Below are 461,373 nucleotides of genomic sequence, written 5' to 3' on the forward strand. Positions count from 1 at the left end.
ACCCGGCGGCTGCTCGCCGACGAACTCGGCATCGACCCGTCCGCCGAACTCGCCGAGCTGCACCAGCGGATCCTGGAGGCCGACCCGTCCCTGGCCGCCCCCGCGGGGACCGGACCGGGCGCGCCGGAAGTGTTCCGGCCCGCGCAACTGCCCGCCACCGTCGCCGACTTCACCGGCCGTGAGGGGTTCGTACGGGAGTTGACCGAGCAGCTCGCCGAAACGTCGAGGGACAGCGGGGTGATGGCGGTCTCCGCGCTCGCCGGGATCGGCGGTGTCGGCAAGACGACGCTGGCGGTGCACGTGGCGCACCAGGTCCGCGAAGACTTCCCCGACGGACAGCTGTACGTCGACCTGCAGGGCACCGACCCGCGCCCGGCCGAACCCGAGGCGGTTCTGGCCGCGTTCCTGCGCGCGCTCGGCGTCCCCAACCCCGCCATCCCCGACACGCTCGCCGAACGCGCCGCGCTGTACCGCTCGACGCTGGACGGGCGGCGGGTGCTGGCGCTGCTCGACAACGCCTACGACGCCGCGCAGATCCGCAGCCTGCTGCCCGGCACCCCGGGCTGCGCGGCACTGGTCACCAGCCGGATGCGGATGGTGGACCTGGCCGGCGCGCACCTGGTCGACCTCGACGTGATGTCGCCGGAGGAGGCGCTGCGGCTCTTCGCCAGGATCGTCGGCGAGGAGCGCACCAGCAGCGAACGGCAGGCCGCCCTGGACGTGGTGGGCGCGTGCGGGTTCCTGCCGCTGGCGATCCGGATCGCCGCCGCCCGGCTGGCCGCCCGCCGCACCTGGACCGTCTCCGTGCTCGCCAACAAGCTCGCCGACCAGCGCCGCCGGCTGGACGAGCTGCGGGCCGGGGACCTCGGGGTGAAGGCCACCTTCGCGCTCGGCTACGGCCACCTGTCGCCCGCCCAGGCCCGCGCGTTCCGGCTGCTGTCGCTGCCCGACGGCCCGGACATCTCGCTGCACGCCGCCGCGGCCGTGCTGGACCTGGACCCGTACCGGACCGAGGAGCTGCTGGAGGCACTGGTCGACATCAGCCTCATCGAGTCCGCCGCGCCCGCCCGCTACCGCTTCCACGACCTGCTGCGGCTGTACGCGCGCGAGTGCGCCGAGCGTGACGAGACACCCGAGGCGCGCTGCCAGGCGCAGTCCCGGCTGCTGGACTTCTACCTCGCGTCGGCCGCGTGCGCCTACGAGTTGGAGAACCCGGGCGACCGGATGCTGGAGCACCTGGCCGCCACCGGCCGCCCCGGACTCGCCTTCGGGTCGCGCGAGGAATCCCTGGAGTGGCTGTTCTCCGAGGCACAGGCCCTGCTGGCGGCCGTCCAGCAGACCGCGGACGGCGGCTGCGAGGGCCCGATGCGGCGCGCGGTCGACCTGCTGATGGCCGCCCAGGACCTGATGGAGTCCGGGGTCTACGCCCGGCAGTACGAGCAGGCCACCCGGGCCGTGGTCGCCACCGCGCAGGCCTGCGGCGACGCCCTGGTGGAAGGCCGCGCCCGGCTGCTGTACGGCCAACTGCTGCGGCTCTCGGGCCGCTACGCGGAGTCGGAGAACCAGGCGGAGCACGCCTCGCGGCTGGGCACCGCCGCCGGGGACCGGCTGACGTGCAGCTACGCGCCGAACCTGCGCGGCACCCTGGCCTACCAGGAGCGCGGGTTCGAGCGGTGCGCCGGCTACTTCGCCGAGGCCATCGAGCAGTTCCAGGCCGACGGCAACCGGCACGGCGAAGCCGCCGCGCTCAGCAACCTGTCCCGGGCCCAGCTCGAACTCGGCCAGCTGGACGCGGCGTTGACGGCGACGGCGCGGGTGGTCCACATCTACCGCGAGCTCGGCGCCGGATTCCGGCTCGGCAACGGCCTGTACGCCATGGCCATCTCGCTCACCGCCGCCGACCGGCTGGAGGAGGCGCAGGCGTGCCTGACCGAGGCGCTGCAGATCTTCCGCGACGCCCGGCAGCAGTTCTGGGAGGGCATGACCCTCTACCGGCTCGCCAAGGTCCACCTGGCCGGGAACAGCTGGCGTCAGTCCGCCTCGCACGTCGAGCAGGCACTGGTCATCCTGCGCGAGACGGGCGGCGAGTGGCGCGTCGCCAACGCGCTCACCGTCCTCGGCCAGGCGCTGGCAGGCATGGGCCAGCCGGTCCGCGCACACGCCTGCTGGCACGACGCGCTGAGCGCCTTCTCCGCCATCGGATCGTTCCGCGAGGCCCAGGACGTACGCCGACTGCTCGGCGACGACACCGCGCCGCCGTCCACCATCGCCCTGTGAACGGGGAATTCCGACGGCGTCACAGCAGGTCAGCACGCTCATCAAACACGTTTATCAGTTGATTATCGGTGCCTGCCACGATTCCATCACTGCAAGAGCCGCCCGCCCGGTGATGCACGGGGGACTTCGCCGGGCGGGCTTCGGACCAGTACGTCCCCAAGGCACATGGGAGAGCACGATGAGCACCGAGATTCCGCCGACCGATCCGACCGACCCGCTGCCGCCGGTACCGCCGACTCCGCCCAAGGACGGGGACGACCCGGACAACTGGCACCTCGACGGCGCCGCAGAGGCCGCGCCGGACGGACTGCTCACTCCGAAGCCGGCCAAGCCCGCCAAGCCCGGTGAGGTCAAGCCGGACAACTGGCACCTGGACTGACCGCCAGGTCCACCATCGCACAACCGCGGCGCGTTGGGGAACCGTCACGGAAAGTGCCGGGGGGAATGGGGGAAGCGGGGGGACATCAGGGGGAAAGCGGGGGGAGACCAACGGGGGGGCACGGGGGTGCCCGGGGGAACCGGTGGGCCTGGTTCAGGGGGAAGCAGGCCCACCGGGGGCACACAGGTCGGCCGCAGCGCGGAGGGGGCGCTGCGGCCGACCGCTTTCCCGTGCGGCGGGACGGGGCCGCGGGCGGGCGGAACCGCATACGGCGGGGTGCGCCACGGGGACGGCGCGGGGGCCGCGTACAGCCGCGTACAGCCGCGTACAGCCGCGTACAGCCGCGAGCATGCGGGACCGGCGTACGTACCGGACCGGGCGCGGACCGCGTTCCGCCACCGATTCCCCTCACGGCGCGAAGATCCACCCGACAGGCCCTGGTCCTCCCCGGTGCTGACACCGGCGGCCTGATACCGGCACCCCGGCTTCCGCCCCGGCCCACCGTCCGGTGCCGGCGCGCCCGCCGCCCCGTCGCAGCGCCGCGGCCCTCACTCCGGCGGAGGCGCTCGCCTGGCGGGTCCCTGCGCGCGGACCTAGCGTCGGGCGCGAGGGGGCCGGACCGGCGGCATAAGGCGGTGGCACCCGATGGCGCGCAGCATCCTGGGGTGCCTCCTCGCCCTCGCCGGGGCCTCGGCCGCCGTCTGGGGCGCCTTTCAGCCCTGGTACGGCGGTCGGCGCGGCGCCGACATCCGGGTGGACGACCTCTTCACCCGCGTCGGGGTGACCGCGCACGACGCGGCCCCGCTCGGCTCCCTCTTCCTCCCGATGGGCTTCGCCGCCCTGCTCACCCTGCTCGGTGCGCTGATGCGTTCGCGGTACGTCGTCGCGCTCGCCGGGGTGCTGGTACTCGGGACGACCGTGCTGTGGATGGTCCGCCAGGCCCAGTTCTCGCGGTCGCTGACCGCGGGCGGCGACGGGCTCGGCACCGGAGTGGCCGGCGCGGTCGGCGGCGGGCTGCTGCTCTTCCTCGCCGCCCGCCTCGTCGGCGGGCGCCCGCCGCGCCTTCGCCGGGCCGCCTTCACCGAGCCGGCCGCCCTCCCGTACGACGGCGGCGGCGGCTACGACACGTTGTGTCCCGGCCGCTACCCGTACGGCCCGGATGCGCCCCCGCTCCCGCCCGCCGGCGAGGCGGAACCGACGCTGGTCGGTGAGCCGCCGGGGATCGGCGGGCCGCCGGACTGCGGACCGCCGACGGTCCGGGGCGGCGCCCCACCCGCGCCGCCGCCCCACCGGCCCGGCGGACCGCCGCCACCGCCCGAGCCCGGGGGCGGCCACGGGGAGCGGTGACGCCTTCTCAGGTCCGGCGGGCGGACGCCCCGGTGCCCTTCGCCGCGTCGAGCGCGTACACGCAGCGGTCCTTGGAGCACGCGTACACCACGCCCTCCGCGGCCACCGGCGACCCGGTGATCTCGCCGCCGGTCTCGAGCCGCCACCGCAGCTGGCCGCCCTGGGCGTCCAGCGTGTAGAGGCAGTGGTCCTTCGAGCCGAAGTGCACCCGGCCCTCGGCGACCGCGGGCGATCCGACCACCTCGCCCTGCGCGGCGAACCGCCAGCGCGGCGTCCCGCTGACCGCGTCCAGCGTGTACAGGGCGCTGCCCGCGCCGAGATGCACCGCGCCGGCGGCGACCACCACCGGTTCGACGGACTGCCGCGGCTCGGTGGCGACCCGCCAGCGGTCCCGGCCGTCGGCGGGGTCGAGCGCGTACACCGTGCCGAGGTGGTCGGTGACGTAGACGCCGCCGCCGGACACCCCGGGCCCGGGGACGTACGCGGGCGGCGCGAACATCACCGCGGGCGCGTCGAAGTGCCAGCGCTCGGTGCCGTTGCGGGCGTCCAGCGCGAGCACCCGGGTGCCGGCGGTCAGGTACGCCACGCCGTCCGCCACGACCGGCCGGGTCGGCACGGAACCGGCCGCGCCCGGCTCGCCGACCGGGTACGACCACTGCTCGGCGCCGGTCAGCGCGTCGACCGCGTACAGGTGGCCGCCGCCCTGGTAGTACACGGTCCTGCCGATGACGGTGGGGCCGGAGTCCGGCGACTCGAACTCGCTCTGCGCGCCGCTCCGCTCCCAGCGCAGGCTGCCGCGGTGGGCGTCCCACGCCTGGACACCGCCGCCGCGGGTGGCGCTGACGACGGTGCCCGCGGCGGCCTGTACCGCGTACACCCACCCGTCGATCGGGGTGCGCCACCGCTCGGCGCCGTCGGCCGCGTCGAGGGCGAAGAGGCTGGGGCCGTCGGAGGCGTGGATCCGGCCGTCGGCGACGGCCATCGTCCAGGCGACCTCGCGGGTCTTGAACTGACGGCGTCCGCTGGCGACGTCGAGCGCGTGGACCTCGAAGGAGGTGATGTAGAGCAGGCCGTCGGAGACGACCGGGGTGCCCCAGACGTCGTTGGACATCCGGAAGCGCCAGGGCCGCCACTCGCCCGCGGGCGCGGCGGGCGGAGCCGGCGCGGGCACCGGGACGGCGGCGGGGGCGGGCTCGCCCGCGCGGTGGGAACCGGCTCGCTGGCGCACCCATTCCGTGCCGGGGGCGGCGCCGGCCGCCGCCTTGTGGCGGGTGCCGGCGACCCGCAGTCCGGGGCCGATCGGCGCGGACCCGGCCAGCTGGACGGGGGCGGCGGTGGCCGGTTCCTGGTGCCGGCTGTCCCTGCCGTGCGCGGGCCCGCCGCGCGACGTCTGGACCGGGCGGGGCGGTGACGGCGGCGGGGGCGGCACGTTGACCGGGACCTGCGGGCCCGCGGCGTGCGCGCCGCGGCTGCCGGGCGGCAGGGGCGGGCGTCCGCTGCGGCGCTGCTCTATCAGCGCGACCGCGCCCGGGGGCAGCCAGGCCGAGGCGGTGCCGGTGTCGTCGCCGCCGGAGGAGAACAGGTGCGGGGCGAGCTGCGCCTGCAGGTCGGCGGGGGTGGGGCGGCGCTCGGCCTCCATCCGCATGCAGGACTCGATGAGCGGGCGCAGCTCGTCGGGCAGCCCGGTCAGGTCGGGGCCTTCGCGCAGCAGCATGAACACGGTCTCGACCGGGTTGGCGCCGTGGAAGGGGGCGTGGCCGGTGGCGGCGAAGACCAGGGTGGAGCCGAGCGAGAAGATGTCGCTGGCGCCGCGCACGCTGCGGGAGTCGCGGGCCTGTTCCGGCGACATGTAGGCGGGGGTGCCGACGGCGACGTTGGTCATCGTCAGACGGGTGTTGGAGACGCCGGAGGCGATGCCGAAGTCGATGACGCGCGGGCCGTCCTCGACCACCAGGACGTTGGACGGCTTCATGTCGCGGTGCACCAGCCCGGCGGCGTGGATGGACTGCAACGCCTCGGCGATGCCGGCCGCGAGCCACCGTACGGCCTGGGCGGGCATCGGCCCGGACTCGTTGATGATCTCTTCGAGCGACGGCGCGGGTACGTAGGCGGTGGCGAGCCAGGGCACGGCGGCGCGCGGGTCGGCGTCCACGACGGCGGCGGTGTAGAAGCCGGAGACGGCGCGGGCCGCCTCCACCTCACGGGTGAACCGCACCCGGAACAGCTGGTCCTCGGCCAGTTCGGCGCGCACGGTCTTGATCGCCACCCGGCGGCCGGAGGCCGAGCGGGCCAGGTAGACCAGCCCCATGCCGCCGGCGCCGAGCCTGCCCAGTACCTCGAAAGGGCCGATCCGTCTCGGGTCGTGCTGCGTCAGCTGCTCCATCATCGCCCTGCCACCTCCCCGTGACCCCGCGTTGTTGCGGCCGTTCCCCGTGTTCCCCGTGTCGCTTCGGCCGCGGGTGGCCGTTCGCCGGCTCCCACGCCAGGGTACGGGCCTGATTGTTCCTGGGATGGGCGCCGGTTGCGAACCCGGGGCCGCTCCGACACGCCCGGAGAGCGAACTCGTTATCATCCGCGCCCGGGGGCGGGACGGGTACGGGCCCGGGGGCCGCCGGTGGCTACCGGGCGGGCGCCTCGCCGACCCGGCGGGTGGTGTCGATGACCGCGAACCGCGCGCCCTGGTCGTCGGCGACGACCGCCATCCGGCCGAACGGCGAGTCCCGGGGCTCCTGGAGCACCCGGCCACCGAGCCGGCGGACGGTGGCCGCGGCGGCGTCGCAGTCCTCGACCGCGAAGTAGACCCGGTAGGCGGACCCGGCGTCCGCCGGGCCCGCCGGGTCGTCCTCGGCGCGCCTCATCCGGCCGCCGACCGGGTGCTCGGGGTCGCCGGGCGGCGAGTAGACCTGGTAGTCGAAGTGCGCTCCGTCGCCCACCTGCTGGGTGTCGTACCCGAACACCCTGGTGTAGAAGGTGTCGACGGTGTCCACCTCGCGGGTGAGGTTCTCGGTCCAGCTGAAGCCGCCGGGCTCGTTCACGACACCGAAGCCGGTGTGGCTGCCGGGCTGCCAGACGCCCAGGTAGGAGCCGCCGGGGTCGATGACGCCCATCATGGCGCCGGAGTCGCCGACCGCGTCCGGCCCGAAGACGATCTGGCCGCCGGCCTCCCGGATGCGCACGGCGGTCTTGCCTATGTCGGACGAGGCGAGGTAGACGCTCCACGCGGTGGGCGTGGACGCGTTCATCTTGCCGGCCAGCGCCGCGGCGTTCCTTCCGTCGCGCAGGGCCATCGCGTAGTGCCCGAACTCCTCACCCTGGTCCTGGAAAGTCCAGCCGAACAGCTCCCCGTAGAAGCGCTTCCCCGCGTCCGGATCGGGCAGGGCGACATCGGCCCAACAGGGGGCCCCTTCACTGATTCCGGACATGGCCTCGGTCCTCTCCGTATGTACGCGGTGTCGTCGCAGTCACCGTAATCAGTGATCTTCCCCACTGCACACGCGAGGAATCGAACATATGGTCAATTCTTGCGAGCGGTTCGCCGGCCGGCCCCGAGGGGCTTCCCGACCGCCTCCCACGGGGGGACGAACCACCCGCCCATCCCTTGGCGACCGGCCGGAAAGGCGTCCGACACGGGGTCACAAAAGGGGCACTGACCTGCACACTCATCAAGTGGAACAGGTGCCTCCCCGTTTGCACGCGGCCAAATCGCGCGCTGATCACCCGCCGGTAAACTGACGGCATGACAGGACAAGTTCGCACCGTCGACGGCCGCGTGGCGGGCCGCCGCGGGCAGGCCACTCGGCAGAAGCTGCTGGACTGCCTCGGCGAGATGCTCGGCACGTCGCCCTACCGCGACGTCAAGGTGATCGACGTCGCCAGGATGGCGGGCACCTCTCCCGCCACGTTCTATCAGTACTTCCCCGACGTCGAAGGCGCCGTCCTGGAGCTGGCCGACGAGATGGCCAAGGAGGGGGCGGGGCTGACCGACCTGGTGGCCGGCCGCTCCTGGGCGGGCAAGGCCGGCGCCCAGACCGCCGGCGAACTCGTCGACGGCTTCTTCTCCTTCTGGCGCAGGAACGACGCCATCCTACGCGTCGTGGACCTGGGCGCCGCCGAGGGCGACAAGCGGTTCAACAGGATCCGGCTGCGGGTCCTCAACTCGGTGACCGGCTCGCTCACCGACTCCATCAAGGACCTCCAGTCCAAGGGCCGGGTCGACCAGGAGGTCAGCGCCCCGGCCGTCGCCGGTTCGCTGGTGGCCATGCTGGCCGCGGTCGCCGCGCACCAGAAGGGTTTCACCGGAACCGGCGTCAAGCAGGCCGAGCTGAAGCCGAACCTGGCGCTGCTGGTGCACCTCGGGGTGACCGGGAAGAAACCGGTGAAGTAGGCGGCGCAGCCGGTGGAGCAGCGCGGGACGGCCGCCCGCACGGCCGGCTTCCGGCGCCCGGCCCGCCGCCCCATCCGTCCCGGCACCCCCGTGCCGCCTCCGCGTCCCCTTCCTGGCCGTCCCCGTGCCGCCCGCGTCACCCCGGCTCCCGCCGTCCCGCGGCGCCCGGCAGCCGGTCGTCACGAGCGGACCCCCTGCCGGCAGGCGGCGTACGCGCGGCCCGGCCGACCCGGCATCATGTGCGGCATGACCAGCAGCAGCCCGGCTCCGGGCAGGCCGCCGCGCGACGCCTCGTCCCGGCCCCGTTCCCCCGGGTCCGACTCCCCGGCGCCGCGCCGGCTAAGCCGCGGCGCCGTCCGGTCTCCGTCACCGCCGGCCGCGGTGAGCGCGCCACGGCGGTCGCAGCCGGGCGCCCCGCGCCGGACGACGCCCGCCACCCCGTCAGCGCCCTGCGCACCCCCGGTACTTCCGGCGCCCTCGCCGCCCCGGGTTCCGCCGGTCCTGTCCGCCGGGCTGCTCGGCCCGGCCACGGCCGCGCGCGGGCGCCGCGTCAGCTCCACCCCCGGCCCGTTCGCCAACGCGCCGGCCACGGCCGCGCGCGGGCGCCGCGCGGGCCGACACGCGGCGGGCTACTGCTCGCCCCACGGATGGGGTTACCTTCCGATACACCACCTTTTCCTTTCGTAAGACAACCCAGGTTTCCAGGAGCTCCGCATGTCCGAGTCCACCTCCGCCGACCCCGGTGCCCAGGCGAGCACCGCGGCACCCGAGGCCATCGTCATCGGCGCCGGTCCCGGCGGTCTGGCCGCGGCGGCGGCACTGCGGCAACGGGGCCTGCGCCCGCTGGTGCTGGAGCGCGCGGACCACCTCGGGGCGTCCTGGCGCCAGCACTACGACCGGCTCCACCTGCACACCACCCGGCGGCTGTCCTCGCTGCCGGGGCTGCCCATCCCCCGGGCGTACGGGCGCTGGGTCGGGCGGGACGACGTCGTGCGGTACCTGGAGCGCTACGCCGAGCACCACGACCTCGACATAGCGACCGGCATCGAGGTGACCCGGGTGGAGAGGGCCGGCTCCGGCTGGTCGCTGCCGGCGACCGGCGGCCGGGTGCTGACCTCTCCGGTGGTCGTGGTGGCGACCGGCCACAACCACACGCCGTACATACCCGACTGGCCGGGACGAAACACCTTCCCCGGCGATCTTCTGCACGCCTCGGGCTACCGCAACGCGGCCCCGTACGCCGGGCGGGACGTGCTGGTGGTCGGCGTCGGCAACACGGGCGCCGAAGTGGCCGTGGACCTGGCCGAGGGAGGGGCCGCCCGGGTCCGGCTGGCGGTGCGCACGCCGCCGCACATCATGCGCCGCTCCACCGCGGGCTGGCCCGCGCAGGCCAGCGGCATCCTGGTCCGGCGGCTGCCGGCCGGGCTGGTGGACCGGCTGGCCCCGTACATCGAGCGGCTGAGCGTGCCCGACCTGTCCGGGTACGGTATGCCCCGGCCGGACACGGGGCTGTACGCGCGGGTGCTGGACGGGGCGATCCCGGTGCAGGACGTCGGCCTGATCGCGGCGGTGCGGTCCCGCCGGGTCGAACCGGTCGCCGCCGTCGAGCGGTTGGACGGCGACAAGGTGCGGCTCGCCGACGGCACCGGCATCAGTCCCGAGGTGATCATCGCCGCGACCGGCTACCGGCGCGGGCTCGAACCGCTCGTCGGCCACCTCGGCGTGCTCGACGGCCGCGGGCGGCCGGTGGTACACGGCGCAAGGACGCCGCCGGACGCGCCCGGCCTGTACTTCACCGGATTCACCAACCCGATCAGCGGGATGCTCCGGGAACTGGCCATCGACGCCCGGAAGATCGCACAGGCGGCCGCCCGGCTGGGCTGAGCGACCGGCAGGGCCGAGCCGCCGGACCGACCGGGCGCCCCGCCGGTCCCGTGGGCGGCGGGTGGGTGAGCAGCCTCGCCGCTCACCCGCCCGGGTGAATCCGGGCGTCACCCGGAACGGCCGCCGGTGCGCCGCGCGTTCACCCGACGACCGCCAGCGCGGGAACGGCGACCGGCCGGCGGCGGATGACCAGGGACATCAGCGCGGCTATCGCGCACAACGCGCCGGCGGAATACCAGACGAGGTCGTACGAACCGAACGTGTCCCGCACCACGCCGCCGAGGTAGGCGACCGCGGCGGCACCGATCTGATGGGCGGCCAGCACCCAGCCGAAGACGATGGCGCCGCTGTCTCCGTAGTGCTCGCGGCACAGCGCGATGGTCGGCGGCACGGTGGCCACCCAGTCCAGGCCGTAGAAGACGATGAAGAGCACCATCGGCGGATGGATGCTGTCGCCGAGCAGCACGGGGAGGAACATCAGCGACAGTCCGCGCAGTCCGTAGTAGATCGCGAGCAGCCGCCGGGGCGACAGGCGGTCGGTGAACCAGCCCGAGGCCACCGTGCCCGCGATGTCGAACACCCCGATCACGGCGAGCAGCGAGGCCGCGGTGGTGACCGGCAGCCCGTGGTCGTGGGCGGCGGGCACGAAGTGGGTCTTCACCAGGCCGTTGGTCGACGCGCCGCAGATCGCGAAGGTGCCGGCCAGTAGCCAGAAGGTGCTGGTGCGCGCCGCCTCCCGCAGCGCACGCAGCGTCCGTCCGGCGGCGCCGACGACCGGTGGCGGCTTCGGCACGAACCGCGCCGCGCCGTAGGGTGCCAGACCCACGTCCGCCGGGTGGTCCCGCAGCAGGAACCAGACGAACGGCACGACCGCGACCGCCGCGACCGCCACCGTCAGGGCGGCCGGCCGCCAGCCGTGGTGCTCGGTGATCCAGGAGAGCAGCGGCAGGAACACCAGCTGCCCCGCCGCGCCGCCCGCGGTGAGGATGCCGGTGACCAGGCCGCGGCGGGCCTCGAACCACCGGTTGGTGACGGTCGCGGCGAAGGCGAGCGCCATCGAACCGCTGCCGAGGCCAACCAGCACGCCCCAGCAGACGACGAGCTGCCAGCTCTGGGTCATCCGCACGGTCAGCGCGGAGCCGACCGCGATAATGAGCAGGGCGCCGGCGACGACCCGCCGGATGCCGAAGCGGTCCATCAGGGCGGCGGCGAAGGGCGCGGTCAGCCCGTAGAGCGCCAGGTTGACGGAGACCGCGAAGCCGATCATGCCCCGGGACCAGCCGAACTCGGTGTGCAGCGGGTCGATCAGCAGACCGGGCAAAGAGGCGAAGGCCGCGGCGCCGATGATCGTCACGAAGGTGATGGCGGCGACCGCCCACGCGCGGTGCACGCCCAGGCGCGGGCGGTCGGCGGGAGGGGCGGGGAGGTCGCCGGCGGCCGGCGCGGAGGGTGGGGATATCTGCGTCACATGATCAGTCTCCGGGCGGGGAGGCAGGTTGGACGAGTGGCCCAGTGGCCACGGTATGCAAGAATCGGGCCATGACGCGGTCCGAGGCGTGCCGCCCGGCCGGCGGCGTCTTCCGGCACCCGGGACGCCACCGGGTCGCCGTCTTCGTCCTCGGCGGCGTGATCCCCCTCGAACTGGGCATCCCGCTGCGGATCTTCGGCACCGCCACCGGCACGGAGGACGGCGCCGAGCTGTACGAGGTGGTGACGTGCAGTCTGGCGGCCGGTGAGGTGCCGACCGCCGCCGATTTCCCGATCGTGGTCGCGCACGGCCTCGAAGCACTCGCCGAGGCGGACACCGTGGTGGTGCCGGCCTCGCACGAGCCCGTGTCGGTCTACGCCGAGGGCCGGCTGTCCGCGCCCCTGGCCGCCGCCTTCGCCGCGATCCGGCCGGGAACCCGCGTGGTGTCGATCTGCACCGGGGCCTTCGTGCTGGCCGCCGCCGGGCTGCTCGACGACCGGCCCGCCACCACCCACTGGCTGAGCACCGACCGCTTCCAACGGCTGTTCCCGCGGACCAGGGTCGACCCGGACGTGCTCTACGTGGACGACGGCGACGTGCTGACCTCGGCGGGGGTGGCGGCCGGGATGGACCTGTGCCTGCACATCGTGCGCCGGGACTTCGGCGCGGCGGTGGCCAACGGGGTGGCCCGCCGGACGGTCGTGCCGCCGCACCGGGAGGGCGGCCAGGCCCAGTACGTCCGCCGCCCGCTGCCCGAGCCCCGGATGGCCGGCACCGAACAGGCCCGCGCCTGGGCCCTGGACCGGCTGGAGCAGCCGCTGACCCTGCGGCAGCTGGCCGAGCGCGAGTCGATGAGCGTGCGGACCTTCACCCGGCGTTTCCGCGAGGAGGTCGGGCTCAGCCCCGGGCGGTGGCTGACCCAGCAGCGGGTCGAGCGGGCCCGGCAGCTGCTGGAGTCCACCGACCTCGGTGTGGACCAGATCGCCCGCCAGTCCGGCTTCGGGACCGGCGCCTCGATGCGGCAGCACCTCCAAGTGGCGCTGGGCGTCTCCCCGTCGGCCTACCGCCGCACCTTCCACACCTCGGCCCGCGGCTGACGGCCGGGGCCGAGCGGCCCGCGCCCGGGGCGCGGGCCCGCGGCGGAGCGGGATCAGGTCGGATCAGGTCAGGGCCGCGGCGGCGGCGCGGTCGACCTCGCACCAGATGTGCTTGCCGGTGCCCTCGGAATGCCACCCCCAGCGGTCGGCGAGGCCGTCGACGAGCTCCAGACCGCGACCGCCGGTGTCGTCGCGCCGGGCGTGGCGGGGTGCCGGGGGCAGCCCGCTGTTGTCGGCGACCTCGACCCGTACGGGGGCGGCGGGGGCGGTCGGGAAGAGCATCCGCAGTACGGCCGGACAGCCGGTGTGCACCACCGCGTTGGTGACCAGTTCCGAGATGAGCAGGATCAGCGTCTCGGCCATCGGCTCATCGGCGCCTATACCGCAGCCCACCAGCCGCGACCGGGCCCAACGGCGAGCGCGCCCCACCTCCGCGGGGTCGACGCCGATCTCCAGCTGAACCTGAAGCACCTGCACTGTTCACACCATCCGAACCGGCGGCCATGAGACCTCACGGGAGCCCGACGTCACCGTACGTGACTCTGGCTTCACACAGCATGATCGACCTACAGTCACACCGCCAAGCGCCTCGGGCATGTTCCGGCGCGGGCGGGCGTGCGTGCGACGTTCGGTACGGCGCGGCGGCCGAAGCGCGCGCCCATGGTCGTTCTCCGCCCGGCTCGGCCGGGCGGCACCATGAGAACTCCCTGAACACGCACGCACCCGATGGAGCGTACCCGAGGTGTCCGCCGACTCCACCGCGTAACAAGTCACGCATCGGACACGACGCCGTGCGGACGCTCCGTAACCGGCGCCCGAACAGCCCGACACGCCGCCCGCCGGGAGCCGGCTTGACCCCCGCCGGCCCCTGGTGGACTACCGATACCCGGCGAACACCCCATATGCCTCGGCGTCGAAGAGCACGAAGCGGACCTCCGCCACGGACGTGGGGGTTTCCCGCACCGTCTTGACGGCGATCCGCGCGGCGTCCTCCATCGGCCAGCCGTAGGCCCCCGTGGAGACCGCCGGGAAGGCGACGCCGGTGGCGCCCAGTTCATCGGCGACGCGCAGGGACTCGCGGTAGCAGGAGGCCAGCAGCCCGGAGAGGTCGCGGTCCGGCCGCCAGACCGGCCCGACGGTGTGGATCACCCACCGGGCGGCCAGCCGGCCGGCGGTGGTGGCGACCGCCTGGCCGGCGGGCAGCCCCGAGGCGTAGGGGCCGGCGCGCAGTTCCCGGCAGGCGGCGAGGATCTCCGGGCCGCCCGCGCGGTGGACGGCGCCGTCGACTCCGCCGCCGCCCAGCAGCGAGGAGTTGGCCGCGTTGACGACAACGTCCACCCGCTGCTCGGTGACGTCGCCCCGGACGAAGGTGAGACGGGACACGGAACCGGACATGGGGCCAGCGTAGTCAGGGCGCCGGAGCCGGTCAGTCAGACGGTCAGGCCGACAGCGGCCGGGCGGTGTCGTCGGTGGCCGCCGCGAGGTCGGGGAAGACCTCGAACAACCGGCGTACGCCCAGCGCGGCCAGCACCCGGTCGACGTGCGACCCCTCACCGCCGCCGGCGGCCGCCGGAAGGACCACCCGCAGCCGGCCGGCACAGGAGCGCATCAGGCGGCGGGCGCCGATCAGCACGCCCACTCCGCTGGAGTCGCAGAAACGTACCTCGGCCAGATCGAGTACGAGACTGCGGCGACCGTCCGCGACCGCTTCATGGACCTTCTGCCGGACCGCCGGTGACGAGATCAGATCCATTTCGCCCGCGACCTTCACCACCGCCCAGCCGTCCTGCTCGGCCCGGGTCACCAGCATGGGTCCCCACCTCGCCTCGCCATCGGCTGCCGCATCGTCGTCTCCAGGACCCTATGCCCGTTCTCAGTCGTAACTCTGCATTCTTGCGGTCACACCCCGATAACAGACAGACAAAAGCGATCACACAGGGTGCCAGGTTGCGGCAAAGCGGCGTGCGCCGTCGCACCCGGCCGGTACCGTCGATGGACGAGCGCAGTCGTACGAACCGAAGACACGCCGCAACCGTCGGTGTCAGACGGCCGGACGAGCCGAAGGGGCCGGGAGATGGCAACACCCGCACCACCGCGCTGGGACCGCAGGATGCAGCAGCGGCTGGCGCGGGGCGAGGCGGCGGCGCTCGGCGAGCTGTACGACCGCTACGCCTCGCTGGTGCGCGGTCTGGCACACCGGGTGATGGACGACGACGACGCGGCCGACCTGATCACCCGCGAGGTGTTCGGCTACATATGGGAGAACCCGGACGCCTTCGAGCCGCGGCGGGGCTCGCTGCGCTCGTGGATCGCGTCGCTCACCCAGCGGCACGCGGTGCACCACCTGCGGCAGCACGAAAGCCGCGGCCGGTCCACGGCGTCCGAGGTGGAGGCCCGGGTCCGCGAGGCGAACACCGCGGCGCGGGCGGACTTCATCGTGACCTCGATGCCGGCGCCGCTGCGGGCCGCGCTCGAACTCGCCTACCGCGAGCGGATGGACTACCGGGCGACCGCCGCCGACCTCGGGGTCAGCGAGGACGAGGCGCGCCGACGGCTGCGGCTCGGCCTCCAGCTGCTGTCCAGCGCGATGGAGCCCGGCGCGCGCCAGGACGAGGCGCTGGACCCGCGTACCGGGCGAGGCCGCAGGTGAACGGTCCGGCGTTCCAGGACGGAGGCCGCGAACAGGGCGGCGACGGACGGCTTCGCATCCCCCGCCAGCGTCAGCAGGACGGCACCCCGGACAGCTCCGCCCACGGCCCGCGCGACCCGGACGCGGCCCCCTCCCGGCCACCCGCACCGGCCCAGGCACCGGCCCAGGCACCGGAACCCGCCGAGCCGCCCGGAACCGGGCAACCGCCCGCGGCCCCGGGCCCGCCCGGAACCGCCGGGCCGCCCCACCCGTACGACCACGGCACGTTGAAGTCCCTGCTCGGCGCGTGGGCCCTGTCCGTCTGCTCGCCCGAGGAGGCGCAGGCCGTCAAGACGCACCTGGCGGACTGCGCCGGCTGCGCCGAGGAAGCGCAGCGGCTGCGCGAGGCGGTCGGCCTGCTACACCCGGAGGAGTCGCTCGACCTCGACCCGCTGCTGCGGATCCGGGTGCTGGAGGGCTGCCTCGGCCGCCGCCCGGCCCGGATCCCGGTACCCGAGTGGGCGGGCCCGTACGACGCCGAGACCGCCCGGCTGGACGCGCTGCTGCGCGACCTCGGCGGCAGCTACTGGCAGGCGCCGGTCGAGCTGCGCTGGTTCGACGGCGTCCCGGTGACCCGCGAGCTCACCGTCGGCGGGGTCATCGCGCACCTGACCGCCGTGGACAGCCTGGTGGGCCGTGGGCTCGGCCTGCCGGCGCCCGGCCCCGACGCGGCACCGCACACCGCCCGCGTCCGCCTGCGCCGGACCCGCGGCCAGGACGCGGAGCTCCCGCTCGAACCGTGGGAGCGGACCGCCGCCCTCTGGGCGGCCCAGCGGCATCTGCCCGGCGTCACCCTGCACTCGCTGTGGCGCGAGCAGAGCCACCACCTGATCCGTACCGTCTCCTTCGCCGGCCGCGGGGCCGCCGGCCTCGCCGTGGACTACGGCGTGTTCGCGCTGCCGCTGCGGGACGCGTTCCTCGACCGGGCCTTCGAGTGCTGGATGCACGCCTGGGACATAGCCGACGCGGTGGACTACCCGTACGACCCGCCCGCGCCGCGCGACCTCAACCGGATGATCGACCTGGCCGCCCGGATGCTGCCCACCGTGCTGGCCGACCGGCGCCGGGCCGGACTGGCCATCTCCGCGTCCAGGCTGGTGCCGGCCGGGGCGCCGGGCCGTTCGCTGCACCTGGAGATCGAGGGGGACGGGGGCGGCGACTGGTACCTGCCGGTGGACTCACCCGGCGCGCCGACCTCCGGGGAGGAAGCGGTCGCGCATGTCGCCATGGACAGCGTGGAGTTCTGCCAGCTCGCCGCCGGCCACATCGAGCCGGAGCGGATCGCGGCGGGCCAGCGCGGGGACCGCGCGGTGATCAGGGACATGCTGTTCGCGACCGCGTCCCTGTCCCGCCTCTGAGGACACCGGGCCGGCGGGCCCCGGCCCGCGGCGGTCGGCTCCTCGGGCCGGGGCCCGCCCACCCGGGCCCGGCGGCCCGGCACGGCCCGGCGGAACACTCCGGCCCCAAGGCCCGAAGGCCCGAAGGCCGGCGGCACGCCCCGGCCCGGCCGACGGCTCAGCCGAAGACGACCGTGCGCCGCCCGTTGAGCAGCACCCGGTGCTCGCTGTGCCACTTCACCGCCCGGGCCAGCGCCTGGCACTCCACGTCCCGTCCGATGGCGACGAGCTGCTCGGGCGTGACCTCGTGCCCGACCCGCTCGACCTCCTGCTCGATGATCGGTCCCTCGTCCAGGTCGGCCGTCACGTAGTGCGCCGTCGCGCCGATCAGCTTCACCCCCCGGTCGTGCGCCTGGTGGTACGGCTTGGCGCCCTTGAAGCTCGGCAGGAAGGAGTGGTGGATGTTGATGATCCGGCCGGACAGCCTGCGGCACAGGTCGTCGGAGATCACCTGCATGTAGCGGGCCAGGACGACGAGCTCCACGCCCTCCTTCTCCACCACCTCCAGCAGCCGCGCCTCCGCGTCCGCCTTGCCGTCACGGGGGACGGGGATGTGGTGGAACGGGACGCCGTAGGAGCCGACGAGGTCCCGGAAGTCGGTGTGGTTGGAGACGACCGCGGCGATCTCCACCGGCAGGGCGCCGATGCTGGTCCGGAACAGCAGGTCGTTCAGGCAGTGGCCGAACTTGCTGACCATGAGGACGACGCGCATGCGCTCGGCGGCCGGGTGGATCCGCCAGTCCATGTGGTAGGCGCCGCCCACCGCGGCGAAGCTCGCCCGCAGCCTGTCCGCGGTCACCTCGGACTCGGCGGAGAAGTGGACGCGCATGAAGAACAGCCCGGTGTCCTGGTCGCCGAACTGCTGGCTGTCGACGATGTTGCAGCCGGTCATGAAGAGATAGCTGGAGACCGCGTGCACGATGCCCTGCTTGTCGGGGCACGACAGGGTCAGGACGTACTGCGACGGCGACTGCGGTTCGGCCGGCTGCGGCGGCTGCTGATCGTTCACCGCGCCAGCCTGGCACAGCGCCGGGCCGCTGGGCAGTCCTGTCCGGCAACCGGAACGGAACCCGCCGGGCGCCTGGCGCGTGCCGTGCCGGGCCACCTCAGGGCGCGACCGTGCGGTTGTATATCGCCAGCACCTCCAGCGACCGCGGCGGCACGTCCGGATCCTCGCCGTCGGCGGTGGCCAGCCGTACGTGCGCCTCGCGGGCCGCCCGGACCGCGTCCGGCCAGGCGGGGTGCTCCACATAGGCGCCGGCGGGCGCGTCGGCGCCCACCTGGTGCAGGATCTTCAGCACCCGGAGCACGGCGACGTCGACCAGCGCCGCCTCCTGGGCGTCGCGGAAGATCGTGCCGAGGTACTTCTCGGCGGACCAGTTGTCGAGCCAGGTGTCCTCGACGAGCCGGTACACGGCGTCGGTGACGTCTCCGTAGCCGTCGTGGCCGGCCTGCCATACGTCCCGCTGGAACACCGGGTCACTGATCATGTGCAACGCGGAGCGCACATTGCTGCGCCAGCGCCACCACGGCATGTCGTTGAGTGGCATGCCCCCCATCGTGGAGGAGGCACGGCCGCGACGGGAAGACTTCTCCGAACCTTGCACAGTCGCAGATCGTACGCATGCGAACGGCGGCACCTGTAATTCACCGGAAAGTGACCGCTTATTACGCCGCGGACACCCTGACGTTGGCGGCGAGCCGGAATGTTCCGGTGACATGACCGACCGGCGTGTGCGCAGGACCCGGATGGCCGCCGTGGCGATCACCGCCGTATCCGCGCTGCTCAGTGGCTGCGGCGTGCTTCCGGGGAGCGCGGGCGGCTCCCCGGCGCCCGTGGTCGTGATGACCTGGGCGCCCGTGGACACCAAGGCCACCAACATGCCGGGGATGCTCGCCATGGCGGAGGTGGCGGAGAAGTACCTCAACGCCCAGGGCGGGCTGAACGGCCGCAAGGTCGAGGTCCTCACCTGCAACGAGCGGGACGACCCGGTCGCGGTCACCGACTGCGCCCGGCAGGCGGCCGACGCGGGCGCGGTCGCGGTGGTCGGCTCGTACAGCGAGCAGGGCTCGGCCTTCACCAGCGCGCTGGAGTCCAGCGGCATCCCGTACATCGGCGGCTACGGCATCACCGAGGACGAGTTCCAGAGCCTGCTGTCGTACCCGCTCAACGGCGGGCTGCCCGCGCTGCTGGCCGGCAGCGGCCGGCAGCTGGCGGACCTGTGCGAGAAGGTGACGCTGATCCGGCCCGACTCGATCACCGGCGACCAGTTCCCGCTGTTCCTCGATACCGGGCTGAACGTCGGCGGCCTCGCCGACGCCCGCGACATCCCCACCGCGGACGACTCCTCGGACTACATCGCGGTCGCCGCCCAGGCGGTAGGCGACAACAAGCTCTCCTCCTGCGTCTCGGCGGTGCTCGGCGACCACACCGGTACGTTCTTCGACGCGCTGCGCCGGACCGGGGACTCCCGGCCGAAGGTCCAGCTGTCGTCGGTGATCGGCAGCGTCCAGCAGTCGGTGGTCGACTCCACCGGCGGCCCGGAGAGCCCGCTGGAGCACACCTCCATCACCAGTTGGTACCCGCCCGCCTCCGACCCCAGGTGGGACCGGATGAAAGCGGCCGTCAACAAGTACGCGTTCGGCGACGACCGGATCGACCTCGCCGACCCCGGGGCGCAGACCACGTGGATCGCCTACCAGGTGCTCGCCCGGGTGGTCCGGGCGATGGGCCCCGGGACCAGGGTGGACGCGGAGGGCGTGCAGCGGGCGATGGACCGCACCACACACCTGTCGACCGGCGGTCTGACCCCGGACCTCGGCTGGACCGACGACGACATGAAGTCCGTCCCCGAGCACGCCCGGATGGTCAACACCGAGGTCACCTACCAGCGGATCGTCAACGGCCGGCTGGTGTCGGCGCGGCCCGGCTTCGTGGACCTGACCGCGACGCTCAGGACGCGCAGGAGCGGGTACTGATGGGCGCGGGCGCGGCGGCGGACCCGGCGGCGGCCACGGGCCCGGCCGGCGGCGGGCCTACGGGCCGGCCGGCCGCGGCGCCCAGCCGCCGGCCGGGCGCGGGCGCGGCTACAGCTGCCGGTACTCCCGCTTGGTGAGCCCGTACTTCCCGGCGATCGCGTTCCACAGCTTGACCGCCTTCTTCTTCTGCGTGGTGGCGGTGTAGCTCTGGGTGTCGCCCGCGGTGGTCTCCGAGGTGGACCGGGCGTGGCCGCCCTTGCAGGCGCCCGGGTCGGAACCCGTCTGGTCGGCCCAGTTGGCGTAGTGCACGTCCGCGGCGGCGGACGCCTTCCACGCCTTGGTCAGCTCTTCGGTGAGCGCCGCGTGGTTCGGCAGCCTGTCCACCGACAGGGTGCCGAGTCGGGTCACCAGCCCGGTGCGCTGGGTCGCGGCGTCGCGCAGCCTGGCGGAGGCGCCGGACAGGTCCTTGCAGTCCTTGACCGACGCGACCGCGGCGACCACCGCGCTGCGGCTGTCGCCGCTGGTGTCGAGCAGCGCGTCGAGGGCCTTCGCCTGCTGCTCGACCTCGGCCTCGTCACCGCTGCCGGCGGCCTGCCCGGAAGGGGCCGCGGACACGCTGGGGGCGGTGGAGACGGTGCTCTTGCCGGCCGCGGTACCGGGGTCGTCATCGCCGCCGCCCCCGCTGAGCAGGCCGCCGACGACGACGCCGGCCACCACGATGGCCGCCACCGCGATACCCGCCACCACCTTGGGGGACATCCGCCGCCCGCCGCCCCGGCCGCCGTTCTCGTCGTAGCCGTAGCCGGGTTCGTACGGGCCCGGCTGCTGCCCGTACGGGGGCTGCTGCTGCCCGTACTGCGGCTGAGCGGGCTGGGCGGCCTGCTGCTGCCGGTCGGGCGGCGCGATGATCCGCTGCCGCATCGGGGGCGGGCTCGGCACGTCGGTACGGAAGAGGTGATCGTAGTCGCTGTCGTGCTGCGGGGCGGGGGCGGGGCCGGACTGCTGCTCGTCGTAGCCGCCGCCGTACTCCTGGCCGTAGCCCTGGACGCCCTGGCCCGGCGGGGGCTGCTGGGGGCCGCCGTACCGCTGCTGGTCGTAGCCGGTCTCGTACGGCTGCCGCTGGTCGTACGCCGGCTGCTCGTAGCTCTGGGGGGCCTGCTGGGCGTAGGGCTGCTGCTGCTCGTACGGCTGCTGGTTCTCGGGGAAGCCCGGCAGCGGCAGCGCCCGCGTGGCCTCGGCGGGCGCCACGGCCCCCGGGTGTCCCGGGGCCGCCGCCTGCGGCGGTAGTACGGGTCCGGGGGCGCCGGGGTGCGGCCCGGCGGACGGGTCGGCGCCCGGGTAGGGGGGCAGCATCTGGGTCGCGTCGGCTATGGGGACCGGGCCGCCGGGGACGGGGCCGGGGCCGCCCGCGGATCCGGGCAGGCCGGCCGGATAGGGCGGCAGCATCTGCGTGGCGTCGGCCGGTTCGGGCCCGGCGCCCCAAGGGCTGCCGCCGGCCGGCTGGACGTGCTCGCCGTACGCCGGGGGCTGGTTCTGCCCTGAGGGGTGGCCGGCGCCCCGGTACGCTTCCGGCGATTCCTCGCCGCGTCCGCTGCTGTGCATCGCCGCCCACTCCCGCCTCTGACCCCGCTGTCGCAACCGTCCGCCAACGCTACCGGGTTATCAGGAAAGCCGACCACGCGCCCGGACGGGCGAGCCCCGGGCCGCGCCCGGCACACGCGGCCGACCACCGGGCGGGGCCCGGCCTCGCCCGGTCTGCCCAGCACTTTGGCCACCCGGGTGCGTATGCGGTGTCGGTACGGTAACGATTCGGCGCACAGCGGTGATTGGCGCTTCCCTTCCGCGTCCGGGGCCGGTTGTGGGCATCTCCGCGGCGGCGCGGGCCCCGCTCCGCACGCCTGCCGCGCTCTCCTCGACCGACGACGCACCGCGCCGCCTGCCTCCGCCGCCTCACAGCGGCGACGCACCGGACCCCGCTCCGCCGCCCACGCAGATCCTGACGACTGTCCCTAGGCCGCTTCCCGTTCCGCCAGCCGGGCGTCGAACTCCCGCACCGCGGGCTCCGCTTCGTACGGCTCCAGGCGGTGGCGGAAGCCTTCCAGGTACTCGGTGCCGCGGTTGGAGCGCAGGCCGGACAGCAGGGCGACGGCCTGGGCGCCGGTGTGGCAGGCCCGTTCGACCTCCCGCTGCTGGACCTGGGCGTCGGCAAGCAGCAGCAGGTCGATGGCGCGGCGGCGGGACCGCGTCTCGGGGTGCGCGGCGAGTGCCTCCTCGGCGTGGCGGGCGGCGGGCTCTGCCTCGCCCAGGTCGCGGTGGCAGTGGGCGAGTTCGTCGGCGAGGTAGGCGCGGTCGAAGTGCGCTATCCAGTCCGGGTCCTCCTCCGGCCGGGAGCGGTCCATGGCCTCGGTGGCGAGCCCGGCGACGGCGGCGAAGGTGCGGGCGTCGCCGAGCAGGGCGTGGCCGCGGGCCTCGGCGGCGTAGAACATCGCCTCGGCGGTGGCGGTGACCTGGCCACGGGCGCCTTCCTGGGCGGCACGGGCGAGTTGGGCGATCTCGCGCGGGTTGCCGAGGGAGGCGGCGAGGTGGCTCATGCCGGCGGCGAGGATGTATCCGCCGTACCCGCGGTCGCCGGCAGCCTGAGCGAGCCGCAGTGCCTGGATGTAGTAGCGCTGGGCCAGGCCGGGCTGGCCGGTGTCGACCGCCATATACCCGGCGAGCTCGGTCAACCGGGCGACGGCGGAGAAGAGTTGGCGGCCCACCGCCTCCCGGTAGCTCCCGCCGAGCAGCCCGGAGACGACGCTGTTGAGGTAGTGCACGACGACCGGCCGCACATGGCCGCTGCCGAAGCGGTGGTCGAGGTCGGTGAGCGCCTGAGTGGTGGCCTTGACCGCCGCGACGTCCGACATGCCCACCAGGGCCCCGCCGTTGCGGGCCACGCCCTGGTCGGGGCGGGTGATCAGCCAGTCCCGGCTGGGCTCGACGAGCGCGGAGGCGGCGACGGTGGAGCCGGTGAGGAAGTCACGGCGGCCGACGTCGCTGCGCCACAGCTCGCAGACCTGCTCGATCGCGCCGAGCACGGTCGGCGCGAAGTGCAGGCCGATGCCGGTGGCCAGGTTCTTGCCGTTGGCCATGCCGATCTCGTCTATGGAGACGGCCCGGCCGAGCTTGCGGCCCAGCGCCTCGGCGATGATGCCCGGTGCCCGGCCGCGCGGCTGCTGGCCGCGCAGCCAACGGGCCACGGACGTCTTGTCGTAGCGCAGGTCGAGGCCGTGCTCGGCCCCGCACATGTTGACCCTGCGGGCCAGCCCCGCGTTGGAGCAGTTGGCCTCCTGGATCAGTGCCTGGAGTCGTTCGTTGGGCTGCCGTGCCACTAACGGTCGCGCCGCCATAGGTCCCCCCTCGTTGTCCCTCGGTTCGTCATTTCCCACCAGAAAGTCCGATTACGCTCGTAGTGGCGGAAATTCACCCGTGCCGGGAGGCACCCGGCGTCTGTTGACCGTCCGTTGTTACCCGGTTTCGGGGCCGGGTGCCCACACGCGCCCCCAGTCGTGCACCAGTGCGCCCACATGAGCGACGGGTCCCCCGTGACTCCTCGTGACGGCCGCGGTCGCGCGGCGCGCGGGCGCTACCGCCGGGGTTCCGCGACAGCTCACCGGCCGGACCGCCGCGGCGGCGGTCCGGCACCGAACGGGAGCGGCGGGGGACGCGCGGTCGGGCGCCCGGCCGCGGGCACGGCGGGGGCGCACCGCGCCGCTCGTGCTCCGCGGCGGTCGGCGCGGCCCGCGCCGCGCCGCGTGCTCCCCGTGCTCCCCCGCTGAGCCCGCGCCGGGCCTGTGACCCGGCGGGACCGGCCGTCACTGTCAGTGGTCCCCTCTAAGGTGGTCGCACGGATGATCGCAGGGCCGATCGCACGGACAAGCCGTGCGCGCCGCCGGGACGGGTGGCGGGGGCGCGGCCCGGGGGAGCAGCGGGGAGGGGTGCCGCGGGATGGGGCGGCCGGAGGACGACAGGCAGGGTGCGGCGAACAGGCCGCGGCCGTACCGGGAGCTGCCCGTCTACGGGGCCACCGCGGCCGGGGCGCCGAGCGGTGCGGAGGGTGCGGGCGGCCCGGTGCCTGCGGTGCTGGTGCGCGGGCTGTGGAAGCGGTTCGGCGGGCACACCGCCGTCGCCGGCATCCATCTGGCACTTCCCGCGGGCCGTTTCATCGGTCTGGTGGGGCCGAACGGCGCCGGGAAGACCACGACGCTGTCCATGGTGACCGGCCTGCTGCGCCCCGACGACGGGAGCGTGCAGATCGTCGGCCACGACGTGTGGTCGGACCCGGTGGCGGTGAAGTCCCGGATCGGGGTGCTGCCCGAGGGGCTGCGGCTCTTCGAACGGCTCTCGGGACGTGAACTGCTCAGCTACACCGGCCGGTTGCGCGGCCTGCCCGGCCCGGAGGTCGACAAGCGGGCCGCCCAGCTGCTGGAGGTGCTCGACCTCGCCGACGCCCAGCACAAGCTGGTGGTCGACTACTCCACCGGTATGCGCAAGAAGACCGGCCTGGCCGCGGCGCTGCTGCACAACCCCGAAGTCCTTTTCCTCGACGAGCCGTTCGAAGGCGTCGACCCGGTGTCCGCGCAGATCGTCCGCGGAGTGCTGGAGCGCTACACGGCCTCCGGCGGCACCGTCGTGTTCTCCTCGCACGTGATGGAGCTGGTGGAGAGCCTGTGCGACTGGGTCGCCGTGATGGCGGCCGGCCGGATCGTGGCGCGCGGCCCGCTCGCCGAGGTGCGCGGCGCCGCGCCGACCCTGCAGGACGCCTTCCTCTCGCTGGTCGGCGCCGACCGGCGGGGCGGCCAGGACCTGGACTGGCTCGGCGGAGGCGCCCGGTGACCGGGCCCGGAGCGCCGGCCGCCGCCGGGGCGCCGCCCGCCGCCGCTTCGGCCCGGGCCACCCGGGCGCCCTCGGTGACGCCCGTCTTCGTCCGGCTCAAACTGACGGTGATCCGCAACGGCCTGCGCCGGTCCCGGGGCCGCGCGATCGGCTGGTCTGCCGGTGTCGGCTTCTCGATGCTCTACGCGCTGGGGCTCGGCGCGGGCATGATCGCGCTGCGCGGCGGCCACTACGCGCCGGCCGCCGCCGTCGCCCTGGCCGTCTGCCTGGGTCTGGGCTGGGCGGTGATGCCGCTGTTCTTCTTCGGCGGCGACGACACCCTGGATCCGACCCGGCTGGCGATGCTGCCGCTGCGCCCGCGCCGGCTGACCACCGCGCTGCTGGTGTCCTCGCTGATCGGTGTCGGCCCGCTGTTCACGGTGCTGGTCTCCACCGGCGCGGTGGTCGCCGTCGCGCACGGCGGCCCCGCCGCGGTGGTGGCGGTGTGCGCGGTCGTGCTGCTGCTGGTGACGTGCGTGGCGCTGTCCCGGGCGGTGGCCGCCGCCAACACCCGGCTGCTGACCAGCCGCAGGGGCCGCGACCTGGCACTGCTCAGCGGCCTGTTCGTGGCGGTCGGCGCCCAACTGGTCAACCTGGGCGTCAGCTCGCTGTCCTCCGACGGCGGCCTGCGCCGGATCACGGCCGCCGCCTCGGTGCTGCGCTGGATACCGCCGGCCCCGGTCGTGGACGCGGTGCGCTCCACCGGGCAAGGCGCCTACGGCCTGGCGGCGGTGCAGCTGCTGTACGGGGTGGTGGTGCTCGCGGCGATCCTGCGCTGGTGGTACCGCAGCCTGTTCCGTCTGATGGTGTCGCCCGACGCCTCGACCGTCGTGGCGGCGGCGGACGCGGCCAGGAGCGCCGGCCGGGCCGGGTGGCCGGCGCGGGCCGCCCGGCTGCTGCCGGGCCGGCTGGTCGGCGGCCGGACGGGCACGGTGATGGAGCGCCAGTTCCACTACCTGTGGCGCGATCCGCGCTCCCGGGCGTCGCTGGCCACGGGCCTGGCGGTCGGCCTGCTGCTGCCGCTGGTCGCGGTGGTGCAGCACGGCACGGTCTACCAGTGCCTGTGGGCGGCGGGCCTGCTCGGCATGCAGCTGTACAACCAGTTCGGCATGGACGGCTCGGCGTTCTGGACGGTGGCGGCGACCATATCCACCCGCCGGGACGCGGCGCTCGAACTGCGCGGCCGGGCCCTGGCGCTGGTGGCGATCGCGGTGCCGTACGTCACGGTGGTCACCGCGGGTGCCGCCCTGCTGCTCGGCCGGCTCGCCGCGCTGCCCGAGACGCTGGGCCTCGCCTTCGCGTTCCTGGGCGCGCTGACCGCGACCGGCGCGTATGCCAGCGTGCGCTTCCCGTACGCCGTGCCGCACGACAACCCGTTCGGCAACGCGGCGCCGGGACAGGGCGGCCTGGTCGCGCTCAACGTGTTCGGCGGCACGCTGAGCGGGGCCGTGTGCTGCCTGCCGGTGCTGGCGCTGTCGGTGGGCCTCCACCTCACCGGGCATAACGCGCTGCTGTGGACGGTGCTGCCGGCGGGGATGGCCTACGGCGCCGCGGTGGGGGCGGTGGCGCTGCGCTTCACCGCGCCGCGGCTGCTGGGGCGGCTGCCGGAGATCCTGGCGGCGGTGGGGAGGGTCTGAGCCTGAGCCGTGTCGGAGGGATCCGGGGGCGCCGCGGGCCGGGAGTCCTCCTCCCGCGGCGGGGGCTCAGCCGGACGTCGCGCGACGGAGCTCGGTGGTCCAGCCGAGCAGGGCGACCACGGGCAGGGCGGCGCCGAGGACGGTCGCGGCGGTCCAGCCGCCCGCGTGGTAGGCGTACGAGCCGGCCTGGGAGCCGATCGCGCCGCCGACGAAGAAGGTGGCCATGAAGGCGCTGTTGAGCCGGGCCCTGGCCCGGCCGTCGAGCTGGTAGACGACCTGCTGGCCGAGGATGAGGGTGGTCTGGGTGCCCATGTCCAGCACCACGGCGGCCGCGCCGAGCGCGATCACGTTGTGCCGCCCGAACCCGGCGAGGGCGAACGCCAGCGCCGTGGCCGCGAAGGCGACGGCCGTCGCGGGCCGTACCAGGCCGCGGTCCGCCCACCGCCCGGCGAACGGCGCGACCAGCGCGCCCCCGGCCCCGGCCAGCGCGAACAGGCCGACCTGCCACTGCGCGTAGTCGAAGGGCGGGCTGGTGAGCACGTAGGAAATGGTGGTCCAGAAGACCGAGAACGCGGCGAACATCGCCGACTGGTAGAACGTCCTGCGGCGCAGCGCCGGGTGCACCTTCATCAGGCGGACCGTGGAGCGCAGCAGCTCGCGGTACGACAGGGAGCCCGCCGGGGCGGAGGGGGCGCGGCGGGGCAGGCGGGCGCGCAGCACGAGGGTCAGCACGGTCATCAGCGCCGCCGAGGTCAGGAAGACGACCCGCCAACTGGTCGCGCCCGCCAGCAGGCTGCCGAAGGTGCGGGACAGCAGTATGCCGGTGAGCAGCCCGCTCATCACCTGCCCGACGACCCGCCCCCGCGACGCGTCCGGCGCGAGGTCGGCGGCGAAGGGCACCAGGATCTGGGTGACCACCAGCGTCGGCCCCATCACCAGGGAGGCGGCCAGCAGCACCGGGAAGTCGGGGGCCAGACCGCCGAGGACAAGAGCGGCGACGGTGACGGAGAGCAGCACGGTGGTGAGCCGGCGCTTCTCCAGAACGTCGCCGAGCGGTACGAGCAGCAGCAGGCCGACGGCGTAGCCGATCTGGGTGGCGGTGACGAGCCCGCCGGCGGTGACCGGTGAGATGCCGAAGTCGTGGCGCAGCTCGCTGAGCAGCGGCTGGGCGTAGTAGAGGTTGGCGACCGTCAGGCCGCAGGAGACGGCGAGCAGGACGATCAGGCTGCGGGGCGGGCCCTGAGGCGCCGCGCCGGTGGCCGCACTGTCCGGAGCGCGCCCGGAGGGTACGAGGTCGGCGGGGTGGGACATCGGGGCCTTTCGGGTGGGCTGGGCGCGGGACGGGGGCGGCACGACAGGCTGGGCTGGGCTGGGCTGGGCTGGGCTGGGCTGGGCTGGGCTGGGCGAGAATACGGCACCGGTTTAACCGGTGAACCAGGGCCCGCACGACCGTACCAGTTATACCGGTTCGGCCGGTAGGCTGGCCCGATGACCGACAGAGCCGCCGCACCCGTCCGCTTCCGCCAGGGCTCGGGCCGATTGTGCCTGGACTTCCTGCGGACCCTGCGGTACCGGGGTACGCCCGAGGTCACCGAGGAGTTGGCCGAACCGGAGGCGCTGGCCGCGTGGGTGGCGCAGTGCGGGCCCTTCGGGGACGGCACCGTACCCGTACCCGTACCCGCTCCCGGGCAGCTCCGGGAGGCGGTGACCCTGCGGGAGGCGGTTCACGCGCTGGTCCTGGCCGCACTCGGCCCGGACGGCCCCGCGGCGCTTCCCCCCGCCGCCCGCACCCGGCTCAACTCCGCCGCGACGGCCTCGCTTCCCGTCCCCCGGCTCACCCCCTCCGGCGCGCTGCGCTGGCACGCCGCCGACCCCGTCACGGCCACCCTCGCCCTCATCGCCCGCGACGCGCTCGACCTCGCCACGTCCCCCGCGCTCCTCCCCCGCCTACGCCCCTGCGCCTCCCCCATCTGCGGCGCCTTCTTCCTCGACCACTCCCGGCCGGGCGCCCGCCGCTGGTGCTCGATGGACACGTGCGGCAACCTCGCGAAGAAGGCGGGACTGCGGGCGCGGGCATGAGGCGCGGCACCTGCGACCCGCTACGACCTGCTACGACCCGTAGTCACGCGGCCCCCGCCCCGGGCGCCCAGCTGAAAGTCGTCATCACGGCGTCGAACAGGTCGGCGACGGCCCGCGTGAACGCGCTTTCCGGGTCCCCGTCCCCCGCGGTCGAGAAGCTCACCACCAGCCAGCGCCCTTCCCGCCCCGGCACGGGCACCACATAGTCCACATGCCGCGACGGCACATCGGCCTCCCCCTCCTTCGCCTCCGCCACGTACTCCCGCCGCACCCCCACGGTCCCGGCCACCCCCCGCACTTCCGCCGCCGCCCCGGCAACCCCCGCCGGCTGCCCCAGCACCGCCTCAGCCGCCACGCCGCGCTCCCCCTCGACCCCCGCCACCACGAACGACGCGGCCAGCACCCTCCCACCGGGCCGCGCCCCCACCGGCACGTACAGATCCAGCCCGCCCGCCTTCCGCGCCTCCCCCACCAGCTCCTCCACCCGCCGGCGCACATACAGCCGATACGCCATCCCCGCCTCCCGCGCCACCCCCCGCGGAACCCGCTCGACCCGCCGGAACACCTTCTCGTCCAGCGCTTCGTGCGTGCCGCACCGCAGCGGGATCCGGGTCCATCCCGGAGGCAGCAGCAGGGTGTACCCGACGGGCCCGTCGGGCATCACGGTCACCGGGCAACCTCCGCCCTGCGCGCGTCCCGCCGCATCCGCCAACGGGCGAGGGTCGCAACGAGGGGAGCGATGAGGGGGATGGGGGTGAGTTCGAAAATCGCGGTCGAGGACACCGCCAAGCCGGTCATAACGCCACCGGTCCACACATGCGACACCACGCCCGAGCACCACCCCCGACTGCGCCGGATGCCGTCCATCCCCCACCACACCAGCATTTGGCCGACAGCGGTCAGACCGAGCACCTCGTCGACGAAGCCGTGCCTCGATAGGCCCCCCACCAGCCGTGCGGTGACCGCAATGAGACATAGGCCGAGCGGGGCGAGCAAACCGCCCCCGCGGACCAGCCTGCCGCTTCGTGCAAGCAGGGGACTGACCAATGACGCGCGGCTAAGCACGGTCCTCGCCTCCAACGTCCTTCACGGGATTCGCGCTGATCACCACGGACTCCCCACCTCCTTCGTGTAGCGGGCCTTCCGATCGCTGTACGGCCCGTAAGCGGGCTTGCTCGGGACGGCATCGCTGGTGCCGAGCAGCTTGTCCATCCCGTCCACGGTGCTCGCAGCGATCCACGTGCCCTGAAATAACCGCCTGTGCGTCTCCGCCCCCGAACTCGCCCGCTGCACCGCCGGAGCATCCTCGTACGCGGCCCGCAGTCGCTTGACGTCCTGGAAGAGATTCGCCGTCTCCCGCTCCCCACCCACCGCTGCCGCCTCCCAGCGGGAGGCCGACGGCATGGGGAGGGCCGCCTCCGCCGAGGCCGCCGCCTCGCCCGCGCGGCGGGATGCCGCGCGGGCGATGTTGCGGTCATGGCGGGCCTTGGCCCGCCGCGCCCGGGTGGAGGCGCGGCGGTTGAGGACCGCCGAGGTACGGTCGCGCAGGGAGCGGCTCGCGCGGGCCGCCTCCTCCGCCGCCCGCGACTCGGCGGCGAGCTCCGCCGCGGACTTGGTGGCGTCGCGCACCGCGCGCAGCCGGGTGAGGGCGAGCGTGCCGGCCCGCATCGTGAGCAGGCCGAAGAGGTCCATGGTGACGTCGGCCCAGGATCCGTCGCCGGCCGAGGCGAGAAGCAGGTGGCCGGCGAGGACGCCGAAGGTGAGCCAGATCGCGAGACCGGCCACCCAGCCCGCCGGGGTCATGGTGATCGCGGTGACGGCGATTCCGGTGGCGACCCAGCTCATCACGTCCACGGCGAAAGAGACGACGCCCCGCCGGCCGTCGATGGCGTTCTTGGCCCGTTCCCACCGGCTGTCCCTGATCGTGTCGTCGATCCGGTCGCGGATCCGGGCGGCGTAGTGGGCCGCGCGATGGTCCCGTTGGGCGGTGACCTTCGCAAGGGACGTACGGTGGGCGGCTGTCGGATCCTCGGCGGGGTCACCCCCGGAAGCCGGACCCGGGTCCGCACCCGAAACCGGCCCCGACCCCGACCCCGGGCCGGAAACGTGCACCGAACCCGGCCCCGAGTCCAGGCCGGAAACCAGACCGGAAGCGGCGGCCCGCTCCGCGTCCGCCCGCGCTGCCAGCAGGATGCGGTCCGCCTCCGCCTGGAAACCCGCAAGTTCCCCTGCCCAGTGGGTCAGTTCGCCGTGGACGCGTTCGTAGCGCTCGGCCGTCTCGCGCAACCGCACCTCCAACTCGCCCGCGCCGTCGCGCAGCGCGTCCGCGTACCGGCCTTTGAGACCCCGGCCCTCGGTGATGGCCTTGAGGTCCTTCGCCTCGGTTCTGAGCAGGGCGGCGACGCGCTTCATGTGCGCGACCTCTTCGAGGATCGCGGCGGGATCGCCGGGGACCGGGTCCGTGTCGGCGAGGGGATGCCAGTCACGCGGCCGGGAACGGTGCCCGGCCGCCGCCCGTGCCCCGCTCAACCCCCCTGCGCCAGACGCTGATCGGTCGACCGGAAGGTCTCCCGCGCCGAGCCGGCCAGACCGCCCACCGCCTCGATACGGGTAAGCAGCCTCTTGCGGTACCAGGACCAGTTGTCCACGAACGCGCCCATAGCGGCGGCGACTTCGCCGCAACCCCATGCGTCGTGCAGCGCGTCGCGGTGTGCCGAGACCGTACGGAACTCGCCGTACAGCCTGCCCAGGAGTCGTTCCGTGTCGGTCAGTACCTCTTGGGTGACCTGGAGGTCGCTCACCCGCGCACCTCCGGACACCACCGGATTCCGTTGTCGGTCGTCACTACCTCACAACGGTCTGCATCTCCCTGGAGGTTACGGCCACATCGGCATATGACAGCCCATCGGGTAGTGCGGGCGCCGCCGCCGGACCGTTCGCGTCGGCGGACGGCGTCCAGGTGACCTTCCATGTCAACTCGGCGTGCGGCGTGTACGCGCCCGCCTTCCGGTAGGTCACGTTGCGGGCGTCGGCCGAGGAGTCGGCCTGAACGCGGCCGTCCGGCCGCTTCGCCAGGTCGTACGTGCAGACCTGCGGCCCGGCATACGGCGTACCCGCGTCCACGCGCAGCGCGGTCGGCACCGCGACCACGGTGGCGGCCACGTCGACCCCGTACTGCGGCGCTTCGATCTCGGCCGTCGTGTGGACGCGGCCGAAGGCTCCCGCGAACCGCACGTGCGTCGCCAGGTTCACCGTCTGGTTCGCCGCGACGGGGCTGAGCGCCACCGGCGGGTTCGGCGGCCTGGTCCGCGAGTACGCGACGTCCTTCAGGTCCAGCGCCGTCGGCACCGCCGGCGGCGGCTCCGGATCACCGGTGGGCACCCAGACCTCGGGCTCGTCATAGGGCGCGCAGTGCGCCAGGGCGTACGCGGCCGAGACGTCGGGGTTGTAGGTGATCTGCCACCACAGCCCGTCCTCGCCCCGGTGGTACTTCTCCGCCTCCAACTCCTCGCGCAGCGGCTCAACGTACTCCCGGCCCGTCCACCAGCCCTTGAGGCCGTCGCGGAAGTACGTCCGGTACTGATCGGGAGTGAAGCGCGGCTTGAACCAGCACCCGGGCGGCGCCCAGTCGGCGTCGGCGGACCGCGACGGGGTGGTCCCGGCGCCGGGTACGGCACTGTCGTAGCGGGTGCGGGTCTCGACGTGCACGTCGATCCACCAGCCCGCGCTGCCGGCCGGGGCGTTGCCGGAGGGCGGATGGGAACCCCCTGGTCGCCGCCCGTGAGCGGTCCGTCCGCCATCGCGGCGGCAGGCGGCAGGCGGCAGGCGGCAGGCGGCAGGCGGCAGGCGGCAGGCGGCAGGGCGAGGGAAAGGGCGGTCAGCGCGGCGACCGCGAGCGCAGTCCGCTTCCTCAGCCGTTCAGGCACTGCGCGGCTCCCTTCGTCCAACTGACCCGGAAGATCTGCCATGTGCCGACGGCGTCTTGCAACTGGCTGACCGTGTGGTAGTAGAGGTAACTCTTGTCGCTCGGCGCATTGCCATTGACCATTCCCGTCCTGAGGTCCTTGCCAAAGGCCTTGCTCTGGTCCTCGCAGCAGTGGGGGAGCATCCCCCTGCCACTTGGCTGGACGTTCAGGCGGTAGTACCGGTAGGCCCTGGTGATCGTCTGGCCGGACTGCCGGACGGCGTGGATACGTTGCGACCGATACAGGCCCGCACTGCCTGCGTAGGCGTACCGCATGGAGGGCACCTCACGGTCACCCTGCGCCGAACCGTCCAGAAAGAGTCAAAATCACGTACTCCAGCCCCGCCACCGCCGCGCCCTCCGCCGCGTCCCGCCTCCTCCCCGGGTCCTCGATCCGCACCTGCACATCCGCCGGCAGCCTGATCTCCGGCGCGCCCGGCGGCGTCGAAGCCGCCGGGAGGACGGCGGGGCGGTCACCGTCGCGGGCAACGGCGCCGCGGGCGCGCCGCTGATCCGGTCGCCCGCCGAGTCGCCTGAGCCGCCGCACGTGGTCAGGGCGAGCGCGCCGGTCAGGGTCCGGGCGACCGCGAGGGACGTTGCGCTCCTGGGGCTCTTGGGGGGGGATAGGCGGGGGGCAAGGCTCGGGGCTCCAGTGGGGGGTCAGTTGGCGGTGTCGCCGCGCCACGCCGGGAGGTACTCGTCCAACAGCGCCTCGACGCGCGGCGGGAGCCCGCGGTGGGGGCCGGCTGCCGCGTTGCCGCGGGCGACGAGCGACCGGGCCGCGGTTTCCAGGCGGGCCGGGTCGCCGGTGGCGTGGGTGGCGCGCAGGAGTTCGAGCCAGAGGCGTTCGTCGTCCGGGGAGACGGTGAGGCCGGTCTCGACGGCGGCGACGGCCGCCTTGGGCTTGGCGGCGTCGAGGTGGAGCCGGGACAGCGCGAGGGCCGTCTCCGCGACCAGGACGGGGTGGTGGGCGTCGACCATCTCGTGGCCGAGCCAGCCGTAGCGGCCGGGCGAGCGGTCGGCGAGGAGGGGGCCGCGGGCCAGTGAGAGGGCATCGGTGAGCAGGCGGCGCCGAGCGGCCGGGTCGGCGGCGGCCCGGCCCTCGGTGGCTTCGTGGTGGAGGGTCTGCAGGACGTCCCAGTCGGAGACGACGGAGGTGGCGAGCACGATCCGGCCGGTGTCGTCGACGGTGAGCCGGGCGGCGCCGCCGGGGTCGGTACCGAGCCAGTCGCGGAGGCGTTCGATCAGGGCGTCGCGTACGTCCTCGGTGACGCCGCGCGGCCACAGCGCGGACGCCAGCACCCGGGGGTGGACGCCTTCGCGGTGCAGCAGGAGCAGGGCGAGCGCTTCGTGGAGGGCCGGGCCGCGTTCGGCGTCGGGGGTGTCGAGGCCGATGATCTCGAATGGGCCGAGCAGGCGGGCGTACACGCCGGGGCGGCCCTGGTCGGAGAGGTCGACGAGGAAGGGCGGGGCGGCCGGGCCGGGTCCGTCGTCATCGCCGGCGTCGTCGCCCGCGTCGGCGAACAGCCGTAGGGCGGCTTGGTATTGGTCGGCGGGCAGCAGTTGGGCCGCCAGGTCGAGGCCGAGCAGGGGGGCCAGCAGCCGTCCGGCGGGGGTGACTTCGAGTTCCCAGGCGGCGCCGGGCAGTTCGGGGCGGCTGGAGGCGACGAGGTAGCCGATGCCCAGTCGGCCGGCGTCGGCGGCGAGTTCGGCGAGACGGTCGGCCTCCTCGTCGGTGGGTTCGGCGGCGAGCAGGACCAGGTGCGGGGCCCACTGGGTGTGCTGGGCGCGGCCGGTACGGCCGGTGAGGACGCTGTCCTGGCCTGCGGTACGCAGCGCCCCGGCGCGCTGGGCGGTCTCCGCGGTCATGGCCTCGATGGTCTCGGGCACGTCGGCGAGGTGCCGTACGCGGGCGGGGGCGAGGGCGGTGAGGTCCTCGGCGAAGCCGACCAGGGTGACGGTCATCCGGTCCGACCAGCCGTTGGTGGCGAGTTCGGCGGCGACGGAGGCGAGGACGGCCTCGCGGTCGGCGCGGGCGCCGGCCAGCGAGACGATGCCGGGCACCGCTTCCAGGTTGAGCAGCAGCCGGACGCCGTCGAGCGTGCCGAGCGTGACCAGCCCGGGGTAGGGGGCGGCGGCGGACACGTCGGCGTCCTCGGGCAGGTCGGCGCGGTCGAGCCGCCAGAACGTCTGGTCCTGGCCGAGCTGCCAGGGCGTGGGCGGCTGCCCTTCGGGCCAGGCGAGTTGCAGGTGCAGGCTGTCGCCGGTGAGCCAGGCGGCATACGCGGTGGGGAGTCGGCGGCCCTCGCCGTCGAGCCGGGTGGACAGGGCGCGCAGGGCGTGGTCGAGGAAGGTGACGGTGTCCTGGTCGGCGCCGATCCGCAGCGCGTCGGCGGCATCGGCCTGCGGGCCGCCGGGGGTGCGCGGGGTGTGCAGGGCGCCCGCGGTGGCGGACTGCGCCAGGGCGGTACGGCGGCGGCGGCCGAGTGCGGCGAGCAGGCCGGCGGCCAGCAGTGGGGCGCCGATCAGCGCTTCCGGCAGGCCGAAGGCGGTGGCGGGGGAGGTGACGGCGGTGACGGCGGCGGCGGTGGTCGGGGACGGCTCGTGCCCGGCGCGGGTCGCGGTCCCGCCGATGGGGGCGGTCCTCGCGGGTCCGGCCGCCGGTTCGGCGGCCGGGGTCGGCGCGGCGGCGTGCGCGCCTTCGGCCACCGTGTCCGCGGCGCCGCCGTGCTCGGCGTACCGCAGCACGTCGGGGGCGGTGTGCGGGGAGGTGGCCGGCATCTGTACGAGCTCGCCGCCGTGCGCGTCCGCGGGCATCTCCATCACCCAGCCGGGCCGGATCAGGCTGGCCTGCGACAGCCGTGCACCGTCGGGCTGCACCCGGTCCTTGTTGAGCTGGTAGATCTCCTTGTAGCGGCGGCCGTCGCCGAGGTGGCGCTGGGCGATCTCCCACAGCGTGTCGTGGTGGCGGCCCCCGGGCGGGGTGATCCGGTAGAACTTGGTCGCCTGCCGGGCGGTGTGTGCGGCGCCCTGGCTCGCGGCGGCGCGCGGGGCGGTCTGCTGCTGCGGTACGGCGGCGGTCCGCTGTACCTGCCGGCCTGGGGTCTGCTGGGCGGTGACGGCGACGCCGGGCCGCGCCTGGCTCTCCGCCTGGTGGTGCCGGCCCACCTGGGACAGTCCGGGGACCAGGCCCGCGGTGCCGACGCCGATCAGCAGCAGCGCCGCGATCAGCCGCCGGGCCAGCAGTTGGCTGGGGCCGGCGGCGGGCACCCGGTGCGGCAGGCCCACGCCGGATAGGGCGGCTCTGGTCTCTACGACCACGCATGCGGTGAACTGCGCCCACGCCAGCCACACCACGACGGCGAGGGTGTTGACGAACGTCTCCGCGGTGATCGGCTGCTGCACCAGGTCGGAGTCGAGGTGGTGCGGGAAGGGGGAGCCGACGAAGTACAGCAGCGCTCCGGGCACGCCGACCAGCAGCACGCCCAGCGCCAGGAACGCGGCCAGCGCCCGTACGACGTCGCCGACCGTGCGCCGGCCGCGCGGTGGGCGGACCGCCGTGCCGCCTTGCGGCGCGCGGTTACGTCCCGTGGCGGTGGTGCGTGCCATGGCTGCTTCCTCTTCTGCCTTCGGTACGGGCGGGCGCTGGGTCTGCGGTCGGTACGGACGGGTGCGGGCTGATCCGGGGTCCCGGGCCGGTACGGGTTCCGGGCCAGTGGGGGTCCGGCCGGTACGGGTCCCGGCCGGTACGGGTCCCGGCCGGTACGGACTGGTGGCCGCCGCCGGCGCGGGGGTCGGTCAGTTCGCGGCGCCGGTGATGGACTCGGCGGCGGCGGTGCCGCGTACGATGACCGGCTTGTCGTAGAAGAAGCCGGTCAGTATCGGCCGGTAGGTGAGCTGTATGGACACCTCCACCCGGTCGGGTTCCGCGAGGGTGCAGCCGGAGTGGTCGATGTCCTCCCGGTCGAGGCCGGACCTGGCGGCGAAGGTCTGTACGTCGGTGGTGCAGTCGGCGGTCTTGATCACGGCCGCGGTGGCGCCGTCGGCCGCGCGCAGCGCCTCGACGTCGATGTCCTCGGCCGCGTAACGGGCCGCCTGTTCGGCGATGTCGGCGGCGCGTTCGCGTTTGGAGATCGACAGTCCGCCGTCGACGACGAAGGCCGCCAGCGACATGAAGAGCAGGGCGAAGATGAGCACGGCGGCGGTGCCGGAGCCGCGGTCGCCGTGCCGCGTCGCCTGCAGGCGGTCGGCGAGGACGGTGCGGAGGGTGGGGGTGATCCGGGGGTTCGTCATCAGTCCGGCACCGTCCGGTGGTAGGGGTCGATCGGTGAGACGGCCGTGGACGTCAGGGTCTTGTCGATGTCGAGCCCGAGCGAGCCGAGGCCGCGGATGGTGCAGCTCACCCGGACCTGGAAGAGCGAGCCGGCCCTGAATCCGCCGTCGCCCACCTGCCGTACGGACACGGTGCCGTCGACGCAGGTGCCGCCGAGGTCGTTCTCGGCCGCCTCCTTCGCCTGCCGGAGGGCGATGTCCCGCTCGCGCTGGAGGGAGCCGGCCCGCGCGGCGTCCCGGGCGGCGCCGTCCAGCGCGCCCCGGCCGCCGACGAGTTGGCCGAAGGCGACCAGCACCAGGATGAAGAGGATCATCACCGGTGCCAGGATCACCACCTCGATGGTGGACAGGCCGCGGTCGCCACAGCCACAGCCACAGCCACAGCCGCGGGCGCGGGCGCGGGCGCGGGCGTCGTCGTCGTGGCCGTCACGGCCGTCGGTCCGGTGCCGCAGGGCGGCGGCGCGGCGGAGGGCTCCGAGGATTCGGCTGCGCATCGGCTCAGTCCCCCGGGGTGTCCGCGACGAACCGCTCCACCGGGCCCTGCGAGAGCTCCCGGACGTGGAAGTGCAGGCCGGGGAAGATCGTCGGTACGTCGCCGGCGACCTGGACGCCGACCGTCACCGGGTCGGGCTGGACCGGCTTGATCCTGCCGCCGGTGAGCAGCTTCGGGCCGAGCTGCTCGATGTACGTCCGGGCGGTGCTGGTGGCCGTGTCGGACCAGCCGGTCGGGTCGACGTCCGCCTGGTCGCGCGCCTTGCGGGCCCCGGCCTGGGCTGCGGCCTGGGCGACGTGGTCGGCGAAGAGATACAGGCCGAACTGCACGGTCGCGAAGATCATGAAGAACAGCACCGGGGTCAGGAACACGAACTCGATCGCGGTCATGCCGCGGTCGCCGCCGACGCGAGCGCCGGCGGTACGCTTACGCGCGCCCACGCCGCTGTCGCCCCGCGCGGCGTCGCGTCCGCGGCGTACGGCGCGGCGCAGTGCCTCGGTGGTCCCCCTCATTGCCCGCTCCCCCGCACCCCGGTCAGCAATTCCCGGAGTCGCCGTTGGCGCCGTCGATGCACTGCTTGACGTCGTCGGCCTTGCCGTTGAGTGCGCCCTTGATGGTGAAGCCGATGGCGACCACTATCCCGACCACGATGGCGGAGATGACCACCCATTCGACGGCGGACGCGCCCCGGGACAGCTCCTGGCGGCGGACGCGGTCCACCCGTCCGCAAAGGTGGGTGATCATGAAGTCCAGCGCGGGATGGGAGACAGGCAGGCGGTTCATGGTGGCGGAAGTCCTCTCGACTCGACGCTCCAGTGTCGGGGGCGGGTTGGTGATCAGACCTGGAACACGCGCATCGCGGCGGGGAAGATCAGAAAGACCAGGAAGCCGGCGCAGAGCATGAGTTGCGCCACGAGCATGGACTGCGACTTCTCGCCCGCCGCGCCTTCTATCTCGGCGAGTTCGCGGTGCCGCATGGTCTCGGCGCGGGCGCCGAGCGACTCGCGGATCTTGGCGCCGTCGTCGGCGACCAGGGCGAGGGTGACCGACAGGTCCTGCAACTCCTCGATGCCGAGCTCCTCGCCGAGCCGGCCGAGCGCCACCCATTGGCTGGTGCCGGTGATGCGGGCGTCGGTGAGGCAGTTGCGGATCCGCATCAGGGCCCAGCCGTCGCCGATCTCGGCGGCGGTCATCAGGGCCTCCGGCAGGCCGCGGCCTCCGGCGAGGTTCATCGAGACGAGGTCCAGGTAGGCGCCGATCACCCGGCGCAGGTCCTTGCGCTTGTTCGCGGCGTCACGCCGGACCTCGACGTCCGGCAGCAGGAAGAAGACGCCGCCGCAGATCAGCGCCAGCCAGACCGGGACGATCGGGTTCAGGCCGAAGCCCAGCTCCCACAGGCCGGCGAAGACGAACGGTCCGAAGACCACACCGGCCGCCGCCAGCATGATCTTGGTGGCGAGGAACCCTTCCCAGCTCCGGTCGAGCACCGCGAGGTCGGCGCGCAGTGAGCGCAGCTCCCAGCCCTGCTGGAGGTAGAAGGCGGCGAGCCGCTCGCCGAGCCGGTCCCGCAGCCCGGTGCGCGCGGCGGGTGCGCCGGCCGGGGCGGCGGGGCCCGCGGCGCGCAGGGCGTCGACCTGCGCCACGGTGGACAGGGCGCTGCGCCGGCCCGGCATCAGGGCCCGGATCAGGGCGAAGACGCCGAGGCCGACCAGGCCGCCGACCAGGCAGGTGAAGAGGACGGTGTTCATCGCGGGCCCACTCCCTGTCCCGGCAGGGGCGACTGGCCGGGCGCCGGGTGGCCCGGGGCCGGCCGGTCAGGGGCGGCCTGACCGGGGACGGCCTGGGCCGACGCCGGGGCGGGACCCGCGGTGAACCGTCCTGGCGGGCCGGTGCGTCGGCCGAGCCGCTCCGGGGCGTGCACCAGGAACCGCTCGGGGGTCTCGATCCTGGCCAGGCTGCGCAGCCACCGGAACCCGGCGGCGAACAGGCCGCACACCACGGCGAGTACGAGCTGGCCGGCCGCGGTCCCGTACGGCTCCACGAAGCTGCGGTTGAAGATCGCCAGGCCGAGGACGAAGCCCACCGAGACGACCACCACGATCTGTACGCTGCGCCGGGTACTGGCGCGCTGGGCCATCACGCGCTGGCGCATGTCCACTTCCTCGCGGGCCGACTTGGCGAGCGCGCCGAGTACTTCGCGCAGGCCGGGGCCGCGCAGCCGGGAGTTGAGCATGAGGGCGGCGACGATGACGTCGGCGGACGCGTCGTCGATCTCGTCGGCGAGGTGCTGGAGCGCTTCGGGCAGCGGCGTACGGGACCGCAACCGGTCGACGAGGGAGGCGAGATGGGGGCGCAGCGCGGGGGCGGCGGCGCGGGCGGAGGCCGGGATGGCCTGTTCCAGGCCGACGGCGCCGGCGATGGTGTCGCGCAGCGACTCGGTCCAGCCTGCCAGCGCCTCGACGCGCTTCATCGCCGCCCGCTCCTCGGCCGCGCCGCCGAACAGTTCGTTCCAGGTGAAGACGAGTACCGCGGTGGCGATGCCGAGCACGACCCAGCGGGTGAGGCCGAGTACGGCCAGGCCCGCCACGACGGCCAGTGAGCCGCGCTGCGACAGGAAGCGTACGAGCTCGGTCGCCTTGTCGGTGGTCGCCCGGCCCGGTTCGGCGGGCGCGGGCGCCCAGCCGTACAGGGCGACGACGAGCAGCGCGATGCCGCCGCCGACCACCGCCCCGGCGAGCAGGGCGTAGAGCACGTCGACGGAGAGGATCCCGGTCATGACCGCCACACCCCCGTGGGCTGGTAGCCGTGGACGAGGAGTTCTTCGAGGCAGGAGATGGGGGCGTGCGGCATGGCCACGCCGTCCCGGGACTCGGCGAAGACCTCGCTGGACAGGACGCGGCCGTCCACGCCGTTCACCTCGCGGATGGAGGTGACGGCGCGGCGCAGGGCGCCGCCGCGCTGGTAGTCGTTGCGGCGCTGGACGAAGACGACGAAGTCGATGGCGCCGGCCACCAGCATCTGGGAGGCCTCGACCGGCAGCCGTTCCCGCGCCTGGAGGGCGTAGGTGGAGATGCGGTTGAAGACCTCGGCGGAGCTGTTGGCGTGGATGGTGGACAGCGAGCCGTCGTTGCCTTGGGACATCGCGTTGAGCATGGTGACGATCTCGTCGCCGAGTACCTCGCCGACGATGACCCGGGAGGGGTTCATGCGCAGCGAGCGGCGGACCAGTTCGGCCATGGAGATGGCGCCGTGGCCTTCGGAGTTGGGCAGCCGTTCCTCGAACGCCACGACGTTGGGGTGGAGTTCGGGGAACTCGTCGAGGCCGAGTTCCAGGGCACGTTCGACGGTGATGAGGCGTTCGTGCGGCGGGATGACGTTGGCGAGCGCCCGCAGCAGGGTGGTTTTGCCGGCGTTGGTGGCGCCGGCGATCATCAGGTTCTTGCGGGCGAGGACCGCCGCCGACAGGAAGGAGCCCAGTTCGGGGGTGAGCGTGTAGTTGCCCACCAGGTCGGCGAGGAAGACCTTGCCCATGCGGGCGCGGCGGATGGACAGGGCGGGGCGGCGGGTGACGTCCATGACGGCGGACAGCCGGGAGCCGTCGGGCAGCCGCAGGTCCAGCTGCGGGTTGGCGGTGTCGAAGGGGCGGGACGACAGGCCGGAGTAGGCGCCGAGTACCTGGATGAGCTCGATGAGTTCCTCGTCGGTCTCGGCGACGGGTTCGCCGGGGATCTCGCGGCCGTCGGAGTAGCCGACGAAGACCTGGTCGCAACCGTTGACGTCGATGTTCTCGACGTCCGGGTCGTCCAGCAGCGGCTGGAGCCGGCCGACGCCGAACAGCGCGGCGTGCACGGCGGCGGCGTACGCCTCCTCCGCCCGCGCGTCGAGCGGGGTGCGGCCGACGGTGATCTCGGCGCGGGCGTACTCCTCCAGGATCTGCGCGATCATCGCCCGCGCGAACTGCCGCTCGTCCTCGGCGGACATGGGCGCGGTGTTCGACACCTGGTCGAGCCTGCGCTGCTCGGAGATGCGGTCGCCGGCCTCCTGGCGGAAGCGCTTGACGAGCTGGTGGTCCACGTCGCTCACCGGAAGACTCCGTACCGCTGGGGTACGTCGGCGGTGATCTGGCGGGCCGAGCGGATCAGCAGCGACTTGTCCAGTCGGCCGCGCCGCCGGCCGCTGAGCATCTCCGCGCCGGCCGGGTCGTGGGCGACGGTGCCGGCGACGCGGGCGGCGATCTGCGAGGCGACCAGCATGTCGTTGACCTGTCCGGACAGGCGGGCGCTGTGGCCGGGGTCGGTGACGAGCAGGATGCCGATCGGGGGGTGGCCGAGCGCGGCGGCGGCGCCGCGCTGCGATCCGTGCAGTTTGGCGGACAGTGCGCCGGCCCGGTCCCTGACCCGCGCCAGGTGTTCGGGCTCGGTGCGGGCGACCAGCAGCACCAGGGCGGAGTGCGCGAAGAGTTCGAGGGCGGGCGAGTCGGCGCCGATCCGGCCGCAGTCGGCGATGACGTCGGCGGCGCCGTTGGGCGACTCCTCCAAGGTGGCGAAGGCCTGACCGAGCATCGGCCACAGACCGGCCAGTCCGGTGGCCTGTTCGGCGGCGCCGAGGCCGACGAGCACGTCGAGGCCGCCGGTGAGCGGCTGGGCGTGGTCCCACAGCTGCTCGGCGGCCAGGCCGCGCCGGGCGGTGGCGGCCAGCGACAGCATGCCGGTGTTGGGGTCGAGTACCCCGCCGTGTGCGGCGCGTGACCGGTAGACGAGGTCGCCGCCGGCCGGGTCGGTCTCGGCCAGCAGTACGCGGCGCGGCCATACGGCGGCGAGCGCGACAGCGGTCGTGGTGACGCCCGGTGAGCCCTTGTCCGCGGCGACGGCGATCAGTGCCATGACGTTCGCCCGCTCGCTTCAGTTCTTGCCGGAGACGAGCACGAGGGCGACGGTGTCCGCGGAGGCGGCGATGGTCAGCGGACCGGCGTCCGCGGAGTCGACGAGCACGGTGACGGAGGTGTCGCCGGAGGAGAAGTCACCCGTGGACGTGATGACCTTCTTGACGATCACGCGGTCGCTGATGAGGGTGGTGTCGACGGCGCCGGACGCGCTGTCCTGGGTGGCCTTGGCGGCGGTGGTGCTCACGTTGTAAGCGGCCACCACGTTCCCAGCGGCGAGTCCGTTGGGGAACTGGCTGGTCTTCAAGGAGAGCCCCACGAGTGACTTCCCCGGCGGGATCACTTCATCCTTCTTGGTGATCATCGACGTGGTCAGCACCGAATTCGCGACGAGATTTGTGCCGGCCCGCCAGTTGTTGAGCAGGTCTTTACGCTGCCCCCACCGTACGAAATTTACTCCGGAGTCGTTCGAGAGCATTACTTCGCGAATGGCGCCGGGCGGGATGGCGTCACCGGCTGCGACCGGGGCGGTGACTTCCACGACGGAGATCTTGTTCCCCGCGCGCATCACCATCACGGTCGCGCCGAGCGCGCCCACCAGAATGAGGAGGACGGCGAGCGCGGCGAGTGCCGGTTTGCGCTCGCGCGGTGCCGTCGGCAGCCGCTCTCCATCCAGCGGTGCCCCGAGGCCCGCTGCGGGAACCGGCTGGCGGCCGCTGCCGCCGCCCGCAGCGGATCGTTCCCTGACCTTCACGTCACTGCCCCCGTCGAGCCGGCGTGCGTTGATATCGGTTGCGTGGGGAGAGACTGCCGCGCTCCGGTCCGGCGGCAGCCCGCAGGCCGATGTCAAATCACCGCACGTTATCAGCGCCTCACAAACACCCTCAAGGCGCATCCCGCGACGGGAGACTCACATCTCTGCAACGGATCAGAACGGTCCGCGTGACATGCCCGCGCTCGGGCAGCACGATAGGGCCCTGTTCGATCCGCCCCATTTCGGTCCGGCTCGGGACCACTCTGCCATCATCGGACCACCGCGTGCGCGGCCCCGAATCCGGCCTGTGGATAAGCCCGCCGACGTTATCCACAGGCCCGCGCATCTGCCATGCCCCGAGTCCGTGCGAGCCGTTATCGTCCTTGAACAACGAAGTCGAATCCGGGGGAACGAGGAAGCCGTGCGTCTGTCGTTGACCGTGGTCGATCCGCTCGGCGGGGACCGCGCAGATGTAGTGGTCGATGCCGATCCGGCCTCGACCGTCGCGGATGTCGCCAGGGAACTGGGACGGAAGGTCGGCGGCGGCGCCGAGATCATCCCGATCGCCGGCGGTGCCTCGCGCGCGCCCGGCGCGCCCGCGGTATACGTGGACGGGTACGCGGTCGATCCCGGCTGGACGGTGGCTCAGTCACCGCTGCGCGAGGGCGCGGTGGTGAGTCTGTACGACCCGGCGGGCTGTCTGCCGGGCGAACCGGCCGGGGTGGTCGAGCTGCGGGTCGTGGGCGGGCCGGACGCGGGCGCCGTGCACCGGCTGGGCATCGGGCGGGTGGAGATCGGGCGCGGCCCGGCGGCGCGGATCCGGATCGAGGACTCCGAACTGGCCGCGCGAGCGGCGGTGCTGACGGTCTCGATGAACGGCAGCTGCCAGGTCACGGTCGACGGCGGGACGAAGGAGTGGCCGCTGGGCGGTCAGCTCGCCCTCGGCAACACCCTGTTGGAACTCGGCCCCTATCTTCCGCCGGACGCGGCGCTGCACCCGGGCGAGGACGGTGCCACCTACGACTACAACCGCCCGCCGCGGCTGTCGCCTCCCGAGCGGGCCACCCTCTTCCGGCTGCCGACCCCGCCGAAGGAGCCCGGCGCCCGGCCGCTGCCGTGGCTGATGGCACTGACACCGCTGGTCATGGCGGTGACGATGGCCCTCATGCTGCACCGCATGGTGTACCTGGTCATGGCGGCGGTCAGCCCCGTGGTCATGGTCGGCAACTACTTCGTGGACAAGAAGACCGGCCGCAAGTCATACGCGAGGACGGTCGCCGAGTACCGCGACCGCAAGGCCGGTATCGAGCGGGACGCCGGCGACGCGCTGGAGGCCGAGCGCGGGGACCGGGCGGCGGCCTCGCCCGACCCGGCGACCGTGCTCAACACCGCGACCGGCCCGCGCACCAGGCTGTGGGAGCGCCGCCGCGGCGACCCGGACCACTTGCTGATCCGGGTCGGCACCGCGAAGCTGCCCTCCGAGGTGGTGCTCGACGACCCGGAGCAGGAGGAGCACCGCCGCCGGGTCACCTGGGAGATCGACGACGCGCCGGTCGCGGTCGAGTTGCGCAGGCTCGGCGTGATCGGGTTCGCGGCGCCCGGCGACGGAGCCCGGGCGATGGGCCGTTGGGCGGTGGCCCAGGCGGCGGCCCTGAGCAGCCCGGTGGACGTGCAGTTCTACGTGCTCACCGACCAGTCGGGGCGGGAAAGCTGGGACTGGGTGCGGTGGCTGCCGCACGCCAGGCCCACCGACGGCCTGGACGCCTCGGCCCTGATGGGCACCGACGCGGAGACGGCCGCGGCGCGCATCGCCGAGCTGGGGGCGATCCTCGACGGGCGGCAGAAGGCCAAGCTGAAGGCGGGCGGCGCCGCCCACCGCGCGGCGTTCTTCAAGGAGCCGGACATCGTGGTGGTCCTGGACGGCTCCCGGCGGCTGCGGGCGATGCCCGGCGTGGTGCAACTGCTGCGCGAGGGCCCCGGCGTGGGGATGTTCCTGACCTGCCTGGACGCCGAGGAGCGGTTCCTGCCCGGTGAGTGCCAGGCCGTGGTGGTCGCCGAGTTCGCGGCCCACACCGCCGCCGCGCAGGCCGCCCCGGCGCCGCAGAAGGCGGTGGGGGCCGGCTTTCCGCAGGGCGGCTTCCCCACCCACAACGCCTGGTACGCCGGCGTTCAGCAGGCCCGCACGACCGAGGCGGAGCCGGCCTTCGGCTCGTTCCGGCTGCGGGTGGAGCAGGCGGGCGCCGCCCGGATCCGCGCGGTGCGGCCCGACCTGGTGTCGCCTGTCTGGTGCGCCCGGCTGGCCCGCTGCCTGTCGCCGATCCGCGACATCAGCGGCGAAGCCGAGGACTCGGCGATCCCTTCGGCGAGCCGGCTGCTCGACGTCCTCGGCCTGGAGCCGCCGACCGCGGACGCCGTCGCCGCGCGCTGGCGGCTGAGCCCGGTCTCCACCCAGGCGGTGGTCGGGGAGTCCTACGACGGTCCGTTCGCGATCGACATCCGCAAGGACGGTCCGCACGGTCTGATCGCTGGCACCACCGGTTCGGGCAAGTCGGAGCTGCTGCAGACCATCGTGGCGTCGCTGGCGGTGGCGAACACCCCCGAGGCGATGACGTTCGTCCTGGTGGACTACAAGGGTGGTTCCGCCTTCAAGGACTGTGTCCGGCTGCCGCACACCGTCGGCATGGTCACCGACCTCGACGCCCACCTCGTCGAGCGGGCCCTGGAGTCGCTGGGCGCCGAACTGCGGCGGCGCGAGCACATCCTGGCCGGGGCCGGCACCAAGGACATCGAGGACTACACCGACCTGCTCAAGCGGCAGCCGCAGCTCACCCCGATGCCGCGGCTGCTCATCGTGATCGACGAGTTCGCCTCGATGGTCCGCGACCTCCCCGACTTCGTGACCGGCCTGGTGAACATCGCCCAGCGGGGCCGTTCGCTGGGCATCCACCTGATCCTGGCCACCCAGCGGCCGAGCGGTGTGGTCTCGCCGGAGATCCGCGCCAACACCAACCTGCGGATAGCGCTGCGGGTCACCGACGGCAGCGAGTCCTCCGACGTCATCGACGCCCCGGACGCGGGCGGCATCTCCAAGTCCACGCCGGGCCGGGCGTATGTGCGGCTGGGCGCGACGTCGCTGGTGCCGTTCCAGTCCGGCCGCGTCGGCGGCCGGCGGCCCGGCGCGGTGGAGAACGTGCCGGTGGCGCCGTGGGTGGACGTCGTGGACTGGTCGCAGCTGGGCCGCAGCGCCCCGCGGCGCCCGGCCGGCGCGAAGGGTGAGGAGGACGAGGTCACCGACCTCAAGGTCCTGGTGGAGGCGATCCGCGGGGCCAACGAGCGGCTGGCGATCCCCGCGCAGCACAGCCCGTGGCTGCCCGCGCTGCCCGACACGCTGCGGCTGGACGAGCTGCCGGTGCCCGTCACGGCCGGCGCGCTGCCGCCGGCCGCCTACGGCGTCGAGGACCTGCCGGCGCTCCAGGCCCGGCGGCCGGTGGCCATCGACTTCCACGGCTTCAGCCACCTACTGGCCGCGGGGGCGCCGCGCTCGGGGCGGTCCCAGCTGCTGCGCACCATCGCCGGTTCGCTGGCCCGCACCCACTCCACCGCGGACCTGCACCTGTACGGCGTCGACTGCGGCAACGGCGCGTTGAACGCGCTGGCCGGGCTGCCGCACTGCGGCGCGGTGGTGGGCCGTTCGCAGACCGAGCGGGCGGTCCGGCTGATCGGCCGGCTCAAGGCGGAGCTGACCCGGCGCCAGGATCTGCTGGCGGCGGACGGATTCGCGGACATCGGCGAGCAGCGGGCGGCGGTGGCCGAGCAGGAGCGGCTGCCGCACATCGTGATCCTGCTCGACCGGTGGGAGGGCTGGACGACCTCGCTCGGCGAGCTGGACCACGGCGCGCTGACCGACGAGCTGTTCACCTTCCTGCGCGAGGGTGCCTCGGCCGGCATCCATCTGGTCATCGCCGGTGACCGCACCTTGATGACCGGCCGGATCTCCACCCTCACGGAGGACAAGATCGCCTTCCGGCTGGCGGACCGCTCGGACTTCGCACTGATCTCGGTCAACCCGCGCAAGGTGCCGGACGACATCCGGCCGGGCCGCGCGTACCGCTCGGAGTCCGGGATCGAGTTGCAGGTCGCGCTGCTGGACGGCGAGGTCACCGGCCAGGGCCAGGCGGCGGCACTGGCCGCGATAGGCGCGGCGGCCACCGAGCGGGACGCGGATCTGCCGCGCTCGCGGCGGCCGTTCCGGGTCGACGTGCTGCCGACCCGGCTGTCGTTCGCGGACGCCTGGGAGATGCGCGACACCGACGCGGCACGCTCGCCGATGTGGTCGCTGGTCGGCGTCGGCGGCGACGAACTCACCGGCCACGGCCCGGACCTGTCCGACGGGCTGCCCGCGTTCGTCGTCGGCGGCCCCGGCAGATCCGGCCGGTCCACGCTACTGCTCACCTTGGCCCGCGGCTGCCAGCGGCAGGGCGTGAAGCTGGTGGTGGCCGCGCCGCGCCCCTCGCCGTTGCGTGAACTAACCGGCGGTGAAGGAGTGCTGCGGGTCTTCACCGACAGCGACATACCCGCGGGCGATCTGACCGGGGCGCTGGAGGAGGCCGGCGGCGCGCCAGTGGTGGTGCTGATCGACGACGCGGAGCTGCTGCGCGACTGCGACGCCAGGGACGTGCTCAAGGAGATCATCGCCCGGGGCACCGACCGCGGCCGGGCGGTGGTGCTGGCCGGCGGCGAGGAGGACATTTGCTCCGGCTTCTCCGGCTGGCAGGTGGACGCCAAGAAGGCCCGCCGCGGTGTGCTGCTCTCCCCACAGCAGGTCATGAGCGGCGAGCTGATCGGCGCCCGGCTCAGCCGCAGCAGTGTCGGCCTCCAGGTGACCCCGGGCCGGGCGCTGCTGCACCTCGGCGACGGCGAGCCCAAGACGGTGACGGTACCGCTGACGGTGTGACCGTCCGGGGCCGACGCGGATCCGGGACGACGGGGCCAGGACGACCGGGCCAGGATGGCCGGGCCGTGGCGACCAGACGGTGGCGCCCGGACCGTGGACGGTTCACGTACGCCCAATAGAGAAAGGACACGAGTTCCACGACTGGCCGGCCGAATTCCCTGGGAATGCCGGGAAAGGGTTGATTCTTCATGGCTGACCTGCAGATCAACGGCACCGTGATGGGGGATTTGCGCAAGACGTTCGCCACCATCGCGGACCGTATGGACGGCGTCAGCCGGGCCATGGGCAATGCCGACGGCGAAGGCGTGGGAGCACCAGAACTCATAGGCGACGTTCACGACTTCGCCGACGGCTGGCACTACGGCATCAAACAGATAGGCCGGCACGCCGACACCGCGGTCCACATGATCGACCAGATCGGCAAGACCTTCGACGACGCCGATCTGCAACTCGCCAATCCCCTGAAGACCGACGGGAAGAAGTGAAGGCGTGACCCGGAGCTTCCCGCATCTCGGTTACGACCCCACGCCCGGCGACGTCGGGCGGACCCGTTCGCTGGCCCGGCAGCTGGGCGATCTGCACGGCGAGCTGACGACCACGGTAGGCGAGCTGGAGCGGATCGGCTGCGGTTACTGGAAAGGCGAGGCGGCGAAGGCATTCGTCGCGCATATCGACAGCGACGTCACCCCGCTGATCAAGAAGGCGCACGACTCCTTCGGCCGCGCCTCGGACGCCCTTTCCCGCTGGGCCGACCAACTGCACGGTTTCCAGGCCGAGGCGGACGGCCTGGAAAAGGAGGCCGCTGCCAAGCAGAGCGCCGTGGACCAGGCCAGGGCCGCGCTGGACAGCCCGCCGCCGCACGACGGCGTCCCGCACCCGGCTCCCGAGACGGCGCCCGACCCGGACGCCGCCGCGGACGACAAGAAGAAGCGGCAGGCGCTCACCGACGCCGGCGACGCGCTGCGCGGCGTACGCGACCGGGCCCACGAGCTGCACACCCGCTACACCGGCGCCGCCGCGTCGATAAGCCACGACCTGGACAAGGCCGCCGACATCGCGCCGGACCAGCCGGGCCTGTTCAGCCGGATGGTGCACGGCATCGAGGGCGCCTGGGCCGACACCGTCCAGTGGGTCAAGGACCACGCCGACCTGATCAGGCTCATCGGCGACCTGCTCAGCGATCTGAGCGGCATCCTCGGCGTGCTGGCGATCATCACCGCGCCCTTCGAGCCGTTGAGGGCGATCTTCGCGGTCGCCGCCGTCGTCACCAGCGCCGCCGCGCTGATCAGCCATCTTGTAGCCAAGGCGGCGGGCGCCGACGTGAGCTGGGTGAGCATCGGGTTCGACGCGCTGGGCGTGGTCCCCGGCATCGGCGCCTTCGCCAAGGGGGCCAAGGTCGTCGACGGCACCGTGGCCGCCGTCCGGGCCGCTGAGCTCGGCGACGGGTTCCGCGGGGTGACCACCATCGGCCGGAACCTCGTCGGCAAGGCGGGCGAGTTCATCGCGGGCGGCAAGCAGATCACCCTGTACAAGAACCTCAAGCTGGAGTTCGGCGGGCTCAAGGCCGCGGGAAAGATCGTCTCCGGCGGGAAGATCGTCAACCGCATGCAGCTGGTGTCCGAGCAGCTCTACCAACACGGCCAACTGCTGGGCACCAGGGGACTCAGGACGATCACCGGCGGCAGGGTCGCCATCGACGCGATGAGCGGCACCGGCCGCGCCATCGACGCGGGCCTGAAGCTGGCGCCCAAGCTCTACTCGGTCCCCCAGCACATCGGCGAGGCGATCCACCTCGGCGACCGGTTCGACCAGGCGGCCACCGCGAACTGACCGGGGACCGCCACCCGCCCGGAGCTGCGCCCGCGCACCCGGCCGTCCGGCGCCCACGGGCCCGGCATCCACCCGACCGCGCGTCCGCCCACCGGCGCATCCACCCGACCGCTGGACGTCCGACCGCACCGACCGACCGCGCAGACCGACCGAGAGGCGTACGACGATGGACTGGTATCCCGACCAGGACGAGACCACCTTGCTGCGTACGCCGATCCGCTTCGCCACCGGCTACGCGCACCCGGTGCTGGGCTCGCGCTGGTTCCGGGACACCGACCGGCGCGACATCCGGGCCGAACTGCCGGGCTGACCGGCCGGCCCGGAGTTCACCCTGCACACGAAGGCCGCCCAGAACGTCGACCGGGTGGCCGGCGGCTTTCTCAGCGGTCTGGTGACCGCCATCCAGGTCGCCGTCGAGACGGTGGTCGGCGGGAACTCCGTGGCGGCCGGCGACGGGCCGCCCAGGTCCGAACCGCAAACCCGGCCGACGAGTCCGAGGACTTCCCGGTGCTGTGGGCCGCACCCGGCACCCTGGCCCGCACCGTGCCCTGGCAGCTGGACCCGTCGCGCCGCCCCGACCACTACCGGGTGGACGCCGTCGTCACCGAGCGGCGCCTCGTGCTGCTGGGCGTCGGCCCGGATCTGACCGCGCCCGCGACCGTGCTGTGGGAGACCGGGCGGGAGGAAGTCGCGGGCGCCGAGCGGCTGAAGTTCAGCGGGAACGGCCACGACGTACGGATCCGCTTCGGCGACGACTCCTGGGTACGGCTGTCCACCGGCGCCGCCGACAAGCTCGCCGGGCTGCTGGCGGACCGGTGCCGGCCGGTGCCGGCCGGTGCCGGAGTCCGAACTGACCGAGGGCCAGCGCCGGCGTGTGGCGCGCTTGCGCACCGAACTGCCCGCCGGTGCGCGGGCACCGCGGTTCTTCCGGCTGGCCGGCGGTGTCGTCCTGGTCGAGAGCCAGGTTCCGGCGAAGACCGGGAAGGGCCTGTTCGAGACCCACTCCCTCCTGATGGGCGAGTCCGGCGCGCCGGCCCGCCCGCAGCCCGGCGACCTCTAGATGAATGAGTCCAAGGGTTCGCCTGCGGACATGGCGCGAGGGCGCCCATGGTCGGTGTGTGAAGACAAACCTGGACACCCTCGCGACTGCACTCTATGCCCGGATCGATGATGAGTTGAAGGCTTCGCCGGGGCTGGCCCCGTGGCGGCCGAAGGTGGGGATCGCGCCTACGCTCAGCGATGCTGAACTGGTCACTCTGGCGGTGATGTCGGCGCTGCTCGGGTACACCTCCGAGCGGCGGTGGCTGCGCCGCGTCGACCGCGACTTCCGCGGCATGTTCCCCTACGTGCCCCAGCCCTCCGGCTACGGCAAGCGACTGCGTGCCGCATCGTCCCTGCTCACCAGCACCATCCGGATCCTGGCCCGGGACACCTCGCTGTGGACCGACGACGTGTGGGTGGTCGATTCCACACCGGTCGGCTGCGGCTGCTCGCGGGAGACCGCGAAACGGTCGGACCTGGCCGGCTGGGCGGAGTACGGCTACTGCGCGTCGCACTCCCGGTATTTCTGGGGACTGCGCCTGCACCTGGTGTGCACGCTGGGCGGCCTGCCGGTCCTGTTCGCGCTGACCGGCGCGAAGGCCGACGAACGCGAGACCCTGCGCGACATGCTCGACACCGCACCCGACGTGGCCGCCTCCCACCCCGGCCAGACGATCATCGGCGACAAGAACTACTACGGACACGACTTCGAGCACGACCTCACCGAACGTCACCTGCACCTGCTGCGACCGGCCCGCAAGGGCGAACCCGAACGGCCCGGCGCGCACCTGTTCAAACCGTTGCGACAGACCATCGAGTCGATCAACCAGACCCTCAAAGGCCAGCTCGACCTGGAACGGCACGGCGGCAAGAGCCCGGCGGGCGTCACCGCACGAGTCCTGTCCCGCGTCCTCGCGCTGACCGCCGCGATCTGGCTCAACGACAAAACCGGGCAACCCATCAAGCGATCCCTGACCGCCTACGACCACTAACCGTGACCCCAACCCTTGGACTCAATCATCTAGGCGAGATCCATGACGTTTTCCCTCCCGGAAACCCCCGCCGCCCCACGGACCGGCACCGGCGACTCCGCCCCGCCCGTATCGCCGGCTGCGCAAGCCGCCCCGGCCCCGGCCGCCCCCATACCCACCGGACCCACCGAGTCCGGCGGAGCCGACGGGCAGACCACCGCGCTGCCGCGGCACAACATACCCCCGCTGGAGTTCGTCGTCCCCGAGTCCTTCCACGCGCTGCCCATCGCCGCCACCTCCGAGGAACGCGCGGTGCTGGCGGCGGAGTTCGTCCGCGAGCTGTACTCGAACGCGGACCACGAGCTGTGGGGCGCCGCCGCTCCCCAGTACGCGGCGCTCGGCGAGGCCATGGGCGGACAGGGGCTGGACTACTCCGCGATGGGACTGTTCACCATCGACGAGGGTGTCGCCCACTGCTCGTTCACCGTCGCCGCCATCGCGTCCGACCATCCGTCGGTGGAGGTCGCCGCGAGCGGTATCCGGGAGATCCTGGTCCGCGACGAGAACAACGACGCCCGCTGGATCGACCTGCCCTGCGGCCCCGCGGTCTCCTGCGTGACCCTGCGCGAGTACGTCATCGGCGCGGACCTGACCGCGAGTGGCACGCGGGGGCGGCTGCTGATGGGCCAGGTCCAGGTCTACGTCCCGTTCCCCACCGGCCCGTACACCGCGGTCTTCACCCTGGACACCGCCGCGGTCGACTACTGGGGCGAGTTCAGCGAGATGACCGTGGCGGTCCTGCGCAGCATCCGCTTCCCGCCGGACGAGACGCCCGACGGCGCCCCCGCCGGAACGGGGACCGGTGGCGCCGCACGGCCCGCCGCCGAGCTCGCCGCGAGCTGACCCCGGGCCGCCCGCGCCCGGGGCGGCCCCACGCCGAAGGCACGTTCTTGCACGGCCGTCCGGCGCCCGCACCGCCGACACCGCCGACACCGCCGACAATCCTGACGCCCCGAGGCCGTCGGCTCCGCCGCTCGCCCCTCAGGCCGCGCCCGCCGAGCCCAGCACCGCCCCGGCGGGTCCCACCGCCTCCCGCAGGAAGCCCTCGACCGTGTCGTGCCAGGCCTCGGGCTGGTCCCACGGGACGAGGTGGCCGGCGTCGGCCACCTCCGCGTACCGGCCGCGGGGCAGCACGCGGACCATCTCCTGTGCCTCGGCCCGGCCGAGTTCCCCGTCCAGGCCGCGGACGACCAGCGCGGGGCAGCCGACCTGCGCCAGCTCGTCCCAGTGGGCGTCACGTATCCAGGGGGCCCGGGAGCGCAGCAGATGCTCCGGCGTGTAGCCGGGGCGCCAGCCGTCCTGCCGCTCCTGCATCACCTCGGCGAAGAACTCCCCCCGCACCGCGCTCGGCGGGTCGGCCCAGGAGTCCTCGGCGGCGAACCAGCGGCGTACGTCGCCGAGCGTGGCGAAGGGCAGCGGCCAGCTCGCCAGCCACCTCTCCCATTCCGGCTGGCCCGCCTCCCCGAGGGCCGCGGCCCGCATGTCGCAGATAACGACGGCAGCGACGAGGTCGGGCCGGCGGGCGGCGCACTGCCAGGCGGTGAGCGCGCCCATCGCGTGGCCGATGAGGGTGACCGGGGCCAGCCCGAGCTGCTCGATCGCGGCGATGGCGTCGGCGGCGTACACATCCGGTGTGTACGGCCCGTCGGGCTTGTCGCTCTGGCCGTGGCCGCGCTGGTCCAGGGCCACGGCCCGGTACCGCGGGACGAGCCGGCGCGCGGTCGCCGCCCAGTGCGAGGCGCGGCCCAGCAGCCCGTGCAGCATCAGTACGCCGGGACGCCCGCCGGCCGGGCCGAGCGCCGTGGACGCGGCGGGCGCCGTCCACCCCGCCGAAGCCTCCTGTCCCGCATACTCCCAGGCCGCGAGCCGTACACCGCCCGCGCCCCTCACCTCGTACCGCTGGACCATGTGCCGCACCTCCTCTCACGGACCACGCTATCGAACTTTTATTCGAACAGACGGGCAGCGCCACCAACACCCCTCGTTCGAGTGACAACGCTCAAGGATTGACCGCCGCGGCCGAGGGGAGGACTTGATCGGGACGCGGTGCGAAGGGGAGCAGGCCGCGGGACGGCACTCGGGAAGCTCGGGGTCCCGGGTCCGGCCGAGGGGAGTTCAGGGGAGGAACACGGGGAGGACGGGGAGGGACCGGGGAGGGAAAGGCCCCGGCGCCGTCGTGCGGCGCCGGGGCCCGGAGACCACCGGCGGCGAATCGCCGGTGCAGAGCTGCGGAACGTAGGGGACCGGAACAGGACAACCAGGAGAAGGAGGGAGGTGCCTACCTCTTGGCCACGAACACATGCGAGGCGATCTCGGTGTCCAGTTCGGCGGCCTCACCGCCGCTGCCGACCAGGACGCCGCCGGCCGAACTCGTCACGCTGATCACGGCGCCCGGCTGCACACCGGCCCGCCGGAGGGTGTACATGACCTGCGCGTCGGTCTGGATCGGCTCGCCGATCCTGCGCACCACCACGCTGGCCCCGGACTCGCCCGGGTGCAGTTCGGTGAGGCTGACCATGCCCTCCTCCAGGAACGGATCCGCCGCGCCCGATTCGCCCAGCTCCTCCAGGCCGGGGATGGGGTTGCCGTACGGCGACTCCGTGGGGTGCTGGAGCAGTTCCAGCACCCGTCGCTCCACTGCCTCGCTCATCACGTGTTCCCAGCGACACGCCTCGGCGTGCACCTGTTCCCACTCCAGGCCGATCACATCGACCAGCAGACACTCCGCGATGCGGTGCTTGCGCATCACGCGTGTCGCCGTGCGGCGGCCCTCATCGGTCAGTTCCAGATGCCGGTCGCCCGCGACGTGCAGCAGCCCGTCGCGTTCCATACGTGCCACCGTCTGGGAGACGGTCGGGCCGCTCTGGTCGAGCCGCTCCGCGATCCGGGCACGCATGGGGACCACACCCTCCTCTTCCAACTCCAGGATGGTGCGGAGATACATCTCCGTCGTATCGATCAGTCCGGACATCGCGCCCCTCGTGTACTCGTGCGTGGCCCTGAGCCAATTCTGACGCATCCCGTGAGCAATCGGCCCCGACTCGTGATTCCCCGCCTTGACAGCGCGGGCGCGGCGGCACCACGGTGACCGCATGACCGAGCCCCTCGCTGATCTCGCGGACCGCTACTTCGACGCCGCGATCGCCCTGCTGCGCCGGGTGCGGGACGAGGAGGGGGCCGCGGTCAGGGCCGCCGCCACCGCCGTGGCGGACGCCGTCGCCGCAGGCGGGCGAGTGTTCACCTTCGGGGCGGGCCACTCCTCGCTGCCCGCGCAGGACGTGGTGTACCGGGCCGGCGGGCTGGCACTGGTCAACCTGCTGCCGGTGCCGGGGGCCACCGGGGTGGACGTGGTGCCGGCCACCCTGGGCAGCGCGCTGGAAAGGGTGGAGGGCCTGGCCGGGGTGGTGCTGGAGACCAGTCCGGTACGCGCCGGGGACGTGCTCTTCGTGATATCGCTGTCCGGCCGCAACACGCTGCCGGTGGAGATGGCCCGGCGGGCCCGCGCGCTGGGCGTGACGGTCATCGGGGTGACCTCGGTGGCGTACGCCAAGGAGACGCGTTCCCGGCACGCGTCGGGTACGTATCTCAAGGACAACTGCGACATCGTGCTGGACTCCAAGATCGCGGTGGGTGACGCGGAGCTGACCGACGACGCGATCCCGGCGCCTTTCGGCCCGGCGTCCACGGTGGTGACCAGCGCGCTGATGCAGGCGGTCGTCGCCACCGCCGCATCGGACCTGGCCGCCCGGGGCATCACCCCGCCCATGATCCGCTCGGGCAACGTGGACGGCGGCCACGAGTGGAACGCCCAGGTCTTCGAGGAGCACCGGGACCGGATCTTCTTCCGCCACTCCGCCCGCCGCTGAGCCTGACTGCCGCTGACCCCGCCCGGCCGCTGACCCCGCCCGGCGCCGCCCGCCCCGGCCACCCGGCCACCCGGCCACCCGGCCACCCGGCCACCCGGGCGCCACCCGCCACGGACCCGCGCCCGCCGCCCCCGCACCGCCCCCGCCTCAGGCGCCGTCCGCCAGGCCGGTCAGGCCCGCCAGGTCCAGCGCCATGGCCACCCGGGCCGCCACGTCCTCCGCGTAGGCCGCGTCCGCCCGGTCGAAGAGGCGCCGCCCGGAGCCGCGCAGGAAGGTGAGCGCCCCGACCGTACGGCCCCGGCTGCGCAGCACCGCGGCCAGGCCGTGCACGGTGCCCGGGGGCCAGCGCCTGGCCACCGCCCAGGAGTCGGCGCCGGCCCGCGGGACCTCGGCCGCGGCCTGCCCGGCGGCGGGGTCGACGAAACTGGTCCGGACGGTGCCGGCCAGCTCCACCGCCTGGAGCACGGGGTGGCCGGGTTCGTAGCCGACCGGCACGGCGTTGGCCACGTCCCGGTGGCCGGATCCGGTTTCGCCCTCCGGGGTCGCGGCGATCCGGACCAGCCGGCCGGGGCCGTCCGCGAGGTCGAGCAGCGCGTGGTCGGCGAACCCGGCGAGCGCGAAGTCCAGATGCAGGACGGCCGCCTCCAGGGCGCTCTCGCACTCGGCGGCGGCCCGGTCGGCGCGGTGCAGCTGCTGGTAGCGGAACCGCAACCGCGCGCTCTGCCGCTCGGCCGCCTTCTGCTCGGTGACGTCGGAGAACAGCCAGCCGACGCCGAGCGGCACGGGTTCGCTGCCGAACGGCGACCCGAGCAGGACGAAACCGCAGCGCCAGCAGTGCCGGGCGGCGTCGTCGTCCCCCCGCAGGCTGACCCAGATCTCCGCGCCGACCGGTGGGGCGCCTGCGGCGAGCACGTGCTGCAGCGCGTTCTCCAGCTCCTCGGCGCCGTGGTCGAGCAGCTCGCCGAGCGGCCGGCCGAGCAGCGCCTGCCGCCCGCAGTGGAGCAGCCGCGCCGCCTGCTCGTTGGCGAGCGCGGGCCGCAGATCGGCGTCGACCAGCACCACGCCCCAGGGGGCGTCGGCGAACAGCGCCTCGCTCAGCGCGATGGACCGTTCCAGGTCGATCTGGGCGCGCACGTCGGAGAAGGCGCAGTAGACGCCCGCGGGCCGGCCGTCGGCGCCCGCCACCGCCGCGGACTGGGTCCGTACCAGCACCCGGCGGCCGTCCTTGGTGAACAGGGCGAACTCGTGCACCCGGCGGCCCGGCGCGTCCATCGTCGAAAGCAGCCGTTCCAGGGTCTCCCGGGCGTCGGCGGGCCGGGCCGCCCAGCCGCCGAAGCCGTGCCGCCCGATCGCCTCCTCGGCGGTCCAGCCCAGGATCCGGGTGGCCTCCGCGTTCCAGTGGGTGATCACACCGGCCCGGTCGACGGCGCACAGACCCGCCTCCATGCCGTCCAGCAGCGCCGCCAGCAGCTGCTCGTCACCCTTGGGTTGCGCATCAAATGGCTGCACGTCACAACATTCAACTCCGGTGTGCCCTGCGTCACACCGGATTCGCGGAAATCAGTTGTGCGGTTCCGGGGTCCCTTCTTAGGGTGGTGAGTACACACGAAGGGAGGTGGTCTGAAGCATGAGTTGCAGTCGGACACGTGAGGTGGCTGCGGGCTAGCACCGCGCACTCGGCGTGCACGTTGCTCGCCAATCCCACGCAGTACACCCGACCCGCGGGCTCGTCGGACTTGTCCGGCCGGTGCTCGGAGCCACCCGGCTCCGGGGAGCAGCCCGCGGGTCGTTCGTGTTCCCGGAAAGACCCGGACGCCGGCTCCCGCCGGCCGCCCGCTACGGCGCCAGCCGCTCCACGGCCCAGCCTTCGCCCACTCCCCCGGCGCCGCCGGCGCCTCCCGCGCCCCCGGCCACGTACCGCAGCCGGTCGTGCAGCCGGTTCTCCCGTCCCTGCCAGAACTCCACGCTCGCCGCCACCACCCGGTAGCCGCCCCAGTACGGCGGCACCGGCACCTGGCTCCCCTGCGGCCACCGCGCCGCGCGCTCGGCGTACGACTCCTCCAGCACCGCCCGGGACTCGACGACCCTGGACTGCTCGCTGGCCCACGCGGCGACCTGCGAGGCGTGCGGCCGGCTGTGGAAGTACGCCGCGGTCTCCGCCTCGGGGACCCGCTCGGCCCGACCGCCGACGATCACCTGGCGGGCGATCGGGTGCCAGGGGAAGAGCAGCGAGACATGCGGGTTCGCCGCGAGCTCGCGCCCCTTGCGCGACCCGTGGTTGCTGAAGAAGACGAAGCCGCGCCGGTCGTAGCCCTTGAGCAGCACGGTCCGGGAGCTGGGAACGCCGCCCGCGCCCGCGGTCGAGACGACCATCGCGTTGGGTTCGGCGATCACGCCGGTCCCGGCGGCCCGCACCACGTCGGCGAACCAGCGGGCGAACTGCTCGTAGGGGTCCTCGGCCAGGTCCGCCTGGTCGAAGGTGCCCACCCGGTACTGCTCGCGCATGTTCGCCGGGTCGTCGGGACGTACCGCCTCGTCACGGGGCTCGCGACGGCCACCGCGCTCGCGCGGTTCGTCGGGCCCGCCCCCGTGGCGCTCGTACGGCTCGCCGGACGCGTCCCGCTCGCGCGGCGCGGGGGTCTCGCGCCGTTCCGGGGTGTTCGCGGCTGCCGGCTCTTCTCTGTGTTCTCGCACCCGAAACATCTTCCAGGACGGCGGGCGGAAGCGTGCGGTCGCCACGGATGTGCGGCATCTCACCCTGTCTGACATGCCCGGCGGCTAGGAGAATTGCCAGCCGGGCGCCCGGTCTCCCGCACGCGCCCCACCATCAGATCATCAGAGGAGCCGCCTCATGTCCGACTTCGTACCGGGACTCGAAGGGGTCGTCGCGTTCGAGACGGAGATCGCCGAACCCGACAAGGAAGGCGGGTCGCTGCGCTACCGCGGGGTCGACATCGAGGATCTCGTCGGCCATGTGGGCTTCGGGAACGTCTGGGGCCTGCTGGTGGACGGCACGTTCGACCCGGGGCTGCCGCCGGCCGAGCCGTTCCCGATCCCGGTGCACTCCGGGGACATCCGGGTGGACGTGCAGTCCGCGCTGGCGATGCTCGCCCCAGTGTGGGGCCTCAAACCGCTGCTCGACATCGACGCCGCGCAGGCCAGGGACGACCTCGCGCGCGCCGCGGTCACGGCTCTCTCGTACGTCGCCCAGTCCGCCCGCGGGCAGGGGCTGCCGATGGTGCCGCAGCGGGAGATCGACAAGGCGCACTCGGTGACCGAGCGGTTCATGGTCCGCTGGCGCGGCGAACCCGATCCCAAGCACGTGGCCGCGGTCGACGCCTACTGGAGCTCGGCCGCCGAGCACGGCATGAACGCCTCCACCTTCACCGCCCGGGTCATCGCCTCGACCGGCGCGGACGTGGCGGCGGCGCTGTCCGGGGCGGTCGGCGCCATGTCGGGGCCGCTGCACGGCGGTGCGCCCTCCCGGGTGCTCGGCATGATCGAGGAGATCGAGCGGACCGGCGACGCCGAGGCGTACGTGAAGGGCGCGCTCGACAAGGGCGAGCGGCTGATGGGCTTCGGGCACCGCGTCTACCGCGCCGAGGACCCGCGGGCCCGGGTGCTGCGCCGCACCGCCCGCGAGCTGGGCGCGCCGCGCTACGAGGTCGCCGAGGCACTGGAGAAGGCGGCGCTGGCCGAGCTGCACGCGCGCCGCCCGGACCGGGTGCTGGCCACCAACGTGGAGTTCTGGGCCGCGATCGTGCTGGACTTCGCGCAGGTCCCGGCGCACATGTTCACCTCGATGTTCACCTGTGCCCGTACCGCGGGCTGGTCGGCGCACATCCTGGAGCAGAAGCGGACCGGCCGGCTGGTCCGCCCCTCCGCCCGCTACATCGGCCCCGGCTCGCGCGGGCCGCAGGACATCGAGGGGTACGAGGGCATCGTCCGCTGACGGTCCGCTGAGGGTCCGCTGACGGTCCGCTGAGGGTCCGCTGACGGTCCGCTGAGGGTCCGCTGACGGTCCGCTGAGGGTCCGCTGACGGTCCGCTGAGGGTCCGCTGAGGCGTACGGACCACGGCGGCCCGTCCGCGACCACCGCGGGCGGGCCGCCGGCCCCGGCCCGGCCCCTGGTCGGCCCGCCGCTCTCCGGCCGCCGCACCCCACCAGCCCCACCGCCCGCACCCCACCGGCTCCGTCTCACCCGATGGGACACTCGCCGAAACCCCCCTGTTACGCACTACGCTTCCGACGTGGCCGATATCCAGATTCCCGCTGAAATCAAGCCCGCCGACGGTCGGTTCGGATCGGGTCCCTCCAAGGTGCGGACGCAGGCGCTCGACGCCCTCGCCGCGACCGGGACGTCCCTGCTCGGCACCTCGCACCGCCAGGCGCCGGTGAAGAACCTGGTGGGCCAGGTCCGGGCCGGCGTCCGGCAGCTGTTCTCGCTTCCCGACGGCTACGAGGTGGTGCTCGGCAACGGCGGCTCCACGGCTTTCTGGGACATCGCCACCCACGGGCTGATCACCGCGAAGTCCGAGCACCTGTCCTTCGGCGAGTTCTCCTCGAAGTTCGCCAAGGCGGCGGAGCTGGCCCCGTGGCTGGCGGACCCGACGGTCGTGAAGTCCGAGCCGGGCACCCACCCGGTGCCGGTCGCCGAGCCGGGTGTGGACGTGTACGCGCTCACCCACAACGAGACCTCGACCGGTGTCGCGCTGCCGATCCGCCGGGTCGAGGGCGCGGACGACGACGCCCTGGTGCTGGTGGACGCGACCTCGGGCGCGGGCGGCCTGCCGGTCGACATCACCGAGACCGACGTGTACTACTTCGCGCCACAGAAGTCCTTCGCGGCCGACGGCGGCCTGTGGCTGGCGGTGTTCTCGCCGGCGGCGCTGGAGCGGGCGGCCACCATCGCCGCGTCCGGCCGGCACATCCCGGCGTTCTTCGACCTGCCGACCGCGATCGACAACTCGACGAAGAACCAGACGTACAACACCCCGGCGCTGACCACCCTCTTCCTGCTCAACGAGCAGCTGGAGTGGATCAACGGCCAGGGCGGCCTGAAATGGGCGGTCGAGCGCACCGCCGACTCCTCCTCGCGGCTGTACGGCTGGGCGGAGAAGGCGTCGTACGCGACCCCGTTCGTGGCCGACCCGGCGCAGCGTTCGCAGGTCGTCGGCACGATCGACTTCGAGGACGGCATCGACGCCGCGGCGGTGGCGAAGGTGCTGCGGGCCAACGGCATCGTGGACACCGAGCCGTACCGCAAGCTGGGCCGCAACCAGCTGCGCGTCGCGATGTTCCCGGCCGTCGACCCGGCCGACGTCGAGGCGCTGACCGCGTCCGTCGACTACGTCATCGGCAGGCTCTGAGCCGGGGCGCCCCCAGGTACGGCAATACGGCGGTACGGTGAGCGGCTCGGGCCCTGCCGAGCCGCTCACCGGCTTTCCGGCCCACGCCACCGCCGCCGGCGCCCGCGCGCCCACCGCCGCCTGCGGCCACGCCCACGACCGCCGCCAGCGCCGCCCGCCCCCGGGTGCCCACCGCCACCCGCACGGGCCGCACCCGCAGCGGCCGCGCCGCCGCTACCCCCGCCGCCTGCGTGCCATGTTCCGCACGCCCACCCCCAGCGCCCCGATGCCGAGAAGCAGTCCGATCCCGAGCGTCTTGTGCGCCGCGCTGCGCGACGTCGTCTCCTCGCCCGGTCCCGCGCTCCCCGAGGAGCTCCCGGCGCCCTTGTGCGCCGCGCTTCCCGAGGAGGCGCCCGCCGCGCTGTCCGGCAGGTCCTTGCCGCTGAGCGGTTCCCGCCACACCTGGCTGTCGCTGCCCTCGCTGCCGTACATCAGCGCCCGGCCGTCGGTCGTATACGTCACCGACTCGCCCTGCTGCTGGAGCGGTACGTCGAGGCTGCCGATCTTCTGCGGGCGGTCGGCGCTCCAGCGGTAGTCGGTGGCCCAGAAGTAGCCGCGCAGGACCAGCCGGCTGCCGTCGGGCGAGAAGGCGCCGTCGGTCACCCAGGGCACGTCCGCGATGCGGCGGAAGACGTTGGTCCCGTGCGGGTCCAGGGTCGCCGGCCCTTCGTAGAGGTGACCGCCGTCCTCGTTCTTGCTGGCGATGTAGACCCGGCCGGTGCGCGGCTGGACCATCAGCGCCTCGGCGTTGCGCGGACCGGCGTCGTACCGGACGGTGTAGCGGGTGACGTCCACCGTCCGGTCGCTCAGCGCCTTGGGCTCGGGGAAGCGGTAGATCCACACCTCGGGCCAGCCGCCGTCGAGGTTGTCGCCGATGTCGCCGACGTAGAGGTCGCCGTCCGGGCCGAGCGAGATCGCCTCCACGTCCCGGGCGTGGACGCCGCGCATGGTGACCTTGGCGACGGTCCGGCCGGTGGCGGAGTCGACCGCGTAGACGTACGGGCCGTCGTCGCTGTCGTTGTGCGTCCAGTAGACGCCCGGGTGGATGCGGCTGGCGGCCAGACCGCTGGACTCGGTGATCCGCGGGTCGCTGAGGTGGAAGGCCACCGACGGCCCGCTGTCGGCGGCGGCGGGGCCGGCCGCGCCCCAGGCCAGGGCGAGGGCCGCGGCGGCGGCGCAGAGAGCCGCCAAGGGCGCTTGGACGGTCCGCGAGAGGGCAGGCATGTCCCCTAGTCTCCCTGCTCGCCCACCCCCGTGTCCCGGCCGGGCCGCCGGTCGGGGATGATGCCCGGCATGCGTTACCTCTTCGTCGGCGACTCGATGACCGTCGGCGCCGCCGGCGACTACACCTGGCGCTACCGGATGTGGCAGCACCTGCGCGGCGTCGGTGAGCGGTTCACGGTGGTGGGGCCGCGCGACACGCTGTACGACCCGGTGGTCGACGACGCGGTGTCGACGGACTACGCCGATCCGGCGTTCCCGGCGCACGCCCGCCGCCATCTGGCGGGCTGGGGCGAGGGCTGGCTGCACATGGTGCCGCTGATCGGGGACGCGGTACGGGAGCACCGGCCGGACGTGCTGCTGGTCTCGCTGGGCCTGATCGACCTCGGCTTCTACACCGGCGCCGAGGAGACGGCCGCGAACGTCGCCCGGTTCATAGCGCGGGCGCGGGCGGCCAGGCCGGGGCTGCGGATGGTGCTGCTGCCGGTGATCCCCAACACCCGGGCGGACCTGGACCCGGACTTCGCCGACCAGTGCGCGGAGCTGAACGAGCGGACCGCGAAGATGGTCGCCGAGCTGGACCGTCCCGCCTCACCGCTGCTGCTGGCCTCCCGGCCGCCCGGCTACGACATCCGGCTGGACACCTACGACGGCACGCATCCCAATCCGGGGGGCGAGCACAAGCTGGCGGCGGCCTTCGCGGACGCGCTGCACGAGGCGTGGGGCATCGGGGCGCCGTACGAGGCGGCCTGAGGCGTTCGGGGCGGCGGTCCGGGGGCGGCCTCCCCGGCGCGTCCGGGGCGCCGGGGCGCCCACGGCACGGGCCGGCACCGTACAAGGCCGGCACCGTACAAGGCCGGCTGCGTGCGCGGCCGACCGGGCGGCGCCCGGTCCGGTCCCCTTGATTGGAGCGCACTCCAAGGGCTTGGCTGGGGAACCATGGAGTACACACAGCTCGGCCGTACGGGCCTCAAGGTCAGCCGCCTGGTGCTCGGCACCATGAACTTCGGCCCGCAGACCGACGAGACCGACAGCCACTCGATCATGGACGCGGCGCTGGCCGCGGGCGTCAACTACTTCGACACCGCCAACGTCTACGGCTGGGGTGAGAACAAGGGCCGTACCGAGGAGATCATCGGCAGCTGGTTCGCCAAGGGCGGTGACCGGCGCGACAAGACCGTGCTGGCCACCAAGGTCTACGGGAACATGGCCCCCGACGGCGACTCCTGGCCGAACCACGAGAAACTGTCCGCGGTCAGCATCCGCCGGGCGGTGGAGGCCAGCCTCAGGCGGCTGGGCACCGACTACATCGACATCTACCAGTTCCACCACGTCGACCGGGCGACGCCGTGGGAGGAGATCTGGCAGGCGGTCGACGTCCTGGTGCAGCAGGGCAAGATCCTCTACGCCGGGTCGAGCAACTTCGCCGGCTGGCACATCGCACTGGCCAACGAGACGGCCGCCCGGCGCGGCTCGCTCGGCCTGGTCAGCGAGCAGTGCCTGTACAACCTGGCGGAGCGGCGGGCCGAGATGGAGGTGATCCCGGCGGCGGAGCACTACGGCCTCGGGGTGATCCCCTGGTCGCCGCTGCAGGGCGGCCTGCTCGGCGGGGCGCTGCGCAAGCAGCGCGAGGGCGGCGGCGCCCGGTCGACGACCGGCCGGTCCGCGGACTCGCTCAGGTCGGAGGAGCAGCGCGCGCAGATCCAGGCGTACGAGGACCTGTGCGACAAGCACGGCGTGCAGCCCGGTGACGTCGGCCTGGCCTGGCTGCTGACCCGCCCGGGGGTGACCGGCCCGATCGTCGGCCCGCGCACCCAGGACCAGCTGGACTCGGCGCTGCGGGCGGTGGAGCTGAAGCTCTCCGCCGAGCTGCTGACCGGGCTGGAGGAGATCTTCCCCGGCCCCGGCCCGTCCCCGGAGGCTTTCGCCTGGTGACGGCGGTGGCGCGGCCGGCTCAGCGGACCGCGGCGGCGACGACCACCGCCACGAGCATCAGGACGAAGGCGGCGGTCATCACTCGGGTACGGGTCTTGGGGTCCACGCCCCGAGGTTAACCGCCGCTCCCGGCGGCCCCGGCGACCGGGGGCGGGGCGCCGGGGCGCGGGCGCCGGCGCCGGCGCCGGCGGACGGGCGAGTACCCGAGGACCCGGGCCTCCGGGCCGGGGAGCCCCCGGGCCAGGCGGCGACCGCTCATCCGGCCGCGGTGAGGTTCCTGGAGCGGCCGGCGTCGTCCCCGCCCTCCGGGCCCCCGCCGTCCCGTGCGCCGGCCGGTCCGCCGCCCGTACGGGTGACGTCGCCGCCGGCCGGGCCGGTGGTGGTCCCGTCGGCCGGGCCGTCGGTGGTCCCGTCGGCGGTCCGGTCCCGGCCGCCGGGTATGGACGTCTCCTCGTCGGGACCGACGGGAGCCGCGGCGGGCGCGCCGGCCCCGTCACGCGGGACGAAGGCCACGAGCGGCCGTCCGCCGGTACGCCGCAGGCTCACCCGCAGCCGCAGGCCGCCCGCGCGGGCCAGCGCCATGCCGACGCCGACCGCCGAGGCCGCCGCGATCAGGCCGCCGGACAGGAAGCCGATCCGGGGACCGTAGGTGTCGGTGACCCAGCCCATGACGGGGCCGCCGATCGGGGTGCCGCCGACGAACACCATCATGTAGAGGCTCATCACCCGGCCGCGCATCACCGGGTCGGTGGCCAGCTGCACGCTCGCGTTCGCGGTGGTGTTGAAGGTCAGCCCGAAGACGCCGATCGGCACCAGCAGCAGGGCGAACAGCCAGTAGGTGGGCGCGACCGAGGCCAGCGCCTCCAGCAGCCCGAACAGCAGCGCGGCGGCGACCAGCATCCGCAGCCGGGTCCTGGTCCGCCGGGCCGCGAGCAGCGCGCCGAGCAGCGATCCGGCCGCGATCAGCGAGTTGAGCAGGCCGTACGTGCCGGCGCCGCTGTCGAAGACCTTGTTGGCGAAGGCGGACAGCCAGATCGGGAAGTTGAAGCCGAAGGTGCCGACGAATCCGACGAGCACGATCGGCCAGACGAGTTCCGGCCGGCCGGCGACGTAGCGCAGTCCCTCGCGCAGCTGGCCCTTGCCGCCGCGTGGCGCCCGTTCGATCGTGTGCAGCTGGGCGGTGTTCATCAGCAGCAGGCCGGTCAGCGGGGCCAGGAAGGACAGGCCGTTGATCAGGAAGGCGTAGCCGCTGCCGACGGCGGTGATCAGCACGCCCGCGACGGCGGGGCCGACCAGCCGGGCGGCCTGGAAGTTGGCGGCGTTCAGCGAGACCGCGTTGCGCATCACCTTGGGGCCGACCATCTCCACCACGAAGGTCTGCCGGGTGGGGTTGTCGACGACGGTGACCACGCCGAGCAGGAACGCGATGGTGTAGACCTGCCAGACCTCGACGAGGCCGCCCAGCGTCAGCCCGGCCAGCGTCAGGCCGAGGGCGCCGAGAGCGGCCTGGGTACACAGCAGGATCTGCCGTTTGGGGTAACGGTCGGCGATGACGCCGCCGTACAGCCCGAAGAGCAGCATCGGCAGGAACTGCAGGGCGGTGGTGATGCCCACCGCGAAGGACGACCCGGTGATGCTGAGTACCAGCCAGTCCTGGGCGATCCGCGACATCCAGGTGCCGGTGTTGGATATCACGGCACCGGTCGCGAAGAGCCGGTAGTTGCGGATCTTGAAGGCGCTGAAGGTGCCCGTCGTCCTCCTCACGGGCCGTTCGGGTCCTCCGGGGTGGTTTGCGGTTCCTGTTCCGGCTGCCGGACTCAATCGGTCCTCGCCTCCCCATCGTCGTCGCTGCCGCCGTCCACGCGGCCGGGTCCGCGTCCTGCCTGCCGCCCGGCCGCCCCGCCGTTTCCGCACGACGACGGCACCGCCGCCGTGCGTACGCCGCCGAGCGCCGCCTCCCGGTTCCCGCGTCCCCGGGTCACAGGTGCGCGAGCCTTTCCAGTACGGGCGCGGCCTGCCGCACGACGGCCAGCTCCTCCTCGCTGAGGCCCTCGGCGAGCTCGGCCAGCCAGGCGTTCCGCTTGACGCGGCTCTCCGCGAGGATCGCGGCGGCCTGGTCGGTGCGGCTGACCACGACCTGGCGGCGGTCGTCCGGGTGCGGCTCCCTGCGGACCAGCCCCTTGGCCTCCAGCATCGCCACGATGCGGGTCATCGACGGCGGCTGGACGTGTTCCTTGCGGGCCAGCTCGCCGGGGGTCGCCGAGCCGCAGCGGGCCAGCGTGCTGAGGACGGACATCTCGGTGGGGCTGAGCGTCTCGTCGACACGCTGGCTGCGCAGCCGGCGGGCGAGTCGCAGTACGGCGCCGCGCAGCTCGCTGAGGGCGGCGCGGTCGTCTTCGGACAGTTCGGTCACGTTCCTTAGGTTACCTCATTACCTATCCTAAGCAAACCGTCGACACGCCCACGAACATCACTCATACGAGTGATGTTGCTACCGAAAGCAACCTCTGGGCCACGCGTTCGGGGGACGGTGGGCCCATGGCATCGAGAGTGCTCAGCCTCCGCGTCGACGGAGAACTGTGGGACCGGATCCACGCCCGTGCCGCCGCACGCGGGACGACCGCCCAGGACTACGTGCTCCAGGCGCTCGTCCGCGATGACTTCGACGAGCGGTTCAAGGCCGCCGCCGAGGAGACCGAGCGCTTCTACGGGGCCGGCGCCGTCCGTACCGGCCCGGACGCGGACCCGGGCACCGGCGCCGGCACCGACGCGGACCCTCGGAGCAGGCCGGGCGCCGGCGTCAGGTAGGCGACGGCGCTCGTCGCGGCCGCCCGCCCGCCCGCCTCCGCGGTTCCTCGCGGCGGCTTCCGCGCCCGCCCTGCCTGCCGGCGGGGCCGCCCGCCTACGATGTCGGCATGAGCAGCAAGCAGCGGGTCCCCCTGCGCGAGGCGCCGGAGCCGATGGAGGCCAACGACGTCGCGACGATCACGGTCGGCGTGATCGCCTGGTTCGTGCTCTTCCTGGTGCAGCTGCCGTTCTACGGCTGGTACTCCGACCACGGCCACACCTGGTTCATCTGGACCTGCCTGGCCGGCAGCAGCTGCGGTCTGCTCGGCCTGTGGTACGTCCGCACCCGCCGCGACGCGATCCGCCGCCACACGGCGGAGGCGGCCGAGGCCCACCGCCCCCCGGCGGAATAGCTCCCGGCCCGCCCCCTCCCCTGCGCGGTGCGCCCTGCCGCCGGGGCCACCCACCGAGCCCCACCGGCAGGCACCTGACCGACCGCGCAGTTCCCGGCGCCCCTGGGTGGCAGCCCCTTGCGGTCGGTTCTCAGCGGCCGGCTGCTGGTGGGCTGGGCGTGCAGGCCCCCGCGGCCCCTGTAGGGCACCGCCCACGGCCTGGGGAGCCCTCCCGGCTCCGGAAGGTGGACGCCGTCCCTCAGGGGCGCGGGGAACCGCGCGACCGGCCCACCGCGCTCGCGAAGACCGCCACCGGCCCAGACGGGCTCCCCTGCCGCCCCCGGCCACCGCGCGGTTTCCCCACCCCCTCGGCCGGGCGCCGCCCGGCGCAACGGCGTGCCGGCACCCGGCCGGGCGCCGGCAGGCGCGAAGGCACCCCGGACCGTCCGGTCACGCGCCGCCCGGCGCAAAGGGTGCGGGGTCAGTCGAACCAGCGGGCCTGGGCCAGTTCCTGCGTGCGGGAGGGGTCCTCCAGGAGCGCGGCGAGTTCGAAGCGGCGCTCCCAGCGGCCGGCCGCCCAGGTCAGTCCGGCGGCGACGCCCTCGACGGTGGAGGCGTGCAGGACGCCGCCCGTCCAGCGCCAGTCCACCTCGACCTCACCGGTGAGCAGCAACTCCTCGTGTTCGACGTACGTGGCGGGCGCGCCCGGCAGCAAGTCCAGGACGGCCGGAAGGACGTCGTGCGGCTCACCCTCGGAGACCACCGCCGCGTCCACCGCCTCGCTGAGCCTGCGGACCTGGAAGAGCTCGGCCAACTCCGCGGCCAGGCGCGGCGGTACGGGCAGCAGCGGGCGGCCCCCGGCCAGCGGCAGCAGGTCGGGGGCGTCGGCGACGAGCGCCTGGGCGGCGTCCACGACGACGGGTTCGCCGTCGATGACGGCCCGCAGGTCGTCGGGCAGGGTGACCTGTTCGGGGTCGAGTTCGGCCAGCGCCGCGTACAGGCCGTGCAGTTGGGTCGGGGACACGTACCGGTCGGGGTCGGCGAGGCGGCCGAGCAGTTCGGCGGCGCCGCCCGGTTCCGCCAGCAGCGCGGTCACCGTGGTACGAACCCCGAGGGCCCGCAGCACCTGTTCGTCCACGCCCTCGTCGGTCTCGGCCTCGTCGTAGAGTCCGGCGAGCAGCCGGTCCCCGCCGGCCGCCCGCAGGCCGACCGGGCGGCGGCCGTCCAGCACCGGGTGGTCGCGCAGCCACCACGCCGCGTGGGGGCGTACGGACTCGGTGGTGCCGTCGGGCAGCAGCACCCGGACCGGCGCGGTCACCGCGTCCCGCAGCGGCGGCCGGGACAGCAGCGCCAGCGCCTGCGGCCAGGCGTCGTCGTCCACCAGGTCCAGGTCCCGTACGCCGATCAACTCGGTGGCCACCGGCGGCACGTCGGTCTCCGGCAGCTGGTCGAGCACGTCCTCGCACCACACGTCCACCGCGTCGAGCAGGCCCGCGTCGTCGGGTTCGGCCCAGTCGCTGTCGCGCGGTTCGAGGTCGTCGGGGTCGAGGACCACGTCGGCGGCGCGGACCAGCGCGAAGGTGGCGAGCACGCCGACCGCGGTGAGCGGCTGTTCGCCCCACCGCTCGGCCAGTTCGGCGTCCACCGTGCCGAGTTCGCCTTCCCGCAGCACTTCCTCCAGCGGGCTGCCGGGCAGGATCAGCTCGCCGGCCGGGGCGAGCTCGCCGTCCTCGTCGGGCAGCGCGAGGCCGGCCAGCCACGGCTCGTCGCCGGGCGCGAGCCCCGCCGACCTGGCCAGGCCCAGTACGGTGTCGGCCAGTTCCTCGGCGTCCAGGCCGCTCTCGTCGTCCCAGGCGGCGCGGTCGTCGTCCAGCGAGGCGGCGACGGCGGCCCGCACCTGCGGGGTGGTCAGCACCGCCCGGGGCGTGGCGGGGGCGGCGCCCAGCTTCTCCAGCAGCGGGTGGGCGGCGTCGGCGTGCGCGACCCGCAGTCCGAGCCGGGCCAGCAGCAGCGGGTCGACGGCGTCCTCGCCCCTTATGGGCAGCAGCACTTGGCGCGGGCCGACCACCGTACGGCCGTCGGCGAGCGGCACCGGCAGGCCGCTGAGGATGTCGGAGTCGGTGCCGGCCAGCGCTTCGTAGAGCCGGTACCACCAGCCGGCGGGGCGTTCGGCGCCGGCCAGCCGGTCGACGGCGTCAGCCAGTGTCAGCCGGGCCACACCCAACTGCCGCAGCGCGGGCCGCCGTTCGAGGCTGGAGGAGACCAGCGTCGGCAGCACCTCGGCCAGCACCCCTACCGCTTGCGCGGTGGCGCCCTCGACCACCTCGGCCTCGACCGGGCGCAGCGCGAGGCTCTCCCCGGCGAGCGGGCCGCCGCCGTCCCACGCCTCCGGGTCGGCGACCGGCGCCGCCTCCTTGTCGTCCGCCGCGGCGGCGCGCGGCAGGAAGGCGGTACGGGGCAGTTCGGCGAGCACGCGGCGGCGCAGTTCCGCGTCCAGTTCGCCCTTGCCGAGCGGTCCCGGCACCAGGTCGACCACCCCGGTGCCCACCGGCCGCCAGCCGGCCAGCAGCCGGACGTACGCCTCGGCGGCGCGGTCGAGCAGGAAGTCGGTGAGCGGGCCGAGGGCGGCGTGCCGCCGGGTCGGGTCGAGCGGGAGGGAGGCGAGCAGCAGCGCGGGCAGCCCGAGCGGTTCGTCGGTGGGTGTCGGGGCGTGCACGACGCCGGCCGTCGTGGGGGTCTGCGGCGCGCCCTCGGCGTCCACCGGCACCGCCCAGGTCACCGACCAGACCGGCCGCAGCCGCTCCTCCACCGGGCGGTCGTGCAGGAGTTCGGGTGTCAGCGGGCCGCTGGAGGAGTCGACGCGCCAGCGGGTGGGGGAGGTTTGGGCGCTGTCGGTCACCTCCACGTCGCCGTCGTCGAGTTGACGCCGGGTCAACGTCCTGGTGCCCTCGGCCGTTTCGACCACGACCTCGTCCAGGCCGGGCAGCGCCAGCAGCAACGCGTCGTCGATGGCGGCCAGCAGGCGCTTGGCCAGGTCCTCGGCGGCGCCGTCCCGCAGCGGCAGCACCACGACCGTGTCGTACGGGTCGGGCGCGCTGCCGTCGGCCGCGAACGGCAGCCGCAGCAGCGGGACGTGGCCGTCCCGGCGGCGCAACTCGTCCTTCAGGCCGGGTACCTCGCCGCTCAGCTCCCGCGCTTCGGCGAGCGACCAGCGGACGCCGCCGGAGCGGCTGAGCACGGCGGGTTCGTCGGTCACCGCGAGGACGGCGGCGAAGCCGACCCCGAAGCGGCCCACGGCGGCCGGGCCGTCGTCGCGTTTCGCGGACGCGCGCAGGGTGGCCAGCGACTCCACGGCGGCGGCGTCCAGCGGCGCGCCGGTGTTCGCGGCGGCGAGGACCGCCGGGGTGTCGCCGTCGGCCTCGTGCAGCGTCAGGCGCAGCCGGCCGGGGACCCCGGCGCGGGTCGCCGCGTCGGCGGCGTTCTGCGCGAGTTCGACGGCCAGCCGGTCGCGGTAGCCGCCGAGCGCGAGGTCCTCCTCGGCGTTGGCGTCCTCCCGGAACCGCGCGGCCGAGCCGGCCCACGCGCTCAGCACCGCCTGCCGCAGGTCTCCCGTACGGAAGGGGTCCGCATGGCCCTCCGGGGCGTTCCGTACCACTCCTGCGCGGGTCACTTGCGAACCTTTCCGTCGCCGTCCGCGGGCCCACCGGGCCCCTGCAGGCGTGACGCTACCGCCCTGCGGCCGCCGCCCGCCCCACGGGCACCCCTTCCTTCCCTCGCCCGGGGTTCCGCACGGCGCACGGGCGCCTCCGCGCGCGCCCGCCCGGCCGCTGCACGCCCCTCGTCCGCCACCGGTGGCGGTGGCGGGACCGCGTGTCGGGGCCGGACCGGGCGGGGCGGCCCGCCGGGCCGGGCGGCGGCCGGCGGAGGGACGGCGGCAGCGCGGCGTCAGGTGTCCTCGGGCGCCCCGGCGGCATCGGCGTCGGCGCGGTCGGCGCCGTCATCGAGGTCGGCGTCGTCGTCGAGGACCATCGGCGAGAGCACCGGCGGCTTCGGCATGACGGCCGCCTCGGAGTGCCCCCCGCATCCGTAGGCGAGCGAGACCAGGCGCCCGTCGGCCGGCGAGAACTCGTTGGCGCAGATCCCGAACGCCTGACTGAGCGAGCCCGCGATGGGCAGCAGGAAGCCGCAGCTGTTGCAGTTGGCGGGCGCCGCCTGCGCCATGGCCGTCTTGGGCCCGAACTGCTCCTCCCAGCGGTCCGCGGCCGTGTGCAGGCCGTAACGGGACAGCACCCGGGGCCGTCCCATGCCGAGCTCGGCGGCGACGGAGCCGATCTCCGCGACGGACGGCAGTGGCAGTCCCTCCTCGGAGGGCGCGGGCTCGCCCGCCCACCCCGGCTCCAGCCGCAGGTCGTCCGCGTCGGTCGGCAGCAGGTCGCCGGGCCCGAGGTCACCGGGCCGCAGCCGCTCGCTCCACGGCACCCATTCCGGTCCGAGCACCGAGTCCGGGCCGGGCAGCAGAACCGTCTCGTCAACGGTGATGTGCTTGGACCGCGACGCCCGGGTCAGCGTGGTCGCCCACTGCCATCCGCGGTAGGCGGGCTGGAGGCACTCGAAAAGGTGGGTGACCACCCGGTCGCCCTCCGCGACCACCCCCAGGTGCGCGCCGACGGAGTCTGGCCCCGCCGCCTCCTGCGTCACGGCCAGTGCGACATCGACCGCCTCGGCGCACAGGCGGTCAGGGGTACGGCTTCGCATCGCAGGACTCACAGAAATCGTTTCTCTCTCTACGCCGTCTCACGTGTGCGCCCGCGGAGGGCGGACCGGTACGGGGAACGGTGACGGAGCGGACCTGCGGACCGCTTCGACGCCTTCGTTCCCTGTGTTCCCGGTCAGCTTCCCCGGTCTGCCCGAGCGTCTCCCGGGCGCACCTGTTGCCACCATTCTGCGTGATCGCACGCTACCTGTGCGCACCACCACCGCAAAGGAGGGGGTGCGCACCCATCCAATTGGGGCAGGATTGCGTCGTGGCGAGAACGGTGACCGCGGGCCCAGGGCCCGTACGCAGGGCGGGGCGCGCCCTCGCGCACGGCGTGGGGCGGGTCTTCGGCGGGGTATTGCGGCGTATCCGGCGTACGACACGCGCGGGAGGCGCGGGAGAGTCGGGACTGTCGAAACTGATCGAGTTGCACGCGGTGAACTCGGCCGGCGACATGCTGGTCACCGTGGCGCTGGCCAGCACCGTCTTCTTCTCGGTGCCGACCGGTGAGGCCCGCGGCCGGGTGGCGCTCTACCTGCTGGTGACGATGGCGCCGTTCGCCGTGCTGGCGCCGGTGGTCGGCCCGCTGCTGGACCGGCTGCAGCACGGGCGGCGGGCGGCGATGGCGACCGCGATGCTCGCCCGCGCGGTGCTGGCCTGGACGATGGCCGGGGTGATCTCGACCGCGGGGCTCGGCCTGTACCCGGCCGCGCTCGGCGTCCTGGTGTCGTCCAAGGCGTACGGAGTGGTACGCAGCGCGGTGGTGCCGCGGCTGCTGCCGGGGCGTACGACGCTGGTGAAGGCGAACTCCCGGGTGACGCTGGCCGGGCTGCTGGCCACCGCGGTGGCGGCGCCGGTGGGGGCCGGGCTGCACTTCATCGGGCCGCAGTGGCCGCTGTACGGGGCCTTCGTGATCTTCCTGTGCGGCACCCTGCTGTCGATGTCGCTGCCGCACAAGGTCGACTCCGCCCGCGGCGAGGCCAAGGCCCGGCTGACCGCCGACGAGGAGGCGCCGCCGCAGCCGGCCGGCATCCCCGGCCGCAAGCCGGGGCTGCTGGGCGTGGGCTCCTCGGTGCTGCACGCTCTCCAGGGCAACTCGGGGCTGCGGGCGCTGTCGGGGTTCCTCACGATGTTCCTGGCGTTCATGCTGCGCGAGCACCCGCTGGGCGGGCTGAGCCCGGCGGTGTCGCTGAGCGTGGCCGTGGTGGCGGCGGGCGCCGGCAACGCCCTGGGCACCGCGCTGGGCGCCTGGCTCAAGGCGCGCGGCCCGGAGATCATCATCGCCACCGCGCTGATCGTGGCGCTGTCGGCGGCCACGGTCGCGGCGGGCTGGTTCGGGCTGATCACGGTGGCGGCGGTCGCGGCGGTCGCGGGTATCGCGCAGGCGCTGTCGAAGCTGTCGCTGGACGCGCTGATCCAGCGCGACGTGCCGGAGACGGTCCGCACCTCCGCCTTCGCCCGCTCCGAAACGGTTTTGCAGCTGTCGTGGGTGGTCGGCGGCGGCCTCGGCATCATCCTGCCGCTCAACGGCCAGCTGGGCATGTCGGTGGCCGCGTCCCTGGTGCTGCTGGCGTTCGTGGTCTCGGTACGCGGCCTGCTGGGCGCGGCCCGCCGGGGCAGTACGGCCAGGGCCCGGGTCGCGTAACCGACCGCGTACGGGGGGGCGCGCACCGCCAGGCGTCCGGGCGGGCAGGCGTCCGAGCGGGTGTCCGGGCAAGCAGGCGTCCGAGCGGGTGTCCGGGAGAGCGGCGAGCGGCGAGCGGCGACGTAACCCTTGCGTGCCACCGGCGGCCCGCCGGCCCCGTCACCCCGACGCGCAAACCCGCAGGCCCCTCCGGGTGGCCGCGCCCGGGGACACAGCACACCCCCGCGCGGGCGGGGGCCGGCCGCCCGGTAGCCTCCCCCCATGAGCATTCGCCGCGCCGCCACCGCTATCGGTGCCATCTCCCTGGGGCTGATCGCCCTCACCGCCTGTGACAAGCCGACCGCGCAGGCGACGGTGACCGTGGGCTCCAAGACGGTCACGGCGGAGGCGAGCAGCAAGTGCTACGCCAAAGGCGCGAAGCTGCCGCAGCAGATCTTCATCGCCTGCCTGCAGGCCAAGCCGACCCACCACATCACCGTGCCGGTGGGCGACCAGGTGCGGATCGGCGTCGACCCCGGGATCGGCGACAAGGGCTGGCTGATCGTGCAGGACACCACGCTGGCCACCGCGGAGCTGCTGAAGGACAAGACCTACTGGTCGATCGACAGCGCCCAGCTCTTCAACGTGCAGGACCCGCAGTCCGGCCAGACCCAGACCCGGAAGTCCGTGACGCTGAACATCGTCGAGTCCGGCAGCACCACCGGCAACGACGTCTACCGGGTCATCTCCTTCACCCTGCTGCGCGGCGAGTGACCACGGCCCGCCTGCTGGTGGTGACCGCGGTGGCCGCCGAGCGCGACGCCGTGGCGGCCGGACTGGCCGCGGCGGGCACAGCGGGCGCGGTGGCCGCCGTGATCGCGGGCGGGGTCGGCCCGGCCGCCGCTGCCGCCGCGACCGCGACCGCGCTCGCCCGCGGGGAGTACGACCTGGTGGTGTCGGCGGGCATCGGCGGCGGGTTCGCCCCTGCCGCGCCGGTGGGCTCGGTGGCGGTCGCCGACGCTATCGTGGCCGCCGACCTGGGGGCGCAGACCGCCGAGGGCTTCGTGCCGGTCGCAGAGCTCGGTTTCGGGACCTCCGCGCACTTCCCGCCGCCGGAGCTGGTCCGGGCCGTCTGCGGGGCCCTGGAGGCCGTTCACGGGCCCGTGCTGACCGTCTCCACGGTCACCGGTACCGCCGAGCGCGCCGCGGAGCTGAGCGGGCGTCACCCGGGAGCGGTGGCCGAGGCGATGGAGGGTTTCGGGGTGGCGGAGGCCGCCGCCGCGGCCGGCCTGCCCGTGCTGGAGATCCGGGCCGTGTCCAACGCGGTCGGCCCCCGGGACCGGGCGGCCTGGCGGATCGGGGCCGCGCTGGCCGCGCTGACGTCGGCGTCCGCCCGGCTGCCCGGCGTACTGGACGGCTTCGGGACGGAGTTCACGACGGAGTTCGGGACCGGGCCGGGGAAGCTCCCGCCCGCCGAGGAGGTTGACGCAGGACATGGCTGACATGGCTGACATCGCTGACATCGCTCACATCGCTGACCCGGCCGACGGCGGCGCGCTGCGGATCGCGTACTCCCCCTGCCCGAACGACACCTTCGTCTTCCACGCCTGGGCGCACGGCCTGGTGCCGGACGCGCCCCCCGTCGACGTGACCTTCGCCGACATCGGCATCACCAACGGGATGGCCGAGCGCGGTGAGTTCGACGTGCTGAAGGTGTCCTACGCGGTGCTGCCCTGGGTACTCGGCGAGTACGCGCTGCTGCCCTGCGGCGGCGCCCTGGGCCGCGGCTGCGGTCCACTGGTGCTGACCCGGGAGGCGGGCGCGGACCTCACCGGCAAGACGGTGGCGGTGCCGGACGAGCGCTCCACCGCGTACCTGCTGTTCCGGCTGTGGGCCGCCGCCGAGGTGCCCGGCGGGGTGGGCGGGATCGTGGTGCTGCCGTTCGACGAGATCATGCCGGCGGTACGGGACGGGCGGGTGGACGCGGGCCTGGTGATCCACGAGGCCCGCTTCACGTACCGGAACTACGGCCTGCACAAGCTCGCGGACATGGGCGAGCACTGGGAGTCCGCGACCGGGCTGCCGATCCCGCTCGGCGCGATCGTCGCCAAGCGCTCGCTGGGCAAGGAGCGGCTGCACGCGCTCGCCGCCGCGGCCACCGCGTCGGTGCGGATGGCCTGGGACGACCCGGCCGCCTCCCGGGAGTACGTGCTGGCGCACGCGCAGGAGATGGACCCGGCGGTCGCCGACCAGCACATCGCGCTGTACGTCAACGAGTTCTCCGCCGACCTGGGCGCGGACGGTTACGCGGCCGTACGGGGGCTGCTGACCCGGGCCGCGGCCGAGGGCCTGGTGCCGGCGCTCCCCGAGGACGCGCTGGCCTTGTGAGCCGGTTCCCAACGCCGCCCGCGCCCGCGCGCGTTCCCGCCCGTCCCCCGCGCGGGCGGTTTTCCCGGCGCGTTTCCCGGCCGTTTTCGGTCCTGTTTTCGATCCGGCCGGAAAACGGGCCGAATCCGACCGCAATTCAACAGCGGCGCTTTACCGGAAGAGTCGCTTCCGCTAAAGCGCCGCTAATGACCGGCAGAGCACCTGCCGAGGGTTTAGACGTCCAACTGGTCCGCCACCACCCGGAGCACCGAAGCAATCTTGTGGCCGTGCGCCTTGTCCGGATACCTGCCGCGCTGGAGCGAACGCGCGACCTCTTCCAGCAGCGTGGTGAGGTCCTGCACGATGGGCAGCAGTTCGTCGGGCTTGCGGCGCTGGGCCGCGGCAACCGAGGGAGCGGGGTCGAGCAGCGTCACCGAAAGCGCCTGATCGCCGCGCTGGCCTGCGACGACACCGAATTCCACGCGCTGGCCGGGCTTAAGGGCCGCGACACCTTCGGGCAGCACAGAGGAGTGCACGAAGACGTCGCCGCCGTCATCGCGGGAGAGAAAGCCGAAGCCCTTCTCGCTGTTGAACCACTTGACCTTGCCGGTAGGCACGTCCGACCTCGTCCTCATTGCTCGAAACCGCATCGAAACAGCACTTTCGGCGGGCCCATCGGGGACCCGCCGGCAACCAGGCTAATGGCCCGGCGCCGTGTGACAAGACGCCGAGGTCCGGATCCCGGTCCACGGCGTCCACGCCACGGATCTACCCTTGTCCGGTGAGCAAACAAACCATGGGCGCCGGTGACCTGCTGGTGCGGATCGGCGCGATCGTGTTCCTCGTCGGCGCGGCCGGCACGCTGGCGACCGTCGCGCCGCTGCTGATGCACACCAAGCGGCTGCCGACACCGGCCTATTTCGTCTCGATGCTGATGGCTGTGGGACTCGCGCTGGCGCTCGGCGGGCTGCTGCGGTCAGCCCTCTCCCAGCGGCAGGCCGCGCGGGCCCTGCCGGCCCCCGAGGCGGGCGGTCAGGCCGCGGCGGAGCTGTAGCCGGCGGTCAGGCCGCCCCGGAGCTGTAGCCGGCGGTCAGGCCGCCCCGGAGCTGTAGCCGGCGAACCAGGCGGGGAACTCGGTCAGGTCGCCCAGGACGACGTCGGCGCCGGCCGCCCGCAACTCGGCCGCGTCGCACGGCCCGGTGGCGACCGCCACGGACAGCGCCCCGGCCGCGCGGGCGCCGCGTACGTCGCCGACGTGGTCGCCCACGTAGACGGCCGCGCCGTACTCCAGCAGCGCCGCCGCCTTGGCCTCGGCCCACAGGTCGCCGCGCACCTCGGCGTCGATCCCGACGTGCGCCAGGTGCAGCCTGGCGTTCGACTCGTACTTCGCCGTCACCACCACGGCCCGGCCGCCCGCCGCGCGAACCGTCCCGACGGCCTCCACCGCGCCGCGCATCGCGGGCGTGGGCGCGATCGCGTGGTCCGCGTACAGCGTCCGGTACCGATTGCCGACCGCCGCGATCCGCTCGGCCGGAAACCAGTGCGCCAGCTCCACGTCCAACGGCGGCCCGAGCCGCGTCACCGCGAGCGCCGAGTCGATGAACACGCCGGTCTCCACTGTCAGCCGGTCGTACACGGCCTTGATACCGGGCCGCGAGTCGATCAACGTCATGTCAAGATCGAAGCCGACGGTCAGGGGAGCGGGATCGTGGGTCACACCCCACATTCTCCCCCGAGGGGTCAAGCAGGTGTCCTTTTTTTGCCGCCGCTTCACCTCCGGGCGCTTGGGTCCGGTGTCGAAAGGGAGAGCGCGCGGAGTGAGCGAGGTACGAGGGAGTGAGCACGGTCGACCGTCGACACCGGCGCGCCCTTCGGCTCGCCGGCTACCGGTGGACCGTCGGGCGGATCGGTGCCCGAGGGTGGGTGCCCGGCGGGTGAGGGTGCCCCTTTGGTGGGTGCCGTCGGGCGTCGGGGCACCCAAGGGGGCGCGGGCCCGGGGGGCTGGTTGCCCAGCCTGGCGCCGTCGGGTCCGCCGGTCCGTTCACCTGACGCCGTACGGCACCCACCCGTGGGCACCCCGACGCGGGTGGGAGGCGAACCGGCGGCAAAAAAAGGGGGACGGACGGCGCCCCAACGCCCCACGGCACCCACCAAAGGGCACCCCGCCCCCCCACCCCCACGGCACCCACTCCAGGGCACCCCCCACCCCGCCGGGCACCCACCAAACGGCACTTCCACGCCCGACAGCACCGGGCACCCACCCACGGCCACCCCCACCCGGCACCCATCCGCGCCCCTCGCCGGGCTAGGCGGTGTGGCGGGCGCGCCAGAGGAGGTAGAGGGCGGAGCCGATCGCGGCGATGCGGATGGTGGCCGGGAGGGCGTCCAGGGCGGCGTGGCCGACCTGGCCCTCGGCGATGGGGGTGCTCCACTTGCCCGCGTCGCGTCCCCAGAGCCAGACCAGCAGGCCGGCGCCGGCGGCGCCGGGGATGCCCAGGATGCCGAACTTGGCCTGTGAGCGGCTGAGGGCGCGGGAGAGGTAGCCGAGCAGCCAGCCGAGGCCCATGGGTATGAGGGAGCCGAGCACGGCGCCCGCGACCAGCAGGGCCGCGGCCAGCAGCAGGGCGGGGCTCCCCCAGCGCCTGGCCGGGGTGTCCTTGCGGCCGGACAGCCGGGGCCACCAGCGGCCGGGGGTGGCCGCCGCGGCGGCCGGTGCCTCCTCCGCGGATTCGGCGGGTGCCGCCTCCGCCGGCGGGACCGGGGCCGGGCGGCCGCGCAGTGGCTGCGGGCCGTCCTTGAGGAGTCCCCCGTCGTCGAGCGGGATGGTGACGCCGCCGGTCATGCCGGGCAGCCCGGCCAGTTCGTCGCCGGCGCGGGGCCGGCCGGCGCCGGGGGGTGGGACCCGCCACCAGTCGGGATCCGCGTCGGCCGGTCCTGCCTGCGGCTTCACGTACGGCCCGTGGCGGCCGTCAGGCGGCTCGGTGGGCGCGGGCGGCGGCACAGCGCCCCCGCCGCGGCCGAGGGCCCCGCCGAAAGGCGCCGTGGGGAATGCCCCGGACGGTCCCTCGAGACCGGTCCCGGGGGGCGCCCCGAAAGCCGTCCCGAAGATCACCCCGGAGGCCGCGTCCACCACCTCGTCCGGGGTGCCGAGCCGGTCGAGTATCCGGCGCACCGCGGCGGGGTCGTCGCCCTCCCGGCGCGCCCGCTCGATGTCGCCGCGCAGCCGCGCGACCAACCGCATCCGCTGGGCGGCGGGCAGGGCGGTCTGCGCCAGGTCGCCGACCCGGCTCAAGTAGTCGAACACCAGTTGATCGCTCTCGACGCCCACCGCCAAGCCCCCTTCCGCCGAGCCGTGTTGGCCTGCCCCGACGGTACCGGGCGGTCCCGGCGGCTGTCCTCATCAGGCGGTCGGGCTCGGATATTCGAGCGGTGCGGCTAATGTGGGACGGATGAGGAGTGAAGGCGGCCCCACCGGCCCGCGCACCCTGGCGGAGGACCTGCGCGCCCGAGACGACGCGGCGCTGGCCCTCCTGCTGCGCGCCCGCCCGGACCTCCTCACCCCCGTCCCCAACGACCTCACCCAGCTCGCCACCCGCGCGGCCACCCGCTCCTCGGTGCTGCGCACCCTGGACCACCTGGACACCTTCACCCGGCAGGTGGCCGAGGCGCTGGCGGTCTCCCCCGACCCCTGCGGCTACGAGTCGCTGCGCGCGCTGATGACCGGGCATTCCGCGGCCGACGCGCCCGCAGGAGCCCTAAGCGGCGCCGGTGGTCCGCAGGCCGCGGGCGGCGGCGCGATCCCGCCGCGGCCGCGTACCGGCGCGGGCCCGCGCCCCGCCGACGAGCGGGCCGCGCGCAACCTCGCCGCGGCGGTCCTGCTGGGCGGGGAGCTGCTGGGTCCCGAGCTGGCGGCGGCCGTGGCCGCGGCGCTGCCCGGGGCCGTGGGCCGGCTGCGGGAGCGGGGGCTGGTGTGGGGCGGGGAAGGGGAGCTGCGGCTGGTGCGGACCGCGCGGGACGTGCTCGCGCCGTCGGCGTCGGTGGCGTCGGCGACCGGTCTGGGACCGTCCCTGGGAGAGGCGACCGCGGGCATGTCGCCGACGCGGCTGCAGGAGCTGCTGGCGGACGCCGGGCTGGCGGCGACCCACGACCCGGTGAGCGCGCTGGCGGCGCTGAGCGGCCTGTTCGGGGACCGGGAGCGGCTGGGCGCGCTGCTCGGCGGGGCGCCTGAGGGGGTGCGGGGGGTGCTGGAGCGGCTGGTGTGGGGACCGCCGTACGGCGAGGTGCGGGACGCGACCGCGGCCGTACGCGCGGCGGACGCGGCGACCCCCGTGCAGTGGCTGCTGGCCCGGGGCCTGCTGCTGCCCGCGGGCCCGCACAACGTGGTGCTGCCCCGGGAGGCCGCGCTGGCCCTGCGGGGCGGGCGGGCGCACCGGGCACCGGAGCCGACGCCGCCGGAGGTGGCGGCCGTCGCGCGCCCGGAGCGGACCGTGGACCCGACCGCCGCGGGCCAGGCGCTGACGGCGGTCCGTGTCGTCACCGAGCTGCTCACCGCCTGGCAGAGCGGCGGACCGGCGGTGCTGCGGGCCGGCGGCATCAGCGTCCGGGACCTGAAGAGGACCGCCGCCGCGCTGGACCTGCCCGAGCCCGAGACCGCCTTCTGGCTCGAACTGGCCTACGCCGCCGGGCTGATCGCCACCGATGGCGAGCTGGACGAGGTCTACGCCCCCACCCCCGCCGCCGACGACTGGCGGCAGCTGCCGGCCGCCCGGCAGTGGGCGGTGCTGGCCGCGGCCTGGCTGACCGCGTCCCGCACGCCCGGCCTGGTCGGCACCCGCGACCCCAAGAACCGCGCGCTGTCCGCGCTGGGTCCCGACCTGGACCGCTCGCTGGCCCCGCAGGTCCGCCGCCGTACGCTGCGGCTGCTCGCCGACCTGCCGCCCGGCTCCGCCGCCGACCGGGCGTCCCTGCTGGCCCGGCTGCGCTGGGAGCGCCCGCTGCGCTCCGGCGCGGAGGCACTCCGCGCCGACCTGCTCGGGTGGACGCTGAACGACGCGGAAGCCCTCGGCATCACCGGCCGCGGCGCCCTCGCCGCCCACGCCAGGGTCCTGATCGACGGCAGAGCCGTCGCGGGCGCGGGAAGCGGCAGCGGCAGGGACGCCGGCCGGAACGAGGACCGTACGGAGCTGGCCGCCGCCGTCCTCGCGCCGCTGCTGCCGGAACCGCTCGACCACGTCCTGCTCCAGGCCGACCTGACCGCGGTCGCCCCCGGCCCGCTCGTCGCGCCGCTCGCCGAGACCCTCGGCGTGCTCGCCGACATCGAGTCCAAGGGCGGCGCCACCGTCTACCGCTTCACCCCGGACTCGGTGCGCCGCGCCCTGGACGCGGGCCGGACCGCCGCCGAGCTCCAGGCGTTCCTGGCCGCCCACTCCCGTACGCCGGTGCCGCAGCCGCTCAGCTACCTCATCGACGACATGGCCCGCCGTCACGGCACCCTCCGGGTCGGTGTGGCGGCGGCGTACCTGCGCTGCGACGACGACGCGCTGCTCACCGAGCTCCTCGCGGACCGCCGCGCGGCCGGCCTCGGCCTGCGCCGGCTGGCCCCGACCGTGCTGGCCGCCCAGACCGAGCCCGCCGCCCTGCTGGAGCGGCTGCGCGCGATGGGTCTGGCCCCGGCCGCCGAGTCCGCCGACGGCGAGGTCCTGATCAGCCGCCCCGACGCCCGCCGCACCCCGCCGCGCACCCCGCCCGTCCCTCTCGGGGAGGGTCCGCTGCCGCCGGACGACAACCTCCTCGGCGCCGCCGTCAAGGCCATCCGCGCCGGCGACCGCGCGGCCACCGCCGTACGCCGGGACGCCTCACCGGCCCCCAGCGGCGTCCCCCGGACCCCCACCGCCGACACCCTCGCCACCATGCAGGCCGCCACCCTCACCGGCGAGTCCCTCTGGATCGGCTACGTCAACGCCGACGGCGCCGCCAGCCAGCGCGTGATCGCCCCGGTCCGCGTCGAGGGCGGCTACGTCACCGCCTACGACCACAACGCCGACGAGGTCCGCACCTTCGCCCTGCACCGCATCACCGGCGTCGCCACCCTCGCCGACGACCCGGCGTGACGGGGGCCGGGGTCTCGGGTGTGGCGGGTGGGGTGCCGAAGCCCAGGTGGTGCCACCAGTGGGTGCGGCGGGGGTGGAGGGCGAGGCCGAGGCGGCGGCCGAGGAGGAGGTAGCCGAGGAGGGCGCCGAAGGTGTTGAGGATGACGTCGTCGATGTCGAAGGCGCGGCCCTCGACGATCGCGCCCTGGGCGGTCTCGACCACGACCATGACGAGGGCGGTGAGCAGGAGGACGCGGATCAGGCCGCGGGCTTTGGGGAAGAGCACCGGCAGCAGGACGCCGAACGGAACGCCGAGGACGATATTGCCGCCGATCTGCTTGACGGTGTCGCGCAGGGCGGGCTGGTCGAGGTAGGCGCGGATGGAGGCGCCGGGCCTGAGGTTGGTGTGGATCAGCTTGACCGAGGCCGGGGAGGGCACCAGCGTCACCTTGGCGAGGGCGACGGCGAAGGCCACCATGCCGACGATGGCGACGGCCATGACGGCCGTCCGGGCCAGGGTCGAGCCGAGCGAGCGGCGCTGGAGGACCGGGCGCCGCGGCTCCGGGGCGGTGGCGGGGACGACGGGGGCCGCCTTGGGCGGCCGGGCCCTGCGGGTCGGCGCCTTAGGGGTGCGGGTCCCGGGGGCCGCCGTCGCCTCGGGCGCGGAAACGGGACGCCTCTTGCCGGTCAGCGCCTTGGGCAGCCGGCTTCTGGGCGCCGCGTCCTCCGCCGCGGGCACAGGCTCCCGCTTGGGCTCCGGTTTTCTCGATGTGACGCGCAGCAGCGTGTCCCGGACGGCCATGAACCGTACCCCCCTCGGTAGGCACCCTTTGTGGCCGGGCGCCTACCCCGCGGTGGTGGCTTTACGCGCCCCGCCCGCCGTCAGCTGTCCTCCCCCGCGCCGGTCAGCAGGTCGTCCGCGTCCACGATCCGGTAGGCGTACCCCTGTTCGGCCAGGAAGCGCTGCCGGTGAGCGGCGAAGTCCTGGTCGATGGTGTCGCGGGCGACCACCGAGTAGAAGCGCGCCTCGTGGCCGTCGGCCTTCGGCCGCAGCACGCGCCCCAGCCGCTGGGCCTCCTCCTGCCGGGACCCGAACGTGCCGGACACCTGGATGGCGACCGTCGCCTCGGGCAGGTCGATGGAGAAGTTGGCCACCTTGGAGACCACCAGCACCGAGATCTCCCCCTGCCGGAAGGACTCGAAGAGCTTTTCCCGCTGCGCGTTGGACGTCTCCCCCTTGATGACGGGTACGCCCAGGTGCTCGCCCAGCTCGTCCAGCTGGTCGATGTACTGCCCGATGACCAGCGTCTGCTGCCCCGCGTGCTTGGCGACCAGCGCCTCCGTCACCTTCCGCTTGGTCGCGGTGGTGGCGCAGTACCGGTACTTCTCCTCGGCCTCGGCGGTGGCGTACGCGAGCCGCTCGGTGTCGGTCAGGTTGACCCGCACCTCGACGCAGTCGGCGGGCGCGATGTAGCCCTGCGCCTCGATCTCCTTCCACGGCGCGTCGAACCGCTTGGGCCCGATCAGCGAGAAGACGTCCGACTCGCGCCCGTCCTCCCGTACCAGCGTCGCGGTCAGCCCGAGCCGCCGCCGCGCCTGGAGGTCGGCGGTGAACTTGAAGACGGGCGCCGGCAGCAGGTGCACCTCGTCGTAGACGATCAGGCCCCAGTCCCGGGAGTCGAACAGCTCCAGGTGCGGATAGACGCCCTTCCGCTTGGTGGTCAGCACCTGGTACGTCGCGATGGTGACCGGCCGGATCTCCTTGCGGGTGCCGCTGTACTCGCCGATCTCGTCCTCGGTCAGCGAGGTGCGCCGGACCAGCTCGTGCTTCCACTGCCGGGCGGAGACCGTGTTCGTCACCAGGATCAACGTGGTCGCCTTGGCCTGTGCCATCGCGCCGGCGCCGACCAGCGTCTTGCCCGCCCCGCAGGGCAGCACGACCACGCCGGAGCCGCCGTGCCAGAAGTTCTCCACCGCCTGCCGCTGGTACGGCCGCAGGCTCCACTCCGACTCGTCCAGCTCGATCGGGTGCGCCTCACCGTCGACGTAGCCCGCGAAGTCCTCGGCGGGCCAGCCCAGCTTGAGCAGGGCCTGCTTGATCTGGCCGCGCTCGGAGGGGTGCACCAGCACGGTGTCCTCGTCGATCCGGGCGCCCACCAGCGGCTGGATCCGCTTGGAGCGCAGGATCTCCTCCAGTACCGGCCGGTCGGTGCTGGTCAGCACCAGCCCGTGCGCGGGGTCCTTGGCGAGCCGCAGCCGCCCGTAGCGGTCCATGGTCTCGGCCACGTCCACCAGCAGCGCGTGCGGCACCGGGTAGCGGGAGTACTCCATCAGCGCGTCCACCACCTGCTCGGCGTCGTGGCCGGCCGCGCGGGCGTTCCACAGGCCGAGCGGGGTCAGCCGGTAGGTGTGGATGTGCTCCGGGGCGCGCTCCAGCTCGGCGAAAGGGGCGATGGCACGACGGCAGGCGTCGGCCTGCTCGTGGTCGACCTCCAGCAGAAGGGTCTTGTCGCTCTGGACGATCAGACAGGACACGCATGACCTCCGCGGTCGGGACGCACGTTGGGGAGCGTTCCGGGGAGCGGCGCGGGGCCGGTCCGGGGAGCGTTCACGGGGAACAGAGAATTGTACGTCGGATGGCGGACGCGGCCGGGTGGCCGAGGTCACGTCACGGGAAGCCGGATTCACCCTTCCGCCGCACACCATCACCCGTCCGGCGGCCAACCCACCGGCCCCGGTATGGCCATTCGTGCGAATCTACGGCGTCACCTTTCGTGGCATATAGACCGATGAGTCGTATTTGATGTCTTATGCCCCCATGAATTCCCAGCAGACGCACCCTCCCGCCCCGCCGCGCGAGCGGAGGACGTTCCGCGCCCTCGCGGCGTCCACGGCAGTCGTCGGCGCGGCCGTTATGGCCTCCGCCGGCCTGCTGTTCTCCGGCTCCGCGGCCGGCGCCACGCCGGACGGCGGCCCGGCCGGCGCGTTCACGCGCAGCGATACCGGCGAGCGCGGGCACGGCATCGACCAGTCGGCGTCCGAAGCCGACGCCTCCGCCCAGGCCGCCGCCGACATCGCCGACTTCGGCGAGGCCGGGCAGTCCGGCCAGCCGGACCAGTCCGCCCCGTCCGCCCCGTCCGCGACCGCAGCCCACGACGACGACCACACCCAGCCGAACCACCAGGCGCTCACCCAGGCCGTCGGCCACAACCGGCCCGCGTCCGCCGCCGAACAGCCCGCCTCCGCGGACGAGGACCAGTCGGCGGCTCTGGGCCAGGACCAGTCCGCGTCCTCCTCCTCTGCCTCGTCCTCCGACGAGAGCCAGTCCGAGACCGCCGACGACGACCAGGCCCAGGCACCGGACCGGGCCGAGGACGAAGGCCAGGGCCCGGCCGCGGGCCATGAACCGTGGCACACCTCCGGCTTCGGCTCCGGCTTCGGCTCCGACTTCGGCTCTGCTTCCGGCTTCGGCCCAGGTTCCGGCTTCGGTCCGGGATTCGGCTTCGGTCCGGGATTCGGCGCCGGCTCCGACCTCGGCCCCGACGAGTCCGCGTCCCCCGACGCCGACCAGCCGGCGGTCCCGGAGCAGGGCGAGGACGAGCCGGCGGCCTACGGCGACGCCCCGTCCACCGCTCCCGGCTACGGCGACGACCAGTCGCCCGCTCCGGGCTACGGCGAGTCCTCGGAACCCGCCGGCCACGGCAAACCCGGGCCCCGCCCCTCCGCCCCCGCGGAGGATGACGACAGCGGCTGGTGGGAAGGCGGCACCGGCGGTCCGGGCGAGGAGACCACCAGTTGCCCGCCGACCAAACCGCCGCACACCCCACCGACCACGCCGACCCCGCCGACCCCGCCGACCACGCCCCCGTACACTCCCCCCACCCACCCGCCGCACCATCCGCCGGCCCACCCCCCGCACACCCCGCCGTCGCTGCCGCACACCGGCTCCGACGGCATGGGATGGATGGGGCTGGCCGCCGCGGGCGTGCTCGGCACCGGCGGCGCCCTGGTGGTGTTCAGCCGCCGCCGCGGCCGGCACGCCTAAGGGCTGTCGTTTGGATCTCCGGGAAGGAGCAGGGTCCGGCGCGTTGCGGCCGCACGGCCGAGGCGGAAGGCGACGCGGTGTGCCGCCGACCGACGAGAGCACGGCAGACGCGCGGGCCGGTCCCCGCGACACCGCGGGGACCCGAAGGACAGGAGGCGCGAGCCGGCCGGTAACCGGCGGACCGCCGCCATAGCGAGAACCGGCCGCCGCCGGGAGGAGACTCCTGGTGGCGGCCGGTTTCCGTGTGCGTGCCCGGCCCCGGGGGCCCGCCCAGCCCCGGACCTCGCCGCGCCCCGGAGGCGGACCGCCCCGACCCGGGCACCGCGGACCCCGACCCCCGGCCTCTCCGCGGCGCCCGCCTCCGCCTCAGCTCGCCGCCGGCAGGTTCACGTAGATCAGCAGCGGGGCCAGCGCGAGCAGCGGTACGGCGGCAGCGGCGGCGTACCGCTGCGCCCGGTGCCGGCGGCGCCGGGGCAGCGCCCAGGCCAGAGCCAGCGCGACGAAGGAGAGGCCGAGCACGCAGGGGGCCAGCAGCAGCGCGGTGTACAGGGCGTGGCAGCCGTCCGCGGTGCAGGAGTCGGTGGCCATCGGGGAGATCAGCACCGCCGCGGAGCTGATCAGCATCAGCGGGACGCCGAGAACGCTGGCGGCGAGCGGTGCCAGGTAGGCGTGCGGGTCACGGTCGGGGTCGGCCGGGCGCGGCGGGAGGTACGGGCCGAAGGCGCCATAGGCGTACGGATACGGATACGGGTACGGGTCCGGTCCGCCGTGCCGCCACTCGTGCGGCGCGGGCGGCTCGTCCGGGAAGGGGGCGGAGGACGGTGCGGGCGGCGTCATGCCCCCATTGCACGGCCGGGGGCGGCCCGCGCGGATCCGCCGCCGTACTCACATCGGGTGACGCGACGTACTCAGGACCTCCTCACCGTCGCTGCCGAGGACGACCACCTCGACGGCGCTGGCGGCGTAGACCCGCACGGCGCGCAGCGCGCTGCCGAGGCGGTGCCGGGGATGGGCGGGGCAGACGCCGAGGGCGGTGCCGCCGTGGACGGCGCGACCTGGGGAAAGCGTGGTGGAGGCCATGTCTCCACGGTAGGCGGCCGGCACCAGGAAAGCGTCGGCCCACGGATGTAGATCCCACCCCGCGCGTCGGCCTCCGGACGGCTCCGGCCCCTGAGCCGCGTCCGGGTTCGGCCCCGGCCCGGAGTAGGGGTCGGGGGTCCGGCCCGGGTCCCGAGTCCGGGTCCCGTCCGGAGGCCGTGTTCGGGGTCGTGGCCCGGTGGGTCGTGGCCCGGTGGGTCGTGGCCCGGTGGGTCGTGGCCCGGTGGGTCGTGGCCCGGGGGGTCGTGGCCCGGGGGGCGCGGCCCGGGGGGCGCGGCCCCGGACGCCGCGGTCCGCCGCGATCCGCCGGAAAACGGCGGTCCGCCGCGGTCCGCCGGAAAACCGTTGAGCACCGGTCCGCGCGGGCGCGTATGATCGCCGGTCTTGCCGCCTCCCCGACTCCTGGACGGGAGTGCCGCCGTCCGGACGGAAACCGGACGGCCCTTCGTGACACCGCCTCGCGCGTCCGCGGGACGCCCGCGCGTGTCCGGCTGCGTCCGGGCACGTGCCGGCCGGCTCCGCGCCCGCTCCTCGCGGCGCCGGCACCGCGCCCGGAACCGTACCCGTGCGCCCCCGCACCCGTCCGCCCGCGCCGGGGCCGGTCGTCACGGACCGCACCGCACCGCAGACCGAACCGGAGGCAACGCCGTGTCCTCGCCCGCCCCGCCCCACGACCAGCCCCACGACCAGCCCTACGACCAGCCGCGCGACCCGTTGCGCCGCGAACGCGACCACCTGGCCGCCTCCCGGGCCGCGCTGCGCGCCATGCGGCAGGACGTGGAGGCGCTCGACATCTCCGACGTCACCGGCAACTGGGTCAACGCCAAGATCCTGACGGGTGAGATCGAGACCCGGATCAGGGCGCTCGCCGACCTCGCCGGCACCCCGCTCTTCTTCGGCCGCCTCGACTACCTGCACGCCCCCGGCGCGGAGCCGACGGAGGGCGCCGCCGCGGAGAGCTTCTACATCGGGCGGCGCCACGTCCACGACGCGGACGGCGACCCGATGGTCGTCGACTGGCGCGCGCCGGTCTCGCAACCGTTCTACCGCGCGTCCCGCAGCGAGCCGATGGAGGTGGCGCTGCGCCGCCGGTTCGGCTACACCGGCGGGGAGTTGACCGCGTACGAGGACGAGCACCTGTCCGACCCGGCCGAGTCGGACTCCTCGAGCCGGCTGCTCCAGGCGGAGATCGAGCGGCCCCGCGTCGGCCCGATGCGCGACATCGTGGCCACCATCCAGCCCGAGCAGGACGAGATCGTCCGCGCGGGCGTCGGCGGCACGGTCTGCGTCCAGGGCGCGCCGGGCACCGGCAAGACCGCGGTCGGCCTGCACCGGGTGGCGTACCTGCTGTACGCGCACCGCGAACGGCTGGCGCGTACCGGCACGTTGGTGATCGGGCCGAACCGGTCCTTCCTGCGGTACATCGAGCAGGTGCTGCCCGCGCTGGGTGAACTCCAGGTCAGGCAGTCCACGGTGGACGACCTGGTGGCCCATGTCGAGGTACGCGGCACGGACTCCGCGACGAGCGCCCGGGTCAAGGGCGACGCGCGGATGGCCGAGGTGCTGCGCCGGGCGGTCCGTTCGGGCATCCGGATGCCCACCGAGCCGGTGGTGGTGGTCCGCGGTTCCCGTCGCTGGCGGCTGCCGCCGTACGAACTGGAGGAGATCGTCCGGGAGTTGGCGGACCGTGAGATCCGTTATGGCGCCGCCCGCGAGGCGTTGCCGCAGCGGATCGCGCACGCCGTCCTGGTGCAGATGGAACGGGCCGGTGAGGCGCCGGACGACCGGGTACAGGACGCGGTGGCGCGGACCCCGGCGGTGAAGGCGGCGGTCAAGGCGTGCTGGCCGCCGGTGGACCCGGCCAGGACGGTGCTGCGGCTGCTGTCGGACCCGGAGTTCCTGGCGTCGTGCGCCGACGGCCTGCTCACCGGGGAGGAGCAGCGGGCGGTCCTGTGGGCCCGGCCGGCCCGCGGCCTGAAGGCGGCCCGCTGGTCGGCGGCCGACGCGGTACTGGTCGACGAGGCGTACGACCTGGTGCAGCGGACCTCGTCGCTGGGTCACGTGGTGCTGGACGAGGCGCAGGACCTGTCGCCCATGCAGTACCGGGCGGTCGGGCGGCGCTGCTCCACCGGTTCGGCGACCGTCCTCGGCGACCTGGCCCAGGGCACGACCCCGTGGGCGACCTCCTCCTGGGCCGAGGCGCTCGCCCATCTCGGCAAGCCCGGGGCCCGGGTCGAGGAGCTGACCCGCGGCTTCCGCGTCCCCCGCGAGGTGATCGCGTACGCCTCCCGGCTGCTCCCCGCGATCGCGCCCGGCCTGGCTCCGGCCACCTCGGTACGCGAGGCGGCGGGCGCGCTGTCGGTACGCCAGGTGCTGGCCGACGCGCTGGACTCCGCGGTGGTGGCCGCGTGCCGGGAGTCGCTCGCCCAGGAGGGCTCGACCGGTCTGATCGCCGCCGACCCCCGGGTCCCGGAGCTGGCCGCCGCCCTGGCCGCGGCAGGCCTGTCCTGCCTCTCCCCCGGGGAGGAGACCTCAGCGACCGCCCGCCTGACGCTGGTCCCCGCCTCGCTGGCGAAGGGCCTCGAATACGACTACGTGGTCCTCGACGAGCCGGCGGCGGTGGTGGCCGCCGAGCCGGACACCAGGACCGGCCTGCGGCGCCTGTACGTGGCCCTGACCCGGGCGGTGTCGGGCCTGGCGGTGGTGCACGCGCAGCCGCTTCCGGCGGAACTGGCGCGGTAGCCTGCGGCCCGCCGCACCGGGGTCTCCCCTGGTGGCCGGTCGCGCTTCCCGGCACGGCCGGGACCGGGGCCGGCTCAGGGCGGAGGTTCAGGGACGGGGGGTTCAGAAATCGAGGGTACAGAGACCGGCATGTCAGGGACCGGGGGTTCGCGGGCCGGCTCGGAGGCCGTGGTTCGGGGCCGGGGCCCGGCCGACGCGCCCAGCCGACCCGCCAGCCCGACGGCGACCCGCGTGTCGCGCGCGTCCCGCCGGACCGGACGTCTGCCGACGGCCCCGGCCAGCAGGCCCGGCCGACAGGCCCGGCGGCCGACGCACCCGGCAGAACCGCCCAGCCGGTACGGCCGGCCCGTTCGGCCGCCGCGTCCGACCCAACCGCTCAGCCGCCAGCAACCGGCTGTTCGTGTCGCGCGCGTCCCGCCGGACCGGACGTCTGCCGACGGCCCCGGCCAGCAGGCCGGGCGGCCGACACGCCCGCCGAACCCGCCCGCCGAACCCGCCCGCCGCGCGGAGCTGAGCCGGCCCGCCCCAACCGGCCCGCCCGACCAGCCCGCTCAGCCGACGGCGACCGGCGTGTCGAGGGCCTCTCGCCAGGCCCGTACCGCCGTGACGTCGACCGGCCCGGCCCAGCCGTCACGGCGTACCGCCCCGCCGACGTGGAAGGCGTCCAGGCCGGCGGCCTTGAGCGCGGGCACGTGGTCCAGCAGCAGTCCGCCGCCGACCAGCAGCCGGGGCTCGTACCCGGGCTCGCCGACCCGTGCCGCCTCGGCGCACAGCACGTCGATGCCCGCGCCGACGCCCTTCGCCGACCCGGCGGTCAGATAGGTGTCCAGGCCCGGCAGTCCGGCCAGTTGCAACCGCAGCACGTCCCGGTCGGCGGCGCGGTCGATGGCCCGGTGGAACGTCCACCCGCACCCGTCGAGCACGTCCACCAGCGCGTGCACGGCCTCCAGATCGGCCGCTCCCCGCTCGTCCAGGAACCCGAGCACGAACTCCTCGGCCCCCTCCGTCCGCAGCCCCTGCGCCGCCTCGCACAGCGCGTCCAGCTCCCGCGCGCTCCCGGCGCTGAACCCGTCGGACATCCGCAGCATCACCCGCAGCGGGATGTCCACGGCAGCCCTGATCGCCCCGAACGTCGCCCTGCTCGGCGTCAACCCGTCCGACGCCATGTCGGTGACCAGTTCGAGGCGGTCCGCCCCGCCGTCCTGGGCCGCTACGGCATCGTCCGCACCGAGTGCGATCACCTCGAAGATTGGTCTAGACATATCAGCAAGGGTGCCACATGCGTCACCCCCGCGCGAGACCCTCCCCCTCCACCGCACCGCCCGTCCCAGCCCGCGCTCCCGCCTGATTCCGTCCCGTCCCCGCTCAGCGCCGGTCGGGGGCGGCCGCCGGCGAGGTGCCGCTGAAGGTCGATGTGGCGGAACTGGTACACGGTTCCCTCCTGGCGCAGCACTCCACGGTGCACGTGCGCGTCCCGCAGAAAGGCCATGAGGTCGCGCAAGAGCTCCCGACGCGTCGCCAGGTACCCGCGCGCGACCACGAAGTACGCCCAGGCCGTGCGGGACAGGGCGCCCGCGAGACCACCGCCGATGCCGCCCATGACTCCGCCGACCACGCCCAGCAAGCGCCGCCGCGGTCATCAGAAGCACGACGCACACGTCTGTCACCTTCCGGGACCTCGTGCGCCGCCTCGCACGGTCGTTCCCCTAACCCCTCACACCGTCATTTTCACGCAAGCCTCCATCCGCGATGGGTGGTTCGCACTAACGTCCCGCTCTGTCGGGGGACGTACGACATACGACGGCGGAGGCGCGGCGGGGCACCGGAGCCCGTCCGGTCGATTCCGGCGGGGCCCGCCGCCGCCTGCCCCTGTCCGCGGCGGGGCCGCCGGGTTTCCCGGGCGGCCCCGCCGGACCCGCGCCGCCGGCGGCACCCGCACGGCACGGCTCCGCCCCCGCGCCGCGGGCGACACCCGCGCCCCGCGGCACGGCCCGCGCGCCGCACGAAGCGGCCGCGCCCCGCGAAGCGGTGAACCGCCGGAGGCACCCGCGGACCGGGGACAACCATGCCGCACAATAGCCCGCATGCCCACGACGCCCGCCGCCGCGCATCACCGCTACGACGCCCTCCTCGCCGAGTGGTGCGAGCTGGTCCGCCGCTGCCAGACCGACCCGCAGAGCGCCCCCGACCCCGTTCCGTACGGCGTCGACCTGCTGGAACGCTGGGCGGAGCCGCAGCGCCGCTACCACACGCTGGATCACCTGGTGGCCGTGCTGGCCCGTACCACCGAGCTGACCGCGCACGCGGCGGACCCGGACGCCGTCGCGCTGGCCGCCTGGTTCCACGACGCGGTCTACCGCCCCGACCGCAGCGAGAACGAGGAGCGCAGTGCCGGGCTCGCCGAGCGCGCGCTGCCCGAGGCGGGCCTGAGCCCGGACCGTACGGCCGAGGTAGCGCGCCTGGTCCGCCTCACCGTCACCCACGACCCGGCCCCCGGCGACCGCAACGGCGAGGTACTCTGCGACGCCGACCTCGCCGTGCTGGCCGGCGACCCCGCCGACTACGCCGCGTACGCCGCCGCCGTCCGCGCGGAGTACGCCTTCGTCCCGGACGAGGACTTCCGTACCGGCCGGGCCGCCGTCCTCGGCCAACTCCTCGCCCTGCCGCACCTGTTCCGTACCGACTACGGCCGGACTTACTGGGAGTCCGTCGCCCGCCGCAATCTCGGCACCGAACTGGAACTTCTCAGTTGACCCCGGAACTCCGGTGGCACGTCCTAGAGTTGACCCACGTGGCACGGTGACCGCAGGCGGACCTCGGGGGGACGGCAGATGAACGACGGCACGGCAGGGGAACCGGCACAGGGACCGGCGCACGACCGGCGGGGTCCCGACTCGCTGCCGTTCTGGGTGACCGAGGACGACGGCCCCGACGGCGACGGCACGATGGGCCTGTTCGGCGGGGACGCGGTGCTGCGCGCGGTCCCGCTCGGCCCGCTGCGCAGGAACCTCGCCGCGACCGTCGACGCGCTCCAGGCGGTGTTCGCCGATGTCGCGGCCCGCGGCGGCACCCTGCCGCTGGCCGAGGCCCAGCTCTCCTTCGAGGTGACCGCGAGCGGCGGCGTCCAGCTCATCGGCACCGGCCAGATCCAGGGCACCCGGGCGCTGACCCTTACCTTCAAGCGCCCGTGACCACCGGTGTCCCACCAGGCCCTGCTGATCGGGGCGAGCGACTACGACGACCCGGCCATCGCCGAACTCCCGTTTATCCCGGACGACTTGCGGCGTCTCCAGAACGCCCTGACCGAGCGGGAGTTCGGCTCGGTGGAGATCCTGGAGTCGCCCCGCGGCACCACCGGTACGGCCGTGCACGCCCGGGTCAGCCGCTTCCTGCGCGAAGCGGCCCGCGGTGACGTCCTGTTCATCCTGCTCAGCGGCCACGGCCAGCACTTCGAGGGCGCCGACTACCTGATCCCGGAGGACGCCAGCTTCGCCATCGACCCGTTCGCCTCCTGCTGCGTGGAGATCGGCTGGCGCAAGGAGCTGGAGGAGTCCGCCGCCGCCCAGGTCGTCTTCCTGATCGACGCCTGCCGCGAGGGCTTGGAACAGGACGCCAAGTCACCGGCCGGCGTGCACCGTTGGGCCACGAAGAAGGTCGCCGCGACGCTCCGGCGCAAGGTCGCCTACGTCTACGCCTGCTCGCCGGCCGAGAAGGCGCACTTCATCCGCGCCACCGACACCGCGCACGCCACCGGGACCGACGGCGGGGCGCAGGCCAGCGGTGCCACCGGCGAGGCGCGCCGCCGCCGCGCCGCCGACGGGGCCGACGGGGCCACGACGCAGGGCGACCGCACCGGCGAGTCGTTCAGCCTCTTCTCCCGCGCCGTCGCGGACGTGGTCACCGAGGTCACCCACGCCGTGGACCTCGCCGACTTCGAGGAGCAGGTCCAGGCCCGCGTGTCGGCCCTGCACACCGCCTACGGCAAGCCCGGCCGCCCCCAACGGCTCCGCGTCACCACCGATGTCGGCGACCGCCGCGCCTTCGCCGTCCTGCCGGGCCCGGCCCGGCACGCCCGGGCGCACCCGTGGGTACGGTCCGTCACCGTCCATCCGGCGTGGGACCGTACGGCCGCCGGACCCACCCGCGACATGCTCCAGCAGGTGTGCGCCGCCCTGGCGGGACAGCTCGCCGACGACTTCACCCGCTCCTCCGCCGTACTGCGTGACGACCCGTGGCACGACACCGAACTCGCCCGCCGGGCCCAGTCCCGGATGGACTTCCTGGTCCGCCGGGTCGAGGACACCGAGGCGCTCTCCCGGGGCGGCAGGCCCGCCGCGTTCTCCCCCACCGAGGCCGCGCTGACCGTGCTGCTCCCGCTGGTCGTGCAGGCGTTCTGGACCCACGAGGCGGCCCAGCGGGTGGACGTGCTCGACAAGGGCGCCCGCACCCCGGAGCACGACCGCTTCCACGACTTCGTCCGCACCCACCCGCGCCTGGTCCGCCGGCTGCGTACCCTGGACCAGGCCGGCGATCCCCGCGGGGACACGGCCCGTATCCGCTGGTGGCTCTTCCACCGCTGGCTGCTCCAGCAGCCCGAGCTGTACACCGGCCAGTCCCTCAAGTCCCTTCTCGGCACGGCCGAACAGGCCCCGGACGGCGACTGCGACCGGCCCGCCTGGGTCGATGTCGCGCTGTCCGCCGACCGCTTCGGCCGCTTCGTCCAGGACCTGCGCACCGCGCCCTTCGGCATCCCCGGTGACAGCGCGCTGGCCGTACCCGACGTCATCGGCGCCAGCACCGGCGACGAGCACGACGTACGGCACGCCCTCGTCGCCGCGCTCGCCAAGTCGGCGCAGGCGCTGGCCGTCGACCCGGTCGACCTGCCCGAGATCGTGGTCGAACACCTCGGCATCTCCGACGCCGTCGACCTCCCCGAGCTGCTCACCACCCTGCGCGCCTCCGAGTGGCGCACCTCCGGCGTCGGCCGCTCCCTGCACGCGGTCTGCCACCACCCCGCCGTCCAGATCGCGTTGCGCGACCACGCGCGCCGCACCGACGAGCTGCTGCGCGACGTCAACCGCAACCCGGCCCTGCCGCCGCTGCGTTCGCTGCCGCCCTTCGCCGACGCGGACCAGGTACGGCTCAGCGGCAGCACACCGGAACACCTCTCCGACGGCATCCGCTTCCAACTCGCCGAGGACCGCGTCCAGGAACTCCTCATGGGCGAGTCCCTCTACCAAGACCGCGGCCTCGCCGTCCGCGAGCTCTACCAGAACGCCCTGGACGCCCTGCGCTACCGCGACGCCCGCACCCAGTACCTCCGCCGCACCGGCGACGGCCGCCGCCGGGAGGACACATGGACCGGCCGCATCGACTTCCGCCAGGGCCTGGACGCCGACGGCCGCCCCTACCTCGAATGCCGGGACAACGGCATCGGCATGGGCGTCCACGAACTCAGCCACGTCTTCGCCCAGGGCGGCACCCGCTTCGTGGACCTGCCCGAGTACATCGGCGAGGAGGCGAGCTGGTCCGAACTGAGCCCGCCCATCACGCTCCACCCCAACAGCCGTTTCGGTATCGGCGTGCTCTCCTACTTCATGCTCGCCGACGAGATCGAGGTCCGCACCTGCCGGATGGGCCGCGACGGGCGCCCCGGCCGCCTGCTGAAGGTCACCATCGCGGGCCCCGGCAACCTCTTCCGGGTCCAGGACCTCGGCGAGGGCGAGGAGACCGGCACGTCGGTCCGACTGATGCTGGCCCGCGGCAGGTCCCCGGTGTCGTGCGTGGACACGCTGGAGCAGCTGCTGTGGGTGGCGCAGTACCGCACGACGGCCGAGCACGGATCGCGGCGGGCGCAGTGGGCGCCGGGAGAGCTGGCGGCGGCGGCCGTCGAACGGCACCGGTCGAGCCAGCGCGGACGGCTCTGGACGTCCGAGGACACCGTTCTGCCGTCGGGCTGCCCCGACCTGTGGTGGATCGACGGGGCCGGCGCCCTGCTGGCCGACGGCCTGTACGTCAGTTCGAGCTCCGCCGACCGAGAGGCTCCGTACGGCCTGGCGGTGAACCTGTACGGCCCGCACCGGCCGGAGTTGACCGTCAACAGGGCTTCGGCGCTCTCGTACGACTACGCGTACGTCGAACGCGCCGCGCTGGCGACGGCCGGTGATGTCGTCCTCGGCCAGCACCCGCTGAGTCCGCACTGGTTGGACGACGTGAGCGAGTCGTCGCCGCGGATCGCGGACCGGATCGCGGATCTGGCCGGGGCGGCGGGGCTGCCGTGGGAGGTGGGCGGCCACCCGACGACCTTCGACGCCGTGGGCGTGTTCGCCCCGGACGAGTTGCTGGTGCTCCTGATGACCGGCGGTGTCCGCGAGCGCGACCGGGCTTTTGCCGCCCTGGTGCTGCGGCGCATACCGGCGCAACTGCTCCGCTGGCGCCTGGCCGCCCTGTACGGCACCGGAATGGCCGGCCCCTTCGCCGGTCCGCAGGCCGGCCCGCGGCCCTGTGCGCGGCCCTCGGACCTGGCGCTGCTGAACAGCGCCGCGAGCGGCCTCCAGTGGCGGGAAACGCTGTCCTCATGGCTCCTGGGCCCCGTGCCCGACCGGGCGGCGGCGAACGAGCTGGCCCTGCTCACCCGCTGGCGGTCACCGGAAGAGACGGTCAGCGCGAACACCCTCATGGGCTGCGCCGAGTCCTCCGGGCACACCCCGGGCGACGTGGCCGACCGGTGCGCTCAACTCGGCTACCGCACCGAACCGTTGGGCGGGCTGGCGAAGGCCGACCGGACCGATCTGCCGTTGCTCACTCCGCTGGGCGACGCGAGCGGCTGGCTCCCGCCCGGCGCCGAACTGTCCGCCGCGCAGGTCGCCTTCAGCGCCGCCCTGGCCAACCTGCCGACCCGGGAGGCCGCCGAGCGGCTCGGCGAACTGGGCTTCACACTCCCCGGGGCCGTTCCCTGCCGGGAGCGGTGGACGTCCGAGGAGCGGGAGATGCTCAGGGGACTGTGGCGAGCGCACGCCGAACCGCCCGCGCCCGGGGCCGCGATGACCGTCACCGTCCCCCAACTGGTGCAAGCCGCACAGATTCCCGGCCTGCCGCTGCGCGAGGCCGCGGAACTGCTGACCGGCCTCGGCTTTCACGTGCCGCCGGCGGGCTCACTCGTCGAAGAGGCGACCGACGACGACCGGATGCTGCTGGCGTACGAAGGTGTCTGGGCCTGGGCGGACCGCCCCGTGGCACCGATTCACGTCCTGGCGGTGGCGTCCCGGACCCGCAGGCCGGCCGCCGAGGTCGTAGGGCGGCTGCGGGCGCTCGGCTTCCAGGCGGCGGACATCCCGACCGACCGGGAGCCGGACCTCGCGGCGGCCACCGACAAGATCGTCAAGGACGGTCTCTACTCCCCTGTGGCCAGGGTGGTCGACGGAATCGTCGAACTGCACAACCGACACACCTTCACGGGCGTCGCGACGCCGACCGAGGGCCTTGCCGGGGCGCTGGAAGCCCTGGGTTACGTCCTGGCCGGCGGGCCGCAGCTGATGGCCCGGCGGATCGGCGCGGACGGCCCTGCCTTCGGCACACTGCCCACGCCGTCCGGTTTCGGGCCCGTCCCACCGGTCGACCTGTACGCCCTGGGCGAGTACGTCGGTCGCCCGCGTCCCGAGGTCGCCGCGGAACTGGCCTCCCTCGGCTACGAAATCGCCCCGGAGGACCCCCGGTTCGAAGGCGACCTCCAGGTCGAGTGGACCCTGGGCCGGCTGATCCGACGCTTCCACCCGGCCCTCGGCGGGACGCCGGCAACGCCGCCCCCGCGCGACCCCCAGCACATCTCCCTGCCCGCCCTGGCCGCCACCGCCATGCGCCACGGCCTCCCCTTCCACGAGGCGGCCCGGTTCGCCACCGCCTGCGCCATCCACCACGAGGCCGAACCCTGGTTCCCCCCGGCCCCGGCCCCGCCCGCCACCGGCTGACCCGCTGCGCCCCGGCCGCGTCCGTACCGCGACCGTACCGCGACCGTCGTGGCGTCGATACCGCCGCGGGCGGACGGTACCGGGCGACACCGCCGCGCGGCGGCCGGCGGAGCCCCCGCCGGCCGAGGCGGCCAAGGCCCGACCGGTTATTCGAGATCCGAGAGGAAAACTCGGACGTCGCAGTTCGCGGCGAGGCCAACAACCCTTGCCCCGGCGCCACTTGCCCCTCCAGCGGTTCCGACAGCCCTACCTCCGGCCCCACCTGCCCATCCGGCGGGGCCGGCCGTCGATGCGGCTGAGGTGCCGTCAGGGGTGCCGGCGCCGTGTTCGGCATCAGGCCGTCACCTCGTCGCGGGCGCGCAGCGCGGGCAGGACGGTCTCGCCGAAGAGCACCATGTCCTCGTCGTACTCCGGGAAGATCAGCATCAGCCCGTCCAGGTCTGCCTCGTGCACGATGTACTCGATGTGCTCGGTGACCGTCCGCGCCGAACCGGCGACGTACGCGGTCTGGAACGCGGCCTCGCCTTCGGCGCCTTCGGCCCACGCGCGGGCCTGGTCCTCGGGGATGCCCCAGGTTCTGCGCATATGGACGAGTGCCTCGCGGTCGAGTCCCGCACCCCATTCCCGCACCTTCTTCGCGGCCAGTTCGTCGGTCTCGTCCTGGACCACGGTGAGCATCGAATAGGTCTTGCAGACGCGGCCGTTGGCCTTCGCCCGCGTGTGGACGTCCGCCGAGAGCAGCCGCATCTCGTCAAGGCTCTCCGCGGCAAGAAAGGCGCCGTCGGCGTACCGCGCCTGGAAGCGGCGCGCGTCCTCGGACGTACCCGCGCTGATGACGGTCGGGCGGCTCGCCGGGTGCGGGCGGGACTCGCAGTCGACGAGGTCGAAGTACGGGGTGTGCATGGTGACCGAGGGTTCGGTCCACAGCCGGCTGACCGCCTCCGTCCACAGTTCCGTCATCCGGTAGCGGTCCGCGTGGCTGAGGTCCGGGTCCCAGACGCCGAACTGCTCGAACTCCCCCGGGTAGGAGCCGTTGACGATGTTCAGGCCGGCCCGGCCGCCGGAGACGTCCTGGAGGGTGGTGAGCATCTTCGCCGCGATGGCGGGGTTGTGGACGTTCGCGTGCAGGGTGGCCCAGATCTTGACCCGGGTGGTGGACTCGGCGAGCGCCGCCATCATCGTCAGCGACTCCAGCGAGCGGCCCCAGTGGTCGGTGGTGCCGCCGAAGCCGCGCCACTTCGCCATCGACATGATGAAGTCGAGCCCGATGTCCTCCGCGTGCAGAGCGGCGCGTTTGTTCCACGCGTAGCTCGCCTCGGGATGCGGCGCCGTCGTGGACAGCATCCATCCCCCGTTCCCGATGGGGAGGAAGATTCCGTATTCTTTCGCGGGCACGTTTGGGGCCTTTCCGTGAGATTCCTGAAACCGCCCCGGCGGGCGTGGGGACCGCCGGGGACGGTGGGGACGTCATGGGCCGGTGGGGACGGACGCGGGCTTACGGGGCCGAGCGGGCGCAGGGCGGCGGGCGGCGGGCGGCGCGGGCCGACGGAACGGCCCGGACCCCGCCGAGGACCGACCGGAATTGACCGGAACCGGCTGGAACCGGCCGAAGCTGATCCGGAGCCGACCGGAACTGGCGGCCGAGGTCGACCAGGACCGACCGGAACAGGCCGGGACCGACCGGGTGACCGGCCCGGATCCACCCGAGCCCGCACCGGCGCCCAGACGCCCAGCACGCGGCGCCCGACGTCCATCCGGCGCACCCACCCGGCGCGACCCGCCGCCCGCCTCCGGCACCGGCACCGGCACCGGCACCCGCACCCGCACCCGCACCCGCACCCGCCTCCCAGGCTACGGCGCAGGCCACACAAGCCTGTCGCCCGCGTACACCGCGCTGACGAACGACGTGTCGAACCACCCCTTCGCCTTGTCCGCGGTCACGCCCTCCGGCACGATCTTGAACCGGTGCAGCATGTCGACCAGCTTCGCGACATTGCCGAGGTCGATGCCGCCGAGCGGCTGCCCCGGTGTCGGGTTGTCCTTGACGACCTGCGTCTCGGTCGTCCAGATGCTCGCGTTCAGCTTCTTGTCGTACGTCGGGCCGGACAGCCGCGCCGCGTAGCCCACACACTCGTCGGTGTGCTGCGCGCTGGAGGAGCAGTACGCGTACGCGTGCAGCGCCGCGCGCAGGATGTCCTCGACCGCGTGCGGATGCGCCCGCGCGAACGCCGGGTTCACGGCCATCGCGCCGATCGAGCTGGGGATCCCGTAGTCGACGGGCTTCCACACGGTGACCTCCTTGCCCGCGGCCTTGAGCTGGTTGGGCTCGTTGGAGACGAATCCGGTGAGCGCCGCGAGGCCGCCTTGGCGGCGGGGCAGCACGGAAGGGTCGTACCCCTCCTTGACCAGCTTGAGCGAGTCCCACCTGACCCCCGCCTTGACCAGCATCGCCTCAACGGCGGCCGGCACATAGCCCTTGTGCCCGACCACCTTGCCGTCGAGTTGGGTGAGCTCGGTGACGTCCTTGTTGGTCATCAGGATGTCGAGGCCCGCGTCGGAGTACGAGGAGATGCCCTCGATGTCGATGCCGTTGGCCTGTGCCTGGATGATGTCCTGTTCGGCGATGGCGGATACGGTCGCCTGCCCGCTGGCCAGCAGCTTGGTGTTCAGCGCGGTGTCGCCGGTGCCGGGCTTGAGCGAGACGTCGAGACATAGGTCTTTGAAGTAGCCGAGTTTGGCGGCGGCGACGTATTCCAGGATCGATACCGACGACTGGTACTGGTAGCCGGACAGGTAGGTGATCCGGCCGGCGGCCTTGTTCTCCGCGCAGCGCCCGGCGGAGATCGCGGAACCCTGCGCGCCCGACGACGAGTTGCCGCCCGGGCCCGAGCCGGAACCGCACCCCGCGAGGCCGGCGGTCAGCACGGCGGCGGCGAGGCCCACGAGACCGGAGGTGATGAGGCGGTGGTGCTGCATGGGCGACTCCGTAAGGGGTGAGGCGGCCCGCGAAGGCCGGAGGTGGCGTGTGCCTGCTTGTGTTCAACGGTTTCGCCGTGCGGCAGGCCGAAACGCCGCGCGGCCGGCCCAACCGGACCCGCCGGCCCAACCGGACCCGCCGGACCCGCCGGACCCACCGGACCCACCGGGATCAACCGGCCGCCGGTATCAGTCCCGCGCGCTGTCGTGCCAGCGCAGTGCCCACCGCTCGACCAGCGTGACGGCGAGCAGCAGCGCCACGCCCATGAGCGCGAGCACGAAGATCGACGCGTACACCACCGGCAGTTGGTTCATGGACGAGGCCACGCTGATCACCGTGCCGAGGCCGTAGGTCGACCCGGCGGCCGACATCTCGGCCACCACCGCGCCGATGATCGACAGCGGGAAGACGATGCGCAGCGCGGCGAAGAGGAAAGGCAGCGCGTTGGGGATGCGCAGGTGCCAGAGCAGTTCGAGCCGGCCGGCGTCCATCGTCCGGTACACCTGGAGTACCTCCCGCGGCACGGACCGCAGACCGGCGGCGGTGTTGATGAGGATGGGGAAGAAGCAGATCAGGCCGGTGATGATCAGCTTGGGCAGCGGGCCGAAGCCGAAGGCCACCACCAGCGCCGGGGCGATCGCGACGAGCGGGGTGACGTTGAGGACGACCGCGATCGGCATGACCGCCCGGCTGACGAGCGGGAGTTCGCTGGTCAGCACCGCGAGGACGAACGCGGCGGCGAACCCCATGGCGAGCCCGGCGGTCGCCTCACCCAGCGTGGTCAGGGCGTTGTCGACGTAGTAGCCGAAATTCGAACCGAGCGACCTGCCGATGCCCGGCAGGGACGGCAGCAGGTAGGGCAGCCTCCTGGCGCCGTACTGCCAGAGGACGGCGAGAAGCGCCAGCATCACCACGAGGGGCAGCCACACGGCGGGGCGGGCCCAGGCCAGCCGGGACGTCGTACGGCCGCGGCCGAAGCGCGGCGGCGCCACGGACGGCTCCACAGGCGACTCCGCGGACGGCGCCGCAGACGGCTCGGCGGGCGACTCCGCCTCGGACGCCGTGGTGGCGCGTTCCGCGGCTACGGCCATGTCGTCGAATCCCCCGTTCACGCGGCGCCGCCGTGCCAGGCGCGGCGCAGCCGCTCTCTGATCAGGTCCTCGTACGCGTGGAAACGGCGCTCGCCGAAGAGGTGTTGGCCGCGCGGCCGGGGCAGGTCGACGTCGACGGTCTCCACGATGCGGCCGGGGTTCGGGGCCATCACGACCACGGTGTCGGAGAGCCGGACCGCCTCGGACACCGAGTGTGTGACGAACACCACCGTCGTTTTCAACTCTTCCCACAGGTCGAGCAGTTGGTCCTGGAGGCTCTCGCGGGTGAACTCGTCCAGCGCGGAGAAGGGTTCGTCCATGACGAGTACGTCGGGCCGCAGGCCGAAGGCCCGGACGATCGCCACGCGCTGCCGCATGCCGCCGGACAGTTCGGCCGGGAGCTTGTGCATGGCCTCGCCGAGACCGGCCCTGACCAGGAGTTCCCGCAGGTCGGGGGCGGCGGCCGGCGCGGTCTCGCGCTCGGTGGAGCGGGCGATGCTCGCGCGGCGTTTGGCGGCGCCGCGGTTGATCTTCTGCGGGAGCGCGACGTTCCGCAGCACGGACATCCACGGCAGCAGGGCCGGGCTCTGCGGTACGAAGCCGATCATCTTGGCGGCGCCCGCCTCGGCCGGTGTGACGCCGTGCATCCGGACATCGCCGCGGTCGGGCTGCTCGAGACCGGCGACCAGGCGTAACAGCGTCGACTTGCCGCAGCCGCTGGGCCCGATGAGGCTGATGAACCGGCCGGGCGGGACCGTCAGGTGAACGTCGTCGAGAGCGACCGTCGCGGACGGCCCGGACCCGTAGACCCGGCGCACGGACCGTAACTCCACCGCAGGCGTACCCGCCACCTTCACTCTCCCAGCCATGTCGCGGGCGCGCGAGCCCGATCCTGAAGGTCGAAGAGTGTGCGCAGCGGGTTCGGCCGACTGCCACGCGGCAATCCGCTCAGGCCCTCCGACCGTCGGCACCCTGTCTCTCTGCCCACTGCGGTGACCGATTACGCGCGTCGTACGCCGGGGTGGCGGCGCCTCGACGCCGGGGCGGCGCCGCAGGCGGCGGCCCCACCGCACCCGGCCGTCAGAGCTCCGCCACCAGCCGTTCCAGGAGCGGTAGGACCTGGCGGAGCCGGGCGCGTTCCTCGGCGGTCAGCGCGTCGACCGCGCGCATGAAGCGCTCGTCCCGGGCGCTGCGCCGGGCCTGCACGGTGGCGTCGCCGGCGCTGGTCACCGACAGGATCACCCGGCGGCCGTCGGCGGGGTCGGCGCTGCGCCGGATCAGGTTCTTCGCCTCCAGCGAGGCGACCGTGACGCTGATCGACTGCGGGCTGATCTGCTCCAGCCTGGCGAGTGCCGCGGCGGTCGTCGGACCGCCCTGCTGGAGCCGGCTGAGCGCCGAGCTCTCCGGCATCGTCAGCTCGCCGAGCTGCTTGGCCTGCCGGATCGCCCGGTAGAGCACCGCGAGGGTGCCGCGGATCTCGGCGCCGACGCGCTCGGCGCTCAGGTCGTCACCGGTCTGCCCAGGTCCCGTCTGCTCGGGGCCGGCCTGCCCAGGGCCCGGGGCAGCGGCAACCCGCTCGGCGCTCGGGCTGTCGTGGTCGGGAGGCGAGGTCGTCATAATCATCAGTCTAGCCTGATCAGTTTTGTCTGACGTTTCAGGGTGCCCTATTGACGAATGATCACACTACGCCCACAAGACACTTACACCGAGTGACGACGATACGCGCCCGCCACCGCCACACCCAAGCCCGCCGCCGGGGGTACGCGCACCCAGGGGCGCGAGGAGCTGCGCGACACCCCCCGCCCACCGCAAGGTCCGCCGCCCGACCGCAGCGGCTTGCCCGGCCGAAGCCCCGGCGGGCCCCGCCACGCCGCGCAGCCGGCAGCCCGGCAGCCCGGCAGCCCGGCAGTGGACAACGGGCGCCGAGCGCCCGGCGCCCAGCGCCCAGCACCCAGCACCCAGCACCCAGCACCCAGCTCAGGCAACCGCCTCCGGTCCCACCCCGCTCAGCCCGCGGCAGCGCCCCGCATGTTCGCCCGAGCCCACTCCTCGAAGCCGGTCAGCGGGATCCCCAGCGCCCTCGCATACTCCGGCCGGCCCGGCTGCCCGGCCACGTTCATCCACTCGTGCGTCTCGCCCGGCCCCGGCATCCCCGCGGCGACGGCCTCCTCCTCGCTCATCTCCGGCGCCGGCAACGGCGTACCCAGCACCCGGGAGAGCACCTCGGCGATCTCCGCCATCGACAGGTAGTCGCCCGCCAGCTCCAGCTCGACCCCGTCGAACCGCTCCGGCGCCGCGATGGCCGCCGCGGCGGTCGTACCGATGTCCGCGACCGCCACCAGGGACAGCCGGGTGGCCGGCTTCAGAACGGACACGATGCCGCCCTCGATACCGCGCGGGAAAAGGAACGCCATGGACGGCAGGAAGTTCTCCATGAAGAAGCCCGGCTTGATGAGCGTCCAGTGCGGGAAGCCGGCCGCGCGGAGCCGGTCCTGGATCGCGGCCTTGGCGCCGAGGGTGGGTTCCATCGCGGCCCAGCGGCCCTCGGCCCAGCCGGGCACCTGGGTGTGCTGACCGGCGCCGGTGACGGACGTGTGCACGAACTGCGGTACGCCCGCGGCCTTCGCGCCCTCGATGAGGTTGACGCCCTGCGTGATCTCTCCCGCGAAGTCGAAGGCGCCGTCGACAAGGGCCGGCATCTGTACGGAGAAGACGGCACGGACCCCCTCGGCGGCCCGGACCACGGACGCCCGGTCGTGGAGGTCGCCGGTGACCAGCCGGGCGCCGAGCGCCTCGACGGCCCTGGCCCGGTCGGTGGCCGGGTCACGGACCAGGGCGCGTACGGGGACGCCTGCCGCGAGCAGGGCTCGGGCGGTGGCGCCGCCCTGCTTGCCGGTGGCGCCGGTGACGAGGACGGGCGCGGAATCGGTGGACATGATGCTCCTCGCAGTGCGTTCGGCCCGAGCGGCTCGGCCATTTCGGCCACCTCGGCCACCTCGGCCGACGGGCTTTCAGCCGGCAACCGGCGGCGGTCAGCGGCAGACGGCGGCAACCGTCGGCAGCTGAAAACAGCGACCGGCGACCGGAAAAGGGCAGCCGACATCGGCAACCGCCGCCGGAAGCCCGCTCGGACGACTAAACGGCGGGGCCCGCCGTTTCTCTCACGATACGATACGGCGGGGCCCGCCACCTAACAGAACCGGAGGTGACTCCGTGCCCGCCCACCAACGTGCCGACGCCCGCCGCAACTACGCGCGCATCCTCGCCGTGGCCGAGAAGGAGGTCGCCGCGCACGGCGCCACCGCGTCCCTGGAGCAGATCGCCCGGACCGCGGGGGTCGGATCGGCGACCGTGCGCCGCCACTTCCCCACCCGCCGCGCGCTGCTGGAGGCGGTCTCGCAGAGGCGGATCGAGGCGCTGCGCGTGCGCGCCTACGAGTTGGCGGACGAGGAGGACAGCCGGGGCGCGCTGCTGGACTGGCTGAGCGACGTCGTCACCTACTCCGCTTCCGCCCGGGGACTGGCGGCGGCGCTGACCCACAACGACGACGGGTCCGCGGCCGCGCACGAGAACAGCTGCACGTCGGTGGAGGAGGCGGGCGCCCCGCTGCTGCTCCGGGCCGTGGGCGACGGCGCGGTACAGCCGAGCGTCACCATCGAGGACCTGATCGCGCTGATCGTCGGCATCGCACTGGCCACGGAGAGCCACCCCGACCCCGTCGCCCAGGCGAACCGCCTCTTCCGCCTCGCCGTAGCCGGCCTGAGCCCCCTCACCTGAGCTCATCGCCTCCGACGCCCCTGGTCAGCCCCGGGCCAGGCCCGAACCGTCGCACCCCGACGGCCTCCGCGGCAGCCCCGGGCCAGGCCCGAACCACCCGAACCACCCCGGCCCAGCGCCGCCGGGACGCCGGGCCGCACCGACCCACCCCGCGCGCCCCGACGCCCCCGACGCCCACCCGAGTCCCGCCGGGCCCAGGGCCGCCGGGCCCAGGGCACCCCGCACCCCGCACCCCACACCGCGCATAGACGCACCGCTACCGGTCACTTACTCTCGGAATCCGACATCCCACCACCATTTCGGAGGCACGTCGATGAAAAGACCGATCAGGCGGCGCATCACGCGCTTAGCGGCCACCGCCGCCGCGGTACTGGGCGGGGTCCTGGTGGCTCCCACGCCGGCACACGCCGCGTGGGGCACGACGTACGACCTGTCGATCCAGGCCACGTACCAGTTCCCGACCGGGAGCACGACGCAGGTCGGCCGCGCCGACGGCTGGGTGCAGTTCGACGACGGCGGCGACACGTTCCGCTACTCGCTGACCGTCTGCCGCCAGTCCGGCTACACCACCCCGGAGCTGCAGGTCGCCGTGAACGCCGGCTGGGTCGGCCAGACCTGGGAACAGACCAACCTGGAGTACTTCACGCTGCCCACCGGCTCGACCGTCACGCCGACCGCGCCCTGCTACGGCGACACCAACACGGTCACCGGTCAGGACACGTACACCAACTTCTCCAACGTCGAGTTCGTCCTCTTCGGCGACACCATCGGCGCCAGTGGCTACACCACCGTGAGCAAGAAGTACGTGGGCGTCAGCCCGTACTGAGCGCGCCGGGCCCCGGCGCGCGCACCGCGCCGCCGGGGCGCCCGCCACGACGCCTGCGGGCCGCGGCCCGCCGAGCGGGTCCGGGACCCCGGGCAGGACCGGGCACCCCGAGCACACCCAGCAGCTCAGCTCCTTCGGCCCACCGAAACATACAGGTAAAACTGCACAACTCAACCTGTGGGTCGTACGGTGGACCCCATGAACGACAGCCCGCACCCGTCCCCCTCCGCGGTCCGCGCCTCGCAAGAGGTCCGTACGGTCATCGGCCGCCTGCGCCGCCGCATCCTGAACGCCGCCGAAGCCGAGGACCTCACCTTCGGGCAGCAGTCCGTGCTGACCCGGCTGTCCGACCGGCAGGGCGTCACGGCCAGTGATCTCGCCTCGGCCGAGGGAGTGCGCCACCAGTCGATGACGGCGACGGTCGCGTCGCTGTCCGCCCTGGGGCTGGTGGAACGCCGGCCCGACCCCGACGACGGACGCCGTCTGCTGATCGCGCTGACCGCGGAAGGGCACCAGCGGGTGGCGAAGGGGCGGCAGGCCCGACAGGAGTGGCTCGCCGCCGAGTTGGAGCAGCGGTGCACGGAAGAGGAACGGCAGGCCGTGCTCGCCGCCATGGTGATCCTGGAACGCCTCACCCATGACTGACCGCGGGACGGCCGGGCCGGGCAGGCCGACGACGGCGGGCTTCGACCGGCGGCTGCTGCCGCCGATGATGCTCGGCTCGATCCTGAACCCGGTCAACTCGACGATCATCGCCGTCTCGCTCGTCCCCATCGGCCACGCGCTGGGCGCTCCGCCCTCGCGGACCGCGTGGCTGGTCTCGGCGCTCTACCTGGCCACCGCGCTCGGACAGCCCGTCGTGGGGCGGCTGATCGACGTCTTCGGGCCGCGCAGGCTGTTCCTGGTCAGTACGAGCCTGGTCGGCGTCGCCGGTGTCGTCGGCGCCCTGGCGCCGAACCTGGGAGTGCTGATCGGCTCGCGGGTGCTGCTCGGCTTCGGCACCTGCGCCGGGTATCCCGCCGCGATGGCGCTGCTGCGCAGCGAGGCCCGGCGGACCGGCCGGGACAGCCCCGGCGGGGTGCTGACCGCCCTGGCCGTCACCAACCAGACCATCGCCGTGATCGGCCCGCTGCTGGGCGGCCTGCTGATCGGTCTGGGCGGCTGGCGGGCCACCTTCGCGCTGAACGTGCCGCTGGCGGTCGCGGCCGTGCTGCTGGGACTGCTCCGGCTGCCCAAGGAGACCGGCCCGTCGGGCCCGACGGGTCCGGGGGACGCGGACCCGGCGCCCTCGGCGGACCCGGCGCACCCTGCGCACTCGGCGGACTCCGGGCGGCGCACCGCCCTGCTCGACCTGCCCGGCATGGCGCTGTTCGCCGTAATACTCGTCGCGCTGCTGCTGTTCCTGATGGACCTGCACCTGCGCTTCTGGTACCTGCCGGTGATCACCGTCGCCGCGAGCGCCGCGTTCGCGGTACGGGAGCTGCGGGCCCCCACCCCGTTCATCGACCTGCGGGTGCTGGGCGGCAACCCGCCGCTGCTGATCACCTACGGGCGCGCGCTGGTCGCGTACGTCGTCTCGTACGCCTTCCTCTACGGGTTCACCCAGTGGACTGAGGAGGGCTTCGGACTGTCGCCCTTCCACGCCGGGCTGGTGCAGATCCCGATGTTCCTGGCGGCCATCGGCTTCTCGATCGTGTCCGGGCGGCGCAAGGGCGTACGCGGCAAGCTGCTCGTCGGCGCGGTCGGGCAGATCGTCGCCTGCCTGGTGATGCTGACGCTCACCGCGGCCGGCGCCGTGTGGACGCTGGTCGTCGTCGCCCTGATCTTCGGCGTCCCGCAGGGGCTGAACAGCCTGGCGCTGCAGAACTCCGTCTATTTCCAGTCCGATCCCGAGCGCACCGCGTCCTCGGCGGGTCTGCTGCGCACCTTCGCCTACGTCGGCTCGATGGTCGCCTCCTCCACGACGGCGATCTCCTTCGGGCGGCGCGCGGACACCACCGGCATGCACCACCTGGCCTGGATCATGCTCGGCGCGGGCGTGGTCTTCCTCCTCCTGACCGTCTTCGACCGCGCCCTCGGCCGGGTGGGGACGGAAGCCGCCCAGGAAGCGGAGTAGCCCTCTGAATACGGAAATCGGCCCCCAGAGGTCCACGTCACAGCCCAGCCGTCCACCGGCCCTGTCGGCGCCCTGTGCCGGAGGTCGTCGGAGCCGATACCGCTACCCGTTCAGGTGCGGCGTCGCCGGAACCACCGTCGTTTTCGCTTGTGGTTCCTGCTCCCGTCCCGGGTTGCCGCCAGACGGCTGAGGGCCTGCCGTTCTGTGCCATCGTCGCCGGTCTCACGGAAGATGTCGGCGGCCTGGGCGTAGGCGGTGACGGCCTCCTCGAAACGGCGTCTTGGCTGAGGTGGATCGCGAAGCAGGATACGCGCGTCCGGAGGCCGCATCCGGGTCCCAGCCGCAGGCGGAGGCCGCGGCGGGAGAGGCGGTGAGGACGACACCGCCCATCGCCACGACGGCGAGGAGCCCCGCACCCGTCAGCGCGCTGGGAGGTGACACGAGTTGACGCATAACGGTCCTTCCCCTAGGCATCTGACGCCCGATGATCCCCGCGCGACCGCTCGCACCACCGGGCCGACATTTGCGGTATCACCCGCCCGGACCAGCCACAACACCTCACCGGGTGGACGGCACGGCCGTACGGAGGCGGTCGCCCCCGCGGGTCGGTCCGCGGACGGCGACAGGCCAGAAGCGGCACCCCCGGGTGGGTGATGGTTCAAACATAAGATACTACGTGCGTAGTTACGTGGATCCACTGCGTAGTCAGTGCGAAGTCGCTACGGTGGTTGTCAGCTCCGCAGGAGCTCACGTCGTCACGCACAGGGGAGCAGTGCCATGGCCAGTCGGCAGCCGGGGAAAGCGAAGAAGCTGGACGTCACGGCGTCCTCAAGGGAGCTGTACGGGGCCGAGCTGCGCTACAAGCGCGAGCAGGCCGGGCTCACGCTGGAGGAGATGGGCGCGATGCTGTTCGTCTCCAAGAGCCACGTGTCCAACCTGGAGGTCGGCCAGCGCCGCATCCAGCTCGACATGGCGAAGGAGCTGGACAGGATCCTCAACACGGACGGCTTCTTCGTCCGGAACCTGGAGGCCGGCCGGTCCTCACCGCACCGTGAAGACTTCGCGGACGTGGCGGAGTTGGAGACGTTCGCAGTAACCATCCGGCAGTGGGAGCCGTTGCTCGTGCCGGGCCTGCTCCAGACCGAGGCGTACGCATTGGCCGTCATTCTCGCCTACGACCCGGTGCTGGCCGAGTCGCTGGTCAGGCAGCGACTCCAAGCCCGACTGTGCCGTGCTGTCATCTTCGACAGCCCCACGAAACCGCTCTACTGGGCCGTCGTGCATGAGGCGGCAATCCGCACCTGGGTGGGCAACGCCGCCGTCATGGCGGAGCAGCTGCGCCACATCGCCGGGATGGTGCGGCGCCGCCGGATCGTCTTCCAGGTCCTGCCGTTCCGCTCCGGGGCGCTTTCCGCTATGAACGGCGGGCTGAGACTGATGACGTTCAAGGACGACACGCCCCTGGCCTACCTCTCAAGTGTGGACACAGGTGTCCTCATCGACAATCCTGCAACCGTCAAGCGGCACATGTTGTCCTACGATTTCCTCGGAGCGGCGGCCCTGCCGCCGGAAGCTTCCCTGACCCTCATCGAAGCAGCAGCCGAGGAGTACGAGCATGCATCTCAAGGACGGCCAGACGGCGGTGACCTGGCGTAAGAGCAGCTACAGCGACGGCAGCGGCGGCGACTGCATCGAGGCCAGCGACAGCCTGACCTCGGCCACCTGGCGCAAGAGCACGTACAGCGGAGGCGACGGCGGCAACTGCGTCGAGTTCGCCGACAACCTACCCGACGTGATCCCGGTCCGTGACAGCAAGGACCCGCACGGGCCCGCGCTCACCTTCACGCCCGCCGCCTGGACCGCCTTCGTCCAGGCCACCGCACGCGGCGTGTTCCCCACCGCGTAACCCCGGACGGGGAGGGGCCGACCGGCCCCTCCCCGTAACGGCCGTCCGGCCCCCGGCCCCAGCTCCGGCACCGGCCCGGCGGCTCCTCCGCAAGCCCCGGTCCGACGACCCGGATCACCGGCCTCGGCCAGGCCGTCCCGCCCCTCCGCCGTCCCTCCGCCGTCCCTCCGGCCGACGCGGCCTACCGTTCAGGCTGTTCGGCGTGGTCGACCTCTTCAGCCTGGGCGACCTCTTCGGCCTGACCGGCCTGACCGGCCTGACCGGCCTCTTCGGCCTGTTCGGCTATGCCCTGGCTCCTGAGGTACTGCCGCAGGGCGTTGCCCGCCTGCCGGACGTGGAGGCGGATGTGCTGCTCCGCCGCGCCCGAGTCCCCGCTGCGGATCGCCTCCAGGATGGCCTCGTGCTCCTCGACGGCGAACGGCAGCCGGCCCGGTGCCTGCGCGGACAGCCGGTTGCCCAGGCGTACCTGGGCGGTGAGGTTCTCCGCGATGGGGATGAGCCGCCGACTGCCCGAGCCCTCCCAGATGAGGCGGTGGAACGCGAGGTCCAGCTCGCCGTAGGTGTGCAGGTGGCCGGCTTCGATGGCCTTGCGCTGCTTGGCCAGCAGCCGGCCCAGCTGCACGGCGATCCGGGCGTGGTCGGGCGCCCCGGCCGCCCGGCGTGCGGCGATCCCGTCCAGGGCCTCGCGGAGTTCGTACAGTTCCAGTAAATCGTCGTTGCCGGCTTCGGGGACGAAATAGCCCCGGTGCGGGACGGCGACGAGGAAGCCCTGGCGTTCCAGCGCGGCCAGGGCGGCCTTGATGGGGGTCGGGCTGAGGCCGAGCTCTTCAGCGAGGGGGCGGACGGTGACCCGCGAACCCGGAGCGAGGGTGCCATCGAGGATGGCATCCCGCAGGTGGTCGTAGGCCGCGTTCAACAGGGTGCTGCGGGGGACGGTCATGGTCGCCGGTGGCCCTCCTTTCTCCGTGAGGATGGTATCGACAGCACCGCTTTCTTGACGTGGCTTCGGCCGTGGCGGGAGAGGTCAGTCGAGTCTGCGCTCGTACCAGCGGGACAGCATCGTCAGGGGCAGGCAGATGACGAAGTAGACGGCGAGTACGGAGCCGAGGATGGGTACCGCGTGCGTGGACCCGCCGGACAGGGTGAGGCGTTCGATGGAGCGCTGTGCCGCTTCGAGGATGTCGAGCAGGCCGATGACGGCGGCCAGCGAGGTCTGCTGGGTGAGGTTGACGACGAGTCCGATCACCGGGGGGAGCGCCCGCCGGGTGGCCTGGGGCAGCAGGACGTACCGCATGCGTCCGGTCCAGGAGAAGCCGAGCGCCGCGGCGGCCTCGGCCTGTCCGCGGGGCACCGACTGGACGGCCCCGCGGACGAGTTCGGCCATGTTGGCGCTGCCCCACAGGGACAGTCCGATGACGGCGGCGCTGAAGGTGTCCACCCGCAGCCCGATGATGGGCAGCACGAAGAAGATGAAGTAGAGGATGACGATGATCGGCAGGCCCCGCCAGATCTCGACGTAGGTCCGGGCCAGGGCCCGCGCGGGCTTGCTGGGCAGGGTGAGGACGGCGCCGAGCACGGTCCCCGCCAGCAGGCTGGTGGCGATGCTGGCCAGCGCCAGCAGGACCGTTTCCCGCAGACCGGTGGCGAGGTAGTCGGCGACGGGTCCGACCCATGGGGGCATCAGTGACCTCCGGGGATCGCGTAGCGGCGCTCGACGGCTCCGGCGCCCAGGGACAGCAGCCAGACCAGGGCCAGGTAGATGACGCCGATGGCGAGGAACATCTCGAAGACCCGGAAGGTGACGGCGACGATGTTGACGGCGGTGTCGGTGAGTTCGGGATAGCTGATTGCGACCATGAACGACGAGTTCTTGAAGACGGAGATCAGGATGTTGGTGACCGACGGCAGGGCGATGCGGGCGCCGAGCGGGAGGGTCACGTTGCGGAAGGCGGCCAGCCGGGGGAAGCCGAGGGCCCGGCAGGCCTCGACGTAGCCGCCTTCGACGGCTTCGAAGCCGGCCCGGAAGTTCTCCACGTTGTAGGCGCCGCCCCACAGCAGCAGCGACAGCCAGCCGACGGTGAAGCCGTCGAACTGCAGCCCGGTCTCGGGGAGCGCGAAGTACAGGAAGAAGATCTGCACCAGCAGCGGGGTGTTGCGGAACACCTCGACGTAGACCGTGATCAGCTGCCGGGCGACCGGTATCCGCAGCGCGCTGACCGCGCCGAGCAGTACCCCGACGAGCAGGGCGCCGGCCATGCCGAGGGCGCTGATGGACAGCGTCCGCAGCAGGCCGGAGCCGAGCTCGCCGAAATGGTGGGCGATGAAGCCCGTCTCGAAGTGGTAGCCGGAGGCTTCGGGCATGCTCAGCACTTCAGGGTGTCGCCGGACGGGTAGGTCAGCTGGCTGCCGGGGCGGGGGACGAACTTGGCGAACTGCTGCTGCACGGCGGTGTCGGTGACGGTCTTCTGGAACTCGGTCCAGAAGAAGTCGGCCTGCTGCAGGTGGGCGAGGGCCGCGTTGACCCAGGCGAGCATCTGCGCGTCGCCCTTGCGGACGCCCATACCCCAGGGGCTGTCGGCCTTGGCGTCGCCGACGACCTTGAGCTTGGGGTTCTTCGCCGCCAGGTCGAGCAGCAGGGTGTCGTCCTGGGCGAAGGCGACGCCGCGGTTCTGGTTCAGCGCGGTCAGCGCCTGGCTGGTCTCGGTGAAGAGCGTCTGCTTGACGTCCTTCATGCACTGGGTCAGCCAGAGGCTGGCGGTGGCGCCGGAGATGCTGATCACGGACTTGCCGGACAGCTGGTCGAAGTCGGTGATCGGGGAGTCCTTGGGCACCAGCAGTTTCACGCCGCTGTCGAAGTAGGGGGTGGTGAAGTCGATGGTCTGGGCGCGCTCCGCGGTGTAGTTCATCGTCGCTTCGATCAGGTCGATGCGCTTGGAGTCCAGGAACGACACCCGGTTGGCCCCGGTCACGCAGGTCAGGCTGAGCGCGTTGGGGTCGCCGAACGCGTAGGCGGCGAGCTGGTGGGCGATGTCGACCTCGAAGCCGGCGTTCTTCGACGACTCGTCGATGTATCCGAACGGCGGGTAGTCGCACTTGACGCCCACGGTGAGCTTGCCCTTGCTCTTCAGCTCGTCGGGCAGCGGCACGCCGACGTCGACGGCGCCGCCGGCTGCCGTGGTGGTGGTCGTACCCGAAGCACTGGCGGACGGGGAGGCGTCGTCGGAGGAGGACGAGGAGGAGCAGCCGGCGGCGAGGATCATGACCATCGCCGCACCGATGACAATGCCGAATCTCGATCTCAAGGGGGTGACTTCCTTCTGCTCGGTCGTGCTGGCTATCGGAGAACCTTGTGCAGGAATTGACGGGTACGGTCGTTGCGGGGCCGGTCCAGGACGTCGGCCGGGCGGCCCTGCTCGGCGATCACACCGCCGTCGACGAACACCAGGCGGTCGCCGAGTTCGCGGGCGAAGCCCATCTCGTGGGTGACGCACAGCATCGTCATCCCGGACCGGGCGAGGTCGCGCATCACGTCGAGGACCTCGCTGACCAGCTCGGGGTCGAGCGCCGAGGTCACCTCGTCGAAGAGCATCACGTGCGGGTCCATCATCAGCGCGCGGGCGATGGCGACCCGCTGCTGCTGCCCGCCCGACAGCTGCCGCGGATGGGCGTCGGCCTTGTCGGCCAGGCCCACCCGGGCCAGCAGCGCGGCGGCCCGCTCCCGCGCCCGGTCCTTGGGCATCCGCAGCAGCTTGCGTGGCGCCAGGGTGAGGTTGTCGACGGCGGACAGGTGGGGGAAGAGGTTGAACTGCTGGAAGACCATGCCGATCCGCCGGCGTACCCGGTCCAGGTCGACGCCGCGCCCGGTCAGGTCCTCCCCTTCCAGCAGGACCTGGCCGGCGGTCACCGGCTCCAGCAGGTTGACGCAGCGCAGCAGGGTGCTCTTGCCGCCGCCGGACGGGCCGATGACGGCGACCACCTCACCGCGGGACACCGTCAGGTCGACGCCTTTGAGCACCTCGACGCTGCCGTACGACTTGTGGACCGCTCGCAGCTCCACCATCGGCGGCGCGGGGTCGGCGGGCGGCGGGGCGGCCGGGTCCTTCACGCCCGGCGCGTCCGTCATCGCGGTGTCCCCGGTCCGGGGCCCGCGCCGGTGGTTCCGGCGGGGGCGGCCGGGGCGGTGGCCTCCGGCGGCAGGTCGGCGTCGCGCGCCAGCAGGGGCGGTTGGCCGACCTGGAGGGAGTCCTCGTACTTCAGCGCGCTGCCGGTGTTGAGGACCAGGACCTCCTCGTCGCCGCCGAGCCACCCGTCGGCGCGCAGCCGGCGTACCGCGGCCAGCGTCGCGGCCCCTTCCGGGCACATCAGCACGCCGTCGGCCGCTGCGCAGGCCGCCTGTTCGGCGAGGATGTCCCGGTCGTCGACGGCGACCGCGGTGCCCTTGCTGTCCCGGAGAGCGGACAGGATCAGGAAGTCGCCGAGCGCGGCGCCGACGTTGATGCCGAACGCGACCGTGCGCGCCTGGTCGGCCGGCCAGGGTTCCGCGGTCTCGGCCCCCGACGCGAAGGCCCGCACGATCGGCGCGCAGCCGCTGGCCTGCACGGCCACGAACCGGGGCAGCCGGCCGGTGATCCAGCCCAGCGCGGCCAGTTCGTCGAGCGCCTTGCGGATGCCGATCAGGCCCACACCGCCGCCGGTCGGATACACCACGACGTCCGGCACCCGCCAGCCGAACTGCTCCGCGATCTCCAGGCCCATCGTCTTCTTGCCCTCGATGCGGTACGGCTCGCGCAGCGTCGCGGCGCTGAACCAGCCGTGCCGGACCGCCTGTCCGGCGATGCGTCCGGCGTCGCCGATCAGGCCGTCCACCAGGTAGACCCGGGCGCCGGCGGCCAGCGACTCCTTGCGGGTCACCTGCGGGGCGTCCTGCGGCATCACCACCAGACACTCGGTTTCGGCGCGTGCGGCGTAAGTGGCCCACGCGGCGCCGGCGTTGCCGTTGGTCGGCAGTGTCAGGTGCCGCAGCCCGAGTTCGCGCGCCCGGGAGACGCCGACCGCGGCGCCGCGCGCCTTGAAGCTGCCGGTCGGCAGCATCCCCTCGTCCTTGGCGAGCAGGCCCGGCACCCCGATCCGCCGGCCGTACGCGGTCAGCGGCACGATCGGTGTCCAACCCTCGCCGAGGGTGGTCACGTTCGCGGGATCCCGGACCGGCAGCAGCTCCCGGTACCGCCACAGGTCGGCGCCGCGCGCGGCGATGTCCGCGGGCCGGACCGAGGCCCGGACCCGGTCGAGGTCGTAGCGGGCGAGCAGCGGCGAACCGCAGCGGCACACGTTCTGCGGCACGTCGGCGTCGTACCGCTCGCCGCACCGTCCGCACTCCAGGTGGGTCAGCCCGCTGGTCCAGGTCCCGTCGTCGGGGTACAACCGGTGACCTCCTCTCTCTGTCTGGTCCGTCTGGTCTGTCCGGCCCGACCGGCTCATCCATCCGACCGGGTCATCCGGTCGGGTCGGGCGGGGTCGGCCGGGGTCGGCCGGCCGGTGGTGGGGGACGGGTTCCGCCGTCCCCCACCGCGTGGACTACTGGCCGAGGCGCTGGAACTGGGCGGCGGTGAGCTTCGTCGACGGCCCGTGGTAGGCGGCGTTGAACAGCACCCGCTGCTCGGACCGGTTCCAGGTGCGGAACCCGATCTCGTTGCCGAAGGTGACGACGTAGCCGTCACCGACGGTCCAGGACAGCCCGTTGACGGCCCCGTTGAGGTTCTCGCCGCCGATCAGCCAACCGCTCTGCAACTGGTCGCCGGTGTCGGGGTACTTGGCGACCACCTCGACCGGGTAGGTGCTGGTGCCGGTGAGCTTGTACGCGTCGTCCGACACGAACCACACCGGGTTGTCCGCCGGCACGCCCCAGGCCACCGGGTTGGTCGTGTCGAACTCCTGGCTCAGCAGCGATCCCGGGCAGTAGAAGTTCGAGTTGGAGCCGCTGGGCAGGACGGAGGCGATCGGCAGGCTGAACAGCGACTTGGCGGTCGCGGTCCCGCTGCCGAAGGTGACCAGCGTCCCGCCGCCGGTCACGAAGTCGTGCAGCTGGTTCCAGCCGGTGGTGCCGACACCGAACGCCCAGGCCCAGTCCGGCGGGTAGTTCTTGGCGTTGAGGCCGTTGACGATGGAGTTCCTGCTGACGCCCTCGGGCACGATGATGGCGTCGTACTTCCCGGCGAGGTCGGCGTAGTCGGCGGCGGACACGACGGAGTAGTCCACGCCGTACTGCTCGAACGTCCACATCAGCCAGCCGGACGGCATGTTGTCCGGCGGCTTGAGCAGGCCGATCCTGGTGCCCGGCTTGAGCTGGTCGCCGGCCACCGACGGCACCGCGCGGAGGGTGGACACCGGTATGCCGGTGGCCTTCGACTGGTCCTGGAGGAGCTGGCGGGCCGCGGTGGACGGCGGCACGAGGAAGGTGCCGGCCGGGAAGGTCCTGCCGCTGTCGGTGAACTCGGCGGCGGCGCGGAAGGTGGGGATGCCGTGCTTCTGGAGCGCGGCGACGATCCGGAACACCCCGTAGGACTCCGGCCCGATCGCGTACGCCCCGCCCTTCGGCGGCGCGGACGGCGTGACGACCGCCGGGGGCTTGACGGAGCTCAGCAGCTTGGTGTGGGCCGAGAAGGACGTGGTGATGAGGTCCGCCTCGAAGCCGAGCAGCATCGGCAGGGTCTGCGCGGTGGTGTCGTAGGGCCGCTGCGGCGGGCCGCCGGGGTACTGGAGCAGCTGCGGGTAGTCCTGCACCTCCAGCAGCGTCTTGGCGAACCCGCCGTAGGGCTGCTGCAGGTAGATGACGTACGACCCGGCGGGGTACTGCTTGCCGTCGGCGGTGAACGCGGCCTGCGCCTGGCTGATCTCGACCGCGCCGAGGTGGAAGATCTCCAGCGCGTCGTAGACCGCCTGCGGGTCGCGCTGCCCGGCGGGGATGACGTACGCGTACGGGCTGGTCCTGGTCACCGCCTTGACGCCGACGCGGTAGGAGTTGAAGAGCCAGTTGTAGGTGTCGTAGGCGACCGTCTCCAGACCGGAATAGAACGCCTGGGAGACCCAGTCGATGATGTTGCGCAGCGTCCAGGTCTTCGAGTCGTAGGGCTCGATGAAGTTGATGTCGGTGGTCTGCTGGCCGAGCGGCTTGCTGCCCACCTGCGGGTAGGCGAGGTTGGAGGCGGACGCCGCCTCGGTGAGGATGCGCGCCGAGCCGTGGTAGACGCAGTACTGCCGGGACGGCGACCAGTAGTCGTACTCCGAGCCCCAGCCGTTGCCCTTCATGCCGGCGGCGGTCAGGCCGCGCTGCATCGCCAGGCCCACCGTGTCGGTCTCCTGGACCAGGATGGTGTCGATGTTGGGGTCGTACGGTGACAGGTACGGCGGGGTGAACAGCCGCGGGGAGCCGCTGCTGGCGCCGTGCGAGTCCTGGAAGACCTGGGGACGGTACCTGTTGAGGATCGAGACGTTGTACTTGCTCTCGATCTGGGTCAGCATGATCCAGTCGCGGTTGTCGTCGTGGCCGGTGTACTTGTTGTACAGGTCCGGGTACGACCGCGAGTAGCTGGTGCCGGCGGTGGCGGCGAAGTAGTCGTTGACGAGGACGAGGCCGTCCGGGTTCTGGCACGGCTGGAGCAGGATGACCAGGTTGTCGAGGATCTTCTCGATGTAGTCGGACTGCTCGGTGGCCAGCCGGTACGCCCATTCGATGGCCGCCTGCGAGTTGCCGACCTCGGTCGAGTGAATGCCGGCCTGCACGTAGTAGAACGGCTTGCCCTGGGTGGCGAGCTTCTTCGCGCTCGCCTCGGACAGCCCCCGGGGGTCGGACAGCCGGGTGTTGATGTCGACCAGCTTGTCGAGGTTGGCCAGGTTCTTCGGCGAGCTGATGGTCAGCAGGACGTACGGATATCCCCGGGTGGTCTTGCCGATCACCTCGTACTTCACCCGGTCGCTGCGGGCACCGATGAGCTCGAAGTACGGGACCATCTTGTCCCACTGCGCCAGGAAGCCGTCGGTGCCGATCGCGGTCCCGAAGTACTCGGCCGGGGTCGGGATGTGACCCCTGCTCCGCGGCGCGGCGGACGGTTGCTGCTGCTCGTGGTCGATCAGGTTCGCGGGCGCCGCCGCCGAGGCGGTGCCCGGGTGGATCACGGTCGCGGCCGCCCCGGCGCCGGCCGCCGCGGTGGTCCGAAGAAGCGCTCGACGGGAAAATCCTGAACTGTCGCTGCTGGTCATCTACCGACATCGCCTTTCGCGGTCCGGTGCGGACCGGGCCGTAGTCCGTCGCGGAGCCGGCCGACCCGGCCCCGCTGACCTGCGGGGGTGTGCATCGCTGTCATGCCGCGGCACCGTGCCGCGGTGGCCGTCGCGGTGGCCGGGTGGGCGCTCCGCTGCGGGGGCGGACCCGCGTGATCCGCGAGCGCCCCGGCACCGGGCCGCAAAAACCTTGCGCGCTGAGCACGGTGCCAGGCGGATGAGAGCCGGGGCAATGTTTCCAACTTGGATTTAATATTCAATACACATGCGGCGAGGCGCGCGTCCGCGACAGCGGCGGCCGACATCGTCTCCCCGGCATCACCATGACGTACCCGGCCACCCTGAGCCGACGCCCGTCCCCCGCGGGAAGACCGCCCCGGGGCACTGCGGTGATATCCGGCCAGCAGCGGGGCGGGGGGCGATCGCGCGAGCGGCTATGCGAGCATGGAGGAGAGCAGTAACGCGGGCCTGCGGGAACACCGGGGTGAGCGGACGGCAAGGGTCCCCGGCCCAGCCGCTCCAGCCGTCGCGGACGGCGCACGACAACTCGGTTCGGCCTCACCTCCTCACCACAGGTGACCGATAACCGTCTGTTCGTCACAACCCGCCACTCCTAAAATCCTCCGTGTCCGGACTATTTCAGGATGTGTCGGCATGAGGACGACCACGCGGACGGATCCCTCGATCGTGGGTCGCTGCTCGCCGTCTCGTCGTCTCGTCGTGTCGGAGGCGTACAGGGGGACACCTGTGCGCGGGAGGGGGTGCAGCGATGCGGGGCTTCACGACCACTCGGCCGGGCCGGCTGGCCGTCGCGGCGGTGGCCGCCGCGATAGGGGTCGTCGCGGCGGGCGGCATAGCCGACGCCCAGGGAACCGGGACGCCGCGGGAGACAACGGCTCCGGCGACCGCCGGCTGCCCGGGGGACGGGCACCTCGACACCAACTACGTCTGCACGTCGTTGTCCGGCGGCGGCCTGTTCCACCGCAAGTACACCAACGACGTGATCTCGACCTGGTACACCAAAACCGGCGGATCGGCCATCACCGCGAAGCTCGGATTCAGTGCTTCCGGAAAGACGCACTGGGGCGGCTCCTTCACCGAGTCGTCAGGGCAGACGAAGACCGCGAACTGGAGCGGAACGGGCGTCGCCTACTGCACCCTGACGGTCGGCCTCATCTCCGTCGCGGGCCAGGGGATGTTCCAGACGCCGCAGGCCACGGGCTGCTGACAGCGTCCCCCCGGCTCTCCGGTTCCGGCACTTCGCGCGGGGCGGAGCGCGGTTCCTTCTCCACGACGGGAAAGCACGTACTCGATGTTCTCCGGAATCACCAGCGGGCTGTACGGGTCCGTCGGCAGCGCGGTCGCGGCGGCCCTCGCGGGGGCCGCCCTGTGCTGGGCCCTCACCGCGCGCGCGGGCGGGCGCCGGTGGGCGTGGGCCGGGCTCGGCGCGGCGCTGGGCGCCGAGGTGTCGGTGACCCTGCTGACGCCGGGCGGCGGCGCGCTCACCCGTAGATGCGTCGTCGACCACGACCTGCCGGCGCCCTTCCACACCACGCAGGGCCTGCTGAACCTCGTCCTGTTCCTTCCGGTGGGCCTCTTCGCGGCGCTGGCGCTACGGGCCCTGGCGCCGGTGCTGGCGCTGGTGGTCCTGCTGCCGCTGGCGACCGAGCTGGCGCAGTCCCTGGTTCCGGCCGTGGGGCGGCTGTGCGACAGCGGCGACGTCGAGATGAACGCCCTCGGCGGACTCGCCGGAGCGGCGGCCGGACGGCTGCTGCTCCGGCTGACGGGGCGCCCGCTGCCCGCCGCGGGCGCGGGAGCGCGGCGTACCGCGCAGGTCTCGGTGGCCTTTCTCGCGGTCGCGGGGGCGCTCTGGGCGGGTCTGATCACGCAGATCCCGGTGGACGCCACCAGCCTGCAACTGGCCGGCGGCAAAGAGAGGGCAGCCGCGGGCAGGGCGATCCGGGACGCCTTCGGCGACCGGTACCGGATCGCCAACGTGCAGGTGCAGCCGGGCGTGAACGGCGCCCCCACGCAGCTGTTCATCGCGCTCGACACGGGTTTCGCCATGCTGAGCTGGCCGGACGCCACCCAACTGACCGCCAGCCTGGAACAGTCGGCGGCCGTCACCGGGGCGAGCTTCCCCGTCACCGGCGTCACCGCCGCTCCCCGCGGCCCGCAAGCCGCCCTGCCCATCGCCACCCGGTACGCCCGCGAGCACTTCCCCTGGGCGCTGCACGACGGCGCCCAGGCGCGCACCTATCCGGTCGGCGACCACGCCGAACTCGGCTGGGTGGTCAGCTGGCGGCGCCGCAACACCGCCGGAGTCCTCATGCCCATGCGGCTGGACGTGCAGATCGACCGGGGCGGACGCGTCTCCCAGCTCCTGGCCCGCCGCGTCGGCGACCCCGCGTCGCTGCCGCCGGTCAAGGTCGGCAGCGCGAAAGCCGGCGCCACGGCCCTGGCCACCGTCGGCAGCTCCCTGCCGGAAGGCACCGGGGCCCGCATCACCGACACCGAACTCCTCGCCGTGCGGCGCGGCGCCCGGTGGCGGGTGCAGTGGCTGTTCGCCGTCCAGCCGGCAGCGTCCCCCGCCACGTCCCTCTACGTCGACGCCACGACGGGCCGGCCCGTCCCCACCGCCACGGAACAGCAATCGGTCCTTGACCCCGACTCGCTGACCGGCCCCGACCAGGCAACCCTCTCTGACGGCCCCCCACCGAGCCGCCCCTGACCGAGCCGCCCCTGACCGATCCGATGGGGGCGGTCTCGGACCGAGCGCGGATCCGGTAGCCGGGCCCGGTACGTCGGCCGGGGCGCACAGCCCGGGAAGCCGGACGAGCGGGCACGCGTGCACCTGGAGATGCGGGATCGGTACACACCGAACGACACCGGGTTCGCGCGCCGGCGGGCCACGCCGCAGGACACGCGTGAGGGGGCACCCGCTGGTCTCCGGCTGAGAGCGGGCCGGACGTGCCCCGGACGGCGGGGGCTCAGTGGTCGTGCGCGTCCGCAGCGGCGCGCCCGCGCCCTCAGGTGCCGCCCGCCGGCCGGGGCACGGCGGCTCCAGGGGCCTGGCGTGGGGCTCCGCGGGGATCGAGGGGCGGGGTCCGGTGCGGTGCGCGGGCGAGGCCGAGGAAGGAGCCGGCGTGGTGTGCCGTCGACCGGCGGGACCACGGCAGGCGTGCGTACCGGGGCCCGCGACGCCGCGCCGGTCCACCCGACAGGGCCCTACGGGGTCTCGTCGTCGCCGTCGAAGTCGGGGAGGGGGACGTCGTGGACCAGGCGGAGGACGTTGGGGCGGTAGCGGGGGTGGGGGTGCTTGCGGCGGCGCAGGCCCGCTTCGGTGAGGCGGCGGAGGAGTTCCCTGGGGCCGACCTCGACCGCGCCGAGGCGGACGGCCTCGGCGTAGCGGGACTCGGGGATGTCGTAGTGGTCCCGCTCGAAGGCGTTGGAGGGGGCGCCGAGTCGCTCGGCGAAGGCATGCAGTTCGGCATAAGAAGTGTCGCTGATCAGGTGGGACCAGTTGCGGCCGTGGCCGGGCCAGGTCGGCGGATCGATGTAGACGGCCATGGCGGAGTCACCCGCTCAGCTCGCCGACGGCGGCGACCGCCTCGCCCCGGGCCTCGCAGACCCAGTGCGGGTCCGCGCCCAGCTCGGGCTCGACGGACAGCGCGTGCGGCTCCTCGCACGCCGCGCACAGCGGCCACCGGCCGTGGGTCTCCATCAGCGCCTCCTGCACGTCCTGCGCGAGCAGCCCGGCCACGTACGCGGCGCCTTCCGGCCACTGGCCGACCCACCAGCGCCGCCGGCTCAGCGCCTCCTCCAGCGCGGACACCACCTCGGCGCCCGCGACCCCTCGGGCGTCCAGATCGGCGAGGACCCGCGCTCGGGCGTCGTGCAGCGCCACCTCGTTCGTACGGTTGTCAGCTCGGCCTTCCATACGTCCATTGTCGCAAGCGCGCGGGCATATGCACCGGTGGGTGCTTTCCCGGCCTGACGGCCGGGCGCGGCGGGGCGGCGCCCGGGACCCCCGGACCTGGCGGAGGCGAAGCCCCCGGGACCCCCGGACCTGGCGGAGGCGAAGCCCCCGGGACCCCCGGGGCGGGGCGGGGGCGCACGGGGGGCGCCGGGCAGGGTGGGCGCACCGGCGTACCGCACCCGGCGGGTCTTGACGCTGACGCGGCGCTGAAAATATCTTTCAGAGGGTGACCTACAGGGTGAAGGAAACTTTCCCGGCGACCGACCGCGGGCTTCCGGAGGCGGTGGCGGACGCCACCGGGGACGGGGCGGACGCCACCGGGGACGGGGCGGACGCCACCGGAGGTCCGGAAGCGGGAGCGGTTGTCGCCGGCAGGACGGGGGCCGCGGCCGGGGGGCCGGGAGCGGGCACGGACGGCACCGCGGGGGCGGGAACGGTGGCTGCCGGGCTCCCGAGAGCCGGAGCAAGCGACGGCCAGGGCGCGGGGGGCAGCGGGGGCCCGGGAGCCGACGCGGGTCGCGCCGCGGGAGCGGGCGCGGCCGGGGGGCCGGGAGCGGGCACGGACGGCACCGCGGGGGCGGGAACGGTGGCTGCCGGGCTCCCGAGAGCCGGAGCAAGCGACGGCCAGGGCGCGGGGGGCAGCGGGGGCCCGGGAGCCGACGCGGGTCGCGCCGCGGGAGCGGGCGCGGCCGGGGGGCCGGGAGCGGGCACGGACGGCACCGCGGGGGCGGGAACGGTGGCTGCCGGGCTCCCGAGAGCCGGGGCGGGCGACGGCCAGGGCGCGGGGGGCAGCGGGGGCCCGGGAGCCGACGCGGGTCGCGCCGTGGGAGCGGGCGCGGCCGGGGGTGCCGAAGGCGGCGGCATCGGCAGCAGGACGGGCGCTGCTGCCGGGGGTGCCGGAGGCAGCCCTGTCAGCAGCAGGACGGGCGCCGCCGGCGGGGGGACGGGGGCGGGGCTTTTGCGGGATCCGGGGGTTCTCGCGGCGAAGATCCGGACGCTCGGGCCGTCGATGACCCGGTCGATGCAGCGGGTCGCGGAGGCGGTCGCCGGGGATCCGGCCGGCTGCGCGCGTCTGACGGTGACCGCGCTCGCGGTGCGGACCGGGACGAGCGAGGCGACGGTCGTACGGACCGCGCGGCTGCTCGGCTACCCCGGCTACCGGGACCTGCGGCTCGCGCTGGCCGCCCTCGCCGCGCAGCAGGCCACCGGGGCGGCGCCCGCCGTCACCGCCGACATCGCGGTGGACGACCCGCTGGCCGAGGTCGTCACCAAGCTCGCGGCCGAGGAGCAGCAGACCCTCGCCGACACCGCCGCCCAACTCGACATGACCCAACTCGAAGCCGCCGTCCTGGCGTTGTCGGGAGCCCGGCGGATCGACGTGTACGGGGTCGGCGCCTCCAGCCTCGTCGGCCAGGACCTGGCGCAGAAGCTGCTGCGGATCGGCCTGATCGCGCACGCCCACACCGACCCGCACCTCGCGGTCACCAACGCCGTACAACTGCGGTCCGGCGACGTGGCGTTGGCGATCACCCACTCCGGCAGCACGCACGACGTGGTGGACCCGCTGCGGGCCGCCTTCGACGGCGGCGCCACCACCATCGCCATCACCGGGCGCCCGGACGGCACGGTGACCCAGTACGCCGACGTGGTGCTGACCACCGCCACCTCCCGGGAGAGCGAGCTGCGGCCCGCCGCGATGTCCAGCCGCACCGGCCAACTCCTCGTGGTCGACTGCCTGTTCATAGGAGTCGCGCAGCGTACGTACGAGGCCGCCGCACCGGCGCTGTCCGCGTCCTACGAGGCGCTCGCGCACCGCCACACCCCGCGCGGGTCGCGCGTGGCGCCGTAACCGACGAACCGCCCGGAAAGCACCGCCGCAAAGAGGATGAACGAGCCACTGATGACCCAGTACACCGAGCTGCGCCGTGAGTTGGACACGCTGACCACCGAGGCGTTCCGGCCCGAGCTCGCCGAGATCGACCGGCTCTCCACCCTGGAGATCGCCCGGACCATGAACGCCGAGGACGCCACCGTGCCGACCGCGGTAGCGGCCCAACTCCCGGTGATCGCCGCGGCGATCGAGGCCATCGCCGCCCGGATGGCGCGCGGCGGCCGGCTGGTCTACGCGGGCGCCGGGACCGCCGGGCGGCTCGGTGTGCTCGACGCCAGCGAGTGCCCGCCGACCTTCAACACCACGCCGGGGCGGGAGGTGGTGGGACTGATCGCGGGCGGCCCGGAGGCGATGGTCGTCTCGGTGGAAGGCGCCGAGGACAGCGCGGAGTTGGCGGCGGCGGACCTGGACGCGCTGCGGCTCACCGCCGAGGACAGCGTGGTGGGGATCTCGGCGTCCGGCCGCACCCCGTACGCGGTCGGCGCGGTCCGGCACGCGCGGGCCCTCGGGGCGCTCACGGTAGGGCTGTCCTGCAACGCGGACTCGCCGCTGGCGGCAGCCGCCGAGCACGGTATCGAGGTCGTGGTGGGGCCCGAACTGGTCGTCGGCTCCACCCGGTTGAAGGCCGGCACGGCGCAGAAGCTGGTGCTCAACATGCTGTCGACCATCACCATGATCCGGCTCGGCAAGACGTACGGCAGCCTGATGGTCGACGTCCGCGCGTCCAACGAGAAGCTGCGGGCCCGGTCCCGGCGGATCGTGGCGCTGGCCACCGGAGCGGGGGACGCCGCCATCGAGGCGGCGCTGACCGCCACGGACGGCGAGGTCAAGCCGGCCATCCTCGTGCTGCTCGCCGAGGTGGACGCGGCCACCGCCAACCGGCTGCTGGCCGCCAGCGACGGCCACCTCCGGCAGGCACTGGCCGCGACGGGCAGCGTGTAGGGGCTGTCACCGGGGTCTCCCCGCGGCGTCGCGGGATCCGGCCCGCAGCCGTCACCCCGTGGGGCCGCCGGGAGCGGCGGCCTCCGGCGGCACGGCGTCATGAGGCGGCGCCGCATCGCCGGACGGTGCCGTGCCGCCCGACCGCACCGCGCCGCCGGGCGGCACGCGATAGCCGGACGGCACGGCACCGCTGAGCGCCGCACCGGCCCCATCGGGCACCTCGCCCGACCCCCACACAACCCCGGCCACCCTCTCCGCGGCCCTTGGGGCATCCACCGGCACCGCACCGCCCGGCGGAGCGCCCGACCCCGCGCCCGACCCGCCGCCCAGCCCCGCGGCGGCGCCGGCCGGCCGCTCCTGCGCCGCCGCGGTGCCCTCGCGGAAGCGGCGGCGGTGGCCCGCGCGGTCGGGGCGGCCGACGTAGCCCTCGGGTTGTTCCCGCCGGCCGAACCACAGCTCGGGCGGCGCCCACCGCACGCACGCCGCCTCCACCTCGGACAGGAAGTCCTTCAACCGGGTCAGCTTGATCCGGTAGCGCAGCCGCGGCAGTCCGGGCGCCGGCGGGTCGCCGTCCCGTACCGTCTCCCACAGCAGGGGCTGGTCGGGGTCGAAGGGCCCGCGGGGGAACAGCTCCAGCGTGGCGACCCGGGGCGTCTCCGCCGAACCGGCCGTGTAGTAGATGCCCGCCGCGGCCAGCGAGTCCCACGGGACGAACGCGATCACGCCGTCGTGGAACCACCACCACCCGGCGCCGTCGATCACGAACCGGTAGTGCCGTTCGGACAGCGTCACCGGGATCGTCACCAGCCCCACGACCGCCACCGGCACCGCGAGCCCGATGAACACCCAGCGCAGCGGCTCGCGCTCCACGTAGTCGGCGGCCCAGATCGCGACGGCGCCCACCAGTACGAACACCGCGGAGACGGCCAGGCTCGCCGGGGTCTCCCGCAGCCCGTAACGGACCACGGTCGCGTCCCGTGCCGGCCACCGCCCCCAACTGCCCCCAGCGATCATGCCGACCACTGTACGGTCCGCCTTTCGGCGGACGCCTCCCCTTTGACGCCGCCCACCGGCGCCGCGTCCACGGCGGTGCCCGCAGCGGCACCCGCGGCGGCACCCACAGCGGCGCCCGCGGCAGGGAACGGAGCCGGACCCGGGGCGGCGCCCCGGCAGCGCACGCAGGCGGCGCCCCCTCCCCGGAGGGAAGAGGCGCCGCCTGCGTGTCGTGCTGTGCTGTGTCGTGCTGTGCCGGCCGCGCCAGGTCGCGCGTACCGCAGGAGCCTCGGATCCCGGGGGATCAGAAGTCCATGTCACCGCCGGGCATACCGCCCGGAGCACCGGCCGGGGCGGCCTTCTCCGGCTTGTCGGCGATGACGGCCTCGGTGGTGAGGAAGAGCGCGGCGATGGACGCCGCGTTCTGCAGGGCGGAGCGGGTGACCTTGGCCGGGTCGATGATGCCCGCGGCGATCAGGTCGACGTACTCACCGGTCGCGGCGTTCAGACCGTGGCCCGGGGTCAGGTTGCGCACCTTCTCGACCACGACGCCGCCCTCAAGGCCGGCGTTGACCGCGATCTGCTTCAGCGGGGCCTCGAGCGCCAGCTTGACGATGGAGGCACCGGTGGCCTCGTCACCCTCCAGCTCCAGCTTCTCGAAGACGGCAGTCGCCTGGAGCAGCGCGACGCCACCACCGGCGACGATGCCCTCCTCGACGGCGGCCTTCGCGTTGCGCACCGCGTCCTCGATGCGGTGCTTGCGCTCCTTCAGCTCGACCTCGGTGGCCGCGCCCGCCTTGATGACGGCCACGCCGCCGGCCAGCTTGGCGAGGCGCTCCTGGAGCTTCTCGCGGTCGTAGTCGGAGTCGCTGTTCTCGATCTCGGCGCGGATCTGGTTGACCCGGCCCGCCACCTGGTCGGAGTCGCCGGAGCCGTCGATGACGGTGGTCTCGTCCTTGGTGATGGTGACCGTACGGGCGCGGCCGAGCAGGTCCAGGCCCGCGTTCTCCAGCTTGAGGCCGACCTCCTCGGAGATGACCGTGCCGCCGGTGAGGATGGCGATGTCGCCCAGCATGGCCTTGCGGCGGTCGCCGAAGCCCGGCGCCTTGACGGCGACGGACTTGAAGGTGCCGCGGATCTTGTTGACCACCAGGGTGGACAGGGCCTCGCCCTCGACGTCCTCGGCGATGATCAGCAGCGGCTTGCCGGACTGCATGACCTTCTCCAGCAGCGGGAGCAGGTCCTTCACCGCGGAGATCTTGGAGTTGACGATCAGGATGTACGGATCGTCGAGCGACGCCTCCATACGCTCCAGGTCGGTGGCGAAGTAGGCGGAGATGAAGCCCTTGTCGAAGCGCATGCCCTCGGTGAGCTCGAGCTCCAGGCCGAAGGTCTGCGACTCCTCGACCGTGATGACGCCTTCCTTGCCGACCTTGTCCATGGCCTCGGCGATCAGCTCGCCGATCTGGGTGTCAGCGGCGGAGATGGAGGCGGTGGAGGCGATCTGCTCCTTGGTCTCCACGTCCTTGGCCTGCTCCAGCAGGGCGGCGGAGACGGCCTCGACGGCCTTCTCGATGCCGCGCTTGAGAGCCATCGGGTTGGCGCCGGCGGCTACGTTGCGCAGACCCTCCTTGACCAGGGCCTGGGCCAGTACGGTCGCGGTCGTCGTGCCGTCACCGGCGACGTCGTCGGTCTTCTTCGCGACTTCCTTGACCAGCTCGGCGCCGATCTTCTCGTAAGGGTCCTCGAGCTCGATCTCCTTGGCGATGGAAACACCATCGTTGGTGATCGTGGGGGCGCCCCACTTCTTCTCGAGGACGACGTTCCGGCCCTTGGGGCCGAGGGTGACCTTGACGGCGTCGGCGAGCTGGTTCATCCCGCGCTCGAGTCCGCGCCGCGCCTCCTCGTCGAACGCGATGATCTTAGCCATGGTGAAGTGTCCTCCGCGGACTGGGGGTTCCCCCACCGAGGCGGGGGGCGGTGGATCGGACCGCGTGGCGCCCGCGACGGACGGCCAGCCGGTCGCCGGTTCCTTCCCGACGGCCGGACGGGCCTCACCGACCCGGTCCAAGTTGTCACTCTCACCAGGAGAGTGCCAATGCCAATGATTAGCACTCTCCCCCTGCGAGTGCAAGCTTCGCGGTCCCGCGATGCCTCCGGGAGCGCCCGCGGACGGGGCCCGGCGGCGCCCCGGCCGGCCGAACCCGGCGGGTCCCGGCGGACACCTCAGGGACGTCCCGGAGAGGCTCCGGGAGCCCCTTGGCGGATCCCGGAGGCTCCCCGGCGACCCTCCGGGAACGCGGACGCGTGAAGGGCCCGCACCCCAACCAGGTGCGGACCCTTCACGCGTGAGAAGCCGGTGAGTACGTCGCGTCGACGGTCGAACGCGCCGGGATGTCAGCCTGCCAGCCGGACCATGTCCGCCTGCGGCCCCTTCTGACCCTGCGAGATCTCGAACTCGACTCGCTGGCCTTCTTCGAGGGTGCGGTAGCCGTCCATCTGGATCGCGCTGTAGTGGACGAAGACATCCGCACCACCGTCGACCGCGATGAAGCCGTAGCCCTTCTCCGCGTTGAACCACTTGACGGTGCCCTGAGCCATTCCTAACTCCCCTATTACTGGCCCTATCGCGGCCCCGCACTCCGCGGGCCCGGGTCAGACCTCACCCGCCGGAGCGACCCTTACCGTGGACAGGTGGGAGCCCTGGGAGGCGTGCGCCGGAACGCGTCGACCGCGGCTGAATGTATCTGCCCGGATGCCCAGTGCAACAGGTCAATTGGACGAGAATTCTGGGTCTGACTCATCGGAAATAACCCAGAAAAAAATGATAATGCGGGGCATCTCGGACCGGACATACCAGTCTAACGAGGGCATTTCGCGGGTTAATTTGGCGATAAATCGTCGCGGCACGCCACATGCCGGCGGCCCACTTGCCACCGGCAACTGTACAACCTTTCAACTACCGCTCCGCACCGGTCCCGGCAGCGCCGGGCCCCGCCCACCACGTGGAGTGAGCGGGGCCCGGGGGACGCAAGAGAACGCAAGTAACCGGAAGGTAACGCAGGAACCGGGTCCGGTTCCGGCCGCGTTCCGGCTCAGCCGCCGGCGACCGCCGGAATGATCGAGACGCTGGCGCCGTCCGGAACCGCCGTCTCCAGTCCCTCGGAAAAACGCACGTCGTCGTCGTTCACATAAACGTTCACAAAGCGACGGAGCTTTCCGGCGTCGTCCAGAACCCGCGCCGAAATACCCGTGTGGTTCTTCTCCAGCGACTCGATGACCTCGGCCAGCGTCGTCCCCTCGGCCGGCACTTCGGCCTGGCCGCCGGTGTAGGTACGGAGAATCGTCGGGATGCGAACAGAAGCAGTCATGCGAGGCCAGCCTCTCGGAAAGCGGCAACAGTCGGGCGGATGGTCGCGGTGGGTCCGGTGGTCGGCGCCACCGCGTCCAGAGTCTTCAGTCCGTCGCCGGTGTTGAGTACGACGGTCTCGGCGGCCGGGTCGAGCTGCCCGGTCTCGATCAGCTTCTTGAGGACACCCACGGTCACCCCGCCGGCGGTCTCCCCGAAGATCCCCTCGGTCCGCGCGAGCAGTTTGATCGCGGCCACGATCTCCTCGTCGTCCACGTCCTCGACCGCGCCGCCGGTACGCCGGGTGATGTCCAGGACGTACGGCCCGTCGGCGGGGTTGCCGATCGCCAGCGACTTGGCGATGGTGTCCGGCTTCACCGGCCGCACCACGTCGTGCCCGGCCTTGTACGCCGCCGACACCGGCGAGCAGCCCGCGGCCTGGGCACCGTAGATCCGGTACGGCTTGTCCGGGACCAGGCCGAGCTTGATCAGCTCCTGCAGGCCCTTGTCGATCTTGGTGAGCTGGGAGCCGGAGGCGATCGGGATGACCAGGTTGTCCGGCAGCCGCCAGCCGAGCTGCTCGGCGATCTCGTAGGCCAGGGTCTTGGAGCCCTCGCCGTAGTACGGGCGCAGGTTGACGTTGACGAAGCCCCAGCCCTCGCCGATCGGGTCGCCGATCAGCTCCGAGCAGAAGCGGTTCACATCGTCGTACGAGCCCTCGATACCGACCAGTTCACCGCCGTAGACCGCGGCCATGACGACCTTGCCGGCCTCCAGGTCGTGCGGGATGAAGACGCAGCTGCGCAGGCCCGAGCGGGCCGCGGCGGCGCCGACCGCACCGGCAAGGTTGCCGGTGGACGAGCAGGACAGGGTGGTCAGGCCGAAGGTGCGGGCCGCCTCCAGGGCGATGGCGACGACCCGGTCCTTGAAGGAGTGCGTCGGGTTGCCGGAGTCGTCCTTGACGTACAGGCCGCCGGTGATGCCCAGCTCGCGGGCGAGGTTGTCGGTCTTGACCAGCTTGGTCCAGCCCGGGTTGATGTTCGGCCGGGCGGCGTCGTCGGCGATGTCGGCGGGCACCGGCAGCAGCGGCGCGTACCGCCAGATGCTGGTCGGGCCGGCCTCGATCCGGCGGCGCAGGTCCTCGGGGTCGCCGAGCGGAAGATCGTATGCCACTTCGAGCGGCCCGAAACACTCCTGACAGGCGAAGATCGGGCTGAGCGGGAAGCGGGTGCCGCACTCGCGGCAGGACAGCGCGGCAGCCGGTCCGAACGCGGCGCCGAAGGGAGTGTCGTGGGTACTGGCGACGGTCTGCGCAGCCATGATGGCGAGGCCCTTTCTCCTCATCTTCCCCGTGGCGTACGTCGCCACGAGACGGAATTGGCACCTTCCCCACCGTGTGACCTCGCGGTCGGCGGGAGGGTTGCCGGGGCTTCAACGGGCCGTTCCCTCTGCCCCTCTGGATGAGCGGTATGGCACCGGACACGGTGGTCCGGGCGTTTGTCCAGCGGTGCCGCCCCCGCTCGGGAGCGGTGCCGCACGGCACGACCCCGAGGTGCGGGGCACGTACGTGTTGCTCAAGACTGTAACGGAGAAGTGTCCGTTCGGACCGCTCCGTCCGTACCGCGAGACGGGTCGAATGGATCACACCGGCCGCGCCACGGCCGCGCCGCGGAGGCCCGCGGCGGGGCCGTGACCGGCGCTGTCACCGGCACCGTGGCCGGGGTAGCGGCGGGGGTCGCGGCCCGGAGACGCGGCCGGGGGGCGGCGGCTGCCGGGCCGCCGCCGGTTCCCGGCGGGTTCCCGGCGGACCTTGACTGATCCTTGGGCGGATCCTTGGGCGGATCCTTGGCAGCCCGCCCGCCAGCAGACCACCAGCAGACCACCAGCAAGGAGAGCGCACGTGATCGACGAGGTGGAGCACTGGCTGGCACGCCGGTCGTGGTCGGCCGACGACCGGCCACTGGACCTGCTGCTGGCGGCGAAACGGGCGGCGGGCGAGCGCGGCACGATCAGCGTGGTGCTGCCCGCGCTGAACGAGGAGGCCACCGTCGGCGACATCGTCGAGACGATCCGCCGCGACCTCATGACGCCGCAGGTGCCGCTGGTCGACGACCTGGTGGTGGTCGACTCCGGCTCCCACGACCGTACGGTCCAGGTCGCCTCGGCGGCCGGCGCGCGGGTGGTACTGCGGGACTCGGTGCTGCCCCGGCTGCCGACGGTGCCCGGCAAGGGCGAGGTGCTGTGGCGGTCACTGCTGGTCACCGAGGGGGAGATCGTCTGCTTCGTGGACGCAGACCTGCGGGAGTTCGACTCCCGGTTCGTCTCCGGCGTGGTCGGGCCGCTGCTCACCGAGCCCGCCGTGCGGCTGGTCAAGGCGATGTACGACCGCCCGCTGGAGACCGGTGACGCGGCCGTGCCGGCCGGCGGCGGCCGGGTCACCGAGCTGGTCGCCCGCCCGCTGCTGAACCTGCACTGGCCGCGGCTGGCCGGCTTCGTCCAGCCGCTCGGCGGCGAGTACGCGGCGCGGCGCTCGCTGCTGGAACGGCTGCCGTTCCCCGTCGGCTACGGGGTGGAGCTGGGCATGCTGGTCGACGCGCTCGGGCTGGTCGGGCTGGACGCGCTGGCCCAGGTGGACGTGGGCGTACGCCACCACCGGCACCAGGACGGCCAGGCGCTGGGCCGGATGGCGGCGGCCATCTACCGCACGGCGCAGCTGCGGCTTGCCCGGGGCCACCTGGTGCGGCCGAGGCTGACGCAGTTCGACCGGGTGGAGGAGGGGTTCGTGGCGCGGACGCACGCGGTGGACACGGAGGAGAGGCCGCCGATGGTGGAGGTCCGCGAATACCGGGCCCGGCGGGCCGCCTGACCCCGGGGGGGCGCCCGCCCGGCGGCCCCCTTCGCCCCGGGGGGCGCCCCCTTCGCGCCGCGCCGCGACGAGCCGCGCCCGAGCGGCCCGCCCGACCCCTTTCGGCCCATCCCGCGGCCGCGGGCCGGTGGCGGGTTGTCCGCGCAGTTCCCCGCGCCCCTTCTTGGCCGCTCCGCCCGGCCCCTTGCGGCTGCCTCTCGGCCACCGGCCGGTGGTGGGCCGGTCGCGGGGTTCCCCGCGCCCCTAAGGAACCGCGTCCACCCCCCCGGGAGGAGATTGCGGCCGGTCGCTCTGGGCAGCCCCTTGCGGCCGAACCCACGGCCACCGGCCGACGGGCAAGAGCCAGCCGCAAGGGGCTGCCCCCAGGGGCGCCGGGAACTGCGCGGCAAACCCGCCGCTGCCCGGTGGTCGCGGGATGGGCCGCAAGGGGCTGGGCGGGGCGGCCGGGGAGGGGCGGGGCGGCGGGGGGACGTTTGAGACCGCACGCCGCTGGCTAGGCTCGCCGCATGGTCGAGACGCGTCACGCCGCCCCGATTCTGGTCGCCTCCAACCGGGGGCCGGTCTCGTACCGGCTCGGTGAGGACGGGACGCTGAGCAGCAGGCGCGGCGGCGGCGGGCTGGTGTCGGGGCTGAGCGCCATCGGGCCGGAGGCGGGCGCGGTGTGGGTGTGCGCGGCGCTGTCGGAGGCGGACCGGGAGGCCGTACGGCGGGGTGTCGGCGAGGACGGCTCGCGGATGATCGCGGTCGACCCGCCGGTGTTCGAGGCCGCGTACAACGGGATCGCGAACTCGGTGCTGTGGTTCGTCCACCACCTGCTGTACCAGACCCCGCTGGAGCCGGTCTTCGACGAGGACTTCCGCGGCCAGTGGGCCTCCTTCCAGGCGTACAACGCGGCCTTCGCGGACGCGCTCGCGCAGGAGGCGGCCGAGGGCGCCGCGGTCCTGGTGCAGGACTACCACCTGTCGCTGGTTCCCGCGCTGCTCCGCGAGCGGCGCCCCGACCTGCGGATCGGCCACTTCACGCACACGCCGTGGGCGCCGCCGGACTACTTCCGGCTGCTGCCGGACGACGTGGCCGAGGAGCTGCTCGCCGGCATCCTCGGCGCGGACCGGGCGGCCTTCCTGACCCGGCGCTGGGCCGACGCGTTCGCCGCCTGCTGCGTGGCCGTGCTGGGCGCGACGCTGTCCGCCGACGGGCTGGAGGTGACCTGGCGGGGGCGTACCACCCGGTTGGGCGTGCACGGGCTCGGGGCAGACGGCGACTTCCTGCGGGAGCGGGCACACCGGCCGGACGTCGACGCCCGGATCGAGGCGCTGCGGGCCGAGGCCGGCCCGGACCGCAGGCTGATCGTGCGGGTGGACCGTACCGAGCTCTCCAAGAACATCGTCCGCGGCCTGCTGGCGTACCGGCAGCTGCTAAACGAGCACCCACGGTGGCGCGAGCAGGTCGTGCACGTGGCCTTCGCGTACCCCTCGCGGCAGGACCTGCCGCTCTACCGCGCGTACACCGCCGAGGTGTCCCGGCTGGCCGGGGAGATCAACGCGGAGTACGGCACGGACTCCTGGACCCCGGTCCTGCTGAAGGTCGACGACGACTTCCCCCGTTCGCTGGCCGCCTACCGGCTCGCCGACGTGGCCCTGGTCAACCCCATCCGGGACGGCATGAACCTGGTCGCCAAGGAGGTCCCGGTCGTCTCCGACAACGGCGTCGCCCTGGTCCTGTCCCGCGAGGCCGGCGCCCACGAGGAGCTCGGCACGGACGCGATCACCGTCAACCCGTACGACATCCGCGCCACCGCCGCCGCCCTGCACACCGCCCTCACCCTCCCCGCCGCCGACCGCACCGCCCGCACCAAACGCCTCGCGGACGCCTCCACCGCCCTCCCGCCCTCCCGCTGGTTCCTGGACCAGCTGCGGGCCCTGGGCGGCTGACCGCCGGGCGCTCGGCTCAGGAGAGGGCGTCGGCCAGGGCGGTGAGGAGGGAGACGACGCCCTCGGGGCCGGGGACGACGAGGTCGGACTGGTCGAGGAGCGGCTGGGGGGTTTCGGCGGGCGTGGCCGCGCTGGCGACGAGGAGGCCGGGGTGGCCCTGGGCGCGGAGGGCGGCGACGGCGGAGAAGGCGGCGAGGTCGCCGAGGTCGTCGCCGGCGTAGAGGACGGACTCGGCGTCGGTCTCGCGGAGGTAGGCGGCCAGCGCGACGCCCTTGTCGACGCCCGGCGGGCGCAGTTCGAGGACGTAGCGGCCGGGCTCGACCATGAGGCCGTGGGCGTCGGCGAGTTCGGCCAGCGGTTTGCGCAGGGCCTCGAAGGCGGCGTCGGGGTCCTCGGCGCGGCGGGTGTGGACGGCGACCGCCCGGCCGCCCTTGTCCTCGATCCAGGTGCCGCGCCAGGCGCCGTTGCGGTCGAGGAAGCCGGGGAGTTCGGCGCGGACCGCGGTGACGCCGGGGTGGGCGCCCGGGGCGCGGACGGCGCCGGTGTGGGCGTCCCAGCGCTCCGCGCCGTAGTGGCCGAGGACGACGAGGTGCTCCAGGCCGGGTACGCCCGCGAAGCCGCCGTAGCGGACCGCGACGCCCGCCGGGCGGCCGGTGACGACGGCGACCGCGGCCAGGTGCGGGGCGAGGCGGACGAGCGCGGGGACCGCGCCGGGATGGGCCCTGGCCCGCTCGGGATCGGGCACGATGGGCGCCAGGGTGCCGTCGAAGTCGAGGGCGACCACGGCTCGTTCGGGCCGCGCGAGCAGGGCCGCGAGACCTTCCTTTCCCTCGGGCGTGTGGGGCGTGAGGATGTCGGCGGAGGCCATGGACCCGACCCTACCCGGGCGGGGCGGGCGCACACCCGGCGTACGGTCGCACACCGGTGAGCACCGCGGACCCGGGCGCACCACCCCGGTCGCGCCCCTCACCAGCCCCCTTGCGGCGCCGCGGTGGCACCCGCCGCCCCGGGCCGAGGAAGCGGCCCGCCCTCCCGCGGGCGGCGTCCCGCCGGCAGGTGGTCCGGCTTCGTCACGAACGCGAGACGAACGCGAGCCCCCACCCAACCTCCCGCGCGCGGCCGTCCCGCCCGCCCGGCAGCCGTCCCCCAACCTCCCGCGCGCGGCCGTCCCGCCCGCCCGGCAGCCGTCCCCCAACCGCCCGCGGGCGCGGGGCCGCCCGGCGGCCCGCCGACCCCGTCCGGCGCCGCGCCCGTAGCCGTGGGGCTCAGCGCTCGTCGCGCAGCCGGTCCCGCTCGCGGCGGAGGCGGTTGACCGTGCCGGGGGCGTGGGCGAGGGCGCGGGGGTCGTCCAGGAGGGCGTTCAGCAGCTGGAAGTAGGCGGTGGGCGAGATGCCGAGCCGTTCGCGGACGGCCCGCTCCCGGGGGCCGGGGCCGGTGAAGGTGCGGCCCGCGATGTCCAGCACCGCGCGGTCGCGGGCCGAGAGTTCCGCGCCGCCCGGGACCGCCGCGCGGGCCGAGGGACCGGCGCCGCCCAGGGGCTCCGACGCCGCCTGACCGCTTCTCACGTCCTCGGGCCCGCGCGCCCCGCCGTCCATCCACTCACCCGTTCCGCCCGTTCCGCCCGTTTTGCCCGCCGCTACGGCGTCTTGTTGCTCGCGATGTCCTGCGACTGCGCGTAGATCTGGAGCTTCGACAGCACCGGCTTGGCGTCGGTGTGCATCGCCTGGCCGATGTCGGTCTTCACCTTGGCACTGACCGGGCCCCACGAGGTCTTGTTGACCGGGTAGAAGACCGCGTCCGGCAGCAGTTGCAGGAACTGCACCAGGTCCTTGTCCTTGGGGTTGGCCCGCATCGCCTGTGACGCGCTGGTCGTCACCGGCAGCAGCCCGTACTCGTCGAGGAACTTGACCGCGTTCTCCTCCTGGAAGACGTACTGGAGGAACTCGCCGTCGGCCTTCTTGTTGCCGTTCTGCTTGAACGCCATCATCCAGTCGGCGACGCCGAGCGTGTCCGTGCTGGGTCCGCTCTGGCCGGGCAGCGGCACCACGCCGACGTCGAGGTGGGCGGCCTCGGCCTGGGTGAGCAGCGACGGGTGGCCCATCACCATGCCCGCCTTGCCCGCGAGGAAGTCGGCGAAGATGTCGGCGCGGTTGGTCTTGGCCGGGTCGGTGGCCTGTACCAGTCCGGGCTGCACAAGGTGGTTGCGCACCCAGTTGAGAGCGTCGACGTTGTTCTCGGAATCGAAGGTGTAGCTGCCGACGGTGTCGGTGTACGTGCCCTGGTTGCCGAGCATCCACATCAGGGATTCGGCCTGCGCCTCCTCGGGGCCCAGCGGCAGCCCGTAAGGCACCTTGACGCCGTGCTTCTTGAGTTTCCTGGCGTCCTTCTCGATGTCGGCCCAGTCCTGCGGCGCCTTGCTGATACCGGCGTCCGCGAAGAGCTTCTTGTTGTAGAAGAACATCCGGGAACTGGACACCCAGGGTATGCCGTACTGCACGCGGTCCACCGAGCCGGCGGTGACCAGCGAGGGGATGAAGTCGGCCTGCTCGCTGACGGTGAACAGCTCGTCGGCGCTGTAGAGCTGGTCCTGCGCCGCGTAGGCCGCGTAGGAGCCGATCTGCGCGATGTCGGGGGCCTTGCCCGCCTTGACCATCTTGGCGACGGTGTCGTCGACCACGTCCCAGCTGAGCACCTGCACGTCCACCTTGATGTGCGGGTTCTTCTGCTGGAACGCGCTCACCAGCTCGTTCCAGTACGTGGCGGAGCTGTTACCGGTCTTGGGATCGCCGTAGTCGGCCGCGACGAAGTGCAAGGTGACGTCGCCGCCGAGCGGGTTGCTGCCTCCGCACCCGCTGAGGCTCGTCATTGCCATGACGGACGTGACGCCGACCGCCGCCAGTCCGAGTAGTCGCCGCTGCACTGTTCCTACCGCCCTTTGAAGTACTGGCGTACCGCGTTGCGTACTGCCTTCGGAAGCGTCGAGTCTTCCCCACATCGTGAGCCAAGGTCTACACCATGAGGGGTATCTCTTCCGCATCGGGCTCCCTTCGGGGTCACGCGGCGGCCCACCCGGGTTACCGGTCGGTTCCCGCCCGGTTCCGGTCCGGCCGCGGCCGGCATTGGGAGGGCCGGCCGTGCCCGCATTCACCGCGTCGTTCATGTCGCGGTTCCGATGAGATTCCCGTCAGGTTTCCGAATTCCACCGGATAGGGATCTTCATGGCCCAGTGGACTAGACCTTTACCCGGGTCAACCGCGAGACTGTCCCCGTGAGACATGTCATCGCCCTTGATGTCGGCGGCACCGGGATGAAGGCCGCCCTGGTCGCCGCGGACGGCACCCTGCTGTACGAGGCGCGCCGCCCCACCGGCCGGGAACGCGGCCCGGACGCGGTGGTCGCCGGCATCCTCGACTTCGCCGCCGAACTGCGCGACCACGGTCTGACCGGGTACGGCCAGACCGCCGTCGCGGCCGGCCTCGCGGTCCCCGGCATCATCGACGAGGCCAACGGCGTCGCCGTCTACGCCGCCAACCTGCGCTGGAAGGACGTCCCGCTGCGGGCGCTGCTGTCCGAGCGGCTCGGCGGCGTCCCGGTGGCCCTCGGGCACGACGTACGGTCCGGCGGGCTCGCCGAGGGCCGGATCGGGGCGGGCCACGGCGCCGACCGCTTCCTGTTCGTCCCGCTGGGCACCGGCATCGCCGGTGCCATCGGCATCGACGGCCGGATCGAGGCGGGCGCGCACGGCTACGCGGGCGAGATCGGGCACATCGTGGTCCGGCCCGGCGGCCGGGAGTGCGGCTGCGGGCAGCGCGGCTGCCTGGAGGCGTACGCCTCGGCCGCGGCGGTCGCCCGGTCCTGGGCGGCGGCCGGCGGCGGCCCCGAAGCGGACGCGGCGGACTGCGCGCGGGCCGTGGAAGCCGGCGACCCCGGCGCGCTCGCCGTCTGGCGCGAGGCGGTCGACACGCTCGCCGACGGTCTGGTAACCGGTCTCACCCTGCTGGACCCCCGGGTGGTCATCATCGGCGGCGGGCTCGCCGAGGCCGGCGACACCCTGTTCGGCCCGCTGCGCGCGGCGGTGGAGGCACGCATCACCTTTCAGAAGCTCCCTGTCCTCGTCCCCGCCGCGCTCGGGGACACCGCTGGATGCCTGGGCGCGGGCCTGCTCGCCTGGGATCTGCTCTCCGTGGAGGTATCCGCCTGATGGCCCCGGTATCGACGACTCCGCCGACTCCGCCGACTCCGCCCACGCGGCCCACGCGGCCCACGCGGCCCACGCCGCCCACCGAGCCGACCGGGCCGCCGCCGGCGCCCGGAGCGACCCCGGCGGGGCGGCGTACGGTGCTGGCCGGGGTCCGCCTGGTCCTGCCGTCCGGCGTGGTGGAGGACGCCCGGCTGACGGTGGACGGCACCGTGATCGCCGCCGACGAGCCGGCCGAGCGGGCCACGCTCGACCTGGCCGGGCGGGGATACACGGTCGTCCCCGGCTTCGTGGACCTGCACAACCACGGCGGCGGCGGCGCGTCCTTCAGCTCCGGCACCGCCGAGGACGTCCTCACCGGGGTCCGCGCCCACCGCGAGCACGGCACCACGACCCTGGTCGCCTCCACCGTCACCGACGAGCTGGACGTCCTCGCCCGGCAGGCCGCCCTGCTGTCCGAGCTCGTCGAGCAGGGCGACCTCGCGGGCATCCACTACGAGGGCCCGTTCATCTCGCCGTGCCGCAAGGGCGCGCACGACGAGGGGCTGCTGCGCCACCCCGACCCGGCGGACGTCCGCAAGCTGGTCGAGGCCGGCCGGGGCGCGGCGAAGATGCTCACCCTGGCGGCCGAGCTGCCCGGCGGCGTCGAGTCGGTACGGCTGCTGGCCGATCTCGGCGTGATCGCCGCGGTCGGGCACACCGACGCCACGTACGAGCAGACCCGCGAGGCCATCGAGGCGGGCGCGACCGTGGCCACCCACCTGTTCAACGCGATGCCGCCGCTCCAGCACCGCCGCCCCGGGCCGATCGCGGCGCTGCTGGAGGACGAGCGGGTCACCGTCGAGCTCATCAACGACGGCACCCACCTGCACCCCTCGGTCCTCGAACTCGCCTTCGGCAGCGCGGGCGCCGGCCGGGTCGCCTTCATCACCGACGCGATGGACGCGGCCGGTTTCGGCGACGGCCTGTACCAGCTCGGCCCGCTGGCGGTCGAGGTGCGCGAAGGGGTGGCCCGGCTGGTCGAGGGCGGCTCGATCGCCGGCTCCACGCTCACCTTGGACACCGCCTTCAAGCGGGCGGTGACGCTGGACGGGCTGTCGCTGCCGGACGCGGTACGCGCCATCTCCACCACCCCGGCGCGGCTGCTGGGCCTGGCGGACCGGATCGGCACGCTGGAGCCGGGCAAGGACGCGGACCTGGTGGTGCTGGACGAGGCGTACGACCTGGTGGGCGTGATGCGCAGGGGTGAGTGGGTGGTGCGGCCTTCCTGAGGTCGCACGCGGAAGCTGTCCGGGGGCGCGGGCGGCGGGCCGCGGCAGGCGGGTGTCCTGGCCGGGGCCGCGGCAGGCGGGGCCTTCCGCGGCGGTGGCGGGCCGGGGCCGCGGGCACGGCCGGAGCGACCGACCGGTGCCGGGGGCCTGAGCCTCCCGCTGCCAGGCCCTGAGCCTTCCGGGGCCGGGGCCGGGCGCCTTACGCGGGCGGGTACGGGCCCGGCGCCGCCGCCGGCCCGCGGAACAGGCCCGCGCGGTCCGGCTCGGGTGGCTCCTGCCCGGTGGCTCCTACTTGGTGACCTGGCCCTGCTTGAGCCAGACCTGGTCCAGGTTGACGCCGCAGTTGGTGTTCGGCACGCAGGTCAGGGAGAGCGTGTTGGCGCCCTTCTTCAGGTCCACCCACTGGTAGGTGTGGTTGCTCCACGCCTTGTCCCACTCGGTGTAGTGGCCGAAGTTGTTCAGGTTCACGGCGTTGCTGCGGGGGGTGCCGTTGACCGCGAGGGTCAGGTTGGCGTCCTTGCCGGCGTTGCCGTAGCTGATGAAGAGCGTGTACGAGTCGTCCCGCGGCACGGTGACCGTCCAGGTCGCCGAGGCGCCGGGCTGCCCCATGTGGTCCACGTAGGTGCCGTTCGCGGCGTCCGCGCCCGGCCACTGGTTGCTCTGCTGGGCGCCGCCGGCCAGCGCGAGGGTGGCCGCGTCGACCTTCGGGGAGGCGAACTCCGTGGGTGTCGCGGACGGCGTCGGCTCGGTCGTGGGCGCGGTGCTGGTGACCGGCGCGCTCGTGGCCTTGCCGTCCGCCTGCTTCTTGCCGTCGTCGCCGGAGCCGTTGGTCATCGCGAAGGCGATACCGATGGCGACCGCTGCGACCACCGCGACCGCCCCTATCAGCAGTCCCTTGCGGCTGGGGGTGTCCTGGCCGCTCTGGCGGCCCCGTCGGCCGCCGGGGGGCGGGGTGTCGTAGCCCTGCTGCTGGGGGCCGCCGTAAGGGGGCTGGCCCTGGCCCTGGCCGTGGTTCTTCTGGCCCTGCTGCGGGTAGCCGTAACCGCCCTGCTGGGGCTGCTGCGGCGGGGCGGGGCGGCGCTCGCCGACCCGCTGCACCGAGTTGTACGAGGTCCGGGGCGTGGTACGCGGCTGGGGTGCTTCGGGCTCCGGCTGCTCCATGCCCTCCGACCGGTAGAGGTACCCGAACGGGTCGTCGTTCTCCGGTGTGCCGTCGTGTCCGGCCGTCATGAGCTGTCCACTCCCTACCTGCTTCGATGCCGGAAACCCTACCGGCCCCGTGAGACACACCGCTCAAGCCTTGACGCTCGGGCAGGTCAGGAAGGTTCCCTGTGACCGGTCGCACTTCGGATGTCACATACGGTTCAGCCTGTGGACGAGGAGTGGCTGCCGTGGCGTACGGCGATGGAACGCGCGCTCTACGGACCGGCCGGCTTCTTCGTGACGCAGCGGCCGGCCGAACACTTCCGCACCTCCGTGCACGCCTCCGGACTGTTCGCCGGGGCCGTCGCCGAGCTGCTGCGGCGGGTGGACGCGGCGCTCGGCCACCCGCGGGACCTGGCGTTCGTCGACATGGCGGCGGGCCGCGCGGAGCTGTCCGCGGCGCTCCTCCCGCTCGTCCCGGCCCGGGTCCGCCTCCACGCGGTGGAGCGGGCGCCGCGCCCGCCGGGCCTGGACCCGCGCGTGGTCTGGACGGCGGCGCCCCCCAGGGGCGTGCGGGGGCTGCTGTTCGCGAACGAGTGGCTGGACAACGTACCGGTGGCGGTCGCGGCGGCCGACGAGTCGGGGGCGGCGCGCTATGTGGAGGTCCGGGTCGCGGACGGCGCCGAGCGGCTCGGGGCGCCGGTGGGCGGCGCCGACGCCGCGTGGCTGAGGGAGTGGTGGCCGCTCGGGCCCGGTCGGGAGGGCGGGCGCGGTCCGGGGAGCGGGCGCGGCGGGTTTGACGGGGACGGCGGGCTCGGGTCGGGCGGGCGCGGCGCGAGCGGGTCCGACGGGAACGGCGGGCACGGGTCGGGCGGGCACGGCGCCAGCGGGTCCGACGCGAGCGTCCGCGCCGAGGTCGGGCGTTCCCGGGACCGGGCGTGGGCGGACGCGGCGGGCTCGCTGGCCGCGGGCCTCGCGGTCGCCGTCGACTACGGCCACACCAGGGCGGCCCGGCCCCCGTACGGCACCCTGACCGGTTACCAGGGGGGCCGCCAGGTCCCGCCCGTCCCCGACGGCACCCGGGATTTGACCGCCCACGTCGCGGTGGACTCCCTCGGGGGCACCCTGACCACCCAGCGGGAGGCGCTGCACGCCTTGGGCGTCACCGCGGGCCGCCCTCCGCTGTCGCTGGCCGGCAGCGACCCGGCCGGCTACGTCCGCGCGCTGGCCACCGCCTCCCAGGCCGCGGAGCTGACGGCGCGCGGCGGCCTCGGCGACTTCGTGTGGGTGACGCAGCCGGTGGGAACGGCGTGCACGGGACTGCTCGACGCGGGCGGTGCGGTGGGCGGGTGAGGTGCGCGGGCTCGGCGTCTCCGTACGGGTGAGGGCGGCGTCTCCGTACGGGTGGCACGGGCGTCTCCGTACGGGTGAGGGCACGTCTTCGTACAGGCGACCGCCCCGCGCCGGACCGGCCCTCAGCCCGCGGCGCCCTTGGCATCCGCCGCGTCCGCGAGCCCGGCCAGTACCCTCCGCTCGACCTCCGGGTCCAGTCCCACCGGGGGGCGGTCGGGGCGCTGCGGCAGCGGGCCGGGCAGCCCCCGCATCCACGCCCATGTGTCCGCGACGGTCTCGCCCACCGGCCGACACCGCAGGCCGGCGCCGAGTGCCCGGCTGACGTCGGCGCCGTGCAGCGCGTCGTGCTCCTCGCCCGGGGGCAGCCACACCGGCAGCTGCGTCCACGGCTCGATCCCGGCCGCCGCGATCACCTCCGGCGCCGCCCAGCGCAGCCGCGCCGACGACCCGGTGACCCGTACGCACTCCGCCAGCAGCTCGCCCATCGTGGTGTGGCCGGGCTCGCTGATCACGTTGTACGGGCCGCCGCGCCCGGCCGCGAGCGCGTCCAGCGTCCAGCCGGCCAGGTCCCGCGCGTCCACGTACTGCAACGGCAGGTCGCGCGGACCGGGCGCGAGCACGTCTCCGCCCCGCGCGATCCGGTTCAGCCACCACGGCAGCCGCCCGACGTTCTCGTACGGCCCGAGGATCAGCCCGGCCCGCACCAGCAGCGCCCGCTCACCGAACGCCCCGACCGCCGCCAGCTCGCCGCCCCGCTTGACCGCCGCGTAGCCGTCGTCGCCGCCCGCCACCAGCGGCCCGTCCTCGGCCGTCCCGAGCGGCGCCGGGTACACGTACACCGACGCGCTCGACACGTACGCGTACGCCCCCACCCGCCCGGCCAGCGCCCCCGCCGACGCCCGCACCGCCCCCGGCTTCCCCGACCACGTGTCCACCACCGCGTCCCAGCGCCCCTCCCCCAGTCCCCCCAACTCCCCCTCCCGGTCCCCGAGCACCTCCGCCACCCCCCGCACCGCCCCATGCCGCCCCCGGTGGAACACGGTCACCCCCCACCCGCGCCCCAGCGCCTCCTCCACCACAGCCCGCCCGACGAACTCCGTCCCGCCCAACACCAGCAGCTCCATGCCCTCCACTGTGGCAGCAAGAGTGCCCCGGGAGGTCCCTGTCAGCTACGGGCGAATCGGCCCACGCCGGAGGGGCCATCGGCCCGACCGACACCGAGGTCAGGCGGGGTTGTCGGTTCCAGGACCTGTCCTCCGCCGTATGCGTTCTCCGTCCTGGGACCTGGTCGCGCTCCGGCACGGGGAGCCGGTACTCGCCGTGGAGTACGAGTCCGTGCAGGGGAGCGAGGGCGGGAACCGCGACAACCGCGCGGACGAGGTCTTCGGCGTCGCGCAGGATGTGCGCCAGGCCGAGGCGCACGGCCTGCTGCCCCGTACGGTGCGCCGCGCGTACGTCTTCGTCGTGGGCATAACGCCGGAGAGCACCACCCCCGTCGCCGTCGGGGGTGGCGGTGGGCGCCGCCGACCCGGTCTCCGACGGCGCCGGGTACTTCGAGCGGTCGGCGATCATGTGTGAGCGCGCGCAGGAGACCGGCCTGTACCACTTCACCCGGGCGGTCGGCGTCCAGGAAACGCCCTTCCGCCGGGTCGAACCCCGTCCGTCCGTGACGTGGGGAAACTTCCCGCGGGGTCCGCACGGCACGTTCGAGGACGGCAGGGTGAAACCGCCGCCGGAACACGCCGTCTGAGTGCCACCGGCGTACCTGAGAGGATGCGGGTATGACGGAGACCACGATCGGGGTCGGTGGGGCCGCCGAGGGCACCGACATGGTGTTGAACATCGGGCCGCAGCATCCCTCGACGCATGGGGTGCTGCGGTTGCGGCTGGTGTTGGACGGGGAGCGGATCCTGCGGGCGGAGCCGATCGTCGGGTACATGCACCGAGGGGCGGAGAAGCTGTTCGAGGCGCGGGACTACCGGCAGATCGTGATGCTGGCGAACCGGCACGACTGGCTGTCGGCGTTCTCCAACGAGCTGGGCGTGGTGCTGGCGGTCGAGCGGATGCTCGGGATGGAGGTGCCGGAGCGGGCGGTGTGGACGCGGACGCTGCTGGCCGAGCTGAACCGGGTGCTGAACCACCTGATGTTCCTGGGCTCGTATCCGCTGGAGCTGGGCGGGATCACACCGATCTTCTACGCGTTCACCGAACGCGAGGTGGTGCAGCGGGTGATGGAGGAGGTCTCCGGCGGCCGGATGCACTACATGTTCAACCGGGTGGGCGGTCTGAAGGAGGACCTGCCGGCCGGGTGGCTGGGGCGGGTCAGGGAGGCCGTGGCCGGGGTGCGGTCGGGGATGGGCCGGTTCGACGACCTGGTGCTCGGCAACGAGATCTTCCGCGGCCGGACCCGGGGTGTCGGGGTGCTGGGGCGGGCGGACGTGCACGCGTACGGGGTGAGCGGGCCGATCGCGCGGGCCGCCGGGGTCGACTTCGACCTGCGGCGGGACGAACCGTACCTGGCCTACGGGGAGCTGCGGGACACCCTGAAGGTGGTGACCAGGACCGAGGGCGACTGCCTGGCCCGCTTCGAGGTGCTGCTCGGGCAGACCCACAACGCGCTGGACCTCGCGGACGCGTGCCTGGACCGGCTGGCGGAGCTGGCGCCGGGGCCGATCAACCAGCGGCTGCCGAAGGTGCTCAAGGCCCCCGAGGGGCACACCTACGCCTGGACCGAGAACCCGCTCGGCCTCAACGGCTACTACCTGGTGTCCAAGGGCGAGAAGACGCCCTACCGGCTCAAGCTGCGCTCGGCGTCGTACAACAACGTGCAGGCGCTGGCGGTGCTGCTGCCCGGACAGCTGGTGGCCGACATGGTGGCGATCCTGGGGTCGATGTTCTTCGTGGTCGGCGACGTCGACAAGTAGTCGGCGAGGGGGCGACGACTTCGACGGGGAGCGGACCGCGGGGCTGCGCGGGCCCGTACAGGGGCCTTGGGACGCCGTCAGGGGCCGGGCGCGGGGAACCGTGCGGCGGGCCGCCGTGCCCGGTGCCGCCCGGGAGACCTCCCGCGACGCGACCCGGCCCGACCGACAGCCCGGCTCAACCCGGCGCGGCTGCCCGGCCTCATGCCTTGGCGCGCAGCTCCGACATGTCCAGCTGCTCGGTGTCGTCGTGCGCGGTGAGGTCGATGACCTCGGAGGCGGGCTCGTCGGCCTTGCTGTGCTCCTCCTCGGACAAGCCCTGCGCGCCGGTCCGCGTGCCCGCCGGATCCGCGGCCGGACCGTCCTCGGCGTCGTCGTCCGGGTGGCCGGGCCCCTTCTGGGTGCCGAAGAAGTCGAAGCCGCCGACCGTGCGGTGCGGGGGCGTGCCGGGCGTTACGGGCGACCGCTGGGGCTGCGCGTACGGCAGTACGGCCGCCGCCACCGCGGGGATCAGCCGGTGCTCGCGGACCGGCAGGCCCGCGGGCGAGGTGGCCGGGACGCCGTCCTCGGCCGCCGCGTGCCTGCCCTGCGGCTCGTCGGGCGCCGCCACGTCACGCCGCCGCGCCTCCTCGACGGTGGCCTGCGCCTGCTGCTGGGCGGCGTTGCGGGACAGCTCCCGCAGCGCCTGCGCGGCTTTGAGGTAGGCGGCAGGACCGACCGGGGAAGGGCCGACGGACAGCGCCAACCGGTCGCCGGAGCCTTCGAGCTGGAGCTTGCGGCGAGCCTCCAGAGCGCGCGCCCGCTCGCTCTCGGCGGTGGCGTAGCGCCGCAGCAGGTCGGCGTGCTCGGTCCGCAGTCCGGCCAGTTCGGCCCGCTTGCCGCGCAGCTTCCGTTCCAGCCGGGCGCGCAGCTCGCGGGACTCCTCCAGGTCGGTCTCCAACTCGGCGACCCGCTCGTCGGTGTGCCACTCCTCGCGCTCGCGGAGCGTTTCCAGCGCGGCGACCCGGCGGCCCGCCGACAGGTCCCAGCTGCGGGCGAGGCCCGCGCCGGCACACGCGGCGAGCGCGGTGGCGACGGTGATCACCCGCAGCGCGGTGGTGTCGCCGGCGAACAGCGAGGCGGCGGCGAGCGCCGCGGCGCAGCCCGCCACGGTGAACGGCGGCAGCATCCGGTGCAGCGGCTGTGAATGGCGGTGGCGTCCACGGGGCATGGCCAGAAATTTAGCGTGCGCGGCGCGTTCATGGGGTAGCGGGGCCTTAAATTTCGCGGCGGTTCGGGCCGTTGGTTCCGTTCGCGAGCACCCAGCGCACGCATCGGAGCACGGTCCGTCGCCGCCGGCCCCCGGCGCGCCCCGCGCCGGCCGTTCCACCGGACCGGGTCCCGGGCCCCCGCGGCGGCGGCGCGCCGCCCGGTCCGCACCGCACCCCGGTCCGCCCGAACCGGGCACGCGCCGGGTCCGCACCGGGCGCACCGCACCCCCGAACCGGGTTCGCGGCCCGCCGCGAAAAAGGAATTCCGCATTCCGCGGCGAGCGCCGGAATAAGCTCTCCGCAAGGCCGGACCAATGACGTTACCTGGGGGTAAAATGCTGCTTACGCCGAGCCGCTTTGCGCCCGTTTCGGACTGTTTGTGTAATCCCACGGGCGGCGCCCGTGCAACCGGCCGGTTGCAGTTCGTCTACGCTTTCATTCGCCAGGCGAGCGTACGTACATCTTTCTGAGCGATTTCACGCACAGGGGGTACATCGCGTTGGAACACGTGCGATTAGGCCAACAGGGCCTGGAAGTATCCGCACTCGGTCTCGGGTGCATGGGAATGAGCCAATGGTACGGAACTCCGGACGACGACGAATCGGTCGCCACCGTCCATCGGGCCATCGACCTCGGTGTCACCCTGTTCGACACGGCAGAGGCATATGGGCCGTTCACCAATGAGGAACTGCTCGGCCGGGCGCTCAAGGGCCGTCGTGACGACGTGGTCGTCGCCACCAAGTTCGGGTTCCCGATGAAGATGCCCGACGGTTCGACGGCCGAAATCGACAGCCGCCCCTCGCACATCGTCGAGGTGGTGGAGGCTTCCCTGCGAAGGCTCGACACCGACCACATAGATGTACTGTACCAGCATCGCGTCGACCCGAAGGTCCCGATCGAGGACGTGGTGGGGACGATGGCCGGTCTCGTAGCCGCCGGCAAGGTCCGCCACATCGGTCTGTGCGAGGCCGGCACAAGCACCATCCGGCGGGCCCACGCGGTGCACCCGCTGTCCGTCGTGCAGAGCGAGTTCTCGGTGTGGGAGCGTAATCTCGAAGCCGACGTGCTCCCGGTCCTAAGGGAGTTGGGGATCGGACTGGTGGGCTTCTGCCCCCTCGGCCGCGGCTTCCTGACCGGTACCGTGGACCGGGCGGAGAACTATCCCGACGACGACTTCCGCCGCTTCGACCCGCGGCTGCAAGGCACCAACTACGAGCAGAACACGGCGCTCGCGAACCGGATCAAAGCACTCGCGGGCTCCATCGGCATCACCCCCGCCCAGCTCGCCATCGCCTGGGTCATGCACCAGGGCGGGGACATCGTGCCGATTCCCGGCACCAAGCGCCGCCGCTATCTGGAGGAGAATGTCCAGGCGGCCCCGATCCGGCTCGACGCCGAGCTGCTGAACCTGATCGACGAAATTATCCGGCCCGATGACGTGGCCGGCCCGCGCTACAACGAACAGATGATGACGTTCATCGACCGCTGAGCGGCTGAACCGCTGAACCACCGAGTCCGGTATCGGTTCCTGAGTGCGGCACAGCACCGTCCGTCGAATCATCTGGGCGCAGTCCGCCGTGCGGTCGTCACCGACCGCGATGGAACGGATACGCCGAAGCACCGCGAGGTCCTCCTGCCCGGGATGGTAGCCCGGGCAGGAGGCAACAGACACGGCAGCACCCTCCTGAGGAGCACCAATGTCCGTCACCTTTACATTACCGCCTGCCAACAACTCGTGGCAGCGGCACTGGAAAGTCCGTCGCCGGCCTTTCCTCGAAGAATGCCGGTCCGCCCGCGCCGAGTTGCTGGCCGACCTGGAAAACCCCGCAGCGGCCCAGCACCGGGTACTGCTCGACGTCATCAACGTCAGTGCCGAGTCGCTGCTGTGGCAGGAGCAGGGGTATTCGGTCCTCGCGCACGACGCCGACGCCTTCCGCCGGATCCTGCCCGTCATGCGCTACGACGACTTCAGGCCGGCCATCGAACGGGAGTCCCGTACCAAGGGCGGGGTACTGACCTGCAGCCCGGTGATGCGCTGGCTCAAAACCAGCGGCACCACCGGCGTGCCCAAACTGGTCCCGTACACCCTGCACTGGCTGCTGACGTACCGCATTCCGGCCATGAAGGCCATGTGGGGCACCTACCTGGAACGGCACCCGGAGCTGCTGGCGCACCCGTACGCCACCCTCGACACCCAGACCGTGCGCGAGGACGTGGACGACTTCGTGCACGGTGTGGCGTACCAGGCGATCAGCAACCGGCATCCCAGGATCAACAGCCTCGACTGGAACCCGCCGTGGTACGAGGCGCCGTGGTTCGGTCCGCGGACCCCGGCGAGCCACCACGGGCGGATGTACCACCGGGTCCGCCATCTGGTCGGCCAGGACCTGCACTTCATTTCCGCGATCAACCCCAGCACGCTGACCTCGCTGCGCGACCTGATCGCCGAGTTCGCCGACCGGCTGGTCCGCGACCTGCGCGAGGGAACGTTCGACGGGGAGCCGTGGGGCGCCCCCGACCCGGCGGCGGCCTACCGGCTGGCGTCGGTGCTCGCCGCACCAAACTTCACCCTGAAGGACGTGTGGCCGTCGCTGACCCTCTACAGCTGCTGGCAGTCCGCCTCGGCCGAGCTGTACCGGGGCAGGATGGACGCCGCCTTCCCCGGGGTGAACAAGCTGCCGTTCATGAGCTGCGGGACCGAGGGCGTCACCACCATCCCGGTCGACGACACCGCGCACAGCCAGCCGCTGGCGGTCGGCCAGGCGTACTTCGAGTTCGTACCCGCCGAGGTACCGCTCGGCGAGCTGCTGGAGCGCGGGGAGCGGGTGCCGACACTGCTCTTCGACGAGCTGGTGGCCGGCCGGGACTACCACCTGATCATGTCGCAGGGCAACGGCCTGTTCCGGCTGTGGACCGGGGACATCTACCACGTGGACCGCCTGGTCGGGCAGGTTCCCTGGGTGCACTTCGTGCGCCGGGACGGGATCTACCACTCCTTCACCGGCGAGAAGATCACCGAGGCGCACATGACCGCCGCGGTCCGCGACGGCCTGCGGACACTCGGTCTCGACCTCGGGCTGTTCATGTGCGGCCCGCGCTGGGGCGAGCCGCCGCACTACGTCGTCATGGCCGAGGCCGCCGGGCACGGCCATGACCTTGACGCGCTGGCCGCCGTCGCGGTGGACGACGCGCTGCGGGAGATCAACATCGAGTACGACGCGAAGCGGTCCAGCGGCCGGCTGGGCGCCCTCCAGGTGGTGACCGTGCCGGCGGACACCATCAGCGCGTACGTGGAAAGCCGCAGGCAGCCCGGCAACGCCACCCAGTACAAGTACAAGCCCTTCCAGCAGGACCTCGGGTTCCTGTCCGCGATAACGGCGAGCTGAGGGGGAGACATGCTGGAACTCAAGCGCGTGCCGCGCAACGTCCGGCGCGAGATCATCACCATCCGGCGCGGCGACGTCCGGCTGTCGCTGCACGTGTGGCGCCCCGACCGCCCGAAGGCCGCGGTCTTCTACTTCCAGGGGCTGCAGAGCCACTCCGGGTGGCTGTGGGAGGCCGGACCCAGGTTCGCCGACAACGACGTGGCGTTCTTCATGCTGGACCGGCGCGGCACCGGCAGCAGCGACGGGGAGCGGCAGACGATCCCGCCGGTCGAGACGCTGGTCGCCGACTACGTGGCGGCGCTGACCCGGGTCCGCGAGACGATCGGCGACGAGATGCCGCTCGGCCTGTTCGGGCACTGCCTCGGCGGCTCCTTCATGGCCGCCCTCATGCACCACCCGGACTTCGCCGTGCCCTACGACGCCGCCGTGTTCTGCTCGACGTGGCTCGGGAAGCTGCACGCCACCCTCACCGGGGAGCAGTTCGACGCCCTGGCCCGGGAAACCGGCACCGAGCTGTGGGACGCCGGGCTGCGGGCGGCCGACTTCACCGCCGACCCCAAGTACCAGCGGTTCATCGAGCACGACGACCTCGCCACCCGGCAGCTGACCCGGCGCTCGCGCCGCACGCTGCTGGAGCTCGAAGGGCTCTACATGTCGCCGCGGCGGACGCCGCCCGCCGTGCCGACGGCGTTCGTCTCCGGCATCAAGGACCCGATCGTGGACCTCGGCGACGCGCACGCCACGTTCATCAAGGTGACCGACGGGCGCGGTCTGATCATCCAACTGCCCACCGACCGGCACTACCTGTTCTTCACCGGGGTGCGCGACTACCTCATCGACTGGTCGTCCACCTTCGTCCTCATGCAGGGGCTGGAGCAGCATGGATGAGGCCCGGCTGCACCATGTGACGCTGCCCATGCTGGTGGGCTTCGACCACCCGGCCGCCCGGCGCCGCACGTCGGACAGCCTGGTCCTGGAACTGACCGTCGACGGGGTGACGGGACTCGGCGAGTGCGCGCCCCGCCGCTACGTGACCGGTGAGACCACCGAGAGCGTCCGCGCGGAACTGGCGGGCGTCCCGATGGACCGGCTGCTGGAGCGGCTGCGCACGGCCGACCCCGCCGATCTGCTGGTACGGCTGCGGGCGAGGGGTTTCGCCGCCACCTTCGGCGTCACGGGCGGCAACAACCTGCGCTGCCTGCTGGAAACGGCGGTGCTGGACCTCATCGGCCGCCGTCTCGGCTTCGACGTGGCCGATTTGCTGCCCGAAGGCGTACCGGGCCAGGGCCCGCTGCCGGTCTCCCAGGTGCTGGACCTGGGGCTGCCGGTGGAGGAGTTCCTGGCCACCAGGGGGCCGTTCCACCAGGTGAAGGTCAAGGCGGCCGAGGACCCGCGGCGCGACCTGCGGACCGTCGGCGCGCTGCGCGCGGCCCTCGGGCCGGACGTGCCGGTGCTGGTGGACGCCAACATGAGCTGGACCCTGGAGACGGCGACCGGCCATGTGAAGGCGCTGCGGGATCTCGGCGTGGACCTGGTCGAGGAGCCGCTGCGCAAGAACGCCTTGGACGAACTGCGCGAGCTGCGGCGGGCGACCGGCGTGTCGGTGATGCTCGACGAGTCCCTGTGCTCGCTGCGCGACGCCGAGGCGGCCGTGCTGGCCGACAGCTGCGACGCGTTCAACGTCCGGGTCAGCAAGTGCGGCGGGCTGCTGGAGTCCGCGGCCGTCGTCGACTTCGCCCGCCGCCACGGGGTCGCCTTCCAGATCGGCGTCCAAGTGGCCGAGTGCGGCCCGCTGATCAGCGCCGGACGGGCGCTGGCCTTCCGCAACCGGGACGCGTTCACCGTGGAGGCGGGCCAGTCCGACCGGTTCTTCGCACACATGATCGTCTCCCCGGCGCCGGCCGTCGACCGCGCCGCCAACACCATCGCGCCGGCCGGCGGACCCGGTCTCGGCCTGGTGCTCGACGAGGCCGCCGCCCGGTTCGCCGTGGCCTGGCCCACCCGCACCGGCGAACCGCCCCGTCGGACCGGCACACCGGAGGCAGCCGTATGACCACGTACTTCTCCGACCTGGTGGTGCGCTTCCTGCACCAGCAGGACATCGACTACGTCACCTTCAACCCCGGCGCCTCCTTCCGCGGCGTGCACGACTCCCTGGTGCACGCGGGCAACGCGGACATCGCCCCGGAGATCGTGATGACCTGCCACGAGGAGATCGCGGTCGCGGTGGCCCACGGCTACCACAAGGCGGGCAACCGGCACATGGCGGTCCTTGTGCACGCCAACGTCGGTCTGCTGCACGCCTCGATGGCGATGTTCAACGCCTGGTGCGACCGGGTGCCGCTGCTGGTCATCGGCGGCAACGGGCCGCTGGACGCCGGCAAGCGCCGCCCGTGGATCGACTGGATCCACACCTCGCAGAACATCGAGTCGGTGGTCAAGGACTACGTCAAGTGGTGCGACCAGCCGATCAGCCAGCGGGCCACCGTGGAGTCCCTCTACCGGGCCTTCCGGCTGACCCGGACCGACCTGACGGCGCCGGTCTTCGTCGCCCTGGACTTCGACGTCCAGGAGCAGGAGCTGGCCGCCGGCGTGGACCTGCTGCCGGCCTGGTCCACCGAGCCCACCGTGCTGCCGTCCCTGGACACGGCCTTCCTCGACCGGCTGTGCGAGCGCCTGGCGGGCGCCCGGATGCCCGTCCTGATCGTGGACTTCTCCGGACGCGACCCCGGAACCGTCGAGCCGCTCGTCGCCGTCGCCGAAGCGCTGGGGGCCGCCGTGGTGGACCGGGGCAACCGGTTCAACTTCCCGAACACCCACGGGCTGAACCTGTCCAACACCGGCGCGGAGCTGCTGCGCGAGGCCGATCTGGTGGTGGCGGTCGAGGTGCAGGACCTGTACGGGGCGCTGGGCTCGTTCCTGACGCCGGACGCCGCGGGCGGCTTCGAGAACGGCCCGGAGGTGGTCACCATCGGCACCAACGACCTGCTCACCAGCAAGTGGGCCGCCGACTACCAGCAGTTCGTCCCGGTGGGGAGCGCTGTGGCCGCCGACACCCGCAAGGCGGTGACCGCGCTGCGGGCCCGGGTCGAGGACCCGTCAGGGCCGTTCGCGGAACCGGGGTTCGTCCGGCTGCGCGAGGAACGCGCCAAGCGGATCGCCGCCGACCACGCCTCGGCCAGGGCCGAGTGGGCGCGGCAGGCCGCCGAGGCGGACACCGGCGAGGGGATCGAGGTGTCCACGGCGGTGCGCGAGATCCACTCGGCGGTCCGGGACGAGGAGTGGGTGCTCACCAACACCGGCAGCCTCACCATCGACGGCTGGGTCAAACGGCTGTGGCCGATGGAGCGCCCGCAGAGCTACCTGGGGCTCAACGGCGGCGGCGGCCTCGGCTACGGCCTCGGCGCCTCGGTCGGCGCCGCCCTCGCGCACCGCGACGACGGACGGCTGTGCGTGGACCTCCAGGCCGACGGCGACATGCTCTACACCCCCAGCGCGCTGTGGACGCTCGCGGCCTACGACGTACCGCTGCTGGTGATCGTCATGAACAACCGGCTCTACCTCAACTCCACCCAGCACGCCGCCCGGATCGCGGCGAACCGCAGCCGCGACACCGACCGGGCGCACATCGCGACCAGCTTCTACGACAGCCCCGTCGACTTCACCGGCCTGGCCGCCTCGTTCGGCATCCGGACCTTCCCGCGCGTCGAGGCGGCCCGCGACATCGCCCCCACGGTCGAGGCGGCGGTGGCCCACATCAAGCAGCAGGGCAAGCCGGCCCTGGTCGAGATCATCACCCGATGACATCCAGCGGCGACTTCTCCGGAGAGGCACGACAGTGAGCGGATTCTTCGTCTGCGAGTACCGGGGTGAGCGGCTCGCCGGCTTCGACGACGTGACGGACGGCGACGGTGAGGCGCCACGGCTGTACGCGGCCGGTCCGCGGCAGGTGCTGGCCGCCCTGGCCGACGGCACGCCCGGCCACGAGGCGGCGGCCGAGCGGGGCTGGCGGAGCGTGCGGCTGCCGGCCGGGGCCGGGCGGGAGCTGCGGATGCGGCCGGCGCTCTTCCCCGAACACCCCGGGGACGCGCTCGTCGGCGGCTTCATGCAGACCCACAACGTCAAGTCCGGCGCCACGTCCGGCGGCGCCCCGGCGGCCGCCGGGCCGGGCCAGCCGACCTGGTTCTTCAAAGGCACCGGCACCTCCCTGCGGACCACCGGCGACCCGCTGACCGTCCCGGCGACGGCGGTCGCCGTGTGCGAGGAGGCGGAGGTGGTCCTGGTGCACATCGACGACGAGGAGGGGACACCGCGCTACGCCGGATACACCTTTGGCAACGACCTGACCGACATCGGCCTGTTCCGGCGCCACGCGGGACACCTCGGCTACGCGAAGCTGTGCGACGCCGCGGTCTCGCCGTGGTTCTTCCCCGGGCCGCCGCCGGCCTCGGTGACCGGCCGGGTGCTGGTGCTGCGGGACGGGGCGACCGCGTACCAGGGCGGATTCACCACCGGTTCCGACGCGCTCGCCTTCACGCTGGACACCATGGTCGGCCACCTCGCCGGCTATCCGGCGCTGCACCACCCCGGGCGCGTCCACTACACCTTCCTCGGCGCCGACCGCAGCAGCTTCCACCACGGGTTCACCATCACCGACGGGGACACGGTCGTGCTCGACGTGACCAGCCACCGGGTCACCCTGGTCAACCCGGTCCGCTGGTCGCCCCCGGCGGCCGCGGCGGCCCCGGCCTCCACGGCGGTCCCGGCAGCGGTGCCGGCGGCCCCGCCGACCGCGGGTGCGAGGTGACCGCGGGCCGCCGGGTGCGCCGGCTCAGCGACGGCGAGGCGACGTTCGCGTACCAGCACGCCCTGCTGCGCGGGACCACCCAGGTGACCACCTGCGTCACCTTCGCCGCGCCGGTCGAACCGGCGGCACTGCGGCGGGCGGTCCCCGTGTGGGCGGCCCGGTTCGCGGCGCTGTCGGTCCGGATCGAGGAGGGTCGGGACGGGCTGTGGTTCCGGGAGTCGGCGGGCGTCGCGCCGGAGCAGCTGGTCGTCGCCGAGGCGGGCCCGGAGGAGTCCGCCGACCTGCTGCTCCGGCGGGAGCTGAACGACCTCCTGGTGACCGGCGGCCCGCTGTGGCGGCTGCGGGCCGCCGTACGGCCGGACGGGGTGCGGCAGCTGTTCTTCACCCGCAACCACGCCGTCTCCGACGGCTACACCGCGGGGATCCTGCTGCGCGGACTGCTGGCGGAGTTGTACGGCGGCGCGGGCGCGGCGTCCGCCGCGCCGCTCCTGCCGTCGGCAGACGACCTGACGTACCGTCCGCCGGCGCCGGACACAGGCGGCGGCGCGGATACGGATACGGATACGGATACGGATACTGCCGCGGCGGCGCGGGCGGCGGGATCGGCGGCATCGGCCACGGCCCCGGTGGCCGGTCCGCCCGTGCCGTTCGCCGCCACCGCGCCCTGGCCCGAGCGCGGCGCCGACTTCCTGCCGCTGGTCCTCACCGCCGGTGAGTCGGCACGCGTGCTCGGCCACTGCCGGGCCGACGGGCTCACCGTGAACGAGTTCTTCGCCACCGCGCTGGCCGAGGCGTTCGCCGGGGCCACCGGCCGCGCGGAAACCGACTTCTTCACGGCCGTATCGCTGCGCCGGCGGTACACGCAGGCGGCGGCGTACGCCGATCCGGGATGCCTGATCGGCGTGGTGCGCTCCCCGCTGCGGCTGGACGGCGACACGTTCGCGGCCGACGCGCTCACGTACCGGGCCGCCTTCCGAGCCGCCGACGCCGCGTGGCGGCCCGGCGCACGGCCGCACGCGGCGATCCGTGCGGCCGTCGTCGGGCTGGGGGAGGCGGCGGCGTCCCCCGGGATCTGCATCACCAACGTCGGGGTGCTCGATCCGCTGCTGGGACCGTACGCCGACCGGTTGACCGACATCCGCACGGTGGTGAACCGCACCGCCGCCAACTACAACGTGGTGCTGCACCTGTCCACGTTCCAGGGGCGCTTCGGGCTGGCGCTGGCCTACGGCACGCCGAGCGTGGACCCGGCCGTGGTGGCGCGGACGCACCGGTCGCTGGCGGCGCGGGCCGTGTCGCCCGACGGGTGCGGGCTGCCGCGGGCGGCGGCGGGCCCGCCGTCCGGTGCCGCCGGAACGGTGCCGCCGGCCGTGCCGGTGGCGCGGGCGCGGTGACGGCGCGGGGCGGATTGCTTACCGTTCGAGACCCTACGTACACTCAAAGTGTTCGTCGCTCATCAAACATGACCGCGGGCGTCTCGTCCGCGCGCCCTGCCTACGCTGCCCCTTCCCGGGCAGATCCGAGGAAGCACCGTGACTCACTCGCCGGACGACGCGCGCAAGCGCGGTCTGACCCTGCTGGCCTCCTGCCTCGGCTTCGTTGTCGTCATCCTCGACGTCAGCGTGGTCAATGTGGCGACCAAGGTCCTGAACAAGGACTTCGGTAGCAGTCTTTCCGGGCTCGAATGGGTGATCAACGGCTACACGCTGACGTTCGCCGCCTTCCTGCTGACCACCGGCGCGCTGGGCGACCGGCTCGCGCCCAAGTACGTCTTCCAACTCGGCTTCGCGCTGTTCGCCGTGACCTCGCTGGTCTGCGGCCTGTCCGTGTCGCTGCCGATGCTGATCGCCGCCCGCGTCGTCCAGGGAGTGGGGGCGGCCATGATCGTCCCGTCCTCGCTGTCCCTGGTGAACGGCGCCTTCCCCGACCAGGCCGAGCGCACCCGGGCGGTCAGCCTGTGGGCCGCGTCCGGCGGGCTCGCGCTCGCGCTCGGGCCGGTGATCGGCGGCGTACTGATCTCCCTGCTCGGCTGGCGCTCGATCTTCCTGGTCAACGTGCCGATCGCCGCGATCGGCATCTGGCTGACCGCGGCGAACGCGCCCGGCAACCTCCAGGCGACCGGAGGCCGGCGCCGCTCCTTCGACCTGCCAGGGCAGACGCTGGCCGTGGTCTGCCTCGGCGCCCTCACCGCCGGTGTCGTCGAGGCGAACGGCCTGGGCTGGGGCTCGGTGACGGTGACGACCTGCCTGGCGGTCTTCGTGCTCGCCGCGATCGGCTTCGTCGTGGCGGAAGGGCGCAGCACGGACCCCATGCTGCCGCTGCGGATGTTCCGCCACCGCGCGTTCACCGCCACCGCGCTGACCGGCCTGCTGCTCAACTTCTCCTTCTACGGCCTGATCTTCGTCTTCAGCCTGTTCTTCCAGTCCAGTTGGGGCTACTCACCGATCGTCACCGGGTGCGCGTTCCTCCCGATGACCGCGATGATCATGGTCTCCAACCTGGCCTGCGGCCCGCTCACCAAGCGCTTCGGCGTCCGCGCGGTGCTGGTGACCGGCAACGCGGTGGGCGCGGCCGGCTATCTGGCCATGCTCCCGGCGGTGCACTCCGGCGGCGGATACGCCGGTATCGCGGTCCCGTTCCTGGTGGCCGGCGCCGGCATCGGCCTGGTGGTGCCGGCGATGACCAACGCCATGCTGGCAGCGGCCGAACCGGGCACCGCCGGCATCGCCTCCGGGGTACTGAACGGCTCACGGCAGATCGGCGGCCTGATCGGCGTGGCGGTGATGGGGCTGCTCGTCGGCGACTCCTCGGCCGCCTCGTTCGTCTCGGGGCTGCGCAGCGCGCTGGTCTGCGCGGCCGTCGCGCTCGCCGCCGGCATCGCACTCGGCGCCCTCGGCGTCCGGCCCGCGCCCCGGCGCACGCTCGCCACCGCCGGACCCGAACCCGTCACCGTCCCGGCCGCACCCGCGGCCGTCGACGAACCCGTCGACTAGGAAGGCCAGTCATGCCCCATCTCGTCCTCGAGTATTCGGGCAACGTCCGCGACGACATCCGGTCCGGACCCCTGCTGCGGGAGTTGCACGGCGTCCTGGCCCTGGCAGGCGGCTTCCGCGTCCAGGACTTCAAGGGCCGCGCGGTGCGGATGGCGGACTACGCCATAGGCGACGGCAGCATCGAACAGGCGTTCGTCAATCTGGACCTGCGGACGTTCGCCGGGAAGTCCGACGAGCTGAAGCAGGCCATCTCACAGGCCGCCCTCGATGTCCTGGTACGCGCCTTCTCCCGGACCATGGCCGAGACCGCCTGCGACATATCCGTACAGATCACCGAACTGGACCGGGTGAGCTACGCGCGGGCCCGCTCACAGGACGCCGTCACGTCCTGACCCGGCGGAAGGAAGGAGGGGCCGGTACGGGCGCGCGCACGCGCACGTCGGCAGGCACGGACAGCGAGGCACAGGCAGGGACAGGAGGACGATGAACGATTACCACGGCCAGAGCGTCCTGGTGGCCGGCGGCTCGTCAGGAGTGGGACTCGCCACCGCCCGCGCGTTCGCCGCGCTGGGGGCCGGTGTCACCGTCGTGTCGCGTACCGAGGCGCGGGTCGGCGCCGCCGTGGCAGAAGTGGCCGCGGCGGCGGGGGCGGTGGGGGCGGCCGGATCGGGAGACCGGGTGCGCGGCGTCACCCTCGATCTGACCGACCCCGACGCCGTCGAGGAGTTCTGCTCCGCGGCGGAGTTCGACCACGTGGTGGTCTCCGCCGCCCGGACCCCGATGGGCCGCCTCGACACACTCCCGCTGAGCGACGCGCGCGCCGCCATGGACAGCAAGTTCTGGGGGACGTACCACCTGATGCGCAGCGTGCGGATCCGGCCCACCGGCTCGCTGACCGTCGTCACGGGATACATGTCGGTCCGCCCGGGGCGGGCGTCCGCCCTGCAGAGCGCCATCAACGCGGCGCTGGAGTCGCTGGTGCGCGCGGCGGCCCTGGAGAAGGCGCCGCTGCGGGTCAACGCGGTCTCCCCCGGACTGCTGCGCACCCCGCTGTGGGACGGGCTGCCCGAGGAGCGGCGGACCGCCATGTTCGAGGCGGCCGAGGCGAGGCTGCCGGTCGGGCGGGTCGGCGAGGCCCAGGACATCGCCGCGGCGGTCGTCTTCCTCGCCGGCAACCCGTACGCCACCGGCAGTACGGTGTTCGTCGACGGCGGCGGCTCCATCGCCTGACCGCCGCCGCGCGGGAGGGGCCACAGCCGCCGGCCCCCGGGGGACGTCCCGGTCCCTCCCGCGCGGCGCCGCGCAGATCCCCACGGCAGGCTCTAGCGGGACGCCCCGCCCGCGTCCGGCTGCCCGATGTACGGGGTGCGCACGGTCGGTTCGCCCGTCGGCGGGGTCACCGGCAGGCCCGCCGCCCGCCAGGACTGGAAGCCGCCGTCGAGGTCGGTGGCACGGTGGATGCCGATGTCCTGGAGCGAGGCGGCGGCGAGCGAGGAGGCGTACCCCTCGTTGCAGATCACCACGACGTGCAGGTCGTGGCCGACGGCCTGCGGAATGCGGTAGTCGCTCTGCGGGTCGAGCCGCCATTCGAGTTCGTTGCGCTCGACGATGACCGCGCCCGGGATGGTGCCGTCGCGGTCGCGCAGCGCGCCGTAGCGGATGTCCACCAGCAGCGCTCCCTCGGCGGCGGCAGCGGCGGCACCGGCCGGGTCGAGCCGGACCAGGCCCTCGCGGACCGCTGCCAGCTGGTCCTCGGCGGAGCGGGGCATCACCACTCCTCGGGAAGTTCGACCAGCTCCAGGTTCAGCGTGCTGCCCTTGCGGCTGTAGCGGCGGATCAGCGGCAGCGGCGGATAGTAGGCGTGCACGGAGACCGCGTGGGTGGTCTGCGAGCGGTTCTCGACCTGGTGGACGTGGTGACGGCCGAACGCGCGGCCCTTGCCCTCGGGCAGGATCCGCTGCCGGTCCACGCCGTCGGCGAGCTCCAGGGAGCGCCAGCCCTCGGTGGGCAGCGGCACCGACAGGGACTGCTCGGTGAGCTCGCCCGCCGCGGTGACGAACACGCCGTACGAGCCGCCGTGGTCGTGCCAGCCGGTCTCGGCGCCGGGCGGCCAGCCGATCAGCCACGCCTCGGAGCCGCCGGGGCCGTCCAGCCGGACCCAGGTGCGGCCGTCGGGGTCGAGCGGGAGCTCGCCGACGACCGCGGGGTCCGCGGCCACCGCGCGGGCGAAGTCCAGCAGGTCCGCGGCTGTGGGCGCGGTGGGCGCGGGGGAGGTCGGCGCGGTCGCGGGCGCGGCGGTCGCCGTGGCGGTCGCGGACGTCTGCGGTGACGGGGTCGTCGGGGTCTGGGTTGTCGGGGACTTCGTGGACGTCGAGGAGGAAGGAGAACCGACGGTCGGCGTTGTCATGGGAACCACCCGGGTGAAGTCGCGCCACCGCACAGCTCTGGACGGGTGCGTGGATCGCGAAGGTGAACGGCGGGACCGGAGCGCGCCTCAGCGCGCGGCCGTACAGACGCAGCCGGCGTACCGGAGCAGGTCCAGATGGACCCTCCGGTGCAGGCGCAGACCGAACCCGTTCACGTGACGGACTGAACCATGCCGACGCCCCGGTGGTCAAGTCGGGACATGGCTTGCCCCGGCGTGTCGGCGCAAGCCGGTGCGGCCGGAGTGTTCGCAGGTCACCGGTGGTGTTGGCGTGCTCCGACGTGCGGCGGGTCGTCGTCGTCCTCGGGCAGTCTGCAGACCCGTTCCAGGAACAGCGCCGCCGCGATCACCGCGACGGCGGCCAGCACGGCGAAGCCCGCGTAAACCGCCTGCTGCCGGCGCGGGTCCATGTCGAGCCGGTACATCACCAGGAAGACGCCCGCGCCGGCGTACATCCCGGACACCAGGGCCGCGACCAGCGCGCTGGCCTGGCCGAAGACGACCGAACGGGCGGCGGCCAGCGGGTCCACGCCCTTGGCGCCGGGGCGGCGTTCGCGCTGGGCACGCAGGCGGGCGCGCAGCGACAGCGCGGTGGCCAGCAGCGCGGCGGCGATCAGCGCCAGGACGATCGGCGCGGCGACCGGCACCCCGGGGAGGGTGCCGAAGGTGTCCCACAACCGGGACACCGACCACGCGAGCACCAACGCGACCGCGAAGACCCCCACCAGCGTCCTGATCCGCAGCGTCCTCACCGGATGCCCGCCTCCACGTCCTGTGTTCCTGTGCCCGTCCGCGCCCTGTACCGCTACGTGCCAACGTCTACTCGGGCAGCCGGAGTTCCACGTCCGGTCGGTGGTGTACCCCCGCGTCGCCGACCGCCACGACCAGGTCCGCGACCAGGCCGCGGCCGGGCAGCTCGGCGGCGGGCTCCACATCGTGCCAGGGCACGAGGACGAAGGCGCGCTCGTGGGCCCGCGGGTGCGGGAGGGTGAGCGCCGGGTCGTCGGAGCGCACGCCCTGGTAGGCCACCAGGTCGACGTCGATGGTGCGCGCGCCCCAGCGCTCGGTGCGCACCCGGTGGTACGCCTCCTCGATCGCGTGGCCGCGCTCCAGCAGCGCGCCCGGCGGCAGCGTGGTGCGCACCAGCACGACCGCGTTGAAGTAGCTGGGCTGGCTGCCGGCCGGTACGCCCCACGGCTCGGTCTCGTAGACCGGCGAGACGGCCCGGACCCGTACGCCGGGGGTGTCCTCCAGCGCGTCGACCGCGCCCTGGAGGTTCTCCAGGCGGTTGCCGAGGTTGCCGCCCAGGGCGATCACCGCGGTCCTGGGGTTGCTGAGCGTGGTGTCGGCCGCGTCCACCGCCGCCACCACAGCGGCCGGTACCGGCTGGACGGTGGGGTCCCCTGCGGGGTACTCGGGGTCCTCCGCGGTCACGGGCGCCTCCGGGTGATGGTCACGGTCACGTCGTCGAAGGGCACGGTGATGGGGGCGTTGGGCTTGTGCACGGTCACCTCCACCTCCTCGACCCTTTCATGCCCCAGGCACGTGTCGGCGATGCGCTGGGCGAGGGTTTCGATGAGATCCACGGGCTCGCCCGCCACGACGGCCGCGACCTGCTCGGCCAACACACCGTAGTGCACGGTTCTGCTCAGGTCGTCGCCGGCCGCGGCCGGCCGGGTGTCCAGGCCGAGCGCAAGGTCGACCACGAAGGTCTGGCCGTTCTCGCGTTCGTGCCGGAACACGCCGTGGTGCCCGCGGACGCGCAGTCCGCGCAGGGTGACCCGGTCCATGCGATTCACTCCTCCGTGTCCGGGCCGGGGCCGCCGCCCGGTGTGCCGAGGCCGCCCGGCACGTCGTCCGGGCCGCGCGGTCCGCCGCCGCCGTTGTCCCGGCCGTCGCCGTCGATGCCGTCGTCGATGCCGTCGGCGCCGTCCTCCGTGTCGTCGGCGAGCACCGGCGAGCCGTGGTGGACCCACAACCGCCAGCCGTCGGGGGTCCTGCGGAACACGTTGGTGGCCACCACCAGGCCGCCGACCAGGGATCCGGCCGAGCCGTCCTCCTCGGCGGGGCCTCCGGTCAGGATGTTCTCGGTGCAGCTCACCAGCGCGGTGTCGCCGTCGACGGCGACCTCGACATCGGTCAGGAAGAACTGGATGTACTCGGTGTTCGCCATGATCAGCGCGTAGGACCGCATCACCTCGCGGCGCCCGCGCAGCACCGGCCAGCCGGGGTGCACCACGGTGACCGACTCGGCGAGCGGCCCGGTCAGCACCACCGCTTCCAGCGCGTCGAGGTCGGAGGTCTCCACCGCGTCGTAGAACGCCTGGTTGGCCCGCTCGGCGGCGCGGGCCTCCGCGGTGCGCGGCGTCACGCCGCGCCCTCGATGGCGCGGGCCACCCGTACCGCGTCGGCGCTCGCGTGCACCTCGTGGACCCGGACCGCCCAGGCCCGCTCGCGGGCGGCGATGGCGGTGACCGCGGCGGTGGCCGCGTCGCGCTCCCTGGCCGGCGGGGGCGCGCCGGCCGTCCCCGCCAGGACCCGGCCGAGGAAGCGCTTGCGGGAGGCGGCCACCAGCAGCGGGCGGCCCAGCTCGCGCAGCCGGTCGAGGTGGGCGAGCAGCGTCAGGTCGTGCTCGGCGGTCTTGGCGAAACCCAGGCCCGGGTCGAGCACGATCCGCTCGGGCGCGATACCGCCGGCCACCGCCCGGTCCAGGCCGGCCCGCAGCTCGTCGCGGACCTCGGCGAGCACGTCGGCGTAGACCGCCCGGTTGTTCATGTCGATGCTCTGGCCGCGCCAGTGCATCACGACGAACGGCACCGCGGCCGCGGCCACCACCGGGATCATCGCGGGGTCGGCCTGGCCGCCGCTGACGTCGTTGACCAGCCGGGCGCCGGCCGCGACGGCCCGCTCGGCCACCGCGGCCCGCATGGTGTCGACGCTGACCAGCACACCGGCCGAGGCCAGCTCCGCGACCACCGGGATCACCCGGCGCAGCTCCTCCGCCTCGTCCACCCGCTTCGCGCCGGGCCGGGTGGACTCGCCGCCGACGTCCACCAGGTCGGCGCCCTGCGCCACCAGGTCCAGGCCGTGCTTGACGGCCAGCTCCTCGTCGAACCAGCGCCCGCCGTCGGAGAACGAGTCGGGGGTGACGTTCACCACGCCCATGACCGCGCAGCGGTCCCACACCGGCAGTCCGAGCGGTCTGCCGCGCCCCTGTGACGTATCCATGGACGTAACCATGGGCTCAGCCTACGGGTCAGGCGACCACGCTTTCCGTGCGCGGGTCCTGGGCCGGGGCGGCGGCCCCGCCCCCGCCGGTCCCGGCCGCGTAGCCGCAGGATTCGCGGTGGGCGAGCCGCCCGGCGCGTCCCGGCAGGAAGCGCTGGAGGGCGGCCGGCAGCGGCAGGGCGAGCGTGACGAAGCCCTCGGCCTGCATGATCGCGAAACCGATCCGGGGCAGGTCGCGGGAGTTGGGGAAGACCAGGAAGCGCGGCACCCACTCGGGGCGGAACTTCGCGTTGAACTTGTACAGCGACTCGATCTGGAACCAGCGGGACAGGAACACCAGCAGGCCGCGCCAGCCGCGCAGCACCGGCCCCGCACCGATCCGCTCGCCGCGGGCCAGCGCGGAGCGGAACATCGCGAAGTTCAGCGAGACCCGGGCCACGCCCAGGCCGGGCGCCTGCTGGAGGGCGGCGACGATCAGCAGCTCGTTCAGCCCCGGGTCGGCGGCGCGGTCGCGGCGCATCAGCTCCAGGGACATCCCGTCCGCGCCCCAGGGCACGAAGTGCAGCACGGCCCGCAGGTCGCCGAGCTCCGGGTGCGCATCGCCGGGCCCGCGTTCCTTGTGGGCGGTGACCACCACGCAGTCCCCGTCCGCGTCCTCGCCGAAGCGGCCGAGCGCCATGGAGAAGCCGCGTTCGGTGTCGGTGCCGCGCCAGGCGTCGGCGGCCAGCCGTACCCGCCGCCGCTCGCCCTCGGACAGCTCGCGCACCCGCCGCACCCGGCACACGTAGCCGGACCGCTCGATCCGCTTGACCATCTGCCGTACGTTGCGCATGGCGCGGCCCTCGAGGGTGAAGCCCGCGGCGTCCACGATGGCCTCGTCGCCGAGTTCCAGGGCGTCCAGGGCGGTCTCGCGGGTCCACACCTCGCCGCCGGTCTCACTGCACCCGACGACGGCCGGCAGCCACGCGTGGGCGCGGGCCAGCGCCATGAAGCGGTCGATGGCGCCGGGCCACGCCTCGACGTCGCCGATCGGGTCGCCGCTGGCCAGGGCCACCCCGGACACCACCCGGTAGCAGACGGCGGCCTTACCGCTGGCGGAGAAGACCACCGACTTGTCGCGGCGCAGCGCGAAGTGGCCGAGCGAGTCGCGGGCGCCGTGCCGGGCCAGCAGGCCGCGCAGCCGGGCCTCGTCGGCGGCGCTGAGTTCGGCGACCGGGCGGGCCGGGCGCAGCACCAGGTACGCGGTCGAGCAGGCGATGAGCAGGCCGAGGCCGCCGAGCGAGTAGCCGACGACGTCGCCGACCCGGTCGCTGGTGTAGCGCACCGGCCCCTCGAACCCGAACAGGCCGAACAGCACGTGCCGGCAGCGGTCGGTGAACCCCGGATCACCGCTCTCGGCGGCCGGGTGGGCGCTGGTGATGACCAGGCCGAGGGCGAAGGCGAAGGCGCTCAGCACGACGAAGTTGACCGCGGCCCGCCAGCGGGTGCGCGGGTCGGACAGCGCGGTGAACTGCTCGCGGTGCCTGACCAGCAGGGCCAGCAGCCCCAGCGAGACCAGCGCGCCGAAGATCGAGTGCCGGTAGATCAGCTGGGAGGCGGCGGCCACCGGCAGCAGCGTCACGGCCGCCCACCAGGCGCGCTGCTTGCCGCGCTTGAGGGCGTGGGCCAGCATCAGCAGCAGTATGCCGCTGACCACCGAGGTGGCCGCGGCGAGCGAGCTGACGGTGCCGGGGAAGAGGGCGGCCAGCGCGTGCATCCGGCCGTTGCGGAACGCCGGGAACACCGCCGAGACGACGTCGAGCAGGCCGATCACCGCGGCCGCGGTGCCGATGATCCCGGGCACGGCCGTGGGCCGCGGCAGCCGGCGGCGCCGGACCGGACCGCCGGGCCGCGCCGGGCTGTCGCCCGCCACGTGAACAGACATGGCTCCCCAAGCCCCAACATGACCGGGAGTTGCGGGACATGACCCGCAATCCGCTCCGGTACGAACAATGAGCGCCCTGTAGGACGTGAACCGGCCTATGGGGGTTCCCTCCCGGGGTCCCCTTCCAGCCGGCCGCAGCCGCGGGCAGCGGGCACGGCCCGCCGACCGCACTCACCGACCGCCGGCACGACCCGCCGACCGCCTCGGCCGCGGGCCACGACCGGGCGGCCGCCTCAGCCGCGGGCCATGATCAGGCTCATCGCCTCGGAGCGGGTGGTCGGGTTGAGCAGCTGGCCGCGGACGGCGGAGGTGATGGTCTTCGCGCCGGGCTTGCGCACCCCGCGCATCGTCATGCACATGTGCTCGCACTCCACCACGACGATCACCCCGCGCGGCTCCAGGATCCGCATCAGCGCCTCGGCGACCTGCGTGGTGAGCCGCTCCTGCACCTGGGGGCGCCGCGCGTACACGTCGACCAGCCGGGCCAGCTTGGACAGTCCGGTGATCTTGCCGTTGACGGCCGGGATGTAGCCGACGTGGGCGACGCCGACGAACGGCACCAGGTGGTGCTCGCAGGACGACATCACCTCGATGTCCTTCACCAGCACCATCTCGTCGTGCCCGAGGTCGAAGGTGGTGGTCAGGACGTCCTCGGGCTGCTGCCAGAGACCGGCGAATATCTCCCGGTAGGCGCGGGCCACCCGCTCCGGGGTCTCCCGCAGCCCTTCGCGGTCCGGGTCCTCGCCGACCGCGAGCAGCAGCTCCCGGATCGCGGCCGCGGCCCGCTTCTCGTCGAACTCGCCGATGGCGCCTTCGCCGTCGAGCGTCACGGGATCGGTCATGAGTACCTCGTTCCTTGTGCGAAGACGTCCCCCCGGCGGCGGCCACCCGGCGCCCGCCGGGTCCCGGCCACCGCGTCCGGACGTCGCTGCGGCCCCAAGGCTAGAACCCTGGGGCCGCAGCACGCATTCCGGACATCCGGCCGGACCAGCGGTGATCAGCCTTCCGGCCGGTCCTCCGGCAGCTCCACCGGCTCGGCGGGCGGCTTGGCGGTGGACAGCGGCGTGCTGCCGTTGGCCGGCTGCGCGCCGTTGGTGAGCGCCAGTTCGCGCGGCGAGAGCACGGGCGGCCGGGTCGACGGGGAGCGCCGGGCGGAGCCGGTCCAGGCGGGGCGCGGCGGACGCTTCACGATCGGGGCGAAGACCTGTGCGATCTCCTCCTTGTTCAGCGTCTCCCGCTCCAGCAGGGCCAGCACCAGGTTGTCCAGCACGTCCCGGTTCTCGACCAGGATCTCCCAGGCCTCGTTGTGCGCGGTCTCGATGAGCTTCTTGACCTCTTCGTCGACCAGCCCGGCGACCTCTTCGGAGTAGTCGCGCTGGTGACCCATCTCACGGCCCAGGAACGGCTCGGAGTCGCTCGAACCGAACTTGATCGCGCCGAGCCGCTCGGTCATGCCGTACTGCGTGACCATGGCGCGGGCGGTGGCGGTGGCCTTCTCGATGTCGTTCGAGGCGCCGGTGGTCGGGTCGTGGAAGACGAGTTCCTCCGCGGCCCGGCCGCCCATCATGTAGGCGAGCTGGTCCAGCATCTCGTTGCGTGTGGTGGAGTACTTGTCCTCGTCGGGCAGCACCATGGTGTACCCCAGGGCACGGCCGCGGGACAGGATCGTCACCTTGTGCACCGGGTCGGAGTTGGGGGAAGCCGCCGCGACCAGGGCGTGTCCGCCCTCGTGGTACGCGGTGATCTTCTTCTCCTTGTCCGACATGATCCGGGTGCGCTTCTGCGGGCCGGCCACCACGCGGTCGATGGCCTCGTCCAGCGTGCCGTTGTCGATGATCTTCTTGTCGCTGCGGGCGGTGAGCAGCGCCGCCTCGTTGAGCACGTTGCTCAGGTCGGCGCCGGTGAAGCCGGGGGTACGGCGGGCGACGGCCATCATGTCGACGTCCGGCGCGACCGGCTTGCCCTTGAGGTGCACGTTGAGGATCTCCAGACGGCCCTGGAGGTCCGGCGGGTCCACCGCGATCTGCCGGTCGAAGCGCCCCGGGCGCAGCAGCGCCGGGTCGAGGATGTCGGGCCGGTTGGTGGCGGCGATCAGGATCACGCCGCCCTTCACGTCGAAGCCGTCCATCTCGACGAGCAGCTGGTTCAGCGTCTGCTCGCGCTCGTCGTGGCCGCCGCCGAGGCCCGCGCCGCGGTGCCGGCCGACGGCGTCGATCTCGTCGACGAAGACGATCGCCGGGGCGTTCGCCTTGGCCTGCTCGAACAGGTCACGGACCCGGGAGGCACCGACACCGACGAACATCTCGACGAAGTCGGAACCGGAGATCGAGTAGAACGGCACGCCCGCCTCACCCGCGACAGCGCGCGCGAGCAGCGTCTTGCCGGTACCCGGCCGGCCGTACAGCAGCACGCCCTTGGGGATCTTGGCGCCGACGGCCTGGAACTTCGCGGGCTCCTGGAGGAACTCCTTGATCTCCTGGAGCTCCTCCACCGCCTCGTCACAGCCGGCCACGTCGGCGAAGGTGGTCTTCGGCGTGTCCTTGGTGATCAGTTTGGCCTTGGACTTCCCGAACTGCATGACGCGCGAACCGCCGCCCTGCATCTGGTTCATCAGGAAGAGGAAGACCACCACGATCAGCACGAACGGCAGCAGCGACAGCAGGATGCCGACGAAGGCGTTCTGCTTGGACTGCGAGACGGTGTACTTGTCCTGCAGGTGCACGCCGGGGACCTTGCCGTCCACGATGTTCTGCAGGTTGGCGGCGATGGCGGCACCCTGGTCACCGATGTAGCTGGCCCGGACCTTGCTGCTGCCCTCGATCTTGACGCCGCTCTTGAGCTGGACCTTGATGGAGTTGTCGTCTCCGGTCGTCAGCTCGGCGGACTTGGCCTGGTTGGTGTCGATCGCGTGCAGTACCGCGCCGGTGTCCACCGTTTTGTAGCCGCCGCCGGACCCGACGACCTGCATCAGCACGACCACGGCGAGGACAGCCAGCACGATCCACATAACTGGCCCACGGAAATAGCGCTTCACGTCCATCCATGCGGGGCGAAGCCGCCCCGTCCCTCCTGCCACAGTGAGGCACCGGCGTCTGGTGGCGCCGCGTGCATCCGGTGTTGTATTGACCCGACCTTCGGACGGTACCCCAGCATTGTCCCCCGAGGTTGCCGCCGACCGTTAACAATCCCGCTTCCCCTGCTCCAACGGCGGGAATCCGGTCCGGGTTCCCGCCGGGCGTCAGCCGCCGTAGACGTGCGGCGCCAGGGTGCCGACAAAGGGGAGGTTGCGGTACTTCTCGGCGTAGTCCAGGCCGTACCCCACGACGAACTCGTTGGGGATGTCGAAGCCGGTGTACTTCACGTCGATCGTGACCTTGGCCGCCTCCGGCTTGCGCAGCAGGGTGCACACCTCCAGGGAGGCGGGGCCGCGCGAGCCCAGGTTGCTGATCAGCCAGGACAGCGTCAGGCCGGAGTCGATGATGTCCTCGACGATGAGCACGTCGCGGCCGGCGATGTCGGTGTCCAGGTCCTTGAGGATGCGGACCACCCCGGAGGACTTGGTGCCGGCGCCGTACGACGACACCGCCATCCAGTCCATCGTGACCTCGCTGGACAGGGCGCGGGCCAGGTCGGCCATCACCATCACGGCGCCCTTGAGCACGCCGACGATCAGCAGGTCCCTGCCCGCGTAGTCCCGGTCGATCTCCTGGGCGAGCTCGGCCAGCCTCGCGTCGATCTCTGCCTTGGAGAGAAGCACCTTTTCCAGATCGGCGCCCATGTCGTTCTCGTTCACTGCGCGGTACGTCCTCAGGTAAGCGGCTCTACGACGGCGAGAAGAACAGTCTGCCATTCGCCCTGTGGGCGGCGACGCCGCCCGGCAGGTTGAGCGCTTTCTGCCCGTGCCAGTCGGTGACCAGCCGGTCCACCTCCTCGATGTGGCGGGCGAAGAGGAAGCCCGGCGGGGAGCCGGCCGCGATGGCCGTCCGGCGCAGCACCCGCCGCCGGACCGCCGGGGGCAGCGCGCACAGCCGGGGCACGTCCAGACTGCCGTCCTCGGCCGCGGCCTCGTCCTGGGCGTCGGCCGCCCACTGGTCAAGGGCGTCGGCGTCGTCCCTGGACAGCTGGGCGGTACGGGCCAGCGCCTCGACCACGCCCTTGCCGAGCGACTTCTCCAGCACCGGCAGGGCTTCGTGCCGGACCCGGGAGCGGGTGTAGGCGGGATCCTGGTTGTGCGGGTCCTCCCACACGGTGATGCCCTGGGCCAGGCAGCCCTTGCGGACGGTGTCGCGGTCCAGCAGCAGGAAGGGCCGCCGGTAGCGCCCGCCGGTGCCGGAGACCGGCGCCATGCCGGACAGCGAGCGGGTGCCGGAGCCGCGGGCCAGGCCCAGCAGGACCGTCTCGGCCTGGTCGTCGCGGGTGTGGCCGAGCAGGACGGCGGCGGCGCCGCGCCGCTCGGCGGTGGCGTCCAGGGCGGCGTAGCGGGCGTCGCGGGCGGCGGCCTCGGGGCCGCCCTGGCGGCCGACGGTGACGCCCACCGCCTCCACCGGGTCCAGGCCGAGGTCGCGCAGCCGCTCGGCGACCTCGACGGCCCGGCCGGCCGAACCGGCCTGCAGCCCGTGGTCGACGGTGACGGCTCCGCCGCGTACGCCGAGCCGGGGCGCTTCGAAGGCGAGGGCGGCGGCGAGCGCCATCGAGTCGGCTCCGCCGCTGCACGCGGCGAGCACCAGGGGGCGGGGTTCTGGGGACGCGGTGAGCACGTCGTGCAGGACGCGGCGGACCGCCAGGCGTATCGCCGCGACCGTGGGGTGAGGTCCCATGTCCGGTTCCCTCCAAGGGAGGTCGTGAGGGGCTTCGGTGAGCGCTTCGGGAGGCACCCCGGCGAGCGTGGGGGGCTTCTGAAGTGACGCAGGGTATTCAGATGGTGACAGAAGACCGGGCATTACCCGAGCATCGCACGCGTAACCCCACGCTTACGGTCCCTCGGACGGGTGAACCGGTTGTCAGACGGTCGCTTTCCGTGGCCACCGGGGCGGGGCGGCGACGGCGACGGCGGCGTTCACAGGGTGCGGACGTGATGCGGACGGTGGTGGACGGCGGTGGTACGTGGCCCCGCGGGGAGCCGCCGGCTCCGGCGCCCGGCTCCGGGGCGTACGGCTCCGGGTGACGGCTCGGGCGGAGGTGCGGGCGGAGGTGCGGCTCCGGGGGGCCGGACCCGGCCGCGGGTTCGGCGGCCGGCTCCGGCGGCGGACCCGCCCGGGGAGCCGCCGGGCGGCGCCGGCGGCTCCCCGGGGGCGGGTCCGCGTCCCGCTCACTCGCCGCGGCCGTGCACCCGGGTGATCCACTCCCCCGGCTTGGCGATCTCCGACTTGGTCGGCAGGGTGTTCGGCGAGGTCCAGACCCGGTTGAAGCCGTCCATGCCGACCTCCTCGACCACCGCCCGGACGAAGCGCTCGCCGTCCCGGTACTGCCGCATCTTCGCGTCGAGCCCCAGCAGTTTGCGCAGCACCTGGTCCAGGCGGCCGGCGCCGCTGGCCCGGCGCCGGGTGAACTTCTCCCGGATCTCCGCGACGGTCGGCACCACCAGCGGGCCGACGCCGTCCATCACGTAGTCGGCGTGGCCCTCCAGCAGCGACATCACCGCCGTCATCCGGCCGAGGATGTCCCGCTGGGTGGGTGTCTGCACCAGGTCCATCAGGCTGCGGCCGTCGTCGGAGTCCTCGTCCGCGGCGCCCGTGGAGTTCCCGCCGCTGAAGGACTGCACGGCCTGCCGCACCCGCTCGATCACCGTGGAGGCGTCGAGCTCGGTCTCACCGAGGAACGACTGGATCTCGCCCTCGATGTGGTCGCGCAGCCACGGCACGGCGGAGAACTGGGTGCGGTGGGTCTCCTCGTGCAGGCACACCCACAGCCGGAAGTCGTGCGGGTCGACGTCGAGTTCCCGCTCGACGTGCACGATGTTGGGCGCCACCAGCAGGAGCCGGCCGGCCTTCGCCGCGCCGGGGCCCGGCTGCACCGGGCCGGCCGGCAGGTCCCGGCTGGGCGGCGCGAAGGTCTCGTACTGGCCGAGCACCCGGGAGGACAGGAAGCTCAGCAGCATGCCGACCTCGACGCCGGTGACCTTGCCGCCGACGGTGCCCAGCACCAGGCCGCCCGCGCCGCCCGGCCGGCGGGCCTGCATCTTCCCGAGCAGCGGTTTCATGACCTCGCGGAAGCCGGCCACATTCGCCTTCACCCACCCCGGCCGGTCCACGATCAGCACGGGGGTGCCGTGCGGGTCGGGTTCCTCGTCCCCGAACATCCGGGTGAACGCCCTGACGTGCGTCTCCGACGCCAGGGCGTGCTCCCGCAGTTCGGCCACGATCGCCCGCGCCTCGTCCCGGCTCACCTCAGGCCCCGGCCGCGTCAGCCGCTGCGCGGTCGCCACGGCGAGGTTCCAGTCGACCATCTCGCTTCCACCGATGCTCGTCATGTCTTCACGGTACGTTGCCGCTCCCGCTTTGGGGGTTCCACCCGCGTCACCAAACCTCCCGGCCGGCGTCCTCCCCCCTCCCGGGGCTCCGGCCCGGCCCCCCTCCCCAACCCCGTTCTCCGGCCCGCTTGCCCGGCCCCGTTCTCCGGTTCCACGGCCGACCCGCACGGCCACGCGCTTCCCCGCGGCCCCGCCACAGGATCCGACCGCGGGTCCCGTGCCCTGCCGGCACCCGGGCCCTCCGCCGGCGCGAGGGGCTCGGCGAGGGGCGCCTTCCCGGGCTTAGGGGGTGAGGGCCGTGGCCAAGGCGTCGAGGGCGGATTGGGCCGCGGTCGGGGAAGGGGCGTGCTGGGTCATGAAGGAGAAGGCGAGGAGGCGGCCGGAGCGGGTGACGGTCGTGCCGGCGATCGTGTTGGTGCCGGTGAGGGTGCCGGTTTTGGCGTGGACGAGGCCGGCGCCGGGGGAGGCGTGGAAGCGAGCGGCGAGGGTGCCGGTGAAGGCGGCGACCGGGAGGCCGGTGAGGACGGGGCGGAGTTCGGGGTGGGCCGGGGAGGCGGCCAGCGCGAGGAGGCGGGCAAGGGTGAGGGGGGCGAGCTTGTCCGCGTGGTCCAGGCCGCTGCCGTCGTGGAAGTCCGCGCCGCCCAGCGGGACGCCGTAGCGGGTCAGGGCGGCTCGGATCGCCGCGGCGCCGCCGGCGAAGTTCGCGGGCAGCCCGGCGGCGCGGGCGGTCTGCCGGGCCAGCGCCTCGGCGAGATCGTTGTCGCTGTCGGTCAGCATCCGCTCCACCAGGTCCGACAGCGCCGCCGACCGGTGAACCGCCAGCTGCGTGCCCCCGGCCCCGCTGCCTGGTTCCGGGTCGCCCTCGACCCTGATGCCGCGCTCGGCCAGCAGCCCGGCGAACCCGCTCGCCGCCGCGGCGGCCGGGTCGTACGCCCGCGGCGCGGGCCCGCTCCCGCTGCCGTCCAGCCGCCCGTCGCGCACCATCAGCGCCGTCACCGGCGCCAGGTTGTCGTTGGGCCCGATCGGGTGCAGCGTGGGCCCGGCGAAGAACGAGGTGTCGTACGCGAGGCGGACCGTCCTCGTACCGCCCGCCTCCAACGCCCGCGCGGTGTCGGCGGCGAGCCCGTCCAGCACCAGGGTGGGGTCGCCGCCGCCGACCAGCACGATCCGGCCGGGGCCCGTGGTGACCACGGCGGTGCTGAACCGGTGGCCGGGTCCGAGCGTGCCGAGGGCGGCGACGGCGGTGGCGAGCTTGGTGGTGGACGCGGGCGTGGAGACCGTACGGGCGTGGTGGTCGTAGAGCAGCCGGCCGGTGGCGACATCGACGACGGCCCCGGTGCGTACCGTGCCGAGGCCCGGCGCGGCCATCAGCGGGTCGAGCCGGCCGGCGAGCGCGGGGGCCGGGCCGCTCGCGGTCACCGGGACGGGGAGCAGGACGGGTGCGGCGGCGGGCGGCGGGGGCGCCGCCCTGGGTATCGGGCGGGCCGCGCGGCCCGGTTGCCGGTCCCGGGCGGCGGCGAAGGACCGTTCCGCCGTACGCTGACCTGACTCCCACGGCCCGGCCGCGGCAACCGCCCCGGCAGCCACTGCCAGACCCAGCGCGGCCGACCCCGCCACGACCTGCCATGTCCTGCCGAGCGGCACCGGCGACCAGCCCCTTTCGCGACCACCCATCTGCGTGGGAGACACTTAACCACCCGCACTGTGCGCTGATTCATGGAGGAGTAGGGCCTTGGAGTTCGACGTCACGATCGAGATCCCGAAGGGTTCGCGGAACAAGTACGAGGTGGACCACGAGACCGGTCGTATCCGCCTGGACCGCAGGCTCTTCACCTCGACCAGCTACCCGGCCGACTACGGCTTCGTCGAGAACACCCTCGGCGAGGACGGCGACCCGCTGGACGCGCTGGTCATCCTGGACGAGCCGACGTTCCCTGGCTGCCTGATCACCTGCCGGGCGATCGGCATGTTCCGGATGACGGACGAGGCGGGCGGCGACGACAAGGTCCTGTGCGTCCCCGCCTCCGACCCGCGGGTGGAGCACCTGCGCGACATCCACCACGTCAGCGAGTTCGACCGGCTGGAGATCCAGCACTTCTTCGAGGTCTACAAGGACCTTGAGCCCGGCAAGTCCGTCGAGGGCGCCGACTGGGTCGGCCGCGCCGAGGCGGAGGCCGAGATCGAGGAGTCGTTCCGCCGGCTGAAGGACAAGGGCTCCGCCCACTGAGCCCGGCTCCCGGCAGGGCCGGCCGTGCCGCGAAGGGCGGCTCGGGGAACCAATCCCCGGGCCGCCCTTCGGCGTGTCCGGCCGCATGGGTGACGGCCCGCGCGGCCGCGTGCCGGGGGCCGGCCAGGGGCTCGTGACGGGACGTCGGCGCGCGCGTACAGCCCTCGCCCCTGCGCCCGCGCCCGGCCCCTCCCCCGCCCCTGCCCGCCCGAAGCTCCGGCCCCGCCACACGCTCCGGCCCCGCCCGGATCCGGAGCCGCGCGCGCTCACACGGGGGGCGCGTCAGAGGTGGGACGTGGGTCCCCCGGGGTCAGACCGTGCCGGCCAGCGAGAGTTTGGCCGCGAAGGCCAGGAAGACCGCGCCGGTGCCGGCGGAGAGGGTGGCGGCCAGGCGGGTGCGGCGGCGGAAGGTGCTGGCGAGGTAGCTGCCGGCGAATATGAGGGCGGTGAGATAGGTGATGGAGAGGACCTGGGCGCAGCTGCCGAGGAGGAGGAAGGACAGGGCGGGGTGCGGGTAGGCGGGGTCGACGAACTGCACGAAGAAGGCGATGAAGAAGAGGATCGCCTTGGGGTTGAAGAGGCTGACGACGAGGGCGCGGCGGTAGGGGCGCTCCTCCTGGCGGGCGGGCGCGGCGCCCGGCCCGGCGGCCGGGGACGGCGGTTCCGCGGCCCGGGGCAGCGGATCGCCGGCCGGGGCGGGGGCGACAGCGGGGGCGGCGGCCGGCACGCGGGAGGCGGCCGCCGGGGACGGCGGGGCGGCGGCCGGCTTGGCCGCGCGGGAGCGCCATGTGCGGCGGGCGGTGCGGAGCATGCCGACGGCGAGCCAGGTCAGATAGCCCGCGCCGGCGAACTTGACCAGGTCGAAGGCGATCGGGCTGGCCTTGAGGAGTGAGGCGACACCCGCCGCGGAGAGGGTCATCAGGACGGTGTCGCCGCAGAGGACCCCGGCGGCGGCGCGGTAGGCGGTGCGGGGGCCGCGGCGAGCGGCGACCGAGAGGACGTACAGGGAGTTGGGGCCGGGGAGCAGGACGATCAGCGCCACCCCCGCCAGGTACGTCGGAAGGTCGGTGGTCCCGAGCATGGCGTCAGAATGCCTTTCGAACAGCGGGGAGGTCCCGGGCCGCGGGGCGGCGGCTCGCGTCCGCGCCCCGATCCGCCGGCAGGCCCGCGCCCGGGACGGCTCGCCGCCCCCGTCAGCGTCCGCCCTGCCGACCGTCATGCCCCGGACTCTAGAGCGCCACGGACCGCCGGCTCCAACGCTTTTGCCGCCGGCCCGGACAGCGCCCGGCCGGCGGCCCCCGCGTACCGCCCCCACCGCCCCCGCCCGCTACTCCAGCCGCGGCTGCTGGGCCGGGACCGGGCAGATCCGGTAGCCCTCCTGGTCGAAGACGTACAGGTACGCCAGGTCGACCAGCAGCGGCACCCGGTCGCCGCGCCGTACCCGGATGTCCGGGCCGGTACGGACGACGAGGTCGCCGGTCTGGGTCTCCGGCGGGGCCGCCGGGCGGTCCATCACCGTGACCGGGCCCTGGCCGGGGCTGTGCGCGGGCCGCGGCGGCACCCTGTCGTCGGCACCACCGTGGTCGCGTTCCATGACCGATGCCTGGAGCCGGCGGGCCGCCTTGTGCGCGAGCTTGCCGAGGCCGCTGGAGCCGCCCGCGGCCCGCCGGTTGCCGGCCCGGCTGCCGGTGCCGCCGACCGGCCGCGGCGACTCCAGCTCGGGCACGATGGCCGGCCGCGACCCGGTGTCGAGGTGTACCAGCGACTCGTGCCCCTGGTACTCCACGTGCTCCACGATGCCGCTGAGCACCACCTCACCGGCGTGCGCCTGGCTCGGCTGGGCGATCCGCACCGCCTCCGGGCGCAGACCGACGATGATCCGCCGGCCCTGCTGGATGCGCAGCATCTGGTGGTCGTAGCTGAGCGGCTCGGGCAGGGCGAGCCGCTGCCGCCCGAAGTCGATCCACATCCCGCCGGTCAGCGGGGCGATCACGGTGGCCTGGAGCAGGTTGATCCGCGGGGTGCCGACGAAGGCGGCGACGAACACGTTCTCCGGCAGGTGGTACGCCTCACGCGGGGTGCTGATTTGCTGCAGCACGCCGCTGCGCATGATCGCCACCCGGTCACCGAGCGACATCGCCTCGGCCTGGTCGTGGGTGACGTAGACGGTGGTGACGCCCATGCCGTGGGTGAGCCGGGCGATCTCGGCGCGCAGGTGCGCGCGCAGCTTCGCGTCCAGGTTGGACAGCGGCTCGTCCATCAGGAAGACCGAGGGGTGGCGGGAGATCGCGCGGCCCATGGCGACGCGCTGCCGCTCGCCGCCGGACAGCTGCCCGGGGTAGCGGTCCAGGATCTCCTCGATCCCGAGGATACGGGCGGTCTCGTCGACCCGGGGGCCGTGTTCCGCGCCGGGCATCTCGAAGCGCAGCGGGAAGCTGATGTTCTCCCGGCTGGTCATGCTCGGGTACAGGGCGAAGTTCTGGAAGACCATCGCCATCCTGCGGTCGCCGGGGGCGAGGTCGTTGGAGTACTCGCCGTCGAGCAGCAGCTCGCCGGTGGTGATGTCCTCCAGCCCGGCGATCATCCGCAGCACGGTCGATTTGCCGCAGCCCGACGGACCCAGCAGGACCAGGAACTCTCCGGGGGCGATGTCGAGTGAGAACCGGTCCACGGCCGGCGACGGCTGCTTCGGGTAGTACTTGGAGACTTCGTGCAGGGTGATGGCGCGTGTCATAACGGGAGCCGCCAGGTTGGTCGGACGCAGTGACGGGTGTCGTGCGGATGCGAGTGCGGATACGGGCTACGCATACGGATGCAGGGGGTGGTACGTGTACGGGTGGGGACACGGGTGCGGTTGCGGGCCGCGAGACGGCTGGTCCGCGACGGAAGGACGATACGGACCGTGGTGATGTTGCGTGACGTGCATGACATGCCTGACTTGCCGTGCTTGCTGCTGGACTTGCGCAACTTGAGTGGGTGTTCCGATGACGCTGCGGAGAAGGTAGTCCACGAACGCCCGGTTGCGGAACGTTTGTGTCAACACCGGATTGATACTTTTGGATCGTGACGAACCTCGCGCTGGGCCCGAGCTGGCTCGACCCCGACCACCTGATCAACACATACGGCCTGTGGGGCGTACTGCTGATCGTGTTCGCCGAGTCCGGCCTGCTGATCGGTTTCTTCCTGCCGGGTGACTCGCTGCTGTTCACCACCGGTCTGCTCGTCGCGTCCGGCACCCTGCACCGGCCGCTGGCGCTGGTGGCGGTGTCGATCGCGATCGCGGCGGTGGCCGGGGAGCAGGTGGGCTATCTCTTCGGGCGCAAGGTCGGGCCCTCGCTGTTCCGGCGGCCGGATTCCCGGCTGTTCAAGATGGAGAACATCGAGAAGGCGCACGCATTCTTCGAGCACCACGGCCCCAAAGCCATCGTCATGGCGTGTTTCGTACCGGTGGTACGGACTTTCACGCCGATCGTGGCGGGCGTGAGCCGAATGAACTACCGCACCTTTCTCACCTTCAACCTCATCGGCGGCACGATGTGGGGGGCGGGTGTCACGCTGCTCGGTTACTGGCTCGGGCAGATCTCCTTCGTCCGCGACAACATCGAGCCGATGCTCGTCCTGGTGGTGCTGGTCTCGGTGATCCCGCTCGCGGTCGAATTCCTGCGGTCGCGGGGCAAGGCCGGGCGGCCCGCCGCCGCGGGCGGCACCGGGCCGGATCCCGAGCGGGCCGACGCCGCCGATCTGCTGGCGCCGGCCGCGCGGGGCGGGCGGCACCGGGCGCAGAAGCGCTGACGCTTTGAGCGGTACGGGCGGGGAGGCGGGACAGGGCGACCGGGGCCGGCCGGAGCAGTCGGCGGGCGGCGGGCGGGACAGCGCGTTCACGCCGCCCGAGGGGATACCCGTGATCGTGCTGCCGCCGGAGGACGCCCGCTGGCAGGACCGGATGCGGGCCATGGTCCGGCTGCCCGCCACCGAGCGCCCGGCCCCGGCCCTCCCGCCGGAGCGCGGCGAGGGCGGGCCCGCCGTCCCCCGGGTGCTGGACCTGACGCTGCGGATCGGCGAACTTCTGCTGGCCGGCGGCGAGGGCGCCGAGGACGTGGAGGCGGCGATGTTCGGCGTCACCTACGCGTACGGGCTGGCCCGGGTGGAACCCGCCGTCACCTTCACCCTGCTCGGGATCTCGTACCAGCCCTCGCTGACCGAGCCGCCGCTGACCATGAGCCGTACGGTACGGCGGCGCGGCAGCGACTACACCCGGCTGGCGGCCGTCTTCGCGCTGGTCGGCGCGATCACCGCGCACGAGGTGACGCTGGAGGAGGCGTACCGCCGGCTCGCCGGGATCCGCCGCAACCGGCACCCGTACGGCAGCTGGGTGCTGACCTGCGCGGCGGGCCTGCTGGCGGGCGCGGCCAGCGTCCTGGTCGGCGGCAGTCCGATCATCTTCGTGGCGGCGGCGATCGCCGCGATGCTCGGCGACCGGCTGGCGTGGCTGCTGGCCGGGCGCGGGCTGCCGGAGTTCTACCAGTTCGCCGCGGCCGCGATGCCGGCCGCCGCCATGGGTGTGCTGGTCGACCGCTACGCGCACTGGATCCCCGGCGCGACGGGCGTGCCGTCCTCCGCGGTGATCACCGGCGGGCTCTTCGCGCTGCTGCCGGGCCGGGCGCTGGTGGCCGCCGTGCACGACGGCCTGACCGGCTTCTACATCACCGCCTCGGCCCGGCTGCTGGAGGTGATGTACCTGGTCGTCGGCATCGTCGTCGGCGTGACGCTGGTGCTGTACGTCGGGGTGTCGCTCGGCGCCGACCTCGATCCGGACCAAACACCGCCGGTCTACGACCACCCGTGGGTGCAGCTGGCCGCCGCGATGGCGTTGACCCTGGCGTTCGCGGTACTGCTCCAGTGCGAGCGGAACGTACTGCTGCTCGCCACCCTCAACGGCGGTGTCGGCTGGACGGTCTACGGGGTGCTGCACCAGCAGGCGGGCGGCAACCAGCTCGCCGCCACCGCCGCCGCGGCCGGTCTGGTCGGCCTCTTCGGGCAGCTCATGGCCCGCTACCGGCACGTGTCCGTACTGCCCTACGTGACGACGGCGATCGGCCCGCTGCTGCCCGGTTCGGCCACGTACTTCGGTCTGCTCGCGGTCACCCAGCACCACCGCGACCAGGGCCTCGCCCAGCTCACCAAGGCCGCCGCCCTGGCCCTGGCGCTCGCCATCGGCGTCAACCTCGGCAACGAGATCGCCCGGCTCACTCTCAAGCCGCCGCCCGCCGCCCGCCCGCGCAAGGGCGCGAAGCGGACCCGCGGCTTCTGACGGGACCGGCCGGTAGGGCCGCGGCCCACGGGGACAGGGCCCCGGCCGGGCGGACACCGGCCGGTAGGACGGCCGACGGGCGGGAAGGCGAGGGGCGACGAACTGCGGGTGATCCGAGATGCCCGTATCGTCACCGTACGGTTCCCCATCCGGCCGGGAGGCCCCCGCATGTCCCTGCACAAAGGCTCCGGCGACCAGCACGACCTCGCGGTGAACCCGTTCTACGGAGCCGCCGACCCGGTAGGCGGGATGACGACCGCGCCGCCCAGGCACCGGCTGCCGGGCGGGCCGATGACGCCGTCGGCCGCGTACCAGCTGGTGCACGACGAGCTGATGCTCGACGGCAACTCGCGGCTGAACCTGGCCACCTTCGTCACCACCTGGATGGAGCCGCAGGCGGCCGTCCTGATGGCCGAGTGCGCCGACAAGAACATGATCGACAAGGACGAGTACCCGCGCACCGCCGAGCTGGAGCGGCGCTGCGTGGCGATCCTGTCCGACCTGTGGAACGCGCCCGACCCGGGGGCGACCGTCGGCTGCTCGACGACCGGCTCCTCCGAGGCGTGCATGCTCGCCGGGATGGCGCTCAAGCGGCGCTGGTCCCAGCGCACCCCCGGTTATCCGGCGACCGCCAGACCGAACCTGGTGATGGGCGCGAACGTCCAGGTCTGCTGGGAGAAGTTCTGCGCGTTCTGGGAGGTGGAGCCGCGGCTCGCGCCGATGACCGGGGACCGGCTGCACCTGGACGCCGAGGCGGCGGTGCAGCTGTGCGACGAGAACACCATCGGGGTGGTGGCCGTGCTCGGCTCCACCTTCGACGGGTCGTACGAGCCGGTCGCCGAGATCTGCGCGGCGCTGGACGCGTACGAGGAGCGGACCGGCGTCCACGTCCCGGTGCACGTCGACGGGGCCTCCGGCGCCATGATCGCGCCCTTCCTCGACCCGGACCTGGTGTGGGACTTCCGGCTGCCGCGGGTGGCCTCGATCAACACCTCGGGCCACAAGTACGGGCTGGTCTACCCCGGCGTCGGCTGGGCGCTGTGGCGGGACGCCGACGCGCTGCCCGAGGAGCTGGTCTTCCGGGTCAACTACCTCGGCGGCGACATGCCGACCTTCGCGCTCAACTTCTCCCGGCCGGGCGCGCAGGTGGTGGCGCAGTACTACACCTTTCTGCGGCTGGGCTGGGAGGGCTTCCGGGCGGTGCAGCAGACCAGCCGGGACGTGGCGACCTCGCTGGCCGCCCGGCTGGCGGAACTGGAGGACTTCCAGCTGGTCACCCGGGGCGACCAGCTGCCGGTGTTCGCGGTGACGACGGCGCCGCAGGTGCGGCGGTACGACGTCTTCGACCTGTCGCGGCGGCTGCGGGAGCACGGCTGGCTGGTGCCGGCGTACACCTTCCCGGCGAACCGGCAGGACCTGGCGGTGCTGCGGGTGGTGTGCCGCAACGGCTTCTCCACCGACCTCGCCGACCTGCTGATGGACGACCTGTCCCGGCTGCTGCCCGAACTGCGGCGCCAGCCGCACCCGACGAACCGTCCGGAGAGCGTGACGACCGCGTTCCACCACTGAGCGGGCCCGCCCGCGCCGGGCCCGCCCGCGCCGGGCCGGTCCGGACCGTGCCGCCCGGACCATGCCGGGCCGGGCCCCACCCGGCCGCACCCGAGCCACCCGAGCCACCCGAGCCACCCGAGCCACCCGAGCCACCCGAGCCACCCGAGCCACCCGAGCGAACGGCAAGAACCGCAATCACCGAAAGGGAGTTCCGCCATGGCCGAGCACACCTACCGCGTCACCGAGATCGTCGGCACCTCGCCGGAGGGCATCGACGCCGCCATCCGCAACGGCGTCCGGCGGGCCGCGCAGACGCTGCGCGAGCTCGACTGGTTCGAGGTCACCCAGGTCCGCGGGCACATCGTGGACGGCGAGGTGGAGCACTTCCAGGTGGGGCTGAAGGTCGGCTTCCGGCTGGAGGAGACGGCGTGAGCCGTACCGCCTGAGCGGGGGGGCCGACACGGCCCGGAGCGAGAAGCCGGCGCGATCCGGAGCGGGGGCCGCGCGGCCCGGGACCAGGGGCCCGCGCGATCCGGAGCAGGACCCGGTCGCTCCGGAGCGACCGGCCCGTACGACCGCACCCCCGGACGGCCCCGATCCCGTGGGCTGTCCGGGGGTGATTTGCCTGCGCGGGTGGCCCGGACGGGTCACCCGTGGTCGCGTGATCCGACAATACGTCAAATCCTGTGGTCATAGAGCGGGTAGCAGGCCGGACTCCTCACCAGCGGGTCCGGCCCCCGCGCCTTGGACGCCGACGCATGCCGGGGAGCCCCGTGATGAGCCAGCAGGATCCGCCCACGCCACCGCCGTCCCCCGGACCCACGCCCCCCGGCTCGACCGGACCGACCCCCGCGGGCCCCACCGCCCAGCGCACCCCGGCCGGCGGCAGGCACCCGCACACGCACCCCGGGGCCGGCGGCGGCCAAGGCCCGTGGGCGGCCGGCGGCACCCTGTTCGCCGGCACGATGCTGCTGTTCGCGGGCGTACTGGCGGTCCTGGAGGGCATCGCCGGCATCGCCCGCGACGTGGTCTACGTCCGCACCCGCGGCTCGTACACGTACGAGTTCGACGTACGCGCCTGGGGCTGGATCCACTTCGCGCTCGGCATCGTCGCGGTCCTGGTCGGCGCCGGCGTGCTGCGCGGCGCCGGCTGGGCCCGGCTGACCGGCATCCTGATCGCCGGCCTGAGCATGGTGGCCAACTTCATCTTCCTGCCGTACCAGCCCGTGTGGTCGGTCATCATGGTCGCGATCGACGTCTTCGTGATCTGGGCGCTGGCCACCCACCACCCCTCGCGTGCCCAAGGCGGTCCGCAGTGATCACGAACTCCGCGCACATCCCGCCGAACCCCACGCTGGACCAGCTGCGCCGCTGCACGATGGCCGTGGACCTGGGCGCCGCCCGCACCCGGGTGTTCCTGCGCGGCCGGGGTCTGGTCGCGGACGAGCCGAGCGTGGTGGCGTTCGACGTACGGACCGGCGCGCTGATCGCGGTGGGCGCCCGCGCCGAGATGATGGCGGGCCGCACCCCGGACCACATCCGGGTGGCCCGCCCGGTGGCCGGCGGCGCGGTGGTCGACATCGCGATGGCCCAGCGGATGCTGCGGCACATCCTCGGCGACAAGCTGGGCCGCCGCTGGCTGCGGATGTCCCTGGTCCGCGGCATGCCGGTGATGCGGGCGGCGGTGTGCATGCCGCACGGCAGCGAGCCGATCGCCCGCCGGGCGGCCGTCGAGACGCTCTACGGGCTCGGCGCGCGCCGGGTGGAGCTGGTGGACACGCTGATCGCGGCGGCGGTGGGCTGCGGACTGCCGGTGGAGCACCCCGAGGCCACCATGATCGTGGTCTGCGGCGCCGGTACGACGCAGGTCGCGGTGCTGTCGCTGGGCGCGATCGTGTCCGCCGGCACCGTGCCCGTCGGCGGCGACGCCATCGACCGGGCGGTGGTCGAGCACCTACGCACCCTGCACGAGCTGTTGCTGCCCAGCCAGGCGGTCCGCCCGCTGCACCAGATGCTCGGCAGCCCCGGCAGCGGCGGCACCGCCACCACCGAGGTGCACGGGCGGGACGTGCGCAGCGGGCTGGCCCGTACCGTCCTGGTCGAGACCGAGGGCGTACGGCACGCGATGCGCACCCCTTTGACGTCGGTGCTGGACGCGATCACCTCGGTGCTGCGGCACTGCCCGCCCGACCTGGTCGCCGACCTCGCCGACCGCGGCATCATGCTGGCCGGCGGCAGCGCGAAGATGCCCGGCCTGGACCTGATGCTGCGCCAGTTCACCGAGATGCCGGTGCACGTCGCCCCGAACCCCGACACGGTGGCGGTACGCGGCCTGGGCGCGATGATCGAGGGCAAGGTGCGGCCGATGCCGCTGGACCTGCTGGCGGTCTGAGAGGCACCGCCCTATCCGCGGCGGGCGGCAGGCGCGGGCGGGGGGGCGCGGGCGAAGCTGGGCGGGCGCGCCAAGGAGCGGCCGGGCGGGCACCGACGGCGGCGGGCGCGGGCGGGGTTGGGGCCGGGCTGGAACTGGGCTGGAACTGGGCTGGAGCTGGGTGAGCGCGGGCGAGGTTGGGGCCGGGTAGGCGCGGCCGGGCCACTGGCACCGGCTGGGGGCGCGTGCGGAGCTGAGCAGGCGCGGCAAGGCGCGGCAAGGCGCGGCCGGGCGGGGCCGGGGCCGGATGGCCGTCAGCGGGGTCCGAAGGTGGCCGCGTCGGCGGCGGAGTGGCCGTGGTGCCAGCCTTCGCGGTCGCGGCCCTTGAGGCGGGACGTGGTGGTCGACGGGAAGAGGCGGCGCGTCTCGGACTCGACGGCGAGGTCGCGGGAGGCGAGGACCGGCAGCAGGTCGGGGGCGGCGCTGTCGCCGACCTCCGCGGTCACGGCGGCGCTGAGGCGTTCACCGATCCGGGCGGCGTACGCGATCAGGAAGGACTCGCGGAAGTCGCGGGAACGGGAGGCGCCGCGGCGCAGCGCGCGGTCGGCCTGGACCAGCAGCGAGGTGTAGAGGAGTTCGACGGCGTCGAGGTCGGTGTCGTGGCCGACGACCGTCGAGAAGCCGAAGTCGGCGGACCACACCGCCTGGCAGCGGTTGGCCGAGGCGACGGCGTCCAGCAGCAGGGCCTTGGCGCCCTCGTAGGGGCGGTCGACGCCGATCCGGCGGGCGCCGGGGCCGGGGCCGCCCGCGCCCCCGCCGGCCACCAGCGCCTCGTCGATGCTGTGCCGGGCCATCAGGTGCTGGGCCTTCGCCGACAGCGCCTCGGCCTCCTCGGGAAACCCGGTGGACTCCGCCTTGGCCAGCAGCGCGCGGATCCGCCCGAGCGCCTTGCCCGCGGCGCCCGCAGCGGGTCCGGAGGCGGACGCGGGGCGCGGCGGTGTCAGGGCGGCGATGCGCGGCAGCCGCCCGTACAGGCACAGCACCTCCACCGCGAGGCCCGCCGCGGAGAACCGGTCGAGCCGCTCCCGCCCGGCGAAGTCCGCGAGCCCGTCCCCGCCCTCGGCCAGCGCGACGGCCGCCCGGCGGTGCCGCGCGCCCAACTCCCGCTCCGCCATCCGCAGCAGGTCAGCGCTCCCCCACCCGCGCCCCGCGCACTCCCGCCCCACCCGCGCCGCCAACCGCCCGGCGATCCCGCTCCACGCGTCCCCACTGGCCGCCAGCACCGAAGCGGCCCCGTCCACCTCGGCCTCCCCGCCCCCGGCCGCCAACGCCCGCCCGAACGCCACCTCGAATTCCTCCACCCCCCCATTGTCGACGCCCCCCGCCGCACGCGGCCCGCGCCACCCACCGGACCGCGCGCCCGGCCCCTCGCGGCGGGTTTCCGGACCCGTCGGCCGGTGACCGGTCACCCGCGCAGTTCCCCGCGCCCCGCATCGGAAACCCCGAGCGGTGCGGGGCCCCGGCCCGCCCCCGCGCGGCGCCTCCGCGATGGCGGGTACCGCACACAACCGTCACGACGGCGCACCAGGCCGCGCGCCCGGCCCCTCACGGCGGGTTTCCGGACCACCGGACCAGTGCGTGGCCGACCGCACCGTTCCCCGCGCCCCCTCGGGCACCCCGAACGGGTGCGGACCCCCGAGCTCTCCGGAGGGGGCGCCCTCGGGCGGCGCGGGGGCCCGGTCGGCCGCTCAGCAGGCCGCTCGCGGCAGGCGCCCGGACCACCAGGACCAGTACGTCGCCGACCGCGCGGTTCCCCGCGCCCCCCTCAGGAGCACCCCGGGCCGAGGCCGTACCCGGGGGCCCGGGGGCGTGCGTCGGGTCGGTGCTCCACCCCGGTGAGGGGCGCTACTCGCCCTGGGCGATCTCGATGGAGCCGTGGAGGTCGTGGGCCGCTTCCAGGGCGCAGGCGGCGGAGAGGGTGAGGCAGCAGGCGAGGACGGCGGCGATGGCGCGGGGGGCGCGGGTGGGGGTGTGGGCCGGGGCGAGGAGGGCGGCGACGCGGCGGGGGACGGGGCCGGTGGTGGCCGAGAGGGACGCCGCGCTGGGGCGGGTGGCGGCCAGGGCGGCGCGGCCGATCGCGCGGGCGGCGACGCGGCGGTCCCCGACGGCCGCCGCGGCGGACTCGTCGGCCCAGCGTTCGAGCGCGTAGGACAGCGGTGAGCGGAGCAGCCGCAGCGCCGGGTGGCACGCGCAGGACAGCGCGACCGCGGTGAGGAAGAGGTGGTGGCGCCCGGCGAGGTGGGCGCGCTCGTGCGCGAGCAGCGCCTCGCGCTCCGCCGGGTCGAGCGCCCGCAGCATGCCGCTGGTCACCACGATCCGCCCGGGGCGACCGGGCAGCGCGTACGCGTCGGGTCCGGGGTCGGGCAGCACCGTCAGGTCCCCCGCCGCCGTGCCGGTCGCCGCCGCGGCCCGCCGCGCCCTGGCCGGGTGGACGACGTGCAGCCGCAGCGTCCGCAGCAGCGCCACGACGACCGCCGCGAGCAGCCCCGCCGCCCCGCACGCGGCCGGCACGGTGACCTGGTCCCCCACCACCGGCAGCACCAGGTGGCCGAGGGCGGCGACCGGCGGCAGCCGCAGCGCCCCGGCGCCGGCCAGCAGCGCCAGCGCGGCGCTTGCGCACGCCGCGAGCGTCACCGCCGACACCGCCAGCAGCCAGGCCGCCGCCCTCGGCGGCAACTCCTCCGCCAGCCGCCGCGCGGCCGGCGCCGCGACCAGCGGCAGCAGCAGGGGCACCCACACGGCGACGCTCACGACGCGTCCCCCGCCGCGCCGCCCCCGGCGTCCGTCCCCGCCCCGCGCCCAGTCCCCGCGTCCCCCGCCGACGCCGAACCCGCGCCCGCACCGGCCGCCGCGCCCGCGCGGTCCTCCGTCGAGCCGGGCCCGGTCCCGGCACCCACACCCGCGCGCCCCTCCGGTCCGGCCCCCGCCGCACCCGCACCCGCCGACGGCGTCCCGCCCCCCGCGCCCGCGTCCCCCGCCGACGCCGAACCCGCGCCGCCCCCCGCCCCCGCCCCCGCCCCCGCCTCCGCGGAGTCCGCGTCCGCGTCCGCGTCGCGCAGCAGCGCCCGCAGGAGGGCCTCGTCGGCGGGGTTGAGTTCGGAGACGAAGCGGGCCAGGACCGTACCGCGGTCGTCGGAGGCGGACTTGTCGAGTTCGGTGCGCATCCGCCGGGCCGCGAGGCCCGGGGGGTCCTGGACGGGCAGGTAGGCGTAGCCGCGGCCGGCCCGGGCGCGGCTGACCGTACCCTTCTCGTACAGGCGGGCCAGGATGGTGGTCACGGTCGTCCGGGCGAGACCGGCGCCGAGGTCGCGCTGGACGTCGGCCGGGGTGAGCGCGCGACCGCCGGCCGCCCAGAGCGCCGCCAGGACGCTCGCCTCCAGCCCACCCGACGGGCGGCGGGCCGCACCGCCCCCCGGCCCCGGCAGATCCCGCATGGATCGCCCCTTCCCGCGCGTTCGCCTAGAGTGCCCTAGAGCGACTACATCACTGTAGTCGGAAGGGCGCATCGCCGCGCCCCCGGACCCATTATGAGAGGGCCCCACCCCATGCCCCTGCCCCTGACCGACCAGGCAGTGAACGTACTCGACGCCACCTCGCTGCTCTCCTCCTTCGGCGCGCTCGGCATCGCGGTGGTGATGTTCGCCGAGACCGGGCTGCTGATCGGCTTCTTCCTGCCCGGCGACTCGCTGCTCTTCACCGCCGGCCTGCTCAGCGTCTCCGGCGCCTCCGACACGGTGCACCTGTCGCTGTGGCAGGTGCTGGTCGCCGCGACGGCCGGCGCGCTGCTCGGCGCGCAGACCGGGTACCTGATCGGGCGCCGGGGCGGCCCGGCGCTGCTGGCCCGGAGCCGCAACCGCAAACTGCACGAAGGCGCGGCCCGCGCCGCCGAGCTGCTGGAGCGCTACGGGCACGCCAAGGCCGTGGTGCTGGCCCGCTTCATCCCGGTGGTACGGACGGTGCTGAACCCGCTGGCCGGCGCGCTGGACGTACCCGCCCGCACCTTCGCGCTCTGGCAGACCGTCGGCGGCGCGGTGTGGACCGTGGGGCTGGTGCTCGGCGGGTACGCGCTCGGCTCGTCGATCCCGCACGTGGACACGTACCTGCTGCCGATCGTCGCGCTGATCGTGGTCGTCTCGCTGGCGCCGCTGGCCCTCGAACTGCGCCGCGGCGGCGGGAAGAAGGCCGCCACCGCCGCGACCGCCGACGCCGACGCCGCCCCCGAGCGGGAACCGGCCGCCGAGCGGCCGTGACGGCGGCGCGCCGCCGGCGGGCAGAGACCGGCGGACGGGGAACGACGGACGGGGAGCGACGGACGGGGAGCGGGCGTCAGCCCAGGCGCCGGCCCAGACCCGGGCCCAGGTGGGCCGGACCGCCAACGGGGGCTCGGGGGGCGGCCGGCGCGAGCCGGCACACCCCGGCCCGGCGGCGCCCCCGCGGCCGACGTCGCCCGCGCAACGCTGCGCCCCGGGCCGCTCGTCCCGCGCGCAGCGCCCCGCACCCCTCGCGCAGCGCACAACGCACAACGCCGACGGCCGCCCGTCCGCGCCGGGAGGGCGGGACGGGCGGCCGTCGGGGCCGCGGGAAGCGGGGAGGTCAGGCCTGGGCCAGAGCCGCCTCGATCTCCAGGGCGATACGGATCTTGTCGCCGACCGCGGCACCCGTCGCGCCGCCGGTGACGCCGAACTCACTGCGGCTGATCTCGGTGGCGGCGGAGAAGCCGGCCACCGCGTTGCCGTCGAAGCCCTTGCCGAAGCCGTTCAGCTCCAGCTTGAGGGTGACGGTCTTGGTGACGCCGTGCAGGGTCAGCGCGCCGTCGACCTCGAAGACCTCGGAGGTGATGGCGCGTATCTCGCCGGACTCGAAGGTCAGCTCGGGGAACTGCTCGACGTCCAGGAAGTCGGCGCCGCGGACATGCGCGTCGCGGCTTTCGTTGTTGGTGCTCACCGAGGCCGTCTTGATCACCGCGGAGACCTTGGACTCCAGCGGGTCCTCAGCGGTGGTGATGGAGCCCGCGAACTCGGAGAAAGCGCCGCGGACCTTGGAGACTCCCAGGTGACGGACGTAGAAGGACACGTCGGAGTGCACGGTGTCGATGGTCCAGGTGCCGGCGACGTAGCCGTCGATCACATCGGTCTGAGCGGTCATGGGGAGAACTCCTCGTGGGGCCGGGCGGTACGGGAAGGACAGCAGGCCGCGGAAACGACGCAGGATGCCGCGAGAATGCTTGAGCGTTCACGGAAACCCTAGCGCGTAGGGGTTGAGAGTTCAACCACCCTATGCTGGGGGCATGACTGATGTGCGGTGGCTGTCGGAGGAGGAGCAGCGGATCTGGCGGGCGTACCTGACCGCGAGCGTCGAACTCGCGGCCCACGTCGACCGCCAGCTGCGCCGCGACGCCGGTCTGCCCATGGCGTACTACGAGATCCTGGTCCGGCTGTCCGAGGCGCCGGACCGCTGCCTGCGGATGAGCGAGCTGGCGGACGCCTCGCTGTCGTCGCGCAGCCGGCTCTCGCACGCGGTCGCCGCTTTGGAGAAGAACGGCTGGGTGGAGCGCCGCCCGGCCGACGCCGACCGCCGCGGCTGGGTCTGCCGGCTCACCGACACGGGCTTCGCAACTTTGGCGGCCGCCGCCCCCGGACATGTCACGACCGTCCGCGAGAAGCTCTTCGACGTCCTGACGCCCGAACAGCTGGAGACGCTCCGGGACATCGGCATGGCCGTCAGCGCGGGGCTGCGGACGGACTGCGCGCGGGCCCGCGAGGAGGACGAGCGGGAGTGCGGGACCGGCGCCGGGGAGCCCGGGGGCGCCGAGGCGGGCGCCGCGGACGGGAGAGCCCGGGGCGCCCACATCGCGGCGGGCGCCGAGGGCGCCGGAGACCCGGGCGTCCCCTGCTGACAACGGATGACAGCGGATGACGTCGGATGACGACGCATGACGACACACGCGTGCCCGGCCTCCGGGCCGCCTGGACGCACCAGGGGCCGCCGGAGCCGGGCAGCTGGTGAGCCCGGGGGCTACTTGGCGGTGGTGGCCGCCTGCTGCGGGGTGGTCGCCTCGTTGGACGCCACCACGTCACTGGGGGTGATCGCCTCGGGCGCCGGCACCGTCGAAGAGGTCGGCGTGCCGCCCGTGGCGGGCACGTCGTCGGTCTTCATCGCCTTGGCCTCGGACTTGAGAATCCGCATCGACTTGCCGAGACCGCGGGCGGCCTCCGGCAGCTTCTTGGAACCGAACAGCACGATGACGACGATCGCCACCACGATCAGGTGCCACGGCTCCAGCCCGTTTCGCAACATGGGATCCTCGCTTCGTTAAGGGTCGATCACGCACACGTCGACTTCCGCATTGTCACCCCGGACCGGTTGGTGACGGCACCCGGGTACTCACAGCATGCGCAAAAAGCTCGTGAACGGGAAGCCCCGGCCGCCGGTCGGTGTGCTCCGCCGCGGCCGCACCGGTCCGGCGCCCGGCCACCGGACCCTCTCCGACCAGCCGTTTCTCCGGCCGGCGGGCCACCGCCCCCGCTCCCGGGGGCAGCCGGGAAAGCGGAGGCGGTGCCCACCATGTGGGCTTACGCCTGCTGCATCTCGACCGGCACCGCGTCCAGGGCCTGCTGGATCGCGGCCACCAGCCGGCGCGCGGAGTCCGCGGTCAGCTCCAGGGCGACCCGGGCCGAGGGGCCCTTGGCCGGGTCGGTGAAGTCGATGTTCAGGGTGTGCCCGGCCATCGCGTGCACCGGGTGGTCGAAGTAGACGGTCACGTCGGTGACGTGGAACCAGGAGCCGTTCGGGCCCTTGGCGCTGCCGTCGATCTTGTCCTTGACGGTCAGATAGGTGCACATGCCGGTCAGCTCCCGAGGTGGCGGCCGAAGAACGACTGGATCCGCTCCCAGCCGTCGTTGGCGGCGGGCACGTGGTAACTGGGCCGGTCGACGGCGAAGAACCCGTGGCCCGCGCCCTCGTAGCTGTGCGGCTCGAAGTCCTTGCCGTGCTCGGCGAGCAGCCGCTCCAGCTCGGCGACATGGTCCTGGCTCGGGTATTTGTCCTCCTTGCCGAACAGGCCGAGCAGCGGGGTGCGCAGGTTCGGCAGCTGGTCGACAAGGTTGCTGATCTTCAGCGGGAACTCGGTGGGGACCGTACCGGTGACAAAGGCGCCGTAGCAGTCGACGGCCGCGTCCAGGTCGAGGTTGCACGCGGACAGTACGGACTGCCGGCCGCCGGAGCAGTAACCGATCACGCCGACCTTGCCGTTGGAGGTGGGCAGCGCGCGCAGGTGGCGGGCCGCGCCGTCCACGTCGCCGACCAGCCGCTCGTCGGGGACGCCGCCGGCCGCGCGGGCGGCGGCAGCGGCGTCGTCGGGCGCGGCACCGGGGGCCTCGCGCGAGTACAGGTTGGGGCAGACCGCGTCGTAGCCGAGCTCGGCGAAACGCCGGGTGATCTCCTTGCTGGCCCGGTCGTAGCCGGGCATGTGGTGGATGACGACGACTCCGCCGCGGGCCGCGCCGCCCTCCGGGCGGGCCAGGTACGCCTCGATCGGGTCGTCGCCGTGGCCGGTGACGCTGATCGTGGTCGCGGTCAGGGAGCCGGGAGCAGTGGGAGAGGGTTCACTCATGCCGCCAGCTATACCATAAGCCTGGACTGTTCAGTTTATACTGAAGGTTATGACGACCAGCCGCGCTCGAACCGCCGATCCGACTGGCCGCGCCGCCGGCCCGGCGACCGGCAGCCCAGGAGCCCCGACCGGCCCCGCCGAACACGCCGCCCCCGGCCCCCGCCACCCCGCCGGTGACGGGGACGACGCGCCGGCCGCCCCCGCCGGCGCCCGGGACGACATCCCCGCCGACATCCCCGCCGACACCCCCGGGTCGCTCGCCGAGCGGACCGCCACGGACCTGCGGATCGCGGTCGGCCCCCTCGTACGGCGGCTGCGGCAGTTCCGGCCGGACGGCGAACTCACCCTCTCGCAGACCTCCGCACTGGTCCGGCTGGACCGCGAGGGCCCGGCCACCGCGTCCGAACTGGCCGCGGGGGAGGGCATCCGGCCGCAGTCGATGTGCACGATCGTCAACGCCCTCCAGGACCGCGGCCTCGTCGCCCGCGCCCACGACCCGCACGACGGCCGGCGGATGGTGGTCTCGCTGACCGCGGCGGGCCGGGACGGCCTGCACGGCGCCCGCCGCGAGCGGGGCCGCCGGCTGGCGCTGGCGATCAGCGAGGAACTGACCCCGGCGGAGCAGGAGCAACTGGCCGCCGCCATACCGCTGCTGGAGAGGATCACCCGCCGTGTCTGAGGCCGCAGGAGACGCAGGAGACGCAGGACGCGGCGGTACCGCCCGCCCCGAGGCCGCCGCCCGGTCCGGCCGCCCCGACCGCTTGGACCCCGACGGCCGCCCCGACCGCTACAAGTGGGTGGCGCTGTCCAACACCAGCCTCGGGATGTTCATGGCGACGGTGGACTCGTCGATCGTGATCATCTCGATGCCGGCCATCTTCCGCGGCATCCACCTGGACCCGTTCGGGCCCGGCAACATCAGCTATCTGCTGTGGATGATCATGGGGTACCTGCTGGTCACCGCGGTGCTGGTGGTGACCCTCGGGCGGCTGGGCGACATCGTGGGCCGGGTGAGGATCTACAACCTCGGCTTCGTGGTCTTCACCCTCGCCTCCATAGCGCTCTCCTTCGACCCGGCGTACGGCACCAGCGGCGCGCTGTGGCTGATCGCCTGGCGGGTCGTGCAGGCGCTCGGCGGCGCGATGCTGATGGCGAACTCGGCGGCGATCCTCACCGACGCCTTCCCGACCCGCCAGCGCGGCATGGCTCTCGGCATCAACCAGATCTCCGCGCTGTCCGGCCAGTTCATCGGCCTGGTGCTGGGCGGGCTGCTGTCGGCATGGGACTGGCGGGCGGTGTTCTGGGTGAACGTGCCGGTCGGCGTCCTCGGCACCGTCTGGGCGTACCGTTCGCTGCGCGAGACCTCCGCCCGGCAGCCGGCCCGGATCGACTGGTGGGGCAACCTCACCTTCGCGCTGGGCTGCGGCCTGATCCTGATCTCCATCACCTACGGCATCCAGCCCTACGGCGACGACACCATGGGCTGGACCAGCCCGAAGGTGCTGGTCGGGCTGATCGGCGGGGCGGCGTTGCTGGTGGCGTTCGCGGTGATCGAGACGAAGGTTGCGCAGCCGATGTTCCCGCTGCGGCTGTTCCGCAACCGGCACTTCGCCGCGGGCAACGCGGCGGCGCTGCTGGCGTCGGTCGCCCGCGGCGGGCTCCAGTTCATGCTGATCATCTGGCTGCAGGGCATCTGGCTGCCGCTGCACGGCTACGACTACGCGGACGCGCCGCTGTGGGCGGGGATCTTCCTGCTGCCGCTGACCGCGGGGTTCCTGCTGGCCGGACCGGTGTCCGGCACGCTGTCCGACCGGTTCGGGGTGCGCTGGTTCACCACCGGCGGCCTGGTGCTCTTCGGGTGCAGCTTCGTCGGACTGCTCCTGCTGCCGATCGACTTCCCCTACTGGGTCTTCGCGCTGCTGATCCTGCTCAACGGCGTCGGCTCCGGGATGTTCTCCGCGCCGAACACCTCGGCGATCATGAGCAGCGTGCCCGCAAGCCACCGGGGCGCCGCGTCCGGGATGCGCTCCACCTTCCAGAACTCCGGGACGTCGCTGTCCATCGGGGTGTTCTTCTCGCTGCTGATCATCGGCCTGGCCGACCGGCTGCCGGGCGCGCTGGACTCCGGGCTGCGGGCCCAGGGGGTACCGGCCGGTGTCGCCCACCAGGCGGCGGGGCTACCGCCGGTGTCCACGGTGTTCTCCGCGTTCCTCGGCATCAACCCGATCGAGACGCTGCTCAAGCCCTCCGGCACGCTGGCGGAGCTGCCCGCGCCCAACCGGGGCGTGCTGACCGGCAAGGAGTTCTTCCCCGACCTGATCTCCTCCCCCTTCCACCACGGCCTGGTGATCGTCTTCGCCACCGCCGCCGCGATGTCCCTGCTGGCCGCGACCGCCTCGGCGCTGCGCGGCACCCCCAAGCCGACCCTCCTGGGCCCCGAGCCGGTCCCCGCCCCGAAGCCGTCCCCGGACCGTACGCCCGCGCAGGGCTGACGGCGCCGCCGGGCCGACGGCGGCCGGGCGGTGGCGATGGCGATGGCGATGGCGATGGCGAGTTGCTGACGGCGGCGGGTCGCCGGCGGTTCCGGCGCCGGACAGCCGCACGGGCGGCCCCCCGGGATGGGGGGCCGCCCGCTGGATCCGGCGGTCGGGGGCCGTGGGTACGTCGCTGGGGGCGAACCGTCAGGCCCGGGTCCGGGTGCCGGAACGGCGACTACGGCTTGCCATCAGACCCATGGCCATGATGGCGAGTCCGACCAGGCAGGCCACACCACCTACAAACGAGTTGTTCCAGATCGTCTTGTGGAAGGCCGCGCTGCCGGATACCGCCCAAGGGGCCACGATGGTCCACGCACCGATCGCCGTGGCGACCCAACCCAGGCCGTGGGTCCGCTCCAGGACCGAGCCGAAGCCCATGCCCAGCACCGCGAGCGCGATACCGGTGATCAGGTTGCTCACCCGCAGGCTGGGGCTGAAGCTCTGGAAGCCCACCACCCAGGGGGAGATCGCGAGATACAGGCCGGCCAGCACGCACAGACCTTCGAGCAGTCCGTTCAGCGGCTTGTCCGACATTGCCGCGTACCTGTCCCTTAGGGATACCAGGTCGGGATGGGTGTCGATGTGGGATGTGTCGGTCGAATGGGTGGCCATTCAAGCCACCTCCTTCGTTCGATCTCGGAAGTGCAGTTGATTTTCCGCGGCTTGCCAGCCGCTCAGGCCACCGGACGTACTCCGGGCCCCCGGATGTCCTCCGGGTCTCCGCCCCGGAGCTGCCGCATCCTCAGTTCAGCGTAAAACCCCTGTGAGCAATGCGGCCACCCGAGAGGCCATCAGCTTCCCGAGGTCGTGACCGCGGCGTCGAGCAGCACGGTGGCCGCCGCGCGCGCGGTAGTGACCGCGGACGGGTCCCGGTCCATCCGGCCGGAGAGCACCGCGCCGTCGTAGAGCAGGTGCAGCTGGTGGGCGAGGGTCTCGGGGTCGGCGACGCCCGCCTCGGTGGCCAGGTCGGTGAGCACACCGCGCAGCCACGCCCGGTGGCCGTCGGCGGCCAGCTGGATGGCACCGCCGGGCGACGCCTCGGCGGTGGCCGCGACGAAGGCGCAGCCGTTGAAGCCGGGGGCGGTGACCGTCTCGCCGGCCGCGTCGAACACGCCCAGCAGCCGCTCGCGGGGGGTGCGGAAGCGGGTCAGGGTGCGTTCGACCCGCTCCCGGATGACCAGGTGGCGGACGTCCAGATAGGCGCGGACCAGCCCTTCCTTGTTGCCGAAGGTGTTGTAGAGCGACGCCTTCGCCACCCCGGCGTGCTCGATGATCCGGTCGATGCCGACGGTCTGTACGCCCTCGCGGTAGAACAGCTCGGTCGCGGCGCCGAGCAGCCGCTCCCGCGCGGACGGCTTCGCCGGGCCCGCGGCGGGCTTCCCGGCGGGCTTCCCCGCCGTCTTTCCTGCGGCCTTCGCGGACGGTTGGGTGGCCGCCTTCGCCGTGGTCGTGGGGGTCCTGGTCGCCATGTCCGTCCTCTCCGGCACTGTTCAGACAGGTCTGTCTATCCTAGCTCTCGTCCCGTTCTCCCGAACGGGTTCGCGCCACCACCGCGGTGACAGGCTCACGCGGCGCCGCCCGCCCGCCCGCCGGCCCACCGACCGCCCGCACCGGCGCACCCGCCGGTCCGTGCGCGGACCCGGCGCCGGACCCGCCCGCCGACACGGCGACGATCCGTCCCGGCGCGGCCGGCCGGCCGCGCCCGCCGGTCAGCAGCAGTCCGGCCAGCGCCGCCGCGGCCAGCACGATCACCGCGGCGCCGTACTCCCGGGCGGTGGCCAGCAGGCCGCCGCCGTGCACCACCAGCACCCCGCCGACGACCGCCGGCACGCCCATGCCCAGGTACGACACCACGTACAGCAGCGACAGCACCCCGGCCCGCTCGTGCGCCTCCACCACCGGCACCACCAGCCGGATACCGCCCTGGAAGCCGCTGCCGAAGCCGAACCCGGCCACCGCGGTACCGACGAAGAAGCCGGTGACCGAGGCCGTACCGCCGGCGCCGGAGCCGATCGAGACCAGGGTGATCGCGATGCCCGCGATCAGCGTGAGGACGCCGAGCACCATGACCGTACGCGTCGGGGCGGTCCGCAGCAGCAGCACGGACAGCGCGCCCGCGGCGGCCAGCACGAACAGGCCGAGACCGCCGTAGACCACCGAGTGCGAGTGGACGAGGGTCGCGGTGATCGCCGGGGCGAGCGCCCCGTAGAAGCCGGCCAGCGCCCAGACCGCGAACAGCACCGGCACCGCGACGGCGACCGGGCCGCGGGCCGCCCGCGGCAGCCTGATCTCGGGCCTCATGGCGGCCAGCGCGCCGGGCCTGCGGCGCACCGGCTCGGCCAGCACGCCCACGCCCACCGCCTGGAGCGCCAAGACCGCGAGCAGCAGCAGGTAGACCAGGCGGGTCGGCGCGGGCAGGTACTGCACCACCAGGCCGGACACCAGCGCGCCGGTGGCGGTGCCGGTGGCGGGCGCGAAGGAGTTGGCGACGGCGCCGCGCACCCGGTCGATGTCCAGCAGCGCGGCCCCGATCGCGCCGAGCGCGGCGCCGGTGGACACGCCCTGGACCACCCGGGCGGTCAGCAGCGCGTCGACGCTGCCCGCGCGGGCGAACACCAGCATCGCGACCGCCTGGCCGGCGAGCGCGGCGAAGAGCACCGGGCGGCGCCCGACGTGGTCGGAGATCCGGCCGAAGACCAGCAGCGCGGCCAGCACGGCGAGCGCGTACACGCCGAAGACGACGGTGGTGGTGATCGGGGAGAAGCCCCATTCCCGCTGGTAGACCGCGTAGAGCGGGGTCGGCGCGCTGGAGGCGGCGAGCAGCGAGACGACGATCGAGGTGAGGAGGGCGAGCGAGGGGGTCGGGCCGAGTCGGAAACGGCTGTCGGTCATGGGGGTGGCTCCTGATCACCGAGTGGTGCTGGGTGGAACAGCCTGGCGGGCAGGACATTAGACAGACCTGTCTACTCATGTCAAACGAACCATTGTCTCCGCAGCTCAGCAATCAGCACGACCGGTCTGCCAACCACGATGCGACGCGTGAGTAAGACAGAGTTGTCTACTACCACGGCCAACCGACTCGGCCCGTTCTGCCCGGTTTACGGATCCGGTCGGCGGACAGGCGCACGGTCGGGACGGGCGGGCGGAGGAACGGCGGAGGAACGGCGGGAAACCGCGGACAGAGCGGGTGAGGAGGCGGCGATGGCACCCAAGGACGGTTCGCCGGACGCGCTGGCCGAGTACCGGCGCAGGCGGGACTTCGCGAAGACCCCGGAGCCGGGCCCGGACTCCGCGCCGGGAGGCGGGAGCGGTTCCGGCGCGACGGGTTCCGCGCCCGCATTCGTCGTACAGATCCACGACGCGAGCAGGATGCACTTCGACTTCCGGCTGGAGGTCGGCGGCGCCCTCGCCTCCTGGGCGGTGCCCAAAGGCCCCTCGCCCGACCCGCGGAAGAAGCGGCTCGCCGTGCCCACCGAGGACCACCCGCTGGACTACCGGCACTTCGAGGGGGTCATCGCCCGCGGCGAGTACGGCGGCGGGACGGTGATCGTGTGGGACGAGGGCGGCTACCGCAATCTCAGCACGGACCGTTCCGGCGCCGAGATACCCTTCGCCGACGCGCTGCACACGGGCCACGCCTCCTTCCGGCTGGACGGCGCCAAGCTGCACGGCGCCTACGCGCTCACCCGGATCCGCGACAGCCGCGGGCAGGGCGAGGCGTGGCTGCTGGTCAAGGAGGCCGACCGGTGGGCTGCCCCGGGCCGCGGCACGCCCGATCCGCACCGGGCCCGCTCGGTGCTGAGCGGGCGCACCCTGCGGCAGGTGGCGGCGGAGACAGCGGGCGCTGCGGGGGGCGCCGCCGGGGGCGCCGGGGCCGGGCGGGCCGCCCGATGAGCTCCCGGGGCACGCCGGGCGGGGGCCGGCCGCCGGGCGGGGCCGCGGGCGGGCTGCCGGCGGCGCTCGACCGGCTTCCCGCAGCCCAGCGGGCGCGGCTGCGCCCCGCGCCCGAGGACCGTTCCACGCTGGCCGACCGGCCGATGCTGGCCACCCTCAGCGACCGCCGCGCCTTCGACGACCGCTGGCTCTTCGAACGGAAGCTGGACGGGGTACGCGCCCTGGCCGTACGCGACGGCGCCGGCGCCCGGCTGCTGTCCCGGACCGGGCGGGTGATGGACGGCACGTACCCGGAGGTGGTGGCCGCGCTGGCCGCGCAGGAGTGCGGCGACTTCGTGGCGGACGGCGAGATCGTCGCGCTGCGGGACGGCCGGACCGACTTCTCGCTGTTGCAGCAGCGGATGGGCCTGACCGACCCGCGGGCGGTCCGGGCCAGTCCGGTCGCCGTCTTCTACTACGTCTTCGACCTGCTCGTCCTCGACGGCTGGAACACCGGCGGCCTGCCGCAGCGCACCCGCAAGGCCCTGCTGCGCGGCGCCCTCGGCTTCCACGGCCCCCTGCGCAGCACCCCGCACCGCAACCACGTCGACGGCGACCTGCTCGCCGACGCCTGCGACAGGGGCTGGGAGGGCCTGATCGCCAAACGCGCCGACGCCCCCTACCAGGCCCGGCGCTCCGCCGACTGGCTGAAGCTCAAGTGCGCGGCCGGACAGGAGTTCGTGATCGGCGGCTTCACCGAACCGGCCGGCAGCCGGACCGGCTTCGGCGCGCTGCTGATCGGCTACTACGACCACGGGGACGGCGGGGACAGCGCCCGCCTGCGGTACGCGGGCAAGGTCGGCACCGGCTACGACCGGCGGACCCTGCTGACGCTGCGGGCCCGGCTGGATGCCCTGGCCCAGCCGCGCTCCCCCTTCGCCGACCCGGTCCGGGAACGCGCCCCGCGCTGGGTCCGCCCGGAGCTGGTCGCCCAGCTCGGCTTCAGCGAGTGGACCCGCGACGGGATGCTGCGCCACCCGCGCTTTCTGGGCCTGCGCGAGGACAGACGCCCGGCCGAAGTGGTCCGGGAATCCGCCCCCGGACAGCCCGGGTGAGGGCGTGGCCTGGCCGAGGGCCGTGCCGCGACGCCCCCGGGGTGCCGGGCGCGCCGACAGCGCCGACACCGGCGGTACCGGCGGTACCGGCCGGGGGCCGGGTCGCGCGGGCTACAAATCCGGGGTCGCCGCCTCCAGACGCCGCCTGAGCGGAAGCAGCCGCTCGGGGTCCAGCGCGAGGAGGGAGCCGAACTGGACCAGCTCCGCCAGGACCGCCTCGGCGAGCGCGCCGTCCGGGGCGCACGCCAGGAAGCGGTCCAGTTCGGCGGCGGCCTCGTCCCACGCGCCGAGCACACAGCGCAGGCTCATCAGCCCGCCCCGCGCGGCCATCGCGCGGGGACCGCCCGCCGCGACGAGCCCGGCGAACAGTTCGGCGGCCCGCGCCCAGTGCCGGTCCGCCCCCGGGCGGCCCAGCGCGTGCAGCGCCACGGCCAGCCGGACGTGGTCCGCACCCTGCGCCGAACCGTCCGCCGCCCTGCGGGCCAGGTCGGCCAGCGCCTCCTCGTACCGGCCCAGGCGCAGCAGGACCGAGCCCCGGTGCACCAGGATCCGCTCGGCGAGGGGGTCCAGCGCGATCGCGCGGTCGAAGTCGGCCAGCGCGGCCTCGAAGCGGCCCATGGTCCGCAGGAGTTCACCGCGGTCGGCGTAGTGCCGGCTCCGGTCCGGTGCCAGCGCGACCGCGCGGTCCAGGTCGGCGAGGGCGGACGGGAACCGCCGCAGCGACTGGAGCAGCTTCCCGCGCCGGACGAACGCCCAGTCCTGCTCGGGCGCCAGCTCGACGGCCCGGTCGAAGTCCGCCAGCGCGCCGGCGCGGTCGCCCATCGCCTGGAGGGTACGGCCCCGCTCGTAGTGCGCCCGTCCGTCGTCCGGGCCCAGCGCGGCGGCCCGGTCGAACTCCGCGACGGACTCCCCGTACCGGCCCAGCTCACGGTGGAGGCGGCCACGCAGGAGGAAGGCCCAGCGGTAGCCGGGGTCGAGCGCGGTGGCGCGGTCGGAATCAGCGAACGCGTCGTCGTACCGGCCCGCCGCCATGTGGCAGACCCCGCGGCTGGTGAAAACCCACGGGTTCGCCGGAGCGAGTCCCGCGGCCAGGTCGTGGCTGCGGCGGGCGTCGTCGTACCGGCCGCTGTCGCTGAGGGTCTGGCCGCGGATGACGAGGGCGCGCACGAACTCCGGATCGAGTTCGAGCGCGCGGTCGAACTCCGCGACGGCCTCCTCGTAGCGGCGCATGGCGCGCAGGGTCTCCCCCCGGGCGACCGCGACCCAGCGGCTGTCGGGGCCGAGCACGGCCGCGCGGTCGAAGTCGGCCAGTGACGCGTCGAGGCGCCGCAGCGCCCGGTAGGCCATGCCCCGCCGTTCGAGAGCCCCGCTCAGCTCCGGGTCCAGCCGCAGCGCCCGGGTGAAGCCGGCGACGGCCAGCTGGTGACGGCCCGTCAGTCGATAGGTCTCCGCCAGTCCGTAGTGCGCGCGGGCGTAGCCGTCGTCCAGTGCCAGCGCTTCGGCGAAGTCGGCCACCGCCTCCTCGTACCGCCGGTCGTTGCGGCGTTCGCGTCCCCGTACGGCGTAGGCCAACCGGCGGCCCTCGCGGGGCAGTTCGGGGGCGGACAGCAGCCGGGTCAGCGCGGTGGACAGGCCGTCGGCGCCGCTGTCGGCCGCCTCCTGCAACCGCCGGCCCCAGGCGAGGACGGCCGGATCGTCGCCGTCCTGGCCCGCCCGGGTGAGGAGTCGGGCCCATCGGCGCAGGCCCTCCGTGCCGCCGTCGCAGGCGTGGACGGCATCCAGCAGGGCGGGCGCGAGAGCGGCGTGCGGGTCGGCGCACAGGCGGTGGTAGGTCTCGTCGTGGCGGTGTTCGCGCCAGCCACTGTCCCGCCACTGCCGCTCGGCGGGGACCCCGGACTCACGTTCGGCCCGCCACTGCCCGAACGCCTCGGCGAGACGCCGGTGCTGCCGCCGCCACCGGATGGGCGAGCGGGTGCGCTGGAGGCGCAGCATGGACGTGCGCACCACGTCGTGGTACTGGCTGCGCCCGCCCTGCCCGGTGACGAACGGCAGGCCGCGCAGCCACTCGTAGTCGCCGGCCGCGGCGTCAAACGTGGCGGCCCGGAAGACGTCCTCGTCCAGTTGCAGCGGCAGGGCGCAGTCCAGGGCGGCGGCCCGGCGGTCGGGGTCGGTGATCCACTTCAGGAAGCGTTCCACCGCGGTGCCCGAGGGGTCGCCGACGTCGCCGGGATCGTGCGGCCCGGACCTGGCCAGCAGGTCCACCAGCACCGGCAGGCGGCCGGTCAGTTCGAGGATGACGTCGGTCACCTGCTCGGCGGTGATCCCCCGGGCGGCCAGCAGGTCCCTGGCCTCCTCCTCGGTGAACACGTCCAGCGGCACCTGGGCGACCAGGTAGAGGTGGTCGCCCCACCAGCGGGGGTCCAGCCGCCCCTGGCCGGACAGGACCGCCACCACGTTGTCGGGCAGGCCGCCGTACTCCTCCCCCACCAGGACGTCCCGCAGCCACTCGCCGAGCACCGGGCCGGTCCGCTCCAGCACGTCGAAGAACAGCACCAGCCACGGGCTGCGTTCGGCCGCTTCCGCCAGGTCCGCCAGGAACACCGGGGTCAGCACCCGCAGCGGCGACAGCACCAGCTGCACGTCGTCATGGCTGCGCAGCCGCGCCCCGACGGCGGCCCGCAACCGGTCGGCGGCCTGCGCGAGCTGCTGCGGGTCCAGCGCCCCGGCCAGCGCGCCCGCGCCGGGGACCAGGCCGAGGCCGGCCAGGCCGGCCTGCGCCAGGATCGTGCTCGACGCCGAGGGCTCGCCGCTTTCGCCGGTCTCGGCGCCCGCCGGCAGCGCCGGCCCGGACTCGGCCTCGTGGCGCCGCTGCCGGTACGTCGCGAGCTGCTTCTCGAACGTCCTGAGGGCGGCGCCCTGGCGGGCGAGTTGGACGGCGACGGCGGCCATGGCCTCCAGCGGGCTCTGCACGTCGTCGTCCACGTAGGCGGTCAGCGCCTCCCGGGCCCGCGCCGCGGCCTCCCACTGCCGCAGCAGGGAGGTCTTGCCCACCCCGGCGTTCCCGTGGACGTGGAACAGGTACTGGAAGGACTCGTCGGCCGGGTCCCGGCCCAGGTTCTCCCGGAACCCGGTCAGCTCCTCCCGCCGGCCGACGAACCCGGACGCCCGCCGCCGCCGGTTCAGATCCTGCCGCGACGCCCGCTGCTTGGCCATTCCCGCGTCACCCCCTGCGCCCAGCATGCCGCGCGACCGGTCCCGGCTGCCAGCGGCCCGTGAAGGCCGGTGCGCACCGGCACGCGGTCCGCAACGGGGCTCGGGCGGTCGGGGCCCGGGGGTCACGGGGCTCCAGGGCCAAGGGACTTGGGGGCTGCGGGCTGCGGGCTGCGGGCTGCGGGCCAGGGGGCCACGCCGCTGGCGCGCGGGTGCGGCGGTCGGGTGGGGCGAACGCGGGCGCTGCGCCCCGCGGAGCAGGAGTTCCGCGTTGCGGTCCTTCCTCGTGCCCGCGCGGGCTTCCTGGACGCCGCCGACGGTGGCGGCGAGGCCGGGGGCGTTGTAGGACAACCCGCGGTAGGGGGAGGCGAGTCCGGTGGCGGACAGGTCGTCGAGGTCGGTGCGGTAGGGGGCCGGGGACTCGACGAGGGTGACGAAGAGCGACAGCGCCTCCTGGACCCGCCAGGAGCCGGGCGAGCCGACCCGCAGGAACTCCGTCCGCAGCGGGCTCCGCACGTCGGCCATGTGCAGGTCGGTGATCTGCGCGAAGCAGGCCAGCGGGGTGCGCCGGTCGGAGCGGCCGGACCTGGCCGCGGCGAGCTCGGACCGCACGGCCACCGGCCAGCCGGGGCCCTCGACGATCCGCCGGTAGCCGCCGGAGCCGGCCAGCCGGGCGGTGCTGTCGAGCGTGGTCAGGCCGTACGGGGCCGGGCGTCCGGCGGCGGGCGGGTCGGCACGGGGCAGGCGCGCGGGGGCCGCGGCGGCGATGGATCGGCGGTCGGGGCGGCGGCCTGGGCGGCCGGGCCGGGTCGGACGCGGCGGCGCTGTCCCGGCCCCGGCCGGCCGGCAGCGACCACGCGGTTCCGGCACCGGCGACGGCGGCCCCGGAGGCGAGGAGGAAGCGGCGGCGGTCGAAGGGGGATCGTGTCCCGTCCATGAGGGGCCTCCGGCGCCGTACCGCCCTGGTCCGCGGCGGCGCCACGTCACTGAACCGACTGTCTCGTTGACAGCCTCAGTGGTCGTGATGACCGGAACGTGAACAGCGCCGGAACGTGCAAGGCCCATCATTCGTCGCCGCAGGGCCCGGGGGCCGTCATCGGGGCGACGGGAGGTGGCGGGCGGCGAAAGCTCCAGGTCGACGGTGCCGACCTGAACCTTTCCGAGGTCCGAGCGGGGGTGCAGGGGCGGGGCGGGTCACTTCACGGCAACGTAGACGGTGTTGGTGGCGGTCCGCTCCTGGAGCGGGTTGTCGAACCCGACGACGTGCGCCGCCGTCCGGGGGAAGACCTCGGCGAGCGCGGCGCCGAACTCCTTGTCCGGCGGGTCGTTGGACCACAGCGCGAACACGCCCCCGGGCAGCAGCAGTTCGGCGAGGGCGCGCAGCCCGGCGGGCCGGTAGAGCGCGGCATGGCGCGGATGCAGGACGTGGCGCGGCGAGTGGTCGACGTCCAGCAGGACCGCGTGGAAGCGGCGGCCGGGGGCCTGGGGGTCGAAGCCGCCGGGGCCGCCGGCGGCGGCCGGGCCGGCGGGGGCGGCCCCGGCAGGGGCGGCCCGGTCGGCTGCCGGGTCGGCGGCCCGGTCCGCGGCCTGGGCGTCGGAGGGGTCGGCCGGGCCGGCGGTCCCGGCGGTCCCGGCGGTCCCGGCGGTCCCGGCGGTCCCGGCGGTTCCGGCGGTTCCGGCGTCGGCAGGATCGGCGCTGGAAGGGCCGACCCGGTGCGCGGCCATCGCGAAGAAGTCGCCCCGGACGAGTCGGCAGCGGGGGTCCCCCGCGAGGCCCGCGCCCAGCGGGACCAGCCCCCGGCGGTGCCAGTCGATCACCTCGGCGAGCGCGTCCACCACGATCAGCGAGCGCACCCGGGGGTCGTCCAGCGCGGCCCGCGCGGTGTACCCGAGGCCGAGCCCGCCCACCACCACGTCCAGTGCGGCGCCGGCCGCCTCGGCGAGACCGAGCCGGGTCAGCGCGACCTCGCCCGAGGTGAAGAGGCTGGACATCAGGAACTCGTCGCCGAGCTTCACCTCGTACACGTCCTCGCCGCTCGCCGGATCGCGTCTGCGCCGCAGGCTGATCTCGCCCATCGGCGTCGGCCGCCAGTCGATCTCCTCGAAACGTGCGCTCATCCGTCCACCCTTTCCACCGGGCCCCACACGGCCCTCCTGACCGAACCCTAGGTCGTCTTCCCTCCTGCGCCGTTCCGCCCGGCAGGCGGGGTCCGTCACGCTTCGGGGACAGAATGACGGCCTGCCGGCGCCAGCCACGGCCACGGCCGGTGTGGCCGACCGGCCCAGAGCGTCCGGCCTCCGCTACGCAGCGCCCGCGACATTTGCCAGGTGGCGGCCGAGGCCGACCAGACGTTGCGGACGAACGCTTCGGCGGTCTACCGGTGGCGGGGAGGCAGACCGCCTGCTCCGGACACGGCCCGGTACAGCACCGAAGCCCTTTCCCGGCGCCTGCGGAGGCACATCACGCCGGAGGATCTCAGCTGGCCGGTCCTTGAAAAGCGATCGGATCGGGCCGATGCCGCGCTTGGGGCGAGCATCGGACCCGATCCAGTGGAGACCCTACGGCGCCTCGGGGAGGCCGACATCAACCGCCGCAAGATGCTTACCGCCGCCGCGTACAGCGTCGCCGCCGCTGCCCCGCCCTTGGGCCGAGGGCAGGCCGCCGAAGCGCAGGCCGTGCAGCACCCGCGGTACGTCGGCGGGCTCCGGCGGGGACCCGCCGGCGGGGACCCGTCCGGGTACGGAGGTGGTCATGACCCCGCCGTCCGGCCCCGCGGTCCGGCCCCGCCGTCCGGCCCCGCGGTCCGGCCCCGCCGTCCGGCCCCGCCGTCCGGCCCCGCGGTCCGGCGGCGAGCAGCCGGCGGGCCTCCCCCGGGGCGTTACGCCCGGACCCGCCGCGCGTCCGGCGCTCGCGGCTCTCCCGCGCCGGGCCCGGCAGTTGCAGGCCGCGCAGCCGCGGCCGGTGCGGGACGACCTCGCTGGCCTGGGCCACGGCACGGCGGCGAGGAACAGCCCGAGGCTGTGCTGACACTCGCGCTGCCGCTGGTAGGTCCGCCCGGACACCGTGACCTCGGGCCCCCGAGCAAGAGCCGCCACGTCCAGGTGCCCGACGCGTCGGACATGGTGAACCGCGCCCGCGCCTGCTCGAACCGCTCTGGCAGCCCGACCACCGCGGCCTGGCACCGGTCGACGTCGTCGAAGGTGGTGGCGCTGCGGCCCGGCTCACGGTTGTCGGCGCCGATCAGCCGCCAGCCGATACGGAGCTCGGTCCCCTCCGGCCCCGCCGCGCCCGCGGCCCCCGCCGCGCCCGCGGCCCCCGCCGCTGCCCGGGTTCCCGCCGGCCCCCGGCCGGCGGTCTCTTTCCGGCCGCCGGTCTTCGCGGCGAACCGGTCCCTCCGAGGGGGACACCGGCCGCACCGGCGCCGTCAGCCCGGCGTGGCCCGTCCCCGGGGACCTGCTCAGGTCACGAGACACGTACATGAAACGCGACCCACCCATACGTCCCCGTCCCCCTCATCCCCCACGACACGTGCGCAACCTCGCTGCCGGCCGAAAAGAACCCGCAACCAGACTTGACGGTCGTCGGTTGTGAGGTTGCCGTGTCCACGGCCAGGCGAAGGCCGAACGGAGAGGAGATGAGCGAGGGGATATCCCCGCACACCGGGTAATCGTGATCAACGCATCGCGTGGCCCGCCGCACCAACGACCCCCGGGGCCGCACAGCGGGCGCCGCGCGGTGTCCGGCGGCGTGCGCCGGGGCGCCGGGCACCGCCTTTTCGGTTGCCCGCCCGGCACCGCGCTCCCATGCTGGGGGCATGACGAGTACGCACGACGACGCCGCCCCCTGGCAGGCGCTGGTCGCCGAGTTGGCGGCGGTACGGGCCAAGGGGCTGCTGCGGCTGCGGGAGCTGGACCTGCCGGCCCTCTACGCGGCGGCGGCGCGGCACGCGGCCGGTGGGGAAGGGGGAGCGGCGGAGGCGGGCGCGGCGCCGGGGGCCGCGAGGGCGGCAGAGGCGGGCGCACCGGGAACGCCGGGGGCCGCGAGGGCGGCAGAGGCGGGCGCACCGGGAACGCCGGGGGCGCCGCGGCGCGAGGCCGGACCGGTCGCGGTGGAGGGGCTGTTACGGCGGGCGGCGCAGAGCCTGGAGGGCGAACGGCTGCGGCCGGCCGCCCTGCACACCTTCGGGCTGGGCCCCGACACCCGCGACCTGTCCGCCAAACTCCGCCGGGAGCGCGCCGCCGACGTCTTCGGGGTCGGCGCAGAGCGCTTCCGCAAGCACCAGGAGAAGCTGGTGCTGCGTGAGATGGCCACCGCCGTGCTCGCGCTGCCGCCCGGCGCCCGGGACCGCACCCCTCCGGCGGTCCCGGGCGCGCCACGGATTCCCACCCCCGCGGCCGGCGCGGCCGGTGCCGCCCACGCGGGCCCGCCGGACGGCACCGCCCCGGCCCCGGCCAGCCAGCTGGGGGCGGGGCGCACGGTGGTGCCGGTCGCCTTCCCGCACGGCACCGTGCGGATCACCCTGCACGTCTCGTCGATCGAGCTGCTCTCCGGCGTCGACGTCCTGGTCTCGTCGGAGAACACGTACTTCGAGATGTCCAAGACCTTCCGCAGCACGGTCTCCGGCAGCGTGCGCCGGGCCGGCGCCCGCAAGGACGCCGCGGGCCGCATCCTGGACGACCTGATCGCCCGTCAGCTGACCGCGTGGGTCGAGCGGTTCGGCTCCCCCGGACTGCCGGTGGCGCCCGGCACGGTGGTCGCCACCTCCCCCGGCGAGCTGGCCGCGCGCGGGGTGCGGCGGATCTACCACGCGGCGATCGCCGCCCCGCTGCCCGGCACCGACCGCTACGAGACCCCGCCGTGGGTGGTGGCCGCCGCCGTCCGCCGGGTCTTCGAGCAGGCCCGCGAGGAGCGTCGCACCGGCGGCGTCCCGCTGCGGTCGATCGCCCTGCCGCTGCTCGGCGCGGGGCGCGGCGGCCTGGACCCGCGCACCAGTCTGGAGACGATGCTCGCCGCCATGGCCCCGGCGCTGGCCACCGACCCCGGCTGGGCGGTGCACCTCGCCATCCGTGACGCGGACGTGGCGGCGGCCGTCCTGGACACCCTCACCGGCCACCGCCCCGACGCCGCGCTCCCCCGCGGCTGACCCCCGGCCGCTCACCGCGACCCCGTAATCCGGTACCGCTTGGTGGGCCGCCCGGTGTGGGCGACCGTTACCCAGCCGCGCTCGACGATGTAGCGGTAGGGGCCGTTGGCGGCCTCCCAGCCGCCGCCGGGCAGCGCGGTCGCGGGCAGCGTGACCGCGCCCTTCTTCGCCGGGTCCCGCCAGACGCCGTGGTAGTAGACGTTTCCGTAGGCCGTACGGCACAAGGTGATGTCGTGCAGGGCGGTCGTGTAGTGGTGCACGAGTACGGCGTGGGAGCGCTGGTCCGCCGGGAGGCCGGCGTCGGCCGCCGCGGGGCAGGGCGCCGGGGCCGCCGGGGCGCCGGCCGCCGGCGGTGTGACGGCGGCGGGCGCCGCCGTCTCCTGCCGGTGCCAGAGGTACGCGCCGGCGCCGAGCAGGCCGATCAGGGCGAGCGCCGCCGCCGTCCAGCCCAGGCCCCGCGCCCACCGCCGGGTGGCCGGCGGAGGCGTCCGCCGGACCGGGGACCGGGTGGGCGGCGGGGCGGTCCGCCCGGCGGCTCCACCGGTCGTCCGCCGGGTCGGCGGCCTGGCGGCCTGCGGGAACGGCGCGGCCTGCGCGGCCGTCGTGGTTTTGGTGGTCTGCGGGAGCGGCGCGGCCGTCGTGATCGGGATGATCTGCGTGATCTGCTGGGCCGGGGTGATCCGCGTGGTCGCCGTCCCCGGCCCGGCCGGCCCCTGCCCCGGGGGTGTGAACGTCGTCCGGTGGTGGGTGTTGGCGTACTCGTCGAGCACCCACAGCGCGTCGGCCCGGTAGGCGGACCCGCCCGGCATGAACGTGTCCAGCAGCGCGGCCCGCCACGCCGCCGCCGTCGGCCGGCCGGTGGTCGCCGCCGGGTCGTCGAAGGCCCGCGAGAACAGGTCCCGCAGCCGCGGGGCGAGCCGGTCCGGGTAGTTGGCCGCGGTGATCCACTCGCGTCCCGGCACCCGCCACCGCGGGCCGCCGGGGTTCAGGAACAGCACCCGGTACAGCACCAGCGCCAGCGCGTACCGGTCGCTGAAGTGGTCGTGGGACGGGACGGTCCGCACGACGAGCCGCGGATCCCGCCACTCCGGGGTGCTGGGCGCGGAGGCGGGCAGCGGGCTGCGCGGGCGCAGGCCGTCGCAGTCGATCAGGTAGGCGTGCGGGTCGTCGCCGCGCCAGACGATGTTCTTCCAGGACACGTCGCCGTGCACCAGCTGCTGCTGGTCCAGGTAGTCGAAGACGTCGCACACCCGGACCAGCACGCCGACCCGGGTGCGGGCGGTCGGCGGGTCGGCGACCCACGCCTTGTGGAAGTCCAGCGTCCGCGGTCTGCGGCTGCCCTTGCGGTCGTCCCGCATGAACGAGTCCGGGATCAGCGGCAGTACGACCCCGGCCAGGGTGCCGCCGGGCCCGTCCACCAGGTCGATCGGCCAGTTCACGCTGGACTCCGGGGTGCGGGCCAACTCCCCCTTGCCGTCGGGGCCTTCGGCGCGGCGTACGACCTCCCGGCCGGTGGTGGCCAGCCGGCCGAGCTGCGCCACCTCGGCCCGGTCGGCCAGCGGCAGCTTGTACCGCTTGTACACCCGCCGCCGGCCGGCCGGGTCGTCGCACAGGTACAGCACCGACTGCCCGCCGGTCTCGTCCAGCGGCGCGTCGTCGACGCGGTAGCGGACCCCCGTACGCCCGTTGACGGCGCTCATCCGCCGGCCTCCGCGGCCGGCGGCCACACCACCAGCGCGGTCCGGTCGTCGTGCGAGCCCCGCCGCCGGTAGCGCAGCGAGTCCGCCATCCGCGCGGCGCCGCAGGGTACGGACCAGCGCCCGGCGAGCCAGTCCCGTACGCCGGGCGAGCTGAACACGTCCTCGGCGAGCCCGTCGGTGGCCAGCACCACCAGGCCGGACGGCACGGCGCCGACCGGCGCGTACTCGGTGACCCGGTCGGGCTCGGGGTGCGGCAGGGATCCGGAGACCATGTTGAGCGGCCCCTCCTGCTCGCCGAAGACGGTGCCCCACTCACCGCCCGAGAAGGTCAGCACCGCGCAGTCGCCGACCTTGGCCGCCCAGCCCCCGCCGCCGGCCAGCGGCAGCAGACACAAGGCCGCCGTGCAGCTCAGGTCGGCGTCACCGAAGGCGGGCAGCACCGCGGCCCGGTACCCGGCCACCGCGGCCGAGGCCCGCGACAGCGCGCCGCGCAGCGCCCGCCGCGGGTCGGCCGCGAGCTGCCCGGCGGTGATGGCGGACGCCTCCGCGCAGATCCGGTCGGCGAGCAGCACCGCGCCGATCTGCGCGGTGCGCGGCCGGGAGCCGAGGCCGTCGCAGACCGCGAGCACCAGCGCGGACCCGTCGTCGGTGACGGTGTACTGGTACGCGTCCTGCGGGGTGGTCCCGCCCCGCAGGTGCGCCTGGCCGGCCAGGCTCGCGGCGGCCACCCAGCGCCCGCCGAGGAGCCCGCCGTCGGCCCGCAGTCCGGGCAGCCCGGTGGCCACGGCCGCGAGCACGGGAACCGGCCCCCGGCCGAGCTCCCCGATCCGCGGTGCCCCCGTGGGCAGCTCCGCGAAAGAGGCGCCGGGGGACGCCGGTTCGACCACCCCGGAGGCCGCGGAGGCCGCCGCAGGCAGGCCGGGCTCCGGCCCGTCCGTCTCCGGCGGCGGACCGGACTTTGCTGGCTGCCCGGTCTCCGGCGGCAGACCGGGCCCCCCTGAACGGCCGGACCCCGGCGGTTCGCCGAGCCCCCGCACGCCGGTCGCCTCCGCCGGCGCGGTAGTGTCCCCCGGCCGCACAGCGGCCTCCGGCGGCAGACCGGGCCCCCCTGAACGGCCGGACCCCGGCGGTTCGCCGAGCCCCCGCACGCCGGCCCGCTCCTGCGGCGCGTCGGCCTCCGGCCACTGCCCCGGCTCCGCCGACCCGCCCGTCCCCGGCACGCCGGTCGACCCCGCCGGCGCCCCGGCCTCCCGCCGCCCGTCGGCCTCCGGTCGCGCGGGACTCACCGCGGTGTCGCCCGGCGCCGGCGGTCCGCCGGGTCCGGCGCCGCCCCCCGTGGCGGCGCCGGACCCGGCCGGGCCGTCCACCGCCACGGGGGTGTCCGCGGCCGGCGCCGGTGCGTCGCCGGGGCCGCCGGGGCCGCCGGCAAGCTCCTTTCCGAAACCGAACCAGGACCAGAACCGGGCCACCGGGTCACACCTCGAGCTCGGGCAGCGGCAGCGGGGTGAGCGCGGCGGAGTTGTGCGGCACCGACAGCATCCCGCCCGTGGCCGAGGCGAACGAGCCGGAGGTGGTCCGGATGCTCATCAGGACCGTCTTGAGGATCTCGCGGACCGCCGCGGCCGGGTCGGTGTCCTTGGCGAAGAAGGAGAAGCGGGTCGAGACCTCCTTGATCACCCGCTGGTTGGCCTGCCCGAAGCCGAAACTCACCACCTCCGCGCCGTACTTGTCCGCGCGGGCGGTCAACTCCTTGAACGGGACGGTCCAGTCGTCCTGCGCGTTGTGCTCGCCGTCGCTGACGAAGAAGACGACCGGGCGGTGGTAGCGGGCGCCCTTGCCGAGGCCGGAGATGCCCTCGCGCAGGCACTGCCGGGCGACCCGCAGGCCCTCGGCGAAGTTGGTGCCGCCCTGCGGGGCCAGCTGCGGCGGGTTCGCGTACTGCAGGTCGGTCAGCGGCAAGACGACCTCCGCCCGGTCGGAGAATGTGACCACCGCCAGCCGGGCGATCTCGCCGGTGGCGGGGTCGTCGAGGATGACCTGCTTGATCTCGCGCAGGGCCGCGTTGACCGCGGTCAGCGGCGGGCCCTGCATGGAGTAGGAGACGTCCAGGACCAGGCAGACCGGAAAGACCGCGGGCCTTTCCACATCGGAGAATGTGGACATGGCACACCATCGCCTTCTGTGAGTTCGCCGGGAAAAACGGCAGGAAGAAGAATACGGGCCAGCGCGAAACGCGGCGGAATTCCGGCGGATACCCCCGGTCGGGGATCACGGATCCGGAAAGAACCGAACGGCTTGTCCCGGCAGCTCGGCGAGCCGGAACCTGGAAACGAGTATGGCACCGCGGCCGGCGGCCGACCGCCAGCCGGACAACTCTGCGTGAATCACCCGGGAAACACCCGGATCACGCCCGGAAAAAGCCCTGCCCGCGCCCGGGGAGCGGGCGCGGGCAGGGCGCGGGCCGGACCGGTGGCCCTCCGGCGGGGTCAGTGGCCCCCCGGGGCGGCGGCCGGCGTGCGCGGGCCCACGGTCACGTGGTAGTCCCGCAGGATCCCGTTCAGCCAGTCCACGCCGGCGTCGCCGTCCAGCGCGATCGGCGGCTCCCCGGTGGTGGTGAAGGTGTGCTCGTCCCCGCTCTCCGCGCCGAACAGCACCAGTGCCTTCGCCGGCATGTCCTGGTGGGACACCCAGACGAAGCCGTCGGCCCACGACGCCTCCGCGCGCAGCCAGTGCCCCCAGCGCCGGGTGAAGGCGTACTCGGTGGCCGCGGAGTGCACCAGCCAGTAGTCCTCCTGCTGGACCGCCGACAGGTCCGGGGTGCTGACCAGCGACACCAGTTCCACGTCCCGGGCCAGGCGCACCTGGGACAGCAGCCGGTCCGCCAGCCACGCGTAGGGCAGCAGTCGCTTGCCGTCCGGCCCGAACCGCACGCCGCGCAGCAGCGTCTCGGCCACCGCGGTGCGCTGCTCGGGCGCCGCGTAGAGGTAGGAGTAGCGGTCGTTGCCCGTACTGCCGAACCGGTTGCCGCCGAAGTGCGGGTCCTGCTCCCGGCGGTTGAACGCGTGGGCGGGGTAATCGCGGGAGTGCACCCGGTAGAACAGCTCGCCCGCCCGGTACGTCACCGGTCGCGCGTCGGCGGTGCCCTTCTCGGGCAGCGTGTCACCACGGCTCATCTCAGACCTCCTCGCGTACGGTGCCCGCCGCGGCGACCAGCCGGGCGTCGAGTCCGCGGCGCAGCAGATCCGCCGGCGGCGCCGCCAGCCAGGGGTCGGGGCCGAGCCACCAGTCGGCGACGCCCCAGGGGTCCCGGGCCGCGTCGAGCATCTCGTTGACCCGCAGCACCACGGCTTCGGCCCGCCCCTGGCCGTCGAACTGGAACGCGGGCAGTTGCACGGGCGCGCCGTCCAGGCATAGCCGGATCAGGTGCGGGTGGTCCGGGTCGGCGCCGGCGGGCAGGCGGCGCAGCTGCGCCGGGGTCAGCGCGGGCGCGGCGAGCAGCCGTGCCGCGACCGCCCGGAAGATCCCGTCCGGGCTGAGGCCGCCGCTGCCGCCGGCCGCCACCGCGGGTGTCCCGAGGGCGCCGACCGGTGCGTAGCGGGCGGCCAGCCGCAGGTGCGGCTGGCCGGCCCCCGGATCGAGGGTGCGAACCGGCGCTCGGCCCGTTCCCGTAGCGCCTGGGGCAGCCTGAGCAGGAGATGGGCGGCCACGGCCCGGGAGACCGCGATGATCCGGCGCTCGTCTCCGCCGTCGGAGTAGAGGCCGAGCAGAAAGTCGAGTTGCCGCCGGTCGGCTTCCGAGAGCCGGCGGCGTAATTCCTCGGGATCGCGGAAGAGTAGTTCGAGGATCGCTTGTTCGGCTTGTTCCATGTTTCCCCCCGGAAACCGCTGAAGTGGCTTGCGCCGAAGAGTAGTCAGCTGTCATCGTCGGTGCAATCGCCCCTCACGGGGATACGCCGGGCGACACCGCCGCACCGCGGATCCGGCGCGGGCGGCGGAATTCCGCCGTAGGGCGGGACCGTGAATCCGGGTGTGCGGCCCGAGGGGGGACCGCGTGCGGCAGGGCGCCGCGGCCCGGCGGAGCCGACCGGGCCGATGCGGTCGGGTGCGGGCAGCTTCAGGAACAGGCCGGTACGGCCGAACCAGGCCGGTACGGCCGGGTTCGGACGGCTTCCGGGACGGACCGGGGCGGCTGGACCGGGCCGGGCGCGGTGGGTACGGATCGGACCTGCCGGGTGCGGTGGGTGCGACGGATGCGGTGGGGTCGATCGGGCCGGTCCTGCGGGCCGGCCGTCGCGACAGGGGGAGCAGAGCATGAGCCGTGCCGAAGACCCGGCGGGCCGATCCGACAGCGAACGGGTGGCGGCGCTGGGCGCGTACGCCGCCCAGTTCCCCGCCGGATCGCCCGAGCGGCGGGAGGCGGACACCCAACTCGCCGCGGCGCTCGTCGACGAGGCGTACGAGGCCGTGCAGGCGGCGGCGGACGCCGGGGCCGAGGACGCGGAACTGGCGGACACGCTGCGCGTCCGCCTCGCCGAACCCGACGAGCTGCTCGGCCGGCTGCTCGCGTCCGGCCCGGCGGCCGGCGGTTACCGGCGGCTGTGCCTGCTGTCCGCGCTGACCGCCGCGCTGCGCCGGGACGTCCTCGGCGATCCGCGCGAACTCGACACCGGCATCGCCTGGTTGGAGCGCGCCGCCGCCCCCGCGGGCAGCTACGGCGACGACGGATGGGGCCGCGCCGGCCTGGTGGACGCCACTTGCCAGCTGGCCGACGAACTCGTCACCCGCTGGCAGTACCTGCACGGTACCGACGGCCGGGCGGCCGACGCCGCCCGGGACCGCGACCGCGCCATCGCGCTGCTGGCGCCGATCCTCCAGGGACCCGACGCCGACCTCGCCCCGCGGCCCGCGACCTGCCACGCCTATCTGGGCCTGGCCCTGGGACAGCGCGGCCGCGGCCCGCACCACGCCACCGCAGCGGCCGTCGCCGACCGTGCCGCCGCCGTGGTCCACCTGAGGGCCGCGCACACCGCCGAGGCGTCCCGCCCGGCCGGGGAACCCGCCGACCTGGAGCCGGAGGTGCACACCGCGGTGGTCATGGACCTCGTCGTCCTCAGCCTGACGGAGCGCGGCGACCACTACAAACGCCTCGACGCGCGGGGTACCCCGGTCTCCGCCGACCAAGCGGCCGGCGAACTCACCGAGCTGCTCGCCCTGTTACGGCCGCTGCTCGACGACCGCGGCGAAGACGGCGGTCGGGCCGCGGAGTTGGGGACGGACGTGGCCGACTCACTGTGCGGGTACGCTCCGTCACCGGCCGGTCAGCGCGCCGCCGACGACGCCTACCGCCGCGCACTGGACCACCCGGGGCTCAATCCGCAGGCCCGGCCGCGGATCCGGCTCAGACTCGGACTGCTCCTGGCCGAACGGTCGAGGCGCGGCACCGGGGACCCGGCAGCCGGCGACCCCGCCCCGGGTACCGACCGGACCGCCGCCCTCGCCCTCCTCGAACCGGCCCTGGCCACCGCGGCGCCCGGCACGGAGTACCTGCTGGTCCTGGAGTGGGTCGTGGAACTCCGCTGGATGCAGCTGTCGGAGAACCTGCTCGACGACGCCGGCCTCGACCTGCTGATCACCCGCGCGCAGGAACTCCTGCGGCTGTTCGACCCGGACGACGGCGACCGCGGCGAGTACGTGCTGAAGACCGGGATCATGCTGGTCCAGCGGGCGCTGCGCGGTTTCTCCCCTCACCTGTACGGCATCAGCCGGCACGTGCTGACCTCCGGCCGCCAGGACCCGTCGCAGGCTCTGGCGGCCGTCGCGCCCCGCGCCGCCGCCGACGTCCGCGCGGCGATCGGCCTGCTGCGGACCGGGACGGGCCTGTACCGCTTCCAGGACGAGCTGTACCTGGGCGCCGCCGCCGCGCTGGGCACCGCGCAGTTCATGGACTTCACGGCGGGCCTGCCGGAGGTCCGGCTCCCCGTGCTGCGGGAGGCCGTCCGGATGCTGCGGGTGGTGCTGGAACGGCTGGTCCCGGGCGGCGACCTGTACCGCGACCAGGATCTGACGGGGATCTTCGCCATGGCGCTGATGTACACCGTCTGGTTCAGCGCGCCCTTCGAGATCGCGCACGCGGACCCCGCCGCCCCCGGCCTCCCCGACGTCAGCGGGTTCGCCGGTGTCGAGGACGACCTGCAGCTCCTCAGCGGGATGCTGGACGCGGAGACCGTCGAGCAGCAGCCGTACTACGTCTTCCTCTCCGCTCTGCTGGCCGCGGTCCGCTCGCCCGGCGGCATCCTGGAGACGGCCGACCTGCGCCGCTGGCAGCTGCCGCTGTACCGGTCCGCCCGGCACCTGCCAGGTGTGGACCGGACGGGCAAGGCGATCATCCTCATGCTGTCGGGCGTGTTCGGCAGAGAGCTCGACCACCGCGGCGAGGCCGCCTTCGCCGAGCGGACCGCGGCTCTCGCCGCCCTCCGCGAAGCCGTCGTGCTCCTCCCGCCCGACTCGACCGCCACGACTCTGCTCCGGGGCGTCCTCGCGGGGACGGTCCGGACGGACCCGCTGGCCGCCTTCCGCGTCTTCCTGGGCGCCGGTCACGGTCCGCACGGGACACCGGGCGACCAGGGCGTCCCGGCTCCCGGCTCCACCGCGGACCCCGATCTCACCGCGGATCCCGGCCCCACCGCACCGGAGCGCGCCCGGCCCCCGGCGGACGCCGGGCCCGCCGCCGGCACCGACGGGCCTGGCCCGACCGGCGAGTCCGCCGCGCCCGGCCCGCTCACCGCGCCCCGCACAGGCGGGCGTTACGACGACGAGCCGGACCCCGGCGCCGCCGTGCTGCTCGGTGACGGCTCGCCCGACCCCTTCGCCGTGCCGGTGGGCCGGGTCCTGGAACGGGTACGCGCCGACGCCGGACCGCGGTCCGCGGCGACCCTCGCCCTGGCGCACTACCACCGCTGGCTGCGGGAGCGCGACGGCGCCGACCTGGCCGCCGCGATCGCCCAAGCCCGCGCGGCCGCGGCCCCGCTCACGCCCCCGCCCACGCCCACGCCCACGCCCACGCCCACGCCCACGCCCACGCCCGGCGACGGTACGGGACCCGATCCGCGCTCGCGCCTCCTCGCCGACCGGTGTGCCGCGCTGCTCGCCGGCCTGCTACTCGACCGCCACCTGCTCCTCGGCGACCACGCCGACCTGGAAGCGGCCCACGACGCCTACGAGCGGCTGCTGGCCGGTGTCCCGGCGGGCGCCGACCACCCCTCCCTGCCGGCGCTGCTCGCGGACAGCGCCGACGGCCTGTCCGAGCTCTTCCGGCCGACCGGCGCCGCGCCGCGCGCCTTCCCCGCCGAACTCCTCGCCGCCGCGGGCGCCACGGGCCTCCTGCTGTACCGCCTGCGCGGTCCGGGCCCCGAGGACGGCGCCGACGACGTCCCGCCGGAAGCCCTGCACCGCCTGCGGACCGCCGCGGACCTGCTCCCCCGCGGCCACCACCGGCTGCCCGCCGTCCGCGGCGAACTGGCCCGGTACACCCTCCGACAGGCCGTCCGCGCGGCCGACCCGGCCGCCGCCCGCGCCGCCGCGGAGACAGCCGTCGGCGCCGCCCGCGACTGCCCGCCGGACAGCGCCCACCGCCCGGCCCTCCTCCTGCGCGCCGCCGCCGCCCTCCGCGCGGCCGACCGGGCCGCCGACCGGGCCGCCGACCGGGCCGCCGGCGACGAGGGCCCGGCGGGCGGCGGCACCGGAGCCGGGTTCCCGGGCGGGAGTCCGGCCGCGCCCGCACGCCCCGACGCGGCCCACCCCCGTACCGCCGGCACGAACACCCCAGGCGCCGCCCACGGCAGCGGCGGAGGCCCGTCGGTGGATGCGGCCGGACCCGTGGGCCGCCCCGCCGCGCGACCCGCCGCCGCCCGCCCCGGGACCACCGGCACCGACCGCGCCGTCGCGCTCCTGCGGGAAGCCGCCGGGCAGGACGGCCACGGGTTCCACGGGGCCCGCGCCCGCTGTCTGTACGGGCTGGGGTGGCTGCTGCTGGCCCGGCACCGGGAGCGCGGAGGAAGCGGGCACCCTGGCGGCGGAACCGGGGACCTCGACGCCTCCGTCGCCGCCCTGGAAGAGGCCCGGCTCGCGGTCGCCCCCGCGCCCGGCGACCCGTTCGCCGCCGCGCTCGCCCGGACGCTCGCGGAGGCGTACCGCGCGTACGGGCCGCGGGACGGCGCCCGGCGGCGGTCACGGGACACGGCCAAGTCCGTGCTCACCGCGCACGGGCGTTCCGTACTGCTCCAGACCGGGACCTCCCACGCGCTGGAGGCGGCCCGCGCGGTGGGGCCCGACATGCTGCGGCTGGTGCGCTGGTGCCTTGAGGACGGCCTGCCCGAGGCGGCGGTCGAGGCGCTGGAGCTCGGCCGCGGCCTGGTGCTCAACGCGGCGACGGTCAGCGCGACCGTCCCTGGGCTGCTGCGGGACGCCGGCCACGGCGGGCTCGCCGACGAGTGGGAGAGCCTGCCGACCGCGGCGCGGGACGCCCTGATCCCCGACGACCTGCGGCGCCGGGTGCTGGAGGCCCTCACCGGCAGCGCGGCGGAACGGCGGCTGCTGTCCGCCCCGACGCCCGCCCGGGTCGGCCGGGCGCTGCGCCGGGTCGGCGCCGACGCGCTGGTGCACCTGGTACCCGGCGACGACGGCCCCGGACACGCCGTCCTGGTCACCGCGACCGGCACCGTACGCCTGCTGGAGCTGCCCGGCCTCGCCGGCGCGACGGCCGGGCCGGGGCCGTTGGCGGCGTACGCGGACGCGCTGCGGGCGTTCCAGGACCTCGGGCGGCCGGAGAACCGTCCCGCGCCGGCCGATCCGCCGGTGATGCACACCCTCCACGAGGTCGAGCTCGCCGAGCGGGAACGGGCCTGGCGCCGCTCGCTGGACACCCTGTGCGGGTGGGCGGGAGAGGCGGTGATGAACGAACTGGTCGCCCACGCCGCGCGGTCGTGGCCCGGCCGGCTCCCGCGGCTGGTGCTGGCACCGGTCGGCGCGCTCGGCCTGGTCCCCTGGCACGCCGCCCGCTGCCCGGCGCCGCCCGGCACCCCGCCGTCCCGGGCGTACGCCCTCACCTACGCCTGCCAGCGCGCCGTCCTGTCGTACTGCGCCACCTCCCGGCAGCTCATCGACGTCGCCGACCGGCGCCGGCTGCCGGTCGGCGCCGGTCCGGCCGTGCTGGTGGTGGACCCGGGCGGCTCCGCGGCGATGCACCGGGAGGTCCGGCTGCTGCGCACCCTCCTGTACCCGCAGTCCGTCGTGGTGGGCGACCCCGGCTGGCGGCCGGAGGCGGACGGCCGCTGGGCCGGGCCTGCGCCACTGCCCGCCACCCGCGCCGCCGTCGGCCCCTACCTGCCCGGCCGCGGCGCCACCAGCGCGGCCCTCGTGTACGTCAACTGCCACGCGGACACCGGCGCCACCCCGGCCGACTCCCGGCTGCGCCTCACCGCCACCGAGTCACTGACCGTCGCCGACCTGCTCGCCGGGGCCCGCGACCGGGATCCGGGCGCTCCCGGCGGCGTGGTGACCCTCGCCAACTGCGTCAGCGACCTCGCCCTCAGCGACCACGACGAGGCGCTGACGCTGTCCACCGCCTTCCTGAGCGCGGGTGCGGTGGCCGTCGTCGGCTCCCGCTGGTCCGTCGTCGACGACCCCCGCACCTCGCTGCTGATGTGCGTCTACCACCACCACCTCGACCGCGGCGCCCGGCCCGCGGACGCCCTGCGCGCGGCCCAGCTCTGGATGCTCGACCCGCACCGCGTGCCGCCGCCCGGCCTGTCCGCCCTCACCGCCGCGACCCCGGACACCCCGGAACGCCCGTTCGCCGACCTCGATGTCTGGGCCTCCTTCACCCACCACGGCCGATAACCGCCCGCACCCGTCCCCGATACCGCGGCCCTCCCCCGAACACCGCGGCCCACTCCGGTCGGCGGCCGCGGTTTTCCGGGCCGGGGGACCGGGCAGAAGCGGCGCACCGGTGGGCGGGAATTCCCCACGGGGCCGGAGGAAAAGGAAGCCGGGGGACACGAAAACGGCCGCGCCGCCGTCCAGGTCATTCCCGGGCGTGGCGCAGATGATCCGAATTCGGCCGATCACGAGCCTGTGACCTGAGCATATGCCGATCCGGGACTGCGCCGTCCGGAGGTCGCGACGGGATTCACCCGGATGCGTCATAACGTCGTTGTTCATACGACCTACCTTGGCTGCTGTCTCTTCCCCCGGGCCGCCAAGGGTTCCGATTCCGAGGATCCCGGCCTGCTGACGGCAAGAGCTGATCGGCGATTCGCCGTGCGCACAGCGATCGCCGAGGGACGTCCATTTCCCCAACAGGAGTAGGCCCATCGATGAAATCGAACATCCGTGGCGTGCCTCGTTGGCGTGCCATTTCCACGTCGATCGCCTCGGTCGTACTGATCGCGGGCACCGCCGTCGCGGTCACCCCGACGCAGGCGAACGCGATCGCCACCGCCGTGCCGCTCGGTACCGCCGACAGCTTCGCGGTGCTGGCCGGCCAGTCGGTGACCAACACGGGCCCGTCGGTGATCACCGGTGACCTGGGCGTGAGTCCGGGGACGGCGATCAGCGGTTTCCCGCCCGGCCAGGTGAACGGGACGACCCACTCCGCCGACGCGGTGGCGCTCCAGGCCCAGACCGACCTGACCACGGCGTACGACAACGCCGCCGGCCAGGCGCCGGACGCCAGCATCTCCGGCGACCTCGGCGGTCTGACGCTGGCGCCCGGCGTCTACAACGCGGCGTCCTCGATCGGTCTCACCGGCACCCTCACGCTGGACGCCGCCGGTGACCCGAACGCGGTCTGGGTCTTCCAGATCGGCTCGACGCTGACCACCGCGAGCGCCAGCCGGGTACTGCTCGTCAACGGTGCCTCGCCGTGCAACGTCTTCTGGCAGATCGGCAGTTCGGCCACCCTCGGCACCGACACCACGTTCATCGGCACCATCATGGCGCTGACCTCGACCGGGCTGAACACCGGCGCGTCCATCACGGGCCGCGCCCTGGCCCGCAACGGCTCGGTGACGCTGGACACCAACGCCATCACCCGGCCCACGTGCGGCGGCGCGACCACCGGCGGCACCACGACCGGCGGGACGACGGGCACCACCACCACGGGCGGCACCACCGGTGCCACCACGACCGGCGGCACGACCGGCGGCACGACCGGCGGCACGACGGGGACCACGACCTCCGGAACGACCACGGGCGGCACCACCGGCGGCCTCCTCGGCGGCCTCCTCGGCGGTGTGATCACCGGCGGGACCACCACCGGCGGCCTCCTCGGCGGGATCACCACAGGCGGTACCACCACCGGCACGACGGGCGGCACCACCACCGGCGGCACCACCGGTGCCACCACGACCGGCGGGACCACCATCGGGGGCACCACCATCGGCGGGATCACCGGCGGCGGCCACGGCTGCGCGTACTGCGCGCCGCACCCCAAGCCCCACCCCAAGCCGCACAAGCCGGTGAAGAAGGACTGCGACGAGAAGCCGCACCAGCCGGCCCCGTCGTACGGCCGCAGCGACGAGGACAGCGCCTACGCGCAGCACGGCGACGAGCGGAAGCAGCAGTACGAGGTGCCGGTCCAGCAGTACTGAGACCGGCGGGCACCACCGGCGGCGTGCGGCGGAGGACCATCCGCCGCACGCCGCCCGGCGTCCGGCGTCCGGCCCGAGTGCGGCCGGCGCGCGAAGTCCAGCGGAAGAGTCGTGAAAGGAGGGGCCGGAATGGAATCGACTGGCCCGACAGACCTGCTGCGGGGCAGCGGCGGACCGGCGCGGCCGACAGGGCCGGGCGACCGGGTCCGGCCGGGCACCCCGGACGGCGCCGCGCCCGAGCCGCCCACCGCGGGCCCGGACCGTCCGCCGCCCGACATCCCCGGCGGGCCCGCGGAGCCGCCGGCGCCGCTACGGCACGCGAGCAGAGTCGGCGCGGCCGTCCTGGTGGTGGTCGCCCTGATCCACGTGTTCCTCCTTTTCCTGCACGTGGCACCGGCGAACCAGCTCTCGCAGCGCTACGCGCGGCAGATCCAGGGCTGGGTCTACCCGTTCTTCGAGCAGAACTGGCGGCTGTTCGCCCCCGACCCGGAGTCGGCGCAGCCGCAGGTCTCGGTACGCGCGGTACGCACCTCGGCCGGCGGCGCGCGGCAGGTCGGCGACTGGCTCGACCTGACCGCGATCGACAACGCCGCCGTCCGGCACGACCCCTTCCCGAGCCACACCGCGCAGAACATGCTGCGCCGGGCGTGGACCGGCTACCTCGAGTCCCACGGCACCGGCGACATCGCCTACTCCGACCGCGCCGTCATGTGGCAGGAGTACCTGCGGAACATCGCCGTGGACCGGCTCACCGCGGCCCGCCCCGGTACGTACGCCGGGATCCAGCTCCGGGTGCGCACCACCCCGGTGGCCGGATACGACGCGACAGGCCACCGGCTGCGCACCCCGCCGACGGCCGTCCAGACCCGGGTGCTGCCCTGGTGGAAGGTGACCAGCCATGACCACTGACCAGCCGTCGACCGCCGTGCCCACCGCGGCCGGCCGCCCCCACGCGACCACCGGAGGGACCACGGGAGGGACCATCGGCGCCGGAAGCGCCGCCGGGACCGGCGCCACGGCCGCGCCCCCCGCCGCGCGGGCCCCGTACTCCCGGCTGGACCGCCTGTTCACCGCGCTCACCCGGCACCCGTTCTCCCTCTACGGGGCCGCGACGCTGCGGATCGGCTACGGGCTGTGCTATCTCGCCTTCCTGCTGCGGGAGTTCCCGCACCGGGAGGAGATCTGGGGCCCCGACGCGCCCTGGACCCCGGCGCTGGCCCGCGCGCTGTTCCGGGAGACCGGCTGGTTCAGCTTCCTGACGCTGTCGGACGGCAGGGCGTACTTCAACGTCTGCTACGTGTTCGCGCTCGCCGTCTGCGCGCTGTTCCTGCTCGGCTGGCGGACCCGGCTGACCTCGGTGCTGTTCGCGGTCGTGGTCGCGGCCTTCCACGCGCGGGCCGTCTTCATGACCGACGGCGGGGACAACCTTCTGCTGCTGATGTCCATCTACCTCACCGGGACCGCCTGCGGCCGCCGCTGGTCCCTGGACGCCCGCAGAAAGGCTCGCCGGGCCCGTACCGGCGCGGCCGACCGCTGGGCGCTGTCCCGGGCGTCGAGCGACCTGTGGTGCCGGCTCGCCGAGGTCCGTACGTCCTTGGTGACCACGGCGCACAACTGCGCGATGTTCGTCATCGCCGCCCAGGTCTGCCTGCTCTACGGCTCGGCCGGCCTGTACAAGGTGCAGGGCGGCACCTGGCAGAACGGCACCGCGCTGCACTACGTGGTGAACCTCGACCTCTTCCGGCCCTGGCCGGCGCTGTCCACCCTGGTCGACGGCTACCCGCTGTTCATCGCGGTCTCCAGCTACCTGGCCGTCCTGATCCAGGTGGCCTTCCCGTTCGCCCTGTTCAGCCGGCTCAAGTACGTCCTGCTGGCCCTGCTGCTCGGCATGCACCTGGGCATCGCCGTGCTGATGGGCCTCCCGGTGTTCTCCGGGGCGATGATCATCGCCGACGCGGCGTTCATCCCGGACCGCTTCTACCGTGCCGCCGCCGACGGCTGCCGCCGCGCCGCCGGCCGCTTGCGGCGGCGGCCGCTCGCGCCCCGCGCGGCCGTCGTCCCGGCCCAGCCGCGCGAGGCCGAACCGGTCCGTTGAGCCGCGGGGCCGGACACCGGCCCGCGGGCCGCCCGCGCGGACGCGGCGGCGGGCGGGCCGGTGCCGGTCCGCGGGCGGGCCGCGGGGATCAGGACTGACGGCCCGCGGGATGCAGGGGGCTGATGCCGACCACCAGGCGGAAGCCGCCGAAGAGGCGGCGGCGCCGCTTGCGTACGACCATCCGCTGCGCCGGCAGGAGCAAATCCTCCAGGGCGCGGGCGGCCAGCGCGTAGGCGACGCCCTCCCGGCCGACGACCTCGACCCAGCGGTCCCCCACCCTGGTGAGGGCGGCCCCCTCGGCCCGGCGGTCCAGCGGCTCGGTGTGGCAGACGGCGCAGTCGGCGGCCGACGCGGCGTTCACGTAGTCGCACCGGTCGCACCGCCAGCGGGAGGTCAGCCCCCGGAGTCTTTTTTTCGGAGCAGCGAACCCCGCAGCGCTCCTTCCGTCCCGGCGCCGGGCGGCGTCTCGTCCTTGCCGTGGGCGATGGCCAGTCCCCTGCCGCGCAGCACACCCACCGCGCCCGCCGCGGCCGCCGGAGACGACGGGGCGGGAGCCGGGCTCGGCCCGGAGCCGTCCATCTTCCGCAGCAGCTTCAGCGACTGCTGGACCTCCTTGACGGTGGGCCGGTCCGCCGCGGCCCGGGAGAGCATCCGCCCGATCAGCTCCGCGACCGCCTTGTCCAGTTCGGCGGAGACGGGGGGCATTTTGAGGGTGCCGCCGTTGTCGACCGCCTCGGCGATGTACCCGCCGCCGGTGACGGTGGGCAGCTTTCCGGTGAGGTACTGGCTGAACAGCAGTCCGGCGGCGAAGATGTCGGACGGCAGGCCGAGGGCCTCCTTGGGGCCGTTCCCGGTGACGTACGCCATCATCTCCGGCGAGTAGTACACCGGGTCGCCGACGATCTCGTCGACCTCGGGCACGTCGCCGACGTGGAAGCAGTTGTCGAAGTCGATCAGCTTGGTGGTGAACCGGTCGGGTCCGGTCTGTTTGATGAGCACGTTCGCCGGCTTCAGGTCGCCGTGCACCAGGCTGTTGACGTGCAGCAGGCCGATGCTGTGGGCCACGCTCATCATCAGCAGCAGCCTGCGGTCCACGGGCTGGGCCGCGATCGACTCCGGCGGCAGCTCGACGGCGTCCACCCGGTCGGTGACCTTGAAGTAGTGCGCGCCGTACCGGAAGAACTCCCGGGCGACGACGAGGTTGCCGCCCTCGCTGCTGAGCGGGGACAGCAGCCGGTCGATCGTCATGTGGTGCGCCTCGAACCGCTCGCAGCGCAACCGCTTCTTCGCCTTGCCCGCGGCGCTGCCGGGACCGTCCTCCAGCGGATAGGTGGGGGCGAGGAACTGCTTGATGAAGTACGACGTGCCGTCGCGCTCCGCGAAGGTCCACTGGCTCTGGCCGCCGCCCGCCGTGGAGAACGGTGCCTCCAGGCGGTACGGGCCGATGTGCGTCTCCGTCACGGTCGGCCTTCCCTGTATCCGGTGCTGTGTCCGATGTCGGAGCCGGGAGCGGCACCGGGACCGTAGCCGGGATGCGGTCCCGGGCCTGGCCCGGGGCCGTAGCCCGGCCGCGGATCCGGACCGTAGCCGGGATCCGGACCGTAGCCGGGATCCGGACCGTAGCCGGGATCCGGAACCGGACCCGGACCGTAGACCCGGCCCGAAGCGGAACCCGGACCGTGGTCCGGACCCGGACCCGGACCTGGAGCCGAACCGTAGTCCGGACCCGGACCCGGACCCGGACCGTAGTCCGGAGCCGGAGCCGGAGCCGGAGCCGGGCCGGCGTCGGCGGCCGGGGCGCGGCCGGAGCCGCCGCCCGCGCCCCGCGCCGGGGGCCCCACCCGCTGCGCCGGCTTCCCCAAAAGGTGCTCGTGGTTGGCGCGGTAGCGCGCCCACAGGGTCAGCCGCGCCTCGGCGAGACCGCGCTGCGCCTCGGCCAGCGCGACGTTGAGGCGGTCGAGCTCCTGCCGGTACGCCTCCATTTCGGCGGCCTTCTGCAGCAGCCTCCGCTCCCGCTCGGCGACGGCATGGTGTCGGCCGGCCGACTCCGGGTCGGGCCACCCGCACCCGACCACGGCGAGCGTGGCGTCGTCACCGGTGACCTCGCCGATGGCGGCGGTGAGCCGTTCCTCCCAGGTCCGGCCGTCGGAGGTGTCCATGAGCGTCCTCAGCAGCAGGAGCTCGAAGTGGGCCGGCGACTGGAGGTAGCCGAAGCAGCCGTCGGTCGCGGCCAGGAAGAGGCAGGGACCGGCCGGCAGCCACACCCGCCGGTGGTTGAGGTGGAAACGGCCGTCGGCGGACAGCAGGTTGGACATGGGGGAGTCCTCGAGCAGGTTGGCCATCGCGTCTCCCCCCGACTTCAGGTCGTCCTGGGTGAGCTGCTGGAGGCCGTACTGCGGGGTGAACACGTAGACCCGGGAGTCGCCGGCCCAGACCGCGTCCAGCACCAGGTGGTGCGGCGTGGCGCGCAGGACGCCGAAGGCCAGGGTGGTCGGCAGCGGCCGGATGAGCTTGCTCCGCAGGTTGCCCGACGAGGGCGTGGCCGCGGTGCCGGAGTCGCTCAGAGCGTGCCGGATCTCCCGGTCCAGGTGCGCCACGAACGCGTCGAGCGCCAGGTCCGCCTCCTGGCCGGACATCTCCGCCGCCGGGTGGAAGACCGGGCCCGCCGCGCCGAGGTACTGGTCGACCTGGGCTTGTACGGCGGACAGCGCCAGCCGGGAGGCGACGTACGCGGAGCTGCGCCGCCCGTCCTTGGTCTCCACCGGCGTGCTGCCGGCCCCGCCCAGGCCGTCGCAGACGCCGACCACGCCGACCAGGGTGTCCGGGTAGTCGAAGGTCCGGGCCAGCGCGGGGGCGTCCTCGCCCTGGCCCGGCACCTTCTCGAGGCTCATCTGCGCGACGAAGCTCCGGACGGCCGGCTTCCGGACCTCGTTCGGCGCCGGCCGCCGGAGGTCGACCGGTACGGGCTGCGGGCCGTCGTCCGGCGCGGCCTGCCAATCGGCCGACTGCTGCTGCTGCGGAGCCGGCGGCTGCGGCGGGTAGCCGGCCGGCGGGCCCAGGTACCCGTGGCCGGGCGGGCGGCCGTCCGCCGGGGGGCTCCCCTCGTTCACCATGGCCCGCACCTCGTCGAAGCCCAAAGGGTCTCCCATACCGGCGGCCGTCAGACGCTCTGGGCGATGGTGTCGATGATCGTGCCGTAGTCGACGTCGGACAGGCCGCGCCCGGCCTTGGACGTGTAGTGGACGGCGTTGTCCCAGTGCAGCCCCATGTCCGTCCAGGCGTAGGCGTCGGGGGCGTAGATGATGAGCCGCTTGGCGGCCAGGTCCATCAGGTCCTGGCCCTCCCACAGGTCGGTGAGGGCGTCGAAGTCCGCGGGCATGCCGGAGGGGTAGACACTCGGCTTGGCGCCCTTGTTCTTCTCCAGCGGGTGCGCGCTGGCGTCGGTCCAGACGATGATCACCTGGCGGCGCTTGCTGCCGGCCTTGGTCCAGTCCGAGCGCATGGCGAGGACCAGCGCCTCCAGGCCGTTCTCCGGCTCGTCGCCGCCGCCGGTGGGCACCAGCGCGCTGACGAAGTCCGCGTAGGCGGGCTGCTGGGCGGGCAGTTCGAAGAAGTCCGAGGTCTCCATGGACTGGTCGCCGTCGGCGTAGTAGTCGCGGAAGGCGACCACGCGCACCCGCAGCGAGTCGATCTGCTTGTCCTTGGCGCGCATCGCGGCGGTCAGGTCCTCGTGGAATCGCAGCGCGTTGCTTTTCACCTCGTCGAGAATTCCGTGCATACTGCCGGTCACATCGATAACCAGCGCGATGTCGACCTCATAGGTGAATCCCTGCATCTCGGCCCCCAAAGTCCGGGGTCACGGCCGGGCTCCCCTGCCCGGGATCCGCCCCCGACCGGGACGGTAGCAGCCGCCGTCCGCAGGTGCGCGTGAATTCGGCGGAACCCATTGCGAGTTACGCAACCGGACGCCTTATGGGCACAACAATGCCCCGGTCGGGAAATGCGGCCGGTTCGGTCAGGCGTCCGCGCCGAGGATCGCGTCCCGCCGGTCGGACCAGGTCAGCGAGTCGCGGATGCCCGCCTCGACCGACAGTTCCGGGCGCCAGCCGAGCAGGCGGGCGGCGCGCTCGCCGCGGGCGAACGCGCCGGCGCTGTCCCCGGGGCGGCGGCCGGCCTCGACGACGGGCAGCGGACGGCCGGTGACCGCGGCGAAGGCGTCCAGGAGTTCCCGTACGGTGGTGCCGGTGCCGGTGCCGAGGTTGATGGCCTCGTAGGTCTTCGGCCCGGTGGCCGGCAGCACCGTGTCGAACCGGCGCAGCGCCCGGACGTGGGCGCGGGCGAGGTCCCAGACGTGGATGTAGTCGCGGATGCCGGAGCCGTCGCGGGTCGGCCAGTCGACCCCGGTGACCTGGAATTCCTCGCCGGTGCGCGCGACCTCGATCATCTTGCCCAGCGCGTGGGTGGGCCTGCGCACCTGCAGGCCGGTGCGCATCCGAGGGTCGGCGCCGATGGGGTTGAAGTACCGCAGCGAGACGACGCGCAGTTCGCCGGTGGAGCTGATGTCCTCCAGCGCCGTCTCGAACAGGGCCTTGGTCCGCGCGTAGGGGCTCAGCGGCGCGAGCGGGGACGACTCGTCCACCGCGAAGTCCTCGCCCGCCGCGTAGATGGAGGCCGAGGAGCTGAACAGCAGCCGCCCGCAGCCGTTGCGCACGACGTGGCCGAGGAACTCGATGCCCTTGGCGACGTTCTCGGTGTAGTAGCGCAGCGGCTGCGCCACGGACTCGGGGACGACGATCAGCGCCGCGCAGTCGACGACGGCCTCGATCTGCGGGTGCTCGGCGAAGATCCGGTCGACCAGTGCGCCGTCCGCGATGTCCCCCTCGTAGAAGGTGCGCCCCGCGGTGAACTCCTTGCGCCCGGTGACCAGATTGTCGAGCACGACGGGCTCGATGCCGTCGTCCGAGCAGGCGGACGCGATGGTGCTGCCGATGAATCCGGCGCCGCCCGCGATGAGAACCTTCACCTTGATCATCCTTTGTTTCGGAGGTGCCGGCCGCGAGGCTCCTCGTCGGGGCCGCCGCGAGGCGGCCGCGGAGCGGCCCCGGGCCGGCTCGACCTTACCGCCGCCTCCCGCCGCGGCCGGGGACCGCCGCGACCGGGGACCGCCGCGCGGGCCCGCCCGCGCCGGTCAGCTGTCCTGCAGCCCCTGTTCGCGCCGGCGCCGCTCGACGGCCTCCCACCCGGGCGTCCTCACGCAGCCTGCCGCAGGCCCGGTTGCGGCGGACCAGCAGGAACGCGCCGACGACGGCGGCGATCAACAGGACGACGAGCAGCAGCGTCCACGGCACGGCCCAGCCGTGCGCGGTGGCCCGGACCGCCTTGAGCGGGGTGGTGGAGCCGGACGCGTCGGTGAGCAGGGGCGTCAGGGGCGTCAGGGGCGTCAGGGGCGTCAGGGGCACGGTCGCGGCCAGGGTGACGCCGGGCGCCACACCGTGCACGGGCACCTTCACCTTCCAGCTCCCGCCCGGCAGCAGCTCGGGCGGCGCGGGGATGTCGCCCGCGTCGGCCCGCAGCCAGCCGAACGGGCCGGAGACCGACACCTTCTGGCCGGCCGACAGGATGGCGTTGCCGGTGTTGTGGATCGTGTAGGTGACGGTGGCGTCGCCGGTGCCGAACGGGTTGAGGGTGCCGGAGTAGTCCGCGTGGAGATGCCCGACGGCCAGGGCCGGCGCGAGTTCGCCGGCGACCCGGAGCTTGACCCGGATACCGAGGCGCCGGTCCGCGTTGATATGCCCTCGGCGTCGTCGGCCTGCTGCAGCGAGGTGAGGATGCCGTCGACGTAGTCGCCGGGCGTGGCGCGGTTGGCGACGGTCATGGTGTCCTTGACCCGGCCGCCGGGGTTGACGTCGTAGGTGAAGCTGGACCGGTCGGCGCCGTACCCGTTCGCGGCCGTCCTGACCGTCCAGGTGACGTCGCCGTCGGCCGCCAGGGCCGACCCGGTGCTCAGGCCGGTGATCGCGAGGGCCGTCAGCAGGGCCAGCACGACGGTACGGACGAGGGCGGAGGTGGTGGGGCGCGTGACGAGCGCGTGCATCGCGGTTTCTCCTGGAGCGAGAGGCGGGACAGGCCACCGGAGGTCGCCTGCCCCCACCAGGGTGGAACGGGTCCGATCAGCTGCTCAGTGCGGTGACCGTGAGAGTGGCGCGGCAGGCGCCCTTTCCGACGCTGTCCGGGAGCTTCAGATCCAGGTCGGCGCCGAGCTCGGCGGTACCCCGGGCGTGGCCCTGGTCGGCCGAGCCGAGACCGCGGGAGACGGAAGGGCCCTGTCCGTTGTCGTCGTATGCCGAGGCCACCGGGCTGCCGGCCTTGGCGCCCGCGCCGTTCTGGTACACCTGCGGCGTCCAGCCGAGGTAGCCACCGGGGAACGACTTGTCGGCGTCCTTGAAGTCGCTCACGCTGGCCGAGATCGACCACGGGCAGAGCGAACGCCGGCTGTCGGAGACGGCGATGGGGTTGATCTCACCGGTCACCTCGAAGTGGTCGCCGCCCTGCTCCTGCGCGGTGCCGAGGTCCACCAGGCCGTTGTAGCCGTCGATCGCCCAGCCGAACCCACCGGGGGCCGCGTCCGGCACGCTGACCTGGAGGTCCTGGTTCTCCACCGAGTTGTACCAGTAGCCGTCCGGGTTCAGCGGGTCGGCGCCGTTGCCCGCGCCGCTGGTGCCGCTGGTGTCCGGCGCCGTGATGGCGTAGTACTTCGAGCCCGAGGAGGAGTCCGCCGTCACGTAGAGGACGCCGCCGGGGCCGGCGTACACGTCGGCGGCACCGGGCCGCTCGTCCGGGGGGGGCGTCGCGGCCGTGCTCAGCGACCTGACCGGGATAGTCCTCTGGCTCGACGATGTCTGGGGGCTGTCGTGGGGATCTCCGTGGGTGGCGGAGCGGGGTCCGGTGCGTGCGGCCGCGAGGCCGGGGAGGGAGGCGACGTGGTGTGCCGCCGACCGACGGGAACACGGCGGGTGTGCGGGCCGGGGCCCGCGACGCCGCCGAGATCCACCCGGCAGACCCCAGGCCCGGCGGGCGCGGGGCGGGCGCGGGCCGAGCCGGGGCCGGGCGGGGCCGAGCCGGAGCCGGGCGGAGCCGGGGCCGGGGCCGGCGGAACGGCCGCACGCGTCCCGCCGGTCCTGTGGCGCCGGGGCCGCCGCGTCAGCGCGACGGCGCCGGCACGGTCGTCAACGCGGCTGCTTCAGTGCGGCGGTGAAGCCGGTGACCGGGCGTTCCTGCGGCTCGCCGTCGACGGTGATGTCCACCGCCTCGTTGTAGAACGCGATCAGACCGCGTACGGACCCGACCGCGGGAAGCGGCTCGGGGTAGCTCCAGGCGATGTCGGGCGGGACGTCCGGGCCGGCGGCGGTCAGCGACCAGTACTCCGCGGTCCCCTTGTAGGGGCAGCCGGTGCTCAGGTCCGTGGGGGTGAACAGGTCCAGGCGTACGTCCTCGGGCGGGATGTAGTACCGGACCGGCAGCCGGGTCTCGAAGACCAGCACGGGCCGGCGGGTCTCGGCGACGAGCACGCCGTCGATCTCCACCCGTACGTGGCGGGTGCTCGCGATGGCGTCGACCCGCTTGTACGGGTCGCGGGGGTGCACGAAGATCTCCTCGTCCTCCTCGTACCAGTGGTCGAGCCCGCGGCCCGCCCGCCGGAACCACTCGAAGGAGATGTAGCCGGACAGCTCCGGCACCGGGAACGTCCAGGCGGCGTTGGCGACGGTCTCGCCGTCCAGCACCAGGTCGTAGAAGGTCTCGGAGCCGGTGTGCGCCCCCGTGTCGGGGTCGGCCGCCGGGTGCAGCAGTCCGGCGCGGACGTCCTCGCGGGGGAAGGCGTAGAGCGGCACGGCCTGCCCCGGCTCCCACACCAGGACCGGCCGGCGGCTGTCGACGACGGTGGTGCCGCCCTTGGCGCCGCGGACCCGGCGCTCGCTCGGCTCCCAGGTGAGGGCGTCCTCCTGCGGCGGATGCCGGCGCTCGACGGCGACGGTCCGCGCCCCGGCGGCCGCACCGGCCGCGTCCCCGGCCCCGGGTGCCGTACTCATCGGGCCAGCTCCGCGACGTACGGGCGGCCCTCGCGCCAGGCCGCCACCTGGTCGGGACGCCCGAAGACCTTGAGGTACTCCTGGACGTTGGTCGACGCCCGCTCCCAGACCGAGACGGGCTCGAAGTCCGAGTCGTCGGGGTCGGCGAAGGGCGGCAGCGGTTCCACCACGGTGTCCAGGCTCGGGAAGAGGAACACCCCCGAGGAGCGGCGGGTCACCGTGCCGCCGGCCACCACCCGGTGGCGGCCCGGACGCAGCCGCCCCTCGGTCCAGTTGGCCAGCAGCGAGCCGGTGAACACCTGGAGCGCGCCGGGCCGGATCGGCACCGGCAGCCAGGTGCCGTCGGGGCGCTGCCCCTGGAGCCCGGCGTAGTCGCCCTCCTGGTGCAGCACCGTCACCACCGAGCCGTCGGCGTGCTCCAGCAGCAGCAGCTTCTCCCCGGGGGCGGGGGTGTCGCCGGAGGCGTCGGCGGGGGTGTCGGCGTGCGTCCAGGTCGGGTAGTCGTTGACCACGAAGGTGGAGAAGCCGTCGTCGCCGAGCGGGAAGGTCGCGGCGGGCACCCCGAGGACCTTCGCGTAGAGGGCGACGACCTTGCGGCCCACCTCGGTGGCGGCGTCGCGGTAGCGGAAGGCGGCGTCGCGCAGTCCGGGCTCCTGCTCCGGCCACACGTTCACATGGGCGAAGAGGGTGGCCTGTTCGGGGGTGAGGCCCGCGGCGAGCGCGTCCTCGGCGTTGTCGTACTGGCCGATGTTGATGCGCTCCAGCTCCAGCCGGCCGAAGTCGTCCGGCCACTGGCGCCAGCCGCGGTAGGGGTGCCCGGTGGGGCTGGCCAGCTTCTCCTTCTCCTCGCGCGGCAGGGCCAGCACCCGGCCGGCGCTCTGGTGGAAGTCGTCGATGAGCTGCTGCGGCACGCCGTGGTTGACGACCTGGATGATGCCGATCTGCTCGGCGGCGGCGCGCACGGCGGCGAGCAGCTCCTCGGGGGCGTCGTCGCTCAGGGCGAGCTGAAGGTCGACGACGGGGATCTCTACGGTCATGGTGCGGTCTCCTGTGCGGTGGTGGGACGGGACGGGCGGTCGGGGACGGGGTGGAGAGAGCCGGGTCGAGCCGGCCGCAAACGGGCTCGGCGCGTGGTGATCGGCTGGAGGGGGTGTTGGTACGGGCTCGGGCGGGTCAGGGCAGCAGGCCGCGGAGCAGTGCGGCGAGGGCCGCGGGGCCGGGTTCCACGGTGACGGCCTCACCGGTGGGCACCTCGCCGGTGAAGCGGGCGACGGCCTTGTCGTCCAGCGGGCCGCCCTGCGTACGGACCAGCAGCGGGGAGGGCGCGGCGGCGAGTCGGGCCCAGAGGGCCTCGTCGTCGAGGTCGGTGGGCGCGCCGTCGGGGAGCGCGCCCAGGTGGTGCCGCCAGGTCCACCGCCCGTCGTCGCCCTGGGTCGTCTCCTGCCGGGCGGTCCGCGCGTCGGGGCGGCCGGCGGACCCGGCGCCGGGATCCGTACCGGGACCGGCACCGGCACCGGCACGGGTGCGGGCGGTCAGCCAGGCGTGGGCCTCGTCCTGGTCGGCGAAGTCGGGGCTGGGGGTCGGCCAGGGCCGGTCCGCGGCGGCGGGCGACCCGGGGAGGGTGTCGACCAGGACGAGCCGGCCGAGCCGGGCCGGCGCCTTGGCGGTGGCCGCGACGGCGACGAGCGCGCCGAGCCCCCGGCCCACCACGGGGACGTCCGCGGGGGCGAAGGAGTGCGCGGCCTCGGCGACGGAGGCCGCCAGCCGCCGCGGCCGGTAGTCGCCGCGCCCGCGCCAGGTGGAGCGGCCGTGCCCCGGCAGGTCCACCGCGACGGCCGGGCGGCCGAGGGCGGTCAGCACGTCGTCCCAGGTCCGCGCGCTGGCTCCGGCCTCGTGCAGCAGCAGGACGCGAGGGGCCCCGGTGTGCCAGAACACGCCGCTGACGTGGCCGCCCGAGGGGATGGTGAGCCAGCGGCGCTGGACCACCGGCGGCGCGGCGCCCGCCGGAAGGCCGGCGAGCAGGTCGGCGAACTCGATCGGTGTCGCGTCGGTGAGGGGGTGGGACATGGAACTCCTCAGGGGGTGCGAGGTGGCGGCGGGGCGTGGCGGCCCGGCCCGGCCGAAGGCCGGCGTCGGCGGGAGGCCGGCGTCGGCGGGAGGCCGGCGTCAGCGTCAGCGTCAGCGTCAGCGTCAGCGTCAGCGTCAGCGGGAGGCTCGGGCATCGGCTGGGGATGGAAGGCGGGGCGGGGACGGGGAGGCGGGCCCGGACCGCTCCCGGTGGGGTCACGGGCCGGGGCGGGGGACGACCGCGGGTCCGGCGCCGCCGGGGCCGGCACCGGCGACGGCCGCCGACTCCGTCCGCCAGACGGGGAGTTCGGCGACCTCCAGGTGGCAGCGCACGACATGGCCGGGACCCACCGCGCGGTCCGGCGGCGCGGTCTCGGCGCACAGTCCGTCGATACGTGACCGGCAGCGGTCGGCGAACCGGCAGCCGTCGGCCGCCGGCACCGGGCCCGGTGGTGCGGACGCGGTGTCCGCGGGGCCCGGCACCCGGGAGGCCGCGGCGACCAGGACCGCCGTGTAGGGGTGCGAGGGGCCGTGCAGCACGGCGGCGGCCGGGCCGTTTTCCACGACCTGTCCCCGGTACATCACCGCGATCCGGTCGGCCAGATACCCCACGACCGCGAGGTCGTGGGAGATGAACAGGTACGAGGTGCCGGTGGAGTCGCGCTGCTCGGCGAGCAGTTCCACCACCGACGCCTGCACGCTCGCGTCCAGCGAGGACACCGGCTCGTCACAGACGACGAGTTCGGGGGCGCCGGCGAAGCTGCGGGCGATGGCCACCCGCTGCTTCTGCCCGCCGGAGAGCTTGTCGGGCCTGCGGTCGAGCAGGTCCGGGTCGATCCGGGTGCGTTCGGTCAGCCGGTCGAGCGGGCCGGGGCCTTCGGGGCCGGCCAGCGTGGTCAGCGCCCGGGTGAGCACGGTCCGCACGGTGTGGCTGGGGTTCAAGGTGGCGTCCGGGTTCTGGAAGACCATCTGCACCCGGCGCAGGTCCGCCGGGCTGCGCCGGGCCACCGTCGGCGCCAGTTCCCGCCCGTGCAGCCGCAGTTCGCCGGGCCCGCCGGGGCCCAGTCCGGCCACCGCGCGGGCCAGCGTGGTCTTGCCGCTGCCGGACTCCCCGACCAGGCCCAGCACTTCACCCTGGCGGACCGTCAGGTCGACGTGGTCGACGGCGACCGTGTGCCCGTAGGACCGTACGAGGCCGCGTACGTCGAGCAGCACCGGCCGCTCGCCGCCGGCCGCCGGGGTCGCCGCGGCCGGCGGCGCGGTGGCGGACTCCGGTCCGGGGCCGGGGTGCAGGCAGCGTACGAGGCGGCCCGGCACCGCGTCCGGGTCGAGCGCGGGCTCCGCGGCCCGGCAGGCGTCCGTCGCACGGGGGCAGCGCGGCGCGAAGGAGCAGCCGGGTCCGGCGCCGCCGAGCAGCGGCAGCCGGCCGGGGATCGGTCGCAGCGGCCGGTCCGCGCGGCTGACGCCGAGCCGGGGCACGGCGGCGAGCAGCGCGGCGGTGTAGGGGTGCGCGGGCCCGTCCAGCACCGGGCGTACGTCGCCGGCCTCGACGAGCCGGCCGGCGTAGAGCACCCCGACGCGGTCGCACAGCCTGCCGACCAGTCCCAGGTCGTGGCTGACGAAGACCACCGCGGCCCGCAGTTCGCTGCGCAACTCGGCCAGCAGGGACAGGACTTCGTGCTCCACGGAGGCGTCCAGACCCGTGGTCGGCTCGTCCAGGACGAGCAGCTGTGGCTGGACGGCGAGGGCGGCGGCGATGCCGACGCGCTGCTGCTGGCCGCCGGAGAGCTGGTGCGGGTAGCGGCGTACCAGTGACCGCGGGTCGGGCAGCCTGACCTGGTGCAGCAGTTCGACGGTGCGGGCCGCCGCCCGGGCCCGGCTGAGCCCGCGCTGCCGCAGGATCTCGCCGAGCTGGGCGCCGATCCGCATGGTGGGGTCGAGCGAGCCGGCCGCGTCCTGGTGCACGAACGCCAGTGCGCCGGAGCGCCAGCGGCGCAGCGCCCGCGCGTCCAGGTCCAGCACCGGCGTACCGCCCACCAGGACCGAACCGCCCAGCACCCGCCCGCCGGGGGCGAGATGCCGCGCCAGGGCGTACGCCAGGGTGGACTTGCCGCAGCCGGACTCGCCCACCAGGCCGAAGATCTCGCCGGGCGCGACGGAGAAGCTGATGTCGTGCAGGACCTGGGCGGGGCCGTCGGGGGTGTCGTAGGCGACGCTCAGCCCGGTGACGTCGAGCCCGGCGGCAGCGGAGCCGGCCGGACCCGGTCCGGCGGCCTCCACCCCGGCCGGGCCCGGTCCGGCAGCCGCCGGGCCGCCCCCGTTGCCGTTCGGTCCGCTCATCGGGGGCTCGCCGCCTTCCGGCCGGGGGTGTCGGACCTGTTCCTGAGCGTGTCGGCGGCCAGTGCCACGCCCACCACCAGCGAGGCGATCGCCAGCGCCGGGGAGAGCACCGTCCAGGGCGCGTTCTGCAGCCAGACCCGGTTGTCGTTGATGGACGCCCCCCACTCGGGCGAGCCGGGCGGCTGGCCGAGGCCGAGGAAGGAGAGCGTCGCGGCGGCGAACACCGCGTCGCCGAGCCGCGAGGTGGCCTCGACCAGCACCGTGCCGCGGACGTTGGGCAGGATCTCGCGCAGCAGCAGCGACCACCCGGGCTCGCCGCGCAGCCGGGCCGCGGCCACGTACGGCTTCTCCCGCTCGACCAGCGTCGCGGCCCGCACACTGCGGGCGACCAGCGGGACGAAGGTCACGGCGATGACCACCAGCACGACCGTCACCGAGTGGCCGAGCAGGGCCACGAAGAGCACCGTGGCGATGATCGCGGGGAAGACCGCGACCGCGTCCACGAACCGCATCGCCACCTCGTCGAACCAGCCGCCGCGCGCACCCACCGTCAGGCCCAGCGCGGTGCCGGCGACCACGGCCAGCGCGGTCGCGGCGGGCGCCACCTCCAGCACCGGCCGGGACCCGGCCAGCATCCGGGACAGCACGTCCCGCCCGAACTGGTCGGTGCCCAGCCAGTGCGCGCCGCTGGGCCCGAGGAAGCGGTCCTGCGGGACCTGGGCGTCGGGCGCGTACGGCACCAGTTGCGGCCACGCCAGCGCCACCACCGCCCACAGCGCGACGACGACCCCGCCGGCGAGCAGCGGCAGCGGCGGCCGGCGGCGCCCGGCCGGCGCCCGCCGGACCGGCACCGGTACGGGCGCCGCCGCGGGTTCCAGCGCGGTCATGCCGTCTCCCCCAGCCGTACCCGCGGGTCGAGCAGCCGGTAGGCGATGTCGGCCAGCAGCACCACCAGCATGTAGAGCACGCCCAGCACCATCGCAGTGGCCTGAAGGGTGGGCAGGTCCTTGTCGGTGGCGGACTGGAGCAGCAGAGCGCCGACCCCGGGGTAGTTGAAGAGCAGCTCGACGACGACGATCCCGCCCATCAGGTACTGCAGCTGCACGCCGAGCGCGCTGGTGGCCGGGACGAGCGCGTTGCGCAGCACGTGCCGCAGCACCACCTGCCGGCCGCTGAAGCCGCGCAGCCGGGCGGCCCTGACGTGCGGGCTGCCCAGCACCGCTATGGTGCCGGCCCGTACGTGCCGGGAGACGTAGCCGAGGCAGACCAGCACCAGGGCGGCCGTCGGCAGCGCGAAGTGCTGGAGGGTGGCCCACAGGCCGCCGTGCCCGGGGTCGGTCTGCGCGGAGGCCGGCAGCCAGTGCGCCCGCACCGAGAAGACCAGCAGCAGCACGATCCCGGTGACGAACTCCGGTGTGGCGCCCAGCGCCAGGCCCGCGGTGCTGATCACCCGGTCCAGCGGCCGGCCGTGCCGCAGCCCGGCCAGCACGCCGAGGCCGAGCGCGACCGGCACCAGCACCGCGAACGCGGTGAGCGCCAGCGGCAGCGAGTGGCCGAGCCGGCCGAGCAGCAGCCCGCGTACGGGGGTGTGCAAGGTGTACGAGGTACCCCAGTCGCCGCTGAGGAAGCGGCCGAGCCAGTGTCCGTACTGCGTCACCAGCGGCTGGTCCAGGCCCAGTTGGCGGTCCAACCGGCGTACGGACGCGTCGCTGGCCTCGCGGCCGAGGACGACCCGGCCGACGTCGCCCGGCAGTACCTGGGTGGCGGCGAACACCACGAAGGACAGCACCAGGAGGGTCACCGGGATCGCCGCCAGCCTGCGCAGCAGGAAGTGCCTCATCGGTCGCCCCCGCTCAGACCCGGGAGACCGAGCTGAAGTCCACGTACGCGCTGGGGTGGGCCTCGACGCCGCGGAATTTCCTGCCGTTGTAGGCGCGTACGGCTCCCGACCAGTAGGTGACGACGATGGGCACGTCCTCGTTCAGCGCCTTGGCGATGATCTCCGCCTGCGCCCGGCGCTCCTCGTCGGTGGTCGCGGCGTCGTAGGCGTCGGCGGCGGCGTCCAGGGCCTTGTTGCTGTACTTCGAGCCGTTCCAGACCGCACCGGTCTTTACCATCGGCGTAATGAACTGGCTCGGCACGGCGCGCCCGGCCCAGCCGACAAGGTTGGCGGTGGTGAAGAGCCAGGGCGCGTCCTTGGCCTGGTCGCCGCCGTAGAAGTCGGCGGAGGAGCGCTGGTCGAGGTCCACGGTGATGCCGAGCTGCTTGAGCTGGCTCTGGATCGTGACCGCGTAGTCCTTGCTGGGCGGGTCGAAGGTCAGGGTGAAGCGCAGCTTGTCCACCCCGGCGGCGGCCAGCAGCCGGGCGACCTTCGCCTTGTCCTGGGCGCGCTGCGGGATGTCCTTCGGCGCGGCCGGGAAGGCGGGCGCCAGCAGGTGGTCGTTGCCGAGGTCGCCGAGTCCCGCGCCGACGCCCTCCTTGACGGCGGGCCGGTCCAGGGCGAAGGCGACGGCCTGCCGGACCTCCTTGCGGTCGAAGGGCGCCTTGTCCACCCGGAGGGTGAGCACCGTGACGCCGGTGCCCTCGACCTTGTCGACGGTGATGCCGCCGGCCGCGGCGAGCGGCTCGACCAGGTCGGCCCGGCTGAGCAGCTGCGCGTCGATGCTGCCGCTCTGCAGCGCCACCAGGTCCGCCTGGTCGTCGGCGTAGAAGGTGACCTGGACACCGTCGAGATAGGGCTTGGGGGCGGCCCAGTACGCGGGGTTGCGGGTGAAGCCGGCGCCCCTGGACGCGTCGTAGGAGTCGAGCAGGAAGGGGCCGGTGCCGATGGCCTTCTTGGTGAAGTCGCCCGCGTAGTCCTGCTTGAGGATGACGGTGTTGTAGTTGCCGGCCGAGACCAGGTAAGGGAAGTCGGAGAAGGGCCGCTTGAGGGTGAAGACCACGGTGGACGCGTCCGGCGCGGCGACCCCGCCCGGTTCGAGGATGGTCGCGAAGGCGGACAGCGCCGAGGACTTGTTCTCGGGGGCGAGCAGCCGGTCGAAGGTCGCCTTCACGGCGGCCGAGTCCAGCGGGGTGCCGTCGGAGAAGCGGACGCCCTTGCGGAGGGTGAAGGTCCAGGTGCGCGCGGCGGCGTCGGACGTCCAGCCGGTGGCGAGCCTGGGCACCAGCTTGAAGTCCTTGTCCAGCCAGACCAGGTACTCCGCGACCAGCTGGATCAGGGCGACCGAGGTGCCGTCGTACGCCGTCACCGGGTCCACTGCGGTGGGCGGCGGCGGGGATCCGGCCCGCAGGGTGCCGCCGGGTCTGACCGGGTCGCCGGCCGCGCTCCTGGTGTCCTTCGGGGCGGCGCCCGCGGGGTCGTGGCTGCCCGAGCCGCAGGCGGCGAGCAGGGCGGCGAGCGCTCCGCCGGTGCCCGCCGCCAGCAGGCCCCGGCGGGAGAGGTGCGGCAGGGCGTCCTGCCAGGTCTGCGGGTGCGCCGGGGCGGGGTTCTCGGGCATGACTGTCTCCAGGGAAGGGCGGGGGTCGTCCGGGGTGGCGCGCACTGCTGCCGTGGCGGTACGCGGGAGCGTCCGCGGGCGGGAGGTCCACGGGGGCGGCCGGCGGGTAAGGGTCCGCGGGCGAAGGCGATCGGTCGGGCGCGCCGCCCGCCGGGTGCGGGGGCGCCTCGCGCTCAGGTGCTGTTCGCGGGGTCCGGCCTCGGGAACGGGCGGCGGTTTGCAGGGGGCGGCGAAGCCTCAGGAGCAGGTCAACAGCGGGGACACACGCTCGCGCCGACGCGCAGGAGATCCACGTGGAGCCTCCGGGTCAGTGCTGGGGTCCTGGTCACGTGGACCATTGAAGCAGCGGGGCCGGTAGGCCACAACGGGCCATGTGTTGCAGGTTCACGACGCCGTGCGGACCGGCGGTGCGGCGCCGCGGGCCCGGGGCCGGGGCGCACCGGCGGCACCGGCGGCACCGGCGGCACCGCGGGTGCGGACGCGCGGCGGTGCCGGCGGGGGTGCCGGCGGGGGGTGCGGCCCGGCCGCCGGGTCCGGACGCGGCGGTGCCGCCGGGCGCGTGAGGCGCCCGGCGGCACCGGGCCGGGGGTCGGACGGGGTCGGGTCAGCTGTTCCAGACCTGGAACTCCGAGAGCTGTCCGGCCGGCCAGCCGGAGTTGGCGGTGATGTTCACCCGGAAGTAGCGCTGGGTGGTGGCCGGGAAGGTGATGGTGACGGTGTTGTTGCCGTTCGGGTCGAAGGTGTAGGTCGCCGACGCCTGCACCGTGCTGAACGTGGAGCCGTCGGTGCTCGCCAGCAGGGACAGGGTCTGGGTGCGGACCCCCCAGCCGGCGGGCAGTCGCAGGACGACGCGGGACGCGCTCTGCGCGGAGCCGAGGTCGACCTGGACCCACTGCGGGAAGGCGCTGTTGGCGCTCTCCCAGTAGGTGGACTGGTTGTTGTCCGTCACCGCGGCGGAGCCGTACGTCTGGGTGTGGCTGGACTCGCCGGTGGCCTTGCCCGCGGCCAGGTTGGTGCTGGTGGCACCGGCGCCGGTGCCCGACAGGGCCACGGTGGTGGGGCTGTCGGACGCGCTGCCGGTGACGGTGACGCCGCCGGTACGGGTGCCGGAGGCGGTCGGCGTGAAGGTGACGCTGATCGTGCAGGAGGCACCGGCGGCTATGGACGTACCGCAGGTGTTGGTCTGCGCGAAGTCGCCGGCGGCCGCGATCGAGGAGACCGAGGCCGCGGCCGTGCCGGTGTTGGCCAGTGTGACGGTCTGCGCCGGGCTGGTGGTGTTCACCGTGCGGGCGGCGAAGGTCAGCGAGGCCGGCGAGGCGGCGAGCGTCGCCGTCGCCGGGGAGCCGCCGCCGGTGGCGAAGGCGAGGCTGTTGAGGTTCCAGCCGCCCTGGTCCTGGTTGACGGTCAGCACCTGCTGGCCGGCCGGCAGCGCGACCTGGGCCGTGACCGTGGCCCAGGTCTGGAAGCCGCCGGTCGCCGGGATGGTGACGGCCCCGCTCAGGTTCGTACCCGACGCGTTGGACAGGTGCAGCGCGCCGCTCACCGCGCTCGGCGCCGCCACCCGCAGGCTCACGGTGTAGGTGCCGGCCGTGGCCGCGTTGACCGTGTAGCGGAACCACTGCCCGCCCGTGGTCCAGCCGAGGTCGTAGCCGCCGCCGGTGTCCGAGGTGGACTCCAGGTTGACGCCGTCGGCCCGGTAGTTGTTGCCGGATCCGTTGACCGAGGTGACGTTGTAGGCCAGGCCCTGGCCGCCGGTGTCGTAGTTCTCGGCCTGGACGGTGCCCGGCAGCGGGGCCGCGGTGCCGCCGAAAGGCGCCTCGACCGGGGTGCCGCCCTGCCAGTTGTTGTTGCTCAGCGTCGCGGTGAAGCCGCTGGAGTTGTTGGCGAACGCGGTGGCGCCGGCCTTCAGCCCGGTGACGGTGTTGCCGGTGATGGTGGCCGACCCGGTGGGCGCCGGGTAGAACGACGGCGAGATCACGACGCCGTTGCGGCCCGGGTCGGTGATCGTGTTGTTCTGCAGCAGCGTGTTGGTCGAGGTGGAGAAACCGACCGCGTCGTAGAGGGAGTTGGCCACGGTGTTGTTGGTCACGGTGACGTGGTCGACGACGCCGGTGTTCTGGCCGTCGCCGCCGTTGCCGATGTGCAGCGCGGGCTGGCCCTGGCTGTAGGCGTTGCCGCCGGACCGCAGCACGACGTTGCCGGAGACCGTCGCGGACAGCAGGTCACTGCCGTTGACGCCGAAGCGGCCGGCGCCCAGGCCGATGTACCGCGCGGTGTCGCTGATGTAGTTGTCGCTGACCAGGTGGCCGCTGCCGCCGTAGATCCCGATGCCCTTGCCGCCCCACGGCGCGACCGTGGTGTTGTCGGTCATCGTGATGTCGGTCATCGGGTTGTAGTAGGTCGTGCTGCTGCCGTTGGTGTTGTAGCTGACCGAGTTGATCGCCATCGCGTCGTCGCCGGTGCCGCGGACGAAGTTGTTGGTGGCGGTCAGGTTGTTGCCGCTGCTCGCGTTGAGCGACACGTTGTTGAGGTTGATGCCGTCGGCCCAGATCGAGGTCAGCCGGCTGTTCTCGACCTTCCCGCCGGTGCCCGAGGCCCAGAAGCCGGACATGGTGTGCTGCGTCCAGATGCCGTTGGCCAGCCAGTCGGTGCCGGTGGTGTCCATGGCGCCGCCGTCGCCGCCGATGGTGCTGCGGCTGACCGCGTTGGCGTCGATGTGGAAGTTCTGCACGGTGCACGACGTCACCGAGAACAGCGCCGCCAGCGGCGTGTTGTTGGGCACCGGCACGTCGCGGTAGACCGTGCTGTACCACTGTCCGGCGCCGGCGATGGTGATGCCCTGCGCCTGGAGGCCGTTGGTGCCCTTCACGTAGAAGGTGCCCTGCGGGATCCAGAGGACCTTGCCCTGGGACTGCGCCTGGTTGATGCAGTTCTGGATGGCCGGGCCGCTGTCCACCGACTGGGCGTCGGCGGACCCGTTGGTCGGGATGTCGTCCGCGACCGCGCCGCAGCTGGTGATGGAGATCGAGTTGGCGGGCTGGGCGAGCGGCGCCGGCGGGTTCTCCACGTCGACGACGTCGACGTCGTAAAACGACGCGCTGTTGGCGGCGTCCTTCTGCAGCGAGAAGGTGCTGCCGGGGGCGATGGCCGCGCCGGTGACGAAGGTGTGCGCCTCGTCGAAGAAGACCCGGGGCGAGCCGTCCGCCGGGTTCTGGTTGTCGCTGGTGTTGTAGTTGTCGTTGCCCTCGTACACCCACGTCTGCTTGGAGTTGAGGTTCAACGCCTGCCGGAACGTGCCGTTGACGTACAGGTCCAGCGTGCCGGTGATGCCGCCGCCGGCGGCGGAGTCGGGCAGGCTGGCCCGGACGTTGATGAAGCTGATCGGCGCGCCGGTGGTGTTCGTCCACTGCACCGACTGGCCGGTGCCGGCGAGGTGGACGTACGCGTGCCCGGACGCCTCCAGCGCGGCGCTGGAGTACTGGGTCGTCGGGGCGGCCGTCAGCGACACCGCGCCGGCGCCGCCGCCCAGGGTGCCCGCTTCGGCCTCATAGGTGGTGAACGGCGTGGTGGCGCCCGCCTCCGCCGCGGCGGGGGCCAACTGGACGGCGGCGCGGGGCGCCGCGGCGGCGGGAGCTGTCGCGGGGCTGGTGGCGGGGCTGGTGGCGGCGCCGGCCGGTGCGAAGGACATCCACACCATGCCGCTCGCGGCGGCAAGGGCCACCGCCAGGCGCGGGACGAGCCCGACGGCACGTAAAGGTCGGGAGTTCTCACGCATCGGATGCTCCTTCGAGGAACTCGGGTAACCGGCGCCCCGACCGTACAGAGCGGGTGGGGGCGCCGCAAGGTTCCGATCTGGTAAAGAAATTATTGAACAGACTGTTGGAAGAGAGCGTATGAAGTGGACCTGGCTTGAGTGATAGATCCCATGACTCAGCGTCGTTGATCCACTGCGGCGCCAACCGCGGACCGGGGTCAGGGCGGCCGGGCTCCTTGGCGGGAGTCGGCCGGGTCGCTTCGCGCCGTCATGGCGGCGGGCGAGGCATCCGACCTTTCCGCCCACCCGCGGGCCGGCGGAACCGGAGCGGTTTGTGGGCGATCCGCGCGGCGGGGGCGTCCACGGGCGGCGGGCGGCGGGCGGCGGGCGGCGGGCGGCAGGCGGCAGGCAGCAGGCAGCAGGCAGCAGGCAGCAGGCAGCAGGCAGCAGGCAGGACGTTCTCATACGAGGGCATCTCGGCCGTAAAGGCAGGTGATATCCCCGCACAGCCGTCGGGCGCGCCCTTCAACGTGCGCTACCTCTCGTTCCCCCTGCCCACCGCGCCGGCCCGGACGCCCACACCGAGGAGTCCTTCACGATCACCCAGGACGCGCTCGGGCCCGTCTACCCGGTCATCGTGCCGCCCGGCGGATAAATCCCCAAGCAGAGCCCGGGGTCCGGCTACCGGACCGGGACCGAACCCTACGTCACCGGCCGGTACCAGCAGATCGGCGACCTGACACCGGGCACGTACATCACGCGCACGCAGAAGCCGGACTCCCCGCTGCGCTCGCTCAGCACACCGCGCTACGACGTCGAGGGCGGCCCCGGCACCACCGGCTGCTGCTGAAGCCCTGCCTGCGGAGCGCGGGTCGGGGGCGGAGGGACATCCGTGTCAGATCGTGCGCTAAGGGTTTGCCTCGTTGTTCGGTGCTTCGACCTTGGGTGATTGAGTGCCTGAGCCTTCGTGGGTCGTTGTTGTCGATCCTCGGAGAGCTGTTGTGGCGGTCGAGTTTCTGACGGATGAGCAGGCGGACCGGTACGGGTCGTTCCACGAGGCGCCCTCGCGGGCGGAGCTGGAGCGGTACTTCTTCCTGGACGACGCGGACCGGGAGGCGGTGCAGCCGTGAGCGACCAGCTCCCCGAACTGCCCGGCGGGCTGCGGCCTCTGCGCGACAAGCACGCCGCTGACGACGAGTGAGCGTCAGCCTGGAGCCATCCCCGTGGTTTAGGGGTGCGGACGGGCTGCTCGGGGCTGCGGGAAGTCAGTCCCGAACCGGTGTGGCCGGACTGATGTCGTACGCCTTCTGCACGAGGGCGGGGGGGCTGCCGTCGTTGAGCTTCCGGTCCCACAAGGCGTCTACTTGCCGGCGGGCCTGTGGCTCCATCTCTTCGGGCAGCAAGTTGCGGTAGCGGCTCTCCTCGCCGAGCAGGACGCGCACCGTGCGCTCGTAGACCGGTTCGGGGTCGTACTGCTCGTGCGGGAAGGCCAGTTCGGCGTAGTCGTAGAGGCGGTCGGCGGGGTCGTCGCGCCATTCCTTCCACGTCTCGAACATGGTGTCGTTGAAGCCGGTCAGGAACGGGCCGGGGTTGATCGTGGCGACCGTGACGCCGAACTCGGCCAGCTCCTGGTCCAGCGCGTCGGCGAACGCCTCCACCGCGTGCTTCGATCCGGCGTAGGCACCGGTGAACGGGTCGACGGTGAGTCCGGCGACCGAGGACATGAAGACGATGCGCCCACTGCGACGCGCGGCCATCTGCCGGGCGATGCCCTGGGTGAGCAGGACGGGCCCGAAGACGTTGACCTCGAACTGCCGACGCAACCGTTCCTCGGGGATGTCGGCGGTGGCACCGCCCTCGGAGACCCCGGCGTTGTTGAGGAGGACCTCGACGTCCCAGGACCAGGCGTTCTCGCGGTCGCCGGGGTCGGTGACGTCGAGTTTCTCCACGCGCAGTTCGACGCCCCGCTCGCGCGCCTCGGCGCGCACCGCGCTGACCTGGGCGATGATCTCCACGCCCGCGATCACCTGGTGCCCGGCCGCCGCGAGTCGCAGCGCGACCTCTTTGCCGAAGCCGCTGCCCGCTCCGGTGATGAGAATCGGTCCCGCCATGGTCGTCGAACCTTCCTGTGCTGGTGTCCGGCCTGTTCCGGGCACCGATCCCCAGATGCCCCGCCCAGCCGCTGTACCCGCGCCCGGCTTGTCTACAAGGCCGCGACCGCGGCCTTGGCCACGGCGGTGTCCTGCTCCTGCGAGCCGCCGCTGACCCCGACCGCGCCCGCCACCTCTCCATCGGCCCTGAGAGGGACCCCGCCCGCGAAGACCAGCACCCGGCCCAGCCCGGACAGGGCCATGCCCCAGAACTGCCCGCCCGGCTCGGAGTCCCGGGCCAGATCGCCGGTGGCCGACCGGAACAGAACGCTGGTGTGCGCCTTGTCGATGGAATGCTCGATGCTGCCGAGCCGGGCTCCGTCCATCCGCGCGTGAGCGACCAGGCTGCCGCCTGCATCCGCGACGGCGATGTTGCCGGGGGAACCGATACGGTCCGCCTCAGCGATGCCCGCGTCGATGATCCGGCGGGCATCGCTGAGACCCACGGTATGTGTACTGCGCATACGAGAGACGGTAGATCCTGGAACGGCAGGACGCCATTCGGCAGACCCGTTCGCGCGGCACGCCCAGAGCGGTGACTCAGCGCCGGGCATCGCCGGGCACGAGGAGGCTGGTTAGCTCCGAGATCGCCTCGTGCGAGGGCTTGAAGTAGCGGCGGACGTTCTCCGGCTTCTTGTGCCTTGACTTCGCCATCAGCATCAGCGGGGAGGCCCCTTGTACGCCGAGTTCGGTCAGCCCCGGGCGCTCTTGGCCTTGACCGGGCAGCGGCGGGCGGCGAGGTCCAGGTCCTCGATGTTCACGTCGAGGATCTCCTCCGCGCGGCGCAGGTCTCGTAGAGCATCCGCCACAGCGCCTTCTCCCGCAGGTGGACCTCGCGGCGGGCGATGAGCCGGTCCACGGCCATCTTCGAGCGGGCCGGAGTCTCGGAGTCCGGCACCGCCAGCCGCTTCGTCCCGGCCGGGACCCGCGGGCCGTCGTAGCCGTACTGCGCACACCAGCCCAGCCGGGACAGGACGGCCGCCCGGCGGGCGTTCCAGGTGTTGACCGCCGCGGTGCCCCGCAGCAGCTCCAGGGCTTCGCCGATCTCGTCGTCCGCGACCGACCCGAGCGGGCGGGCCTCCCCGATCCGCTCGGCGGTCCTGCCGACCCCGACCCCGTAGCTACGGACGGTGTTCGGGTTGCGGAGCGAGTCGAGGAAGGCGTCGGCCGCCGCGCGGACGGTCAACGCCTTCCCGGCCGGCAGTTGCACGACGGTGGGCACCGCTTCCCCTTGCCACGGATAACAGGGCCGCTTCACGTACGGCCCCGAGAAAGTCACCGCAGGTGACGAACCAAAACTTTCAGATAACAGGGCGTTATCCGTGGAACGACTTCAGACCCGCCCCGAGGCCAACACCTCGCCGACCGCCCACCAGGGACGACGGACGCTTAGCGCACGATCTGACACGGATGTTCCTCAGCCCCCGGGTCATGGGGGCCGTGCCTTCCCGGAGCCCCGACCGGCGTCTCCCGGCCGCGGGCTTGCTCAGTGGCGGCCGTGGGCGCTGGAGGATGCGCCCCCGAGGAGCCGGGCGAGGGCCCGGAACGGCAGGGTGGTGACGGTGGCGACGGCGCCGCCGATCTTTCCGAGGACATCCGCGATCGCACTGAGCATGACGGAACCTTCCGCTGGCCTTTTTTACGGGGTGCCCACCCAGGCTGGGCGACGTCACGGCGGCGATCTGGGCGGGCCCGGCGGAACCGCGGCCCGCGGAACCCGGCTGCCCGCCGAGCCGAGCCGAGCCGAGCCGAGCCGAGTCGGGCCGAGTCGGGCCGAGTCGGGCCGGGCAGCCGAGGCCCGGGGTCAGCCGCCGAGCCGGGCGGACCGTGCAGCCCGGCTCCGCTCCGGGCCGATCCGCCCACCGAGGCCCGGGGCGGTGCCACCCGCCTTCCGCGGCGGTTCCCGCGCCCGTGCGGGTGCCGGCTGGGACCGGGGTTCGCACGGGCGTTCCCGCGGGAGCGGTGGTTCAGGAACAGCGCACGTCGAGGGCGGTCAGATACGTGCAGTCGACCGTCTCAGCGTTGTTCGTGGTGTCCGGGTCGGCCGCGGAGGCCGCTGTGATCGTCGCGGTGGCCCGGATGGTCAGTGCGAGGGTGACCGGGTTGATCGGCAGGGTGAACGTCCGGGACTGCGACGCGCCCGGCGCGATCGGCCCGAAGGAGCAGACGGCGCTGCCCGGGTTGGTGGTGCAGGCGCCGCCGGACGCCGGGGTGAGGACGTCGGCGACCGCGGTGGTCACCCGGGCGCCGGACAGCGCGTCCGGGCCGTTGTCGGTGACCGTGACGGTGTAGAGGATCGAGGGGGTCAGCAGGGCGAACTGCGGGGTCGCGGTCAGGGTCACCGCCGCGTCCGCCGTGGCCGTGTCGGCGTGCGCCGCGGCCGGCAGGGCGAGCGTCGCCGCCGCCAGCAGCAGGGCGGGCGCGCCGGTGGCCAGGGCGCGGTTGCGGTGGGCGTGGGTCATCGGTCTCCTCGGGGAGGGGCGGCCGGGCGGCCGGGCGGCGCCCGGAGTCGGCGGGGCGGAGGCGTCAGCGGCCGTCGGCACGGGACGCCCCGGGCTCGGGCGCGGGCAGGAATCCGGTGCGTACGAAGTAGTCGACGTACGTACGCACCGTGCCGTCGGTGATCCGCGGCGGCCGGATGCCGAGTCGGCCCAGCTGCGCCGCGGTACGGGAGGAGTCGAAGGCGCGGCCGGCGGGCGGCGCGACGTCGGCGGCACCGGGCAGCGCGTTCCGGGCGTGGGTGTCGGCTCCGCTGCCGGCGCCGGCCTCCCCCCGGGCATCGGCCTGGGCGTCGGACCGCATGCCGAGCAGGAGTTGGGCCACATTGCCGGTCTGCGCCCCCACCCGCTCCAACCACCGATCGGGGGTGACCTGCTGGAGGGGGTAACCGCGGTCGCGGAGCACGGTGAAGACCCGGTCGACGGTCGGCGCGGACGGATCGGTGAAGTGGAAGTTGGAGCCGGGCGCGAGCTGTTCACCGGTCAGCCGGACGATCGCCGCGCTGACGTGGTCCACCGGGACCCACCCGGTCGACTCGGCCGTCCCGTCCGGCACCGCGCCGGCCTGCACGCAGCCCTTGACGAACTGCCAGAGCAGGTCCCGCTCCTGGCAGGCCCCGGTGGTGCGGTCGCCGGCGATCCGCCCCGGGCGGTGCACGTGCACCGGCACACCGTGCCGCCGTGCCAGGTCCACGATGCCCTCGGCCACCCACTTGCTCTGTGCGTAACCGCTGGTCAGTGCGTCCGGCGGGCCGGGCGTCGTGGTCTCGGTGACCGGGCCGGGGCCGCCGCCGGGCGCGTACACGCTGGTCGTGGAGACGTAGTGCAGGACGCCGGAAGGCGCGTCGGCGACCACCCGGAGCAGCTCCCTGGTGCCGTCGACGTTCGCGGCCCGCAGACTCCCGTAGGGCGCGAGCACGTTGACGTCCGCGCCGTTGTGGATCACGGTGCCGGCCCGCCGGCTCAGCGTGGTCAGCGCGCACCTGTCCCAGCCGAGCGACGGGGCGGACAGGTCGCCGGGCAGCGCCACGATCCGCCGCTCGTAGCCCGCCCGCCACAGGCCGTAGTGGGTGAGCGCTGCCCGCAGCCGGTCCAGCCCCTGCTCGGGGCCGGCCGCCCGGACCAGGCACTCGACCGGTTCATCGGACGACTCCAGCAGGTCACGCAGCAGGAACGCGCCGAGGAAGCCGGTGGCGCCGGTGAGCAGTGTCCGGCCGGCGCCCGCGGTCGGCCCGGTGGCCCGGGTGCGCCGGACGTCGCCCAGCAGTTCCACCTCCTTGACCAGGTCGACGGGCCCGGTGAGCGCGTCGCCCTCGCGCGCCCGGTCCAGCAGCCGGGACACGGCGGCGACCGTCGTGGCGGTGAACAGTCCCCTGATCGGCAGCCGCACCCCGAAGAGCTCGTCCACCCGCTGGGCCAGCCGGACCAGCAGCAGGGAGTGGCCGCCGAGGTGGAAGAAGTCGTCGTCGATGGAGAGGTGGGAGACGCCGAGCAGGTCGGCGAAGACCTCGCAGAGGGCCGCCTCCTGCGGGGTGCGCGGGGCCCGGCCGCCGGCGGGGGCCGCGGTGCCGGGTGCCGGCAGCGCCCGGCGGTCCACCTTGCCGTTGGGGGTGAGGGGCAGCGCGGCGAGGTGGACGAGGACGGCCGGGACCATGTGGTCGGGCAGCCGTTCGGCCAGCGCCGCTCTCAACTCCGCGTCGTCGGGCAGGATCCGGTCCGCCGCCGGGGTCAGGTAGGCGACGAGCCGGCGGTCGCCGGGCCGGTCCTCACGGACGACCACACACGCGGCACCCACACCGTCCAAAGCGGCCAACGCCGCCTCCACCTCACCGAGCTCGATCCGGAAACCACGCAACTTCACCTGACCGTCAACACGGCCCACATACTCCAGCTGACCACCAGCACCCCACCGCACCAGGTCACCGGTCCGGTACATCCGGCTGCCCGGCGATCCGAACGGATCAGCCACGAAACGCCCCGCCGTCAGACCCGGACGCCCCAGATAACCACGCGCCAACGCCGGACCCGCCACATACAACTCACCCACCACACCCCGCGGAACCACGTCGAGAGCGTCACCGAGCACGTAGACCCGGCTGTTGACCACCGGCGTACCGATCGGCACCGTGTGCCCCGGAGCGTCGGGACCGACCGCGTCCAGGGGTGCGCTGATGCTCGCGCAGACCGTGGTCTCGGTCGGGCCGTACGCGTTGTGAATCCGGCGGCCGGACGCCCAGCGCCGCACCAACTCCGGGCTCGACGCCTCACCGGCCAGGACGACACAGGCCCCCGCGAACGCCTCCGCGCCGTACGGGACGGCACCGAGCACGGCAGGCGTCAACGTCACATGGGTAATCCCCTCCCGCGCGGCCAACGCCGTCAGTCCGGGACCCGGGAGGAGAACGGCAGGATCGGCGAGAACCAGCGTGGCACCACTGCCCAGCGCCATCACCACCTCCCAGAACGCGGCATCGAAACTCGGCGACGCCATCTGCAACACCCGACTGCCGACACCGACCCCCAGCACCTCCGCATGCGTACGCACCAAACCCGCCACACCCCGGTGCGTGACCACCACACCCTTCGGCCGACCGGTCGAACCCGACGTGTAAATCACGTAGGCCGCCTGATCGGGATGGACGAGGTGGGTAACGCCGGGTGTCCCGACCGGGTCCGCGCTCAGCTCCTCCCGGTCCAGCAGCGTGGACGGGAGGTCATGCAGCGGCAGTTGGGCGGCGAGCTCGCCGGTGGTGATCAGGTGCACCGGACGCGCGTCCTCGACCATGTACGCCAACCGCTCCCGCGGATAGGCCGGGTCCAGCGGCAGATAAGCGGCCCCCGCCTTCAACACCGCCAGCACCCCCACCGCCAACTCCACCCGCCGCGGCAACGCCAGAGCCACCACCGACCCCGCCACCACGCCCCGAACAGCCAGACGAGCAGCCAACCGATCGGCCCACGCGTCCAGTTCGCCATACGTCAACGCCCGCGACCCGTCACGCACCGCGACAGCCTCCGGCATACGCGCCACCCGCTCAGCGAACAGCTGCGGGAAGGTCGCCGCCGGCACAGCGGCTTCCTGTCCGCGGCCGAGGGCCAGGATGTCGGCCCGTTCCCGGTCGGTGAGGGCGGTGTAGTGGGTGAGCGGCCGGTCGGGGTCGGCGGTGAGCTGGGTGAGCAGATGCGTGAGGCGGTCGGTGAGACGGCCGGCGGTCGCCGCGTCGAACAGCTCGGTGGCGAACTCGACGGCCACATGCAGACCGCCCGCGTCCGGCAGCTCGGTGAAGGAGAAGGTCAGGTCGAACGTGCTGACACCGCCGTGCCCGGTGAGCGGTGTGGCGGTGAGGCCGGGCAGGTCGAGCCGGGCGGCCCGCTGGTTCTGCAGGGCCAGCATCACCTGGAACAGCGGCGACTGGTTCTGCGCCCGCACCGGGTTCAGATCCTCCACCAGCCGCTCGAACGGCAGATCCTGATGCTGGTACGCACGCAGATCCGCATCCCGGACCCGCCCCAGCAACTCCCGGAACGTCGGATCCCCGGACAGATCAGTCCGCAGCACCAGGGTGTTGACGAAGAACCCCACCAACTCGTCCAGCGCGTCATCCGTCCGACCCGCGATCGGCGTACCCAGCGGAATGTCCGTACCGGCCCCATGCTGGTGCAGCAACAGCGCCAGACCCGCTTGCAGCACCATGAACAGACTGGTACCGGTCTCCTGCGCCAGCCACCGCAACCCCTCGTGCACGGCGGGTTCGAAGGTCGCCAGGCGGATGTCGCCGCGGTGGGTGACGACCGCGGGCCGGGGCCGGTCCAGCGGCAACGCGATCTGCTCCGGCAAGCCGCGTAACGCCTCCCTCCAGTACGCCAGTTGCTCAGCGGCCAGGCCGCCGGTGGATTCTGAGCCGTCGCCGTCCAGCAGCTCGTGCTGCCAGAGGGTGTAGTCGGCGTACTGCACCGGCAGCGGCGCCCAAGTCGGCGCGCGGCCTTGGAGTCGGGCCCGATACGCGACGGCCAGATCCCGGGTCAACGGATCCAGCGACCACCCGTCCGCCGCGATGTGGTGAACGACCACCACCAGCGTGTGCCGGTCCACCGCCTCCCGGAACAACCACGCACGCAACGGCAGATCAGCCGTCACGTCGAACGGCTCGGCCAGCACCCGCGCGACATGCCCGCCGACATCACCGCGGCCCGCGTCGCGCAGCACCAGGCGCGGCGCCGCCTCCCGCGCTGGCAGCACGGACTGGTACGGGCTGCCGCCGGCTTCGGGGTAGCGGGTGCGCAGCGTCTCGTGCCGGCCGACCACGTCGCCCAGCGCCGCCTGGAGTGCGGGGACGTCGAGGGTGCCGTCGAGCCGGACCGCCAGCGGGATGTTGTAGGCGGCGCTCGGGCCTTCCAGCCGGCCCAGGAACCACAGCCGCCGCTGGGCGAACGACAGCGGCAGCACGTCGGGCCGCTCGGCCGCGGCCACCGGCCGCCGGCCGTCGCCGGCACCCGTGATGATCCGGGCGAGGGCGGCCACGGTCGGGTGTTCGAACAGATCGCGTACCGCGATCTCCACGCCCAGGACCGAGCGGATCCGGCTGATCAGCCGGGTCGCCAGCAGGGAGTGGCCGCCGAGCAGGAAGAAGTCGTCGTCCACGGAGACGTCCGGCACACCGAGCAGGTCGGCGAACAGCCCGCACAGCGTCTCTTCCTGCGGGGTACGGGGGGCGCGTCCGGCCGGGCCGCGGCCACCGGCGTCGGGCGCGGGCAGGGCGCGCCGGTCGACCTTGCCGTTGGGGGTGAGCGGCAGCGCGGACAGTTCCACGAACGCCGACGGCACCATGTGGTCCGGCAGAGTGGCGGCCAGCGCGGTACGCAGCCGCGCAACCTCCACCGGCGGGCCGGCCGGACCGGGGTCGCCGCTCGTCCCGGTCGTGGTCAGGTAGGCGACGAGCCGGCGGTCGCCGGGCCGGTCCTCACGGACGACCACACACGCGGCACCCACACCGTCCAAAGCGGCCAACGCCGCCTCCACCTCACCGAGCTCGATCCGGAAACCACGCAACTTCACCTGACCGTCGACACGGCCCACATACTCCAGCTGACCACCAGCACCCCACCGCACCAGGTCACCGGTCCGGTACATCCGGCTGCCCGGCGATCCGAACGGATCAGCCACGAAACGCCCCGCCGTCAGACCCGGACGCCCCAGATAACCACGCGCCAACGCCGGACCCGCCACATACAACTCACCCACCACACCCCGCGGAACCACGTCGAGAGCGTCACCGAGCACGTAGACCCGGCTGTTGACCACCGGCGTACCGATCGGCACCGTGTGCCCCGGAGCGTCGGGACCGACCGCGGCGAGTTGGGCGCTCATGGTGACGCAGACGGTGGTCTCGGTCGGGCCGTAGCCGTTGAACAGCCTGCGTCCGTCCGCCCATTGGCGCACCAGTTGCGGGGACGACGCCTCGCCGGCGAGCAGGATCGTGGCGCCGGGCAGGAGGGTCTCGTCGGGGGGCAGCGCGGCGAGCACGGCCGGAGTGATGGTGACGTGGGTGATGCCGCGGTCCCGGAGCGTGTCGGCCAGGCCGGCGTTCGGCAGCAGGGTGTCGGCGTCGGCCATCTCCAGCGTCGCGCCGCTCAGCAGGGCCGAGGCGATCTCCGAGAAGGCGGCGTCGAAGCTGGCCGAGGCCAGCTGGAGCACCGCGCTGCCGGCGCCCATCCCCAGAACGGCGGTCTGGCTGCGGACCAGGCTGTTGAAGCCGCGGTGGGTGACGGCGACGCCCTTGGGACGGCCGGTGGAGCCGGAGGTGTAGATCACATAGGCGGGATGGTCGGGATGGACCGGGCGGTCGGGGTGTCCGGTGCCGACCGGGTGGGTGCCGCCGGGTGCCCCGGCCGGGTCCGCGGCCTCCTCCTCCCGGTCCAGCAGGGTGAAGGGAACCTTGTACGGAGGGAGTTGGGCCGCCAGGCGTTCCGTGGTGATCAGGTGCACCGGACGCGCGTCCTCGATCATGTACGCCAACCGCTCCCGCGGATAGGCCGGGTCCAGCGGCAGATAGGCGGCCCCCGCCTTCAACACCGCCAGCACCGCGACCGCCAACTCCACCCGGCGGGGCAACGCCAGAGCCACCACCGTCTCCGGGGCCGCGCCCCGGGCTGCCAGGCGGCCGGCCAACCGGTCGGCCCACGCGTCCAGTTCGCCGTACGTCAACGCCCGCGACCCGTCACGCACCGCGACGGCCTCGGGTGTGCGCGCCACCTGCTCGGCGAACAGCCGCGGGAACGTCCGCTCCGGCAGTTCTCGTACCGGGCCGCCCCCCAACGCCGACACCTCCTCCCGTTCCCGGTCGGTGAGGGCGGTGTAGTGGGTGAGCGGCCGGTCGGGGTCGGCGGTGAGCTGGGTGAGCAGGTGGGTGAGGCGGTCGGTGAGACGGCCGGCGGTGGCCGCGTCGAACAGCTCGGTGGCGAACTCGACGGCCACATGCAGACCGCCCGCGTCCGGCAGCTCGGTGAAGGAGAAGGTCAGGTCGAACTTGCTGACACCGTTGTGGCGTTGGATGACGGCGGCGTCGATCCCGGGCAGGTCGAGCCGGGCGGCCCGCTGGTTCTGCAGGGCCAGCATGACCTGGAACAGCGGCGACTGGTTGCGCGCCCGCACCGGGTTCAGATCCTCCACCAGCCGCTCGAACGGCAGATCCTGATGCTGGTACGCACGCAGATCCGCATCCCGGACCCGCCCCAGCAACTCCCGGAACGTCGGATCCCCGGACAGATCAGTGCGCAGCACCAGGGTGTTGACGAAGAACCCCACCAACTCGTCCAGCGCGTCATCCGTCCGACCCGCGATCGGCGTACCCAGCGGAATGTCCGTACCGGCCCCATGCTGGTGCAGCAACAGCGCCAGACCCGCTTGCAGCACCATGAACAGACTGGTACCGGTCTCCTGCGCCAGTTCCCGCAGCGCGCGGTGCAGCGAGCCGTCGAGCGTCCGCAGGTGCATCTCCCCGCGGTCGGCGGCAGTCGCGGGCCGGGGCCGGTCCAGCGGCAGCGCGATCTGCTCCGGCAGCCCCCGCAGCGTCTCCCGCCAATACGCCGACTGAACGGCCGCCACGCCCTGTTCACCGTCCAGCAGCTCGTGCTGCCACAGGGTGTAGTCGGCGTACTGCACCGGCAGCGGCGCCCACTCCGGCACACGCCCCTCCAGCCGGGCCCGGTACGCCGTGGCCAGATCCCGCATCAGCGGATCCAGCGACCACCCGTCCGCCGCGATGTGGTGAACCACCACCACCAGCGTGTGCCGGTCCACCGCCTCCCGGAACAGCCAAGCCCGCAACGGCAGATCAGCCGTCACGTCGAACGGCGTCCGCACCGCGGCCCCCACCGCGCCGTCCGCCCACTCCCGCGCCCCGGCCGGCGAGAGGCCGGCGGGGACCTCCATGACCGCCAGGTGGGGCCGGGCTTCCCGCGGGGGCAGGATGTGCTGCCGCGGGGCGCCGTCCGTCTCGTGGAAGACCGTGCGCAGCGTCTCGTGCCGGCCGGTCACGTCGGCCAGCGCGGCTCTCAGCGCGTCGACGTCCGGTTCCCCGGTCAGCCGCAGGGTCAGCGGGATGTTGTAGGCGGCGCTCGGGCCTTCCAGCCGGCCCAGGAACCACAGCCGCCGCTGGGCGAACGACAGCGGCAGCACGTCGGGACGCTCGGCCGGCCGCACCGCGTCGCGGGCCGACGAGGCGCCCGCGACGGCGGGTGCCAGAGCGGCCACGGTGGGGTGTTCGAACAGGTCGCGCAGCGGCAGCTCCACCCCGAGCACCGAGCGGATCCGGCCGACCAGCCGCGTGGCCAGCAGCGAGTGGCCGCCGAGGTCGAAGAAGTCGTCGTCGATCGACACCTGGTGGCGGCCCAGCAGGTCGGCGAACAGCCCGCACAGGATGCTCTCCTGGGGCGTCCGCGGCTGGCGGCCGGGGCGGCCGGCCGGCCCGGCCGGGTCCGGCGCGGGCAGCGCGTCCCGGTCGGTCTTGCCGTTGGGGGTGAGCGGCAGCGCGGACAGTTCCACGAACGCCGACGGCACCATGTGGTCCGGCAGCACGGCTGCCAGTCCGGCCCGCAGCAGCGCCGGGTCGAGCGGCGGGGCGCCCTGTGCGGCGGTGGAGACGTACGCCACCAGCCGGGGGTCGCCGGGCCGGTCCTCCCGGAGCAGCACGGCCGCGCCCCGGACTTCCGGCAGGGCCGTCAACGCGGCCTCGATCTCGCCGGGTTCGATCCGGTATCCGCGCAGCTTGACCTGGTCGTCGACGCGGCCGAGGTAGTCGAGCTGTCCGTCGGCGTTCCAGCGCACGAGGTCCCCGGTCCGGTACATCCGGCTGCCCGGCGGGCCGAACGGGTCGGCGACGAACCGCCCCGCGGTCAGACCGGGCCGCCCCAGGTAGCCGCGCGCCACTCCGGCACCGGCCACGTACAACTCACCCGCCACACCGCGCGGGGCGAGGGCCAGCGCCGGATCGAGCACGTACACCGCGGTGTTCCACACCGGGGTCCCGATCGGTACCGACGCGGCGGGGACCGGCTCCCCGGGGCCGATACGGAGGGCGACGCAGCCGACGGTGCACTCGGTCGGCCCGTACTCGTTGACCACGGTCGCGGCCGGGTTGCCGTCCCGCCAGCGGCGCAGCACACCACCGGTCAGCTGCTCACCGCCGACGACCAGGTCCCCGGCGAACTCCGGCCGGTCCAGGTGCTCCAGCAGCGCCAGGTGGCTCGGGGTGACCTTCAGTAACCGGTACGTCCCGGGCCAGGCCCGCGGGGCCGCCGGCCGGGCACCGAGGTCGTCCCAGGTGACCTGGCCGCCCGCGGTCAGCGGGACCAGCACGGAGGTGACGGTGAGGTCGAAGGCGATGGAGGAGTGGAACGATGCGTGGCCCGCCGCCCCGGGATACGCGGTCCGCGCCCAGGACACGTAGTCCACCACGTTGCCCTGTGTGACGACGACGCCCTTGGGGCGGCCGGTGGAACCGGAGGTGTAGATCACATAGGCCGGGTGGCCGGCGGACCGGTCCTGCCGCGGCGGAAGGGCCGGTCCGCCGGTGGACTGCGGGTCGGGGGCGTCCAGTACGGTGGCCGGCACGTCAGTGGCGGGCAGACCGGCGGCGATCTCGCCGGTGGTGACCAGGTGCACCGGGCGGGCGTCGTCCAGCATGTGGGCCAGGCGTGCCGCAGGGTAGGCCGGGTCCAGCGGCAGGTACGCGGCGCCCGACTTCAGTACGGCCAGGATCGCGACGACCAGGTCCGTGCCGCGCGGCAGGGCGAGAGCGACGATCCGCTCGGGACCGGCGCCGCGCGCCGCCAGGTGAGCCGCCAACCGGTCGGCTCGGGCGTCGAGTTCGGCGTAGGTCAGGGAGCCCGCGGGATCCCCTACGGCCACCGCCCCGGGGGTCCTGGCGACCTGCTCGGCGAACAACTCCGGGTAGGTGGCGGCCGGTTGCGGCCGCACGGCGCCGCGTCCGAGCGCGAGCAGGGTGTCCCGCTCGGTGGCGGTGAGGACGTCGAGGGTGCCGACGCGGCGGCCGGGGTCCTCGGCGATCGTCGTGAGCAGCGCGACGGCCCGGTCGGCGAGGGAGGCGACGGCCTCCTCGGTGAAGACGTCGGCGCGGTAGTTGAGGGCGAGCCGCAGTTCGGTTCCGGGGTCGACGGTGAGGGCGAGCGGGTAGTGGGTGGCGTCCGCGCCCTGGAAGCCGGTGACCCGCAGCCGGGGCAGCCCGTCCCGCGGCGGCTGCTCCGACACCGCGTCCAGCGGGTAGTTCTCGAAGACGGCGAGGGTGTCGAAGAGCGTCGGCAGCCCGGTCAGCGCGCGGATCTCGGTGAGCCCCAGGTGCTGGTGGTCGAGCAGCCGCGCCTGTTCCTCCTGCACCCGCGCGCTCAGCTCCGCCAGCGACTCCTGCGGGCGTATGTCGACACGTACCGGGATGGTGTTGATGAACAGGCCGATCATCGACTCGACGCCGGGGATCTCCGGCGGCCGACCGGACACCGTGGTGCCGAAGACGACGTCCTGTTGCCCGGTGGCCCGGCCCAGCACGATGGCCCAGGCGCTCTGCACCACGCTGTTGAGGGTCAGGCCCTGGCTCCTGGCCGTCGCGCGCAGCCGGGCGGTGGTCTCCCCGGGCAGCGCGGCGACCAGCCGTCGCGGCAGCGCGGCGGCCGGGGCCCGGCCGCCGTCCGAGCCGCCGGGGCCGGCCAGCAGCGTCGGGGACCCGAGCCCGGCGAGCGCGAGCCGCCACGCCGCCTCGGCGGCGCCCCGGTCGCGGGCGGCCAGCCACGCCAGGTAGGTGCGGAACGGGGTGACCGGCGGCAGCGCGCTGTCGTCGCCGTCCCGCGCGTACAGCTCCAGCAGCTCCCGGAGCAGCACCGGCATCGACCAGCCGTCCCACAGGATGTGATGGCTCGTCAGCACCAACCGGTGCTCCTGCGGCGCCAGCCGGACCAGGCACAGGCGCAGCAGCGGCGGCTCGGCCAGGTCGAACCGCTCGGCCCGGTCGGCGGCCAGGAACCGGGCCAGCTCCGCCTCCGCGTCGGCCCGTTCCCCGCCGCTGAGGTCCATCTCCTGCCAGCGCGGCGGCACCTCGGTGGCCACCGCCTGTAGCGGCTCGTCGAGGTCCTCGTGCAGGAAGCCGACCCGCAGGTTCGCGTGCCGGCGCAGCAGCGCCGCCGCCGCGCCGCGCAACCGGCCCGCGTCCACGGGCCCTTCGGTCTCCAGCACGATCTGCACCGTGTACACGTCCACGCCGTCGGCGTCGTACAGCGAGTGGAAGAGCATTCCCGACTGCAACGGCGTCAGCGGCAGCAGTTCCTCCAGGCCGAACCCGGTCATTTCCCTCTCCCCCACTTGTCCGTCAGCTTGCCGGCCAGCCGGTCCAGCTGAGCCTGTTTGATGGTGACCAGCGGCATGTCCGACGGGGTGAAGCCACCCGCGCCGGTGCCGCGGACGTGCTCGACCAGGGCGCGCAGCACCCGCAGCCAGGTGTCCGCCATTTCCCGTACGTCCGGCTCAGGCAGCAGCTCCGGCAGCCATGACCACTGCGCGAACAGCCGCGGCCCGGACGGCAGGTCCCGGGTGTGCGCGTTGAGCTCCAGTACGTGCGAGGCGGGCATGTCCGGGTCCTGGCTGCGCGGGGCGGGCGCGTCGAAGACGACCTGCCAGTCGCCGCCGGCCGCCGGGGCGGTGCCCGGGATCCGGCCCAGGTAGTTGAAGCCGATCTGCGGCGCGGTGTCGGTCCCGGCCAGCACGTCGCGGGTCGCGGGGTTCAGGTACCGCAGCAGTCCGAAGCCCAGGCCCCGGCCGGGCACGGCCCGCAACTGCTCCTTGACCTGCCTCAGTGCGCGGTCGAGCGTGCTGCCCGGGATCCGCGCGGCGGTCAGCGGCGGCACCGGGCCGGGGTCGAGGCGGACCGGGAAGAGGCTGGTGAACCAGCCGACCGTCCGCGACAGGTCCGCGCCGTCCGCGATCTCCTCGCGTCCGTGGCCCTCCAGGTGCAGCAGCAGTTCGGTGCGGTCGGAGAGCCCGCGGCGGGTGCGCCAGTCGACCACCGCGAGCGACAGTCCGGCAAGCAGCACGTCGTTGACGCCCGCGTGGTACGCCGACGCCACCGTGGTGAGCAGCGGCCGGGTCCACTCCTCGGGCAGTTCGACCGTGTGCGTGGCCAGCCGCTGCGCGGTGTCCCGTGCCGGGTCCGGCGCGCGCCGGCCGAGCGGCGGATCGGGGGTGCGCGACACGTCCTGCCAATAGGGCAGTTCGGCGACCCGGCGGTCGGTGGCGGCGTCCGCGGTGAGCAGTTGCGCCCACCGCTTGAAGGAGGTCGCCGGCAGGGGCAGCACGTCCGCGCCGCCCGGCCGGTCCCGCGGGCCCACCGCGGCCCAGGCCGCGGGCAGGTCGGCGGCGAGCGTACGCCACGACACGCCGTCGACCGCCAGGTGGTGGACGACCAGCAGCAGCCGGCCGGAGCGGCCCGGCCCCGTGTCGAACCAGACGGCCCGCAGCACCGTACCCGCCGCGGGCGCCAGCGCCCGGCGGGCCGCCTCCGCCTCCCGGACGTAGACCGCCTCGGACTCGGCGGTGCCGAGTCCGGAGACGTCCACCCGGGTCAGCGCCGCCGCCGCGGACACCGCGCCCGCGTCCGGCACTTCCAGCGCGGGCCGGCCGCCGTCGGGATCCGCGGCGAGCCGCAGCCGCAGCGCGCCGTGGGTGTCCACCAGCGCCTGGAGTGTCCGCGCGAGACCGGCCTCGGTCGCGTCCGCCGGGGTCCGGAAGGTCATCGACTGGTTGAACCCGTCCTGCCCACCGGGCCGGTCCAGGAACCAGGTGACGATCGGCGTCGGTGGAACCGGGCCGGTGCCGGTGTCGGGACCCGCCGCCGGACCGGCCGTGAGCGGTGCCGCGACCCTGGCGATCCGCTCGGGCGTACGGTGCACGAACACGTCCTGCGGGGTGATCGCCAGGTCGGCGCCCCGTACCCGGCTGACGACCTGGATGGACAGGATGCTGTCGCCGCCGAGTTGGAAGAAGTCGTCGTCGATGGTGACCCGGTCCAACCCCAGCACCTCGGTGAAGACGCCGCAGATCGCCTCCTCCTGGGCGGTGCGCGGAACGCGCCCGCCGTCGGCGGCGCGTGCGGCGGGCCCGGGGGCGGGCAGCGCCTTGCGGTCGATCTTGCCGTTCGGGGTGAGCGGGAGTGCGGCGAGTTCGACGAACGCGGCGGGCACCATGTAGTCCGGCAGCGTCACCGCCAGCGCGGCCCGCAACTCCGCCTCGGACGAGCGGTCCTCGGTGCCGGTGAGGTAGGCGACCAGCCGTCGGTCGCCGGGCTGGTCCTCGCGGACCACCGCGCAGGCCGTCGAGATTCCCTTCTGCCCGGTCAACGCCGCTTCGATCTCGCCGAGTTCGATCCGGTATCCGCGCAGCTTGACCTGGTCGTCGACGCGGCCCACGTATTCCAGCCGGCCGTCGGTGTTCCACCGCGCCAGGTCCCCGGTCCGGTACATCCGGCTGCCCGGCGGGCCGAACGGGTCGGCGACGAACCGCCCGGCGGTCAGCGCGGGCCGCCCCAGGTAGCCGCGCGCCAGACCGGCGCCGGCGAGGTAGAGCTCACCAGTGACGCCCCGGGGAGCCGGGGCGAGGCGCCGGTCCAGGACGTACAGGCTCATGCCGTCCAGCGCCCGGCCGATGGGCGGCGCCACCTCCGACCGGTCGCCGGACCGGACCAGGTGCCGGGTGGCGAAGGTCGTCGTCTCCGTCGGGCCGTAGACATGGTGCACGGCGGTCCCGGGACAGGCGGCGGCCACCTTCTGCAACACTCCGGCGGCTGCCTTCTCCCCTCCGGCACAGACCATCCGCAGACCCGCGAAGACGGCCGGGTCCGCGTCCGCCAGCGCGTTGAACAGCGCCGTGGTCAAGAAGAGCGCGCCGACCCCTTCGTCCCGTACCATCCGGGCCAGCGTCTCGGGACCGACCACGCCGGGCGGCGCCACCACGACGCGCCCGCCGGCCAGCAGCGGCACCCACAGTTCGAAGGTGGACGCGTCGAAGGCGTACGCCGAATGCATCAGCACCGCGTCGGAAACACCCTCGAACAACGTGTCCCGGGCCAACGCCAGCACATCCGCGTGCGTGACCGCGACCGCCTTCGGCTCACCCGTCGAACCCGAGGTGAACATCACGTACGCCAACCGCTCACCGCCGCCGACCGGCGGCAACTCCGCGCGGGGGAGCGGCTCCTGCTCGGACAATCGGCCGGCCGGGTCGAGTTCGAGCACGCGGATCCCGGCGACGGCCGCCTCCCGGACCCAGGCGTGGTCCCGCCACACCGCGTCCACCAGCAGCACCTGGACACCCGCCGTACGGACCGCCTGCCGAATCCGCGCCACCGGCCACCGACCGTCCAACGGCACATACGCACCCCCCGAACGCAACGCGCCCAGGGACGCGACAACGAGCCCCGGGCAGCGGTCCATCAGCACCGCCACCCCACCCTCGGGCCGCACCCCCCACCCCACCAGCACACCCGCCAGGTACTCGGAGTGCCTGTCCACGTCCCGGTAGGTCAGCTCCACACCGGGCGCCCGGACCGCGACCGCCCCGGGGTTCCGGGCGGCGGCCTGCGCGAAGGCCGCGGGCAGGGAGAGATCCGTCGGCTCGTCGGCGCGGCCCCGGCCGAGGGCCAGCACCTCGGCGCGTTCGTCCGGGGCCAGCGCGGTGTAGCGGGTGAGCGGCCGGTCCGGGTCGGCGGTGAGCTGGGTGAGCAGGTGGGTGAACCGGTCGAGCAGCCGGGTGACGGTGGCGGGGTCGAACAGTTCGGTGGAGAACTCCACCGCGGTGTGCAGGCCGCCCGCGTCGGGCAGCTCGGTGAAGAAGAAGGTCAGGTCGAACTTGCTGACACCGTTGTGGCGTTGGATGACGGCGGCGTCGATCCCGGGCAGGTCGAGCCGGGCGGTCTGCCGGTTCTGGAGCGCCAGCATGACCTGGAACAGCGGCGACTGGTTCTGCGCCCGCACCGGGTTCAAGTCCTCCACCAGCCGCTCGAACGGCAGATCCTGATGCTGGTACGCACTCAGATCCGCATCCCGGACCCGCCCCAGCAACTCCCGGAAAGTGGGGTCGCCGGACAGATCGGTGCGCAGCACCAGGGTGTTGACGAAGAACCCCACCAACTCGTCCAGCGCGTCATCCGTACGACCGGCTATGGGGGTGCCGAGCGGGATGTCGGTGTCACCGCCGTGCTGGTGCAACAGCAGGGCCAGACCGGCCTGGAGCACCATGAACAGACTGGTACCGGTATCCTGCGCCAGCCGCCGCAGCGCGCGGTGCGCGAGGGGATCGAGGGTACGCACCTCGGCGTCGCCCACGTGGGCGCTGATCGCCGGGCGCGGGTGGTCCTGCGGGAGCGCGATCTGCTCCGGCAGGTCCCGTAGCACCTCCCGCCAGTACCCCAGTTGCTCGTCGGCGACACCCTCCGCGTCCAGGAGCCGGTGCTGCCACAGGGTGTAGTCGGCGTACTGCACCGGTAGCGGCGCCCACTCCGGCGCACGCCCCTCCAGCCGGGCCCGGTACGCCGTGGCCAGATCCCGCATCAGCGGATCCAGCGACCACCCGTCCGCCGCGATGTGGTGAACCACCACCACCAGCGTGTGCCGGTCCACCGCCTCCCGGAACAGCCAAGCCCGCAACGGCAGATCAGCCGTCACGTCGAACGGCGTCCGCATGGCCTTCCGTACGCCCGCGTCGACCCACGCGCGGATCCCGTCGTCCGTCGAACCGCCGGGCGGGTCGGCCGACTCCACCTGGGGGGAGGCCGTTTCGGCGGGCAGGACCAGCTGGTGGGGGGTGCCGTCGGCGTCCGGGTAGACCGTGCGCAGCGTCTCGTGCCGTCCCACCACGTCGGCGAGTGCGGCGCGGAGTGCCGGCACGTCCAGAGCGCCCTCAAGGCGCAGGGTCAGCGGCACGTTGTAGGTGGCGTTGGGGCCCTCGAAGCGGTTGAGGAACCACAGGCGGCGCTGCGCGAAGGACAGCGGCAGCAGCTCCGGGCGGTCCGCGGCGGATATCCGGCGGCGCCCGTCACCCGTCGCGGTCAGCGCCGCGGCCAGCCGGGCCACCGTCGGGTGCTCGAACAGGTCCCGGATCGCCAACTCCGCGCCCAGCACCGTGCGGACCCGGCTGACCAGCCGCGTCGCCAGCAGCGAGTGGCCGCCGAGCTCGAAGAAGTCGTCGTCGGCGAAGACCTGTCGGACGCCGAGGAGGTCGGCGAAGATCCCGGCGAGCGCCTCTTCGCCCGGGGTGCCCGGGAGGCGGCCCTCCGCCGCGCCACCGGCGGCCGGGTCGGGGGCGGGCAGCGCGTTGCGGTCGATCTTGCCGTTCGGGGTGAGCGGGAGTGCGGCGAGTTCGACGAACGCGGCGGGGAGCATGTAGTCCGGCAGCGTCGTCCGGAGCGCGTCGCGCAGCCGCACGGGGTCGAAGGGCGCGCCGTCCTCGGTCCGGGTGAGGTAGGCGGTGAGCCGCCGGTCGCCGGGCCGGTCCTCCCGGAGCAGCACCGTCGCGCCACGGACCTCCGGCAGCGCCGTCAACGCGGCCTCGATCTCGCCGAGTTCGATCCGGAAGCCGCGCAGCTTGACCTGGTCGTCGACGCGGCCCACGTATTCCAGCCGGCCGTCGGCGTTCCACCGCGCCAGGTCCCCGGTCCGGTACATCCGGCCGCCCGCGGGACCGTGAGGGTCGGCGACGAACCGCCCGGCGGTCAGCGCGGGCCGCCCCAGGTAGCCGCGCGCCAGACCGGCGCCGGCCACGTACAACTCGCCCGGCACACCGGACGGAACCGGCTGGAGGCGCCGGTCCAGGACGTACAGGCTCATGCCGTCCAGTGGCCGCCCGATCGGCGGCACCACCTCCGACCGGTCGCCGGACCGGACCAGGTGCCGGGTGGCGAAGGTCGTCGTCTCCGTCGGGCCGTAGACATGGTGCACGGCGGTCCCGGGACAGGCGGCGGCCACCTTCTGCACCACTCCGGCGGCTGCCTTCTCCCCTCCGGTGCAGACCATCCGCAGACCCGCGAAGACCGCCGGGTCCGCCTCCGCCAGGACGTTGAACAGCGCCGTCGTGACGAACACCGACCCGAGTCCCTCGTCGGCGACGATCCGGGTGAGGGCGGCGGGCTCCAGTACGCCGGGGGGCGCGATCCTGATCCGCCCGCCGGCCAGCAGCGGCACCCACAGTTCGAAGGTGGACGCGTCGAAGGCGTACGCCGAATGCATCAGCACCGCGTCGGAAACACCCTCGAACAACGTGTCCCGGGCCAACGCCAGCACATCCGCGTGCGTGACCGCGACCGCCTTCGGCTCACCCGTCGAACCCGAGGTGAACATCACGTACGCCAACCGCTCACCGCCGCCGACCACCTCGGGCAGCGCGCCGGGCAACTCCGGTGCCCCCTGCGTCACACAGCCGGCCGGGTCGAGCTCGAGTACCCGGATCCCGGCGGCGACGGCCTCGGCCACCCAGGCATGACCACGCCACACCGCATCCACCAGCAGCACCTGGACACCGGCCGTACGGACCGCCTGCCGAATCCGCGCCACCGGCCACCGCCCGTCCAACGGCACATACGCACCCCCGGCGCGCAGGGCGCCGAGCGACGCCACCACAACTCCCGGGCAGCGGTCCATCAGCACCGCCACCCCGCCCTCGGCCCGCACCCCGCACCCGACCAGCACACCCGCCAGTGCGGCGGTCAGCGCGTCGAGTTCGGCGTAGGTGAGGGTGGTCGTGTCGTCCCGTACCGCGACGGCCCGCGGGGTGCGGGCCGCCTGCTCGGCGAAGACCTCCGGGACGCTGGGGGTCGGCTCCGGGCGGACCGCTGTCCGCCCGCCGAGGGCCAGGGTGTCGGTTCTTTCCTGATCGGTGAGGGCGGTGTAGTGGGTGAGCGGCCGGTCGGGGTCGGCGGTGAGCTGGGTGAGCAGGTGGGCGAGGCGGTCGGTGAGACGGCCGGCGGTCGCCGCGTCGAACAGCTCGGTGGCGAACTCGACGGCCACATGCAGACCGCCCGCGTCCGGCAGCTCGGTGAAGGAGAAGGTCAGGTCGAACTTGCTGACACCGTTGTGGCGTTGCAGGACAGCGGCGTCGATCCCGGGCAGGTCGACGCGGGCGGTCCGCTGGTTCTGGAGCGCCAGCATGACCTGGAACAGCGGCGACTGGTTGCGCGCCCGCACCGGGTTCAAGTCCTCCACCAGCCGCTCGAACGGCAGATCCTGGTGCTGGTACGCACGCAGATCCGCATCCCGGACCCGCCCCAGCAACTCCCGGAACGTCGGATCCCCGGACAGATCCGTCCGCAGCACCAGGGTGTTGACGAAGAACCCCACCAACTCGTCCAGCGCGTCATCCGTCCGACCCGCGATCGGCGTACCCAGCGGAATGTCCGTACCGGCCCCATGCTGGTGCAGCAACAGCGCCAGACCCGCTTGCAGCACCATGAACAGACTGGTACCGGTCTCCTGCGCCAGCCACCGCAACCCCTCGTGCAGCGAGCCGTCGAGCGTCCGCAGGTGCATCTCCCCGCGGTCGGCGGCAGTCGCGGGCCGGGGCCGGTCCAGCGGCAGCGCGATCTGCTCCGGCAGCCCCCGCAGCGTCTCCCGCCAATACGCCGACTGAACGGCCGCCACGCCCTGTTCACCGTCCAGCAGCTCGTGCTGCCACAGGGTGTAGTCGGCGTACTGCACCGGCAGCGGCGCCCAAGTCGGCGCGCGGCCTTGGAGTCGGGCCCGATACGCGACGGCCAGATCCCGCATCAGCGGATCCAGCGACCACCCGTCCGCCGCGATGTGGTGAACCACCACCACCAGCGTGTGCCGGTCCACCGCCTCCCGGAACAACCACGCACGCAACGGCAGATCAGCCGTCACGTCGAACGGCTCGGCCAGCACCCGCGCGACATGCCCGCCGATGTCCTCCGCGTTCGCGTCGGTGACGCCGACGCGCGGTACCGCCCGCTCCGGGGGCAGGACCACCTGGTGCGGGACGCCGGCGCTCTCGGGGTACGCCGTGCGCAGCGTCTCGTGCCGCCCCACCACGTCGCCCAGCGCCGCCTGGAGTGCCGCGATGTCCAGCGGTCCTTCCAGGTCGACGGTCAGCGGCACGTTGTAGGTGGCGTTCGGACCCTCGAAGCGGTTGAGGAACCACAGCCGGCGCTGCGCGAAGGACAGCGGCAGCAGCTCGGGCCGGTCGAGGACACCCACCGTCGGCCGGGCGCGGCCGGTGCCGTCGCCGACGCGGGCCAGCCCGGCGACCGTCGGGTGCTCGAACAGCTCCCGCACCGACAGTTCCGCGCCCAGCACCGAGCGGACCCGGCTGATCAGCCGCGTCGCCAGCAGGGAGTGGCCGCCGAGCAGGAAGAAGTCATCGTCCACGGAGACATCCGGCACGCCGAGCACCTCCGCGAACAGCCCGCACAGGACCTGCTCCCGCGGGGTGCGCGGCGCCCGGCCCGACGGTCCGGCGGTGCCCGTCGCGCCGGGTGCGGGCAGCGCGCTCCGGTCCACCTTGCCGTTGGGGGTGAGCGGCAGCGCGGGCAGTGCCACGAACGCCGACGGCACCATGTGCTCGGGCAGTACCGCCCCGAGCGCCTCCCGCAGCGCCGCGGCTTCGGGCAGGTCGGCGGCTCCGGAGCCTCCAGTGTCCCGGGTGTCTCCGGTGCCCGTCAGGTAGGCGACGAGCCGGCGGTCCCCGGGCCGGTCCTCGCGCACGACCGCGCACACGGCACCAACCCCGTCCAAGGCGGCCAACGCCGCCTCGACCTCACCCAGTTCGATCCGGAAACCACGCAACTTCACCTGATCATCAGCACGGCCCACATACTCCAGCCGGCCGTCCGCATCCCACCGCACCAGATCACCCGTCCGGTACATCCGGCCGCCCGCGGGACCGAACGGATCAGCAACAAACCGCCCCGCCGTCAGACCCGGACGCCCCAGATAACCACGCGCCAACGCCGGACCCGCCACATACAACTCACCCACCACACCCCGCGGAACCAACCCCAACCCCGCATCCAGCACGTAGAGCGCGCTGTTGATGACGGGCGTGCCGATCGGGACCGACAGGGGGCCGGAACCGGCCGGGTCCAGGGGGGCGCTGATGGTGGCGCAGACGGTGGTCTCGGTCGGACCGTACGCGTTGTGGATCCGGCGCCCGGGCGCCCACCGCCGCACCAGCTCCGGGGCCGACGCCTCACCGGCCAGGACGATGCGAGCCCCGGCGAACGCCTCGGTGTCATACGGGGTGGCAGCGAGCACGGCCGGGGTGAGGGTCACGTGAGTGATGCCCTCCTTGGCGGCCAGCGCCGTCAGTTCGTGACCGGGCAGAAGGGTGGCAGGATCCGCGAAGACCAGCGCGGCACCATTGCCCAACGCCATCGCCAACTCCCAGAACGCGGCATCAAAACTCGGAGACGCCATCTGCAACACCCGGCTGGCACCCGACACCCCCAGCACCTCGGCATGCGTACGCACCAGACCCGCCACACCCCGGTGCGTGACCACCACACCCTTCGGCCGACCGGTCGACCCCGAGGTGTAGATCACATAGGCCGGCTGATCGGGGCGGGTACCGACGGAAGGCGGCGCCGCCGGGAAGGCGCCCGGCTCGTCCGCGTCCTGCGCCGCGTCCGTCTCCGCGCCGGTGTCCGCATCCGCATCCGCATCCGCATCCGCATCCAGCATGGTCATCGGCAGCCCTGACGTGGGCAGTTGGGCCGCGAGGTCGCCGGTGGTGATCAGGTGCACCGGCCGCGCGTCGTCCATCATGTACGCCAGCCGCTCCCGCGGATACGCCGGATCCAACGGCAGGTAGGCGGCACCCGCCTTGAACACCGCCAGCACCCCCACCGCCAACTCCACCCGGCGGGGCAGCGCCAGAGCCACCACCGACCCCCGGACAACACCCCCAGCGACCAGACGACCGGCCAACCGATCAGCCCGCACATCCAGTTCGCCATACGTCAAAGCCCGCGAACCATCACGCACCGCAACAGCCCCCGGAGCCCGCACCACCTGCTCGGCAAACAACTGCGGAAACGTGCGCTCCGGCAGCTCCCGCGCCGGCCCACGCCCGGACGCCAGCAGCTCGGCCCGTTCCCCGGGCGACACGGCGTCGAGAGCGGCGACCGGCGTCCCGGGCAGTGCGCGGGAGAGCGAGGTCAACAGCGCGACGATTCCGCGCTGATGGGGAGCCAGACTCTCGGGCGGATAGAGATCCGGGTTCGCGTCGAACCCGATGAGGGGGCCCACGTCCTCGGAGCGTTCGGACAGGAAGAACGCGATCTCGTCCACCGGGCCCGTGGACAGGACGCGGGACGTCGCCGGGGTGTCGCCGAACACCAGGCCGTAGTCGTACGGCATGACGTTGACCACCAGGCTGGTCATGAGGTTCGAGCCGCCGGGGATCCTCATGTCCCGGACCAGCATCTCGCGGGAGTACCGGCGGTGGCGCAGGGCACCCCGGATCTCCGCCGCCACGTCCTTGATCAGCCCGCCCACGGTCGTGCCGGGTGATATTCGCACGTGCAGCGGGACGACGTTGGCGGTCATGCCGGGGGTGTCGCCGAGAGCGCCGGCGCGCCCGTTGGTGGTCAGGCCGAGCATGACGTCGGCGGACCCGGTGGCGCGCGAGACGTGCAGCGCGGCGGCGGTGACCGCGACGGCCGACCAACTCGTCCGGGCGGCACGGCCGACGGCCTTGAGCCCGGCCAGGACCTCGGCGCCGAGTCCTTCGGCGGCGTGCAGGCCGGGCGCGCTGCCCTCCTGCTCACCGGCCCGCCGGATGCCGGCCCGCTCCTCACCGGCCCGCTCCTCACCGGCTCGCTCCTCGACGGTGCGGCGGCTCGCCGCCGCGCGCCGCGCGACGAGGGCGTCCGGTGCCGTGAAGTCCGCCAGCCGGCCGGCCCAGTACGCACGGTCCCGGGTGTACTCAGCGGACTCCTCGTACGCCCGCTCGCCGTCCACCAGTGCCCGCAGCGACGCGGTGCTCGCCTCGACGGCGGTCCCGCGCACATGTGCCGTATACAGCTCGGCCACCCGGCGGGCCACCAGCGAGACGCTCAGCCCGTCGACCACGAGGTGGTGGTAGCGCGAGTACCAGAGGTACCGGTCGTCGGCCAGTTTGATCAGGAAGTGGGTGAAGAGTTCGGCGGGCCGCGTCGGGTCCGCCGGTCTGCGCAGGTCTCCGGCCATGAGTCTCTCGGCGGCGGCCGACGGATCGGAATGCGCGGTCAGATCGACCAGGGAAGGCGGTACCCGGCGCGGCGGCAACAGACGCTGGTAGGGCAATCCGTCGGTCGTGAAGAACTCGACGTGCAGTGATTCGCACTCGTGTACGGCTCTCGCCACGGCCTCGGCGAACGCGGCCTCGTCGATGCGGCCCGCCATCGCGAGGCATTCGGCGATGTTGTATTTCGGGTTCGCCGGGTCCAGATGCTGGCTGAACCACACGCCCTGCTGGGCGCGGGTCAGCGGTAGGACACGGGAATCGATTTCGCGCATGCCAATTCCGCCGTTCAGGTAAGTCCGGTGAAGTGAGGAGGGGGGCGCGACGTCCCGGCCGGCCCGCGCCACGGCCGCGGCGACCGGTATCGAGCGGGCGGGCGGCGTCGGCGTCGGGGCCGAGGCGGAGGATCCGGTCCGGGCGCCCGGCCGCCGAAAAGCCGCCCCCGTACGGAGGCCGACCGCCTCACGGCACCGCGCGGGCCGACCCGCCGGGTTCGCGCCCGCCCGGTCCCGGGCGCGTCTAGGCCCGCGCGTCCATGACCGCGGCCAGGCCGGCCGGCCGCATGTCCGTCCAGGTGGCTTCGACGAAGCGCACGCACGCGTCGTGTGAACTCTCGGCGAGCGCCACACGCCAGCCCGCTGGCACCGCCGCACCGGCCGGCCACAGCGAATACTGCCGCTCGTCATTGACCAGGACGAGGAAGGTGGCACTTTCGTCATCGAACGGATTTGCCATTGGAGAACTCCCACTCATCGTTGTCCTCGGTCTTCGCCCACGGGCCGGACACGGCTCCCTCCGCGTTCCGTTCAAGGAATTCAACCGGTCCGACCATCATTCGTGGCCAGGGCCCGGCCAGCGTACAACAGCGACCTTGTCATCGCCGGAGGAAAGGAGCGGACGGCAGAAATGGCCGATTGGCGACCTCGGTACGCAGTCGCTTCGCACCACCCTGATTCACCTCGGCGAACCGGGATATAAGTCGACCCGCACGCAGTGAACAAGCTTTCGGTTCCAGGGCGGCAGCCCCGTTCAACTGCGACTTCTTGAGCCACCTACGGCCGCACCGGTAGTCGCGTGGATAAATGCGGGGCCGGCTCGTCACGGATGGCCGGAAGCGCACCCCGCAAACGGCCACAACCGATGCGGCAGCAGCTCAGGAATGGCCAAACCCTCAATCGGAGACCACAGAATCGGAAATCAGCGCGCACGGCAAAGGCGACTGGCATAAGCCCGTCGAACACGCGCCGCATTATCGCGCGGATGTGCACTTCAGAGCCAGGGCAGCCGAACAGCACCCCAACCCCACCCATCCCATTCACCACAGGAGTCACTTCCGTACGGGCGTTTCCGATGTGTTTCCGCGACGTACCCACCGGGTTCCCGGTCCGCGTCGGCGGCAGGAGCGCGGACGCCCGCTGCTCGCTGGGAGGAGAAATACGCCCATGGACGTACGCCGGGTGCGGACGGACAGCGGCCGGACCCGCCCCCTACGCTCCGTGCGGCAGCGGGCCGGGGCGGACGGGCGCGACGCGAGTCGGTCCCAGGAGAGCAGACGCGCGCGGGGCGGCGGTCGACCGGTGCGGGCCGGCCGCGAAAGGGACACGCCGTGCAGCGCGAGGCCGTCGTCTTCCACGGGACCGGCGGCAGCCCCGAGGTCTGCTGGTACCCGTGGCTGGGGCGCCGGCTGGCCGAACGCGGCTACGCCGTGGAGATCCCGCACTACCCGGGTCTCACAGGGAACCCGTCGCCACCTTCCTGCCGAAGGTACTGGCCGGCCACGCCTTCGACGAGCACACCGTCCTGGTGGGCCGCTCGGGCGGCGCCGCGCTGCTCCTCGCGGTGCCGGAGCACATCGACACGGCCGTGCCGCAAGCCGTCCTGGCGGCGGGCTACTCCACCCCGCCGAACACCGCCGACGCACCGGTCCTGCAACCCGCCCACGACTGGGCCGCCGTCAAAGCCCGTGTCCGCGACCTGTACTTCATCAACTCCCGCCAGGGCCGCTACGGTTGCGACGACCGGCAGGGCCGCGCCATGTTCGAGCGGCTGGGCGGCACCCCTATCGTCCGCGACGACGGCCACTTCGGCGACCACGACCAGCCGTACCCGACCTTCCCGCTGCTCGACAGGCTCATCGGCCGACCCGACGGCACCGGTCCGCCCGCGGGGCCTCGGTGTCCTGCCGCCGACCGAAAGACCCGGGAGCCGGGGGCCGTCCGGGGCGGGGCGACGGCCGCCGCGGCCCGGGAGAAGGTGGAGTGCGGGCTTCCCCTGTACGGGTGCCGGGGTGCCCGCTAGCGTGGCCGGGGTGCGGACCCTGGCGGACGACCTCTTGGTGCTGTCGATCGGCAGGAGCGGACGGCTGCGCTGCGCCGAGACCCTCCCGTACGGTCTGCGCGGCGCGGAGTTGGCGGACCTGGTCGCGGCCGGACGCGTCGCGGTCGAGACCACGGGCGGCCCCATCCGTATCGCCGTACTGGACCCGTCACCGGTGGGAGACGTCCTGCTGGACCGGGCGATCCGGTGGGTTTTGCGCGAACCGTCCCCGCTGCATCCCTCGGCGTTCGTCAAGCGGACGGTCGGCAGGTCTCCGGGCGCCCACATCGACCATGCGAGGGACCTCGGCACGGTCACCGTGGACCCGCGGCGCGCCGGCCGCCCGGCGCCGGGAAGGATCAGGGTGGTCGACCCGGCGCACCGGGAGGCGGCCCGCGCACGCGTGGACCACGTCGTCGACTCCGACCGGCCGCTCGACGCCCTGGACGCCCAGGACGTGGTGCTCGCCGCCCTGGTGCAGGCGATCGGTCTCGGCGACCGGCTCTACGCGGGACCGGTCCACCGCCGACGCCGCAGGCGGCTGGACGGGATCGCCGAGCGGCACTGGGCCGCGGTCATCGTCCGCCGTGCCGTCCCGCAGCCCCGCTCCGGTCCCTCCCTCCCCGGGAGCGACGGCCACTTCGGCGGCATGCCGCCCGGTGCGGACGCCGCTCTGTGAGGGCTGACGGACCCGCGACCGCGGAGGACGGGCGGCCACGTCGGGGCGGAGCCGGGGGCGGCGCCGGCAGCGGCGCCGGGCCGGCGGATCCCGGTGGCGACGGCGGAAAGCCGGGCGGGAGAACCTGGCGGCGGGGACCGGCGGGACGGGGACCGGCGGGACGGGGACCGGCGGGAGGGAAGGCGGCGCCTCCTCCGCGACGCCCTCCGCGGCCCCGCCGCGCGGACGCGACAGAAAGCGCCGCCTGTTCGTAGGCTCAGCCGTGATGAACGCCATTCCCGCACGTCTGGACCACCTCGTCCACGCCACCCCGGACCTGGCCGCGACGGTCGCCGACTTCACCGCCCGCACCGGCGTGGCGCCGGCCCCCGGCGGCGCCCACGTCGGCCTCGGCACCCGCAACCACCTTGTCGCGCTCGGGGGCTCCCGCTACCTGGAGATCATCGGCCCGGACCCCGGGCAGCCCGAGCCGGCGCGCCCGCGGCCGTTCGGGATCGACGCACTGACCGAAGCCCGTACGGTGACCTGGGCGATCGGCACGCCCGACGTGGACGCGGCGGTCGCGGCGGCCCGCGCGCACGGCTACGACCCCGGTCCCGCGCACCCGATGAGCCGCCGCCGGCCGGACGGCACCCTGCTGGCGTGGCGCCTGACCCGCAGCGAGGCCGCGCACCCCTCCGGCCTGGTGCCCTTCCTGATCGACTGGGGCGCCACCGTCCACCCCACGGCCTCGGACCTGCCCGCCGCCACCCTGGTGGGCGTCTCGGCGACCGTTCCCGACCCCGACGCGCTCCGCCCGCTGCTGGCCGCCGTCGGCACCTCACTCGCCCTGGCCGCCGGCCCGGTCGGGCTCCGCGTCACCCTCGACACCCGCCGCGGGCGGGTCACCCTGTGACGAGGCAGCCCCCGGTCGACCGCCGGGCCGCGGCATCCCGCCGCCGGACCGAGGCGGACGCCGGGCCACGTCGGCCCGGTGAACGAGCTGTTCGGCTGCGGTGCGGAGCGCCACCGGCTCCGGGAGGTGCTCGACCGCGCCCGGCACGCTCGGCGACCTCGCCCGCGCCCACGCACTCCTCACGGCCCACGCCCCCGACGCCGATCCGCTGTACCTGGAGGCGATCGGCCACCACGAGAGGACCCGGGGCTTGGCCCGCCGGGCGCGCAGCCACCGGCTCTACGGCGAGTGGCTGCGGCGCGAACGGCGCACGAGGGACGCCCGCCGCCAGCTGCGCATCGCCCACGGCCTCTTCTTCGACGCCATGGGCGCGCTGGGCCACACCGGGCGCACGGCCCGGGAGCTGGCGGCGGCCGCGGACCCCGTCCCGCCGGCCGGGCCGGCGGACGGCGGGGAGCGGTCCGCCGGCGGCCCGGACGGCCTGACGGCCCAGGAGACGCGCGTGGCGCGGCTGGCCGCCGCGGGGGCCACCGACGCGGAGATCGCCGCCCAGCTCTTCCTGAGCGCCCACACCGTCGACTACCACCTGCGGAGAGTGTTCCGCAACCTCGGCGTCCGCTCGCGCCGCGCCCTGTCCGACCGCCCCGCCCGCGACTTCTCGTAGGCCGCGGCGGCGGTGACTACGCGCCGTACGGGATGCGGGGCCGCCCCCGCCCGGAGGACCGTGGCAGGCGGACACCTCCCGCGGCCGGCGAGAGCGAACGCCCCGCGGAGGCGGGGACGACGCGGCAGAGCAGCCGGCGCGCGCTGCCCGCCGGCCCGCGGGCACCGAGACACGACCGCCTGAAGATTGCCATGCCCATGATCGACGTATACGCGCCCGCGGGAACCTTCGTGCCTGTTTTCGATCCTCGGCGAGCTTTTGGCCAGCTCAGAGTTCGAACAAGGCTAGGAGGTCCGGTCGATCATGTGGCGGCATCCACGCTCGCCGGGCAGGTAGCTGGAGAGATCGCAGACTTGGTGGCGAGGCCGATCAGCTCATCGAGTCGGTCGTGCGCCCTGGTCAGGTCGCCGATCTGGGTCCAAATGCGGTCGCGTTCGTCCTTGAGTCGCTGTGTCATCCTTGGGGTCGCGACGAGGGTGTCCAGGAAGGGCAGGACCTGCAAGATCGCCTTGCTGCTCAGCCCGGCCGAGTAGAGAAGCTGGATGAACTTCACCCGCTCAACGGCGGACTCGGGATACTGCCGGTGGCCGCTGGGGCTGCGGTCGGCGATGACGAGCCCTTGCTCTTCGTAGTACCGCAGCGCACGGACGCTGACCCCAGCGCCTTCGGCCACCTTTCCGATACGCATGGCACCTCCCGGGCGGTCCAGACTTGATCCTCACGTTGACGTGAGGTTTTAGCATACGTCCTATGAACATCCACGGAGCCACTGCGCTCGTCACCGGAGCCAACCGCGGCATCGGCCGTCATCTCGCTGCCCAGCTCGTCGAGCGGGGCGCGAAGGTCTACGCGACCGCCCGCCGATCCGAGTCGATCGATCTCGACGGTGTCGAGGTCCTCGCCCTGGACATCTCCGACCCTCTCGCCGTTGAGGCGGCAGCTCGCGCGGCGGGCGATGTCAACCTGCTCGTCAACAACGCCGGAATCGGCGGAGGCGCTCTGCTCGGTGACCTGGACGCTGTCCGTGCCGCGCTGGACGTGAACTTCTGGGGCACGCTGTCCATGGCCCGCGCCTTCGCGCCGGTCCTCGCGGCGAACGGCGGGGGCGCGATGGTGAACATCGCCTCGTCGGCGTCCTGGTTCGTCTTCCCCGGCAGCAGCGCCTACGCGGTCTCGAAGGCCGCCGTCTGGAGCATGGGCAACGCCCTGCGCCAGGAACTGGCCGGGCAGGGCACGAAAGTCACCTCGGTCCACCTCGGAGCGGCGGACACCGACATGATGAAGGGCTACGACGTACCCAAGATGGACCCGGCCGATGTCGCACGTATCACCCTCGACGGTGTCGAGGCCGGTACGTTCGAGGTTGTCGTCGACGAGTTCACCGCGATGGTCAAGGCGTCGCTGAGCGAGGATCCTCGCGACTTCGACACGCAGTTCCAGCAGTTCCTGAACTCCTGAGTACCTGACGCTGTCGGGGATCTTGATTGCTGAACTCTCTCGCCAGTCGATTGCGGTGTGGGCTGGCCGCGCCAAGAGAGGGCCGAAACGGCTCCGGTTCGTTCGAACAGTTGCTGACGTGGCGGTCGGTCTAGGTGTTCTGTCCACGGAGGTTGGTGACGGATCCCACGGCTTGGCAATCTTGAATGAGTGAGGGCCTTCCGGGTTCGGTGTGGATTGCGACATCGACATGGAACGATCAGAAGGCCCTCATGCCCACCGTAATGCACCCCTGACCGAGACCGGTCGTCTGCGTCTGGCCCGCTGCGTCGTGGACGACGGCTGGTCGCTGCGGCGTGCTGCCGAGCGCTTCCAGGTCTCGCCCACCACGGCCCAGCGGTGGGCAGCCCGCTACCGGGAGATGGGCGAAGCCGGGATGTCCGACCGGTCCTCACGCCCGCACCACAGCCCGCGCCGGACACCGACCCGGACCGAGCGGCGGATCATCACAGTCCGCGTCCTGCGCCGGTGGGGGCCGGCCCGCATCGCCTACCTGCTGCGACTGAACCCGGCCACCGTGCACCGCGTCCTGACCCGCTTCGGTCTCGCCCCTCTGGCCCACCTGGACCGCGCCACCGACCGGGTGATCCGCCGCTACGAACACGCCACCCCCGGCGACCTGGTGCACATCGACATCAAGAAACCCGGCAGCATCCCCGACGGAGGCGGCCACAGGCTCCTGGGCCGGCAGGCGGGCCGCAAGAACCGGGCCAAGGCCGGCATGAGCTTCCTGCACAACGCCGTCGCCGACCACTCCCGCCTCGCCTACAGCGAGATCCTCACCGACGAGAAGAAGGAGACCGCCGTCGGGTTCTGGCAACGGGCCCACGCCTACTTCACCGCAGCCGGGATCACCGTCCAGCGGGTACTGACCGACAACGGCGCCTGCTACACGTCACACCTGTGGCGCAACACCCTTGCAGCGCAGGGCATCGCACACAAGCGCACCCGCCCCTACCGGCCCCAGACCAACGGGAAGGTCGAGCGGTTCAACCGCACCCTGCTGGACGAATGGGCCTACGCAAAGCTCTACCGCAGCGAAGCCGAACGACGCGAGGCATACCCGCAGTGGCTCCACACCTACAAACACCACCGCGGACACACCGCGCTCAAAGGCCAACCACCCGCCAGCCGCGTCCCCAACCTCACGGGGCAGTACACCTAGTGCTGCTCCGCGTTAGTTCGTTGAGGGGTGGAAGACGGACCTCCGCGCGTCCGCTACGTCGGCCGCGCGGATGGTGCTGACGCAGGCAACGTCCGCGCTGCCTGGATCTGCGGGCTGTGTGTCCAGGCCATATACACGATAAAGTCCGCTCGATAGTTCGAAGCCTTCCGGTCTGCCGGAAGGCTTTTCGCGTTCTCGAGGAGGATCAGATGGCAGACCTTGCCGTCCGTATAGCGGGCGCCGACCACCGCGACGTCCTGGAACGACTCTGGCCGCTTTTCCTGCACGACCTGTCGGAGTTCAGGGGTGTCCTGCCGAACCCGGACGGAACATACCGGCGCGAGTGGCTGGAGTCGGCGATCGGCGATCCCGCCTGGTTGGCCTATCTCGTATGGTCTGGTGACCGGCCGGTCGGCTTCGCGTTCGTACGCGCGCTGAACAGCGATGCGCGCGTGCTGAACAGCTTCTTCATGGTGCGTGGGGCACGCCGGTCAGGCCTTGGGTTGCGAGCGGTGCGGTCTGTCCTGGCCGCGCACCCCGGCCGATGGGAGATCGCTTTTCAGGAGGAGAACGCGGGCGCGGCGCGCTTCTGGCGTCGCGTTGCTTCCGAAATCGCCGGCGAGGCATGGACCGAGGAGCTGCGACTGGTGCCCGGGAAGCCCGACCTGCCGGCGAACACATGGGTTGCGTTCGATGCGCGGTAGTCCTTCTCCGCGTTGGTTCGTAAAGGCGTGTCGGTCAGGTTGGCTGGTCGCCGAGGTAGAGGTAGCAGGCGCAGTCCATGCAGTCTTCGGGGCTGCCGATGGGCAGGCCGGTGGGCAGGAGGTTGTCCTGGTAGGTGCCTCGGCTGGCCAGGTACAGGGCGAAGCCCCAGGTGTGCAGGACGCCGGTGAAGCGTAGGCGGCACAGGGAGATCTGCTCGCCGTCCTCGAGTTCGCCGGTGACGTAGGCGAATCCGGTGCGGAAGCGGACTTCGACGCGGGCCAGTTGCGGCCAGCGGTCCTTGGCATGGTCGCTGAGGCGCACGCGCAGGTGGTGTTGCATCGAGTCGGGTGGGTTCTTCGGCACGGGCCCCATCCTGCCCGGTGCGGCGCCTGCCCGCCATGATCATCGATCATGGACACATGCACGCTGGTGGGTGGGGCAGTTGCGGCGGTTGCCGCGACCTTGGACGAGACCGCGCGCCAGGTGCTGGAGCGGCTGACGGTCTCCGCGAAGGCCCAGGTCCGTCAGGTCCTGCGGGCCCGGATCGTGCTCGCGGCAGCAGACGGGCTGGCCAACGCGGAGATCGCCTGTGAGCTGGGCATCGCGGTGAACACCGTCCGCAAGTGGCGCGGACGCTTCGCCCACCAGGGCACCGACGGCTTGAAGGACGCCAGGCGCTCGGGCCGGCCCAGGATCTACGACGACCGGGTGCGCGTGGCGATCGTGGCCGCCGCGACCAGCGCCCCGCCGCACCCGGCGGCCACCTGGACCCATCGGGCGATCGCCGGGCGGGTCGCGGACACCGTCTCCGCAGCCGTCTCGCCTTCCCACGTCGGGCGGATACTGGCGGACCTGGACCTCAAGCCGCACAAGGTCCGCGGCTGGCTCACCCGCCGCGACACCCCCGACTTCTGGCAACGCGCCGAACACATCTGCGACCTCTACCGCAACCCGCCCCAGGGCGCGGTGCTGCTGTCAGTCGATGAGAAGACCGCGGTCGCCGCCCGCTCCCGCAAGCACCCCGGCCGCCCCGCCACCCCGGGCCGCGCAGCCCGCCAGGAGTTCGAGTACGTCCGCCACGGCACCGCCTCCCTGGTCGCCGCACTCGACGTGCGCACCGGTGAGGTCCTCACCGAAGTCATCACACGCAACAACGCGGCGACCTTCACCGGCTTCCTCAACCGGATCGACACGCTCATCCCCCCGGGCACGGACATCCACGTGGTCCTGGACAACGGTTCCTCGCACACCGCCAGGCATACCCAGGCGTGGGTCAAGGCACATCCGCGCTGGACAACGCATTTCACCCCGCCCCACGCCTCGTGGCTCAACCAGGTCGAACTGGTCTTCTCTGCCCTGACCCGCAGCGTGCTGCGACACGGCGACTTCGCCAGCCGCGACGACCTCATCGACAAGATGGACAGTTACATCATCAATCGCAACGAAACCGCGCAGCCCTTCCGCTGGACCTACGACGGCACTCCGCTCAAGGAAGCAGCCTGACCAGCCACGAGACTGGGACAACGTGATCACGCAGACGCGGCAGCCCTGCACGAATTAACGCGGCGCAGCACTAGGCCGACCGCCACGTCAGCAACTGTTCGGACGAACCGGAGCCGTTTCGGCCCTCTCTTGGCCTCTTGGCGCGGGCCAGCCCACACCGCAATCGACTGGCGAGAGAGTTCAGCAATCAAGATCCCCGACAGCGTCAGGCACTTCGCGGACAAGCGCGGACTCGCCCGGGAACTGGCCCGCACGGTCATGCGGTGGGAACGGGTGCCGGACATCGCGTTCTTCGCCGACAACACGGCGGCCTTCGTCCACGACCTCGGCCCGGACGACCTCTCGACCTTGGCCGGGGACAGCCACTGCGTACGGGTGAACGTGCTGACCAACGCCGACGCCCTGGACCGCGAGCAGCGGCTCGGCGTCGTCGGCGACATCACCGCCGCCGTCGCCCGCGCCGCCGGCGACCCGGCCCTCCAGGCCCGCACCTGGGTCGCCCTCACCCAGGCCGTTCCCGGCGGCTGGGGAATCGGCGGCCACGCCTACACCAACGAGGAGATCGTCCGGACGGTCAGACAACTCCTCGGCAAGGAATAGGCCCGCGCCCGGCGTTCGGCCCGCGGCCGGCCCGGACTCCCACCGGCGTTGTCGGGACGATTCCGGTGGGCCGGTGGCGCGGGGCGCGGCCGGCGCGGGGCGCGGCTCGTCGCGGGTACGCGGCCGGGCTCGGTCGCCGGGCCCGGGGCGGGGCGGCGGTCACCGGGCGCGTACTCCTGTCCTCGGCAGCGAAAGCCGTCCCGCCGTCGGGGCGGCGGTTCCGGCACGCGGCGCGGATCTCCGGGCGGCGGTCGCGGGCCGCCGGAGAACGGGCCGGCGACCGCTCGGCGCCCCGGCGTCATTCCAGGGCCGCCGCCTTGCGCAGCAGGACCGACCGTTCGCGGGTGTTGCGGCACAGCCGGGCGGCGAGTTCGAGTTCCGCGCGGGCCTCGGCGGTACGGCCGAGACGCAGCAGCAGCTCGCCGCGTACGGTCGGCAGCAGGTGGGAGCCCGGGAGGCGGTCGGCGGCGGCCAGCTCGTCGACCATGGCCAGCGCCTGCCGCGGTCCGTGGGCCATCGCGACGGCGACGGCCCGGTTGAGCTCGACGACCGGGGAGGGGGCCACCCGGCCCAGCGCCTCGTAGAGCAGCACGATCCGCTCCCAGTCGGTCTCCGCCACCGATGGCGCCGACGCGTGGCAGGCGGCGATCGCGGCCTGCAACCCGTACGGCCCGAGGCCCTGTCCCAAAGTCGCGGCCCGGCCCACCGCGGCCAGACCGCGGCGGATCGCGGACCGGTCCCACCGCCCGCGGTCCTGGTCCGCCAGCAGCACCGGCTCGCCGTCGGGCCCGGTGCGCGCGGGAAAGCGCGCGGCGGTGAGCTCGAACAGGGCCAGCAGCCCGTACGCCTCCGGTTCGCCGGGCAGCAGCGCGGTGAGCGTCCGGGCCAGCCGCAGCGCCTCGTACGCCAGGTCGGTACGCAGCAGCCGGTCGCCGGCCGTCGCCGTGGAACCCTCGGTGAAGATCACGTACAGCACACTCAGCACACCGCCGAGCCGCTCCCGCCGCTCCCCGGCGGGCGGCAGCTCGAACGGCACGCCCGCCGCGGCGATCGTCTTCTTGGCCCGGGTGATCCGGGCCTGGACGGTCGGCACCGGCACCAGGAACGCGCGGGCGATCTCCTCGCTGGTCAGGCCGCCGACCGCGCGCAGCGTCAGGGCCACCCGGGCCTCGGGTGAGAGCACCGGATGGCAGGCCACGAACATCAGCGCGAGGACGTCGTCGTCGACCCGGTCGGGATCCCAGGGCAGGTCGTCCGACCGGGCCGGCGGGACCGCCGCGCCCGACGTGGCCTCGCCCTCGGCGAGCGGGTGGGCGAGTTGCGCGTAGCGCTCGCCGAGGGCCGTACGGCGGCGGAAGCCGTCGACGGCGCGCCGCCGCGCGGTCGCCAGCAGCCAGCCCACCGGGTTCGCCGGGACGCCGTCGCGCGACCAGGCCAGCAGCGCCTGCGCCACGGCCTCCTGGGCGACGTCCTCGGCGAACGCGACGTCCCGGGTGTAGCGGGCGAGCGCGCCGACGATCCGCGCGGACTCGATCCGCCAGACGGCCTCGACGGCCCGCCGCGCCGGCTCGGTGACCGGCGGACCGTCAGCGGCGTCAGCGGCGTCAGCGGCGTCCGGCGGACCGTCGGCGGCGCCCGTACCCTCGCCGGTACCGGTACCGGTACCGGTACCGGTACCGGAGCTGCCGACGCCGACGCCGTCATCGTCGCCGGCGTCCGTCGCCTCCGGCATCAGAGCTGGCCGGTGCGCTCGCGCCAGGCCCGCTCCCTGATGATCCACTCGTTGTCCTGCGGGAACTCGTCGATGCCCGGCACCCGGCGGACCTCGCACTTGCTGCCGCCGACCGCGGGCAGCCGCTTGGCCCACTCGACCGCCTCCTCCTTGGAGGCCACGTCGATCAGGTAGAAGCCGCCGAACAGCTCCTTGGTCTCGCCGTAGGGGCCGTCGGTGACCACCGGCGTCCCGCTGCCGAAGTCGACCACCACGCCCTGTGCCGGGTCGTCCAGCCCCTCGGCCGCGACGAGCACGCCCGCCTTGATCAGCTCCTCGTTGAAACGGCCCACCGTCTCCAGCATCTGATCGAAGGGCGTCTCCATCATCGCCGCCATGGACTCGTCCGTGCCTCGCATGATCAGCATGTACTTCGCCATCGTCGGGCTCCTTGCCACCGGGGTCGTCGTTCGACCCTCTCACTCCGAGGTCGATCGGCGCGGCCACGGATCGACACGGCTCGCCCACGATCTTTGCCGGACATGATGCCGAGCGCGGCCGGGAGAACCGCGGGGGCGCGGCGCCAGGGCTCGAAACCGGCGCGAAGGAGCAGTTCACCGGCGTGCGCGCCCACAGATCGAACCGGGGAGGAACAGGCCAATCCGCTTCCGCCGGGTCGCTGCGCGCCGACGGAGCCCGTGACGGGAGGACGACGGCGCCGGGCACGGCGTTCAGGACCGCCGGGCGCCGGCCTCAGCGCCGCCCGGGGCGGATCGCGGTGTCGGTTTTCGGACGGAGTGGGGGATTCCTCTTCCTCTCCCGTTCCTCCGGGCGAACCATGTCACACGAGATGGATGTCGTACCTGTCACTGGAGCGCATCGCTGAGCGCACCGCTCACGTTCAGGAGCTCACGGCACTGCCGCGCCTGACGTCCGGAGGCCGGTGTGCCCGGCTTCGTGCAGTTCACGTCCATGGTGACGGTCGCGTTCCCGGGGATCTCGATGGGGGTGACCCAGTGGTAGTCCTGGTTGCGGAAGTTCTCCAGCGCGATGATGGTGACGCTCTGGTTGTCGAAGCTGATGGTCAGCACGCCCTCGTCACCCTGGAAGTTGGCGACCACGATGTCCGTGACGCCGAAGACCTTCCCCGCGGGCACCGTGTAGCTGCCCGCCCTTTCCCCCCCGCTGGGCGTCCGCACCTCGATGGTGCGCGAGGTCTGCCGCCCGTCGCCGACCGTGCCGCCGCTCCCGCCCGCACCCGTGCCGCCCGTGCCCGGCCGCGCTCCCGTGCCGGGCGCGCCCGTGCCCTGGCCGCCGGGCGGCGGGGCGCTGTCGCCGGTGCCGGCGGCGGACGGCTGCCCGCTCCGGCCGGCCGCGGTCGTGGGGCTCGCGTGGACCACCGCGTCGGCGGCCTGCCGGGCCGTGCTGCGCACCGCGGGACGCACCAGGGTGAACCAGGCCAGCACCAGCGCGATCAGGGCCGCGAGCACCGCGAGCAGCCACTTCGGGAAGACCGGGATCTGGACGAACTCGGCCTCCAGGACCGGCGGCGTGCCCGCCGCGGCCCGGTCGGTGCCCTCCGGTACCGCGGCGTCGTCGACGCGTACGGTGAACGGCCAGACCACCGGCTTGCCGAACCAGACCGGCCGGCCGGTGGTGCGGACCCGCAGCCGGGTCTCCGCCGACTCCCCCGCCGCCAGGCCCAGCCCGGCGGGCGTGAACCGGAACCGCAGTTCCTCCCCCGCCTGCCCGGGGGTGAAGGCCACCTGTGCCGGGGTGTTGCCCCCGTTGCGCACCGCCAGCCGGTAGCGGCCCCGCAGCCAGCCGCGCCGGCGGCGCGGCAGCAGTTGGGCGTCCAGCTCGTGGAACTCCGCCACGTGCACCGTGGTTTCGGGCACCGTGACGGACTCGGGGTGTTCGGCGGGCAGCACCCGTACGCCCAGGGGCACCTCGCCGGCCCGGACGTCGGGGGAGCGCGGCGGGTTCAGCCGGATGGTCACCGTCTCGGAGGTGCCCGGGTAGAGGGAGACGCGCTCGGGCTCCACCACGGCCCAGGGCGCGCAGTCGCCGACGACCTCCAGGGCGTACGCCTCGACGATGTCGCTGTCGTTGCGGACGGTCAGCACGGTCGAGGCGGTGCCGCCCGGCGTCACCGTCACCGCCGGGATGTCGGGGGCGGGCGCTCCGGCGCCGGAGGAGGCTGCAGATGGCGTCACGCCACGACCGTAGGACCGCGCCCGGGGCGGGAGGAGAGATGCGGGGGCAACGCCGGGGCAGTCGGGATGCCCCGCGCGGTCAGGGCCGGACCCGCCGGACGCCCCCGGCTGAGACGGCCCCGAGCCGCACCCGCGCTGCTCCCCCGCCCGCCCGGGGCCCCGCGCAGCGCGCCCCACTCCCACCGGACCCCGGGCCCACCGCATCACCGGCCCCGCGCCCCGACCCGCCGGGCCCGCGGCCCGAACCCCGCCCGATCGACGGCCCCGCCCCGCCCGCTCTCCCTGCGGGCCCCCGTCCCCCGCGCCTCCACCGCCACCGCCCCGTCACCGTCACGAAGTGGAACCCCTCATGTCAGGCTCCCCGAAAGACAGCCCGCTCATGATCGCCCCCAGGCCGCACCTGTCCCCCGCCGCGCCGACCGGCCGGCCGGAGCGGGTGAGTGTGGCCGTCTACGCCCAGGATGTGGTCCTGCACATCGGCGTCACCCACCAGCTCCGCCAGCGCCCGGAGGTGGAGCTGCTCACCGAGGCCGAGGCGGACCGGGCGCGGACCTCGCTCCTGGTCGTCGACGCCGTGGACGATTCCGTGATCGCCCTGCTGCAACGGATGCGGCGCAACGCCGCCACCAGGACCGGCCTCGTCGTCGGCACCTTCGACGCCACAGCGCTGCAACGGGTGGTCGAGTGCGGGGTCACCGCGGTACTGCGGCGCGCCGAGGCGGACCAGGACCGGCTGCTGCACCTGGTGCTGGCGATGGCCAACGGCGAGGGCGTCCTACCCGGCGACCTGCTCGGGACGCTGCTGACCCAGGTCGGCAACCTCCAGCGGTCGACGCTCGATCAGCGCGGCCTGTCGCTGTCCGCGCTGTCGGCGCGCGAGGCCGCCATGCTCCGCCTGGTGTCGGAGGGGCTGGACACGGCGGAGATCGCGCGGAAGACCTCGTACTCGGAACGGACCGTCAAGAACGTGCTGCACGAGATCACCACCCGGCTCCAACTGCGCAACCGGGCCCACGCGGTCGGCTTCGCCCTGCGCAACGGGCTGATCTGACCGGCCGCCCCGGCTGATACGCCCCGGCACCGCCCACCACCGACCCGGATCGACCGCCGCCGCCCAGCACCGACGGGTACCGCCCACCACCAGCGCCCACCATCAGCCCGGACCAACCACCGCCCGGCACGTCCCAGCGCCGGCCCGGACCACCGCCGCCCCCCACCGACCAGCGCCAGCCGGCAGCGATCAGCACCGCTCGGTGCCCCCGTGCCCGCGGATGGCCGTCCCCGGGCGCTGCCCGAAAGCACAGCCCGTGCTTCCCCCGCGCACGGACCCACCGCCCTGCCGCGCACCCGGGCGCTTACCGCACCGTGGCGGGGCACGACCCATGGGTCCGGAGACTGCGAGGTGGACGTGGACGGCACCGCTGGCCCCGGCGGGCCGCGCCGGCCGGGGAGATTCGGCGTGGCGCTGCTCCTAATGGTGCCGCTGGTCACGGTGACGGCCGCCGCGGGCCCCGCCGCCCCCGCCCCCGCCCCCCGGCCGGCCGCGGCCGAGGTGCCGGCGGCCGTGGCCGCGCCCGCCACCAGGATCGTCTACGCCGGCACCCGGTTCCGCAGCCTCGGCCAAGTCGGCACCACCACGTCCAGCGAGCCGCTGTTCGGAGCGGGACCGGCGCACTTCGACGTCCAGCCCGCGGCCCTCGGGGACACCCTGGTGTTCGCGAGCCGGCGCGACGAGCCGCGTCCGCAGGTCTACCTGCGGGCCCCCGACGGATCGGTGCGCAAACTGACCGCCGGCCGCGACGCGGCCCATCCGCGGCTGACCCCGGACGGCCGGGCCGTGGTGTTCGACTCGGCGGAGCCGGGCGGCCCGGCCGGCGCGACGCAGCGCGACCTGTGGCTGGTGCGCACCGACGGCACCGGCCTGACCCGGCTGACCGACACACCGTCCGACGAGGAGTGCCCGACCGTCTCACCGGACGGGCGGCTCCTCGCGTACTCCGGGGACGGCGACGCCGCGTCCGGACAACAGATCTTCGTACGGCCGCTGGCGGGAGGCGCGGTCACCCGGATCACCGACGCGCCCGGCACGGCCACGGAACCGGTGTGGAATCCGGTCGACGACGCGGCCCACCGGGACCTCGTCGCGTACACCTTCACCGCCGCCGACCCGGCTACCGGTCCGCGGCTGCGGGTGACCGGCGGCCCGGCCGGGGACCGGCCGCTGCTCGGGGGCGAGCAGGCACAGTGGCGGACCCACGGGGCAGCCTGGCTGCCCGACGGGGACGGGGTGCTGTTCCTCAGCCCCGACCGCACCTGCGACTGCCAGGGCGACTGGGACCACGTCTTCCGGGCGCCGGCCGGCTCCGCCGACACCCCGCAGCTGGTGCTCAGCGAGGACCGGGAGGTCGGCCCGGCGACCTGGGTCGGACCGCTGGACGGCGGCTACGCGGTGGTGGACCGGGACACCGCGTCCGCGGAGCCCGCGCCGCCGGCGCCGCCCGGACAGCCCCAGCCGCCCGGCCACGCCGCGGCGAACGTGGCGACCCTCCAGGACGTCCGCGCGGACGGCGCCGACCCGCGCGACCTCGGGCTGCCCCTGCTGGCGGAGGACCCGGCGGCCGACACCGACACCGACCCGGCGCACGACCCGCTCTTCCGGCCGGCGGTCGGATACGACCCGTGGACCGAGCGGCAGGGCTACACCCCCGACGGCCGGCGCATCGTGGTCACCCGGTTCGAGGACGGCGCCGACGGCCGGATCGAGCGGATCTGGACGACCGGATCCGACGGGTCCGATCCGCAGCCGATGCCGCTGGCCGAGCGGGGTCCGGCCGACTGGGACACCGACCCCGCCTTCTCCCCCGACCGCCGCTACCTCGCCTTCACCCGGACCTCGCCGGGCGGCGTCGAGGGGCACCCCGGCCCGGACCCCGGCCCCGGCCGCGTCCTGATCGCCGACGCCGTCACCGGCGCGATCCTGGCCCGGGTCACCCCGGCGTCCGCGGAACAGGCGGACGCCCAGCCCACCTGGTCCGCGGACGGCTCGATGCTGGCCTTCACCCGCGACGACGGCGCCGGCGGCAAGCACATCTGGACCGTGCCGGTGGGCGACGACCTCGGCACCGGGCCGGCCGGCGGCCTCGGACCGCAGCGCGACCTGACCGCGCTGATCTGCCCCGCCGGCTGCGCGGTCATCGACGACAGCCCGGCGTTCTCCCCCGACGGACGGTCCATCGCCTTCAACCGCAAGGAGAACCACGCCGGGAACAACGACCCGGCCGCCGAGTTCAACGGCCTCCTGCTGACCTCCGTCGCCGGCGACGACTGCCGGGCCGTCCTCCCCGAGGCCGCCCGGGGCACCGCCGACGCCTGCCACCGCGAACTGCCCGACGTGTCGGGCACCGGACCGCACCAGCCGCGCGACGCCGCGTGGACGGCGGACGGCGCCGGGCTGGTCATCAGCTCGCGCAGTGGCGCGTCCGTCGACTCCCCCGAGAAACTGAGCCTGGTGGACATCGCCGACGGGGCCCTGACACCGCTGACCGCGGAGCTGCCGGGGCGGCAGAAGGAGCCCAGCGTCCAGGCGACGGCGGACCTGTCGGTGCGGGCCCCGGGCACGGTGCCGCCGGTCGCCGTCGGCACGGCCGGCCGCATCACCGTCGACATCGTCAACAACGGCCCCGATGCCTCGCCCGGCACCGGCCTCACCGTCGCTCCGCCGCCCGGTGTGACGGTCACCGGCATCGGCTTCCCCGGCGGGGCGTGCGACGCCGCGTCCCTCCAGTGCGACGTGGGGACGGTGGCGTCCGGCGCCGGCGTACCGGTGACCGTGACCCTGACCGGGCTCACCACCGGCGACCAGTCGGTGGACTGGTCGGTGACCGGCGTCGTCGTCGACCCGCAGCCGGGCGACAACACCGCCAGGACCGTGGTGCCGGTGTACGTGCCAGGCCCGCCGACCCCCACCCCGACCCCGAGCACGACCCCGAGCACGCCGCCGAGCACGAGCACGAGCACGCCGCCGCCTCCCCCTGCGCCCCCACCGCCCCCACCGCCGGCGGCCGGGCCCGGACTCCGGGTCACCGCCCAGCCGGATCCGGGCTACGTCGGCGGCCGGGTCGTGGTGACGTACACCGTGCGCAACGGCCGCAACGCGCTGGCGACCGGGCTGCGGCTGCGCGTCGGCCTGCCGGCCGGGATCCCGAACGGCGGACCGCCGCCCGGCTGCGACGCCTCGTGGCTGTGCGCGCTGCCGGACCTGGCACCGGGCGCCGGCGCCGTCGTACGGGTGGTGCTCGCGCCCGACCATGCGCTGACCGGGCGGGCAACGGGCGTCCTCACCACCACCGGGACGGACGCCGACCGGGCCGACAACACGGCCCGTACGACGCTGCGGATCCTCCAGCCGCGGATCGTCGCGGTACCGGACGTCGGCAAGCCCGGTTTCGTCACCTCCGTACGCGGCAGGGACTTCCCGCCGGGGGTGCCGGTGCGGTTCGCCTGGGACCCGGGGATCACCGCAGCCGCCGCGCCGACCGTGCCGGTCCCGGACGGCACGTTCGTCGGCCAGCTGCTCATTCTCGCCAAGGACCAGACGGGGCCGCGCACCATCACGGCCCGCGGGCCCGGATTCTCCCCGGTGACGACCGGGTTCCTGGTGGTGCCGGGCACCGTACAGCCGCCGGACGAGGTGACCCGCCGGTGATCCACGAGGTCGACGAAGCGCTGCGCGCCCTGGTCGCCGAGTCCGGGCTGGAGGCGTCCGGCGTCGAGATCGTCTTCGACGCGCCCACCCGCGACTGGGCGGCCCGCCGCAACGCCCCCACGGTCTGCGTGTTCCTGTACGACATCCGGGAGGACGCCACCCGGCGCGGCAGCGGCGCGGGAGAGGTCCACGACGAGGACGGGTACGTGGTGGCGCGGCGCACCCCGCCGCGCTGGTTCGAGCTGACGTACCTGGTCACCGTCTGGGCGAGCCGCCCGCAGGACGAGCACCGGCTGCTCTCGCACGTCCTGGCCGCGCTGGTGGCGGTCGACGCGCTGCCGCAGCGGCTGCTCACCGGCTCGCTCGCGGATCTCGGCCTGGCGGTGGACCTGGACGCGGGCGGGACCCGCCCGGACGGGCCGACGGCCACCGATGTGTGGTCGGCGCTCGGCGGCGAGCTGAAGGCGTCGCTCGGGGTACGGGTGCGCGCCCCGCTCGCCGGGGTGAGCCGGGCCGCCGCGCCGCCGGTGACCGAAGGGCTCGTCGTACGCTCGGCCGGCCGCCAGCCGGACGGCGACGCGGCGGCGGGCCGCCGACTGCGGTACGAGGAGCTGCCGGATCCGGGCCCGGAGGGCTTCACCGCTCCCCGCGAGCGCCGCCCCACGCCGGGCCGCCGCCGCAGAGGAGGCCGCCAGACGTGACCGACACGGCCGCCACCGCCACCGCCGGCAGCTCCGGCACCCCCGCCCGTGCCGGCGCCTTCCGCCCCGCCGGCACCACCGCGACCACCGCCCCCTCCGGCGGCGCCGCGCCCTCCCCCACCGGCGGAGCCTCCGAGCCGGCCGCCACCACCGCCGACCCCGGCGACGCCCACCGCTCCGCCGGGACCCCGGACGGCGTGGGGGCCTTCGAGCCGGTCGGCGCCGCCGGCACCCTGGAGCCCCTCTGGGCGCGGCTGCGGCTCGTCGAGGAGCGGGTGCGGTACGCCGTCGCCGCTCGGCGCGCCGCCGATCCCGACCCCGGCGACCCCTACCGGGGCCAGTACCTCTCCCCCGAGGCCGTGCGGCGGATCCTGGACGCGCCGGGCGGGCTGCGGGTGCCGGGGGACGAGGCGCCGCCGGTCCCGGCCGGGTCCGTACTGGGGGCGCTCGCCGCCGGATTCGGGCTGTCGCCGCTGGAAACGGATCTGCTGCTGGTCGCGGTGGCCCCGGACCTCGACGCCCGGTTCGAGCCGCTGTACGGCTACCTCAACGACGACCTGACCCGGCGCCGGCCGACCGTCGGGCTGGCCCTGGAGCTGTGCGGACTGCCCGCGGCGTCGGCCGCCCGCTTCCGGCTCGCCCCGGCCGCGCCCCTGGTGGCCGGCGGCCTGCTGAAGGTCACCGAGCCGGACCGCCCCGTGCTGTCGCGGACGCTGGCGGTCCCGGACCGGGTCACCGCGCATCTGCTGGGCGACGCCGAACCGGACGCCCGGCTCGCCGGGGTGCTCGCCGAGGCCGCGCCGGATCCGGCGGCCGAGACCGCGCAGGTGCGGCGGGCCGCCGCCGCGGTCTGCTCCGGGACGGGCCTGGTGCACCTGCTCGACCGCGGCGGCGACGCGCCCGGTCTGGCCGTCGCGGCTCTGCGGGCGGCCGGGCTGCGCCCGCTGGTCCTCGACGCCGCGGCCCTGTTCCAGCGCCCCGCCGACGTACCCGCGCTCGCCGCGGTGGCCGCCCTGGAGGCCCGCCTCACCGGGGCGGGTGTCGTGCTCGGCCCGCTGGAGGCGCTGCCCGGGGAACCCGCGGAACGGGGCCGCGGGCTGGGCGAGGTGTGCGCGGCGCTGCGCGGCACACCCGTGTTCCTGTACGGCGCGGCGGGCTGGGATCCGCGGTGGGCGGCCGACACCCCGGTCGTCCTGCCGGTGCCGCCGCCCGCCCCGTCCCGGCAGGCCGAGCGCTGGCGGCACGCGCTGCGCGCCGCGGGCGCCGCGGACCTGCCGGACCGCGAGGTCGGCGCACTGGCCCGCGCGGTGGCCGCGCACCGCCTCGACGGCGGGCAGTTGCGCCGGGCCGCCGACGCGGCGGTGCGCGGTGCCGCACTGGCCGGCCGCCCGGTCGCGGCCGACGACCTGCGGGCCGCCGTACGGGCGCAGAACGGCGCTGGGCTCGCCCGGCTGGCCCGCCGGGTGGTGCCGGAGGTCGGCTGGGACGACCTGGTGCTGCCCGCGCCGACCCACCGCCGGCTGCGGGAGCTCGCGGTCCGCGCCCGGCACCGCGAACAGGTGCTCGGGCAGTGGCGGATGCGGCCGGGCGGCGGCCGGGGGCGCGGGGTGATCGCGCTGTTCGCGGGCGAGTCGGGTACCGGCAAGACCATGTCCGCCGAGGTGGTCGCGGCGGACCTCGGAATGGACCTGTACGTGGTCGACCTGTCCACCGTCGTCGACAAGTACATCGGCGAGACGGAGAAGAACCTGGAGCGGATCTTCACCGAGGCGTCCGCGGTCAACGCGGTGCTGCTCTTCGACGAGGCCGACGCGATCTTCGGCAAGCGGTCCGAGGTCAGGGACGCGCACGACCGGCACGCCAACATCGAGTCGGCGTACCTGCTCCAGCGCATGGAGTCGTTCGACGGGATCGCCGTACTGACCACCAACCTGCGGGCCAACCTGGACGAGGCGTTCACCCGGCGGCTGGACGTGGTGGCCGAGTTCCCGGTGCCCGACGCCGCCCAGCGCCTCGCCCTGTGGGAGCGGTGCCTGGGCGACCGGCTGCCGCGCGCCGCCGACCTGGACCTCCGGTTCTGCGCCGACCGCTTCGAGCTGGCCGGCGGCTCGATCCGGGCCTGCGCGGTCAGCGCCGCCTATCTCGCGGCCGAGTCCGGACAGCCGCTCGCCATGGGGCAGTTGGTGGCGGCGGTGGCGCAGGAGTACCGCAAGCTCGGCCGGCTGATCCTGGCGGGCGAGTTCGGCCCGTACCTGGCGGCGGTCACCGGCGTCTGACGGGCGGGGCCGGCCGCACGGCCGGATCGGGCCGGCGGACCGCGCAGGCGAATCGGGCCGGCGGACCGCACCGGCGGACCGGTCAGGAAGGACCGCGCGTCCCGGGCATCCCACGCGTCCCCGTGCGTCCGGCGCGCCCACCGCTGGGCGCGGAGGTCCGCGGCCCGCCGCCGCCCCGCCCGCGTCCGCACGCCGCGGACCTCCCGCAGACCTCGCCGCAGACCTCGCCGCGCCGCGCCGAACCGGCTCCGGCGGTGTCCAGGTCCGCACGGGCACGGCCGGCGGCCGGGGAGGCACCCGGACGGCCCGACCGGGCGTCCGGACAGGCAGCGGGGCTGCCCCCGGCCAGGTCCGCCCGCCCCTGTCGCCCCGCCGGACGCGCCTCGGAGACTCGGCATCGACGCATGTGATCCGGAACCGTGGAGGAGCGAGCATGGCGACGTACCTCACCCCAGGCGTGTACGTGGAGGAGGTGCAGTCCGGTGCCCGTCCGATCGAAGGGGTCGGCACCGCCGTCGCCGCGTTCGTCGGGTTCGCCCGGACCGGCCCGTTCCACGAACCGACGCTGGTGACCAACTGGGACCAGTACACGCAGCGGTTCGGCGGCTTCACCGAGGGCACCTACCTGGCGCACGCCGTGTACGGCTACTTCTCCAACGGCGGCGGCGCGGCCTACGTGGTGCGGGTCGGCGGCCCCGCCGCGGACTCCTCGGCGCCGGCGGTCGGCGACGGCCGCGCGTCCCGGGACGCGGGGACGGTCGAGCCGGTGGCGCTCGGCGGGTTCCTGGTAGCGGGCCGGCCCGGCACCTCCGGTCTGTCGGTGGAGATCGCCGACCCCGAGGGCGAGAACCCGCCCGAGGACCGCTTCAGGCTGCTGGTCCGCCAGGGCGGCCAGGTGGTGGAGACGTACGACGTGTCCACCCGCAAGAACGTCAAGGGCTACGTGGTCGCCCAGGTCCGGGCCTCGCGGCTGATCCTGGTCACCGAGCAGCGCGACACCGCCCAGAGCCGCCCCGACAGCCAGACGGTGGCCCTGCCTGACGCGGCCGCCCCGTCCGCCGGACCGGGCGGCGAGGTGTCCAGGACCGATCCGGCCGAGTACGTCGGCGACGCCGCCGCCCGCACGGGGTTCGCCGGGCTGGAGGCCATCGACGAGATCACCATGGTCGCGGTCCCCGACCTGATGGGCGCCCACCAGCGCGGCGACATCGACGCCGAGGGGGTGCGCGCCGTCCAGCTCGCGGTGATCTCGCACTGCGAGCAGATGGGCGACCGGGTGGCGGTGCTGGACACCCCGCCCGGACTCAACGCCCAGCAGGTGCGCGCCTGGCGCAACGACGAGGCGGGTTACGACTCGCGGTACGCCACCCTCTACTACCCGTGGGTGCGGGTCTTCGACCCGGCCACCGGCCGCAACACCGCCGTCCCGCCGAGCGGCCACATCGCCGGGGTGTGGGCGCGCAGCGACGCCGAGCGCGGCGTGCACAAGGCGCCCGCCAACGAGGTGCTGCGGGGCGCGGTGGACCTGGAGATCCGGCTCAGCAAGGGCGAGCAGGACCTGCTCAACCCGATCGGCGTGAACTGCGTACGGGCCTTCCCCGGGCGCGGCATCCGGGTGTGGGGCGCCCGCACCCTGTCCTCCGACCCGGCCTGGCGCTACCTGAACGTCCGCCGCCTGTTCAACTACCTGGAGGAATCCATCCTGCTGGGCACCCAGTGGGTGGTCTTCGAACCGAACGACGACCGGCTGTGGTCCAGCATCCGCCGCAACGTCACCGCGTTCCTCACCGAGGAATGGCGCCGGGGCGGGCTCTTCGGCCGCACCGCCGACGAGGCGTTCTACGTGAAGTGCGACCGCGGCAACAACCCGCAGGAGTCCATCGACCAGGGCCGCGTGGTCTGCGAGATCGGGGTCTCGCCGGTGAAGCCGGCCGAGTTCGTGGTCTTCCGGCTGGCCCAGTTCTCCGACAGCACCAGCCTCATTGACGAGTGACCCCCGGGTCCGGCAGGAAAAAGGTGACACACAGCCATGGCAGAGGGCGATGCGCTTTCCACCCACGTCTTCGGCGTGCAGCTCGGCGGCTACCTGGTGGAGTCGATCCAGGAGATCAGCGGCCTGACCGTCGAGGAGGAGGTCGTCGAGGTCCGGCAGGTCAGCGCCGAGGGCAAGCAGATCATCCGCAAGCAGCCCGGCGCCCGGCAGGCCGGCGAGGTCACGATCACCCGCGGACTCGACAAGAGCAGCGAGTTCACCAAGTGGATCAAGGAGACCCTGAACAAGGGCGCCGTCGACTCCGCCCGGCAGAACCTGACCATCGAGATCAAGGACTCCACGGGCGACACCGTCCGGCGCATCCAGCTGATGCAGGGCTGGGCCTCCAAGTGGGAGGGGCCCTCGCTCAAAGCCGGTGAGTCCTCCCCGGCCACCGAGTCCGTCACGATCGTGTTCGAGGAGATCGTCGTCGAATGAGGCGCCGTACAGTGACCGCGGGCAGCCTGGAGGAGATCCTGGAGGCGACCGAGCCGGGCCCGGCCCCCGAACAGCCGCGGCCCCCGGCCGCCCGCCCCGCGACGGCCGACGCCCACGGGCTGCGCACCGAGTTCGCGTTCGAACTGCCGCGCGGGTACGTGGACGAGGCGGGCACGCTGCACCGGCACGGGACGATGCGGCTGGCGACCGCCCGCGACGAGCTGCGCCCGCAGATCGACCTGCGGGTCAAGGAGAACCCGGCCTACCTGAGCGTGGTGCTGCTGAGCCAGGTCATCACCCGGCTCGGCACCGTCACCGACGTGCACGCGGGGGTCGTGGAGCGGATGTACGCCACCGACGTGGCCTTCCTCCAGGACTTCTACCGCCGGATCAACAGCGAGGGGCACACCCGCGCCGCGGTGACCTGCCCGCACTGCGACGGCGCCTTCGAGGTCGACCTCTCGGGTGGGCGCCTGGGGGAATCGTGACGTACGCGCTCCCGCGGCTGCGGGAGGAGATCGCGTACATCGCCTACCACTTCCACTGGCAGCGCGAGGAGATCCTCGACCTCACCCACGGCGAGCGCACGCAGTGGGTGGCCGAGATCGCCCGCATCAACACCCGCGTGAACGAAGGTGGTTGACCACATGGCAAGGCGGGACGTATGGCGCCGGCGAGCCAAAAGGGCGACCGGCGACGGCGGCACGGGTACGGGGCCGGGCGCGGCGGCCGGAGCGGGCGGGCCGACGGAGGCGCCGCGCGGGGCGGCCGGCTCGGGCTCCGGCCCCAGCCCCGCGGGCGGGGCCGCGCCCGGCCCCGTGCCCGCGGCCGCCTCCGTGCCCGCGGACTGGGACGGCGGGTGGCGCCGGACGCCGCCGCCGCGGCTGACGCTGGCCACGGCCCGCGACCGGCTCGGCGTGAGCGACGGCCTCGCCTTCCGCGCGGGCCTCGCGTCCTGGCGGAACCCGTCCTTCGACACGGGCCTCGGCCACGCGCTGCTGCCCTCCGCACCCGCCGGCCTGGTCCACGGCGTCACCCGCCCCGCCCCGCCGCGCGCCGCCCGCGACGGCGGCGGCCCGCTGCTGCTGCGGGCGGTGCGCACGGCCCCGGCGCACGACGCCCCGGACGCCGCCGGGAGCGGGCCGCCGGCCGGGGCGGAGCCCGGCGGCGGCCGCGCCGCCCGTACCCCACCGGTCCGTTCGGCGGGGCCGGGCGGGCCGGAGGACACGGCGGCCGGTACGCCGCGCGGACACGGCACTCCGCCCGGCCGCGGGACGGCCGCCGCGGCCGCCCTCGCGTCCCGCTCCGCACCGCGGCCGCCGGTCCGGGTCAACGCGACGGAGGCCGCCGGCGCCCGGCGCCCTGCGGCCGGCGCGGACCTTCCGGTGGTGCGGAGGATCGCCGCGGTGCCACCCGCCGCGGGCGCCACGACCCCGACCCGCGTGCCGGGGGCACCGGAGCCCCGGGGCGACGGTGCCGCGCCCGTACGTCCCCGCCCGCTGGGCCCCCCGCTGACCGTCGCCCGCGCGACGTCCGGCCCGGTACGGCGGATCCCGGCCCTGCGCGCCGCCACGACGGCGCCCACGCCCGCGCCGGAGGCGGCGGCCGCGCCGCCCGCCGGGGACCGTGGGCGACCGGGCGGCGGCCGGACGACCTTGGGCGCGCCCTTGGCCGAACTCCCCTCCACCGCGACGCCGCTGCCGCCCGGCGGACCGCGGCCGCCCCGCCCGCCGACCGGGTCGGGGCACGCGGCAGGACCGGCCCTGCCCGTCGTACGGGACCGGACGGACGCGCCCGGCCCCGGGCCGGCGGGCGCGCGCCCGCCCGCGCCCTCCCCCCGGCCGGCCCCCACCCGCGGTGACCTCGGCGCACCCCTGCCGGCGGTACAGCGCCGGACAGACACGGCCGACCCCGAGCCGACCACGACCGGCGCGCTCCCGACCCCCGACCCAACCGGGACCACCACCCGCGGCACCCTCGGCACACCCCCACCGGCCGCACAACGACAAACGGACGCCCCCGAAACCCGGCCGACCCCGGCAACCCCCACCCGCGGCAACCTCGGCACACCCCCACCGGTCGTACGCCGCCGGACAAACACGGCCGACCCCGAGCCGACCACGACCGGCGCGCTCCCGACCCCCGACCCAACCGGGACCACCACCCGCGGCACCCTCGGCACACCCCCACCGGCCGCACAACGACAAACGGACGCCCCCGAAACCCGGCCGACCCCGGCAACCCCCACCCGCGGCAACCTCGGCACACCCCCACCGGTCGTACGCCGCCGGACAGACACGGCCGACCCCGAGCCGACCACGACCGGCGCGCTCCCGACCCCCGACCCGACCCTCGGCCGCCGCGGGACGCCGCTGCCCGCCCTGCAGCGCCGAGCGGACGCCCCCGGGCCCGATCCCGCCGCGTCAAGCGCGCTCCCGGCCCGCGGCGTCGGCGCGGCACTCCCGCCGGTCGTGCAGCGCCGAGCGGACACCGCGGAACCCGGGCCCGCCGCCGCGGGCGCGCCCCCGGCCGCCCGCCGGCCGGCCGGCGCCGGGGTCCGCGCCCGAGGCGGTCTGGGGGCGCCGCTGCCGGCGCTGCCGCCGACCGCAGGCGGGCGCCGCGAGGGCGACTCCGGGCAGCGTCCGGCCGTGCGTCCGGCCGGTCCGCAACCCCGTTCCGGGAGCGGCGCGAGCACCGCGCCGCTGCTGGGCGCGGCGGGCGGCGGCGGGCCGGGCCCGGTCGCCCATCCCCGCACGGCCGGCGCGGCTTCCGCTCCGCCGCCGGGCAGCGCGCGGGCCGACGCCCCTCCGCCGGTGCGGCGCGGCGGCCCGCCGGCCGCGGGACCCGTACCGGCCGCCGCCCCCGTAGCGCGCGTGACCCCGGCCGGGCCCCCGCCGGGTCCGCCCGCTCGGACGGCAGCGGGCGGCGCCGGGACGAACCCGCCGGCCCGCGGCGGTCGTTGGGCGTTGGGACCGGTCGTCGTCGCCCGCGCCGTCGCGCCCGGCGCCGACGGACGGCCGCGCGCCGTGCGGCCGGCGGGCGCCCTGTCCGCGCCATCGGCGCCCCGCGCCCTCGCGCTGCTCGCCGCGCGCCCGCTCGGCGTCCGCACCCGGGCGCCCGAGGGGGCCGCGGCGCCCCCGGACGCCGCCCGGCCTCCCGTCGTGGCCGCGGCCTGGAGCCGCGAACCGGCTGCCGTACCGGACCCGCGGCACGCCGCCGCGACCGGTCCGGCCGCCGGCCGCTCCCTCGCGCCGGACCCGCGCCGCTCCCCCGCGCCGGACCCGCGCCGCTCCCCCGCGCCGGACCCGCGCCGCTCCCCCGCGGCCCACCCCGTCCGCCCGCGCCCGCCCGCGCCCGTTCCCGTCGTACGCCCCGACGCCCCCGGCCGGCGAACCGCCGCCGCGGGCGCGCCCGTACGCCCGTACGCGCTGCCGGTGTCCGACCCGAACGCGTTCCCGCTCCGGGGCCGTCCGCCGGTGCCGCCCGCGTCCTCCGCGCCGCCCGTGCCCGTGGTCCGCGCGGGCCGCGCCACCGCGCCGCCGCGGCGCGCCGGCGGTCCGGCCGGGCCGGCCGTCCAGCGGGAGGTGTCCGGCGGTACCCCCGCCGTACCGGCCGGAGTACCGGTCAGGGCGGTGCCCGTGCAGCCGCGGTCCGCCGCTCCGCCGCCCGCCGGGGGAAGGGCGGCGCCGGACCGGGCCGCGGCCTCCGCCCCGGAGCCCGGGACCGACCTGGACGACCTGGCGCGGCGGTTGCTGGAGCCGATGTCCCGGCTGCTGCGCGCCGACCTGCGCCGCGGCCGGGAACGTACCGGCCGCCCGTACGACGGACGCCGCTGAGGACACCGCCGAGGACGCCGCGGACGCGGAAGGCACCGAGGACGCCGCGGACGCCGGGAACAGCAGGAGCGCCGAGACCGCCGAGACCGCCGAGACCATCGAGACCGCAGAGGACACCGAACGGATGGCCAACCGATGACGGACAACATCTTCGCCACGAGCGTGTTCTTCCGGCTCGCGATCGGCGGCAACGACCTGGGTGCCTTCCACACCTGCTCCGGCATGGGCGCCGAGGTGGAGCTGGAGAGCTACGCCGAGGGCGGCAACAACGGCTTCACCTGGCAGCTGCCCGGCCGGGTCACCTGGTCGAACATCACGCTGACCCGGCCGGTCACCGCCGACACGGCGAAGATCGGGCGCTGGCTCGACGAGACGCTGCGGCGGGTGGAGCCCAAGGACGGCGAGATCGTGGCGCTGAAGCCCGACCTGACCCGGATCATCAGCTGGCAGGTGCTCGGCATCGTGCCGGTGCGCTGGCAGGGGCCGTCCTTCGACCCGTCCTCCTCGCAGCCCGCGGTGGAGACGCTGGAGATCGCCCACGGGGGGCTGCGCCCCTCCTGAGACCCGCCGCCCCCGGCACCCCGGCACCCGTCCGGCCGACCGACTGACCGACCGACCGACCGACCGACCGACCGACCGACCGACTGACCGACCGACCGACCGACCGACCGACCGACTGACCGACTGACCGACAGTCGACCACGCCACGATCCGTACGGAAGGAGCCCCCAGGACATGTCCTCCGCGGTCCGCACCAGCCGGGCACGGGCCCAGCTGACGCTGAAGGAGCCCCCGGCGTCGGTCGGGGCCAGGCCCGGCGGCACGATCGAGCAGCTCGACCTCCAGTTCAACCCGACCACGCTCCAGTTGCGCAAGACCACCGAGTGGCGGCGCAGCCCGTCGCGGATGGCCGGGGAGTCGGCGCTGCCCGAGTTCGTCGGCAGCGGGCCGCGGGAGCTGAGCCTGGAGGTCTTCCTTGACGCGACCTCGACCCACGACAACTCGGTCGAGCGGGCGGTGGAAAAGTTGATGAAGGCGTGCGTGCCGACCCCGGCCAGCCTGGGGCGGAAGAAGCCGGCGAGCCCGTGGGTGCGGTTCGAGTGGGGTACGGCCCGCAGCACCGCGTTCGACGGGGTGCTGTCGAGCCTGTCGGTGACGTACACGCTCTTCGACGTGGACGGCACACCGCTGCGGGCGACGTGCTCGCTGACGGTGGAGGAGGCGAGCGTCGACCCGCCGGGCCAGAACCCGACCTCCGGCGCGCGCACCGCCCGCAGCACGCACACCGTGGTGGCCGGGGACAGCCTGGCGCTGCTGGCCTGGCGGGAGTACGGCGACGCGACGGCCTGGCGGACGATCGCGGAGGCGAACGGGATCGACGACCCGATGGCCCTGGCGCCCGGCACCGAACTGGTGGTGCCGGCACTGGGGGACGCGGGCGCCGAGGAGGAGCGGTGAGCACGCCGGAGGCGCGCGGCGGCCGGTCGTTCGCGGCGGACCCCGTCGTGGAGGCGCCCGGCGAACTGCCGCCGGCCTGGGCGGCGCAGCTGGTCAGCTGCGTGGTGGACGAGAACGTGGGCCTGCCGGACACGGCGCTGCTCACCTACCGCGATCCCGACAACGAGTTCCTGGCGTCCACCGGCATCACCTTGGGCACGGTGCTGCGGGTGTCGGTGGTGACGGCCGGCGGGCGGGCCCGCGAGCGGCTGTTCAACGGCGAGGTGACGGCGGTGGAGATCGACCGGGACAGCACGGGCTCGTTCACGGTGTTGCGGGCGTACTCCCGGGCGCACCGGTTGCAGCGCGGCCGCAAGGTGGTGGCGTACCGGAACATGACGGCCGCCGCCATCGTCCGCAAGGTCGCCGCCGGGGCGGGTCTGACCTGCGGGAAGGTGGAGGCGTCGGCGGTCACGTACGGGCAGCTGTCACAGGCCAACGTCTCCGACTGGGACTTCCTGCAGTACCTGGCCGGCGAGAACGGCGCGCAGGTGCGGGTCGACGACCAGGGCCTGCTGCAGTTCACCCGGCCCGAGCGGGCGGCGGGCGCACCCGCGCCGTCCACCCCGGCCACGCAGAGCCCGATGGTGCTGGAGTACGGGCGCAACCTGCTGGCGCTGCGGGCCGCGCTGTCGGGCGCGGACGGCGCGGGCACGGTCGAGGTGCGCGGCTGGGACGTCACCACCAGGACCCCGCTGGTGGCCCGGCACCCGTCGGTGACCAGCGAGACGGTGCTGCCCGGACTCGACCCGGCGTCCGGCGCCCGGTTCGGGCCGTCGGCGAAGCTGACGGTGACGGACACCCCGTACCGCACGCAGGCCGAGACCGCGGCGGCGGCGGACTCCATCGCCGCCCAGGTCAGCGCCGGTTTCGCGGAGTTGGAGGCGGTGGCCGAGGGCAACCCGCGGCTGCGGGCGGGGCGGCCGGTCGCGCTCGGCAACGTGGGGAAGGCGTTCTCCGGCCGGTACACCGCGACGGCGGTGCGGCACAGCCTGGAGCCGCACGGCGGCTACCGGACCACGGTGTGGGTCAGCGCCAGCCCGGACCGGTCGCTGGCGGGCCTGGTCACCGGCGCGAACGCGCCCGGCCGCGGCCCGCGCATGCCGGGGCTGGCGATCGGCGTGGTGACGGACGTGCAGGAGCCGGGCGGCGCGCAGCAGGGCGGGGTGCGGCTCACGTTCCCCTGGCTGGACGACACGTACGTGACGGACTGGGTGCGGACCGTGCAGTGGGGCGGCAGGGGCGGCGGCGGTGTGGTGAGCCCCGAGGTCAACGACGAAGTGCTGGTCGGCTTCGAACAGGGTCTGCTGGACAGCCCGTACGTCATCGGCGGCCTCTACAACGGCGTGGACCACCCGGCGCCGCACGACGTTCCCCTGGTGGACCGCGGCAGCGGCAAGGTCAACCGCCGCTCGCTGGCGTCGCGTTCCGGCCACCGGGTGGAGCTGCTCGAAGTCCCCGCGCCGGGACCGGCCGGCGTGCGGCTGCGTACCGCGGACGGGCGGCTGGAGGTGCTGCTGCACGACCGCGACCACCGGATCGAGCTGACGGTGTACGCGGCCGGCGGCCGGCGACCGCTGTCCTCGGTGCTGCTGGACGGGAGCGGCATCACGCTCGACGCGCGGACCGGCGCGGTCCGGGTGAAGGGCGGCACCGTGGAGATCGACGCCACCGCGGCGGTCACGGTCGGCGGCCGGTCGGTGAGCGTGACCGGGCAGACGGACGTCACCGTCGACGGCGGACTGCTGGGGGTGCTGAAGGCGGACCTCATCCGGATCAACTGACGCCCGCCGACCCGTCGACCGCCCGACCACCGACCACCGACCACCGACACCGACCACCGGGCCGCCACCGCCCACCGACACCGGCACCGACACCGACCACCGACCACCGACACCGACCACCGGGCCGCCACCGCCCACCGACACCGACACCGGCACCGGCACCGACCACCGAGCCGCCGCCCACCACCGACAGCCGTCCGACACCAGGCCCCCTCGCGGGCCGCGACCTTCCCCCAGGAGCCCGGTATGCCCGCCGCAGCCCGTATCGGCGACCCCACCAGCCACGCGGGGGTGATCACCGCCCCGCCGCCACCGGTCGCCGCCGTGGTCGCGCGGGTGCTGATCGGCGGGCGGCCCGCCGCGGTCGAGGGCAGCCTGCACGTGTGCCCGCAGCATCCCGAGCTCGGCCCGCTCAACGTGATCCTGCCGAACCCGGCGGCGCTCACGGCCGGCGCCGTCCTGATCGGCGGGCTGCCGGCCGCGCGGATGCGGGACACCACGGCGTGCACCGCGACCGTGGCCCTGGGCGCGGTGAACGTCCTGATCGGGGGCCCGTTGTGAGCGAGCGGTTCATCGGGCGCGGCTGGGCGTTCCCGCTGCGGGTCGGGCCGACCGGCGGGATCGCCATGGTCGAGCGGGAGCGGGAGATCGAGGAGGCGATCCGGCTGGTGCTCGGCACCGCGCCCGGCGAGCGCCCGATGCGCCCGGAGTTCGGCTGCGGCATCCACGAGTACGTCTTCGCGCCCGGCGACGGCGCCACCGCGGGGCGGATCGCCCGGCAGGTGCGCGAGGCGCTGGAGCGGTGGGAGCCGCGGATCGGGGTGGACGAGGTGGTGGTGGCCTTCGACGCGGTGGACGCCGGCACCCTCTACATCGACGTGCGCTACACCGTCCGCTCCACCAACGACCGGCGCAACCTGGTCTTTCCCTTCTACACGATCCCCTCCGAGGAGGGGGCCGAGGAAGCCGTGGCGGACTGATGGCCCTGCCCTCCCCCAACCTGGACGACCGGCGCTTCCAGCAGCTCGTCGACGAGGCGAAGCGCTATGTGCAGCAGCGCGCCCCGGAGTGGACCGACCACAACGTCTCCGACCCGGGGGTCACCCTGATCGAGACGTTCGCCTACCTGGTGGACCAGCTGCTGTACCGGCTGAACCGGGTGCCGGACAAGAACTACACCGCGTTCCTGGACCTGTTGGGCATCCGCCTGTTTCCGCCGGCGGCGGCGTCCGCCGACGTCGACTTCTGGCTGTCGGCGCCGCAGCCGGACACGGTGACGCTGCCGGCCGGCACCGAGGTCACCACCGGGGACGGCGACGCGCAGGAGCCGGTGGTGTTCGCCACCACGGACGAACTGCGCATCCTGCCCAGCGAGTTGGTCCGGCTGGTGACCGCGCCGCACAGCGGCGGGCAGACCGACAGGACCGCCGCGCTGTCCGAGGGCCGCGACGTGCGGTGCTTCCGGGCGGCGCCCGAACCCGGTGACGCGCTGCTGTTCGGCCTGCCCACGGCGGTGCCGCGCTGCGTGGTCGCGGTCCGCCTGGACAGCCGGGTGGAGGGCGTCGGCGTGGACCCGCGGCAGCCGCCCCTGGTGTGGGAGGCGTGGGACGGCGCTGGCTGGCGCGGATGCGAGACCGGCGCGGACACCACCGGCGGCCTGAACCGGCCCGGCGAGGTGATCGTGTACGTGCCGTCCGGGCACGCCGCGTCCGTGGTCGGCGGCACCCGGGCGGGCTGGCTGCGCTGCCGGGTCACCGAGGCCGAGCCGGGCCAGCCGTTCTACTCCGAGTCCCCGACGATCCGCGAGGCGACGGTGTTCACGGTCGGCGGCACCACCTCCGTGGAGCACGCCGAGACCGTCACCGATGTGCAGATCGGCACGTCGGAAGGGGTCGCGGGCCAGACGTTCCGGCTCGGCAGGCTGCCGGTCCTGCTCGACGGCGGGCCGCCGGTGGTGGAGGTCTCCTCCGCCGAGGGATGGCAGCGGTGGGAGGTGGTGGAGCACTTCGGCCGCTCCGGCCCCGCCGACCGGCACGTCCGGGTGGACGCCGCCACCGGCGAGTTCTCCTTCCCGCCGGCGCTGCGCGAACCGGACGGCAGCCTGCGGCTGTGCGGCGCGGTGCCGGACAAGGGCGCCCGGATCCGGGTGGCCCGCTTCCGCACCGGCGGCGGTCCGGCCGGGAACGTCGCCCGCGGCGCGATCTCGGTGCTGCGCAGCTCCGTGCCGTACATCGCCCGGGTCGCCAACCGGGAGGCGGCGCGCGGCGGGGTGGACGGCGAGACGCTGGCCAACGCCAAACTGCGGGCCCCCGACGCGCTGCGGATGCAGGAACGGGCGGTCACCGCCGAGGACTACGAGATCATCAGCCGGCAGGCGGCCCCCTCGGTGCGCCGGGTGCGCTGCCTGCCCGCCGCGCAGGGGGCGGGCGCGGTGCGGGTGCTGGTGGTGCCGGACGCGGTGGCCGACGAGGGCGACCGGCTCCGCTTCGAGCAGCTGATCCCCTCGCAGCAGGTGCTCGAGGCGATCACCGCGAGCCTGGACGAGCGGCGGCTGATCGGGACCCGGCTGGTGGTGGAGCCGCCGGTCTACCAGGGCGTGACCGTGGTCGCCCGGCTCGCGGCGGCGCCCGGCGACACCGACCGGGTGCGGGACGCGGCGCTGACGGCGTTGTTCCGGCACCTCGACCCGCTGCGCGGCGGCCCGGACGGCACCGGATGGCCGTTCGGGCGGCCGGTGCAGTACGGGGAGGTGTTCGGCGTGCTGCAACGCGCCGCCGGCAACGCGCTGGTGGAGGAGATCCGGCTGTTCCCGGCCGACCCGATCACCGGTCGGCGCGGCGCGCCGGCCAGCCGCGTCGACGTGGCCCCCGGCGCACTCGTGTTCTCCCACCAGCACCAAGTGGTCGTACAGGCGGTTGAACCGGAGGCAGGGGCATGAGCCGCGCGGCGGTGCCCGGTCTGCCGAGCCGGTATCCGATCGGCGGCCTGCTGCCCGCGCTGTACGCCGACGACGACTTCGCGCAGCGGTTCACCGCCGGTCTGGACACGGTGCTCGCCCCGGTCTTCGCCACCCTCGACAACCTGCCCGGGTATCTGGACCCGCGGGTGGCGCCGCTGGACTTCCTGGCCTGGCTGGCGTCGTGGGTGGGCGCCGACGACGACCCGCGGTGGCCGCCGGAGCTGCGCCGCGAGGCGGTGGTCCGGGCGGTGGAACTGCACCGCTGGCGCGGCACCCGGCGCGGCCTGGTGGAGCGGCTGCGGCTCACCCTGGCGGTGAACGCCGACGTCACCGGCGACGGCGGGGCGCTCTGGTCCCGCACGGCGGGCGCCGAACTGCCGCCGGAGCCGCCCGGCGAGGTGGTGGTGCGGGTGTGGCCGGACCGCGACCGGCCCGTCGACGAGGACCGGGTCCGCGATGTCGTCCGGGCGCTGTGCCCGGTGCACGTGTCCTGCCGGGTGGAGGTCCTGCCCGGCCCGCCGACCGACGAAGGAAGGTGAGCTCCGTGCGTTCCTGTCCCTCGTGCGGCGCGCCCAATCAACCCGGCGACGACTTCTGCGGCAACTGCGGGACGTATCTGGGCTGGTCCGACGAGGCACGCGGCACGTCCGCGGCGCCCGATCGCGCCGGGGCGCCCACGCCGTCCGCGCCGCCTGCCGGGTCCGCGCCGCCCACGCCGGAGGCCGGTTCGGCGGCGCAGGCCGGTTCGGCGGCGCAGGCCGGTTCGGCGGCGCAGACCGCGCGGGGCACGTCCGCCGCACCCGGCGCACCCACCGCGTCCACCGGCCCGGCCGCGCCGCCGCCCGAACCGGTGCTGCCCGTGCAGCCGGCGAGGCCGGTCGCACCGCGCCCGGTGGCGCGCTCGGCGGCGGCGCCGTCAGAGGTCGCCGGACCGCCGTGCCCCGCCTGCGGCACGCCCAACCCGCCGGGCCGCCGCTTCTGCCGGCACTGCGCGACGCCGCTGGCCCCGGCGCCGGCCGAGGCCCGAGTGCCGTGGTGGCGGACGATCCGGCCGCTGCGCCGCCGGGTACGGGCCGGCTCCGGGCGGGCCGTCCGGCTGCTGGTGATACTGGTCGTGGTCGTGGCACTGTGTGCGGCCGGGATCCTGCTGCTGCCCGCCGGACACGCTCTCTTCGAGGCCACCCTGGACAAGCTCGACGGCACCAAGGAGGTCACCCCGAAGGCCGTGGTGGCGAGCTCCCAGTTGCGCTCGCACCCGGCGGCCAACACCACGGACGGCATCAGCAACCGCTACTGGGGGATGCCGGAGCCGGGCGCCTCGGTGACGTACACCTTCCGTCAGCCGGTCCGCCTGGTCGACGTCATCATCACCAACGGCGCCTCCACGTCGCAGCCGGAGTACGAGCGGGAGGCCCGAGCGCTCCGGATGGAGATGACGGTGACCTCCACGGACCACCGGACGCACCACAAGACGCTCGACCTGACCGACGAGGCGAAGGCGCAGACCTTCGAGACCGGGATCAGCGACGTGGTGAGTGTCCGACTGGTGCTGTCGTCGGTCACCGGTCTCACGCGGGGCCGCCATGTCGCCCTCGCGGAGGTCGAGTTCTACCAACGGGACTGAGCACACCCGCCACCGGCCCGGCGGCCGTTCGCGGCGACCGCGGAACCGGGATACCGCCGACCGCACCGGGGACCCTGTGACGTGTCGTCTGCCATCCGGCGCCTCCTTCGTCACCATGGTGAGCCGGAGCGTTCCGCGTCTGCCTCGAAAGGCTTCCTTCCCGTTGAACGGGGAATCCGAACTGCTCCGCGCTCTTGCCCGTATCTCCCTCGATGCTCCCCGGCTGGACCATATCCGCGCCCTGCTGGCCGAGCACGGCGGGGAATTCGACTGGGGCGCCTTCGTGGACCAGGCCGCTCGGCACCGGGTGCTGCCCCCTCGTCGGCCGCCATATCTCCCGGCACCGGCTTTTCCACGGCGCCGCGGGACTTCCGGTCATCCCCTACCACTGGCTGCACGAAAGCGCCTACCAGGGAAATCTGCGGCGCGATCTGACCCTGACCGAGCGGCGACCGTGTCCGGCACGAGACGCAGGCGGGCTTCGACGTCTCCGTCTGGGAGCTGTTCTGGCCGCTGCGCGAGGGCGCCGTGCTCGTCGTGGCCGAGCCCGGCGAGCACCGGGACCCGGCCCGGCTGGCCCGTACCATCCGCGCGACGGGTGTCACCGTGGCGCACTTCGTCCCCTCGATGCTGGACCACTTCCTGGCCGGACCGGACGCCGGGGCGTGCCGCGGGCTGCGGCGGAAGAACCTGTACGGCCCGACCGAGGCCGCCGTCGACGTGACGTACGCCTCCTGCCCGCCGGGGGACACGGGTCCCGTCCCGAGTACCTGGTGGGCCGGGACACCCGGCCGCTGCCGATCGAGGCGGACCGGCCGATCGTGGACAGTGGACCCGCCGCCCCGCTGACGTACCGGACCCACCGCCTTCCGGACCGCCCGGGAGAACGAGAAACGAAGAAGGGAACCCCTTGTGACCACTGCTCGCGCCGTCGTCCTCACGAATTTCACGAACCCGCCGGAACTGGCCTCGTTCGACGTGCCGCCGCCGACGCCGGGCGGTCTCACCGTGGCCTGCCGGTACGCCGGCATCTGCGGGACCGATCTGCACCCGGCCAGCGGCCACTTGGACGTCCCCACACCGCTGGTGCTCGGCCACGAGGGACTGGGCACCGTCCACGCGCTGGGCACCGGCACGGACCGGGACGCCAACGGCGACGCGCTCGCGGTCGGCGACACCGTCATGTGGGCCTCGTCCATCGCCTGCCACGCCTGCCACGCCTGCCACGCCTGCCACGTCCTGCGTGAACCGACCCTGTGCGCGAACCGGCGGACGTACGGCGTCAACAGGCCCGTCACCGAGGAGTCCCCGCTGCGCGGCTCCTGGGGGGACTTCATCAGCCTGGAACCGGGCACCACGGTGATCAGACTGCCCGCCGGGATCGACCCGGTGGCCGCCATGTCCTTCGCCTGCGCGGGTCCGACGATGGTGCACGCGCTCGGCGGGCGGCGGCCGGTGCGGCTCGGGGAGACGGTGGTCGTCCAGGGCAGCGGGCCGGTCGGTCTGGCCGCCGCCGCCCTGGCCCAGCTGGCCGGAGCGCGCGTCATCGGGCGCCTCAGGCCCCCCACCCGCGAAACCGGTGAGGCGCGCGGCCAGCCGGGGTCCAGGAGACCGGCGCCCGGAAGGTCCACCACCGCGGCCGGCCGTCGGCCGGACAGCGGATCACCTCCACCTCGCCGAGCCCCGCCGTCTCGCTGGGCTGCACACTCATCTGCTGGCGGCGCGCCAAGAAAGCCATGACATGATCGTGTTACGAGCTCTAAAACACCTTTCAGGATGTGGCCGCCGGTGCGGGGACAACGTCGTAGAAGCCGTGACCGTCCATGTGGCGGGTGCTGAGGATGTCGTGCATGACCGTGCTCTCCAGGGCGTGGACATAGAACACGCGCATCGGGTACGTCCAGTCGTCCACCGTGCGGTGGATCGCGCCTCCGGGCTGGGCGCTCAGCGTCAGGCTGTGGAAACTGTCCAGCGCCTGCAACTCGGCCATCCTGGGATAGTTGGCGAGCTCTCCGGCCGTGGGCGAGATCATGTTAACCAGGCCGGCATGCCGCGAGAGCTCGTAGTCGTCAGCCCATCCTGCCCGGAAGCGGTCGGGGTCGACATAGGCGTCGGCCGTCCATTCGATCTGACTGGCGCCGGTTGCCGCACGGACGGGGATGTGGAGGTCTGCACCGCATATCCGGGCGGCCGTCTCGATCAGCCTCGGCCCGTCTGGAGTCAGCTTGACCTCGCTGTGGGCAGGGCCGTTGCGCACCCCCAGCGCGTCGAGGACCCGCACGGCGTAGTCGACCAATGCGTCCTGCTCCACGCCGTGACGCGGCAGAAGGACCGCGCCCGCGCCGAGGTCGCGGACACCGTTGGCGCTGAGATGATGCATCCGCCACAGGTCGGTGACATGGTGGCGGCCGTCGAAACTGACGGTGTTGACGAGGTATTCGGCACCGGGAAGGTACTCCTGCGCGAGTACCTCGGTGTTGTGCGTGCCCAAAGCGCTGTCGGTGCCAATGAGCGTCTCGAAGGCGGCGCGCACCTGGTCGGCACCGTCGCAGAAGCGCACCCCGTCGTTGCCCGCGCTGCGCAGCGGCTTCAGTACGACCATGCGGCCGTCGGACTTCTTCTGCCAGTTGAGTAGGGTGTCGAGGTCGGTGGCCAGGATCTGCTCGGCAGTCGGCACCCCCGCAGCCCGAATGCGCTCGCCCATCAGGTACTTGTCCCGACGGGACCCACTCAACTGAGTGCCGTTGGTCCGTAAGTGCAGGGCCTCACTCAGCGCGTCGGCCAGTTCGACGCCGCTCTCGATGCCGGGCAGCAGGCAGAGCGGCCCGAATTCGGCCACGATGGCGGCGGTCCGCGCGGTGTCACCCTGGTGCACGACCTCGGCAACGAAGTCCTCCGGGTGGTAGCTGCGCGCGTAGGAGGCGTTGACCACGGGTGCGCTTCTGATGTGCATGCACTTATAGCCGCGCCGGCGGAACTCGGAGGCCAGAAAGCGGGCGCTGGAGTACGCGTCGACGATCGCGACGACGCCGCGGCCAGCTGGCTCTTCCGTCATGGGAACCTCACTGGGATGGGGGCGAGGGCAGCCTGGTCAGGTCCAGCCCGGTGTGGTGGGCGACGAAGGCGAGCACGTCCGCGGTCAGTGCCGCCGCGCTGCTCGCCGAGCGCCCCCGGTGGCCCGCACCGGCCTCGCTGCGCAGCAGGACCGGCGCCCCGTCGGCGCCGGCGTACTGGAGCGCCGCGCACATCTTCCGGCCGTGCATCGGATCCACCCGCGCGTCGTTCTCCGACACGGTGATCATGATCGCCGGGTAGTCGGTTCCCGGCCTTACCTGGTGGTAGGGCGAGTATCCCAGCAGCCAGCCGAGTTGCTCGGGGTCGTCCGCAGAGCCGTACTCCGCAGTCCACAGGTGTCCCATCCCGGACCGCTCGTAGCGCACCATGTCCAGGAGGGGAGACTCCCAGACCGCCGCTTGGAACAGTTCGGGCCGCTGTGTGACCGCGGCCGCTGCCAGCAGGCCCCCGTTGGAGCCGCCGTGGATGGCGAGCTGAGGCGCCGTCGTCCAACCGCCGTCGGTCAGGGTGAGCGCTGCGGCAATGAAGTCCTCGACCACACGCTGCTTGTTCTCGCCGACCCCGGCACGGTGCCAATCCTCGCCCTCCTCACCGCCGCCACGCACATGGGCCACCGCGTGCACGCCGCCGGCCTCCACCCAGGCGAGTACCGCCGGGTCGTACTCAGGGGCCATCGACGAGCCGAACCCCCCGTAGCCGAAGAGTATCGCAGGCCGCGGGCCGCTCCGGTCAGACGGTTCGACGATCCGCATGCGCACGGCCGTGCCGTCGGCGGACTGGTAGGTGACCGTGGAGCTGACCACCGTGGGCACCGCGACCGTGCCGGGGGTGGCCGCCCACAGCGTGGTGGTGCGGTCGCGGGCGTCGTAGCGCAGGATCGACCCGGCCGAGGCATGGTCGGTGTACGAGAACCATGCCTCGTGGCCGCCTTCGGGCCGCTCGAAGAGGCCGCCGATGGAGCCGCCGCCCGGCATCTCCACGGCGCTGAGCCACGCACCGGTCTCCAGGTCGTGGACGGTGACCTCGCTGACCGCGTGCCGGATCCAGCCGACCAGCAACTGCGGCCGCTCCAACTCGGCCCCGTCCAGGATGGCGAAGTCGGTGAGCACCGCCTGCGGGTCCTCGGGCACCAGGTCCCTCCAGGATTCGTAGGCCAGGTCCGAGGGGTCCGCGACGCACAGCCGCGACCGCGGAGCGTCCCGATCGGTGAACAGGTAGGCGCGCCCGTCCCGCCACATGTACAGCCCGGTGTCGGCGTCGGCGCCGGTCTGCACGGGCCGGAACTCGGGAGCCTGCGGCGACCCCGCAGTCAGGTCCCCCAGCCAGAGGTCGCTGCGGCTCTCGGTGCCACGAGACGTGCCCAGGCTCAGCCAGCGCCCGTCCGCGCTGACGGTCAGACCGTACTCGTCGGCTTCGGGCTGCCCCTCCCCGAAGATCTGTACGTCCTCGCGGTCCGGGTCGGCGCCGACCCGGTGCAGATGGACACGGCGTTCCGGGCGGGCGTCGGGACGCTGCGAGTCGGCGGGTCGCTGCCGGACGTAGTAGTAGGTCTCGCCGCCGGGGAGCCAGGCGACGGCGCCGTGGCCTGCGCCGGGGATCGGCCCCTCGACGGACCCGCCGGTGGCGACGTCGAGCACGTACAGCAGCGACTCCTCGCTGCCCGCGCTGGACAGCTTGTACGCCAGCCGCCGCCCCTCCCGGTCTGGGAGCCAGAAGTCCAGGGTTGTGCCGCCGGCCGGGTCCAGGCGCAGCGGGTCGATGAGGACGCGCTCCTCGCCGGTGGGTTCCACCACCAGCAGCAGCGCGCGGTCCTGGTCGGCCGAGCGACGGGTGAGGAAGTGGCGGTCGCCCCGCCAGACCGGCGAGCCGACGTGGCCGGTTCCCATCAGCTGGGTGACGCGAGCGCGGAGCGCGGAGCGTCCCGGCAGGTCTGCCAGGGCGCGCTCGCACAGCTCGTGCTGCGCGGCGGCCCAGCGGGTGGTCTCCGGGCTGTCGGCGTCCTCCAGCCACCGGTAGGGGTCGTGGTAGAGGTGTCCGTGGAGCTTGTGGGGGCGGTCGTCGCGGCGGGCGGCCGGGGAGCGCCCAGTCACCGCTCGGCGCCTTCGAGGTCCGCTGCCTGGTGGTCCGGTCTTTCACGTGCCTCTGTCTGGAGGTCCGGGGAGGGGCCGGATCCGTCCACGTGCGTGTTGAGTGCCCGGAACCGGCCGCCGAAGAAGAGCAGCGGATCGTGCGGAACGTCGTCCGACGGTGTCCACGACGATACCCGGGCCACCACGATCGAGTGATCGCCTGCCGGCACGACGGACTGGACGGTGCATTCCAGCCACCCCATGCCGTTCTGGAGCAGCGGCGCACCGGTGCGCTCCCCCGCGCGCCAGGGATGCTCGGCGAACTGGGCGTCGCCGTCCGGCCGGTCGCCGCGGGCGAAGTGACGGGCGGTGTGCTCCTGGCGGGCGGACAGGATGGTGAGGCCCAGCGGTGTCCCCGGCGAGACTAGTGCTCCGAGCCTGGAGGTGTGGTCGAAGCAGACCAGCACGAGGGCTGGGTCCAGCGAGACGGTGGCGAAGGAGTTGACCGTGGTGGCGTGCGGTACGCCGTCGGAGACCGTGGTGGCGACCACGACGCCGGTGGCAAAGCTCCGTCCGGCCTGCCGGACCAGTTTGCCGTCGGCTTCCGGGCCCGCGAGGGTCTGACCGGCCGGCGGCGGCTCGGGAGGGTCGGCCGCGGCGGCGGCATTGTTCCCGTAGCGGCGGACGGCGACGTACCCGGTCGCGGCGGCGACCGCTGCGCAGACTGCGGCCACCAGCAGCAGCACGGTGAAGGACCGCCTCATCGGGCCCACGTCGACGATCCCGATGAACATGAGGACGGAGACGGTGACCCCGGCGAATGTGCCGAGGGTGAAGTAGCCGGACACCCGCCCGGCCACGCCAACCGGCTCGTTCGCCAGGATCCGGGCCTGGAAGAGTACTGCGAACACCTGGCCGGCGCCGAGCATGACGGTACTGGCCGCGATGGCGACCCAGGCGGTCGTGACGAAGGTCATACAGGCAAGCGATACGGAGATCACGAGCCCGGCCACCAGCGCGGGACGGAGTCCCCGCTGGGTGCGCAGCCGGCCGGCGAGCGTGGCGCCGACCACGCCTCCGACGCCGTTGGCGAGGTTGATGGCGCTCAGCCAAAAGGCCCCACCGCCCAGGAAGTCCCGGGCGACGACGTTGGGGTAGACGTTGATCAGTCCCGCGCCAGCGTTCAGCGCGAACACGCCGGCGAGCAGGAGCCGACTGCTCGCGGTCAGCCGCGGTCGGCCGGCGCCCGAGCCCGGTACGCCGCGACCGGCGCCGTCGGCCGTGGGGGCGGTCGCCAGTTTGACCAGCAGGAGTCCGGAGACGACGAAGGTGATGATGTCCAGAAAGATGAGCGCCGGCAAATTGGTGACCTGGAGCATCAGCGGCGCGGCAGCCGTCCCCAGGACGAAGGTCAGCCAATCCACCCGTGACAGCGCCGCCAGAGCGCCGGGTATCCGCTCGGCGGGCAGCACTCGGCGCAGGTACGCGGTCTGGGAGGCGGTGAAGAACGGCGTCAGCAGGCTGAGGAACGCCATCACGCCGATGGTGACCGCCGAGGTGAAGCCGATGCCGGCCCAGACGGCGATCAGCAGCATCGTCAGTACTGTGGCGCGCAGCCCGTCCAGGCCGATCAGCGTCCGCCGGGTGTCTCGGCGGTCGGCGAGCGGGGCGAGCAGCCGCGAACCGAAGAGAACCGGCAGGTACACCAGCACGATGGCGGTAGTGAGCAGGGCGTTGGAGCCGTGGTGCTGGTTGTAGGCGTAGTAGACGACACCGGTGCGGAACAGCCAGTTACCGAGCTGGCTCACCGAGTACGCCGACAGCAGGACGGGCAGAGGGGAGTTCACGGATCCCTCAGGGCGTGCGACGGCCGGCACAGGCGGTCCTCCTGGTAAGTGTTCGGCCCTCGCGCGCACACGTCCGGGCATGTCCTGGCCTGCGGTCAGTTCGCCGGAGTACCCGAAGCCTTGGCAATTCGGGCGCGCAGTTCGTCGATCTCCGCGACGTCGGCGCCGTGCTCCGCCGCGCGGGCCACGTCCTCGGTGGCACCGGCGGGATCGCCCGACTCCAGTCGCAGGACAGCCCGGTTGTAGGCGTAGTCCGGGTCGTCGGAAAGCTCCATCGCGCGATCGAGGCAGGTCAGGGACTCCTGCGGCCGACCGCCGGTGTACAGCACGTCCGCGAGGTTGTTCCACGCCTCGGTGAGCTTGGGATCACGCGCGAGTGCTGTCCGCAGGCTCTCCTCGGCCTCCTCGGTGCGGCCGAGTTGCGACAGGGCCAGGCCCCGGTTGCTCCATGCTTGCGCGTTGCGCGGGTCGTGGTATGTCGCCGCGTCCAGGCTCGCCAGCGCCTCAGCGGCCTCGCCTCGCTTGAGGCGCAGGACGGCCAGCCCCAGGTGGGCTCGCGACTCTCCGGGCTTGAGCTCCAGCACTCGGGCGAAGTCGTACTCGGCCGCCTCCGCGTCACCGCGCTGCACGTGCAGGCGGGCCCGGTTCAGGTGGGCCTCGTAGTATGGCGGGCACAGTGAGATGGCCCGGTCGTAGTACTCCAGTGCCTCGTCATGCCGCCCGATGCGCTGCAGCATGTTGGCCAGGTCGTTGGCGTACTCGCCGTAATTCGGGTCGAGGGCCATTGTCCGCTGATAGACTTCGTACGCCTTCGGGAAGTCCTTCGTCATCTCGTAGATCTGCGCCGTGTTGTATACGAGGATCGACTGGTGCAGTGCGTACTTCTCGTCCCCGTAGATGTCGTGCATCCGCTCCATGCCCTCGGTGCAGAGCCGCAGGGCCTCTTCAGGATTTCCTTGGCGGGCCCTGATGTACGCGAGGGCATTCTCAGCGAAGACCTTGAGGTATTCGTATTTTGGGTGGTCGCTGAATTCTCCGCTGATCTTTTCCAGGTTGAGGACAGCGAACCGCTCCGCGGTGGTCAGATCCGGGGGCGACTGATACCTCCCGTGGGCCATACTCTGCGAATACAGGACGGTCGGAGTGTAAAGGCTCTGAGGGAAGTGCTGGTAGAAGGTGTCGAGGTAGGGAATCGACACGTGGGCTAACCCGAGCGAGTACAGCACGAACGCCATGCGCAGGTAGACGAGGTTGTGGATCTGCCCTCCGCCGGGCATCGTCCGAAGCTGTGGGTCCGCCCAGAAGCGGGAGAACAGGTCGAACCAGGTGTCGTAGAGGCCGATCTCCTGGAGGGAGATCGACACCGACGCCAGGGCCACCATCTGGTCGGACGTGTCTCGCAGGGCGAGGTGGTGGACCGGGTGCAGGACCTCTTCCGGTCGCCCGGCCAGAGCGGCGAGCACCTCCCGGTGCAGGCGTTCCTTGACGCCGGCGTCGAAGGTCTCGTAATTGCGCACGGCGATGGGGTCGTCGTCGGTGCAGTGATCCAGGATGTGACGCTCCAGCAGGTCATACCGGGGCCGCTCGCCGAGCAGGCTGAGATAAAGGTCCAGGTGTGTCTCGAAGGAGAGGTATCCCGGCAGGGAGACGTCGGCCTGCGCACAGTGCATGAGCGCGGACAAGCGGCCCGGCTGACCCTGGGCGAGTCGCCACAGTTCTTCGAGTCGCTTGGCGGCTGGCGCCTCGTAGCCCCAGCTTTCCACCATTCGGCGCACCTCGGGCTTCGACAGCGGCGGCAGCGCCACCGTCGCGCTGTTCGCGGTGAGCCAGACGTCCGGGTCGCCGTCGACCAGCAGGACGATCGTCAGGTTCCGGCACAGACTTCTGCGGTGTGCCACGATCTCCAGGAACTGGGTGACCGTCGGCGGCAGCGACTCGGCGTTGTCGATGACGAGAACGTGGCTCTGCTCGGCAGCACTGGCGAAGGCATCGAGGAACTCGTAAACCCCGTTGAGGAGTTTGGACTGGTACTCGTGGAAGTAGAACCGGGTCCGCTCGTCACGGCCGGCGACGCCGGTGAGATCCTTGGGCACCTCATAGGCCGGGGAGTCGCGGTGGGGAAACAGGCGCTTGAGGGACTGCTCGGCTGCGGTGACCAGCTCCGGGGCATCGGTCTCGGCGACGGCCAGGGCGTGGTCCACCAGCGGCTGCAGTCCGGCCAGGTAGCCGTGGGAGTACTTGTGCCCGTTTCCGGCCACTACCGTCCGCCCCGACAGCGCGCCGTCCGTGGAGGCGAGCCACTCCCGTACGGTGTCGGCCTTCCCTCCGCCGCCAGGCGAGGCGACCAGAAGGAACACCGGACCCTCCGGGTCCGCGGCGTCGAGCAGCCCGGTCGCCCGGTCTAACTCGCGGAAGAGTTCGGGGCGGACACGCGAATGACGAGCGGTCATGTGGGTAACTCCTGCTCCCGAAGAAGTGGCGATGATAAACGAATCAAGGGGATCAAGAAAATGACATCTTCAGAAAGGAAAGAACGGCGGGGGGCCCGGCGACCCGGACCCCCCGCCTATCGCCTTAGCCGGCGACGTACGGCGTGGTGGTGCGGACGGTGTCCTGCTTCTCAGCAACCTTGACCTTCATGAGTGACCTCCTGACGCCAATTAGTCCGGACTGCGCAAGAGGCCTTGCGCCGCATCAGGATGCGGGAGGGCGGCTTGGCGTGTCAAGGTCGCTTTTATGCCGGGCGGACGATCATGGCTGGAATCCTCAGAATACCGAATATGCACTCTGCGTACGGCGTCTACGTACTTCGGGGCGTCGGGAAAGAGATCGGCCGCAACCCGCTTCATCCCGATACCAGGGTTCCGCCGACATCTCGCGCCCCTTGACGACCGGAAGCAACGGGCGGCGGCGACGCCGCCGCGGAAGCCGAACCGGCGAGTGACCAGCCGATCGAGCAGAGACCGTGTGGGATCAGTTGTGCGGCGTTTTGATGCTGCCTCCGCGGTCACAAGAGCCGTCAGCCGGACAGGGTGCGTCCGATAAGTAACCTGCTGCCCATGCCGGCCACGTAAGGCAGGTGCCCGCTGTACAGCTGGGGAAAGATCTGCGGCATGAACCTGCCGGGTATCGGCTGCCACGTAATGTGCGCACGCATCAATTTCAGCCATCCCGAACAGAGGGAAGCCATGCCTTCCGACAGTGCCGGTCGTCCAGGCTGGCGGAGCGAGATCTACCGGATGGAACAGGACCCCGCTACTTCATCGGTCGTAGGCTACTCGCGAAAGTGTCGAGCACACCGGATGTCCGGGAAAGCAGCTCAGGCCATTACCTGCACCGCGGCACGGACCCCGCGCCGCGCAATCCCATAAGCGGACCCTTCTGGAATCCGTAGTATCTGGTATTGTCCCCGAGGGGATTTTCCGGGGGGATAACATGTCCGTGCGACCGCCGTGAAATCCGCGGAACGCCTCGCGCCGTGTCCCCCCGGCACGGCGCCCGCGCCACGGGGGCAGCGGCCCGGCCGACGACGGCGGTCCCGCCCGCGCCACCCGCGCGGGCGCCCCGAGCCCTTCCGCCGGAACGGAGCCCCTCCAGCGCCTGCCCGCACCCCGTCCGTCCCGCGCGGGGCGGTCCGGACAACCGCCGAACGACGTGTGCACCGCGGAAGGGTGACGTGGACGAGGTGGCGGACCAGAGCGACCAGACGGACGAGCCGGTGGACGAGGTGCGGGTGACGTCCAGCAGCGTGCTGCGGCGCCGGCTGGAGGTCCGGGCGCGCAGGTACCGGGGCGGGCTCTACACCGCGGCGCGGCCGGACGCTGGAGCGCGACGACGTCGCGGAGGCGATCTCCCGCGACATCAGGGGCGAGCTGACCGTCCGGGACATCGCGACCGGCCTCACGGAGGAGTACGACCTCCCGGTCGACGACGTGATCAGCGACACCATCGACTTCATGAGCCGCCTCGTCGGCTTCGGGGTCGTGGAGCTCGTCGCCGGGTGAACCCGGCGGCATCGACAGCGACAGCGACAGCGGCCGGGGTTCCGCCGCGCACCCGCTTGTAGTGGTTGTAGACGGCCACCGCCAGCGACCGCTCCGCCCGGTCCTGGCCGACCACATAGGTGTCCAGGAACGCCCGTATCTCCCGCGGCTTGGGAAGACTCCCGCCGGGCCGGGACGGGGAACGACCGCGCCGCGCCTCCGCCACCTCTTCCGCGCACAGGTCCACACAGCGTCGCATATGTATATACCGGGGCCCGAAACAAGCAGTCGGACTTCGTCTTGTCCCTTCTCGCAAAAGGAGCAGGCGAGTCGAGAGTCTCCCATAGCGCTAACCGTCATTGGCGAACTTTTTCGAGCCGTCGCTGAAACGTACACACACTCCGGGCCGCCCGGATCGCGAACAGGTGAGCAAGTCAACGCTCAGCTGTGTTTTCACAGTTGCGTCAGATGGGATACCCCGTCGCGGGGATGCCACATCTCTGGCAGGATGACATCGCTTGCATCCATACGCCCAAGGAGTCTCATGACCGCGGTATCCCGGATCGTCGCCCGCGAAATCGTCGACAGTCGAGGCAACCCGACGGTCGAAGTGGACGTTACCTTGGAGGACGGCTCGTTCGGCCGCGCAGCGGTTCCGTCCGGTGCGTCGACGGGGGCCAACGAAGCCGTAGAACTCCGTGACGACGACGCCGCGCGCTTCCACGGCAAGGGCGTCCGCAAAGCCGTCGAAGCCGTCAACGGCCCCATCGCCGAGGCGCTGCACGGTCTGGAGGCGGAGGACCAGGCGCTCATCGACGAGACCATGATCACGCTGGACGGCACCCCCAACAAGGGGAACCTCGGGGCCAACGCCGTTCTCGGCGCGTCCCTGGCCACGGTCAAGGCGGCGGCGAGCGCCCACCGGCTGCCGCTCTACCGCTACGTCGGCGGCGTCGGCGCCCGCGTGCTGCCGGTGCCGATGATGAACATCATCAACGGCGGTGCCCACGCGGACAATCCGATCGACTTCCAGGAGTTCATGATCGTGCCGGTCGGCGCGGCGAGCTTCGCCGAGGCCGTCCGGATCGGCTCGGAGGTCTTCCACACCCTGCGCAAGTCCCTCGCCGCGGCCGGCCACAACACCGCCGTCGGCGACGAGGGCGGGTTCGCCCCCAACCTCCGCAACGCCGACGAGGCGCTGTCGTTCGTGGTGCGCGCGATCGAGCAGACCGGGTACGTCCCCGGCGAGGACGTCGTGCTGGCTTTGGACCCGGCCTCCTCCGAGTTCTACCGGGACGGTGTCTACGACTACGCCGGCGAGGGCGTGAAGCGCTCGGCCGACGAGCACATCGCCTACCTCGCCGACCTCGTCTCGCGCTACCCCATCGCCTCCATCGAGGACTCGATGGCCGAGGACGACTTCGACGGCTGGAAGCAGATCACGAAGCTGCTCGGCGGCAGGATCCAGCTCGTCGGCGACGATGTCTTCTGCACCAACGTCGACCGGCTGACGGACGGGATCCGCGGCGGCTACGCCAACTCGATCCTGGTGAAGGTCAACCAGATCGGTTCGCTCACCGAGACCCTCACCACCACCGAGACGGCCCACAAGGCCGGCTACACCGTGGTGATGTCGCACCGCTCCGGCGAGACCGAGGACACCACGATCGCCGACCTGGCCGTCGCCACCAACAGCGGTCAGATCAAGACCGGTTCGCTGTCCCGCTCGGACCGGACGGCCAAGTACAACCAGCTCATCCGGATCGAGGAGGAACTCGGCTCGCAGGCCGTCTACCCCGGCAACACGGTCCTGCGGATCCGCGCCTGACCCGTGGTCCGACGCTCGGCGGGTACGCGCGGGACCGCGCTACCCGCCGGTGACACGGTGACCTACCGCCCGCCCGGCACCCCCGCCCCCGCCCCCGGCAGCCGCGGGGCGGCCCGGACCCGTCCGCTTGCCCGGCGGTCCCGCGGGACCGCGCACCCGGCGCCCCGCCGCGGACCGGCCCCCCGCCCCGCCGCGCGCTCCCGCGCCGCCCGGCGGGCCGCAGCGCGCCCGCCCACGGGCCGGGGCCCGCGGGCTTCCGGCCGAACCGCCGGTCATCCGCCACTCCTTACGCGTTCTTCCGTGCAAGCCACCGCGACGGAGGCCAAGTGAAGCAGCCACCCCTGATGACCTCGGCCCCGCACCGCGCGAGCGACGCGGCTCCCGCGCGACCGCCGCGGCTCCCCGACGGCGCCGACGGCGCCGACGGGCGCTTCGCCTGGCTGGCCCCGATGGCCCTGTAGCCGCTGGCACCTGCCCCGGCCGGCGGTGCGGCCGCAGGGGGGAGGGTCGCAACGCGCCGACGGCGAGGCGATGTTCGCCGCGATCCTCTGCGTCCTGCTCAGCGGCATGCCCTGGCGGGCGCCCAGGACGTTCGCCGTCTCCTGGCAGAACACCCACCGCCGCTGCACCCAGTGGAGCGCGGCCGGGCTCTGGGAGCGGATACCGGCGGACCGCGAGGACCCGCAGGCCCCGCCGCAGACACGGCAGTGGTGGGACACGGTGGCGTGGCTCGCCGAGGAGCGGCTGAACCGGATGGGGGCCCCGGCCCCCGAGACCGCGCCGCCCCCAGCGGGGGCGGCGCGGTCTTCCGCCTTCCGCGCCGCCGCCGGCCTGAACACGCGGTCGGGCGGGAGGCCGCAGGGTCCACGGAACCCGGTTCCCGGCGGATCGTCGACGCCCGGCACCCGGCACCGCTCCGCCTCACCCGTCGGCTCCCGGCCAGCCCGTCCCCGCGCGTACGCAACCGCGCGACGCGTCGGCCGGACCGCGCCCCCCGGCCGGCTCCCCGGCCGGAGCGCGCCGGTCAGCCGGATCCCGAAGCCGTGGGCGACCGCCGGGCGGGGATCGCCGGACGGGGATCGCCGGGCCGTGCCGCCGTACCGGCCGCCCGCTCGCATCGCGCCATCGGCGAACCGTCCGGGGCACGGGAGAGGAGCCGGTCCGCGACCCCGGGCGGGTGCGAGGCGGGCGCGGCACCGGTGGGAGGCCGGGTCCGCCGCGCGTCCGCGAGCGCGCTCGGCCGTTTCACAACGGCCGGGGCAATCGGGCCCCGGCCGGTCCGCGGATTGGCCGAAATTCCGCCTCCGCCACCGACGCGGCAAGTACCGCGATAAGCAGCCAAATCCGGAAAGGGCGACCCTTGTTGCGGATTCCAGGTGCTCCGACCGCGTATTTTTGACACGGCAAGCCGACCCATTAGGGTGGCCGGGGCTTTCCGACCGCACCCGCACATCCGCACGTCATGCACCGAGGAGCTCCGTGGCCACGCAGGATTTCACCGCGCGCGTGCGCCTGTCCGCGCCCCGCGGGCGCCGGCGAATGTGCCGCGCGACGGACGATACCGAGCGGGGCAGGACGACGCCGCCGAGGCGCGTCATGTGACGCGCCCGCGCGGTCCTGCATAAATCCCGCAGTTTTTCGCCGATGCCGAACCACAGTGAATCGAGGTGCGCCGAGTGTTATTTCCCACCCGTGCATCGCGTCCCGGGAAAGGCCGTCGCGGTTCCGCGGCGGGCGGTGCATCCGGCGGTCCCTCCCCGCTGTCGCAGCCCCCGCCGCCGCCCCCGCCGCCCCCGCCGCCCCTCGTCACGCTCCAACCCCCGGTCCTGGAACCGCTGGCGGACGACGAGATCGCCCTGCTGCGCGCGAGCGTGGCCGTGGTAGGCCCCTTCGCCGCGGAGATGACCGTCTACTTCTACGCGATCCTGTTCACCCGCTACCCGCAGGTGCGCCAGCTCTTCCCCGCCGGCATGGACGTCCAACGGGACCGGCTGCTGCGGGGGCTGCTCCGGATCGTGGACCTGGTCGACGACCCCGTCAACCTGGTGCACTTCTGCAGCCGGCTGGGCCGCGACCACCGCAAGTTCGGCGCGCTGGGCGGGCACTACCCCGCCGTCGGGGAGTGCCTGCTGGACTCCCTGGCGCGGTTCGCCGGGCCCGCCTGGAGCGCGGACCTGGCGACGGTGTGGACCCGTGCCTACCAACTGGTCGCCCAGGTCATGACGTTCGCCGCCGAGCAGGACGCCCTGGTCTCGCCCGCGGTGTGGTCGGCGGAGATCATCCACCATGTGCAGCGCGGCCACGGCATCGCCGAGGTCACCGTGCGGCCGGAGAGCCCGTACCCGTACGTCGCGGGGCAGTACGCCGGCATCGAGACGCCCTGGCAGCCCAAGGCGTGGCGCTACTACTCGCCCGCGCACGCCCCGCGCGAGGACAACACGCTCACCTTCCACGTACGGGCCGTGTCCGGCGGCCAGGTCAGCCAGGCGCTTGTGCACCGGGCCAGGCCCGGCGACCGGGTCCACCTCGGCCCGGTCCAGGGCGACATGACACTCGACCCGAACAGCGACCGGGACCTGGTCTGCGTGGCCGGCGGCACCGGCATGGCCCCCATCCGGGCCCTGGTCGAGCAGGCCGCCCGCAACGGGACCGAGCGCTACGTCGACGTCTTCGTCGGCGCGCGCACCGCCGCCGAGTTATACGGACTCGACGACATGCTGCGGATGTCGCAGCGCCACCACTGGCTGTCGGTGCGCGCCGCCGTCTCCCACGAGCGGATCGTCGGCCTGGAAGGGACGCTGCCCCAGGTGCTGGGGGAGTTCGGGCCCTGGTACCGGCACGACGCCTTCCTGTCCGGCCCCGTGGAGATGGTCACCCAGGCCACCGACATGCTGATCCGGCAGGGCGTGCCCAAGGAGCGGATCTACCGCGACCCGTTCGACGTACCGGCGCTGGAGGCCCAGCTGCTGCCCAAGGGACCACCGGAGGAGGCCATGTGAGCCGCCGGAGCCGACCGCCGGCCGGTTGAGCAGTCCCCGCCCCCGCCAGCCCGCGGCCCCGCCGGCCGGCCGCCGTGCCGCCCGGCTGACCCGCCGAGGTGCCGAGCACCGCAGGCCGGGCGTCCGGGCGCCGGGCCGCCGAAGCCGCCGCCGAGCCACCAGCCGTGCGCCCCAGCGCCGGGCGCACCCGGGACCCGACCAGGAGAGAACCGCCCGTGACCTTCCACCACCCGCGTGCCACCCCGGTCCGTCGCCGCACCCCCGAGCAGGGCGCTCTCCTGGAGGCCGCCGAGGTCTTCATCCGCCGGTTCGCCGCCGAGGAGCCGGGCGCGGCCGACCCCCGGCGCAGGCTGGCGGAGGTCGCCGCCGAGGTGGCGGTGTCCGGCACCTACGAGCACACCCCGGCCGAACTGGCCTACGGCGCACGGGTCGCGTGGCGCAACTCCGCACGCTGCATCGGCCGCCTGTACTGGAACAATCTGACCGTTCGCGACCTGCGGCACCTCTCCCACCCCGACGACATCGCCGCGCACTGCTTCGAGCACCTGCGTATCGCCACCAACAACGGCCGGATACGGCCCGTCATCAGCGTCTTCGCGCCCGACCGGCCGGGCCGGCCGGCGCCGCGGCTGCTGGGCGAGCAGCTCGTGCGCTACGCGGACGACCCGCGCAGCGCGGAGCGGACCGCGCTGGCGAGGCAACTGGGCTGGAAGGGCGGCTACGGCGCCTTCGAGGTGCTGCCGCTGATGGTGCAGACCGCGCCCGGCCGGCGGCCGGAGATGTACGAGGTCCCCGAGGACGCCGTGCTGGAAGTGCCGCTGACGCACCCGCGGTACCCGGGCATCGCCGCACTCGGCCTGCGCTGGTACGCGGTCCCGGCCGTCTCCGACATGTCGCTGGAGATCGGCGGGATCACGTATCCGGCCGCGCCCTTCAACGGCTGGTACATGGGCACCGAGATCGGCTCGCGCAACCTCGGGGACACCGACCGCTACAACCTGCTGCCCGTCATCGCCGCCCTGCTCGGGCTCGACACCCGCAGCGAGCGCACCCTGTGGCGCGACCAGGCTTTGGTGGAGCTGAATCTGGCCGTCCTGCACTCCTTCGAGCAGGCCGGGGTCACGATGGCCGACCACCACACCGAGTCCACCCGCTTCCTCACCCACATCGAGCGCGAGAGCCGCCACGGCCGCCGCGTCCCGACGGACTGGAGCTGGATCGTCCCCCCGCTGTCGGGTTCGGCGACCGCGGTCTTCCACCGCTACTACGACCCCCCGGACCCCGACCTGCGCCCCGCCTTCCTCCACCGCGAGCCCTCCCCCGAACCCCCCGGCGTCTGCCCGTACCACCCCTAGGTCCTGCCTCCTGCCGGAATCCGCCGACCCGAGATCGCGGAGCCCGGGTGCGGGCCGGGAGCGGGCTGGGAGCGGGCTGGGGGCTCAGGGGCGGCGGGTTTGGGGGATCGGCGCGCCGCCCTCGGGGAGGGGCATCGCTATATAGGTTGTATTCCTATCTAGCCTGTGGTCTCATCTATGTATGCTGACTGACAGAAGGGCCAGCTGGCTCAAGGGCGTGCTCGATCTCCTGGTCCTCGCCTGCCTGACCGAGGGCGAGAGCTACGGGTACGACATCGCGAGACGGCTGGACGCGGACGGCCTGGGCCGGATCAAGGGCGGCACCCTCTACCCCGTGCTCAACCGCCTGGAGGAAGCCGGCCTGGTGCGGGCCGAGTTCCGGGTGGCCGAGCGCGGCCCCGGGCGCCGCTACTACCGGCTGACCCAGGAGGGCGGCGACGCGCTGCGTGAGCAGAGCGCGGCCTGGCTCGGCTTCCACGGGACCGTGGCGGCCATGCTCGGCACGGCCGAGGGGCGCGCTGCGGGGGGCGCGAGCAGCACGGACGGTGTGGACGTTGTGGACGACGTGAGCGAGGCGGACGGCACGAGCGCCCCGGACGGCACGAGCGCCCCGGATGGCGGGAGCGGCGCAAGCGGCGTGGGCGGCGCGACCGCGGCAAGCGGCAGGACCAGCACGAGCGACAAGGGAGGCGTCAGCTCTTGACCGGAACCGACCTCTACTTCGAGTACTTCGAGCGGCTCACCGCACTGCTCCGCGACCGGGGCATGCCCGCCGACCGGATCGAACCGCTGGTGAGCGAGTTGGCGGACTACGCGCGGGAGGCCGGAGGCGAACCGGACGAGGAGTTCGGACCGGTCGAGGAGCTGGCCGGCCGGCTGGCGGCGCGCGGGGGCGCACGGCCGGAGCCCGACCCGGCCGAAGCGGACGGCGAGACGTGGGTCTGGACCGCGGACGCCTTCCAGGAACTGCGGCTGCTGGACCGCTTCGGCGCCCAGGGCTGGGAGGTGGAGCGCATCGACCGGGGCGGGCGATTCGTGTGCCGCCGGGCCGCGGAACAGCCGATGCGCTGGCGCTACCGCCGGGAGACGGCGGGTGGCCGGCGCCGCGCGGAGCTGGTGGACCGCCTCGCGCCGGAGGGCTGGGAGCTGTTCGGCGTGTGGGGCCCGGCCGCCTACTTCAAGCGCCCGGAGGCGGCCAGCACGGGCCCGGCGGCCGAGCTGCCCGCGCCGCCCCCGCCGCCGCGGCGGCGCACCTACGTCGCCCCGTGGACCGTCGGCTTCGTCGTGGTCTGCCTGGCCGCGGTGGTCGTCCTGGCCTGGCGCGGGCCGCTCGGGATCGACCTGTCGGACACCTGGATGCTGGTCGGTGCCGGCGTGGCTCTGGGCGCCGGGGCCGGGGCCGTCCTCGCGCTGTGGCGGGCGGCCGGGCGGAACGCGACCGCCGCGGCGACAGGGCCGGTCGGCGCCGCCGCGGCTGCCGGCCGGGGCCAGAGCGCCCCGGCGGCCCGGTGGAACGAGGACGCCTCGACGGGCGGCCCCAAGGGCGGCGCCGCCGGGTGAGCCGGCCGCCGGCCGGTGGCTCCCCCGGGGTTCCCGGCAGGCACCCCGCCGGGAACCCCGTCCGTCACGGCAGGGGGTGCGGCCGGTCCGCGTCGGGGGCGTGACGGGCGCTCAGGCCGGTGCGGCGTTCGGCTGAGCCGAGCCGGGCGAGGTTCCGGCTCCACGCGGGCTCCTCGCTCATCCGCAGGCCCTGGCAGCCGACCGGCACCACCTTCACGGCCGCCCACCCCATGGCACGCAGCTTCGGGGGCAGCCGAGGCGTCAGGTCCACCGCGAGGGGGTCGGCGCCCTCCTTGACCAGGGCGGCCACCACGTCGGCCGCCGTGAGCGCCGCCGTATCGCGCGGCCCGAGCGGCTGCGCGCCCGGCCCGAACGGCCCGCCCGGCCCGAACGCCTGCCCGCCCGCACCGTCGTCGTACCCGGGCAGCGGGACCGCCTCCGTGAAACCCTCCGTCCAGTCGCGCACCAGGTCGACCGCGCCGGAGGTCAGCAGGAACGCGATGCGGTCCTCCTCCCCCCGGATCGTTGCGCCGGGCTCCGGTTCCCACCGGTCGTCGCCCGCCGCCCGCTGCCGCCGGGCGCCGCGCAGCAGCGAGCCGACCTGGAGCGCCTCCTGGAGGGCGCCGAGGACGGCCCGTGCCGGGACGGCCGACGCGGTGCAGCCGACGGCCGCGGTGCGCCCGTCGTCGTCGAGCGCGATCGCGGCGCAGCAGAACACACCGGGGACGCCGACCGGGACGCGCGCCAGCACGGTACGGGTGCCCGCGGCCTGGGCCGCGGCCCGCAGCCGGACCGCCTCGCGCAGGGCGCGGGGGCTGCGCGGGCCCGGCTGCGGCAGACCGATCCGGGGCAGGTCGAGGCCGCGCTGCCAGGCGGTCATCACCGCGTCGCGCTCCACGACCTCCAGCAGCGCGTGGAGCAGCGCCATCGGCAGCCCGTCGCCGGAGGCTGCCCCCGAGGGGCCGGGGTCGAAGCGTTCCGCGCCCTCGTCCGGCCGCGGCGGCCAGTCGACGAGCGGAGCGGGCACCCAGGCCGGCGTACCGTCCCGCAGCCGCTGCGCCGGGTACCACGTGTAGGGGTCGTCGGCGCCGTCCGGGTCGGCCAGCGCCACCAGCCGCGCGTACGCGTCGGGCAGCCGGGCCCGGCGGGCGCCGGGCAGCGCTCCGAGCCCCGGGTGGAGTGCCGCGCGCTCCACCGCCTCGCCCGCGCCGCGCAGCAGCGAGTCGGCACGGGAGTGACCGCAGGCGCCGACCACCCGGTCGGAGGTGGGCAGGGCGCCGGAGCCCTGCGCGAGCCCGGCCGGACCGGTGCCGAGCACCACGACGGTGCGCCACAGCAGTTCGCGGGGCGGCTCGGGCGGGGCGACGGCGGCGGTGCGGGCGATGCCCGCGGCCGGGTCGAGGGTGGCGGGGACGTCGATCACGGCCTGCTCCCGGTCAGCGCGCCCTGCTTCTCGGGCGGTTCGGCCGAGGGCGCGGACGGATCCGGGGACCCGGACGGCACAGGCACAGACGGGCCCGGGGACCCGGACGGCACAGGCACAGACCGATCCGGAGACCCGGACGGCACAGGCACAGACCGATCCGGAGACCCGGACGGCACAGGCACAGACCGATCCGGAGACCCGGACGGCAGGAGCACGGCCCCGTCCGGGAGCCCGGCCGGCACAGGCACAGACCGATCCGGAGACCCGGACGGCACAGGCACAGACCGATCCGGAGACCCGGACGCCAGGAGCACGGCCCCGTCCGGGAGCCCGGCCGGCTCGGCCGCGGACGGGCCCGAAAGGCCGGACGGCAGGGGCAGGGGCGACGGCGTGCGGGGGGCCGGCGGCGTCCGGTGGCCGCCGGACCCCGGGAGCGCCGCGCCGGCCGGCGCCGGGTCGCCGTTGACGGGAAGGGCCCGTTCCAGGAAGGGCAGCGGCGTCGGCGCGTCCGTCAGCACGGTGTCCACGGCGAGCAGGACGCCCGCCGCGCCGGTGGCCAGGTCGCAGGAGAGTCTCAGCCCGTGTTCGCCGAGGAAGGCCAGCCCCGTGCCGTCCTGGCGTACCGCGTTCCAGCCGGTGTCCGTCAGATGGCGGCGGACCGCGGCCCGGTCCTCGTCGGTCGGGGCGAGCCGGTGCAGGGCAAGCAGCGTGCCGGAGCGGCCGGTGAGCCAGCCGGTGCCGGGCACGACACGGGTGCGGGCGGCGGCGGTGAACGCGTCGCGTGCCTCCCGCAGTGTCGCGTCGCCGGAGTGCCCGGCGGACGCGGCCTGTTCGAGGTAGGCGTCGATGGCGAGCGCGGTGCCGATCGGTCCGGCGATCCCGTGCACCGACCGCCACAGCTCACCGGCCGACCGCCAGGCCGCCACGTCCCGCTCCAGTGCCGCGCGGGCCCGCTCCAGCAGGTCGGGGTCCGGATCCACCGCGTACCGGCGTACCAGGAAGAGGGCGTGCCCGGCCGCGCCATACAGGAGTCCCGGCCTGCGCGGGGTGTAGCGGGTGGTGAAGGCGTCGTGGTGCGCTGCGGCGGCGGCGGCCCGCTCGGGCAGGCCCAGGTCGAGCAGGGTGAGGCCGATACCGGCGGACCCGGTGGCCAGGCTCGCGTCCAGGGCGTCGAGCGGCAGGTCGGCGGCCCGCAGCGCCAGCGCGCGCGCCTCCTCGCGGCGGCCGGCGCGCGCCCAGCCGTAGGCGATCCCCGCGAGGCCGTCGGCGAATCCGGCGCCAGGGCAGCGCTCGGCCGCGGTGGCCGCCCAGTCGGCCCAGGCCGGGTGGATGTCGGCACCGGTGGCGGACAGCGCCCAGAGCACGCCCGCCGCGCCGTGCAGCAGACCGGCGGCGGCGCCGGGCTCGGTGAACTGCCGGATGTCGCCGGGCCAGAGCCGGTCGGCGCGCTCGGGGGTGGCGGCGGCGAGCAGGCCGGCGGTGACGCGGCCGCGCACGCCCGGCCACGTGGCGGCGTCCAGCCGCGCGGGCCACAGGGGCTCCGCCGACGCCGCGGACGCCGACGCCGCGGACGCCGACGCCGCGGGGGCCGACGCCGCGGGGGCCGGTGGCCCGGCGTCCGCGGCGCCGGCGGGGCGCAGGCACCCGCGTACCGTCGCCAGGAAGGCGTCCGGCAGCGGGAAGGTCTCCGTGACCAGGGAGATCAGGGCGTCCGTCTTCTCCTCGCCCCAGGCCGTCAGGATGGTGTGGGGGAGGAAGACGGAGAGGGCGACGCAGCCGAACGCGTACCAGTCGACCGCGGTTCCGGTCAGGTCGCGCGGGGCGGTGAAGCCGGGCGCCGCCATGGCCTGGTGGGCCGATTCGTCCACCGGCCGGGCCGCCTCGAAGTCGATGAAGTGGACCGTGTCGTCCTCGGCGACCAGCAGGTTGCCCGGGTGCAGGTCGCCGAAGACGACGCCGCGCTCGTGGAAGGCGGCCAGCCCGCGTTCCACCGCGCCGAGGACGCCCAGTGCCCACTGCGCGTAGGCGGCGCTCTCCCCGGGGTCCGCGGGGGCCGCGCGGCACAGCGGGTTGCGCGCGGCGACGAGTTCGCCCAGCGGTCGGCCGTCGACGAAGGCGCGGGCCAGGTAGTGGTGCTCGTGCCCGACCCGGACGTCGAGGACCTCGGGGACGCCCTCGGCGCCGGCCAGTGTCTCCATGGCCCAGCGCTCCCGGCCCAGCCGCTCCACCGCGTCCCGGCCCTCGGCGTCGAGACCGGCGAGCGGCCGGGCCTCCTTCAGCAGCACCTCGCGGCCGGTACGGGTGTCGGTGGCCGCGTAGACCCCGCCGCCGTTGGAGAAGTGCAGGGCCCGGTGCACCCGGTAGGGGAAGTCGCGCAGCGTGCCGCGGCGGCGGGCGGCGAGGGCCTCGTCCAGGAGGGCGGGCGGGGTCGCCCAGGCGGGCGGGTGGAAGCCGGGGCGCCGCTCGTCGGGTACCAGCCGCCCCTCGGGGTCGACCAGGCACGGCACCCGCTCCCCGTCGGGGCCGCGGCCCTCGATCATGGTGAACCCGCCGTACCGCACGTACAGCGGCCCCTGCCGCCAGCGCAGGTCGCTGAGGATGTACGGTCCGGGCTCCCCGTCGAGCAGGTCGCCGAGCCGGTGCAGGACCGGCCCGAGGGCGTCCTCGCCGGACGGGTAGAGGGTGACGAACTTGCCACTGGCGCTGCGGTCCCCGTACTTGCTGTTGCGGCGCAAAAGGACGTCCGGGCTGCGGACGAACTTGAACGGCAGCCCGTTGGCCACGCAGTGGTCCCGCACGGTGGCCAGCACGCGGGCGCTGTTGTCCGGTGTCGCGGACACGTGCACCTTCCAGCCCTGCGCGGGCAGCTCGCATCCGCGGGGGGTGAGGAGGACCCACTCGTGGTCGCCGCGCCGCTCCCAGCCCGGCGGGGGCTCGGCCTGGGCGAGGGCGAAGTCGCGGTCGGTGGGGGCCAGTTCCGGCGGCTCGTAGAAGGGGCTGTGCTCACGGACGTGCAGGAGGTAGCGGATGTCGAACATGACGCGTCGTCACTTCCCTCGGTGTGCGGGCCGGGGCACGGCTCACCGGTGCCACGGGGCGGCGAGCTTGCGGTAGACCAGCTCGCCCAGCGGTACGCCGCCCGCGTCCACGGTCGCGGTGCCGGACGTCGCGGCCGGCTCGTCGGTCACCGTGAGCGGGTAGCGCACCGCGGGCATGCTCGGCGCGTGGCCCATCCGGACCGGGGCGAACAGCGTCACCGGCGCGTCCGTGTGCGTGCCGCCGCCCGGGGCGACCTCGGCGCGGCCCACCCGGGTGTGGGTGACCACACCGGAGCGCTGCAGGGTGACCTCGGCGCCGGGCCGCACGGGGCCGCGGTCCGCGGTGGACGACAGCACCAGGTCGACCCGGTCGCCGTGGCGTTCGTACGCTCCGGTCACCGTGTAGGGGACGCGTACGAAGGAGAGCGCCGCGGTGGCGGCGGCGACCAGCACGACGGTGGCCAGCACCGCCCTGGTCCGTCCGGCGCCGGCGGCGCGCGCCTCGCGGACCACCCGCAGGTAGCCCTTCCCCACCAGCCAGAGGAGGTAGCAGCCGAGGACGGCCAGCACGCAGCCCCCGACGACGCCCAGGCCGAGCAGCAGTTCCGACCACAGCGCGATACCGGTGGCGATCAGGTAGACGGGGAAGACCATGCAGGCCAGGCCGTACGGCACGGACCACCGGCGGTCCAGGGCGCGGGGGGAGGCGATGCCGAACAGTACGCGGGCGAGCAGGCCGCGGGCGTCGTGGATGGCGCGGTCGCGCAGGTGCGGCAGGTCCAGGTGGGTCATCAGGGCGAGGTAGCCGTCGAGTTTGACCAGGGGCGCCAGGTTGACCAGGCAGGACACGTAGGCGAGGCAGGAGAAGAGCAGGACGGCGTCGCGCGCGTCGCCGGCCGGGAGTACGGCGCCGGTCAGGCCGCTCCCGCCGGCGATGACGGCCTGGACGCCGATCCCGGCGAGCGCCACCCGCACCCGCTGCCGGGCGCGCGGCAGCCGCCAGCCGTCCGTGACGTCGCAGAAGAACGCCGGTGCCAGGTAGAAGAGCATGACGCCCATCCGGGCGGGACGGCCCCCGTAGTGGCTGAGGGTCAGGCCGTGGCCGAACTCGTGGAGCGCGGTGGAGACGAAGAAGGCGGCGAGGACCGCCGCGTACACCAGGACCGGCAGGGGCCGGCCGAGCGCCTCGCCGACGGCGGGCCGGCGGGCGGCGAGCGCGAGGACGCCGCCTACGGCGAGCAGCGCCGAGGTCACGGCGGCGGGGCGCCCGGCGAGGCGGGTGGTGAGCGGCCGCAGCGCGCTCAGCAGCCGGTCCGGGCGCAGCAGGGTGAACTGGAGGGTCAGCGGCGGCACGAAGGCGATCCGGTGGGGGCGGTGTCCGGGCCGGTCGGTGCCGTCGTCCAGCAGTTCGCGGGCCTGCAGCGCGCGCAGGCCCACCAGGACGGTGCGCCGGTTCCAGGGGGCGCCGAGCCGGTCGGCCAGGCCGTCCGGGTCCCGGGTACCGTCGAGCACCCGGGCCAGCCGGGCGATGTCCGCGCCGACCCGCAGGTAGCGGTCCTCGCGCTGGACGATCCAGGGGGCGCCGGGTTCGGCGGGTTCGTGCACCGCCACGCCGGCGGCCAGGCGCGGGCGGGCCGGGAGGTCGGGGACGGGCGCGGCGTCCTGGGCGGGCCGAGTGCCCGGCGCGGTCTTCTGGGCGGGAGGCCGAGTGCCCGGCGCGGTGTCCTGGGCGGCGGGTCGGGGGGTGGACGCGGTCTGCTGGGCGGGGCGTTCGGTGCCGGTGCGGCCCGCGCCCTCCGAGACGGTCACAGCACGTCCCTGCGCCGTACGAGGCGCTGGGCCAGGTACCAGGCGCCGGCGAGCCAGGCGGCGATCACCGCGAGCGCGACGGGCACCGGCAGCAGGTCGCTGTCGGTGTCCAGGTAGACCGAGCCCATGGCGACGGTCAGCAGGTACTTGCCGACGGAAGGGATCCAGTCGTGCAGGTAGGGGTCCAGCGCCATGGTCGTCACCAGCAGGAACAGCAGCGCTCCGATGCTGTTGCGGGCGATCCATCCGACGAGCACCCCCCAGGGCGCGCCCAGGACGGTGACCGCCGCGACGCCCAGCAGGACGCGGGTGGTGGTCCCGGTCCAGGCGGCGTGGAGCCCGTAGGCCGGCATCAGCGTCCAGGGGGCGGCGGCGGCGAAGACCACGGCGGCCAGGGCGAACGCTGCGCCGGCCGCTAGGGAGGCGACGGCCTTCGCGGTCAGCAGCCTGCCGCGGCCGCCGCTGAGCAGGACCGACCTCGCGATCGTCCCCGAGGTGTACTCGCGGGTGACGAACAGCGCGCCGAAGAGCGCCGAGAACAGGTGCATGGTCATCCAGTAGCGGACGGTGTCGTTCGTGGTGGACCGGGTCGCGGCTGCCGTGACGGACTTGGCGTCCGCGGCGTCGGAGATCAGGGAGAGGACGGTGATCACCGCGAGCAGCAGGCCCGCGGCCATCAGGATCAGCCAGGTCCTGCCCACCCGTGTCTTGTCGAGTTCTCCTGCCAGCAGGTCACGCATGGCGCGCCCCTTCCGTTCGCTGCGTCACGGCCTGCGTCACGGCCTGCGCCCGCGGCGCCGTCTGCGCCGGGGCGGGAGTCTCGCGGCCGGTGCCCGGCGCGGGCCCGCGTCCGTCGACCACCTCGAAGAAGCGGTCCTCCAGGCGGTGTTCGCCCCCGCCGGTCAGCTCGTCCAGCGGGCCGGACCAGCGCACCGAGCGGTGGATGATCACCACGTCGTCCACGACCTGCTCCACCTCGGCGAGTTGGTGGCTGGAGAGCAGGATGGTGCGGCCCTCGTCGGCGAGGCCGCGCAGGAAGGTCCGCAGCCAGCGGATGCCCTCCGGGTCCAGGCCGTTGGCCGGTTCGTCCAGGACGAGCAGTTCGGGGTCGGCGAGCAGGGCGCAGGCGAGGCCGAACCGCTGTCGCATGCCGGTGGAGTAGGCCGTGACGGGCTTGTCGGCCGTCTCGGGGTCGTCGAGCAGTCCCACGTGCCCCAGCACCGTCTCGACGCGCCGCGCCGGCAGGCCCAGGGTACGGGCCCAGATGCCCAGTTCGCGGCGCCCGCTCGCGCCGGGCAGCGGGCCGATGCCGTCCATGGCGACGCCGACGCGGTGGGCCGCCCGCTCCAGCTCCGCGTAGCGCCGCCCGAAGACGGTGGCGGTGCCGGAGGACGGCGTGGTCAGGCCGAGCAGCATGCGCAGGGCGGTGGTCTTGCCGGCGCCGTTGCGGCCGAGCAGCCCGACGATCCGGCCGGGGGCCGCGTCGAAGGTCAGCTCCGAGACGGCGGCCTGCGAGCCGAAGAGCTTGGTCGCCCGCCGGAACGCGACGGCGGGCACGGTACTGGTGGGCGGCATCGGGAGTCCTCTTGCTTCTCGGGTGGTCGCTGTCCGTCGGCGGGCGTGCCGCGGCGGGACCCGCCCTGGGCCGCGGCCGGACCGGTCCGGCGGACCGGCGGCGCCGGGGCCGCCCCGGCGGACAGGCCGCGCACGGCCCCCGTCGGGGGGCGCGTGCGTTACCGTTGCTCGTGGACGCCTTGTGCCGGATAAGCTGTCGGCCCTTTTTCGGGAGAGGCACCTCGGCCCGCGTGAGCGGGCTGCCGTGTGCCCCTCCCGCGGGCCCCGGATGCGGCGCCATCGGCCGACTGCGGAATTGCGGTCCGCAGTCGGCCCTTCAACGTGGCGTCATCAGGTGATGGCGACGCTGATGGAGATGCCGCCGGCGAGCGAGATCAGCGCGCTGGCCACCACGGACCAGCTCGGGGCGTCCATGGTCTCCAGCTCCTGCATGGCCAGCTCCAGGCCGTCGTTCTCGACCTCGCTGACGAGGATGTCCTTGTCCATGTGATTCACCTCCTTTCCTGCCCTCGCGGGGCGAGGGCTTTCTCCCCCGTGCCGGTGTGGCCGGGAAGTCCTTGGTGGGTCGCCGCGGCGAGCATGTCCCGCACGGCGCGGTGGTCGAGGCCGCCCAGCATCGGCAGCCCGCCGCCCCAGGCGTGGACCGCGCGCCGGGCGATGCCGGTGAGGCGGTCGCCGTCCGCGGACAGCCGGGGCTCGATCCGCCAGTCGGCCAGCAGCCGGGCGATACCGGTCGCGGGGTCCGGCGGCAGGGTGTCCCCGGTGGCGGCGCGCACCGCGCCCCACAGCCGGGTGAGCCGGTCGGCCGCGCCCCAGCGGGTGTCCCCACTGGTGACGGCCGTCCACAGCGGCGGCAGTAGGGCCGCGATGGCGGTCGTCTTGCGGGTGCCGAGGGCGCTCGACAGGTCGTTGGCGAGGAACCAGCCGCGGGCGGCGAAGGGATCGCGTCCCCCGTGCAGGGCGGCGCGGTGGCTGTGGGCGGAGAGCCGGGCGATCCTCAGCAGCAGGCGCGGCGGGGGTGCCGCGCCGTCGGCCGCGGCGTGCCGGACGGCGTATCCGAGGTAGGCGAGCCGGGCCGCGACGGCGACGGTCTCCGCGTCCCCGGGGGCGGGTGTGCCGTCGCCCACGTACGGCCCGGTGGCGCGGAAGAACGCTTCGAGCACGCCTTCGCGGACCAGGTGGGGCGGCAGGGAGGTCAGCACGTCCGCGTCGCGCAGCACCAGGTCGGGCAGCAGGGCCGCCCCGCGCACCAGGCGCTTGCGGTCGGCGCCGGCCAGGCAGGCGCCGGTGGATATCTCGGACCCGGTGCCGAGGGTGGTCGGCACCACGGCCAGCGTCCCGTTCCGGCGTATCCGCGGCGGCAGGGTGACGAGGCCGCTGCGCCCGTGGGCGTGCAGATGGCGCTGCGCCTCGGGGTCGGCGGCGCAGACCGCGGCGAGTTTGGCCTGGTCGAGGAGGGCGCCGCCGCCCACGGCGAGTACGGCGCCGGCGCGGGTGCCGCGCAGCCAGTGGGCGAGGGTCTCGACGCCGTCGAGATGGGCCTCACCGTGCACGGCCCTGCCGCGTATCTGGACGCCGGCCCGCAGCAGCCCCTCCCGCAGGCGGGCGACGAGCGCGCCGCCCGTGACGGCGGGGTCGGTGAGCAGGGCCACGGGCGTGCCGTCGGCCGACAGGCGCCGGATGAGTGCCAGGGGTTCGTGGAGCACGGGGGTCATCGGGTCCACCCCGCTTCCACGGCGGCGCCGGGTGCCGGCGCGGCTGCGGCCTGCGGCTGCGGCTGCGGCTGCGGCTGCGGGACGGACACGGGCGGGTCCTGCGGGGCCGCCGCGGGCGGGATCCGCCGGGCGGCCGCGGCGGCGCCTGCCGGGATCCGGGAGGCCGGTGCCGTGTGCACCGCGCCCGCGTTCGTACCCGCACCCGTATCCGCACCGAAGTAGGACGTGAGGCCGCGGTCGAGGCAGTCGAGCAGTTCGGCGAGCTCGGCCTCGGTGTAGGTGAGCGCCGGGACCAGCTGGATGCCGGAGGGCGCGGGGTGGACGAGCGCGCCCTCCCGGCGGACGGCGTCGACGAGCGCGGCGACCTCGGGCCCCGTCAGCGCCCGGCCGTCGGGCTGGACCAGGTGCAGGGTCTGGAAGAGGCCCAGGCCGGTCACGGAGGTGGCGGCCGGGTGGGCGGCGGCGAGCGCGTGCAGCCCGGCGGTCAGCGACTCGGCGATCCGCCGGCCGTTCTCCACCGCGTCCAGGCGCCGGGTCTCGGCGAGGGTGGCGAGTACGGCGGCGCAGGTGAGGGCGGTTCCTGCCTGGGTCTCGGCGTGCACCAGGACGCTGTCGTGCCGGGTGAAGGCGTCGGCGACGGCGTGCGAGGTGAGGATCGCGGAGGCGGCGCAGGTGCCGTTGGTCAGGCCCTTGGACAGCAGGAGGACGTCCGGTGGAGCGCTCCAGCGGTGGGTGGCCAGGAAGGTCCCCGTGCGGCCGAAGCCGGTGGCCACCTCGTCCGCGACCAGCAGGAATCCGTACTGTTCGCGCAGCGAGAGCAGGGCGTCGGTGTACTCGGAGGTGAGCGGGAGGGTCCCGGCGCCGAGCACCGGCTCGACCACGACCGCGGCCACCCGCCGGCCCTCCCGGGCCATCAGGTCCGCCAGCTCGGCCGGGGAGTTGGGGGTGACGTGCCGGACCAGGCGCTGGTCGACGCCGTACAGCTGCTGCTGGAGGTCGTCCCCGGACAGCGCGAACCCGCCGTAGGTGAGCCCGTGGTAGCTGCCCTTGAGGCCCACGACGAGCTGGCGGCGCGGCCCGCCCTGGAGCAGGTGGTAGTGGCGGACCAGCTTCATCACGGCGTCGTTGGCGGCGCCGCCCGCGGTGGAGAACAGCACGCGGGCGTAGTGCTCCGGGCCGGCCGCCTCGACCAGCGCGTCGGCGGCGCGGCGCGCCCAGGTGTTCTCGTAGCGGAAGACGTGCAGGTACGAGGCGTCGTGCGCGGCCTCCGCGATGGCCTGGGCGATGGCCTCGTTGCCGTAACCGAGGTTGGTGTTCCACAAGCCGCTGGTGCCGCAGAGCAGTTCCCGTCCGTCGGCGAACCGGACCCGGTGGCCGCGGGCGGACACGGCGCACAGGTCGTCGCGGCCCTGGTCGGCGGGGGCGAGGAAGGCGGGCCAGAGGGCACCCGCGGTGGGCGCTGTGCCGGTGGTCATCGTCCGCTCACCTCCGCCTGGATCAGGGTGGTGTTCCAGCCGGGGCCCTCGTCGGTGACGGTGCGGGCGGTGATCTCGAAGCCGTGGGCGGCGAGTTCGGCCGCGAGCGTGTCGGCGGGCACCTCGTGGACCTCGCTGACCAGTGCGTGGGCGGCGCCGTCCGGCAGGAGGACGACCCGCCGCACTCCCGGGCGCACCCGGGTCTCGGTCAGCAGGTAGCCGCGTCCGCTGGCACCGGTGAGCCGCTCCCGCAGGTCGTCGTCGGCGGTGGCGGTCCTGGTCGTCAGCAGCAGGCGGCCCGCGGGGGCCAGGTGGGCGGCGACCGAGCGGTACAGCGAGGGGCGCAGCGCCGGGTCGAGCAGTGAGACGGAGGTGGTGCCCAGGACGACCGCGCCGAACCGGTCGGGCAGCCGGAAGGAGGTCATGTCGGCGTGGACGGTGGTGCACGCCTCGCGCAGCGACCGGGGCAGCTCGCCGAGCCGCTCGGCCAGCAGTTGGAGCAGGTCGGCGGAGAGGTCGAGCGCGGTCACCGGGCGGCGCAGCGCGAGCAGCGGCAGCGTCAGCCGGCCGGAACCGGCGGCGAGTTCGAGCACCGGGCCGCTGGTGGCGCGCACCGCGCGGCAGATGTCGCGGATCTCGCTGGTGTCGCGTGTGGCCAGGTCATGGTAGGCGGCGGCGCCCTCGGGCCCGTACACGTCGGCGGTGGCTCCCGCGGTGAGGGTCATGGTCACGCCCCCGCTCGTACGGGCAGGGCCTGGCCGGCCGCGGGGAACAGGCCGAGACCGGCGAACAGGCCGGCGACGTCGGCGAGCCCGGGGAGGTCGCCGACGTGGGCGGTGACGGCGTCGGCGGAGCCGAGGGTCAGCAGCGCCTCGGCGCACCGGGCGGCGCCCGTGCCCAGCCGGAAGGTACGGCCGGTGGACGGCTGGTGCAGGCAGGCGCCGTCGTCGCCGAGGAGGAGGACGGCGCGGCGGCGTCCCGGGTCGGGCACCGGATCGGCGTCGGTGTCCGGCTCGGGCAGCAGCCGCGCGCCGAAGCCCGCGACGCGCAGACCGGCCATCCCGCGCGCCGTCAGGGTGCGCAGGCTGTCGACGGCCGCGAGGTAGTCCCCGAGCCAGGGGCGCGCGGTGAGGCCCGCGAGGCGCCCCGGCTCGTCGAGAACGGCGCCGAGGCAGACCGCGCAGCCCGCCGCACTCGACTCGTTGACGTCCTGCCACGTCTGGTACAGCCCCGCCGGCCCGTCGTCGAGGGTCCCGACGCGCACCCCGGACCAGGCGGTGGACACACCGCCGTCCGCGTCGACGTGCAGCCGCAGGCCGGGGCCGTCCCCGTCGCGGTCGGCGCTGAGCGCGGGCAGCTGCGCGAGGCGTACCGGCGCGGCGACTGCGAACTCCGGGAACCGGCCGGTCTCGCGGGCCAGGTCGGCGTCCGCGAGGAAGAGCTCGAAGTCGTCGGGCCCGGTCACCGTGACCAGGGTCGGGCCGAGCAGGGGCATGTAGGCGGCAGCGGCGTAGTCCCGGCTCTCCAGGAAGAACTCCTGGCCGAGGGAGAGTTCACCCCCGGGTTCGGCGAGCGAACCACCGTAGCCGACGTACGTGGGCGCCGCGGCGTCCGACCGGGCGGGCTCGGCCGCCTCGGACGGGTCCTGCGGTACGAAGACCACGCTGTGCCCGTCCACCAGGCCGGCCGCCGTGAGCGGTTCGGCCAGGGAGGCGTCGTCGAGCAGCACCGTGCGGGCGGCCGCGGGAGCGCCGACGGCGGACCCGGGGCCGGCCGCGCCGAACGGGCGGCCGGTGGCCCACGACAGCAGGTGCTGCCGGACGCGCTTCATCTCGCCGCCGTCGCTCATCGGGTCAACTCCCCTATCAGGGTCCGCAGTTCACTGAGAGCGGTCTGCGCTCCGGCCACGGCGTGCACCCCGGTCGGGTTGATGACGATCTCGTCCGCGCCCGCCTCGGCGTAGGCCCTGCAGGCCGCGGCCAGCCGGTCCGGCGTGCCGTACAGGAAGCCGCCGCAGTCCACGAGCCTGCGGGCGCGCTCCTGGATGTCGTCCTCCTCGGTGATGCCGGCGCCCGCGCGGTTCAGCATGTCGAGGTAGTGCGGGAACCGCAGGTGGCCCTGGTTGCTGGCCAGCGCCAGCCGCACCGGGTCACGGTCGGGCAGCTCCAGCGCCATGGGCACGATCGCGGTGACGCGCGGCGCGGGGCGCCCGGCGCGTTCCGCCCCCTCCCGCAGGGCCGGGACGAGGGTGTCCGCCAGATAGGAGGCCGGGGTGAGCCAGGTGATCGCCCGGTCGGCGACCTCGCCGGCCAGCCGCGCCATGCCGGGCCGCAGCACCCCGAGCCCTACGCGGACGTCGATGCCGGGCGTGGCGGGCAGCTGCGCCCGGGACACCACGTAGGAGCCTTCGACGGCCGTGACGTCGCCCGCGAGGATGCGGCGGACGGCCGTCAGGTACTCGCGCAGAGCCGACAGCGGCCGGTCGTACGGCTTGTCGAGGACCGACTCCTGGAACTGCGGGGAGCCGGGGCCGAAGCCCACGATCACCGGGTGGCCGGTCGCCATCGCCACGGACCGGGCCTGCAGCGCGGCCTCCAGGGGGTGCCGCAGCCCGGCCAGGGTCACTCCGAGTCCCGCGGGGACGCGGAATCCGGCGCCGGCGGCGTAGGCGAAGCCCTGGTGCGGCTCGACCAGCAGGGACTGGCCCTGCCAGAGCCGCTCCGCGCCGGTCCAGGCCACCAGTCCGGCGTAGGGCAGGATCTGCTCGGGACGGCGGGGCATGAACGGCAGCATGATCGAGTACGTCGTCATCCGTGCCACTGTCCCTTCCGCTCCGTGTCCTGCGCGCCGCCGACCGACGGCACGCTTCCGCAAGCCTGCCCAACTCCGCCGGAGCGGCCCCGGATCCCTTCCGTTCACCGGGGGTTCGCCTCGTCGTGGTGCTGAAAGTTATCCGGGGCCCGCGGGCCGGGCCACCCACCCTGAGAGGGGTCTTTCCGGCCGCGCGCCCTCCCTGCAGGGCGGGGCACACCCCCGCCTTGCGGGGAGTCGCGCCCGGCGCGGACTTCGGGTAAGCGCGCGGCTCCGCAGGGTGTTGGGGCCTGCTCGGCCCGCTGAGCGGGCGGGGTGGCGGTGTGGGCCGGGAGTGCGGACGGGGGCGTTCCGGTCGGCGTGCGGGCGGGTCGGCGGGGCGGCTCTCCCGACGGGCGAGGAGGCGGGATGGCTCGCCCGGCGGCGGGGAGGCCGGGCGGCGGGGCGGCTCTTCCGACGGACGGCCGGGCGCAGCACGGGGCCGCACGCCGGGCGCAGCACGGGGCCGCACGCCGGGCGCGGTGCGGCGTTCGGCGGGGCGGCCGGGCGGCGGGACACGCGTGAAAGGGGCCCCGGACCGGATCGGTGGATCCGGACCAGGGCCCCTTGCGGGCCGCGGACGGCCGGTCGGACGGGGCCCTTCGCGGTTGAGGGCGGTGCGGGAGCGCCCTACAGGGCCGACGGTGCGGGTGCCGGCGGTGCGGACTGCCGTGGGTGCGGCTGAGGAGCGCGCGGGTACCGGCGGTGCGGGTGCGGGCGGTGCGGGTGCGGGCGGTGCGGTTGTGCGGCGCTGGTGCGCGCCGCTCACGCCTCCGTGAGCAGCTTGGCGAGCAACTGCGTACGGTCCCGCGCACCCGACTTGCGCAGGATGTTGGACACGTGGAACTTCACCGTGGACTCCTCCACCTGGATGGCGGAGGCGATCTCGCCGTTGGTGAGCCCCTTGCGCACCCACCGCAGGACCTCCGCCTCCCGCCGCGTCAGCTCCAGGAGGGTGGGCGAGGCAAGTGCCGGGGCCGGGGCCGGGGCAGCCAGGGTCGCACCGACCACCTGGCGGCGGTGGTTGATCCTGTTCAGCAGGGAGAGGACCAGGGTCGGCGAGATCCACCCGTGCCCCTGGCACGTCTCCCGCACGGCGGCGAGTACCGCGCTGTCCAGGTCATTGCGGTCGACAATGGCCTGGACACCCGCCGACACCGCCGCGTCGAAGAACTCGTCCTCGCCCTCGACGAGCACCAGCGTCGGAGTCGGCGCGGGCGTGGCCGAGGTGGCGAGCCCGGCGAGGTCCACCACCAGGACCACCTGTCCGGAGTTCCCGAAGGGCTCCGCCGCGCCGACCACTTCCCAGCCCGTGGCAGCGAACAGCCGGCCGAGCCGCCGCTGCAGCGTCAGGTCCCCGACGCCGAGCCGGATCACGGGTGTGCTGCTGAACACCGCTCTTTGCGGCTGTTCCAATGGATGGACCATCACTGCTGCGCCCCGATCTCTCAGGCCATCCGTCCCGGTCGGCGTCACAACCACCGACCCGACCGGGGAGACGGCCGAATACCTCAGCAATTGACCTCCACACCTTAGACACTTGACGAACACATGGGACAAGATCCGGCGACCAAGGCATCGAGATTTAATGGAACCCGACAACGGATCACCCCCGTGCGGGGTACGCAGAAGACCCGCCACGCTGTCTTTTCCCCGGCCGATCACAGTGGTATGTCGGCGGCCTTCCCACCGAAGGAGACCGTCCCACCCGCAGGCGTTCAGGACCGGGCGACCGCGCAGCTCGCGGGCGGTGAGGAGGGCCTTGGGCCGCCGCCGCCCGCGGACCGCCGAGCCCCGCCTCCGCCGCAACCGGCCTCTGCCCGGACGTGCCGGCCGGACGCGACCGCGCTTTCCGCAGCCGCGGTCGCGCGCTCCGTATCTGCGGTGGAGCACGGCTCGCGGGGCGTGCGATCCTTTACTCACCTGAACGTTTGAGGGGGCGGCTGTCGAGGACCGACAGCCCTGACGAAGCGGGGTGTCCGACTCTCCCGGCGGCCGGACGAAGCGGCCGGCCGGCGGCCGTACGCCGGTGGAGAGCCCGACACAAGCCGGTACGAGCTGGTACGAGCCGGTACGAGCCGACCGCCGTACGCGTTCCGATCGGGCGGAACGGCGCCCGGCGGCGGGAATGGGCGGCACGCGGCACGATCGCGCACGGTCTCGTTCTGCGGTGGTCTCGGCTCGGATTCCGAAGACGGCTCGATTGACGCCCTGGGCCGGATACCCGCTGACCCGGTGCTTCTGTTTTCCCTGCGGCTTTTCGAGGGCGTGCGAAAGGAGCGCGTGAAAGCCGGGAAGGAGGCGACGGAGGTGCCGTGCGACCGAAGTGCGGCATTTCTCCGCCGGTGTTCCCCGTCGGGGCACGCGTTGCTTGCTATGCGGTATACGCATCAGCGGGATTTGTCGCGTCCCCACAAGCACCGGGCGAATGGGGCGACGTTTCGGTCCGCCCCAGGAGCCCGGGAACCCGGCTCGGCGCGCCTGCGCGGTCGGCGTGCGGGCCGCTTCCGTGGCGTTGCCGGACCGGAGGGGGCGGCAACGCCGGCGGCCAGGCGGGGCGCCCGATCCCCGTCGGATACCGGGGAGGCCCGAAGGACCACGTCGGCTCCGCGGCGAGGCGGATGGTGAACCGGTCCTGCGCGTGGACGCGCGGCGCCCGTCTCAGCCGGCCGGCTGGCCGGCCGGGACGGACCTCGGGGAACTGGTCACGGTCGGGCAGCCGCCGGTCATGACCGCCTGGACGTCCCTTCCGGGCGCCACGGTGTAGGAGAAGCAGTCGAGGAGCGGCCGGGGGACGCCAATGACCGATGTCGCGGCCCGCGTGCGGGTGAACCCCACCACGACGCGCACGGCGGCGCCGTTGCGCCGCACACCCAGCACGTCGCCCCCCGGCGCTGTCCCGGATCTCCCGGTCGGACAGCTCATCGTCGGTGTCCGCGGCCCGCAACCGCCGCGCCGTGTCGTCGGCGGCATGCTGCACGTCGTCCGCGCCGGGGCCCACCGGGTGGTGCTGGTACGGCTTGAGGCCGTGTGCGAGGAGCGCCCCCAGCACCAGCCACCCGGCGAGGAACAGGACGGGGAGCGCGGCCAGCGCCCACCCGGCCGATCGAGGACATCCGAACGACCGGACGGGGCGGGGGCGTTCCGTGGTCATCCTCCTGTATAGCCGATCGAGGTCAGCCATTGCTCGACCACGTGTTCGTACGTGGTGCTTCCCTCCCTGGTCGGGTGGAAGGACTCACGGCTCAGGCACGGGCCGATGGCGGGCACCCACGCCGGGGCGCACAGCCGGGACTCCGGGTCGCCCTTGTGGAAGTCGCCGTCGCCGTTCGGGCCGACGACGACCGCGTTGATCCACGGATCGGAGTCGCACGCCGCATGGCCGGCGAACGCCGCCAGCGGGCTGACGATCGCGATACCGCCCGTCGGGTGTTCGAGCGAGAGGCCGCCGACCATGTCCGACTCGGCGTCGTTCAGGTACTCGGCGAGCGTGGCCAGGTCCCGGGATTCGTTCAGACCCGTGGTCGGCGATCCCGGGCACACTGTCTGCGTGCTGACGATGACCGGATAACTCACCAGCAGGATGCGGGCGTTGGGTGCCCTCTCGTTGATCATGTGAATCGTCCGCCCGGTGTCCGGGACGATGTCGCCGTCGATGACGCCCTCGTACTTCGCCAGGAAGCCGGGACCGGAGCAGTCGGAGACCAGTCCGGCGCACTCCGTGAACGCGTTGGAGAAGGCGTCCTGGTCGTTGCCGCCCGCCGTCAGGGTGACCAGCGTGGTGTCGTCGTCCAGCACCCCGGAGTCCAGCTGGTCCATCTCGTGGAACTGCCCGTCGTCCGGGTCGTGGGCCCGGTCGTTCCAGGTCCTGCGGCGACGGCGGCACCCCGCTGTCCGCGGGTGCGGCGGGCTTGGCCGGCTCCGCCGCCGGGCCGCCCTGACGCGGTGCGGCCGTGGCCGGGCCGACCGGTTCCGCCCAGGCCGAACCGCTCTGCGGCAGCGCGGCCACGGCCATCGCGGCCGCGGCCAGGCCGAGCGGCGTACGGGATGTCCTTCTCCGTCTCATGGAACTCCAGTCACGGGTATGTCAGGTGGTCGAAGGGTGGTGCCCCGGTACCCGGCGGTGCCCCGGTACCCGGCGGTGCCCCGGTACCCGGCGGTGTCCGGTTCCGGTGGTGTCCGGTTCCGGTGGTGGCTGCCGCCGGGCGTACGCGATCCGTCGGTGGCAGAGGTCGACGGTCTCCCGGCCGGGTGAGGGCGGTTGGGGAGATCAGGCGGTGGGTGTGCGGGCCGAGAGCGGGCGCACGGCCCCGCCGGCGTGCTGTCGGCGGGGCCGTGCGGGTCAGCGGCGCAGGGCCGCCAGGGGTTCGGTTCCGGCGGCCCGCGGGGCGGGGTACAGCCCGGCCGCGAAGCCTGTCAGTGCGCCGATCAGCGGTGCGGGCAGGACCGCGTAGGGCTGGAGTACCGCCGTCCAGTTCCTGGCCAGCGCCGTGCCGACCACGGTGGAGATCCCCAGGCCGGTACCGATCAGCCCGCCGAGCGCGCCGAGCACGGTGGACTCGGTCAAGAACCGCGCGGTGATATGCCGGGGCCGCGCGCCGAGCGCCCGGCGCAGGCCGATCTCCCCGGTGCGTTCGAGTACCGCCGCCAGCGTGGTGTTGGCGATGCCGACGGCCCCCACGACCAGGCAGACCGCGGCGCGGATCAGGAACAGTCCGGAGAGGTCGCTGCCGACCTCGTCGCGCAACCCGTGCGGGTCCGGCGACGGCACGGCGGTGAAGACCTGCGGCTTGTCCGGCCGCAGCGCCAACGGAGCCTGGTGAGCGATGAGTCGGCCGGCACCCGGCAGGGTGTGGATGAGCGCCTGCGCGGGTGAGTCGACGGGCGGACCGTAGGCACGCAGCGCCGTACTGGTCGGCACGACCATGCCGAGCAGCATCTGCGGCAGCCGCCGCACGTCGGAGAGGACGCCGACGACCGTGTACGCGGTGCCGTCGACGAACACCGCGGGCAGGTTGTCGACCGGTGTCACCGCGACCGTGCCGTCCGCCGACACGCCGGCCGTGACCTGGAGGACCCGCTGTGTGCCGGCGGGGCTGACGACCGTCACGGTGGTGCGGGTGCCGGCCCCCGCTGAGATCGCCGCCACCGGTACGGCGAGCACCGCGCTGTCGGTGGCCGCCGTGCTGATCGTGATCCGTACGTCCTGACCCGCGAATCGGGTGTCCCACGCCTTCGCCGGGCGGATCGTCAGCGGCAGGCTGTGGTCGCCGCCCGGAGGGGCGGGTCCGGTGTCGGGGGCGCCGTCACCGTCCTTGTCGTCGCCGGCCGCCGCGTCGCCGCCCGGCGTCATCGGTGCGCCCACCGACTCGACCGTGCCGTCGGCCTGCGCGCCGGTCGCCTCGGCCAGCACCCGCGCCTTCATTCCTGCGGTCACCAGGCCCGCCCGCGCGGGGTCGAGTCGCCCGGTCAGCGTCATACCGCCGCGGGCCAGAGTGACGACGCCGCCCTTGACCGGATCACCGACCCGAACCGGCACCGACACCACCCGGGCGGGCAGCGTGGGGACGAAAACCGCCTCGGAGGTGGGCACCATCGCGTGGGTGACGGGTGCCGCGGGGGTCGGCGGCGGGTCCGCGGGCTTGTCGGCGCTCCCGCCGTCCGCGCCGGGCGTGCCGCTCCGGTCCGCGGGGGCGGCCGGCTTCCCGTCCGGTACGGCGTCGGCCCTGGCCGTACTGACGGGTGCCGGATAGCCCAGACCGTCGTACATCCGCCTCGCGCCGTGCTCGGTACCGGGGCTGAACACGCCCCTGGCGTCCGAACCGGTGGGGTGTCCCAACGACCGCAGTGCGGACTGTAGCCGAGCCACATCCTTGCCCTGCTCGCCGAACGTCAGATCCCGGCAGGCCGGCAGCGCGCCCTTCAGCGCGAAGACCGGCCGGCCGGAGAACTCGACGAGGACCCGCCCGGCGCCGACATTCTGACCGGGGTGCGCGTACACCCCGGTCACCATCAACCGGGCGGGCTGCGACGGCACCGTGGTCGTCGCCACCGAGGTCGGCGCGGCCGACACCGTACGCCGGTCGGAAAACGTACCGCGCAGCACCACCGCTGAGCGCGGCACCTGCCGCACCACGGTCGCGGTGATCACGCTCGCCTTGGGCTGCCGGGTGTCGGCCGCCGCCTGTGACGGCGACTGCACCCGTCCCGACCCCAGCAGCCCGCCCACCGACAGCACGACCGCCGCCGCGGAGGGCGTCAGCACCGTACGGCGGCGCCGCACCAGCCGCGACGCCGCCGCCTCTTCGTCCGTGTTCCCGGTCATCGTGCCCGTCCTCGCCCTCAACCGGTCACGGCGGCGGCCGCCTTGACCACGGCGGTGATCCGTCCCTGTATGTCCCGCAATGTCAGTTGGTTGTCCTCGACCTGTTGCCGCTGGATGCCCGACTCGACGTCGAACCAGGTTTTCACCAGGCCCGTCCTCGCCTTGCAGTCGACGTCGGTGACCGCGACCCGGATGGCCGCGGCGCTGATCGCCCGGCCGCGGACGTACGGGGCGAGGTCGGCGGCCCGCAGCGGACTCGCCACGGTGTAACCCCCGCTCTTCACGCACTGCGACCAGGCGGTGACTGCCTGCCGGACCCGCGGCTCCGCCTAGGACCTGTCCAGGCTGTCCGCGTCCAGCCTTCCCTCCAGGCTGGTGTCGGTCAGCGACACACCGACCCTGTCCCGTGCCTCCGCGGCACACCCGCCGTCCGGTACGGCTTTGCCCTGATACGTCGACGGCGCCGTCGCGGCGTCCGGCTTCACCGCCACCCGGCCGGTCAGCACGGCCGTCTCCGCGTCGGACAACGCGGGCATCCGCTGTCCTGGCTCCCCCTCGTCGCCGATGGTGTACGCGAACCTCCCGGCCGCGGCCCGGTCGGTGATCCCGTAGCGGCGCTCCATGTTGGAGTCGTCGTTGTCGGGCGGGGGCGTGGTCCCGGGCGGCGGCAGTACGAGAGTAAAGCCGTACCGCGCCATGCACTGCTCCGTCAGCCGGTTCAGCGCCCGGTCGATCGCGACCCTCTCGGGATACGCCTCCATGTACGCCTCGAGGGGCAGCACCATCCCCTTGGCCAGCCCCGACCGAGGCACCGCGTCGGGCCACGCGGCAGCCGCCACCGGCCCCGCCTGCCCCGGGACGGCACCGGGCGATGCCGTCCCGCCGCCCCCTCCGGAACACCCGGCGAGCAGGGCCGGCAGCAAGGCTCCGCCCAGCATGGCCGCCAGGGTCCGCCTCCTAGGCCCAGTGCTGGGAGGCATTTTCGTTCGTGAGCGTCGAGTCGAGGTTGATGGCCGGGGCATCGAGGCAGTAATAGGCGGCGTCGAATTCCTGGGAGTGGCCGGTGTAGCCGGAGTTGTAGTAAATCCGGTAGTCGTCCCGCGTGACGGTGCTGCACGAGACCGCCGCGGCCGCGTTGTTCTTGACCGGCTCGCCCGAGCCCTCGCCCTTCCCTGCGAAGAACTCGTAGTGGTAGACGTAGGTCCGCTCGCCGACCTGCCCGGTGTCGGAGGCGTAGTTGTAGACGTCCCCGTAGAAGACGGCGTTGCTCCCGGTGGGAAACTGGGCGCTGCCGGTCCTGGAGTGGTAGAAGAGGTACAGGCCGCCGCCGACCATGTCGTTCCCGTCGCAGTCCTGCGGGTACATCCCGCAGTTGTTGCCGACGTACACGTTGAGCGGCGGGCTCGCGTGGGCCGGTGCGGTGGTCACCGCGGAAACGCCGGCTGCGGCGACGACAGCGGCCATGGCGGCCTTGCGGGAGACGCGACCGTTGAGAATGTTCTCTCCGTCCGACAGGTGACGCCCTGCGTGGTGCGGACGCTGCCCTCCAGCTGTCCGGTGTCCACACGTTAGGTCGGGCGGCCCGCCGTCGCCTTGGCACCCAGTGCCCTCTTCTTGACGCTGGGTACCCTGATGTCCCCGGAGCCGCCCGGCCGCGCTGAGCCACGCGTTCCCGCGCCGGGATCACGGGCCCACGGCCCCCGGGCCGTACCTCCGTGCGAGGGGATCCCGGCCCCGGGCCCGGGCGGGATCGTCGGACCAGGGGTCCGCCCAGTGTCTTCCCCTGGGGTGCGGGGGCGGGCCGGACGGCGAGAGTGGTCCGCGTGCCCAGGGCTGAGGAAAGCCGATCCGCGTGTCCGTCCTGCTGCGCGTCCGCCCTGTCCGCGTGCCGTACCGCACCCGCGCGGCGGGGGTTCGGCGACTGGCCATGATCGACACCCGGAGGGAACGATGGGACCACCACTCGTAGCCCTGATGTCGGCGCTGGCACTGTCCGCGCTGTTCCCCGCGGCGGCGATGAGTCGCGGCCCGGCCGGCATTTCGTGGACGGCATCGGTGCGCCCGCCGCCCCGGGCGCAGACAGTCGTGGAGACGCCGCAGCCACCCTCGTCGGGCGAGGGCCCACCAGCGGCCTACACCGACAGGCCAGCACACGGCGCGTGGGCTAAACATAGCAATGTCATGTCATATCACTCAAAGCTGTGGCCGTGTCGGCTGACCAGTCCTCTCGCGTACGGAGTCCGCCTTGCCTTCGGTCGAGATCCCAACCCGCCGAAAGCGGGCGGAGAAGCCCTTCCTCTCGTACCTCGTCGCCTCGGCGCGCGGTGTCGGACAGGTGGATCTCCAGCCGGGAGCATGGACCGGTGCGGTCATCCTCCTGGCACTGTGGACAGCTGGCTGGGAAATCGGGGTTTTCGCCACCCTCGGCACACTGGTCTCCACCATGACCGCCTTGGCACTGGGCTCCGACCGCTCGGGCGTCAGGCAGGGCCTCCAGGGCTACTGCGGCTGTCTCACGGGGATCGCACTGGTGACCTATCTGGGCCACCACGTGGCCACCTATGTGCTCGCCGTCGTGGGGGCCGTCGTGTGCACCATCCTGATGGCGGCGCTTTCGACGGTCCTCGCTCCCACCGGGCTGACCGCCCTCACCGCACCGTTCTGCCTGGTCTCCGGCGTCATGGTGCTCGGAGCACCTGATTTCGGCCGGATCTGGCACGGGGCCCCGGCGGCCGTCTCCAGCACGACCGGCGGGGGCACCGGGCTGTCGTGGGACGACCTGTGGCACGGCTTCTTCTGCAACGTCGCGCAGGTCTTCCTCGTCGACAAGTGGCAGGTCGGGCTCATCATGCTCGTCGGTCTGGCCCTGGCCGGGGCACGTGTCGTCCTGTTCGCCGGGGCAGGCAGCATCGTCGGCATGTTTGCCGCGTGGGCCCTCGGAGCGCCCACGCGGCTGATCGCCAACGGGATCTACGGATACAACGCCGTGCTCGTGGCTGTCGCGGTCGGTGCGGTCCTGCTGGCCCCCACCCCCTGGAACGCGGCGTACGCGCTGTTCGGCGCCGCTGCCTCCACCGGCCTGACGGCCTCTTTGACCTCGCTCTTCAAGCCCTTCGGGGGGCACACGTTCACCTGGCCCTTCATTCTCACGGCCTGGGTCCTCATGGCCGCGGTACCGCGCCTGCCGCGGTTCCGCCCGAGCGGCTGACGGTCACCTCCGTTCGTGTTCTCCACCGCACTGTGATGAGGAAGGCAAGCACGATGAACCTCGCTCCCCGCGAGATCGACAAGCTGTTGGTGTACGTGGTGGCCGATCTGGCCCGCAAGCGCCGTGCCCGTGGTCTCAAGCTCAACTACAGCGAGTCCGTCGCCCTGATCACCGAGGCGATCCTCGAAGCGGCTCGTGACGGGAAGAGCGTGGCCGACTGCATGGATCTCGGCCGTCACGTCGTCGGAGAGGGCGACACGATGCCAGGAGTACGCCGGATGCTCAATCTGCTCCAGGTGGAGGCGTCCTTCACCGACGGCACCAAGCTCGTGTCCTGCCACGACCCCATCGGTGGTTGACCCGATGGGCGAACGCTGCCGGGTGGTCGCCGTGTGCGGCCACGAAGCCGCCTACGGGCGGGTGCCGGACATCCTGGTGGACCCGGACGTGACCGTGGTTCCGAACGGACGGGAACTGTTCCGTGCCATAGCGCTGCTCGGCCGGCGGGGCGAACCGAGCTGCGTGGTGCCGATGACGTTCGGGCGCGACCCCGATCTCGTCGCCGACACGGCGCGCACCCTGCGGGCGCTGCCCGACGAGCACCGTGCCCTGACCTGTCTGGCCGGAGCCTTCGGGACTGCCCAGCACCTCGTGGGCTGGTTGCGAGCCGCGGCGGGCGGGGTGCCGGCCACCGACGCGTTGCTCGTGACGGCACCTTCCGCAGGCCCGTTCGAGGACGCCGAGCTGTATCGGACGGCAAGCCTCGTACGGTGCTTCGGCGACCACTCCCTGGTCGAAGTGGCCTTCACCGGCGGCGATCCGGACCTCGTGCACGGTGTACGGCGCTGCGCCCTGCTCGGTGCCTCCCGGGTGGTGATGCTGTCAGCCGCGTTCACGGTGCCCGCGCCTCCGGACGCCCCGGGAGTGCCGGTCGAGGCAGCGGGTCCCCCGGTTCCGCGCGCAGCGCTGCGGCGAGTGATCGGCGAACGTGTCTCGGCCGCCCTGCACCGTCTCCGGGACCACGGCGACGACGGGATCTCCGCCGGTCTGACGGCGGCCGACGAGCACGGCCACCACCACACTCACCCGCCGGGCGAGGACCACCACCACACTCACCCGCCGGGCGAGGACCACCACCACACTGCGGGCCCGCCGCACACGCACGGTCCGGCCCCCGAATTCGAACACCCGCAGGGCTTTCGGCACCCGGACCACCAGATCCCCGGTGCGGCCCCCGTTCTGAGGATCAGCCCATGACGACCCCTCCGACATACATCTACGGCGAGGAACCGATCGAGATCAACGCGGGCCGCCGCACCGTGACACTCACCGTCAGCAACACCGGCGACCGGGCGATCCAGGTCGGGTCCCACTACCACTTCTTCGAGGTGAACTCGGCGCTGGCCTTCGACCGCAGGCGAGCGCTCGGGATGCATCTCAACATCCCGGCGGGCACCTCCGTACGCATCGAGCCCGGCGGCTCGCGTGAGGTCGAGCTCTGCGCCTACGCGGGTACGGGCCGTCTCGTCGGTTTCAGCGGCCTGCTCAACGGCAGCCTCGCTTCCCGCCCCGCCAGGGTCGAGGCCGTTCGCCGGGCCATCGAAGAGGGCTTCCAGGGAGCGCAGGGACCCCCGGAGACCACGACCAGCAGCGAGGCGAGGAGCAGCCGTGGCACCGCGGCCACCAGCAGCGGCCCCGACGCGGAAACGGCGCCGGGCGCGAAAGGCCGGGCCGGCGGAGCCGGCACGGCACGGGCCCGAGGCGGGCCGAGCACCGAAGGCGTGCAGAACGAGAAGAAGGGTTCCCGCTGATGCCCATCCTTCCCCGCAGGCAGTACACGGACATGTTCGGCCCGACGGTCGGCGACCGCTTCCATCTCGCCGACACCAATCTCGTCGTCGAGGTCGAGAAGGACTTCAGCGAGGGCCAGTACGGCGACGAAGTCCTCTACGGCGGCGGGAAGACCATGCGGGACGGCATGGCGTCCTCCCCGCAGGCGACAAGCGCGCAGGGCGCCCTCGACACCGTCATCACCAACGTCGTGGTCATCGACCCCGTGGTGGGCGTCGTCAAGTGCGACATCGGCATCAAGGACGGCATGATCGCCGGGATCGGCAAGTCCGGCAATCCGCAGACCCAGAACAACGTTCATCCGGACCTGGTCATCGGCCCGGGGACCGAGGCCATCGCGGGCGAGCACCTCATCGCCACCGCGGGGGCCATCGACTCCCACGTCCACATGATCTCCCCGCAGCAAGCCGAACAGGCGCTCACCAACGGCATCACCACCCTCATCGGCGGGGGCACCGGGCCCTCGGACGGTTCCAACGGCACCACGTGCACCCCGGGGCCGTACAACATCGCCCGGCTGCTCCAGGCTGCCGAGGGCTGGCCGGTGAACCTCGGCATCATGGGCAAGGGGAACGGCAGCCTGCCGGAGGCCCTGAACGAGCAGATCGAGGCAGGTGCCTGCGCCCTGAAGGTGCACGAGGACTGGGGCGCCACTCCGGCGGTGATCGACAACGCGCTCGACGTCGCCGACCACCATGACGTACAGGTCGCCATTCACACGGACAGCCTGAACGAGAGCGGCTTCTTCGAGGACACCCGTTCCGCGATCGACGGGCGCGCCATCCACACCTTCCACAGCGAGGGTGCCGGCGGCGGCCACGCCCCGGACATCTTGCGCGTCGCGGGTGAGCCCAACGTTTTGCCGTCCTCCACCAATCCGACGTTGCCCTACACCAAGAACTCCGTCGACGAACTCCTCGACATGGTCATGGTGTGCCACCACCTCAGCCACGACATCCCCGAGGACGTGTCCTTCGCGGACAGCCGGGTCCGTGCCGAGACGATCGCCGCCGAGTCGGTGCTCCACGACCTCGGTGTGATCAGCATGTTCTCCTCCGACTCCCAGGCCATGGGACGGGTAGGGGAGTCGGTCACGCGCGCCTTCCAGACCGCGCACCACTGCAAGGACAAACTCGGCGTCCTGGAGGGTGACTCCGCGCGGAACGACAACCAACGGGTCCTTCGCTACCTGGCGAAGGTCACGATCAACCCCGCCATCGCCACCGGCATCGCCGACCACGTCGGTTCGCTCGAGAAGGGGAAGATCGCCGACATCGTCCTGTGGCCCATCCACTCCTTCGGGGCCAAGCCCAAGATGGTCATCAAGGGCGGCATCATCTCCTGGGCGCAGATGGGTGACCCGAACGCCTCTTTGCCGACCCCGCAGCCGGTCATCTACCGCCCCTGCTTCGGGCAGTACGGCAAGGCCCTGCCTGCCACGCACGTCACGTTCATGTCTCAGGCGGGCATCGCCGCCGGAGTGCCGGCGGAACTCGGCCTGGACCGCAGGATCCTGCCGGTGCGGGGCACACGGACCATCGGCAAACACAACATGGTGCGCAACAACGCGCTTCCGGACATCCGGGTCGATCCGGAGACCTTCAGGGTCACCCTCGACGGCAGGGTCGCGACGATCGACCCTGCTGAGGAACTGCCCCTCAACCACCTGTTCTTCCTGGTCTAGCGGATGCGCCACGATGCGGCAGGACTCCTCGGAGACCCGGCACCCGGCACCGCGTCCGCCTCCTGTGCGGACGCGGCAGACGGCGCCGGCGAGGGGTCGGACCTCGGGTCGCTGTTGATTGCTCTCCAACTCACCGACTCGGCCTTCCCCAGCGGGTTCTACACGCTCTCGCACAGTCTGGAGGGCTTCGCCCAGGCCGGCGCCGTGGACGCCGACGGCCTTCCCCTGCTGCTGGGGGATTTGCTGCTGCACGGTGTCGGTCCGGCGGACGCGACCGCGCTCGCCCTCGCCCACCGCGCCGCGGCGGCGGGAGATGTGGATGGAGCGGCGGCCGTCGACACCCACCTGTTCGCCACGAAACTGGGACAGGAGATGCGTCAGGCGTCGACCCGCACCGGAAGGCAACTCCTCGACCTGGCGGCAGAAGTCTTCGACCACCCACTGATCAGGGCGTACTTGGCCCGGGTGCGGCGCCAGGAGGCCCCCGGTACCCAGGCCGTCGCCGCGGGCATCGTCTACGCGGCGACCGGGGTTCCGGTCAGGCAGGCCGTCGCCTGTGACCTGTTCGCCTTCTGCGCCAGCTTCGCCGGGGCTGCCCTCCGGCTCCGGCTCACGGACCACCGCAGGGCCCAGACGCTGTTGCGGGGGGCCGCCCCCCTCGTCGAACGCGCCGTCGAGGAGGCGGTACGGCGCGAACTACCCGACATGGGCGCCACCGTCTTCGCCTCCGATGTCATGTCAGGGCGTCATGAGCGCGCAGAAGCACGGCTTTTCGCCAGCTGAACACCCAGCCACCGCATCAAGGAGAACCGTGGACGACAACGTACTGAGAGTCGGGATCGGCGGGCCGGTCGGCTCCGGCAAGACCGCACTCGTCGAGGCTCTGGTGCCGACACTCATCGCACTCGGCCGCCACCCCTCGGTCATCACCAACGACATCTACACCAAGGAGGACGCCGACCACATCCGCCGCACGCTCGACGGAGTCCTGGAACCGGAGCGGATCGTGGGAGTGGAGACGGGAGCATGCCCGCACACCGCCGTACGCGACGACCCGACGATGAACCTGGCGGCCGGAGCCGAGTTGCTGGAGCACTTCCCCGACACCGACACGCTGCTGTACGAGTCCGGCGGGGACAACCTCACACTCACGTTCAGCCCGGCGCTCGTCGATGTCTTCCTCTTCGTGCTGGACACGGCGGAAGGCGAGAAGATGCCCCGCAAACGCGGCCCCGGCATCACCGATTCCGATCTGCTCGTCATCAACAAGATCGACATCGCGCAATACGTCCGTACCGACATCGGCGTCATGGAGTCGGACGCGTACCGGGTCCGCGACAACCGGCCCGTCGTCCTGACGGACTGCCTCACGGGCGTCGGCATCGCCGACGTCGCCGACTACCTCGAATCCCGGCGCAAGGCGCTGATCTGACATGTCCGGCACCTCGGCGCCCTCGCGCGCACCCTCCGTTCCCCCGCGGGGCGCCGTAGACAGGCTCGCGCCGGAGTACTACGCGGCGCGTCGCCTGCCACCCGATGTCGCGGCCCTGGCATCCGTGCCCGACACGCTCGCACCCGGGTCACCGGCCAAGGTCGGCATCCTGGATCTGGCGTTCGCGGTCCGGGCCGGCCGTACCGAACTGGTCCAGCGCTACCAGAAGAGTCCCCTGCAGATCATGCGGCCGCTGTGGATCGACCCGATGATGCCCGGCATGAGTCACGTGTACCTGATGTCGACCGGCGGAGGCGTCGCCCAGGCGGACCGGTACCGGATGGACTTCCGCTGCGGCCCCGGCACCGAGGTCCATCTGACCACGCAGGCGGCGACGAAGGTCTTCCGGATGGAGCACGACTACGCCAGCCAGCGAGTGCACCTCACGGCGGAGGACGGCTCGTACGTCGAGTACCTCCCCGATCCGCTGATCCCGTTCAGGGACGCCCGGTACTACCAGCGCACCGAGGTCACCGTCGCCCCCGGGGCCACCGTGGTCATCGGGGACACCCTGACGGCCGGACGGCTCGCTCGCGGCGAACGGCACGACTACCGGGTGCTCGCCACCGATCTCCACATCCGCCGCCCCGACGGCACACTCCTCGCCGTCGACACCCTGCGGCTGGCGCCGGGATCGGGGCGGGGGCGGTCGGAGGTCGCCGGACCGGGGGTGTTCGCCGGGCACGACCACGTCGCCTCGGTCTTCGTGGTCACCGACCGCGCCCCCGCGGCGGAGGTCGCAAGCGCCCTGCACCACGCGCTGGCGGACCTCGGTCCGCTCTACGGCGCCAGCGTGCTGCCCGGAGAGTGCGGGGCCTGGGTCCGCGTCCTCGGTGACAGCCCGGTCCTGGTCGCCGCGGCCAGGCACACCGCCTGGGACGCCGTACGCCGTCTGCTGACCGGTCACCCGGCCCCCGACCTGCGCAAACCCTGAACGCCCCCGGTACCGCCCCTTCACTCCACGAGGTGTCCGCCGATGCTCGCCGATCCCGCGCCGATGCCGCCCGCGTACGACTCAGGGGACACCGCCTGGCTGCTCGCCTCCACCGCGATGGTACTGCTGATGACACCGGCACTGGCGTTCTTCTACGGCGGCATGGTGCGCGGCAGGCACGTCCTGATGATGATCAAAATGAGTTTCGCCGCACTCGCCTTCGGCACCCTCCTCTGGTGGGCCGTCGGCTATTCGCTGGCCTTCGGTCCCGACGTCGGCGGCGTCGGTCTGATCGGCGGAGTCGATCACGCGTTCATGCGGGGGGTCGGCCTCACCACCCTGACCGGCGATATCCCCACATATCTCTACAGCACGTTCCAGATGGGCTTCGCGATCATCACCGTCGCACTGATCAGCGGATCGATCGCGGACCGCGCCACCATGAAGGGCTGGCTCGTCTTCGTGGTCCTGTGGCTGCTCATCGTCTACGTCCCCCTCGCCCACTGGGTGTTCGACCCGAACGGCTGGATCGTCAAGCACCTCGGGGCACTTGACTTCGCCGGCGGGCTGCCGGTGGAGCTGAACTCCGGCGTCGCCGGGCTGGCCGTGGCCCTCGCGCTCCGCGCCCCGCGCGACCTGGCCCGCCAGGAAGAGCGACCGAGCAACATCCCGCTCGTCGTCATCGGCGCCGGACTGCTCTGGTTCGGCTGGTTCGGCTTCAACTCGGGCTCCGCGCTCACGGATCAGGGCACGGCGGCGGCAGCCTTCCTCAACACCCAACTGGGCGCCGCGGGCGCCATGGCCACCTGGCCGCTCGTGGAGAAGCGGCGCACCGGCCGCGTCACCACCGTGGGGGTCGTCTCCGCAGCCGTCGCGGGTATGGTCGCGATCACTCCGGCCTGCGGGGAGGTCAACACCCTGGGAGCCGTCATCACCGGTCTGGTAGTCGGCGCCGTCTGCGCGTACGCCATTACCCTGAAGTACCGCCTCGGCGTGGACGACACCCTGGACGTCGTCGGCGTACACGGTGCCGGCGGCCTCGTCGGCCTGGTCATGGTGGGGCTGTTCGCCACCTCACGCATCAGTGGGACCGAGGGCCTCTTCTACGGCGGCGGCTGGAGCCTGCTGGGCAAACAGCTCATCGCCATCCTCTCCGTGACGGCCTTCTCCTTCGTCCTCACCTGGATCATCGCGAAGGCGGTGGACACCACCGTCGGATTCCGCTCCGGGCAGCGGTACGACGCGGTTCCGGGCGAAGAGGCGGAACGGGCCTACGACTTCGGGACCGCCGAACGTCTGGAGGCGCTGGTCTCCGGAAAGCCGGCCGGCAGCGACTCCGAACTCATCCAGGAGATCAGCCGGCTGCTCAAGAACCGGGAGGAGGCGAGTTAGCGGCGACCCTACCGGTTCGCCCGGCTGCGCCCCGGGTCGCACCCGCCGGGGGCGATCAGGTGCGGCACCCCGGCAGCAGCCCCTCGGGCTCCGGCTGCCGCTGTCGAGCGGGAGCCGCCTCGACCCCGGCGGAGAGAACGGCGGCGAGGGTCACCACAGCGGCACCACCGAACGCTGAGGTCGCGAGGATCCACAGCGCGCCGGTGGTCGCGTTGCCGTCGAAGTAGACCGTGTTGCGCACCACGGTCGTACCGGGCCCCGGGCGGCTGGGCAGCAGGCGCTGCGCGGCGTCGAGGTTCCAGGTCTGCCGGGTGGCGCCCAGAGTCTCCTGCCGGACGAGGTCCTTCGGGCAGGCTGAAGACGCCGTCTTCAGCCTGCCCGAAGTCCGCGCATCCGTCGGTGCGGCCTCGTCACTCCTCCAGGATGAAGTCGGCGGCGATCCAGCCCGTCACCATGGCCGGGGCGGCGGTGTTGCCGGCGACCTGGACCGGGAGGACGGAGGCGTCGACGACTCGCAGGCCGGTGACACCGCGGACGCGAAGCCGCGCGTCGACCACGTCCTCGTCGTCGGGACCCATCGCGTTCGCCCCGACGGCGTGGTAGATGCCGGAGCCGGTGTCGAGGGCGTAGCGGAGTACCTCGTCCGCGGTGGAGACGCCGGCTCCGGGGAACTCCTCGTCGAGGACGTAGTCGGCAAGGGGTCCCTTCGCCACCACCGACCGTGCGATGTCCAGGATGGGGGCAGTGGCCGCGCGATCCGCCTCGTCCTGGAGGAACCGGGCTTCGATGATCGGCGCGTTTTCCGGCAGCCGCCCGCTGAGGTGCACGGAACCGGTGGTGTTGGGCCTCATCTGGTAGCCCATGAACATGATGCCGGAGTGCTTCGCCAGCTTCATGGACGGGCTGGAGGTGTCCAGCGCCATCGGCACCCAGATCCCCTGGATGTCCGGCCGGTCGAGGTCGGGCGAGGACTTGAACTGGCAGATGAGGTCGTAGCCACCGGTGGCGATGGGCCCGCCGCGGGAGAGGAGGTACTTCAGCCCTTCCCAGCCTTGCTTGGGCACGGAGTTGAGCTGCTGGGTCGGGCCGATCTGCTGCTTGAGCCGCACCTGGATGCTGACCCCGCGCTGCTCGATGACCCGCTCGCCGACGTTGGGGCTCTCCACTCGCGGTTCGACACCCGCGGCGCGGAGGATGTCGGGCCGGCCGATGCCCGAGCGCTCCAGCAGCAGCGTGGACTCCACCGAGCCGCCCGAGAGGATGACTTCCTTCCGCGCCCGGTACTCCACGGCATGATCACCCTTGCGGGCCCTGACTCCGACGACCCGGTTGCCGTCGAAGACGAGATAGCCGGCCTTGGTGCGGGTGGCGACGGTCAGGTTCTTCCGCTTGCGCACCGGGCGGACGAACGCGCTGTAGGCGCTGGTGCGCAGACCGTTGCGGATGGTCGACGGAGTAAACCCGATGCGCTCATGGTCGTACGCGTTGGTGTCGTCGACCTGCTCCCACCCATGGGCTTGCGCCGAGCCCAGGATCGCCCGCACCACCTCGTCGTCGTTCTCGGCGATGGAGACGCCGAGGGGCCCGCCGGCGCCGCGCATGTCGGAGGCGCCGAGGGAGTGGTCCTCCATGGTCCGGTAAGCGGCCAGGGCCGCCTCCCAGTCCCAGCCGGGGTTGCCCCGCGCGGCCAGGCCGTCCCAGTCCGCGGCGGCACCCCGGGTCCACATCATGCCGTTGACGGCTGTGGAACCGCCCAGCACCTTGCCCCGGGTCCAGTCCTCGACCTGGCGACCTGGGCCGACCGGCTGGGTCTTGTAGTGGTATGTGTAGCGGTCACCCTTGAGCGTGAAATAGAAACCCTTGGGGATGTAGAGCATGGGGTTGGTGTCCGCGCCCCCGTATTCCAGCAGCAGGACCTCGTGCCGCGGGTTCTCGGAAAGCCGGTTGGCGAGCACTGAGCCCGCCGCCCCAGCGCCAACGATGATGTAGTCGTACTGCACAGCGGAGCTTCTTCCTGTGGTCCTGTCCCCCTGCCACCGGGGCGGGCCCCGCCCGCCCCGGTTCGACTGCTTTGCCTTCCCTGCCACCATACCTCTGAAACGGGGATCTATCCACGTTTCCCTTTCCAGTCGTACGGACTGAGTAGGGTGGGGAGCATGACCGCCCCCCGGCAACGCCCTCGCAAGGACCAACTGCGCAACCGTGAGGCGCTGATCACAGCGGCGCGCGAGGTGTTCACGCGGCACGGGATCGACGGCCCGCTGGACGTGATAGCCAGGCGAGCCGGAGTGGGCAATGCCACCCTTTACCGGCATTTCCCGACCCGGCGCGACCTCATCAGCGCGATTCTCGTCGTCAACCTGCGACGCAGTGAAGCCGTGCTGGCCGAAGCGATGGACCGGGCGAGCGGCGGGGACGGAGTCCGGTCCTTCCTGGAGTGGCTGTTCGCCGAACAGATCGACAACCCCGCGTACATGAGCGCCCTGCGCGCCATCCCGTCAGGCCAGAACGCCGAGGTCGACCGGCTGCGGGGAAAGACCCTGGCCGACCTCGAACTTCTCGTCGAACGCGCCAAGGCCGAAGGATCGATTCGGGCCGACCGGTGGATCGAGGACCTCCTGCTCGCGTTGGCCCTCAACGAGCAGCTCGCCCACAGCGGGTTCGGCGACCCGGCGAGCGCTTCCCGCAGGTTCCTCGATCTCACCCTCGCCTCCCTGACCGCCTCCCCGCCGCCCGCGCCGCCGAGCCCGCCGACGCCCCGTTCCGTGCTGGAACTGCGACGCACCCTCGGACACGCGTTGGCGGGCCTGCCGTACCGGGAAGGACCGGCCGAATGATGAGTTGACGCCCTCGGAGCGCCGCGGGGGCTCCCGGCGGCCGCAGGGGAGCGGCTCGGGGAAAACGTGGTGCCCTCCCCGTATTGATCCGGTCACACCGCGCGTCGCGGCCCGGTCGGCGCTCGACCCACGACGGCTCCGGGTCCGACTCCGCTTGAACGTGAGCGTCCGGCGGCTCTCACGGTGACCGCCTCTGGGACGGATGCCGGACGGTCACCGGACAGCAACGAGTGCCGCTTCGAAGCCGCGCTACCGCCGGACGGCGGGGACCTCAGGCTTCATGACCGCGGAGACCAGGCACCGCAACGACGCCAAGTGCTCGTCGTCGGCGGCGAAGGGAGATGATGCGTTCCCGGAAGGGAGAACGGGCAGGGCGGGGCCGTCCTGGCCGAGCCGCGACACCGTGTGCGCGAGGTATCCCAGGTTCTGCGCGATGGTGGCCGCCGCGCCGCGTCCATCGACAGGCGCGGACACGGTCAGGTGGCGCAACGCGACGGTGAGGGCTCGGTGGGCCTCGACCTGCGCGCGGGTGCGGCTCCGATCCGCGCGGGTCAACGCGGGCCGCATCAGTACCGCGGCGTGCCACCGGTGGCTGTGTGCGTCGACCTGCCGTATGCGCAGCGGTAGACGCGTGTCGTCGGCGTTCGGTCGGGAACCGGTGCCGGCCAGTTCGTCGAGCAGAGTGCTGGTCGCCTGCACGAACCCGCTGCGCGCGAGGTCGACGGTGTCCCGTGCCCGGACCGGCAGTACGCCGAACGCCATGCCGACGGCCAGGGCCGCGCCGAGGGCGGTCTCCGACAGCCGGGTCGGAACAAGCGCCGACTCGTAGTGATGCATGGCGGCGTAGGTCTGGAAGACGCAGACGGTGATGAAGAAGGCGAGGAACGTATAGGACACGGGCGCCAGGTAGTGGCCCAGCAGGCAGCTCACGAGTACGACACAGATGACCGGGCCCGAACGGCCGTCCAGCAGAGTTGTCACCGGCACAGCGGCCAGGCACCCCGCGAGGGTTCCGATGAGCCGGTGAGCGCCCTTGACGAGGGTCTGCTCCCGGGTCGTCGGCCCGAGAAGAACGATGAAGACCGCGATGAGCGACCAGTAGTACTGCGTCGACGAGATGAGACGTCCCAGCAGAATGGCGAGCGCGACCGCCAAGGCGGCCTGGGTCGCGTAGCGTGTGGTCACATCCGCCAGGAGCCGGCGGAGCGAGGCCAGACGAGGACGGCCGGCGGCGGTGTCCGCCCCGCGGGCCCGAGGACTGACGCCCGTCGCCGCCGGGGCGGCGACGGGGGTGAACCCGACCGCGGCGAACTCCGGCAGGGGTTCCTCCTGCCAGTCCCGTCCGGCTCGCAGGAAAGCCAGGGCCGAGTCCGCGAGGACACCGAGGGCGTCGTCGTGGTCGGCCTCACCCGCCGGGGTCCGGACCGCGCGTATCCGCAGCGCCTCGTCCCACGCTGCCTGGTGCTCACCTCGGGCAAGGGGCCGCAGGAGGCCCAGGGCCTGCGCACGGGCGGCGGCGGGGTGCGCGGGTCGCTCGTCCAGCGCCCCGCCGAGGTCGCGGACCGCGTGCGCGAGAGAGTCCGCGGCGACCTGGCTCTCAAGGAGCCGACGGCGTACATGGGCGGCGCGTCCGCCCGGTGCGAACACCGGCGCGTACGCGAGCCAGCCTTCGACCGCCAGGGCGGAGGAGCCCAGGACGGCATGGCGCGCGCTGAACCGCCGGGCACGGGAAGAACGGTCGGGGGCCTCGAGCAGTCGGCAGGCCGCCGCGAAGAGCAGTTCGCCGCGTGCGCGCCAGGCACGGAGCGCGTGGCGCAGCGAGGCTCGCGGCCGGTGGCGGAACACGGTCAGCGACAGAACGCCGCTGCACACGCCGGCAAGCACCTGCGCCCAGAGCAGATAGGGCAGCTCGGACGCCGGGGGCCGGATGACCACACCCATGTAGTAGCCGGCCCAGGACAGCAGACCCATGATCACGAAGGGAGGGCCGAGCCGGCGGACCTGTACCGCGAGGAAGGTCAGGACGACAAATCCGAACAGCACGCCGGTGAATCCGGACGAGGTCCGGACGACGACCGCCGCGGCGAGCCCCGCGCCGGCGGCCACCGGTTGCAGGGCGGCGAAGCGGACGCGGTGCCGCCAGGAGGGGTGCAGAAGGGCGCCCGACGCCTGCATCGCGGCGACCCCGCCGACGAGCATGCCCGTCAGGGCGCCGCGTCCCCCGAAGGGTACGGGTGAGAGCACATACTCGACGGCCAGCGTGACGCCCAGGCAGACGGTCGCGGCCCACGCGCCGCGCCAGCGTGCGAGCCCGGGATCGAGGGCAGCCCAACGACTGCCGATACGGGCGGCACTCCTGCGGATCATCTCCCTGCCTCACCTGCCCCTGGGGCATCCCGTCAACGACATCGATAAATGTATCATACATATATAGGGTGGGAGGGGTGTACGCCGCCAGCGCGGAGCCGCCAGGCGCGGCTGCTGCCGCCGCCGGTGCGCCCCACAGTCGGCCCCGGTTTTCTCTCCCCGATGTGACTCGCTATACGGATTTCCCCGGCCAACCGATGGTGATCGACACTTCCTTCGGTATCGATGAGGGCCGCGAGATCCACGCAGAGAACGTGTTCTGAGCGACGATCACGTGCTCCTCCCATGCCCGCCGTCCCCGCCCACCGCGTCCCGACCGCGACCATCGCAGTCGTCAAGGACTGCGTCGTGAAGGACGTGAACCCACAGGGGGTCACGGACGTCACTGCCACGTCACGCGCCCAGGTTGACCGCCTCGACCAGGTCGCGCAGCACCTCGCCGACGCCCGCGCAGACTGGCCGCGCACACCAGGAGGCCGGCGAAGCCGCCGAGCGGCCACCGGGATCAGCGCTGGCGCGGTCGGCCGAAGCGGAGGACAGCGCTTGTCGAACCTCCACAATCCACCCCCTACGGAACCGACAGGCATCGGCATCCGCAATGACAGCAGCAGCCCTGCCTCACCCCCCGTACGCCGAGGAAAGCCGACTTGAACCGGCGGTGCCGCAGGCTCTGCCACCGCAGCTGCTCCCTCAAGCGCCAGGACACGCCGAAGGTCAGCGGTCACTACCCGGTAGGCATTGCCGAGCCTCAGCACCTTGCACGGGTACTCGCCTTGCTTTGCGAGGCGGTAGCCAGTGCTCCGCCCGATGGGAAGGATCTTGTCAACCGTCCGCGGATCCACCGTGGGCGGCAACGCCATCACATACGTGCGCAGCAGGGTCACCCCCGTCGAACGTCCCATCAGCTTCAGTCAACGCGCCGCCCGCCTCGCCTCGGCCCTGAGGGTGGAATTCGCTTCCGAGGGGAAGCTCACCGCTACAGGCGACGGCAATCCCCGAGGACCGCCGGTTCACCCGGACGAGCAACCACGGCCGGCGACACCACAGCAGGCCTCGACTGACCACCGTGCCAGCGCCCCGGACTCCCCCCTCCGGCCCCTGCGGAGCCGGACCGGTCGAACACCTGGCGCGTTGGGGTGCCCATGTATGAGATGAGGCCGGCCACCCGCACGGACCGCCAGGACATCGCGGACCTGATCCGGGCCCGCACCACGTGGCTGCGCGAGCGCGGCATCGACACCGCGCTCCTGGACTTCTCCGTGGCCCAGGACCTCGCCGGTGAGGAGGGGGAGGACGGGCAGGCGATGGTCTGGGGGGCCTGCGAGGACGGGCAGGTCTTCGGTGTCACGGTGACGCTGTCCACCATGCCCGAGGGCACCTGGGCCGATGACGAACTGCGGGTGCCCGCACTGCTGATGACCGGCACCTGGACCCACCCAAAACGCCGGTCCGACCAGCTCGGCCGCTGAGGTGCCCCGAAGCTTCCGGACAGGGACCCAATAGGGTTGTCCTGTCAAGGAAACGAGGAAGCACGAAGTGGCACCACCCGGTAAGTACACCCCGCAGTTCCGTGAGGAAGCTGTCCAAGTCGCACTCCAGTCCTGTAGGACCATCTCTGAGACGGCCCGCGAGCTCGAATTGAACCCGGAGACGCTCCGGGGATGGGTGAAAAAGTACCAGAAGCAGAACGAGCCAGCGGCAGGTTCGCCGTTGACGCTGGACGAGCGGGCACGCCTGAAGGAACAGGACCGGCGTATCCGTGAACTGGAGACGGAGAACGTTTTCCTGAAAAAATGCGCGGCGTACTTCGCGAAGGATCCCCGGTAGTGAGCAGGTACGGGTTCATCGAGACGATGCGGCCCGACACCACGGAGTACGCGCATCCCGGCGAGTTCATGTGTGAACGGCTCGACGTGTCCAAGTCCGGCTATTACGAATGGCGGAACCGCCCGGAATCCGCCACAGTCCAGCGGCGCGAGGAATTGAAACTGCTCACCAAGAAGGCATTCGACATGTCGGACAGCACCTACGGATACCGGCGCGTCCACGCCCAGCTCGTCCGCTGGGGCCGCCCCGCCGACCGGGAGCTGGTCCGCCTGCTGATGCGTGAGCTGGGTCTGGCGCCCTGCCAACCAAGCCGAAGCGGTGGTCGCTCACCCAGGCCGCAGCCAGCGACGTGCCGGACCTTGTCGGCCGGAACTTCACCGCCGACGCGCCCGGCGAAAAACTCGTCGGCGACATAACCTACGTAAAAACCGGAGAAGGCTGGCTTTATCTCGCAACCGTCATCGACTGCTGCACGAAGGAAGTCATCGGCTACGCGATGGACGACCACTACCAAATTCCTCTCATATCCCAGGCCATCCGCAACGCGGCGCGGAACAGGAAACTCGCCGACGGTGCAATATTCCACTCCGATCGCGGATCGAACTACATGTCCGCCGAGTTCGCGGCGACGCTGAAACGGTTCGGACTCCGCCGGTCATCCGGACGTACCGGCGTCTGCTGGGATAACGCGATGGCGGAATCATTCTTCGGCGCTCTGAAGAACGAGCGGGTTTCCCGCGTGACGTACCCGACCCGAGAGGACGCCCGACAGGACATCACCCGATACATCGAACTCTGGTACAATCACAAACGCCTCCACTCGGCTGTCGGATACCGCCCACCGCGAGAAGTTCACGCCGAATACATGGAGTTTCGTATAGCCGCGTGAAATAAACTGTCAGACCATTGTCCGGAAAAAGCGAGGCCCCTCACTTGCTGGCGGTTGCCCGGGTTCGGATTCGAGCAGCCAGAGGGAACGCCCGTCGCCGCACACGATCTCGGGCACGTCTGCCGGTGCGAGGCTCGTGCGGATAACGTGCAGCCATTCGCCGCCCTCACCCCGGGCAAGCGGGTGGATGGCGGATCGCATGTAGCGGTGCGTTCTCACTTGATTGTGAATACGGCTCGCGCTGTGCGACCAGTTGATGACGGAGAAGTCGTCTTCCATGAATCCTGCGTAGGTGGCCGCATCGGGATCCTGTGGCTCACCGGCGTAGCCGCAAGCGGCCAGATCAAGGGACCTCCTCAGCAGGTTGTAGATGACCGGCATCGCGTCGTCGCAGTAGTTCTTCCAGGTGATGTCGTCGGCGAGGGGGATATCGTCCTGCTGCGCGAGGATGTTTCCCGTGTCGAAGTCTTCATCCATCCAGTGCACCGTTACCCCACCGGTCGTGTCGCCGTTGCGGATCGCCCACAGCAGCGGGGCGGGGCCGCGGTATTTCGGCAGCATGGAGACGTGGATGTTCATCACGCCGATCCGGGGAATCGCCAGGACGTGCTGCGGGAGCTTCCAGGCGAAGCCGAACACGATCACCAGGTCGAGGTGGTAGCTCTCCAGGGCGAGTGTGAGTCCATCCATACTCCCGGGGAGCAGCAGGTCCATCCCTGGTGGAACGGCTCCGAGGATTTCGGCGGTTGTCTCTGCGGCATCGCTGAGGTTCTGGCCCCCGGATCGAAGGGATCGGCCGTAGAAGTAGGCGACAGGGAGGTGTCCGGCGTCGGTGCACGCGGCATGGATCGTGGCGAACGCGGCGGGACCGGAGGAGATCACGCCGATCCGCAGGGCTTCTGGCAAGCTCACGTCCTCAGTTCGAGTTGGTCTGGATTCACGATGACGGATGGGAATACCCGTTTGCTCAGGTCAGCTTGTACTCGCTGTGGGGGATTCCCCGTTCCCAGACGCTTTCGAACGCGTTGGTACAGCGTGTGGCCACCTGGGGGTCTGTGGTCAGTTCGTTGCCGACCCAGCCGCCGTCTCCGGTGAAGTGGTTGAACAGCACTGTTGTCCCGTCGAAGATCCAGCAGTCGTTGCCGGGCAGGGACAGTGCGGAGGCCCGGGTACGGGGCAGCCAGCGCACTTCCTCGCCTGCGGCGATGTTCTGCGGCGTGCCGTCATGCTCGAACCGGATGTACTCGGTGACCGGCTCGGAGACGATGCGCGCTCTGCGCAGCCGCACACCCCGGGCTGCCGTGGTCCGCATCAGGTCGAGCCAGCCAGCTTTGCTCTCGGCATCCTGCTCGGGCCCCCAGTCACCGGCCCGCCACTTCTCGATGTCGGCCTGCTCTTCCTGCACCGCGTAGCTGTCGCGCATCTCCAGGTGACAGGCGGACTGGCGGCAGGCATTGAACAACCGTGCCCAGCCGTCCGCGTCAAGAGACTCCACGTGCACCGTCCTTCGGTAGGTAGTCGAACAGGGATGCGGGGACGCGTACGACGGTCTCGCCGGCGGGAACCTTCATCTGGTCCAAGTCGGACGGTTCGTCGATGACGTAGCCCTGCACGATGAAGTCGCCGCTCTCCTCGTCCCGGTACAGCCGCGGGGAACCGCCCTGACCTGTGGAACCACCGACGAACTCGATCTTCATGATCGATCCTCACGTCTCAGAGGGACTTCGGGCTGGCGCATGGAGCAATCGGGCGGCACGACGGCGACCTTCGCCCCCAATCAGCTACTTCACCCGTCGGCTGCTGCGGCCTGATCCGGTATTGCAGAGACGGAGGCTGTGTGTTGCTATCACCAGGAGCGATGTTAGCCTCGCGCTTTCATGAAGTGGGCTGTCCGACGGGTGGGCAGGTAAGCGAAAAGTGCCTCTGACCAGCAAGAATGAGGATTGTCGAGGTCCTTGTTCCTGCCACTGCCGGAGGCACTTCTCAGGTGAAGAAGCGTATCGGGTCCTATCCACGTGTCCGTATCGAGGGCGGTGGCCGTGGGATGGTGTCCCAGGCCGGGGCCGTGCTGCTGGTCGAGACGATCCGCAAGACCGGGCTGGACACCGCGATATCGGCGGCGCTTGCCTCGTGGCGACGGCCGCGGGCGGTGCACGACCCGGGCAAAATTTTCCTGGACGTGGCCCTCGCGGTCGCGTTGGGCGGGGACTGCCTCGCGGATGTCGGGATGCTGCGGGCCGAGCCCGGCGTGTTCGGGCCGGTGGCGTCAGACCCCACGGTCTCCCGGCTCATCGACACCCTCGCCGCAGCCGGGCCGAAGGCCCTGTCCGCGATCAGGGCCGCTCGGGCCGGCGTGCGCGAGCGCGTGTGGAAGCTGGCCGGCACTGCAGCGCCGGATGCCGCGGGGCAGGTGATCGTGGACCTGGACGGGGTACTCGTGCTGGCCCACTCCGAGAAGCAGGACGCCACGGCGACCTGGAAGAAGACCTTCGGACACCACCCCCTGATGGCCTTCGTCGACCACGGCGCCGGCGGGTCCGGGGAGCCGGTGGCCGGCCTGCTCAGGCCGGGCAACGCGGGCAGCAACACCGCCGCCGACCACATCACCACCGCCCAGCTCGCCTTGGCGCAGCTGCCGAACAATTACCGCCGTGGACGCCGGACGCTGATCCGTACCGACTCCGCAGGCGGTACCCACGAGTTCGTCGCCTGGCTCGCCCAGCGCGGCCGGTGGCTGTCGTACTCGGTCGGCATGACCATCACCGAGCAGATCCACCAGGCCGTCCTCAAGGTTCCCGCCACGGCCTGGACGGCAGCGATCGAGCCCGGCGGCGAGATCCGCGACGGCGCCTGGGTCGCAGAACTGTCCGGCGACTGCCTCAAGAGCTGGCCGAAGGGAACGCGGCTGATCATCCGTAAGGAACGGCCCCATCCCGGTGCCCAGTTGAGAATCACCGACGCCGACGGACTGCGGCTGACCTGCTTCGCCACCAACACCACCGCTATGCCGATCGCGGCACTGGAGCTGCGACACCGCCAGCGGGCACGGGCCGAGGACCGCATCCGGGCCGCGCGGGCCACCGGCCTGCGCAACCTGCCCCTGCACGGCACCGCCCAGAACCAGATATGGCTGGAGATCGTCCAGCTCGCCCTCGACCTCCTCGCGTGGATGCCGATGCTCGCTCTGACCGGCGAAACCCGCAGGTGGGAACCCCGCCGTCTCCGGTTCCGCCTCTTCTCCGCCGCCGCCCAGCTCGTCACGACCGCCCGCCGACGCTATCTGCGGTTCGCCCGCCACTGGCCCTGGACCGACGTGATAACCGACGCCCTGGCACGGCTCGAAGCCCTCCCGAACCCCGGCTGAGCAGCACGTTCCCGTCCCCGCGACCAGGATCACCCCGACCGGAGCCGTGGAACCCGGCGCCCACCCGACGCGACAGCCGGGCCATCAGCCTGGCTGCCACCAGCCCGAACAGCCGAAACGGCCCACCGAGAGAACCGATGGAACGTCACGAAAGATCAAGGTTAGCCTCCGCGTTTCGTTTGCAGTGGTGTCCGGATCTTGAGCGGGAACGCGAAAGTGCCTTCTGAGCTGGGATGATGAGGCTTGTCTAGGGCTTCTGTCATCACAGCGAGAAGGCACTTTCTGCGTGCAGACTACCGGGTCACGCCCCGCGCTGGTCGTGTCGGCCGACGGTCGCGGAGTGGTCAGTCACGCCGGGTCGCGTCTGCTGGCCGACCTCGCCGACGCCACCGGCCTGACGGGGGCCTTCACCGACACGCTGCGCCGGCTGCGGCCACGGGGCACCGGGCACGACCCCGGCCGGGTCGCTGTCGATGTGGCAGTGATGCTCGCCGACGGCGGCCAGGCCATCTCCGACTTGGCCCTGTTGCGCGACCAGCCCGGCGTGTCCGGCCCGGTCGCTTCCACTCCGACCGCCTGGCGTCTGCTGGCCGGCATCGACCCGGCCGCACTCGCCGGGCTGCGCTCGGCCAGGGCCGCCGCCCGTGACGTCGCCTGGCTGCAGGCCGCCGAGACCAAAGGCGGCATAGCAGCGGCCCGCGCAGGTGGCCGGGACCTGCCCGGCCTGGTCCTGGACATCGATGCCACCCTGGTGACCTGCCACTCCGACAAGGAACAGGCGGCACCCACCTACAAACGCGGCTTCGGCTACCACCCGCTGCTGTGCTTCCTGGACAACACCGGCGAGGCCCTGGCCGGACTGCTGCGGCCGGGCAACGCCGGCGCGAACACCGCCAGCGACCACATCACCGTTCTCGACCGGGCCCTGGCCCAGATCCCCGACGCCCACCGCCACGGCACCCCGATCCTGGTCCGCGCCGACAGCGCCGGAGGCGCGAAAACCTTCCTCGCCCACCTGCGCTCCCTGCGGGACCGGGGCATCCGCACGTCCTTCTCCGTGGGATACGCGGTCACCGAACCCGTCCGCCGGGCGGTCCGGGCCCTGCCCGACCGGTTCTGGCACCCGGCTCTGGAGCAGGACGGCACCCTGCGGGCCGGCGCGCAGGTCGCCGAGCCGACCGGCATGGTCGACCTGACCGGCCACCCCGACGGCACACGCCTCATCGTCCGGCGCGAACGCCCGCACCCCGGAGCGCAGTTGTCGCTGTTCGACCTCGACGAGGGCATGCGCCACCAGGCGTTCCTCACCGACACTCCCGTCGGCGAAGGCTCGCTGCAATTCCTGGAGGTCCGCCACCGCGGACATGCCCGCGTCGAGGACCGCATCCGCTGCGGCAAGACCACCGGCTTCGGCCGCTTCCCCTCCCGCCACTTCGCCATCAACACCGCGTGGCTGGAGCTGGCCCTGACCGCCATCGACCTGCTCGCCTGGACCCAGACCCTCCTGCTGGACGGCGAACTGGCCACAGCCGAGCCGAAGAAACTCCGCTACCGCCTGCTGCACGCAGCAGCCCGCCTCACCCGCGGAGGACGACGCCCCCACCTGCGGATCGCCGCTACCTGACCCTGGCGAAATGAGCTGACCAAGGCATTCACGCACCTCGCGGCACTGCCCAGACCAGCCACCTGACCCATGGCCCAGCCCTGTTCACCTACGACCCGAGGAACCCTGGAGCACCCGACCCAGCGTCGGGCCAAAGCCATACCCACCCCACACAAACCGCGACGACCACCGAAAAGAGACGTCAGCCCAGCTCAGCAAAGCCCAACCGAAACAGGGAGGCTAGCATCGTTGCCGACACGGAGCAGCAGCGGAGCCTTTACGGTTGCAGATACGGAGGGCCCTGGATTCGGCCATACAGCCCGCATCCGAATCACCGTGGCGGGCCGACAGATCACCATCATCGCCACCGGCATCGTCGCGGCAGAATGAAGCGACGCCTGCACACGGCCGGGTGGGCCACCCACCAAAACCACCCAGGGGCAGCAGAGCAGTCGGTTTACGGCGGGTGCAATGAGGCGTTCACGCTCCCGCGAGCAGATCTCGCGGGAACGCAAGCACCGTCCAACCAACGACTCACATGTCTTGACCACTTTCTGGTCGCAGGTATCGGTACAACGCTGGGTCGAACCTAGTTCGTGTTGACATCGAGATCCTGCGTTGCTTCTTCGAGGGGCTCTACCACACCGTTGCGGAAGGCCACCCGATCAAACTCGCCCTCGGCATGAATGCTGATTGCTATGCCAACGGTTCCAGGCTGATCCGACAGCCAGGACAGTGCGCGCCGAAGATTGAAGAGGCCCGAGCGTTCGATGGTTGCCTTGATGTCAGCCACTCGCACTACATCACTTGGAGATACCGGCGCATCCACGGTCGGTGTCACTACTTGGGGGTTCGCAACTGTCGGGGAAGCGGCCGGCCGAGGCTGGGGAATCGCAACCTGACCGGATTCAGAGCTCGGCGGGGCCGGTTCCACAGTCGACTCGAGACATTCGCGGGCGTAGTCATGCCACAGGATCGCCGCATCGTCCGAGAGGTCGACCTCATCCGAGGCAAGTCGTTCGCCAAAGCGGACTCGACTAGCGTCCCGCGGCATGATCTCTTCCGACTCCCGTACGAGCCCCACCACGTAACCGAGTTCACCCGACTTGACCGCGCCAGCGATGGCAGAGGCGATGGCCTTCTCATCCCAGAGCTTGGTAAACTCGTAGTAGCTGTAGAACCAGTCAACCAGATCGGCACAGGCGACGGCCTTCCTGTCAGGACCCAGCCCCGCCAGGGCAACAAGCTTCGCCGTGGTGACAGACCCGAACACTCGCTGGCCTAGGGCCTCCACGACACGCTCGTGGAGGGAACGTCCGGCTGACAGCATCGTGCGGAGGTCCGAAGGCTCGAGCGCGTACGGAGTATCGCCTGTCCGCGAGCGCGTGGGGATGGTCACCGTGCTGTAAGCGGCCCCGATGGCTGCGGAGCCATCACGCCGAGCGTTGCCTGACTTTTCCCTGAGTTCCTCAATTTGCTCAACGCTGAAGTTGTATTTTCGGGCCTGAGCCAGCAGCGACTCTGCGGCCAAGCGCAGTCTTATCGCGTGTCGGGCCAGGTCAAACTGACCCTTGTCTGGAAGGACCAGAGCCAATCCATTCCGGTACCTGCGCGGACTCCCCTTACCAGCTTGTTCGATAAGCCTCGGCAACGGATCACGGTCTTCGGACCAATCCGGGTGAAGGTAGGCGACCGTGAAAATAGGGCGCCCGTCTGCGATACCGCCAGGTGCTTCCGGCCACAGAGCCACGCCCTTGCTTCCCTGCAGCTGCTTCTCAAGCTCCGCCCGGGCCGCAGTGAGCACTTCGTTGGAGTTGAGTTTGCTGGCCTCGTCACGCACGAGTTTTGTCAGGTTGGGAGTCGGCTCGAACCGGTAGCGGCGTCCCGTGTAGTGGAGATAGAGCTCCTCTTCACGAAGATCATGCAATGCGGAGATGATAATGTTCCGGGTCAGACCGGGAACGAGGATGCTCCGAACAAGATCGGATTCAAGTACGCCACGGTCCTCTCCCTCCCGAGCCCCGAAGCTGTAGAGCATGATGGAGGTTGCCACGCGCGTTCCCACCTGAAGCTGCGCGATCATCGGGCTGTCAGCCCCGAGCCTTCGGTCGACCGTCGCGCACCCTGCGCCCTCCGATGTGACGTCGCTCGACAACACGGAGGTGTAGCGCTCCCTCTCTCCGACCTGGGAGAAGAACGCGCCTCGGGATGCCTCATCGGTGAAGTCGATGTCTCCCGGGCCAATGAGCGGGCTCTTCGCCCCCGAACGCCACAGCGAGTGCACCACTGCTGCCAGGAACTGCAATGCTCCACGGGTTCGCTGATACGAGGGCAGAGATCCCCATCGGTGGTACATGAGATCAAGCAGGTCGGGGTGCAACGGATAGGCAGCCAATATCCGCCGCTCCAGGGAGTCCGCTGCCTCCTCGGCCTCTCGGCGTGCGTCGCCGGTTTCTGCCGTAGCGAGCAGTTGCCGACGGAGCAGATCGCAATAGGAGCGTGCGACGTCTTGATGAATGGCCTCGTCCCCGAGGTCCGCGAAGAGTCGCCGCTGAACGACCCGCAGCACTTCGTCGCCTGACACAGGCTCACGCTTCGCATCGACCCGAGCAACGAGCTTGTCCAGATCGCTCAACAGCCCCTCAGCGCCGACAGCCTCGCCAACACTGGCCTGGAGGCTGTAGACCATGGCAGCACGCGGCTGGGCGCTGATTGCTTCCGTGAGGGCCTGAACGAACAGCATCGCCTGCCGGCCGGCGGTGGATTCTGCCCGCTGGACAGCCATGGCCTTTTCGACATAGATCAGGACTTCGTCGAGAAGGATGAGGGTCGGGCCGTCACCAATCACCTGCCGCAGGACATCTCCGCCCGGAGCGGAGCCGTTCCTGTCGTGCTGCTCTACCAGCTCATAACGTCCGAGTTGAGCTGCGAGTTCTCCCCAGAGAGTGTGCGTCTCGACCCCTGTTGCGCGCATCGGGGAGAGGGGGTCAAGCTCCTCGCCGGACAGCACGGCGATCTGCACGTCTCCCGGATCCGCGACATCTTTTAGGTCCGGGCAAGCCGCAACGGAGGCGGCGCGTTCACGAACCAGATGAAGCAGAGCAACAAGGCTGTGGGTCTTGCCGCCGCCGAACGGAGTCCGGAGTTGCAGGACATGGGAGCCGACTCCCCCCGCCAGAACGTCCATGACGTCGGTGAGCAACTCTCCCATCTTCTTCGTGAGATACGTCGCTCGATAGAATCTACCGGCATCCGCGTAGACGGGTGCGATGCCTATTCGGCCTCTGAAGACTCCGGCCAGATTGGCCGCGTAGGTCCCCATGTCAAGGACGCCCGCCGCTACATCATCGTGCGGGCGTGCGACCTGCGTCCAAGGCAACAGCCGATAGCTCGAACTCACAGCGTTCCAACCCCCTGTAATTCAACGTTGTGGATGGTCAGCACCTCAGATCAGGCCGCGTTCACCGACGATCGACCTCCACGACACCAGCAATCGCTCGGCTGCACTCGACTCGCGGCTCTTCGTTGCGTTTGAACTGGAACGCAGCGCCCGGCCCGACAAGGTCATAATGACCTGGCGGAGTGCGACGACATCAACGTTTACCGACATCAGGTAGGGCCGAATCTCTGCGGGACGATGCTCTGCACGCCAGAGCACAGCATGCGCTACATCGATCAGGGGGGGTGCGACGGACGACTCCATCTCGTAGAGCGGCATCGTCCCACTGGCTTCGGAGTCTGGCTGCCCCAAACGTCCGTCGTCCCCGCGGTCTTCGAAGTCTCTCAAGACAACGGTGGACTTGACCTTGGACACGAGGGGATTGGGACCTGCTGTCAGGCCCCCGGACCCATCGAGGTTAGCTCCAGCCATCCGGGCAAGGTTGTTGGCCTCATCGAAGGGGACGGCCGCGTATCCATAGGAGAACTGGGCTGCCAAGTAGTAGCGGGTGACAGGGTCGGTGCCAGCCAGTCCCTCGACGATCTCATCGAGGACCCGGCTCTGGACCATCTCCAGGAACCGCTCAGCGGGCAGTACCTCGCCGTTGTCCTGCTCGACGCGCTCGTACCGGGTCAGTGCGCGTAGTCCGGCCCCGACGGTGGCGATGACCAGGTCGGAGCCTGTGATGCCGAGTTCCTCAAGCCGTGCACGTCGCTCCAGGATGATCTGGCCGAGCTCGGCCATGACTTCGGCTTCGCTACCCACCCCTGCGTCAGGTCTGCGCTTGCGCGCGACGAGGAAGATGGAGGAGGCCAGGCTGGCTGTTCCGCGGCCTACTGCCCTCTCCGGCATCTCGGTGTCGAGCGGCCATGCCTCCGTGATGGTGAAGCCAGCGGTCCTGAGCGATTCGACCAAGCTGGACCACCCCGAGGTGGTCTTGTGCGCGTAGACGCAGACAAGAGGAGCGCCGGGCTTGAGTACCCGGTGAGCTTCCTTGAAAGCCCTTTCCATGAGGTCTTCGTAGTGTCGGCGGGCATCGCTTTTACTACCGGAGTGACGGTAGGCAGCGACCACGGCCTCGTTCCTCTTCGGTGTCAACTCACCACCGAGATCTGTGGGGTAGAGGAATCCCACAGACCGTTTTAGCCAGACATAGAAGAAGTCGGAGAGATCAGCATAGGATATGTTGTCGTAGTAGGGCGGGTCAGTGATAACCGCATCTTGAGAGTCATTGGGAAGCGGCAGGGATGCGGCAGAACCTCGCACGCATGTGGCCGAATTCGGGAGAGTCGCCAGTTTTTCGATGAGGTCGGCGGTCTCTTTGAGGTACTTGCGTACGTCCCCCGAAGCGCCTGCAAAGGGGTTAGCTTCGTAGAAATCCCAGACCATCGGCAGTGCTTGGCGGGCGAAAGTATTCGTTCCGCCTTCATTCTTCGTGTCGAGGCGGCACAGGCTCGACAGCCGATCGGCTACCCGGTTCAGCGCCATTGCCAGGGCTGTGGAGAGTGCAGCGGCACGCCCCGGGTCCATGCCCTCGGCGCAGGCCCTGTCATGGACAGTGCGGATGCCTGCGGCCAGGGTGCTTAGCGCAAGAAGTTGCCTAGGGGTGAAGAGGTCACGGTACTGGGAGAATCCGTAGACCATGCACGTGCCGCCGGTGATACGCATGGTCCCGGGAAGCGGTTCGTTGAGGGGCTCGATCGGCAGTTCTTCCAGGCGCTTCAGACACTCCGCGTCGTCCGGGAGTTGGTACTCGCCAACGGCAAGGTAGTCGCGTCCCCGACGGCTCGGTTTTGCTGCAAGGGCAGCGAGCGGGGCCGTTCCCATGCGACCGGCTCTCGCCTCGTCCTTGACGTGTTTGCTCGTGACTGGAGCACCGCAAATGCGGCAAGTGACTTCGCCGCCCCGGGAGCCTTCAGCGGGGTCAAAGCCGAGGTCGGCTTCAGTTGCCGCCGTGACGACCTCGTAGCTCAGCGAGAGCACGTCGCGGTCGACTATGGGCTTGAGGGCAACGAACCGGTTCTTCTTCCGGCCAAGCCAGGTCTGTCGCACAAGGTGGGCGTCATGTTCGGGCTCCGCCGGATTGGGGCAGCGCACGGTGCGCGTCCAGAGGTACGCCAGGGGGAGGCGCCGCTCGGTCTCTCCGTCGGCAAGGAATCGCTGACCCGTTGCGCCGTCGACCGTAGGGTAGAAGTCACGCAGATCGTCCCAGGCGGAATCGACCCATGTCTTGCCCCACTGACGGACGTCGCCTGCGAGCCCGGGGTAGTTTTGCGGAAACTCCATGAGGGTTCGCTCGATGAGGTGAGCCACCGGGTTCAGCTCGTTAGCCGTGACCTCGCACCCCAGACGCAGCGCTTCCAGGGGGATGGCACCTCCGCCGGAGAAGAGGTCAACGACTTTCGGCGGGCCGTCCTCGCTCGCAGCGAGAACTTCGCTTCGCGCCGTACGAATGGCGTGGTCATCAGCTCCCCAAGTGCACAGAGCTTCGAAGAAGCTTGACTCCTCATCAAGAGTCCGGGTCCGACCCTCCGCCGGCGCCAGGGCTGCGTACACTGCGGCGCGGGAGGCTGCGAGCGGCCGGCGAGCCCACCAGAGGTGGAGTGAAGCCGGATGTCCGACGCGGCCCCCCACTTTCTCGCTGGCACTAGTTCGGCTGATGACGTCGATCGGGATGACATCTTCGATGAGCCGCTTGTCACTACTGTCGCGCACTCTATTCCTCTCGCTCCGCAGCTCTTGTCTCTACAACCGCGTGAGCTCGGATGCTAGCGCCTGGTACGCGGTAGCCAGTGACCTGCCGGATTTCAGACACATTGGGCAGCGTGTGGAACGGATCTCGCACCCTCATCAGTACAGGGTTCGTCGTCGCGCTGTAGACGACATACAGCCAGAAGCCCGCAGCCCAACGCTGAGCGGCGTACCACTCGGTCCGGTACAGGCCAACATCACCCGAGGCGGAGCCGCGGCCCTTCACCTCGATCCTGCGGACCTGCGTGTCGCCATCGGGAAGCGTGCGCGTCGAGCGAACGTCGAAGCCGCTGCCGTCCATCAGGTGTCCGAGGTACTCGGGATCCCAGCCCTGCTCCACCTCGAAAGCCATGGCGACCGCGATCGCGGCATCTTCAACTTCCTTGCTGTTGGCTCGCATAACGTCGATGTCAGGATGCTCGGGTGCCCGGGGTGGCACCACGGAGGCCGAGCCGAGGTGCGTCACCTTCCCTGAGCGGACGACCCCAAGGCGATTCAACGACTCCAGCTTGGAGGCTCGGCGACGTTGCAGCTCTTTGAGCTGCCGCGCCGCGTTGTCCCGCTGGAGCCGGTAGGAGTCATCGCCTGCAGCGACCCTGGCATCGTAGGTGTCCCATCGGCTCTCCAGGCGGCGCTTCTGAGCATTCATCGCCTCCTCCAGGTACGAGCCCCGGAGTTTGGCTTGATCGAGCCGGTTGTTCCGCTCTGCTGTGCTCCGTGACAACTGGACCTCCACCCTCAACCAGTCGGTCAGCGTTTTGATCTGATCTGGCGTGAGACGGGCCGCCTTATGCGCCTCCTCGGGGGGTGCAGGTGTGAGGGTGTGAAGTACGTCAGCCGGGCCTCGATGGAGGCCGTCGCGGTCCTCTATCACCGCCACAACTTCGGCGAACACAAGTTCCGAGGCACCGTGGACGTCTTCGCCTACCACCTCGTAGGCGAACAGGTGCACGAAGTAGGGGGCTCGAGCGCCGGGGTCCACGAACGCCGCGGCGCTCTGGGGGACGTTTTCTGCAGCAAGATCACGCTCAAGCGACTCCGCGAGCGCCGCGAACAGCGGGTGGCCCGGCGAGCAGAGCACAGCGTCCTCGTTCTCGACGCGACTCCGCTCTTCTTTCCTGAAGGTGAGCTTGCGGTATTCAGATTCTGGACGACCCCGGCGCTTGACGGCCGCGAGATCTTCGCTCCGCAGCGCGACGGGAACGTGCTCGATTCGCAGCAGTTGGTCTGCTCTGCGCTCCACACGGAGACGCTGGCGACTGGCAGCACGCAGGAAGAACGCCTCTGCGTACTCAGGCATGAGACGGCGCTCGTCGGAGAGAAAGTTCTGGCCGCGCACCCAGTCGATGTCGACGTACTTCTTCGCGAGGGCGATGCCTGTGTCCCTCTCGTACTCGGCCAGCTTCTCAGAGTTGAGCCGGTTGATCGCTGCGACCGCCGCGTCCCTGTTCGCTCGGGTCGGGTTGGCTAGTGTCTCCTTGACGAGCCGTTCGAAGTCGATGCCGTTGATGGTGAGGAGCTCACCGATCACGTCATAGACGCGGCCGTCGAGATCGGCGCGCATCGCTTCAAGTCGCGCGTGAAGACCCGCCAGCAACTCGCCTTCGACCGTGTTGGTGGCGCAGAAATTGAAGATCCAGCAGTCAGCGCTCTGCCCGATCCGGTGCACTCGACCCATGCGCTGCTCAAGGCGTACCGGGTTCCAGGGAAGGTCATAGTTGATCATCAGATGGCAGAACTGGAGGTTGATGCCCTCGCCAGCCGCCTCCGTCGCTATGCAGATCTGTTTGGTTTGCCGGAAGTCATGCTGGATTTTCTTCCGCTCCGCGGGCGAGTGGCCGCCATGGATGGTGCACACCGAGTAGCCCTGTCCGCGGAGATTTGCCTCCAGGTAATTCAGAGTGTCGCGGTGCTCGGTGAAAATGAGGAGCTTTCCGCGGCCATCTCGCAGTTCCTCGAACTCCGCCCTAGCAAGGCAGTCCCGCAAGGCTACCAGTTTCCGCTCGTCCCCTTGGGCTCGAACTCTGTCCGCATGAGAGACAAGCTTGCGGAGTTCGCTCACCTCGGTGCGCAACTGGGAGATTTGCTCTGCGCTGCTGACTTCTGTGGCTAGGGCATCATCGACGAGTTCGTCAATGTCTTCCGACTCGGCTTCTCCGTCGTCTTCGAAGTCCGAACTCGCCGGCATGCGCCCCAATGTCGCCAGGCGCCTGGACCGTTCGGCGGGTGCCATGGTGCTCAGTTGATCGATCAGATCATTCAGTCGGTCGGCCCGCTTAGCCAGTGAGGACCTGATGGCTCCCAGGCTTGATGCGAGACGACGCTGGAGGACAGTGCGCGCCAGCGCTACCGCGTTGCCCCGAGATCCTCCGCTCGATCCCAGATAGGTATTGACGTAATCAGTAACGTCTTGATATAAGACAAACTCAGCGGTTGAGAGCTGAAAGGGCTGAGTCCGGACGTGCCTCTCGACGAACAATGCGTGGTTCTGCTCGTCGACAAGGTCCTCTTTCTGACGCCGCAGGAAATACGGATTCCCGTCGTTTGAAATCTGCTTCTTCACGAGATCAGGCGTCGAGAACTGATCGGGATCCAGGAGGCCCAGGAAACGAGTGAAACGGTCCTCGTCTCCTGAGTGAGGCGTCGCCGTGAGAAGCAGCAATCGATCCGACTGCTGCGCTACACCCTCCACCAAGAGGTAGCGTTTTGTCTTGACAACCCGCTCATCCCGGCCGCGCTTAGTGAATGCCGAAGCCTTGTGCGCCTCATCAACGATGACCAAATCCCATTGTGAGCGCAGCAGTTCGTCCCGCACGTCATCACGTTTGGCGAAGTCGATGCTGCTTATGGCCAGGGGGAAACGCTCCCATGGACTCTGCCCCAGCTGATGACGCACTTGATCGCCCGAGACTATCTCGAACTGCTCATCGAACTTGTCGATCATTTCATCCTGCCACTGCGTGGTCAGCGGGGCGGGACTCAAGATCAAGATCCGCTCTACTGCACCTCGGAGTTTCAGCTCCTTAAGCAGAAGTCCGGCCATGATCGTCTTGCCGGCGCCAGGGTCATCCGCGAGCACGAAACGTAACCTGGGCTGCGGCAGCATGTGCCGGTACACCCCCTCGATCTGATGGGGAAGGCCACGAACGCCACTCATGGAGACAGCGAATAGAGGGTCGTGAGCGAACGCGTGCTTGATGCGCTGGGACTCCACCCACAAGAACAGATCCTGTGGGTTGGCGAGCTCCGGTGTCGGAGGGACCCGGGCAAGCGCCGCCTCAAGTTCCGACTCCAGTACCTGGGTCTCGTCCGGCGCGCCGTTGGAGTGGCGGACCCTGACGAGAAACACGCCCCTCCCGATGGGCTCGACGTGCTCCACTCTCACAGGATGCGCAAAATGACCATCGAGCGTGATCAAGCGATTCTTGGCCCGCTCGCCTGCATCATCCACGGTCTGTCCCTCCGTCGCTCCCCCAGCGGCCATCCCCTAACCTAGCCGATGCCAGAGACAGGGCGGCTGGCCTCCTCGCATGCGGCCAAGCCAGCTCAGCAACCGACCCGTTGGGCGAAACCCCGGTCTCCGAACGGGCCTCTTCTGTACGCTGATCTGCCGCGGGTCGGCTGCGGGGGGGTGCTGACCCCGGCCGGCCACGTGGGAGTGCCGGCGGGCAAGCGGAGGATTCGTGCAGTTCACAGTGGTGGAGCAGGGCGGACGACAGCCCAAGGGCGGGCGTTCCCGAGCCCTTCTCGTCAGAGACGGATGGAACGACTTCGGCTTCATCACCATGTTCCACCTGGTGATCTACGACGAAGACGGCCGCCGCCACGGGATCGGCGAGGTGAAGATCGGCGAGCTCGGGATGCACCCGGGCCTGGAGCGGAGCCCAGAGGGACCCGGCCGCATCGTCCGAGTACCAGCACAGTTCGCAGCACTGGGTGAACGCCATTTTTCCGTCGGACAGGACGACTCGTACTACGAACGTCTTCGCCAACTCGGTGACGTGGTCCGAACATCGGTACTCAGGGCGCTGAATGACATAGCTTTCGACGGGACGATCTTCGGCCGCGTTGAGCATGAGAAGGTGACACGAGAGTCGCTCATGCGATTCCTGAAGCCGAGCGCAGTCGAAGAGCAGTTTCGCCGCATTGCTCAGGGCGGCGTGAGAGTATCCGGATTCGAGGTGGCCTACGAGGCGCCCACCCCTGCCGGGAACGGTGGTAAGTCGGTGACTCTGCCCTTTGACGTATTCCCCAGCTCACGACCGTCAACGAACATCCACGTGCTCATCGGACGCAACAGCGTTGGCAAGTCCTACCTTTTGAACAGTCTGACACGCTGCGTCGGCGACTACCAGGCCGACCCGCGAGAGGTTGGCCGCATCATAGAATCCGATCGAGGTGCCCGCAGCTCCTTCGCGAACCTGGTCAGTGTCACCTTCAGCGCCTTCGACGAATTCCCGCTCCTTCGCGACGACTCTGTAGCGATCTCCTACGCCTACGTCGGGCTCAAAATCCCGTCCGCCGGTCGGACACCACGCGTCAAAACACCCGGACAACTGAAGAAAGACTTTGCCGACAGCGTCGAAGCCTGCCTGACCGGGGAACGTGCTGACCGATGGGCGAAATCCCTACGCACCTTGCAGTACTCCGGTAGCGGTTTCCTAGACGAAGTCTGGCTGGAAGACTTCAAGTCCACCCGAAGTGCCAACACCCGTCGACGCAAGGCACGACAGCTGTTTGCTGGTCTCAGCTCGGGACACAAGATCGTCCTATTGACCATGACCCGCCTGGTGGAACACGTCACAGAGCGCTCGCTCGTAGTCCTTGACGAGCCCGAATCCCATCTCCACCCGCCACTACTAGCTGCCTTCATACGAGCTCTGTCCGATCTCCTCACCGAGCGCAATGGGCTGGCAGTTATCGCCACACACTCGCCCGTCGTTCTCCAGGAAGTCCCAGCGTCCTGCGTATGGAAACTGCGCCGCAACGGAGTCCATCTCGTCGCCGACCGCCCAACCATTCAGACCTTCGGGGAGAATGTCGGCGTTCTTACCCACGAAATCTTCGGCCTGGAAGTCACTGACTCTGGCTTCCACCGCGACCTAAAATCTGCAGTGCGCCGGGGACTTTCATACGAGCGCATCCTCGAACGGTTCGGCGGTCAGTTGGGCGGCGAGGCCAAGGCCATCGTCCGGTCCCTCATCGCTGTCCGCGCCTCTGGCGAACCTCTGGGCGAGGAGGGCCGACTCTGATGTGGCCTCTACCGGCCCCCAGCCTCTCCGCCCGTACGATCTACTTGACGTGCATCAGCAAGTCCCTGCCGAAGACCAAGATCCGGTTGGAAGCACTGGAAGAGGACGTAACCAACGCGGCCGACCGTTTCGAAGCCGCAGCGACGACGGCCGCTCTCCACACACTGACGGACCTCAAGACCAAGCCCTCAGATCGTGCCGACAGAGATGAGCTGACGAAGAACTACACGCAGCGCATGGCGCGAAAGGGCACTCCGGGGAAAGACGAGTACGACAAGATAAAATCCGCAACCCCGTTCGGGCGCTGTCCTCTGTGCGGTCACCGCGACGTAGAAACCATCGACCACCAACTGCCGAAGAAGGCGTACCCCCTGCTGGCCGTAGTGCCGGCCAACCTAGTTCCCGCCTGCCGGAGTTGCAATACGGTCAAAGGTGAGAGCGAACCGAAGATCGCCGAGGATCAAACTCTCCATCCCTACTTTGACGACATCGGCAAGGAGCAGTGGCTCTTTGCGACCGTCCACGAAGTCGCCCCCGCTTTCCTCGAGTTCTTCATAGTGCCGCCCCCGGCGTGGGACAACGTTCTGACCAAACGCGCCCTTGGGCACTTCCACAAATTCGGGCTGGCGTCACTGTATGGGTCCCAAGCCGCCCAAGAGATGAGCGGTCTCCGGCACATCCTGAAACGCAAAGTCCCCTCCACGGTCGGCGAGTATCTGCGCGACGAGGCTATGGGGTTGGCTGAGGCTAGTCCCAATCTATGGCGAACTGCGATGTACCAGGCACTCGCCGAGAACTCCTGGTATGTCGACGGTGGCTTCGCCATAGATTAATGACCTACAGTACTTCCCAATCATTGCAATCGAATAACCATCCGACGCCGACACGTACCGTGCCTGCGGTCCGGAAAACCGATACGGGGCAGACCTATGACGACATTCCTCAACTGTGGACACGCACTGGCGATGCCCACCTCCGGGAACGGCCCGATGTGCTCCGCCTGTCCCGATGCGCTCCCCTCGCGCTCCCCTGTGGCCCTCTGCGGGCGTCACAGCCGGGAGCCGTCACGAAGCCCCGAGGAAAAAGAAAACCCCAGGTCACGGCGAGTGAGTCCTGGGGCCTTCCGGGAGCCGCCTTTTGGATTCGAACCCGAGACCTACGCATTCAGAGACCATGGGGGTTCGTGACGACTGGTTCTGACTCGTGCTCGGAAGTGCCGTTCTGCCTGATCAGAGCATGTGCAAGCAGTTGAACCATGACGCCCTGTGCTGCCTCGTCCAAAGGCGTCCGGCCGCACTCTGGCCGCACATGGTCACCCAGACGAGTGCTCCTGCGGTCAGAACGTTGTTGTCACGCTCCTACAGCGTAGTCTTCGCGGTGCCGTCCGCGCCCAGAAGTTAGGTGGCTCAGCGACGGCGCAGCGCTGCTCGGACCTCGGCGAAGATTGGTTCTGCCAGTCCTGACGTACAGCCGAGGGTTGCAGTGAAGGCATCGACGTGTTCCCGAGCTTGCGCCTCGGTTTCCTCTGGCAACGCGAACATGCCGGCGCTGGCGCCCGCCCGGCCTTGGAGTTGGGCTCGGTCGTCCTGGTATCTCGCCCACCCGACGCGAAATTCGGCGCGGGCGTCTCGCAGCACCTTCGGGGACACGCTCTCGGCTGTCAGGCTCCGCGTGACCTCCAGCCTGAGCATCCACATGCCCACGGCGGCCTCGAACGTCATCGGGATCTCAGGCAGTCCGATGACACGCTCGTCGAGGCGCGGAAGGCCATCGGCACGCCAGGGAGCGGCCAGGTCCCGCATCGCTGACTTCAGAAGGTCCCAGCGGGGGCGCTTGGTCGTTTCCCCGTCGATGAGTAGCGCCTCCACCATGCTGCGCTGCGCTCTCGACGCTTCGGGGTGGGCGAACTGGTCGATGACTTGTCGGGCGGTCGATCGGCGTCGCGCTTCGTTCCGCGCGCCGGCACTCCTGGCGTAGGTGCGCAGGGCTCGTCGGGCCTGTTCGTCCGTGATCACGGTGTCGTAGGCCAGCCAGATGTGCAGGTTCATCGGTACGACCGTGTGATGCGGGACGCGGGTGAGCGGGGACCGCTGCTTCGCCTTCACGATCTCGTGGAACAGCCGGCGCTGCTCCGGCGGAAACACGCGGGCATCGCTGCCTCGCTGCGTGGACTTGCGAAACGCGGGCGGCGCGAGCAGCCTGTGCTCGACCCAGTCCTTGATCATGCGCGTGCTCGCCTGGGTGACGCCGAGATCGCGGGCGTCGGAGACCAGATCTTCAGCGGTGGCTGCCGTCTCTCCCACCTGCGTGTCCGTCATGTGCTGGAACGTACACCGAGATCCGGTACTCCTGACACGACTTCGCCGGATGTGCGAAGCGATGGTGAAGGCGTGCCGAGGGCACGCCCCCGCGCCGACGTGTTCCTGGCGGGATCTTCGGCGCGGGGACTGACCAACCCCACTCCTCAGGAGGGCTGACATGTCCCACCGTAAGCGTCGCCCAGCCAACCGCCCCTGCCCTGGTTCCGGTCTCCGTCTCCGGGCCACCGAGAGGCGCGCGCTTCTGCTCGCCGTCGTCCGGGCCGGAGCTTGCGGCAGCACGGTGCCGCTGGTGACGGCAGCCACCAACCTCATGCTCCGGATCCTGCACCTCCGGTGATCCCAAACGGTGCTCGTGGGCGGCGCGTGTCCATATCCGTCCGCGATCACCAAGCTTCTGCCCGAGCTAGCCGGCCTTGCCGACGGGCCAGGCGGAAATCTCGACACTCAAGCGGCTTCCCTCCTCGTCGGTCATGATCAAGGCGACCACGGGCAAGACAGCCGCCAAGTCGAGGCCGCTGGCCTGCGCCTGTTCCCTCGCTTCCGTCCTGGTCCGTTCCATGGCTGGCAGCCATGTCTGCGGGACGGCCACCGTTTGCGACAAGAGCAATACCTGGCCCCTATTCGCGAGGGAAATTCGGCCTACCTCGGTGACCGCCGCGTCCCACTTGACTGGCCGGGCGGAAGGCTTCGCCAGCAAGACCGTAACAGCGAGAGCCGAGCCTGGATCGGCAGCGGGGAGCAGGGTGATCTTCTTTACCTCAGCCGGGTACGGCTGTAGTTCTGATTCCGGCATAACGATCGAGTAGGCGTGCGTCCAGCCAGGCGCCGTCTCTTCGCGCAAGGGGGCGAATTTGTCGAAGGCGCGGTCTGCTCCGGCTGGCAACGAACTCGCCGCGGCAGCGTCGTTGAGAAACGCGTGCCTCCAACTCCCTGATTCGTGGAGGCTGACCTTGATGCGCCCAGCGAGGGGGCGTGCCGCGATGTACACGTCTGAGCTGCCGGAGTTGGCGAACACTGTCCACGACGAGGAACGCTGAACCGTTCCGGGTTCTGTGGAGGCTCGATTCTTTGAGAGGATCGAGTCATGGCACGTCCCTCCCCTTATCCCGCTGAGCTGCGGCGTCGTGCGGTGCGCATGGTCGCCGAGGTGCGCCCGGACTACGAGACCGAGTGGGCCGCGATGAAGGCCGTCGCGAGCAAGCTCGGCATCGGCACGGCCGAGACGGTGCGCCAGTGGGTCCGCCGGGACCAGATCGACTCCGGGACCCGGCCCGGGACGACAACGGAGGAATCCGCCCAGGTCAAAGCCTTGAAGAAGGAAGTCGCCGAGCTCAAGCGGGCGAACGAGATCCTCAAGGCGGCCTCGGCTTTCTTCGCGGCCGAGCTCGACCGGCCACATCTTCGCTCGTGACCTTCATCGACGAGCACCGCGACCGCTTCAGCGGCGTCGAGCCGATATGCACCGTGCTCACCGAGCACGGTGTCAGCATCGCGCCCTCCACCTACTACGCCGCCAAGGCCCGCCCGCCTTCCGCCAGGGCGGTGCGGGACGCGGAACTGAAAGTCCTGGTCCAGGAGGTGTTCGAGGCCAACTACCGCGTCTATGGGGCCCGCAAGATCTGGCACCATCTTCGCCGGCAGGGCCACCAGGTCGCCCGCTGCACGGTCGAACGGCTGATGCGCGAACTCGGTATCACCGGCGCCGTCCGCGGGAAGAAGATCGTCACCACCGTCCAGGACCGTGCCGCCGAACGTGCCCCGGACCTGGTCGACCGTGACTTCGTCGCCCAGGCGCCGAACCGGACCTGGGTCGCGGACTTCACCCATGTCGCGGCCTGGGCCGGCACGGTCTACGTGGCGTTCGTCGTCGACACCTTCTCCCGCCGCATCGTCGGCTGGTCCGCGGCCACCACCAAACACACCGAACTCGTCCTTTCCGCAGTCGAGATGGGCCTGTGGCAGCGCGACCGCGAAGGCCACCGCCACCGGCCCGGCCAACTGGTCCATCACAGCGACGCCGGGTCGCAGTACACCTCCTTCGCCCTCGCGGAGCACCTTCAGCGGGAGGGCATCGCGGCCTCCATCGGATCCGTCGGCGACGCGTACGACAACGCGTTGATGGAATCCACGATCGGCCTGTTCAAGACCGAGCTGATCAAGCCCCGCCGACCCTGGCGAACCCTGTCCGACGTCGAACTGGCCACCGCCGAGTGGATCGACTGGTACAACCACCACCGCCTGCACGGTGAAATAGGCCACATCCCACCCGCAGAATACGAAGCCAACTACCACCTGACCGACAAGAAACCCCAGGTCACCGTCAAGATCTAGAGTCTCCACCAGAACCGGAACGGTTCACCGGCCAGGGTCCCGACCAACCTGGAGACGGTGGGGTCGGAGGCCACCGAACCGAACAAGGCGGGTTCGGCCCGCAGCACCGCCACATCGGACAGGCAGTCCCCGCCCAGCGCCACCGCCAGCGCGAGGTCCAGCACGATCTTGCCCGGGTCGTGCACCGCCCGCGGCTTGCGCCACGGTGCCAGCGCCGCCGACATCGCCGTGTCCAGCCCCGTCTTGCGGACCGCTTCCGCCAGCAGCACCCCACCGGCCTGCGAGACCACTCCACCCCCGTCGCCCCGCACGCGGACACGCGGATACGACCCGATACGCTTACTCACCTGGAGAGTGCTTCTTTCCCGCGACTGACTGGACCCTAGACAAGTCCCATCGTTGCAGGTCAGCAGCACTCTTCATTTATTTGATCAAGACTCGGACAGGCCCCTCGCGAAAGCCCGAGGTTAGTACGCCGACCGGCAACTCGGCCTCGTCACCGACGCCCTCGGCGGTCAGGGCAGCGCCGATCTCGGTCGCCAGGTCCAGTACGTGCGAGGCGGTCCGGCCGTCGCCGTTCAGCGTCGCGTACTTGCCGGCCTGCGCGGCGGCCATCACGAGGCGGCCTAGCGTTCGTACGGGCACCGCGACGCTGCGGGCATCGACCCGTACCGGCCGTACTGCGTACACGTGCTCCGAGCCTTCGCGGCCGGGGTCCGCAGCGGCGGTGATCGCCTCGGCGACCGACTCCGGCCGGACCAGGTGGAGAGCCTCCTCGGGGTCCATGTTCATGCGCTCGGCGACCGAGCGGACCATCAGCGCCACCACGTCGCGTACGGCCACCGGCTCGACCTCGACTCCGCGCGTCAGCAGCACCGCGCTCGTCTGGGCGACAATCGCCTTGAAGTCCACGCTCTGCTGAATATCCGGCACCTCATCAGCCTACGGGCTGCCTGTTGTCGGGATGCCACAAGTCGGCAGAGACGAGACTCCACTCCGCACGAAAGCCGTTCCCGCTCCGGGCTCAGCCCGACGACCGGCCGAGAACGTCCGAGGCCGTCGCCGGACCACGGCACCGGCAGCCTCAGACCGAGCTTTCGCCGCGCGCACCGTGCGCTCCCCGGGAACAGCCCGTTGTCCTTCGCCTGTCCAAATGCGCTCCCCTCGCGCTCCCCTTGGCCTCTGCGAGCGTCACTTGCCGAACCGGCGAACCGACCAGAGGCGGGAGAAAAGCAAAAACCCCAGGTCAGTGAGTGTCTGACCTGGGGTTTCGGGGAGCCGCCTTCGGGATTCGAACCCGAGACCTACGCATTACGAGTTGTCCGATCCTGGTCCGTGGTCATCCGCCAACGTCTGTCGTGCCAGCTCGGGTGGCCATACAGACCCCTGGGGACAACCACGGATCTCAGCGGACCAACAGGCGATCGAGACCACAACTGAGACCGACCGGCCTACGCCGCGGGGCGGTCCGCAAGTTGACTCGCGGACCGCCCCCGTGCCCCATAGACCTGGCTAGACGAACTCGTATTGCAGCTCGTACAAGTGGCCAGCCTTGGCCATCACAGTCGCTTCGATGGGCCGCTCATGGGTGCTGTAGACGACCCGGAAGGTGCGCAGAATCGGGAGATCGCTCGGAAGTTCCAGCACCTCGTACTGCTCCTGAGTCGCCACCCGGGCGGAGACACGGTCAACCGTTTGGACCGGCGGATAACCCATCCTCGCCAGCAGCGCGGGCGTGCCGCCACGGATCTTCCGGGGCTCGGCCATCGCTGTTCCGCGAGCGATCTCCGCAGGGTAGTAGGACTTGGCCAGCTCAACCGGCTCTCCGTCGTAAGAGAGCAGTTGCCGACGAAGGAAGGCCGTACCGGTTTCCCCAAGGTCCAAAGCTGCCGCGACCTCTCTAGGTGGCCGGACTTCGGCCACCTCCAAAAGGTCGATGGTGCCGCGCTTTCCTTTGCTGGCCACGACGGTCAGCCATCGGTACTGCTCGTCCGTCGCAGCCGGCTGACCAGTGTCCGCCGGGCGTACGGTCTCCTGTCGATGCTCCCGTACTGTCACCGCTGCGCCGGCGCGGCCGACAACCAGACGCTCGTCCTTGAGAACTTGCAGCGCCTTCTGCACAGTCGCATTCGACGCCTCGAACCGATCCTTCAAGCGCTGAGTTGAAGGCAGTGCTTCGCCCGGTGCGAGATCACCAGACATGATTTCGTCGCGCAGATCCGCCGCGATCCGCTCATGCAGCGGACGGCGATCGACGGCACTTTCCTCGGCTTTGGGCATGTCAGCCAATCCTCATGTCGTAGCGGAGCCGCTGTCCTGAAGCGGGGAACACTGAGACATCGACCTGGAAGGGTCCTGATACGCCTTCGGTCACTCGGGTCATGCACAGCAAGGGTTCGCCTACGGCGAGTTCAAGAGCTTCACGCTCAGCGGCGGTGGCCAATCGGGCGTGCACCTCCTCGTGTACTTGTTTGGGCTCGAACCCCAGAGATGCCAAGAGAGTCACTGCGCCACCCGGGATCTTCGCTGTCTCAGTCAGGCGGGTACCACCCGCGATGCTCAACGGGTAGTACGTGTCGGTCAGCTCGACCGGCGATCCGTCCAGCATCATCACGCGCCGACGTGCCACAACCGCTTCCCCCTCCGACATGCCGAACACTGTTGCCACCTCTCGCGGTGCTGGCACCTCCCCCGCATGGACGATGCGTTGCGAGCCGCGCCGCCCCCTCCTACTGGCTTCCTCGGTCCAAGCGTCCCCCTGGCTGTCGCGGCGGGGTGCCACGTAAGGCATTGACGCGCTGACCCAATCTCCGCTGGTCACAGCGGCTCCTCCTCTGGTCTTGCCTGCCACGAACCTTGCCGCTTTACACGGTAAGCGTTCAGCTTCCCAACCGTACTCCTTGCTACTTTTCGCGAAAAGCGATACGCTCTTCTCAGTTCGACGGCCTGACGGCCACCCGAACCAAGCGCGCCTGAGCGCCCTGTCACGGGGCGGGAGGGGAGCGTTCGCTGGTTGAGAACTGAACAGTGTGCTGTTTGCGCCCCAACCGCCTGCACTCGGGCGGCCCTGGGGCAGTCTCCGACCCTGGCAAGGGTCCGGGAGATCGCCCGGCGCGAGCCGGGCCGCACGCTGCCGCGTCGTGGATTACGCGGTCCGGGGCCACCTACCTCCCCGGGGCGAAATAAGGGGCCTGACCTGCTGATTCCATCGGGAGCAGGCCAGGGATCGCGGCTGCACTACCCCGGCCTTCCGGCCGGCAGGGGTTGGCCGCGGTCACCGGATCACCCGAGATCCGCACCACTGGAAGGAGACCCGTGATGGGTCGCTTATGTACACAGGGCGCCCGCCGGCCGTGACCTGGCCTGCGGGTATTGCCCTGCCCGCGTCGTTCCGTCCGCGCCGGCTGCTGGGTTCTGCTTGGGACTGCTCAGCCGCTTCGGGCCTTGCGTCCGAGCACGCACGGTCCGCGCCGTACCCGATCCGGGGCGGCGCGCGGCCGTGGCTGCTCGAAGCGAACAGCCACAACAGGCGCGGCGCCCCGGGTTGCAGCCCGGGGACGCCGCTGTACAGGTCTCGTCTAGGAGGAACCTGTGTCCCTCAGTTTGACAGATGCTGAGCGCGCGGAGTTGTCGCGCAAGCTTGCCGAGCAGAACCGGCGCAGTGAGAACGGTGGTGGTCGGTGATGGCCGCCGTTACTGACCGGCCGCCGTTGCCGTTGCGGCCTACGCCGCATGAGCGGGACGGCCGTCAGCCGGTCCCCGCGCCTGCCCGTCCGCGCTCGCAGGCGGACAGTCCAATCCGTATCCCGGCCACGTCGCCGAAGCCCCGTACCGGGCTGGTGATGGCCGCATGAACGCCGCTGTGTTCGCCTCGGTGTTCGTGGCTCTGTTCGTTGCGCATTCGGTGGGTGATCACTGGGTGCAGACTTCGGCTCAGTCTGCGGCCAAGGGCCGACCGGGCTGGGCTGGCCGGTTGGCCGGTGCGCGGCACGTGGCCACGCTCACGCTGACCAAGGTGGTCGTGGTGCTGCCGGTCGGTCTGCTGCTTGGTCTGCACCTGTCGGTGCCCGGCCTGGTGGCGGGTCTGGGGGTGGATGCGGTCACCCACTGGTGGGCGGACCGCCGAACCACCCTGGCCCGGCTCGCCGAGCGGCTGGGTCTGGGCGGCTTCTACCGTCTGGGGGCCCCGCGGCCCGGCCACGACGACAACCCGTCGATCGGCACCGGCGCGTACGCACTGGACCAGTCCTTCCACCACCTGTTCCTTGTGGTCGCTGCGCTGCTCATCGCGGTGGTGTGACGCCGGCCTGACGGCTGCCTGATCCCCCGGACCCTGACCGGTCCGGGGGTGAGGGGGAGCCGGACAGACCGGCCCGGCACATCAAGGAGCGATCCCTGTGGCGAACATCCGTATCACCGGCCCGGCCGGCAGCGTGCAGATCACCGGCGACGTGTCCGGCGACTTCACCTACACCGCCGGGTCCACCACCAGCACCGGCACCGACAACGCCGATCAGGTCCACTACGGCACCGGCGACAACATCGGCGGTGACCGTCAGATCCACTACGGCACCGGTGACAACGTCACCTCCCGCTGACCCCTTTCCCCCTTGCCCGGGGCGACCGTGCACACACCGGCCGCCCCGGCTCCTTCCTCCGTTCGGAGACCCCTCCCATGCGTGACTACATCGGGCCTCATGAGGTCCTGAGCACCGACGACTTCCTCGAACTGGCCATCGGCATCGGCACACCGCTAGAGCTGTGGCTGGGCGAGGACGACGAGACCAGCGAGCAGCGCGCCGGCCGTGAGGCCGCGGCGCGCGACATCATCGCCGACGACCCCGCCCTGATCGACCGCGTCACCGCGCTGTCCGCCGACGTGATCGGCCGGACCATGCCCGAACTCCTGAACCTCGTCCCCGCGCCCCGTCCGGCCGCGCCGGTCCGCCGCCGGTCCTGCGGGAAGGAGCGGGCGGCATGAGCACCCCGACGCTCGCCGACATCAGCGCGCCCCTGCTGGCGCTGCGCGTGCTGCTCTCAGAACACGCCGCGCTGCCCGCCGGAATGATCCACGTCCACGCCGTCTTCCCCGGCCAGCTCGACGTGTCGCTGCACGACGACCTGGCCGGCTTCGAGACCTGGCGGACCGTGCTGGGCATCTCCCCGGAGCTGGTCACCTGCCGTACCCAGTCCGACGGCCGCACCTGGGTGCTCAAGGCCGGGACCGACTACGCCGGCGCCCGGATCGAGCTGACCGGCTACGCCGACATTCCGCAGCCGGACGGGGGCGCGGCATGAAGACGTTTACGAGCCGTTCGTTACTGCTGGCTGCCCGCCGGGCGCGGCTGCTGGCGGTCCTGGCAGGTCTGGCGTGGCTGCTGGGTATCCACCCGCCCGCGGTGGTGCGGCTGCTGCTGGTGGCCGTGTTCGGGGTCGCGCTGGTCCTGGATCTGCTCGCCGATGCCGGTTTGCGTCCCGGTCCGGTGCGGCTGACCGGCTGGGGGCGCCCGGGGGGTGAGGGGGAGTGAGCCGCACCGCCAAGACCCTGCTTGTTCTCGCGCTGGTGGTCGTGGTCGGGCTGGCGTTCCGGGTGTCGTGGAACGCTTTGCGCGACATCGCCCGTGCGATCGGCGCGGACCCGTCGGCGGCGCTGCTGTACCCGTTCGTCGTGGACGGACTGATGGCGCTCGCGCTGGTGGCCGCGCTGGTCCTCACCGGCCCCGACCGCCGGTTCGCGCTGCGCGTGCTCGCCGCCTACACGGGCGCTTCGCTGGTGCTGAACTACGTGCACGGACTCGTTCCCGCGCTGCACGCGCACACCGCCGTGCGCATGCATCTGGCCGCGTGGGCGCCCGCCAACTGGATGCTTGTGCTGCTGGCCACCTCGCTGCCGGTGGGGTCGATTTTCTTCGGCTCCGACCTGGTCGCCAAGGTGCTGCACCACCACCCCGACCCCGCCCCCGGCAGCGCTGCCGATCCTGCGGACGACAGCAGGGAAAGCGCAGTTCAGCCCGCGACCGCCCGCGCTGACGACACCACGCCGCAAGTACCGGCTGACGCTCCGGCCGGTGCCGCGCCCGTGGCGCGTCCGCCGACGCGGACCAAACCGGCCGCGGCCCGCGCACGGCAGGCCCCCTTCACCGGCCGCACCGCGCGCCCGGTGCGCACCGACGCCGAACTGCTGGCGCACCTGACCGAACTGCGCACGGGCGCGGCCGGACCGATCTCGCAGCGTGCCGCGCTGGCCGCGCTCGGCATCGGCGTTCCGCGTCTGCGGGCCCTGCTCGCCGACCACGACGCGGGCCTCGACCCGCTGCCGCTGCCCGCGGCCCGCCCGCTGCACCTCGCACCCGACACCGACCGTGAATCCGACCCTGCCGGCGACCAGCTCGCCGCGACCCGCTGAGGAGTGACCATGCCCCGCCGCTACGAGTTCGACAATCACCTGCCCGACCTCCCCCCGCCGACCGCCCCGGTTCCGGTCCACCGGCCCGAGTACCTTCCCCAGCAGCCGGCCGACCCGAACGCCGGTCAGCAGATCATCCACATTCACCAGGCTCCGCCGGACCGCACCGTTCAGCGCCTCGCGCTGGGCTCGGGTGTCGGCGCCGGCACGGTCGCCGCGGGGGTCTACTTCGGCCCGCTGCTGGTGGCCGCTATGACCTCCATGGCCATCGACCTGGCCGTCGTCGCGGTCGTCGTCGCCGTGTCCGGCTGGGCCGTGGTCACCGTCGTCCGCTCCATCGGCGGCCCCGACGGCAAGGCCGCTCTCGACACGGTGCAGCGCGCCCGCAAGCCCCGGGGGAAGTGACCGTGATCCGCACCCACCCCGACGACCCGCCCCTGACCGTGCGGGAAACCGCAGAGATCGCCCGCGTCACGGCGCTTGCCGCGCTGCGCCGCGGGGTCCTGACGAGCCGTCAGCAAAACCGTATCGACCGCATTCTGACCGGTGCCCGCACCCGGGCCGAGAAGGACACGAAGAAGTAGCTCCGCCCCGGAACGGCCGTGCATCCGCCAAGACAACCGGCCGTTCCGGGCCCCCTGTCACTCCGCAGAGAGCAGGTACGTCCCATCATGACCGACATTCTCACGGAGGTGCCTGCCATAGGCACCGTCCACCACCTTGACGACCACCGCCCCGGCCCCGTCCGGCTGACCAAGGACGGCCCGGCGGACACCGAGCCGGACGGGGCCCCGGCCGTTTCGCCGGTTGCGGACGCTGCTGGTGAGGCGGTGGACCGGGCGGACAATCCGCTTGCCGACTGGCTCGCGGTTCCGGACGCTCCGGTTCTGCCCGCGTGGCTGGCCACCCCGGCCGCGCTGCGCGCCAACGCCGGGGCGCTGGTCCGCCTGACCGGCTATCACGCCCGCTACCACTCGATCCGCGTGCCCAAGTACGGCGCGAAGACGGTAGGGCTGGCCTGCCGCGGCGGGTACCGCTGCACGGTCCGGCTCTGGCCGGTGCTGAGCGCGGCCGACCACACCAAGACAGTCAAGGCACTGGCCGCGTCACTGGCCGCCAGGCCCGACGATCCGGCCGTTGCGGTCGCCCACCAGGCCGCGCACCGCGCCCGCACCGAAGCCCGCCGCTACCGCTTCGGATCGGCGGTCGCGGTCGCGGCCGGTAGCAGTCTCGCGCTCGCGCTGGCCGCCACCCCGGTCCTGGTCACCACCGCCGCGCTGCTGCTCGGCATCCTGGCGGTGGTCGGCCGCAAGGGCTCCGAGGTGCCGTTCCTCGACAAGTCCACCCCGCCGCTGCGCATCGACATGAACGCAGCTCAGCTCAACGACGCACTCCGCGCGGCCGGACTGCTCAAGGCGGGCAAGGGCGATGACGAGGGGCCCAAGGTCCGCACGGTCACCGGTCCGATCCGTGACGGCCGCGGCTGGGCTGTTGTCTTCGACCTCCCCACCGGCGGGGGCAAGAAGGCCGCCGACGTGCTCGCCAAGCGCGAGGAGATCGCCGCCGAGCTGGGAGTTGACGAGATCCAGGTCATCATGGCCCGGGTCCGCGCTGCCGGCGGGGGCCATGCGGGACGGGTGAGCATGTGGGTGGCCGACGACGACCCCTACCTCGGTGACCCGACCGGCTCACCCCTCGCCCAGCTCCCGGTGTTCTCGGTGTGGGACCCGATCCCCTTCGGGCAGGACGCCCGCGGCAACCGCGTCTCGGTACCCGTCATGTGGCAGAGCCTGTTCTTCGGCGGCCTGCCCCGGCGCGGCAAGACCTTCACGCAGCGCCTGATGACCGCCGCCGGCCTGCTCGACGCGCACGTGCGGCACTACGTCGCCGACGGCAAAGGCGGCGCGGACTGGATGCCCATGCGGCACGTCGCCCACCGCCTGGTCCTCGGCGCGGAAGACGACGCGATCGAAGCGTTCAAGGCCATGCTCAAGGAACTGCTCGCCGAGATGGAGCGGCGGTTCGCGCTGCTGCGCGGCCTGCCGGTGTCCATCTGCCCGGAAGGCAAGCTCACCCCCGCCATCGTCGTCAAGTACAGCCTGCCCGTCATCTTCCTGACCGTGGACGAGCTGCAGGAGTACTTCACCGCCATGGACCGCGACGACCGCGAGCAGGTCATCGACGACCTGTGCCGGATCGCGCGGCGAGGACCGGCCGCCGGATTCATCAGCAACTACGCGTCACAGCGGCCGGACGCGGAGTCGGTGCCGACCAAGCTCCGCGAGATCATCACCCTGCGGTACTCCACACAGGTCGTGGACCGCGCGTCCTCGGACATGGTGCTCGGCAAGGGCAAGGCCGCTCAGGGCGCCGACGCGTCCGTGCTGTCCGAGGAGCACGTCGGCACCGGCGTGCTGGTCACCGGCCCCGCGTCGTTTGTGACTGTGCGGGCCGACTACCTCGACAACCCCGGCTTCGCCGAGATCTGCCAGCGCGGACGGACCCTGCGGCAGGCCGCCGGGACCCTCACCGGCGACGCGGCCGGCGACATCACCGCCGCCGCCGACCAGGCCGGCGTCACCATCGCACCCGTTCTGTCCGACTGCCTGGACATGATGCGGCACGCCGACCGGATGCACACGATCGACCTGCTCCAGCGGCTCGACAACCTCGACAGCGACACTTACGGCGACTACGACGCCGAACGCCTCGCCCGGGAGCTGGAGGCCGCCGGAGTCGAGCGCACCGGCAAGCAGGTCAAGATCGGCAGCGTCAACCGCGCCGGGTACCGCCGCGCCGACCTCGAAGCCGCCGTGCCCCCCGAACTGCTGCTCGCCGCACGCCCCGCCCCGGGCCCGGTAGACCCCGCCCCCACTACCTGACACCCCCCGCGCCGGGGTCTACCCGGCCCCGGCCGGTAGCGGGGCTCCGCTACCCCGGTAGCGCCCCCGGTAGAGGGGTCCTGACCTGCAAGGTAGCGCCCCGTAGAGGGGGGACACCACACCCCCTCCCCACCCCTCTCAGGCCACCAGAACCAGGAGGGACAGCACCCGTGGCCACCATCCCGGTCTACCGCTACCGCACCGCCCCCGACGGCCTCATGACCCGCCGCCAGCTCCGCGCCCACGGCCTGCGGCCCGGCGGACACGACCCCGTCGCCGAAATCCGCTGGGCCTCGCGCAAAGCACGCCACACCGGCGGACAGCGCTTCGCACTTCTCTACGACCCCGCCCACGCCCGCCCCGTCCGCCCCATGACCCCCGGCCGCTGGCGATCCCACCACACCATGATGCGCGCCCGCCGCACCTGCCCCACCTGCCGGCGCGATGCCGGATACGTCATCCCCACATCGCTCGGCACCTGCGTGCCGTGCGCCACCTGACCGAACTCGACAAGGAGTCTCACTTGACCACCCCCACCCCCAGCGTCGTCACTGCCCTGGCCACCCGCCAGGGCACGGAGGACAACAACGCTGACCGCGCGGCGGTTTTCACCAGCGAGAACGGCCTGACCGCCGCCGCGGTGGTGGACATCAGCGGGCACCCGCCGACCGCCCCCACGGTCGCCCTGCTGCTGGCGGAAACCGCGGTCAGGGTTGCCGCCCAACACGGCGGACGCGCCGGACTCCTGTCCGCCGGCCTGCTGGTTGCCGACGCCGGTGCCGCCGAGGAACCCGAACCGTCCGGGGTCGCTGTCGTCGCCACCGTCCAGCCCGGCGAGCGGGCCATGATCAGCTGGATCGGGGACGCCCACGCCTACGGCTGGGACGGAACCGAACTGCGCCGCTACACCACCCCGCACACCCTCGCCGAACAGATGCGCGTTCTCGGCATCCCCGTCGGCGACGTGGCCCACGACTGGATCACCACCGCACTGCCTCAGGCCACCCCCGCAACGGTCTTGTCCGTGACCTGCCACGACCCCCTGATCATCCTGGCCAGCGACGGCACCGACGCACTCACCCACGGCAACCTGACCGCCCTGGTCCGCCAGCACGCCACCTCCCCGCAGACACTCGCCGACGCCATCGTGAACGCCGTCCCGAACGGTCCGGACGGCTACCGCGACGACACCACCGTCACCGTTCTGAGCATCCCGCCCATCACCCCGCCCCCCGCCGGCACGGTCCAGGAGCCGACGTGACCTACACCCCCGGGCTGATCGTCCGTCACCGCAGGTAGCACTACCCGGGACGGCCGCCGTTCTTTGGCGAGAGAGCGGCCGTCCCGGTTCCTCACCGATCCCGAAGGAACCGGAGAACACCAGCATGAACCATCTGCTTGCCGCCGCGCTGCACAACGCCGCGCTCGGCCGGCCAGTCATCCCCCTCCGCCCCAGAACCAAGATCCCCGCCGTGCACGGGGAACGCACCTGCCCCGGCACCGGCCCGTGCGCCACCGGACACAAGGGCTGGGAGCAGCGCGCCACCACCGACACCGACCGCATCCGGCGTTGCTGGAGCACGGGCCCCTACAACGTGGGTGTGGCCACCGGCCCGGCCGGGCTGCTCGTGGTGGACCTCGACACGCTCAAGCCCAAGGACGAGAAGGGCACGCCTGACGGCGCGGCCAACTTCCTGGCGCTCTGCGAGCGCGCCGGGCAGCCCGCCCCCTCCACCTACCGGGTCCGGACCGCGAGCGGCGGTACGCACCTGTACTTCACCACCCCGCCCGGGGTCCGGCTCCACAACACGGCCGGCACCCTCGCCCCGAAGATCGACACCCGGGGATGGGGCGGACAGGTTGTCGCCCCCGGCAGCCAGACCCCTGCGGGCCCGTACACGGTCCTGGACCCCTCGCCCGTTGCAAACCTACCCGAATGGCTCCAAAACGCTCTGACTGCCCCTCAGAAGCCCGCCACGACCCCGATCCCGCCCATGCCCGCCCGCACCGGGGCCCGGCTCGCCGAAGTTGTCCTCCGCCGCGAGGTGGCCGCGGTCACCGGAGCCGGTGAGGGTGGCCGCAACGCCCAACTGCTCGCCAGCGTGCGGGCGGTGGGCCGGTTCGTGGCATGGGGAGACCTCACCCGCCACACCGTAGAGCAGGCTTTTCAGGCGGGGGGCGAATCGACGGGACTGCCGGCGTCCGAGTGCCGCGCCACCATCCGCAGCGCACTGGACTACTCCCTCCGCACCGCCCGCCCCCGGCAGACAGCATGAGCACCCCCGGACCCTCCCCCCGCCTGAAAAGCCTCACCACCACCCACGACCATCCCGGCCCCGCCCAGCCAGCCCGAGCCACCGCCGGCCGTAGCACGCCGAAGACCGCCGCCCGGCAGGGCGCCCCTTCTGCCGTTCGCCCTGACTCGCACACCGGCCGCGAGCCCCGGGTGATCGCCTGGCTCCGCATCATCGGCGCGCCCGGCCGCGGCGAACCTCCCCGGGCCATCTCGCGCTGCCGGTGCGGTCGCCACCTCACCGCCACCGGACAGGCCGACGTGATCGCCCTGGTACAGGACCACGCCCACCACCGCACCCTCTGCACGCTGCACACCGCAACCGAAAGGAAGCAGGCAGCATGACCAAGCAGCCGCCGAGCGAGAACGGCGCCGCCCTGCTGGACGAGGTGGAAGCCTTCCACCGTCGGTTCAACGTCTTCCCGCTGAACGCCTCGTACGTGGCCGTGACGCTGTGGGACGCTCACGCACACCTCATCGACGCCTTCGACTCCACCCCGCGGATCGCCTTCCTGTCCCCGGAACCGGGGTCGGGCAAATCACGGGCGCTTGAGGTCATGGAGACCCTGGTCCCCAACCGGATGATGGCCGCCAACGCCACCGCCAACGCCATGTTCCGCGCGGTGTCCGCGACCGACACCCGCCCCACCATCCTGTTTGACGAGGTGGATGCCATCTTCGGTGCCGCCGCCGGGGGCGACGAACAACTGCGCGCGTTCATCAACGCCGGACACCGCCGCGGCGCGCCGACGTGGCGCTGCGTCGGCGACGGGTCCAACCAGACCCCTACCGAGTTCCCCTCGTACTGCGCGCTGGCCATGGCCGGGCTCGGCTCGCTGCCCGACACGATCCTGTCCCGCTCGGTCATCATCCGGATGCGCCGCCGGGCCCCCAACGAGGTCATCGAGCCGTGGCGTCTGCGCATCCACGAACCCCAGGGCCACGCGCTGCGCGACCGGCTGGGGAAGTGGGCGGCAAGCGTCCGCAAGCAGGTGGACGGCGCCTTCCCCGAGATGCCCGAAGGCGTCAGCGACCGCCCGGCCGACGTGTGGGAACCGCTGCTCGCCGTCGCCGACGCGGCTGGCGGGGACTGGCCCGAGCGAGCCCGGACCGCCTGCCTGGAACTGGTCACCGCAGCCAAGCAGGACGACAAAGCCAGCCTCGGAATCAAGCTGCTCACCGACCTGCGGGGAGTCTTCAACGGCGTCGAGCGCATGCCGACCGCGCACATTCTGCTCAGCCTGAACTCGCTCGACGAATCCCCGTGGGCCGACATCAACGGCCGGCCGCTGGACGCCCGCGGCCTGGCCAAGCGCCTGGGCGAGTACGTCACCGCGGACAACCAGCCGGTCAAGGCCCGCAACATCAAGACCGGCGACGGGGTCGTGAAGGGCTACTACGCAACCGACCTGCACGACGCATGGAACCGCTACTGCCCTCCCACTCCCCAAACGTCCGCTACCTCCGCTACCGACCCCCTCCCACTGCCCCTGACCAGCAACAACTAGGTAGCGGCAAACACCGGATCAGCCGCTACCTGTCCGCTACCCGCACCACCTTGCCGCTACCGGCCACCGCCGCCCGGTAGCGGCACACCCGCTACCCGCTACCCCATCCGCTACCACAAACAAGCCCCTGACCAGGGTGGTAGCGGAGGTAGCGGAAGTAGCGGACCTGACAGGAAGGGGTCCCCACCCCCGCTCACCTAGGAGTCGCCTCCCATGAGCACCGTCACCACGTCCATCCCCCTCATCCTTTACCGCCCCGAAGATGCAGCGGAAGCCTTGTCGCTGGGCCGTTCCACTATCTACGAGCTGATGTCGGAAGGTGCCCTTCGTTTCGTAAAACGCGGACGCTCCCGGCGAATTCACCGCGACGAATTGGAGCGCTTCGCCGCAAGCCTCACCGAAAAATCCCACTGAGCACAGAGCACCCGGGGCGGGCCGAGAACATCGGCCCGCCCCCCGCATGGAGGAATCGCTTGAGCCCTCGAAAAGCCAACATGGAATCGTCCATCTACCCAGGAAATGACGGCTGGTGGCACGGGCGCGTCACGATGGGAGTCAAAAGTGACGGCAGTCCCGACCGACGGCACCGCCGGGCTAGGACCGAAACAGAAGTACGGCGCAAGGTCAAGGAACTGGAGAACCTTCGGGACAACGGCCACGCACCCAAAGCCGGGCGCAAGCCGACCGTGCAGAAGTGGATGGAGACCTATCTCACCGACATCGCCAGTCTCAAACTCAAGCCCCGATCGCTGGACGACTACTGGTCCAAGACCCGCAACGACATCATTCCCGGGATCGGTCAGCACCGCCTCGACAAGCTCGCGGCCGAACACCTTGAGCACATGTACCGGGTGATGCTCGATGCCGGGCATGCGCCGTCACACGTGCTCAAGGTTCATCGCATCCTGTCGCGGGCCCTTAAGATCGCACACCGACGCCGAATGATCGTGGAAAACGTCGCCACGCTCGTTGACCCGCCGACAGTGGACGAAACCGAAGCGAACCCCTTTACGATCGAAGAAGCAAAGGCATTCCTCGCCGCCGCGACCAAACGCGAGACGTTCATGCGGTGGGTAGTCGGTGTCGGAATGGGTTTCCGGCAAGGGGAAACCCTCGGTCTGCGATGGAAGTACGTGGACCTGGACAACGAGCTGTTCCACCCACAATGGCAGCTTCAACGGCTTACGTGGCGGCACGGTTGTTCCGATCCGCATTCGTGCGGCACCCGGCTGCACCGGTTCGATCCCTGCCCGCCCAGCTGCACCGCACACAAGGGATACACGCGAGGGTGCCCCAGGCCCTGCACGAAGACGTGCACGAAGCACGCGAGCGCCTGCCCCGAGCGTAAGGAAGGGGGTCTGGTCTTCACCCGTCCAAAGACGAAGAAGAGCAGGAATCAGGTACCGATCCCGCCGCCCTTCATTCCCTATCTGCACGCCCACAAGGAACAACAGGAAGCGATGAAGGCCGCGGCCGGGGGAGCATGGGAGGAGTGCGGCGCCGTATTCACTCGGCCTGACGGCCGGCCGCTGGACCCGCGCCGGGACTGGGAGGAGTTCAAGGAACTGCTCGCTGAGGCGGGCATTGACGACCGGCGGCTGTACGACGGTAGCCGCCACACCGCAGGCACGATCCTGAACGAGCTGGGCGTGGACATCGTGACCATCATGGAGATCTTGCGGCACACCCAGATCAGCCAGACCCGCCGCTACGTCAAGGGGCGGTCGCACCTGTCGAAGGACGCCATGAACCGCATGGGTGACACCTTCATTCCGCAGCCCAAGGCCCCTACTGAGACCAGAACTGAGACCGCCGACAGCAAATCGGCCCGAGCGCAGCGACGTCGCCGCATCCGGTAAAGGAAAAGCCCCAGGTCACGGCGAGTGAGTCCTGGGGCCTTCCGGGAGCCGCCTTCGGGATTCGAACCCGAGACCTACGCATTACGAGTGCGTTGCTCTGGCCAACTGAGCTAAGGCGGCTTGCTGGGGTGCTGACACAGGGTGGCAGCAGCAGCGGGGAAAGTCTACAGGGTTCAGGGGGGTGGTGAGGACGGGGTGGGGATCATGGGGAGGCGCTGGTCAGGGGCCTGACGGGTGGAGGAGGGCGGGGGTGCGGGGAGGGGATGGGAGTGGGGCGCGGTGGCGCGGCGAAGGGGGCCGGGAGGGAAAAGGGCGGAGGGAGCCGGGGCGGGCAGGGCCGGAGGGGCGGGCAGAGGGCGCGGGGGCCGGGCAGGGCCGGAGGGGCAAGACAGGGCGAGGAGAGGCTACGAGCACTTCTTGTTGGTCGGGGGGACGTGGCCCTGGAGAAGGTACGCGTTGACGGCGGAGTCGACGCAGGTGGAGCCGCGGGCGTAGGCGGTGTGGCCGTCCCCGTCGTAGGTGAGGAGGTGGCCGGAGGAGAGTTGGGAGGCGAGGGAGACAGCCCAGGCGTAGGGGGTGGCCGGGTCGCGGATGGTGCCGACGACCAGGATCGGGGCGGCGCCCTTGGCCTCGATGCGTTCGACGTGGCCGGTGGCTGGGAGAGGCCAGTAGCCGCAGATGAGGGAGGACCAGGCGAGGGTGGTGCCGAAGTGGGGGGACGCCTTTTTGAAGGCGTGCAGCGCGCGGGTGACGTCGGCCGGTGAGGACAGGGCCGGCGGGAGGTCAAGGCAGTTGACGGCGGCGTTGGCGTACATGAGGTTGCTGTACTTGCCGGAGTCGTCGCGCTCGTAATAGCCGTCGGAGAGCTTGAGCAGGGGGTCGCCGTCGCCGTTGCGCGCGCTGGCGAGGGCGCCGCGCAGGGAGGGCCAGGCGTTCTGGTCGTACATCGCGGCGATGACGCCGGTGGTGCCGAGCGCCTCGGTGAGCGGGCGGGAGGTGCCGGTGGACAGCGGGTGGGCGTCGAGGTCCTTGAAGAAGGCGTCGAGCCGGCTGCCCGCGTCCGCGACGGACTTGGTGCCGAGCGGGCAGTCGGCGCGTTTGACGCAGTCGGCGGCGAAGGCGTCGAAGGCGGTCTCGAAACCGCCGGCCTGGGCGCGGCTGCTCTCCAGCGCGTCGACGGAGGGGTCCATGGCGCCGTCGAGGACGAGCCGGCCGACACGCCGCGGGAAGAGGCCGGCGTAGGTGGCACCGAGGAAGGTGCCGTACGACTTTCCGACGTACGTCAGCTTCTGGTCGCCGAGCAGCGCGCGGAGGACGTCCATGTCCCGGGCCGAGTCGATGGTGGAGACGTGGCCGAGGAGTTTCGCCGAGCGCTTGTCGCAGGCGGAGGTGAAGGACTGGTCCGCGGTGGTGAGTTTGTCGACCTCGGCGGTGTCGTCGGGGGTGGTGTCGACGGCGGTGTACGCGTCCATCTGCTGGTCGGACAGGCACTCGACGGGCTCGCTGCGGGCGACGCCGCGCGGGTCGACGGCGACCATGTCGTAGCGGGAGGTGACCTGGGCGGGGTAGCCGAGAGCCGCGTACTGGAGGTAGTCGATGGCGGAGCCGCCGGGGCCGCCCGGGTTGACCAGCATCGAGCCGAGCCGTTTGCCGGAGCCGGTTTCCTTCTTACGGGCGACCGAGAGCTTGACGTCGTCGGCGGGATCGGGGTGGGCGTAGTCCAGCGGGACCTTCATGGTGGCGCAGTCGAAGCCCGGGACGCCGCAGTCGCGCCAGCTCAGCTTCTGGCCGTAGTACGCGGCCAGGTCGGCCGGGATCCGCGCGGGCAGCGGCTGGAGCGTATCCGAGGCGGCGGATCCCGAGGCGGAAGGCGAGGCGGTGGTCGGCCCGGGCGAGGAGGCGGCGGCCTTGTGACCGGCCTCTCCGGACGAGCATGCGGTCAGCAGCAGTCCGGACACCGCGATCACGGTGGCCGTGATGCGGAGCAGGCGTGTGGCGCGCAGCGGCGAGTGCATCGGCGGCTCGGTCCCTCCCGTCGGATGAAGCGAGCGTAGCCGCCGTACGTCGTCGGCGATCACTCAACCTGTCACCTTTTGAGTGATTTACGGGGTCAGGTGCGGCGATCGGGTGCGGGTGGGCGTGAGGGAAGTGAGAGCCGGGACGCGGACGGCGTGGACGGCGTGAACGAGGGCGGAGGTGTTGACCGGTGCGACGGTTTCGATGGGTGCGGGGTGCCGGACGGGCGCGGGGGTGCCGATGGGCGGGCGGGAGCGGGCGGGAGCGAGGGGGTGGTCGGGCGCGCGGGTGCGGACCCGTTCGAGGAGGTGGACGGGTGTGGGGAGGTGGTCAGGGGCCGGGAGGCCGAGGGGTGCGAGGAGGTGGACAAGTGCGCGGGTGCGGACGGGTGCGGGGAGGTGGGCGGGTGCGCCGGGGCGGCGGGCTTCCGTGCGGTCGGCCGGAGGCGCCTTGCCGGGCCGTCCAGCTTCTCGGTCAGGTACGCGGCGACCAGCTGGATCAGCGCCGGCCGGCGGGCGGTGCCGTCGAGCAGCCGTACGTCGTCGGCGCGCGGGCGCAGTGTCAGCCGCAGCCGGCGGGCGGAGTCGCGCGAGCCGCTCTCTCCGGCTGCGGCGGCGAGCAGCAGCGGCGGGTGCGGGCCGGGGGGCCGGGCGATCGGGGGGTACGTACCGGAGATGCCGGCGACCGCGTGATAGCGGTCCGGGTCGGCCAGCGCCTCCCGTACCGCGCAGGAGGCTTGGGCACCGATGCCGAGCACCCCGCGGGCGGTGCGGGCGGTCAGGACCCGGTAGCGGCGGGAGACCTCCGAGAGGATGACGGCCGGGGGGCGGGCACAGCTGTCCGGCATGACCAGCAGGAAGGAGTCGGACCGGCCGCGCTGGGCGGCCACCGCGAAGCCGCCGAACAGGTCGGTGGTGAGGGCGCTGTCGGAGGTGTCCAGATGGGCGAGCACCACCGGGTACGCGAAGTCGGCCCCGCGTGGGGAGTCGTAGCCCGGCGGCAGCCACACACGAGTGCGGTCGCCCAGGATCTGGAGGGTACCGCCGGACGGGTGACCGAGGGTGCGGGGTTCGGGGAGCGGTGGGGGTGGTTCAGGGGTTCGGGACGGCACCGGGGGCGGCGTGGGTGCCGGCTGCGGCAGTGGCGGGGCGGGGGCGGCCAGCGGCAGGCGCGGCGCGGTGGAGGCGGGGGCGGCTTCGGCCGCGCGGGACGGCGGCGCGGTGTGCAGCAGGGGTACGGCCAGGGCCGTGGCCACCAGCGCGGCGAGTCCGGCGGCGGCGGCCCGTAGCGCCGTACCGCGCAGGTCGACGGGCAGCTCGTACACCAGGCCGACTCGTTCGGCGCGCCAGTAGCGCAGGGCGAGCAGGGCGAGCGTGAGGGTGGCGGCGAGGGAGAGCAGGAGGAGAAAGGCGAGTGCGGCGTCGGCCACGGCGGGACCCTCTCGGGACGGCTGCGGCCCCGCGGGGACAGGAGACGGAGCGGCGGGGCGCTGCCTGCACCTTGCAACGGGGTGGGCCGGGAAGAGGGGCGGCGTAACGGGCGGGGGGCCCTGATCACCCGAACGCCGAGTGCCTGCGGCGCCGAGCAGGGGGCCGACGGTGCGTGGGGCGGGCGGCGCCTCGGGGCGGCGGGGCCTTTGCGGGGTGGGGTCAGGGGTTGACGGGGTGCCGCGTCCGTTCTGGGCCGGGATACCCGCCCGTGGTCCGGTGAGTGCAGAGTCCCCCGTGCGCCTGGCAGGGCCGCGGCCAGCGGTTTCAGAGGGAGGGCCGGGTCGGGGGCTCAGAGCGGCTGGGTCCGGGGCGCCCGGTGGTGGGGAGCTGGGCGGGGGTGGTCAGCCGGCGCGGAGGGAGAGGGTCATGGCTTCGACGGCGAGGAGCGGGGCGACGTTTCGGTCAAGGGCGGTGCGGCAGGCGAGGACTGCTTCTATGCGGCGGAGGGTGTGTTCGGGGCGGGAGGTGGTGGCGATCTGGCGGATGCCCTCGAGGGCCTCGGCATTGGCGACGTGGGCGGGGGAGCGGCCGAGTTGGAGGGTGAGGACATCGCGGTAGAAGCCGGCCAGGTCGGTGAGGGCGAGGTCGAGGGTGTCGCGCTGGGTGCGGGTGGAGCGGCGCTTTTGGCGGTCGGCGAGTTCCTTCATGACGCCGGCGGTACCGCGCGGCATCCGGCTGCCCGCGCCGGCCGCGGCGCCCAGGGCGGCGCGCATCTCCTCGGTCTCCTTGCCGTCGACCTCGTCCGCCACCGCCTTGGCGTCCTCGGTGGCCGCGTCGACGAGTTCCTGCGCGGCGCGCAGGCAGCCGCCGATGTCGGCGACGCGCAGTGGCAGGCGCAGGACGGTCGCCCGGCGGGAGCGGGCGGTCTCGTCGGCGGCCAGTCGGCGGGCCCGGCCGATGTGGCCCTGGGTGGCGCGGGCGACCTGGGCGGCCAGGGCGGGGTCGACGCCGTCCCTGCGGGTCAGCACGTCGGCGACGGCCTCGACGGAGGGGGTGCGCAGGGTCAGCAGGCGGCAGCGGGAGCGGATGGTGGGGAGGGCGTCCTCGACGGAGGGGGCGCACAGCAGCCAGACGGTGCGGGGGGCGGGTTCCTCGATCGCCTTCAGCAGGACGTTGGCGGCGCCTTCGGTGAGGCGGTCGGCGTCCTCCATGAGGATCACCTGCCAGCGGCCGCCGGCCGGCGAGAGGTTGGCGCGGCGCACCAGGTCGCGGGTCTCCTTGACGCCGATGGACAGCAGGTCGGTGCGCAGGGACTCCACGTCGGCGTGGGTGCCGATCAGGGTGGTGTGGCAGCCGTCGCAGAAACCGCAGCCCGGGGCGGCGCCGAGGGCCCTGTCGGGGCTCGTGCACTGGAGGGCGGCGGCGAAGGCGCGGGCGGCGGTGGCGCGGCCGCTGCCGGGGGGGCCGGTGAAGAGCCAGGCGTGGGTCATGCGGGAGCCGGCGGTCGGGGGGGAGCCGGCGCCGGCCGGGGCGGTCGCGGCGGCTGCGACGAGGGCGTCGGCGTCCTGGGCGGCGGCGGAGAGTTCGGCCACCGTGCGGGGTTGGCCGACCACGTCGTCCCATACCGTCATGCGTCCGACCTCCGCGGTTGCTGGTGTTGCCCGGGGGCACCCGGGGGCGGGGCCGCTTAGTGGGGCCCGGGGCGCCGTCCTGACCTCATTGTGCGGTACGGCGCTGACAGCGATGCTCGGGGCGGTTCGCCCGGCTCCTTCCGTGCGGCTGCCCTTCCCTCCCCCGCGAGGCGCGGGCACACGTGGGCCCGCGCCTCGCGGCCCGCCCGGACATGCCCCCGCCCCGCCCGGCCCGCACAAGACCTGTGCCCGCGCAGCCCAGCCCAGCCCGGCCCGCGCAGCCCCACGTCTGCCCAGGCTTACCCCGCGCAAACTCACCCGCCGACCGCCCAGCCCCATGCCGCCCAGCCCGCACCGGCCCCGCACGCACGGTTCCACCGGCACGCCCCGCTCCCGCACCGCCCCAACGTGCCGCCCGCCCCCGCCCCCGGACGTACACCGCTGGCCGCCGCCAACCGCTGCCGACCCCCGGTCGGAAGTCCCGAACCCGAGCCGACCCCCGCACCCGCACCCGCACCAAAGTCCAAGCCCGCGCCCCCGTCCCCACACCCCCACCCCGCCCGGTCCCGCCCGTCGAAACGCCAGGAGCCCGCGCCCCCGCGCTCCCCTCCTCCGCCGAAAACCTCAGAGCGCCAGCCGCTGCACTCCCGACGCCACTGCCCGCTGCTCGGGCTCGCCCGCGGCGCCGGTCCAGCAGGAGCCGCGGCGGGCGAGCAGGCGGCGGAGCCAGAGTTCGACGGCGACGAGTTCCGCCAGGCCGTCGAGGCCGACCGGTTCGCCGCGGGCGGCGGCGGTGAGGGCGGTGCGGATGGCTGCCGCGTCGATGAGGCCGGCGTCGGCGAGGAGGGGCGCGTCGAAGAGGGCGAGCAGGGGGTCGAGGGTGCTGCGCAGGCCGATCCGGGCGGCGGTCGCGGCGACGGCGGAGGCCGCCGAGGAGGCGCCCCAGCCCGGGGGGAGGTCGCGGACGCCGGCGCCTTGGAGGACCTGGCGCAGGATGTCCGCGCGGGCGCCGGGCCGGACCCGGAGGGCGCCGGGGAGGGCCCGGGAGGCGCGTACCACCTGATTGTCGAGGAAGGGCGCGTGCAGCCGCTGGGAGGAGATCGCCACCGCCTGCTCCAGGACCCGGAAGTCGGCGGCCTGGCGGGCGAGGGCGGCGCGGGCGCGGCGTTCGCCGGGGCGTTCCAGCGGCCAGGGGCGACGGGCCGCGTCCTGGAGCCGTACCGACACCTCGGCCAGCGCCTCACCGGTGAGCCAGCGGGCGGCCGGGCCTGGCCGTACCCAGGCCATCGCGGCGAGCGAGGCGCCGAGCGGCCCGGCGGCCCCGCTCCGCCCGCCCTCGCCGAACTCCCGCCGCAGCAGGCGGAGCCCGGCGTCCTCCACGCCACGTTGGTACGGGGTGCGGGCGAGCCGCCGCGCGGCCCGGTACACGGTGATGGGGACGGTGAACGGCACTAGCGCGGGGTGTCCGCCGGTCGCCCCGTCCGCCCTGGTCAGCGCCGCGACCGGGCCCAGCAGGTGCCGGCGGCGGCGGTCCATCAGCAGGTCGGCCAGCCGCGCCGGGTGGGCGTCGAGCACCTGCCGGGCGCCGAAGCCGATCAGGTGGTCCGCGCCGCCCGCGGCGAGCCGCCGCCGGTGGCGTTCGGCGGTGACCAGCGAGGGGCCGGGCTCGTCGGTGAGCGGGCCGAGCGCGTCGCCGGCCAGCTCCGCGTACGGGAGCGCCTCCTCCCCGCCGGGGACGACGATGTGCCGCAGCCGCGGGTCGGTGCCCATGGCGCGGGCGCGTTCGAGTTCGGCGACCCGGGCGGTGGCCGCGTAGCCCGAACCGGGGCCGCCGACCAGGTCGTTGAAGGTGACGGCGAGCAGCCGCTCGCCCGCCAGCGCGCCGGGGCCGCCGGGCAGCGTCCCGGGCATGCCGGGCAGTCCCGCGGCCAGCAGGGCCAGCGTCGCCGAGGCGCTGCCGCCGGACAGGTCGGCGCCGATACCGGGCGCGGGCTCCTCGTCGGGGCCGGGTACGTAGCGCGGCTGGGCCAGCCGGGCGCGTACCGCCTCGACGAGCGCGTCCCGTACGCCCGCGACGGCCGCTTCGGCGTCGGCGGAGGTGGTCGGCTGGTGGCCCACGGCCAGGGAGAGCTTCGGCTCGTACCCGGTGATCTCCGGCGCGCCGTCCCGCAGGATCAGCGCGTGGCCGGGCGGTACCCGGCGTACGCCGAGGTAGGGCGTGCCGTCGAGCAGCGCCTCGGGGGCGTCGGGGCAGGCCAGGGTCGCGGCGAGGTGGGTGACGTCGAGGCCGGCCTCGATGAGATCGGCGAGCGGGAGCGCGGCGGTGGCGTACGCGGTGCCGCCGGACCAGGGGGTGTGGAAGACCGGCCGGGCGCCGGCCAGGTCACCCAACACTGCGATGCGGCGGCCTAGTTGGAGGACGGCGGTGTAACTGCCCGGCCAGGCGGTCACATGCCGCAGCGCCCCGCCGCGGGCGGCGGTCAGGCCGAGCCGCAACTGGGCGTCGGTGGCGCCGCAGCGGCCGAGCACCGCGAGCCGGGCGATGCCGCCTCCGGCGGAGCCGCGACCGCCACCGCCACCGCCACCGCCGAAGGACCTGCCGTCGCCACCGGCGGACCGGCCGCTGTCGCCGGAACTCCCGTACCGGCCGGAGCCGTTGAGGCCGCCCTGCGGGTAAGGCCGCTGATGCGTACGACCGTTCTGGTACGAGCCGTCGTCGTATCCGGAACCGCCGCCCGCGCTTCGGCTGTTGCCGCCCGACGCGGCCGGGTCGGCGTGCACCACGCGGATCTCGTCGGGCCGCCAGTCCCCCACCGCCCACAGCGGATCCGGGTCCGCCCACAGCAGTTGCGCGCCGACGGGCTGCAGCGAACGTGCTCCGGAGCCGGGCCCGGGACCCGCTGCGGCGCCGCTCCACCCCACCAACCACCGCATAGCCGCCTCCACAGGCTGTGGACAGCCGGTGCGCGGGCGCCATCGCCGCTCCGCCCCGCCTCGTCGCCACGTCTGATGTCCGGAAGTCCATGCTGCCACGTGAAGGAGCGCGCGGAGGCGCATGGGGACACCTGGGGGCGACGGGTCGCCTGTCGGCGGCCGGCGGGGAGGGCCCGTGAGACGAAACGTCTGATTCGCGCCAAGTTCTTCGGCGCAGGCAGTTCTTGATGTGCCGGTGGACCGCCGCCGCGACGGCCGGGCCGGCGGCGGTCGGCGGTTCGGCGGGGGCCCGCCGGGGCCGGCCGCGGCGGCCGTCGCGCTCGTAGTGTGCTCATGCCGTGACGGTGTGCCGCCGTAGCGCACCGGCGTCCCGGCCGGCGGGCGACGGCCCGGGAGGCATGTCCCATCCTCCCGGGCCGGTCCGCCGCCCGCGGGGATGGTGGCAACGGAACTCCTGGCCCGCCCAACCCCGCCAAGCCGCCTGGCGGGGTCGCGGGCCGACCCACGGGCACCATGCAAGCGCCGCCAGCCCGCCCGGCACAGAGCGCACGGCCGGGCGCACGGCCACATATACCGGGAGCACACTCCGGGCCGTGCGCGTGCCGTGCCCGACCGGGCCCGGCCGAGCCCGCGAAGCGCCCTCCCCGGCGCGCGGTCGCATGAAAGGTCGTCATCCGGCCTGTTCAACTCCCGTATCCAGCAAGCACAATGGCCGGTAAGGGACTGGTTTCCGGCCATCCGGTACAAGCCTCTTAACGGTCGGGATGCGGCGAACTACGCTGGGTGTACCCGGTTCGCACCCGTACGCGCGACTCGGGTGTCCGGAGCATGCGCCGCACCCGTTGTGACAGGGCGAACGCGGTGGCTGAATCGGGCTCCAGGGAGGGGCCAACCCCGAACCCCATGACATCACCAGGCCGGCCGGCCTGCCCCCAGCGGCATCACGAGGTGAACCGCAGTGAACAGAGAACACCGCGGGCCGAACGAGAAACTCGGCACCCTTCTCGCTCTGGCGGGCATCAGCAACGCCGGGCTCGCCCGCCGGGTCAACGACCTCGGCGCACAACGGGGTCTGACCCTGCGTTATGACAAGACCTCGGTGGCCCGCTGGGTCGCCAAGGGCATGGTGCCGCAGGGCGCCGCGCCCCACCTGATCGCCGCGGCCATCGGCAGCAAGCTCGGCCGGCCCGTGCCGCTGCACGAGATAGGTCTGGCGGACGCCGACCCCGCGCCCGAAGTCGGCCTGGCCTTCCCGCGGGACGTCGGCGAGGCGGTGAAATCGGCCACCGACCTGTGGCGGTTGGACCTGGCCGGGCGCCGCGGCCCCGGCGGCGGGGGCATCTGGCAGAGCTTGGCCGGATCTTTCGCAGTGAGCGCTTACGTGACTCCCGCGTCCCGCTGGCTGATCACCCCGGCCGACGCGACGGTGGCCCGTGACGCGCCCGCGCCGGGCATGGCCCATGTCGGCCACGTGGATGTGACCAAGTTGCGTGAGGCCGCCGAGGACGCCCGCCGATGGGACTCCAAGTACGGCGGCGGCGACTGGCGTTCGAGCATGGTCCCGGAGTGCCTGCGGGTCGAGGCGGCGCCGCTGCTGCTCGGTTCGTACAGCGACGAGGTGGGCCGCGCGCTGTTCGGCGCCACCGCCGAACTCACCCGGCTGGCCGGATGGATGGCCTTCGACACCGGCCAGCAGGAGGCCGCCCAGCGGTACTACATCCAGGCGCTGCGGCTGGCCCGCGCCGCCGCGGACGTGCCGCTCGGCGGGTACGTGCTCGCGTCGATGTCGCTCCAGGCCACGTACCGCAACTTCGCCGACGAGGGCGTCGACCTCGCGCAGGCCGCCCTGGAACGCAACCGCGGCCTCGCCACCGCCCGCACCATGAGCTTCTTCCACCTGGTGGAGGCGCGGGCGCACGCCAAGGCCGGCGAGGCCCAGGCGTGCGGCGCGTCCCTGGCCGCCGCGGAGGCGCTGCTGGAGCGGGCCAGGGAGGGCGACGCCGACCCGAGCTGGCTCGGCTTCTACTCCTACGACCGGCTGGCCGCCGACGCCGCCGAGTGCTACCGCGACCTGCGGCTGCCCCGCCAGGCCCAGCGGTTCACCGAGCAGGCGCTGGCCCGCCCCACCGAGGAGTTCGTCCGCTCGCACGGCCTGCGGCTGGTGGTCTCGGCCGTCGCCGAGCTGGAGTCGGGCAACCTGGACGCGTGCTGCGCGGCCGGGGTCAAGGCGGTGGAGGTCGCCAACCGCATCTCCTCGGCCCGCACCACCGAGTACGTACGGGATCTGCTGCACCGCCTGGAGCCGTACAACGACGAGCCGCGGGTGCTCGAACTCCGCGAGCGGGCCCGCCCGTTGCTGGCGGCGCCGGCGTAACCGCCCGTCGGCCGACGGTGCTTCCCGACTGCCGGCCGGCCCGGACCGGGCACGGCCCAACCCCCGGCCCGCCCGCTCCCGACGCCGGCGGTCGGCTGCCGGCTGCCGGCGGTCGGCTACCGGCTACCGGCTACCGACGTCCCGCAGCCCGTACCCCGTACCCCGTACCCCGCCGACCGCTGGACTGCCGGAGGCCGGGAGCCGGGGAGCCCGGGGCCGGAGGCCGTACCCGCCGCAACCCAGCAGGTCGCGGCACCCGCCATACTCCGGAAGGGAGAAGAAGACCCCCGACCCGCACCCATGGAGGAACCGCAGACGATGAGCCGCCCCCTGACCGACTTCACCGTGATCGGCGCCGGCATCGTCGGCCTGGCGACGGCGTACGCGCTGCTCAAGGCGGCACCCGAGGCGACCCTCACCGTGATCGAGAAGGAGGCCGCGCCCGCCCGCCACCAGACCGGCCGCAACAGCGGGGTCATCCACAGCGGCATCTACTACCGTCCGGGCAGCCTCAAGGCCCGCTACGCGCTGGCCGGTTCCGCCGAGACGCCGCGTTTCGCCGCCGAGCACGGCGTCCCGTACGAGATCACCGGCAAACTGATCGTGGCCACCGGCGCCGCCGAACTCCCCCGGCTGCACGCCCTCGTCCAGCGCGGGCGCGAACACGGCCTGACGGTACGCGAACTCGGGCCGGCCCAGATCGCCGAGTACGAGCCGGAGGTGGCCGGGCTGGCCGCCATCCACGTCGGCTCCACCGGCATCTGCGACTTCGGCGCGGTCGCCGCGGTCCTCGCCCGCCTGGTCACCGAGGCGGGCGGCACGATCGTCTACGGGGAGCGGGTCACCGCGATCGAGCGGGCCGCGGACGACGAGGTCGCGGTACGGACCGGCGCGGCGACGTACCGCACGCGGGTGCTGATCAACTGCGCCGGCCTGCACAGCGACCGCGTCGCGCGGCTGGCCGGCACCGACCCGGGGATGCGGATCGTGCCCTTCCGGGGCGAGTTCTACGAGCTGGTGCCGGCGCGGCGCGCGCTGGTCCGGGGGCTGGTGTACCCGGTCCCCGACCCCGACTTCCCGTTCCTCGGCGTGCATCTGACCCGGGACGTGCACGGCGGGGTGCACCTGGGCCCGAACGCCGTTCCCGCGCTGGCCCGCGAGGGCTACCGGCGCCGCACCGTACGGCTGGGCGACCTCGCGGACACGGCCGCCTTCCCCGGCACCTGGCGGATCGCCCGCCGGCACTGGCGGCACGAGGTCGGCGAGGTCCGCCGCTCGCTGTCCAAACGCGCCTTCACCGCCGACGCCCGCCGGCTGCTGCCCGCGCTGCGCCCGGCGGACCTGACACCGGCGCCGGCCGGGGTACGCGCCCAGGCCGTGCTGCCCGACGGGACACTGGTGGACGACTTCCTGTTCGGCGGCTCCGGCCCCTTCGTCCACGTCCTGAACGCGCCTTCCCCGGCGGCGACGGCGGCGCTCCCGATCGGCCGCGAGGTGGCACGGCGGGCGCTGGAGGCCGCCGGATGAGGTCGCCTTGCCGGCGGGCCCCCGCGGTGGGCGGTTCGGCCACCGCGCAGGGCCGTACCGCGGCGGACGGCAGCCGGGGGCCGGCGACCGGTACCGGCAGCCGCTGACGGCCGGAGGCCGGCGGCAGCCCGGGGCCCTCCCGTGTCCGCCGCCCGCCGGCCGCCGGCCGCCGGGCCCGCCACCCGTACCCGCCCGCATGCGCACCGGTGCGCACCCGGCGATCCCGCGCCGGCGCCCCCACCCGTCCGGATGGGCACCACTCCGCGCCCGCCGACCCGCAGCAACCCCCTCCCGTACCCGCCGACCCGCACCCACACCGGCACCCGCTCCCGCCCACGCCCACGCCCCCGCCCACGCCCGTACCGCATCCGACGACCCGCAGCGGCGGACCCGTACACTTGAGCGCATCGTGTCCAGTACCCCCACCTCGGTGAAGTTCCCCGCGGGCCCCGCAGCCGACCCGGCCGGTTCGCGTGGTGAGCACCGCATCCGTTCCTTCCACGCGCGGCGCGGCCGGATCACGCAGGCGCAGGCCGCGGCGATCGAGCGGCTGTGGGAGCGGTGGGGCGTGGAGCTGGACGGCGCCCCGCTCGACCCGGCCGCACTCTTCGGCCCCGCCGGTCTGCCCGTGGTCGTGGAGATCGGTTTCGGCATGGGCGACGCCACCGCCGCGATGGCCGCCGCCGACCCCGGCACCGGCATCCTCGCGGTGGACGTGCACACGCCCGGCCAGGGCCATCTGCTCGCGCTCGCCGACCGGGCCGGACTGACCAACGTACGGGTGGCCAACGGCGACGCGGTCATACTGCTGCGCGACATGCTGCCGCCCGCGTCCCTGTCCGGCCTGCGCGCCTTCTTCCCCGACCCCTGGCCCAAGGGCAAGCACCACAAGCGACGGCTGATCCAGCCCGCCTTCCTCGCCCTGGTCACGCCGCTGCTGCGGCCCGGCGCGGTGGTGCACTGCGCGACGGACTGGGAGCCGTACGCCGACCAGATGCTGGAGGTGCTGAGCGCGGCGCCGGGGCTGGTCAACCGCTACGACGGCTTCGCGCCGCGGCCGGACTTCCGCCCGCTGACGAAGTTCGAGCGGCAGGGACTGGCGAAGGGGCACGTGGTGCGGGACCTGCTCTTCACCCGGGCCTGACCCCGTACACACCCTCGCGTACGGGTGGTTGCTGCCCGTACTGTCTACAGGTGTCCATGTACTCGCCTTCATCGGATTCGTCCGATTCGACCGCCGTCTCCGTCACGGGCGAACCGGAGGCCGCGGCCTTGGCTGAGCCGGGAGCGGGATCGGCGCCCGGGGGCGCCGCGCAGACGTCCGGTTCCGGGCCCGCGCCCGCGCCTGGAACCGGGCAGCCACCGGGCACACGGCCGACTCCCAGCACGTTGCCAGGTCCGGGCCCAGGTCCAGGCCCAGGCCCGAGTCCGGGCCCGGGTCCAGGCCCGAGTCCGGGCCCAGGTCCAGGCACGCGGCCGACCCCCGGCCCCCAGCCTGCCGTCGGCTCATGGCCGACGCCCGGCGCCCCGCCGACCTCCGACGTGTGGCCGGCCCCCGGCACGGCCCTCGCCCCCGCGCCCGTGCCCGCGCCCGCCCCCGTGGCCCCCACCGTCACCGACACCCCCGCGTCCGCCTGGCTCTCCCTACCGCGCCGCTCCATCTGGGAGAGCAAGGCCGTACGGACCGGCGCGCTGTTCACCGCCCTCGCCGTATGCGGTGTGATCATCCTCGCGCTGGTGCGGCAGCACATAGGTACCGGACCGTTCCTGATCGGCCTACTGCTGGCGATCCTGCCGGTGCCGCTGCTGCTGTGGGCGTTCCTGTGGCTGGACCACGTGGCGCCGGCCCCCTGGCAGAACGTGGTCTTCGCCATCGCCTGGGGCGCGTGCGCCGCGACCCTGGTGGCGATCTTCGCCAACGAGTACGGGGAGAAGCTGGTCTCCTCGGCGTTCTCCGGTACGCCGTCCCAATCCGACCACTGGAGCGCGACGTTCGTGGCGCCGCTGGTGGAGGAGACGGCGAAGGGCACGGCGGTGCTGCTGCTGTTCCTCTTCCGGCGCCGGGCGTTCGCGTCGATCGTGGACGGCATCGTGCTCAGCGGGCTGGCGGCGGCGGGCTTCGCGTTCACCGAGAACATCCTCTACCTGGGTACGGCGGTCAACGAGGACCGCGACCTCGGATCGACCGTGCTCGGTTCGACGACCGCGGCGACCTTCTTCGTACGCGTCCTGATGACGCCCTTCGCGCACCCGCTCTTCACCTCCATGACCGGCATCGGCTTCGCCGTCGCGGCGACCGTGCGGCCCGGCCGCCGCTGGCGCTGGCGCTGGGCGCCGCCGCTGGCGGGCTGGCTGCTCGCGATGGTGCTGCACGGCACCTGGAACGGGTCCTCCCTCACCTCCCCGGGCACCTTCCTGACGGTCTACGTGACGGTGATGCTGCCCGCCTTCGGCCTCGTCGTCTGGCTCGCCTTCTGGGCCCGCTCCAACGAACTGCGCACCATCCGCACCCACCTGCCCGTCTACGCCGCCGCCGGCTGGCTGGCCCTTTCCGAACCCGCCGCCCTGGGCTCCATGAGCGTCCGCGCCACCGCCCGCCGCGAGACCCGCCGCTTCCACGGCGACGCGGCGGCCCGCGCGGTCCGCGACTACACCGCCTTCGCCACCCGCCTCGCCTTCCTCCGCGCCGCCGCCACCCGTGGCGCCCCCACCCCCGACTTCGCCACCCGCGAGTCCGAGCTCCTCCACCACCTCTGGTCCCTCAAACCCTGGGGCCGGCCCGCCCTCCTCGCCGCCGCCCTCCCCCCGCCACCCCCGTTCTTCCCCCCGCCCCGCACCCCCCGCTGGGGCCCGCCGCCGCCCTACTACCGACCGCCGACGACCTACGCGCCGCCGCCGACGGCGGGCAGGCGCCTGTGATCCGCGACCCGGCCCACAGGATCGACGTGCCCGGCCCCAAGCAAGCGGACGATCGGGCAACCGGCCGACGGCACGGCTCGGGCGACCTGCGGCAACCGCGAGAGTAGTTCCCCGGTGGGGGATTGATTCCCCTGATGGGTTCGATCTGGAGAAGAGGTTGGGGCGCTGTAACACTCTGGGCTTGACGGGCTCGCGCTGGTCCTCGGGGCGGGGGAAGGCGTCGGGGGGGGATCGCGGAGTCGTCGCCGTGTCACCGTCTGGTTGCCCGGGGGCCGGCGACGGCGGAGCGGTGCGCCGGCGGGGCGGGGCGGCGTGCCGGAGGGGCGTCCGTCGGGCGTGCGGCGGCGGTTCGCCGGGGCCGTGGGCCGCGAGGTCTGTCGGCGAACCGGCCGCCGGGGGAAGCGCGGCGGGCGGGGAAGCGTGGGAGCGGCGGGGGTGGTAGGGACGGCGGGGCGCGGGCGTGCCGGGCGCCGTGGCGTACGGGACGGAGCCGCGGGCCCGGTGGCCGGTGGCGGACCGGCAGGCCATGCGGGCATTGCGGGCGCGGGCGCGGGCCCGGATGGATCCGGTGGACCTGGGGCTCGGGCCGCGGACCGATCCGCGGGGCCGGGAAGGTCGCCGGGCTGACGCACAAGCACATGACGCGGCTGCTGGGCCGCCCCGAGCACAAGTACGGCTACGTGGAGCGCGGCGAACTCGCCCCTCTGGGGACCGAGGTACTGGCGCCGATCGCCCGGATCCTGCGTCTGTCGGACCGCGAGTGGGAGGCCCTGGTGCTGTACGCGACCGGGCTGCCGCCGGCGTACGCGCTGGACCCGCGGGTGGGGAGGGCGGTGCCGCGGCCGTGGGAGCGGGTGCGGCGGGGCCCTTCGGGGTGCCGGGCGGGCGGCTGATGTTCGTCCTCTTCGACCGCGCGGGTCCGCCGCCGGCCCGCCCCCCGATACACGCGCCCGCCCGCAGGTCCGTCGACCCGCAGGACCAGGGCCTGTCGCCCGGTTCTCCCGCGGGCGGCCGGAGTCGGGGTCCCGCGCGGGCGGCTGCGAGACGCAGGAGCGAGGCGGCGTGGTGCGGCGCCGACCGGCTGCGAGACGCAGGAAGCGGGCGACGTAGTGTGGCGTCGACCGACGAGAGCGCGGCAGGTGCGCGTGCCGGGCCCCGCGACGCCGCGGAGGTCCCGACGGCAGGCCGCGGACGTGAGGAGGGCAAGGGTATGGCTGGGGTGTCGGCGAGTGTCGTGGCCGCGGGCGGTCTGATCGGCGGGTACGGGGTGGCCCGGTGGACGAAGCGGCGCGAGCTGGGCGGCGTGGCGCTGGCGGCGGCGGGCGCGGTGGCGGCGCGGGAGTGGAAGCGGCAGGCCGGGCTCGGCGCCGCAGCCGGCCTCACCGGCGCCTACCTCGCCGCTTTCGCGGGCGCCCATCCGCTGGCGAAGAAGGTCGGCTCGTGGCCGGCGGTGTTCGCCGTGGCGGGCGGCGTGGCCGCCGCGTCCTGGGCGGTCGCGGGCCGCGGCGGGGAGTAGTGCGGGGGCGCTCCGCGGGCGGACGTTACGGGGGTGGGCGGCAACGAGTGCCGGTACGTACGCCGGTTGCGCGTCCCCCAACACCGGGGCGCCCGGCTCCGTACGGCTGACGCGCCCGGCTCCGTACCACCGCCCGTACGGCTGACGCGACCGCCGCCGCCGGCGCCACGCCGCCCGGCTCGCGCCGCCCGGTCCACCGGGTCACTGGGCAAAGCAGTGCCGGCGGCGGCTCAGCGCCCACTGCTCTGGCGCAATGCCCCGCGCCCCGCGCCCCGCGCCCCGCGGCCCATGCCCCGCGGCCAGCGCAGGCACCGGCCCGGCCCCGCGGCCAGCGGCCCCGCGGACCGTCAGACCTCGACCCCGTGCTGTCCCAGCCACGGCAGCGGGTCCACCGCGTCGCCGCCGCCGGGCCGTACCTCCAGGTGGAGATGGGGGTTCGGGACGTTCCCGGTCGCGCCCACGCGGCCGATCGTGTCGCCGGTGGTGACCGGGCCGGCGGTGACGACCATCGTCGAGAGGTGGCAGTACCACACCTCGGTGGCGTCATCGAGGGTGACCACGACCCGGTAGCCGTAGGAACCCGCCCAGCCGGCCGAGCTGACCGTGCCGCCGTGGACGGCGTGCACCGGGGTGCCGGTCGGGGCGTCGAAGTCCTGGCCGACGTGGATGTTGCCCCAGGGGTCGGTCTCGCCGTAGCCGGCGGTGAGGGTGTAGCAGCTGACCGGCTTGAGGTAGGAGGCGGCCAGGCGGGTGAGCCGGTCGGCCTCGGCCTGGGCGGCGGCTTCCGCGTCGGCCTTCGCCTTGGCCTCGGCCGCGGCCTTCGCCGCGGCGGCCTGCTCGCGGACCTTCCGCGCGGCCGCGGCGCGGGCGGCCTGTTCGGCTGCGGCCCGCTCGGCGGCCTCGCGCTCGGCGCGGGCGACGGCCTCGCGGGCCTGGGTGGCCTCGCCGACGACGCGGTTGAGCAGTGCCTCGCCGGGGTCGGGCACCCGGGCCGCGTGCTGCGCGGGGGTTTGCGGCTCGGCGGCGGGCTGCGCGGCGACCGCCGCGGCGTCGGGGGCCGCGGCCGCGGCGGGCAGCGCGTCCGGTACGGAGATCGGCGCCGTCACGGCGCCGTCGGGCGCCGCGACCGCCGTGGCCACCCCGCCCGCGCCGACCGCGGCCATCGCCGCCATGCCGAGGACCGCGGACCCGCGGGACAGGTTCCGCTGCCGGGGCACGGGCACGGCGGCGGGGAGCGGAAGGGGGAGCGGCTGCGGCGCGCCGCGCGGGTCCCGGGCGGCCGGCTCGCCGGCGGGGAAGCGGTCGGGAAGGCCCGCGGAGTCGGTCAGGCGGGCGGGAAGGCCGCCGGAGAACTCAGCGGGGAACTCGTCCCACTCCCGGGCCGGTTCGGCCTCGGGCCGGGCAGGTGCGTAGGCAGGCTGGTTCGACGCCACGGCGGGCGCACTCCTTTCCTTCCCTCTCGCCTACCGGGTTAGCTGACGGGTTCGGAGCAGGAAGGTCTCCTACGGGCCTGGTCGCTGCCCGATTCACCCCAGATGTTGGGTCCCCGGTTCCCGCGGACGGGATTCGGCAAGCGCACGGTGCCGCCTCTTACGGCGGTGGTGACGACCGCGCTGCGTTATCAAACGTTAATAGAGCCAGGCAGGTTTTCCAAGCGGAATCGGAGAGTTGGCGGCGATCATCAATCGGACACCAGCTACCCATCAGGGATGAACACGACGCACGGTGTCACCCAGCAGTGACGTGAGCGTGTGTCAGTTGTTATGCGCACACCACTGGTCGGCTACACTGAGTGAGCAGATATCGACGAACGGTACGGCGAGGGAGGCGGCAGCGATGACCGTACGACCGGAGGCCCCCGGGGAGCCCGCCGGGGAGCGGCCCGCCCCCACCGGGCCGGCGCACCCGGCCCGCCGCTCGCTCCTGCGCGGCGGCCTCGCCCTCGGCGCCGCCGGCGGCGCGGTCCTCACTGGCGCGCTCTGGGGCGGCGAAGGCAGCGCGGACGCGGATCCGGCGGTCGACTGGCCCGGCGCCGCCTGGGCCCCGGCCAGCACCGCCAACTACACCGCCTCGGACCGCCCTTCGGCCTACCCGGTCGAACTGGTGGTGATCCACGTGACCCAGGAGACCTTCGCCGACACCGTCCGCCTCTTCCAGGACCCCGCGCACGCCGCCACCGCGCACTACGTCGTCCGCTCCGCCGACGGCGCGATCGACCAGTGCGTGCGCGAGCACGACATCGCCTGGCACGCGGGCAACTGGGACTACAACACCCGCAGCGTCGGCATCGAGCACGAGGGCTGGGTCGACGACCCCTCGTACTTCACCACCGCGCTGTACCGCTCCTCCGCGCGCCTGACCGCCGCCCTCTGCGACAGGTACGGCATCCCCAAGGACCGCGACCACATCATCGGCCACCACGAGGTCCCCGGCGCCGACCACACCGACCCCGGCCCGGCCTGGGACTGGACCGGCTACGTCCGCCTGGTCAACGGCGGCTGACCGACCGAGCCGGAGCCGAGCGGGAACATCGCGGTCAGCCGCGGCAGCCGGCGCGCAGACTCGGCCTCGTCGAGCACCGACCAGCGGCTCCCGGCCGGGGTGAGACCCGGCGGGTTGCGGGCGGGGGTGCCGCGCAGGGCGCGGACGTCGGCGTAGAAGGCGTCGCCGCAGTCGTCGAAGCCGCCGACGAGCTCCTCGTAGGCCGAGGGCGCGAGGTAGCCGAGGGACTCCCACTGGGGCCAGGCGTCGTCCGTCCAGGCCGCGCGGGGGCAGCCGGACAGGCGCAGCACCTCGGGCGCGTAGGCGAGCACGTCGGCGTCGGTGAGGGCGGCCTCGAAGACCGGGCGGCCGAGGCCCACCATCCAGAACTGGAAGTGGCAGAAGGTGTCGTCGGAGCACCACCCGCCGAAGACGCGGTCGGCGGCGGCCCACAGGTTCCAGGTGCACGCCTCGCCGGTGACCTGCTCCAGGCACGCCTGGAACGCGATCACGTCCGGCGGCGGGAGGCGGAGGAGCGCGTCGCGGAGCCATGCGTCGCGCTGGTCGCCGCTGAGCCCCCGGCGCCGGCAGTCCGCTATGAGAGTCCAGAAGGGATCGGTCTCCATACCGGCGACTATGCCAGGGGACTGAGACAGAGCCCCCGCAGTTCCACCTGCTGGACGTTCGGTCGGCGGTCAGCGGGGAGGGCTGTCCGGTACACGCTCCGGGGCCGGTTCCGGGCGGATTCGGCCCCGCCCGGACACGGGTCCGCGGTCGGCAACTCATCGGCCGGACAGCGGAGTTGCGGGTCGCCGGCTTCACGTCGGCGACGGTCCGGCCGGGCCCCGGCACCGATACGGGCGGCTGTCGCGGATGTCTGTTTCTGTGCACTGCGGCGCCGGACGCCGCCTGCCGCCGGGTCGGCGGGCGGCGGGCGGCGGGCGGCGGGCGGCGGGCGGCGGGCGGCGGGCGGCGGAAAGCAGCGGAAGACGCGGTCGGCCACGGCCGAAAACGGTGGTCGCCGGGCCGGAAAGGTGCAACGCGGCTCTTGACCGCGGGCAGTGCCGCACTGCAAGAATCCGTGTGCCATTGGTTGATTCTGTTCATTGCTGGTCTGTTCTGACGCCCTATCCGTGGGTGCCCGTCCTGACCAGTCCCCATCTGCGCCCCGTCCGTCCGTATCGGTATCCGTCTGCGCACACCTCAACGAGGAGGGGTCCCACCATGCCGGTCAACCGCAGGTCGTTCCTGATCGCAGGAGCGGCCGGAGCCGCCGCCGTACCCGCACTCCCGGGGCTGACCGGAAGCGCGAGCGCCCACTCCCCGTCGGGAACGTCGGCCACATCAACAAGAACCCCCATCCCCAGAACCGTCGACCTCGCCGACGGATGGCGCTTCGTCCTCGTCAACCCGGCCGACATCACCGACCCGACCGGTGCCTACGCCGACGCCGCCGACCCCGCCTTCGACGACTCCCGCTGGCGCGCGGTCCGCGTCCCGCACGACTGGAGCATCGAGCAGACCCCCGGCACCGCCGACAGCACCTCCGGCGGGACCGGCTACCTGCCCGGCGGGCTGGGCTGGTACCGGCGCTCGTTCGCCCTGCCCGCCGCCGTCAAGGGCAGCCGGATCTCGGTCGAGTTCGACGGCGTCTACATGGACTCGTACGTCTACTGCAACGGCACGCTCGTCGGCAACCACCCCTACGGATACACCGGGTTCGCCTTCGACCTGTCCGACCTGCTGCACACCGACGGCCGCACCGCCAACGTCATCGCCGTCCAGGTCCGCAACCAGCTCCCCAGCAGCCGCTGGTACTCCGGCAGCGGCATCTACCGCCACGCGCGCCTCGTCATCACCGACCCGGTGCACGTGGCCCGCTGGGGCACGTACGTCACCACGCCCGGACTCGCCGACACCCTCGGCTCGGGCAGAGGCGGGAACCACGGCTACGGCACCGTGCACGCGCAGGTCAGCCTGGTCAACGAGTCCGCGGCCACCGCCGCCGTCACCGTCGTCAACACGGTTCTGGACGCCGACGGCAGGTCCGCCGCGCACACCACCTCGCGCCTCGACCTGGCCGCCGGCGGCGCCGCCCAGGACGTCTCCGTGGACCTGCGGGTCGACCGGCCCGGCCTGTGGTCCTTCGACACCCCGGACAACCGCTACAGCCTGCGGACGGAGGTCCAGGTCCGCGGCAGGACGGTGGACACCTACACCACCGGCTTCGGCTTCCGGTACATCACCATCGACCCCGACCTCGGCCTGTCGGTCAACGGCGAGTCCGCCAAGATCCAGGGCGTCGACCTGCACCACGACCAGGGCGCGCTCGGCTCCGCGATCAGCATCGACGCGCTCAGGCGGCAGATGACCACCATGAAGTCCATGGGCGTCAACGCCTTCCGCACCTCGCACAACCCGCCCTCGCCGCAGATGATCCAGGTCTGCGAGGAACTCGGCATCGTCATGATGGTCGAGGCGTTCGACTGCTGGCACAGCGGCAAGAACACGTACGACTACGGACGCTTCTTCGACGCCAACAGCGCCGCCGACATCGCCGAGATGGTGCAGGCGGCCCGCAACTCGCCCGCCGTGATGATGTGGTCCATCGGCAACGAGATCCCCGACTCCACCAGCACCGCCGGACTCGCCATGGCCCAGGGCCTGATCGACGGCATCCGCGCCCTGGACACCTCCCGGCCCGTCGTCATCGGCTCCGACAAGTACCGCGGCCTGCCCAGCGTCGGCTCCGCCGCCGACCTGATGCTGGCCAAGCTCGACGGCCTCGGGCTCAACTACAACACCGCCGCCTCCGTGGACGGCCTGCACGCCCGCTACCCGCACCTGTTCCTCTTCGAGTCCGAGTCGTCCTCCGAGACCTCGACCCGCGGCACGTACCAGGAGCCCCAGCACCTCAACACCGGTGAGAACTACACCCCGGGCAAGCGCGCCACCTCCGGCTACGACAACAACCTCGCGTCCTGGACGATGAGCGGCGAGTACGGGCTGAAGAAGGACCGCGACCGGAAGTTCTTCGCCGGGGAGTTCCTCTGGTCCGGCACCGACTACATCGGCGAGCCCACCCCGTACAGCGTCTTCCCGGTCAAGGCGTCCTTCTTCGGCGCGGTCGACACCGCCGGCTTCCCCAAGGACCTGTACTACCTCTTCCGCAGCCAGTGGACCAGCGACCCCATGGTCCACCTGCTGCCGATGGACTGGACCGACCACAAGCCGGGCGAGACCGTCGAGGTGTGGGCGTACTCCAACGTCGACACCGTCGAGCTGTACCTCAACGGCCGGTCGCTGGGCGTACGGCGCTTCGACACCAAGAAGACCCTCGACGGGCGGACGTACCTGGAGACCACCGAGGCCACGCTCGACGACAAGACGGTCACCGGCGGCCCGTACCCCGGCAGTTACACCAGCCCCAACGGCAGCGCCGGCAAGCTCCACCTCACCTGGGAAGTCCCCTTCGCCCACGGCGAGTTGAAGGCCGTCGCCCGCCGGCACGGGAAGACCGTGGCCACCGACGTGCTGCGCACGGCCGGCGCCCCGCACGCGGTGCGGCTCACCCCTGACCGCAGCTCGCTGCCCGCCGACGGCACCTCGCTGGTCTACGTGACCGCCGAGGTGATCGACTCCCGCGGTGTCGTGGTGCCCGGCGCCGGCCACCTCATCACCTTCACGGCCACCGGCGGCTCGCTCGCCGGACTCGACAACGGCCGCCAGGAGAGCGCCGAACGCTACCAGGCCAGCACCCGCACCGCCTTCCACGGCAAGGCGCTGGCCATCGTCCGGTCCGGCACCGACAGCGGCCACCTCACCGTGACCGCCGCCGCGCCCGGCCTGCACTCCGGCTCCGCCTCGGTGCGCACCACCCGCGCCACCGGCGCCGTCGCCACCACGCCCCCGGCCCGCTTCGTCCCGGACCCCGGCCCCGGCGCCCCCGTCTACCCGCTGGCCGACGCCAGTTACTCCGGCGCGAGCAACACGCTGCCCGCGGCCATGGTCGACGGCAACGACACCACCGGCTGGTCCAACGCCTTCAAGAAGAGCGCCACCGCGCTGCTGCCCGCCTTCAGCGGCGCCCGCCCGGCCGACTGGGTCTCCGTCACCTGGGCCGCCGCCCAGAACATCAGCACGGTCTCGGTCACCTTCACCATCGACGCCACCCACTCGCTGCCGGCCACCATCGCGGTCTCCTACCGGGACGGCGACCGCTACGTCCCCGTCCGCAAGCCGGTCATCACCTGGGCGACCGCCTCCGGCTCCCCCACCACCATCGCGTTCACCGGCGTCCACACCTCCGGTGTCCGCCTCGACCTCACCAGCGCCGCCCCCGACACCGCGGCCGGCGCCCAGCGCATCTCCGAACTCACCGCTTCCTGACCGCGGTTCCCCCGGCGCCCCGGCCCGCACGGCGACGTGCGGGCCGGGGCGCGCCCGTTTCCCACCCTGTCCGGCCTACCCGCTTCCCCGCGGGGCAGCCTGGTGGACGACAAGCCGCGCCGACCACGCCGCGGCTCCCGGGAAAACAGCGGAAGTGGAACCTTCATGAAGATATTCGGTCGCGAACCCGCGCTGTGGCTGGCACTTGTCGCGGTGATCGTCAAGCTGTCCACCGCCTTCGGCCTCGACCTCACCAACGACCAGCAGGCCGTGATCAACGCGGCGGCGGCGGCCGTCGTCGGGCTGCTGGTGGCGCTCAGCGTGCACGACGGGATCAGCGCCGCCGTACTCGGCCTGGTCCAGGCGGGGTTGGCGCTCGCCGTCGGGTTCGGGCTGCACTGGAGCCCCGAGCAGCAGTCGACCGTGCTGAGTCTGGCGTCGGCGCTGGTGGCGATGTGGACCCGTACGCAGGTGACCGCGAAGGTGCCGGCGGCGGCCGTCACCGCCAAGAAGCCGACCGCGGCCTGAGCGGAGGGGGCCGCCCGGCAGCGCGCCCGGTCGGCCCCCTTGTCCCGTACCGCGGGTCAGCCGGCCTTCGCCGTCTCCTCGCCGAGCAGCAGCTCGGCCTCCCGGCGGGCGCGCGGCGCGGCGCCGGGGGCGGTGTCGATCTCGGCCAGTACCCGGACCGGGTCCGGCGCCGGGGCGGGCCGCTCGATGAGGGCGAGCGGGGTGCCGCCGTCCACCTCGGTGGCGATCTCGGTGACCGCGAGCCGACCGCCCAGCCGCGGCGCGGGCAGCGGTCCCGCGTCACCGGACACCAGCAGCCGTACGGCCGCCCACGGCAGGTTCACCCCGGACAGCGCGGTCTGGAAGATCCCCGCCGACGCCCTGGGGTTGGCCTCCAGCAGTACCGGCTCGCCGCCGCGGTGGCGCAGCTGGACGTTGGACAGGTAGGCGAGCTGGAAGTGGCCGACCAGGCGCCGGGCTATCGCGGTCAGGGCGGGGTCGTCGAGCAGGTGCCGATAGCGGCCCTGCTTGGAGCGCGCGATCGCGCTGAGCGTCGCGCCACCGGGGGCGGACAGGCAGTCGACGCTCACCTCCGGGCCGTCCAGGTACGGCATCACCAGGAACTCCGGTATCGCCTCGTCCTCGTCCGCCGCCCGCCGCAGCGCGTCCGCCACCGCGGCCACCGACGCCAGCGGCAGCGGTGGGGCCAGCAGGTCCTTGATCCGCAGCGGCCCGTCGTCCAGGATCCGGAAGCCGAAGGCGGAGTACTCGCCGGCGGGCTTGATGCAGATCCGCTCGCCGGTCGCCGACAGCTCCCGTACCGCGTCCCGGAACCCCTCGGCGTCGGAGACGACCCGCCACGGCGGCACCGGCACGCCCGCCTCGGCCGCGACCTCGTACGTACGGCTCTTGCTGGTCAGGACCTCGACCGCGGCCGGCGGCGAGCACATCAGCCGGGTGCCGACGGCGGCGAAGTCGTCCACCAGCCCGGCGAGCGCGACCAGGCGTCTGGGCGGTATCAGCACGTCGATACGGTGCCGACGGCAGAATTCGAGCGCGAATTCGGCGTAGTCCGCGTCGCTGACATGGCGGGGTTCGACCTCCGCCACGTCGCACGCGGTGAGCGCGGGGGCGTCCCGCAGCACATTGGTGCCGTAGATCCGCACGTCGACGTTGTCCGGGTTGTCGCGCAGCATCCGCATGACCTGGGTGGTGGCGACCCCCGCGCTGCTGAGCCATATCCGTAGTGCTATCGCGAAGCTCCTTCGTCATCAGAGTGAGCTCACTGAGGCGGTGACGAGCCGTGCAGGCGAAGACCGCCGGAGGCCTTGGAGACCAAGACCGCGCGACCATTCCCGATCATGTGTGAGCGAATCCTAGCGGGAATCTGTGTCGTGCAGATTTCCTACCGCCGTGGACCGGCCACGGGCTTCGTCCGGGGAACGGGGCCGGGCGGAGGAGGTGCCGCGAGGAGGGCGCCCTGCGGGGAGCGGCGGCAGTGCGAGTGCCGGGCGCGGTACGCGCGGCGGCGGTGCGGGGGCCGGTCCCGACGTGCCGGAGGGGCGTCGACGGCCTACCGTCGAAGGATGAGCGTCAACGTACGGCTGGCCGACGTCCTCGCCGTCCCCGGTTCCCTCACCGAGGACCCCCGGCAGGACGACTACGCCGACGCCTCCGGCACCCACTACGACTACGAGATCCTGCCCGGCGGCGCCCTCGCCGTCCTGGAGTTCCAGGAGGAGCAGGTTCGCACCGCGACCACGTACGCCCCCGGCGCCTGGCTCACGGTCACCGGCAAGCGGCGCGGCGACCAGCGCTGACCCGGCGCGGCGGGCCCGGCGGGCACGCCGGCCGTCCCCGCCGGGCCGCCTATGTGCCGAGTGCGGGCGCGGCGAGGCGCGGGCGTGCCGCGATGACGCCGCACCACCGCGCGCGCCGAGCGCCCTGTACTGCCGTGGACGGCACGGCCGTACGCCGGGGCACGAACGAAGGCGGCCGTCCTGCGCGCCGAACGGTGGCGGGAACGGCATGCGCCGAAAGGCGCCCGCAGCGCTGACGGCGGAGGAGGAGGCCAGGCTCGTCGCGTACCACACGGCGGCCACGGGCCGGAAGGACCAGCTCGGCGCGCTCGTCGACGGCATCGCCAGGGCGACCGGTGGCAAGTTCGTCGGGACCGAGTACGCGCTCGAGAGCCTCGGCTCACTGCGGGAGAAGGTCCTCAGGATCCGCGAGGAGCACGCGGGCAAGCCGGGCACGCCCCAGCCGCTGCCCCTCGACGTGGCGCTGGCGGCGATCGCCGACCTGCACCGCTACACGACCATCTACACCCCCGCGCAGTACGCCGCGAAGGCCCGGGACGCCTGTGCGGCGTTACGCGCGACCTACCTGGACCGGGTGCTGAAGGACTACTGGGGGACCGACTACTACGAGGGCTTCAACAACTCCTGGCAGGCCAAGGACCAGTCGTACATGATCGAGGTCCAGTTCCACACGCCCAACAGCTACGACACGAAGTCCGCGACGCACGTCTACTACGAGATCAACCGCGCGCTGGCCTCCGGGGAGTGGGACCGGCGCGCCTGCCGGGCCCTGCAGGTGCTGGCCAACGCGGAGTTGGAGATCCCGCCGGACGTGTACCTGCTGCCGGTGAAGGCGGCGGCGCCGGAGCCCGACTACCGGACGGCCCCGGAGTTCCAGGCGGCTCTGGTCCGGGTCAAGGCGCAGGCGCTCGAACTCGGCCGGAGGGCGGCGGGGTTGAAAGCCCGACCGGTCGGGCGGCCGGCCCTGACGAGGGGCCGGGGCCGGCGGGCGGACGGGCCTGAGGGGCCCGGGGAGCGGCGGGCGGCCGGGAACGGTCAGTAGCGCCAGCGGGTGGCTTCGGCGATACGCGCCGGGCTCTGGTCGGCGAAGAGGGCGATCTCGGCCCGGCGGACGGCGCGGACGGCCTCGTAGAGCGGCTCGCCGAGGGCCTCCCGCAGGACGGTCGAGCCGCTGAAGGCGTCGAGGGCGTCCGCGGCGGACTCGGGCAGCCGGGGCGGCGGGGAGGGGAGGAGGGCCGGGTCGCCGCTGACCTCGGCGGGGAGGGTGGCGGCGGCGTCGACCCCGGCGAGACCGGCGGCGATAGTGCCGCCGAGGGCGAGGTAGGGGTTGGCGGCGCCGTCGAAGCACTTGACCTCGGCGTTGGCGCTGTGGCCGGAGACCAGGCGCAGCGCGGCCTCGCGGTTCTCCGACCCCCAGCACTGGTAGGCGCCGGCCCACTGCGAGGGGACCAGCCGGAGATGGCCGGCCGGCCCCGGAGCGCCCAGCGCCAGCAGGGCGGGCAGCGCGTCGAGGACGCCGGCGAGGAAGGACTCGCCCTCCGCCGTGAGGCGGTACGGACCCCGGCCGCCGGTCATCAGGTTCCCGCCGTCGCGCCAGGCGCTGAGGTGCAGGTGGGCGCCGTTGCCGACCCCGTCGCCCGCGAAGGAGGGGGCGAAGGAGGCGCGCAGACCGTAGCGGGCGGACACGCCGCGGATCGTCTGGCGTACCAGCACGGTGCTGTCGGCGGCGGCCACCGGGCCCTCGGCGGCGACCGAGACCTCGAACTGGCCCGCCGCGTACTCGGGATGGATCTGCTGGACGTCCAGGCCCTGCGCCTCCAGCGCCTGGAGCAGGTCGCGGAGGTAGTCGGACAGGTCGGTGAACCGGCGCAGCCCGTAGGCGGGGCCGCCCTCGGCCGGGTCGGTGCCGTCCGGGCGGCGCAGGATCCACTCGACCTCGTACGCGGCCAGCAGGCTCAGCCCGCGGGCTCGGGCCCGCTCGGTCATCCGGCGGGCGAACAGCCGCTGGCAGCAGGGGTGCGGGGTGCCGTCCTGGGCGTAGCGGTCGGCCGGCGCCCACGCCCAGCCGGGCTGCGCGGCGAGCGGCACCGCGCGTTCGAGATCAGGGAACAGCCGCAGATCGCCGTCGGGGCCGCCGACGTACCGGCTGTCGGTGATCGAGTCGTCGGCGAGGAAGACGTCGAACACCGGCGACATGCCGACCCCGTGCCGTACGGCCTCGTCCAGCCGGCGCAGCGGAATGGTCTTGGTGCGGGCGATCCCGGCGTTGTCCACGACGCTGAGCGCGAGGCCGACGACGCCGTCGGCGGCAAGTCGGCTCCTGGTCAGACGGGCCTGCGCCGCCGCTTCTTCGTCCATGGTCAGCCATGGTGCCGTCCGGGGGTGCGGGGAGGCGGCAGGGCGGCGGGTGTCGGAATCGGCAGTCCTTGCGAGCGTTCCCACCGGGGCGCGGAGCCGGGGGCTGCGGACCGGGGCGCGAGCTGCGGGCGCGGACCGGGGCGCGGAGCCGCGGGCGCGGACCGGGGCGCGGAGCCGCGGGCGCGGACCGGGCTGCGGGCCGGGGGCTGCGGGCGCGGGGCCGGGAGCTTGCACAGCTGGGGCGCCGCCCGTCGGCCCGTTTGCCGGGAGGCACCGGGGGCCGGCCCGTGGACGTGCCTGCCGGCTCCCGCCGTCGCTCGGGCCGGCGTCCTCAGCCGCCCTCAACCGCCCTCAACCGCCCTCAACCGCCCTCAGCAGGTCGGGGCCGACGTAGCACCGCACGGCGACCCGGCGCCCGTCGCCGTAGGGGTGCTGTGCCCCGCCGATGGCCCGCCAGCCCAGGCGCTCGTACAGGCGGACGGCGGCGGAGTCCCTCTCGACCACGTCAAGCACCAGGCGTAAGGACCGCGCCCGCCCGAAGGACATGGCCTCCCGCATCAACCGCTCCCCCACCGCCTGCCCGCGGGCGCCGCGTACGACGAACAGCCGTGACACCACGCCGATCCGCGAGTCGTCCTCGCCGCTCTGCTCCCGCCACAGGGCCACCGCCCCTTCGTCGCCCTGGGGACGTCTGACCGCGACGTGCCCCACGATGACCCCGTCCGCCTCCGCGACCCACGCCCGGACGACGCCCGGCGGCCTGACCGTCGCCTCGGGCCGGGCCACGCCGTACACCGGGTAGCCGTCCGTCCCGTGCACCTCCACCAGCGCCGCGGCGGCGCCCGCCACGTCCTGGTCCCTCATCGGTCGGACCACGGTCACGGGATCGCTCATCCTGCCTCCGCTCTGGGATCGTCTCCGCCCGCGGGCGCGGCACGGCCCGTACGGCGCGGCGGGCGCGGGGTGGGTGGTCGTCCGGACGGCGTCGCCGCCCGCCCGCCGGGCCCCGGCGCCGCGCCCAGCGCCGACGCCACCCCCCAGCGCGCTCCGGCGTCCCCGATCAGCGACCACAGCGCCCACACCCCGCACACCACCGTCGGCACCGCGAACGCGACCGCGGCCACCCCGCCCGCCACCAACCAGCGCACCCCACGACCCACCGAGCCACCCCCGACCCCAGCCCCTGACATACCGTCACCACCATGCCACCCGACGCCCCCTCCCGCAGGACAGTGCGAGGCCGGTAGCCGCCCACGGCGTCCCGCAGCCGAGCGTCCGCGTGGGGGACGGCCAAGCACCACCCATCGTTCACGCGCCGCCCCGGCATGGCGTGCCCACCCGAACGCCGTGTTGCGATTCATTCCCACTGCACGAGCCGCAGCGGTGATGCTGCCGTTCTCCCTGTCCGGCGCCTCGAAGAACACCGCCTTCAGCACCTCGAAATTTACGATCCCCACAACTCCCTGAACTCCAGGATGTTGCGGGGATCAATAGAACCCGCCTCTCCGGCGGCCGGGGCACCATACCCGCAGGTCAGCGGCTCCCTCGGGAGCCGGACCTCGTAGGCCGCGTGGGACTCGAACCCACAATCAATGGATTAACCTCGCTGTTTCGGTTGGGCTTTGCTGAGCTGGGCTGACGTCTCTTTTCGGTGGTCGTCGCCGTTTGTGGCTGGGTGGGTATGGCTTTGGCCCGACGCTGGGTCGGGTGCTCCAGGGTTCCTCGGGTCGTAGGTGAACAGGGCTGGGCCATGGGTCAGGTGGCTGGTCTGGGCAGTGCCGCGAGGTGCGTGAATGCCTTGGTCAGCTCATTTCGCCAGGGTCAGGTAGCGGCGATCCGCAGGTGGAGGCGTCGTCCTCCGCGGGTGAGGCGGGCTGCTGCGTGCAGCAGGCGGTAGCGGAGTTTCTTCGGCTCGGCTGTGGCCAGTTCGCCGTCCAGCAGGAGGGTCTGGGTCCAGGCGAGCAGGTCGATGGCGGTCAGGGCCAGCTCCAGCCACGCGGTGTTGATGGCGAAGTGGCGGGAGGGGAAGCGGCCGAAGCCGGTGGTCTTGCCGCAGCGGATGCGGTCCTCGACGCGGGCATGTCCGCGGTGGCGGACCTCCAGGAATTGCAGCGAGCCTTCGCCGACGGGAGTGTCGGTGAGGAACGCCTGGTGGCGCATGCCCTCGTCGAGGTCGAACAGCGACAACTGCGCTCCGGGGTGCGGGCGTTCGCGCCGGACGATGAGGCGTGTGCCGTCGGGGTGGCCGGTCAGGTCGACCATGCCGGTCGGCTCGGCGACCTGCGCGCCGGCCCGCAGGGTGCCGTCCTGCTCCAGAGCCGGGTGCCAGAACCGGTCGGGCAGGGCCCGGACCGCCCGGCGGACGGGTTCGGTGACCGCGTATCCCACGGAGAAGGACGTGCGGATGCCCCGGTCCCGCAGGGAGCGCAGGTGGGCGAGGAAGGTTTTCGCGCCTCCGGCGCTGTCGGCGCGGACCAGGATCGGGGTGCCGTGGCGGTGGGCGTCGGGGATCTGGGCCAGGGCCCGGTCGAGAACGGTGATGTGGTCGCTGGCGGTGTTCGCGCCGGCGTTGCCCGGCCGCAGCAGTCCGGCCAGGGCCTCGCCGGTGTTGTCCAGGAAGCACAGCAGCGGGTGGTAGCCGAAGCCGCGTTTGTAGGTGGGTGCCGCCTGTTCCTTGTCGGAGTGGCAGGTCACCAGGGTGGCATCGATGTCCAGGACCAGGCCGGGCAGGTCCCGGCCACCTGCGCGGGCCGCTGCTATGCCGCCTTTGGTCTCGGCGGCCTGCAGCCAGGCGACGTCACGGGCGGCGGCCCTGGCCGAGCGCAGCCCGGCGAGTGCGGCCGGGTCGATGCCGGCCAGCAGACGCCAGGCGGTCGGAGTGGAAGCGACCGGGCCGAACACGCCGGGCTGGTCGCGCAACAGGGCCAAGTCGGAGATGGCCTGGCCGCCGTCGGCGAGCATCACTGCCACATCGACAGCGACCCGGCCGGGGTCGTGCCCGGTGCCCCGTGGCCGCAGCCGGCGCAGCGTGTCGGTGAAGGCCCCCGTCAGGCCGGTGGCGTCGGCGAGGTCGGCCAGCAGACGCGACCCGGCGTGACTGACCACTCCGCGACCGTCGGCCGACACGACCAGCGCGGGGCGTGACCCGGTAGTCTGCACGCAGAAAGTGCCTTCTCGCTGTGATGACAGAAGCCCTAGACAAGCCTCATCATCCCAGCTCAGAAGGCACTTTCGCGTTCCCGCTCAAGATCCGGACACCACTGCAAACGAAACGCGGAGGCTAACCGCTCGCCTACCCGTGGAGGTCGTCGTGACCGCACACCCGCTCCTCACCACAGACAGAGAGACGTCGTACAGTCCGGCACCACTCCTCGTCGCCAGCCCGTTCCTCGGCCAGTACCTGCTCGTCCAGCCCGGTCACGCGGCGGGCGTGCGCATCCCCGAAGTCCGTTACGAAGAGCTGCGGGGCGCTACCGTCAACGATCAGAAGGCCCCGGCCTGGCTGGTCGACGCCGCCGCGCGAGCGTGGGGCACGGAGCTTCCGCAGACCCGCCTCCGTGACTTTCTTCTCGTCCGGGAGCAGTCCCGGTACGGCTATGCCAAAGCGTCGTGGGAGATCAACCTCGGTTGCGACTACGACTGCGAGTTCTGCTACCTCGGAGAGAAGCGCTTCGCCGGCCTGAACTGGAATGGCAAGCAGCAACTGCTCCGTGTGATGCGAGACGCCGGGGTCCTGTGGTTGCAGATCACCGGTGGGGAGGCGCTGATCGATCGCGAGTTCGGTGCGGCGTACGAGTACGCCCACCAGCTCGGCATGATGGTCCAGGTCTCGTCCAACGGTTCGTCGCTGCGGAAGCGGCCGATCCGGGAGCTGTTCGCCCGGCGGCGTCCGTATCGCCTGACAGTGAGCCTATACGGGGCGACCGCCGGAACGTACGACGCGGTCACGAGGAACCGCGGGGCCTTCGGCCGGTTCGTGGAGGGCCTGGACGCCGCCGGCGAGGACAGGCTGCCGATCCGGCTCAACGTGATCGTCTCGGACGACAACGCCCACGAGGTCGATGCCATGGTCCGGCTGGCCGAGGCGTACGGCTTCCCGTACCAGGTGTACACGAGCATATCGCCCACGATCGACGGCGAAGCGAACCCGCTGGCGACCCAGGCCCACGACCACCTGCGCCCCCGAAGCGTCTTCACCGGCTGCAACGCCGGCCACACCTTCTTCCACGTCGATCCGCACGGCATCGCGTCAATCTGCAAGGTCGGCCGCGACCCGAGCGTGAATCTCATCACGGAGGGCATCGAAGCCCTCCCCCGGCTCGGCGGAATCGCCGAGTCCCTACAGCTCCGCACCGGTGGTTGCTCCGGCTGCACGATCGCGGGCACGTGCCGCACGTGTCGCCCGCTGGCCAAGCTCTACCAGGAGGCGGGGGACCAACGAGAGCTCTACTGCCAACACGGAGGTTATGGATCATGACTCCACCAGCCGCAGCCCTGGCCCCGCAGCGTCAGCCGGTATCGGTCACCATCGGCTTGCGCCCGCCCGCCGAGCGGACCGGCATCCTGCCGGTGCCGCTGACCATCGCTCCGATCAGGGACGACGAGTTCCAGATCATCGCCGACCTGGACGAGGCGGCCGAGGCCGCCGAGTGCTCCTGCTCGGCGGGCGACGACCAGCCGTACTAACCCCAGCGGGCGCGCCCAGTGCCGCTCCGGTCGTAAGCTGACCGGGGCGGCACCCCATTCCCCCAGGAGTCAAGGAACAGCGCGTCGTGTCCATGTCCCGTATCTCCTTCGAGCAGCTTCCCGCCGAGGTCCGCCAGGCCATCGCCGACAAGACCGGCGCTGTCCAGCAGGCGGTGACCGCGCCCGGCGGCATGAACTCCGGCATCGCCTCCGTGCTCGACACGGACAGCGGTCCGGTCTTCGTGAAGGGCATCCCGGCCGACCATCCACAGGTGGGTGCGCAGCGCCGTGAGGCGGCGGTGGCCGCGCAGCTGCCCGCCTCGTGCCCGCGCCTGTTCTGGCACTTGGAACTCGACGGCTGGAGCCTCCTCGGCTACGAGGTGATCGACGGCCGCCACGCCGACTACGCCCCCGGCTCCCCAGACCTGCCGCTCGTGGAAGCGGCGCTCGCCGAACTACAAGGGATCACGGCACCGGCTGACGTCGACATCAAGCAGGCCGTGGACCGGTGGGCGGAGTACGCGCCACCTGGCACGTTGCAGCATTTCGACGGTGACGCGCTGCTGCACACGGACTTCGCCCCGGACAACGTCCTGATCGCTGGAGGCCGGGCGCGGCTCATCGACTGGGCATGGCCGACACGCGGCGCCGGATGGATCGACCCGGGCGCCCTGGCGCTCCGCCTTATGGAGGCCGGCCACCTGGTCGAGGCCGCGATCGAATTCGCGGGCCACTTCCCGTCGTGGCGCAGCGCACCGCCCGAAGCGCTCGCGGCGTTCGGTACGGCGACCGCATCGCTGTGGCGGGAGATCGCAGGGCAGGACGGCGCGGTGTGGAAACGGGCGATGGCGGAGCAGGCGGCGTCGCTGGCACGCGTCCTCAGCACGAATCAGTAGCCGAGGACGGCTCCGGCAAAAGTCCGGTACCGGAGTGGGGAGCATCGCGCACGCCGAACGGCTGCTCTACGGCCGCGCTGCGTCTTCTTCCCCAAGACCCGGGCGCCCTCGCTCGGGTACTCGTGTCCTCGTCCCCCGGCGAGGACACGTGCGCAGGACGGGCGGTAGGACCGTCCGACGCGACAACTTGCTGCGTCGGGGCGTAAGGACCCCTTGCCCCACAACTTGCTGCGCCGCAGATCGCCTGTGTCCAGCGCTGCCGTGCCCGGCGCTTCTCGTACTTCGGTCCGCGTTCTCACCGGAGACGGTGAGCGACCCGTCCCACCCGTTGCGCTCCTGGTCAGCGCAGGTACGGGTGGAATCCTGGTGCGGGTCGACCCGTTGCGGGACAACGACCCGTCCCCGTGCTGACCTGCACGGGGACGGGTGGGGCGGGTGGATGCGGGTCAGCCCTCGCCGCCTGGGGCCGTCTCCGGTCGAGGGCAGCCTGCCGGGCTCGCTGCGGCCAGCCGCCTCCAGCGAGGTCGGCGACGGCCACCAGCGGCTCCCACGTGTCCGCCGCCCGGTCCTCCACCGGCAGCGCGGGCTCCATAGCCGCCGCCGTATCGGTCAACGGCACCAGCCACCCGGCCAGCCGGTCCCGCAGAACGTGCAGCAGCGGGGTGTCGCGACGAGAGCGGAACGGCAGTACCGTCTCCCCCGGTCCGCGCCTGCGCATCCGGACCACGACCGCCCGGTCCATGATCGTGTCCGGCAGGTCCCCGATCCCGGCCAGTGCCGCCATCGCGAAGGTGGCGAACTTGGTGGGTTTGTGCTCCGGCCCGACGACCCGAGTGGTGGGCCGGTTTCGCTGGTGACCGGAGTTGAGCAGGCCGCGCATCTCCTCGTTCTTCTCCGCGACCTTGACGCTGCCGAAGATGGTGTCCGCCTCGTCCACCAGCAGTGTCGGCGGCTGCTCGGTGATCGACCGGAAGATCGCCGCCGGGGTCGAGTTGACCGTGATGAAGGGGTCATGGACGGTGTCGTGCAGCACGTCCAGCAGCCGCGACTTCCCGCACCGCTTCGCCGGGCCGACCACCGCCAGGCGCGGCGCGTGCTGCCACGCCGGTTGCAGATGAGTGGCCGCGACCCACAAGGTGACCGCGTCCAGGGCCTCACCGCTCGGCATGACCACGTACCGGGCAATGGCTGACCGCAGCTCGGTCAGCAGGTCAGCGCCCTCCGAGAGCGCACTCCTCGGCGGTGGATCGACCGGACCCGTCGGCTGACCGACCGGGGTGACCGGCTCCCGGTCAGTGACCGCGGTCAGGCGTCCGGCTGTTCCGGTCAGCCGGTCAGTAACCGGAAGAGGCCCGGTCACCACAGCCGACTGGTCGCCGGACGGATTCGGCTTGGCGGTCAGTTCCGCGAGCGGCTGCCGCGTCGTACGTTCCGGCTGACCGGGTACGGTGACCGGCGGCCAGGCTGCCGCAGGGGGTGCGTCGCGGACAGCCGTTGTCATAGGCTCCATGGGTAGCTCCTCGACCGGTGGGTGCAGGCTGGCCGGCCCGCCCCACCTGGGTTGATCGTTTCTGGCGTACAGGGGAGTTGTGAGCCTCCGGCGTTGGCGCGTCGGGGGCTCGTTCGTTCTCGGCGGTTGGCGCCGCGCGAGCGACCACGGACAGTACGACGAACGCGCGCAGCAGTCCACGGGATCTTCGGCGGCGTCCAACGGGCGCGCGTACCGGGGCCATGCACATCACGCCGCGAGCCCGAGCAGAGCCTGCAGCTCGGCCGTCACCACTCGGTACGAATTGCCCAACCGCAGAACGCGGCACGGGTACTGGCCGCGCTTGGCCAACTCGTAGCCCTTGCTCCGTCCCAGCCCGAGCGCGCGGTTCGCCGTCTCCAGGTCCACCGCCGCCGGCAGCGCCAGCAGTTCGTCCTTGGCCATGCCCCTGACCACCGGCCGGGTCGTATGGCTCTCACGCATAGCCGCCTCCTCCATATACAGCTCTCGGCGAACACGGTCTCACATCCGGCTCCAAGCCCAGGTCAGGAGGGTGCACCAAGCTACTGTGTCGCCATGACACAACGCAGTGCTGATGCTGGGCGGAATGAAGACAACGCCCCCGAGTGGGCCGACCAGGTCGTGGCGACGGTGGCAGCCGAGGTCCGCCGACTTCGGAAGGAGCTGGGCATGAGCGGCGAAGACCTGGCCCGCGCCTGCGCCGATCTCGGGTACGCCATTCCGCGCAACGTCATCGCCAACATGGAATCCGGCCGTCGTGCCCAACTCCCCCTGGTCGAGGTGATGGTGCTCGCCAAGGCCCTGCACGTGGCGCCGATCTGCCTGATCTATCCCGTCGGCCTCGTGGACCGCGTACAGGCGCTCCCCGACGAGGAACCGACCGACACGTTCGACGCACTCCAGTGGTTCACCGGCGAGTCGTACGGCTACGACGGCCCCAGCCCCCAACTGCGCGAGCGCAGAGCCGCACCGCGACGGACCTGGTCAATGGATGCCGAGGGCAACATCGTCTGGAAGGACGCCCCGGCAGACGGTCTCTGAACCTGCAGGGGGAAGCACTATGAAGGGCTCGACTCACCGCCGCTGCTACTGCCGTGACACCGATACCGGCCGACCGCTCGGCAGCAACTGCCCCAAGCTCGCGAGCCGCAAGCACGGCTCCTACTCCGTACGCCAGGAACTCCCGTCCCGCGAGGACGGCACCCGCCGCTCCTTCAGCCGCGCCGGGTACGACAACCTCAAAGCCGCCCAGGCGGACCTGGACCACGTCCGCACCCTCCTCGGCCTCGCCGACACCGACGACCCGGACAGCGTCGAGCGCGTCGCGGCCCTACTGGAACGCCTGGTCGACGAGAAGGCGCCGCTGCCCGAGGTCGAGGAGATCCGCCGACGCCTCCGCTCCGGGCTCGACCTACGCGGCGGCACGACGGTCGGCGAGTGGCTGGACCTCTGGTTCGCGTCCAAGAAGCGCCGCAGGACGACCCTCAACGGCTACGCCTCTCACATCAACGTCCACCTCAAGCCGCGCATCGGCCACGTGCGGCTCGACCGGCTCAACGTCGGCCACCTCGTGGAGATGTTCGACGGCATCGCCGACGCCAACGAGGTCATCGCTGCCAAGAACGCGGCGCGTCGGGCACAGATTGCCCGTTGCAAGCCGAGTGCGCCGGGGCGGCCCGTAGTAGCCGAACGGGCATGGCTGGCGGCGGAGCGGGCGAAGCTCGCCGAGATGCCGCCCTTCCGCAAGCTGACCGGTCCCTCCACCCAGCAGGCGATACGCCGGACCCTGCGCGCCGCGCTCAACTCCGCCATCGCGCAACAGCTCATCACCTTCAACCCGGCCTCCCACGTCGAACTCGCCTCGGGCCGCAGGCCGAAGCCCCTGCTCTGGACGGACGAGCGCGTTTGGCGGTGGCGGCAGACCGGCGAGATACCCGGCCCGGTCATGGTCTGGACACCGCAGCAGTTCGGCGTCTTCCTCGACGCCGCCCAGGAGGACCGGCTGTACGCCCTGTTCCACCTCGTCGGCTTCCGCGGCCTGCGTCGCGGCGAAGCCGTCGGCCAGGACTGGAGCAACGTCGACCTCAAGGCCGGCCTCATCACCCCGGCCAAGGAGATCGTGGTCGACGGCTGGGACCCGTACGAGGCCGAGCCGAAGACGGACGGCAGCGCCAACACCATCGCCCTCGACAGCCTCACGATCGCCGCCCTCCGCTCCCACCGGAAGCGCCAGAAGAAGGACCGCAAGAAGTGGGGCACGGCCTGGAACGACACCGGCAAGGTCTTCACCCGCGAGGACGGCTCCTGGCTCCACCCCGAGATGGTCTCCGATACCTTCCGCCGCATCCACGCAACGACCGACCTCCCGCCGATCACCTTCCGCGACCTCCGCCATGTCGCAGCGACCCTCACGCACGCCGGCGGCGGCGACATCCACACGGTGAAGGAGGTCCTGCGCCACTCCACGATCACCCTGACGTCGGACACGTATACGAGCCTCCTGCCGGAGCTGGACCGGGAGGTCGCGGAGAAAGCTGCCGCGCTGGTTCCCCGTGCTCAGCTGAGGAGCAGCCGCTGAAGCCGGACCCCCACGATCACCATGCAGGTGAAGCGTGCTTGCCTCGGCGCATCAATCAGGCACTCCAACCGGAGCACGCCTGAACTGTGTGCGCCGGTCGCCTTGTTCGATGGATACTGCCTCTTAACAAAGTAGGTGCGCGGCCTCGCCAGCCTTGCAAAACCTTCGCCAGGGACCATCGACAGTGGAATAATCATCCAGCTGGTCTCAACTTTTCCGTCAACGTCTACTGGAGCACGACGTGGCAGGATTCGATGGATATTTCACTTTCCACCCCGATAATTTGGAAGTAGTCCGAGCCATGAACGGGGCGGCACGAAGACGGGCGCGCAGCATGAATATTCGTTGGAGGAGCCGCGCCACATGGGACGGTGAGGGTTATACGGCCGTAGACGGCTGGACCTATGGCCTGGACATCTTCCTGGAGAGACTTCGCCGAGATCTCCCCACCATTGCCGAGGCTACACCTGGCAGGCACTCACCTGCCTACCGTCGCAAACTGGGCAACGGATACGCAGATATTCTCACCAAACACCGCTGCACCTGGTACGAGCGCTACTCCCGCGACGAGAATTGGTTCGTTCCGAAGCTACGGGCTCTCAAGGCATCCTCAGTGTGGCCAGTACACTCTCTATGGCCTGCTAGCGATGATCAGGAGCTAGGTAATCGGCTCATCGTCGCGCAAACCGTGATGGCCGCCTGGTGCGTCGAGGAAGTTGCTCCAGAGGTGGTAATCGAGGAGCTGCACACGGCAGCAGAGCTCATGCTGAAACGAATTACGGGTATGCCCGATCGGACCAAATTCCCCGATCTAATCCGAGAGGCTCGGCGAATGAAAGCGTTGAGAACCGACCCTCTGATTTTCAACTACAAGGAAGCGAAGACGGCTTTGACGCCGCAGCAGCTGCTGAAATCACTACTTCGAGAGCGGAACTCCACCAAACATGGCGGCAGCTCTCAAGCCGCAAAATGGCTCGACAACCACTTCTGGGCCACCGCCGGCGTCTTGGAGGCAATGTCCGCTTCCGTTTAGCCTCGATATTGCGCGCGGATCCGGCGTCTACCCCACGGTCCATGTTAGTTATTCAGCGGCCAGAGGTGCGGCCTCAGCGCTACCCTGACTCGCATGTCTGATGAGCTGACGTTGCAGCATCTCACGGAAGATGAGCTTCCACCACTTCGCTCAGAAGAGGAGATGGAACAGCTCCAGCTTCGCATGTCTTTGCTGGTCGGTGAGGTGGCTCGCGCGAGTGCATCGCTTGAGGATTTTCTACGGACGCTCATGATCGCTCTCCTGGACAGCAAGTACGGCGAAGTGGCCGCTGCAGGCCTGGGCGCCAATGAGCTGGTAGACATGTGCACCGCCCTGGCAAAGATCAACCACGAGCTAACAGAGCCTCAGCGTGCCGCATGCCGGAGCCTACTCGGGACGGTCAAGCCACTACTTACCAGACGCAACAGTTTGGTGCATGGCGTCTGGGCGCCGGAACACGTCTCCGTAGAGGAACCGTTGCCCAGCAAGGCCATAGCAAGCATCAGCAAGAGGCGTAGCGCAACAGTCCACGTAGAGATCTCGTTCGAAGAGGCAGAGAAACTGGCGGAGGAGCTCAGCAAATTGGGTTCTGAGATCTTCACGTGGACCTGTCGCTCCCTGACCCGGCAACTGCGTCGCGAACAGGTCACCGAACCACCGCCTGAGGCAACGGACCAGAATGGCGTGTGACCTGCCACCAGCAATAGACGGGCACCGCGCCTACTGAGGTTGAACTCGTGATGTCGCTATGCGGGTTGGATGGTCAGGCCGGTCTCGGTGAGGCAGCCGTCGATCAGGTTGCTGCGGTACTGGATGCTACGGAGGCCATGGCGAATGGTGCGGATGAGGTGTTCGGGGGTGGTGAACGCGACGTTGGAGAGCCAGCCGCGTCGCAGCAGGGACCAGATTCCTTCGACGGGGTTGAGGTCGGGGGCGTAGGGCGGCAGGTAGTAGATGGTCAGCCAGTCGCGTGAATCGGCGAACTCGCGCAGGCCGGCGGCCTTGTGGACGTTGAGGTTGTCCCAGATGAGAACGATCGGGCCGCCGAGCTGCTGGTGGGCGCCGTCAGCAGGTCCCGGTAGTCGCGCCAGGAGAAGCTCTTGCGTCCGTCACGGTTGCCGTCGTCCCTGCGGGGCCGGTAGATCAGCCGGGAGCGGTGGCCTGGTCTGTAGCAGGTCAGTGCGGCGATCGAGACGCGTCTGCGGGAACGGCCGCGGACGCGCACGACCGGGGTGCGGCCCCGTGGCGACCATGTTCTGGCCTGCGGCGGTGTCATGGAGAAGCCGGCTTCGTCCTCGAAGACCAGCCAGGCCCCACGGCCCGCCGCTAGCCTTCCGCGCGGGGCCAGACCTCCTTGACCCACCCTGCCACCGCATCGTCGTAGCGTTCCATGGCCCGTCGGGCCGGGACCTGGCAGGACCAGCCGTTGCGGACCAGCAGCTTGCGCACCCCCTGGACCGTGTAGGCCAGGTGGAAGCGTCGGCCGATCACGGTCTTGATCCGGCCCAGGGTCCAGCGCTGGTCCTCCCAGCCGTGTGCAGCCGGTCCCTTCGCCAGCTCCGCCTCCAACTGGGCGAACTGCTTCTCGTTCAGCCTCGGCAGCGAGGCCGGGCCCTGCGACCGCAAGGACCGCGGACCGCCCTCGGCCCACGCGTGACGCCATCGCTGCACCGAGCGGACACTGACCCGCAGGTCCCTGGCTATTGAGGTACTGCCCTCGCCCCGGGCGAACCGCTCAGCCGCCTGAAGCCGTAACTCCTCACGCCTGGACTGCCGTTCGGCGGTCAACCCGCCACCCTGTGGATACCGCATCCTCCGGTGATACCGCAGCCAGGCACCAACCGTCAGCCCCTACGACTCCACGAGTTCAACCTCAGTAGCTATCGTTCACTTGTCCAGCACGTGGCAGACGAGAGGCACAGCGACACCGATAAGACGGGAACCCTCAGCTCCGCGCATGTCGTGGGCGGTGCGGTGATGGATTCCCGACCGTCGCCACGACTCCCGGCCACCAGCGGCCGCCCACCCCTACTGCGGCGGCACGAGTTCTGCGGGAGCGCCACGTGCCAGGCCGACTCACCCAACTCGCCCCCTTGCCGACCCCTCGACCCAAGCAGCCAACAGGCCAGGCCGCTGAACAAGCCTCTAGTGTTCCGTGCTTGAAGTCTATTTGCGTTTGATCTTGTTGAGGATCTGGTCGGCAGATTTGGTCCAGGTGAACGGCTCGCAGCGGGTGTTGTAGCCGTCGATGAAGGCGCGGATGGCGGCCTTGAGGTCGGGGACGGATTCGAAGGTGCCGCGTCGTATGGCCTGGCGGGTGATGATCCCGAAGAAGATTTCGACCATGTTCAGCCATGAGCAGGAGGTGGGGGTGAAGTGCAGGGTCACACGGGGGTTCTTCGCCAGCCACGCCTGCACGTTGGGGTGCTTGTGGGTGGCGTAATTGTCGACGACGACGTGGAGTTTCACCCGGGGGTGGGCCCTGGCGACCTGCTTGAGGAAGGCCAGGAACTCCTTGTTGGTGTGCCGTTCGAAGCAGGCGTCCGCGCTGATCTTTCCGGTGGCGACTTCCAGGGCGGCGAACAGCGACGTGGTGCCGTTGCGCTTGTAGTCGTACGTCTGCCGCCTTGGCAGCCCCGGCCGCAGCGGCAGGATCGGGGCAGTACGGTCCAGGGCCTGGATCTGCGTCTTCTCGTCCACGCAGACCACCACGGCCTTCTCCGGCGGCGCCAGATACAGGCCCACTACGTCGCGGATCTTCGATTCCAGCTCCGGATCGGTGGAGAACTTGAAGGTCTCCACACGGTGCGGCTGGATGCCCCACTTCCGCCAGACCTTGGCCACAGCGGAGAACGACAGGCCCAACTCCCTGCCCAAAAGCCGCGACGACCAGTGCGTCACACCCAGATAGGCCGGCGGCCGGCCGTCCGCGGCCACCGTCGCCACCAGCACCGCCACCTCGTCCACCGTCCCCGGCCGCCCCGGACGCGGCAGATCCCCCAGCGACTCGACCCCCGAAGCCCCGTACCGGTCACGCCACTTCAACACCGTCGGACGCGAGGTCCCCAGCCGGGCGGCAATGTCCGTGTTGGACACGCCCTCCGAAGCCAGCAGCAAGATCCGCGCCCGCTGCACCAACCCTGCCGGGGCCGTCGACATCCGCGTCAACGCCTCCAGGCGCGACCGGTCACCCTCGCGAAGCTGCAACGCAGTGGCCAGATACACAGCCTCATTATCCCAACCCTCCAGACGTAAAGCTATTTCAAACACAGAACACTAGGTCTCGAAGGGACGGAGCCGGGCACAAGCTCAAGTGGCCGTCCTCGCGCTCACGCATCGCTCACGCACGACCCCCGGCGTGGCTGTGCCCCGGCCGTCTTCCGAGAGCCGGGGCACCAAACCCACAGGTCAGAAGCGTCTAACGACACCCGACCCCGTAGGCCGTGTGGGACTCGAACCCACAACCAATGGATTAAAAGTCCACTGCTCTGCCAATTGAGCTAACGGCCCGCACACCGCAGCATAGCCGGGATCGTGGGGCGGGTCGGCGTCGTATCGGGGGGCGGCGAGTCGCCGTGGGAAGGGCGGGGGGTTGCGGGTTGGCATCGGGGCCGGAGAGGCCGGGGGTGCGCGTCTCCCTTGGGGAGGGGGACGGGGCAGGGACGCTCCCGGGAGTCGCTTCCGAGGACCCCGGCGCACCCCGGGTGCACACGGAAGCCGACAGCGGCGACCGCCCCCGGCCGCTAAGGCGCCCCGCACGCCCCGCTCCGCGAAGGACCCACTCCCGACGCCAGCGCAGCCAGCGCCCCCGCGCCCCGAAGCCGACGCACCCCGGGATAGCGCTCGGCGTTCAGCCACCCCGGCCGCACCGGCACCCAAGAGCCCGCACACCCCAAAGCGGGGGCGCCCAGCACCGCACCCGCGCCCCGAGGCCAGGGCGCCCCAACCGCCCCCCAGTCCGGGGTGCCCGAACACACCCCCGCGCCCCCGAAGCCGAGGCGCCCAGCACCGCCCCCCGCGCCCCCGAAGCCGGGGGCACCCCCGCCTCCCGCCCCCCAAAAGGGCTCAGGTGCCGCCGGTCCCGGTCAGCTGATGCGGGAGTACTGCTTCCAGCCGGTCTTCGTGTACAGGGTGCCCGCTGCCAGGCCGCCCTTGCCGTTGGCGTTGAGGAGGAAGACGCCGCCGCCGGGGGTGCGGCCGAGGATGTCCTGGCGGCCGTCGTTGTCCATGTCGCCGGCGGCGACGAGGTCGCGGTAGCCGTTGAAGCCGGTGCCGATCTTGGTGCGGACCGCGTAGCCGCCCTTGCCGTTGCCGCGGAGGAGCCAGAGGGTCCCGGCGGGGTCGCGGGCGACGATGTCGGCGACGCCGTCGCCGGAGAGGTCGCCGCGGCCGGTGAGGAGGTCGTACGCGTTCCAGCCGGACCCGATGGCGACCCGGGGCGCCAGCCCGCCCCTGCCGTCGCCCTTGAAGAGCCACAGGTTGCCGGAGGTGTCGCGGGCGAGCAGGTCGGGGAAGCCGTCGCCGGAGAAGTCGACGCTGGCGAAGAGCGAGGTGTAGCGGTCGAAGCCGTTGCCGAGCCAGGTCTTGGCCGCGGTGTCGAGGTCGTAGCCGTGGGTGCCGGGGTAGCGGTAGAGGGCGCCGCCGGGCGTGCGGGCCAGGAGGTCGCCGTAGGCGTCGCCGTCCAGATCGCCCGCCTGGGTCAGCCAGTCGTAGTGGACGTCGAAGTACTCGGTGTCGCCGCCGGGGTAGTCGCTGTCGGTGCCCGTCAACCGCCCGCTCGGGTCGATGAACTGCCAGGAGACATACGCGGTGTTCGGGTACGGCTCGGGCAGTTGGGTGACGACGGAGCCGTTGCCGCCGTTGACGTACTGCGGCACGAACACGTCCCGGCTCCACGCCAGCATCTGCCCACGGTACGCGGTCACGTTGACGTAGACGCGGACCCCGCTCGCGGCCACGCAGCCGGTCGCGCCGGTGGCGGAGAGGCCGATGAGCTTGCCGCCGGCCAGCAGGGCGCCGCCGGCGTCGCCGACGCACTGCTGCGCGGGGTCGGGCGCCGCCGTGCCGGACTTCGGCAGGGTGCAGAAGGTGCCGGCGGCCTGGGGGTGTCCTAGGTACGCGCCGCAGGTGGCGGGCGACAGGATCGACACCTGCTCCTTGTGGGCGACCCGCCGGCCGTCCGGATCGCCCTGCCCGGCCCAGGAGTAGAAGGTCGCGCCGGCCCCCGCCGCGTACAGCTTCGCGTCGGCGGTGGTCGCCAGGTCGGGGTGACCGGAACCGGTGGTGTAGCTCACCGGCGGGTTGTCGGCCCTGGCCACCGCGAAGGCTCCGGTCCGGGTGGCCGTGTCGTACTGCGGGGCGACGCGGTAGGTGGGATTCGTCGTACTAGAGTCGGGCGTCCCGCCGTGGTACCCCTGCGCCCAGTCGGCGGACGTGCGGCCGGTGAAGCAGTCCGGGCCGGTCAGTTCACGCACCCGGTTCAACTCGACGGCGCTGCACAGGCGTTCGGTGCCCTTGGCCGGGTTGTACGTGCCGTACCCCACCAGCCAGGACGGGAAGTCCGGCGTCGCGGCCCGCGCGGTCGGCGCGCCGGCCGCCAGTGCCGCGCCGGCCAGCAGTGCCAGCGTCGTGATGAGTGCGGCCGGTGACCGCCGTCCCCGTCGTGCCGCCCCAAGCGCGCGCATTCCACTCCCCCTCGGCGCCCCCGGAAACGGAAGGCGTGCGTCCGAAAACCGCCTGGTCAGTCCCCTGCGACCGGGCGGACGAGGCACTGTAGCAGCCGGGAAAGCCGGGGCTCCGGGGTCGCGTCACGCGTGACCCCGGAGCCTCGGCTCCGTTCAGCCGCCCTTCACCGCACGGCGGTCAGCCGTTGCGCTTCCAGCGCGGCTTGCGGTCGGTGGTGGCGGGGGCGGCGGTGCTGTTGTTGTCGCGGGTGTACGAGGAGGTGGGACGGTCCCGGTCGCCGTACGAGGGACGGCGGTCGCGGTCGCCGAAGGACGGGCGGCTGTCGCGGCGGTCGCGGTTGAACGGACGGTCGTCACCGCGGTTGCCGTACGCGGGACGGGTGTCACGCCGGTCCCGGTCGCCGTACGAGGACGCGGCCGGACGGCGGTCGTCCCGGTTGTACGAGGAGGACGCCGACTGGCGGTCGTCGCGGTTGTACGAGGAGGACGCCGACTGGCGGTCGTCGCGGTTGTACGAGGAGGACGCCGGACGGCGGTCGTCGCGGTTGTACGCCGGGCGGGCGTCGCGCCGGTCGTCGCGGTTGTACGAGGTGGCGGCGGGCCGGCGGTCGTCCCTGTTGTACGCGGGGCGGGCGTCGCGGCTGTCGCGGCCGTTGTCGCGCCGGTCGTCACGGCTGTAGCCGTCACGGCTGTCACCGCGGCTGTCCCGGCTGTACGAGGGGGACGCCGGACGGCGGTCGTCGCGGTGGTACGCCGGCCGCGTCTCGCGCCGGTCGTCGCGGCCGTCACCGCGGTTGTCCCGGCTGTCGCTGCGGCTGTCCCGGCTGTCGCGGCCGTACGGGCGGTCGTCGCGGCGGCGCTCGAAGTTGCCCCGGTCGTCGCGGCGTTCACGGTCGCGGTCCCGGTCGTCGCGCTGTTCCATCCGCGGCTCGGGAACGAACGCCGCTGCCTCGGCGGCCAGTTCCGCGGCCTTGGCGGCGACGGCGACCTCCGGGTCCTCGCCGCGCTCACGGGCCGAACGGGCGGTCAACCGGTCGGCTTCCTCGCGGAGTTCGGCCGCACGGCGCTGGAGGCGCTCCAACTGGCGGGTGAGTTCAGCGACTTCGCGCTCGGCCTGGACGGCGGCGTTCTGCAGCGCGTCGGCCTGCACATCGGTCAGCGAACGGGCGCCGGTGATCCGGGCCACGTCCTCGTCGAACACCCCGGCGCCGCCGATGATGTGGCGGGAGGCGTCGACGCCCGCGTCCTCCATCAGCCGGAAGATCTGCTTGCGCTGGTGCGGCAGCGCCAGGGAGACGACCGTGCCGGACTCGCCGGCCCGCGCCGTGCGGCCGGAGCGGTGCAGGTAGTCCTTGTGGTCGGCGGCCGGGTCGACGTTCAGGACCAAGCCGATGCCGTCGACGTGGATGCCGCGGGCGGCGACGTCGGTGGCGACCAGCACGTTGACCCGGCCCGCCTTGAAGTCCTCAAGGGTGCGGGTGCGGGCGCCCTGGGTCATACCGCCGTGCAGCGCGTCGGCCCGGACCCCGGACTCGATGAGCTGTTCGGCGACCCGGTCGGCGCCCATCTGGGTGCGGACGAAGATGATGGTGCGGCCCTTGCGGGCGGCGATGGCCGCGGTGACCGGGGCCTTGTCCTTGGGCTTCACGATGAGCACGTGGTGGCTCATGGTGGTGACCGCGCCCTGGGCGGCGTCCACCTCGTGGGTGACCGGCTTGACCAGGTAGCGCCGGACCAGGCTGTCGATCTCGTTCTCCAGCGTGGCGGAGAACAGCAGCCGCTGGCCGCCGGCCGGGATGAGGTCGAGGATCTCGGTGACCTCGGGCAGGAAGCCCATGTCGGCCATCTGGTCGGCCTCGTCCAGGACCGCGATCTGCACCTGGTCCAGGGCGGCGGCGCCGCGGTTGATCAGGTCGCGCAGCCGGCCGGGGGTGGCGACCAGCACGTCCACACCCCGTTCGAGGGCGTAGATCTGGTTCTGCATGGAGGTGCCGCCGCAGACGACCTTCATCTTCAGGCCGAGCACGTCGCCGTACGGCTGGAGCGCGTCGGCCACCTGCATGGCCAGTTCGCGGGTCGGGGTGAGGATGACGCCGCGGGGACGCTTGCGCTCGGTGTGGCCGCCGGACAGCAGCGTCAGCAGCGGCAGGCCGAAGGCGAGGGTCTTGCCGGAGCCGGTACGGCCGCGGCCCAGGATGTCCCGGCCGGCGAGCGCGTCCGGGATGGTGGCGGCCTGGATCGGGAAGGGGGTGACCACGCCGTTCTGGACCAGCTTGCGGACGATGCCGTCGGCGAGGCCGAGGTCGCCGAAGGTGATGCCGGCCGGTTCGGCCGGTTCGGCCGGTTCGTCCGGCTCGCCGGCGGCGGGGGTCTCGGACACCTCGGACGGCCGGGGCGCGGTGGGCGCCCCGGTGGTGTCCGCGGCGGCGCCCGGGGCCGGCTCGGCCTCGGGGATGAGAAGTGCGGTGGCGTCGGCTGCGTTCTCGGGCATGACGGAACGGTCGGCACTGTCAAGGGACATGCGGAAGCAAAACCTCTCGGAGACTTACGGCACGTGCCAGCTCCGCGGGTTGCTTACAACCGCCTCTATGCGGTCAGCCAGGGGAGATTAGGAACGCGCCTCGGGGCGCGGATAGGTCAGGCGCCAGGACACAGGGGAAGTCGGATCAAACGATCTACCAGCATACGCATAGGTCGTCGGTTTCGCCAATCGCCTCCGAAGGGCGGCTCTGCCGAGCGGTACGGTCCGGGGCCGGCGGGGGCCTCTGGGGCGGAAGGGACGGTGGCGGGACGGCTACTCGGCGGGGGAGGCCGGGGTGCGGCCGGGAACGGTTGCGCACGGCCGGGGGCCCGGGGGCGGCGGCGGTACGGTCGCGGGCCGGCGGTCGCGGGCCGGGGCGCCGGTCACGCACCCGGTGTCGGCGGAGCCGGTGAGGCCCGGTCCGGACCCCGGCCGCACCCCCGCCCGCGCCCGGCCTCAGTTCTGGGCGGCGGGCGGCGGGCTGCCGCCGGGGTCCGGGCCGGTGGTCTGGCTCGGCGGGTCGGTGGGGGGCGCGGTGGTCGGGTCGGCGGGCGGCGCGGAGTCGGGCGGCGGGGCCTGGGTGGGCGACTCCTGGGCGGTCGGCTGCGGCACCGTCCCCCCGCCGGCCGGTTCCGGCAGGTCCCGGCCGACGGGCTTGCGCGGCGCCCGCGTGGGGGTGGCGGCCGGGGTGGTGGCGCCCGGGGAGGACGGGCCGGCGGACGCGGTCGGCGACGGCGACATCCCGTTCTTCCCGGCCGGCCGGACCCCCTCCGGCTCCACCCGCCCGCCGCTCGGCCCGTCGGCGACACTGCCCGCACTGGCCGGTACCCGGCGCGGCGCGGGCTCCGGTTCGCTCCCCGCGCTGACGCAGGCGGCGACCCCTGCGGCCACCAGCGTGACGAGTACGGCGGAACGGAACCCTGCGGTACGGGCGCGGGCGCGGTTGCTACGGGTGGTGTCGCCGTTGTGCGGTACGGGCATGTGCGGGGACCTCGCGCGGCTCGGTGGGGGGCTGAGCCCGCACGGGTCGCGGGCGGCCGGTCTCGCGCTGTCCAACGCCGCCGCCTCCCGCCAGGACACGCCCCCGCGCCGAGCGGCCCGCCCGCGCCCCGCGCCGGACCGCGCGGCGCGCCCGCCCGGACCCGCATCACCGCGAAAGGAGCCCCCGGCCGTCCCTCCGGCCGCCCGCACCCCGCACCCCGGACCGCCGCACCGGGCCCCGGGGCGGCCGCCGACCCGGCCGAGCGGCGCCGGCGGCACACCGGCCACCAGCCACCAGCCACCAGCCACCAGCCACCAGCCACCAGCCCGGGAGCGTACGCCCGCCCGCCTCACCCGTAGCCGAGCGCGTGCAGCCGTTCGTCGTCGATGCCGAAGTGGTGGGCGATCTCGTGGACGACGGTGATCTCCGTCTCGGCGACGGCCTCCTGCCGGGTGGCGCACATCCGCAGGGTGGGGCCGCGGTAGACGGTGATCCGGTCCGGCAGCACCCCGGCGTACCACTCACCGCGCTCGGTCAGCGGCGTCCCCTCGTACAGTCCGAGCAGGTCGGGCGTGCCGGGCGGCGGCTCGTCCTCGACGAAGACGGCCACGTTGTCCATCAGGCGGGTCAGGTCGGTGGGGATCCGGTCCAGCGCCTCGCCGACCAGTTCCTCGAACTCCTCGCGGGTCATCTCCAGCACTCCCCCATTGTCCCGGCCCGGCCGCTCCGCGCCCCCTCCCCGGCGCCGCGAAACCGTTTTGGCGATCACCCGACCGATCCCCTATGCTGCTCACCGTCCCCGAAGTGCGCCGACGGCGCCCACGGACGGCCATCTCGCCCTCATCGTCTAGTGGCCCAGGACGCCGCCCTTTCAAGGCGGTAGCACGGGTTCGAATCCCGTTGGGGGTACCACAGCGTCCGCGGCGCCGAGCCGCCCCGCAGCCGGTCCGCGCCGGGCACGGCCCGCCCCGCGCCTCAGGACCCGCCGAAGCGTTCGGCCGTCCCGCGGGACCGCCCGGTTCCGCCGCCCCCGGCAGGCGCCCCGCGCCCGTGTCGTGCCCCGCCGCACAGGCCACCCGGGCCCCCGGCCTCCCACGGCGCCGCCCGCCCCCGACCTCCGACCCGCCTCCCGACCCCGCCGAGGCGGGTGTGGCTGCGCTGGCCGGTGGGGCGGAAGGGGCGACATGTTGCCGCAGTGCCGGCGCAACAATCGGTGACCATGCTGGTGTTGCTCACGGAACGTGCTCCGACCGGCAGGTGTCCGGAACAGGGGGCAACCGGCGCATTGGAGGGGTGGGGCCGGGGTAGATCCGTGTGGCTGGGATGGAGCTCTGGGACCAAGATTGTCGTGCCCCTGCCATGATTGCGCGGTGCGGGCGGGAATGACCGGTTCCGGTGTTCCGAGGGCGGCGGCTGCCGTGGCGGAGGACTGGGAGAGCGATGACACGCATGCGGGTGATCCGACGAACGAGGGGTGCCGCCGTCGCGCTGGCGCTGGCCATGGCCGCGGTGGCGTGCTCCGGCGGCGGTGGCGGCCACGGGAAGATCGCCGACGGCGAGAGTGCCACCGCGTCCGCCGGCCCGGTGAAGAAGGGCGGGACGGTCACCATCGCCGCGGTGTCCGCGACGCCCGACTTCATCTTCCCGCTGGTCCCGGCGACCAACCAGAACGGCTACAACGTCAACCTCACCCAAGGGCTGTGGCCGTTCCTGGTGTACGCGGGGGACGGCGCCGAGTCGGTGGTGAACAAGGACAAGAGCCTGTTCACCTCGCTGGACTACACCAACGGCGACAAGCGGCTGACCATCCACCTCAAGTCCTGGAACTGGTCCGACGGACAGCCGGTCACCAGCCGGGACTTCACCTTCGTCTACAACCTGCTGAAGGCGAACGCCACCAACTGGGCGGCGCACCTGCCGGGGCTCTTCCCCGAGGACGTCGCGAAGGTGACCACGCCCGACGCGCACACGGTGGTGCTGGACCTCACCACGGCGTACAACCCGGACTTTTACACCGACGACGTGCTCAGCACCATTCCGCTGCTGCCCCAGCACGCCTGGGACAAGACCTCGGCCGCCGGGCCGGTCGGCGACCACGACACGACCACCGCGGGCGCGAAGGCGGTGTACGCCTTCCTGCAGCAACAGGGCGCCAAGATCAGCGGGTTCGCCTCCAATCCGCTGTGGCAGGTGGTCGACGGGCCCTGGAAGCTGTCGGAGTTCCGGAGCAACGGCTACTACAGCTACGTGCCCAACACCGCGTACTCCGGTCCGGCGAAACCGGCCCTCGACAAGCTCGTCGTGGCACCGTTCACCACCGACACCCCGGAGATCAACGCCCTGCGCTCCGGCAGTTCGCTCGATGTCGCCGGTCTGCCGCTGAACGACATCAAGCAGGCGGAGGCGCTGCGCTCCAGCGGGTACTCGATCGCCAGCGTGCCCATCCCCGGCGTGGCCGAGATCGTGCCGAACCTGTACAACGCCGCCCTCGGACCGGTGCTGCGCCAGCTCTACGTCCGCCAGGCGCTGCAGTACCTGATCAACCGGCCGCAGATCGTCTCCAAGGTCTACAACGGCTACGCGGACCCGGGCAACGGCCCGGTACCGGTCAAGGCCACCGAGACGTGGGCGACGCCGCTGGAGAAGGCGGGCGGCCCGTACCCGTACGCGCCGGACAAGGCGAAGTCCCTTCTGCGGAGCCACGGCTGGAAGGTGACGCCGGGCGGTACGACGACGTGCCAGAGCCCGGGGACCGGCGCCGGGCGGTGCGGCGCGGGGATCAAGGCCGGCCAGCCGCTGACCTTCCAGCTGCTCTACTCCTCCGGCCGGGCCACCACCGACGAGCAGAACGCCGCCATCAAGTCCTCCGAAGCCCAGGCCGGGATCACCGTCAACCTCAAGGCGGAGCCGTTCAACACGCTGATCAGCACGCTGGGCACCTGCACCGCCACGTCCCACCCGGCGGCCACCTGCGGCTGGCAGCTGGCGAGTTTCGGCTACGAGCCGTACCCGCTCTACCCGAACGGTGCCGGGTTCTTCGACACCGGCGGCTCCGGCAACCTCGGCGGCTACTCCGACCCGACGATGGACCGGCTGGTCAAGGCCACCGAGTACGGCTCCTCGCACGAGGCGTTCGCCGCCTACGAGGACTACGCGGCTCGCCAACTGCCCTGGCTTTGGGTGCCGTTGCGCAGCAGCATCCTGGTCTACCGGACGAAGCTGCAAGGCGTCGTGCCGCTCAACCCGTTCTCCGGCGGCCTCAACTTCGAGGACTGGTACTACACCTCATGACGAGCACCCGGTGACGGCCTACCTCCTGCGGCGGACCGGCCAGGCGATCGTGGTGGTGCTCGGCGTCATGATCGTGACGTTCGCGCTGATCCACCTGGAACCGGGCAGCGCCGCGCGGGCCACGCTCGGCACCAAGGCCAACTCCGAGCGGATCGCGGTCTTCAACGCCGCCAACGGCCTCAACCGGCCGTTGGCGGCGCAGTTCGCCACCTTCGTGAAGCAGGCGGCCGAGGGCGACTTCGGCACGTCGTACTCGCTGCACCAGCCGGTGTCCACGCTGCTCGCCCAGCGGCTGCCGCGCGACGCCGTGCTGCTCGGGCTGTCCACCGCGGTGGCGCTCGCGGTCGCCCTGCCGATGGGCGTCTACCAGGCGGTACGGCGGGGGCGGGCCGCGGACCACGTGCTGACCGTCGTGTCCTTCGTGCTGTACTCGATGCCGGACTTCTTCTTCGCGCTGCTGCTGGTGGCACTCTTCTCGGTGCAGCTCCACCTGCTGCCCTCCCAGGCGCCGCAGGCCGAGTCGGTGGCCGGCATCCTGGCCGACCCGCGCGCCCTGGTGCTGCCGGTGGTCACGCTGTCCCTGGTCAGCGTGGCCGGCTTCAGCCGGTACATGCGGGCCTCGGCGATCACCACCCTCGCCCAGGACTACGTGCTGGTGGCCGCGGCCAAGGGGCTGTCCGGCCGGCAGGTGCTGCGGCGGCACGTGCTGCGCAACTCCCTGCTGCCGGTGATCACCGTGCTCGGGCTGTCCGCGCCGGGCATCGTCAGCGGCGCGGTGATCGCCGAGTCGGTGTTCAACTACCCGGGGATGGGGCTGCTGTTCTACCAGGCCGCCACCAGCAAAGACTATCCGGTGCTGCTCGGCTCGACGCTGGTGGTCGGCGTGGCCACCGTCGCCGGCAGCCTGCTCGCCGACATCGCCTACAGCCTCCTCGACCCACGGATCCGCTATGACCGCGCCTGACCCCGGCCCGGTCACGTCCGGCCCGTCCGGGCGGCCGGGACCGCACGGACCGGCCGCCGGGCCCCCCGTGCCGCCCGGTCCGCCCGCTCCCGGCCGCCCGCCGGAAGCCGCCCGCCCACCCGAGACCACCGGTCCACCCGAGACCACCGGTCCACCCGAAACCACCGGTCCACCCGAAACCCCCCGCCCGCCGGAAGCCGGCCGGCTCGCCTCCGGGCGGGCCTCCGGCCGGCTGCCGGCCGCCGCGTTCCTGCGCAACCGCCGGGCGCTGGTCGGGATGGGCATCGTCGCGGCGGTCGCCGCGTTCTGCTTCGTCGGACCGCTGCTGTACCGGACCGACCAGGTCACCGTGCACCTGGACCTCGGCGAACTGCCGCCCGGCGGCGGCCACCCGCTCGGCACCGACGCCTCCGGGTACGACGTGCTGGGGCGGCTGATGACCGGCGGGCGGTCCTCCCTCGAACTCGGCCTCGCGGTGGCCCTCGCCACGACCGTCGTCGGCACCCTCTACGGCGCTTTCGCGGGCTACGTCGGAGGCATCGTCGACGCGGTCATGATGCGGGCCGTCGACACCTTCCTCGCCATCCCCGGCCTGGTGCTGCTGCTGATCCTGGTCAGCATGTTCACCCCGTCGCTGTGGCTGATCGTGGTGCTGCTGTCGCTGCTGTCCTGGCTCACCGCGGCCCGCCTGGTCAGAGGCGAGGTGCTGACGCTGCGGACCCGGGAGTACGTCCAGGCGGCGCGGATGATGGGCGGCACCGGGCGGCTCGTCGTGGTGCGGCACCTGGTGCCGAACGCGGCCGGCGTCATCATCGTCAGCGCCACCTTCACCGTCGCCGACGCGATCCTCACCCTGTCCACGCTCAGCTTCCTCGGCCTCGGCCTGCCGCCCCCGCACGCCGACTGGGGCACCATGCTCTCCAAGGGCCTGGACTACCTGTACGACGGCTACTGGTGGCTGGTGTACCCGCCCGCGGTGATCCTGATCGTCACCGTCGTGGCCTTCAACCTGATCGGCGACGCCGTCAACGACGCGCTGGACGTCCGCCTGCAACGCCGGTGACCGCACCCCGGCCCGCCCCCGTGCCGGGGCGGGCCGGCGGGCGCGGCGCGGGCGAGGAAGCCGAGGAGCGGCATGCCCGACCTGCTTGAGGTGCACCACCTCACCACCCGCGTCAGGACCGGCCGCGGCGTCGTACGGGCGGTGGACGACGTGTCGTTCACACTGGCGGCCGGCGAGACGCTGGGCCTGGTCGGCGAGTCCGGCAGCGGCAAGTCGATGACCGGGCTGTCGCTCATGGGACTGCTGCCGCCCGGCGGCACGCTGCTGGCGGGCTCGTCGGTGCGGCTGGACGGGCGCGAGCTGGTCGGGCTGCCGGAGCGGGAGCTGCGGCAGGTGCGCGGCAACGACATCGCCATGGTCTTCCAGGACCCGATGACCTCCCTGGACCCCACCAAGACCATCGGCCACCAGGTCGCGGAGCCCGCCCTGCTGCACCAGGGCCGCACCCGCGCCCAGGCGGCCGAGCGGGCCGCCGAGGTGCTCGGCCTGGTCGGCCTGCCGCACCCCCGCGAGCGGCTGAAGGACTACCCGCACCAGCTGTCCGGGGGCCTGCGGCAGCGGGTGCTGATCGCCATGGCGCTCGTCAACGAGCCCCGGGTGCTGATCGCCGACGAACCCACCACCGCCCTGGACGTCACCATCCAGGCGCAGATCCTCGCCCTGCTCGCCGACCTGCGCGCCCGGCTGGGCATGGCGATGATCCTCATCACGCACGACATGGGCGTCACGGCGGGCCACGCCGACCGCGTCAACGTCATGTACGCCGGCCGGATCGCCGAGAGCACCGGCACCGACCGGCTCTTCGGCGGCATGCGGCACCCGTACACCCAGAGCCTGCTGGCGTCCGTGCCCCAGCTGGCCCAGGACCCGGCGCGGCAGCTGCCCACCATCCCGGGGCTGCCGCCGGACCTCGTCGCCCCGCCGGCCGGCTGCCGGTTCGCCGCCCGCTGCTCGTACGCAACCGAGCGGTGCCGGACCGAGGAGCCGGAGCTGACCGGTCCGCCCGAACACCGGTACGCCTGCTGGCACCCGACCGACGGGCCGCTGCCTCGCGGCGCCACCGCCGCCGTACCGCGCCCGGCCGCCGAGCCGGAGCCGGTGCCGAGCGGGCCGCTGCTGGAAGCGCGCGGCCTGGTGCGGGAGTTCCCGGTCCGCGGCGGCCGACTGCCCGGCCGCGGCAGAGCGGTCGTGCACGCCGTCTCCGACGTGTCCTTCACCCTCGGCCACGGCGAGACCTTCGGCCTGGTCGGCGAGTCCGGCTGCGGCAAGACCACCCTCGGCCGGCTGCTGGTCGGCCTGGACCGGCCGGACTCCGGCACGGTCGCGCTGGACGGCACCGACCTCGGCGTCCTGCGCGGCCGGGAGCTGCGCCGACGCCGCCGCGACCTCCAGATGGTCTTCCAGGACCCGTTCTCCTCGCTGGACCCCCGGATGCGGGTCGGCGGCATCCTGCGCGAACCGCTGCGGATCCAGGGCATCGGCACCCCCCGCGAGCAGAAGGCCCGCGTCGCCGAGCTGCTCACCGAGGTCGGCCTGCCCGAACGCGGCGCGGAGCTGTTCCCGCACGAGTTCTCCGGCGGCCAGCGGCAGCGCGTGGGCCTGGCCCGCGCCCTGGCCCTCACCCCGAAACTGATCGTCGCCGACGAGCCGGTCTCCGCGCTGGACGTGTCGGTACGGGCCCAGGTGCTCAACCTCATGAAGCGGCTGCAGGCGTCGCACCGGCTGTCGTACGTCGTCATCTCGCACGACCTCGCCGTGGTCCGCTACATCGCCGACCGGATCGGGGTGATGTACCTGGGCCGGCTGGTCGAGGTCGGCAGCGCCGACGACATCCACCTGCGGGCCGCGCACCCGTACACCAGCGGCCTGTTGAGGGCGGTGCCGGTCCCGGACCCGGCGGCGGAGCGGGCCAAGGCCGGCACCGGGGTCAGCGGCGAGCTGCCCAGCCCGGCGGCCCCGCCCTCCGGCTGCCGCTTCCGCACCCGCTGCCCGCTGGCCCGCGAGCGCTGCGCCGAGGAGGTGCCGGCGCTGCGCTCCTTCGGCCCCGGCCACACCGCGGCGTGCCACTTCCCGCTCCAGCGGCCGCTGCCCGACCCGCCGCGGCCGCCCGCCCGGGGCTGACCGGCCCTCCGGGGCTGACCGGCCCGACCGGCCCTCCGGCGGCCCGGCCGGGAAGGCGGCCCGGCGGAGGCGGGTACGGAAAGCGGGCGGTCCGTCCGCGCGCCGCGCCCCGGCCGCACCACCCCGGCCGCGCCGACGCGGCGCCTACGCGGGGGTCAGCTCCGCCAGCAGCTGGGTGCGGTCGTCGGTGGCGGCGGCGTCGTCGGGCGCGGCGAGCAGCAGGGCGTCGCAGGGGGACTGGAGGCGGTCGTGGCCGGCGGCGGCGTCTCTTCGGACTGCTTGCCCGGACAACCATCGAGCGGGGGCCTGCCCGGCGGGGAAAGCGGGGGCCCGGCCTGGGGCCGGGACCAGGGCCGGGGGCAGGGCCGGGGGCAGACCGGACAGCCGAGGGTGGGGGGGCCGACGGCGAAGGCCGGTGGATCGGACAGCGACGCGCCCCGCGCTCCCGGGTGGGGGAGCCGGGGGCTGAGCCGCCACCCGGCGCAGACCCACCCCCAGGCCCCGGGCGCCCCGCGCCCACTGCGCCGCAGGCGACCGTACGGCCGGGCGCCACCGTATCCGCGCCGAAAGCCCCGGGCGGCCGGCCGACAGGCCAGATCTCGGCCCGCAGAGACCCGCTCCGGGCGCCCCGCGCCCGCAGGCGCCGCAGGCGACCGCGCCGCGTGCCGCGGCGAAAGCTGCGGGAGGGCCGACTAGGCTGGAAACGCCTCATGTCCGATAAAACCGCTGAAACCGCCCACGCAGCCGTCCCGCCGGTCGTCCCGGCCCGGCGGCGGACCGTGCCGTGGGCGGCTGCGGTCTGCGCGGCGTTCTCGCTGGTCCAGCTGGTGCTGGTGGTTCCCGGCAGCGGGCTGGGCTGGGACGAGACCGTCTACACCAGCCAGGTGAGCGGCTCGGTGCCGGCTGCCTTCTTCAGCGCGCCGCGGGCCCGCGGCGTCTCCTTCCTCGCGGCGCCGGTCGCCGAGTGGACGGCTTCCACGGCGGCCCTGCGGGTGTGGCTGGCGGTGCTGTCGGGCGCGGGGCTGTATCTCGCCTTGCGGGCCTGGCGGTCGCTGCTGCCGCCGCCCGTACTCGCGCTGGCGGGCGGGCTGTTCGGCACGCTGTGGGTCAGCCTCTACTACGGACCGCAGGTGATGCCCAACCTGTGGAGCGCGTACGGGGGGTTGGCGGCCGTCGGCTGCTTCCTGCGGGCGGCCCGGGACCGTACCGACCGGTCCGCGCCGCTCGGGCTGGCACTCGCCGTCACGGTCACCGGGCTGATGCGACCGCCGGACGCCGTCTGGCTGGTGCTGCCGCTGGGCGTCCTCTCCGCGGCCGTCCCGGGCGCGCGCCGCCCGCTGGTGTGGGCCGCGCTCGCCACCGGGGCGGTACTCGGCTGCGGGGAGTGGGTCGTCGAGGCGTACGTCCGCTACGGCGGCCTCGCCGAGCGGCTTCACCGCGCGAGCGCCATCCAGGGCGGCACCGGCTGGAACTTCGCCGTCGACGACCAGATCAGAGCGCTCGACGGCCGCACCCTGTGCCGCCCCTGCGACATCCCCTGGCACCATCGTGCCACCTCCGCCTGGTGGTTCGCCCTCCCCGTCCTCGCCGCCGGCGGCCTCCTCGCGACGGGCGACCGGCCCCCGCCGCACGGAGGCCGCGGGCGGCCGGGCCAAGGGTCGCTTCCACAGCGGCGGTTCGGCCTCCGGCGGCAGGCCGCCGGCGACACGCCCGCCGCCCGCGACCGGCCCGGGACACCGGACCACCGTCCGCCGGGCCGTACCCCCTTGCCGCAACAGGGCCGCTCCGGGGGGTGGTTCGGTCCGCCGCGGACCGGGGCCGGGGACGTGGAGGGCGCCGGGGCGGCGGCCCGGGAGCAGGGGCGGGAGCGGGAGCGGGACCGAGGGCGGGGGCGGGAGCGGGAGCGGGACCGAGGGCGGGGGCGGGAGCGGGACCGAGGGCGGGGCGTGGGGCCGGCTGCCGTGCTGGTGGCGTCCTCGCTGGCCGTGCCGTACCTGTTCCTGATCGGCTACGCGGCACCGCGCTTCCTGCTGCCGAGCTACGCGCTGCTGGCGCCGCCCGTCGCCTCCTGCCTGTGGGCGCTGCTCACCGCCCGTGCCGGGCTGGCGCGCCCGCTGCTGACCACGGTGGTGGCTGCCGCGCTCTGCGGTCACGTCGCGATCCAGCTGAGCACCGCGCTGACCGACGTCCGCGCCAACCGCGCCATGCGCGGCGCCTACGACGCCGTTGCCACCCGCCTGCACACCGCGGGCCTCCGCCCGCCGTGCGTGCTGAGCGGGGACCACGCCGTGCCCGTGGCCTTTTACACCGGCTGCGCCTCCCGGCAGGTCGGCGGCCCGGACGGCAGCATCACCCCGGCCGGTCTGGCCGCGGCCGCCCGCACCGGCGCGGTCGCCGTCCTCGTGCCCCGCCACGGCCGGCCGCCGGCGTACGCGCGCGCCTGGCGTGTCGTGCCGCTTCCGGACTCCGCCGCCTTCCCCGGCTACCACGGCTATGTGGCACCGCCGCCGCGCGGCCGACCCGGTCCGTAGCGGAGCCACCGCTTCCGGCCGGCGCCGGAACCCCGCCGCGGCCACGGCCGGTCCGCGGCACCCACCGGACCCCACTACGCTCGGACACGGGTCGCGGGGGACCTCAACCGCCCCTGTTCTGAGGAGAGTTCATGGCCTTCAAGCGCATCGTCATCAAGCTCAGCGGACGCGCCATCGCCGGGCAGGACGAGTACGGGTTCAGCGCGGACGCCCTGCACCACCTGGCGTCGGAGGTCGTCGCCGTGCGGAAGCTCGGCATCGAGGTCGCGATCGTGGTCGGCGGCGGCAACGTCTTCCGCGGCAACCGCTCGGAGACCTGGGGCATCGACCGGGTCGAGGCGGACAACATCGGCATGATGGGCACCGTCATCAACAGCCTTCTGCTGCGCGGCAAACTGACCGCCCTCGGCCAGGAGAACGTCCGGGTGATGACCGCCGTGCCGATCGACGCGGTGGCCGAGCGGTACATCCGGCTACGCGCGATGCACCACCTGGAGAAGGGCGCGGTGGTCATCCTCGCCAGCGGCAACGGCCAGCCCTTCCTCACCACCGACTACCCGAGCGTCCAACGGGCCCTGGAAATCGGCGCCGACGGGATACTCGTGGCCAAGCACGGCGTCGACGGCGTCTACGACAGCGACCCCCGCACCAACCCCGGCGCCCGCCGTTACGAGCAACTCACCTACCAGGACGTGCTGGAGCACGAGCTGCGCGTGATGGACCAGTCGGCCTTCATCCTCGCCCGGGACCACGCCATGCCGCTGCACGTCTTCGACATCGAGAAGCCCGGACTGATGGCGGCCATCTGCGGGGGCGAGCACCACGGCACGGTGATCAACCAGTACGTGGAGCAGTCCGTCTACGCGTGAGGCACCGCGGGCGGCGGCCGGCGTCGTACGACCGGGGTCCGTATCCGCGGGCCCGTATCCGCGGACCGGCGTCCCAGGGGCCGGGCCCCCGGGACCGCACCTCGGGGGGCGCGCACCGGGACCCGCGCCCTGGGGACCCGCGTCCGAGAACCCCGCGCCCCGGCACCCGCACGCATGCGCGGGTCCACCGCCCCGGAACCCCGCGCCCCAAGCCGCGTCCGAGAGTCGGCAAACCGGCAAGCTGGCGAGCCGCCTCCCGACCCCCGCCTCAGGGTGCCCGACCGCGCCCCGCGCCCGCACCCCTTGCCCGCCCGCGGGCCCGCCCGGCCCACCCCGCCGCCGGCCCACCGCGCCCGGCGCTTCCGCGCAGCGGACCCCCGTGTTGGACAGAACTTCGCGAGAGCGCTCCCAGAGCGGCCGGCCGGTGCCATGAGCGGCTTCCCCCGAGGCGCGGCACGCGGGAGATCCCCACTGGTCCAGACCTATTGACACCACACGGGCCGGTCTGCCGTCATGTCTGGTGGCCGGCCAGCTCCCCCTCGCCCCCAACGAGCTTTCCGACCTGGGCATATACCCTCCACCACCTGTCGAACGGCTGCAGCCTTCTCCCCCTGGCCGTGCCAGCGCGCCCACCATCCGCACAGGGGAGCGCTCTCCTGCCGCAGAGGCAGGTGGCCAACCGAAAGAATTCGGTCATGACGCGACGGCCGGACCGGCCCGGGGCCCGCGAGCCCCGGGCCGGTCCGGCGGCACCGGCCGGTGCCGGGCTAGACCGGTGCGCCGTCGGTGGAGCGGGTGAAGGCGGCCCGGTACGCGCTCGGGGTGAGGCCGGTACGCCGGGACAGGTGCTGCCGCAGCGAGTCGGTGGTGGCAAGGCCGCTGCGCCGGGCCACCTGGTCCATGGACAGGTCGGTGCTCTCCAGTAACTCCTGCGCCCGGTTGAGGCGTTGGTGCAGCAGCCACTGCAACGGGCTGAGGCCGGTCTCCGCGTGGAATCTGCGGGTCAGGGTGCGGACGCTGCTGCGGGCGTGTTCGGCCAGCGCTGCCCGGGTGAGCGGTTCGTGCAGCCGCTCCAGCGCCCAGGCACGGGTGCCGGCGAGCGAGGTACCCGTCTCGGGCGGCAGCGGCGTCTCGATGAACTGGGCCTGCCCGCCCGGCCGTACGGGCGCCGCCACCACATGGCGGGCGGCGGCGTTGGCCGCGGTGGCCCCGTAGTCGAGCCGGATCAGGTGCAGGCACAGGTCTATGCCGGCCGACATTCCGGCCGAGGTCAGCACGTTGCCGTCCTGGACGTACAGCACGTCGGGCCGCAGCCGCACCGCGGGGAAGCGGCGGCGGAACTCCTCGGACTTGGCCCAGTACGTCGTCGCGTCCCGCCCGTCGAGCAGTCCTGCCTGGGCGAGCACGAAGGCACCGGTGCAGATCGAGGCGATCCGCCGGCCCGCCTGCGCCGCCCGCCGCAGTGCCGCGAGGACGCGCGGGTCGGTCTCCTCCCGGGCGCCGGTGCCGGTGACGATCACGGTGTCGGCGTCCTCCACGGCCTCCAACCCGTGTTGGACGCCGACTTGGAGACTGCCGTCGGTGAGCAGCGGTCCGGGCCGGGCCGCGCAGACCCGTACCTCGTATCCGGGGCGGCCGACCACCTCCAGTTGTCCGAGGACGAGTTCGGGAATGGAAAGATCGAAGGTGTTGGCCGGTGGGACGGCGACGACGGCGACCCGGTGGGCGGCGGATTCGGACCGAACGGTCCGTCCCGTCCGTACCTCTGACATCACGGGCATGGCCCGAACCTCCAGATGTTTGGCATCTGGGCCACTACCCTACCCGGCCGCCGCGCGCACAGAGTAGTCAGTGTGTCACCGGGAGCATTGCCCGGCGGCCCAACGCACCTCCGCAATCAGGGAGTACGCATGTCCTTTCACGTCATCGTCGGCGCCGGGGCCACTGGATCGGTTACCGCCCGCCTGCTGGCCGAGGCCGGTGAGCGGGTCCGGCTGGTCAGCCGACGCGGCGACGGACCGCCCCATCCGCAGATCGAACGGATCTCCGCCGACGGCAACGACACCGCCCGGCTCACCGAACTCACCGAGGGCGCCACCACACTGTTCAACTGCGCGATGCCGCCCTACTACCGCTGGCCCGCCGAATGGCCGCCGCTGGCCGCCGCCTTGCTGACCGCCGCGACCCGCACCGGCACCGACTACGTCATGCTCGGCAACATCTACGGCTACGGGGAGGTCGACGGCCCCATCACCGAGGACCTGCCGCTGGCGCCGGTCTCGGAGAAGGGGAGGGTGCGCGCCGCGATGTGGCACGACGCCCAAGCCGCCTACGCGGCCGGCCGGGTGCGGGTCACCGAGGTCCGCGCCAGCGACTTCCTCGGCGCCGGAGCCACCTCCCTGTACGCGGGGATGACGGCGCCGATGGTGCTGGCCGGCGAGTCGGCCCCCTACCCAGGCGACCTCGACGCCCCGCACAGCTGGAGCCACATCGGCGACGTGGCCCGCACACTGGTGGCCGCCGCGGGCAACGACGACTCCTGGGGCCGGGCCTGGCACGTACCGTCGGTCTCGGACGGCTCGGTACGCGAGGTGTCGGCCCGGCTGGCCGCCGCCGCCGCGGCACCGGCCCCGCGACTGCGCCGGATGCCGCCGGCCGAGCTCCAGGAGCTCGGCCGCACCAGGCCCGGCCTGGCCGAGGTCACCGAGATGCTCTACCTGTACGACCGCCCCCTGTACCTAGACAGTTCGGCGACCGAGAAGTCCCTGGACCTGCAAGCCGCCCCACTGGACACGGCGCTGTCCGAGATGGTCACCGAGTGGTGGGCCACGCGCTGAGCCCGGCAGGGCCGCGCCGGGCAGGCGCCTCCCGCAGGGCCCGTGTCCCCTGTCACGCGGCTGCCGTACCCTGGCCGTATGGGCGGGAACACGGCTGGTCGGATGGGAGTCGTCACCGCGCTGGTGCGTTCCTCGTTCCTGGTGAACGCCGTGTACGCGGAAGCGGCCAGGGAGTACGGGATCACGCCGCAGCAGGGGCAGTTGCTGTGCGTGCTGATGGTCCACCCCTACGGGATGAGCGAACTCGGCGCCACCCTGGGCCTGGCGAAGTCGAGCCTGACCGGCCTGGTGGACCGGACCGCGCAGCGCGGCCTGGTCCACCGGGTGCCGGACCCGCTCGACGGGCGGGCGCAGCGTGTCGCGCTCACCGCGACGGGTGGTGAACTCGTCGGAAGGTTCTACGCGGAGACCTGCCGGCGGATCGACGAGCTGCCGGCCGGTCTGAGCGCGTCCGACCGCGACCACCTGGCCGGCCTGCTCGGCCAGGTGGTGCTGGACAACAAGGTGCCGGTGGTGTTCGGCGAGGCGGACGGGCCCCGCGCGAGGTAGCGGGCCGGGTTCCCGGGTCAGCCGGTGCCGAACAGCTCGACGAACCGGCCGATGAACAGGTCCGCGCCCTTGTACCGGGCGACCGCCTCGGCCGGCAGCAGCGACGGCCCGTCGGGCGTGGGCACCTGGCCGACGCCGCCGTTGGGGCCGAGCGGGAGCAGCATGGAGGGGACGGGCGACGGCTGGTAGACCGCGGCGGGTTCCTCGCCCCGCAGTTGGGCGAGGATGTTGGCCGCCACCACCTCGGCGTGCCGCATCGCGTACCCGGCCATCTTGGCCTCGGCGAGGTCGGTGACGTCGCCGAGCGCGTAGATCCGCGGGTGGCCCTCGACGTTGAGCGTCCCGGTCACCCGGATCCGGCCCTGCGGGGTGCGGGTGGTGACCTTGCCGTCGGCGAGGTAGTCGCCGTTGGTGCGCACGCCATGGCAGCGGAACCAGATGTCGGCGGTGATCGTGCCGTCTGAGGCGGCGCCGGTGCCGACGGGGCCCTCGGTGTCGAGGGTGAAGGTCCGGGCCACGCCCGGCCCGGTCGGCGGTTGTTCGGCGAGGCTGGTTCCCAGGCGCAGGTCGATGCCCAACTCGTTCAGCTGGCGGTGCAGTTCGGCGCGCAACGCGGCCGTGAAGGCGGGCACGAGCCGCTCTGCGGGATCGACCACGGTCACCCGCTTGTCCGGCCACACCGCCTTGATCTCGCCGGCCAGTTCCAGCCCCACCGGCCCGGCCCCGACGATCAGTACCCGTGCGGCGCCCGCCAGTTCCCCGTGGGTGGCGCGCAGCCGCGCCAGCGCCTCGGCCGCGGAGTCGGTGTCCGTCTTGGCCGGGTACGGGTAGTCCGACCCGGATGCCAGCACCAGGTAGTCGGCCGCGATCCGCTCCCCCGACCCCAGCGTCACCCCTGCCGGGTCCACCGCGACGGCCCGCTCCCGCACCACCCGTCCGCGCCGCAGCAGCCGGTCGTACGGGAAGAAGATGTTCGCCGCCCAGTCCGGCCGCACCAGCGCGCGCAGCGTCCCCGCGGAGTGCACGAACGCGTCCCTGGGCTCGACCAGGACGACGTCCGCCTCCCCGTCCAGCGCCTTGGCGACGGCGGCGCCGCCGTACCC

Annotated in this window: 358 protein-coding genes, 4 tRNA genes, 14 pseudogenes and 2 riboswitches (2 of these 378 only partly in view); of the genes and pseudogenes, 182 read left to right on the forward strand and 194 right to left on the reverse strand. The window is 73.1% G+C overall.

Annotated elements, in window-relative coordinates; genetic code table 11:
* The 3 genes from RLT57_RS10680 to RLT57_RS10690 all read left to right on the forward strand — a co-directional run.
* On the forward strand, nucleotides 1–2,277 hold the 3' portion of the coding sequence (locus RLT57_RS10680) for an AfsR/SARP family transcriptional regulator (protein ID WP_311297140.1). Its footprint begins 669 nt before the window's first position; 2,277 of the gene's 2,946 nt are visible here — the last part of the coding sequence; its start codon lies beyond the left edge, outside the window; its stop codon occupies nucleotides 2,275–2,277.
* Between the two features lie 178 nt (nucleotides 2,278–2,455).
* Nucleotides 2,456–2,656 (forward strand): hypothetical protein, encoded by a 201-nt coding sequence (locus RLT57_RS10685; protein ID WP_311297141.1) that lies wholly within the window; start codon nucleotides 2,456–2,458, stop codon nucleotides 2,654–2,656.
* 645 nt (nucleotides 2,657–3,301) lie between these two features.
* Complete coding sequence (locus RLT57_RS10690) at nucleotides 3,302–4,003, forward strand: hypothetical protein (protein ID WP_311297142.1); 702 nt, start codon at nucleotides 3,302–3,304, stop codon at nucleotides 4,001–4,003.
* A 7-nt stretch (nucleotides 4,004–4,010) separates the two neighbouring features.
* On the opposite strand, the gene RLT57_RS10695 is transcribed toward RLT57_RS10690, so the two are convergent.
* Nucleotides 4,011–6,389 (reverse strand): serine/threonine-protein kinase, encoded by a 2,379-nt coding sequence (locus RLT57_RS10695; protein WP_311297143.1) that lies wholly within the window; start codon nucleotides 6,387–6,389, stop codon nucleotides 4,011–4,013.
* Nucleotides 6,390–6,621: 232 nt separating this feature from the next.
* Nucleotides 6,622–7,425, reverse strand: coding sequence for a VOC family protein (locus tag RLT57_RS10700; protein ID WP_311297144.1), 804 nt, complete (start codon nucleotides 7,423–7,425; stop codon nucleotides 6,622–6,624).
* A 314-nt stretch (nucleotides 7,426–7,739) separates the two neighbouring features.
* Here RLT57_RS10700 and RLT57_RS10705 point away from each other — a divergent pair, with 314 nt between their 5' ends.
* Together RLT57_RS10705 and RLT57_RS10710 are read left to right on the forward strand one after the other, a co-directional pair.
* Nucleotides 7,740–8,387, forward strand: coding sequence for a TetR/AcrR family transcriptional regulator (locus tag RLT57_RS10705; protein WP_311297145.1), 648 nt, complete (start codon nucleotides 7,740–7,742; stop codon nucleotides 8,385–8,387).
* Between the two features lie 714 nt (nucleotides 8,388–9,101).
* Complete coding sequence (locus tag RLT57_RS10710; protein WP_311297146.1) at nucleotides 9,102–10,271, forward strand: flavin-containing monooxygenase; 1,170 nt, start codon at nucleotides 9,102–9,104, stop codon at nucleotides 10,269–10,271.
* 139 nt (nucleotides 10,272–10,410) lie between these two features.
* Here the strand turns inward: RLT57_RS10710 and RLT57_RS10715 are convergent, their stop codons facing one another.
* Nucleotides 10,411–11,739, reverse strand: a complete 1,329-nt coding sequence (locus RLT57_RS10715; RefSeq protein WP_399128431.1) for an MFS transporter — start codon at nucleotides 11,737–11,739, stop codon at nucleotides 10,411–10,413.
* 71 nt (nucleotides 11,740–11,810) lie between these two features.
* Between RLT57_RS10715 and RLT57_RS10720 the strand changes: the two genes are divergently transcribed.
* Nucleotides 11,811–12,836, forward strand: coding sequence for a GlxA family transcriptional regulator (locus RLT57_RS10720; RefSeq protein ID WP_311297147.1), 1,026 nt, complete (start codon nucleotides 11,811–11,813; stop codon nucleotides 12,834–12,836).
* 63 nt (nucleotides 12,837–12,899) lie between these two features.
* On the opposite strand, the gene RLT57_RS10725 is transcribed toward RLT57_RS10720, so the two are convergent.
* The 3 genes from RLT57_RS10725 to RLT57_RS10735 form a co-directional block, all read right to left on the reverse strand.
* Nucleotides 12,900–13,313 (reverse strand): ATP-binding protein, encoded by a 414-nt coding sequence (locus RLT57_RS10725; RefSeq protein WP_311297148.1) that lies wholly within the window; start codon nucleotides 13,311–13,313, stop codon nucleotides 12,900–12,902.
* 399 nt (nucleotides 13,314–13,712) lie between these two features.
* A complete protein-coding gene (locus tag RLT57_RS10730; RefSeq protein ID WP_399128433.1) occupies nucleotides 13,713–14,231 on the reverse strand; it encodes an O-acetyl-ADP-ribose deacetylase in 519 nt (172 codons plus the stop codon).
* A gap of 43 nt (nucleotides 14,232–14,274) precedes the next feature.
* Entirely contained in the window at nucleotides 14,275–14,646 is a 372-nt protein-coding gene (locus RLT57_RS10735; RefSeq protein ID WP_311297149.1) for an STAS domain-containing protein, read from the reverse strand.
* A gap of 264 nt (nucleotides 14,647–14,910) precedes the next feature.
* Here RLT57_RS10735 and RLT57_RS10740 point away from each other — a divergent pair, with 264 nt between their 5' ends.
* Complete coding sequence (locus RLT57_RS10740; RefSeq protein ID WP_311297150.1) at nucleotides 14,911–15,486, forward strand: sigma-70 family RNA polymerase sigma factor; 576 nt, start codon at nucleotides 14,911–14,913, stop codon at nucleotides 15,484–15,486.
* 266 nt (nucleotides 15,487–15,752) lie between these two features.
* On the forward strand, nucleotides 15,753–16,883 hold the full coding sequence (locus tag RLT57_RS10745; RefSeq protein ID WP_399128436.1) for a zf-HC2 domain-containing protein: 1,131 nt from the start codon (nucleotides 15,753–15,755) through the stop codon (nucleotides 16,881–16,883).
* Between the two features lie 157 nt (nucleotides 16,884–17,040).
* Here RLT57_RS10745 and purU read toward each other — a convergent pair whose 3' ends face one another.
* The gene (gene purU / locus RLT57_RS10750; protein WP_311297151.1) at nucleotides 17,041–17,931 is read right to left on the reverse strand and encodes a formyltetrahydrofolate deformylase; all 891 of its coding nucleotides are present in this window, start codon (nucleotides 17,929–17,931) and stop codon (nucleotides 17,041–17,043) included.
* Between the two features lie 97 nt (nucleotides 17,932–18,028).
* Nucleotides 18,029–18,481, reverse strand: a complete 453-nt coding sequence (locus RLT57_RS10755; protein ID WP_432759750.1) for an SCO4402 family protein — start codon at nucleotides 18,479–18,481, stop codon at nucleotides 18,029–18,031.
* Between the two features lie 160 nt (nucleotides 18,482–18,641).
* Here RLT57_RS10755 and RLT57_RS10760 point away from each other — a divergent pair, with 160 nt between their 5' ends.
* Nucleotides 18,642–19,901 carry an ABC transporter substrate-binding protein gene (locus tag RLT57_RS10760; protein WP_311297153.1) on the forward strand — a complete coding sequence of 420 codons (1,260 nt, stop codon included), beginning with the start codon at nucleotides 18,642–18,644 and terminating at the stop codon, nucleotides 19,899–19,901.
* A gap of 108 nt (nucleotides 19,902–20,009) precedes the next feature.
* On the opposite strand, the gene RLT57_RS10765 is transcribed toward RLT57_RS10760, so the two are convergent.
* Both RLT57_RS10765 and RLT57_RS10770 read right to left on the reverse strand, forming a co-directional pair.
* Nucleotides 20,010–21,503: a hypothetical protein gene (locus RLT57_RS10765; RefSeq protein WP_311297154.1), complete on the reverse strand. Its 1,494-nt coding sequence runs from the start codon at nucleotides 21,501–21,503 to the stop codon at nucleotides 20,010–20,012.
* A 407-nt stretch (nucleotides 21,504–21,910) separates the two neighbouring features.
* Complete coding sequence (locus RLT57_RS10770) at nucleotides 21,911–23,290, reverse strand: transcriptional regulator (RefSeq protein ID WP_311297155.1); 1,380 nt, start codon at nucleotides 23,288–23,290, stop codon at nucleotides 21,911–21,913.
* Between the two features lie 598 nt (nucleotides 23,291–23,888).
* Here RLT57_RS10770 and RLT57_RS10775 point away from each other — a divergent pair.
* A complete protein-coding gene (locus RLT57_RS10775) occupies nucleotides 23,889–24,776 on the forward strand; it encodes an ABC transporter ATP-binding protein (protein ID WP_311297156.1) in 888 nt (295 codons plus the stop codon).
* Nucleotides 24,773–26,452, forward strand: coding sequence for a transporter (locus tag RLT57_RS10780; protein ID WP_311297157.1), 1,680 nt, complete (start codon nucleotides 24,773–24,775; stop codon nucleotides 26,450–26,452). The genes RLT57_RS10775 and RLT57_RS10780 overlap by 4 nt, the downstream gene beginning before the upstream one ends.
* 66 nt (nucleotides 26,453–26,518) lie before the next feature.
* Here the strand turns inward: RLT57_RS10780 and RLT57_RS10785 are convergent, their stop codons facing one another.
* Complete coding sequence (locus RLT57_RS10785) at nucleotides 26,519–27,763, reverse strand: MFS transporter (protein ID WP_311297158.1); 1,245 nt, start codon at nucleotides 27,761–27,763, stop codon at nucleotides 26,519–26,521.
* Nucleotides 27,764–27,940: 177 nt separating this feature from the next.
* On the opposite strand from RLT57_RS10785, the gene RLT57_RS10790 reads away from it, so the two are divergent.
* The gene (locus RLT57_RS10790; RefSeq protein WP_311297159.1) at nucleotides 27,941–28,531 is read left to right on the forward strand and encodes a CGNR zinc finger domain-containing protein; all 591 of its coding nucleotides are present in this window, start codon (nucleotides 27,941–27,943) and stop codon (nucleotides 28,529–28,531) included.
* Between the two features lie 43 nt (nucleotides 28,532–28,574).
* Here the strand turns inward: RLT57_RS10790 and RLT57_RS10795 are convergent, their stop codons facing one another.
* The 15 genes from RLT57_RS10795 to RLT57_RS10865 all read right to left on the reverse strand — a co-directional run bounded on the left by RLT57_RS10795 (nucleotide 28,575) and on the right by RLT57_RS10865 (nucleotide 42,956).
* Nucleotides 28,575–29,201 carry a hypothetical protein gene (locus tag RLT57_RS10795; RefSeq protein WP_311297160.1) on the reverse strand — a complete coding sequence of 209 codons (627 nt, stop codon included), beginning with the start codon at nucleotides 29,199–29,201 and terminating at the stop codon, nucleotides 28,575–28,577.
* A gap of 434 nt (nucleotides 29,202–29,635) precedes the next feature.
* Nucleotides 29,636–30,943, reverse strand: a complete 1,308-nt coding sequence (locus RLT57_RS10800) for a hypothetical protein (protein WP_311297161.1) — start codon at nucleotides 30,941–30,943, stop codon at nucleotides 29,636–29,638.
* Nucleotides 30,944–31,056: 113 nt separating this feature from the next.
* Nucleotides 31,057–31,332 (reverse strand): hypothetical protein, encoded by a 276-nt coding sequence (locus RLT57_RS10805; protein ID WP_311297162.1) that lies wholly within the window; start codon nucleotides 31,330–31,332, stop codon nucleotides 31,057–31,059.
* A gap of 43 nt (nucleotides 31,333–31,375) precedes the next feature.
* On the reverse strand, nucleotides 31,376–32,239 hold the full coding sequence (locus tag RLT57_RS10810) for a hypothetical protein (protein WP_311297163.1): 864 nt from the start codon (nucleotides 32,237–32,239) through the stop codon (nucleotides 31,376–31,378).
* 202 nt (nucleotides 32,240–32,441) lie between these two features.
* On the reverse strand, nucleotides 32,442–32,771 hold the full coding sequence (locus RLT57_RS10815; RefSeq protein ID WP_311297164.1) for a hypothetical protein: 330 nt from the start codon (nucleotides 32,769–32,771) through the stop codon (nucleotides 32,442–32,444).
* A gap of 384 nt (nucleotides 32,772–33,155) precedes the next feature.
* Nucleotides 33,156–36,104 carry a LysM peptidoglycan-binding domain-containing protein gene (locus RLT57_RS10820; RefSeq protein ID WP_311297165.1) on the reverse strand — a complete coding sequence of 983 codons (2,949 nt, stop codon included), beginning with the start codon at nucleotides 36,102–36,104 and terminating at the stop codon, nucleotides 33,156–33,158.
* Between the two features lie 189 nt (nucleotides 36,105–36,293).
* A complete protein-coding gene (locus tag RLT57_RS10825; RefSeq protein WP_311297166.1) occupies nucleotides 36,294–36,788 on the reverse strand; it encodes a pilus assembly protein TadG-related protein in 495 nt (164 codons plus the stop codon).
* Nucleotides 36,788–37,321: a TadE/TadG family type IV pilus assembly protein gene (locus tag RLT57_RS10830; RefSeq protein WP_311297167.1), complete on the reverse strand. Its 534-nt coding sequence runs from the start codon at nucleotides 37,319–37,321 to the stop codon at nucleotides 36,788–36,790. Before RLT57_RS10830 ends, RLT57_RS10825 begins: the two co-directional genes overlap by 1 nt.
* A 4-nt stretch (nucleotides 37,322–37,325) precedes the next feature.
* Nucleotides 37,326–37,709 (reverse strand): TadE family protein, encoded by a 384-nt coding sequence (locus tag RLT57_RS10835; protein WP_399129816.1) that lies wholly within the window; start codon nucleotides 37,707–37,709, stop codon nucleotides 37,326–37,328.
* Nucleotides 37,710–37,854: 145 nt separating this feature from the next.
* Nucleotides 37,855–38,103: a Flp family type IVb pilin gene (locus RLT57_RS10840; RefSeq protein ID WP_311297169.1), complete on the reverse strand. Its 249-nt coding sequence runs from the start codon at nucleotides 38,101–38,103 to the stop codon at nucleotides 37,855–37,857.
* Nucleotides 38,104–38,156: 53 nt separating this feature from the next.
* Nucleotides 38,157–39,068 (reverse strand): type II secretion system F family protein, encoded by a 912-nt coding sequence (locus RLT57_RS10845; protein ID WP_311297170.1) that lies wholly within the window; start codon nucleotides 39,066–39,068, stop codon nucleotides 38,157–38,159.
* The gene (locus RLT57_RS10850) at nucleotides 39,065–40,096 is read right to left on the reverse strand and encodes a type II secretion system F family protein (protein ID WP_311297171.1); all 1,032 of its coding nucleotides are present in this window, start codon (nucleotides 40,094–40,096) and stop codon (nucleotides 39,065–39,067) included. Before RLT57_RS10850 ends, RLT57_RS10845 begins: the two co-directional genes overlap by 4 nt.
* Nucleotides 40,093–41,403, reverse strand: coding sequence for a CpaF family protein (locus tag RLT57_RS10855; protein WP_311297172.1), 1,311 nt, complete (start codon nucleotides 41,401–41,403; stop codon nucleotides 40,093–40,095). Before RLT57_RS10855 ends, RLT57_RS10850 begins: the two co-directional genes overlap by 4 nt.
* A complete protein-coding gene (locus RLT57_RS10860) occupies nucleotides 41,400–42,203 on the reverse strand; it encodes a hypothetical protein (protein ID WP_311297173.1) in 804 nt (267 codons plus the stop codon). The genes RLT57_RS10855 and RLT57_RS10860 overlap by 4 nt, the downstream gene beginning before the upstream one ends.
* An 18-nt stretch (nucleotides 42,204–42,221) precedes the next feature.
* Complete coding sequence (locus RLT57_RS10865) at nucleotides 42,222–42,956, reverse strand: hypothetical protein (protein ID WP_311297174.1); 735 nt, start codon at nucleotides 42,954–42,956, stop codon at nucleotides 42,222–42,224.
* Nucleotides 42,957–43,377: 421 nt separating this feature from the next.
* Between RLT57_RS10865 and RLT57_RS10870 the strand changes: the two genes are divergently transcribed.
* From RLT57_RS10870 to RLT57_RS10900, 7 genes are all read left to right on the forward strand, one after another.
* Complete coding sequence (locus RLT57_RS10870) at nucleotides 43,378–47,910, forward strand: FtsK/SpoIIIE domain-containing protein (protein ID WP_311297175.1); 4,533 nt, start codon at nucleotides 43,378–43,380, stop codon at nucleotides 47,908–47,910.
* A gap of 188 nt (nucleotides 47,911–48,098) precedes the next feature.
* A complete protein-coding gene (locus tag RLT57_RS10875) occupies nucleotides 48,099–48,395 on the forward strand; it encodes a hypothetical protein (RefSeq protein ID WP_311297176.1) in 297 nt (98 codons plus the stop codon).
* Between the two features lie 4 nt (nucleotides 48,396–48,399).
* Nucleotides 48,400–49,740, forward strand: coding sequence for a putative T7SS-secreted protein (locus RLT57_RS10880; RefSeq protein WP_311297177.1), 1,341 nt, complete (start codon nucleotides 48,400–48,402; stop codon nucleotides 49,738–49,740).
* A gap of 166 nt (nucleotides 49,741–49,906) precedes the next feature.
* The gene (locus tag RLT57_RS10885) at nucleotides 49,907–50,050 is read left to right on the forward strand and encodes a hypothetical protein (RefSeq protein ID WP_311297178.1); all 144 of its coding nucleotides are present in this window, start codon (nucleotides 49,907–49,909) and stop codon (nucleotides 50,048–50,050) included.
* 564 nt (nucleotides 50,051–50,614) lie between these two features.
* Complete coding sequence (locus tag RLT57_RS10890; RefSeq protein ID WP_311297179.1) at nucleotides 50,615–50,800, forward strand: hypothetical protein; 186 nt, start codon at nucleotides 50,615–50,617, stop codon at nucleotides 50,798–50,800.
* Nucleotides 50,801–50,858: 58 nt separating this feature from the next.
* On the forward strand, nucleotides 50,859–51,773 hold the full coding sequence (locus tag RLT57_RS10895) for an IS982 family transposase (RefSeq protein ID WP_311296332.1): 915 nt from the start codon (nucleotides 50,859–50,861) through the stop codon (nucleotides 51,771–51,773).
* A gap of 42 nt (nucleotides 51,774–51,815) precedes the next feature.
* Nucleotides 51,816–52,655, forward strand: coding sequence for a hypothetical protein (locus tag RLT57_RS10900; RefSeq protein ID WP_311297180.1), 840 nt, complete (start codon nucleotides 51,816–51,818; stop codon nucleotides 52,653–52,655).
* Between the two features lie 138 nt (nucleotides 52,656–52,793).
* Here RLT57_RS10900 and RLT57_RS10905 read toward each other — a convergent pair whose 3' ends face one another.
* Both RLT57_RS10905 and RLT57_RS10910 read right to left on the reverse strand, forming a co-directional pair.
* A complete protein-coding gene (locus tag RLT57_RS10905) occupies nucleotides 52,794–53,720 on the reverse strand; it encodes an alpha/beta fold hydrolase (protein ID WP_311297181.1) in 927 nt (308 codons plus the stop codon).
* 370 nt (nucleotides 53,721–54,090) lie between these two features.
* Complete coding sequence (locus RLT57_RS10910; protein WP_311297182.1) at nucleotides 54,091–54,783, reverse strand: metal-dependent transcriptional regulator; 693 nt, start codon at nucleotides 54,781–54,783, stop codon at nucleotides 54,091–54,093.
* A 121-nt stretch (nucleotides 54,784–54,904) separates the two neighbouring features.
* Here RLT57_RS10910 and RLT57_RS10915 point away from each other — a divergent pair, with 121 nt between their 5' ends.
* A complete protein-coding gene (locus RLT57_RS10915; RefSeq protein ID WP_311297183.1) occupies nucleotides 54,905–55,678 on the forward strand; it encodes an SIS domain-containing protein in 774 nt (257 codons plus the stop codon).
* Nucleotides 55,679–55,825: 147 nt separating this feature from the next.
* On the opposite strand, the gene RLT57_RS10920 is transcribed toward RLT57_RS10915, so the two are convergent.
* Together RLT57_RS10920 and pdxH are read right to left on the reverse strand one after the other, a co-directional pair.
* Entirely contained in the window at nucleotides 55,826–57,187 is a 1,362-nt protein-coding gene (locus RLT57_RS10920; protein ID WP_311297184.1) for a PAS domain-containing protein, read from the reverse strand.
* Nucleotides 57,188–57,514: 327 nt separating this feature from the next.
* Nucleotides 57,515–58,183, reverse strand: a complete 669-nt coding sequence (gene pdxH / locus RLT57_RS10925) for a pyridoxamine 5'-phosphate oxidase (protein ID WP_311300673.1) — start codon at nucleotides 58,181–58,183, stop codon at nucleotides 57,515–57,517.
* Between the two features lie 346 nt (nucleotides 58,184–58,529).
* Here pdxH and RLT57_RS10930 point away from each other — a divergent pair, with 346 nt between their 5' ends.
* Together RLT57_RS10930 and serC are read left to right on the forward strand one after the other, a co-directional pair.
* Entirely contained in the window at nucleotides 58,530–59,630 is a 1,101-nt protein-coding gene (locus tag RLT57_RS10930; RefSeq protein WP_311297185.1) for a citrate synthase 2, read from the forward strand.
* Between the two features lie 298 nt (nucleotides 59,631–59,928).
* Complete coding sequence (gene serC, locus RLT57_RS10935; RefSeq protein ID WP_311297186.1) at nucleotides 59,929–61,047, forward strand: phosphoserine transaminase; 1,119 nt, start codon at nucleotides 59,929–59,931, stop codon at nucleotides 61,045–61,047.
* 213 nt (nucleotides 61,048–61,260) lie between these two features.
* Here serC and RLT57_RS10940 read toward each other — a convergent pair whose 3' ends face one another.
* Nucleotides 61,261–62,310 carry a hypothetical protein gene (locus RLT57_RS10940; RefSeq protein WP_311297187.1) on the reverse strand — a complete coding sequence of 350 codons (1,050 nt, stop codon included), beginning with the start codon at nucleotides 62,308–62,310 and terminating at the stop codon, nucleotides 61,261–61,263.
* 69 nt (nucleotides 62,311–62,379) lie between these two features.
* On the opposite strand from RLT57_RS10940, the gene RLT57_RS10945 reads away from it, so the two are divergent.
* Both RLT57_RS10945 and RLT57_RS10950 read left to right on the forward strand, forming a co-directional pair.
* A complete protein-coding gene (locus RLT57_RS10945; RefSeq protein ID WP_311297188.1) occupies nucleotides 62,380–63,060 on the forward strand; it encodes a GDSL-type esterase/lipase family protein in 681 nt (226 codons plus the stop codon).
* Between the two features lie 186 nt (nucleotides 63,061–63,246).
* Nucleotides 63,247–64,242, forward strand: a complete 996-nt coding sequence (locus RLT57_RS10950; protein ID WP_311297189.1) for an aldo/keto reductase — start codon at nucleotides 63,247–63,249, stop codon at nucleotides 64,240–64,242.
* A gap of 255 nt (nucleotides 64,243–64,497) precedes the next feature.
* On the opposite strand, the gene RLT57_RS10955 is transcribed toward RLT57_RS10950, so the two are convergent.
* Both RLT57_RS10955 and RLT57_RS10960 read right to left on the reverse strand, forming a co-directional pair.
* Nucleotides 64,498–66,006: an MFS transporter gene (locus tag RLT57_RS10955; protein ID WP_311297190.1), complete on the reverse strand. Its 1,509-nt coding sequence runs from the start codon at nucleotides 66,004–66,006 to the stop codon at nucleotides 64,498–64,500.
* 214 nt (nucleotides 66,007–66,220) lie between these two features.
* On the reverse strand, nucleotides 66,221–66,655 hold the full coding sequence (locus RLT57_RS10960; RefSeq protein ID WP_311297191.1) for a MarR family winged helix-turn-helix transcriptional regulator: 435 nt from the start codon (nucleotides 66,653–66,655) through the stop codon (nucleotides 66,221–66,223).
* 125 nt (nucleotides 66,656–66,780) lie between these two features.
* On the opposite strand from RLT57_RS10960, the gene RLT57_RS10965 reads away from it, so the two are divergent.
* Nucleotides 66,781–67,050 carry a hypothetical protein gene (locus RLT57_RS10965; protein ID WP_311297192.1) on the forward strand — a complete coding sequence of 90 codons (270 nt, stop codon included), beginning with the start codon at nucleotides 66,781–66,783 and terminating at the stop codon, nucleotides 67,048–67,050.
* Between the two features lie 107 nt (nucleotides 67,051–67,157).
* A complete protein-coding gene (locus RLT57_RS10970) occupies nucleotides 67,158–67,442 on the forward strand; it encodes a DUF2530 domain-containing protein (protein WP_311297193.1) in 285 nt (94 codons plus the stop codon).
* A gap of 460 nt (nucleotides 67,443–67,902) precedes the next feature.
* On the opposite strand, the gene RLT57_RS10975 is transcribed toward RLT57_RS10970, so the two are convergent.
* Together RLT57_RS10975 and RLT57_RS10980 are read right to left on the reverse strand one after the other, a co-directional pair.
* Complete coding sequence (locus tag RLT57_RS10975) at nucleotides 67,903–71,091, reverse strand: sacsin N-terminal ATP-binding-like domain-containing protein (RefSeq protein WP_311297194.1); 3,189 nt, start codon at nucleotides 71,089–71,091, stop codon at nucleotides 67,903–67,905.
* Between the two features lie 275 nt (nucleotides 71,092–71,366).
* Nucleotides 71,367–72,176, reverse strand: a complete 810-nt coding sequence (locus RLT57_RS10980) for a DUF3027 domain-containing protein (protein WP_311297195.1) — start codon at nucleotides 72,174–72,176, stop codon at nucleotides 71,367–71,369.
* Between the two features lie 251 nt (nucleotides 72,177–72,427).
* Here RLT57_RS10980 and RLT57_RS10985 point away from each other — a divergent pair, with 251 nt between their 5' ends.
* The 4 genes from RLT57_RS10985 (at nucleotide 72,428) to RLT57_RS11000 (ending at nucleotide 76,189) form a co-directional block, all read left to right on the forward strand.
* Nucleotides 72,428–73,822 carry an MFS transporter gene (locus tag RLT57_RS10985; protein WP_399128452.1) on the forward strand — a complete coding sequence of 465 codons (1,395 nt, stop codon included), beginning with the start codon at nucleotides 72,428–72,430 and terminating at the stop codon, nucleotides 73,820–73,822.
* 261 nt (nucleotides 73,823–74,083) lie between these two features.
* Nucleotides 74,084–74,575, forward strand: a complete 492-nt coding sequence (locus RLT57_RS10990) for a hypothetical protein (protein WP_311297197.1) — start codon at nucleotides 74,084–74,086, stop codon at nucleotides 74,573–74,575.
* Nucleotides 74,572–75,303 (forward strand): futalosine hydrolase, encoded by a 732-nt coding sequence (locus RLT57_RS10995; protein WP_311297198.1) that lies wholly within the window; start codon nucleotides 74,572–74,574, stop codon nucleotides 75,301–75,303. The genes RLT57_RS10990 and RLT57_RS10995 overlap by 4 nt, the downstream gene beginning before the upstream one ends.
* Nucleotide 75,304: 1 nt before the next feature.
* Nucleotides 75,305–76,189, forward strand: coding sequence for a 1,4-dihydroxy-6-naphthoate synthase (locus RLT57_RS11000; RefSeq protein ID WP_311297199.1), 885 nt, complete (start codon nucleotides 75,305–75,307; stop codon nucleotides 76,187–76,189).
* A gap of 212 nt (nucleotides 76,190–76,401) precedes the next feature.
* Here the strand turns inward: RLT57_RS11000 and RLT57_RS11005 are convergent, their stop codons facing one another.
* The gene (locus tag RLT57_RS11005) at nucleotides 76,402–76,785 is read right to left on the reverse strand and encodes a cold-shock protein (protein ID WP_311297200.1); all 384 of its coding nucleotides are present in this window, start codon (nucleotides 76,783–76,785) and stop codon (nucleotides 76,402–76,404) included.
* A 164-nt stretch (nucleotides 76,786–76,949) separates the two neighbouring features.
* Between RLT57_RS11005 and RLT57_RS11010 the strand changes: the two genes are divergently transcribed.
* Nucleotides 76,950–77,222, forward strand: a complete 273-nt coding sequence (locus RLT57_RS11010) for a hypothetical protein (RefSeq protein ID WP_311297201.1) — start codon at nucleotides 76,950–76,952, stop codon at nucleotides 77,220–77,222.
* 36 nt (nucleotides 77,223–77,258) lie between these two features.
* Here RLT57_RS11010 and RLT57_RS11015 read toward each other — a convergent pair whose 3' ends face one another.
* Both RLT57_RS11015 and RLT57_RS11020 read right to left on the reverse strand, forming a co-directional pair.
* On the reverse strand, nucleotides 77,259–77,885 hold the full coding sequence (locus tag RLT57_RS11015; RefSeq protein ID WP_311297202.1) for an HAD family hydrolase: 627 nt from the start codon (nucleotides 77,883–77,885) through the stop codon (nucleotides 77,259–77,261).
* A 588-nt stretch (nucleotides 77,886–78,473) separates the two neighbouring features.
* Entirely contained in the window at nucleotides 78,474–79,496 is a 1,023-nt protein-coding gene (locus RLT57_RS11020) for a hypothetical protein (protein WP_311297203.1), read from the reverse strand.
* 121 nt (nucleotides 79,497–79,617) lie between these two features.
* Here RLT57_RS11020 and RLT57_RS11025 point away from each other — a divergent pair, with 121 nt between their 5' ends.
* Nucleotides 79,618–82,278: a helicase C-terminal domain-containing protein gene (locus tag RLT57_RS11025; protein WP_311297204.1), complete on the forward strand. Its 2,661-nt coding sequence runs from the start codon at nucleotides 79,618–79,620 to the stop codon at nucleotides 82,276–82,278.
* On the opposite strand, the gene RLT57_RS11030 is transcribed toward RLT57_RS11025, so the two are convergent.
* Together RLT57_RS11030 and RLT57_RS11035 are read right to left on the reverse strand one after the other, a co-directional pair.
* Nucleotides 82,241–83,059, reverse strand: a complete 819-nt coding sequence (locus RLT57_RS11030) for a VanZ family protein (protein WP_311297205.1) — start codon at nucleotides 83,057–83,059, stop codon at nucleotides 82,241–82,243. The two genes, RLT57_RS11025 and RLT57_RS11030, sit on opposite strands and share 38 nt — an antisense overlap.
* A gap of 80 nt (nucleotides 83,060–83,139) precedes the next feature.
* Entirely contained in the window at nucleotides 83,140–84,792 is a 1,653-nt protein-coding gene (locus tag RLT57_RS11035; protein WP_311297206.1) for a DNA repair helicase XPB, read from the reverse strand.
* A gap of 283 nt (nucleotides 84,793–85,075) precedes the next feature.
* On the opposite strand from RLT57_RS11035, the gene RLT57_RS11040 reads away from it, so the two are divergent.
* The gene (locus RLT57_RS11040) at nucleotides 85,076–86,302 is read left to right on the forward strand and encodes an LPXTG cell wall anchor domain-containing protein (RefSeq protein WP_311297207.1); all 1,227 of its coding nucleotides are present in this window, start codon (nucleotides 85,076–85,078) and stop codon (nucleotides 86,300–86,302) included.
* 366 nt (nucleotides 86,303–86,668) lie between these two features.
* Here the strand turns inward: RLT57_RS11040 and RLT57_RS11045 are convergent, their stop codons facing one another.
* Both RLT57_RS11045 and RLT57_RS11050 read right to left on the reverse strand, forming a co-directional pair.
* Nucleotides 86,669–87,139, reverse strand: a complete 471-nt coding sequence (locus RLT57_RS11045) for a hypothetical protein (RefSeq protein ID WP_311297208.1) — start codon at nucleotides 87,137–87,139, stop codon at nucleotides 86,669–86,671.
* A gap of 48 nt (nucleotides 87,140–87,187) precedes the next feature.
* Complete coding sequence (locus tag RLT57_RS11050; protein ID WP_311297209.1) at nucleotides 87,188–87,382, reverse strand: hypothetical protein; 195 nt, start codon at nucleotides 87,380–87,382, stop codon at nucleotides 87,188–87,190.
* Between the two features lie 666 nt (nucleotides 87,383–88,048).
* On the opposite strand from RLT57_RS11050, the gene RLT57_RS11055 reads away from it, so the two are divergent.
* Nucleotides 88,049–90,142 (forward strand): HelD family protein, encoded by a 2,094-nt coding sequence (locus RLT57_RS11055; RefSeq protein ID WP_311297210.1) that lies wholly within the window; start codon nucleotides 88,049–88,051, stop codon nucleotides 90,140–90,142.
* 551 nt (nucleotides 90,143–90,693) lie between these two features.
* Here the strand turns inward: RLT57_RS11055 and RLT57_RS11060 are convergent.
* Nucleotides 90,694–91,404 carry a copper homeostasis protein CutC gene (locus RLT57_RS11060; RefSeq protein WP_311297211.1) on the reverse strand — a complete coding sequence of 237 codons (711 nt, stop codon included), beginning with the start codon at nucleotides 91,402–91,404 and terminating at the stop codon, nucleotides 90,694–90,696.
* A gap of 822 nt (nucleotides 91,405–92,226) precedes the next feature.
* Between RLT57_RS11060 and RLT57_RS11065 the strand changes: the two genes are divergently transcribed.
* The 3 genes from RLT57_RS11065 (at nucleotide 92,227) to RLT57_RS11075 (ending at nucleotide 98,109) form a co-directional block, all read left to right on the forward strand.
* Nucleotides 92,227–92,895, forward strand: coding sequence for an HD domain-containing protein (locus RLT57_RS11065; protein ID WP_311297212.1), 669 nt, complete (start codon nucleotides 92,227–92,229; stop codon nucleotides 92,893–92,895).
* Between the two features lie 78 nt (nucleotides 92,896–92,973).
* Nucleotides 92,974–93,333: a Pepco domain-containing protein gene (locus RLT57_RS11070; RefSeq protein ID WP_311297213.1), complete on the forward strand. Its 360-nt coding sequence runs from the start codon at nucleotides 92,974–92,976 to the stop codon at nucleotides 93,331–93,333.
* 6 nt (nucleotides 93,334–93,339) lie between these two features.
* On the forward strand, nucleotides 93,340–98,109 hold the full coding sequence (locus RLT57_RS11075; protein WP_311297214.1) for an HD domain-containing protein: 4,770 nt from the start codon (nucleotides 93,340–93,342) through the stop codon (nucleotides 98,107–98,109).
* 333 nt (nucleotides 98,110–98,442) lie between these two features.
* On the opposite strand, the gene RLT57_RS11080 is transcribed toward RLT57_RS11075, so the two are convergent.
* The 6 genes from RLT57_RS11080 to RLT57_RS11105 form a co-directional block, all read right to left on the reverse strand.
* Nucleotides 98,443–99,504, reverse strand: a complete 1,062-nt coding sequence (locus tag RLT57_RS11080; RefSeq protein WP_311297215.1) for an LLM class flavin-dependent oxidoreductase — start codon at nucleotides 99,502–99,504, stop codon at nucleotides 98,443–98,445.
* Between the two features lie 456 nt (nucleotides 99,505–99,960).
* Nucleotides 99,961–101,085: an ABC transporter substrate-binding protein gene (locus RLT57_RS11085; RefSeq protein WP_311297216.1), complete on the reverse strand. Its 1,125-nt coding sequence runs from the start codon at nucleotides 101,083–101,085 to the stop codon at nucleotides 99,961–99,963.
* Nucleotides 101,086–101,274: 189 nt separating this feature from the next.
* Nucleotides 101,275–102,177, reverse strand: coding sequence for an ABC transporter permease (locus tag RLT57_RS11090; RefSeq protein ID WP_311297217.1), 903 nt, complete (start codon nucleotides 102,175–102,177; stop codon nucleotides 101,275–101,277).
* 17 nt (nucleotides 102,178–102,194) lie between these two features.
* Nucleotides 102,195–103,028: an ABC transporter ATP-binding protein gene (locus RLT57_RS11095; RefSeq protein ID WP_311297218.1), complete on the reverse strand. Its 834-nt coding sequence runs from the start codon at nucleotides 103,026–103,028 to the stop codon at nucleotides 102,195–102,197.
* Nucleotides 103,029–103,257: 229 nt separating this feature from the next.
* Nucleotides 103,258–103,794: a MarR family winged helix-turn-helix transcriptional regulator gene (locus RLT57_RS11100; RefSeq protein ID WP_311297219.1), complete on the reverse strand. Its 537-nt coding sequence runs from the start codon at nucleotides 103,792–103,794 to the stop codon at nucleotides 103,258–103,260.
* Nucleotides 103,795–104,183: 389 nt separating this feature from the next.
* A complete protein-coding gene (locus RLT57_RS11105; protein ID WP_311297220.1) occupies nucleotides 104,184–105,113 on the reverse strand; it encodes an NmrA family NAD(P)-binding protein in 930 nt (309 codons plus the stop codon).
* A 277-nt stretch (nucleotides 105,114–105,390) separates the two neighbouring features.
* Between RLT57_RS11105 and RLT57_RS11110 the strand changes: the two genes are divergently transcribed.
* The 6 genes from RLT57_RS11110 (at nucleotide 105,391) to RLT57_RS11135 (ending at nucleotide 110,802) form a co-directional block, all read left to right on the forward strand.
* Complete coding sequence (locus RLT57_RS11110) at nucleotides 105,391–105,954, forward strand: TetR/AcrR family transcriptional regulator (RefSeq protein ID WP_311297221.1); 564 nt, start codon at nucleotides 105,391–105,393, stop codon at nucleotides 105,952–105,954.
* 313 nt (nucleotides 105,955–106,267) lie between these two features.
* Complete coding sequence (locus tag RLT57_RS11115) at nucleotides 106,268–106,780, forward strand: hypothetical protein (RefSeq protein ID WP_311297222.1); 513 nt, start codon at nucleotides 106,268–106,270, stop codon at nucleotides 106,778–106,780.
* Between the two features lie 198 nt (nucleotides 106,781–106,978).
* Nucleotides 106,979–107,425: a MarR family winged helix-turn-helix transcriptional regulator gene (locus tag RLT57_RS11120; protein ID WP_311297223.1), complete on the forward strand. Its 447-nt coding sequence runs from the start codon at nucleotides 106,979–106,981 to the stop codon at nucleotides 107,423–107,425.
* Nucleotides 107,418–108,896 (forward strand): MFS transporter, encoded by a 1,479-nt coding sequence (locus tag RLT57_RS11125; protein ID WP_399128463.1) that lies wholly within the window; start codon nucleotides 107,418–107,420, stop codon nucleotides 108,894–108,896. The genes RLT57_RS11120 and RLT57_RS11125 overlap by 8 nt, the downstream gene beginning before the upstream one ends.
* 777 nt (nucleotides 108,897–109,673) lie before the next feature.
* Nucleotides 109,674–110,552 (forward strand): helix-turn-helix domain-containing protein, encoded by an 879-nt coding sequence (locus tag RLT57_RS11130; RefSeq protein WP_311297224.1) that lies wholly within the window; start codon nucleotides 109,674–109,676, stop codon nucleotides 110,550–110,552.
* Entirely contained in the window at nucleotides 110,512–110,802 is a 291-nt protein-coding gene (locus tag RLT57_RS11135) for a DUF397 domain-containing protein (RefSeq protein WP_311297225.1), read from the forward strand. Before RLT57_RS11130 ends, RLT57_RS11135 begins: the two co-directional genes overlap by 41 nt.
* Nucleotides 110,803–110,983: 181 nt before the next feature.
* Here RLT57_RS11135 and RLT57_RS11140 read toward each other — a convergent pair whose 3' ends face one another.
* The 7 genes from RLT57_RS11140 to RLT57_RS11170 form a co-directional block, all read right to left on the reverse strand.
* Nucleotides 110,984–111,742: a GntR family transcriptional regulator gene (locus RLT57_RS11140; protein WP_311297226.1), complete on the reverse strand. Its 759-nt coding sequence runs from the start codon at nucleotides 111,740–111,742 to the stop codon at nucleotides 110,984–110,986.
* Nucleotides 111,743–111,826: 84 nt separating this feature from the next.
* A complete protein-coding gene (locus tag RLT57_RS11145; protein ID WP_311297227.1) occupies nucleotides 111,827–112,483 on the reverse strand; it encodes an amino acid ABC transporter permease in 657 nt (218 codons plus the stop codon).
* Nucleotides 112,483–113,163: an amino acid ABC transporter permease gene (locus RLT57_RS11150; RefSeq protein WP_311297228.1), complete on the reverse strand. Its 681-nt coding sequence runs from the start codon at nucleotides 113,161–113,163 to the stop codon at nucleotides 112,483–112,485. The genes RLT57_RS11145 and RLT57_RS11150 overlap by 1 nt, the downstream gene beginning before the upstream one ends.
* 2 nt (nucleotides 113,164–113,165) lie before the next feature.
* Nucleotides 113,166–114,104 carry a transporter substrate-binding domain-containing protein gene (locus RLT57_RS11155; protein WP_311297229.1) on the reverse strand — a complete coding sequence of 313 codons (939 nt, stop codon included), beginning with the start codon at nucleotides 114,102–114,104 and terminating at the stop codon, nucleotides 113,166–113,168.
* Nucleotides 114,105–114,136: 32 nt separating this feature from the next.
* Nucleotides 114,137–114,925, reverse strand: a complete 789-nt coding sequence (locus tag RLT57_RS11160) for an amino acid ABC transporter ATP-binding protein (RefSeq protein WP_311297230.1) — start codon at nucleotides 114,923–114,925, stop codon at nucleotides 114,137–114,139.
* Nucleotides 114,922–116,223, reverse strand: coding sequence for a threonine synthase (locus RLT57_RS11165; protein WP_311297231.1), 1,302 nt, complete (start codon nucleotides 116,221–116,223; stop codon nucleotides 114,922–114,924). The genes RLT57_RS11160 and RLT57_RS11165 overlap by 4 nt, the downstream gene beginning before the upstream one ends.
* Nucleotides 116,224–116,376: 153 nt before the next feature.
* Nucleotides 116,377–119,058, reverse strand: a complete 2,682-nt coding sequence (locus tag RLT57_RS11170) for a M14 family zinc carboxypeptidase (RefSeq protein WP_311297232.1) — start codon at nucleotides 119,056–119,058, stop codon at nucleotides 116,377–116,379.
* Nucleotides 119,059–119,848: 790 nt separating this feature from the next.
* On the opposite strand from RLT57_RS11170, the gene RLT57_RS11175 reads away from it, so the two are divergent.
* Together RLT57_RS11175 and RLT57_RS11180 are read left to right on the forward strand one after the other, a co-directional pair.
* Nucleotides 119,849–120,307: a hypothetical protein gene (locus RLT57_RS11175; protein WP_311297233.1), complete on the forward strand. Its 459-nt coding sequence runs from the start codon at nucleotides 119,849–119,851 to the stop codon at nucleotides 120,305–120,307.
* An 84-nt stretch (nucleotides 120,308–120,391) separates the two neighbouring features.
* Entirely contained in the window at nucleotides 120,392–121,810 is a 1,419-nt protein-coding gene (locus tag RLT57_RS11180; RefSeq protein ID WP_311297234.1) for a VanZ family protein, read from the forward strand.
* Nucleotides 121,811–122,307: 497 nt separating this feature from the next.
* Here RLT57_RS11180 and RLT57_RS11185 read toward each other — a convergent pair whose 3' ends face one another.
* Nucleotides 122,308–122,649, reverse strand: a complete 342-nt coding sequence (locus tag RLT57_RS11185; protein WP_311297235.1) for a DUF4031 domain-containing protein — start codon at nucleotides 122,647–122,649, stop codon at nucleotides 122,308–122,310.
* Between the two features lie 7 nt (nucleotides 122,650–122,656).
* Nucleotides 122,657–123,019 (reverse strand): hypothetical protein, encoded by a 363-nt coding sequence (locus RLT57_RS11190; RefSeq protein ID WP_311297236.1) that lies wholly within the window; start codon nucleotides 123,017–123,019, stop codon nucleotides 122,657–122,659.
* A gap of 997 nt (nucleotides 123,020–124,016) precedes the next feature.
* Between RLT57_RS11190 and RLT57_RS11195 the strand changes: the two genes are divergently transcribed.
* Both RLT57_RS11195 and murQ read left to right on the forward strand, forming a co-directional pair.
* The gene (locus tag RLT57_RS11195; RefSeq protein WP_311297237.1) at nucleotides 124,017–124,907 is read left to right on the forward strand and encodes a MurR/RpiR family transcriptional regulator; all 891 of its coding nucleotides are present in this window, start codon (nucleotides 124,017–124,019) and stop codon (nucleotides 124,905–124,907) included.
* Nucleotides 124,908–124,958: 51 nt separating this feature from the next.
* Nucleotides 124,959–125,891, forward strand: a complete 933-nt coding sequence (murQ, locus tag RLT57_RS11200; protein WP_311297238.1) for an N-acetylmuramic acid 6-phosphate etherase — start codon at nucleotides 124,959–124,961, stop codon at nucleotides 125,889–125,891.
* A 51-nt stretch (nucleotides 125,892–125,942) separates the two neighbouring features.
* Here murQ and RLT57_RS11205 read toward each other — a convergent pair whose 3' ends face one another.
* The 5 genes from RLT57_RS11205 to thrC form a co-directional block, all read right to left on the reverse strand.
* Entirely contained in the window at nucleotides 125,943–126,905 is a 963-nt protein-coding gene (locus tag RLT57_RS11205; RefSeq protein WP_311297239.1) for a hypothetical protein, read from the reverse strand.
* 283 nt (nucleotides 126,906–127,188) lie between these two features.
* Nucleotides 127,189–128,814, reverse strand: a complete 1,626-nt coding sequence (gene groL / locus RLT57_RS11210; protein ID WP_311297240.1) for a chaperonin GroEL — start codon at nucleotides 128,812–128,814, stop codon at nucleotides 127,189–127,191.
* 467 nt (nucleotides 128,815–129,281) lie between these two features.
* Nucleotides 129,282–129,485 carry a cold-shock protein gene (locus RLT57_RS11215; protein ID WP_009339379.1) on the reverse strand — a complete coding sequence of 68 codons (204 nt, stop codon included), beginning with the start codon at nucleotides 129,483–129,485 and terminating at the stop codon, nucleotides 129,282–129,284.
* A 494-nt stretch (nucleotides 129,486–129,979) separates the two neighbouring features.
* The gene (locus tag RLT57_RS11220; protein WP_311297241.1) at nucleotides 129,980–130,255 is read right to left on the reverse strand and encodes a ubiquitin-like small modifier protein 1; all 276 of its coding nucleotides are present in this window, start codon (nucleotides 130,253–130,255) and stop codon (nucleotides 129,980–129,982) included.
* Nucleotides 130,252–131,553 (reverse strand): threonine synthase, encoded by a 1,302-nt coding sequence (gene thrC, locus RLT57_RS11225; RefSeq protein WP_311300675.1) that lies wholly within the window; start codon nucleotides 131,551–131,553, stop codon nucleotides 130,252–130,254. The genes RLT57_RS11220 and thrC overlap by 4 nt, the downstream gene beginning before the upstream one ends.
* 17 nt (nucleotides 131,554–131,570) lie before the next feature.
* Nucleotides 131,571–131,700, reverse strand: a riboswitch (SAM riboswitch).
* Between the two features lie 433 nt (nucleotides 131,701–132,133).
* Between thrC and RLT57_RS11230 the strand changes: the two genes are divergently transcribed.
* On the forward strand, nucleotides 132,134–133,099 hold the full coding sequence (locus tag RLT57_RS11230; RefSeq protein WP_311297242.1) for a glucosyl-3-phosphoglycerate synthase: 966 nt from the start codon (nucleotides 132,134–132,136) through the stop codon (nucleotides 133,097–133,099).
* Between the two features lie 506 nt (nucleotides 133,100–133,605).
* Nucleotides 133,606–135,030: an alpha,alpha-trehalose-phosphate synthase (UDP-forming) gene (locus RLT57_RS11235; RefSeq protein WP_311297243.1), complete on the forward strand. Its 1,425-nt coding sequence runs from the start codon at nucleotides 133,606–133,608 to the stop codon at nucleotides 135,028–135,030.
* A 16-nt stretch (nucleotides 135,031–135,046) separates the two neighbouring features.
* Here RLT57_RS11235 and otsB read toward each other — a convergent pair whose 3' ends face one another.
* From otsB to RLT57_RS11250, 3 genes are all read right to left on the reverse strand, one after another.
* Nucleotides 135,047–135,898, reverse strand: a complete 852-nt coding sequence (gene otsB, locus RLT57_RS11240) for a trehalose-phosphatase (protein WP_311297244.1) — start codon at nucleotides 135,896–135,898, stop codon at nucleotides 135,047–135,049.
* A 397-nt stretch (nucleotides 135,899–136,295) separates the two neighbouring features.
* The gene (locus RLT57_RS11245; protein WP_311297245.1) at nucleotides 136,296–136,595 is read right to left on the reverse strand and encodes a DUF3263 domain-containing protein; all 300 of its coding nucleotides are present in this window, start codon (nucleotides 136,593–136,595) and stop codon (nucleotides 136,296–136,298) included.
* A gap of 71 nt (nucleotides 136,596–136,666) precedes the next feature.
* Entirely contained in the window at nucleotides 136,667–137,902 is a 1,236-nt protein-coding gene (locus RLT57_RS11250; RefSeq protein ID WP_311297246.1) for an ABC transporter substrate-binding protein, read from the reverse strand.
* Between the two features lie 396 nt (nucleotides 137,903–138,298).
* Here RLT57_RS11250 and RLT57_RS11255 point away from each other — a divergent pair, with 396 nt between their 5' ends.
* Both RLT57_RS11255 and nagA read left to right on the forward strand, forming a co-directional pair.
* A complete protein-coding gene (locus RLT57_RS11255; protein ID WP_311297247.1) occupies nucleotides 138,299–139,231 on the forward strand; it encodes an ROK family protein in 933 nt (310 codons plus the stop codon).
* Between the two features lie 137 nt (nucleotides 139,232–139,368).
* On the forward strand, nucleotides 139,369–140,499 hold the full coding sequence (gene nagA, locus RLT57_RS11260) for an N-acetylglucosamine-6-phosphate deacetylase (protein ID WP_311297248.1): 1,131 nt from the start codon (nucleotides 139,369–139,371) through the stop codon (nucleotides 140,497–140,499).
* A gap of 288 nt (nucleotides 140,500–140,787) precedes the next feature.
* Here nagA and RLT57_RS11265 read toward each other — a convergent pair whose 3' ends face one another.
* The gene (locus RLT57_RS11265) at nucleotides 140,788–141,729 is read right to left on the reverse strand and encodes a carbohydrate-binding protein (RefSeq protein WP_311297249.1); all 942 of its coding nucleotides are present in this window, start codon (nucleotides 141,727–141,729) and stop codon (nucleotides 140,788–140,790) included.
* A 174-nt stretch (nucleotides 141,730–141,903) separates the two neighbouring features.
* Between RLT57_RS11265 and RLT57_RS11270 the strand changes: the two genes are divergently transcribed.
* The gene (locus RLT57_RS11270) at nucleotides 141,904–142,995 is read left to right on the forward strand and encodes a hypothetical protein (RefSeq protein ID WP_311300676.1); all 1,092 of its coding nucleotides are present in this window, start codon (nucleotides 141,904–141,906) and stop codon (nucleotides 142,993–142,995) included.
* Nucleotides 142,996–143,117: 122 nt separating this feature from the next.
* On the opposite strand, the gene RLT57_RS11275 is transcribed toward RLT57_RS11270, so the two are convergent.
* Complete coding sequence (locus tag RLT57_RS11275) at nucleotides 143,118–144,119, reverse strand: reductase (protein WP_311297250.1); 1,002 nt, start codon at nucleotides 144,117–144,119, stop codon at nucleotides 143,118–143,120.
* Nucleotides 144,120–144,258: 139 nt separating this feature from the next.
* On the opposite strand from RLT57_RS11275, the gene RLT57_RS11280 reads away from it, so the two are divergent.
* Both RLT57_RS11280 and RLT57_RS11285 read left to right on the forward strand, forming a co-directional pair.
* Nucleotides 144,259–144,573 (forward strand): PaeR7I family type II restriction endonuclease, encoded by a 315-nt coding sequence (locus RLT57_RS11280; protein WP_311297251.1) that lies wholly within the window; start codon nucleotides 144,259–144,261, stop codon nucleotides 144,571–144,573.
* Nucleotides 144,574–144,776: 203 nt separating this feature from the next.
* Entirely contained in the window at nucleotides 144,777–145,919 is a 1,143-nt protein-coding gene (locus tag RLT57_RS11285; RefSeq protein WP_311297252.1) for an NADH-quinone oxidoreductase subunit D, read from the forward strand.
* A 199-nt stretch (nucleotides 145,920–146,118) separates the two neighbouring features.
* Here the strand turns inward: RLT57_RS11285 and RLT57_RS11290 are convergent, their stop codons facing one another.
* Nucleotides 146,119–147,126, reverse strand: coding sequence for a hypothetical protein (locus tag RLT57_RS11290; protein ID WP_311297253.1), 1,008 nt, complete (start codon nucleotides 147,124–147,126; stop codon nucleotides 146,119–146,121).
* A 548-nt stretch (nucleotides 147,127–147,674) separates the two neighbouring features.
* On the opposite strand from RLT57_RS11290, the gene RLT57_RS11295 reads away from it, so the two are divergent.
* From RLT57_RS11295 to RLT57_RS11340, 10 genes are all read left to right on the forward strand, one after another.
* Nucleotides 147,675–148,655 (forward strand): aldo/keto reductase, encoded by a 981-nt coding sequence (locus RLT57_RS11295; RefSeq protein WP_311297254.1) that lies wholly within the window; start codon nucleotides 147,675–147,677, stop codon nucleotides 148,653–148,655.
* Between the two features lie 208 nt (nucleotides 148,656–148,863).
* Nucleotides 148,864–150,552, forward strand: coding sequence for a GH3 family domain-containing protein (locus tag RLT57_RS11300; RefSeq protein ID WP_311297255.1), 1,689 nt, complete (start codon nucleotides 148,864–148,866; stop codon nucleotides 150,550–150,552).
* Between the two features lie 9 nt (nucleotides 150,553–150,561).
* A complete protein-coding gene (locus RLT57_RS11305; protein ID WP_311297256.1) occupies nucleotides 150,562–151,440 on the forward strand; it encodes an alpha/beta fold hydrolase in 879 nt (292 codons plus the stop codon).
* The gene (locus RLT57_RS11310; RefSeq protein WP_311297257.1) at nucleotides 151,433–152,605 is read left to right on the forward strand and encodes a mandelate racemase/muconate lactonizing enzyme family protein; all 1,173 of its coding nucleotides are present in this window, start codon (nucleotides 151,433–151,435) and stop codon (nucleotides 152,603–152,605) included. Before RLT57_RS11305 ends, RLT57_RS11310 begins: the two co-directional genes overlap by 8 nt.
* Nucleotides 152,602–154,356, forward strand: coding sequence for a thiamine pyrophosphate-binding protein (locus RLT57_RS11315; protein ID WP_311297258.1), 1,755 nt, complete (start codon nucleotides 152,602–152,604; stop codon nucleotides 154,354–154,356). Before RLT57_RS11310 ends, RLT57_RS11315 begins: the two co-directional genes overlap by 4 nt.
* 34 nt (nucleotides 154,357–154,390) lie before the next feature.
* Nucleotides 154,391–155,359: a hypothetical protein gene (locus tag RLT57_RS11320; RefSeq protein ID WP_311297259.1), complete on the forward strand. Its 969-nt coding sequence runs from the start codon at nucleotides 154,391–154,393 to the stop codon at nucleotides 155,357–155,359.
* The gene (locus RLT57_RS11325) at nucleotides 155,356–156,753 is read left to right on the forward strand and encodes a hypothetical protein (protein WP_311297260.1); all 1,398 of its coding nucleotides are present in this window, start codon (nucleotides 155,356–155,358) and stop codon (nucleotides 156,751–156,753) included. Before RLT57_RS11320 ends, RLT57_RS11325 begins: the two co-directional genes overlap by 4 nt.
* 138 nt (nucleotides 156,754–156,891) lie before the next feature.
* Nucleotides 156,892–158,352, forward strand: a complete 1,461-nt coding sequence (locus RLT57_RS11330; protein ID WP_311297261.1) for an MFS transporter — start codon at nucleotides 156,892–156,894, stop codon at nucleotides 158,350–158,352.
* 11 nt (nucleotides 158,353–158,363) lie between these two features.
* Nucleotides 158,364–158,744, forward strand: coding sequence for a 5-carboxymethyl-2-hydroxymuconate Delta-isomerase (locus tag RLT57_RS11335; protein ID WP_311297262.1), 381 nt, complete (start codon nucleotides 158,364–158,366; stop codon nucleotides 158,742–158,744).
* 91 nt (nucleotides 158,745–158,835) lie between these two features.
* Nucleotides 158,836–159,582, forward strand: coding sequence for an SDR family oxidoreductase (locus RLT57_RS11340; protein WP_311297263.1), 747 nt, complete (start codon nucleotides 158,836–158,838; stop codon nucleotides 159,580–159,582).
* A gap of 92 nt (nucleotides 159,583–159,674) precedes the next feature.
* Here the strand turns inward: RLT57_RS11340 and RLT57_RS11345 are convergent, their stop codons facing one another.
* The 14 genes from RLT57_RS11345 to dacB form a co-directional block, all read right to left on the reverse strand.
* Nucleotides 159,675–160,121 carry a rhodanese-like domain-containing protein gene (locus RLT57_RS11345; protein ID WP_311297264.1) on the reverse strand — a complete coding sequence of 149 codons (447 nt, stop codon included), beginning with the start codon at nucleotides 160,119–160,121 and terminating at the stop codon, nucleotides 159,675–159,677.
* Nucleotides 160,121–160,759, reverse strand: a complete 639-nt coding sequence (locus RLT57_RS11350) for a cysteine dioxygenase (RefSeq protein ID WP_311297265.1) — start codon at nucleotides 160,757–160,759, stop codon at nucleotides 160,121–160,123. Before RLT57_RS11350 ends, RLT57_RS11345 begins: the two co-directional genes overlap by 1 nt.
* A 272-nt stretch (nucleotides 160,760–161,031) precedes the next feature.
* Nucleotides 161,032–161,529, reverse strand: a complete 498-nt coding sequence (locus RLT57_RS11355) for a DUF3180 domain-containing protein (protein ID WP_311297266.1) — start codon at nucleotides 161,527–161,529, stop codon at nucleotides 161,032–161,034.
* 67 nt (nucleotides 161,530–161,596) lie between these two features.
* Entirely contained in the window at nucleotides 161,597–162,211 is a 615-nt protein-coding gene (folK, locus tag RLT57_RS11360) for a 2-amino-4-hydroxy-6-hydroxymethyldihydropteridine diphosphokinase (protein WP_311297267.1), read from the reverse strand.
* Nucleotides 162,208–162,567, reverse strand: a complete 360-nt coding sequence (gene folB, locus RLT57_RS11365) for a dihydroneopterin aldolase (protein ID WP_311297268.1) — start codon at nucleotides 162,565–162,567, stop codon at nucleotides 162,208–162,210. Before folB ends, folK begins: the two co-directional genes overlap by 4 nt.
* Before the next feature lie 5 nt (nucleotides 162,568–162,572).
* Nucleotides 162,573–163,148, reverse strand: coding sequence for a nuclear transport factor 2 family protein (locus tag RLT57_RS11370; protein ID WP_311297269.1), 576 nt, complete (start codon nucleotides 163,146–163,148; stop codon nucleotides 162,573–162,575).
* Complete coding sequence (gene folP, locus RLT57_RS11375) at nucleotides 163,145–164,005, reverse strand: dihydropteroate synthase (protein WP_311297270.1); 861 nt, start codon at nucleotides 164,003–164,005, stop codon at nucleotides 163,145–163,147. Before folP ends, RLT57_RS11370 begins: the two co-directional genes overlap by 4 nt.
* Nucleotides 164,006–164,033: 28 nt before the next feature.
* Nucleotides 164,034–165,929 (reverse strand): phosphatidylglycerol lysyltransferase domain-containing protein, encoded by a 1,896-nt coding sequence (locus RLT57_RS11380; protein ID WP_311297271.1) that lies wholly within the window; start codon nucleotides 165,927–165,929, stop codon nucleotides 164,034–164,036.
* Nucleotides 165,930–166,162: 233 nt separating this feature from the next.
* Complete coding sequence (folE, locus tag RLT57_RS11385; protein WP_311297272.1) at nucleotides 166,163–166,771, reverse strand: GTP cyclohydrolase I FolE; 609 nt, start codon at nucleotides 166,769–166,771, stop codon at nucleotides 166,163–166,165.
* 155 nt (nucleotides 166,772–166,926) lie between these two features.
* On the reverse strand, nucleotides 166,927–168,969 hold the full coding sequence (ftsH, locus tag RLT57_RS11390) for an ATP-dependent zinc metalloprotease FtsH (RefSeq protein ID WP_311297273.1): 2,043 nt from the start codon (nucleotides 168,967–168,969) through the stop codon (nucleotides 166,927–166,929).
* A 198-nt stretch (nucleotides 168,970–169,167) separates the two neighbouring features.
* Nucleotides 169,168–169,722 (reverse strand): hypoxanthine phosphoribosyltransferase, encoded by a 555-nt coding sequence (hpt, locus tag RLT57_RS11395; protein WP_311297274.1) that lies wholly within the window; start codon nucleotides 169,720–169,722, stop codon nucleotides 169,168–169,170.
* A 28-nt stretch (nucleotides 169,723–169,750) separates the two neighbouring features.
* Nucleotides 169,751–170,746, reverse strand: coding sequence for a tRNA lysidine(34) synthetase TilS (tilS, locus tag RLT57_RS11400; RefSeq protein WP_311297275.1), 996 nt, complete (start codon nucleotides 170,744–170,746; stop codon nucleotides 169,751–169,753).
* A gap of 491 nt (nucleotides 170,747–171,237) precedes the next feature.
* A complete protein-coding gene (locus RLT57_RS11405) occupies nucleotides 171,238–172,398 on the reverse strand; it encodes a zinc-dependent metalloprotease (RefSeq protein ID WP_311297276.1) in 1,161 nt (386 codons plus the stop codon).
* 282 nt (nucleotides 172,399–172,680) lie between these two features.
* Nucleotides 172,681–173,817 carry a D-alanyl-D-alanine carboxypeptidase/D-alanyl-D-alanine endopeptidase gene (gene dacB, locus RLT57_RS11410; protein ID WP_311297277.1) on the reverse strand — a complete coding sequence of 379 codons (1,137 nt, stop codon included), beginning with the start codon at nucleotides 173,815–173,817 and terminating at the stop codon, nucleotides 172,681–172,683.
* A 313-nt stretch (nucleotides 173,818–174,130) separates the two neighbouring features.
* Between dacB and RLT57_RS11415 the strand changes: the two genes are divergently transcribed.
* Complete coding sequence (locus tag RLT57_RS11415; protein ID WP_311297278.1) at nucleotides 174,131–174,625, forward strand: inorganic diphosphatase; 495 nt, start codon at nucleotides 174,131–174,133, stop codon at nucleotides 174,623–174,625.
* Between the two features lie 310 nt (nucleotides 174,626–174,935).
* On the opposite strand, the gene RLT57_RS11420 is transcribed toward RLT57_RS11415, so the two are convergent.
* Nucleotides 174,936–175,706 carry a LysE family transporter gene (locus RLT57_RS11420; RefSeq protein WP_311297279.1) on the reverse strand — a complete coding sequence of 257 codons (771 nt, stop codon included), beginning with the start codon at nucleotides 175,704–175,706 and terminating at the stop codon, nucleotides 174,936–174,938.
* Nucleotides 175,707–175,952: 246 nt separating this feature from the next.
* Complete coding sequence (locus RLT57_RS11425; RefSeq protein ID WP_311297280.1) at nucleotides 175,953–177,359, reverse strand: ABC transporter ATP-binding protein; 1,407 nt, start codon at nucleotides 177,357–177,359, stop codon at nucleotides 175,953–175,955.
* A 329-nt stretch (nucleotides 177,360–177,688) separates the two neighbouring features.
* Between RLT57_RS11425 and RLT57_RS11430 the strand changes: the two genes are divergently transcribed.
* The 6 genes from RLT57_RS11430 (at nucleotide 177,689) to RLT57_RS11455 (ending at nucleotide 183,879) form a co-directional block, all read left to right on the forward strand.
* Nucleotides 177,689–178,417: a DedA family protein gene (locus RLT57_RS11430; RefSeq protein ID WP_311297281.1), complete on the forward strand. Its 729-nt coding sequence runs from the start codon at nucleotides 177,689–177,691 to the stop codon at nucleotides 178,415–178,417.
* Nucleotides 178,341–179,936 carry a threonine/serine ThrE exporter family protein gene (locus RLT57_RS11435; protein ID WP_399129818.1) on the forward strand — a complete coding sequence of 532 codons (1,596 nt, stop codon included), beginning with the start codon at nucleotides 178,341–178,343 and terminating at the stop codon, nucleotides 179,934–179,936. The genes RLT57_RS11430 and RLT57_RS11435 overlap by 77 nt, the downstream gene beginning before the upstream one ends.
* A 168-nt stretch (nucleotides 179,937–180,104) precedes the next feature.
* Nucleotides 180,105–181,505, forward strand: a complete 1,401-nt coding sequence (locus RLT57_RS11440) for a glutamate decarboxylase (protein ID WP_311297283.1) — start codon at nucleotides 180,105–180,107, stop codon at nucleotides 181,503–181,505.
* Nucleotides 181,506–181,703: 198 nt separating this feature from the next.
* Complete coding sequence (locus RLT57_RS11445; protein WP_311297284.1) at nucleotides 181,704–181,919, forward strand: dodecin; 216 nt, start codon at nucleotides 181,704–181,706, stop codon at nucleotides 181,917–181,919.
* Nucleotides 181,920–182,263: 344 nt separating this feature from the next.
* Nucleotides 182,264–182,806 carry a DUF7144 family membrane protein gene (locus RLT57_RS11450; protein ID WP_311297285.1) on the forward strand — a complete coding sequence of 181 codons (543 nt, stop codon included), beginning with the start codon at nucleotides 182,264–182,266 and terminating at the stop codon, nucleotides 182,804–182,806.
* 59 nt (nucleotides 182,807–182,865) lie between these two features.
* Complete coding sequence (locus RLT57_RS11455; RefSeq protein ID WP_311300677.1) at nucleotides 182,866–183,879, forward strand: rod shape-determining protein; 1,014 nt, start codon at nucleotides 182,866–182,868, stop codon at nucleotides 183,877–183,879.
* 293 nt (nucleotides 183,880–184,172) lie between these two features.
* Here RLT57_RS11455 and RLT57_RS11460 read toward each other — a convergent pair whose 3' ends face one another.
* The 3 genes and pseudogenes from RLT57_RS11460 to RLT57_RS11470 all read right to left on the reverse strand — a co-directional run.
* Nucleotides 184,173–185,219 carry a DUF2786 domain-containing protein gene (locus RLT57_RS11460; protein ID WP_311297286.1) on the reverse strand — a complete coding sequence of 349 codons (1,047 nt, stop codon included), beginning with the start codon at nucleotides 185,217–185,219 and terminating at the stop codon, nucleotides 184,173–184,175.
* A gap of 544 nt (nucleotides 185,220–185,763) precedes the next feature.
* Entirely contained in the window at nucleotides 185,764–186,669 is a 906-nt protein-coding gene (locus tag RLT57_RS11465; protein WP_311297287.1) for a M56 family metallopeptidase, read from the reverse strand.
* Between the two features lie 293 nt (nucleotides 186,670–186,962).
* Nucleotides 186,963–187,352: pseudogene (locus RLT57_RS11470) on the reverse strand (BlaI/MecI/CopY family transcriptional regulator); the annotation flags it as partial.
* A 111-nt stretch (nucleotides 187,353–187,463) separates the two neighbouring features.
* Between RLT57_RS11470 and RLT57_RS11475 the strand changes: the two are divergent.
* The gene (locus RLT57_RS11475; protein ID WP_311297288.1) at nucleotides 187,464–188,168 is read left to right on the forward strand and encodes a DedA family protein; all 705 of its coding nucleotides are present in this window, start codon (nucleotides 187,464–187,466) and stop codon (nucleotides 188,166–188,168) included.
* A 343-nt stretch (nucleotides 188,169–188,511) separates the two neighbouring features.
* Here the strand turns inward: RLT57_RS11475 and RLT57_RS11480 are convergent, their stop codons facing one another.
* Entirely contained in the window at nucleotides 188,512–189,063 is a 552-nt protein-coding gene (locus tag RLT57_RS11480) for a YceI family protein (protein ID WP_311297289.1), read from the reverse strand.
* A gap of 142 nt (nucleotides 189,064–189,205) precedes the next feature.
* Between RLT57_RS11480 and RLT57_RS11485 the strand changes: the two are divergent.
* Nucleotides 189,206–189,661: pseudogene (locus tag RLT57_RS11485) on the forward strand (MarR family winged helix-turn-helix transcriptional regulator); the annotation flags it as partial.
* 272 nt (nucleotides 189,662–189,933) lie between these two features.
* Here the strand turns inward: RLT57_RS11485 and tatA are convergent.
* The 3 genes from tatA to RLT57_RS11500 form a co-directional block, all read right to left on the reverse strand.
* Complete coding sequence (gene tatA, locus RLT57_RS11490) at nucleotides 189,934–190,215, reverse strand: Sec-independent protein translocase subunit TatA (RefSeq protein WP_311297291.1); 282 nt, start codon at nucleotides 190,213–190,215, stop codon at nucleotides 189,934–189,936.
* A 275-nt stretch (nucleotides 190,216–190,490) separates the two neighbouring features.
* Nucleotides 190,491–190,760 (reverse strand): DUF6295 family protein, encoded by a 270-nt coding sequence (locus RLT57_RS11495; protein WP_311297292.1) that lies wholly within the window; start codon nucleotides 190,758–190,760, stop codon nucleotides 190,491–190,493.
* Nucleotides 190,761–190,765: 5 nt separating this feature from the next.
* On the reverse strand, nucleotides 190,766–191,530 hold the full coding sequence (locus RLT57_RS11500; protein ID WP_311297293.1) for a dienelactone hydrolase family protein: 765 nt from the start codon (nucleotides 191,528–191,530) through the stop codon (nucleotides 190,766–190,768).
* A gap of 49 nt (nucleotides 191,531–191,579) precedes the next feature.
* Here RLT57_RS11500 and RLT57_RS11505 point away from each other — a divergent pair, with 49 nt between their 5' ends.
* Together RLT57_RS11505 and RLT57_RS11510 are read left to right on the forward strand one after the other, a co-directional pair.
* On the forward strand, nucleotides 191,580–192,209 hold the full coding sequence (locus RLT57_RS11505; protein WP_311297294.1) for a MarR family winged helix-turn-helix transcriptional regulator: 630 nt from the start codon (nucleotides 191,580–191,582) through the stop codon (nucleotides 192,207–192,209).
* Between the two features lie 145 nt (nucleotides 192,210–192,354).
* A complete protein-coding gene (locus RLT57_RS11510; protein ID WP_311300678.1) occupies nucleotides 192,355–194,022 on the forward strand; it encodes an MFS transporter in 1,668 nt (555 codons plus the stop codon).
* A 189-nt stretch (nucleotides 194,023–194,211) separates the two neighbouring features.
* On the opposite strand, the gene RLT57_RS11515 is transcribed toward RLT57_RS11510, so the two are convergent.
* From RLT57_RS11515 to RLT57_RS11525, 3 genes are all read right to left on the reverse strand, one after another.
* Nucleotides 194,212–194,679, reverse strand: coding sequence for an SPW repeat protein (locus RLT57_RS11515; RefSeq protein WP_311297295.1), 468 nt, complete (start codon nucleotides 194,677–194,679; stop codon nucleotides 194,212–194,214).
* A 179-nt stretch (nucleotides 194,680–194,858) separates the two neighbouring features.
* Nucleotides 194,859–195,536 carry a TetR/AcrR family transcriptional regulator gene (locus RLT57_RS11520; RefSeq protein ID WP_311297296.1) on the reverse strand — a complete coding sequence of 226 codons (678 nt, stop codon included), beginning with the start codon at nucleotides 195,534–195,536 and terminating at the stop codon, nucleotides 194,859–194,861.
* Nucleotides 195,537–195,576: 40 nt separating this feature from the next.
* Nucleotides 195,577–196,959, reverse strand: coding sequence for an MFS transporter (locus tag RLT57_RS11525; RefSeq protein ID WP_311297297.1), 1,383 nt, complete (start codon nucleotides 196,957–196,959; stop codon nucleotides 195,577–195,579).
* A 309-nt stretch (nucleotides 196,960–197,268) separates the two neighbouring features.
* Here RLT57_RS11525 and RLT57_RS11530 point away from each other — a divergent pair, with 309 nt between their 5' ends.
* Both RLT57_RS11530 and ligD read left to right on the forward strand, forming a co-directional pair.
* Entirely contained in the window at nucleotides 197,269–197,961 is a 693-nt protein-coding gene (locus RLT57_RS11530) for a DNA polymerase ligase N-terminal domain-containing protein (RefSeq protein WP_311297298.1), read from the forward strand.
* 53 nt (nucleotides 197,962–198,014) lie between these two features.
* Nucleotides 198,015–199,055 (forward strand): non-homologous end-joining DNA ligase, encoded by a 1,041-nt coding sequence (gene ligD, locus RLT57_RS11535; protein ID WP_311300679.1) that lies wholly within the window; start codon nucleotides 198,015–198,017, stop codon nucleotides 199,053–199,055.
* A gap of 111 nt (nucleotides 199,056–199,166) precedes the next feature.
* Here the strand turns inward: ligD and RLT57_RS11540 are convergent, their stop codons facing one another.
* Nucleotides 199,167–203,135 carry a tetratricopeptide repeat protein gene (locus RLT57_RS11540; RefSeq protein ID WP_311297299.1) on the reverse strand — a complete coding sequence of 1,323 codons (3,969 nt, stop codon included), beginning with the start codon at nucleotides 203,133–203,135 and terminating at the stop codon, nucleotides 199,167–199,169.
* Between the two features lie 324 nt (nucleotides 203,136–203,459).
* Complete coding sequence (locus tag RLT57_RS11545; RefSeq protein WP_311297300.1) at nucleotides 203,460–204,383, reverse strand: spermidine synthase; 924 nt, start codon at nucleotides 204,381–204,383, stop codon at nucleotides 203,460–203,462.
* Nucleotides 204,384–206,080: 1,697 nt separating this feature from the next.
* Here RLT57_RS11545 and RLT57_RS11550 point away from each other — a divergent pair.
* Nucleotides 206,081–207,409, forward strand: a complete 1,329-nt coding sequence (locus tag RLT57_RS11550) for a hypothetical protein (RefSeq protein WP_311297301.1) — start codon at nucleotides 206,081–206,083, stop codon at nucleotides 207,407–207,409.
* Between the two features lie 11 nt (nucleotides 207,410–207,420).
* Here the strand turns inward: RLT57_RS11550 and RLT57_RS11555 are convergent, their stop codons facing one another.
* The 5 genes from RLT57_RS11555 to RLT57_RS11575 form a co-directional block, all read right to left on the reverse strand.
* Nucleotides 207,421–209,109, reverse strand: a complete 1,689-nt coding sequence (locus RLT57_RS11555; RefSeq protein ID WP_311297302.1) for a hypothetical protein — start codon at nucleotides 209,107–209,109, stop codon at nucleotides 207,421–207,423.
* A complete protein-coding gene (locus RLT57_RS11560) occupies nucleotides 209,106–209,894 on the reverse strand; it encodes a protein phosphatase 2C domain-containing protein (protein ID WP_311297303.1) in 789 nt (262 codons plus the stop codon). The genes RLT57_RS11555 and RLT57_RS11560 overlap by 4 nt, the downstream gene beginning before the upstream one ends.
* 688 nt (nucleotides 209,895–210,582) lie before the next feature.
* Complete coding sequence (locus RLT57_RS11565; RefSeq protein ID WP_311297304.1) at nucleotides 210,583–211,272, reverse strand: vWA domain-containing protein; 690 nt, start codon at nucleotides 211,270–211,272, stop codon at nucleotides 210,583–210,585.
* 323 nt (nucleotides 211,273–211,595) lie between these two features.
* Nucleotides 211,596–212,282, reverse strand: coding sequence for an RES family NAD+ phosphorylase (locus RLT57_RS11570; protein WP_311297305.1), 687 nt, complete (start codon nucleotides 212,280–212,282; stop codon nucleotides 211,596–211,598).
* A gap of 1 nt (nucleotide 212,283) precedes the next feature.
* Entirely contained in the window at nucleotides 212,284–212,670 is a 387-nt protein-coding gene (locus RLT57_RS11575; RefSeq protein ID WP_311297306.1) for a hypothetical protein, read from the reverse strand.
* 749 nt (nucleotides 212,671–213,419) lie between these two features.
* On the opposite strand from RLT57_RS11575, the gene RLT57_RS11580 reads away from it, so the two are divergent.
* The 4 genes from RLT57_RS11580 (at nucleotide 213,420) to RLT57_RS11595 (ending at nucleotide 222,851) form a co-directional block, all read left to right on the forward strand.
* A complete protein-coding gene (locus tag RLT57_RS11580; protein WP_311297307.1) occupies nucleotides 213,420–219,005 on the forward strand; it encodes a CHAT domain-containing protein in 5,586 nt (1,861 codons plus the stop codon).
* Between the two features lie 476 nt (nucleotides 219,006–219,481).
* Nucleotides 219,482–220,756: an ice-binding family protein gene (locus RLT57_RS11585; protein WP_311297308.1), complete on the forward strand. Its 1,275-nt coding sequence runs from the start codon at nucleotides 219,482–219,484 to the stop codon at nucleotides 220,754–220,756.
* A gap of 129 nt (nucleotides 220,757–220,885) precedes the next feature.
* Nucleotides 220,886–221,665, forward strand: a complete 780-nt coding sequence (locus RLT57_RS11590; RefSeq protein ID WP_311297309.1) for a DUF5819 family protein — start codon at nucleotides 220,886–220,888, stop codon at nucleotides 221,663–221,665.
* Entirely contained in the window at nucleotides 221,655–222,851 is a 1,197-nt protein-coding gene (locus RLT57_RS11595; protein ID WP_311297310.1) for an HTTM domain-containing protein, read from the forward strand. Before RLT57_RS11590 ends, RLT57_RS11595 begins: the two co-directional genes overlap by 11 nt.
* An 88-nt stretch (nucleotides 222,852–222,939) precedes the next feature.
* Here the strand turns inward: RLT57_RS11595 and RLT57_RS11600 are convergent, their stop codons facing one another.
* The 15 genes and pseudogenes from RLT57_RS11600 to RLT57_RS11670 form a co-directional block, all read right to left on the reverse strand.
* Complete coding sequence (locus RLT57_RS11600; protein WP_311297311.1) at nucleotides 222,940–223,212, reverse strand: hypothetical protein; 273 nt, start codon at nucleotides 223,210–223,212, stop codon at nucleotides 222,940–222,942.
* 32 nt (nucleotides 223,213–223,244) lie between these two features.
* On the reverse strand, nucleotides 223,245–224,312 hold the full coding sequence (locus tag RLT57_RS11605) for a protein kinase domain-containing protein (protein ID WP_311297312.1): 1,068 nt from the start codon (nucleotides 224,310–224,312) through the stop codon (nucleotides 223,245–223,247).
* The gene (locus RLT57_RS11610; protein ID WP_311297313.1) at nucleotides 224,309–226,000 is read right to left on the reverse strand and encodes a hypothetical protein; all 1,692 of its coding nucleotides are present in this window, start codon (nucleotides 225,998–226,000) and stop codon (nucleotides 224,309–224,311) included. Before RLT57_RS11610 ends, RLT57_RS11605 begins: the two co-directional genes overlap by 4 nt.
* A gap of 11 nt (nucleotides 226,001–226,011) precedes the next feature.
* A complete protein-coding gene (locus tag RLT57_RS11615) occupies nucleotides 226,012–226,686 on the reverse strand; it encodes a vWA domain-containing protein (protein ID WP_311297314.1) in 675 nt (224 codons plus the stop codon).
* A 180-nt stretch (nucleotides 226,687–226,866) separates the two neighbouring features.
* Entirely contained in the window at nucleotides 226,867–227,874 is a 1,008-nt protein-coding gene (galE, locus tag RLT57_RS11620; RefSeq protein ID WP_311297315.1) for a UDP-glucose 4-epimerase GalE, read from the reverse strand.
* A 94-nt stretch (nucleotides 227,875–227,968) separates the two neighbouring features.
* Entirely contained in the window at nucleotides 227,969–228,451 is a 483-nt protein-coding gene (locus RLT57_RS11625) for a hypothetical protein (protein ID WP_311297316.1), read from the reverse strand.
* A 570-nt stretch (nucleotides 228,452–229,021) separates the two neighbouring features.
* Nucleotides 229,022–229,690: pseudogene (locus RLT57_RS11630) on the reverse strand (metallophosphoesterase); the annotation flags it as partial.
* Nucleotides 229,691–230,077: 387 nt separating this feature from the next.
* Entirely contained in the window at nucleotides 230,078–230,938 is an 861-nt protein-coding gene (locus RLT57_RS11635) for a DUF427 domain-containing protein (RefSeq protein ID WP_311297317.1), read from the reverse strand.
* Complete coding sequence (locus tag RLT57_RS11640; RefSeq protein ID WP_311297318.1) at nucleotides 230,935–231,975, reverse strand: 2-oxoglutarate and iron-dependent oxygenase domain-containing protein; 1,041 nt, start codon at nucleotides 231,973–231,975, stop codon at nucleotides 230,935–230,937. The genes RLT57_RS11635 and RLT57_RS11640 overlap by 4 nt, the downstream gene beginning before the upstream one ends.
* A gap of 136 nt (nucleotides 231,976–232,111) precedes the next feature.
* Complete coding sequence (locus RLT57_RS11645; RefSeq protein WP_311297319.1) at nucleotides 232,112–233,005, reverse strand: alpha/beta fold hydrolase; 894 nt, start codon at nucleotides 233,003–233,005, stop codon at nucleotides 232,112–232,114.
* 216 nt (nucleotides 233,006–233,221) lie between these two features.
* Entirely contained in the window at nucleotides 233,222–235,345 is a 2,124-nt protein-coding gene (locus tag RLT57_RS11650) for an ABC transporter ATP-binding protein (RefSeq protein ID WP_311297320.1), read from the reverse strand.
* Entirely contained in the window at nucleotides 235,342–236,232 is an 891-nt protein-coding gene (locus RLT57_RS11655) for an ABC transporter permease (RefSeq protein WP_311297321.1), read from the reverse strand. Before RLT57_RS11655 ends, RLT57_RS11650 begins: the two co-directional genes overlap by 4 nt.
* The gene (locus tag RLT57_RS11660; RefSeq protein WP_311297322.1) at nucleotides 236,229–237,185 is read right to left on the reverse strand and encodes an ABC transporter permease; all 957 of its coding nucleotides are present in this window, start codon (nucleotides 237,183–237,185) and stop codon (nucleotides 236,229–236,231) included. The genes RLT57_RS11655 and RLT57_RS11660 overlap by 4 nt, the downstream gene beginning before the upstream one ends.
* A gap of 13 nt (nucleotides 237,186–237,198) precedes the next feature.
* Nucleotides 237,199–238,842 carry an ABC transporter substrate-binding protein gene (locus tag RLT57_RS11665; RefSeq protein WP_311297323.1) on the reverse strand — a complete coding sequence of 548 codons (1,644 nt, stop codon included), beginning with the start codon at nucleotides 238,840–238,842 and terminating at the stop codon, nucleotides 237,199–237,201.
* Between the two features lie 604 nt (nucleotides 238,843–239,446).
* The gene (locus tag RLT57_RS11670) at nucleotides 239,447–242,617 is read right to left on the reverse strand and encodes a discoidin domain-containing protein (protein WP_311297324.1); all 3,171 of its coding nucleotides are present in this window, start codon (nucleotides 242,615–242,617) and stop codon (nucleotides 239,447–239,449) included.
* A gap of 980 nt (nucleotides 242,618–243,597) precedes the next feature.
* On the opposite strand from RLT57_RS11670, the pseudogene RLT57_RS11675 reads away from it, so the two are divergent.
* Nucleotides 243,598–243,717 (forward strand): annotated as a pseudogene (locus tag RLT57_RS11675) (DUF4158 domain-containing protein); the annotation flags it as partial.
* A gap of 144 nt (nucleotides 243,718–243,861) precedes the next feature.
* On the opposite strand, the gene RLT57_RS11680 reads toward RLT57_RS11675, so the two are convergent.
* The 8 genes and pseudogenes from RLT57_RS11680 to RLT57_RS11715 all read right to left on the reverse strand — a co-directional run bounded on the left by RLT57_RS11680 (nucleotide 243,862) and on the right by RLT57_RS11715 (nucleotide 269,766).
* Nucleotides 243,862–244,707 carry an SDR family oxidoreductase gene (locus RLT57_RS11680; RefSeq protein ID WP_311297326.1) on the reverse strand — a complete coding sequence of 282 codons (846 nt, stop codon included), beginning with the start codon at nucleotides 244,705–244,707 and terminating at the stop codon, nucleotides 243,862–243,864.
* A gap of 92 nt (nucleotides 244,708–244,799) precedes the next feature.
* On the reverse strand, nucleotides 244,800–245,210 hold the full coding sequence (locus RLT57_RS11685; RefSeq protein WP_311297327.1) for a GlcG/HbpS family heme-binding protein: 411 nt from the start codon (nucleotides 245,208–245,210) through the stop codon (nucleotides 244,800–244,802).
* A gap of 76 nt (nucleotides 245,211–245,286) precedes the next feature.
* Nucleotides 245,287–245,968 (reverse strand): annotated as a pseudogene (locus RLT57_RS11690) (site-specific integrase).
* 264 nt (nucleotides 245,969–246,232) lie between these two features.
* Nucleotides 246,233–246,361 carry an LPFR motif small protein gene (locus RLT57_RS11695; protein WP_311297328.1) on the reverse strand — a complete coding sequence of 43 codons (129 nt, stop codon included), beginning with the start codon at nucleotides 246,359–246,361 and terminating at the stop codon, nucleotides 246,233–246,235.
* Between the two features lie 352 nt (nucleotides 246,362–246,713).
* Nucleotides 246,714–247,208, reverse strand: a complete 495-nt coding sequence (locus tag RLT57_RS11700; RefSeq protein WP_311297329.1) for a hypothetical protein — start codon at nucleotides 247,206–247,208, stop codon at nucleotides 246,714–246,716.
* A gap of 64 nt (nucleotides 247,209–247,272) precedes the next feature.
* Nucleotides 247,273–258,099 (reverse strand): non-ribosomal peptide synthetase, encoded by a 10,827-nt coding sequence (locus RLT57_RS11705; RefSeq protein ID WP_311297330.1) that lies wholly within the window; start codon nucleotides 258,097–258,099, stop codon nucleotides 247,273–247,275.
* Nucleotides 258,096–269,306, reverse strand: coding sequence for a non-ribosomal peptide synthetase (locus RLT57_RS11710; RefSeq protein WP_311297331.1), 11,211 nt, complete (start codon nucleotides 269,304–269,306; stop codon nucleotides 258,096–258,098). The genes RLT57_RS11705 and RLT57_RS11710 overlap by 4 nt, the downstream gene beginning before the upstream one ends.
* A 244-nt stretch (nucleotides 269,307–269,550) precedes the next feature.
* On the reverse strand, nucleotides 269,551–269,766 hold the full coding sequence (locus RLT57_RS11715; RefSeq protein WP_311297332.1) for an MbtH family protein: 216 nt from the start codon (nucleotides 269,764–269,766) through the stop codon (nucleotides 269,551–269,553).
* Between the two features lie 933 nt (nucleotides 269,767–270,699).
* On the opposite strand from RLT57_RS11715, the gene RLT57_RS11720 reads away from it, so the two are divergent.
* From RLT57_RS11720 to RLT57_RS11735, 4 genes are all read left to right on the forward strand, one after another.
* Nucleotides 270,700–271,329, forward strand: coding sequence for a hypothetical protein (locus RLT57_RS11720; RefSeq protein WP_311297333.1), 630 nt, complete (start codon nucleotides 270,700–270,702; stop codon nucleotides 271,327–271,329).
* A gap of 10 nt (nucleotides 271,330–271,339) precedes the next feature.
* Entirely contained in the window at nucleotides 271,340–272,026 is a 687-nt protein-coding gene (locus RLT57_RS11725; protein ID WP_311297334.1) for a GOLPH3/VPS74 family protein, read from the forward strand.
* Between the two features lie 265 nt (nucleotides 272,027–272,291).
* The gene (locus RLT57_RS11730; protein WP_311297335.1) at nucleotides 272,292–272,921 is read left to right on the forward strand and encodes a VOC family protein; all 630 of its coding nucleotides are present in this window, start codon (nucleotides 272,292–272,294) and stop codon (nucleotides 272,919–272,921) included.
* A gap of 100 nt (nucleotides 272,922–273,021) precedes the next feature.
* A complete protein-coding gene (locus RLT57_RS11735) occupies nucleotides 273,022–273,585 on the forward strand; it encodes a helix-turn-helix transcriptional regulator (protein WP_311297336.1) in 564 nt (187 codons plus the stop codon).
* Between the two features lie 301 nt (nucleotides 273,586–273,886).
* Here RLT57_RS11735 and RLT57_RS11740 read toward each other — a convergent pair whose 3' ends face one another.
* Nucleotides 273,887–274,273: a MerR family transcriptional regulator gene (locus RLT57_RS11740; protein WP_311297337.1), complete on the reverse strand. Its 387-nt coding sequence runs from the start codon at nucleotides 274,271–274,273 to the stop codon at nucleotides 273,887–273,889.
* A gap of 62 nt (nucleotides 274,274–274,335) precedes the next feature.
* On the opposite strand from RLT57_RS11740, the gene RLT57_RS11745 reads away from it, so the two are divergent.
* From RLT57_RS11745 to RLT57_RS11755, 3 genes are all read left to right on the forward strand, one after another.
* A complete protein-coding gene (locus RLT57_RS11745) occupies nucleotides 274,336–275,043 on the forward strand; it encodes an SDR family oxidoreductase (protein ID WP_311297338.1) in 708 nt (235 codons plus the stop codon).
* A gap of 229 nt (nucleotides 275,044–275,272) precedes the next feature.
* Entirely contained in the window at nucleotides 275,273–276,247 is a 975-nt protein-coding gene (locus tag RLT57_RS11750) for an IS481 family transposase (protein ID WP_311297339.1), read from the forward strand.
* 209 nt (nucleotides 276,248–276,456) lie between these two features.
* Nucleotides 276,457–276,951: a GNAT family N-acetyltransferase gene (locus RLT57_RS11755; protein WP_311297340.1), complete on the forward strand. Its 495-nt coding sequence runs from the start codon at nucleotides 276,457–276,459 to the stop codon at nucleotides 276,949–276,951.
* 34 nt (nucleotides 276,952–276,985) lie between these two features.
* Here the strand turns inward: RLT57_RS11755 and RLT57_RS11760 are convergent, their stop codons facing one another.
* The gene (locus RLT57_RS11760) at nucleotides 276,986–277,315 is read right to left on the reverse strand and encodes a hypothetical protein (protein ID WP_311297341.1); all 330 of its coding nucleotides are present in this window, start codon (nucleotides 277,313–277,315) and stop codon (nucleotides 276,986–276,988) included.
* Between the two features lie 48 nt (nucleotides 277,316–277,363).
* Here RLT57_RS11760 and RLT57_RS11765 point away from each other — a divergent pair, with 48 nt between their 5' ends.
* Nucleotides 277,364–278,455: an IS630 family transposase gene (locus RLT57_RS11765; protein ID WP_311297342.1), complete on the forward strand. Its 1,092-nt coding sequence runs from the start codon at nucleotides 277,364–277,366 to the stop codon at nucleotides 278,453–278,455.
* A gap of 129 nt (nucleotides 278,456–278,584) precedes the next feature.
* A complete protein-coding gene (locus tag RLT57_RS11770; protein ID WP_311297343.1) occupies nucleotides 278,585–279,055 on the forward strand; it encodes a tautomerase family protein in 471 nt (156 codons plus the stop codon).
* A gap of 298 nt (nucleotides 279,056–279,353) precedes the next feature.
* On the opposite strand, the gene RLT57_RS11775 is transcribed toward RLT57_RS11770, so the two are convergent.
* The 3 genes from RLT57_RS11775 to RLT57_RS11785 form a co-directional block, all read right to left on the reverse strand.
* Nucleotides 279,354–280,787 (reverse strand): RNA polymerase sigma factor, encoded by a 1,434-nt coding sequence (locus tag RLT57_RS11775; protein WP_311297344.1) that lies wholly within the window; start codon nucleotides 280,785–280,787, stop codon nucleotides 279,354–279,356.
* Complete coding sequence (locus RLT57_RS11780; protein ID WP_311297345.1) at nucleotides 280,787–281,206, reverse strand: YciI family protein; 420 nt, start codon at nucleotides 281,204–281,206, stop codon at nucleotides 280,787–280,789. The genes RLT57_RS11775 and RLT57_RS11780 overlap by 1 nt, the downstream gene beginning before the upstream one ends.
* A gap of 426 nt (nucleotides 281,207–281,632) precedes the next feature.
* The gene (locus RLT57_RS11785; RefSeq protein ID WP_311297346.1) at nucleotides 281,633–282,982 is read right to left on the reverse strand and encodes a COG1470 family protein; all 1,350 of its coding nucleotides are present in this window, start codon (nucleotides 282,980–282,982) and stop codon (nucleotides 281,633–281,635) included.
* Nucleotides 282,983–283,361: 379 nt separating this feature from the next.
* On the opposite strand from RLT57_RS11785, the gene RLT57_RS11790 reads away from it, so the two are divergent.
* The 19 genes and pseudogenes from RLT57_RS11790 to RLT57_RS11880 all read left to right on the forward strand — a co-directional run bounded on the left by RLT57_RS11790 (nucleotide 283,362) and on the right by RLT57_RS11880 (nucleotide 306,574).
* Nucleotides 283,362–284,033: a helix-turn-helix transcriptional regulator gene (locus tag RLT57_RS11790; RefSeq protein WP_311297347.1), complete on the forward strand. Its 672-nt coding sequence runs from the start codon at nucleotides 283,362–283,364 to the stop codon at nucleotides 284,031–284,033.
* Between the two features lie 414 nt (nucleotides 284,034–284,447).
* On the forward strand, nucleotides 284,448–287,687 hold the full coding sequence (locus tag RLT57_RS11795) for a hypothetical protein (RefSeq protein WP_399129821.1): 3,240 nt from the start codon (nucleotides 284,448–284,450) through the stop codon (nucleotides 287,685–287,687).
* Entirely contained in the window at nucleotides 287,684–288,388 is a 705-nt protein-coding gene (locus RLT57_RS11800) for a DUF4255 domain-containing protein (protein ID WP_311297348.1), read from the forward strand. The genes RLT57_RS11795 and RLT57_RS11800 overlap by 4 nt, the downstream gene beginning before the upstream one ends.
* A 197-nt stretch (nucleotides 288,389–288,585) precedes the next feature.
* On the forward strand, nucleotides 288,586–290,664 hold the full coding sequence (locus RLT57_RS11805) for an ATP-binding protein (protein ID WP_311300681.1): 2,079 nt from the start codon (nucleotides 288,586–288,588) through the stop codon (nucleotides 290,662–290,664).
* 433 nt (nucleotides 290,665–291,097) lie between these two features.
* A complete protein-coding gene (locus RLT57_RS11810) occupies nucleotides 291,098–292,657 on the forward strand; it encodes a phage tail sheath family protein (protein ID WP_311297349.1) in 1,560 nt (519 codons plus the stop codon).
* Nucleotides 292,658–292,693: 36 nt separating this feature from the next.
* Nucleotides 292,694–293,134 carry a phage tail protein gene (locus RLT57_RS11815; protein ID WP_311297350.1) on the forward strand — a complete coding sequence of 147 codons (441 nt, stop codon included), beginning with the start codon at nucleotides 292,694–292,696 and terminating at the stop codon, nucleotides 293,132–293,134.
* A complete protein-coding gene (locus RLT57_RS11820) occupies nucleotides 293,131–293,622 on the forward strand; it encodes a hypothetical protein (RefSeq protein ID WP_311297351.1) in 492 nt (163 codons plus the stop codon). The genes RLT57_RS11815 and RLT57_RS11820 overlap by 4 nt, the downstream gene beginning before the upstream one ends.
* Entirely contained in the window at nucleotides 293,619–293,777 is a 159-nt protein-coding gene (locus RLT57_RS11825) for a DUF6760 family protein (RefSeq protein ID WP_311297352.1), read from the forward strand. The genes RLT57_RS11820 and RLT57_RS11825 overlap by 4 nt, the downstream gene beginning before the upstream one ends.
* Nucleotides 293,778–293,781: 4 nt before the next feature.
* Nucleotides 293,782–296,970, forward strand: a complete 3,189-nt coding sequence (locus tag RLT57_RS11830) for a hypothetical protein (protein ID WP_311297353.1) — start codon at nucleotides 293,782–293,784, stop codon at nucleotides 296,968–296,970.
* A gap of 135 nt (nucleotides 296,971–297,105) precedes the next feature.
* Nucleotides 297,106–297,531, forward strand: a complete 426-nt coding sequence (locus RLT57_RS11835) for a phage tail protein (protein WP_311297354.1) — start codon at nucleotides 297,106–297,108, stop codon at nucleotides 297,529–297,531.
* Nucleotides 297,532–297,705: 174 nt separating this feature from the next.
* On the forward strand, nucleotides 297,706–298,428 hold the full coding sequence (locus tag RLT57_RS11840; protein ID WP_311297355.1) for a LysM peptidoglycan-binding domain-containing protein: 723 nt from the start codon (nucleotides 297,706–297,708) through the stop codon (nucleotides 298,426–298,428).
* Nucleotides 298,425–300,251, forward strand: a complete 1,827-nt coding sequence (locus tag RLT57_RS11845) for a VgrG-related protein (RefSeq protein WP_311297356.1) — start codon at nucleotides 298,425–298,427, stop codon at nucleotides 300,249–300,251. The genes RLT57_RS11840 and RLT57_RS11845 overlap by 4 nt, the downstream gene beginning before the upstream one ends.
* Before the next feature lie 246 nt (nucleotides 300,252–300,497).
* Complete coding sequence (locus RLT57_RS11850) at nucleotides 300,498–300,812, forward strand: PAAR domain-containing protein (RefSeq protein ID WP_311297357.1); 315 nt, start codon at nucleotides 300,498–300,500, stop codon at nucleotides 300,810–300,812.
* Nucleotides 300,809–301,231, forward strand: a complete 423-nt coding sequence (locus tag RLT57_RS11855) for a GPW/gp25 family protein (RefSeq protein WP_311297358.1) — start codon at nucleotides 300,809–300,811, stop codon at nucleotides 301,229–301,231. The genes RLT57_RS11850 and RLT57_RS11855 overlap by 4 nt, the downstream gene beginning before the upstream one ends.
* Nucleotides 301,231–303,189: a putative baseplate assembly protein gene (locus RLT57_RS11860; RefSeq protein ID WP_311297359.1), complete on the forward strand. Its 1,959-nt coding sequence runs from the start codon at nucleotides 301,231–301,233 to the stop codon at nucleotides 303,187–303,189. The genes RLT57_RS11855 and RLT57_RS11860 overlap by 1 nt, the downstream gene beginning before the upstream one ends.
* Nucleotides 303,186–303,749 (forward strand): phage tail protein, encoded by a 564-nt coding sequence (locus RLT57_RS11865; protein WP_311297360.1) that lies wholly within the window; start codon nucleotides 303,186–303,188, stop codon nucleotides 303,747–303,749. Before RLT57_RS11860 ends, RLT57_RS11865 begins: the two co-directional genes overlap by 4 nt.
* Nucleotides 303,750–303,754: 5 nt before the next feature.
* Nucleotides 303,755–304,834: an NADase-type glycan-binding domain-containing protein gene (locus RLT57_RS11870; protein WP_311297361.1), complete on the forward strand. Its 1,080-nt coding sequence runs from the start codon at nucleotides 303,755–303,757 to the stop codon at nucleotides 304,832–304,834.
* 447 nt (nucleotides 304,835–305,281) lie between these two features.
* Nucleotides 305,282–305,599: pseudogene (locus tag RLT57_RS11875) on the forward strand (AMP-binding protein); the annotation flags it as partial.
* Nucleotides 305,600–305,746: 147 nt separating this feature from the next.
* Nucleotides 305,747–306,574 (forward strand): alcohol dehydrogenase catalytic domain-containing protein, encoded by an 828-nt coding sequence (locus RLT57_RS11880; protein WP_311297362.1) that lies wholly within the window; start codon nucleotides 305,747–305,749, stop codon nucleotides 306,572–306,574.
* A 31-nt stretch (nucleotides 306,575–306,605) separates the two neighbouring features.
* Here RLT57_RS11880 and RLT57_RS11885 read toward each other — a convergent pair whose 3' ends face one another.
* The 5 genes from RLT57_RS11885 to RLT57_RS11905 all read right to left on the reverse strand — a co-directional run bounded on the left by RLT57_RS11885 (nucleotide 306,606) and on the right by RLT57_RS11905 (nucleotide 314,982).
* Nucleotides 306,606–307,889, reverse strand: coding sequence for an ATP-grasp domain-containing protein (locus RLT57_RS11885; RefSeq protein WP_311297363.1), 1,284 nt, complete (start codon nucleotides 307,887–307,889; stop codon nucleotides 306,606–306,608).
* 7 nt (nucleotides 307,890–307,896) lie between these two features.
* Nucleotides 307,897–309,999, reverse strand: coding sequence for a prolyl oligopeptidase family serine peptidase (locus RLT57_RS11890; RefSeq protein WP_311297364.1), 2,103 nt, complete (start codon nucleotides 309,997–309,999; stop codon nucleotides 307,897–307,899).
* Entirely contained in the window at nucleotides 309,996–311,825 is a 1,830-nt protein-coding gene (locus RLT57_RS11895; RefSeq protein ID WP_311297365.1) for a flavin reductase, read from the reverse strand. The genes RLT57_RS11890 and RLT57_RS11895 overlap by 4 nt, the downstream gene beginning before the upstream one ends.
* Nucleotides 311,826–311,920: 95 nt before the next feature.
* Entirely contained in the window at nucleotides 311,921–314,275 is a 2,355-nt protein-coding gene (locus RLT57_RS11900) for a tetratricopeptide repeat protein (RefSeq protein WP_311297366.1), read from the reverse strand.
* 569 nt (nucleotides 314,276–314,844) lie between these two features.
* Nucleotides 314,845–314,982, reverse strand: a complete 138-nt coding sequence (locus tag RLT57_RS11905) for a hypothetical protein (RefSeq protein ID WP_311297367.1) — start codon at nucleotides 314,980–314,982, stop codon at nucleotides 314,845–314,847.
* Between the two features lie 703 nt (nucleotides 314,983–315,685).
* Here RLT57_RS11905 and RLT57_RS33310 point away from each other — a divergent pair.
* Nucleotides 315,686–315,829, forward strand: a complete 144-nt coding sequence (locus tag RLT57_RS33310) for a hypothetical protein (protein ID WP_399129824.1) — start codon at nucleotides 315,686–315,688, stop codon at nucleotides 315,827–315,829.
* On the opposite strand, the gene RLT57_RS11910 is transcribed toward RLT57_RS33310, so the two are convergent.
* Nucleotides 315,780–316,067 (reverse strand): hypothetical protein, encoded by a 288-nt coding sequence (locus tag RLT57_RS11910; RefSeq protein WP_311297368.1) that lies wholly within the window; start codon nucleotides 316,065–316,067, stop codon nucleotides 315,780–315,782. The two genes, RLT57_RS33310 and RLT57_RS11910, sit on opposite strands and share 50 nt — an antisense overlap.
* A gap of 26 nt (nucleotides 316,068–316,093) precedes the next feature.
* Nucleotides 316,094–316,168, reverse strand: a pseudogene (locus RLT57_RS33315) (hypothetical protein); the annotation flags it as partial.
* Between the two features lie 184 nt (nucleotides 316,169–316,352).
* On the opposite strand from RLT57_RS33315, the gene eno reads away from it, so the two are divergent.
* From eno to RLT57_RS11940, 7 genes and pseudogenes are all read left to right on the forward strand, one after another.
* The gene (gene eno, locus RLT57_RS11915) at nucleotides 316,353–317,636 is read left to right on the forward strand and encodes a phosphopyruvate hydratase (RefSeq protein ID WP_311297369.1); all 1,284 of its coding nucleotides are present in this window, start codon (nucleotides 316,353–316,355) and stop codon (nucleotides 317,634–317,636) included.
* A gap of 326 nt (nucleotides 317,637–317,962) precedes the next feature.
* Entirely contained in the window at nucleotides 317,963–318,097 is a 135-nt protein-coding gene (locus RLT57_RS11920) for a hypothetical protein (protein ID WP_311297370.1), read from the forward strand.
* A gap of 10 nt (nucleotides 318,098–318,107) precedes the next feature.
* Nucleotides 318,108–319,238: a transposase gene (locus RLT57_RS33320; protein ID WP_399129825.1), complete on the forward strand. Its 1,131-nt coding sequence runs from the start codon at nucleotides 318,108–318,110 to the stop codon at nucleotides 319,236–319,238.
* 74 nt (nucleotides 319,239–319,312) lie between these two features.
* Nucleotides 319,313–320,635, forward strand: coding sequence for a globin domain-containing protein (locus RLT57_RS11925; RefSeq protein ID WP_311297371.1), 1,323 nt, complete (start codon nucleotides 319,313–319,315; stop codon nucleotides 320,633–320,635).
* A 215-nt stretch (nucleotides 320,636–320,850) separates the two neighbouring features.
* Nucleotides 320,851–321,990 carry a nitric oxide synthase oxygenase gene (locus RLT57_RS11930; protein WP_399128509.1) on the forward strand — a complete coding sequence of 380 codons (1,140 nt, stop codon included), beginning with the start codon at nucleotides 320,851–320,853 and terminating at the stop codon, nucleotides 321,988–321,990.
* A gap of 181 nt (nucleotides 321,991–322,171) precedes the next feature.
* A pseudogene (locus tag RLT57_RS11935) lies at nucleotides 322,172–322,501 on the forward strand (PadR family transcriptional regulator); the annotation flags it as partial.
* A gap of 188 nt (nucleotides 322,502–322,689) precedes the next feature.
* Nucleotides 322,690–323,550 carry a hypothetical protein gene (locus tag RLT57_RS11940; RefSeq protein WP_311297372.1) on the forward strand — a complete coding sequence of 287 codons (861 nt, stop codon included), beginning with the start codon at nucleotides 322,690–322,692 and terminating at the stop codon, nucleotides 323,548–323,550.
* A gap of 64 nt (nucleotides 323,551–323,614) precedes the next feature.
* Here the strand turns inward: RLT57_RS11940 and RLT57_RS11945 are convergent, their stop codons facing one another.
* From RLT57_RS11945 to RLT57_RS12025, 17 genes are all read right to left on the reverse strand, one after another.
* Complete coding sequence (locus tag RLT57_RS11945) at nucleotides 323,615–324,973, reverse strand: YcaO-like family protein (protein WP_311297373.1); 1,359 nt, start codon at nucleotides 324,971–324,973, stop codon at nucleotides 323,615–323,617.
* Entirely contained in the window at nucleotides 324,970–328,014 is a 3,045-nt protein-coding gene (gene lanKC, locus RLT57_RS11950) for a class III lanthionine synthetase LanKC (protein ID WP_311297374.1), read from the reverse strand. Before lanKC ends, RLT57_RS11945 begins: the two co-directional genes overlap by 4 nt.
* Before the next feature lie 42 nt (nucleotides 328,015–328,056).
* Nucleotides 328,057–329,823, reverse strand: coding sequence for a daptide biosynthesis intramembrane metalloprotease (gene mpaP / locus RLT57_RS11955; protein ID WP_311297375.1), 1,767 nt, complete (start codon nucleotides 329,821–329,823; stop codon nucleotides 328,057–328,059).
* A complete protein-coding gene (locus RLT57_RS11960) occupies nucleotides 329,820–330,563 on the reverse strand; it encodes an ABC transporter permease (protein WP_311297376.1) in 744 nt (247 codons plus the stop codon). Before RLT57_RS11960 ends, mpaP begins: the two co-directional genes overlap by 4 nt.
* Nucleotides 330,556–331,398, reverse strand: coding sequence for an ABC transporter ATP-binding protein (locus RLT57_RS11965; protein WP_311297377.1), 843 nt, complete (start codon nucleotides 331,396–331,398; stop codon nucleotides 330,556–330,558). Before RLT57_RS11965 ends, RLT57_RS11960 begins: the two co-directional genes overlap by 8 nt.
* Before the next feature lie 330 nt (nucleotides 331,399–331,728).
* Nucleotides 331,729–331,884, reverse strand: a complete 156-nt coding sequence (locus tag RLT57_RS11970) for a daptide-type RiPP (protein WP_311297378.1) — start codon at nucleotides 331,882–331,884, stop codon at nucleotides 331,729–331,731.
* Between the two features lie 5 nt (nucleotides 331,885–331,889).
* Nucleotides 331,890–333,113, reverse strand: a complete 1,224-nt coding sequence (gene mpaC / locus RLT57_RS11975; RefSeq protein WP_311297379.1) for a daptide-type RiPP biosynthesis dehydogenase — start codon at nucleotides 333,111–333,113, stop codon at nucleotides 331,890–331,892.
* Entirely contained in the window at nucleotides 333,110–334,588 is a 1,479-nt protein-coding gene (gene mpaD, locus RLT57_RS11980) for a daptide-type RiPP biosynthesis aminotransferase (protein ID WP_311297380.1), read from the reverse strand. Before mpaD ends, mpaC begins: the two co-directional genes overlap by 4 nt.
* A complete protein-coding gene (mpaM, locus tag RLT57_RS11985) occupies nucleotides 334,585–335,313 on the reverse strand; it encodes a daptide-type RiPP biosynthesis methyltransferase (RefSeq protein WP_311300683.1) in 729 nt (242 codons plus the stop codon). The genes mpaD and mpaM overlap by 4 nt, the downstream gene beginning before the upstream one ends.
* A 2-nt stretch (nucleotides 335,314–335,315) precedes the next feature.
* Nucleotides 335,316–336,437: a daptide biosynthesis RiPP recognition protein gene (gene mpaB / locus RLT57_RS11990; RefSeq protein ID WP_311297381.1), complete on the reverse strand. Its 1,122-nt coding sequence runs from the start codon at nucleotides 336,435–336,437 to the stop codon at nucleotides 335,316–335,318.
* Nucleotides 336,434–337,399, reverse strand: a complete 966-nt coding sequence (locus RLT57_RS11995; protein ID WP_311297382.1) for an LLM class flavin-dependent oxidoreductase — start codon at nucleotides 337,397–337,399, stop codon at nucleotides 336,434–336,436. Before RLT57_RS11995 ends, mpaB begins: the two co-directional genes overlap by 4 nt.
* Nucleotides 337,400–338,203: 804 nt before the next feature.
* Nucleotides 338,204–338,833 (reverse strand): helix-turn-helix transcriptional regulator, encoded by a 630-nt coding sequence (locus tag RLT57_RS12000; RefSeq protein WP_311297383.1) that lies wholly within the window; start codon nucleotides 338,831–338,833, stop codon nucleotides 338,204–338,206.
* 1,755 nt (nucleotides 338,834–340,588) lie between these two features.
* Complete coding sequence (locus RLT57_RS12005) at nucleotides 340,589–341,257, reverse strand: hypothetical protein (protein WP_311297384.1); 669 nt, start codon at nucleotides 341,255–341,257, stop codon at nucleotides 340,589–340,591.
* 523 nt (nucleotides 341,258–341,780) lie between these two features.
* Complete coding sequence (locus tag RLT57_RS12010; protein ID WP_311297385.1) at nucleotides 341,781–343,763, reverse strand: ABC transporter permease; 1,983 nt, start codon at nucleotides 343,761–343,763, stop codon at nucleotides 341,781–341,783.
* 17 nt (nucleotides 343,764–343,780) lie between these two features.
* Entirely contained in the window at nucleotides 343,781–344,026 is a 246-nt protein-coding gene (locus RLT57_RS12015) for a hypothetical protein (protein WP_311297386.1), read from the reverse strand.
* Nucleotides 344,027–344,092: 66 nt separating this feature from the next.
* Nucleotides 344,093–344,548, reverse strand: a complete 456-nt coding sequence (locus RLT57_RS12020) for a hypothetical protein (RefSeq protein WP_311297387.1) — start codon at nucleotides 344,546–344,548, stop codon at nucleotides 344,093–344,095.
* Between the two features lie 172 nt (nucleotides 344,549–344,720).
* Nucleotides 344,721–345,227, reverse strand: a complete 507-nt coding sequence (locus RLT57_RS12025; protein ID WP_311297388.1) for a hypothetical protein — start codon at nucleotides 345,225–345,227, stop codon at nucleotides 344,721–344,723.
* A gap of 781 nt (nucleotides 345,228–346,008) precedes the next feature.
* On the opposite strand from RLT57_RS12025, the gene RLT57_RS12030 reads away from it, so the two are divergent.
* The 9 genes from RLT57_RS12030 to RLT57_RS12070 are packed head-to-tail and all read left to right on the forward strand — an operon-like array spanning nucleotide 346,009 to nucleotide 354,324.
* Nucleotides 346,009–346,971, forward strand: a complete 963-nt coding sequence (locus RLT57_RS12030) for an urea transporter (RefSeq protein ID WP_311297390.1) — start codon at nucleotides 346,009–346,011, stop codon at nucleotides 346,969–346,971.
* Between the two features lie 53 nt (nucleotides 346,972–347,024).
* A complete protein-coding gene (locus RLT57_RS12035; RefSeq protein WP_311297391.1) occupies nucleotides 347,025–347,330 on the forward strand; it encodes an urease subunit gamma in 306 nt (101 codons plus the stop codon).
* Nucleotides 347,331–347,334: 4 nt separating this feature from the next.
* Entirely contained in the window at nucleotides 347,335–348,228 is an 894-nt protein-coding gene (locus RLT57_RS12040) for a cobalamin biosynthesis protein CbiX (RefSeq protein ID WP_311297392.1), read from the forward strand.
* Complete coding sequence (locus tag RLT57_RS12045) at nucleotides 348,225–348,782, forward strand: urease subunit beta (protein WP_311297393.1); 558 nt, start codon at nucleotides 348,225–348,227, stop codon at nucleotides 348,780–348,782. Before RLT57_RS12040 ends, RLT57_RS12045 begins: the two co-directional genes overlap by 4 nt.
* Complete coding sequence (ureC, locus tag RLT57_RS12050; protein ID WP_311297394.1) at nucleotides 348,782–350,506, forward strand: urease subunit alpha; 1,725 nt, start codon at nucleotides 348,782–348,784, stop codon at nucleotides 350,504–350,506. The genes RLT57_RS12045 and ureC overlap by 1 nt, the downstream gene beginning before the upstream one ends.
* 3 nt (nucleotides 350,507–350,509) lie before the next feature.
* Entirely contained in the window at nucleotides 350,510–351,289 is a 780-nt protein-coding gene (locus tag RLT57_RS12055; RefSeq protein ID WP_311297395.1) for an urease accessory protein UreF, read from the forward strand.
* Between the two features lie 28 nt (nucleotides 351,290–351,317).
* Entirely contained in the window at nucleotides 351,318–351,938 is a 621-nt protein-coding gene (ureG, locus tag RLT57_RS12060) for an urease accessory protein UreG (protein WP_311297396.1), read from the forward strand.
* Nucleotide 351,939: 1 nt separating this feature from the next.
* The gene (locus RLT57_RS12065) at nucleotides 351,940–352,932 is read left to right on the forward strand and encodes an urease accessory protein UreD (RefSeq protein ID WP_311297397.1); all 993 of its coding nucleotides are present in this window, start codon (nucleotides 351,940–351,942) and stop codon (nucleotides 352,930–352,932) included.
* A 42-nt stretch (nucleotides 352,933–352,974) separates the two neighbouring features.
* Nucleotides 352,975–354,324, forward strand: coding sequence for an ammonium transporter (locus tag RLT57_RS12070; RefSeq protein ID WP_311297398.1), 1,350 nt, complete (start codon nucleotides 352,975–352,977; stop codon nucleotides 354,322–354,324).
* Between the two features lie 55 nt (nucleotides 354,325–354,379).
* Here the strand turns inward: RLT57_RS12070 and RLT57_RS12075 are convergent.
* Nucleotides 354,380–354,586: pseudogene (locus RLT57_RS12075) on the reverse strand (hypothetical protein); the annotation flags it as partial.
* Nucleotides 354,587–354,734: 148 nt separating this feature from the next.
* The gene (locus RLT57_RS12080; RefSeq protein WP_311297399.1) at nucleotides 354,735–356,324 is read right to left on the reverse strand and encodes a GMC family oxidoreductase; all 1,590 of its coding nucleotides are present in this window, start codon (nucleotides 356,322–356,324) and stop codon (nucleotides 354,735–354,737) included.
* A gap of 156 nt (nucleotides 356,325–356,480) precedes the next feature.
* Between RLT57_RS12080 and RLT57_RS12085 the strand changes: the two genes are divergently transcribed.
* A complete protein-coding gene (locus RLT57_RS12085) occupies nucleotides 356,481–357,161 on the forward strand; it encodes a TetR/AcrR family transcriptional regulator (RefSeq protein WP_311297400.1) in 681 nt (226 codons plus the stop codon).
* A gap of 249 nt (nucleotides 357,162–357,410) precedes the next feature.
* On the opposite strand, the gene RLT57_RS12090 is transcribed toward RLT57_RS12085, so the two are convergent.
* Nucleotides 357,411–359,528: an FUSC family protein gene (locus RLT57_RS12090; RefSeq protein WP_311297401.1), complete on the reverse strand. Its 2,118-nt coding sequence runs from the start codon at nucleotides 359,526–359,528 to the stop codon at nucleotides 357,411–357,413.
* 77 nt (nucleotides 359,529–359,605) lie between these two features.
* Between RLT57_RS12090 and RLT57_RS12095 the strand changes: the two genes are divergently transcribed.
* On the forward strand, nucleotides 359,606–359,791 hold the full coding sequence (locus RLT57_RS12095) for a hypothetical protein (RefSeq protein ID WP_311300926.1): 186 nt from the start codon (nucleotides 359,606–359,608) through the stop codon (nucleotides 359,789–359,791).
* A gap of 130 nt (nucleotides 359,792–359,921) precedes the next feature.
* On the opposite strand, the gene RLT57_RS12100 is transcribed toward RLT57_RS12095, so the two are convergent.
* Nucleotides 359,922–360,086 (reverse strand): hypothetical protein, encoded by a 165-nt coding sequence (locus RLT57_RS12100; RefSeq protein WP_311300927.1) that lies wholly within the window; start codon nucleotides 360,084–360,086, stop codon nucleotides 359,922–359,924.
* Between the two features lie 593 nt (nucleotides 360,087–360,679).
* Between RLT57_RS12100 and RLT57_RS12110 the strand changes: the two genes are divergently transcribed.
* The 4 genes from RLT57_RS12110 (at nucleotide 360,680) to RLT57_RS12125 (ending at nucleotide 362,244) form a co-directional block, all read left to right on the forward strand.
* Nucleotides 360,680–360,997 (forward strand): hypothetical protein, encoded by a 318-nt coding sequence (locus tag RLT57_RS12110; RefSeq protein ID WP_311297402.1) that lies wholly within the window; start codon nucleotides 360,680–360,682, stop codon nucleotides 360,995–360,997.
* Nucleotides 360,998–361,064: 67 nt separating this feature from the next.
* Entirely contained in the window at nucleotides 361,065–361,355 is a 291-nt protein-coding gene (locus tag RLT57_RS12115; RefSeq protein ID WP_311297403.1) for a transposase, read from the forward strand.
* On the forward strand, nucleotides 361,355–361,771 hold the full coding sequence (locus tag RLT57_RS12120) for an IS3 family transposase (RefSeq protein WP_311297404.1): 417 nt from the start codon (nucleotides 361,355–361,357) through the stop codon (nucleotides 361,769–361,771). The genes RLT57_RS12115 and RLT57_RS12120 overlap by 1 nt, the downstream gene beginning before the upstream one ends.
* On the forward strand, nucleotides 361,705–362,244 hold the full coding sequence (locus RLT57_RS12125) for an IS3 family transposase (protein WP_311297405.1): 540 nt from the start codon (nucleotides 361,705–361,707) through the stop codon (nucleotides 362,242–362,244). The genes RLT57_RS12120 and RLT57_RS12125 overlap by 67 nt, the downstream gene beginning before the upstream one ends.
* A gap of 9 nt (nucleotides 362,245–362,253) precedes the next feature.
* Here the strand turns inward: RLT57_RS12125 and RLT57_RS12130 are convergent, their stop codons facing one another.
* The 3 genes from RLT57_RS12130 to RLT57_RS12140 form a co-directional block, all read right to left on the reverse strand.
* Entirely contained in the window at nucleotides 362,254–363,150 is an 897-nt protein-coding gene (locus tag RLT57_RS12130; RefSeq protein WP_311297406.1) for a methionyl-tRNA formyltransferase, read from the reverse strand.
* A 61-nt stretch (nucleotides 363,151–363,211) separates the two neighbouring features.
* A complete protein-coding gene (locus tag RLT57_RS12135; RefSeq protein WP_311297407.1) occupies nucleotides 363,212–363,739 on the reverse strand; it encodes a DUF6879 family protein in 528 nt (175 codons plus the stop codon).
* Nucleotides 363,726–363,941: a hypothetical protein gene (locus tag RLT57_RS12140; protein ID WP_311297408.1), complete on the reverse strand. Its 216-nt coding sequence runs from the start codon at nucleotides 363,939–363,941 to the stop codon at nucleotides 363,726–363,728. Before RLT57_RS12140 ends, RLT57_RS12135 begins: the two co-directional genes overlap by 14 nt.
* A 290-nt stretch (nucleotides 363,942–364,231) precedes the next feature.
* Here RLT57_RS12140 and RLT57_RS12145 point away from each other — a divergent pair, with 290 nt between their 5' ends.
* A complete protein-coding gene (locus tag RLT57_RS12145; protein ID WP_311297409.1) occupies nucleotides 364,232–365,608 on the forward strand; it encodes an IS1380 family transposase in 1,377 nt (458 codons plus the stop codon).
* Between the two features lie 286 nt (nucleotides 365,609–365,894).
* Nucleotides 365,895–367,229, forward strand: a pseudogene (locus RLT57_RS12150) (IS1380 family transposase); the annotation flags it as partial.
* A 571-nt stretch (nucleotides 367,230–367,800) separates the two neighbouring features.
* On the opposite strand, the gene RLT57_RS12155 reads toward RLT57_RS12150, so the two are convergent.
* The 3 genes from RLT57_RS12155 to RLT57_RS12165 are packed head-to-tail and all read right to left on the reverse strand — an operon-like array spanning nucleotide 367,801 to nucleotide 376,852.
* The gene (locus RLT57_RS12155; protein WP_311297411.1) at nucleotides 367,801–370,611 is read right to left on the reverse strand and encodes an ATP-binding protein; all 2,811 of its coding nucleotides are present in this window, start codon (nucleotides 370,609–370,611) and stop codon (nucleotides 367,801–367,803) included.
* Nucleotides 370,612–370,656: 45 nt separating this feature from the next.
* Nucleotides 370,657–373,365: a DUF1156 domain-containing protein gene (locus RLT57_RS12160; protein WP_311297412.1), complete on the reverse strand. Its 2,709-nt coding sequence runs from the start codon at nucleotides 373,363–373,365 to the stop codon at nucleotides 370,657–370,659.
* Between the two features lies 1 nt (nucleotide 373,366).
* The gene (locus RLT57_RS12165) at nucleotides 373,367–376,852 is read right to left on the reverse strand and encodes a helicase-related protein (protein WP_311297413.1); all 3,486 of its coding nucleotides are present in this window, start codon (nucleotides 376,850–376,852) and stop codon (nucleotides 373,367–373,369) included.
* A 232-nt stretch (nucleotides 376,853–377,084) separates the two neighbouring features.
* On the opposite strand from RLT57_RS12165, the gene RLT57_RS12170 reads away from it, so the two are divergent.
* Both RLT57_RS12170 and RLT57_RS12175 read left to right on the forward strand, forming a co-directional pair.
* Nucleotides 377,085–378,653: an AAA family ATPase gene (locus tag RLT57_RS12170; protein ID WP_311297414.1), complete on the forward strand. Its 1,569-nt coding sequence runs from the start codon at nucleotides 377,085–377,087 to the stop codon at nucleotides 378,651–378,653.
* 86 nt (nucleotides 378,654–378,739) lie between these two features.
* Nucleotides 378,740–379,486 (forward strand): HNH endonuclease, encoded by a 747-nt coding sequence (locus RLT57_RS12175; protein WP_311297415.1) that lies wholly within the window; start codon nucleotides 378,740–378,742, stop codon nucleotides 379,484–379,486.
* A gap of 573 nt (nucleotides 379,487–380,059) precedes the next feature.
* Here RLT57_RS12175 and RLT57_RS12185 read toward each other — a convergent pair.
* Both RLT57_RS12185 and RLT57_RS12190 read right to left on the reverse strand, forming a co-directional pair.
* The gene (locus RLT57_RS12185; protein WP_311297416.1) at nucleotides 380,060–380,971 is read right to left on the reverse strand and encodes a hypothetical protein; all 912 of its coding nucleotides are present in this window, start codon (nucleotides 380,969–380,971) and stop codon (nucleotides 380,060–380,062) included.
* Nucleotides 380,972–381,377: 406 nt separating this feature from the next.
* On the reverse strand, nucleotides 381,378–381,815 hold the full coding sequence (locus tag RLT57_RS12190; protein WP_311297417.1) for a hypothetical protein: 438 nt from the start codon (nucleotides 381,813–381,815) through the stop codon (nucleotides 381,378–381,380).
* 243 nt (nucleotides 381,816–382,058) lie between these two features.
* Here RLT57_RS12190 and RLT57_RS12195 point away from each other — a divergent pair.
* Nucleotides 382,059–383,305, forward strand: a protein-coding gene (locus RLT57_RS12195) for an IS3 family transposase (RefSeq protein WP_311297418.1) whose coding sequence is annotated in 2 segments (ribosomal slippage) — nucleotides 382,059–382,341 and nucleotides 382,341–383,305 — 1,248 coding nt in all. Because the reading frame shifts where the segments join, the coding sequence is not laid out codon by codon here.
* 29 nt (nucleotides 383,306–383,334) lie between these two features.
* Here the strand turns inward: RLT57_RS12195 and RLT57_RS12200 are convergent.
* The 5 genes and pseudogenes from RLT57_RS12200 to RLT57_RS12220 all read right to left on the reverse strand — a co-directional run.
* Nucleotides 383,335–383,652 (reverse strand): annotated as a pseudogene (locus RLT57_RS12200) (transposase); the annotation flags it as partial.
* A gap of 76 nt (nucleotides 383,653–383,728) precedes the next feature.
* Nucleotides 383,729–384,238 (reverse strand): hypothetical protein, encoded by a 510-nt coding sequence (locus RLT57_RS12205; RefSeq protein ID WP_311297419.1) that lies wholly within the window; start codon nucleotides 384,236–384,238, stop codon nucleotides 383,729–383,731.
* Nucleotides 384,239–384,581: 343 nt separating this feature from the next.
* Nucleotides 384,582–384,680: transfer RNA gene (locus RLT57_RS12210), tRNA-Thr, on the reverse strand.
* A gap of 137 nt (nucleotides 384,681–384,817) precedes the next feature.
* The gene (locus RLT57_RS12215) at nucleotides 384,818–385,585 is read right to left on the reverse strand and encodes a GntR family transcriptional regulator (RefSeq protein ID WP_311297420.1); all 768 of its coding nucleotides are present in this window, start codon (nucleotides 385,583–385,585) and stop codon (nucleotides 384,818–384,820) included.
* 1 nt (nucleotide 385,586) lies between these two features.
* The gene (locus RLT57_RS12220) at nucleotides 385,587–386,096 is read right to left on the reverse strand and encodes a GntR family transcriptional regulator (RefSeq protein ID WP_311300684.1); all 510 of its coding nucleotides are present in this window, start codon (nucleotides 386,094–386,096) and stop codon (nucleotides 385,587–385,589) included.
* Nucleotides 386,097–387,155: 1,059 nt separating this feature from the next.
* Between RLT57_RS12220 and RLT57_RS12225 the strand changes: the two genes are divergently transcribed.
* From RLT57_RS12225 to RLT57_RS12300, 16 genes are all read left to right on the forward strand, one after another.
* Nucleotides 387,156–387,605 (forward strand): DUF3307 domain-containing protein, encoded by a 450-nt coding sequence (locus RLT57_RS12225; RefSeq protein WP_311297422.1) that lies wholly within the window; start codon nucleotides 387,156–387,158, stop codon nucleotides 387,603–387,605.
* A 97-nt stretch (nucleotides 387,606–387,702) separates the two neighbouring features.
* Entirely contained in the window at nucleotides 387,703–387,903 is a 201-nt protein-coding gene (locus RLT57_RS12230) for a hypothetical protein (RefSeq protein ID WP_311297423.1), read from the forward strand.
* Between the two features lie 77 nt (nucleotides 387,904–387,980).
* A complete protein-coding gene (locus RLT57_RS12235; RefSeq protein ID WP_311297424.1) occupies nucleotides 387,981–388,286 on the forward strand; it encodes a hypothetical protein in 306 nt (101 codons plus the stop codon).
* Nucleotides 388,283–388,603: a hypothetical protein gene (locus tag RLT57_RS12240; protein ID WP_311297425.1), complete on the forward strand. Its 321-nt coding sequence runs from the start codon at nucleotides 388,283–388,285 to the stop codon at nucleotides 388,601–388,603. Before RLT57_RS12235 ends, RLT57_RS12240 begins: the two co-directional genes overlap by 4 nt.
* Nucleotides 388,600–388,833: a hypothetical protein gene (locus RLT57_RS12245; RefSeq protein WP_311297426.1), complete on the forward strand. Its 234-nt coding sequence runs from the start codon at nucleotides 388,600–388,602 to the stop codon at nucleotides 388,831–388,833. The genes RLT57_RS12240 and RLT57_RS12245 overlap by 4 nt, the downstream gene beginning before the upstream one ends.
* Nucleotides 388,830–389,711 carry a DUF2637 domain-containing protein gene (locus tag RLT57_RS12250; RefSeq protein ID WP_311297427.1) on the forward strand — a complete coding sequence of 294 codons (882 nt, stop codon included), beginning with the start codon at nucleotides 388,830–388,832 and terminating at the stop codon, nucleotides 389,709–389,711. Before RLT57_RS12245 ends, RLT57_RS12250 begins: the two co-directional genes overlap by 4 nt.
* Before the next feature lie 9 nt (nucleotides 389,712–389,720).
* Nucleotides 389,721–390,116, forward strand: a complete 396-nt coding sequence (locus RLT57_RS12255) for a DUF6251 family protein (RefSeq protein WP_311297428.1) — start codon at nucleotides 389,721–389,723, stop codon at nucleotides 390,114–390,116.
* 2 nt (nucleotides 390,117–390,118) lie between these two features.
* Nucleotides 390,119–390,295 carry a DUF6257 family protein gene (locus RLT57_RS12260; protein ID WP_311297429.1) on the forward strand — a complete coding sequence of 59 codons (177 nt, stop codon included), beginning with the start codon at nucleotides 390,119–390,121 and terminating at the stop codon, nucleotides 390,293–390,295.
* A gap of 87 nt (nucleotides 390,296–390,382) precedes the next feature.
* Nucleotides 390,383–392,593, forward strand: coding sequence for an FtsK/SpoIIIE domain-containing protein (locus tag RLT57_RS12265; RefSeq protein ID WP_311297430.1), 2,211 nt, complete (start codon nucleotides 390,383–390,385; stop codon nucleotides 392,591–392,593).
* Between the two features lie 170 nt (nucleotides 392,594–392,763).
* Nucleotides 392,764–393,093 carry an RRQRL motif-containing zinc-binding protein gene (locus tag RLT57_RS12270; protein ID WP_311297431.1) on the forward strand — a complete coding sequence of 110 codons (330 nt, stop codon included), beginning with the start codon at nucleotides 392,764–392,766 and terminating at the stop codon, nucleotides 393,091–393,093.
* 23 nt (nucleotides 393,094–393,116) lie between these two features.
* The gene (locus tag RLT57_RS12275) at nucleotides 393,117–393,854 is read left to right on the forward strand and encodes a hypothetical protein (RefSeq protein WP_311297432.1); all 738 of its coding nucleotides are present in this window, start codon (nucleotides 393,117–393,119) and stop codon (nucleotides 393,852–393,854) included.
* Nucleotides 393,855–393,978: 124 nt separating this feature from the next.
* Nucleotides 393,979–394,869 carry a bifunctional DNA primase/polymerase gene (locus RLT57_RS12280; RefSeq protein ID WP_311297433.1) on the forward strand — a complete coding sequence of 297 codons (891 nt, stop codon included), beginning with the start codon at nucleotides 393,979–393,981 and terminating at the stop codon, nucleotides 394,867–394,869.
* Nucleotides 394,866–395,231 carry a hypothetical protein gene (locus RLT57_RS12285; protein ID WP_311297434.1) on the forward strand — a complete coding sequence of 122 codons (366 nt, stop codon included), beginning with the start codon at nucleotides 394,866–394,868 and terminating at the stop codon, nucleotides 395,229–395,231. Before RLT57_RS12280 ends, RLT57_RS12285 begins: the two co-directional genes overlap by 4 nt.
* Complete coding sequence (locus RLT57_RS12290; RefSeq protein ID WP_311297435.1) at nucleotides 395,228–396,394, forward strand: DUF3631 domain-containing protein; 1,167 nt, start codon at nucleotides 395,228–395,230, stop codon at nucleotides 396,392–396,394. Before RLT57_RS12285 ends, RLT57_RS12290 begins: the two co-directional genes overlap by 4 nt.
* Before the next feature lie 213 nt (nucleotides 396,395–396,607).
* On the forward strand, nucleotides 396,608–396,808 hold the full coding sequence (locus RLT57_RS12295; RefSeq protein ID WP_311297436.1) for a helix-turn-helix domain-containing protein: 201 nt from the start codon (nucleotides 396,608–396,610) through the stop codon (nucleotides 396,806–396,808).
* Between the two features lie 80 nt (nucleotides 396,809–396,888).
* A complete protein-coding gene (locus RLT57_RS12300; protein WP_399128531.1) occupies nucleotides 396,889–398,253 on the forward strand; it encodes a tyrosine-type recombinase/integrase in 1,365 nt (454 codons plus the stop codon).
* Nucleotides 398,254–398,299: 46 nt separating this feature from the next.
* On the opposite strand, the gene RLT57_RS12305 is transcribed toward RLT57_RS12300, so the two are convergent.
* The 5 genes from RLT57_RS12305 to RLT57_RS12325 form a co-directional block, all read right to left on the reverse strand.
* Nucleotides 398,300–398,373: transfer RNA gene (locus RLT57_RS12305), tRNA-Thr, on the reverse strand.
* Between the two features lie 284 nt (nucleotides 398,374–398,657).
* Nucleotides 398,658–400,268: an alpha/beta hydrolase gene (locus RLT57_RS12310; protein WP_311297438.1), complete on the reverse strand. Its 1,611-nt coding sequence runs from the start codon at nucleotides 400,266–400,268 to the stop codon at nucleotides 398,658–398,660.
* A 95-nt stretch (nucleotides 400,269–400,363) separates the two neighbouring features.
* Entirely contained in the window at nucleotides 400,364–401,698 is a 1,335-nt protein-coding gene (locus RLT57_RS12315) for a hypothetical protein (protein WP_311297439.1), read from the reverse strand.
* 402 nt (nucleotides 401,699–402,100) lie between these two features.
* Nucleotides 402,101–403,330, reverse strand: a complete 1,230-nt coding sequence (locus tag RLT57_RS12320) for a DNA polymerase III subunit delta' (protein ID WP_311297440.1) — start codon at nucleotides 403,328–403,330, stop codon at nucleotides 402,101–402,103.
* A 624-nt stretch (nucleotides 403,331–403,954) separates the two neighbouring features.
* Complete coding sequence (locus tag RLT57_RS12325; RefSeq protein ID WP_311297441.1) at nucleotides 403,955–406,264, reverse strand: asparagine synthase-related protein; 2,310 nt, start codon at nucleotides 406,262–406,264, stop codon at nucleotides 403,955–403,957.
* 958 nt (nucleotides 406,265–407,222) lie between these two features.
* Here RLT57_RS12325 and RLT57_RS12330 point away from each other — a divergent pair.
* From RLT57_RS12330 to RLT57_RS12355, 6 genes are all read left to right on the forward strand, one after another.
* Nucleotides 407,223–408,638, forward strand: coding sequence for an MFS transporter (locus RLT57_RS12330; protein ID WP_311297442.1), 1,416 nt, complete (start codon nucleotides 407,223–407,225; stop codon nucleotides 408,636–408,638).
* Between the two features lie 318 nt (nucleotides 408,639–408,956).
* Nucleotides 408,957–410,165 (forward strand): L-2-hydroxyglutarate oxidase, encoded by a 1,209-nt coding sequence (gene lhgO, locus RLT57_RS12335; protein WP_311297443.1) that lies wholly within the window; start codon nucleotides 408,957–408,959, stop codon nucleotides 410,163–410,165.
* A 409-nt stretch (nucleotides 410,166–410,574) separates the two neighbouring features.
* Nucleotides 410,575–411,309: a tRNA (guanosine(46)-N7)-methyltransferase TrmB gene (gene trmB, locus RLT57_RS12340; RefSeq protein ID WP_399128534.1), complete on the forward strand. Its 735-nt coding sequence runs from the start codon at nucleotides 410,575–410,577 to the stop codon at nucleotides 411,307–411,309.
* Between the two features lie 455 nt (nucleotides 411,310–411,764).
* The gene (locus RLT57_RS12345; protein ID WP_311297444.1) at nucleotides 411,765–413,084 is read left to right on the forward strand and encodes a PrsW family intramembrane metalloprotease; all 1,320 of its coding nucleotides are present in this window, start codon (nucleotides 411,765–411,767) and stop codon (nucleotides 413,082–413,084) included.
* A gap of 638 nt (nucleotides 413,085–413,722) precedes the next feature.
* Nucleotides 413,723–413,977, forward strand: a complete 255-nt coding sequence (locus RLT57_RS12350) for a hypothetical protein (RefSeq protein ID WP_311297445.1) — start codon at nucleotides 413,723–413,725, stop codon at nucleotides 413,975–413,977.
* A gap of 317 nt (nucleotides 413,978–414,294) precedes the next feature.
* Nucleotides 414,295–414,600 carry a hypothetical protein gene (locus RLT57_RS12355; protein WP_311297446.1) on the forward strand — a complete coding sequence of 102 codons (306 nt, stop codon included), beginning with the start codon at nucleotides 414,295–414,297 and terminating at the stop codon, nucleotides 414,598–414,600.
* A 347-nt stretch (nucleotides 414,601–414,947) separates the two neighbouring features.
* On the opposite strand, the gene RLT57_RS12360 is transcribed toward RLT57_RS12355, so the two are convergent.
* Complete coding sequence (locus tag RLT57_RS12360) at nucleotides 414,948–416,033, reverse strand: M23 family metallopeptidase (protein WP_311297447.1); 1,086 nt, start codon at nucleotides 416,031–416,033, stop codon at nucleotides 414,948–414,950.
* A 12-nt stretch (nucleotides 416,034–416,045) separates the two neighbouring features.
* Nucleotides 416,046–416,182: riboswitch (cyclic di-AMP (ydaO/yuaA leader) on the reverse strand.
* A 254-nt stretch (nucleotides 416,183–416,436) separates the two neighbouring features.
* Here RLT57_RS12360 and RLT57_RS12365 point away from each other — a divergent pair.
* Nucleotides 416,437–417,102, forward strand: coding sequence for an N-acetylmuramoyl-L-alanine amidase (locus RLT57_RS12365; protein ID WP_311297448.1), 666 nt, complete (start codon nucleotides 416,437–416,439; stop codon nucleotides 417,100–417,102).
* Here RLT57_RS12365 and RLT57_RS12370 read toward each other — a convergent pair.
* Complete coding sequence (locus RLT57_RS12370; RefSeq protein ID WP_311297449.1) at nucleotides 417,075–417,707, reverse strand: DUF4240 domain-containing protein; 633 nt, start codon at nucleotides 417,705–417,707, stop codon at nucleotides 417,075–417,077. The genes RLT57_RS12365 and RLT57_RS12370 overlap by 28 nt on opposite strands.
* Before the next feature lie 598 nt (nucleotides 417,708–418,305).
* Here RLT57_RS12370 and RLT57_RS12375 point away from each other — a divergent pair.
* Together RLT57_RS12375 and RLT57_RS12380 are read left to right on the forward strand one after the other, a co-directional pair.
* Nucleotides 418,306–421,470 (forward strand): glycoside hydrolase family 2 TIM barrel-domain containing protein, encoded by a 3,165-nt coding sequence (locus tag RLT57_RS12375; protein ID WP_311297450.1) that lies wholly within the window; start codon nucleotides 418,306–418,308, stop codon nucleotides 421,468–421,470.
* A 165-nt stretch (nucleotides 421,471–421,635) separates the two neighbouring features.
* Nucleotides 421,636–421,998: a hypothetical protein gene (locus RLT57_RS12380; RefSeq protein ID WP_311297451.1), complete on the forward strand. Its 363-nt coding sequence runs from the start codon at nucleotides 421,636–421,638 to the stop codon at nucleotides 421,996–421,998.
* Nucleotides 421,999–422,054: 56 nt separating this feature from the next.
* Here RLT57_RS12380 and RLT57_RS12385 read toward each other — a convergent pair whose 3' ends face one another.
* Nucleotides 422,055–423,179, reverse strand: a complete 1,125-nt coding sequence (locus RLT57_RS12385; RefSeq protein ID WP_311297452.1) for an ATP-grasp domain-containing protein — start codon at nucleotides 423,177–423,179, stop codon at nucleotides 422,055–422,057.
* Between the two features lie 384 nt (nucleotides 423,180–423,563).
* Between RLT57_RS12385 and RLT57_RS12390 the strand changes: the two genes are divergently transcribed.
* Entirely contained in the window at nucleotides 423,564–423,797 is a 234-nt protein-coding gene (locus RLT57_RS12390; RefSeq protein ID WP_311297453.1) for a hypothetical protein, read from the forward strand.
* Nucleotides 423,798–424,005: 208 nt separating this feature from the next.
* Nucleotides 424,006–424,839: a hypothetical protein gene (locus RLT57_RS12395; protein ID WP_311297454.1), complete on the forward strand. Its 834-nt coding sequence runs from the start codon at nucleotides 424,006–424,008 to the stop codon at nucleotides 424,837–424,839.
* Here the strand turns inward: RLT57_RS12395 and RLT57_RS12400 are convergent.
* The 3 genes and pseudogenes from RLT57_RS12400 to RLT57_RS12410 all read right to left on the reverse strand — a co-directional run.
* On the reverse strand, nucleotides 424,833–426,155 hold the full coding sequence (locus RLT57_RS12400; protein ID WP_311297455.1) for a glutamine synthetase family protein: 1,323 nt from the start codon (nucleotides 426,153–426,155) through the stop codon (nucleotides 424,833–424,835). The two genes, RLT57_RS12395 and RLT57_RS12400, sit on opposite strands and share 7 nt — an antisense overlap.
* Before the next feature lie 351 nt (nucleotides 426,156–426,506).
* Nucleotides 426,507–427,049 (reverse strand): GNAT family N-acetyltransferase, encoded by a 543-nt coding sequence (locus RLT57_RS12405; RefSeq protein WP_311297456.1) that lies wholly within the window; start codon nucleotides 427,047–427,049, stop codon nucleotides 426,507–426,509.
* 930 nt (nucleotides 427,050–427,979) lie between these two features.
* Nucleotides 427,980–429,314 (reverse strand): annotated as a pseudogene (locus RLT57_RS12410) (IS1380 family transposase); the annotation flags it as partial.
* A 241-nt stretch (nucleotides 429,315–429,555) separates the two neighbouring features.
* On the opposite strand from RLT57_RS12410, the gene RLT57_RS12415 reads away from it, so the two are divergent.
* From RLT57_RS12415 to RLT57_RS12425, 3 genes are all read left to right on the forward strand, one after another.
* On the forward strand, nucleotides 429,556–430,632 hold the full coding sequence (locus RLT57_RS12415) for a radical SAM protein (RefSeq protein WP_311300686.1): 1,077 nt from the start codon (nucleotides 429,556–429,558) through the stop codon (nucleotides 430,630–430,632).
* On the forward strand, nucleotides 430,629–430,841 hold the full coding sequence (locus RLT57_RS12420) for a hypothetical protein (RefSeq protein ID WP_311297458.1): 213 nt from the start codon (nucleotides 430,629–430,631) through the stop codon (nucleotides 430,839–430,841). Before RLT57_RS12415 ends, RLT57_RS12420 begins: the two co-directional genes overlap by 4 nt.
* 92 nt (nucleotides 430,842–430,933) lie before the next feature.
* Nucleotides 430,934–431,737 carry an aminoglycoside phosphotransferase gene (locus RLT57_RS12425; protein ID WP_311300687.1) on the forward strand — a complete coding sequence of 268 codons (804 nt, stop codon included), beginning with the start codon at nucleotides 430,934–430,936 and terminating at the stop codon, nucleotides 431,735–431,737.
* A gap of 340 nt (nucleotides 431,738–432,077) precedes the next feature.
* Here the strand turns inward: RLT57_RS12425 and RLT57_RS12430 are convergent, their stop codons facing one another.
* Both RLT57_RS12430 and RLT57_RS12435 read right to left on the reverse strand, forming a co-directional pair.
* Nucleotides 432,078–433,247, reverse strand: coding sequence for a DUF3631 domain-containing protein (locus tag RLT57_RS12430; protein ID WP_311297459.1), 1,170 nt, complete (start codon nucleotides 433,245–433,247; stop codon nucleotides 432,078–432,080).
* Nucleotides 433,248–433,475: 228 nt separating this feature from the next.
* Nucleotides 433,476–433,709: a hypothetical protein gene (locus RLT57_RS12435; RefSeq protein ID WP_311297460.1), complete on the reverse strand. Its 234-nt coding sequence runs from the start codon at nucleotides 433,707–433,709 to the stop codon at nucleotides 433,476–433,478.
* A gap of 93 nt (nucleotides 433,710–433,802) precedes the next feature.
* Between RLT57_RS12435 and RLT57_RS12440 the strand changes: the two are divergent.
* The 4 genes and pseudogenes from RLT57_RS12440 to RLT57_RS12455 all read left to right on the forward strand — a co-directional run.
* Nucleotides 433,803–434,180 (forward strand): annotated as a pseudogene (locus tag RLT57_RS12440) (helix-turn-helix domain-containing protein); the annotation flags it as partial.
* A gap of 127 nt (nucleotides 434,181–434,307) precedes the next feature.
* Nucleotides 434,308–435,825, forward strand: a complete 1,518-nt coding sequence (locus RLT57_RS12445) for a site-specific integrase (RefSeq protein ID WP_311297461.1) — start codon at nucleotides 434,308–434,310, stop codon at nucleotides 435,823–435,825.
* A 241-nt stretch (nucleotides 435,826–436,066) separates the two neighbouring features.
* On the forward strand, nucleotides 436,067–436,858 hold the full coding sequence (locus RLT57_RS12450) for a hypothetical protein (protein WP_311297462.1): 792 nt from the start codon (nucleotides 436,067–436,069) through the stop codon (nucleotides 436,856–436,858).
* 93 nt (nucleotides 436,859–436,951) lie between these two features.
* Nucleotides 436,952–437,548: a hypothetical protein gene (locus RLT57_RS12455; RefSeq protein ID WP_311297463.1), complete on the forward strand. Its 597-nt coding sequence runs from the start codon at nucleotides 436,952–436,954 to the stop codon at nucleotides 437,546–437,548.
* Between the two features lie 56 nt (nucleotides 437,549–437,604).
* Here the strand turns inward: RLT57_RS12455 and RLT57_RS33695 are convergent.
* From RLT57_RS33695 to RLT57_RS12495, 7 genes and pseudogenes are all read right to left on the reverse strand, one after another.
* Nucleotides 437,605–438,670 (reverse strand): annotated as a pseudogene (locus RLT57_RS33695) (IS630 family transposase).
* A 354-nt stretch (nucleotides 438,671–439,024) separates the two neighbouring features.
* Complete coding sequence (locus RLT57_RS12470; RefSeq protein WP_311300688.1) at nucleotides 439,025–440,077, reverse strand: IS630 family transposase; 1,053 nt, start codon at nucleotides 440,075–440,077, stop codon at nucleotides 439,025–439,027.
* A 218-nt stretch (nucleotides 440,078–440,295) separates the two neighbouring features.
* Nucleotides 440,296–440,368, reverse strand: a tRNA-Lys gene (locus tag RLT57_RS12475).
* A gap of 575 nt (nucleotides 440,369–440,943) precedes the next feature.
* On the reverse strand, nucleotides 440,944–442,542 hold the full coding sequence (locus RLT57_RS12480) for an FG-GAP-like repeat-containing protein (RefSeq protein WP_311297465.1): 1,599 nt from the start codon (nucleotides 442,540–442,542) through the stop codon (nucleotides 440,944–440,946).
* A gap of 178 nt (nucleotides 442,543–442,720) precedes the next feature.
* Nucleotides 442,721–445,063, reverse strand: coding sequence for a DEAD/DEAH box helicase (locus RLT57_RS12485; RefSeq protein WP_311297466.1), 2,343 nt, complete (start codon nucleotides 445,061–445,063; stop codon nucleotides 442,721–442,723).
* 456 nt (nucleotides 445,064–445,519) lie between these two features.
* Entirely contained in the window at nucleotides 445,520–446,044 is a 525-nt protein-coding gene (locus RLT57_RS12490) for a hypothetical protein (protein WP_311297467.1), read from the reverse strand.
* A gap of 350 nt (nucleotides 446,045–446,394) precedes the next feature.
* Nucleotides 446,395–446,745: a metallopeptidase family protein gene (locus tag RLT57_RS12495; RefSeq protein WP_311297468.1), complete on the reverse strand. Its 351-nt coding sequence runs from the start codon at nucleotides 446,743–446,745 to the stop codon at nucleotides 446,395–446,397.
* A gap of 136 nt (nucleotides 446,746–446,881) precedes the next feature.
* On the opposite strand from RLT57_RS12495, the gene RLT57_RS12500 reads away from it, so the two are divergent.
* From RLT57_RS12500 to RLT57_RS12520, 5 genes are all read left to right on the forward strand, one after another.
* Nucleotides 446,882–446,957, forward strand: a tRNA-Glu gene (locus RLT57_RS12500).
* Nucleotides 446,958–447,485: 528 nt separating this feature from the next.
* Entirely contained in the window at nucleotides 447,486–449,336 is a 1,851-nt protein-coding gene (locus tag RLT57_RS12505; RefSeq protein WP_311297469.1) for a peptide ABC transporter substrate-binding protein, read from the forward strand.
* 10 nt (nucleotides 449,337–449,346) lie between these two features.
* Complete coding sequence (locus RLT57_RS12510) at nucleotides 449,347–450,300, forward strand: ABC transporter permease (RefSeq protein ID WP_311297470.1); 954 nt, start codon at nucleotides 449,347–449,349, stop codon at nucleotides 450,298–450,300.
* Between the two features lie 232 nt (nucleotides 450,301–450,532).
* Nucleotides 450,533–451,363: an ABC transporter permease gene (locus tag RLT57_RS12515; RefSeq protein WP_399129828.1), complete on the forward strand. Its 831-nt coding sequence runs from the start codon at nucleotides 450,533–450,535 to the stop codon at nucleotides 451,361–451,363.
* A 72-nt stretch (nucleotides 451,364–451,435) separates the two neighbouring features.
* Nucleotides 451,436–453,484 (forward strand): ABC transporter ATP-binding protein, encoded by a 2,049-nt coding sequence (locus tag RLT57_RS12520; RefSeq protein ID WP_311297472.1) that lies wholly within the window; start codon nucleotides 451,436–451,438, stop codon nucleotides 453,482–453,484.
* A 144-nt stretch (nucleotides 453,485–453,628) separates the two neighbouring features.
* On the opposite strand, the gene RLT57_RS12525 is transcribed toward RLT57_RS12520, so the two are convergent.
* Complete coding sequence (locus RLT57_RS12525) at nucleotides 453,629–453,775, reverse strand: hypothetical protein (protein WP_311297473.1); 147 nt, start codon at nucleotides 453,773–453,775, stop codon at nucleotides 453,629–453,631.
* A 419-nt stretch (nucleotides 453,776–454,194) separates the two neighbouring features.
* Between RLT57_RS12525 and RLT57_RS12530 the strand changes: the two genes are divergently transcribed.
* The gene (locus tag RLT57_RS12530; RefSeq protein ID WP_311297474.1) at nucleotides 454,195–456,015 is read left to right on the forward strand and encodes a hypothetical protein; all 1,821 of its coding nucleotides are present in this window, start codon (nucleotides 454,195–454,197) and stop codon (nucleotides 456,013–456,015) included.
* A 131-nt stretch (nucleotides 456,016–456,146) separates the two neighbouring features.
* Nucleotides 456,147–456,884 carry a UMP kinase gene (gene pyrH / locus RLT57_RS12535; protein ID WP_311297475.1) on the forward strand — a complete coding sequence of 246 codons (738 nt, stop codon included), beginning with the start codon at nucleotides 456,147–456,149 and terminating at the stop codon, nucleotides 456,882–456,884.
* A gap of 767 nt (nucleotides 456,885–457,651) precedes the next feature.
* Here pyrH and RLT57_RS12540 read toward each other — a convergent pair.
* On the reverse strand, nucleotides 457,652–458,665 hold the full coding sequence (locus RLT57_RS12540; RefSeq protein ID WP_311297476.1) for a GlxA family transcriptional regulator: 1,014 nt from the start codon (nucleotides 458,663–458,665) through the stop codon (nucleotides 457,652–457,654).
* Nucleotides 458,666–458,794: 129 nt separating this feature from the next.
* Between RLT57_RS12540 and RLT57_RS12545 the strand changes: the two genes are divergently transcribed.
* Both RLT57_RS12545 and RLT57_RS12550 read left to right on the forward strand, forming a co-directional pair.
* Nucleotides 458,795–459,721 (forward strand): NAD-dependent epimerase/dehydratase family protein, encoded by a 927-nt coding sequence (locus RLT57_RS12545; RefSeq protein WP_311297477.1) that lies wholly within the window; start codon nucleotides 458,795–458,797, stop codon nucleotides 459,719–459,721.
* A 102-nt stretch (nucleotides 459,722–459,823) separates the two neighbouring features.
* The gene (locus RLT57_RS12550; protein WP_311300689.1) at nucleotides 459,824–460,270 is read left to right on the forward strand and encodes a MarR family winged helix-turn-helix transcriptional regulator; all 447 of its coding nucleotides are present in this window, start codon (nucleotides 459,824–459,826) and stop codon (nucleotides 460,268–460,270) included.
* Between the two features lie 17 nt (nucleotides 460,271–460,287).
* Here RLT57_RS12550 and RLT57_RS12555 read toward each other — a convergent pair whose 3' ends face one another.
* Nucleotides 460,288–461,373, reverse strand: the 3' portion of a protein-coding gene (locus RLT57_RS12555; protein WP_311297479.1) for an FAD-dependent oxidoreductase. The gene runs 30 nt beyond the window's last position; only the last 1,086 of its 1,116 coding nucleotides appear in the window; its start codon lies off the right edge, out of view; it ends in the stop codon at nucleotides 460,288–460,290.

Source organism: Streptomyces sp. ITFR-21, assembly GCF_031844685.1.
GTDB lineage: Bacteria > Actinomycetota > Actinomycetes > Streptomycetales > Streptomycetaceae > Actinacidiphila.

Excerpts from the sequence above, each read along its gene's own strand:
- RLT57_RS10685 (WP_311297141.1), top strand. The coding sequence starts at position 2,456 with ATGAGCACCGAGATTCCGCCGACCGATCCGACCGACCCGCTGCCGCCG.
- RLT57_RS10690 (WP_311297142.1), top strand. The coding sequence starts at position 3,302 with ATGGCGCGCAGCATCCTGGGGTGCCTCCTCGCCCTCGCCGGGGCCTCG.
- RLT57_RS10695 (WP_311297143.1), bottom strand. The coding sequence starts at position 6,389 with ATGATGGAGCAGCTGACGCAGCACGACCCGAGACGGATCGGCCCTTTC.
- RLT57_RS10700 (WP_311297144.1), bottom strand. The coding sequence starts at position 7,425 with ATGTCCGGAATCAGTGAAGGGGCCCCCTGTTGGGCCGATGTCGCCCTG.
- RLT57_RS10705 (WP_311297145.1), top strand. The coding sequence starts at position 7,740 with ATGACAGGACAAGTTCGCACCGTCGACGGCCGCGTGGCGGGCCGCCGC.
- RLT57_RS10710 (WP_311297146.1), top strand. The coding sequence starts at position 9,102 with ATGTCCGAGTCCACCTCCGCCGACCCCGGTGCCCAGGCGAGCACCGCG.
- RLT57_RS10720 (WP_311297147.1), top strand. The coding sequence starts at position 11,811 with ATGACGCGGTCCGAGGCGTGCCGCCCGGCCGGCGGCGTCTTCCGGCAC.
- RLT57_RS10730 (WP_399128433.1), bottom strand. The coding sequence starts at position 14,231 with ATGTCCGGTTCCGTGTCCCGTCTCACCTTCGTCCGGGGCGACGTCACC.
- RLT57_RS10735 (WP_311297149.1), bottom strand. The coding sequence starts at position 14,646 with ATGCTGGTGACCCGGGCCGAGCAGGACGGCTGGGCGGTGGTGAAGGTC.
- RLT57_RS10740 (WP_311297150.1), top strand. The coding sequence starts at position 14,911 with ATGGCAACACCCGCACCACCGCGCTGGGACCGCAGGATGCAGCAGCGG.
- RLT57_RS10755 (WP_432759750.1), bottom strand. The coding sequence starts at position 18,481 with ATGGGGGGCATGCCACTCAACGACATGCCGTGGTGGCGCTGGCGCAGC.
- RLT57_RS10760 (WP_311297153.1), top strand. The coding sequence starts at position 18,642 with ATGACCGACCGGCGTGTGCGCAGGACCCGGATGGCCGCCGTGGCGATC.
- RLT57_RS10765 (WP_311297154.1), bottom strand. The coding sequence starts at position 21,503 with ATGCACAGCAGCGGACGCGGCGAGGAATCGCCGGAAGCGTACCGGGGC.
- RLT57_RS10770 (WP_311297155.1), bottom strand. The coding sequence starts at position 23,290 with ATGGCGGCGCGACCGTTAGTGGCACGGCAGCCCAACGAACGACTCCAG.
- RLT57_RS10775 (WP_311297156.1), top strand. The coding sequence starts at position 23,889 with ATGGGGCGGCCGGAGGACGACAGGCAGGGTGCGGCGAACAGGCCGCGG.
- RLT57_RS10785 (WP_311297158.1), bottom strand. The coding sequence starts at position 27,763 with ATGTCCCACCCCGCCGACCTCGTACCCTCCGGGCGCGCTCCGGACAGT.
- RLT57_RS10790 (WP_311297159.1), top strand. The coding sequence starts at position 27,941 with ATGACCGACAGAGCCGCCGCACCCGTCCGCTTCCGCCAGGGCTCGGGC.
- RLT57_RS10800 (WP_311297161.1), bottom strand. The coding sequence starts at position 30,943 with ATGAAGCGCGTCGCCGCCCTGCTCAGAACCGAGGCGAAGGACCTCAAG.
- RLT57_RS10815 (WP_311297164.1), bottom strand. The coding sequence starts at position 32,771 with ATGCGGTACGCCTACGCAGGCAGTGCGGGCCTGTATCGGTCGCAACGT.
- RLT57_RS10820 (WP_311297165.1), bottom strand. The coding sequence starts at position 36,104 with ATGGCACGCACCACCGCCACGGGACGTAACCGCGCGCCGCAAGGCGGC.
- RLT57_RS10825 (WP_311297166.1), bottom strand. The coding sequence starts at position 36,788 with ATGACGAACCCCCGGATCACCCCCACCCTCCGCACCGTCCTCGCCGAC.
- RLT57_RS10830 (WP_311297167.1), bottom strand. The coding sequence starts at position 37,321 with ATGCGCAGCCGAATCCTCGGAGCCCTCCGCCGCGCCGCCGCCCTGCGG.
- RLT57_RS10835 (WP_399129816.1), bottom strand. The coding sequence starts at position 37,709 with ATGACCGCGATCGAGTTCGTGTTCCTGACCCCGGTGCTGTTCTTCATG.
- RLT57_RS10840 (WP_311297169.1), bottom strand. The coding sequence starts at position 38,103 with ATGAACCGCCTGCCTGTCTCCCATCCCGCGCTGGACTTCATGATCACC.
- RLT57_RS10845 (WP_311297170.1), bottom strand. The coding sequence starts at position 39,068 with ATGAACACCGTCCTCTTCACCTGCCTGGTCGGCGGCCTGGTCGGCCTC.
- RLT57_RS10850 (WP_311297171.1), bottom strand. The coding sequence starts at position 40,096 with ATGACCGGGATCCTCTCCGTCGACGTGCTCTACGCCCTGCTCGCCGGG.
- RLT57_RS10860 (WP_311297173.1), bottom strand. The coding sequence starts at position 42,203 with ATGGCACTGATCGCCGTCGCCGCGGACAAGGGCTCACCGGGCGTCACC.
- RLT57_RS10875 (WP_311297176.1), top strand. The coding sequence starts at position 48,099 with ATGGCTGACCTGCAGATCAACGGCACCGTGATGGGGGATTTGCGCAAG.
- RLT57_RS10885 (WP_311297178.1), top strand. The coding sequence starts at position 49,907 with ATGGACTGGTATCCCGACCAGGACGAGACCACCTTGCTGCGTACGCCG.
- RLT57_RS10900 (WP_311297180.1), top strand. The coding sequence starts at position 51,816 with ATGACGTTTTCCCTCCCGGAAACCCCCGCCGCCCCACGGACCGGCACC.
- RLT57_RS10905 (WP_311297181.1), bottom strand. The coding sequence starts at position 53,720 with ATGGTCCAGCGGTACGAGGTGAGGGGCGCGGGCGGTGTACGGCTCGCG.
- RLT57_RS10910 (WP_311297182.1), bottom strand. The coding sequence starts at position 54,783 with ATGTCCGGACTGATCGATACGACGGAGATGTATCTCCGCACCATCCTG.
- RLT57_RS10915 (WP_311297183.1), top strand. The coding sequence starts at position 54,905 with ATGACCGAGCCCCTCGCTGATCTCGCGGACCGCTACTTCGACGCCGCG.
- pdxH (WP_311300673.1), bottom strand. The coding sequence starts at position 58,183 with ATGCGCGAGCAGTACCGGGTGGGCACCTTCGACCAGGCGGACCTGGCC.
- RLT57_RS10930 (WP_311297185.1), top strand. The coding sequence starts at position 58,530 with ATGTCCGACTTCGTACCGGGACTCGAAGGGGTCGTCGCGTTCGAGACG.
- RLT57_RS10940 (WP_311297187.1), bottom strand. The coding sequence starts at position 62,310 with ATGCCTGCCCTCTCGCGGACCGTCCAAGCGCCCTTGGCGGCTCTCTGC.
- RLT57_RS10945 (WP_311297188.1), top strand. The coding sequence starts at position 62,380 with ATGCGTTACCTCTTCGTCGGCGACTCGATGACCGTCGGCGCCGCCGGC.
- RLT57_RS10950 (WP_311297189.1), top strand. The coding sequence starts at position 63,247 with ATGGAGTACACACAGCTCGGCCGTACGGGCCTCAAGGTCAGCCGCCTG.
- RLT57_RS10965 (WP_311297192.1), top strand. The coding sequence starts at position 66,781 with ATGGCATCGAGAGTGCTCAGCCTCCGCGTCGACGGAGAACTGTGGGAC.
- RLT57_RS10970 (WP_311297193.1), top strand. The coding sequence starts at position 67,158 with ATGAGCAGCAAGCAGCGGGTCCCCCTGCGCGAGGCGCCGGAGCCGATG.
- RLT57_RS10980 (WP_311297195.1), bottom strand. The coding sequence starts at position 72,176 with ATGCGAAGCCGTACCCCTGACCGCCTGTGCGCCGAGGCGGTCGATGTC.
- RLT57_RS10990 (WP_311297197.1), top strand. The coding sequence starts at position 74,084 with ATGAGCATTCGCCGCGCCGCCACCGCTATCGGTGCCATCTCCCTGGGG.
- RLT57_RS11000 (WP_311297199.1), top strand. The coding sequence starts at position 75,305 with ATGGCTGACATCGCTGACATCGCTCACATCGCTGACCCGGCCGACGGC.
- RLT57_RS11025 (WP_311297204.1), top strand. The coding sequence starts at position 79,618 with ATGAGGAGTGAAGGCGGCCCCACCGGCCCGCGCACCCTGGCGGAGGAC.
- RLT57_RS11030 (WP_311297205.1), bottom strand. The coding sequence starts at position 83,059 with ATGGCCGTCCGGGACACGCTGCTGCGCGTCACATCGAGAAAACCGGAG.
- RLT57_RS11040 (WP_311297207.1), top strand. The coding sequence starts at position 85,076 with ATGAATTCCCAGCAGACGCACCCTCCCGCCCCGCCGCGCGAGCGGAGG.
- RLT57_RS11045 (WP_311297208.1), bottom strand. The coding sequence starts at position 87,139 with ATGACGCCGCCCGCACCGTCCTCCGCCCCCTTCCCGGACGAGCCGCCC.
- RLT57_RS11050 (WP_311297209.1), bottom strand. The coding sequence starts at position 87,382 with ATGGCCTCCACCACGCTTTCCCCAGGTCGCGCCGTCCACGGCGGCACC.
- RLT57_RS11060 (WP_311297211.1), bottom strand. The coding sequence starts at position 91,404 with ATGTCTAGACCAATCTTCGAGGTGATCGCACTCGGTGCGGACGATGCC.
- RLT57_RS11065 (WP_311297212.1), top strand. The coding sequence starts at position 92,227 with ATGCCCACGACGCCCGCCGCCGCGCATCACCGCTACGACGCCCTCCTC.
- RLT57_RS11070 (WP_311297213.1), top strand. The coding sequence starts at position 92,974 with ATGAACGACGGCACGGCAGGGGAACCGGCACAGGGACCGGCGCACGAC.
- RLT57_RS11085 (WP_311297216.1), bottom strand. The coding sequence starts at position 101,085 with ATGCAGCACCACCGCCTCATCACCTCCGGTCTCGTGGGCCTCGCCGCC.
- RLT57_RS11090 (WP_311297217.1), bottom strand. The coding sequence starts at position 102,177 with ATGGCCGTAGCCGCGGAACGCGCCACCACGGCGTCCGAGGCGGAGTCG.
- RLT57_RS11100 (WP_311297219.1), bottom strand. The coding sequence starts at position 103,794 with ATGACGACCTCGCCTCCCGACCACGACAGCCCGAGCGCCGAGCGGGTT.
- RLT57_RS11105 (WP_311297220.1), bottom strand. The coding sequence starts at position 105,113 with ATGTCCACCGATTCCGCGCCCGTCCTCGTCACCGGCGCCACCGGCAAG.
- RLT57_RS11115 (WP_311297222.1), top strand. The coding sequence starts at position 106,268 with ATGAAAAGACCGATCAGGCGGCGCATCACGCGCTTAGCGGCCACCGCC.
- RLT57_RS11120 (WP_311297223.1), top strand. The coding sequence starts at position 106,979 with ATGAACGACAGCCCGCACCCGTCCCCCTCCGCGGTCCGCGCCTCGCAA.
- RLT57_RS11125 (WP_399128463.1), top strand. The coding sequence starts at position 107,418 with ATGACTGACCGCGGGACGGCCGGGCCGGGCAGGCCGACGACGGCGGGC.
- RLT57_RS11130 (WP_311297224.1), top strand. The coding sequence starts at position 109,674 with ATGGCCAGTCGGCAGCCGGGGAAAGCGAAGAAGCTGGACGTCACGGCG.
- RLT57_RS11135 (WP_311297225.1), top strand. The coding sequence starts at position 110,512 with ATGCATCTCAAGGACGGCCAGACGGCGGTGACCTGGCGTAAGAGCAGC.
- RLT57_RS11140 (WP_311297226.1), bottom strand. The coding sequence starts at position 111,742 with ATGACCGTCCCCCGCAGCACCCTGTTGAACGCGGCCTACGACCACCTG.
- RLT57_RS11145 (WP_311297227.1), bottom strand. The coding sequence starts at position 112,483 with ATGCCCCCATGGGTCGGACCCGTCGCCGACTACCTCGCCACCGGTCTG.
- RLT57_RS11150 (WP_311297228.1), bottom strand. The coding sequence starts at position 113,163 with ATGCCCGAAGCCTCCGGCTACCACTTCGAGACGGGCTTCATCGCCCAC.
- RLT57_RS11160 (WP_311297230.1), bottom strand. The coding sequence starts at position 114,925 with ATGACGGACGCGCCGGGCGTGAAGGACCCGGCCGCCCCGCCGCCCGCC.
- RLT57_RS11170 (WP_311297232.1), bottom strand. The coding sequence starts at position 119,058 with ATGACCAGCAGCGACAGTTCAGGATTTTCCCGTCGAGCGCTTCTTCGG.
- RLT57_RS11175 (WP_311297233.1), top strand. The coding sequence starts at position 119,849 with ATGCGGGGCTTCACGACCACTCGGCCGGGCCGGCTGGCCGTCGCGGCG.
- RLT57_RS11180 (WP_311297234.1), top strand. The coding sequence starts at position 120,392 with ATGTTCTCCGGAATCACCAGCGGGCTGTACGGGTCCGTCGGCAGCGCG.
- RLT57_RS11185 (WP_311297235.1), bottom strand. The coding sequence starts at position 122,649 with ATGGCCGTCTACATCGATCCGCCGACCTGGCCCGGCCACGGCCGCAAC.
- RLT57_RS11190 (WP_311297236.1), bottom strand. The coding sequence starts at position 123,019 with ATGGAAGGCCGAGCTGACAACCGTACGAACGAGGTGGCGCTGCACGAC.
- murQ (WP_311297238.1), top strand. The coding sequence starts at position 124,959 with ATGACCCAGTACACCGAGCTGCGCCGTGAGTTGGACACGCTGACCACC.
- RLT57_RS11205 (WP_311297239.1), bottom strand. The coding sequence starts at position 126,905 with ATGATCGCTGGGGGCAGTTGGGGGCGGTGGCCGGCACGGGACGCGACC.
- groL (WP_311297240.1), bottom strand. The coding sequence starts at position 128,814 with ATGGCTAAGATCATCGCGTTCGACGAGGAGGCGCGGCGCGGACTCGAG.
- RLT57_RS11215 (WP_009339379.1), bottom strand. The coding sequence starts at position 129,485 with ATGGCTCAGGGCACCGTCAAGTGGTTCAACGCGGAGAAGGGCTACGGC.
- RLT57_RS11220 (WP_311297241.1), bottom strand. The coding sequence starts at position 130,255 with ATGACTGCTTCTGTTCGCATCCCGACGATTCTCCGTACCTACACCGGC.
- thrC (WP_311300675.1), bottom strand. The coding sequence starts at position 131,553 with ATGGCTGCGCAGACCGTCGCCAGTACCCACGACACTCCCTTCGGCGCC.
- RLT57_RS11235 (WP_311297243.1), top strand. The coding sequence starts at position 133,606 with ATGGTCGAGACGCGTCACGCCGCCCCGATTCTGGTCGCCTCCAACCGG.
- otsB (WP_311297244.1), bottom strand. The coding sequence starts at position 135,898 with ATGGCCTCCGCCGACATCCTCACGCCCCACACGCCCGAGGGAAAGGAA.
- RLT57_RS11250 (WP_311297246.1), bottom strand. The coding sequence starts at position 137,902 with ATGGCAATGACGAGCCTCAGCGGGTGCGGAGGCAGCAACCCGCTCGGC.
- RLT57_RS11265 (WP_311297249.1), bottom strand. The coding sequence starts at position 141,729 with ATGACGGCCGGACACGACGGCACACCGGAGAACGACGACCCGTTCGGG.
- RLT57_RS11270 (WP_311300676.1), top strand. The coding sequence starts at position 141,904 with ATGGAACGCGCGCTCTACGGACCGGCCGGCTTCTTCGTGACGCAGCGG.
- RLT57_RS11275 (WP_311297250.1), bottom strand. The coding sequence starts at position 144,119 with ATGGAGCTGCTGGTGTTGGGCGGGACGGAGTTCGTCGGGCGGGCTGTG.
- RLT57_RS11280 (WP_311297251.1), top strand. The coding sequence starts at position 144,259 with ATGCGTTCTCCGTCCTGGGACCTGGTCGCGCTCCGGCACGGGGAGCCG.
- RLT57_RS11285 (WP_311297252.1), top strand. The coding sequence starts at position 144,777 with ATGACGGAGACCACGATCGGGGTCGGTGGGGCCGCCGAGGGCACCGAC.
- RLT57_RS11290 (WP_311297253.1), bottom strand. The coding sequence starts at position 147,126 with ATGCCCCGTGGACGCCACCGCCATTCACAGCCGCTGCACCGGATGCTG.
- RLT57_RS11300 (WP_311297255.1), top strand. The coding sequence starts at position 148,864 with ATGTCCGTCACCTTTACATTACCGCCTGCCAACAACTCGTGGCAGCGG.
- RLT57_RS11305 (WP_311297256.1), top strand. The coding sequence starts at position 150,562 with ATGCTGGAACTCAAGCGCGTGCCGCGCAACGTCCGGCGCGAGATCATC.
- RLT57_RS11310 (WP_311297257.1), top strand. The coding sequence starts at position 151,433 with ATGGATGAGGCCCGGCTGCACCATGTGACGCTGCCCATGCTGGTGGGC.
- RLT57_RS11315 (WP_311297258.1), top strand. The coding sequence starts at position 152,602 with ATGACCACGTACTTCTCCGACCTGGTGGTGCGCTTCCTGCACCAGCAG.
- RLT57_RS11335 (WP_311297262.1), top strand. The coding sequence starts at position 158,364 with ATGCCCCATCTCGTCCTCGAGTATTCGGGCAACGTCCGCGACGACATC.
- RLT57_RS11340 (WP_311297263.1), top strand. The coding sequence starts at position 158,836 with ATGAACGATTACCACGGCCAGAGCGTCCTGGTGGCCGGCGGCTCGTCA.
- RLT57_RS11345 (WP_311297264.1), bottom strand. The coding sequence starts at position 160,121 with ATGCCCCGCTCCGCCGAGGACCAGCTGGCAGCGGTCCGCGAGGGCCTG.
- RLT57_RS11350 (WP_311297265.1), bottom strand. The coding sequence starts at position 160,759 with ATGACAACGCCGACCGTCGGTTCTCCTTCCTCCTCGACGTCCACGAAG.
- folB (WP_311297268.1), bottom strand. The coding sequence starts at position 162,567 with ATGGACCGGGTCACCCTGCGCGGACTGCGCGTCCGCGGGCACCACGGC.
- folP (WP_311297270.1), bottom strand. The coding sequence starts at position 164,005 with ATGGATACGTCACAGGGGCGCGGCAGACCGCTCGGACTGCCGGTGTGG.
- RLT57_RS11380 (WP_311297271.1), bottom strand. The coding sequence starts at position 165,929 with ATGTCTGTTCACGTGGCGGGCGACAGCCCGGCGCGGCCCGGCGGTCCG.
- folE (WP_311297272.1), bottom strand. The coding sequence starts at position 166,771 with ATGACCGATCCCGTGACGCTCGACGGCGAAGGCGCCATCGGCGAGTTC.
- ftsH (WP_311297273.1), bottom strand. The coding sequence starts at position 168,969 with ATGGACGTGAAGCGCTATTTCCGTGGGCCAGTTATGTGGATCGTGCTG.
- tilS (WP_311297275.1), bottom strand. The coding sequence starts at position 170,746 with ATGGGACCTCACCCCACGGTCGCGGCGATACGCCTGGCGGTCCGCCGC.
- RLT57_RS11405 (WP_311297276.1), bottom strand. The coding sequence starts at position 172,398 with ATGACGAGCATCGGTGGAAGCGAGATGGTCGACTGGAACCTCGCCGTG.
- RLT57_RS11420 (WP_311297279.1), bottom strand. The coding sequence starts at position 175,706 with ATGCTCGGGACCACCGACCTTCCGACGTACCTGGCGGGGGTGGCGCTG.
- RLT57_RS11425 (WP_311297280.1), bottom strand. The coding sequence starts at position 177,359 with ATGACACGCGCCATCACCCTGCACGAAGTCTCCAAGTACTACCCGAAG.
- RLT57_RS11440 (WP_311297283.1), top strand. The coding sequence starts at position 180,105 with ATGTCCCTGCACAAAGGCTCCGGCGACCAGCACGACCTCGCGGTGAAC.
- RLT57_RS11445 (WP_311297284.1), top strand. The coding sequence starts at position 181,704 with ATGGCCGAGCACACCTACCGCGTCACCGAGATCGTCGGCACCTCGCCG.
- RLT57_RS11450 (WP_311297285.1), top strand. The coding sequence starts at position 182,264 with ATGAGCCAGCAGGATCCGCCCACGCCACCGCCGTCCCCCGGACCCACG.
- RLT57_RS11455 (WP_311300677.1), top strand. The coding sequence starts at position 182,866 with ATGGCCGTGGACCTGGGCGCCGCCCGCACCCGGGTGTTCCTGCGCGGC.
- RLT57_RS11475 (WP_311297288.1), top strand. The coding sequence starts at position 187,464 with ATGCCCCTGCCCCTGACCGACCAGGCAGTGAACGTACTCGACGCCACC.
- RLT57_RS11480 (WP_311297289.1), bottom strand. The coding sequence starts at position 189,063 with ATGACCGCTCAGACCGATGTGATCGACGGCTACGTCGCCGGCACCTGG.
- tatA (WP_311297291.1), bottom strand. The coding sequence starts at position 190,215 with ATGTTGCGAAACGGGCTGGAGCCGTGGCACCTGATCGTGGTGGCGATC.
- RLT57_RS11495 (WP_311297292.1), bottom strand. The coding sequence starts at position 190,760 with ATGTGCACCTATCTGACCGTCAAGGACAAGATCGACGGCAGCGCCAAG.
- RLT57_RS11500 (WP_311297293.1), bottom strand. The coding sequence starts at position 191,530 with ATGAGTGAACCCTCTCCCACTGCTCCCGGCTCCCTGACCGCGACCACG.
- RLT57_RS11505 (WP_311297294.1), top strand. The coding sequence starts at position 191,580 with ATGACGACCAGCCGCGCTCGAACCGCCGATCCGACTGGCCGCGCCGCC.
- RLT57_RS11510 (WP_311300678.1), top strand. The coding sequence starts at position 192,355 with ATGTTCATGGCGACGGTGGACTCGTCGATCGTGATCATCTCGATGCCG.
- RLT57_RS11515 (WP_311297295.1), bottom strand. The coding sequence starts at position 194,679 with ATGGCCACCCATTCGACCGACACATCCCACATCGACACCCATCCCGAC.
- RLT57_RS11520 (WP_311297296.1), bottom strand. The coding sequence starts at position 195,536 with ATGGCGACCAGGACCCCCACGACCACGGCGAAGGCGGCCACCCAACCG.
- RLT57_RS11525 (WP_311297297.1), bottom strand. The coding sequence starts at position 196,959 with ATGACCGACAGCCGTTTCCGACTCGGCCCGACCCCCTCGCTCGCCCTC.
- RLT57_RS11530 (WP_311297298.1), top strand. The coding sequence starts at position 197,269 with ATGGCACCCAAGGACGGTTCGCCGGACGCGCTGGCCGAGTACCGGCGC.
- RLT57_RS11545 (WP_311297300.1), bottom strand. The coding sequence starts at position 204,383 with ATGAGCGCACGTTTCGAGGAGATCGACTGGCGGCCGACGCCGATGGGC.
- RLT57_RS11550 (WP_311297301.1), top strand. The coding sequence starts at position 206,081 with ATGACGAGTACGCACGACGACGCCGCCCCCTGGCAGGCGCTGGTCGCC.
- RLT57_RS11555 (WP_311297302.1), bottom strand. The coding sequence starts at position 209,109 with ATGAGCGCCGTCAACGGGCGTACGGGGGTCCGCTACCGCGTCGACGAC.
- RLT57_RS11565 (WP_311297304.1), bottom strand. The coding sequence starts at position 211,272 with ATGTCCACATTCTCCGATGTGGAAAGGCCCGCGGTCTTTCCGGTCTGC.
- RLT57_RS11570 (WP_311297305.1), bottom strand. The coding sequence starts at position 212,282 with ATGAGCCGTGGTGACACGCTGCCCGAGAAGGGCACCGCCGACGCGCGA.
- RLT57_RS11580 (WP_311297307.1), top strand. The coding sequence starts at position 213,420 with ATGAGCCGTGCCGAAGACCCGGCGGGCCGATCCGACAGCGAACGGGTG.
- RLT57_RS11585 (WP_311297308.1), top strand. The coding sequence starts at position 219,482 with ATGAAATCGAACATCCGTGGCGTGCCTCGTTGGCGTGCCATTTCCACG.
- RLT57_RS11590 (WP_311297309.1), top strand. The coding sequence starts at position 220,886 with ATGGAATCGACTGGCCCGACAGACCTGCTGCGGGGCAGCGGCGGACCG.
- RLT57_RS11595 (WP_311297310.1), top strand. The coding sequence starts at position 221,655 with ATGACCACTGACCAGCCGTCGACCGCCGTGCCCACCGCGGCCGGCCGC.
- RLT57_RS11610 (WP_311297313.1), bottom strand. The coding sequence starts at position 226,000 with ATGGGAGACCCTTTGGGCTTCGACGAGGTGCGGGCCATGGTGAACGAG.
- RLT57_RS11615 (WP_311297314.1), bottom strand. The coding sequence starts at position 226,686 with ATGCAGGGATTCACCTATGAGGTCGACATCGCGCTGGTTATCGATGTG.
- RLT57_RS11635 (WP_311297317.1), bottom strand. The coding sequence starts at position 230,938 with ATGAGTACGGCACCCGGGGCCGGGGACGCGGCCGGTGCGGCCGCCGGG.
- RLT57_RS11640 (WP_311297318.1), bottom strand. The coding sequence starts at position 231,975 with ATGACCGTAGAGATCCCCGTCGTCGACCTTCAGCTCGCCCTGAGCGAC.
- RLT57_RS11645 (WP_311297319.1), bottom strand. The coding sequence starts at position 233,005 with ATGTCCCACCCCCTCACCGACGCGACACCGATCGAGTTCGCCGACCTG.
- RLT57_RS11650 (WP_311297320.1), bottom strand. The coding sequence starts at position 235,345 with ATGAGCGGACCGAACGGCAACGGGGGCGGCCCGGCGGCTGCCGGACCG.
- RLT57_RS11655 (WP_311297321.1), bottom strand. The coding sequence starts at position 236,232 with ATGACCGCGCTGGAACCCGCGGCGGCGCCCGTACCGGTGCCGGTCCGG.
- RLT57_RS11660 (WP_311297322.1), bottom strand. The coding sequence starts at position 237,185 with ATGAGGCACTTCCTGCTGCGCAGGCTGGCGGCGATCCCGGTGACCCTC.
- RLT57_RS11665 (WP_311297323.1), bottom strand. The coding sequence starts at position 238,842 with ATGCCCGAGAACCCCGCCCCGGCGCACCCGCAGACCTGGCAGGACGCC.
- RLT57_RS11670 (WP_311297324.1), bottom strand. The coding sequence starts at position 242,617 with ATGCGTGAGAACTCCCGACCTTTACGTGCCGTCGGGCTCGTCCCGCGC.
- RLT57_RS11680 (WP_311297326.1), bottom strand. The coding sequence starts at position 244,707 with ATGGCGGGACCGATTCTCATCACCGGAGCGGGCAGCGGCTTCGGCAAA.
- RLT57_RS11685 (WP_311297327.1), bottom strand. The coding sequence starts at position 245,210 with ATGCGCAGTACACATACCGTGGGTCTCAGCGATGCCCGCCGGATCATC.
- RLT57_RS11695 (WP_311297328.1), bottom strand. The coding sequence starts at position 246,361 with ATGCTCAGTGCGATCGCGGATGTCCTCGGAAAGATCGGCGGCGCCGTC.
- RLT57_RS11700 (WP_311297329.1), bottom strand. The coding sequence starts at position 247,208 with ATGACCCACGCCCACCGCAACCGCGCCCTGGCCACCGGCGCGCCCGCC.
- RLT57_RS11705 (WP_311297330.1), bottom strand. The coding sequence starts at position 258,099 with ATGACCGGGTTCGGCCTGGAGGAACTGCTGCCGCTGACGCCGTTGCAG.
- RLT57_RS11710 (WP_311297331.1), bottom strand. The coding sequence starts at position 269,306 with ATGCGCGAAATCGATTCCCGTGTCCTACCGCTGACCCGCGCCCAGCAG.
- RLT57_RS11715 (WP_311297332.1), bottom strand. The coding sequence starts at position 269,766 with ATGGCAAATCCGTTCGATGACGAAAGTGCCACCTTCCTCGTCCTGGTC.
- RLT57_RS11730 (WP_311297335.1), top strand. The coding sequence starts at position 272,292 with ATGAACGCCATTCCCGCACGTCTGGACCACCTCGTCCACGCCACCCCG.
- RLT57_RS11740 (WP_311297337.1), bottom strand. The coding sequence starts at position 274,273 with ATGCGTATCGGAAAGGTGGCCGAAGGCGCTGGGGTCAGCGTCCGTGCG.
- RLT57_RS11745 (WP_311297338.1), top strand. The coding sequence starts at position 274,336 with ATGAACATCCACGGAGCCACTGCGCTCGTCACCGGAGCCAACCGCGGC.
- RLT57_RS11750 (WP_311297339.1), top strand. The coding sequence starts at position 275,273 with ATGGAACGATCAGAAGGCCCTCATGCCCACCGTAATGCACCCCTGACC.
- RLT57_RS11755 (WP_311297340.1), top strand. The coding sequence starts at position 276,457 with ATGGCAGACCTTGCCGTCCGTATAGCGGGCGCCGACCACCGCGACGTC.
- RLT57_RS11765 (WP_311297342.1), top strand. The coding sequence starts at position 277,364 with ATGGACACATGCACGCTGGTGGGTGGGGCAGTTGCGGCGGTTGCCGCG.
- RLT57_RS11775 (WP_311297344.1), bottom strand. The coding sequence starts at position 280,787 with ATGCCGGAGGCGACGGACGCCGGCGACGATGACGGCGTCGGCGTCGGC.
- RLT57_RS11780 (WP_311297345.1), bottom strand. The coding sequence starts at position 281,206 with ATGGCGAAGTACATGCTGATCATGCGAGGCACGGACGAGTCCATGGCG.
- RLT57_RS11790 (WP_311297347.1), top strand. The coding sequence starts at position 283,362 with ATGATCGCCCCCAGGCCGCACCTGTCCCCCGCCGCGCCGACCGGCCGG.
- RLT57_RS11810 (WP_311297349.1), top strand. The coding sequence starts at position 291,098 with ATGGCGACGTACCTCACCCCAGGCGTGTACGTGGAGGAGGTGCAGTCC.
- RLT57_RS11815 (WP_311297350.1), top strand. The coding sequence starts at position 292,694 with ATGGCAGAGGGCGATGCGCTTTCCACCCACGTCTTCGGCGTGCAGCTC.
- RLT57_RS11820 (WP_311297351.1), top strand. The coding sequence starts at position 293,131 with ATGAGGCGCCGTACAGTGACCGCGGGCAGCCTGGAGGAGATCCTGGAG.
- RLT57_RS11830 (WP_311297353.1), top strand. The coding sequence starts at position 293,782 with ATGGCAAGGCGGGACGTATGGCGCCGGCGAGCCAAAAGGGCGACCGGC.
- RLT57_RS11835 (WP_311297354.1), top strand. The coding sequence starts at position 297,106 with ATGACGGACAACATCTTCGCCACGAGCGTGTTCTTCCGGCTCGCGATC.
- RLT57_RS11840 (WP_311297355.1), top strand. The coding sequence starts at position 297,706 with ATGTCCTCCGCGGTCCGCACCAGCCGGGCACGGGCCCAGCTGACGCTG.
- RLT57_RS11850 (WP_311297357.1), top strand. The coding sequence starts at position 300,498 with ATGCCCGCCGCAGCCCGTATCGGCGACCCCACCAGCCACGCGGGGGTG.
- RLT57_RS11860 (WP_311297359.1), top strand. The coding sequence starts at position 301,231 with ATGGCCCTGCCCTCCCCCAACCTGGACGACCGGCGCTTCCAGCAGCTC.
- RLT57_RS11865 (WP_311297360.1), top strand. The coding sequence starts at position 303,186 with ATGAGCCGCGCGGCGGTGCCCGGTCTGCCGAGCCGGTATCCGATCGGC.
- RLT57_RS11885 (WP_311297363.1), bottom strand. The coding sequence starts at position 307,889 with ATGACGGAAGAGCCAGCTGGCCGCGGCGTCGTCGCGATCGTCGACGCG.
- RLT57_RS11900 (WP_311297366.1), bottom strand. The coding sequence starts at position 314,275 with ATGACCGCTCGTCATTCGCGTGTCCGCCCCGAACTCTTCCGCGAGTTA.
- RLT57_RS11905 (WP_311297367.1), bottom strand. The coding sequence starts at position 314,982 with ATGCGTGCGCACATTACGTGGCAGCCGATACCCGGCAGGTTCATGCCG.
- RLT57_RS11910 (WP_311297368.1), bottom strand. The coding sequence starts at position 316,067 with ATGCGACGCTGTGTGGACCTGTGCGCGGAAGAGGTGGCGGAGGCGCGG.
- eno (WP_311297369.1), top strand. The coding sequence starts at position 316,353 with ATGACCGCGGTATCCCGGATCGTCGCCCGCGAAATCGTCGACAGTCGA.
- lanKC (WP_311297374.1), bottom strand. The coding sequence starts at position 328,014 with ATGTTCGACATCCGCTACCTCCTGCACGTCCGTGAGCACAGCCCCTTC.
- RLT57_RS11960 (WP_311297376.1), bottom strand. The coding sequence starts at position 330,563 with ATGCGTGACCTGCTGGCAGGAGAACTCGACAAGACACGGGTGGGCAGG.
- RLT57_RS11965 (WP_311297377.1), bottom strand. The coding sequence starts at position 331,398 with ATGCCGCCCACCAGTACCGTGCCCGCCGTCGCGTTCCGGCGGGCGACC.
- RLT57_RS11970 (WP_311297378.1), bottom strand. The coding sequence starts at position 331,884 with ATGGACAAGGACATCCTCGTCAGCGAGGTCGAGAACGACGGCCTGGAG.
- mpaC (WP_311297379.1), bottom strand. The coding sequence starts at position 333,113 with ATGACCCCCGTGCTCCACGAACCCCTGGCACTCATCCGGCGCCTGTCG.
- mpaD (WP_311297380.1), bottom strand. The coding sequence starts at position 334,588 with ATGACCACCGGCACAGCGCCCACCGCGGGTGCCCTCTGGCCCGCCTTC.
- mpaM (WP_311300683.1), bottom strand. The coding sequence starts at position 335,313 with ATGACCCTCACCGCGGGAGCCACCGCCGACGTGTACGGGCCCGAGGGC.
- mpaB (WP_311297381.1), bottom strand. The coding sequence starts at position 336,437 with ATGAGCGACGGCGGCGAGATGAAGCGCGTCCGGCAGCACCTGCTGTCG.
- RLT57_RS11995 (WP_311297382.1), bottom strand. The coding sequence starts at position 337,399 with ATGACGACGTACTCGATCATGCTGCCGTTCATGCCCCGCCGTCCCGAG.
- RLT57_RS12005 (WP_311297384.1), bottom strand. The coding sequence starts at position 341,257 with ATGGACCAGCTGGACTCCGGGGTGCTGGACGACGACACCACGCTGGTC.
- RLT57_RS12010 (WP_311297385.1), bottom strand. The coding sequence starts at position 343,763 with ATGACCGGGAACACGGACGAAGAGGCGGCGGCGTCGCGGCTGGTGCGG.
- RLT57_RS12020 (WP_311297387.1), bottom strand. The coding sequence starts at position 344,548 with ATGGTGCTGCCCCTCGAGGCGTACATGGAGGCGTATCCCGAGAGGGTC.
- RLT57_RS12025 (WP_311297388.1), bottom strand. The coding sequence starts at position 345,227 with ATGGCCGCTGTCGTCGCCGCAGCCGGCGTTTCCGCGGTGACCACCGCA.
- RLT57_RS12035 (WP_311297391.1), top strand. The coding sequence starts at position 347,025 with ATGAACCTCGCTCCCCGCGAGATCGACAAGCTGTTGGTGTACGTGGTG.
- RLT57_RS12040 (WP_311297392.1), top strand. The coding sequence starts at position 347,335 with ATGGGCGAACGCTGCCGGGTGGTCGCCGTGTGCGGCCACGAAGCCGCC.
- RLT57_RS12045 (WP_311297393.1), top strand. The coding sequence starts at position 348,225 with ATGACGACCCCTCCGACATACATCTACGGCGAGGAACCGATCGAGATC.
- ureC (WP_311297394.1), top strand. The coding sequence starts at position 348,782 with ATGCCCATCCTTCCCCGCAGGCAGTACACGGACATGTTCGGCCCGACG.
- RLT57_RS12055 (WP_311297395.1), top strand. The coding sequence starts at position 350,510 with ATGCGCCACGATGCGGCAGGACTCCTCGGAGACCCGGCACCCGGCACC.
- RLT57_RS12065 (WP_311297397.1), top strand. The coding sequence starts at position 351,940 with ATGTCCGGCACCTCGGCGCCCTCGCGCGCACCCTCCGTTCCCCCGCGG.
- RLT57_RS12070 (WP_311297398.1), top strand. The coding sequence starts at position 352,975 with ATGCTCGCCGATCCCGCGCCGATGCCGCCCGCGTACGACTCAGGGGAC.
- RLT57_RS12085 (WP_311297400.1), top strand. The coding sequence starts at position 356,481 with ATGACCGCCCCCCGGCAACGCCCTCGCAAGGACCAACTGCGCAACCGT.
- RLT57_RS12090 (WP_311297401.1), bottom strand. The coding sequence starts at position 359,528 with ATGATCCGCAGGAGTGCCGCCCGTATCGGCAGTCGTTGGGCTGCCCTC.
- RLT57_RS12110 (WP_311297402.1), top strand. The coding sequence starts at position 360,680 with ATGAGGCCGGCCACCCGCACGGACCGCCAGGACATCGCGGACCTGATC.
- RLT57_RS12140 (WP_311297408.1), bottom strand. The coding sequence starts at position 363,941 with ATGAAGATCGAGTTCGTCGGTGGTTCCACAGGTCAGGGCGGTTCCCCG.
- RLT57_RS12185 (WP_311297416.1), bottom strand. The coding sequence starts at position 380,971 with ATGACGGACACGCAGGTGGGAGAGACGGCAGCCACCGCTGAAGATCTG.
- RLT57_RS12215 (WP_311297420.1), bottom strand. The coding sequence starts at position 385,585 with ATGCCCAAAGCCGAGGAAAGTGCCGTCGATCGCCGTCCGCTGCATGAG.
- RLT57_RS12220 (WP_311300684.1), bottom strand. The coding sequence starts at position 386,096 with ATGCCTTACGTGGCACCCCGCCGCGACAGCCAGGGGGACGCTTGGACC.
- RLT57_RS12225 (WP_311297422.1), top strand. The coding sequence starts at position 387,156 with ATGAACGCCGCTGTGTTCGCCTCGGTGTTCGTGGCTCTGTTCGTTGCG.
- RLT57_RS12235 (WP_311297424.1), top strand. The coding sequence starts at position 387,981 with ATGCGTGACTACATCGGGCCTCATGAGGTCCTGAGCACCGACGACTTC.
- RLT57_RS12240 (WP_311297425.1), top strand. The coding sequence starts at position 388,283 with ATGAGCACCCCGACGCTCGCCGACATCAGCGCGCCCCTGCTGGCGCTG.
- RLT57_RS12245 (WP_311297426.1), top strand. The coding sequence starts at position 388,600 with ATGAAGACGTTTACGAGCCGTTCGTTACTGCTGGCTGCCCGCCGGGCG.
- RLT57_RS12255 (WP_311297428.1), top strand. The coding sequence starts at position 389,721 with ATGCCCCGCCGCTACGAGTTCGACAATCACCTGCCCGACCTCCCCCCG.
- RLT57_RS12265 (WP_311297430.1), top strand. The coding sequence starts at position 390,383 with ATGACCGACATTCTCACGGAGGTGCCTGCCATAGGCACCGTCCACCAC.
- RLT57_RS12280 (WP_311297433.1), top strand. The coding sequence starts at position 393,979 with ATGAACCATCTGCTTGCCGCCGCGCTGCACAACGCCGCGCTCGGCCGG.
- RLT57_RS12285 (WP_311297434.1), top strand. The coding sequence starts at position 394,866 with ATGAGCACCCCCGGACCCTCCCCCCGCCTGAAAAGCCTCACCACCACC.
- RLT57_RS12290 (WP_311297435.1), top strand. The coding sequence starts at position 395,228 with ATGACCAAGCAGCCGCCGAGCGAGAACGGCGCCGCCCTGCTGGACGAG.
- RLT57_RS12295 (WP_311297436.1), top strand. The coding sequence starts at position 396,608 with ATGAGCACCGTCACCACGTCCATCCCCCTCATCCTTTACCGCCCCGAA.
- RLT57_RS12300 (WP_399128531.1), top strand. The coding sequence starts at position 396,889 with ATGGAATCGTCCATCTACCCAGGAAATGACGGCTGGTGGCACGGGCGC.
- RLT57_RS12310 (WP_311297438.1), bottom strand. The coding sequence starts at position 400,268 with ATGCACTCGCCGCTGCGCGCCACACGCCTGCTCCGCATCACGGCCACC.
- RLT57_RS12320 (WP_311297440.1), bottom strand. The coding sequence starts at position 403,330 with ATGACGGTATGGGACGACGTGGTCGGCCAACCCCGCACGGTGGCCGAA.
- RLT57_RS12325 (WP_311297441.1), bottom strand. The coding sequence starts at position 406,264 with ATGCGGTGGTTGGTGGGGTGGAGCGGCGCCGCAGCGGGTCCCGGGCCC.
- lhgO (WP_311297443.1), top strand. The coding sequence starts at position 408,957 with ATGAGCCGCCCCCTGACCGACTTCACCGTGATCGGCGCCGGCATCGTC.
- RLT57_RS12350 (WP_311297445.1), top strand. The coding sequence starts at position 413,723 with ATGACGCGGCTGCTGGGCCGCCCCGAGCACAAGTACGGCTACGTGGAG.
- RLT57_RS12355 (WP_311297446.1), top strand. The coding sequence starts at position 414,295 with ATGGCTGGGGTGTCGGCGAGTGTCGTGGCCGCGGGCGGTCTGATCGGC.
- RLT57_RS12365 (WP_311297448.1), top strand. The coding sequence starts at position 416,437 with ATGACCGTACGACCGGAGGCCCCCGGGGAGCCCGCCGGGGAGCGGCCC.
- RLT57_RS12370 (WP_311297449.1), bottom strand. The coding sequence starts at position 417,707 with ATGGAGACCGATCCCTTCTGGACTCTCATAGCGGACTGCCGGCGCCGG.
- RLT57_RS12375 (WP_311297450.1), top strand. The coding sequence starts at position 418,306 with ATGCCGGTCAACCGCAGGTCGTTCCTGATCGCAGGAGCGGCCGGAGCC.
- RLT57_RS12380 (WP_311297451.1), top strand. The coding sequence starts at position 421,636 with ATGAAGATATTCGGTCGCGAACCCGCGCTGTGGCTGGCACTTGTCGCG.
- RLT57_RS12385 (WP_311297452.1), bottom strand. The coding sequence starts at position 423,179 with ATGCGGATGCTGCGCGACAACCCGGACAACGTCGACGTGCGGATCTAC.
- RLT57_RS12390 (WP_311297453.1), top strand. The coding sequence starts at position 423,564 with ATGAGCGTCAACGTACGGCTGGCCGACGTCCTCGCCGTCCCCGGTTCC.
- RLT57_RS12395 (WP_311297454.1), top strand. The coding sequence starts at position 424,006 with ATGCGCCGAAAGGCGCCCGCAGCGCTGACGGCGGAGGAGGAGGCCAGG.
- RLT57_RS12400 (WP_311297455.1), bottom strand. The coding sequence starts at position 426,155 with ATGGACGAAGAAGCGGCGGCGCAGGCCCGTCTGACCAGGAGCCGACTT.
- RLT57_RS12405 (WP_311297456.1), bottom strand. The coding sequence starts at position 427,049 with ATGAGCGATCCCGTGACCGTGGTCCGACCGATGAGGGACCAGGACGTG.
- RLT57_RS12420 (WP_311297458.1), top strand. The coding sequence starts at position 430,629 with ATGACTCCACCAGCCGCAGCCCTGGCCCCGCAGCGTCAGCCGGTATCG.
- RLT57_RS12425 (WP_311300687.1), top strand. The coding sequence starts at position 430,934 with ATGTCCCGTATCTCCTTCGAGCAGCTTCCCGCCGAGGTCCGCCAGGCC.
- RLT57_RS12430 (WP_311297459.1), bottom strand. The coding sequence starts at position 433,247 with ATGGAGCCTATGACAACGGCTGTCCGCGACGCACCCCCTGCGGCAGCC.
- RLT57_RS12435 (WP_311297460.1), bottom strand. The coding sequence starts at position 433,709 with ATGCGTGAGAGCCATACGACCCGGCCGGTGGTCAGGGGCATGGCCAAG.
- RLT57_RS12445 (WP_311297461.1), top strand. The coding sequence starts at position 434,308 with ATGAAGGGCTCGACTCACCGCCGCTGCTACTGCCGTGACACCGATACC.
- RLT57_RS12455 (WP_311297463.1), top strand. The coding sequence starts at position 436,952 with ATGTCTGATGAGCTGACGTTGCAGCATCTCACGGAAGATGAGCTTCCA.
- RLT57_RS12480 (WP_311297465.1), bottom strand. The coding sequence starts at position 442,542 with ATGCGCGCGCTTGGGGCGGCACGACGGGGACGGCGGTCACCGGCCGCA.
- RLT57_RS12485 (WP_311297466.1), bottom strand. The coding sequence starts at position 445,063 with ATGTCCCTTGACAGTGCCGACCGTTCCGTCATGCCCGAGAACGCAGCC.
- RLT57_RS12490 (WP_311297467.1), bottom strand. The coding sequence starts at position 446,044 with ATGCCCGTACCGCACAACGGCGACACCACCCGTAGCAACCGCGCCCGC.
- RLT57_RS12505 (WP_311297469.1), top strand. The coding sequence starts at position 447,486 with ATGACACGCATGCGGGTGATCCGACGAACGAGGGGTGCCGCCGTCGCG.
- RLT57_RS12520 (WP_311297472.1), top strand. The coding sequence starts at position 451,436 with ATGCCCGACCTGCTTGAGGTGCACCACCTCACCACCCGCGTCAGGACC.
- RLT57_RS12530 (WP_311297474.1), top strand. The coding sequence starts at position 454,195 with ATGTCCGATAAAACCGCTGAAACCGCCCACGCAGCCGTCCCGCCGGTC.
- pyrH (WP_311297475.1), top strand. The coding sequence starts at position 456,147 with ATGGCCTTCAAGCGCATCGTCATCAAGCTCAGCGGACGCGCCATCGCC.
- RLT57_RS12540 (WP_311297476.1), bottom strand. The coding sequence starts at position 458,665 with ATGCCCGTGATGTCAGAGGTACGGACGGGACGGACCGTTCGGTCCGAA.
- RLT57_RS12545 (WP_311297477.1), top strand. The coding sequence starts at position 458,795 with ATGTCCTTTCACGTCATCGTCGGCGCCGGGGCCACTGGATCGGTTACC.
- RLT57_RS12550 (WP_311300689.1), top strand. The coding sequence starts at position 459,824 with ATGGGAGTCGTCACCGCGCTGGTGCGTTCCTCGTTCCTGGTGAACGCC.